This is a genomic window from Ancylobacter sonchi (assembly GCF_018390695.1).
In the GTDB taxonomy this organism is placed as follows: domain Bacteria; phylum Pseudomonadota; class Alphaproteobacteria; order Rhizobiales; family Xanthobacteraceae; genus Ancylobacter; species Ancylobacter sonchi.
Genome location: NZ_JAHBGF010000011.1, coordinates 55972 through 389859 on the forward strand (window position 1 = coordinate 55972; position 333888 = coordinate 389859).

The 333888-nt window shown below is 69.0% G+C and carries 308 protein-coding genes, 3 other RNA genes, 2 pseudogenes and 1 riboswitch (1 of these 314 only partly in view); of the genes and pseudogenes, 156 read left to right on the forward strand and 157 right to left on the reverse strand.

Translation table 11 applies throughout. From position 1 onward, the window contains the following. Positions 1–114 carry the final stretch of a hypothetical protein gene (locus KHC28_RS03710; protein WP_214006988.1) on the forward strand. It extends 156 nt beyond the left edge of the window, so only the last 114 of its 270 coding nucleotides appear in the window; its start codon lies beyond the left edge, outside the window; the stop codon is at positions 112–114. Between the two features lie 117 nt (positions 115–231). Here KHC28_RS03710 and leuB read toward each other — a convergent pair whose 3' ends face one another. The 11 genes from leuB to KHC28_RS03760 all read right to left on the reverse strand — a co-directional run bounded on the left by leuB (position 232) and on the right by KHC28_RS03760 (position 8310). Further along, positions 232–1335 (reverse strand): 3-isopropylmalate dehydrogenase, encoded by a 1104-nt coding sequence (gene leuB, locus KHC28_RS03715; RefSeq protein ID WP_214006989.1) that lies wholly within the window; start codon positions 1333–1335, stop codon positions 232–234. Positions 1336–1549: 214 nt separating this feature from the next. Next, positions 1550–3121, reverse strand: coding sequence for a GMC family oxidoreductase (locus KHC28_RS03720; protein WP_214006990.1), 1572 nt, complete (start codon positions 3119–3121; stop codon positions 1550–1552). A gap of 14 nt (positions 3122–3135) precedes the next feature. Next, positions 3136–3696 carry a Twin-arginine translocation pathway signal gene (locus KHC28_RS03725; protein WP_214006991.1) on the reverse strand — a complete coding sequence of 187 codons (561 nt, stop codon included), beginning with the start codon at positions 3694–3696 and terminating at the stop codon, positions 3136–3138. A gap of 133 nt (positions 3697–3829) precedes the next feature. Beyond that, the gene (locus KHC28_RS03730; protein WP_214006992.1) at positions 3830–4225 is read right to left on the reverse strand and encodes a VOC family protein; all 396 of its coding nucleotides are present in this window, start codon (positions 4223–4225) and stop codon (positions 3830–3832) included. 176 nt (positions 4226–4401) lie between these two features. Next, complete coding sequence (locus tag KHC28_RS03735) at positions 4402–4731, reverse strand: ribbon-helix-helix domain-containing protein (protein ID WP_214006993.1); 330 nt, start codon at positions 4729–4731, stop codon at positions 4402–4404. Between the two features lie 78 nt (positions 4732–4809). Beyond that, positions 4810–5190 carry a RidA family protein gene (locus tag KHC28_RS03740; RefSeq protein ID WP_214006994.1) on the reverse strand — a complete coding sequence of 127 codons (381 nt, stop codon included), beginning with the start codon at positions 5188–5190 and terminating at the stop codon, positions 4810–4812. Between the two features lie 149 nt (positions 5191–5339). After that, the gene (gene leuD / locus KHC28_RS03745; RefSeq protein WP_214006995.1) at positions 5340–5945 is read right to left on the reverse strand and encodes a 3-isopropylmalate dehydratase small subunit; all 606 of its coding nucleotides are present in this window, start codon (positions 5943–5945) and stop codon (positions 5340–5342) included. Between the two features lie 58 nt (positions 5946–6003). Further along, positions 6004–6423, reverse strand: a complete 420-nt coding sequence (locus KHC28_RS03750) for a metallopeptidase family protein (protein WP_230363672.1) — start codon at positions 6421–6423, stop codon at positions 6004–6006. Between the two features lie 16 nt (positions 6424–6439). Continuing rightward, positions 6440–6574, reverse strand: coding sequence for a hypothetical protein (locus KHC28_RS27650; RefSeq protein WP_255607729.1), 135 nt, complete (start codon positions 6572–6574; stop codon positions 6440–6442). A gap of 11 nt (positions 6575–6585) precedes the next feature. Beyond that, positions 6586–8001 carry a 3-isopropylmalate dehydratase large subunit gene (gene leuC, locus KHC28_RS03755; RefSeq protein ID WP_214006996.1) on the reverse strand — a complete coding sequence of 472 codons (1416 nt, stop codon included), beginning with the start codon at positions 7999–8001 and terminating at the stop codon, positions 6586–6588. Positions 8002–8112: 111 nt separating this feature from the next. Continuing rightward, positions 8113–8310: a hypothetical protein gene (locus KHC28_RS03760; protein WP_214007295.1), complete on the reverse strand. Its 198-nt coding sequence runs from the start codon at positions 8308–8310 to the stop codon at positions 8113–8115. A gap of 218 nt (positions 8311–8528) precedes the next feature. Here KHC28_RS03760 and KHC28_RS03765 point away from each other — a divergent pair, with 218 nt between their 5' ends. After that, positions 8529–8798, forward strand: a complete 270-nt coding sequence (locus KHC28_RS03765) for a hypothetical protein (protein WP_246564267.1) — start codon at positions 8529–8531, stop codon at positions 8796–8798. A 325-nt stretch (positions 8799–9123) separates the two neighbouring features. Here the strand turns inward: KHC28_RS03765 and rplS are convergent, their stop codons facing one another. The 6 genes from rplS to KHC28_RS03795 all read right to left on the reverse strand — a co-directional run bounded on the left by rplS (position 9124) and on the right by KHC28_RS03795 (position 13694). Next, positions 9124–9531 carry a 50S ribosomal protein L19 gene (rplS, locus tag KHC28_RS03770; protein WP_214006997.1) on the reverse strand — a complete coding sequence of 136 codons (408 nt, stop codon included), beginning with the start codon at positions 9529–9531 and terminating at the stop codon, positions 9124–9126. Between the two features lie 128 nt (positions 9532–9659). After that, positions 9660–10370, reverse strand: coding sequence for a tRNA (guanosine(37)-N1)-methyltransferase TrmD (gene trmD / locus KHC28_RS03775; protein WP_214006998.1), 711 nt, complete (start codon positions 10368–10370; stop codon positions 9660–9662). 6 nt (positions 10371–10376) lie between these two features. After that, positions 10377–10931: a ribosome maturation factor RimM gene (gene rimM, locus KHC28_RS03780; RefSeq protein ID WP_214006999.1), complete on the reverse strand. Its 555-nt coding sequence runs from the start codon at positions 10929–10931 to the stop codon at positions 10377–10379. Positions 10932–11103: 172 nt separating this feature from the next. Then, entirely contained in the window at positions 11104–11469 is a 366-nt protein-coding gene (gene rpsP / locus KHC28_RS03785) for a 30S ribosomal protein S16 (protein WP_214007000.1), read from the reverse strand. A 54-nt stretch (positions 11470–11523) separates the two neighbouring features. Next, positions 11524–13065: a signal recognition particle protein gene (ffh, locus tag KHC28_RS03790; protein WP_214007001.1), complete on the reverse strand. Its 1542-nt coding sequence runs from the start codon at positions 13063–13065 to the stop codon at positions 11524–11526. Between the two features lie 230 nt (positions 13066–13295). Continuing rightward, the gene (locus KHC28_RS03795; protein WP_312893073.1) at positions 13296–13694 is read right to left on the reverse strand and encodes a DUF930 domain-containing protein; all 399 of its coding nucleotides are present in this window, start codon (positions 13692–13694) and stop codon (positions 13296–13298) included. Between the two features lie 422 nt (positions 13695–14116). Between KHC28_RS03795 and KHC28_RS03800 the strand changes: the two genes are divergently transcribed. Genes KHC28_RS03800 through KHC28_RS03810 form a run of 3 tightly spaced genes read left to right on the forward strand, consistent with a single transcriptional unit; the run spans position 14117 to position 15646 of the window. Continuing rightward, a complete protein-coding gene (locus KHC28_RS03800) occupies positions 14117–14851 on the forward strand; it encodes a heme ABC transporter permease (RefSeq protein ID WP_214007002.1) in 735 nt (244 codons plus the stop codon). A 14-nt stretch (positions 14852–14865) separates the two neighbouring features. Continuing rightward, a complete protein-coding gene (gene ccmD / locus KHC28_RS03805) occupies positions 14866–15042 on the forward strand; it encodes a heme exporter protein CcmD (protein WP_214007003.1) in 177 nt (58 codons plus the stop codon). Beyond that, a complete protein-coding gene (locus KHC28_RS03810) occupies positions 15032–15646 on the forward strand; it encodes a DsbE family thiol:disulfide interchange protein (protein ID WP_214007004.1) in 615 nt (204 codons plus the stop codon). The genes ccmD and KHC28_RS03810 overlap by 11 nt, the downstream gene beginning before the upstream one ends. Before the next feature lie 21 nt (positions 15647–15667). Here the strand turns inward: KHC28_RS03810 and KHC28_RS03815 are convergent, their stop codons facing one another. From KHC28_RS03815 to KHC28_RS03835, 5 genes are read right to left on the reverse strand one after another with little or no spacing between them, the layout of a single operon-like run. Then, positions 15668–16075 carry an Ivy family c-type lysozyme inhibitor gene (locus tag KHC28_RS03815; protein ID WP_214007005.1) on the reverse strand — a complete coding sequence of 136 codons (408 nt, stop codon included), beginning with the start codon at positions 16073–16075 and terminating at the stop codon, positions 15668–15670. Between the two features lie 27 nt (positions 16076–16102). Next, a complete protein-coding gene (locus KHC28_RS03820; RefSeq protein WP_214007006.1) occupies positions 16103–16573 on the reverse strand; it encodes a DUF1178 family protein in 471 nt (156 codons plus the stop codon). Further along, positions 16570–17502, reverse strand: a complete 933-nt coding sequence (locus tag KHC28_RS03825; protein WP_214007007.1) for a carbon-nitrogen hydrolase family protein — start codon at positions 17500–17502, stop codon at positions 16570–16572. Before KHC28_RS03825 ends, KHC28_RS03820 begins: the two co-directional genes overlap by 4 nt. 30 nt (positions 17503–17532) lie before the next feature. Beyond that, positions 17533–17790 (reverse strand): glutaredoxin 3, encoded by a 258-nt coding sequence (gene grxC / locus KHC28_RS03830; RefSeq protein ID WP_214007008.1) that lies wholly within the window; start codon positions 17788–17790, stop codon positions 17533–17535. Positions 17791–17839: 49 nt separating this feature from the next. Then, positions 17840–18655: a ComF family protein gene (locus tag KHC28_RS03835; RefSeq protein ID WP_214007009.1), complete on the reverse strand. Its 816-nt coding sequence runs from the start codon at positions 18653–18655 to the stop codon at positions 17840–17842. Between the two features lie 191 nt (positions 18656–18846). Here KHC28_RS03835 and KHC28_RS03840 point away from each other — a divergent pair, with 191 nt between their 5' ends. The 3 genes from KHC28_RS03840 (at position 18847) to KHC28_RS03850 (ending at position 21029) form a co-directional block, all read left to right on the forward strand. Next, positions 18847–19746: a methyltransferase domain-containing protein gene (locus tag KHC28_RS03840; protein WP_214007010.1), complete on the forward strand. Its 900-nt coding sequence runs from the start codon at positions 18847–18849 to the stop codon at positions 19744–19746. Positions 19747–19868: 122 nt separating this feature from the next. Next, positions 19869–20453, forward strand: coding sequence for a TetR/AcrR family transcriptional regulator (locus KHC28_RS03845; RefSeq protein WP_214007011.1), 585 nt, complete (start codon positions 19869–19871; stop codon positions 20451–20453). A 78-nt stretch (positions 20454–20531) separates the two neighbouring features. Then, positions 20532–21029 (forward strand): hypothetical protein, encoded by a 498-nt coding sequence (locus tag KHC28_RS03850; protein WP_214007012.1) that lies wholly within the window; start codon positions 20532–20534, stop codon positions 21027–21029. On the opposite strand, the gene mutT is transcribed toward KHC28_RS03850, so the two are convergent. The 3 genes from mutT to KHC28_RS03865 all read right to left on the reverse strand — a co-directional run bounded on the left by mutT (position 21026) and on the right by KHC28_RS03865 (position 23041). Next, positions 21026–21439, reverse strand: a complete 414-nt coding sequence (gene mutT / locus KHC28_RS03855; protein ID WP_214007013.1) for an 8-oxo-dGTP diphosphatase MutT — start codon at positions 21437–21439, stop codon at positions 21026–21028. The two genes, KHC28_RS03850 and mutT, sit on opposite strands and share 4 nt — an antisense overlap. Before the next feature lie 10 nt (positions 21440–21449). Continuing rightward, a complete protein-coding gene (argJ, locus tag KHC28_RS03860; protein ID WP_214007014.1) occupies positions 21450–22697 on the reverse strand; it encodes a bifunctional glutamate N-acetyltransferase/amino-acid acetyltransferase ArgJ in 1248 nt (415 codons plus the stop codon). Between the two features lie 122 nt (positions 22698–22819). After that, a complete protein-coding gene (locus KHC28_RS03865) occupies positions 22820–23041 on the reverse strand; it encodes a putative antibiotic biosynthesis monooxygenase (RefSeq protein ID WP_214007015.1) in 222 nt (73 codons plus the stop codon). A 130-nt stretch (positions 23042–23171) separates the two neighbouring features. Between KHC28_RS03865 and KHC28_RS03870 the strand changes: the two genes are divergently transcribed. Continuing rightward, positions 23172–23876 (forward strand): TetR/AcrR family transcriptional regulator, encoded by a 705-nt coding sequence (locus tag KHC28_RS03870; protein WP_214007016.1) that lies wholly within the window; start codon positions 23172–23174, stop codon positions 23874–23876. 113 nt (positions 23877–23989) lie between these two features. Here the strand turns inward: KHC28_RS03870 and KHC28_RS03875 are convergent, their stop codons facing one another. After that, complete coding sequence (locus KHC28_RS03875) at positions 23990–24991, reverse strand: peptidylprolyl isomerase (RefSeq protein ID WP_214007017.1); 1002 nt, start codon at positions 24989–24991, stop codon at positions 23990–23992. Positions 24992–25368: 377 nt separating this feature from the next. Between KHC28_RS03875 and secA the strand changes: the two genes are divergently transcribed. Together secA and KHC28_RS03885 are read left to right on the forward strand one after the other, a co-directional pair. Then, on the forward strand, positions 25369–28152 hold the full coding sequence (gene secA, locus KHC28_RS03880) for a preprotein translocase subunit SecA (RefSeq protein ID WP_214007018.1): 2784 nt from the start codon (positions 25369–25371) through the stop codon (positions 28150–28152). Next, positions 28149–28529, forward strand: coding sequence for a nuclear transport factor 2 family protein (locus KHC28_RS03885; RefSeq protein WP_214007019.1), 381 nt, complete (start codon positions 28149–28151; stop codon positions 28527–28529). Before secA ends, KHC28_RS03885 begins: the two co-directional genes overlap by 4 nt. A 260-nt stretch (positions 28530–28789) precedes the next feature. Here the strand turns inward: KHC28_RS03885 and KHC28_RS03890 are convergent, their stop codons facing one another. The 4 genes from KHC28_RS03890 to KHC28_RS03905 form a co-directional block, all read right to left on the reverse strand. After that, positions 28790–30490 (reverse strand): L,D-transpeptidase family protein, encoded by a 1701-nt coding sequence (locus KHC28_RS03890; protein ID WP_214007020.1) that lies wholly within the window; start codon positions 30488–30490, stop codon positions 28790–28792. A 139-nt stretch (positions 30491–30629) separates the two neighbouring features. Then, positions 30630–31583 (reverse strand): acetyl-CoA carboxylase carboxyltransferase subunit alpha, encoded by a 954-nt coding sequence (locus KHC28_RS03895; protein WP_214007021.1) that lies wholly within the window; start codon positions 31581–31583, stop codon positions 30630–30632. Positions 31584–31774: 191 nt separating this feature from the next. Further along, positions 31775–32779 carry a tyrosine recombinase gene (locus tag KHC28_RS03900; RefSeq protein WP_376772602.1) on the reverse strand — a complete coding sequence of 335 codons (1005 nt, stop codon included), beginning with the start codon at positions 32777–32779 and terminating at the stop codon, positions 31775–31777. Positions 32780–32803: 24 nt separating this feature from the next. After that, entirely contained in the window at positions 32804–32947 is a 144-nt protein-coding gene (locus tag KHC28_RS03905; RefSeq protein ID WP_214007023.1) for a hypothetical protein, read from the reverse strand. A gap of 187 nt (positions 32948–33134) precedes the next feature. Between KHC28_RS03905 and KHC28_RS03910 the strand changes: the two genes are divergently transcribed. The 3 genes from KHC28_RS03910 (at position 33135) to KHC28_RS03920 (ending at position 36297) form a co-directional block, all read left to right on the forward strand. Further along, entirely contained in the window at positions 33135–33728 is a 594-nt protein-coding gene (locus tag KHC28_RS03910) for a shikimate kinase (RefSeq protein ID WP_214007024.1), read from the forward strand. Next, the gene (gene aroB, locus KHC28_RS03915) at positions 33725–34858 is read left to right on the forward strand and encodes a 3-dehydroquinate synthase (protein WP_214007025.1); all 1134 of its coding nucleotides are present in this window, start codon (positions 33725–33727) and stop codon (positions 34856–34858) included. The genes KHC28_RS03910 and aroB overlap by 4 nt, the downstream gene beginning before the upstream one ends. A 170-nt stretch (positions 34859–35028) precedes the next feature. Next, positions 35029–36297, forward strand: coding sequence for an HlyC/CorC family transporter (locus tag KHC28_RS03920; RefSeq protein ID WP_214007270.1), 1269 nt, complete (start codon positions 35029–35031; stop codon positions 36295–36297). Between the two features lie 153 nt (positions 36298–36450). Here KHC28_RS03920 and KHC28_RS03925 read toward each other — a convergent pair whose 3' ends face one another. Next, positions 36451–36747: a BolA family protein gene (locus tag KHC28_RS03925; protein ID WP_214007026.1), complete on the reverse strand. Its 297-nt coding sequence runs from the start codon at positions 36745–36747 to the stop codon at positions 36451–36453. 110 nt (positions 36748–36857) lie between these two features. On the opposite strand from KHC28_RS03925, the gene KHC28_RS03930 reads away from it, so the two are divergent. The 3 genes from KHC28_RS03930 to cobT all read left to right on the forward strand — a co-directional run bounded on the left by KHC28_RS03930 (position 36858) and on the right by cobT (position 40752). After that, complete coding sequence (locus tag KHC28_RS03930; protein ID WP_214007027.1) at positions 36858–37478, forward strand: J domain-containing protein; 621 nt, start codon at positions 36858–36860, stop codon at positions 37476–37478. A gap of 52 nt (positions 37479–37530) precedes the next feature. Then, positions 37531–38517, forward strand: coding sequence for a cobaltochelatase subunit CobS (gene cobS / locus KHC28_RS03935; protein WP_214007028.1), 987 nt, complete (start codon positions 37531–37533; stop codon positions 38515–38517). A gap of 285 nt (positions 38518–38802) precedes the next feature. Continuing rightward, positions 38803–40752 carry a cobaltochelatase subunit CobT gene (gene cobT / locus KHC28_RS03940; RefSeq protein ID WP_214007029.1) on the forward strand — a complete coding sequence of 650 codons (1950 nt, stop codon included), beginning with the start codon at positions 38803–38805 and terminating at the stop codon, positions 40750–40752. 711 nt (positions 40753–41463) lie between these two features. Here cobT and KHC28_RS03945 read toward each other — a convergent pair. The 4 genes from KHC28_RS03945 to hemC all read right to left on the reverse strand — a co-directional run bounded on the left by KHC28_RS03945 (position 41464) and on the right by hemC (position 46223). Beyond that, positions 41464–43050 (reverse strand): heme biosynthesis protein HemY, encoded by a 1587-nt coding sequence (locus tag KHC28_RS03945; RefSeq protein ID WP_214007030.1) that lies wholly within the window; start codon positions 43048–43050, stop codon positions 41464–41466. Then, complete coding sequence (locus KHC28_RS03950; protein ID WP_214007031.1) at positions 43047–44444, reverse strand: hypothetical protein; 1398 nt, start codon at positions 44442–44444, stop codon at positions 43047–43049. The genes KHC28_RS03945 and KHC28_RS03950 overlap by 4 nt, the downstream gene beginning before the upstream one ends. Before the next feature lie 99 nt (positions 44445–44543). Further along, positions 44544–45245 (reverse strand): uroporphyrinogen-III synthase, encoded by a 702-nt coding sequence (locus KHC28_RS03955; protein ID WP_214007032.1) that lies wholly within the window; start codon positions 45243–45245, stop codon positions 44544–44546. A gap of 3 nt (positions 45246–45248) precedes the next feature. After that, a complete protein-coding gene (gene hemC, locus KHC28_RS03960) occupies positions 45249–46223 on the reverse strand; it encodes a hydroxymethylbilane synthase (RefSeq protein ID WP_214007033.1) in 975 nt (324 codons plus the stop codon). Between the two features lie 62 nt (positions 46224–46285). Between hemC and tsaD the strand changes: the two genes are divergently transcribed. The 5 genes from tsaD (at position 46286) to acs (ending at position 51595) form a co-directional block, all read left to right on the forward strand. After that, positions 46286–47380: a tRNA (adenosine(37)-N6)-threonylcarbamoyltransferase complex transferase subunit TsaD gene (gene tsaD / locus KHC28_RS03965; RefSeq protein WP_214007034.1), complete on the forward strand. Its 1095-nt coding sequence runs from the start codon at positions 46286–46288 to the stop codon at positions 47378–47380. Beyond that, positions 47377–48366, forward strand: coding sequence for an NAD(P)H-dependent glycerol-3-phosphate dehydrogenase (locus tag KHC28_RS03970; RefSeq protein ID WP_214007035.1), 990 nt, complete (start codon positions 47377–47379; stop codon positions 48364–48366). The genes tsaD and KHC28_RS03970 overlap by 4 nt, the downstream gene beginning before the upstream one ends. Before the next feature lie 18 nt (positions 48367–48384). Beyond that, positions 48385–48801: an EVE domain-containing protein gene (locus KHC28_RS03975; protein ID WP_214007036.1), complete on the forward strand. Its 417-nt coding sequence runs from the start codon at positions 48385–48387 to the stop codon at positions 48799–48801. A 32-nt stretch (positions 48802–48833) separates the two neighbouring features. Continuing rightward, complete coding sequence (locus KHC28_RS03980) at positions 48834–49499, forward strand: class I SAM-dependent methyltransferase (protein ID WP_312893074.1); 666 nt, start codon at positions 48834–48836, stop codon at positions 49497–49499. A 140-nt stretch (positions 49500–49639) separates the two neighbouring features. After that, positions 49640–51595, forward strand: a complete 1956-nt coding sequence (gene acs / locus KHC28_RS03985) for an acetate--CoA ligase (protein ID WP_214007038.1) — start codon at positions 49640–49642, stop codon at positions 51593–51595. A gap of 12 nt (positions 51596–51607) precedes the next feature. On the opposite strand, the gene KHC28_RS03990 is transcribed toward acs, so the two are convergent. Further along, a complete protein-coding gene (locus KHC28_RS03990; protein ID WP_214007039.1) occupies positions 51608–52378 on the reverse strand; it encodes a DUF1796 family putative cysteine peptidase in 771 nt (256 codons plus the stop codon). A 177-nt stretch (positions 52379–52555) separates the two neighbouring features. Continuing rightward, a complete protein-coding gene (locus KHC28_RS03995) occupies positions 52556–57397 on the reverse strand; it encodes an NAD-glutamate dehydrogenase (protein ID WP_214007040.1) in 4842 nt (1613 codons plus the stop codon). A gap of 224 nt (positions 57398–57621) precedes the next feature. Between KHC28_RS03995 and KHC28_RS04000 the strand changes: the two genes are divergently transcribed. Further along, positions 57622–58305: an OmpW/AlkL family protein gene (locus KHC28_RS04000; RefSeq protein WP_214007041.1), complete on the forward strand. Its 684-nt coding sequence runs from the start codon at positions 57622–57624 to the stop codon at positions 58303–58305. A 109-nt stretch (positions 58306–58414) separates the two neighbouring features. On the opposite strand, the gene purH is transcribed toward KHC28_RS04000, so the two are convergent. The 3 genes from purH to rsmB all read right to left on the reverse strand — a co-directional run bounded on the left by purH (position 58415) and on the right by rsmB (position 63682). After that, on the reverse strand, positions 58415–60004 hold the full coding sequence (gene purH / locus KHC28_RS04005) for a bifunctional phosphoribosylaminoimidazolecarboxamide formyltransferase/IMP cyclohydrolase (protein WP_214007042.1): 1590 nt from the start codon (positions 60002–60004) through the stop codon (positions 58415–58417). Positions 60005–60426: 422 nt separating this feature from the next. Further along, positions 60427–62148, reverse strand: coding sequence for a heparinase II/III family protein (locus tag KHC28_RS04010; RefSeq protein WP_214007043.1), 1722 nt, complete (start codon positions 62146–62148; stop codon positions 60427–60429). Between the two features lie 172 nt (positions 62149–62320). Next, positions 62321–63682, reverse strand: coding sequence for a 16S rRNA (cytosine(967)-C(5))-methyltransferase RsmB (gene rsmB / locus KHC28_RS04015; protein ID WP_214007044.1), 1362 nt, complete (start codon positions 63680–63682; stop codon positions 62321–62323). 143 nt (positions 63683–63825) lie between these two features. Between rsmB and KHC28_RS04020 the strand changes: the two genes are divergently transcribed. Beyond that, positions 63826–64776, forward strand: a complete 951-nt coding sequence (locus tag KHC28_RS04020; protein ID WP_214007045.1) for a glucokinase — start codon at positions 63826–63828, stop codon at positions 64774–64776. A gap of 141 nt (positions 64777–64917) precedes the next feature. Here the strand turns inward: KHC28_RS04020 and KHC28_RS04025 are convergent, their stop codons facing one another. From KHC28_RS04025 to KHC28_RS04035, 3 genes are all read right to left on the reverse strand, one after another. After that, the gene (locus tag KHC28_RS04025; protein WP_214007046.1) at positions 64918–65661 is read right to left on the reverse strand and encodes an RluA family pseudouridine synthase; all 744 of its coding nucleotides are present in this window, start codon (positions 65659–65661) and stop codon (positions 64918–64920) included. Positions 65662–65752: 91 nt separating this feature from the next. Then, positions 65753–67165, reverse strand: a complete 1413-nt coding sequence (locus tag KHC28_RS04030; protein WP_312893075.1) for a patatin-like phospholipase family protein — start codon at positions 67163–67165, stop codon at positions 65753–65755. A gap of 28 nt (positions 67166–67193) precedes the next feature. After that, positions 67194–67973: a 3-hydroxybutyrate dehydrogenase gene (locus KHC28_RS04035; RefSeq protein WP_214007047.1), complete on the reverse strand. Its 780-nt coding sequence runs from the start codon at positions 67971–67973 to the stop codon at positions 67194–67196. Positions 67974–68161: 188 nt separating this feature from the next. Between KHC28_RS04035 and KHC28_RS04040 the strand changes: the two genes are divergently transcribed. The 4 genes from KHC28_RS04040 to KHC28_RS04055 all read left to right on the forward strand — a co-directional run bounded on the left by KHC28_RS04040 (position 68162) and on the right by KHC28_RS04055 (position 72444). Then, positions 68162–68680, forward strand: coding sequence for a Fur family transcriptional regulator (locus KHC28_RS04040; protein WP_214007048.1), 519 nt, complete (start codon positions 68162–68164; stop codon positions 68678–68680). Positions 68681–68752: 72 nt separating this feature from the next. Then, positions 68753–70036, forward strand: coding sequence for a flavodoxin-dependent (E)-4-hydroxy-3-methylbut-2-enyl-diphosphate synthase (gene ispG / locus KHC28_RS04045; protein ID WP_214007049.1), 1284 nt, complete (start codon positions 68753–68755; stop codon positions 70034–70036). Continuing rightward, the gene (locus KHC28_RS04050) at positions 70036–71247 is read left to right on the forward strand and encodes an MFS transporter (RefSeq protein ID WP_214007050.1); all 1212 of its coding nucleotides are present in this window, start codon (positions 70036–70038) and stop codon (positions 71245–71247) included. The genes ispG and KHC28_RS04050 overlap by 1 nt, the downstream gene beginning before the upstream one ends. 159 nt (positions 71248–71406) lie before the next feature. Further along, the gene (locus KHC28_RS04055) at positions 71407–72444 is read left to right on the forward strand and encodes an aspartate-semialdehyde dehydrogenase (RefSeq protein WP_214007051.1); all 1038 of its coding nucleotides are present in this window, start codon (positions 71407–71409) and stop codon (positions 72442–72444) included. A 98-nt stretch (positions 72445–72542) separates the two neighbouring features. Here KHC28_RS04055 and KHC28_RS04060 read toward each other — a convergent pair whose 3' ends face one another. Further along, the gene (locus tag KHC28_RS04060) at positions 72543–73457 is read right to left on the reverse strand and encodes an ATP-grasp domain-containing protein (RefSeq protein WP_214007052.1); all 915 of its coding nucleotides are present in this window, start codon (positions 73455–73457) and stop codon (positions 72543–72545) included. A gap of 291 nt (positions 73458–73748) precedes the next feature. Here KHC28_RS04060 and KHC28_RS04065 point away from each other — a divergent pair, with 291 nt between their 5' ends. Then, a complete protein-coding gene (locus KHC28_RS04065; protein ID WP_214007272.1) occupies positions 73749–74345 on the forward strand; it encodes a DUF1007 family protein in 597 nt (198 codons plus the stop codon). Further along, the gene (locus KHC28_RS04070; RefSeq protein ID WP_312893076.1) at positions 74342–75298 is read left to right on the forward strand and encodes a nickel/cobalt transporter; all 957 of its coding nucleotides are present in this window, start codon (positions 74342–74344) and stop codon (positions 75296–75298) included. Before KHC28_RS04065 ends, KHC28_RS04070 begins: the two co-directional genes overlap by 4 nt. A 66-nt stretch (positions 75299–75364) precedes the next feature. On the opposite strand, the gene KHC28_RS04075 is transcribed toward KHC28_RS04070, so the two are convergent. From KHC28_RS04075 to KHC28_RS04110, 8 genes are all read right to left on the reverse strand, one after another. Beyond that, the gene (locus KHC28_RS04075; protein WP_214007053.1) at positions 75365–76105 is read right to left on the reverse strand and encodes an acetoacetate decarboxylase; all 741 of its coding nucleotides are present in this window, start codon (positions 76103–76105) and stop codon (positions 75365–75367) included. A 118-nt stretch (positions 76106–76223) separates the two neighbouring features. After that, positions 76224–79649, reverse strand: coding sequence for an autotransporter family protein (locus KHC28_RS04080; protein ID WP_214007054.1), 3426 nt, complete (start codon positions 79647–79649; stop codon positions 76224–76226). Between the two features lie 192 nt (positions 79650–79841). Then, positions 79842–80831, reverse strand: coding sequence for a WD40 repeat domain-containing protein (locus KHC28_RS04085; RefSeq protein ID WP_214007055.1), 990 nt, complete (start codon positions 80829–80831; stop codon positions 79842–79844). A 97-nt stretch (positions 80832–80928) separates the two neighbouring features. Then, a complete protein-coding gene (locus tag KHC28_RS04090) occupies positions 80929–81906 on the reverse strand; it encodes a CobW family GTP-binding protein (RefSeq protein ID WP_214007056.1) in 978 nt (325 codons plus the stop codon). 106 nt (positions 81907–82012) lie between these two features. After that, the gene (locus tag KHC28_RS04095) at positions 82013–82963 is read right to left on the reverse strand and encodes a metal ABC transporter substrate-binding protein (RefSeq protein ID WP_214007057.1); all 951 of its coding nucleotides are present in this window, start codon (positions 82961–82963) and stop codon (positions 82013–82015) included. Positions 82964–82975: 12 nt separating this feature from the next. After that, positions 82976–83848, reverse strand: a complete 873-nt coding sequence (locus tag KHC28_RS04100; protein WP_214007058.1) for a metal ABC transporter permease — start codon at positions 83846–83848, stop codon at positions 82976–82978. Continuing rightward, the gene (gene aztA, locus KHC28_RS04105) at positions 83845–84603 is read right to left on the reverse strand and encodes a zinc ABC transporter ATP-binding protein AztA (RefSeq protein WP_214007274.1); all 759 of its coding nucleotides are present in this window, start codon (positions 84601–84603) and stop codon (positions 83845–83847) included. Before aztA ends, KHC28_RS04100 begins: the two co-directional genes overlap by 4 nt. Positions 84604–84617: 14 nt before the next feature. Next, positions 84618–84881, reverse strand: a complete 264-nt coding sequence (locus KHC28_RS04110; RefSeq protein ID WP_214007059.1) for a hypothetical protein — start codon at positions 84879–84881, stop codon at positions 84618–84620. A 217-nt stretch (positions 84882–85098) separates the two neighbouring features. Here KHC28_RS04110 and ppa point away from each other — a divergent pair, with 217 nt between their 5' ends. Further along, positions 85099–85626 (forward strand): inorganic diphosphatase, encoded by a 528-nt coding sequence (ppa, locus tag KHC28_RS04115; protein WP_214007060.1) that lies wholly within the window; start codon positions 85099–85101, stop codon positions 85624–85626. 156 nt (positions 85627–85782) lie between these two features. Continuing rightward, positions 85783–86502, forward strand: a complete 720-nt coding sequence (locus KHC28_RS04120) for a phosphoribosyltransferase (protein WP_214007061.1) — start codon at positions 85783–85785, stop codon at positions 86500–86502. 87 nt (positions 86503–86589) lie between these two features. On the opposite strand, the gene KHC28_RS04125 is transcribed toward KHC28_RS04120, so the two are convergent. From KHC28_RS04125 to KHC28_RS04135, 3 genes are all read right to left on the reverse strand, one after another. Then, positions 86590–87597 (reverse strand): Ldh family oxidoreductase, encoded by a 1008-nt coding sequence (locus KHC28_RS04125; RefSeq protein ID WP_214007275.1) that lies wholly within the window; start codon positions 87595–87597, stop codon positions 86590–86592. Positions 87598–87629: 32 nt separating this feature from the next. Next, a complete protein-coding gene (locus KHC28_RS04130) occupies positions 87630–88448 on the reverse strand; it encodes a creatininase family protein (protein ID WP_214007062.1) in 819 nt (272 codons plus the stop codon). A gap of 130 nt (positions 88449–88578) precedes the next feature. Continuing rightward, entirely contained in the window at positions 88579–88968 is a 390-nt protein-coding gene (locus KHC28_RS04135; protein ID WP_214007063.1) for a RidA family protein, read from the reverse strand. 122 nt (positions 88969–89090) lie between these two features. On the opposite strand from KHC28_RS04135, the gene KHC28_RS04140 reads away from it, so the two are divergent. From KHC28_RS04140 to KHC28_RS04190, 11 genes are all read left to right on the forward strand, one after another. Next, complete coding sequence (locus tag KHC28_RS04140; RefSeq protein ID WP_214007064.1) at positions 89091–90125, forward strand: ABC transporter substrate-binding protein; 1035 nt, start codon at positions 89091–89093, stop codon at positions 90123–90125. A 34-nt stretch (positions 90126–90159) separates the two neighbouring features. Then, positions 90160–90981 carry an ABC transporter ATP-binding protein gene (locus KHC28_RS04145; protein WP_312893077.1) on the forward strand — a complete coding sequence of 274 codons (822 nt, stop codon included), beginning with the start codon at positions 90160–90162 and terminating at the stop codon, positions 90979–90981. Positions 90982–90995: 14 nt separating this feature from the next. Beyond that, positions 90996–91802 carry an ABC transporter permease gene (locus KHC28_RS04150; protein WP_214007065.1) on the forward strand — a complete coding sequence of 269 codons (807 nt, stop codon included), beginning with the start codon at positions 90996–90998 and terminating at the stop codon, positions 91800–91802. An 18-nt stretch (positions 91803–91820) separates the two neighbouring features. After that, the gene (locus KHC28_RS04155; protein ID WP_246564270.1) at positions 91821–93152 is read left to right on the forward strand and encodes a cytosine deaminase; all 1332 of its coding nucleotides are present in this window, start codon (positions 91821–91823) and stop codon (positions 93150–93152) included. Beyond that, entirely contained in the window at positions 93149–94552 is a 1404-nt protein-coding gene (locus KHC28_RS04160; protein WP_214007066.1) for an FAD-binding oxidoreductase, read from the forward strand. The genes KHC28_RS04155 and KHC28_RS04160 overlap by 4 nt, the downstream gene beginning before the upstream one ends. 103 nt (positions 94553–94655) lie before the next feature. Continuing rightward, positions 94656–95258, forward strand: a complete 603-nt coding sequence (locus KHC28_RS04165) for an NAD(P)H-dependent oxidoreductase (RefSeq protein ID WP_214007067.1) — start codon at positions 94656–94658, stop codon at positions 95256–95258. 104 nt (positions 95259–95362) lie between these two features. Continuing rightward, positions 95363–95851: a MarR family winged helix-turn-helix transcriptional regulator gene (locus tag KHC28_RS04170; protein ID WP_214007068.1), complete on the forward strand. Its 489-nt coding sequence runs from the start codon at positions 95363–95365 to the stop codon at positions 95849–95851. 275 nt (positions 95852–96126) lie between these two features. After that, positions 96127–97131, forward strand: a complete 1005-nt coding sequence (locus KHC28_RS04175; RefSeq protein WP_214007069.1) for a 2-hydroxyacid dehydrogenase — start codon at positions 96127–96129, stop codon at positions 97129–97131. An 8-nt stretch (positions 97132–97139) separates the two neighbouring features. Further along, positions 97140–97931: an AprI/Inh family metalloprotease inhibitor gene (locus KHC28_RS04180; protein WP_214007070.1), complete on the forward strand. Its 792-nt coding sequence runs from the start codon at positions 97140–97142 to the stop codon at positions 97929–97931. Positions 97932–98118: 187 nt separating this feature from the next. Continuing rightward, positions 98119–98997, forward strand: coding sequence for a cation diffusion facilitator family transporter (locus KHC28_RS04185; protein WP_214007278.1), 879 nt, complete (start codon positions 98119–98121; stop codon positions 98995–98997). 284 nt (positions 98998–99281) lie between these two features. Further along, positions 99282–100118: an alpha/beta fold hydrolase gene (locus tag KHC28_RS04190; protein WP_214007071.1), complete on the forward strand. Its 837-nt coding sequence runs from the start codon at positions 99282–99284 to the stop codon at positions 100116–100118. 128 nt (positions 100119–100246) lie between these two features. On the opposite strand, the gene poxB is transcribed toward KHC28_RS04190, so the two are convergent. Continuing rightward, positions 100247–101980 (reverse strand): ubiquinone-dependent pyruvate dehydrogenase, encoded by a 1734-nt coding sequence (gene poxB / locus KHC28_RS04195; RefSeq protein ID WP_214007072.1) that lies wholly within the window; start codon positions 101978–101980, stop codon positions 100247–100249. 271 nt (positions 101981–102251) lie between these two features. Between poxB and KHC28_RS04200 the strand changes: the two genes are divergently transcribed. The 7 genes from KHC28_RS04200 to KHC28_RS04230 all read left to right on the forward strand — a co-directional run bounded on the left by KHC28_RS04200 (position 102252) and on the right by KHC28_RS04230 (position 108768). Further along, positions 102252–103712: a two-component system sensor histidine kinase NtrB gene (locus tag KHC28_RS04200; protein WP_312893078.1), complete on the forward strand. Its 1461-nt coding sequence runs from the start codon at positions 102252–102254 to the stop codon at positions 103710–103712. After that, complete coding sequence (locus KHC28_RS04205; protein ID WP_312893079.1) at positions 103709–104368, forward strand: response regulator transcription factor; 660 nt, start codon at positions 103709–103711, stop codon at positions 104366–104368. Before KHC28_RS04200 ends, KHC28_RS04205 begins: the two co-directional genes overlap by 4 nt. A gap of 125 nt (positions 104369–104493) precedes the next feature. Then, entirely contained in the window at positions 104494–104853 is a 360-nt protein-coding gene (locus KHC28_RS04210; RefSeq protein WP_214007074.1) for a response regulator transcription factor, read from the forward strand. Positions 104854–105083: 230 nt separating this feature from the next. Next, positions 105084–105602, forward strand: a complete 519-nt coding sequence (locus KHC28_RS04215) for a Dps family protein (protein ID WP_214007075.1) — start codon at positions 105084–105086, stop codon at positions 105600–105602. A gap of 93 nt (positions 105603–105695) precedes the next feature. Beyond that, positions 105696–106205 (forward strand): redoxin domain-containing protein, encoded by a 510-nt coding sequence (locus tag KHC28_RS04220; protein WP_214007076.1) that lies wholly within the window; start codon positions 105696–105698, stop codon positions 106203–106205. After that, positions 106202–106732, forward strand: a complete 531-nt coding sequence (locus tag KHC28_RS04225; protein ID WP_214007077.1) for a DsbA family protein — start codon at positions 106202–106204, stop codon at positions 106730–106732. The genes KHC28_RS04220 and KHC28_RS04225 overlap by 4 nt, the downstream gene beginning before the upstream one ends. 128 nt (positions 106733–106860) lie before the next feature. After that, on the forward strand, positions 106861–108768 hold the full coding sequence (locus tag KHC28_RS04230; protein ID WP_214007078.1) for a PAS domain-containing sensor histidine kinase: 1908 nt from the start codon (positions 106861–106863) through the stop codon (positions 108766–108768). A 9-nt stretch (positions 108769–108777) separates the two neighbouring features. Here the strand turns inward: KHC28_RS04230 and KHC28_RS04235 are convergent, their stop codons facing one another. Beyond that, positions 108778–109692 carry a LysR family transcriptional regulator gene (locus KHC28_RS04235; protein ID WP_214007079.1) on the reverse strand — a complete coding sequence of 305 codons (915 nt, stop codon included), beginning with the start codon at positions 109690–109692 and terminating at the stop codon, positions 108778–108780. A gap of 172 nt (positions 109693–109864) precedes the next feature. Between KHC28_RS04235 and KHC28_RS04240 the strand changes: the two genes are divergently transcribed. The 3 genes from KHC28_RS04240 to KHC28_RS04250 all read left to right on the forward strand — a co-directional run bounded on the left by KHC28_RS04240 (position 109865) and on the right by KHC28_RS04250 (position 113957). Next, a complete protein-coding gene (locus KHC28_RS04240; protein WP_214007080.1) occupies positions 109865–111079 on the forward strand; it encodes an MFS transporter in 1215 nt (404 codons plus the stop codon). A 137-nt stretch (positions 111080–111216) separates the two neighbouring features. After that, on the forward strand, positions 111217–112341 hold the full coding sequence (locus KHC28_RS04245; protein WP_214007081.1) for an HlyD family secretion protein: 1125 nt from the start codon (positions 111217–111219) through the stop codon (positions 112339–112341). Positions 112342–112346: 5 nt separating this feature from the next. Further along, positions 112347–113957 (forward strand): MFS transporter, encoded by a 1611-nt coding sequence (locus KHC28_RS04250; RefSeq protein ID WP_214007082.1) that lies wholly within the window; start codon positions 112347–112349, stop codon positions 113955–113957. Positions 113958–114077: 120 nt separating this feature from the next. Here KHC28_RS04250 and KHC28_RS04255 read toward each other — a convergent pair whose 3' ends face one another. Next, positions 114078–115193: an FAD binding domain-containing protein gene (locus KHC28_RS04255; RefSeq protein ID WP_214007083.1), complete on the reverse strand. Its 1116-nt coding sequence runs from the start codon at positions 115191–115193 to the stop codon at positions 114078–114080. A 404-nt stretch (positions 115194–115597) separates the two neighbouring features. Here KHC28_RS04255 and KHC28_RS04260 point away from each other — a divergent pair, with 404 nt between their 5' ends. The 5 genes from KHC28_RS04260 to KHC28_RS04280 are packed head-to-tail and all read left to right on the forward strand — an operon-like array spanning position 115598 to position 121435. Then, positions 115598–116425 carry a helix-turn-helix domain-containing protein gene (locus tag KHC28_RS04260; protein WP_214007084.1) on the forward strand — a complete coding sequence of 276 codons (828 nt, stop codon included), beginning with the start codon at positions 115598–115600 and terminating at the stop codon, positions 116423–116425. 34 nt (positions 116426–116459) lie between these two features. After that, entirely contained in the window at positions 116460–118757 is a 2298-nt protein-coding gene (locus tag KHC28_RS04265) for an FdhF/YdeP family oxidoreductase (protein ID WP_214007085.1), read from the forward strand. A 2-nt stretch (positions 118758–118759) separates the two neighbouring features. Continuing rightward, a complete protein-coding gene (locus tag KHC28_RS04270; protein WP_214007086.1) occupies positions 118760–120199 on the forward strand; it encodes a cytochrome ubiquinol oxidase subunit I in 1440 nt (479 codons plus the stop codon). 1 nt (position 120200) lies between these two features. After that, positions 120201–121250 carry a cytochrome d ubiquinol oxidase subunit II gene (locus tag KHC28_RS04275; protein WP_214007087.1) on the forward strand — a complete coding sequence of 350 codons (1050 nt, stop codon included), beginning with the start codon at positions 120201–120203 and terminating at the stop codon, positions 121248–121250. After that, positions 121247–121435, forward strand: a complete 189-nt coding sequence (locus KHC28_RS04280; protein ID WP_214007088.1) for a hypothetical protein — start codon at positions 121247–121249, stop codon at positions 121433–121435. The genes KHC28_RS04275 and KHC28_RS04280 overlap by 4 nt, the downstream gene beginning before the upstream one ends. A gap of 12 nt (positions 121436–121447) precedes the next feature. Here KHC28_RS04280 and radC read toward each other — a convergent pair whose 3' ends face one another. From radC to KHC28_RS04295, 3 genes are all read right to left on the reverse strand, one after another. Further along, complete coding sequence (gene radC, locus KHC28_RS04285; protein ID WP_214007089.1) at positions 121448–122149, reverse strand: RadC family protein; 702 nt, start codon at positions 122147–122149, stop codon at positions 121448–121450. Positions 122150–122243: 94 nt separating this feature from the next. Further along, positions 122244–123068 carry a type I methionyl aminopeptidase gene (gene map / locus KHC28_RS04290; RefSeq protein ID WP_214007090.1) on the reverse strand — a complete coding sequence of 275 codons (825 nt, stop codon included), beginning with the start codon at positions 123066–123068 and terminating at the stop codon, positions 122244–122246. A gap of 135 nt (positions 123069–123203) precedes the next feature. Then, positions 123204–124367: a GNAT family N-acetyltransferase gene (locus KHC28_RS04295; RefSeq protein WP_214007091.1), complete on the reverse strand. Its 1164-nt coding sequence runs from the start codon at positions 124365–124367 to the stop codon at positions 123204–123206. Positions 124368–124512: 145 nt separating this feature from the next. Here KHC28_RS04295 and KHC28_RS04300 point away from each other — a divergent pair, with 145 nt between their 5' ends. From KHC28_RS04300 to KHC28_RS04310, 3 genes are all read left to right on the forward strand, one after another. After that, a complete protein-coding gene (locus tag KHC28_RS04300; protein WP_214007092.1) occupies positions 124513–125715 on the forward strand; it encodes a pyridoxal phosphate-dependent aminotransferase in 1203 nt (400 codons plus the stop codon). A 139-nt stretch (positions 125716–125854) separates the two neighbouring features. Further along, the gene (locus tag KHC28_RS04305) at positions 125855–126763 is read left to right on the forward strand and encodes a sugar kinase (RefSeq protein WP_214007093.1); all 909 of its coding nucleotides are present in this window, start codon (positions 125855–125857) and stop codon (positions 126761–126763) included. A 194-nt stretch (positions 126764–126957) separates the two neighbouring features. Further along, positions 126958–127845, forward strand: a complete 888-nt coding sequence (locus tag KHC28_RS04310) for a cation diffusion facilitator family transporter (RefSeq protein ID WP_214007094.1) — start codon at positions 126958–126960, stop codon at positions 127843–127845. 122 nt (positions 127846–127967) lie between these two features. Here the strand turns inward: KHC28_RS04310 and KHC28_RS04315 are convergent, their stop codons facing one another. Continuing rightward, a complete protein-coding gene (locus tag KHC28_RS04315; protein WP_214007095.1) occupies positions 127968–129206 on the reverse strand; it encodes a lytic murein transglycosylase in 1239 nt (412 codons plus the stop codon). A 136-nt stretch (positions 129207–129342) separates the two neighbouring features. After that, positions 129343–129472: riboswitch (TPP riboswitch) on the forward strand. Between the two features lie 78 nt (positions 129473–129550). On the opposite strand from KHC28_RS04315, the gene thiC reads away from it, so the two are divergent. The 3 genes from thiC to KHC28_RS04330 all read left to right on the forward strand — a co-directional run bounded on the left by thiC (position 129551) and on the right by KHC28_RS04330 (position 132663). Further along, positions 129551–131422: a phosphomethylpyrimidine synthase ThiC gene (gene thiC / locus KHC28_RS04320; RefSeq protein WP_246564275.1), complete on the forward strand. Its 1872-nt coding sequence runs from the start codon at positions 129551–129553 to the stop codon at positions 131420–131422. A gap of 126 nt (positions 131423–131548) precedes the next feature. Beyond that, positions 131549–132235: a DJ-1/PfpI family protein gene (locus KHC28_RS04325; protein WP_214007096.1), complete on the forward strand. Its 687-nt coding sequence runs from the start codon at positions 131549–131551 to the stop codon at positions 132233–132235. Next, positions 132232–132663, forward strand: coding sequence for an NUDIX hydrolase (locus KHC28_RS04330; protein WP_214007097.1), 432 nt, complete (start codon positions 132232–132234; stop codon positions 132661–132663). Before KHC28_RS04325 ends, KHC28_RS04330 begins: the two co-directional genes overlap by 4 nt. A 101-nt stretch (positions 132664–132764) precedes the next feature. Here KHC28_RS04330 and oxlT (KHC28_RS04335) read toward each other — a convergent pair whose 3' ends face one another. Together oxlT (KHC28_RS04335) and oxlT (KHC28_RS04340) are read right to left on the reverse strand one after the other, a co-directional pair. After that, positions 132765–134081: an oxalate/formate MFS antiporter gene (gene oxlT, locus KHC28_RS04335; protein WP_214007098.1), complete on the reverse strand. Its 1317-nt coding sequence runs from the start codon at positions 134079–134081 to the stop codon at positions 132765–132767. 858 nt (positions 134082–134939) lie between these two features. Continuing rightward, complete coding sequence (gene oxlT / locus KHC28_RS04340; RefSeq protein WP_214007099.1) at positions 134940–136238, reverse strand: oxalate/formate MFS antiporter; 1299 nt, start codon at positions 136236–136238, stop codon at positions 134940–134942. 448 nt (positions 136239–136686) lie between these two features. Here oxlT (KHC28_RS04340) and KHC28_RS04345 point away from each other — a divergent pair, with 448 nt between their 5' ends. The 5 genes from KHC28_RS04345 (at position 136687) to frc (KHC28_RS04365) (ending at position 143571) form a co-directional block, all read left to right on the forward strand. Beyond that, positions 136687–137388: a GntR family transcriptional regulator gene (locus KHC28_RS04345; RefSeq protein ID WP_214007100.1), complete on the forward strand. Its 702-nt coding sequence runs from the start codon at positions 136687–136689 to the stop codon at positions 137386–137388. A 500-nt stretch (positions 137389–137888) separates the two neighbouring features. Then, on the forward strand, positions 137889–138614 hold the full coding sequence (locus KHC28_RS04350) for a GntR family transcriptional regulator (RefSeq protein WP_214007101.1): 726 nt from the start codon (positions 137889–137891) through the stop codon (positions 138612–138614). A gap of 262 nt (positions 138615–138876) precedes the next feature. Further along, entirely contained in the window at positions 138877–140619 is a 1743-nt protein-coding gene (gene oxc, locus KHC28_RS04355) for an oxalyl-CoA decarboxylase (protein ID WP_214007102.1), read from the forward strand. A gap of 172 nt (positions 140620–140791) precedes the next feature. After that, a complete protein-coding gene (frc, locus tag KHC28_RS04360) occupies positions 140792–142069 on the forward strand; it encodes a formyl-CoA transferase (protein ID WP_214007103.1) in 1278 nt (425 codons plus the stop codon). A gap of 251 nt (positions 142070–142320) precedes the next feature. Then, a complete protein-coding gene (frc, locus tag KHC28_RS04365; protein WP_214007104.1) occupies positions 142321–143571 on the forward strand; it encodes a formyl-CoA transferase in 1251 nt (416 codons plus the stop codon). A gap of 338 nt (positions 143572–143909) precedes the next feature. On the opposite strand, the gene KHC28_RS04370 is transcribed toward frc (KHC28_RS04365), so the two are convergent. Then, positions 143910–144707, reverse strand: a complete 798-nt coding sequence (locus tag KHC28_RS04370; protein WP_214007105.1) for a hypothetical protein — start codon at positions 144705–144707, stop codon at positions 143910–143912. Positions 144708–144812: 105 nt separating this feature from the next. Continuing rightward, on the reverse strand, positions 144813–145631 hold the full coding sequence (locus tag KHC28_RS04375; RefSeq protein WP_214007106.1) for an IclR family transcriptional regulator: 819 nt from the start codon (positions 145629–145631) through the stop codon (positions 144813–144815). A gap of 331 nt (positions 145632–145962) precedes the next feature. On the opposite strand from KHC28_RS04375, the gene gcl reads away from it, so the two are divergent. The 8 genes from gcl to KHC28_RS04415 all read left to right on the forward strand — a co-directional run bounded on the left by gcl (position 145963) and on the right by KHC28_RS04415 (position 154569). Next, a complete protein-coding gene (gcl, locus tag KHC28_RS04380) occupies positions 145963–147729 on the forward strand; it encodes a glyoxylate carboligase (protein WP_214007107.1) in 1767 nt (588 codons plus the stop codon). 233 nt (positions 147730–147962) lie between these two features. Next, positions 147963–148748, forward strand: a complete 786-nt coding sequence (hyi, locus tag KHC28_RS04385; protein ID WP_214007108.1) for a hydroxypyruvate isomerase — start codon at positions 147963–147965, stop codon at positions 148746–148748. 40 nt (positions 148749–148788) lie between these two features. Beyond that, entirely contained in the window at positions 148789–149679 is an 891-nt protein-coding gene (locus KHC28_RS04390) for a 2-hydroxy-3-oxopropionate reductase (protein ID WP_214007109.1), read from the forward strand. Between the two features lie 369 nt (positions 149680–150048). Next, the gene (locus tag KHC28_RS04395; protein ID WP_214007110.1) at positions 150049–151026 is read left to right on the forward strand and encodes a 2-dehydropantoate 2-reductase; all 978 of its coding nucleotides are present in this window, start codon (positions 150049–150051) and stop codon (positions 151024–151026) included. Positions 151027–151037: 11 nt separating this feature from the next. Next, positions 151038–151811 carry a fumarylacetoacetate hydrolase family protein gene (locus KHC28_RS04400; RefSeq protein ID WP_214007111.1) on the forward strand — a complete coding sequence of 258 codons (774 nt, stop codon included), beginning with the start codon at positions 151038–151040 and terminating at the stop codon, positions 151809–151811. Between the two features lie 99 nt (positions 151812–151910). Beyond that, the gene (gene sucC / locus KHC28_RS04405; protein WP_214007112.1) at positions 151911–153110 is read left to right on the forward strand and encodes an ADP-forming succinate--CoA ligase subunit beta; all 1200 of its coding nucleotides are present in this window, start codon (positions 151911–151913) and stop codon (positions 153108–153110) included. Then, positions 153110–154006, forward strand: a complete 897-nt coding sequence (gene sucD / locus KHC28_RS04410; RefSeq protein WP_214007113.1) for a succinate--CoA ligase subunit alpha — start codon at positions 153110–153112, stop codon at positions 154004–154006. The genes sucC and sucD overlap by 1 nt, the downstream gene beginning before the upstream one ends. 230 nt (positions 154007–154236) lie before the next feature. Further along, the gene (locus KHC28_RS04415) at positions 154237–154569 is read left to right on the forward strand and encodes a YciI family protein (RefSeq protein ID WP_214007114.1); all 333 of its coding nucleotides are present in this window, start codon (positions 154237–154239) and stop codon (positions 154567–154569) included. A gap of 39 nt (positions 154570–154608) precedes the next feature. On the opposite strand, the gene KHC28_RS27655 is transcribed toward KHC28_RS04415, so the two are convergent. The 3 genes from KHC28_RS27655 to KHC28_RS04425 form a co-directional block, all read right to left on the reverse strand. Beyond that, the gene (locus tag KHC28_RS27655) at positions 154609–154740 is read right to left on the reverse strand and encodes a hypothetical protein (protein ID WP_281419069.1); all 132 of its coding nucleotides are present in this window, start codon (positions 154738–154740) and stop codon (positions 154609–154611) included. Positions 154741–154928: 188 nt separating this feature from the next. After that, on the reverse strand, positions 154929–156377 hold the full coding sequence (locus KHC28_RS04420) for a hypothetical protein (protein WP_214007115.1): 1449 nt from the start codon (positions 156375–156377) through the stop codon (positions 154929–154931). 27 nt (positions 156378–156404) lie between these two features. After that, a complete protein-coding gene (locus KHC28_RS04425; protein ID WP_214007116.1) occupies positions 156405–157700 on the reverse strand; it encodes an adenylosuccinate synthase in 1296 nt (431 codons plus the stop codon). Between the two features lie 296 nt (positions 157701–157996). On the opposite strand from KHC28_RS04425, the gene KHC28_RS04430 reads away from it, so the two are divergent. Then, a complete protein-coding gene (locus KHC28_RS04430) occupies positions 157997–158884 on the forward strand; it encodes a VOC family protein (protein WP_214007117.1) in 888 nt (295 codons plus the stop codon). 210 nt (positions 158885–159094) lie between these two features. After that, positions 159095–160012 carry a DMT family transporter gene (locus KHC28_RS04435; protein WP_214007118.1) on the forward strand — a complete coding sequence of 306 codons (918 nt, stop codon included), beginning with the start codon at positions 159095–159097 and terminating at the stop codon, positions 160010–160012. Here the strand turns inward: KHC28_RS04435 and KHC28_RS04440 are convergent, their stop codons facing one another. Then, positions 160013–160858 (reverse strand): GNAT family N-acetyltransferase, encoded by an 846-nt coding sequence (locus KHC28_RS04440; RefSeq protein ID WP_312893081.1) that lies wholly within the window; start codon positions 160856–160858, stop codon positions 160013–160015. It abuts the gene before it with no gap. Between the two features lie 37 nt (positions 160859–160895). On the opposite strand from KHC28_RS04440, the gene KHC28_RS04445 reads away from it, so the two are divergent. Further along, the gene (locus KHC28_RS04445) at positions 160896–161327 is read left to right on the forward strand and encodes a two pore domain potassium channel family protein (protein ID WP_214007120.1); all 432 of its coding nucleotides are present in this window, start codon (positions 160896–160898) and stop codon (positions 161325–161327) included. Positions 161328–161350: 23 nt separating this feature from the next. On the opposite strand, the gene KHC28_RS04450 is transcribed toward KHC28_RS04445, so the two are convergent. Further along, positions 161351–161710: an MliC family protein gene (locus KHC28_RS04450; protein WP_246564277.1), complete on the reverse strand. Its 360-nt coding sequence runs from the start codon at positions 161708–161710 to the stop codon at positions 161351–161353. Between the two features lie 20 nt (positions 161711–161730). Continuing rightward, positions 161731–162648, reverse strand: a pseudogene (puuE, locus tag KHC28_RS04455) (allantoinase PuuE); the annotation flags it as partial. A gap of 274 nt (positions 162649–162922) precedes the next feature. Here puuE and eda point away from each other — a divergent pair. Together eda and KHC28_RS04465 are read left to right on the forward strand one after the other, a co-directional pair. Then, complete coding sequence (eda, locus tag KHC28_RS04460) at positions 162923–163570, forward strand: bifunctional 4-hydroxy-2-oxoglutarate aldolase/2-dehydro-3-deoxy-phosphogluconate aldolase (protein WP_214007122.1); 648 nt, start codon at positions 162923–162925, stop codon at positions 163568–163570. Positions 163571–163683: 113 nt separating this feature from the next. Further along, entirely contained in the window at positions 163684–164640 is a 957-nt protein-coding gene (locus tag KHC28_RS04465) for an alpha/beta hydrolase (protein WP_214007123.1), read from the forward strand. A gap of 7 nt (positions 164641–164647) precedes the next feature. On the opposite strand, the gene KHC28_RS04470 is transcribed toward KHC28_RS04465, so the two are convergent. The 5 genes from KHC28_RS04470 to KHC28_RS04490 form a co-directional block, all read right to left on the reverse strand. Next, positions 164648–165961, reverse strand: coding sequence for an Ivy family c-type lysozyme inhibitor (locus KHC28_RS04470; RefSeq protein ID WP_214007124.1), 1314 nt, complete (start codon positions 165959–165961; stop codon positions 164648–164650). Positions 165962–166041: 80 nt separating this feature from the next. Then, positions 166042–166698, reverse strand: coding sequence for a hypothetical protein (locus KHC28_RS04475; protein ID WP_214007125.1), 657 nt, complete (start codon positions 166696–166698; stop codon positions 166042–166044). Between the two features lie 295 nt (positions 166699–166993). Next, positions 166994–168580, reverse strand: a complete 1587-nt coding sequence (gene serA / locus KHC28_RS04480; RefSeq protein WP_214007126.1) for a phosphoglycerate dehydrogenase — start codon at positions 168578–168580, stop codon at positions 166994–166996. Positions 168581–168832: 252 nt separating this feature from the next. Next, on the reverse strand, positions 168833–170008 hold the full coding sequence (locus KHC28_RS04485; RefSeq protein ID WP_214007127.1) for a phosphoserine transaminase: 1176 nt from the start codon (positions 170006–170008) through the stop codon (positions 168833–168835). A gap of 123 nt (positions 170009–170131) precedes the next feature. Then, positions 170132–170269 (reverse strand): hypothetical protein, encoded by a 138-nt coding sequence (locus tag KHC28_RS04490; RefSeq protein WP_214007128.1) that lies wholly within the window; start codon positions 170267–170269, stop codon positions 170132–170134. Positions 170270–170703: 434 nt separating this feature from the next. Between KHC28_RS04490 and KHC28_RS04495 the strand changes: the two genes are divergently transcribed. Then, the gene (locus KHC28_RS04495; RefSeq protein ID WP_214007129.1) at positions 170704–171222 is read left to right on the forward strand and encodes a hypothetical protein; all 519 of its coding nucleotides are present in this window, start codon (positions 170704–170706) and stop codon (positions 171220–171222) included. A gap of 170 nt (positions 171223–171392) precedes the next feature. Here the strand turns inward: KHC28_RS04495 and KHC28_RS04500 are convergent, their stop codons facing one another. After that, positions 171393–171644, reverse strand: coding sequence for a GlsB/YeaQ/YmgE family stress response membrane protein (locus KHC28_RS04500; RefSeq protein ID WP_214007130.1), 252 nt, complete (start codon positions 171642–171644; stop codon positions 171393–171395). 227 nt (positions 171645–171871) lie between these two features. On the opposite strand from KHC28_RS04500, the gene KHC28_RS04505 reads away from it, so the two are divergent. Continuing rightward, complete coding sequence (locus KHC28_RS04505; RefSeq protein ID WP_246564279.1) at positions 171872–172441, forward strand: cytochrome b; 570 nt, start codon at positions 171872–171874, stop codon at positions 172439–172441. A gap of 9 nt (positions 172442–172450) precedes the next feature. On the opposite strand, the gene KHC28_RS04510 is transcribed toward KHC28_RS04505, so the two are convergent. Together KHC28_RS04510 and KHC28_RS04515 are read right to left on the reverse strand one after the other, a co-directional pair. Further along, positions 172451–173128 (reverse strand): outer membrane protein, encoded by a 678-nt coding sequence (locus KHC28_RS04510; protein WP_214007132.1) that lies wholly within the window; start codon positions 173126–173128, stop codon positions 172451–172453. 158 nt (positions 173129–173286) lie between these two features. Continuing rightward, positions 173287–174219 (reverse strand): tellurite resistance TerB family protein, encoded by a 933-nt coding sequence (locus tag KHC28_RS04515; RefSeq protein ID WP_214007133.1) that lies wholly within the window; start codon positions 174217–174219, stop codon positions 173287–173289. A 259-nt stretch (positions 174220–174478) separates the two neighbouring features. Here KHC28_RS04515 and KHC28_RS04520 point away from each other — a divergent pair, with 259 nt between their 5' ends. The 8 genes from KHC28_RS04520 to KHC28_RS04555 all read left to right on the forward strand — a co-directional run bounded on the left by KHC28_RS04520 (position 174479) and on the right by KHC28_RS04555 (position 182850). Beyond that, on the forward strand, positions 174479–175729 hold the full coding sequence (locus KHC28_RS04520) for a sarcosine oxidase subunit beta family protein (RefSeq protein ID WP_214007134.1): 1251 nt from the start codon (positions 174479–174481) through the stop codon (positions 175727–175729). A gap of 11 nt (positions 175730–175740) precedes the next feature. Next, the gene (locus KHC28_RS04525; RefSeq protein ID WP_214007135.1) at positions 175741–176109 is read left to right on the forward strand and encodes a cupin domain-containing protein; all 369 of its coding nucleotides are present in this window, start codon (positions 175741–175743) and stop codon (positions 176107–176109) included. A 3-nt stretch (positions 176110–176112) separates the two neighbouring features. Beyond that, positions 176113–176406, forward strand: a complete 294-nt coding sequence (locus KHC28_RS04530; protein WP_214007136.1) for a sarcosine oxidase subunit delta — start codon at positions 176113–176115, stop codon at positions 176404–176406. Further along, positions 176403–179441: a sarcosine oxidase subunit alpha family protein gene (locus tag KHC28_RS04535; protein ID WP_214007137.1), complete on the forward strand. Its 3039-nt coding sequence runs from the start codon at positions 176403–176405 to the stop codon at positions 179439–179441. Before KHC28_RS04530 ends, KHC28_RS04535 begins: the two co-directional genes overlap by 4 nt. Continuing rightward, positions 179434–179991 (forward strand): sarcosine oxidase subunit gamma, encoded by a 558-nt coding sequence (locus tag KHC28_RS04540; protein WP_214007138.1) that lies wholly within the window; start codon positions 179434–179436, stop codon positions 179989–179991. Before KHC28_RS04535 ends, KHC28_RS04540 begins: the two co-directional genes overlap by 8 nt. Further along, a complete protein-coding gene (locus tag KHC28_RS04545; RefSeq protein WP_312893082.1) occupies positions 179988–181220 on the forward strand; it encodes a GlxA family transcriptional regulator in 1233 nt (410 codons plus the stop codon). Before KHC28_RS04540 ends, KHC28_RS04545 begins: the two co-directional genes overlap by 4 nt. A gap of 41 nt (positions 181221–181261) precedes the next feature. Next, entirely contained in the window at positions 181262–181945 is a 684-nt protein-coding gene (locus KHC28_RS04550; protein WP_214007139.1) for a nucleoside/nucleotide kinase family protein, read from the forward strand. Positions 181946–182046: 101 nt separating this feature from the next. After that, entirely contained in the window at positions 182047–182850 is an 804-nt protein-coding gene (locus KHC28_RS04555) for a DUF72 domain-containing protein (protein WP_214007140.1), read from the forward strand. Between the two features lie 6 nt (positions 182851–182856). On the opposite strand, the gene KHC28_RS04560 is transcribed toward KHC28_RS04555, so the two are convergent. After that, a complete protein-coding gene (locus tag KHC28_RS04560; RefSeq protein WP_214007141.1) occupies positions 182857–183585 on the reverse strand; it encodes a hypothetical protein in 729 nt (242 codons plus the stop codon). A gap of 168 nt (positions 183586–183753) precedes the next feature. Between KHC28_RS04560 and KHC28_RS04565 the strand changes: the two genes are divergently transcribed. Continuing rightward, positions 183754–184860: an AraC family transcriptional regulator gene (locus tag KHC28_RS04565; protein WP_214007142.1), complete on the forward strand. Its 1107-nt coding sequence runs from the start codon at positions 183754–183756 to the stop codon at positions 184858–184860. Positions 184861–184875: 15 nt separating this feature from the next. On the opposite strand, the gene KHC28_RS04570 is transcribed toward KHC28_RS04565, so the two are convergent. After that, complete coding sequence (locus KHC28_RS04570) at positions 184876–185313, reverse strand: EamA family transporter (RefSeq protein ID WP_214007143.1); 438 nt, start codon at positions 185311–185313, stop codon at positions 184876–184878. A 259-nt stretch (positions 185314–185572) separates the two neighbouring features. Here KHC28_RS04570 and KHC28_RS04575 point away from each other — a divergent pair, with 259 nt between their 5' ends. Together KHC28_RS04575 and KHC28_RS04580 are read left to right on the forward strand one after the other, a co-directional pair. Continuing rightward, complete coding sequence (locus KHC28_RS04575) at positions 185573–186832, forward strand: aromatic ring-hydroxylating oxygenase subunit alpha (protein WP_214007144.1); 1260 nt, start codon at positions 185573–185575, stop codon at positions 186830–186832. Between the two features lie 14 nt (positions 186833–186846). After that, on the forward strand, positions 186847–188037 hold the full coding sequence (locus KHC28_RS04580; protein WP_214007145.1) for an FAD-binding oxidoreductase: 1191 nt from the start codon (positions 186847–186849) through the stop codon (positions 188035–188037). A gap of 58 nt (positions 188038–188095) precedes the next feature. Here the strand turns inward: KHC28_RS04580 and KHC28_RS04585 are convergent, their stop codons facing one another. Further along, on the reverse strand, positions 188096–188743 hold the full coding sequence (locus KHC28_RS04585; protein ID WP_214007146.1) for a hypothetical protein: 648 nt from the start codon (positions 188741–188743) through the stop codon (positions 188096–188098). Between the two features lie 161 nt (positions 188744–188904). On the opposite strand from KHC28_RS04585, the gene KHC28_RS04590 reads away from it, so the two are divergent. The 6 genes from KHC28_RS04590 (at position 188905) to KHC28_RS04615 (ending at position 196883) form a co-directional block, all read left to right on the forward strand. Further along, entirely contained in the window at positions 188905–189903 is a 999-nt protein-coding gene (locus KHC28_RS04590) for a GlxA family transcriptional regulator (protein WP_214007147.1), read from the forward strand. Between the two features lie 75 nt (positions 189904–189978). Beyond that, positions 189979–190764: a YoaK family protein gene (locus tag KHC28_RS04595; RefSeq protein WP_214007148.1), complete on the forward strand. Its 786-nt coding sequence runs from the start codon at positions 189979–189981 to the stop codon at positions 190762–190764. A gap of 157 nt (positions 190765–190921) precedes the next feature. Beyond that, complete coding sequence (locus KHC28_RS04600; RefSeq protein WP_214007149.1) at positions 190922–192961, forward strand: NADH:flavin oxidoreductase; 2040 nt, start codon at positions 190922–190924, stop codon at positions 192959–192961. Between the two features lie 57 nt (positions 192962–193018). Further along, positions 193019–194926 (forward strand): (Fe-S)-binding protein, encoded by a 1908-nt coding sequence (locus KHC28_RS04605; protein WP_214007150.1) that lies wholly within the window; start codon positions 193019–193021, stop codon positions 194924–194926. After that, positions 194923–196119, forward strand: coding sequence for an electron transfer flavoprotein subunit alpha/FixB family protein (locus KHC28_RS04610; RefSeq protein ID WP_214007151.1), 1197 nt, complete (start codon positions 194923–194925; stop codon positions 196117–196119). The genes KHC28_RS04605 and KHC28_RS04610 overlap by 4 nt, the downstream gene beginning before the upstream one ends. Continuing rightward, positions 196116–196883, forward strand: coding sequence for an electron transfer flavoprotein subunit beta (locus KHC28_RS04615; RefSeq protein WP_214007152.1), 768 nt, complete (start codon positions 196116–196118; stop codon positions 196881–196883). Before KHC28_RS04610 ends, KHC28_RS04615 begins: the two co-directional genes overlap by 4 nt. 2 nt (positions 196884–196885) lie before the next feature. Here the strand turns inward: KHC28_RS04615 and betA are convergent, their stop codons facing one another. The 3 genes and pseudogenes from betA to betI all read right to left on the reverse strand — a co-directional run. Further along, positions 196886–198565, reverse strand: coding sequence for a choline dehydrogenase (betA, locus tag KHC28_RS04620; protein ID WP_214007153.1), 1680 nt, complete (start codon positions 198563–198565; stop codon positions 196886–196888). After that, positions 198565–200022 (reverse strand): betaine-aldehyde dehydrogenase, encoded by a 1458-nt coding sequence (gene betB / locus KHC28_RS04625; RefSeq protein WP_376772604.1) that lies wholly within the window; start codon positions 200020–200022, stop codon positions 198565–198567. Before betB ends, betA begins: the two co-directional genes overlap by 1 nt. Positions 200023–200073: 51 nt before the next feature. Continuing rightward, a pseudogene (gene betI, locus KHC28_RS27815) lies at positions 200074–200634 on the reverse strand (transcriptional regulator BetI); the annotation flags it as partial. A gap of 378 nt (positions 200635–201012) precedes the next feature. On the opposite strand from betI, the gene KHC28_RS04630 reads away from it, so the two are divergent. The 3 genes from KHC28_RS04630 (at position 201013) to choV (ending at position 204163) form a co-directional block, all read left to right on the forward strand. Further along, positions 201013–201972 carry a choline ABC transporter substrate-binding protein gene (locus KHC28_RS04630; protein ID WP_214007155.1) on the forward strand — a complete coding sequence of 320 codons (960 nt, stop codon included), beginning with the start codon at positions 201013–201015 and terminating at the stop codon, positions 201970–201972. Between the two features lie 122 nt (positions 201973–202094). Then, on the forward strand, positions 202095–202955 hold the full coding sequence (choW, locus tag KHC28_RS04635; RefSeq protein WP_214007156.1) for a choline ABC transporter permease subunit: 861 nt from the start codon (positions 202095–202097) through the stop codon (positions 202953–202955). An 11-nt stretch (positions 202956–202966) separates the two neighbouring features. Beyond that, positions 202967–204163, forward strand: a complete 1197-nt coding sequence (gene choV, locus KHC28_RS04640) for a choline ABC transporter ATP-binding protein (protein WP_214007157.1) — start codon at positions 202967–202969, stop codon at positions 204161–204163. A gap of 47 nt (positions 204164–204210) precedes the next feature. Here choV and glmM read toward each other — a convergent pair whose 3' ends face one another. The 4 genes from glmM to ybgF all read right to left on the reverse strand — a co-directional run bounded on the left by glmM (position 204211) and on the right by ybgF (position 209712). Continuing rightward, on the reverse strand, positions 204211–205551 hold the full coding sequence (gene glmM / locus KHC28_RS04645) for a phosphoglucosamine mutase (RefSeq protein ID WP_214007158.1): 1341 nt from the start codon (positions 205549–205551) through the stop codon (positions 204211–204213). A gap of 256 nt (positions 205552–205807) precedes the next feature. Then, positions 205808–207727 carry an ATP-dependent zinc metalloprotease FtsH gene (gene ftsH, locus KHC28_RS04650; protein ID WP_214007283.1) on the reverse strand — a complete coding sequence of 640 codons (1920 nt, stop codon included), beginning with the start codon at positions 207725–207727 and terminating at the stop codon, positions 205808–205810. Between the two features lie 79 nt (positions 207728–207806). Continuing rightward, positions 207807–208916 carry a tRNA lysidine(34) synthetase TilS gene (gene tilS, locus KHC28_RS04655; RefSeq protein WP_312893083.1) on the reverse strand — a complete coding sequence of 370 codons (1110 nt, stop codon included), beginning with the start codon at positions 208914–208916 and terminating at the stop codon, positions 207807–207809. Next, positions 208903–209712: a tol-pal system protein YbgF gene (ybgF, locus tag KHC28_RS04660; protein WP_312893084.1), complete on the reverse strand. Its 810-nt coding sequence runs from the start codon at positions 209710–209712 to the stop codon at positions 208903–208905. Before ybgF ends, tilS begins: the two co-directional genes overlap by 14 nt. Before the next feature lie 19 nt (positions 209713–209731). Between ybgF and KHC28_RS27215 the strand changes: the two genes are divergently transcribed. Further along, complete coding sequence (locus tag KHC28_RS27215; RefSeq protein WP_246564281.1) at positions 209732–209941, forward strand: hypothetical protein; 210 nt, start codon at positions 209732–209734, stop codon at positions 209939–209941. A gap of 84 nt (positions 209942–210025) precedes the next feature. Here KHC28_RS27215 and pal read toward each other — a convergent pair whose 3' ends face one another. The 11 genes from pal to ruvC form a co-directional block, all read right to left on the reverse strand. Further along, a complete protein-coding gene (gene pal, locus KHC28_RS04665) occupies positions 210026–210523 on the reverse strand; it encodes a peptidoglycan-associated lipoprotein Pal (RefSeq protein WP_376772606.1) in 498 nt (165 codons plus the stop codon). Positions 210524–210729: 206 nt separating this feature from the next. Then, a complete protein-coding gene (tolB, locus tag KHC28_RS04670; RefSeq protein WP_246564336.1) occupies positions 210730–212022 on the reverse strand; it encodes a Tol-Pal system beta propeller repeat protein TolB in 1293 nt (430 codons plus the stop codon). Positions 212023–212114: 92 nt separating this feature from the next. Further along, a complete protein-coding gene (gene tolA, locus KHC28_RS04675; protein WP_214007163.1) occupies positions 212115–213140 on the reverse strand; it encodes a cell envelope integrity protein TolA in 1026 nt (341 codons plus the stop codon). Positions 213141–213145: 5 nt separating this feature from the next. Then, positions 213146–213601 (reverse strand): protein TolR, encoded by a 456-nt coding sequence (gene tolR / locus KHC28_RS04680; protein WP_214007164.1) that lies wholly within the window; start codon positions 213599–213601, stop codon positions 213146–213148. Between the two features lie 5 nt (positions 213602–213606). After that, positions 213607–214320, reverse strand: a complete 714-nt coding sequence (gene tolQ / locus KHC28_RS04685) for a protein TolQ (RefSeq protein ID WP_214007165.1) — start codon at positions 214318–214320, stop codon at positions 213607–213609. 254 nt (positions 214321–214574) lie between these two features. Then, positions 214575–215087, reverse strand: coding sequence for a tol-pal system-associated acyl-CoA thioesterase (gene ybgC, locus KHC28_RS04690; RefSeq protein WP_312893085.1), 513 nt, complete (start codon positions 215085–215087; stop codon positions 214575–214577). A gap of 97 nt (positions 215088–215184) precedes the next feature. Further along, positions 215185–215607, reverse strand: a complete 423-nt coding sequence (locus KHC28_RS04695) for a DUF2852 domain-containing protein (protein WP_214007167.1) — start codon at positions 215605–215607, stop codon at positions 215185–215187. 81 nt (positions 215608–215688) lie between these two features. Further along, positions 215689–216315 carry a TetR/AcrR family transcriptional regulator gene (locus KHC28_RS04700; RefSeq protein WP_214007168.1) on the reverse strand — a complete coding sequence of 209 codons (627 nt, stop codon included), beginning with the start codon at positions 216313–216315 and terminating at the stop codon, positions 215689–215691. A 33-nt stretch (positions 216316–216348) separates the two neighbouring features. Further along, on the reverse strand, positions 216349–217389 hold the full coding sequence (gene ruvB, locus KHC28_RS04705) for a Holliday junction branch migration DNA helicase RuvB (protein WP_214007169.1): 1041 nt from the start codon (positions 217387–217389) through the stop codon (positions 216349–216351). Positions 217390–217477: 88 nt separating this feature from the next. Then, complete coding sequence (gene ruvA, locus KHC28_RS04710; RefSeq protein ID WP_214007170.1) at positions 217478–218095, reverse strand: Holliday junction branch migration protein RuvA; 618 nt, start codon at positions 218093–218095, stop codon at positions 217478–217480. Positions 218096–218125: 30 nt separating this feature from the next. Continuing rightward, positions 218126–218674 (reverse strand): crossover junction endodeoxyribonuclease RuvC, encoded by a 549-nt coding sequence (ruvC, locus tag KHC28_RS04715; protein WP_214007171.1) that lies wholly within the window; start codon positions 218672–218674, stop codon positions 218126–218128. Between the two features lie 138 nt (positions 218675–218812). On the opposite strand from ruvC, the gene KHC28_RS04720 reads away from it, so the two are divergent. Continuing rightward, positions 218813–219166 (forward strand): COG4315 family predicted lipoprotein, encoded by a 354-nt coding sequence (locus tag KHC28_RS04720; RefSeq protein WP_214007172.1) that lies wholly within the window; start codon positions 218813–218815, stop codon positions 219164–219166. Positions 219167–219234: 68 nt separating this feature from the next. Here KHC28_RS04720 and KHC28_RS04725 read toward each other — a convergent pair whose 3' ends face one another. Then, the gene (locus KHC28_RS04725) at positions 219235–220185 is read right to left on the reverse strand and encodes a DMT family transporter (protein ID WP_214007173.1); all 951 of its coding nucleotides are present in this window, start codon (positions 220183–220185) and stop codon (positions 219235–219237) included. A gap of 365 nt (positions 220186–220550) precedes the next feature. Between KHC28_RS04725 and KHC28_RS04730 the strand changes: the two genes are divergently transcribed. After that, positions 220551–221297: a sulfite exporter TauE/SafE family protein gene (locus tag KHC28_RS04730; protein WP_214007174.1), complete on the forward strand. Its 747-nt coding sequence runs from the start codon at positions 220551–220553 to the stop codon at positions 221295–221297. A 151-nt stretch (positions 221298–221448) separates the two neighbouring features. On the opposite strand, the gene KHC28_RS04735 is transcribed toward KHC28_RS04730, so the two are convergent. From KHC28_RS04735 to KHC28_RS04755, 5 genes are all read right to left on the reverse strand, one after another. Continuing rightward, positions 221449–222195 (reverse strand): YebC/PmpR family DNA-binding transcriptional regulator, encoded by a 747-nt coding sequence (locus KHC28_RS04735; RefSeq protein ID WP_214007175.1) that lies wholly within the window; start codon positions 222193–222195, stop codon positions 221449–221451. Between the two features lie 155 nt (positions 222196–222350). Further along, a complete protein-coding gene (locus tag KHC28_RS04740; RefSeq protein WP_214007176.1) occupies positions 222351–223166 on the reverse strand; it encodes a TIGR00282 family metallophosphoesterase in 816 nt (271 codons plus the stop codon). Between the two features lie 3 nt (positions 223167–223169). Next, entirely contained in the window at positions 223170–223775 is a 606-nt protein-coding gene (locus KHC28_RS04745; RefSeq protein ID WP_214007177.1) for a 5-formyltetrahydrofolate cyclo-ligase, read from the reverse strand. Positions 223776–223784: 9 nt separating this feature from the next. Next, a non-coding RNA gene (ssrS, locus tag KHC28_RS04750) (6S RNA) lies at positions 223785–223940 on the reverse strand. Between the two features lie 179 nt (positions 223941–224119). After that, entirely contained in the window at positions 224120–225121 is a 1002-nt protein-coding gene (locus KHC28_RS04755; protein WP_214007178.1) for an NAD(P)H-quinone oxidoreductase, read from the reverse strand. A 188-nt stretch (positions 225122–225309) separates the two neighbouring features. Between KHC28_RS04755 and KHC28_RS04760 the strand changes: the two genes are divergently transcribed. Continuing rightward, positions 225310–225510, forward strand: a complete 201-nt coding sequence (locus KHC28_RS04760; protein WP_214007179.1) for a DUF1192 domain-containing protein — start codon at positions 225310–225312, stop codon at positions 225508–225510. Positions 225511–225867: 357 nt separating this feature from the next. After that, positions 225868–226506: a DUF1465 family protein gene (locus tag KHC28_RS04765; protein WP_214007180.1), complete on the forward strand. Its 639-nt coding sequence runs from the start codon at positions 225868–225870 to the stop codon at positions 226504–226506. Positions 226507–226670: 164 nt separating this feature from the next. Here the strand turns inward: KHC28_RS04765 and rpmE are convergent, their stop codons facing one another. Beyond that, positions 226671–226895 carry a 50S ribosomal protein L31 gene (gene rpmE, locus KHC28_RS04770; protein ID WP_214007181.1) on the reverse strand — a complete coding sequence of 75 codons (225 nt, stop codon included), beginning with the start codon at positions 226893–226895 and terminating at the stop codon, positions 226671–226673. Positions 226896–227005: 110 nt separating this feature from the next. Here rpmE and KHC28_RS04775 point away from each other — a divergent pair, with 110 nt between their 5' ends. Further along, a complete protein-coding gene (locus KHC28_RS04775) occupies positions 227006–228832 on the forward strand; it encodes an ABC transporter transmembrane domain-containing protein (protein ID WP_312893086.1) in 1827 nt (608 codons plus the stop codon). A 47-nt stretch (positions 228833–228879) separates the two neighbouring features. Here the strand turns inward: KHC28_RS04775 and KHC28_RS04780 are convergent, their stop codons facing one another. The 8 genes from KHC28_RS04780 to KHC28_RS04815 all read right to left on the reverse strand — a co-directional run bounded on the left by KHC28_RS04780 (position 228880) and on the right by KHC28_RS04815 (position 234846). Beyond that, entirely contained in the window at positions 228880–229344 is a 465-nt protein-coding gene (locus KHC28_RS04780) for a GNAT family N-acetyltransferase (RefSeq protein ID WP_214007182.1), read from the reverse strand. A gap of 43 nt (positions 229345–229387) precedes the next feature. Continuing rightward, positions 229388–230425 carry a peptidoglycan -binding protein gene (locus KHC28_RS04785; RefSeq protein WP_214007183.1) on the reverse strand — a complete coding sequence of 346 codons (1038 nt, stop codon included), beginning with the start codon at positions 230423–230425 and terminating at the stop codon, positions 229388–229390. Positions 230426–230438: 13 nt separating this feature from the next. After that, a complete protein-coding gene (locus KHC28_RS04790; RefSeq protein WP_214007184.1) occupies positions 230439–231524 on the reverse strand; it encodes a MotA/TolQ/ExbB proton channel family protein in 1086 nt (361 codons plus the stop codon). Between the two features lie 132 nt (positions 231525–231656). After that, a complete protein-coding gene (locus KHC28_RS04795) occupies positions 231657–232445 on the reverse strand; it encodes an inositol monophosphatase family protein (protein ID WP_214007185.1) in 789 nt (262 codons plus the stop codon). A 97-nt stretch (positions 232446–232542) separates the two neighbouring features. Further along, positions 232543–232773: a hypothetical protein gene (locus KHC28_RS04800; protein ID WP_214007186.1), complete on the reverse strand. Its 231-nt coding sequence runs from the start codon at positions 232771–232773 to the stop codon at positions 232543–232545. A gap of 88 nt (positions 232774–232861) precedes the next feature. Next, positions 232862–234082, reverse strand: coding sequence for a S8 family peptidase (locus KHC28_RS04805; RefSeq protein WP_214007187.1), 1221 nt, complete (start codon positions 234080–234082; stop codon positions 232862–232864). Positions 234083–234159: 77 nt separating this feature from the next. Continuing rightward, complete coding sequence (locus tag KHC28_RS04810) at positions 234160–234543, reverse strand: cell division protein ZapA (protein ID WP_214007188.1); 384 nt, start codon at positions 234541–234543, stop codon at positions 234160–234162. Positions 234544–234552: 9 nt separating this feature from the next. After that, the gene (locus KHC28_RS04815) at positions 234553–234846 is read right to left on the reverse strand and encodes a DUF4164 domain-containing protein (protein ID WP_246564285.1); all 294 of its coding nucleotides are present in this window, start codon (positions 234844–234846) and stop codon (positions 234553–234555) included. Between the two features lie 308 nt (positions 234847–235154). Here KHC28_RS04815 and tkt point away from each other — a divergent pair, with 308 nt between their 5' ends. The 5 genes from tkt (at position 235155) to pstB (ending at position 242077) form a co-directional block, all read left to right on the forward strand. After that, entirely contained in the window at positions 235155–237149 is a 1995-nt protein-coding gene (gene tkt, locus KHC28_RS04820; RefSeq protein WP_214007190.1) for a transketolase, read from the forward strand. A 199-nt stretch (positions 237150–237348) separates the two neighbouring features. Then, positions 237349–238356 (forward strand): type I glyceraldehyde-3-phosphate dehydrogenase, encoded by a 1008-nt coding sequence (gene gap, locus KHC28_RS04825; RefSeq protein WP_214007191.1) that lies wholly within the window; start codon positions 237349–237351, stop codon positions 238354–238356. A 150-nt stretch (positions 238357–238506) separates the two neighbouring features. Beyond that, complete coding sequence (locus KHC28_RS04830; protein WP_214007192.1) at positions 238507–239706, forward strand: phosphoglycerate kinase; 1200 nt, start codon at positions 238507–238509, stop codon at positions 239704–239706. A 324-nt stretch (positions 239707–240030) separates the two neighbouring features. Then, a complete protein-coding gene (locus tag KHC28_RS04835) occupies positions 240031–241053 on the forward strand; it encodes a class I fructose-bisphosphate aldolase (RefSeq protein WP_214007193.1) in 1023 nt (340 codons plus the stop codon). Between the two features lie 196 nt (positions 241054–241249). Continuing rightward, positions 241250–242077, forward strand: a complete 828-nt coding sequence (pstB, locus tag KHC28_RS04840) for a phosphate ABC transporter ATP-binding protein PstB (RefSeq protein ID WP_214007194.1) — start codon at positions 241250–241252, stop codon at positions 242075–242077. Between the two features lie 95 nt (positions 242078–242172). Here the strand turns inward: pstB and KHC28_RS04845 are convergent, their stop codons facing one another. Next, positions 242173–244644: a carbohydrate-binding family V/XII gene (locus tag KHC28_RS04845; protein ID WP_214007195.1), complete on the reverse strand. Its 2472-nt coding sequence runs from the start codon at positions 244642–244644 to the stop codon at positions 242173–242175. A 302-nt stretch (positions 244645–244946) separates the two neighbouring features. On the opposite strand from KHC28_RS04845, the gene KHC28_RS04850 reads away from it, so the two are divergent. The 3 genes from KHC28_RS04850 (at position 244947) to KHC28_RS04860 (ending at position 249921) form a co-directional block, all read left to right on the forward strand. After that, positions 244947–245582 (forward strand): thiamine phosphate synthase, encoded by a 636-nt coding sequence (locus KHC28_RS04850; protein ID WP_214007196.1) that lies wholly within the window; start codon positions 244947–244949, stop codon positions 245580–245582. Further along, complete coding sequence (locus KHC28_RS04855) at positions 245582–246610, forward strand: tetratricopeptide repeat protein (RefSeq protein ID WP_214007197.1); 1029 nt, start codon at positions 245582–245584, stop codon at positions 246608–246610. The genes KHC28_RS04850 and KHC28_RS04855 overlap by 1 nt, the downstream gene beginning before the upstream one ends. Positions 246611–246786: 176 nt before the next feature. Beyond that, a complete protein-coding gene (locus KHC28_RS04860; RefSeq protein WP_214007198.1) occupies positions 246787–249921 on the forward strand; it encodes an EAL domain-containing protein in 3135 nt (1044 codons plus the stop codon). A gap of 94 nt (positions 249922–250015) precedes the next feature. On the opposite strand, the gene KHC28_RS04865 is transcribed toward KHC28_RS04860, so the two are convergent. Continuing rightward, a complete protein-coding gene (locus KHC28_RS04865; RefSeq protein WP_214007199.1) occupies positions 250016–250642 on the reverse strand; it encodes a YqgE/AlgH family protein in 627 nt (208 codons plus the stop codon). A gap of 132 nt (positions 250643–250774) precedes the next feature. Between KHC28_RS04865 and KHC28_RS04870 the strand changes: the two genes are divergently transcribed. Then, complete coding sequence (locus tag KHC28_RS04870; RefSeq protein WP_214007200.1) at positions 250775–251644, forward strand: protein-disulfide reductase DsbD domain-containing protein; 870 nt, start codon at positions 250775–250777, stop codon at positions 251642–251644. A gap of 116 nt (positions 251645–251760) precedes the next feature. Then, the gene (locus KHC28_RS04875) at positions 251761–252246 is read left to right on the forward strand and encodes a peroxiredoxin (protein ID WP_214007201.1); all 486 of its coding nucleotides are present in this window, start codon (positions 251761–251763) and stop codon (positions 252244–252246) included. Positions 252247–252324: 78 nt separating this feature from the next. On the opposite strand, the gene KHC28_RS04880 is transcribed toward KHC28_RS04875, so the two are convergent. Next, entirely contained in the window at positions 252325–252531 is a 207-nt protein-coding gene (locus KHC28_RS04880) for a YdcH family protein (RefSeq protein WP_214007202.1), read from the reverse strand. 236 nt (positions 252532–252767) lie between these two features. Here KHC28_RS04880 and KHC28_RS04885 point away from each other — a divergent pair, with 236 nt between their 5' ends. Together KHC28_RS04885 and KHC28_RS04890 are read left to right on the forward strand one after the other, a co-directional pair. Next, positions 252768–252938 carry a YdcH family protein gene (locus KHC28_RS04885; RefSeq protein ID WP_214007203.1) on the forward strand — a complete coding sequence of 57 codons (171 nt, stop codon included), beginning with the start codon at positions 252768–252770 and terminating at the stop codon, positions 252936–252938. A 263-nt stretch (positions 252939–253201) separates the two neighbouring features. Next, the gene (locus KHC28_RS04890; RefSeq protein WP_214007204.1) at positions 253202–255124 is read left to right on the forward strand and encodes a propionyl-CoA synthetase; all 1923 of its coding nucleotides are present in this window, start codon (positions 253202–253204) and stop codon (positions 255122–255124) included. A gap of 90 nt (positions 255125–255214) precedes the next feature. Here the strand turns inward: KHC28_RS04890 and KHC28_RS04895 are convergent, their stop codons facing one another. Then, positions 255215–255925 carry a DUF1013 domain-containing protein gene (locus KHC28_RS04895; protein ID WP_214007205.1) on the reverse strand — a complete coding sequence of 237 codons (711 nt, stop codon included), beginning with the start codon at positions 255923–255925 and terminating at the stop codon, positions 255215–255217. A gap of 389 nt (positions 255926–256314) precedes the next feature. Between KHC28_RS04895 and ispH the strand changes: the two genes are divergently transcribed. From ispH to KHC28_RS04925, 6 genes are all read left to right on the forward strand, one after another. Then, a complete protein-coding gene (gene ispH / locus KHC28_RS04900; protein ID WP_214007206.1) occupies positions 256315–257310 on the forward strand; it encodes a 4-hydroxy-3-methylbut-2-enyl diphosphate reductase in 996 nt (331 codons plus the stop codon). A 71-nt stretch (positions 257311–257381) separates the two neighbouring features. After that, positions 257382–258350 (forward strand): homoserine kinase, encoded by a 969-nt coding sequence (locus KHC28_RS04905; RefSeq protein ID WP_214007207.1) that lies wholly within the window; start codon positions 257382–257384, stop codon positions 258348–258350. Then, positions 258347–258868 carry a ribonuclease HI gene (rnhA, locus tag KHC28_RS04910; protein WP_214007208.1) on the forward strand — a complete coding sequence of 174 codons (522 nt, stop codon included), beginning with the start codon at positions 258347–258349 and terminating at the stop codon, positions 258866–258868. Before KHC28_RS04905 ends, rnhA begins: the two co-directional genes overlap by 4 nt. A gap of 44 nt (positions 258869–258912) precedes the next feature. Continuing rightward, positions 258913–259392, forward strand: a complete 480-nt coding sequence (locus KHC28_RS04915) for a DUF4260 domain-containing protein (protein ID WP_376772600.1) — start codon at positions 258913–258915, stop codon at positions 259390–259392. A gap of 115 nt (positions 259393–259507) precedes the next feature. Beyond that, on the forward strand, positions 259508–259633 hold the full coding sequence (gene ykgO, locus KHC28_RS04920; protein ID WP_013167868.1) for a type B 50S ribosomal protein L36: 126 nt from the start codon (positions 259508–259510) through the stop codon (positions 259631–259633). An 88-nt stretch (positions 259634–259721) separates the two neighbouring features. Further along, a complete protein-coding gene (locus tag KHC28_RS04925) occupies positions 259722–260435 on the forward strand; it encodes a tetratricopeptide repeat protein (protein WP_246564287.1) in 714 nt (237 codons plus the stop codon). 37 nt (positions 260436–260472) lie between these two features. Here KHC28_RS04925 and KHC28_RS04930 read toward each other — a convergent pair whose 3' ends face one another. The 5 genes from KHC28_RS04930 to KHC28_RS04950 all read right to left on the reverse strand — a co-directional run bounded on the left by KHC28_RS04930 (position 260473) and on the right by KHC28_RS04950 (position 263935). After that, positions 260473–260988, reverse strand: a complete 516-nt coding sequence (locus KHC28_RS04930; protein WP_214007209.1) for a dihydrofolate reductase — start codon at positions 260986–260988, stop codon at positions 260473–260475. Beyond that, on the reverse strand, positions 260985–262277 hold the full coding sequence (locus KHC28_RS04935) for a flavin monoamine oxidase family protein (RefSeq protein WP_214007210.1): 1293 nt from the start codon (positions 262275–262277) through the stop codon (positions 260985–260987). Before KHC28_RS04935 ends, KHC28_RS04930 begins: the two co-directional genes overlap by 4 nt. Positions 262278–262337: 60 nt before the next feature. Next, entirely contained in the window at positions 262338–263111 is a 774-nt protein-coding gene (locus KHC28_RS04940; RefSeq protein ID WP_214007211.1) for an SspB family protein, read from the reverse strand. A gap of 81 nt (positions 263112–263192) precedes the next feature. Then, positions 263193–263547, reverse strand: a transfer-messenger RNA (tmRNA) gene (ssrA, locus tag KHC28_RS04945). A gap of 70 nt (positions 263548–263617) precedes the next feature. After that, on the reverse strand, positions 263618–263935 hold the full coding sequence (locus KHC28_RS04950) for a hypothetical protein (RefSeq protein WP_214007212.1): 318 nt from the start codon (positions 263933–263935) through the stop codon (positions 263618–263620). A 245-nt stretch (positions 263936–264180) separates the two neighbouring features. On the opposite strand from KHC28_RS04950, the gene KHC28_RS04955 reads away from it, so the two are divergent. The 3 genes from KHC28_RS04955 (at position 264181) to KHC28_RS04965 (ending at position 265993) form a co-directional block, all read left to right on the forward strand. Continuing rightward, on the forward strand, positions 264181–264588 hold the full coding sequence (locus KHC28_RS04955) for a hypothetical protein (protein WP_214007213.1): 408 nt from the start codon (positions 264181–264183) through the stop codon (positions 264586–264588). A gap of 111 nt (positions 264589–264699) precedes the next feature. Continuing rightward, a complete protein-coding gene (locus KHC28_RS04960; RefSeq protein ID WP_214007214.1) occupies positions 264700–265494 on the forward strand; it encodes a thymidylate synthase in 795 nt (264 codons plus the stop codon). Positions 265495–265513: 19 nt separating this feature from the next. Further along, positions 265514–265993, forward strand: a complete 480-nt coding sequence (locus KHC28_RS04965; RefSeq protein ID WP_214007215.1) for a GNAT family N-acetyltransferase — start codon at positions 265514–265516, stop codon at positions 265991–265993. A gap of 88 nt (positions 265994–266081) precedes the next feature. Here the strand turns inward: KHC28_RS04965 and KHC28_RS04970 are convergent, their stop codons facing one another. Continuing rightward, positions 266082–266834 carry a Spy/CpxP family protein refolding chaperone gene (locus KHC28_RS04970; protein ID WP_214007216.1) on the reverse strand — a complete coding sequence of 251 codons (753 nt, stop codon included), beginning with the start codon at positions 266832–266834 and terminating at the stop codon, positions 266082–266084. Positions 266835–266978: 144 nt separating this feature from the next. After that, positions 266979–268370, reverse strand: a complete 1392-nt coding sequence (fumC, locus tag KHC28_RS04975; protein ID WP_214007217.1) for a class II fumarate hydratase — start codon at positions 268368–268370, stop codon at positions 266979–266981. Positions 268371–268812: 442 nt separating this feature from the next. On the opposite strand from fumC, the gene KHC28_RS04980 reads away from it, so the two are divergent. The 6 genes from KHC28_RS04980 (at position 268813) to KHC28_RS05005 (ending at position 273454) form a co-directional block, all read left to right on the forward strand. Then, positions 268813–269001, forward strand: a complete 189-nt coding sequence (locus KHC28_RS04980) for a DUF4169 family protein (RefSeq protein ID WP_214007218.1) — start codon at positions 268813–268815, stop codon at positions 268999–269001. Beyond that, positions 268998–269276: a ribbon-helix-helix domain-containing protein gene (locus KHC28_RS04985; protein ID WP_214007219.1), complete on the forward strand. Its 279-nt coding sequence runs from the start codon at positions 268998–269000 to the stop codon at positions 269274–269276. Before KHC28_RS04980 ends, KHC28_RS04985 begins: the two co-directional genes overlap by 4 nt. A gap of 184 nt (positions 269277–269460) precedes the next feature. Beyond that, positions 269461–270648, forward strand: a complete 1188-nt coding sequence (hflK, locus tag KHC28_RS04990; protein ID WP_214007220.1) for an FtsH protease activity modulator HflK — start codon at positions 269461–269463, stop codon at positions 270646–270648. Next, a complete protein-coding gene (gene hflC, locus KHC28_RS04995) occupies positions 270645–271550 on the forward strand; it encodes a protease modulator HflC (protein WP_214007221.1) in 906 nt (301 codons plus the stop codon). The genes hflK and hflC overlap by 4 nt, the downstream gene beginning before the upstream one ends. A 12-nt stretch (positions 271551–271562) precedes the next feature. After that, complete coding sequence (locus tag KHC28_RS05000) at positions 271563–271748, forward strand: DUF2065 domain-containing protein (protein ID WP_214007222.1); 186 nt, start codon at positions 271563–271565, stop codon at positions 271746–271748. 206 nt (positions 271749–271954) lie between these two features. Further along, positions 271955–273454 carry a Do family serine endopeptidase gene (locus KHC28_RS05005; RefSeq protein WP_214007223.1) on the forward strand — a complete coding sequence of 500 codons (1500 nt, stop codon included), beginning with the start codon at positions 271955–271957 and terminating at the stop codon, positions 273452–273454. A gap of 305 nt (positions 273455–273759) precedes the next feature. Here KHC28_RS05005 and KHC28_RS05010 read toward each other — a convergent pair whose 3' ends face one another. Then, positions 273760–274284, reverse strand: coding sequence for a DUF1036 domain-containing protein (locus KHC28_RS05010; protein ID WP_214007224.1), 525 nt, complete (start codon positions 274282–274284; stop codon positions 273760–273762). Further along, positions 274253–275545, reverse strand: coding sequence for a glycerate kinase type-2 family protein (locus KHC28_RS05015; protein ID WP_214007225.1), 1293 nt, complete (start codon positions 275543–275545; stop codon positions 274253–274255). Before KHC28_RS05015 ends, KHC28_RS05010 begins: the two co-directional genes overlap by 32 nt. 152 nt (positions 275546–275697) lie before the next feature. Here KHC28_RS05015 and KHC28_RS05020 point away from each other — a divergent pair, with 152 nt between their 5' ends. The 3 genes from KHC28_RS05020 (at position 275698) to KHC28_RS05030 (ending at position 277349) form a co-directional block, all read left to right on the forward strand. After that, on the forward strand, positions 275698–276570 hold the full coding sequence (locus KHC28_RS05020) for an N-formylglutamate amidohydrolase (RefSeq protein ID WP_214007226.1): 873 nt from the start codon (positions 275698–275700) through the stop codon (positions 276568–276570). A 17-nt stretch (positions 276571–276587) separates the two neighbouring features. Then, complete coding sequence (locus KHC28_RS05025; protein ID WP_246564289.1) at positions 276588–276911, forward strand: DUF1244 domain-containing protein; 324 nt, start codon at positions 276588–276590, stop codon at positions 276909–276911. A 156-nt stretch (positions 276912–277067) separates the two neighbouring features. Further along, positions 277068–277349 (forward strand): DUF2312 domain-containing protein, encoded by a 282-nt coding sequence (locus tag KHC28_RS05030; RefSeq protein WP_214007227.1) that lies wholly within the window; start codon positions 277068–277070, stop codon positions 277347–277349. Positions 277350–277494: 145 nt separating this feature from the next. On the opposite strand, the gene KHC28_RS05035 is transcribed toward KHC28_RS05030, so the two are convergent. Together KHC28_RS05035 and KHC28_RS05040 are read right to left on the reverse strand one after the other, a co-directional pair. Beyond that, positions 277495–279135: a peptidoglycan L,D-endopeptidase MepK gene (locus KHC28_RS05035; protein ID WP_312893090.1), complete on the reverse strand. Its 1641-nt coding sequence runs from the start codon at positions 279133–279135 to the stop codon at positions 277495–277497. 263 nt (positions 279136–279398) lie between these two features. Continuing rightward, entirely contained in the window at positions 279399–281513 is a 2115-nt protein-coding gene (locus tag KHC28_RS05040; protein ID WP_246564290.1) for a L,D-transpeptidase family protein, read from the reverse strand. A 310-nt stretch (positions 281514–281823) separates the two neighbouring features. On the opposite strand from KHC28_RS05040, the gene purE reads away from it, so the two are divergent. From purE to KHC28_RS05060, 4 genes are all read left to right on the forward strand, one after another. Next, the gene (gene purE, locus KHC28_RS05045) at positions 281824–282339 is read left to right on the forward strand and encodes a 5-(carboxyamino)imidazole ribonucleotide mutase (RefSeq protein WP_214007228.1); all 516 of its coding nucleotides are present in this window, start codon (positions 281824–281826) and stop codon (positions 282337–282339) included. Next, entirely contained in the window at positions 282339–283415 is a 1077-nt protein-coding gene (locus tag KHC28_RS05050) for a 5-(carboxyamino)imidazole ribonucleotide synthase (RefSeq protein ID WP_214007229.1), read from the forward strand. Before purE ends, KHC28_RS05050 begins: the two co-directional genes overlap by 1 nt. Positions 283416–283539: 124 nt before the next feature. Next, on the forward strand, positions 283540–284559 hold the full coding sequence (locus KHC28_RS05055) for a protein-methionine-sulfoxide reductase heme-binding subunit MsrQ (protein ID WP_214007230.1): 1020 nt from the start codon (positions 283540–283542) through the stop codon (positions 284557–284559). Between the two features lie 106 nt (positions 284560–284665). Then, positions 284666–285148: a nuclear transport factor 2 family protein gene (locus KHC28_RS05060; RefSeq protein ID WP_214007231.1), complete on the forward strand. Its 483-nt coding sequence runs from the start codon at positions 284666–284668 to the stop codon at positions 285146–285148. A gap of 72 nt (positions 285149–285220) precedes the next feature. Here the strand turns inward: KHC28_RS05060 and miaA are convergent, their stop codons facing one another. After that, the gene (gene miaA / locus KHC28_RS05065) at positions 285221–286171 is read right to left on the reverse strand and encodes a tRNA (adenosine(37)-N6)-dimethylallyltransferase MiaA (RefSeq protein WP_312893091.1); all 951 of its coding nucleotides are present in this window, start codon (positions 286169–286171) and stop codon (positions 285221–285223) included. Positions 286172–286254: 83 nt separating this feature from the next. Here miaA and serB point away from each other — a divergent pair, with 83 nt between their 5' ends. Then, positions 286255–287151, forward strand: a complete 897-nt coding sequence (gene serB, locus KHC28_RS05070) for a phosphoserine phosphatase SerB (protein ID WP_214007232.1) — start codon at positions 286255–286257, stop codon at positions 287149–287151. 13 nt (positions 287152–287164) lie between these two features. On the opposite strand, the gene KHC28_RS05075 is transcribed toward serB, so the two are convergent. Together KHC28_RS05075 and KHC28_RS05080 are read right to left on the reverse strand one after the other, a co-directional pair. Continuing rightward, entirely contained in the window at positions 287165–290833 is a 3669-nt protein-coding gene (locus KHC28_RS05075; protein WP_214007233.1) for an AsmA family protein, read from the reverse strand. A gap of 143 nt (positions 290834–290976) precedes the next feature. After that, the gene (locus KHC28_RS05080; protein ID WP_246564292.1) at positions 290977–292392 is read right to left on the reverse strand and encodes an FAD-binding oxidoreductase; all 1416 of its coding nucleotides are present in this window, start codon (positions 292390–292392) and stop codon (positions 290977–290979) included. A 264-nt stretch (positions 292393–292656) separates the two neighbouring features. Here KHC28_RS05080 and KHC28_RS05085 point away from each other — a divergent pair, with 264 nt between their 5' ends. Continuing rightward, positions 292657–293169 carry a thioesterase family protein gene (locus KHC28_RS05085; protein ID WP_214007234.1) on the forward strand — a complete coding sequence of 171 codons (513 nt, stop codon included), beginning with the start codon at positions 292657–292659 and terminating at the stop codon, positions 293167–293169. 165 nt (positions 293170–293334) lie between these two features. Next, positions 293335–293562, forward strand: a complete 228-nt coding sequence (locus KHC28_RS05090; RefSeq protein ID WP_214007235.1) for a hypothetical protein — start codon at positions 293335–293337, stop codon at positions 293560–293562. Between the two features lie 48 nt (positions 293563–293610). Here KHC28_RS05090 and KHC28_RS05095 read toward each other — a convergent pair whose 3' ends face one another. The 3 genes from KHC28_RS05095 to KHC28_RS05105 all read right to left on the reverse strand — a co-directional run bounded on the left by KHC28_RS05095 (position 293611) and on the right by KHC28_RS05105 (position 298093). Further along, positions 293611–294537 carry a 50S ribosomal protein L11 methyltransferase gene (locus tag KHC28_RS05095; protein ID WP_214007236.1) on the reverse strand — a complete coding sequence of 309 codons (927 nt, stop codon included), beginning with the start codon at positions 294535–294537 and terminating at the stop codon, positions 293611–293613. Positions 294538–294612: 75 nt separating this feature from the next. Next, positions 294613–297108 carry an ATP-dependent helicase gene (locus KHC28_RS05100; RefSeq protein WP_214007237.1) on the reverse strand — a complete coding sequence of 832 codons (2496 nt, stop codon included), beginning with the start codon at positions 297106–297108 and terminating at the stop codon, positions 294613–294615. Between the two features lie 190 nt (positions 297109–297298). Beyond that, positions 297299–298093, reverse strand: coding sequence for an ABC transporter substrate-binding protein (locus tag KHC28_RS05105; protein WP_214007238.1), 795 nt, complete (start codon positions 298091–298093; stop codon positions 297299–297301). 119 nt (positions 298094–298212) lie between these two features. Here KHC28_RS05105 and KHC28_RS05110 point away from each other — a divergent pair, with 119 nt between their 5' ends. The 3 genes from KHC28_RS05110 to KHC28_RS05120 all read left to right on the forward strand — a co-directional run bounded on the left by KHC28_RS05110 (position 298213) and on the right by KHC28_RS05120 (position 301032). Then, positions 298213–298821, forward strand: coding sequence for a LysE family translocator (locus tag KHC28_RS05110; protein ID WP_246564294.1), 609 nt, complete (start codon positions 298213–298215; stop codon positions 298819–298821). A gap of 104 nt (positions 298822–298925) precedes the next feature. Then, positions 298926–300764 carry an aminopeptidase P family protein gene (locus KHC28_RS05115; RefSeq protein WP_214007240.1) on the forward strand — a complete coding sequence of 613 codons (1839 nt, stop codon included), beginning with the start codon at positions 298926–298928 and terminating at the stop codon, positions 300762–300764. A 115-nt stretch (positions 300765–300879) separates the two neighbouring features. Further along, positions 300880–301032 carry a DUF3309 family protein gene (locus KHC28_RS05120; RefSeq protein ID WP_214007241.1) on the forward strand — a complete coding sequence of 51 codons (153 nt, stop codon included), beginning with the start codon at positions 300880–300882 and terminating at the stop codon, positions 301030–301032. 255 nt (positions 301033–301287) lie between these two features. Here the strand turns inward: KHC28_RS05120 and KHC28_RS05125 are convergent, their stop codons facing one another. From KHC28_RS05125 to murD, 13 genes are all read right to left on the reverse strand, one after another. Further along, entirely contained in the window at positions 301288–301845 is a 558-nt protein-coding gene (locus tag KHC28_RS05125; RefSeq protein ID WP_214007242.1) for a cysteine hydrolase family protein, read from the reverse strand. 50 nt (positions 301846–301895) lie between these two features. Then, positions 301896–304373: an NAD-dependent DNA ligase LigA gene (gene ligA / locus KHC28_RS05130; protein ID WP_214007243.1), complete on the reverse strand. Its 2478-nt coding sequence runs from the start codon at positions 304371–304373 to the stop codon at positions 301896–301898. Further along, positions 304370–306070, reverse strand: a complete 1701-nt coding sequence (gene recN / locus KHC28_RS05135) for a DNA repair protein RecN (RefSeq protein WP_214007244.1) — start codon at positions 306068–306070, stop codon at positions 304370–304372. Before recN ends, ligA begins: the two co-directional genes overlap by 4 nt. 130 nt (positions 306071–306200) lie before the next feature. Further along, positions 306201–307079 (reverse strand): outer membrane protein assembly factor BamD, encoded by an 879-nt coding sequence (locus KHC28_RS05140; RefSeq protein WP_214007245.1) that lies wholly within the window; start codon positions 307077–307079, stop codon positions 306201–306203. A gap of 184 nt (positions 307080–307263) precedes the next feature. After that, a complete protein-coding gene (gene lpxC, locus KHC28_RS05145; protein WP_214007246.1) occupies positions 307264–308205 on the reverse strand; it encodes a UDP-3-O-acyl-N-acetylglucosamine deacetylase in 942 nt (313 codons plus the stop codon). A gap of 307 nt (positions 308206–308512) precedes the next feature. Further along, complete coding sequence (gene ftsZ, locus KHC28_RS05150; protein WP_214007247.1) at positions 308513–310264, reverse strand: cell division protein FtsZ; 1752 nt, start codon at positions 310262–310264, stop codon at positions 308513–308515. Between the two features lie 88 nt (positions 310265–310352). Continuing rightward, a complete protein-coding gene (gene ftsA, locus KHC28_RS05155; RefSeq protein WP_246564297.1) occupies positions 310353–311690 on the reverse strand; it encodes a cell division protein FtsA in 1338 nt (445 codons plus the stop codon). Next, positions 311687–312622 carry a cell division protein FtsQ/DivIB gene (locus KHC28_RS05160; protein WP_214007248.1) on the reverse strand — a complete coding sequence of 312 codons (936 nt, stop codon included), beginning with the start codon at positions 312620–312622 and terminating at the stop codon, positions 311687–311689. The genes ftsA and KHC28_RS05160 overlap by 4 nt, the downstream gene beginning before the upstream one ends. Positions 312623–313368: 746 nt before the next feature. Then, positions 313369–314292, reverse strand: coding sequence for a UDP-N-acetylmuramate dehydrogenase (gene murB / locus KHC28_RS05165; protein ID WP_214007249.1), 924 nt, complete (start codon positions 314290–314292; stop codon positions 313369–313371). Beyond that, positions 314289–315701 (reverse strand): UDP-N-acetylmuramate--L-alanine ligase, encoded by a 1413-nt coding sequence (gene murC / locus KHC28_RS05170; RefSeq protein ID WP_214007250.1) that lies wholly within the window; start codon positions 315699–315701, stop codon positions 314289–314291. Before murC ends, murB begins: the two co-directional genes overlap by 4 nt. A gap of 106 nt (positions 315702–315807) precedes the next feature. Continuing rightward, a complete protein-coding gene (gene murG / locus KHC28_RS05175) occupies positions 315808–316926 on the reverse strand; it encodes an undecaprenyldiphospho-muramoylpentapeptide beta-N-acetylglucosaminyltransferase (protein ID WP_214007251.1) in 1119 nt (372 codons plus the stop codon). Between the two features lie 10 nt (positions 316927–316936). Beyond that, positions 316937–318121, reverse strand: coding sequence for a putative lipid II flippase FtsW (gene ftsW, locus KHC28_RS05180; protein ID WP_214007252.1), 1185 nt, complete (start codon positions 318119–318121; stop codon positions 316937–316939). 81 nt (positions 318122–318202) lie between these two features. Further along, the gene (gene murD / locus KHC28_RS05185) at positions 318203–319591 is read right to left on the reverse strand and encodes a UDP-N-acetylmuramoyl-L-alanine--D-glutamate ligase (protein ID WP_214007253.1); all 1389 of its coding nucleotides are present in this window, start codon (positions 319589–319591) and stop codon (positions 318203–318205) included. Positions 319592–319696: 105 nt separating this feature from the next. Between murD and KHC28_RS05190 the strand changes: the two genes are divergently transcribed. Further along, positions 319697–320593, forward strand: coding sequence for an MBL fold metallo-hydrolase (locus tag KHC28_RS05190; RefSeq protein ID WP_214007254.1), 897 nt, complete (start codon positions 319697–319699; stop codon positions 320591–320593). Positions 320594–320606: 13 nt separating this feature from the next. Here KHC28_RS05190 and mraY read toward each other — a convergent pair whose 3' ends face one another. The 6 genes from mraY to rsmH all read right to left on the reverse strand — a co-directional run bounded on the left by mraY (position 320607) and on the right by rsmH (position 328318). Then, entirely contained in the window at positions 320607–321692 is a 1086-nt protein-coding gene (mraY, locus tag KHC28_RS05195; protein WP_214007255.1) for a phospho-N-acetylmuramoyl-pentapeptide-transferase, read from the reverse strand. Between the two features lie 4 nt (positions 321693–321696). Next, positions 321697–323112, reverse strand: a complete 1416-nt coding sequence (locus KHC28_RS05200; protein WP_246564299.1) for a UDP-N-acetylmuramoylalanyl-D-glutamyl-2,6-diaminopimelate--D-alanyl-D-alanine ligase — start codon at positions 323110–323112, stop codon at positions 321697–321699. Between the two features lie 77 nt (positions 323113–323189). Next, positions 323190–324686, reverse strand: a complete 1497-nt coding sequence (locus tag KHC28_RS05205; RefSeq protein ID WP_214007257.1) for a UDP-N-acetylmuramoyl-L-alanyl-D-glutamate--2,6-diaminopimelate ligase — start codon at positions 324684–324686, stop codon at positions 323190–323192. Positions 324687–324821: 135 nt separating this feature from the next. Beyond that, positions 324822–326567, reverse strand: coding sequence for a peptidoglycan D,D-transpeptidase FtsI family protein (locus KHC28_RS05210; RefSeq protein ID WP_214007293.1), 1746 nt, complete (start codon positions 326565–326567; stop codon positions 324822–324824). Between the two features lie 113 nt (positions 326568–326680). Beyond that, positions 326681–327271, reverse strand: coding sequence for a cell division protein FtsL (gene ftsL / locus KHC28_RS05215; protein ID WP_214007258.1), 591 nt, complete (start codon positions 327269–327271; stop codon positions 326681–326683). Between the two features lie 12 nt (positions 327272–327283). Further along, on the reverse strand, positions 327284–328318 hold the full coding sequence (gene rsmH, locus KHC28_RS05220; protein WP_214007259.1) for a 16S rRNA (cytosine(1402)-N(4))-methyltransferase RsmH: 1035 nt from the start codon (positions 328316–328318) through the stop codon (positions 327284–327286). Positions 328319–328576: 258 nt separating this feature from the next. On the opposite strand from rsmH, the gene KHC28_RS05225 reads away from it, so the two are divergent. The 5 genes from KHC28_RS05225 (at position 328577) to KHC28_RS05245 (ending at position 332266) form a co-directional block, all read left to right on the forward strand. Next, positions 328577–329338, forward strand: a complete 762-nt coding sequence (locus tag KHC28_RS05225; RefSeq protein ID WP_214007260.1) for an N-acetylmuramoyl-L-alanine amidase — start codon at positions 328577–328579, stop codon at positions 329336–329338. A 186-nt stretch (positions 329339–329524) separates the two neighbouring features. Beyond that, entirely contained in the window at positions 329525–330091 is a 567-nt protein-coding gene (locus KHC28_RS05230) for a lytic transglycosylase domain-containing protein (protein ID WP_246564301.1), read from the forward strand. A gap of 83 nt (positions 330092–330174) precedes the next feature. Further along, positions 330175–330561, forward strand: an RNA gene (gene rnpB, locus KHC28_RS05235) — RNase P RNA component class A. A gap of 59 nt (positions 330562–330620) precedes the next feature. Continuing rightward, the gene (dapB, locus tag KHC28_RS05240; protein ID WP_214007261.1) at positions 330621–331406 is read left to right on the forward strand and encodes a 4-hydroxy-tetrahydrodipicolinate reductase; all 786 of its coding nucleotides are present in this window, start codon (positions 330621–330623) and stop codon (positions 331404–331406) included. Positions 331407–331489: 83 nt separating this feature from the next. Beyond that, the gene (locus tag KHC28_RS05245) at positions 331490–332266 is read left to right on the forward strand and encodes a class I SAM-dependent methyltransferase (RefSeq protein ID WP_214007262.1); all 777 of its coding nucleotides are present in this window, start codon (positions 331490–331492) and stop codon (positions 332264–332266) included. A 26-nt stretch (positions 332267–332292) separates the two neighbouring features. Here KHC28_RS05245 and KHC28_RS05250 read toward each other — a convergent pair whose 3' ends face one another. Then, on the reverse strand, positions 332293–333534 hold the full coding sequence (locus tag KHC28_RS05250) for an extensin-like domain-containing protein (RefSeq protein WP_214007263.1): 1242 nt from the start codon (positions 333532–333534) through the stop codon (positions 332293–332295). Positions 333535–333888: the final 354 nt, after the last annotated feature.

The following is a 333888-nucleotide window of genomic DNA, read 5'->3' on the forward strand; positions in this document are numbered from 1 at the left end:
CGCGACCTCAACTATGTCGGGCTGAACAATTTCCGCTTCCCGAGCTACGGCACCGACAGCACCATCACCGGCACCCGCTGGCCGCTGCCCGGCCCGTTCGAACTGCCGCGCTGAGCCGGATCGCCTCGCGGAGCGCGTGAGGCGGCCAATACTCCGGGCAAAATGAAAAAAGCCCGGCCGTCAGTCCGACGGCCGGGCTTTTTCGTGTCAGAGCGGCGATCTAGACCGGGCTCAGGCAGCCAGCTCGGCGAGGATCGCGTCGCCCATGCCCTCGGTGCCGACCACGGTCGTGCCTTCCGACTTGATGTCGTTGGTGCGGTAGCCCTTGGCCAGCACGCCGGCGATCGCCTTCTCGATGCGGTCGGCGAGGTCGCCCTGGCCGAAGGAGTAGCGCAGCGCCATGGCGAGCGAGCCGATCATGGCGATTGGATTGGCGAGGCCCTTGCCGGCGATGTCGGGCGCGGCGCCATGCACCGGCTCGTAGAGCGCGCGGCGCTTGCCGGTCAGCTCTTCCACGCCGCCGAGCGAGGCGGAGGGCAGCATGCCGAGCGAGCCGGTCAGCATCGCCGCCACGTCGGACAGGATGTCGCCGAACAGGTTATCGGTCACCAGCACGTCGAACTGCTTGGGTGCGCGCACCAGCTGCATGGCGCACGAATCGGCCAGCTGGTGCTCCAGCGACACGTCGGCGTAGTCCGAGCCGTGCACCTCGCTGACCACCTGCTTCCAGAGCACGCCGGTCTTCATCACATTGTGCTTCTCGGCGGACACCACCTTGTTGCGGCGGGTGCGGGCGAGTTCGAAGGCGACGCGGGCGATCCGCTCGATCTCGTAGGATTCGTAGACCTGGGTATCGACGCCCCGCTTCTGGCCATCGGCGAGGTCGGTGATGGTCTTGGGCTCGCCGAAATACACGCCGCCGGTGAGCTCGCGCACGATCAGGATGTCGAGCCCCTCGACCAGCTCGCGCTTGAGGCTGGAGGCATCGGCGAGCGCCGGATAGCACAGCGCCGGGCGCAGATTGGCGAACAGTTGCAGGTCCTTGCGCAGCCGCAGCAGGCCGGCCTCCGGACGGGCCTCGTAGGGGACGTTGGCCCATTTCGGACCGCCGACCGCGCCGAGCAGGATCGCGTCGGCGGCAAAGGCGCGCTTCATCGCCTCCTCGGAGATCGGCAGGCCGCACTGGTCATAGGCAGCACCGCCGACGAGGTCCTCCTCGATGGCGAAGGAGGCGAGCCCCTGCTGCTCAAGGAAGGCGAGCACCCGCTTCACCTGCGCCATCACTTCGGTGCCGATGCCGTCGCCGGGAAGGAGGAGGAGCTTGTGGGTGGCCATGTGGGTCTCTCGCCTGCTGTGCTGGGGCTGAATTCTTGGGCGAGCGAGTGCTAATGGCTGGCGTCGCGGCTGGCAAGCGCGACGCAACGGCAGCGCCGTGCGAACCGGGGTGGACCCGCAAACAAGTGTGGCCGGGACATGCCCGGCCACAAGTTTTGGGGCGCCAGGGGTCCGCTGGCGCAGCGGTCCTCGCAAGGACTGCGGGGGGAACCCGTCAGATCGAATTCTTCGACATTTCGCCGGCGATGAAGTCGGCCTGCCGGATCGCCAGCGCCACGATGGTCAGCGTCGGGTTCTCCGCGCCGCCGGTGGTGAACTGGCTGCCGTCCGAGACGAACAGGTTGGGGACGTCGTGCGTCTGGCCGTGCTTGTTGACGACGCCGTCGCGCGGCTTCTCGCTCATCCGGTTGGTGCCGAGATTATGCGTCGAGGGATAGGGCGGCGTCGGCATCGTCCGCACCGCGCCGACCGACTCGTACATCGCCGAACCCTGCTTGTAGGCATGGTTGCGCATGGCGATGTCGTTGGGGTGGTCGTCGAAATGCACGTTCGCCACCGGCATGCCGTTCTTGTCCTTGACCGCGGCGTTCAGCGTGACGCGGTTGGTCTCCTGCGGCATGTCCTCGCCGACGATCCACAGCCCGGCCATGTTGACGTAGCCGTCCATCGCCGAGGTGAAGGAGCGGCCCCAGCCGCCGGGATCGAGGAAGGCGGCCATGAAGGGCAAGCCGAGTGACAGCGTCTCCATCTCGTAGCCGCCGACGAAGCCACGCTTGGTATTGAGCGGCGCCTCGTCGCGCACGATGCCGGCCATGGTGGTGCCGCGATACATGTGCACCGGCTTCTCGAAGACGCCGTACACCGAGCCGGTCATGTGGCGCATGTAGTTGCGCCCCACCTGGCCGGAGGAGTTGGCAAGCCCGTCCGGGAACATGTTGCTGGCCGAATTCAGCAAAAGGCGCGGGCTCTCGATTGAGTTGCCGGCCACCGCGACGATGCGGGCCTTCTGGCGCTGGGTCTTGCCGTCCTTGTCGACATAGACGACGCCGGTCGCCTTGCCGGAGGCGTCGTGCTCGATCTTGAGCACCATCGATTCCGGCCGCACCTCGAGATTGCCGGTGTCCTCGCCGCGCGGGATCTCGGCGATCAGCGTCGACCATTTGGCGCCCGACTTGCAGCCCTGGAAGCAGAAGCCGATCTGCTGGCAGGAGCCGCGGTCGTGGCGCGGCTGGCTGTTGATCGCCATGCGCCCGGTCGACACCTCGGTGTAGCCGATCTTCTTCGCCCCCGCCTCGAACACCTTGAAATTGTTGTTGCCGGGCAGGCCGGGAATGCCGTTGGTGCGCGTCACCCCCATCTTGTCCTCGGCCTTGGCGTAGTAGGGCTCGAGCTCGGCGAGGGTGATCGGCCAGTCGAGCAGGTTCGCCCCGTCGAGGTCGCCATAGGTGGTGCGGGTCTTGAACTCGTGTTCCTGGAAGCGCAGCGAGGCGCCGGCCCAGTGCACCGTCGAACCGCCGACCGACTTGACGATCCAGGCCGGCAGATTGGGGAAGTTCTTGTGCACACGCCAGGAGCCGGAAGTCGTGCGCATGTCGGTCCAGGCGAGCTGGGCGAAGCTGTCCCACTCGTTATTGACGAAATCCTCCATGTTGTGCCGCTTGCCGGCCTCGAGGATCACCACCTTGACGCCCTTGAGGGCGAGCTCGGTGCCGAGCGTACCGCCGCCGGCACCGGAGCCGACGATGACGACCACGGAATCGTCGTTGAGATCGAAGGGTGCGGTCATGTTGGTTCCCTCCCTCACAACCAGCTGATGTCGCTGAAGCCGCGGTCGATGTAGCCGCCCTTGTCGGCCGAGGAGCCCTCATAGCCGAACACCGGCCAGACCTCCTCCTGGTTGTAGAGGCTGACCACCAGGCCGCCCCGCACCTTCTGGAAGAAGGCGCTCTCCTCGATTTCGCGCAGGATGGCGACGCGCTGCTCCTCCCAGCCGACATCGGCATAGGGCATGCCGTGCCGCGCCTTGGCGAGCGTATCGAGAGTGATCACCCCCTCCTCCACCAGCGCCTTCAACGCCGGATCGCTGGCGGCGCCGGTCTCGTAGGGCTTCATGGCGACGGCGTAGAAGCGGTCGGCCAGCTTGTCGTGCGGATAGACGTCGCGCGCCATCACGATCAGCGTGCGCATGGTCTCGGGCTTCAGCGTGGTGACCTCGAGCCCCCACGCCTCGCGCGGATTGATCACCGCGAGGCCGGAGATCATCAGAGCGCCGGTGGCGCCCATGATGCCCAGAATGCTTCGGCGCGAGGGGCCGTTCGAGGGGCTCCGCGAAGGGCTCCGCCTGTCGATCAATGTCGTCATCGTTTCCTCCTGGTTGTTCGTTTTCTTGTTGTCGGCAGATGTCGCCGGGACTTTCGAAGACGTTGGCGCGTCTTTCGGGCCGGGCGGGAATGAGGCCGTCGTCGACCGGACGCGAGGGCCGGCCGACGGGGCGTCAGCGGTAGCGACCGTGTTTCTGGAGAACCTCGATCTTGTAGCCGTCGGGATCGGTGACGAAGAAGAACTTCGCCAGCAGCGCGCCGTCGCGGAAGAATTCCTTCACCGGATTGGGCTTGAGGCCGAGGCTCTCGAAGCGCGCATGCTCGGCGTCGAGATCATCCACCACGAAGGCGATGTGGCCGTAGCCGTCGCCCAGCGCATAGGGCTCGGTGCGGTCGTGGTTGATGGTGAGCTCGACCTCGAAATCGGCCTCGGCATTGCGCAGATAGACGAGGGTGAAACCGTCGAAGCCGAAGCGGTCGGCAATGCCGAGCCCGAAGGCCTTGACGTAGAAATCGACGGAGCGCGCCTCGTCGAGCACGCGGATCATGGAATGAATGGCCTTGGCCACCTGAAGACACCTCCGAAACGGCGATCATCGCCCGATGGGAGGATGCTAGGCTTCGGCCGGGGACAGTGGTGGTAGACCACTAACACATCGCCACGACGTGTTTTGCAGGAGCGTCGCTTGCCCTCGCGTCTTGCCCTCGCGCGGCGACAAGCGCCGCCGCGCCGGTCGCGGCAGGGCTATTCGGCGGCTTCCAGCTGCAGGGCGCTCGGGCAGGCATAGCGCGGGCGGGCAGGCTTGGGCGCGCTGCGCACCTCGTCGAGATAGATCAGGCAGGAGCAACGCAGCAGCGAGGCGAAATTGCGCACCTCGCCATGCAGCTCCAGCACCTCGTCATGCAGCTTGGTGACGAACTTGCCCAGACTCATGCCCTGATGCGCCGCCACCTGTTCCAGAATCGCCCAGAACGCCGCTTCCAGACGAATCGAGGTGGAATGGCCGCCGATCCGCATCGAGCGGGTCTGGAACTCATAGGTTTCGGGGTCTTGGCCGGCAAAGATCTGGCACATGGGGCGTCTCCCGGAACACGTTCTGATTTTGAACGATTCCACTCCGGGAGCGCCCGGCTGTAAAGGCGAAAATGCGCCTCAGGCGGAACGGCGCGCCGTGACCTCGATCTCGATCTTCATTTCCGGCTTCAGCAGCCCGGCGACGATCAGCGTCGCCGCCGGCCGCACGGTGCCGAAATACTGGCCGAAGATCGGGAAGACGATGTCGGCATATTCCGGCCGGGTGATGATGTAGTGCACCCGCACCACGTCGGAGAGCGAGGCGCCGGCTTCCTTCAGCGTCGCCGCGATGTTGCGGAAGCAACCATGCGCCTGCTCCTGCACGCTCTCCGGCAGCGTCATGGCGGCGTAGTCGTAGCCGGTCGTGCCGGAGACGAAGATGTCGTCGCCATCGACCACCGCCCGCGAATAGCCGGCCTCGGTTTCGAAGGGGGAACCGGTGGAGATGAGACGGCGCATGACGGGGCTCCGGGAAACGGCGCGGCCGGACCGGCCACGCCCTCCTTCTTACCGCCCGCGCGACGCCAGCTGAACCGGGTCGGCGGCAAAAAGCCGTGGATGCCCGGCAAAGACCGGGCGACCACGCCAGAACGCCGCCGGCGCCGACCTCACGCCCAGGGGCGGTCTGCGGCGAGCTTCGCCTCGTAGTCGTGGATCTTGTCCGCCTTCACCTGGGTGAGGCCGATGTCGTCGAGACCGTTCAACAGGCAGTGCTTGCGGAACGGATCGACCTCGAAGGTGATCGAGCCGCCATCCGGCCCGGTGATGGTCTGGCTCTCCAGATCCACCGTGACGATGGCATTGGCGCCGCGCGAGGCGTCGTCGAACAGGGCGTCGAGCTGCTCGGGCGTCACCTTGATCGGCAGGATGCCGTTCTTGAAGCAGTTATTGTAGAAGATGTCGGCGAAGCTGGTGGAGATCACGCAGCGTATGCCGTGGTCGAGCAGCGCCCAGGGCGCGTGCTCGCGCGAGGAGCCGCAGCCGAAATTGTCGCCCGCCACCAGGATGGAGGCCTTCTTGTAGGCCGGCTTGTTGAGCACGAAATCCGGGTTGTCCGAGCCGTCCTCCAGATAGCGCAGTTCGGAGAACAGGCCCTTGCCGAGGCCGGTGCGCTTGATCGTCTTCAGATACTGCTTGGGGATGATCATGTCGGTGTCGACATTGACCAGCGGCAGCGGCGCCGCGACCCCGGTCAGGGTGGTGAACTTGTCCATGCTCGTCTCCTGCGCGCCGGTGCGGCGGCGCCGTGATGGTGCGTGAGGGCCGCCGCCCTCAACCTGCCTCGTCCTCAAGCCGCTCCATGTCGTCGTCGGAGAGGCCGAAATGGTGGCCGATCTCGTGGATCAGCACATGGGTCACGATCTTGCCCAGCGTCTCGTCGTGCTCGGCCCAATAGTCGAGGATGGGTCGGCGGTAGAGCCAGATCATGTTGGGCATGGCGAAAGGCGCGCTCTCGTAGTGCTGCGCGAGCCCCACACCCTGGAACAGGCCGAGGAGATCGAACGGCGTCTCCGCCTCCATCTCCTCGAGGACCTCGTCGGTGGGGAAATCCGTCACCTGGATGACGAGATTGCCGCACAGGTCACGGAAGCGCTTGGGCAGCCGCGCATAGGCGGCCTCCGCCATCACTTCCAGCATGGCCAGCGTCGGCGCCTTCACCGGACGCCAGGCCATCGGGTCTTCTGCCAGCATGTTCACGGATCGGGCCTCAGCGCAGATAGGTCACGATGAGATACGCTGCGAGCCCGAGCCCGCAGGCGATGGCGAGGCCCCGCCCGATGCGCCGGCCCCAGATTTCGACGGCGTCGTCCTCCGGGGGATCGGCATAGGGGTGCGGAGCCATCGCCGCCGTCCTCAGCCCGCGTAGCGCCAGCTGCGCACGTCGACGAAGCGGCCGGCGATCGCCGCCGCCGCCGCCATCGCCGGCGAGACCAGGTGAGTACGGCCCTTGAAGCCCTGCCGGCCCTCGAAATTGCGGTTCGAGGTGGAGGCGCAGCGCTCCTCCGGGCCGAGCTTGTCGGCGTTCATCGCGAGGCACATCGAGCAGCCCGGCTCGCGCCAGTCGAAGCCCGCCGCCTTGAAGATGGCGTCGAGCCCCTCGGCCTCGGCCTGCTCCTTCACCAGGCCGGAACCCGGCACGATCATGCCGGCCACGCCCTCGCGCACCGTGTAGCCGGTCACGATCTTGGCGACGGCGCGCAGGTCCTCGATGCGGGCATTGGTGCAGGAACCGATGAACACCTTGTCGATGGCGATGTCGGTGATCTTCGTGCCGGCGGACAGGCCCATATAGTGGAGCGCCCGCTTCTTCGCCTCGCGCTTGCCCTCGTCGTCGATGAGCTCAGGATCCGGCACCAGGCCTTCCACCGAGATCACGTCCTCCGGGCTGGTGCCCCAGGAGACGATCGGCGGCAGCGCCGCTCCGTCGAGCCGCACTTCCTTGTCGAAGAAGGCACCTTCGTCGGTACGCAGCGTGTCCCAGTAGCGACGGGCGGCATCCCAGGCAGCGCCCTTGGGCGCGCGCGGACGGCCGTTCACATAGGCATAGGTGGTCTCGTCGGGGGCCACCATGCCGGCGCGGGCACCGCCCTCGATCGACATGTTGCAGACCGTCATCCGGCCTTCCATGGTGAGGTTGCGGAACACCTCGCCGGCATATTCGATGACGAAGCCGGTGCCGCCGGCGGTACCGGTGGTGCCGATAATGGCGAGCGTCACATCCTTCGCCGTCACGCCGTCGGGCAGCTTGCCGTCGACGGTGACGCGCATGTTCTTGCTCTTCTTCTGGATCAGCGTCTGGGTGGCGAGCACATGCTCCACCTCCGAGGTGCCGATGCCATGCGCCAGAGCACCGAACGCGCCATGCGTCGAGGTGTGGCTGTCGCCGCACACGATGGTGGTGCCCGGCAGGGTGAAGCCCTGCTCCGGCCCGATCACGTGGACGATGCCCTGACGCTTGTCGAGCTCGTTGAAATACTCGATGCCGAAGTCGCGGGTGTTCTCGGCCAGCGTCTCGACCTGCATCCGGCTCTCGGGATCCTCGATGCCGAAGCGCCGGTCGCTGGTCTGCACGTTGTGGTCGACCACGGCGAGGGTCTTCTCCGGCGCATGCACCTTGCGGCCAGCGACGCGCAGACCCTCGAAGGCCTGCGGCGAGGTGACCTCATGCACCAGATGGCGGTCGATATAGAGGAGGCAGGTGCCGTCCTCCTGGCGGTCGACGATGTGGTCTTCGAAAATCTTGTCGTACAGGGTGCGGGGAGCGGACATGCTCATCCTCGGCTGGATGCAATTGTAACGGAAAGGTCGTCTATCGGCCCGGGGCGGGCCAGCGCACGGCCGGGAACGTGGGACGCCGGATGGCGAAGTTCCGGGCGGCGCTCAGCTAAGGCCCGCGACCGCGCAGGCGGTGAAGCGACCGAAAAACCGCGCCGGCAGCCGCACATGATCGGGAACCGCGGCAAAGCCGATGGTGGTCGGCAGGCGACGCCGCGCCTCCGGGCGCGCGACATCGCAGCCATCCGCAACGGCTTGCACCGTCCGACGTGCGACAATTCCGCTCGTGCCCGACTTCATCATGGAACCGTTCTAGCAACTTTCCGCCGACTGAACAATGCACCGGCAAAGGGTTGCGGTCACGCTGCCGTCAGCAGCCATATCGGCAGTATACAGTATTACAGCAAGTACCCGGCTGAAAGCGGTTGAAATAACCTAACGTCAAATCAATATGACCGTGAAGGACGTCGTGCTCCACCCTTCCCCCGCATGGGGAAGCAACGGCGTGAAGAGGGAACGCCATGAACCTCGCCGCTCTGCGCCCGAGCGATTTCGCCCTGATCGTCGCCTTCGGCGTCATGGCGGTGGCGTTGGAGAGCCGCACCCGCGTCGACCTTGCCGCCATCCGCCCGGCCGAGAAGGTCGAGAGGGTGGAGACGGCGATGATCACCTGCCCGATGAAGCGTCAGCCGGACTTCGCCACGGTTATGCAGGCCGCTGTGCTCGGCGACGGCGCTCTCATCGTCGAGCAGCAGACCCGCACCAAGGTACGGCATATCAAGGATTGCTGACCGGAACCGCCACTGGCGCCCGAAGGCCCCGTGGCCGCCGAAAGTCCCGCTTCTCCCCGTGACATCCGCGTGCCCGCGCCCCCCCGAGCGACGACAGGCCGCACGTCCAGCCAATGATCGCCGACCCTCTCACGCCCACCAGCCGCCGGATCGACACCAGGCTGATCAGCACCGAGCGGAGCGAGATTGGCAGGTCGAGGCCCACGGCGGCCCGCCACATCTGACGAGCGGGGCATACGCGCGCGCCCTTCCTCCGCCGCGCGTAACAAAAAAGCCGGGGCATGCCCCGGCTTTTCCGTCTGTTCCGTTTAGCGAAGGATGCGGGTCACTCGGCGGCGACCGGCGCGCCCTTCTTGCCCTTGCCGGCGTTCTTGTCCTGGCGCTCGGCGATACGGGCCGACTTGCCGCGACGATCGCGCAGGTAATAGAGCTTCGCGCGACGCACCTTGCCGCGGCGGACAACCTTCAGGCTGTCGATGTTCGGCGAATACAGCGGGAACACGCGCTCCACGCCCTCGCCATAGGAAATCTTGCGGACGGTGAAGCTCTCGTTGATGCCGCCGCCGGAACGGGCGATCACCACGCCCTCATAGGCCTGAACGCGCGAGCGCTCGCCTTCCTTCACCTTCACATTGACGATGACGGTATCGCCGGGCTGGAAATCCGGGATTTCCTTGGCGGCGGAAAGCTTCTCGACCTGCTCGGCGTCGAGCTGCCCAATAATATCGACCATTATATCACCTCTTACGGACCAAGCCGGCCACCGGCCGTCCGCTTCTTGCTGTTTTCAGTTGGAACAGTGATGGCGCGCCCTATACGCCATGTCGGCCGGCTTGTCATGCATTATTCGCAGTCGGCGGGTTAGCCTCTCCCGCCGTCGCGCCGTCCGCTCTGCGCCGCCCACAGGTCGGGCCGGCGCTCGCGCGTCGCTGCCTCGGCCTGCTCGCGCCGCCACTTCGCGACCTTGCCGTGGTCGCCGCTCGACAGGATGGCCGGGATCTCCAGCCCCTCGAAGCTCTGCGGCCGCGTGTATTGCGGGTATTCTAGCAGGCCGGCGGAGAAGCTCTCCTCGGTGCCGGACTCCGGATGCCCCATCACCCCGGGAAGCAGCCGCACGCAGGCGTCGAGCAGCACCAGCGCGCCGATCTCGCCGCCCGAAAGCACCACGTCGCCGACGCTGACCTCCTCGAGGCCGCGCGCCGCCACCAGCCGGTCGTCCACGCCCTCGAAGCGGCCGCAGACGATGACGACCCCCTCGCCCGCCGCCAGTTCGCGCACCCGCGCCTGGGTCAGCGGTTTTCCGCGTGGCGTCATGAGCAGGCGGGGCCGGGTATCGCCCTCGGGAGCCGCGGCATCCACCGCCCGCGCCAGCACGTCGACGCGCATCACCATGCCCGGCCCGCCGCCGGCCGGGGTGTCGTCGACCGAGCGATGGCGGTCAGTCGCCTGGTCGCGCGGATCCACCGTGTCGAGCGCCCAGCCGCCCTGCGCCAGTGCCCGCCCGGCAAGCGACAGGCCGAGCGGTCCGGGAAACATGTCGGGAAAGATGGTGACGAGCGAGGCGCGCCACATGGCGGACTACCCCTCGTCGGCGTCGTCGGGCTTGCGGGTCGCCACGGCCCATTCGCCCGGCTCGACCACCACGCGGCCGCCGGCGATGTCGACCACCGGCACCGTCGCCTTGGTGAAGGGCAGCATCACCGTGCCGCCGGGCTTGCCGTCGTCCTGCGGACGGGCGATCTCGAGAATGTCGCCGGCGCCGAAATCATGCACCGCCACCACCTTGCCGAAGCTCTCGCCTTCCGCCGTCACGGCGGCGAGGCCGATCAGGTCGGCATGGTAGAAGTCGTCGTCCTCCTCCGGCGGCGGCAGATTTTCCCGCGCGACGAACAGGCCCTGATTGGTGAGCGCCTCGGCCGCCTCGCGGCTGTCGACGCCCTTCAGGCGTGCGACGAAATGCTCCTTCGCCGCACGCATGGCGACGATCTCGAAGCGGCGTTTGCCGGCCTCGTCGGTGAGCGCGCCATAGTCGAACAGCGCTTCGGGGTCCTGCGCGAAGACGAACAGACGCACCTCGCCGCGCACGCCATGTGGCGCGCCGATGCGGGCAAGGAGAACGCGATCGGTCGACATGGGCGAATCCCGGTTGGTCGGCAGCAGAAAGGAAACCGGCCACGCCCACAGCGTGCCCGGCGTGGTGGCCGCCACGCGAGCGCGACACCACCATAAAACTGAATCTCGACCGCTCCCTTATCAAGGGAGCGGTCGAGAGTTCATCGAAATCCGGGAGCCGGAAAGGCTCGGCTCACTCGGCCGAAGCGGCAGCGGCAGCGGCCTCGGCGGCCTTGGCGGCAGCGGCGGCGCGCTCCTGGGCCTTCTTGCCGGGCACGGCCTTCTCGGGGTTGTTGCGGGCTTCGCGCTTCACCAGATCCAGCGAGTCGAGGAAGCGGGCGACGCGGTCGGTCGGCTGCGCGCCCTTGGCGAGCCAGGCCTTGGCCTTCTCGGTATCGAGCACGAAGCGGTCGGCAGCGTCCTTCGGCTTCAGCGGATCGAAGGTGCCGATCTTCTCGATGAAGCGGCCATCGCGCGGGGAGCGCGAGTCGGCGACGACGATGCGATAGTAGGGACGCTTCTTGGCGCCACCACGGGCGAGACGGATCTTCAGGGACATTGGTCTTTCCTTTCAGTCTTCAATTTCCGAACCGGCAGCGTGCCGGCGTCGATCTCACTTCTTCTTCGGCGGGAAGCCCGGCAGGCCCGGAAGCCCGCCCGGCTTGTTGCCGAGGCCCGGCATCCCGCCCGGAAGACCGGGAAGATTGCCGGGGAATTTCGCGGGAAGCCCGCCGCCACCCATGCCGCCGGGCATCTTCTCGGCGAGCTTGGCGAGGTCCTCTGGCTTGGGCATGCCGCCACCGAAGCCGAACATGTTGGCGAGGCCGGCCATCGGTCCGCCGCGCTTGCCGCCGGCCGAGGCGCCCATCGCCTTCATCATGTCCGCCATCTGGCGGTGCATCTTCATCAGCTTGTTGACGTCTTCGACCTTGGTGCCGGAGCCGGCGGCGATGCGCTTGCGGCGCGAGGCGTCGAGCACCTTCGGGTTGCGCCGCTCCTTGCGGGTCATCGAATCGATGATCGCCTTCTGGCGGCGGATCACCTTGTCGTCGAGATTGGCGCTGGCCATCTGGTTCTTCAGCTTGCCGATGCCGGGCAGCATGCCCATCAGCCCGCCGAGGCCGCCGAGCTTTTCCATCTGCTCGAGCTGCATGCGCAGGTCTTCCAGATCGAAATTGCCCTTGCGCATCCGCTCGGCAGCGGCCATCGCCTTTTCGGCGTCGATGTTCTCGACCGCCTTCTCGACCAGCGAGACGACGTCGCCCATGCCGAGGATGCGGCCGGCGACGCGACGGGGATCGAAATCCTCCAGCGCGTCCATCTTCTCACCGGTGCCGACCAGCTTGATCGGCTTGCCGGTGACGGCGCGCATGGAGAGCGCGGCGCCGCCGCGCCCATCGCCATCGGCGCGGGTCAGCACGATACCGGTCAGCCCGACGCGGGCGTCGAAGGCCTTGGCAGTGTTCACCGCGTCCTGGCCGGTGAGGCTGTCGGCGACCAGCAGTACCTCGTGCGGCGAGGTCGCGGCCTTCACCTCGGCCACTTCCGCCATCAGCGCCTCGTCGAGGGTGACGCGGCCGGCGGTGTCGAGCATGACAACATCGAAGCCGCCGAGCCGGGCGGCCTCCATGGCACGGCGGGCGATCTGCACCGCCGACTGGCCGACGACGATCGGCAGCGTATCGACGCCGACCTGCTTGCCGAGCGTGGCCAGCTGCTCCATCGCCGCCGGGCGGCGGGTGTCGAGCGAGGCCATCAGCACCTTGCGGCCGGCCCGGTCCTTCAGGCGCCGCGCGATCTTGGCGGTGGAAGTGGTCTTGCCCGAGCCCTGCAGGCCGACCATCAGCACCGGCACCGGCGGGGCGGCCTCGAGGTCGATCGGCTTGGCGTCGGAGCCGAGCATGGCGATGAGCTCGTCATGGACGATCTTCACCACCATCTGGCCGGGGGTGACCGACTTCACCACCTCGGCGCCGACCGCGCGCGTGCGCACCTTGTCCGTGAACGAGCGCACCACGTCGAGCGCCACGTCGGCCTCGATCAGCGCCCGACGCACCTCGCGCATGGCTTCGCCGACGTCGGCCTCGGTGAGGGCGCCGCGCTTCTTAAGCCGGTCGAGTATGCCGCCAAGGCGGTCGCTCAGTGAATCGAACATGCGTTCGGGCTCCATTTTCACGCCGGAGACCACGCAAAGCCGAACGCGCCCGAGGGCGCATCGCGCTGTCGGGCGTGGACCTCCGGCCTCAGGGACCGGGCGGCGGGACGGCTCGCGGATCTTGCGAGAATGCCGGGGTACTAACCGCCGAGTGCGGCAAAGTCAAGGAAAGCGCGGGATCACGCGCCGGGGGCACCGACTTGCGACGCCTTCAGATCCCGGGCGCCGGCCTACGGCGCCACCAGATAATGCGCTTCCCACTCGGAACGGGGGATCGCCTCGCCGAGCTTGTAGGAGAAGGACTTGATGTCCATCCCGTCATTGGCGGTCTCGCAGCTGTAGGACAGGTGGTACCAGGTACTGCCGCTGCGCACCGCCGCGCCCGAGGCGATCAGGTGCTGGTCGTGAAGCTTGGTGTTGGCATAGGCGTAGGCCACCATCTCGTCGGGATGCATGCCCTTGTGCTCGCGGCCGATCTCGCCCATGCCGCGCGAATTGCAGCGCTGCTCCACCCGCGCTGCCGGATCCAGCATCAGCATCTGCTCGTCGGTTGTCTTGGCCTGGGCACCCACCTGCGGCAGGGCGGAGGCGGCGGCGAGCGCAAGCATGGTAAGGGCGACGCGTTTCACGGGTGTCGAATCTCCAGCCTCGAATCGAGGCGCCGTTCAAGCGGGCGGATGTGGCCCGGACAAGGCGCGCGACGAGGGTTTCACGACGACGTTACAGGCGACGACCCGAATGGCCATCGCCCTCCTGATGCCACCGCAGGCACCGGAGCTCAAGCGGAAGCCACCGGAGCGTTTCCCCAATCGCAACATGACGTTACGCGATCTCTCGACCCGCCACCGTGCGGCTCAGCGCCGCCGCTGAGGCAGGTCGAGCGCCGCGCCGGACCGCCTCTCCCTGCCCGCCGCCGCTGGTGGCACCACCCTTCCGGGGTCGGTCGCCCGCGCACGCTCCAGCGAGCCCGGCGTTCACATCCGCGTTCCGCCACGTTCCGCCGCACCCACGCCGTGTTGCCCGGCCGCGCGGGGCGGATTAGAACCGCGCCATGGCGCTGATGGACCTCGCGAACCCCACCCGTTTCCTTGCCTTCTCCGGGCGGGTGCTGCCGTGGCTCGCCGGCGCCGCCGTCCTCATCCTCGCCCTCGGCTTCGTGCTCGCCTTCCGCGCGCCCGCCGACTACCAGCAGGGAGAGACGGTGAGGATCATGTACATCCATGTGCCCTTCGCCTGGCTCGCCATGATGGGCTATTCGCTGCTCGCGCTGTCTTCGCTCGGCATCCTGGTCTGGCGGCATCCGCTGGCCGATGTCGCGCACAAGGCGCTCGCCCCCATCGGAGCGCTGTTCGCCTTCCTGTGCCTCCTCACCGGCTCGCTCTGGGGCCGGCCGATGTGGGGCACCTATTGGGTATGGGACGCGCGGCTCACCTCCATGCTGGTGCTGCTGCTGCTCTATCTCGGCCTGCTGGCGCTGCGCTCGGCGATCGACGACCCGAACCAGGCCGGCCGCGCCGCCGCCGTGTTGACGCTGGTCGGCTTCATCAACGTGCCAATCGTCAAGTTCTCGGTCGACTGGTGGAACACGCTGCACCAGCCGGCCTCGGTGTTACGCATGGGCGGCCCGAGCATCCATCCGAGCCTGTTGTGGCCGCTCTTCGCCACCGCGGTCGGCTTCACCCTGCTGATGCTCGCCTTGCATCTCGCCGCCATGCGCACCGAGATCCTGCGCCGCCGGCTCCGCGTGCTCGAGGCGCGCACCGCCGCCGAAGCCGTGCACGCATAGGGCGGAACCAACCGATGGCCGATACCCACGCTTTCTTCATCGCCGCCGCCTATGGCGCCAGCGCCCTCTCCATTGTCGCGCTCGCCCTGTGGATCGTCCTCGACGGCCGCGCCGTGCGCCGCCGGCTCGCGGCGATGGAAGCGCGCGGCATCCGCCGGCGCTCCGGCACGGGAGCCGGCGATGGCCGATAGCCCTGCAGCCGAGACGCGCTCGCCGCTGCGCCGCCGCCTGCTGCTGCTCGTGCCGCTGGCGCTGTTCGCGGCGCTGGCGGTGCTGTTCTATGGCCGGCTGTTCTCGGGCGATCCTTCCCGCCTACCCTCGGTGCTGATCGGCCGCCCGGCCCCGGCGCTCGACCTGCCGCCGCTCGAAGGCCTCTCCCGCGACGGCGTTGCCGTGCCCGGCCTGCCCGCCGGTGCGGTCGGCAAGGGGGAGGTGACGGTGCTGAACGTCTTCGCCTCCTGGTGCGTGCCCTGCCGCGACGAGCATCCCCATCTCGTGGAGCTGTCGCGGATGCCGGGCTTCCGCCTCGTCGGCCTCAACTATAAGGACGACGCCGGCAACGCCCGCCGCTTCCTCGGCACCTTCGGCAATCCCTATGCGGCGGTGGGCGTCGATGCGAACGGGCGCGCCGCCATCGAATGGGGCGTCTACGGCGTACCGGAAACCTTCGTCATCGGCCGCGACGGGCGCATCGCCTATAAATATATAGGCCCCATCGACGCCGAGGGCCTGCGTAACCGCCTGCTACCGGAAATCGAGAAGGCCATCGCCGCACCTGCGCCCGCCAGCAGCTGAGCCCGCCTGTTCTCTTCGCAGCTAGTGGAGCGCCGTCAACAGCGCCCTGTGCTCGGCGATCGGCGGCGTGCCGAGGATCTGCGTGCCAGCGGGGGTGTGGAAGGCGGCATAGGCCCGGCGCCCGTCGGCCTCGAAGATCGCGCTGATCTTGCCCTGCGCGCAGCTGGCCGGCTTGCACAGCACGTAGATGTTGACGTGGACGCCGTTCAGCGACACCGGCGCCATCGGCACCCAGACGCCGCGCGCACCCTTCAGCCAGCGGTCGTTCTTCAGCACCGGTGCGATCAGGCGGTTCCAGGTGCTGCGATAGGGCTCATGGGCGATCAGCTCGTAGAGATGCGGCCGGGCCGGCGCCGCCGTCTGTGCCCGCGCCGGCGCGACGGTAGAGGCCAGAGCGAGCACCATCGCCGCCAGTCGGGCCGTCTTCATCAAGCTGCCCATCGCGGCCCCGGCGCCTCAGTTCCGCTCGTCCGGCAGGTTCGGCAGCGGCATCACCTCGATCTCGTCCTCGATCAGCGAGCGCACATCCTCGGGGCTCGCCTCGCCGTAGATCGAGCGCTGCTCGACTTCGCCCTCGTGCATCTGCCGGGCGAGCGTGGCGAACTCCTCGCCGACATAGTCGGAATTCTTCACCACCTGCTCGCGCACGGCGCGCAGCATGGCCCGCAGCGCCTGCTCCTTCTCGGACAGGATGGCGACCTTCTCCGGCACCATGGGCTCGGGCGTCTGGGCGGGCGGCGCTTCGTCGTCGCGCTTGCGCGTGCCGGCCCCCAGCGACGGCGCCATCAGCGCCTTCTCCACCTTGCTCGAGCCGCAGCTCGGGCAGGTCACCAGCCCGAGCGCCTTCTGCGCGTCATAGGCGGCCGAATCGCGGAACCAGCTGTCGAAACGGTGCTCCTTCTCGCAGCTGAGCGAATAGAGGATCATGCCGCGTCTCCCGCCGGCGCCGGGCCCGACGCCGCCAGATGCAGCCGGCCGCCGCCGGGCTCGGACAGAAGCTCGAAGCGCCGCCCGTTCTCCAGCGAGGGAATGCGCCGGCGCGCCGCGCCCACCTCCGACGGGTCGATCACCGCCGCGATGAAGCCCGGCTCGGTGCCGGTCTCGGCGAGGATGCGGCCCCACGGGTCGATGATCAGCGAATGGCCAAAGGTCTCGCGACCGTTCTCATGCAGGCCACCCTGCGCCGCCGCCAGCACGAAGGAGCCAGTCTCGATGGCGCGGGCGCGAAGCAGCACGTGCCAATGCGCCTCACCGGTCGTCTTGGTGAAGGCGGCGGGCACGGTGAGCAGGCCCACGCCCGATTCGGCAAGGGCGCGGAACAGCGCCGGGAAGCGCAGATCGTAGCAGATGGTCAGGCCGATGCGGATCTCCGGCAGCTCGGCATGCACGGCGACCTCGCCGGGCCGATAGGCTTCGGATTCGCGGTAGACGTCGCCATTGGGCAGGTCGACGTCGAACATGTGGATCTTGTCGTAGCGGGCGACGATCGCGCCGTCCGGTCCGATCAGGAACGAACGGTTGGCCGCGCGGTGCGAGCCCGCCTTGATCGCCAGCGAACCGATATGCAGGTGGATGCCGAGTTCCTTGGCAAGCGCGCGGAAGGCGGCGAGCGCCGGATCGGTTTCCTCCTCGTGCAGGTTGGCGAACAGCGCCTGCCGGTTCTCCTCCATGGTGCCGGTCATCTCCGGCGTCTGCACATAGCTCGCCCCGTCGGCCGCCGCCGCGCGGATCAGCGCGGACGCCGCCTCGACATTGGCCGCGACGCTCTTGGCGGTGCGCATCTGCACCAGCGCCGCCTTGAAGGGCGCGCCGAGATGCAGCGGTCGGGAGGTGGCGTCGGCAGCGGAAGCGGTCATGGTCGGAACTCGGTTGGAGGCGAGCGAAGGTCAGCGGGTGAGCAGCGGATCGAGTTCGCCGGCCTCGTCGAGGGCGTAGAGGTCGTCGCAGCCGCCGACATGCTTCCCGTCGATGAAGATCTGCGGCACGCTGGTGCGGCCGCCGGCACGACCGGACATGGTGGAACGCATCACCGGATCGCCCGCGACGTTGATCTCGGAGAAGCTAGCGCCCTTGCGCTTCAGCAGGTCCTTGGCGGCGTGGCAATAGGGGCAGGTGTAGGTAGTGTAGATCTCGATCTGCGCCATGGCGTCTCTCCCGCAGGCCCGCCCGCTCGCCGCGTGCGAGGCCATCGTTCTATGATATGGGCGTCGTCATTCCGTCAACAACCCGCGCGAACACCAGCACGTCCACCCGTTCCGCCCCGGCGCGCAGCAGTGCCTTGGCGCAGGCGTCGAGGGTGGCCCCGGTGGTCAGCACGTCGTCGACCAGCACGACGCGTCGCCCCGCCACCTCGCCGCGCGCCGTCTCGGGCACCGCGAAGGCGCCGGCGACATTGCCCGCCCGCGCCGCGCGGTCGAGGCCGACCTGAGGCGTCGTCGCCCTGGTGCGCGCCAGCCAGCCCGGGCGCATCGGCACCCCGCTGCGCCGCTCGATGCCGAGCGCCAGCAGCGCCGACTGGTTGAAGCGGCGCTTGAACAACCGGCGCGGATGCAGCGGCACCGGCACCAGCGCGTCGGCGCCGCCGGTCAGCTCCACTCCCGCCCGCGCCATCAGCCCGGCCAGTGGGTCGGCGAGATCGGTGCGATCCGCATATTTAAGGCCGTGCACCAAATCCCGCGCCACCTCGCCGAAGCACACCGCCGCTCGCGCCCGTCCATAGGCGGGCGGATGATCCAGCGCCGCCGCCGACAGCCGGCTGTCACCCTCGCGCAGCGGCACGCCGAGCCGCTCGCAGAGCGGCGCGGAGATGAAGTCGAGCCGCGTCCAGCAGCCGGCGCACAGTCCGCCCGGTTCGCTCACCGCGCGCATGCAGGCCATGCAGGTCGGCGGCAGCGCATAATCGAGACCGGCCCGCCCGACGACGCCGACCGCGCGCAGCGTCCCCCGGCCCGCGCGCGCAAGGGCGCCGAGCGTGTCGCGAAAGCGGGCGACGGTCGGGGCTGCATCCATGACACCATCCTAGATGAGTTCCCGTGCGAGTCGAACGGCAGATGCGAGGAAGCCCTTCTGCAACGCGTTGGCCTCACGGAAGTTTCTCCCATCCCTCATCGTGCCGGGCTCCCCGGCCGCGCGCACTTTCCGGTCCCCCGCTTTGACCCGGCGCCCGCATCGGCCTATTGGCTGGGGCGAGGAGCCTTCCCATGCCCGGTCCCGACTCTTCCGGTCCCCGCCAGATCTTCGATGCCCGTGCCTTGGCCGCCCGGAGGCGACGCGCGCTGACGCTCGGCCCGGAAACCTTCCTGCTCGACCGCGTCGTCGAGGATCTTGCCGACCGGCTCGGCGCGGTGAACCGCCAGTTCGCGGTCGCCGCCGATCTCGGCACCCCCACCGCCGCCCTCGCCCGTGCGCTGGCCGCCGCGCCAAGCATCGGTCGGCTCTTCGCCTTCGGCCCGCCCGAGCGCGTAGACAACGATGCCGCTGCCGACATCGAGATGCCCCCCTTCGGCGCCGCCTCGCTTGATCTGGTGGTCTCCGCGCTGGCGCTGCAAACGGTCAACGACCTGCCCGGCGTGCTCGCCCAGATCCGCCGCGCCCTGAAGCCGGACGGGCTGCTGCTCGCCTGCCTGTTCGGTGCCGGTACGCTTGCCGAGCTGCGCGAGGCTTTCGCCATCGCCGAAAGCGACACCACCGGCGGCATCTCTCCCCGCGTCGCCCCCTTCGCCGATCTGCGCGACCTTGGTGGCCTCATCCAGCGCGCCGGCCTCGCCTTGCCGGTCACCGATGTCGACCGCGTAGTGGTGCGCTACGCCCATCCGCTGGCGCTGATGAACGATCTGCGCCGCATGGGCGCCGCCAATCCGCTCAGCGACCGCCGCCGGGCGCCGCTCCGCCGTGCGACGCTCACTCGCCTGTTCGAGATCTATGCCGAGCGTTTCGCCGATCCGGACGGGCGGCTGCGGGCGACCTTCGAGATCGCCTGGATCTCCGGCTGGGCGCCGCATGAAAGCCAGCAGCAGCCGCTGCGCCCCGGCTCCGCCAAGACCCGCCTCGCCGACGCGCTCAAGGCCGCCGAGCACAAGCTGCCGCACGACAACTCCTGACCGCCTCGCCTTCCGGGGGCCTCGACCCGGAGCGACGCCTCCGTCGCGGCATGGATCGACAGGCGTCACCGCTCCACCGTCAGGGTCGTTGACAATCTACCTACTAGAAGGTAGAAAAACGTATGTCCCGCTCGCCGACCACCTCCGACGACATTCTGCGCTGCGCCCGCGAGCTCGTCATCGCCGGTGGCTATAACGGCTTCAGCTATGCCGACATCGCCAAGGTGGTCGGCATCACCAAGGCCAGCATCCACCACCACTTTCCCGGCAAGTCGGATCTGGTCCGCACGCTGGTGGCGCGCTATCGGCAGGAGGCCGAGGCCGCGACCGCTGCGCTGGAACATAAGATCTCCGATCCCGCCGGCCTGCTGCGGGCCTATACCGGCTATTGGCAAGCCTGCATCACTGACGCGAGCGCGCCGTTCTGTGTCTGCGCCCTGCTGGCGAGCGAAATTCCGGCCCTTCCCCAGGATGTCGTGCTGGAAGTACGCGCCCATTTCCGCTCGCTCTCGGATTGGCTGACCTCGGTTCTCGAACGAGGCGCCGAGCAGGGCCGGCTGAGGCTGACCGGCACCGCCCGGGCCGAGGCCGAGACCGTTCTCGCCACGGTCCACGGCGCCATGCTCTCCGCCCGCGCCTATGGCGATGCCGGCATGTTCGGCGTCATCGTCCACCCCCTGCTGGAGCGGCTCGAAGCCCCGCGCTGAATCCACGGCAGGGCAACCAATAGTCATGCCCCGACTACCTACCAATTAGTTGGTAGCCTTCATCCGAAAGGACGCACCATGTTCGGCATTTCCCCGCTCGGCTGGATCCACACGCTCGGCAGCCTGCCGGCTATCCCGGCGGCCATCTATATGTTCGCGCGCTACGGCCGGATCGTGCCACGATCGGCCCTCGGCATCGTTTATTTCGTGTCGATGGCGATCGGCGCCGTCACCGTGTTCCTCGTCGCGCATGAGCCGGTCGGCTATGGCATCGGCGTGGTGACGCTGCTGTTCCTGCTCACCGGCTACGGTGTCGGGCGCCTTCCCGGCCTCGGGCGATCCGCGCGCTATGTCGAGACCGTCTGCCTGAGCCTCAGCACCTTCCTGCTCATGCTGCCCACCGTCACCGAAGTGCTGCGCCGGGTGCCGGACGGCCATCCCCTGGTGACGGACCTGCATGCACCGCTACTCGTCGGCTCGCAGGCCACGCTGCTCGCCCTGCTCGTCGTCGGCCTGACCGCCCAGATCGTCCATCTGCGGCGACAGGACGGCGCCCGTCTGGCGCGCCGTTCCTAATCCCGTCCCGGCCCGAGCAGGTCGAGCAGCACCGGGATCAGCGGCTCGTCGGCCGGCGGCATCGGATAGTCGCGCAGCCGTCCGGCCCGCACCCAGGCGAGCTTCTGGCCCTCGCGGCCATGCGCCTGGCCTTCCCAGCGCCGGCAGATCCACAAGGGCATCAGCAGCTGGAACGTCTCATAGGTGTGGCTGGCGAAGGTAAGCGGCGCCAGGCACGGCTCCTTCACCACGATGCCGAGTTCCTCGGCGAGCTCGCGGATCAGGCAATCCTCCGGCCGCTCGCCGGGCTCGACCTTGCCACCGGGAAACTCCCACAGGCCAGCAAGCTGCTTGCCCTCCGGCCGCTGGGCGAGCAGCACGCGCCCGTCGGCATCGATGAGCGCGCAGGCAGCGACGAGAACGAGCTTCATGCTGCCGGCCTCAGGAGCGGTAGTCGCCGTTGATGGCGACATATTCCTTGGTGAGATCGCAGGTCATCACTCGGTCGGACGAGTTGCCGAGGCCGATATCGACCTGAATGTCGATGACGTCGTTCTTCATATAGGCCGAGACCTGCGCCTCGTCATAGGACGGGTCGCGCGCCCCTTCATGGGCGACGCGGATGCCGCCGAACGAGATCGACAACCGGTCGCGCTCGGCCGGCTCGCCGGCCTTGCCGACCGCCATGACGATGCGGCCCCAATTGGCGTCCTCGCCGGCCACCGCCGTCTTCACCAGCGGCGAATTGGCGATCGACATGGCGATGCGCCGCGCCGAGCGCTTGGACGTGGCGCCGGTCACCTCGATCTTGACGAGTTTGCGCGCGCCCTCGCCGTCGCGGGCTACCTGCTCGGCGAGGTCGGCCAGCACGGCGGTCAGCGCCTTGCGGAACGAGGCCAGCCGCCGGTCGGAGCCCTCGGCGATGCGCGGGGCGCCGCGCTTTTCCGCCGCGCCGGTGGCGAACAGCATCAGCGTGTCGGAGGTGGAGGTGTCGCCGTCGATGGTCACGGCGTTGAAGCTGTCTGTCACCCCGCGCGACAGCAGCGCCTGCAGCGCCTCTGCCTCGATCGGCGCGTCGGTGAACACGAAGGACAGCATGGTGGCCATGTCCGGCGCGATCATGCCGGCGCCCTTGGCGATGCCGGCGATGGTCACCTCCACCCCGTCGATGCGGGCGGTGGCGGTGGCGAGCTTGGGGAAGGTATCGGTGGTCATGATCGCCCGCGCCGGGTCGATCCACGGCAGCGGCGCGAGACGGGTCGCCGTCTCGTCGAGCACGCCTTCATATTTCGTCGCGTCGAGCGGCTCGCCGATCACGCCGGTGGAGGCGAGGAAGATCTCGCTCTCCGCGCAGCCCAGCGCCTTGGCCGCGATCTTCGCGGTCAGCGCGGTGGAGTCGCGGCCCTTGCTGCCGGTGAAAGCGTTGGCATTGCCGGAATTCACCACCAGCCCGCGGGCGAGGCCGCCGGGCAGGTTGGCCCGGCACCATTCCACCGGCGCCGACGGGCACTTGGACTTGGTGAACACCCCCGCCACCGTGGTGCCGGCGTCAAGCGCCAGCAACAGCACGTCGGTGCGCCCCTTGTAGCGGATGCCCGCCGCGGCGGTGGCAAAGCGCACGCCCTCGATGGAGCCGACATCCGGCGTGGTCTTGGGCGCGAGCGGGGAGACGGGAGCAGCGTGGGCCATGGGGACATCTCGGGCGGGAAGGAAGACCGAACCGATGTGCCCGATGCGCACGACATCCGCAAGACGTTCGAAGGGACCACGACCGTGGGAAGGCGGCGACACGTGGCAGCCGCCGGCGCGGCTCAGGGGTGCAGCCAGACGCGCAGCAGGCCGCGAATGGAGGGAACCAGCACCCAGACCATGGCGGTGGCAATGATCGGCTCCACCAGCATGGTGCGCAGCCAGATCGGCCATTCGGGCGTGAAGGCGATCACGGCATAAAGCAGGGCGGTCATCAGCGGATAGGTGGCCAGCGTCACCGCGAGGGTGAAGCGCGAGCGGGAGAAGTTCGGAGAGGTGGACATCGCAGCACTATGGCAAAACGGAACGTTTCGTTTATTAAAACGATCCGTTTCGTTTTGTCAACGACCCATTCCCCCTCTACACTCCTCCGCCACACCCCGTCATGCCAGCTTCCCGCGAGATCATTGGCCGATGAAGGACGCCTCCGCCGCCAAGAAGCGTGCCCGCAAGGCCGACCACTCCCCGGCCGCCGGGAGCCCGCCGGACACGTCGGCCAAGGCCGCAGCGGCGGCCGGGAGCGAGCCGCCACCGGACATCCCGTCACGCGTCTCCGCCGGGCCGCGCCGCAGCAAGGCGGCGTCCGAAGCCATTCTCGACGCCGCCGAGGCCCTGCTCGCCGAGCGCGGCTATGCCGGCTTTTCCATCGAGCGGGTGGCCAAGCGCGCCGGCGCCGGCAAGCCGACCATCTATCGCTGGTGGAGCAGCAAGGCGGCACTGCTGCTCGACGTCTACGCCCGGCAGAAGCTCGAACTCGCCGAGGATGCCAGCGGCACGCTGGAAGGCGACCTCACCGCGATGATCCGCACCATCTCGCGATTCTGGCGGGAAACCCCGGCCGGCGGCGCCTTCCGCTCCATCATCGCCGAGGCGCAGTCCGATCCGGCGGCGCTCGCCGCGCTACGCGACTTCCTCGCCGAGCGGCGGCACCATGTCGCACAGGTGCTCGAACGCGCCCACCGGCGCGGCGAACTCGACCCGGCGGTCGATCTCGACACGACCGTCGACATCGTCGGCGGCTATGTCTGGGCGCGGCTGCTGACCGACCGCGTCGAGGACGATGTCGAGGCGATCACCGTCGCCGTGCGCCAGATCGTCCACGGCATGCGCCGCCGCTGAGTTCGCCTGCCCGGCGCCGCCCCGACGAAAAAGGCCGCCCGGCGGACGCCGGACGGCCTCTTCCTCAACGGTTCCCGAACAGCGGCAGGGCCAGCGACCCCGCCGCCAGTTCGTCACTGCGCCGGCTTGGGCGCATCGGCCGGCGGGTTGACGAGATCGGCAGGCTTGGGCGCCGCGGCGGTCTTCTCCACCTTGGCGGCGTCGCGGGTCTTCTGCACCGCGTCGGCCTGCGCCTTCTGCACCAGATACTGCTCGATCTGCGGCTTCACCTCGTCGAAGGTCGGCAGCGGCTTCTGGCGCTTCTCCTCCACCTTGATGACGTGCCAGCCGAACTGGGTCTTCACCGGATCGGAAATCTCGCCGGGCTTCATGGTGAAGGCCTTCTCGGCGAATTCCGGCACCATCTGGTCCTTGGTGAAGAAGCCGAGATCGCCGCCGTCCTGCTTGCCCGAGGGATCCTCGGTCAGCTCGCTGGCGAGCTTGGCGAAGTCCTCGCCCTTCTTCAACCGGGCCTCGACGTCCTTGGCCTTCTTCTCGGCTGCCTCGGAAGCCGCCTTGTCGTTCGGGTCGGCGCGGAACAGGATGTGGCGCGCATGCACCTCCTCTTCCGGCTTCTGCTGCTTCAGCGCCTCTTCATAGGTCTGCTTCAGCGCCGCATCGGTCACCGCGGCCTTCGCCGCCTGCTCCAGCGCCGCCTGCATCAGCACCCGCTTCTTGATGAAATCGAGCTGGCGCTTGAAGTCCGCGGTCTGGTCGAGCTTCTGCGCCTCGGCGGCCTGCGCCATGGCGGTGAGGTCGATCAGGAAGCCCAGCACATATTCGTCGCGGGCCGGGCCCTGGATCTGCGGCGGCAGGTTCGGGCCGAGCTCGGCGGCCGCAGCGTTGACGTCGGCGCGGGTGATCGGCGTGCCGTTGACGGTGGCGAGCACGGTGTCGTCGGGCTGCGCGGGCGTCGCCGGGGCCGCTTGAGCCGGGGCCGCGGGCGCGGTCTGCGCCTGCGCAGGGGCGCCCGGCAGCAGGAGCGCGGCGCCGAGGATCAGGGCGAGCGCACCGGCGCCCATCAGGGCGCGCGCGCGGATCGGCGCCTTGGCGGCGTGCGGACGGGTGGGGGTCATGGAAAGCGTTCCTCGCAGGTTTGCGGTTGTCCGCGATACGGGCGGGCGAAAGCTGGCCCGGAACGGGGTCGGTTGCAAGCGCCCCCCTTCGCCGAACCGGCATGAAAAAGGGCCTCGCGCCTGCGATTGACAACCCCCAAACCCGTTCATAAGTGTGGCACGCACCGCGAAGCCTTTCGGTCGCTCGCGTCTTTGTGACGCTGACGACCATTCGCGATGCGCGCCGGCCTCGCTCGAAAGACCCATTTCGGCCGTAAAAGGGGTTTCGGTGAACCGGCAGATGCTCCCGGCCGGCGGGAGCCTGCATTACACGGGGCCGGCGGCCCGTCACCGCCGCGCTCCGTTCTCCGACTTGGCGGGAACGGATTGGAAGCCTCATGTTCGGCGCTCTCGCGCGAAAGCTCTTCGGATCGGCCAATGACCGCCGCGTGCGCGGCTACCAGCCGAAAGTCGCCGCCATCAACGCGCTCGAACCGGAGCTGCTGAAGCTGACCGACGAGGAATTGCGCGCCCGCACCGTGCAATTCCGGGAGCAATTGGCCAATGGCGCCAGCCTCGACGATCTGCTCGTCCCGGCTTTCGCCACCGCGCGCGAGGCGGCCCGGCGCGCCCTCGGCCAGCGGCATTTCGACGTCCAGCTCATCGGCGGCATGGTGCTGCACGAGCGCGGCATCGCCGAGATGCGCACCGGCGAGGGCAAGACGCTGGTCGCCACTGCCCCGGTCTATCTCAACGCGCTGGCCGGCAAGGGCGTCCACGTCGTCACCGTCAACGACTACCTCGCCCGCCGCGACGCCGAGTGGATGAGCCGCGTCTACGGCTTCCTCGGGCTGACCACCGGCATCATCGTCCACGGCATGGACGACAATGAGCGCCGCGAGGCCTATGCCTGCGACGTCACCTACGCCACCAATAACGAGCTCGGCTTCGACTATCTGCGCGACAACATGAAGTACGACCTCGCGCAGATGGTCCAGCGCCCGCATTATTACGCCGTGGTCGACGAGGTCGATTCGATCCTGGTCGACGAGGCGCGCACGCCGCTGATCATCTCCGGCCCGCTCGACGACCGTTCGGACTTCTACAACACCATCGACACCTATATCCCCAAGCTGTCGAAGGAGGACTACACGGTCGACGAGAAGCAGCGCTCGGTGGCCATGACCGAAGAGGGCATGGAGAAGATCGAGACCCTCCTGCGCGACGCCGGCCTGCTCAAGGGCGACAATCTCTACGACGTCGAGAACGTCTCGGTCGTGCACCACGTCAACCAGGCCCTGCGCGCCCACACGCTGTTCCAGCGCGACAAGGACTACATCGTCCGCAATGACGAGGTGGTCATCATCGACGAGTTCACCGGCCGCATGATGCCGGGCCGCCGCTATTCGGAAGGCCTCCACCAGGCGTTGGAAGCCAAGGAGCGCGTGCAGGTCCAGCCGGAAAATCAGACGCTGGCCTCCATCACCTTCCAGAACTATTTCCGCATGTACGAGAAGCTGGCTGGCATGACCGGCACGGCGAACACCGAAGCGGCGGAATTCCAGGACATCTACAATCTCGAGGTCGTCGAGATCCCGACCAACCTGCCGGTCAAGCGCGTCGACGACGACGACGAGGTCTACCGGACCGCGACCGAGAAATACAACGCCATCATCGAGCTGATCGCCGACTGCAAGACGCGCGGCCAGCCGGTGCTGGTCGGCACCACCTCGATCGAGAAGTCCGAGCTTTTGGCCGAGCTGCTCAAGCAGCGCGGCTTCAAGCAGAAGGACTTCAGCGACCCGGACGCCTTCCGCCCGCTCTATGACGGCGACCAGGGCAAGGCCGACGACAAGGTGTTCGCGGTGCTGAACGCCCGCCACCACCAGCAGGAATCCTACATCGTCGCCCAGGCCGGCGTGCCCGGCGCCATCACCATCGCCACCAACATGGCCGGCCGCGGCACCGACATCCAGCTCGGCGGCAATGCGGAGATGCGCATCTCCCACGAACTCGCCGACCTGCCGGAAGGCGAGCAGCGCGGCGCCGCCGAGCAGTCCATCCGCGACGAGATCGCCCGGCTGAAGAAGAAGGCGCTGGAAGCCGGCGGCCTGTACGTCATCGGCACCGAGCGCCACGAGAGCCGGCGCATCGACAACCAGCTGCGCGGCCGCTCCGGCCGCCAGGGCGACCCCGGCCACTCGCATTTCTTCCTGTCGCTGGAAGACGACCTGATGCGCATCTTCGGGTCAGACCGGCTCGACGGCATGCTGCAGAAGCTCGGCCTCAAGGAGGGCGAGGCCATCGTCCATCCCTGGATCAACCGGGCGCTGGAGAAGGCGCAGCAGAAGGTCGAGGCGCGCAACTACGACATCCGCAAGAACCTGCTGAAATACGACGACGTGATGAACGACCAGCGCAAGGTGGTGTTCGAGCAGCGCGTCGAGCTGATGCAGGACGAGGACGTCGCCGAGACCGTGGTCGAGATGCGCCACGGCGTCATCGAGGACATCGTCACCAAATACGTGCCACCCACCGCCTATCCCGAGCAATGGGACACGGCCGGCCTGCAGGAGCAGCTGGGCAACGTGCTCGGCCTCGATTTGCCGGTGGTCGACTGGGGCCATGAGGAAGGCATCGCCGACGAGGAGCTGCGCCACCGCATCCAGCAGCGCGCCGACGAGGCGATGGCGGCGAAGGCGGCCAAATACGGCCCCGAGATCATGCGCTATGTCGAGAAGTCGATCCTCTTGCAGACGCTCGACCATCTCTGGCGCGAGCATCTCGTCACCCTCGACCATCTGCGTCAGGTGATCGGCCTGCGCGGCTATGCCCAGCGCGACCCGCTCAACGAGTACAAGTCCGAGGCCTTCCAGCTGTTCGAGGCGATGCTGTCCAACCTGCGCGAGGCGGTCACCGCCCAGCTGATGCGGGTGGAGATCATGACCCAGCAGCCGCCGGAAGAGCCGCCGATGATGAGCGCGCACCACATCGACGCCGCAACCGGTGAGGACGAGTTCGCCCAGCTGGCCGGCGAGAGCTTCGACGCGGCGACCCTCGCCCCGGCGGAGCCGGCGCGCGACCCCAGCGATCCGGCGAGCTGGGGCCGGGTTGGCCGCAACGAGACCTGCCCCTGCGGTTCGGGGCTGAAGTACAAGCACTGCCACGGCCGCTTTGCATGAGCGAGGCGGCGGCCGTCGAGGAGATCGCAGCGGCGGAGGAACATCTCCGCCGCGCGGCGCTCGCCGGTGATGTCGCCGCGCTCGACGCCCTGCTGGCCGACGACCTCGTGTTCGTGAACTTCGCCGGCCACGTGCTGGACAAGCAGGACGACCTCGATCTGCACCGCTCCGGCGCGCTCAAGCTGAGCCGGACCGACTTTTCCGAGCTCAGCATCCGCTTCCTCGACGCCCATACGGCCCACACGGTGCTGCGCGTCGACGCCGAGGGCGTCGCCGGCGGCGTGCCCTTCGCGGCGGCGCTGCGGTTCAGCCGCGTGTGGCGACGCGGCACGCCGGGCTGGCAGGTGGTCGCGATCCACAGCTGCGCCATCGCCTGAGAGCGGACGCCCTACCCGGCACTGGTCCCAAGCCCTTCCGGCCGGATGGATCGGCTCATCAGGCGACGGCCCCTCCCCCATCCCGTCGCCGCCGCTCGCTGAACGGCGAAAGGAGGCTGGATACGGAGACCGGCAGCTTCCCCGCCACATCGCGCGGGCGGAGGATTTTCAGCACCGCCTCGCTTGCAGCCACCAACAAGAAAAAAGGCGCCCGGCCGGTTTCGGCGGCGCCTTTTTTCCTGTTGGTTATCGAAAGATCGCTACTGGATCGCCGAGGACGAGGAGAAAGTCCCGGTCGACAGGATCGACGCCCCCGGAAGCGGGCTGCCGGACGACACCGTGCCCTGCGCCGGCGCAACGGCAGCGAGCGGAGCCGGCGTACTCACCAAGGCATTCGGCGCAGCCGGCGGAACCGTCCGGTTCGCATGGGTCTGCGACGCGGCGGCCGGAGCGGCGGCGCGCGGCGCCGGGGGGCGCGCGGGCGGCACCGGCACGTCGGCCGGGGCGGCGGTGGGTGTGCCGGCGGGTGTGGCGGGCACGGGGGCCGGCTCGGCGCTCTTGCCGGTCAGCCAATTGCCGATGGCGGCAAAGCCGGAGGACGAGGACGACGGCGCGGCAGCGGGCGCCACCGGCTCGGCGGGTACCTCGCTGCGGCCAAGCAGCCGGTTGACGCTGGCGAGCAGCCCGCCGGACGACTCTCCGCTCGCCGGAGCGGCGGGCGCGGGCACGACGGTCGGGTCGAGCGAAGCTACCTGCGCGGTCGGCGCCGGAGCGGGACGCCCGAACAGCGACGTCTCGCCGGCGGCGGCGGCCAGCTGCGGCGCGACGGCGGCCGGGGCATCGGCGGGACGGGCCAGCGGCAGCGGAACATCGGCGGCGGTCGGGACCTGGGTGGCGGTGGCGAGCGCGATGCTCTCGGCCGGCGCCGGCTCGTTGGTGTCGACGCCGTAATCCGAGCCCGGCGGCTTCACCACCGGCGGCAGCGAACCCGGCGCCTTGGCCTGCGGGTTGGCCAGCTTGGCGAGGAACACCTGATTCATGCCGCCGTCCTTGCCGGTCTTCACCGGCGCGGCAGGCATGGAGGCGGAGGCGATGCGCTGCTGATCGGTGGCCTTGCGCGCGGCGATCGCCTCGCCGAGCCCGCCCGGCTGGGTGAATTCCGGGCACGGCGCATTGGGATCGAAGCGGGCGTTCGGGTCCGCCGGCGTGGCGTTGAACACGTAGCGCCGGCCGCAGACGTCGACCTTGGGCAGCTGCCTGGTCACCTCGAAGGTGTCACTACCTTCCTTAAGCATGCGCCAGAAGGCGAGGTTCGGGTTGTTGCGGTGGCGGGCGAGGTTGTCGGCCGTCATGTGGAACGGATAGGCCTGCACCTGGAAGGCGCGCTGTCCGCCCTGGAAGCTCTCGCGGCCGAGCGCGAAGATCTCCTGGATCTGCTCGTCCGTCATGGCGTAGCAGCCGGCCGAGGAGCAGTCGCCGTGCACCATCAGATGCGCGCCGGTGCGACCCCAGGAGCGATCATAGGCGTTGGGAAAGCCGAGATTGAACGACAGATAGTAGCTGGAGTTCGGGTTCATCTGGCCCGGGGTGATGGTGTAGAAGCCTTCCGGCGCCTGCCGGTCGCCTTCCTTCACCTTGGGGCCGAGCTCGCCGGACCAGCGGCAGATCGGATAGGTCTTCAAAAGCGCATAGTCGCCCGAGGTGGTTTCCTTCCACACTTCGAGCTCGGATTCTTCCTTGAAGATGCGCACGACGATGGGGCTGTCCTTCGTCATGCCCTTCTCGCTGATGAGGGCGAGCGTCTGCGGGCTCAGCGCCTTCATCGCCTTGGCGTTGACGGAGGGACCGCCGTCGCCGGTGCAGCCGGCAAGAGCCAGCGCCGCCGCGCCCGCGAGCAGGAGCGCCCTGAAGCGCGCACCCGCCGAAAAAAATGCGGGCCGTGAAGAAGCCGATGGGCTCAACGCGAAACTCCCCGTCAATCCCGGTCCGTCATTCCCGGTCACCAAGACGCGACAGCCTAGAGGGTTATCCTTGCCAGACCGTTACCGCAAGAGTCGGGCCCCGTCGGCCCACCCCTCGGCCCGCCGGACGCCGCCATCGCTAGAGGCTGCGGCCGATGGCAAGGAACTTCTCGCGCCGCGCCTTGCGCAGCGCCGCCGGCTCCAGGCCGTCGAGCTCGTGCAGCGCTGATTCGATGGCATCGCCCGCCGCATTCATCGCCTTGGCGGGCGCGCGATGCGCGCCGCCGGCCGGCTCGGGGATGATGCTGTCGACGATGTGGAATTTCTGCAGGTCCTGGGCGGTGATCTTCATGTTGGTCGCCGCGTCCTGCGCCTTGGCGGTGTCGCGCCACAGGATCGAGGCGGCGCCCTCCGGCGAGATCACGCTGTAGATGGCGTGCTCCAGCATCAACACCTTGTTGGTGGTGGCGATGGCGATGGCGCCGCCCGAGCCGCCCTCGCCGATGATCACCGCCACGCTGGGCACGCCGAGCGCCAGGCAGGCATCGGTGGAACGGGCGATCGCCTCGGCCTGGCCGCGCTCCTCGGCATCGAGGCCGGGAAAGGCGCCGGCGGTGTCGACCAGCGAGATCAGCGGCAGCTGGAAGCGGTCGGCCATCTCCATCAGGCGCACCGCCTTGCGGTAGCCTTCCGGGCGCGCCATGCCGAAATTGTGCTTGATGCGGGTCTCGGTGGTGGAGCCCTTCTCGTGGCCCATCAGCATCACCGCCCGGCCGCGGAAGCGCGCCGGCCCGCCGATGATCGCCTCGTCCTCGCCGAACAGCCGGTCGCCGGCCAGCGGGGTGAACTCCTCGAACAGATGCCCGGCATAGTCGAGGAAATGCGGGCGCAGCGGATGCCGCGCCACCGAGGTCTTCTGCCAGGGCGACAGGTTGGCGTAGAGCTGGGTCAGCGCCTCGTTGGCCTTGGTCTCCAGCCGCGCGATGTCGTCGCCGATGGCGACCGCGTCGCCCTGCGCGGACATGGCGCGCAATTCCTCCAGCTTGGCCTCGAGCTCGGCCACGGGCTTTTCAAAATCGAGGTAACTGCGCATCGCTGTTCGGCAAGTCCGGCTGTGAGGAAGGAGAACCGCCCGGTCGGACGGCCCGCAATTGCGCGCGGAAGCTGCCCCGAGAGGGTGGCGACGTCAAGGCAAGGCCGCGTGTGCGGGCACGCAAAGCCCTCCATCCCGGCTTTTCCGCGTCATTCCGCCCCGCCGAAGGGGGCGTTCGCGCTCCGGTGGCGTTACTCGGTGTCCTCGTCGGCGAGCGGGTGCAGGTCGCGCACCAGGCTCTTCAGCCGCTCGTCGAGCACATGGGTGTAGATCTGCGTGGTCGAGATGTCGGAATGGCCGAGCAGGGTCTGCACCATCCGCAGCTCGGCGCCATGGGCGAGCAGATGGCTGGCGAAGGCGTGGCGCAACACGTGCGGCGAGAGCTTTGCGGCGTCGATGCCGGCCGCCGCCGCCAGATCCTTCAAATCGAGCGCCACCTGCTGGCGGGTGACGTGACCGCTGGCGGCGGAAGACGGAAACAGCCAGCGCCCCTCCTCCTTGGCCCCGGCCTCGAGCTTCCCAGCGCCCTTGTCCCCGGCAGCCTTCTCGCGTGCAGCCTTCTCGCGTGTCGCCCGCGCGGCGGCGAGCGCGGTGCGATAGGCCGCCATGGCGACCCGCGCGGGCTCGCCGAGCGGCACCAGCCGCTCCTTGTTGCCCTTGCCGCGCACGATGATGGCGTCGCCCTTGGCCCGCGCCGCCGCCGCCGGCAGCGCCGCCAGCTCGGAGACACGCAGCCCGGTGGCGTAGAGCAGCTCGACGAAGCAGGCGACCCGCGCTCGCCGCGCACCTTCCGCCGGTGTAGCGGCCGGCGCCTGCGCCCGCTCATGGGCGGTGTCGATCAGCCGCGTCACCTCGGCGAGGCTCAGCACCTTGGGCAATGGCCGGCCGCGCTTGGGGCCTTCCAGCACCGCGGCGGGATCGTCGCCGCGATAGCCCTCGACATAGAGGAAGCGGTGGAACTGCCTGAGCGCGGAGAGCCGCCGCGCCACGGTGGCGCCCTTCAGCCCGCGCCGGGTCAGCTCGGCGAGATAGGCGCGAATATCCGGCGTGGCGCAGGCCGCCGCCTTGTCCTGCCCGCCGAGGAATTCGGCATAGTCGTCGAGATCGCGCTGGTAGGCGGCGAGCGTGTTGGCGCTGGCGCCGCGTTCGGCGGCGAGCATGTCGAGGAAAAGCGCGACCGGACGGCCCATCGGCATACCCATCTGGCAACATGCGGCCGCCTATTTGGCGAAACGCTCCTGCGGCACCGGCACGCTCATCTCGCGCTTCTGCGGCTCGACGAGATTGGCGAGCGACCACATGATCCCATAGGCGACGCCGCCGATCACGGCGAGCACCACGAGAAGACGGATCAGGCTCGGCATAGGCGGTCGCGCCTCCGGTCAGGCGAGCGAATCGGAACGGCGAATCGTCGGTCATGCTAGTGCGTTTCCGCCGCCGGACGAAAGCCCGCCGCGCAAGCCCTCGCGGCGTCGAGCCCGACCTCACGCTGCGCCGCGTGATTGCATCGCCCTGTGCCGGATGCTAGGTCGCGCGGCTGAGGAAAACGGAATGACCACCACCCCCGACGACATCAAGGCGGACACGCTGCGCGCGCATCTCGGCGCGCGTTCGATCGTGCTCGTCGGCATGATGGGCGCCGGCAAGTCCTCGGTCGGCAAGCGCCTCGCCAAGCGCCTCGGCCTGCCCTTCTCCGACGCCGACGTCGAGATCGAGCAGGCCGCCGGCATGACCATACCGGAAATCTTCGCCCATCACGGCGAGCCGGCCTTCCGCGATGGCGAGAAGCGCGTCATCGCCCGGCTGCTGGAGGCCGGGCCGATGGTGCTCGCCACCGGCGGCGGCGCGTGGATGAACGCCGACACCCGCGAGATGGTCGACCGCCACGGCGTCGCCGTCTGGCTGAAGGCGGATTTCGACGTGCTGATGCGCCGGGTGCGCCGCCGCGACGACCGGCCGCTGCTCAGGACCGCCGATCCCGAAGGAACTCTGGCCGGGCTCATGGAACAGCGCTATCCGGTCTATGCCGGCGCGCATGTCACCGTGGTCTCGCACGACGTCCCGCAGGAAGTGATGGTCGAGACGGTAATCGACGCGCTGATGCAGCATCTGGGCGTCGACAGCCCCATGGGAGAACAGACGTGACCGCCGCCGTCCTCGATCGCCCCGACACCACCCGCCTCACCGTCGGCCTCGGCGCGCGCAGCTATGACATCGTCATCGGTGCCGGCCTCATCGCCGAGGCGGGCGCCCGCATCGCCGCGCTGCGGCCCGGCGCCCGGGTCGGCATCGTCACCGACGCCAATGTCGCCGAGCGCCACCTCGCCGAGCTCGAAGCCAGCCTGAAGGCCGCCGGCCTCCTCCCCTCGACCGTCATCGTGACGCCGGGCGAGAAGTCGAAGAACTTCGCCACCTTCGAGGAGGTGGTCGACGCCCTGATCGCCGCCCGCATCGAGCGGCGCGACCTCGTCCTGGCGCTCGGCGGCGGCGTGGTCGGCGATCTCGCCGGTTTCGCGGCGGCGGCGCTGCGCCGCGGCGTCGACTTCGTGCAGGTGCCGACCAGCCTGCTCGCCCAGGTCGATTCCTCGGTCGGCGGCAAGACCGGCATCAATTCGCGCCACGGCAAGAACCTCGTCGGCGCCTTCCATCAGCCGATCCTGGTGCTCGCCGATACCGGCGTGCTCAACACCCTGCCGCTGCGCGAATTCCGCTCCGGCTATGCCGAGGTCGCCAAATACGGCCTCATCGACAACGCGCCGTTCTTCGAGTGGCTGGAGCGCAAGTGGCAGGACGTGTTCGCCGGCGGCGCCGCCCGCGCCGAGGCGATCGCCACCAGCTGCGCCTCCAAGGCCGCCGTGGTCGCCCGCGACGAGTTCGAGACCGGCGACCGCGCTTTGCTCAATCTCGGCCACACCTTCGGCCATGCGCTGGAAGCCGGCGCCGGCTTCTCGCAGCGCCTGCTGCATGGCGAGGCGGTGGCGGTCGGCATGGCCCAGGCCTTCCGCTTCTCGGCGCTGCAGGGCCTGTGCGCGCCGGAGGAGGTTCGCCGCGTCGAGGCGCATTTGCACGCCGTCGGCCTGCCGACCCGCATCCGCGACATTCCCGGCGAGCTGCCCGATACCGACGGGCTGATGACCCTGATCGGCCAGGACAAGAAGGTCTCGCGCGGCGCGCTGACCTTCATCCTCGCCCGTGGCATCGGCAAGAGCTTCATCGCCCGCGACGTCGAGCCGGCGGCAGTCCGCGCCTTCCTGGAGGCGGAGCGCACCGCCTAGCGGCGCCGTCCGGAACGCTGCCCTGGAGACATGATCGCCGCCGCTGGCCGACGCCCCTGACCGGCGTCGCCCGGCGCGCGAATCCGCTCTATGTTGCCGCGCCGCAACCCGAGGAGGACCCGTTGATCACCGGCGACTGGCTCGCGCTCGGCGCGGTTTTCGTCTGCCTGATGCTGTCCTTCTTCTTCTCCGGCAGCGAGACGGCGCTCACCGCCGCCTCCAAGGCGCGCATGCACGCGCTGGAGAAGAACGGCGACGCCCGCGCCGCGCTGGTCAACCGGCTGATGGCCTATCGCGAGCGCCTCATCGGCGGCATCCTGCTCGGCAACAACCTCGTCAACATCGCCGCTTCCTCGCTCGCCACCGGCATCCTGTTCCACTGGTTCGGCGCCGCCGGCATCGCCTACGCCACCCTCGGCATGACGGCGATGATCGTCGTCTTCACCGAGGTGCTGCCCAAGACCATCGCCATCAACCATCCCGACCGGGTGGCGCTCGCCGTCGTCCGGCCGATCCGCCTCGCCATCGGCCTGTTCGGCCCGCTCACCCTCGCCATCGAGACGGTGGTGCGCCGGCTGCTGCGCATCCTCGGGCTGGAAGTCGGCAAGACGCGAAGCGTGCTCACCGGCGCCGAGGAACTGCGCGGCGCCGTCGACCTCCTGCATCGCGAGGGCAGCGTGGTGAAGGACGAACACGACATGCTCGGCGGACTGCTCGACCTCAACGAGCTCGAGGTCTCCGACATCATGATCCACCGCACCAAGATCATGAGCCTCGACCTCGACGAGCCGCCGGAAACGCTGGTGCGCGAGGTGCTCGCCTCGCCCTTCACCCGCATCCCGCTCTGGCGGGACAAGCCGGACAACATCGTCGGCGTGCTGCATGTGAAGAACCTGCTGCGCGAATTGCAGGCGCTCGGCGGGGACGTGTCGCAGCTCAACATCGAGAAGATCGCCGCCGAGCCGTGGTTCGTGCCGGACGTCACCACGCTGGCCGACCAGCTCAAGGCCTTCCGCCGCCGCAAGCAGCATTTCGCGCTGGTCGTCGACGAGTATGGCGAGGTGATGGGCCTCGTCACGCTGGAGGACATCCTCGAGGAAATCGTCGGCGACATCGCCGATGAGCACGACGTCGCCTTCACCGGCGCCCGCCGCCACCCGGACGGCTCGGTCAATGTCGAGGGCTCGGTACCGATCCGCGACCTCAACCGCGCCATGGGCTGGACGCTGCCCGACGAGGAGGCCACCACGCTGGCCGGCCTGGTCATCCACGAGGCCCGCATCATCCCCGAACCGGGGCAGGCCTTCATTTTCCACGGCTTCCGCTTCCAGATCATGCGCAAGCAGCGGAATCGCATCACGCTGGTCCGGGTGGTGCCGCTCGACGCCGCGCGCCTGCCGCCGCTGCCGGCGGCGCGGATGCGGCGGGTGCAGGTGTGATCCTGGGCCTGTCGGTTTCGAGAGCCGCCATGGAAAAACCGTGCCGCTCCACCATATAGCGGCGTACCGGCCCGTAGGGCCGCCCGCGCCGGACCTTCTCGCCCGGCGCCGCTTCCCCGGAGCGTATTTCCCCGGTGCCTATTCCCCCGGAGCTTATTCCCCCGGAGCCTTGGCCTCGATCGCCAGCGCGTGCAGCCCGCCGGTCAGTTCCGCGGCAAGCAGGCCGTTGACCATGCGGTGCCGGGCAAGCCGACCCTGCCCGGCAAAGGCCGCGGAGACGACGACAATGCGAAGATGGGTGAGCTGGCCCGGCCGGTGCCCGCCATGGCCTTCGTGGCGATGGCTCTCGTCGATCAGCTCGAGGACGCTGGGCGACAATTCGGCGAGCGCCGCGCGCACGCGGGCGAGCCGGGCGGCGACCGCGTCGCCGGAGAGAGGATCTGTGCTCATGAGGATTGCGCTATCTGCCGGACAGTCCCGCGTCAATATCGCCACACCGGACGGTGACGTCCGTTTGGTTTCTTGTATACCTAGCCCCGCATCAGCATAATCGCCCGATCATGAAGCTCGACTCCCCGATATTCGATCGCATCCGCGTCAAGCCGGACCGTGATCGCCGCCTTAAGGTGGAAGGCCCCGTCTGCGAATGGGCGGGGTGCTGCAATGCCGCGACTCACCGCGCGCCCAAGGGGCGCCACCATGAGGGTCAGTTCTGGCGCTACTGCTTCGACCACGTTCGCGAGTACAACCAGTCGTATAATTATTTCGCGGGCATGCCGGATTCCGACGTCGCGGCTTATCAGAAGGACGCGCTCACCGGCCATCGCCCGACTTGGAAGATGGGCCAGAACGGTGGCGAGAAGGGCCGCCGCAGTGCCGCGAGCGACCACCAGCCGGAGAATTTCGCCGATCCGTTCGGCATGTTCGGCGACATGGGCGGCGCCCATCGTCCCGATCCCGAGCCGGCGCGCGAGAGCCGCATGATCCGCAACGCCGAGCGGCGCGCCTTCGAGAGCCTCGGCCTCGAGCTCGGCGCCACCACGGAAGAGATCAAGGCCCGCTTCAAGGTGCTCGTGAAGAAATACCACCCGGACGCCAATGGCGGCGACGTGTCGACGGAAGACCGCCTGCGCGACGTCATCCAGGCTTATAACCACCTCAAGAGTACCGGCTTCTGCTAGAACCCGGCCTTGGCTAGACCAGCCCGCGGTTCGACGCGGCAACGGAGGAAGAATGACCGCCTCGCTTAACGCAGCTCCGGCGCTGCCCGACATGAAGGTTTCGGTGCGTCAGGTGTTCGGCCTCGACGTCGATCTCGAAGTGCCGGCCTATGCCGAGCCGGACGAATACGTGCCGGACATCGACCCGGACTACCTGTTCGACCGCCCGACCACCCTCGCCATCCTCGCCGGCTTCGCGCATAACCGCCGCGTGATGGTCACCGGCTATCACGGCACCGGCAAGTCGAGCCACATCGAGCAGGTGGCGGCGCGCCTCAACTGGCCGTGCATCCGCGTCAACCTCGACAGCCACATCAGCCGTATCGACCTGATCGGCAAGGACGCCATCGTGGTGAAGGACGGGCTTCAGGTCACCGAGTTCCGCGACGGCATCCTGCCCTGGGCCTACCAGAACAACGTCGCGCTGGTGTTCGACGAGTACGACGCCGGCCGCCCGGACGTCATGTTCGTCATCCAGCGCGTGCTGGAGAGCGCCGGCCGCCTGACGCTGCTCGACCAGAACCGCGTCATCCGCCCGCACGGCGCCTTCCGGCTGTTCGCCACCGCCAACACCATCGGTCTCGGCGACACCACCGGCCTCTATCACGGCACGCAGCAGATCAACCAGGCGCAGATGGACCGCTGGTCGATCGTCACCACGCTGAACTATCTGGCGCATGACAAGGAAGTCGACATCGTCGCCTCCAAGGCCAAGCACTTCCAGACGCCGGAAGGCCGCGACACCGTCTCGCGCATGGTCCGCCTCGCCGACCTCACCCGCCAGGCCTTCATCAATGGCGACCTGTCGACGGTGATGAGCCCGCGCACCGTGATCACCTGGGCGGAGAACGCCGAGATCTTCAAGGAGCTCGGCTTCGCCTTCCGCGTGACCTTCCTCAACAAGTGCGACGAGCTGGAGCGGGCGCTGGTCGCCGAGTTCTACCAGCGCTGCTTCGGCAAGGAACTGCCGGAATCGGCGGTGAACGTCGTCCTGTCGTGAGCGTCCGGGCGCCGGCTCGTCTCCCGTCGAGATGAGCACCGGGGCGCCCGTGCCTCCCTCTCCCCGTACCGAAACCGGCTAGTGCCGGGTTCGGCATCCGGAAGGATCGAGATCGGACACGTTCGATCCCGATGGGGAGAGCCTGGGCGAGGAGCGGCAGCGGGCGGGAACTTCCTCGCCCCGCAAGCCGTCCCCCTCGCCGATCCGCTTCGCGGCCACCTCTCCCCGGCGGGGAGAGGATCAGAGCTCCGGCTGCCGGGGCTTCCTCTCGACAAGGCCATCGCCATGAGCACCTCGAACCCGACGAACCGCTCCACGCGCACCCCGCCCAAGGAGGCTCCCACCGAGCCGCTCAAGCGTGCGGTGACGGGCTGCCTGCGCGCGATCGCCGGCGACCGGGACCTCGAAGTGACCTTCGGCACCGAGAGGCCGGGCTTCGCCGAAGGGCGGATCCGGCTGCAGGAGCCGGCGCGGCGCATGACCAAGCAGGACACCGCGATCATGCGCGGCCACGCCGATTCCATGGCGCTGCGCCTCGCCTGCCACGATCCCAAGGTCCATAAGCGCCACACCCCGGTCGGCCAGCAGGCCCGCGCCGCCTTCGACGCCGCCGAGCAGGCGCGCTGCGAATCGCTCGGTGCGCTGCGCATGGACGGCGTGGCGCTCAACCTCTCCGCCATGCTGGAGGACCGCTACTCCAAGGCCAATTTCACCCAGCTCGCCGACCGCGCCGACGCTCCGCTGGAAGACGCGGTGGCGCTGATGCTGCGTGAGCGCATGACCGGCATGGCTCCGCCGGCGGCGGCGCGCGAAATGGTCAATCTGTGGCGCGGCTTCATCGAGGAGCGCGCCGGCACCGCGCTCGACGAGATGGTCGAGCAGGCCGGCGACCAGGGCCGCTTCGCCGAGGCGATGCGCGACCTGCTCTCCTCGCTCGGCATGGGCGAGGACGTCGCGCCGTTCGACGAGAACAACGATCCCTCCACCGACGCCGACGACCAGCGCGAGGACGACAGCGGCAAGGGCTCGGATGCCGAGCAGGACGAGAACAGCGAAGGCACCACCGAGGTCGACACCGACCTGTCCTCCGACCAGAACCCGGAGGACAGCGAGGACCAGCAGGACCAGCCGCAGTCCGAGCTGTCCGACGACGCCGAACTCGGCGAGGCCGACGAATCCTCCGAGCCGTGGAAGCCGCAGAACGTCGTGCCCGCCGAGGCGAGGCCGCCGGAGTACCACTCCTTCACCCCACGCTTCGACGAGACGGTGAGCGCCGACGAGTTGTGCGACCCCGAGGAGCTGGCGCGCCTGCGCGCCTATCTCGACAAGCAGCTCACCCATCTCCAGGGCGTGGTCGCCCGCCTCGCCAACCGGCTGCAGCGCAAGCTGATGGCGCAGCAGAACCGCGGCTGGGAGTTCGATCTCGAAGAGGGCATGCTCGATCCGGCCCGCCTGCACCGCGTGGTCATCGACCCGATGCAGCCGCTCTCCTTCAAGCGCGAGCGCGACACCGACTTCCGCGACACCGTGGTCACGCTGCTGCTGGACAATTCCGGCTCCATGCGCGGGCGCCCGATCACGGTCGCCGCCGCCTGCGCGGATATTCTCGCCCGTACGCTGGAGCGCTGCGGCGTGAAGGTGGAGATCCTCGGCTTCACCACCAAGGCGTGGAAGGGCGGGCAGGCGCGCGAGAACTGGCTCAGCGCCGGCAAGCCGGCAGCGCCCGGCCGGCTGAACGACCTGCGCCACATCATCTACAAGTCGGCCGACGCGCCGTGGCGCCGCGCCCGCCGCAATCTCGGCTTGATGATGCGCGAGGGCCTGCTCAAGGAGAACATCGACGGCGAGGCGCTCGACTGGGCGCATAACCGCCTGCTGGCGCGCAATGAATCGCGCCGCATCCTGATGATGATCTCCGATGGCGCGCCGGTGGACGATTCCACCCTGTCGGTGAACCCCGGCAACTACCTCGAGCGGCATCTGCGCTGGGTCATCCAGCAGATCGAGGACAAGTCGCCGGTCGAGCTGATCGCCATCGGCATCGGCCATGACGTGACGCGCTACTACAAGCGCGCCGTCACCATTGTCGACGCCGAAGAGCTTGGCGGCGCCATGACCGACAAGCTCGCCGAGCTGTTCAGCGAGCGCGAGAGCCGCAAGTCGGCCCGTAGCGGCCGCGCCCAGGCCGCGCCGTCCGGCCGCCCGGTGCGGCGCGCCGGCCAGTCGGTGCACTGACGCCGCCCATCGGGGGTGAACGGTAACAACAGGGCCGGCGCCGCGCGCCGGCCTTTTGCGTGTCGGCCGCCCGCCCCGGCGACGCGGGGGCCTGTCACGATGCCCCGCTTGCGGCACGCAACGCGACGCCCCTTGCGGAACGCAAATCGCCCCCCATATAGGCTTCATCCCAGCCAGAACGGGACGTTCGGTTCGAAGGTGCTTCGTCAGCACCGCGCCGGATGGATGTGGGTTAGGACGGATGTACTCCGACCCATATCGTGCCCGCCGGCCGCATGACGAGCGGCCGGCCGTCTGGCAGGGGCGGTTTCCCGACAGGGTGACGGTCGCGGCGGTCCCCGCTTTCATGCGGGTTCTCGCTGGAGAGGGGCGTCGCGCCATGCGCGCGGCGGCTTCGATCGTCGGCGGCCTCACCCTGTCGGGTTCTCCCGCCCAGCAAAGGACTTCCGGTAACGGCACAGGTGCGAAAGCACATGGTGCCCGGGCGCTTCGTCGGCGCCCACCGGATGGAGACGGGTCAGGACGGATGTACTCCGGCCCATCTCGTGCCTGCCGGCCGCGTGACGAGCGGTCGGCTGCCCAGCGGGAGCTTGTTCTCAAGCCACGATACGACAGTTCGGGCCACCAGCCTGGCCTGCGCGGAACGACAAAAGGCCGGGCGTTGAGCCCGGCCTTTTGCATGTTCACACCCCCGTGGCCCAGGCCCGCAGCCTACACCCCGAAAGTCGGGCGTTTGCGGCCGGGTTCCTCGTCCGCATAGGGCTCCGGCCCCGGATCGTCCGGCAGATATGGCTCGGCGATCACGCTCGCCGGCGCGGAGCGCACCAGCTGCGGCTTCGGCGCCGGCGTCTCGGCCACCGGCGGCGGTTCGACGCTCGTCTCCGCCTTCGGCACCGGCGCGGCGTCGATCACCGGCGCGGCCGGCGCCGGCACTGCCGCCTCGCGGGCCCGGTTCTCGAGAGCGGTGGCGATCGCCGCCCGTGCCCGCTCGGCCTCGTCCTCCAGCAGCGGCGTCGCCGCCACGCCCGGCGGCACCTTCCATTCGAAGGCGTCGAGCTTGCCGGTCACCGGCGAGATCGGCGCCCAGTGCTCGGAGACGACGCCGTCGGCCACCCAGGCCGGGTCGCGCTGCGCCCGCACCGCCCGTGCCGTCCATTCGCGCGCCTTGCCGACATCGCCGGCCTCCGCCGCCTCCAGCTCCGCCATCAAGAGGCAGGCGCGCTGCGTTGGCGCGGCGGTCAGCGGGGCGAGCGCGGTGCGCGCCACCGGGAATTCCTGCGCGTCGATGGCGGCGCGGGCCAGCGTCATCGCACTTTCCGGATGCTCGGGCATGCGGGACGTCAGCGTGCGCACCCGCTTCAGCCGCTCGCGCGCGGCGTCGCCGGGGCGAAGATGCAGATAGGCGTCGGCAAGGCCGGGATGCGGCGTCGCCGCATAGGCGGTCTCCAGCACCTTGGCCGCCTTGCGCGTGTCGCCGGCGAGGCCGAGCAGCCGGCCGGCCACCTCGGCGGCCGGCACCAGCGTCGGGGCGAGCCGCGTCGCCTCCACCGCCTTCTCGCGCGCCATGTTCGGATCCGACAGTTCCAGCGCCTGCGCCTGCGCGGCAAGCAGCACCGCCCGCCGCCGTCGATGCGCCGCCCGGTCGAGCCCGCCATGCGAGGCCTCGCGCTCCAGCATGGCCAGCGCGCCGGCGAAATCGCCCTTCACGCAGCGCGCCTCGATTACCGCGTCCGCCGCCCAGGCGAGGCCCGGCTCATGGCGCGCCGCCTCCTCGGCGGTGACCAGCGCCGTCGCCGCGTCGCCGCGCCGCCGCGCTTCCATGTGCAGGCCGCGCAGGCCGAGCAGCCGCGTCGCCGACGCCTCGGTCATGGTGCGGAACGTCGCCTCGGCACCGGCGGAATCGCCGGAAAGCTGTGCCGCCTGCGCCGCCAGCAGCTGCGCCAGCGGCTCGCGGCCGAGGAAGCGCGCGGCGTCGTTCGCCGCCCGCCGCGCCCCGACGGCGTCGCCGGAACCCACCGCGACCAGCCCGCGCGTCACCGCCGCGAAGCCGCGATTGCGTCGCCGGCTGCGCCAGGAAAACGCCAGCATCTCCGGCGAGCGCAGGATCACCCGGATAAGCGTCCACAGGAGGATAGTCGCGGCGAGCAGCACCAGCAGCCCGCTCGCGGCCACCAGTACGCTGGTCTCGATGTGCCAGCCCTGCCAGTCGATGGCCACCGCGCCCGGCCGGTCGGCCAGCCAGGCGATGCCGAAGGCGACGGCGCCGAGGACGAGGAGATAGATGACGAGGCGTATCACGGCGTCCTCCCGGCGATGTCGGCGATCAGCTGTCTCTTCACCCCGGCGACGGTGGCGAGCGCCGCCTGCCGTGCCTCGATGGCGCCGATCACGGCGGCGAGCTTCTGCTTCGAGGCCTCCGGCAGGCCGCCGAGGATGGTCAGCGCCTCGGCGACGTCGCCGCGCAGCAGCGCGGCATCCGCCGCGTTGATCGCCGGCTCGCTCGACGCCTCGTCGGCACCGCTGCTGCGGCGCACGCTCACCAGCGAGGAAGCGCTGTTCCACAGCTTGTCGACGATGCCGGCATCGGCGGGAGCCGGGGTCGCCGCCCCGGCCGCCGGCGCCTCGGCCAGCGCCGCCTTCAGCCGTCCGGCCAGCACCGGCCCGGACGGCAGCCCGGTGGTGGCCGAGGCTTCCAGCGCTGCCAGCCCGGCCGCCTTGTCGCCGATCAGCGCACGGCTCGCCTGCAATTCGTTCTGGTAGGGCACGCCGCCGGCCATCGCCGCCTGCAACGCCCCGAGCGTCGCCAGCCCGGCGGCGGCGCGCGCCGCCTCGGTGCCGGCCTGGCGCTGTGCCGCGACCTCGCCCATGCGACCTTCCAGCGCCGACACACGTGCATCCTCGCTCTGGCGCTGGGCGGCGACCTCGCCGACCCGGCCCTCCAGCGTCGCGAGACGGGCCTCCGCCTGCGCCAGCGCTTCCGGCGAGGCGGCGGGGGCCGCCGGCGCGGCCGGCGCCTCGGCCAGCGCCGAGATGCGCCCGTCGGCGGCGGCGATCTTGGCGTCGGCGGCGGTGAGGCCGCCTTCCAGCGCATCGAGGCGCGCGGTCAATTCGGCCGGCACGCTCACCACGGGCGCTGCGCCGGATGCCGATGCCGGCTGGTCGGCCCGCGCCTCCAGCCGCTCGACGCGCTGGCGCAGGTCGAGCGCCCGCGCCTCAAGCTCGGTGAGGGCGTCGATGTTCTGTTCGGCGCTGTAGAAGGTCGAGACCAGCGCGAAGGCGACGGCGCCGCCCAGCAGGCCGGAGGCCAGCGCCAGGATGGACGCGCCGACGAGGCCGAGCGACTGGCGCTTGCGGCTGTTCCCGGCGGCCGCGACACCAGCTCCCGGCTCGCCGCCGGCGGCGGCCGGGGTCTCCGGACGCGGAGGCGGAGGCGGCGGCGGGGTCAGGTCCTTGGCCGGCAAATCGAGCGTAATGGGCCGCCGGCGCGTCGCACCCGCCGTCGCCTCGGCGGTCTCCACCGGTTCGGCTTCCACGGTCACCGCCTCGATGGGCGCGGTTTCGGGCGCGGCGGGTTCAGACACCTTCGCGGCCACCGAATCGCCGGCAACGGCATCCGCCGCCGGGATGGTCGGCTCGGCCTTGGCCGGTTCCGTGCCTGTCGGGTTCTGCTTTGCCGCTGGTCGCTTGGCCACCTTGCATCCCTCTTCCGATCTTCACCGCCGGTCCCTTGGGGATAGACCGCCGGGCATCCCGCCGCAACCTCGCGCCGATCCCCGGCACGCGATCATGGTTTATGCCGACAATAACGCGAAAAGCGCGTTTTCGTTTGGCGCTGCGGCAATGCGCACCGGCCAGCCCGCCGCCGCCAGCGGCGCCGCCACCTTGGGCGAGAAGCACAGATGCGTGACCCGCCCGAATGCCTCCGCGACGTCGGCCTCGGCGGCCCGCGCCGCCAGCGTCGCCGCCGTGCGCGGAGAGAAATGGAAGGCTGCGTCGATCCGCCCTTCCCTTGCGGCAGAAATCGTCGCCTCCGACAGCGCCGGCGCCGGCACCGCGCGATAGAGGGTGAACAGTTCCACCGCGATGCCGTCGCCCTCCAGCGCCGCGCCGAGATCCACCGCCCGCTCCTCGCCGCAGACATGCAGCAGCCGTGTCCCGCGCGGCAGGCGCTCGCGCAGCAGGGCGATCAGCGCCGCACCGTCGCCGCCGGCGATGTGCGGCACCGCCCCCTCGGGCGCCGCCTGCGCCGTGCGCCAGCCGACCGTGTAGAGCGCGAGATGCCTCAAGCCCGCCCATTCCGCCCGCGCGGCCAGCGCCCGCGCGCCGTTGACGCTGGTCAGCGCCAGCGCGTCGAACCGGCCCTCCGGCAGCCGCGCCTCGCCGATCGCCTCGACAGCCAGCATCGGATCGACCAGTGCCGCGTGGCCGGCCGCGACCAGCCGCGCCGCCGTTGCGGCGGCGTCGGGCTGCGGGCGCGTCACCAGCACGCGCATCGTTCAGCCCCCGAACAGGCCGGGCGGCACCATGCGCTTCATCTCGCGGCCCCAGCGGTGGCCCAGCGCCTCCGCCTCGGCCACCGATCCCTGGCGGACGATCTCGTAATAGGCGCTGCCATCCGGCTTGAGCACCATGCCGCGAAAGCGCAGTTCGTCGCCGTCCACCTCGGCGAGGCCGCCGATGGGGGTGCGGCAAGAGCCGTCGAGCTCGGCGAGATAGGCCCGCTCCACGGTGACCGCGAGCCCGGTGCGCCCGCACAGCGCCGGGGCGAGCAGCGCGGCGACCTCGTCGTCGCGCTCGCGCGTCTCGATGGCGACCGCACCCTGCCCCACGGCGGGCAGGAAATCGGCGGTGCCCAGCACCGCGCTCGCCCGCGCCTGAAGACCCAGCCGGGTCAGCCCGGCGAGCGCCAGCAGCGTGGCGTCGAACTCGCCGGCATCGACCTTGTTCAGCCGGGTCTGCACATTGCCGCGCAGCAGCGCCACCTCGATGTCGGGCCGCAGCCGGCGGAGCTGCGCCTCACGGCGAAGTGACGCCGTGCCGACCTTCGCCCCGCGCTTCAGGCTGGCCAGCGGGTGGCCCTCATGCGGCACCTGCCCGGCGGGCAGGATCAGCGCGTCGCGCACATCGGCGCGCGGCAGGTAGCCGCCGAGCACCAGCCCGTCCGGCAGCCTGGTCGCCATGTCCTTGGCCGAATGCACCGCGAGGTCGATGCGCCCATCGAGCAGCGCCTCTTCCAGCTCCTTGGTGAACAGCCCCTTGCCGCCGGCCTGCGCCAGCGCCCGGTCGGTGATGGCATCGCCGGTGGTGCGGATCACCTCGACCGCGACCGCGCCCTCCTCCCAGCCATGCGCCTTCAGCAGGGCGTCCCGCACCGCATGCGCCTGCCACAGCGCCAGCGGGCTGCCGCGCGTGCCGAGCCTCAGCTTCGGTTCGGCCGACCGGGGGGGCTCATGTGGAAGCGATTGCGTCATGAGGTCCTGCGATGCTAGCGGTTCGTCGGGGGTTCAGAACACCGCCCACCCATGGAAAGTCAATGAGCGATCTTCTGCTACTCGGTATCGAGACGACCTGCGACGAGACGGCGGCGGCCGTGGTGCGCCGGCGCGAGGACGGCAGCGGCTCGATCCTGTCCAACATCGTGCTCTCCCAGTTCGACGATCATGCGGCCTATGGCGGCGTGGTGCCGGAGATCGCCGCCCGCGCCCATGTCGAGGTGCTTGACGACGTCATCGTCCGTGCGCTGCGCGCCGCCGGCGTCACCCTCGCCGAGCTGAGCGGCATCGCCGCCGCCGCCGGGCCGGGGCTGATCGGCGGGGTCATCGTCGGGCTCACCACCGCCAAGGCGCTGGCGCTCGCCGCCCGCAAGCCTTTGGTGGCGGTCAATCATCTCGAAGCGCACGCCCTCACCGCCCGGCTCACCGATTCGGTGCCGTTCCCGTACCTCCTGCTGCTGGTGTCCGGCGGCCACACCCAGCTGGTCTGCGTCACCGGCGTCGGCCGCTACGAGAAGCTCGGCGGCACCGTCGACGACGCGATCGGCGAGGCCTTCGACAAGACCGCCAAGATGCTCGGCCTGCCCCAGCCGGGCGGTCCGGCGGTGGAGCGCGCCGCGCTCGGCGGCGACCCGAACCGCTTCGCCCTCCCCCGCCCGATGCTCGGCCGGCCGGAACCGGATTTCTCGCTGTCCGGCCTCAAGACCGCCGTGCGGCTGGAGGCGCTGAAGATCGCGCCGCTGTCCGACCACGATGTCGAGGATCTCTGCGCCGGCTTCCAGGCCGCCATCGTCGACGTCGTCACCGACCGGGTGCGCTACGGCTTGCGCGCCATGCGCGAGCGCGGCCATGCGCCCAGCGCGCTGGTGCTGGCCGGCGGCGTCGGTGCCAACCAGTCGGTGCGCAAGGCACTGCACAAGGTGGCCGCCGATGGCGGCACCCGCCTCGCCGTGCCGCCGCCGGAGCTGTGCACCGACAATGGCGCCATGATCGCCTGGGCCGGCGCCGAGCGCCTGGCCCTCGGGCTCAGGGACGGCCTCGACACCCCGCCGCGCGCCCGCTGGCCGCTGGCCGAGGTCGACGCCGTCCAGCATGTTCCCGCCGCCTCGCCCGCCGCGACCTCGCCGCTCCCATGAGTGCGCGCTTCCGCCGCATCGGCGTGGTCGGGGCCGGCGCCTGGGGCACCGCGCTCGCCAATGCCGCTGCCCGCGCCGGCCGTGAGGTCGTGCTGTGGGGCCGCGACCGCGGGGTGATGGAGGCGATGGCGCGCAGCCGCCGCAACGAGACCCACCTGCCCGGCGTCGAGCTGGCCGCCTCTGTCGCGCCGCAGACCTCGCTGCGCGCCATCACCGACTGCGACGCGGTGCTCCTCGTGGTGCCGGCGCAGGCGAGCCGCGAGGTCGCGAGCGCCCTCGCCCCGCATCTGAAGGACGGCACGCCGGTCGTCACCTGCGCCAAGGGCATCGAGCGCGGCACCTCGCTGTTCATGACGCAGGTGCTGGCCGAGGCCTGCCCACGCGCGGTGCCCGGCATTCTCTCCGGTCCGAGCTTCGCCGCCGACGTCGCCGCCGGCCTGCCGACCGCCGTCACCCTCGCCGCCGAGGATTTCGACCTCGCCGAGGCGCTGTGCGCGGCGCTGGGCTCGCCGTCCTTCCGGCTCTATCACAGCGACGACGTGCGCGGCGTCGAGATCGGCGGCGCCGCCAAGAACGTGCTCGCCATCGCCGCCGGCATCGTCGGCGGTCGCGAGCTCGGCGCCAGCGCCGCCGCCGCCCTCATCGCCCGCGGCTTCGCCGAACTGTCGCGCTTCGGCCGCGCCTTCGGCGCCCGGCCGGAAACACTGACCGGGCTGTCCGGCCTCGGCGACCTCATCCTCACCTGCTCGACGCCGCAGTCGCGCAACTACGCGCTCGGGCTGAGCCTCGGCCGGACCAACGGGCTTCCCCCGAACGGCAAGCTCGCCGAAGGGGCGCTCACCGCGTCCGTGCTGGTGGCGATGGCGGAACGCGCCGGCATCGACATGCCGATCGCCCGCGCCGTCGAGGCGGTGCTGTCCGGGCGCGAGGACATCGAACAGGCCATCGGCTCGCTGCTGGCCCGGCCGCAAAAGGCAGAAACGTGAAACAGGCGGAAGGCTGACATGGCGCACTGGCTCTACAAATCCGAACCCTTCAAGTGGTCGTGGCAGAACCAGCTCGACGCCGGCGCCAAGGGCACTCACTGGGACGGCGTGCGCAACCATCTGGCCAAGCAGCAGTTGCTGGCGATGCGGCTCGGCGATCGCGGCTTCTTCTACCACTCCAACGAGGGCAAGGAGATCGTCGGCATCGTCGAGGTGATCAGGGAGGCCTATCCCGACCCCTCCGATCCGAGCGGCAAGTTCGTCATGGTCGACATCAAGGCGGTGGAGAGCCTGCCGAAGCCGGTGACGCTCGCCGACGTCAAGGCCGAGCCCCGCCTGTCCGAGATGGCGCTGATGCGCTTTTCCCGTCTCTCCGTGCAGCCGGTCACAGACAAGGAATGGGACATCGTCCTGTCCATGGCCGGGGCCAAGTGAGCTCTCCGGACGAAGAGAGTTCGCGGGACGACGTGAGCCCCCGCAGGATCGAGGATCCCGCCGCCTTCATCCGCGCCGAGACGCGCCCGCGCCCGGTGCCGCTGGTGCCGGAGGTCCGCCTCTACCTCGCCGACGAGGCGGTGCCGATCTGGCAGCGCACCGAGGAGGAGCTCGGCGAGATCGGCCTGCCGCCGCCGTTCTGGGCCTTCGCCTGGGCCGGCGGGCAGGCATTGGCCCGCCATGTGCTGGACCATCCGGAGATCGTCGCCGGCAAACGGGTGCTCGATTTTGCCTCCGGCTCCGGCCTCGTCGCCATCGCCGCCCGGCTGGCCGGGGCGCGCGCGGTGGAGGCGGCGGACATCGATTCCTTCGCCCGCGCCGCCATCGCGCTCAATGCCGAATTGAACGGCGCCGACGCCGTCACCCCCTGCCCGGACGACGTTCTCGGCCGCGACGAGGGCTGGGAGGTGGTGCTGGCCGGCGACATCGCCTATGAGCGCGACCTCGCGGCACGGGTGTTCGCCTGGCTGGAGGCACTGGCGGCGCGCGGCGCGCAGGTGTGGATCGGCGATCCTGGCCGTTCCTATCTGCCGCGCGAGCGGCTGGAGAAGCTCGCCGAATATGGCGTGCCGGTCTCACGCGAGCTGGAGGACAGCGAAATCAAGCACACCGCCGTCTGGCGCCCGAAGCCGGCCTGACCTGGGCGGGCCTGACCTAGGGATGACTACATACCGACCAAAGTCTCGCGCCTCCCATGCTTGTCGCCGAGGGGCGGCCTGCCCATAATTCCTTAGAAGCAAGATAAGGCGCGCCAGCGCAGGGGTGAAGGAAAACGCCAATGTCTGAAAAGATTTACGATGTTCCGGCCGCGTGGGCGCAGCGGGCTTTCCTCGATGATCACGCCTACCGGGCGAAGTACGAGGCCTCGGTGCACGACCCCGAGGCGTTCTGGGGCGAGGAAGGCAAGCGGATCGACTGGTTCGAGCCCTACACGGTGGTGAAGAACACTTCCTTCGCGCCCGGCGCGGTGTCGATCAAATGGTTCGAGGACGGCGTGACCAACGTCGCCTGGAACTGCATCGACCGGCATCTGGGGACGCGCGGCGACCAGGTGGCGATCATCTGGGAGGGCGACGACCCGTCCCAGTCGCGCAAGATCACCTATCAGGAACTGCATGACGAGGTGTGTCGCTTCGCCAATGTGCTGCGCAACCGCAATGTCGAGAAGGGCGACCGGGTCACCATCTACCTGCCGATGATCCCGGAGGCCGCCTTCGCCATGCTGGCCTGCGCCCGGCTCGGCGCGGTGCATTCCATCGTCTTCGCCGGCTTCTCGCCGGACAGCCTGGCGAGCCGCATCCGCGACTGCGCCTCCAAGGTCATCATCACCGCCGACGAAGGCCTGCGCGGCGGCCGCAAGGTGCCGCTGAAGGCCAATGTCGATGCCGCCATCGCCAAGGTCGAAGGGGGCGTCGACCACGTCATCGTGGTCAAGCGCACCGGCGGCGCCGTCGAGATGGAGCCGGGCCGCGACGTCTGGTACCACGCCGCTGCCGACCTGGTGACCAGCGAATGCCCGGCGGCGCCGATGAACGCCGAGGACCCGCTGTTCATCCTCTACACCTCCGGCTCGACCGGCACGCCGAAGGGCGTGCTGCACACCACCGGCGGCTACCTCGTCTACGCCTCGATGACGCATCAATACGTCTTCGATTACCACGAGGGCGACATCTACTGGTGCACGGCGGATGTCGGCTGGGTCACCGGCCACAGCTACATCGTCTATGGCCCGCTCGCCAACGGCGCCACCACGCTGATGTTCGAGGGCGTGCCGAACTACCCGACCAATTCCCGCTTCTGGGAGGTCATCGACAAGCACAAGGTGAACATCTTCTACACCGCCCCCACCGCCATCCGCGCGCTGATGCAGGCGGGCGACGAGCCGGTGAAGAAGACCTCGCGCGCCTCGCTGCGCCTGCTCGGCTCGGTCGGCGAGCCGATCAACCCGGAAGCCTGGGAATGGTATCACCGCGTCGTCGGCGACGACCGCTGCCCGATCGTCGACACCTGGTGGCAGACCGAGACCGGCGGCATCCTCATCACCCCGCTGCCCGGCGCCACGCGGCTGAAGCCCGGCTCGGCGACGCAGCCGTTCTTCGGCGTGGTGCCGCAGGTGGTGGATGCCGAGGGCAAGGTGCTGGAGGGCGCCTGCGAGGGCAACCTCGTCATCGCCGACTCGTGGCCCGGCCAGATGCGCACGGTCTATGGCGACCATGAGCGCTTCATGCAGACCTATTTCTCCACCTATCCCGGCAAGTACTTCACCGGCGACGGCTGCCGGCGCGACGCCGACGGCTATTACTGGATCACCGGCCGCGTCGACGACGTCATCAACGTCTCCGGCCACCGCATGGGCACGGCGGAGGTGGAGAGCGCCCTCGTCGCGCATCCCAAGGTGTCGGAAGCCGCCGTGGTCGGCTATCCGCACGACATCAAGGGCCAGGGCATCTACGCCTATGTGACGCTGATGGCCGAGATCGAGCCGAGCGACGAACTGCGCAAGGAACTCGTCGCCTGGGTACGCCGCGAGATCGGCCCGATCGCCTCGCCGGACCTGGTGCAGTTCGCCCCCGGCCTGCCCAAGACCCGCTCGGGCAAGATCATGCGCCGCATCCTGCGCAAGATCGCCGAGGACGAGTTCGGCAATCTCGGCGACACCTCGACGCTGGCCGATCCGGCCGTGGTGACCGACCTGATCTCCCAGCGGCAGAACAAGAAGCCCGCAGTGGCGTAGCGGCGCCGCGTCTCAGTCGGCGCGGCGCCGCAAGGCCCGGCGCCCCCGCATGACGCGGCGGATCGCGGTGGCGAGCGAGGAGGCCCTCGCGAAGCTCGCCCGCAGATCCTCGATGCCGAAATTGTCGCCGGGCGCCCGGCAGACGATGCCGTGCGCCCGGAACACCTCGTTCCAGCCGCGCCGCGACCCGAGATCCCTGCGATCGCTATAGTGCGGTACCTGCGCCGCGATCAGCCACGGTCGCGGCGCCGCCGGCGGGTAGTCGAGCAGCAGCAGTCTCGGATCGGCGGCAAGGCGCGACAGCGCGGCATGGAGGCGGTCGAGCGTCGCCTCCAGCGCCGCGCCCTCCACGTCGTAGCGCGGGCTGCGCTGGCGCACGAACAGCGTCGTGCCCGAGGCGCAGTCGGCGACAAGGCGATCATGGAGCGTGCGGTATTTCGGAACGAGACGATGCTCGATTTCCGCTACGTCCATGGCGAGCACATCCTCGCGCGCGGAAAATTCGTGCTGGTGGATCGTCTCGGAGAGACGCGAACAGAAGGCCGGAAGCTTGCCGCGCCCGGTCGGCACCTTGACGATGTTGGCCGCCGCGAACACCTCGGCCGCCCCCACTTCCAGCACGGTGAGCACACCGTGAAACGGCGTGTCCCACCAGTCGAAAGGGTAGGCGCGGCCCGTGCGCGACAGGCGGCGCGCCTGATAGGCCACCTCGCACAAGGCGCCAAGACTGACGATCCGGTCGACCACCAGAAGCGGCTCGACCGGCGGGGAAAACGGCCACATGGCGGGGAGTCCCTACCCAGCCGACGATCGGAAGCGGAATGTCGGATGAACGCCGGAGACGACACCCGGCCGGCGGGAGTTCGCCCGCCGCCCGGATATCGGTCCACGCCCAAGGCCAAGACAAGGCCCGCATGCGCCGAATAGGCAAAAAGCGCGCCAGCCAGGCCCTCCTTTCGCCTACCCCCGCACCAGGTCGCCGAGCAGGCTCGCCGCCACCGACAGCTTGGAGACGCTGAGGCCGGAGCCGGCGATCTCGTGCACGGCGGCGCGGGTGCGCTCCACCTCCACCGCGCGCGCCGCCGCCCAGGCGGCAACACCCGCGGCACCCGGGCCGTGATTCTCGATCACCTCGGCGGTCAGCCGCCGTACCGCGATCTCGAAGGCGACCAGCGCCCGCTCCAGCGCTAGCCGGTCGTAATAGTCGCTCACCGCCAGCCCGCGCGCCGCCGACATGACGCGGTCGAGGCGGAAATGCAGCCCCACCGCGAAGAAGGTGGTGGCCACGTCGGGGATCGACGCCTGGGTGCGGTCGGCGATCAGCACGATATCGGTGGCGTTCTCCACCGCCGGCAGCCGCCCGACCCGGCGCGCCAGCTCTTCCGGCACGCCGGCCTGCGTCCACTGGGCGATGCGGGCGTCGTGAGTCGCTCGCGTCTCCTCCGGGATCAGCTCGCGCACCGGCCCTTGCAGCGCCTCCACCACCGGCGGCACCCCGGCGGCGTAATGCGCCACCAGCTCGTCGAGGCTGTGGCGCAGGTCGACATTGCGCAGGAACCACACGGTGCGGTCGAGCAGCAGCTCCTGCACCGCCGCGTAGAGGTCGAGCTGCACCGCGCCGGCGGTGTGCCCGTCCAGCGCGTCGATCGCCCGGTTGAGGCCGTCGAGGTCGAAGCCGTCGCGCACCACCGCGAAGGCCTTGGCGATCGAGCCGACATCGGCGCCGGTGGCGTCGGCCAGCCGCGACAGGAAGGCCGGCCCGCCATGGTTGATCAGCGCGTTGGATAGCCGCGTGGCGATGATGTCGCGGCGCAGCCGGTGCCCCTCGACGCCGTCGGGGAAGCGGGCATTGAGCTCCGGCGGGAAATAGGCGGTCAGCTCGCGGGCGAGATAGGGATCGTCCGGCACGTCGGTGTCGAGCAGGTCGGCATGCGCGGTCAGCTTGGCATAGGCCAGCAGCACCGCGAGTTCCGGCCGCGTCAGCCCCTCGCCGCGCCCGCGCCGCTCATTGATCTCGGCATCGCCCGGCAGGTACTCGACGGCGCGGTCGAGCAGGCCGCGTTCCTCCAGCCGCTGCATCAGCCGCTGGTGGAAGGTCAGGTCGGGATGCGCGTGCCGCTCGGCGAGCGAGAGCGCCAGCGTCTGCAGGTAGTTGTTGCGCAGCACCAGCGCCGCCACCTCGTCGGTCATCGAGGCCAGCAGCGCGGCGCGGGCGCCGGCGTCGAGCCTTCCGTCGCGGGTGGCGCCGCCCAGCGCGATCTTGATGTTCACCTCGACGTCGGAAGTGTTCACCCCGGCGGAATTGTCGATGGCGTCGGTATTGAGCCGCACCCCGCGCTTGGCCGCCTCGATGCGGGCGCGCTGGGTGACACCGAGATTGGCGCCCTCGCCGATCACCTTGGCCCGCAGATCGGCAGCGGCGATGCGCACCGCGTCATTGGCGCGGTCGCCGGCCTGCGCGTCGGTCTCGGCGGAGGCGCGGATATAGGTGCCGATGCCGCCGAACCACAAAAGGTCCACCGGCGCGCGCAGGATGGCGCTGATCACCTCGGCCGGCGAGGCGGAGGAGCGGTCGAAGCCGAGCGCCTCGCGCACCGCCGGGGCGAGCGGGATGCTCTTGGCCGCGCGCGAATAGACGCCGCCACCGGGCGAGATCAGCGCCTTGTCGTAGTCCTGCCAGGAGGAGCGCGGCAGCGCGAACAGCCTCTGGCGTTCCTTGAGTGAGGCGATGGGATCGGGCGTCGGATCGAGGAAGATGTCGCGATGGTCGAAGGCCGCGACCAGCTTGATGGTGTTCTCCAACAGCATGCCGTTGCCGAACACGTCGCCCGACATGTCGCCCACGCCGGCGACGGTGAACGGCGTCACCCTTATGTCGGTGTCCATCTCGCGGAAATGCCGGCGCACCGCCTCCCAGGCGCCGCGCGCGGTGATGCCCATGCCCTTGTGGTCGTAGCCGACCGAGCCGCCGGAGGCGAAGGCGTCGCCCAGCCAGAAGCCGCGCGCCTCGGAGAGGCCATTGGCGGTGTCGGAGAAGGTCGCGGTGCCCTTGTCGGCGGCAACCACCAGATAAGGGTCGTCCTCGTCATGGCGCACCACGCGCGGCGGATGGTCGATCTCGGCGCCGTCGATATTGTCGGTGAGGTCGAGCAGCGAGGAGACGAACAGCTTGTAGGCCTCCGTCCCCTCGGCCTGCACCGCCTCGCGCGGGCCGGAGGGCAGGTGCTTGGGCACGAAGCCGCCCTTGGCGCCCACCGGCACGATCACCGCGTTCTTCACCTGCTGCGCCTTGACGAGGCCGAGCACCTCGGTGCGGAAGTCCTGCGGCCGGTCGGACCAGCGCAGGCCACCGCGCGCCACCCGGCCGAAGCGCAGATGGATGCCCTCGACGCGCGGCGAGTGCACGAAGATTTCGAACAGCGGCTTGGGCAGCGGCAGGCCTTCCACCGCGTGGCTGAGGAACTTCACCGCGATGGCGGGCTTGGCCTCGCCATTGGCGGTGGTCTGGAAGAAATTGCTGCGCACCGCCGCCATGATCAGGCTGGCGAAGGCGCGCAGGATGCGGTCGTCGTCGAGGCTCGCCACCTCGGCGAGCGCCGCCTCGATCTCGCTTTGGATCGCCGCCGCGCGCGCCGCGCGATCGCCGTCGGCCGCCGGGTCGAAGCGGGCATGGAACAGCGCCACCAGCCGGTCGACGATCGCCGGATGCGCGTTCAGCGCCGTCCACAGATAATCCTGGCTGTAGGGCGAGCCGATCTGCCGGAGATAGCGCGCCAGCGTGCGGATGAGCGCGATGTCGCGCCAGTCGAGGCGGGCATTGAGCACCAGCGCGTTGAAGCCGTCGCTTTCCGCCTGGCCGCGCAGCACCGCCATCAGGCAGGCATGCAGGCGATGCTCGAGCACGTCGAGGTCGATCTCGCCGCCGCCGCGCCGGGCGAGCAGCATGTCGTGCACATAGACCGGCCCGAGCCCGTCCGGCTCGACGGTGAAGGTGCGCTCGTCGACGACGAGGAAGCCCATCGCCTCCAGCAGCGGCACCCGCTCGGACAGAAGGCGCGGCACCTTGTAGCTCAGTACCTTCAGCCCGGCCCGCTCGCCGGCGCCGCCCTCCGGCTTGTGGAAGTCGACGGCGACCGGCGCGGCCTCGCCGAGCCGTTCGATCAGCCGGAGATCGGCAAGCGCGGTCTGCGGCGTATTGCTGTCCTGGTAGCCGGCGGGAAAGGCGCGGCCATAGCGCGCCCGCAGCCGCCCCGCCGTCTCCGGCGGGTAGACGAGGCCGATGGCGCCGCCGAACACGTCCTCCCAGGTGCGGATGATCTCCGCCACCTGCGCTTCCAACTCGGCCCGGCCGGGATCGGCCTGCGCGGTGCCCTCGTCGCGCTCGATGGTGAAGTGCACGCGGGTCAGCGGCCCGTCGAGGAACAGCGGCTTGAAGGCGACCACCCGGCCGCCGAAGCTCGCCGCCAGCAGGTCGCCGATGCGCTGGCGCACCTCCGAGCCGTAGCGGTCGCGCGGCACATAGACCAGCACCGAGACGAAGCGGTCGAAGCGCTCGCGCCAGGCCAGCACCCGCACGCGCGGATGCTCGTCGAGCTGGAGGATGGCGAGGGCGAAGTGGAACAGCGTGCCCTCGTCGATCTGGAACAGCTCGTCGCGCGGGAAGTGCTCCAGCACGCTGGCCAGCGCCTTGCCGGAGTGGCTCGCCGGATCGAAGCCGGCGCGCTCGATCACCCGCTGCACCTTGCGGCGCAGCAGCGGGATCACCGCCAGCGAGCGCGTATAGGCGGTGGAGGTGAACAGGCCGGCGATGGCGAGCCCGCCGATCACCTTCCCCTGCGCGTCGTAGCGCTTGACCACCACCACATCCATCCAGGTGCGGCGATGCACCTGCGCCAGCGTGCGCGAGCGGGTCACCACCACCGGGCTGGTATCAGCCAGCACCAGCGACAGGTCGGCGCTCACCGCCTTGGGATCGAGCTGCCGGCGGAACAGCCGCATCTCCTCGTCAGCGAGCAGGCCGAACGCCTGCTCCATGCGGCGGGAGAACATCCTGGTCCCGCTGTCGAGGTCGTAGTGGCGGGCGCCGAGGAAGGTGAAATTGTCGGCCAGCAGCCATTCGAGGAAGGCGATCGCCTCCGCCACCTCGTCGGCCGGCACGTTGGCGGGGGCGGCACGCAGCCCGGCCACCGCCGCCTCGACCTCGCCGAGCATCGGCTTCCAGTCGGTCACGACGGCGCGCACCTGGGTGAGGATCGCCGCCAGCTCGGCTGCCAGCGCCGCGCGTTCGCCGGCATCGGCGAGGCGCGGCACATGGATGTGGATCAGGCTCTCGCGCATCTGGCGCGGGTCCTTCGCCGCCCCCTGCGCGGCGATGCCGACCAGCTCGCCGTCCCGCTCGCGCTCGACCTTGAAGATCGGGTGCACCACCAGCGAGGCGGTGAGGTTGCGCTCGTTCAGCGCCGCCATCACCGAATCGAGCAGGAACGGCATGTCGTCATTGACGATCTCGACGACCGTCACCTCGCCGAGCCGCTCGCCACCCGTCACCGCCTGCGGCAACTCGACGCGCACATCGGCGACGCCCGGCCGGCGCCGGGCCAAATGCTCATGGGCGCGGCGGGCCAGCTCGGCCAGTTCCTGCGCGGTGTAGAGCCGCACATCCTCCGCCACCGCCCGCCCGAACAGCCGGCTGGGGAAACGCGGCGGCATGTCGTCCGTCGCCTGCGTGATCAGATCCGCCTGTTCCACCAGCTGGCGCGCCGCGCGCTCATCCTCGCTGGCGAGAAAGCCTTCGACACCCATGTCCGTCTCCTACCTCGGTCCGCGCGCCTCGGGCGGCGGCCGGCCTATCGTTGGTTCCGGCTTCTGACGGCCGGATGACGACCTTAGCCCTGTTGCCGGATCGTCACACCCGGCGACGCGATCCTAGCCGATTGAGATGTATCAAATTTAGGCGACCCCGGGCGTTCCAGAACCACGGGGCGGCCTGTTGCGCCGCGACATCGGGCGGGCACAGGGGAAAGCATATGTCCAAAGCGCTTCAGGCCATCACCATCGCCGCAGTCGCGGCCTGTCTCACTGCGGCGCCGGCCTTCGCCGCCGACATCGCCAGCGCGCCGCCGGTCTACAAGGCGCCCGCCGCGGTGGCGGAAAAGAGCCCGTGGCAGATCCGCCTGCGCCTGCTCGGCGTCCTCCCGGAGGATGGCGGCAAGGTGAACGGCGTGCCCGGCTCGGATCTCGACTATTCCGATTCGGTGGTGCCGGAACTCGACATCACCTACTACTTCACCGACAACTGGGCGGCCGAACTGATCCTCGGCGTCACGCCGCACGACATCGACGGTGCCGGCTCGCTCTCCGCCCTCGGCAAGATCGGCGAGGCCTGGCTGCTGCCGCCGACCCTCACCCTGCAATACCACTTCACCGATTTCGGCGCCTTCAAGCCCTATGTCGGCGCCGGCGTGAACTACACCATCTTCTTCGACCAGAAGGCCGACGCCGCCGACAGCCTCGACGTGCACGACACCTGGGGCTGGGCGCTGCAGGTCGGCTTCGACTACATGATCGACGCGCATTGGGGCTTCAACGTCGACGTCAAGAAGCTGTTCCTCAAGCCGGATTTCGACGTCACCGTCGCCGGCGCGGCGCTGACCGGCACCGCCGACCTCAACCCGTGGATCGTCGGCGTCGGCGTCACCTACCGCTTCTGAGCGGCGCGCTCCCGCCAAAAGCAAAGGGCCGGTTCGCACCGGCCCTTTTTCATTGCGCGCAGGTTTTCTTAATTGCGCGCAGGTTTTCTTGGCGCGACAGCTGAACGCCTCAGTGGCGGAAGTGGCGCACCCCGGTGAACACCATGGCGACATTCGCCTCGTCGGCGGCGGCGATGACGTCGGCGTCGCGGATCGAGCCGCCCGGCTGGATCACCGCCGTCGCCCCCGCCTCGATGGCGGTGAGCAGCCCGTCGGCGAAGGGGAAGAAGGCGTCGGAGGCCACCACGCTGCCGCGCGTCAGCGGCTGGGCGAGCCCGGCGGCTTCGGCGGCGTCGATCGCCTTGCGGGCGGCGATGCGCGCCGAATCCACCCGGCTCATCTGCCCGGCGCCGATGCCGACCGTGGCGAGGTCCTTGGCATAGACGATGGCGTTGGACTTCACGTGCTTGGCGACGCGGAAGGCGAAGGCGAGGTCGGCGAGCTCGGCATTGGTCGGCGCCCGCTTGGTCACCACCTTCAGTTCCATGTCGTCGACCACCGCATTGTCGCGCGACTGCACCAAGAGCCCGCCGGCCAGCGACTTCACCGCGAGGCCTTTCGCGCGGGGGTCGGGCAACGCGCCGGTCACCAGCAGGCGCAGGTTCTTCTTCGACGCGACGATGGCCGCCGCCTCCTCGGTGGCATCGGGGGCGACGATCACCTCGGTGAATATCTCGACGATCGCGCGGGCCGCCTCGGCATCCAGCGTGCGGTTCAGCGCCACGATGCCGCCAAAGGCAGAGGTCGGGTCGCAGGCCAGCGCCTTGCGATAGGCCTCGACGAGGCTGGCGCCTTCCGCGACGCCGCAGGGATTGGCGTGCTTGACGATCACCACCGCCGGGGCGCGGGCGGGATCGAACTCGGCGACCGCCTCGAAGGCGGCGTCGGTGTCGTTGAGGTTGTTGTAGGAGAGCGACTTGCCCTGCAGCTGGCGGGCGGTGGCCACGCCCGGACGGGTACCGCCCGAGAGGTAGAACGACGCCGACTGGTGCGGATTCTCGCCGTAGCGCAGCTCCTCGGCCAGCTTGCCGGCGAACAGCCGCGCCGGCGGGGCGGTGTCGGCCTCCACCGAGGTGAACCATTCGGCGATGGCGCCGTCATAGGCGGCGGTGCGGGCGAAGGCGGCGCGGGCGAGATGCCGGCGAGTGGCTCCGGTGGTGCCGCCCTCGGCGGCGATCTCGGCCAGCACCACCGCATAGGACGAGGGGTCGACCACCACGGTCACGTCGCCATGGTTCTTGGCGGCGGCGCGGATCATCGCCGGGCCGCCGACATCGATATTCTCCACGCAGTCGTCGAAGCCGGCGCCGCGCGCCACCGTCTCCTCGAAGGGGTAGAGATTCACCACCACGAGGTCGATCGGGCCGATGCCGTGCTCTTCCATCGCCGCCTTGTGGGCGGCGTCGGCGCGCACGGCGAGGATACCGCCATGCACCTTGGGGTGCAGCGTCTTCACCCGTCCGTCCATCATCTCGGGAAAGCCGGTGACCTCGGAGACGTCGCGCACCGCGAGCCCCGCCTCCTTCAGCGTCCGGCTGGTGCCGCCGGTCGACACCAGCTCGACGCCGTGCTCGGCGAGCTTGCGGGCGAAGTCGACCAGCCCGGTCTTGTCGGAGACCGAGAGCAGCGCGCGGGTGATGGGGCGAATGTCGAGCGACATGATGGGGCCGGAAGTTGTTGCGGATCGGCTGGCCCGTATCACGGATCGCCCCCGGCGTTAACCCTTCGCCAGTGCAGCCCTGCCGTGCGGCGGTGCGGGACGGAAGGGTGACGTCGTTGCGGACCGGCGCCGTCCCAACTGTGTGCCCCATGATGGTGGAACCGATCCGGACGGCAATCTTCTCCCTCACCCCGAGGAGGAGAGGGGTGGGGTGAGGGGGAGGAACGCTCCAAGGTTCCCCGATGTCGTCCCCCTCGCTGACCGACTGCGCGGGCCACCTCTCCGGCGAAACTCAACCCGGCAACAGCCGGATTGGGGCGGGAAAAGGAAAGAAAAAGGAGAGACATTGAAACTCGCGGCAGCACGCAGAGCTTTCGAAGAAGCGCCCCGGCCGCTCCGCGCGCCCTTCTGCTCGGCCCGCCCTACCCTCGCTCGGCGCCCTGCACCCGCACGAAGGTCCAGGCGACGCGCGGCGTCTTCCGGGCGTGCCCGGTCACCACGATCTGCTCGGCCTTGCGCGGCCCGCCATGGGCCGCGAGATAGACGCTCTCCTCGATGGTCGCCGGGCAGTCCGGCGCCTCGAACACCCAGTCGTCGCCATCCGGCAGCGTGAGGTAGATGGTCTGCCCGTCCGGCGTCCGCGCCGCCTTCACCGAGGGGTGCAGGTGGAAGCGGATGGCGTAGCCGTCGCGGGTGTCGCCGGGGATCTCCTCGCCCTGGGCAGCGCGGAACAGGTCCTCGCCGTCGAGGCAGGTGCCGTCCCCCGACAGCCGCCACGAGCGCTGGTGCACGATGCCGAGCCGGCGGGCATAGCCATCATGGCTGGCGCGCAGCACGTCGGCGCCGCCGCGCGCGCTGCGGTCGACATGGATGTCGGACGGGCCGTCCAGCACCGGCGTGCCGCACAGCTTCATGGCGAGCCCGCCGGCGACGAAGCGGCAGGACGACATCTCCGCCAGCGTGGCGGTGGAATGCGCCGCGGTCTGGCGGGCCACCGGGCGCCAGTGCTCATGCGCCGGAGTGGGCGCGCCGCAATTCACCACCACGCGGTTGCGCCCGCTGGACAGCTCGAAGGACAGGCAGCCGGCATGCGCCTCGTGGCTCATGACCAGCGGCGGCGGCCGGCCGGTATCGGCCACCAGCACGGTGCCGCCGGCCTCCAGGCGCTGGTAGCCGGAATAGGGCGCGTTGGAGACCGGGCGGCCGCGCGCATCGTCATAGGCGAGCACGATGGCGAGGCCGTCGGCGGGCGTCGGGCCCATGCCGTTGAAATGCGCGAAGGAGCCGTCGACATGGCGGAAGAAGCGCAGCATCGGCATCATCCGGTCGATGGCGTTCACCAGCACCCCCGGCGGCGCCACCTGCCGTGCCTCGAAGCACTGGCGCAGCGGCAGCAGGTCGAGCAGCAGGTCGATCAGCATGCCGGGATTGCGGCCCGCCGGCCCGCCATCGGCCAGCACGTGCCGCTCCAGCTCCTCGGTCAGCCGCTTCTGGGCGGAGCGCAGCAGGCGCGGCTGGTCGGCCATGCACAGGCCGGCGAAGCTCAGCGCCACCGCGCAGGACAGCCGCGCCCGCCCGTCGCGGGCCAGGCGCTGGATGCTCTTGAGATAGCGCGCCTGCTGCGAGAGGCAGCGCAGGAAGCGGCGATGGAAGCCCGAATCGGCGTCCTTGAGGATCAGCGGCGCCTGCGACAGCCAGTTGATCATCCGCCGCGCCGCCACTTCCGGGTCGGCGGCGGCCGGCTGGCGGGCGCCGCCGAGCGTGATGAAGTCGCCGACCAGCGCCCGCGCATTGGCGCGTGCAATCGCGGTGTCGGATGCCCGCAGGTGCCGCAGCCACGAGAACGACATCAGCGCCTGCGCCCATTCGCGCGACGGCGGCACGATCTCGAAGGGCGAGGCGCCGCCGGTCTCCACCGCCTTGCCGGCGAAGGCGAAGCAGCCGGCATAAATCTCCGCCGCGCGGGCGGGGTCGCCGGCGCGCAAATCCTGCGGCGCGAACAAAAGCCGCCCGGACACCGGCAGCGAGGCGGACCACCAGGCGAAGGGCGGGTGCGCCAGCGCGCGCACCGCCAGCGTGCGCCAGCCGAGCTCGGCGATGCGCGCCAGGCGGCGAAGCCGGTCGGCCATCCCCTCGCCGCTCATCGACGACGGGTCCCCGGACGCGGCCTGCAAGGCCGCAACCTGCCTGGACGCAGCCTGCTTGGACATGGCGTCGTCTGGTGTCGTCCGGGCAACCGATTCCCTCCCGGAATCCGTCGGATGAATTGTTGCCAGCTTAACCGAGCCTTGAGTCACGTCTACCATCGGATGCCCCTCACGAAGCATCAGGTACCTCGCGGCGCCGCAGCCTCGCGGCGAAGAAGCCGTCGAGCCCGCTCCGGCGCGGGTCCTCGTGCGGCAGGTGCGTCGGCAGGGTACGCACCTCGCCGGCGGCGTTGATCCACTCGGCGGCGATGCCGTTCTCGCCGGGCTGCACCGGCACGCGCTCAAAGTCGGCGCGCGCGGCGAGCAGCGCCTCGATCTGCCGCTCGCCCTCCTCCGGCTCCAGCGAGCAGGTGGAATAGACCAGCACGCCGCCCGGCCGCACCAGATCGGCGGCGTTGCGCAGGATGCGCCCCTGCAGCGCGCAGAGGCTGGCGATGTCGGCCGGCGCCTTCGACCAGGCGACGTCGGGATGGCGACGGATGGTGCCAGTCGCCGAGCACGGCGCGTCGATCAGCACGGCGTCGAACGGCCCGCCCTTGAAGTTCGCCGCGTCGGCCTCGACCACCTCGGCGGAGAGACCGAGCCGGGCGAGGTTCTGGGCGAGGCGCTTCAGCCGCGGCGCGGAGCGGTCCACCGCCGTCACCGTGGCGCCGGCGGCGGCCAGCTGCGCGGTCTTGCCGCCCGGCGCGGCGCACAGATCGGCGACGCCGAGGCCGGGGGCGGCATGGATCAGCCCGGCGGGAATCGCCGCCGCCGCGTCCTGCACCCACCACGCCCCTTCCTCGAAGCCCGGCAGAGCGGTGACGTTGCCGGCCTCGATGAGCCGTACCGAACCGGTCGGCAGCAATTCGCCGCCAAGCTGCTCCACCCACAGCGCCGGGTCGGCCTTGATGGTGAGGTCGAGCGGCGCCTCGCGGGCGAGGCTGCGGGCGATCGCCTCGGCGGTCTCGGCGCCATAGGCCGCACTCCAGCCGCGGATCAGCCATTCGGGCTGATCGTGCACCGCATCGGCCTCCAGCCGCGCCCGACCCTCGCGGGCGATCCGGCGCAGCACGGCGTTGATCAGCCCCTTGAAGCCGGCGGTCGAGGGCTGTTCGCCGGCGAGCTCGACGCTGGTCCCCACCGCCGCATGGTCGGGCACGTCCATGAACAGGATCTGCGCGGCGCCGATCAGCAGCAGGGTCTCGCCGCGCTGCGCCTTCTCCGGCAGCGGCTTCTCCAGGAAGGCCCGGAGCATCGCCCGCAGCGAGCCGAGCCGGCGCAGCGTGGTGGCGGCGATCATGCGGGTGAGCGCGCGGTCGCGCTCATCGAGGTCGCGCGCCAGCCGGTCGAGCGCCTCCTCCAGCGGACGGCCATTGACGAACACGGCGTCGAAGGCGTCCGCCGCGGCACGACGGGCGGCGAGACCGGGCAGCGCCTGGTTCGCTTGGCGGTTGGGGGGACGGCGCGGCCGGCGGGTCGATTCGCTCATTTTGTCGGACTAGGCCGGTCCGGCGCGGAACGCAACCGCCCATCTGCGGCTTGTCGCAAGGTCCGCAGCCGGGGCTTGTCGAAGCGCGCGAGATTGGCTCCTATGCGCCACCGTCCCACCGCGAGCCGGAATCCCCAGGCCCTATGCCCCATCTCATGCTGATCGCCGATATCGGCGGAACCTCCTCCCGCCTCGCCCTCGTCGGCGCCGACGGGCGTCCGCAGGATGTGCGCATCCACCGCAACGACTCCTTCGCCGGCTTCGAGGCGCTGATCGAGACCGACCTCGCCGCGCGCGGCACGGCGGCGGACGATGTCGGCGGCGCGGTGCTGGCGATCGCCGGGCCGGCGGATGGCGAGCATGTCCGGCTCACCAACCGCGACTGGTCCTTCGCCAAGGACGAGCTGCGGCGCCGCTTCGGCTGGCAGAAACTGGCGGCCGTCAACGATTTCGAGGCACTGGCCTATGGCGTGCCGGCGCTCGGCCCGGACGACCTCGTCGCTGTTGGCGGCGGCGAGGCGGCCGAGGGCGCGCCCATGCTGGTCTGCGGCCCCGGCACCGGCTTCGGCGTCGCCGGCCTTTTGAAGACCGGCGATACCTACCGCGCCGTCACCGGCGAGGGCGGTCACGCCCGGCTCGGCGCCACCAATACCGAGGAAGCCCGGCTGATCGCCCATATGGTGCGCGAGCTCGGACCGGTGGTGGTGGAGCACGCGCTCTCCGGCTCCGGCCTTGCCCGCATCCATCGCGTGCTCACCGGCGACCGGCTGTCGCCGGAGCAGGTGATCGCCGCGGCCTTTGGCGGCGACAGCGAGGCGCGCGAGACCTGCAACGTGTTCCTGCGGCTGTTCGGCCGCATCGCCGGCGACCTCGCGCTGACCTTCGACGCGCGCGGCGGCGTCTATCTCGCTGGCGGCGTCTCCGCCGGGCTGCTGCCCTTCTATGGCACCTCGCCCTTCCGCGAGGCCTTCGAGGAGCATCCGCCGCTCGATTCGCGCCTCGCCGCGACGCCGGTGCATGTCGTCACCCACCCGACGCCCGGCCTGCTCGGCTGCGGCCAGCTGGGCGGCCGCCTCGCCCGTGAGCTCACCTGAACGAACCGGCCTGATGCCGGCCCCGTCGCCCGGCGGCTCTGGAGCATTTTCCAGCGGAGCGGGCACCCGCTCGCGCGAAGAAAAAGTGTATCAACAAGGACTTGGATGAATCCCGGTGAACTGGAGTTCACCGGGATTCATCTAGAGCTTGGAGAACGCCACCGCGTCGGCGGCCTGCGCCACCGTCTCGGGATCGAGGCCCATGCCGGCGAGCGTCGCCACCATGTGCGGCGGCAACGGCGCGCGGGCGTCGACCGGCGGCTTGCCCTTGGGCTGCGGCACCACCACCCGGCGGGCGTGCAGATGCAGCACCGGACCGCCCGGCAGCCGCGAGGCGCCGCCATAGATGCTGTCGCCGAGCAGCGGATGGCCGATGGCGTCCATATGCACCCGCAGCTGGTGCGTCCGCCCGGTGAGCGGCGACAGCGCCAGCACGGAGAGCCCCTCGCCGGCGGCGACCAGCTCCCATTCGGAGATCGCCTCCTGCCCGGCCGGGTCGACCGCCATCCACCAGCCGCGATGCGGCGAGCGCTTGGCGAGCTTCAGCTCGACGCGCCCGCGCAGCTCGTTCGGCACTCCCTTGGCCACCGCTAGATAGGTTTTGCCGACCACGCCGGTGGCGAAGGCGCGGCCGAGATCGGCCAGCGCCTTGCGATGGCGGCCCAGCACCAGGCAGCCGGAGGTGTCCTTGTCGAGCCGGTGCGCCAGCTCGGGCGGGTGCGGCAGGCCGAAGCGCAGGGCGTCGAGGTGGTCGGCCAGCGTCTCCCCGCCCTTGGGTCCCTTGTGGACCGGCAGGCCGGCGGGCTTGTCGATGATCAGCATCATCGCGTCGCGATGCAGCACGCGGGTGGCGATGTCGGGAACGGGCGGGTGATCGGGGCTCATGCCTTCTCTCAGCACAAGCCCGGCCCGCCGTCGAGGCCCCTGCGGTGAACACCCGCCGCGAGCCCTGCCGACAACCTGACGCCGGTCGTACTCAGCCCCGCGTCAGTTCCTCATGCACGTCGAGCGTCGAGCGCACGCCGATATCGTCATAGTGCCGCTCGAGGAAGCCGTCCGCCGCCTCGCGGCCGATGTCGCGCAGGAACAGCAGGAACTCCCATTCGGCGTTCATCTTGGTCGAGGCGTCGAGCGCGATCAGCTTCTCCGCGCCGTCGATCCGGTGCATGCGCAGGTTACGATAGCCTTCCACCCCGTCATGCCGGTGGCTCAGCTTGCCCTCGTTGAGCAGCCGGGTGACGAATTCGGCGGCGCGCAGCTGGGCGAGCAGCGAGGCGTTGAAGGTGATCTCGTTCATCCGGTTCTGGATGTCGCGGGCGGTCTTGGGCGTCTCGCGGCGGATGATCGGGTTGATTTGCACCAGGAGGATGTCGTCGGTCTTCACCGCGTCGTAGAACGGGAACATGGCCGGGTTGCCCATGTAGCCGCCGTCCCAATAGGGCACGCCGTCGATCTCCACCGCCTGGAACATGAAGGGCAGGCAGGCGGAAGCCATGATCGCCGACGGGGTGAGCTCGTGCTTGGAGAACACCTTCACCTTGCCGGTGTGCACGTTGGTGGCGCTGATGAACACATGCACATGCGAGCAGGACTGCACGGCGTCGAAGTCGACATGCTCCTCGATGAGGTCCATCAGCGGGTTGATGTTCATCGGGTTGAGGTCGTAGGGCGAGAAGAACCGGCTCATCACGTCGAAGGTGATGTAGGCCGGGTTCATGTTGAGCGACCAGTTGCCCCACAGCCGGTCGAGCAGCGTGCGCTGCAACGGGCTGGTGCGCCCGTCCTTGGACACCGCGCGCCAATAATTCGCCAGCGCCTCGCGCCCGCCCTCATTGCCGCCGCGCGCCAGGCCCGAGGCCAGCACGGCGGCGTTCATCGCCCCGGCGCTGGTGCCGGAAATGCCTTCGACGACGATACGTCCGTCCTCCAGCAGCCGGTCGAGCACGCCCCAGGTGAAGGCGCCATGCGCGCCGCCACCCTGCAGGGCGAGGTTGATCGGCTTGAGGTTGGTCTTCAGCGCCTCGGCCTTGGCGGGATGGGTGGAATTGGTATTGCGGCGCACCGCCTCCTCGCCCACCGGCCCCTGCACCGAGATCGCCGTGGCGACGGTTTCGGCTTCCTTGGTGACGGCCGGCGCCGCCTCCGGGGCCGCCGGCTGGGCGGCCGTGCTTCCGGCGGACGCCGCCTTCGCTTTGGCGGCGACCCGTCCCGTCGCCTTGCCGGCCGGCACCCGCTTGGCGGGTTTGGCTACCGGCGCAGCAGCGGCCGGCGCCGGCTTCGGTGACGCCGCCGGCGCCGTGTCGGTGGGGGCGGAGACGGCCGGCTTTGCGGCAGCCTTGCGCGCGGCGGGACGCCGCGTCTTCGGGGTATCGGCTACCTTGTCTGCCACCTTCGCCTCCCTTCCGCTCACGCGCGGTTCACTGCGCCACCCAGCCGCCGTCGATCTGGTGCAGCGCGCCGGTGATCGGGGCCGAGGTCTCCTGACACAGGAACACCGCCAGCGCCGCCACCTGCTCGACGGTGACGAACTGCTTGGTCGGCTGCTCGGCGAGCAGGAAGTCCTTCACCTGCTCCTCGGTGATGCCGCGCGCCTTGGCGGTGTCGGGGATCTGCTTCTCGACCAGCGGCGTCCACACATAGCCGGGGCAGATGGCATTCGCGGTGATGCCGAAGGTCGCCGTCTCCAGCGCCACCGTCTTGGTCAGGCCGGCAATGCCGTGCTTGGCCGCGACATAGGCCGACTTGAAGGGCGAGGCGACCAGCGCATGCGCCGAGGCGGTGTTGATGATGCGGCCCCATTTGCGTGCCTTCATCCCCGGCACCGCCGCCTTGGTGGCGTGGAAGGCCGCGGAGAGGTTCAGCGCGATGATCAGGTCCCACTTGTCGTCCGGGAAGTCCTCGATCGGCGAGACGTGCTGCACGCCGGCATTGTTGACGAGGATGTCGACCGAGCCGAGCTGCTCCTCGCCGAACTTGACCAGCGCGGCGCATTCCGAGCCCTTGGTGAGGTCGGCGGCGGAATAGACCGCCTTCACGCCGAACTCGCTCTCGATGCCGGCCCGCTCCTTCTCGATCGCCGCCGCGTCGCCGAAGCCGTTGAGCGTGATGTTCACGCCCTCGGCCGCCAGCGCGCGGGCGATGGCGAGGCCGATCCCGCTGGTCGAGCCGGTGACGACGGCGTTCTTACCCTTGAGCATCGAAAATTCTCCTGCCTGAGTTCTGCGGCATCGCAACGAGAGGCGGGGCGGCTCGCAGCCGCGCGGCCTCGTCCCCATATGAGTTACGCTAGCATGGCGTCATACCATTGCCAGCCCCGTCGCGCGCCCGTAAACGCACGGTTGCGAAGACGGTTTCCCGTTTCCTATCCGTCCGCTACGATCCGCGCATGACAGTCTCGATCGCCGCTCATCATGACCACGACCACGCCGCCTGCGTGGCGGACGTGCTGGCGCGCGCCGAGGCATGTTGCGATGCAAGCGGCGCCCGGCTGACGCCACTGCGCCGCCGCGTGCTGCAAACGCTGGCGCAGAGCCACGTCCCGCTCGGCGCCTACGACCTGGTGGAACGGCTGGGCACCGACGGCGAGCGCCCGCCGCCCATGTCGGTCTACCGCGCGCTCGACTTCCTGGTCGCCGAGGGCCTCGCCCATCGCATCGAGAGCCGCAACGCCTTCCTCGCCTGCGGCCGCGCCCACGAGGCCGATGACGTGATCGTGTTCCTGATCTGCGAGCGCTGCGGCCTCACCGACGAGGTCGCCTCGCACGCCATCGGCCGCGACATCGCCTGGGCGACCCGTGCCGCCGGCTTCACGCCGCGCACGCCGGTGCTGGAGATCGCCGGCACCTGCGCCCGCTGCCGCGCCCAGTTGGCTGCGGCGGCCACCGGCGCGACGTCTGGCGATTGACGCCGGCGCGCCGCGCGCCTACCCCTCCAGCCTGTTCACCCTGCAGGCCGCCACGCCGCCGGAACCCGTGTCATGACCGCTGAGACCGCCCCCATCGTCGCGCCCGAGCTGGAAGCCGCCGGCCCGCAGGAGCGGCGCCTCACCGTACCGGTCAGGGTCGGCTCGGTCGTGGTCGGCGGCGGCGCGCCGGTCGTCGTGCAGTCGATGACCAACACCGACACCGCCGACGCCGAGGCTACCGCCAGGCAGGTCGCGGCGCTGGCCCGCGCCGGTTCGGAAATCGTGCGCATCACCGTCGACCGCGACGAATCCGCCCGCGCCGTGCCGGAGATCCGCGAGCGCCTCGCCCGCATGGGGCTCGACACCCCGCTGGTCGGCGACTTCCACTATAACGGCCACCTGCTGCTGGCGAATTTCCCGGACTGCGCCGAGGCGCTGGCGAAGTACCGCATCAATCCCGGCAATGTCGGCTTCGGCAACAAGCGCGACCGCCACTTCGCCACCATCGTCGAGATCGCGATCAAGCACGACAAGCCGGTGCGCATCGGCGCCAATTGGGGCTCGCTCGACGACGACCTGCTGACCCGGCTGATGGACGAGAACGCCAAGCTCGCCCGCCCGGCCGATGCCCGCGCGGTCACCCGCGAAGCCTTGGTGCGCTCGGCGCTGCTCTCCGCCGCGCTCGCCGAGGAGATCGGCATGAAGCGCGAGAAGATCATCCTCTCCGCCAAGGTCTCGGCGGTGCAGGACCTGATCACCGTCTATGCCGAGCTCGCCCGCCGCGCCGACTACGCGCTGCATCTCGGCCTCACCGAGGCCGGCATGGGCTCGAAGGGCATCGTCGCCTCGACTGCAGCGATGGGAGTCCTGTTGCAACAAGGCATCGGCGACACCATCCGCGTCTCGCTCACCCCCGAGCCCGGCGGCGACCGCACCCGCGAGGTGACGGTGGCACAGGAAATGCTGCAAACCATGGGCCTGCGCACCTTCGTGCCGCTGGTCGCCGCCTGCCCCGGCTGCGGGCGCACCACCTCGACCACTTTCCAGGAACTCGCCTTCGAGGTGCAGGACTACATCCGCACCTCGATGCCCGAATGGAAGAAGCATTATCCCGGCGTCGAGACGCTGAACGTCGCGGTGATGGGCTGCATCGTCAACGGGCCGGGCGAGAGCAAGCACGCCGATATCGGCATCTCGCTGCCCGGCACCGGCGAGTTCCCCACCGCCCCGGTCTATATCGACGGCAAGAAGGCGATGACGCTGCGCGGCCCCACCCTGCGCGAGGACTTCAAGAAGATCGTCGACGATTACGTGCAGCGCCGCTTCGGCGTCACCCGCGCCGGCGCGGCGGAATAATGCCGCAGGCTGCGGTTGCGCGGGGCACGAAGGCCCCGATCCCCGCCACCGTCTGGGTGCTCGGCATTGTCAGCCTGGCGATGGATATCTCCTCGGAGATGGTGCAGACCCTGCTGCCCATCTATCTCGTCACCGAGCTCGCCGCCTCCGCCCTCGCCATCGGCTTCATCGAGGGATTGTCGGTCGCCATCGCCATGGTGACGCGACTGTTCTCCGGCATCGTCTCGGACTGGACCGGCAAGCGCAAGCCGCTGGCCGTGCTCGGCTACGGCCTCGGCGCGATCTCCAAGCCGATGATCCCGCTCGCCTCCTCGCTCGGCTGGATCATCGCCGCCAAGGCGCTCGACCGCGTCGGCAAGGGCATTCGCGGCGCGCCGCGCGACGCGCTGATCGCCGATACCACGCCGCAGGAAATACGCGGCGCCGCCTTCGGGCTGCGCAAGTCGCTCGATACGGTGGGCGGCTTCATCGGCCCGCTGGTCGCCATCGGCCTGATGCTGGCGACCGGCGGCGACATCCTCACCGTGTTCTGGATCGCCACCCTTCCCGCCTTCCTCGCGGTGGCACTGCTGATCGTCGGCATAAGCGAGCCGGCGCAGCCGCCCGGCCGCGCCAAGGACCGGCCGCGCCTCATGGACGCCGGTCGGCTCAACCCCGCGACCTGGGCGGCGATCGTGGCGGCCTGCATCTTCACCATGGCGCGGTTCAGCGAGGCGTTCCTGCTGCTGAAGTCGCAGGAAGTCGGCCTTGCCGCCGCCTGGGTGCCGATCACCATGGTGGTGATGCACGTGGTCTACGGGCTCGCCGCCTATCCGGTCGGCCGGCTGTCCGACCGCACCGGCCGCCTCGGGCCGCTCGCCGTCAGCCTCGTCCTGCTGCTCGCCGCCGATCTGGTGCTGGCGCAGGCCGGCTCGCTGCCGGCCTTCTTTGCCGGCATCGTGCTGTGGGGCCTGCATATGGGCTTCTCGCAGGGTATCCTCGCCACGCTGATCGCCGATGCCGCCCCCGCGCAGCTGAAGGCCACCGCCTTCGGCGTGTTCAACCTGATGACCGGGTTGACGGTACTCGTCGGCAATGTCGCCGCCGGCTGGCTCTGGCAGGCGTATGGCTCGTCGGCGACCTTCCTCGCCAGCGCCGCCCTGTCGGTGGTGGCGCTCATCGCCTTCCTGCTGCTGCGCGGAGCGAGGAAGCCGGGCGGAACGACCGCCTGAGCTTCCGCTGCGAAAGCCGCTCCTCCGGCCCCCGTCGCGCGACGCTGGCCACCCTTGCGTGCGATGCACGTCAGGGGCGTTGCCTCGCCTCGACTTTCGGCGTAAAAGCCCGCCCTCGCCCGAGCTTGTGAATGGCAGGGCCGTCAGGAGAGAATTGAGATGGGCTACAAGGTCGCTGTCGCCGGCGCCACGGGTAACGTGGGCCGCGAAATGCTCGACATCCTCGCCGAACGCGGGTTTCCCGCCGACGAGGTGATTGCGCTCGCCTCCCGCCGTTCGGTCGGCACGGAGGTTTCGTTCGGCGACAAGACCCTCAAAGTCAAAGCCCTCGAGAATTACGACTTCTCCGACACCGATATCTGCCTGATGTCGGCCGGCGGCGACGTGTCCAAGCAGTGGTCGCCGAAGATCGGCGCCCAGGGCTGCGTGGTGATCGATAATTCCTCGGCCTTCCGCTACGACAGCGACGTTCCGCTGATCGTGCCGGAGGTGAACGCCGACGCCATCGCCGGCTTCACCAAGAAGAACATCATCGCCAACCCGAACTGCTCGACCGCGCAGCTCGTGGTGGCGCTGAAGCCGCTGCACGACGCCGCGACCATCAAGCGCGTCGTGGTGGCGACCTATCAGTCGGTGTCGGGCGCCGGCAAGGATGCGATGGACGAGCTGTTCTCGCAGACCCGCGCCGTGTTCGTCTCCGACCCGATCGAGGCGAAGAAGTTCCCGAAGCGCATCGCCTTCAACGTCATTCCTCACATCGACGTCTTCATGGAAGACGGCTACACGAAGGAGGAATGGAAGGTGATGGCGGAGACGAAGAAGATCCTCGATCCGAAGATCAAGCTCACCTGCACCGCCGTGCGCGTGCCGGTGTTCGTCTCGCACTCGGAAGCGGTGAACGTCGAGTTCGAGCGCCCGATCAGCGTCGACGAAGCCCGTCAGGTTCTGCGCAACGCGCCGGGCGTTCTGGTCGTCGACAAGCACGAGCCCGGTGGCTACATCACGCCGTACGAGGCAGCCGGCGAGGACGCCACCTATGTGTCGCGCATCCGCGAGGACGCGACGGTGGAGAACGGCCTCTCCTTCTGGTGCGTGTCGGACAACCTGCGCAAGGGCGCGGCGCTGAACGCGGTGCAGATCGCCGAGGTGCTGGTCAACCGCAAGCTGATCCAGCCCAAGGCCCGCAAGGCGGCGTGAGGCCTGTCATCTGACAGCTTAAGAAAAAGGCGGCGCGAGCCGCCTTTTTTGCGTTTTGGGCGATCGGCCGCTGGCCGGCAATGCGCAGCGGGCGCGCTCTACCCCGGCTGCACGACAGCCAGCGGGCGCGCGTGCTCGACAATCGCCCCCAATATCTTTCCTAACGTATCGACATGCTCCGGGACCATGAGCGAGCCGCCCAGACGCGGATTGAACTCGAACACGCAGATGGTGCCGTCGCCACGTACGATGTAGTTTGCGTTGCAGGGGCCGGTGAACCGCAGCGGCTCCAGAAAACGCTGGAGTACCCACAGGACCCGCCGGCTTGGCCGGTAGGGCACCGAATTCACCTGCGTCCACCATCGACGCACCCGCTCCCCTTCCGGCAAGGTGTGCAGGAACGAGGCGTGGGAGACGATCCGACCCTCCAGGCAGACGATGTGCGTGACGATCTGTTGGCGTGACGCTTCGTAGGACTGGAGCACGACATTCTGTCCCCGCCACGGCTCCATCGCGAGCAGGCTGTCGAGATGCGCGCGCGACTCGGCGACCTCGACCCCGACGCCGCCGTTCAGGTCGCAGCGTTTCAGCATGCACGGGAACATCGCATCATCGGCGGTCGGATAGGAAACGGGACAGAAGTCGGCCAACCCCTGCGACTGCGAATAGGCGGCAAATTCGGCTTTGTCGTCCAAGACCTGCACCGCCTCCGCAAGCGGCAGCAGGCCATCGTGCTGGTGTCGTGGACACGCCAGAAGATGGGTTTCCATCAGAGGCAGCAGAATGGTGCGCACATCGTTTTGCGGCGGCGAGATCGACGCGGCGTCGTGTTCGGGAACGATCACGACGTCGACAAGGCCGGGAATCTTCCGCCACACGGCCCCATTCGGCCCCAGGGCGAGCATCCAGTCATCGGAATGGATACCGAAAATGACGATACGAACCGGCTTGCGCCTGAAGCCGAAGATCCGGGTGATCCCGTCCGAGAGATGAGAGAAGGCACTCGCAATCATCACGCCCCACCGCTTCCGATCGCTCGGATCGCATTTCCGTCAACTCTGACGCGAAACGGCCGGGCTGTCCCGGAAATACTGCCGTAGCGGAAGACGAAATCCAGCCGAGATCAGGAAGACCGGCTGCGTTCCCGCTCACATCCGTTGAGCCGATGCCGAGCAGGGAGGCACGGTCACCTTTCTGTCGAACTCCTCGTCCACCTATCATCGGACGATTCCTGCTCTCGCGGAAAGTGACAGCCCGTGCTCAACCGGCTCTTCGCTGCGTGCCTTGCCTGCGGTCTTGCCCTCATGGCGCTGATCGGTCCGGCGGCCGCGCATCCCCATGTCTGGGTGGTGATCCACTCCCAGCTCCTCTATGCGCCGGATGGCAGCCTCACCGGGGTGCGCCACGACTGGACCTTCGACGAGGGGTTCTCCTCCTTCGCCCTGCAGGGGCTGGAGCAGACGCCGGACGGCAAGCCGACCGAGAAGACACTGTCCGAACTGGCACAGGTGAACATCGATTCCCTCAAGGAGTTCGACTATTTCACCTATGCCAAGCGCGGGAAGGACCAGTTCCCCTTCGCCCCGCCGCGCGACTACAGCCTCACCTATGACGGTACCGCGCTGACCCTGCATTTCACCCTGCCGTTGCAGAAGCCGCTGCCGGCCAAGGGCGCCACCGCGATCGACGTCTACGATCCCACCTATTTCGTCGCCTTCCAGCTGGCCGACGACGACCCGGTCAAGCTCGCCGGCAACCCGGCCGGCTGCACGGTGGACCTGCACCGGCCCGATCCGGCCGCCGGCTCCACCAGCCTGTCGGAAGGCTTCTTCAACGCGCTGACCTCGGCCAGCAATTTCGGCTCGCAATTCGCCAACCGCGCCACGGTGAGCTGCCCGTGAGGCGTCCCGCTCCGCTGGCGCTGGCCGTCCTCGCGGCCGCCGGCCTCGTCGCCCTCGCCTTCCCCGCCTTCGCGCAGACGCCGTTCGGCATGGCCGCCCCGCCGGCGCCGGACGGCATCGCCGGCTTCATCCTCGCCAAGCAGGCGGAATTCTACCGCCTGCTCACCGGCGCCGTGCGCGCGGCCAAGCAGGACGGCTCGGCGCTGTACCTGCTCGGCGGCATCTCCTTCGCCTATGGCATGTTCCACGCCGCCGGCCCCGGCCATGGCAAGGCGGTGATCTCCTCCTATCTGCTCGCCAACGAGGCCAGCCTGAAGCGCGGCATCGGCCTCGCCTTTGCGAGCGCGCTTGCCCAGTCGCTCACCGCCATCCTGGTCGCCGGCCTCTTCGCGGTGGTGCTCGGCGCCACCGCCGCCACCATGCAGCGGGCGGTGTTCCTCATCGAGATCACCGCCTATGCGCTGATCGTGCTGCTCGGCACCCGCCTCGCCGTCGTCAAGGGCCGCGCACTCATCCGTGCCTGGCGCGGCGAGCCCGATCACGTCCATGCGGCGGGCGAGGCCTGCGAGGACGGCCACGCCCATTTGCCCGGCCCGGAGGCGCTGCCGCGCGGCGGGGTGCGCGAATGGTGGGCGGCGGTGCTGTCGGTCGGCCTGCGCCCGTGTAGCGGCGCGATACTGGTGCTGGTGTTCTCGCTCACCCAGGGCATCTTCTGGGTCGGCGCCGCCTCCACCGCGCTGATGGGCGTGGGCACGGCGATCACGGTGAGCGCCATCGCCGCCATCGCGGTATTCGCCAAGCATCTGGCGGTGCGGCTGGCGGCCAAGCGCGAGGGCAATGGCGTCGCCGTGGCGCTGCGGGCGGTCGAGCTTGCTGCCGCGCTGGCCCTGGTCGCCTTCGGCCTCGCGCTTTTGTTCGGCTTCATGGCCAGCGAGCGGCTCGGCCTCGGCTGACCGCGGAAACGAAGAAGCCCGCGCCGACCGGCACGGGCTTCTTGTCTGGCCGGCGAAACGCGCCGCTCAGTCCTGCAGATAGTCGTGCACCACCTTGCCGAGCCCGAGCGTCAGGTCGGACTTGATGTGCGTGGCGGAGAGCACTTCCAGCACCGGCAGCTTGGCGACGTCGCAGATGGCGTGCGGGAACAGGCCGAGCGCCGCCGGGCCGGTCCACGCTTCCTTGATGGTGACCTCTTCGAGGTAGTACTCGACCAGCTCGCAGATGCGCGGCGTGTTGTCGACATGCGGGATGATCTTGAGCATCCAGTTCGGCGCCAGCATCGACTTCAGCACCGCGTCCTTGTCGAGCGCCTCGTATTTGTAGCCCATGGTGCCGCAGGCGCAGAGCACGCTGCCATAGTTCAGCTTGGCGACCAGCACGTCGCTTTCCACCGCGATGCTCGGCTTGGCCAGCTTCTTGGGAAAGCCCCAGATCTCGCGGCCGCCGGCGATCGGCGCCTCGTCGTCGAGATACATCGAGTGGACGAAGCCGCCCTTGCGGCCCTCGAATTCCACCGGGATCACCTGCCCGGTCTCGGTGTAGTCGCCGAAGCCGGTGGAATCCGGCATGCGGATGAACTCGTATTTGACGATGGGCTCGACCACCTTCAGCGGCGCGGGCACCACCTTCTCCAGCGCCGCCGGGTCGGTGCGGTAGGTGATGATGAAATATTCGCGATTGAAGAAACGATACGGCCCCTTGGGATAGGAAGGGCTGGTCAGCGGCATGGAATAGGCGGTCTTGCGGACGTCCTCGATCTTCATGGCATGCGGTCCTCGCTGAGATGCGCCAAGCCTAGCCCATTCGCTGCGGCGCGGTAGTGTCACTTTGCCGGATCGCCGGCCGGGCTGCGGAATTCCGCTCCGGCCGGCGCGGCACCGCTCAGAACCGGTAGGTCAGCCCGCCCTTGACGGCATTGGTCTCGACGCTGTCGCCGAACTGGCCCTCATAGCCGATGTTCAGCGTCAGATTGGCACCGATGTCGTAGCCGAGCCCGGCCCCGACCACGAAGCTGTCCTCGGCGATCGGCGCGCCGGCGACGGTGAAGCCGCTGCCGGTCTGCAGGAACGCCATCGCCGCCTCCGGCACGATGTCGCCATAGGCATGGCGCCAGGCCAGCGAGGCATGCGGGGTCAGCGTGCCGCCGCCGAGCGCGAGGCTGGTCGCCAGCCGCAGGCCAAGCGTCGAATAGGGCGTGTCGAAGCTGAGCCCCTGCGAGCTCAGCCCGGTCGCTGGCGCGCCGGTCTCGCTGAAGCTGTCGGTGTTCACCCAGCTCCAGGCGATCTGCGCGAACGGCTCCAGCGCCAGGCTGTTCATCTCCACCGCATAGGCGGCTTCCAGGAACAGGTTGGCGGTCGAGCCGTCATAGGAGGCGCGTGGCGTCTCGGTGATGCCGAGCAGGCTGGCGGTGCGATGGCTGTCGACGCTGGTCCAGCCATAGGAGGCGCCGGCGCGCAGCCGCCAGGCATCAAGGCTGGTGCCGGCATAGGCGGCGATCAGCGCAGTGTCGGCATCGACGCTGCTGAGCCGGGCATCGACGTCGCTCGACGCCGACACATAGCCGCCGGCAAGACCGAAGGTGGTGGTGCCGACCGTGACGTCGCCGCCGGCGAGGAAGCCGCCGAGCGAGGAATCCACGCTGGCGGAATTGCCGTTGCCGTCCGCCGTGCTCCACTGGCCATAGCCCTGCACCCAGCCGGCATAGGCCGGGCCGGGCGCCACCGGCGGCAGCGCCTTCACCGGGATCGGGCTCTTGGCGGCCGGCGCCTTGGCGGCATAGGCGGTGACCGGCCCGTCGAAGTCCAACGCCGCCGTCTGCCGCGAGGACACTGCCGAGGCCTGCCGCAGGCGGGAGACCAGCGTGTCGGCGACCAGCGTGTTCTGGCTGTAGAGCGTGGTGCCGAGCGAGGCATGCGCCTCGCCGGACAGCAGGTCGTAGCCCGGCGCCAGCCCGCCCTGCTCGCCCGGCTGCAGCGAGACGATGCTGGAGTAGAGCGTGCCGGTGCCCGCCGCGTCGAGGGCGTTCGCCACCGCCGTCTGGTTGGCGGTCTGCGCGAAGCTGGCGAAGGAGGTGCCGTTGCGCGCCAGCGTCACCGTCACCGAGGCGCCGGCCTTGCCCAGCGTCGGGTCGATGAACAGGTAGTCCGGCGCCACCAGCGCCGTGAACTGCCCGTCCGGCGTGGTGGTCTCGCTCGCCGAGACGATGGTGTAGACCTGCCCGACATTCAGCGGCCCGTCGGCGATCGACATCACCACCGTGCCGCCATTGATCGCCGAGCTGCCGGCAACGATCTGGTCGGAGCTGGTCGCGTTCGCTTCCACCACATAGGTCGAGCCGGCATTGAAGGTGATGGTGCCGGCGACGTTGATCGTGCCGATGGAATTGCCCGGCGACACGGTGGCGCCGGAATTCACCGTCAGCGAACCGAGGCTGGCATTGCCGGAAAGCCCCGCGCCATTGCCCATGGTCACATTGGCCGAGGCGAGCGAACCGTTGAGGTTGAGCTGGCCGTTCAGGGTTACGTTGCCGGCAAAGTTCGAGCTGCCGGTCGCCGTGTAGCTGGCATCAGAACCAAGGAACAGCGTCTCGAAGTCACGATACTGAGCCTCGTTGCCGAGCAGGCCCAGCGCGAAGCTGCCGCTGCCCGCGAGGCGGAGGGTGTCGCTGCCGGTGCCGGCGGTGACATAGCCGACCACCGTGCTGCCCGGCCGGTAGATGAACAGGTCGTCGCCGCCGCCCATGTCGACCGCCTTGGCGTTGTCGCTTTGGATGGTGCCGGCATTGTCGATGGTGTCGGCATTGTCGCCGATGAAGGTCACCGCCACGCCGTCCGAGCGGATGATGCCCTCATTGATCAGCGTGGTGGCGAAGGGCGCCGGGCCCTGGTTGCTGTCGTCGACCAGGATCGCCCGGCCGACATTGTCGGAACCCTCATTGTAGTAGTTGTCGAAGGCCTCGATCACGCCGGTGGCATAGTTGTGGATCAGCCCGCCGCCGATCGCGAGGCCATCGGCGGTATTGGGCACGCCGTCATTGGTGCCGGTGGCGCCGGTGCCCTGGATCAGTCCGTAATTGTGCAGCTCGACCTTGCCGTCGACATCGACGCCGTCGCCGTCCCCATCGGCCACCCCGTCGGCCTCGCCGTCATCGTCGAGGAGGCCGGTCACCTCGCCGCGAATGGTGCCGTAATTGATCACCGTGGTGACGGTGTCGCCGGTGCTGTCGATGTTCACGCCCGAGCCATTGCGGCCGATGATGGTGCCGCCGGCCTCATTGAGAACATACACCTCGCCGTCGCCGGTGATGCCGTGCTTGGCGCCGAGGATCTCGCCACCGGTCTTGTTGACGACGCTGCCGCCGGCCTCCTGGAAGTCGACGCCGTCCCCGTCGCTGGTGAGGTCGGTCGACTGGATGAGGCCGTAATTGATCACGCTGGCCCCGGCGCCGGGACGGATGCCGTCCGCCTCGCTCGACTGCAGCGTGCCGTAGTTGATGACGGTGATGACGTTGTCGGGCGAAGTGAGGTCGGCGAAATCGAGCGCCTGCCCGGCGCCGCCATCGATCAACCCATGGTTTTCGATGGTGATAACGGCGCTGGTCTCATCGGAATCGGCGGCGATCTTGATGGCGTCGTCGCCGCCGAGGATCCGCCCGCCAACCTCGTTGACCAGCGTAAACGACTGCAATGTCTCGACATTCGTCTCGTCGTCGAACTTGATCGCGCGGTCTTCGTCGCTCAGCGTCTGGATGGTACCGGAATTGACCAGCACGATGGTGCCGCCACCGAGCCGCACCGCGTCATTCGCGTTGGCGGTGATGGTGCCGGTGTTCTCGATCCGCACCTTGGCGGTGGCGTCGTTGGCGGAATTGAGGTCGAAGGCCTGTCCCTCTTCCGAGGTGATCGAGCCATTATTGATCACCGTGAGGTCGCCGCCGGCAAAGGCTTCGTCGAGGCGGAAGCCGTCATCGGTCGAGGCGATGGTGCCGTTATTGGTGAGCGCGTAGCTGCCGCTCACCTCGCCGTCGGTGTCGAAGGCGCGCTTGTCGCTGGTGATCGTGCCGTCATTGACGATCACGATCCCGGCGCCGGTCGCCGGACCGTCCCAGATCACCGCGCTCTTGGTCACGTCGAGCGTGCCGCCGGCCTCGACCACGCCGCTATCGGTGCCGGATACCGTCTGCTGCTTGGTCTGGGTGGTGCCGGCCGGCACCGTGAAGCTGTCGGCACGGGCCGCGAGCGGCGCGAACAGGAGCGAGCTGGCGGCGAGCAGCGCGCGGCAGCTCGCCGACGAGAAGAAGCGGTTCATGCGGACGTCCCCAGGCCCTATCGTGATGGACCTGCGCTATCCAGCACGGATGACAGGGGGGTGACATGCGCGCGCCTCGGCGTCCGATCGCCGGGGATACCGGCGCGGGAGGCCGCCGCTGTGCCCCTGCGGCAACAACGTTCATGTCCTTAAGTCCTTGATGTCGTCCGGCTTTCGCCGCGGATGCCCGCCTCAGAGCACCAGCACGCCGGCATTGCCGCCCTCGGTGCCCATGCACAGCGCCCCGCCATCGGCGCGCCAGGCCATGGCGGTGATCGGGCTGGCGTCGGGCGCGCGCACCAGGATCTCGGCGCCGTCGGAAATGCGCACCATCATCACCATGCCGTCCTCGAAGCCGACCGCGATCACCTCGTCCTTGGGATGCGCGGCGACACAGGAGACGCGCACGTCGCGTGGCGCCAGCATGGAAGGCTGCTTGCCCATCGGCCCTTCCTTGCTGGCGAACGGCCAGAGGATCGCCTCGTTGGAACCGGAAGTGGCGAGGAACTTACCGCCGGCGGTGAACGCCATCGATTTCACCCGCGCCGGATAGCCGCTCATGCGCATGTGGCCGCCATCGGCGAGCCGCCAGCCATGCAGCGCCGACTCCTGCATCGTCGTCACCACGAAGCGCATGTCGGGGCTGAAGGCGACGCCACGATGCGAGCCCTTCCATTCCAGCACCTCGGGCTTAGCCTGCGCATTGGGAAACCACAACGTCACGCCGCCATAATGGGCGACGGCGAGCCGCGTGCCCTTGAAGGCGAAGGCAAGCCCACCGACGGTGGAGGGCACCGCCAGCATCTTCATCTCGCCCTTGGCGGGCAGGAAATGCGCGGTCTTGCCGGCCGAGAACGCCACCGCGTCGGCGCCGAGCGCCACCTGGTCGATCCAGCGCCCCTTCTGCTCGAACACCACCTCGGTGGAGCCGTCGCCACGGGTGCGCACCACCCGGCCGTCGTCGCCACCGGTGACGATCGAGCGGGCATCAACGGCGAGCGACAACAGCACGCCCTTATGCGCTTCGACGCGCAGCGGCTCCTCGCCGGCGAAGGCGAGCGCGCCCTCGGCGAGCGCGAAGACCGGGGTGACACCGAGATAGGCGGCGCCGACCACCGCGCCGCCGAGCGCATGCACGCGCAGCTTCGAGGTCAGCGAGGAGGGAATGCTGGTAGCGGCCATGGGGACCAGTCGGGCTCGGATCGGAAAAACGCAAAGGGCTGCGCCGGACTAGCGCATATTGCGCCCGCCGTCACGCAGCCCGCCTGTACGGAGATGTTCACGCCACGCAGGCGCGAAAACCCTTTTCGAGTTCCGGCACGTTGAGCTTGCGGCCGATGAACACGATGCGGCTCACCTTCGGCTCGCCTTCCTTCCACGGGCGCTGGTGGTCGCCGTCGAGGATCATGTGCACGCCCTGGAAGACGAAGCGCTCGGGGTCGTTCTTGAAGGCGAGGATGCCCTTGGAACGCAGGATGTTCGGCCCCTCGCGCTGGGTCAGCTCCTGGATCCACGGGAAGAACTTGTCCGGGTCGAGCGGCGCGTCGCTGGTGAACGACACCGAGCGCATGTCCTCGTCGTGGAAATGCTTGTGACCGGCCTCGAGGAAATCCGGATCGATCGCCTGGATCCGGTCGAGATCGAACGCCCCCTGCCCCAGCACCTTGTCGATGGCGATGTCGGAGCGCTGGGTACGGTGGATGCGGGCGAAGGGGTTGATGGCGCGGATGCGCAATTCGACGTCCTTCAGCTCCGCCTCCGACACGAGGTCGGTCTTGTTGAGCAGGATGACGTCGGCGAAGGCGATCTGGTTCTTCGCCTCGGGCGCGTCCTTCAGCCGGTCCTTCAGCCATTTGGCGTCGGCGACCGTCACCACGGCGTCGAGCGTGGTCTTGGCGCCGACCGTCTCGTCGACGAAGAAGGTCTGCGCGACCGGAGCGGGATCGGCGAGGCCGGTGGTCTCGACGATGATGCCGTCGAAGCCGTCCTTGCGCTTGAGGAGGCCGTCGATGATGCGGATCAGGTCGCCGCGCACGGTGCAGCAGATGCAGCCGTTGTTCATCTCGAACACTTCCTCGTCGGCGCCGACCACGAGGTCGTTGTCGATGCCGATCTCGCCGAACTCGTTGACCACCACGGCGAATTTCTTGCCGTGCGGCTCGGAGAGGATGCGGTTGAGCAACGTGGTCTTGCCGGCGCCGAGATAGCCGGTCAGCACGGTGACGGGAATCTTGCTCTGGGTCTGCGTGTCAGCCATCGAGGCCACTCCAGTCTTTGCTTTCCTCTCCCCGCCGGGGAGAGGCGGCCCGCGAAACGCGCCGGCGGTGGACGTCGGCGTCGGGGGCGGGAAGCCCCCTCCCGCCTCAGCTCGACAGCGCCGCCGAGAATTCGCGGATGTTGTTCTGCATCATGTCGATATAGGTGGCGGCCGGTCCCTTGTCATCGGAGAGGGCGTCGGAAAACACCGTACCGCCGATCTTGGCGCCGGTCTCGTTGGCGATGCGCTTGATCAGGCGCGGGTCGGAGATGTTCTCCATGAACACCGCCGGGATCTTCTCGGCCTTGATCTGGCGAATGATCCGGGCGACGTCCTTGGCCGAGGCTTCCGCCTCGGTGGAGACGCCCTGCGGTGCGATGAACTCCAGCCCATAGGCGCCCTCGAAATAGCCGAAGGCGTCATGCGAGGTGATCACCCGCCGCTTGTCGGCCGGGATGCGCGCCACCGCCGCCTTGATCTCGGCATCGAGCGCCTGAAGCCTGGCGAGATAGGCCGCCGCATTGGCCTCGTAGGTCGCCTTGCCCGCCGGGTCGGCGGCGATCAGCCCGTCGCGGATATTGGCGACGTAGATCTCGGCATTGGCGACCGACTGCCAGGCATGCGGGTCGGTCTCCTCGTGATCGTGGCCGGCCTGCGCCTCCTTGCCGTGGTCGTGCCCTTCTTCCTCCATCTCGCGGGCGGTGACGCCCTTGGCGGCGACCACCACGGCGGCGCTGGTGCCGGAGGATTTCGCCAGCCGGTCCATCCAGCCCTCGAAGCCGAGGCCGTTGACGAACACCACCTTGGCCGCCGCCATCTTCTTGGCGTCGGCCGGCGCCGGCTGGAACACATGCGCGTCGCCGTCCGGCCCGACCAGCGTCGAGATCGCCACCCGGTCGCCGCCGACATTCTTCACGAGGTCGCCGAGGATCGAGAACGACGCCACCACCGGCAGCTTGGCGCCGGTGTCGGTCTGCGCCGCCGCGGGAGTAGCGATGGGAGCGGCGACGAGCGCCAGCAGCAGCGAGGCCGCGGCGGCAAAGCTAGAGAGCTTCATGCGAATTCTCCTTCAGGCTTCGAGATGTCGGCGCGGCATCAGGCGGGGCAGGATGCCGCCGATGGGCCCGACGAGCACCGACAGCACATAGGCGCCGCCGGCGACGAGGATGATGGCGGGCCCGGAGGGCACGCCGAGATGGTAGGAGACCAAGAGGCCGATCACGCCGGAGCCGCAGGCGACCAGCACCGCCGCGACGACAAGCGCGGTCAGGTCGCTCGCCCAGAAGCGGGCGGTGGCGGCCGGCAGCATCATCAGCCCGACGGCCAGCAGCGTGCCGAGCGCGTGGAAGCCGCCGACGAGGTTCAGCACCACCAGCCCGAGGAAGACCAGATGCGTCGGCGTGCCGGCCCGGCTCACCGAGCGCAGGAAGCCGGGATCAACGCATTCCACCACCAGGGGCCGCCACAGCACGGCGAGCGTCAGCATGGACACCGTCGAGACGCCGACGATCAGCAACAGCGTCGGGTCGTCCAGCGCCAGCACGGTGCCGAACAGCACGTGCAGGAGATCGACATTCGAGCCGCGCAGCGACACCAGCATCACGCCGAGCGCCAGCGAGACGAGGTAGAAGGCGGCGAGCGCCGCGTCCTCCTTCATCTGCGTCGCCCGCGCCACCGCGCCGGCGCCAAGCGCCACCGCGAAGCCGGCGATCAGCCCGCCCAGGGTCATGGCGAACAGGTTCAGCCCGGCGGCGAGGAAGCCGACCGCCGCGCCGGGCAGGATGGCATGCGCCATGGCGTCGCCGGCAAGGCTCATCCGCCGCAGCATCATCAGCACGCCGACCGGCCCGGCGCCGAGGCCGAGCGCGATGACGCCGATCAAGGCCCGGCGCATGAAGTCGAACTCCGCGAAGGGAGCGATCAACAGGTCATACGCGTTCATGCCGCGCGCTCCGTACGCGCCGGCTCGCAGGCATGGGCGCTCTCGTCCCACGCCTCGCACATGTGGCGCGCCCGCGTGAGGTTGGTGGAGGTCAGCACGGTGCGCGTCTCGCCCCACTCGACCGGCGAACGGGCGAGCAGCAGCGTGCGCGGGAAATGCGCCCGCACCAGTTCGAGGTCGTGCAGCACCGCGAGCACGGTGCGCCCCTCGCCATGCCAGCGCTCCACCAGCGCGACGAGGTCGCGCACGGTAGCGGCATCGAGGGCCGTGAACGGCTCGTCGAGCAGGATGATCTCGGCATTCTGCAGCAGCAGCCGCGCGAACAGCGCCCGCTGCATCTGCCCGCCGGACAGCGTGCCGATCGGGCGGCGCTCGAAGCCGTCGAGCCCCACTGCAGCGATCGCCGCCGCGATCCGTTCACGGTCGGCGTGCGAGATCCCGCCGAACAGCCCGGTGCGCCGCCACAGGCCGAGCGCCACGATGTCGTAGACATTGATCGGGAAGGAGCGGTCGACCTCTGCCGCCTGCGGCAGATAGGCGATGCGTGCCCGCCCGTCATCCGGCCGGACGATGCTGCCCGCCAGCGGCGACAACAGGCCCACCACCCCCTTCAGCAGCGTCGACTTGCCGGCCCCGTTCGGCCCGCAAATGGCGATCAGCTCGCCGGCATTGACCGTTCCCGTCAGATGATGCACCGCCGGATGCCGGTCATAGCCGAGCGTGACATCGCGGAAGGCAAGCACTTCGGCGCTCATAACCTCGGCGCCCATCACGCGCCTCCCCACAGCACGGCCAGCGCCGCCGCCCACAGCAGTGCGGCGACCGGCAGCACCAGCATGAGCCGAGAAAGGGCGGAGAGCCTCAGCAGCGACGGCGCCACCGCCGCCGCCGGATGGCGGGCGCCGACCGGATGCGAGTGATGCGCGTGCGTGTGAGGAGCATGCGCATGATCATCGTGCGCGTGATCGCTGCTATGCGAATGATCCGGCTGGGAAGGCGCGGGATCGTGAGAATGTTGGTGGGATGCGGACATGCGTAACCTCGGCTGCGAGGCATTTGATACAACATATCATCACGACACGTCCAGTCCGCCGATACATTATCACATCGCAGATGCGAGATTTTTGCCGCATCGCGGCACATGCGCCCAATTGCCCGTGCGTCCTCTCTCGACGTCAGGCCTGCTCCGACCTATTAGAAGGCGCTTTGTCGGCCGGACCGCCCGGCATTCTTCGTTCTGGAGCCCGTTCATGGACATTTCACGCATTTCTGCTGGACCGAACCCGCCGGATGAGATCCACGCCGTCATCGAGATCCCGGCCGGCGGCGCGCCGGTCAAGTACGAGCTCGACAAGGACTCCGGCGCGATCTTCGTCGACCGCTTCCTGCACACGCCGATGTTCTATCCGGGTGCCTATGGCTTCATCCCGCAGTCGCTGGGCGACGACGGCGATCCGCTCGACGTCATCGTCATCTCGCCGGTGGCGCTGATGGCCGGCTGCGTCATCCCCTGCCGCCCGGTCGGCGTGCTGATGATGACGGACGAGAAGGGCGGCGACGAGAAGATCCTCGCGGTGCCGGCCGACAGCGTCTACCCGTACCACTCCAACGTGAAGTCCTATAAGGACCTGCCCCCGCTCGTCGTCGAGCAGGTCGCGCACTTCTTCACCCACTACAAGGACCTGGAGAAGGGCAAGAAGGTCAACGTCGCCGACTGGCACGGCCCCGAGCGCGCCCGCGAGCTGATCGTCAAGGCGATCGAAGCCGCCAAGAAGTGAGACCTCGGCCCGTTCGGGCCGAAGCCCTCCTGATTAACCGCCGGTCCCTGGCCGGTGGACGATGCGACGAATGTTGAAGGGCCGCCCGCCGCATGCGGGCGGCCCTTGGCATTTGCGTTGCTGGCTTCGTGAGGCCCTCGCCTCCCGGAGTTCCCCATGCCCCTCAATTTTCAGGACCGCGGCAGCTACCGCGACCGCCTCATCCCCGCCGCCGAGCTCAAGGATCCCGGCCCGCCGCCCTACCGGGACAGCTACCCGGTGAAGCTGCCGGACGGCGACGGGGCGGATCTGCCGTTCCTGGCGCTGCCGCCCGATTTCGACACCGCCATCGCCTATCTCTGCATCACCGAGAATTCCTTCGCGCTGGAAGACCGGCTCAGCACCGCGATGGCGGAGATGGTCCGCGACCTCGAACCGGAGGTCGTCGTTGGCATGCCCACCCTCGGCATGGTGCTGGCCGCCTCGGTGGCGAAGAAGCTCGGCCACCCGCACTATGTGCCGCTGAGCTATTCGCGGAAATTCTGGTTCGAGGACGAGCTGTCGATCCCGGTGATCTCCATCACCAGCCCGCTGAAGCCGAAGACGGTGTTCATCGACCCGCGCCTCCTCGAGCGCATGGAGGGCAAGCGGGTGCTGCTGGTGGAGGACGTCATCTCCACCGGCGGCACCGTCTCGGCCGAGCTCGAGCTGATGCGACGCATCGGTGCCGACGTGGTCGGCGTCGCCACCGCGATCAGGGAGACCAATGTCTGGCAGAAGACGCTCGGCGCCATCGATCCGGCCTGGCCCGGCCTGGTGCGCGCGCCGATCTCCTGCCCCCTGTTCCGCAAGGTCGAGGGCGGCTGGGCGCCGGACTGGTCGACGATGCCGGAATGACGGGTCCCGAGGGCCCCCTGCCTTCCCCTCCCCGTCGGGGAGAGGGTTGGCGCGAGGGTCTTCGACGCACCGAAAAGACCGCGCGCCTCAGCCGGGAAAGCCCATCCCCGCCAGCGCGGCCCGCAGCGCCGGCGGCACGCTGACGCCGTCGCGCGCGGTCTTCTCGCGGTTGGCGAGGCGCCGCTGGCCGGGCAGGCGTGCGCCGGGCTCGCCCTCGATCATCGCCGCCAGCCGCTCCATATGGTCGAGATAGGCGGCGCCCGCCGTCCGGCTGGGATCGATGGCGATCATCACATGGCCGACCGCCGCCGGCGGCCCCTCGCCGTCGAAGAAGCTCGGCGCGTCGAAGGCGAAGGTGGAGGCGGTCAGCCCCGCCGCCATCACCTCGATGAGGAAGGCGAGCGCGGTGCCCTTGGCCTCGCCCATCGGCACCATGGTGCCGGCGAGCCCGGCCTTGGAATCGGTGGTCGGCCGCCCCTCCTTGTCGAGCGCCCAGCCTTCCGGGATCGGCTCGCCGCGCTGGGCCGCCGCCAGCACATTGCCCCGCGCCACCTTGGCGACCGAGAGGTCGACCACCGCCGGCGGCCGGTCGCGCAGCGGCGTGGCGAAGGCGAGCGGATTGGTGCCGAACACCGCCTTCTTGCCGCCCCACGGGGCGATGGAGGCCGAGGCGTTGGAGAAGGCCAGCGCCACCAGCCCGCGCTCGGCGAGCTTTTCCACCGGCTGGCCGGCGACGCCGAAATGGCTGGAGCGCCGCATCGAGATGAGCGCGATGCCGGTCTCGCGGGCGATCTCCTCCGCCAGCGGCAGCGCCTGCTCGATGGCGGGATAGGCAAAGCCGTTGCCGGCGTCGACGACCAACACGCTCGGCGCCACCCGCCGGCTCGTCGGCACCGCATGGCCGTCGATCTTGCCGGCGGCGACCATCGCCGCATAGCTCGGCAGGCGGGCGAGGCCGTGGCTGCCGAGCCCATCGGCCTCCGCCGCCACCAGCGCGCGGGCGGTGATCGCCGCATTGGCCGGCGCGGTGCCGAAGGTCTCAAGCACCCGGCCGGCATAGGCGCGGGCCTCGTCGAGCGTCAGGCGCAGCGGCATGGCGGTCGTATCCATCGCGTTCACGGAAACATTCATTTGGCGCCGCCGCCGAGCGGGCCGGCAGGCAGGCGGGACAGGTCGAAACGGTGCACGTCGGCGAGCAGCGCCACGAAGGCCCGCGCGCCATAGGCGGCGCAGGCGCGGCCCTTCTCGGCATCGGCTTCGGTGGCATCGCCCATGGCGCCGGTCGGGTTGATGTCCTGCGACATCCAGCCGAAGCCGGCCGGCGTGCCGGCCCGCAGGAACTCGAACTCCTGCTCCATGCCGAGCGTCGCCGGGACGAAATTGTCGATCTTGTCCTCGCGCACCATGTCGGGGCGGAACGCCTGCATCAGCGAGGTCTCGATGCCGCCGGCATGAATGCCGTGCTGGCGCTCGGTGGCCGAGAACAGCCCCTCGGGATAGCCGAAGCGATGCCAGGAGACCGTCACCGCCAGCATGCCGAGCCGGGCGCGCAGCTCGCGCGCCACGGTATCGAGAGTGGAGACATTGCCACCATGCGAGTTCACCAGCACGATCTTGCGCACGCCGGCACGGTAGACGCTCTCGCCGATCTCAATCCAGGCGCGGCTCACCGTCTCGGCGGAAAGGGTCAGCGTGCCCGGGAAGAAGATGTGCTCGTTCGACTTGCCGACCTGTTGCATCGGCAGGAACACCGCCGGCAGGTCGTCGGGGATGAGCTTCATCACCGCGTCGAGATAGCCCTGGCCGATCATCGCGTCGACGCCGACCGGGAGGTGCGGCCCATGCTGCTCCACCGCCGCCACCGGCAAGACGGCGATCCAGCTGCTGACATCGCCTTGCGCGAAATCGGGCCAGCTCATTTCGGTCCAGAAGCGTTTCGGCGGCATCGTCGGGCTCCGCAGGCGGTCAGGCGGGCGTTCTAGAGCATTTTCAAGCGAAGTGGGTACCGGTTCGCGTGAAGAAAATGCGTAACGACAAAAGACCGGGCGAGGCCCGGCCGTCGGAAATCGCCCGGTCTCAGTCGGTCCGTGCAGCTAGCGCCTCGACCTCGACCTTGAATTCCGGCCGGGTGAAGCCGGAGACGATCATCAGCGTCGAGGCCGGTGGCGGGTCGACGACGAAGCGGTCGCGCGCCGCCATATAGCCGGCCATATGCGCCCGGTCCGTGACATAGGCGTTCAGCCGCACGATGTCGCCCGGTCCCATTCCCGCCTCGGCGAGGCAGGCGGCGATGGCGCGGAAGCACAGTTCGGCCTGTTCCTCGGCGCTGTCGGGGATGGCGTCGTCCGGCGCGATGCCGAGCTGGCCGGAGGTCAGCAGCAGCCGTGCCCCGGCCGTCACCTCGACGGCATGGCTGTAGCGGGCGAAGGGCCGGCGCACGCCGGCGGGGAGGAGATGGCGCAGCATGCTCCATCCTTAGGCCCGCAAATTTGTGCGGACAAGGCCGTCCGGGTCCTATGTGCATCGGCTTTGAGCTCGCCTAGTATGACGGCATTGTCGCCGGCACTGCCCGTTGGGAGATCCCGTCCATGCGCCTGTTTTCGCGCCGCTCCGCCCTGCGCTCGCTCGCCCTCGCGGCGGCCGCGACCGTGACCGCCCTTGTCGCCGGCCTCGCCGCCGCCCCGCGTGCCTTCGCCGCCGACAAGGCGACGTTCGGCACCAATTGGGTGGCGCAGGCCGAGCATGGCGGCTTCTACCAGGCGGTGGTTGACGGCACCTATGCGAAGTACGGCCTCGACGTCACCATCCTGCCCGGCGGTCCGCAGGCCAACAACCGGCTGCTGCTGCCGGTCGGCAAGATCGACTTCTACATGGGCGCCAACATGTTGCAGGCCTTCTCCTCTGTGGTGGAAGGCATCCCGACGGTCATCGTCGCCGCGATGTTCCAGAAGGACCCGCAGGTGCTGATCGCCCATCCCGACGTCGCGACCTTCGAGGATCTCAAGACCCGCACCCTGTTCATCTCCAAGGAGGGCCTCGCCAGCTACTATCAGTGGCTGGTCGCCGATTTCGGCTTTAGCGAAAATCAGGTGAAACCCTACACCTTCAACGCCGCGCCCTTCCTCGCCGACAAGAACAGCGCCATGCAGGGCTACATCACCTCCGAGCCTTATGCGGTGGAGAAGCAGGGCGGCTTCAAGCCGAAGCTGTTCCTGCTGGCCGATCAGGGCTTCGACACCTATTCCACCACCATCGAGACCCGCTCCGAGCTGGTGAAGTCGAACCCGGACCTCGTGCAGCGCTTCGTCGATGCCTCGATCATCGGCTGGTACAATTATCTCTATGGCGACAACGCCAAGGCGAATGCGTTGATCAAGAAGGATAATCCGGAGATGACCGACGAGATGATCGCCTTCTCCATCGACAAGATGAAGGAGTACGGCATCGTCGATTCCGGTGACACCAAGACGCTGGGCGTCGGCGCCATGACCGATGAGAAGATCAAGAGCTTCTACGACAAGATGGTGCGCGCCAAGGTGGTCAAGGCCGACATCGACTACAAGAAGTCCTACACGACGCAGTTCGTGAACAAGGGCGTCGGCAAGGATCTGGCACCGAAATGAGTGGATCTGGCGCCGAAATGAGCGGCCCCCGCGCGTGACCACCCTCATCGATCCGCCGGCCCCGGTGCCCGCCGATACCCCGCCCGGCGCGCCGCTGCTTACCCTTGCCGGCGTCGGCAAGCGCTTCGGCAATCAGGTCACCGCCCTTGACGGGCTCGACATGGAGGTGCGCCGCGGCGAGTTCCTCTCGCTGCTCGGCCCGTCCGGCTGTGGCAAGTCGACGGCGCTGCGGCTGATCGCCGGCCTCGCCGAGCCGACCTCAGGCCGCATCGTCTTCAACGGCGAGCGCGCGGGCAAGGCCACCTCCACCCACCCGTCCGTCGGCTTCGTCTTCCAGGAGCCGACGCTGATGCCGTGGGCGAGCGTGTTCGGCAATGTCCACCTGCCGCTCAAGCTCGCCGGCACCTCGCGCCGCGAGGCCGAGCCGGCGATCATGGAGGCGCTGGAACTGGTCGGCCTCGACGGCTTCCGCGATGCCTATCCGCGCGAACTGTCCGGCGGCATGAAGATGCGCGTCTCCATCGCCCGCGCGCTGGTGACAAAGCCGCGCCTGCTCCTGATGGACGAGCCGTTCGCCGCGCTCGACGAGATCACCCGCTTCAAGCTGAACAACGATCTTTTGCAGGTCTGGCGCCAACTTAACTGTACGATCGTCTTCGTCACCCATTCGGTGTTCGAGTCGGTCTATCTCTCCACCCGCATCCTCGTCTTCCGCGCCCGTCCCGGCCGCGTCGCCGCCGAGCTGGAGATCGACCCCGCCCAACCGCGCGACGAGGCCTTCCGCACCTCGCCGGAATATGCCGCCCTGTGCCGGCAGACCTCGACGGCGCTCGCCGCCGCCATGAACGCCGGCTGACGGGGGGCCTCGCCATGCTCGCCCGCGCGACGCACCGGCTGGAGACCTCGCCGCTGCGCTGGCTGCTGCCGCTGGCGGTGCTCGGCCTCGTCGTGCTCGGCTGGGATCTCGTGGTGCGGCTCAACGATTTGCCGCCCTATATCCTGCCCGGCCCGCTGCGCGTCCTCGACACGCTGGTCGCCGATCGCGACGTGCTCCTCGGCTCGCTGATGGTGACGCTGCGCACCACGCTGATCGCCCTCGCCATGGCGGCGGTCGGGGGCGCGGCGCTGGCGCTGCTGTTCGCCTCCGCCCGCATCGTCGAGTTCTCGCTGTTCCCCATCGCCATCATCCTGCAGGTGACGCCGCTGATCGCCATCGCGCCGCTGATGCTGATCTACCTGTCCACCGATACCGCCGTGCTCACCTGCGCCTGGATCGTCGCCTTCTTCCCGATCCTGTCCAACACCACGCTCGGCCTCAATTCGGTGGACGCCAATCTGCGCGACCTGTTCCGGCTGTCCGGCGCCGGCCGGTTGCAAACCCTGCGCCTGCTCCAGCTGCCCACCGCCCTGCCCTATTTCCTCGGCGGCCTGCGCATCGCCGGCGGCCTCGCTCTGGTCGGCGCGGTGGTCGGCGAGATCGCCGCCGGCTCGGCCGGCCAGGGCTCCGGCCTCGCCTTCCGCATCGTCGAATCCGCCTACCGGCTGAACATTCCGCGCATGTTCGCCGCGCTGCTGCTGATTTCTCTCGCCGGCATCCTCATCTATGCCGGGCTCAGCCTCGTGTCGTGGCTGCTGCTGCGCCGCTGGCACGAGAGCGCTCTCGGCCGGGGCAATTGAGGATCGGGAGCCCGAGCCATGAACGCCGCCATGCGCGCCGCCTTCCTTGCCAACCCGCCGGACGCCTATGTGCTGGCCGGCGTCCGCGCGCCCGCCGCGCTGGTACCCGAGCTCTCACTGAGCCCGGATCGTGAAGGGCTGGTGCAGATCGACCTCTTCGTCGTCGAGAACGCCATCGCCGGCCTCACCCCGCATGGCGAGACCAACCACCCGCTGCCCCGCCTCGATCTCGACGGCGCGCTGGTCCTGCCCGGCCTCGTCGACGTCCACACCCATCTCGACAAGGCGTTCATCTGGCCGCGCCAGCCGAACCTCGACGGCAGCTTCGCCGGCGCGCTCGCCGCCAACACGATCGACCGCGAGGCGCGCTGGAGCGCCGTGGACGTGGCCCGCCGCATGGATTTCGCCCTGCGCTGCGCCTATGCGCACGGCACGGTGGCGATCCGCACCCATCTCGATTCCATCGGCCCGCAGACCGCCATCTCCTGGCCGGTCTTCGCCGAAAAGCGCGAGGAATGGGCGGACCGGCTCACCTTGCAGGCGGTGGCGCTCGCGCCGGTGGACAATGTGCTGGACGACGGCGAATTCGGCCCACTGGTCGAGACCGTCGCCTGCCTCGGCGGCGTGCTGGGCACCTTCACCTGGCCGGCGGCCAATCTCCAGGCCGGCCTCGACCGCCTGTTCGCCGCCGCCGAGCGCCACGGCCTCGATCTCGACTTCCATGTCGACGAGACGCTCGATCCCGCTGCCGATTCCCTGGCGCTGATCGCGCAGACCGCGCTCGCCCGCCGCTTCGAGGGCCGCATACTGGTCGGCCATTGCTGCTCGCTGTCGCGGCAGGAGCCGACGGTGGTCGACCGCACGCTCGATCTCGTCGCCCGCGCCGGCATCGGCGTGGTGTCGCTGCCGATGTGCAATCTCTACCTGCAGGACCGCGCGCCGGGCCGCACGCCCCGCGCCCGCGGCATCACCCTGCTGCACGAGATGCGCGCGCGCGGCATCCCGGTCATGGTGGCGAGCGACAATGTGCGCGATCCCTTCTATGCCTATGGCGATCTCGATCTCGTCGAGGTGCTGCGCGAGGCGGTCCGCATCGCCCATCTCGACCATCCCTTCGTCGACTGGCCGGACATCGTGACCGCCCGCCCCGCTGCCGCCATGGGGCTGGGCGGCGCCGGCCTGTTCACTGCCGGCGCGCCGGCCGACCTGTCGCTGTTCCGCGCCCGCAGCCTGAACGAGCTGCTATCCCGCCCGCAGGCGGACCGCCTCGTGCTGCGCGCCGGCCGCAGCATCGACACCACGCCGCCGGACCCCGCCGAACTCGACGACCTGATGGGTGAGCCCCGATGAGCGACCGCTACGACCTTGCCGCCCTCAGGGCCCGCCTCGACGGCATCCGCCTCGAGGACAATCCGGCGCTGGTGCGGCAGAAGAGCCGGGATTTCTACTGGTATTCGCCGGTGCTGAAGCGTCAGCTCGACACGGTGGTCGCCGATCTCGTCGCCTTCGCCACCTCGCAGGACGAGGTGATCCGCATCCTCAAGTCCTGTGCCGAGCTTTCCATCCCGGTGACGCCGCGCGGCGCCGGCACCGGCAATTACGGCCAGGCCATGCCGCTGGCCGGCGGCGTGGTGCTGGATCTCTCCGGCATGAACCGCGTGCTCGATATCGGGCCGGGCCGGGTGGTGGCGCAGGCCGGCGCCATACTCGCCGGCATCGACGCCGCCACCCGCGCCGGTGGGCAGGAACTGCGCCTGCACCCCTCCACCTACCGCACCGCCTCGGTCGGCGGCTTCATCGCCGGCGGCTCCGGCGGCGTCGGCTCGATCATGTGGGGCGGGCTGCGCGATCTCGGCAACATACTCGGCCTCACCGTGGTGACGATGGAGCCCGAGCCGCGCGTGCTGCGGCTTTCCGGCGAGGAGGTCGGCAAGGTCGCCCATGCCTATGGCACCAACGGCATCGTGACCGAGGTCACCATGCCGCTCGCCCCCGCCTATGGCTGGGTGGAGGCGATCGTCGGCTTCGAGGATTTCGGCCGCGCCTGCGCCTATGCCAATGCGCTCGGCGAGCAGGACGCGCTGGCGAAGAAGCTCATCAGCGTCGTCGCCGCGCCGGTGCCGCAGCTTTATTTCCTGCGCCACAAGCCGTTCCTGCCGGACGGCCGCCATGTGGTGCTGGTCATGGTCGATGCGCTCGCCGTCGAGGCGTTCGCCGCCTTCACCGCCCGCCATGGCGGCGCGTTCCTGTTCCGCTCCGACCTCGTGCCGGCCGACCGGCAGGCCGGCCTGCCGCCGCTCTACGAACTGTCGTGGAACCACACCACGCTGCGCGCCTTGCGCGTCGACCCGGCCATCACCTATCTGCAGACGCTCTATCCGTTTCCCGACCAGCTCGATCTCGTGGCGTCCATTCACCGGCGACTGGGCGCCGAGGTGCCGGCGCATCTCGAATTCGTCCGCTTCGACGGCAAGATCACCTGCTTCGGCCTGCCGCTGGTGCACTTCACCACCGAAGAGCGGCTCGACGAGATCGTCGCCATCCACGAGGAAATGGGCGCCGTGGTGTTTAACCCGCACCGCTACACGCTGGAGGAAGGCGGCATGAAGCAGACCGACGCCGTACAGCTCGCCTTCAAGCGCGAGGCCGACCCTGCCGGCCTGCTCAATCCCGGCAAGATGATCGGCTGGGAGAACCCGGACTTCGACCTCGCCGCCGGCCGGACCTATCTGTTCCAGGGATTGGCCTGAAATGGGCCTCGCCTGAAACTGGGCCCGTCTGATCCCGCCTTCCCTGAAGACCGCCGCGGCATGGGCGAACCTTGCCGACGGAAACCGTCAGCCTGAGGAACCCATGCGCGCGCTCGTCGTCTTCTGCCACCCGGTGCCGGACAGCTACGGCGCTGCGCTGCGCGACGCGGTGCTGCGCGGTCTCACCCGCGCCGGCCACGAGGCCGACCTGATCGACCTCTATGCCGACGGCTTCCAGCCCGCCCTCACCGAGGAGGAGCGGCGCCACTACCACACGCCCGGGCTCAACCGCGTCAACGTCGCCGAGCATCTCGACCGGGTGAAGGCCGCCGACGCGCTGATCTTTGTCGCCCCGACCTGGTGGTACGGCCCGCCGGCGATGCTGAAGGGCTGGCTCGACCGCGTGCTGGTGCCGTTCGAGACCTTCGGCATGCCCCGGCCCTTTCGCCCGCTGGAGCGCCACCTCACCAATATAAGGCTGATCGCCGCCGTCTCGACCTTGGGCTCGCCGTGGTTCTGGTGGTGCTGGATCGGCCAGCCGGGGCGCCGCATCCTGCTCGATGGCATTGGCGGTATCATCCATCCGCGGGCGCGCAAGCTCTGGATGGCGCTGCACGGCATGGATTCGGTCAGCCTGGGCAAGCGCGAAGCGTTCCTTAGCCGGGTCGAGGAACGCTTCGCCCGGCTCAAAAATCCGGGTCCCTAGCAAGATTTTGACGAAATCGGCGTTTCCCGCCATGTTCCTGTCATGACACGCTGTTTTTGCTGCAACAATGGTTGTTGCCGCCATGCGGTCAACGGGACGCCCCCATGAAGGACGGGTTCGACAAGAGCATCGGTCTTCGCCTGCAACACGCCGCGCGTCTGCAGCGCGCGCTTGCCGCGCGGCGGCTTCAGGAACTCGGGCTGTTTCCGGGACAGGAGACCGTCCTCAAGCTGCTGTTCGACGCCGACGGCCGCACCATGTCCGAGCTTGCCGCCGCGCTGCGCGTGCGCCCGCCCACCGCGTCCAAGACGGTGGGGCGGCTGGCGGCGCAGGGCCTGCTGGTCCGCAAGGCCTCCGATACCGATGCCCGCCTGGTGCGGGTCCATCTCACCGACGAGGGCCGTACCCGCGCCGGCTCCATCGACGACATCTGGGACTCGCTCGAGGACACCATGACCGGTGGCATCGACGGCAAGGACCGCAAGCGCCTGCGCAAGCTGCTGCGGCGGATCGAGAAGAACCTCTCCCTCAAGCTCGGCGCCGAGAACCCCGATCTCGACGAGCAGCCCGACGAAGTGGAGGAGCCGGCTTAGCGCTCCGGCTTCCACCTCGCGTCTCCTGACGACCCATCCCCGGAACCGCGTGCCGTGGGACAACGCGGCGTCCGCCGTTGCTCGGCGTCTTGCCGGTAGCACTGTCGAACGGATTCCCGCCGCTATCGGCCGCCGCCGCCGTGTCGTGATGCACACGTCCTCCACAGGCATGTCCACAGCCCTGCCCCCGGAAGGGGTGGGTCGCCCCTGCACAAGACGGATTGCCAGCGCCGGTGCTTTGGTGACGAATAGCCGCCGACGTGAAGGAGCCTGACATGTCCGAATCCCCGACCGCCCCCGCCTCCGGCCGCATCGAGCTTTTGCAGACCGGACCGCTGATGCCGATGATCGAGGCCCAGCTCACCGAACATTTCGTGGTGCACCGGCTCGACGGTCCGGACGGCGACGCGGTGCTGGCGCAGGCCGGGCCGCGCATCCGCGCCGTCGCCACCGGGGTCGGCGCCACCGCCCGCCGCCGCGTCACCGCCGAGCTGATGGATGCCCTGCCGCAGCTGGAAATCGTCTCGAATTTCGGCGTCGGCTACGATTCCGTCGATGCGCCGGCCGCCGGCACGCGCGGCGTCGTCGTCACCAACACACCGGGCGTGCTCGACGACGAGGTCGCCGACCTCTCCCTCGCCCTGACGCTCGCCGCCATCCGCCGCCTGCCGCAGGCCGAGCGCCATCTGCGCGCCGGCAAATGGCCCAGCGGCGCCTACCCGCTCACCGCGACGCTGCGCGACCGTTCCATCGGCATTGTCGGCATGGGTCGCATCGGCAAGGCGATCGCCCGGCGGCTCGAGGGTTTCGGCCGTCCCATCGCCTATCACAGCCGGCGTCCGGCCGAGGGCGTCGATTATCCCCATTATCCCGACCTCCTCGCCCTGGCGCGCGATGTCGACACCCTCATCGTCATCGTGCCCGGCGGCGCCGCCACCGATCGGATGATCAATGCCGAGGTGCTCAAGGCGCTCGGCCCGCGCGGCGTGCTGATCAATGTCGCGCGCGGCTCGGTAGTGGACGAAGAGGCGCTGATCGCCGCGCTGCAGGACGGCACCATCCTCGCCGCCGGCCTCGACGTCTTCGCCCATGAACCGAACGTGCCGGAGGCGCTAATCGCCCTCGACAATGTCGTGCTGCTGCCGCACGTCGCCTCGGCGACGCAGCTCACCCGCGACGCCATGGGCCAGCTCGTGGTCGACAATCTGCTCGCCTGGGCGGCCGGCCAGCCGCCGCTGACCCCGGTGGCGGAAACGCCCTGGCCGCCGGTCAAGGGCTGAGGCCGGTCATGAGGCGCCGCCGCGACCTCGTCCTCCCCGCCGCCCTGCTGCTCGCCGGGCTCGGAGGCCTGTTCGCGGCGACCCCGCCCGTCCTCGCGCAGGACGCGACAACCAAGGAAGCGCCCGAGCCGGGAGCATCCGTGCCAGAGACCCCGGCCGCCGTGGCGCGTCGGCTGGCGGACGCCTACCAGCTCACCAATGCCGACGGCGACCGCATCTGCCCGCTGCGGCTAGCTGTCAAACCCGCCCGGGCGCCGGCAGGCATCGGCCATCCGCTGTTCGCCGTGGAGCTCGACCGTCCCGCCTGCGCCGAACAGATCACCTTCGCCGCCGACATCGCCTCCTGGTCGCCGGGACCGGGGGATTCGATCCGCCTGCACGCCGCCTCCGGCAAGCTGGTGGCGGAGTTCACCGAGGGCGCCGGCGGCAGCTGGGAAGCGCTGCGCGAGCGCGACGGCGTGTATTTCCTGGTCAATCCGCGCCTGGTGCAGGCCGCGCCGCAGGCACAGCCGGCCGATCTGTTCGGGCTGTGGCGGCTGTCGCGCGGGCCGGACCAGCCGTTCTGCACCGTGATGTTCGGCGAGCAGCCGATCGGCGACGGCGATTATCCGCTGATCCCGGATGACGGATGCGCCGCGCTGCTCGGCAAGATCGCGCGCGAGCGCTGGCGGCTGGACGCCGGCGACCTGCTGCTGCTCGGCGATACCGGCGAGCCGCTGCGCTTCGCCGCGCAGGAGGACGGCAGCTGGCTGAAGGTGCCGGAGGACCGCGCCACGCTGATGCTCTCGCGCAGCCCCTGAGCGCTGCCGACCTCGTCCCGACGCCGTCGTCCGCATGCATGTCACAGGAAATCGATTACCATCGCCGGCCGGCGCAACATGGCGCGCCGGGAAGCAGGGCAGCGGGGAGAGCGCGGTGGCGGAACATGCGCATGGCAGCGGGCATTCGCATGGTGGCGGGCATTCGCATGGCGATGCCGCCGCCCTCATGACCGCCGGCGGACGGCACAAGCGCTCGCTCTATCTCGCTCTGGCGCTGACCTTCTCCTTCATGATCGTCGAGGTCGTCGGCGGCCTGTGGACCGGCAGCCTGGCACTGGTCGCCGATGCGGCGCACATGCTCACCGATGCCGGCGGCCTCGTGCTGGCGCTGGTCGCCATCCGCTTCGCCGAGCGCCCGGCCACCCCGCGCAACAGCTATGGCTATGTCCGCATGGAGGTGCTGGCGGCGCTCGCCAACGCCGTCGTGCTGCTGGTGGTGACGGTTTTCATTCTCTACGAGGCCTGGCAGCGCCTGGTCGCCCCGCCGGAGATCATCGGCGGCCCGATGCTGGTGGTGGCCATCGCCGGCCTGGCGGTGAACCTGATCAGCATGCGGCTGCTGTCGGCGGGATCGAGCGAGAGCCTCAACGTCAAGGGCGCCTATTTCGAGGTGCTGGCCGATATGCTGGGCTCGCTCGGCGTCATCCTGGCGGCGGTCATCGTCATGCTGACCGGCTGGACGCTGGTCGACCCGATCGTCGGCGCCGGCATCGGCCTTTTCATCGTGCCGCGCACCTGGATCCTGCTGAAGGGCGCCGTGCACATCCTCATGGAGGGCACGCCGCCCGACATCGACCTCGCCCGGATCGAGGCGGCGCTCATGGCCATCGAGGGCGTCGAGGCGGTGCACGACCTGCACGTCTGGACGCTGACCTCCGGCATGGACGCGATGAGCGGCCATGTCGTGATCAGCGACATGGCCCGCGCCCGCGACACCCTCGCCGCGGCGCAGGCGGCGATGCAGGCCGGGTTCGGCCTGTCGCATCTCACCATCCAGATCGAGGATGCCGCGCTCCGCGCCGCCGAGGCGCCACAGCGGCTGTAGATTCGGCGAACACATATCTTCTGCAATGAAAACTACATAATAACACGCAGTTCATTGCACGAACGCCATTGGCCAACTCCCCGCGCCGCGGCCTATCTTCCTGACTGAGACGGACAGGACGACACCGGTTTCCCAATTCCGCTCGCCGGCGGGCATTCGCGATAGTGGGCGTGCATTCGTCACGTACCGGTCGCGTCGTTCGCCCTACCTTTCGCGCCACCCGGCGGTGCTTCGCAGCTTGGCATTCCACCGCCGCCTTATCGCCAGATCGAAGGATTGCAACCATGCCTTTCGTCACCACCAAGGACGGCGTCGAGATCTTCTTCAAGGACTGGGGCCCGAAGGACGCCCAGCCGATCGTCTTCCACCACGGCTGGCCGCTGTCGTCCGACGATTGGGACGCCCAGCTGCTGTTCTTCGTGCAGAAGGGTTTCCGCGTCGTCGCCCATGACCGCCGCGGCCATGGCCGTTCGTCGCAGGTCTCCGAAGGCCACGACATGGACCACTATGCCGCCGACGCGTTCGCGGTGGTCGAGCATCTCGATCTGAAGAACGCCGTCCATATCGGCCATTCCACCGGCGGCGGCGAAGTCGCCCGCTATGTCGCCAAGCACGGCGAGCCGGCCGGCCGCGTCGCCAAGGCGGTGCTGGTCTCCGCCGTGCCGCCGCTGATGCTGAAGACCGAAGCCAATCCCGAAGGGTTGCCGATCGAGGTGTTCGACGGCCTGCGCGCCGCGCTCGCCGCCAATCGCGCGCAGTTCTTCATCGACCTGCCGGCCGGCCCCTTCTACGGCTTCAACCGTGAAGGCGCGAAAGTTTCGCAGGGCGTGATCGACAATTGGTGGCGCCAGGGCATGATCGGCAGCGCCAAGGCGCATTACGAGGGCATCAAGGCGTTCTCCGAGACCGATCAGACCGAGGACCTCAAGGCCATCTCGGTGCCGGTTCTGGTGCTGCACGGCGACGACGACCAGATCGTGCCCTACAAGGACGCCGGCCTGAAGTCGGTCAAGCTGGTGAAGAACGGCACGCTGAAGATCTATGAGGGCTATCCGCACGGCATGCTCACCACCCATCCCGAGGTGCTGAACGCCGATCTGCTCGCCTTCATCAAGGGCTGATCCGGCTTCCATCGATAAGAACGGGGCGGCAAGCGTTCGGCTTGCCGCCCCGTTTCGTTTGGTCTCGCGCCCCGCGGATCGCCGGAACGGGTCGCCGCCACGCAGCCCCCGGCAGGACGGCGTGCCGGTCAGCGCCGCAGCAGGTTGGTCTTGGCGAGATCGAGCACCTGGTCGCCGCGCCCGCTCATCACCGCGCGGATCATCCACAGGCCGAAGCCCTTGGCCTGCTCCAGCTCGATGGTCGGTGGCATGGAAAGCTCCTGCGTCGCGGTGACGACGTCCAGCACCGCCGGCCCGTCATGGGCGAACGCCTCGGCGATGGCCCCCGGCAGATCGCCGGGATCCTCCACCCGCACGCCATGGATGCCCATGGCCCGCGCCATCTCCGCGAAGTCCGGGTTTTCGAGGTTGGTGCCGATCTCCACGAAGCCGTTCGCCTTCATCTCCAGCGCCACGAAGCCGAGCGTGCCGTTGTTGAAGATCACCACCTTCACCGGCAGCTTTTCCTGCTTCAGCGTGATCAGGTCGCCCATCAGCATGGTGAAGCCGCCATCGCCGGAGAGCGAGACCACCTGCCGGCCCTTCTGCGCCGCCTGGATGCCGATCGCCTGCGGCATGGCATTGGCCATCGAGCCGTGCACCAGCGAGCCGACCATGCGCCGCTTGCCGTTCATCGTGAGGTAACGCGCCGCCCAGATGGTCGGGGTGCCGACATCGAAGGTGAACACCGCATCCTCCGCCGCCGCCTCGCTGACGAGCCGCGCCAGATATTGCGGGTGGATCGGCTTGTTCCCCGGCGTACCCGTGGCGAGATCGTCCAGCCCCTTGCGCGACTTGCGATAGCGCGCCACCGCCTCGTCGAGATGGGTGCGGTCCTCGTTGACGGTAAGCCTGGGGATCAGCGCGTCGAGCGTCGCCGCCACGTCGCCGACAAGGCCGAGTTCCAGCGCGCAGCGCCGGCCGAGTTGCTCCGGGCGGATGTCGACCTGCGCGATCCGGACGCCGGTCGGCAGGAACTGCTTGTAGGGAAAGTCGGTGCCGAGCAGCAGCAGCACGTCGCAGGCGTGCATCGCCTCATAGCCGGAGGCAAAGCCGATGAAGCCGGTCATGCCGACGTCGTAGGGGTTGTCGTATTCGACGTGCTCCTTGCCGCCCAGCGCGTGCACGATCGGGCTCTTCAGCTTCTCGGCCAGCGCCATCAGCGGGGCGTGCGCGCCAGCGCAGCCGCGTCCGCAGAACAGCGTCACCCGCTCGGCGCCGTTGAGCAGCGCGGCGAGCGCGTCGATCTCCTCCTCGGCGGGCGTCACCACCGGCGCACGCGGCTTGAGGCCGGCATTGGCGGAGACGGGCTTGCCCGGCGCCGGCTTCAGCGCGATGTCGCCCGGTATCACCACCACCGCGACGCCGCGCCGGCCGATGGCGGCACGGATGGCGTTTTCCAGCACGAAGGGCATCTGCGACGGGTCGGACACCAGTTCGCAATAGACCGAGCATTCACGGAACAGGTTCTGCGGGTGCGTCTCCTGGAAATAGCCGCCGCCGATCTCCGAGGAGGGGATCTGCGCCGCGATCGCCAGCACCGGCAAGCGCGAGCGCTGCGCGTCGAACAGGCCGTTGATCAGATGCAAATTGCCCGGCCCGCAGGAGCCGGCGCACACCGCCAGTTCGCCGGTGATGGCCGCCTCGCCGGCGGCGGCGAAGGCGGCGACCTCCTCGTGGCGCACATGCACCCAGTCGATGCCGTCGGTGCGGCGGATGGCATCGGTGAGGCCGTTCAGGCTGTCGCCCACCACGCCATAGATCCGTCTGACGCCGATCTGCGCCAGGGTCGCGATGGTCAGGTCGGCAATGTTCCGGCTCATGGCATGTCCTCGAAAAGCGATGGATTGGCGAATGGGCGGCGCGATCGGGCACCATCCTCTGCACGACTATCGACGATCTGGTCTCCGGCTCAACTCTACATCTGCGTGCACCGGCATACGATGAGCCGATGAAAAACATACGTAGGTATAGGCTTTTAGGAGTCGGAATTTGCTAGCATGGCGCCATGATTTGTACCGTGGCCCTCGAGGGGCGGATCCCGCGTTCCGCCCTCCTGTATTTTGCATGCCGTCCGGGTCGCGGAGCGCCGCGGTGACGACCGGGCTCGCCGCCCTGTTCCGGCCCGGCCGACCGCTGGCCCCGGCGCTCGCCGCGCTGCTGGCCGTCGCGATCTTCGCCGTCGACACGCTGACCCCGCTCGATACCGCCATCGCCGTGCTCTATGTCGCGGTGGTGATGCTGGCGGCCGACCGCCTGACCCCGCGCGGCATCCTGCTGGTCGGCTCGGTCTGCATCGGCCTGACGGCGGTCAGCTTCATCGCCGTGCATGGCGAGCGCTACGATCCGCAGGCGGTGGTGCGGGCCGTCGTCGCCATCAGCGCCATCGTCGCGGTCACGCTGCTGTCGCTGCGCCACAGCCGCTCCCGCGAGATGATGCGCGGACAGGCGGCCCTGCTCGACCTGACGCACGACGCCATACTGGTGCGCGACGACACCGACACCATCCTCTACTGGAACCGCGGCGCCGAGGAGCTCTATGGCTGGTCGGCGGCCGAGGCGGTGGGCTGCAAGACCACCGAGCTGCTGCGCACCGTTTTCCCATCGGCCCGCGAAGCCGTGAACGCGCAACTGCACCGCGCTGCCCGCTGGGAAGGCGAGTTGCGCCACACCTGCAAGGACGGCGCGCAGGTGACGGTCGCCAGCCGCTGGTCGCAGCACCGCGATCCGCAGGGCCGGCCGGTGGCGACGATGGAGATCAATAACGACATCACCGCCGGCAAGCGGGCCGAGGAACGGCTGCTCAAGGCCCAGGCCGAGCTGTCCCAGGTGACGCGGGTCGCGACGCTCGGCCAGTTGATGGCCTCGATCGCCCATGAGGTGAACCAGCCGCTGGCGGCGGTGGTCACCAATGGCGAGGCCGGGCTGCGCTGGCTGCGCCGGCCGGTGCCGGACGTCGGCGAGGCCGTCGCCTCCGTTGAGCGGATGATCGCCAGCGGGCGCCGCGCCGGCGATGTGGTGGCCCGGCTGCGCGCTCTGTCGCGCCGCGACGAGCTCCGCCACGAACCGATCGAGGTCAACCGGCTGATCGAGGAAACCCTCGCCATCATCGAGCGGGACCTGCGCCGCCACCGCGCCCGGCTGCGGCTGGAGCTGGCGCCGGCGCTGCCGATGGTGAAGGGCGACCGGGTACAGCTGCAGCAGGTGCTGATCAATCTCGCGATCAATGCGGCGCAGGCGATGGACAAGGTCTCCGGCGAGCGGCCCCTCTCCGTGCTGTCGCGACGGGCGTGGAGCGAAGCGGGCGAGGAGACCGTCGAGGTCGCCGTCGTCGACCGTGGCGCCGGCGTTGCTCCCGACGCGCTGCCGCGCCTGTTCGAGCCGTTCTACAGCACCAAATCCCAGGGCATGGGCTTGGGTCTGTCGATCTGCCGTTCCATTATCGAGACCCATATGGGCCGCATCGAAGCCCTTCCGAACCCCGAGGGCGGAATGACCTTCCGCATCGTGTTGCCCGCATTTGTGTTGCCCGCATTCAAGGAGCCGTCGCCGTGATCGCGCCCCCTCCCCCGCGCCGCGCCGCATCCGAGCCGGCCGATCCCCTGGTCATCGTGGTCGATGACGACCAGCCGCTGCGCGAGGCGCTGTCCAGCCTGTTCCGTTCCATCGGCCTGCGGGTCGAGCTGTTCGGATCGGCGGCGGAGTTCCTCGCCGCGCGGCTGCCGGACGTGCCGCGCTGCCTCGTGCTCGACATCCGCCTGCCCGGCGTCAGCGGGCTCGACTTCCAGTCGCAGCTCGCGCGCAGCGATCTCAACATGCCGGTGATCTTCATGACCGGCTATGGCGATATCCCGATGACCGTGCGGGCGATGAAGGCGGGAGCGGTGGACTTCCTCACCAAGCCGTTCCGCGACCAGGACATACTCGACGCCGTCTCGGCGGCGCTGGAGCAGGATCGCTCCCGCCGCCAGGCCGACCGGGCGGTCGCCGGCGTGCAGGAACTCTACGAGACCCTGACCGCGCGCGAGAAGGAGGTGATGGCGCTCGTCACTTCCGGCCTGATGAACAAGCAGGTCGCGGCCGAGATCGGCCTCAGCGAGATCACCGTGAAGATCCACCGCGGCCATGTGATGAAGAAAATGGGCGCCCGCTCGCTCGCCGATCTCGTGCGCATGGCCGAGACGCTCGGCCTCGCGGCACCGAAGAGATAGAGGACGCAAACCTTCATATAATTTCGAAGCACCCGCTCCTGCGCGATAGTGCGGACAACAAGAGGCGCGTGATCGCTCCGCGTCCCGTCCAGCGAGAAGGATTACTCATTGTGCGCCAGACCGCGATGATCTCGATCATCGACGATGACGAGTCGGTGCGGATCGCGACCGCGAGCTTGGTTCGGTCGCTGGGTTTCGAGACCAGCACCTTTGCCTCGGCCGAAGACTTCCTCCATTCGCCGCGACTGCTCGACAGCGATTGCGTGATCAGCGATGTGCAGATGCCCGGCATGAGCGGCGTCGAGTTGCAGGCGCGCCTGCGCCAGGGCGGCCATCGCGTGCCGGTCATCTTCATCACCGCCTTCCCCGAGGAGCGCCTGCGCCGCCAGGTGACGGCGTCCGGCGCCATCGGCTTCCTCAGCAAGCCGTTCGACGGCGGCGAGATGATCGCCTGCCTCGATGAGGCGCTCAGCCGTACCCCCTGAGGCGACCCGGCGGCGACGCCGTGGACCGGACGCCTCCGACCGCCGCATCCGACCGCCCGACACGCGCCTCACAAACTCTCGTATGAGGCCGCGAACCCAAGGGCCGATATCCCGCGCCGGACAGCCGGTCTAGCTTGGCTGTCATCGGATCGACGGCCCCGCACCGCCGCGCGGCCGGGTCCGTGCCGCCGCACCTTCCGACCACAACCCGCCCGATTGGAGAGCCTGCCATGACCGACACCCCGGCTAAGACGCGCCAGATCGCGCCGCTCCGCACCCCCACCGACCTCGGCGCCGACGCCACCCGCGACATCTCCGCCGCGCTGACCACGCTGCTGGCGGATGTGTTCGCGCTCTACCTCAAGACCAAGAACTTCCACTGGCACATGTCGGGCCCGCATTTCCGCGACTACCACCTGATGCTCGACGAGCATGGCGACCAGCTCTTCGCCATGACCGACGACATCGCCGAGCGCGCCCGCAAGGTCGGCGGCACCACGCTGCGCTCCATCGGCCATATCTCCCGTCTGCAGCGCATCGCCGACAACGATGCCGACTACGTGACGGCGCAGGACATGCTTGCCGAGCTCGCCGAGGACAACCGCCAGCTCACCGGCTTCCTGCGCGCCACCCACGCGGTCTGCGACGAGTATAACGACGTCGCCACCGCCAGCCTGATCGAGAACTGGATCGACGAGACCGAGCGCCGCAGCTGGTTCCTCTACGAGTCCACCCGCTCGAACCACTGAGCGCCCGCACGACCGAATTCCCGAACGACCCAACTCCCTTGCCCCGGCGCCGGTGCCGCAGCGCACCGGCAGCGCCCTCCGGAGAGACACAAGATGCCCGAGACATCCGCTCCTGCCGGCGTCCTGGCGCCCGGCCAGCCGGCCCCCGCCTTCACCTTGCCGGCGACGCCGGACCAGTCCCTGTCGCTTGCCGATCTCAAGGGGCGGCCGGTCATCCTCGCCTTCTATCCCGCCGACTGGAGCCCGGTCTGCGGCGACCAGATGGCGCTCTACAACGAGATACTTCCCGAGTTCCACCGCTACGGTGCCCAGCTGGTCGGCATCTCCACCGATGGGGTGTGGTGCCACGCCGCCTTCGCCGCCGAGCGCAAGCTGCACTTTCCCCTGCTGGCCGATTTCGAGCCCAAGGGCGGGGTAGCGCGCCGCTACGGCGTCTATCGCGAGCATGACGGCACCTCGGAGCGCGCGCTGTTCGTGATCGACGGCGCCGGCGCCATCCACTGGAGCTACGTCTCGCCGCTCGGCCTCAACCCCGGCGCCGACGGCATATTGGACGCGTTGGACACGCTGGCGGCGAAGAACGGCGCGGGGGTGGCGCCATGAGCCGCCTCACGCCCCCGGTCGGTCCCGATGACCACGCGCAGGGCCCGGCCGACGCGCCGGTCACCCTGGTCGAGTATGGCGACTATGAATGCCCCTATTGCGGCGAGGCCTATCCGGTGCTCAAGGCGGTGCAGCAAGCCATGGGCGACCAGCTGCGCTTCGTGTTCCGCAATTTTCCGCTCACTCAGCAGCACCCGCATGCCGGCCGCGCCGCCGAATTCGCCGAGGCGGCGGCCAGCATCGGCCGCTTCTGGGAGGCACACGACCTGCTCTACGAGCACCAGGACGCGCTCGACGATGCCAGCCTCGTCGCCTATGCGCAGCTGATCGGCCTCGACCACGCGCATCTGCGCGCCGGCTTCGAGGGACGCTACGACGAGAAGATCCGCCACGACTTTTCCGGCGGGCTGCGCAGCGGGGTCAACGGCACCCCGACCCTGTTCGTCAACGGCCTGCGCTATGACGGTCCGCGCGACGTCGAGAGCCTGGTGGAAACGCTGCGGGCGGCGGCGGCGGAACCGGCCTGACCGCTGCGCCGCGCGGCCCGGACCATACCTCGGTATAGGTTATTTCGGCACTTTCGCCGATGACAGGTGGCATGCCGCCCCTATAATGGCGCCGCCTGACATTACGTTACGAGATGCTGAATTTTCCTATGCGAAGACAAGCAGTTCCGGGCATCCTGACATTGAGGGGCCGCTATGTCGGGGCTGCCGCGCTGGCGGCGGCGATCTTCCTGATCGACAGCTTCACCATGCTGAGCAGCGCCGTGGCTGTTCTGTATGTGCTGGTGCTGATCCTCATCGGCGACACCGCCTCGGAACGTGCGATCCGCGTCACGGCCGCGGGGTGCATCGCCCTCGCTTTGTTCAGCTTCTTCTACGGGCACGACGAGGATATCTCGCTCGACGCGGCGCTGCGGCTGCTGTTCAGCCTGGCGGCGATCCTCGGCGCCACCTTCATCCTGCTGCAACGCCACGGCGACCGGCAGACCGTCGCCTCGCAGGCGGAACTGCTCGACGTCACCAGCGACGCCATCTTCCTCACCGATACCACCGACCGGGTGATCTACTGGAACCACGGCGCCGAGACGCTCTATGGCTGGAGTTTCGAGGAGGCCTATGGGCAGGATCCCCACGCCCTGCTGGCGACGCGCTGTCCGCAGTCGCGCGGCACCGTCAGGGCCGCGCTGGCGCGGGACGGCGCCTGGGAGGGCGAGGTCGTGCAGACCGCGCGCGACGGGCGCGCCATCCATGTGTTCAGCCGGCTGCGCCGGCGCACCGAGCCGGGCCGTTATGAGGGCACCACGCTCGAGACCAACACCGACATCACCCTGCGCAAGGCCGCCATCGAGGCGCTGAGCCAGAGCGAGCAGCGCTTCCGCACCATCTTCGAGACGCTGGCGGTGGCGATCTGGGAGCACGATCTGCGGCCGGTGAAGGCGGAGCTCGACGCTCTGCGGGCACAGGGCGTCGACGACCTCGCGCTGCACCTCGCCCAGCACCCGGACGTGCTGCGACGCATCCGCGCCAGCATCCGCGTTACCGATGTGAACAGCACCGGGCTGCGGCTGATGGGGGTGTCCTCCAAGGAGGAGTTCTTCACCCATCTCGACGGCTTCCTCGCCGATCCCGACGAGGATTTCATCGGCTTCCTGCTGGCGTTCGATTCCGGCGCGCCTCATTTCCAGAACGAGGCCACCGTCCGCACCCGCCAGGGCGAATTGCTGCGGGTGCTGGTCGCCTTCAACTTCCCGCCGGCGGAGATGCTGGACCGCGTGCAGGCCAGCGTGCTCAACATCACCGAGCGCATCCGCGTGCAGGAGGCGTTGCAGCGCACCCGCAGCCAGCTCGATCACGCGCTGCGCGCCGCCACCATCGGCGAGGTCTCCGCCACCATCGCGCATGAGATCAACCAGCCGCTCGCCGCCATCTCCGCCCATGCGGCGGCGGCGAGCCGGTGGATGGACCGCGACCCGCCGAATCTCGCCGAGGTGCGGGCCTCGCTCGACGCCGCCGGCGAGGCCGCGCGGCATGCCTCGCACGTGGTGCGCCGGGTACGCTCCTTCATGACTAAGGTCGAGCCGGAGCGGGTCTCGCTCGAGGTCGACGCGCTGGTCGGCGAGGCCGTCCGGCTGGTGCAGCACGAGATCGCCGCCAATGGCGTGGCTCTCACGCCGATGCTGGAAGCCGAAGACCTCACGATCGAGGGCGATCGCATCATGCTGCAGCAGGTGCTGATCAACCTGATCACCAACGCCGTGCAGGCGATGCAGGCGACGCCGGCCGGCGAGCGGCGGGTGGCGGTGCGCACCTGGCGGGTCGCCGGCGGGGTCGGCATCGAGATCCGCGATTCCGGGCCCGGCTTCGCCGCCGACGCGGCGCAGAAGGCCTTCGAGCCGTTCTTCACCACCAAGGCCAATGGCATGGGCCTCGGCCTCGCCATGTGCCGCACCATCGTCAACGCGCATGACGGCGAGATCCGCATCGACCCGCCGGGCGAGGCCTGGGGCGGCCGGATCTCCATCACCCTGCCCGCGCGCGGCAACCTGCGGCAGCCCTGACGCGCCCGCTCAGCCCTCCGGTGGTTCTTCCCCGCTTCGGCCCGCCGCATCGGCCTTCACCCGGCGCGACAGCGCCTCGATGAACAGCCGCACCTTGGCGGGAACCAGCCGCCGCGTCGGATAGACCGCCCAGATGGCGAGTGGCTCCGGCACCGCGTCGGCCAGCAGGACCGGGCGCAACAGACCCCGCGCGATGTCGTCGCGCAGGTTCCAGTCCGACAGGTTGGCGATGCCGAGCCCGCCCCGGCAGGCCGCGTGGATGGCGTCGACCGAATTGGCGGTGAATCGCCCGGCCACCTTGACCCGCCGCATCGCCGTGCCGACCCGGAAGCTCCAGTGCGGCGTCGCGCTTACCGTGAGGCATTCGTGCCCCGCGAGATCGGCGAGACTGGTAGGGGCGCCGTGGCGGTCGAGATAGCCGGGCGCCGCCACCAGCCGGCGCGGATTGTCGGTCAGCCGCTGGGCGATCAGGCTGCTGTCGTCCATCGGCGCGATGCGGATGGCGAGGTCGAGCCCCTCGGCGACGATGTCGACCACGCTGTCGGACAGTTGCAGGTCGACCGTGACCTGTGGATGCGCCGCCATGAACTCCACCACCAGCGGCGCCACCACCTGGCGGCCGAAGGCCAGCGAGGCGCTCAGCCGCAGCAGGCCGCTGGCACCGCCCTGCCGGCCGCGCAGGCTGGCCAGCGCCGCGGCGCGTTCCTCCAGCAGCGCCTCGGCGTGCGGCAGGAAGGACAGCCCGTCATCGGTCAGCGACAGCGCCCGCGTCGTGCGGTGCAGCAGCCGCACGCCGAGCTCCTTCTCCAGCCCGGCCAGCAGCCGTGTCGCGCCCATCGGCGACAGCCGCAGCCGCCGCGCCGCCCCCGCGAGGCTTCCCGCCGAGGCGGTCTCCACCAGAACGGCCAGGGCGTCGAAATCCATTACATCAAAATCCGATACAATCGTGCATCACTGCAAGACACTATATCAGCCTGCGGGAAATACTATCTTCCAGCGCAACCGATACCGGACATTCGCGACCGTCACCGGATCGTCCCGCCCGCGCGGAAAGCGTGCGGACGGCGTGGACCCGCCGGGCGCAGGAGATACTCACATGCCCACGCAGCAAAGCGTGCACGAAGCCCATGTGCCGGCCGAGGCAAGCCTCGAGGCAAGCCTCGGTCTCGGCACCACCTTCGCCATGGCGACCGCCGCCGGCGTCGCCGTGGCCAACATCTACTACAACCAGCCCATGCTCGCGATCATCGAGCAGGACCTGCCCGGCCCGGTCACGGCGGCGATCCCGACCGCGACGCAGCTCGGCTACGCCCTCGGGCTGTTCCTACTGGTTCCGCTCGGCGACCTCGTCGAGCGGCGCCGGCTGATCGTCGCGCAGTTCGTGGCGCTGGCGGCCGCGCTGGTGCTGGCGGCGGTCGCCCCCAGCGGCCCGATGATCGTGCTCGCCTCGCTGGCGGTCGGCCTCGCCGCCACCGTGGCGCAGCAGATCGTGCCGCTGGCCGCCCATCTCGCCGCGCCGGAGAAGCGCGGCGCGACGGTGGGCACGGTGATGGCCGGCCTGCTCGCCGGCATCCTGCTCAGCCGCACCCTCGCCGGCTTCGTCGCCACCCATGGCGGCTGGCGCGAGATGTTCTGGCTCGCCGTGCCGATGGCGCTCGCCGCCGCCGGCATGATGGCGCTGATCCTGCCGCACAGCCGGCCGGATTCGAGCCTGCATTACGGCCGGCTGCTGCACTCGATCCTGCACCTGTGGCAGGAATTCCCGGCGCTGCGGCTGGCGGCGCTGACCCAGGCCGCGCTGTTCGCCGCCTTCACGGTGTTCTGGACCATCCTCGCCTTCCGGCTGGCGGAGCCGCGCTTCGGCTTCGGCGCCGACATTGCCGGCCTGTTCGGCCTCGTCGGCGCGGTCGGCATCCTCGCCGCCCCGCTCGCCGGCCGCTTCGCCGACAAGCGCGGCGCCTCGCAGGCGGTGATGCTCGGCGCCGCCGTCACCCTGGTGTCGTGGCTGGTCTTCGGCGCCTGGGGCTCGCTCGCCGGCCTGGTGGTCGGGGTGGTGCTGCTCGATTTCGGCATCCAGAGCGCCCTGGTATCCAACCAGCACATCGTCTTCTCGCTCCGCCCCGCCGCCCGTGCCCGGCTGAACACCGTGCTGATGGGGGCGATGTTCCTCGGCGGCGCTCTCGGCTCCGCCACGGCGAGCCTCGCCTGGGGCGCTGGCGGCTGGGCGGCCGTCTCCGCCCTCGGCATCGGCCTCTCGGCGGTGGCCACCCTGCTGCAGCTGGCGGCGCTGGTCCGCCGGCGCGCCCGGTGACATGCTCGGCCCGCGCCGTTTCGGACCCACACGTCCGGGACGGCGCGGAATGGATTCTCGAAAGCCCGCCGACGCGATGTCCATCAGGATCGTCGCGCCGGCGGTGATCTGTCCGCCCGAAGGAAGGCCCACGCGACATGCCCGCCCCGACGCCCCCCGACCACGCCGCGCCCAGTCCGGCTCCTGCCGGGGACGACGCGCCCTTCTCGCTTGCCGCCAGCCTGCGCCGGCTGCTGATCCCGCTCGCCGCCATCCTCGCCATCGGCGCGCTGCTGATCTACACCAACAACCGCTGGAGCCAGTGGGCCAGCGAGCAGCCGCTGCAATATACCGACGACGCCTATGTGCGCGCCGACGTCTCCACGCTCAGCGCCCGCATCAGCGGCAATGTGCTCAAAGTGCTGGTCGACGACTATCAGGCGGTGAAGGCCGGCCAGCCGCTGGTCGAGATCGACCCCGCCGACTATCAGGCCGCCCGCGACGCCGCGCAGGCCGCGGTGGAGGGGGCGCAGGCGGCGCTCACCAATCTGCGCAATCAGGAGGAACTCCAGCGCGCGGTCATCAGCCAGGCCGAGGCGCAGCTGGTCTCCGCCCAGGCGGCCGAGGTAGAGATGAGCGAGGAGTTCACCCGCCAGCAGACTCTGGTGCAGGGTGGCATCGCCGGCACCGAGCAGAAGCTGCAGCAGGCCACCGCCAATCTCGCCAAGGCGCAGGCGGATGTGCGCTCGGCGCAGGCCGCCATCGAGGCGCAGAAGCGCCAGCTCGACGTGCTGATCGGCCAGGAGGGCACGCTGCGCGCCAGCCTCGATGCCGCCAACGCCAATCTGAAGACCGCCGACCTCAAGCTCGGCTACACGCAGGTGTCCGCGCCCTTCGACGGCATTGTCGGCACCCGCCTCGTGCAGATCGGCGACTATGTGAATGTCGGCACCAACCTGATCGCCGCGGTGCCGATCCCCAATGTCTATGTGATCGCCAATTTCAAGGAGACGCAGCTCACCCACGTCGCGCCCGGCCAGAAGGTCGACATCACCGTCGACACCTTCCCCGGCCAGACGCTGCACGGACGGGTGGAGCGCATCTCGCCGGCGAGCGGCTCGGTCTTCGCGCTGCTGCCGCCGGACAACGCCACCGGCAACTTCACCAAGGTGGTGCAGCGCATCCCGGTGCGCATCGCCATCGAGCCGGGCCAGGCCCTGACCGACAGGCTGCGCGCCGGCATGTCGGTGGAAGCGCAAATCCACATCGACGCGGCGAAGTGATCGCCATGAACGCCGCCACCGGCCCCGCCGCTCCCCCCGCCGCCCCTGCCCTGCCCGCGCCGCCGCAGAGCCGGCCCTATGGCCGCCCGGCGCTGGCCGCCGCGGCGGTGCTGCTCGGCTCCTTCCTGGTCGGCTTCGACACCCGGCTGTTCTCCATCGGCCTGCCGGACCTGCGCGGCGCCTTCGGGCTCAGTTTCGACCAGGGCGCCTGGCTCTCCACCATCGCCACCGCGCCGCAGATCTTCATCGCCCCGGCGGTCGCCTGGCTGGCGGCCACCTTCGGCGTCGGCCGGGTGCTGTTCTGGCCGAGCCTTGCCTATGCGGTGGTGTCGGCGATCATCCCCGAGGTGCGGAACTGGGAGACGCTCGCTTTCCTGCACGGGCTGCGCGGTTTCATGCTGGGCATATTCATCCCGGCGACGATCATGATCATCTTCCGCAACCTGCCGCTGAAATGGTGGGTGCCGGCGCTGGCGGTCTATGCCTTCCGGCTCGCCTTCTCGCAGAGCGCCGGCGTCGCCATCGTCGGCTTCTACGAGACCCACCTGTCCTGGGAGTGGGTCTACTGGCAGGACGTGTTCCTGGCGCCGCTCATCGGCATATTGGTGCGCCTCGGCTCGCCGGTGGAGAAGGTCGATATCGGGCTGCTGCAACGCGCCGACTGGGGCGGCATGGCGCTGCTCGGCTCCAGCTGGGCGCTCATCTATGTCGCGCTCGACCAGGGCAACCGGCTGGACTGGCTGCAATCCGGGCTGATCCTCTCCCTGCTGGTGGCGGGGGTGGCGATGCATGTCCTCTTCTTCGTCAACGAGACGCTGGTGAGGACGCCCTGGGCCAGCCACCGCGTCATCGCCAAGCGCAACGTGCTGCTCGGCTTCCTGATCATCCTGTGCTTCAACCTCGCCAGCATGTCGAACAGCCTCCTGGTGCCGAACTTCCTCTCCAACGTGGTGGGGTTGCGGCCGGAGGAGATCGGTGGGCCGATCGTCGTCGGCGTCGCCCTGCCGCTCCTGGTGATCATGCCGGTCGCGGTGATCATGATCCGCCTGTTCGACGTCCGGCTGAGCCTGCTGATCGGCTTCCTCGCCTTCGCCATCGCCGGGCACATGGGCACCTACATCACCCATGAATGGGCGGGCTGGACCTTCCTGCCGATGCTGCTCATCCAGTCGGTGGGACAGGGCTTCACCTTCCTGGCGGCGGTGGTCTACCTGCTCGCCAATTCCGATCCGAAGCAGGCGACGGCGGTCGGCGCCTATGTGCAGGTGCTGCGCCTCGGCGGCGCCGAGACCGGCGTCAGCATCATGATGACCTTCCTGCGCCACCGCGAGCAGTTGCACTCCTACCTGCTCGGCCTGCATGTGTCGTCGGCCAGCCAGAAGGTGACCGACGCGCTGCACGGCTTCACCGCCCCCTTCACCGATGCGGGGGCCTCGGCGCAGCAGGCCAGCGCGCGCGGCGTCGCCAGCCTCGCCGCCCTGGTGGCACGCGAAGCCAATGTGCTGTCCTATATCGACGGATTCCAGCTCTGCTACTGGGGGGCGCTGGCCGGGCTCATAGTCGTCGCCCTGCTCGGACGGGCGCCGCGCGGGCCACTCAGCCCGCGCTACTACTGAAGACACCGGCGGGCCGCTCAGCCCGCGCTACTACTGAAAGCGCCGGCGGGCCGCTAAGCCCGCGCCACTACTGAAAGCACCGGCGGGCCATTCAGCCCGCGCGGCGCCCGATCCGCCGCCTCAGTCGAACGAGGCGCCGAGCCGCCTTCCATAGTCGACCACCGCCTGCCCGTGCAGGAGGCGCACTCGCTCGAACGCCGCCAGCGCCGCCGGCAGGTCCGGCTGCCCGATGAGCGCGTCGCGCAGCGCGAAGGCGTCGCCGGCCACCTTGGCGACACCCATGGCGGTGTGCGGCCGGGCGACGAAGGCGGCGTCGCCGATCAGCACCAGCCGCCCGGCGACCATGCGCGGAGCGGCATAGTCGAAGATCGCCTGCACGAAGGGGCGCGGCTCGGCCGCCACCGCCGCCGCGAAGGCCGGCGGCAGCAGCCGGACGGCATCGGCGCGCAGCGCATCGGCCGCCGCCGGCCGCATCTGCCCCGGCGCCAGCGAGAAATCGTGCTGCTGCCCATCGACGTCGGTCAGCACCTCGGCGAGCGCCTCGGGCGTGTAGCGCCGGTACCAGACCCAGTTATAGCGCCGCCGCCCCGGCTCGATCGCCCCGTCCGCGCCGGGAACCAGATAGCCGAGCACCTGAGAGCGCGGGATGTCGTAGAAGGCGAAGCGCTCGAACAGCGTCTCCGCCGCCTCGGCCGGCATCGCCGTCTCCGGCACCAGCCCGCGCCACGCGACATAGCCGGCATAGGCAGGAGACGAGCCCGCGCCGGCCACCAGCCCGCGCAGGGTCGAGCCGAGGCCGTCGGCGGCGATGACGAGATCCGCCTCCTCCGCGCCGCCATCGGCGAAATGCACCGTCGCGCGCCGTGGGTCCTGCGTCGCTCCCGTGACCGTCCGGCCGCCGACATAGCCGCCGTCGGGCACCCGCTCGCGGAACACCCGGAACAGCCGGTCCCAGGACAGCTGCGTCTGCGGCGTCGCCTGCCGGTGGACCACGTCACCGGCGTGGTCGAGCACGATGCGCTCATGCGCCTCGACGCCGAACCGCGCGACATGCTCGCCCCCGGCCTCGCGCAGCATGGCGAACACCTCGCGCTGGGCGACGAGGCCGGCGCCGCGCCCCTCCAGCCCCGTGGTCGAACGCTCATGGATGGTGACGTCGTGTCCGGCCCGGCGCAGCAGTTCGGCGGCGAACAGGCCACCGACCGAGCCGCCGACAATCACGATGCGCATCGGCATGTCTCTTCTCCTGGAAAGGGGTCGGGCGAGGTGCTGCCGAGGGCGTCGCGCCCGCCCGCGCGCCCCGCGCGGCAACCGACCGCTTTCCCTGCACCGCCCCGGCGCGGTTTTCTTTCGCGAATGCCGCCACGCCGTTCTCCCGTTCCTCCGCCGCTCGCTCCCATACCTTTGTATGGGGCCGGCAAACTCTTCATATAGCCGGCCAAACCCACGTAGAATGGAGCAATTTCGCGCCGCGCCTATTCTTTGCCCATCGCCAGCCGATGCCTGGAAACGTCCAGATACGGCGATGGGACATCCTCGTGCGGTCGGGCAACAAGACATGCCGCCCCCCACGGGATCACCATCGCCGGGACCACGGGCAGACGCTCCGTCCCACTCCTCCGACAGAGGGAGTTCCGGCCATGTCGTTCCATGTGTCTCCGCAGATCGAGGGTACCGTCACCTCCGCCCTCCCCGACATCCTGCCCGTGCCCTTCGCCGCCGCGCCGGTCGCGCCGCTGCCCGCCGCCGACACCCTCTCCGTCCGCCTCGGCCATATCGATCTCGTCCTCGCCATCTCGGCGGCCAGCGCGCTGCCGGCGGCCGGCCTGCCGCTGGTCGAGCAGCAGCCGACGCGGGACGGCACCCTGCATTTGCGCGTCGCCGGCAACCAGATCCCCACCTCCTTCCGCCTCGCCACCGGCCCGGTCCCCGCCGGCACCGACGATCCGGTGATCCGCCGCATGTCGCTGGCGCTGGAGGCTGCCGAGCATCGCGCCGACGAGTATGGCGACGTCTATGCCGATGCGCTGCGCCTCGCCATCGTCACCCGCGCGCTCACCATGCGTCCCGCCGGCGACCCGCTGGAGGCGCCCGTCGTCGAGCCGGTCCCGGCGCCGCGTCGCCCCAAGTCCGGCCTGCCCAAGTGGCGGCTGAAGAAGGTCGTCGCCTATATCGACGACAATCTCAGCGAGAGCGTCTCCCTCGCCGGCATGGCCGACGCCGCCGGCCTCAGCCGCATGCATTTCGCCGCCCAGTTCCGCGTCACCACTGGCCTGCGCCCGCACGAGTTCCTGCTGCGCCGGCGCATCGAGAAGGCGCAGGCGATGATGATCGAGACCCGCGAAACGCTGGTCGCCGTCGCGCTGGAGGTCGGCTTCCAGACCCAGGCCCACTTCACCACCGTGTTCCGCCGCTTCGTCGGCGACACCCCGCATCAGTGGCGCAGCGCCCAGCGCGGCCGCAACTGATCCTTCCCCCTCACCGCACGACGGGAGCCCTGCCATGGGTATCGCGAAATCCATTCGCCCTTATCATCACCCCGCCGGCGGCTGGGGCGCCCTCAAGGCGATGGGAACCGCCCTCGTCGAGCAGGAAATCCCGATCTCCGGCATGGAATTGCTCGCCCACATGAACCAGCCGGGCGGCTTCGATTGCCCGGGCTGCGGCTGGGCCGACCCGAAGCACACCTCGCCGTTCGAATATTGCGAGAACGGCGGCAAGGCGGTCGCCTGGGAGGCCACGGCGAAGCGCTGCACGCCGGACTTCTTCGCCGCCCACACCGTCGCCGAGCTCGAACGCAAGTCCGATTTCGAGCTCGAGATGGAAGGCCGCCTCACCCATCCGATGCGCTACGATTCCGTCGGCGACAAATATGAGCCGGTGAGCTGGGAAGAGGCCTTCGCCCTGGTTGCCCGCCATCTCAACGCGCTGCCCGACCCGAACATGGCGGAGTTTTACACCTCCGGCCGCGCCTCCAACGAGGCCGCCTTCCTCTACCAGCTGTTCGCCCGCGAGTTCGGCACCAACAATTTCCCCGATTGCTCGAACATGTGCCACGAGGCCACCAGCGTCGGGCTGCCGGAATCGATCGGCGTCGGCAAAGGCACGGTGCTCTTGGAGGATTTCGAGAAGGCCGACTGCATCTTCATCTTCGGCCAGAACCCCGGCACCAATTCGCCGCGCATGATGACCGACCTGCGCAACGCATCGCGGCGCGGCGCCACCATCATGTCGTTCAACCCGCTGCGCGAGCGGGCGCTGGAGCGCTTCCAGGCGCCGCAGAACCCGGTGGAGATGGCGACCCTCACCTCGACGCCGATCTCCTCCCGCCTGTTCCAGGTGAAGGTCGGCGGCGACGTGGCGGCGATCAAGGGCATCATGAAATGCCTCATCGAGGCCGACGCGGCGGCCCGGCGCGCCGAGGCCGCCCCGGTGCTCGACTGGGACTTCATCCGCGGCCACACGGTGGGCGTTGAGGCGCTGGTCGCCGACCTCGCGGCGACGCCGTGGGACGCCATTGTCCGCAAGTCCGGCCTGTCGCAGGCCGATATCGCGGAGGCCGCCAACGCCTATATCAAGGCCGAGCGCACCATCTTCGTCTACGGCATGGGCATCACCCAGCACCGCCATGGCGCGCGGAACGTCCAGCAACTCACCAATCTCGCGCTGCTCAAGGGCAATATCGGCCGCGAGGGCGCCGGCATGTGCCCGGTACGCGGCCATTCCAACGTGCAGGGCGACCGCACGGTCGGCATCACCGAGATCCCCAGCGACGAGTTGCTGGACCGCATCGAGGCCCGCTTCGGCTTCGCGCCGCCGCGCCAGCACGGCCACAACGTCGTCACCGCGCTGGAAGCCATGGTGCGCGGGGAATCGAAGGTGTTCATCGGGCTGGGCGGCAATTTCGCCGCCGCCATTCCGGATTGGGAGGCGACGCAGGCGGCGATGCGCCGGCTTGAGCTCACCGTCCACATCGCCACCAAGCTCAACCGCAGCCATCTGGTGCACGGCAAGGACGCGCTGATCCTGCCCTGCCTCGGCCGCACCGAGGTCGATCTCCAGGCCACCGGGCCGCAATCGGTCACGGTGGAGGATTCGATGTCGATGGTGCACGCCTCGGCGGGCGTGCGGCCGCCGGCCTCCGAGCACCTCAGGAGCGAGCCGGCGATCATCGCCGGCGTGGCCCGCGCCACGCTCGGAGCGGGTTCGAAGGTCGCCTGGGAGAAGCTCGCCGGCGAGTACGCGCTGATCCGCGAGGACATCGAGGCGGTGTTCCCGATCTTTGCCGGCTACAATGCCCGCATCAAGGAGCCCGGCGGCTTCCACCTCACCTCGCTGGCGCGCGAGCGCATCTGGGCGACGGCTTCCGGCAAGGCGAACTTCCTCGTCGTCGACGGGCTGTGCGAGGACACCAGCATCAAGGACGCCGAGGCGCTGTGGCTCACCTCGCTGCGCAGCCACGACCAGTACAACACCACGCTCTATTCGAATTCCGACCGCTATCGCGGTGTCTACAACCAGCGCGACGTCATCTTCCTCAATCAAGGCGAGATGGAGAAGCGCGGCCTGAAGGCCGACGACCGCGTCGACATCGTCACCGTGGCGACCGATGGCGTGGAGCGCGCCGTGCGCGGCTTCCGCGTGGTGCCCTACGCGTTCCCGGATGGCGGCTGTGCCGCCTACTACCCGGAGATGAACCCGCTGGTGCCGCTCTACGCCCACGATCCGCTGAGCTTCACCCCTTCCTACAAGGGCGTGCCGGTGCGGCTGGTGAAGGTCGCCGGGCAGGGAGCGCGCTGAGGATGGACGCGGTCGAACTCGCCCGGGCGCAATTCGCCTTCACCATCGGCTTCCACATTCTCTGGCCGACCTTGTCCATCGGCCTCGCCTGGTTCTGCACCCTGCTCAGCCTGCTGTGGTGGCGCACCGGCCGGCCGGTCTATCGCGACCTGATGCGGTTCTGGATCCGGCTGTTCGCCCTCAGCTTCGGCATGGGGGTCATCACCGGCATCGTGCTCAGCTACGAGATCGGCACCAACTGGGCCGGCTTCTCCCGTTCGGTGTCGAACGTGCTCGGCCCGATGTTCATGTACGAGACGCTGACCGCCTTCTTCCTGGAGGCCGGCTTCATCGGAATCATGCTGTTCGGCGAGGGGCGTGTATCGAAGGGCACGCACTTTTTCGCCTGCCTGATGGTCTCCTCCGGCGCGCTGTTCAGCGCTACCTGGATCATCGCTGCCAATAGCTGGATGCAGACACCGGCCGGCGCGGTGGCCGATGCCGACGGCATCTTCCATGTGGTGGACTGGTGGCAGGCGGTCTTCACCGCCTCCTTCCCCTATCGCCTCGCCCATATGGTCTGCGCCAGCTTCCTCACCGGCTCCTTCGTGGTGGCGGGCGTCTCGGCCTTCCATCTGTGGCGGCGCCAGCACCTTGCCGCCTCGCGCACCGCCTTCTCGATGGCGATGTGGCTGGCGCTGGTGCTCGCCCCCACCCAGATCGCGCTGGGCGACTTGCATGGCCGCAACACGCTGGAGAACCAGCCGGTGAAGCTCGCCGCCATGGAAGGGCTGTGGGACACGACGAAAGGACCGGCGATGACCGTCATCGCCTGGCCGGACATGGCGGAGCAGAAGAACCTCTACGCCCTCGACATCCCCCACCTCGCCAGCCTCTACCTCACCCATAGCTGGGACGGCGAGGTCGAGGGGCTGAAGACGGTGCCGCCATCCGACCAGCCCAACGTGCCGCTGGTGTTCTTCGCCTTCCGCATCATGGTCGGCATCGGCCTCGCGCTGCTGGCCACCGCCGTCACCGGGTTGGCGCTGCGGCTGCGCGGGCGGCTGTTCTACGCCCGCTGGTTCCAGCTCCTCGCCATGGCGACCACCCCGCTCGGTTTCCTCGGCGTGCTCGCCGGCTGGACTGTGACCGAGGCCGGGCGCCAGCCCTGGATCGTCTACGGCCATCTGCGCACCGCCGATGCGGTGGCTCCCGTCACCGCCGGGGCGGTGACCACCAGCCTGATCATCTTCTTCGCCGTCTACAACGTGCTGCTGCTCAGCTTCGTCTGGTTCGCCGGGCGGCTGGCGCTCAAGGGGCCGGCCGATAGCTCGGTGCCGTCCCGCGAGCATGTCGGCCTCGATCGCACCAATGCCGGCCTTTCGGCCGCATCGTCCACCTCACCGGCCTCGCTGTCGTCCTCATCGACGGCGCCCGCCACCCTCGAACAGGCAGGAGCCTGAGATGCTCGAGCTCATGCAGAATCCCCATGTGCCGCTGGCCTTCGCCGCTCTCGCGGCGTTCTGCGTCAGCGTCTATGTGCTGGCCGACGGCCTCGATCTCGGGGTGGGCATCCTCTTCCTCGCCGCCCCCCGCGACGACCAGCGCGACCTGATGATGGCCTCGATCGAGCCGGTGTGGGACGCCAACGAGACCTGGCTGGTGATGGGCGGCACGCTGCTCATCGCCACCTTCCCGGCCGGCTACTACGTTCTTCTGCCTGCGTTTTATCTGCCGATCATGTTCATGCTGTTCGCGCTGATCTTCCGCGGCATCGCCTTTGAGTTCCGCCTCCAGGCGACCCGCTTCCGCTTCGTCTGGGACATCGCCTTCGCCGCCGGCTCCATTTTGGCAACCCTTTGCCAGGGCCTGATTCTCGGCGGGCTGATCGGTGGCGTGCCGATGCAGGACGGCATGTTCTCCGGCGGCCCGTTCAGCTTCTTCTCCCTGCTCGGCCTCATGTGCGGCATCGGACTTCTCGGCGGCTACGCGCTGATCGGCGCCGGTTGGCTGATCTGGAAAACCGTTGGTTCCACTCAGGTTTTCGCCCGCGAGATCGCCCATGCCGCGCTGATCCTCACCGCGGTGATGATGGCGCTGGTCAGTCTGTGGAGCGCACTGACCGTGCCCGAGGTGGCGGCCCGCTGGTTCGCTTTGCCGAACCTGCTGTTGCTCGCGCCGGTGCCGCTGGCGACGCTCGCCGTGCTCGTCGCCATCTGGCGCGGCATCTGGGAGGGCGCCGAGCCGCGCACCTTCCTGCTGTCGCTGATGGTGTTCGCTCTCGGCCTCGTGGGCCTCGTCGTCAGCCTGTGGCCCTATGTGGTACCGCGCCACGTGACCGTCTGGGACGGCGCGGCCGACCCGCAAACCCTTGGATTCATTGCCATAGGGCTCGTCGTCATCCTGCCGATCGTCCTCGCCTATCAGGCGCATGCCTATTGGGTATTCCGCGGCAAGGTGGAACCGCATGCCGGCGGCTATGGCGAGGCGGCGATGGGGAGCCCGCATCCATGAACCCCGCCCTCGCGCTCGCACCCATCCTCGCCGGGCTGATCGTCCTGTTCGTCGGCGCCACCGTGCTGGTGCAGCGCCCGGCATCGCGCCCCCTGCTGGTTGGCGCCTGTCTGCTGCTTGATGTCGCGCTGCTCGGCGCCGGGCTGGTGCTGCTGCCCTTCGCCCTGCCGCTAAGCGGCTTTTGAGGCCAGGCGCCGCTAGATCAGCCGCAGGCCCTTGAGGCTGGCATGGCCGTCCTTGCCGACGATGATGTGGTCATGCACCTCGATGCCGAACGGCTTCGCCACATCGATGATGGTCTTGGTCATCGAGATATCGGCGCTCGACGGGGTCGGGTCGCCGCTCGGGTGGTTGTGGACAAGGATGACCGCGCTCGCCGACACTTCCAGCGCCCGCTTGACCACCTCGCGCGGATAGACCGGCGTATGATCCACCGTCCCGCTCTGCTGCACCTCGTCGAGGATGAGCTGGTTGCGTTTGTCGAGGAACAGCACACGGAACTGCTCGCGGTCGGCGAAGGCCATCGAGGCGCGGCAATGGGCGATCACCGCGCTCCACGAAGACAGCACCGGCCGCGCCCGCATCTGCGCCCGCGTCACCCGCTGCACCGCCGCGCCGATCAGCTGAAATTCGGTGATGATCGCCTCGCCGACGCCCTTGAACTCGCGCAGGCGCGCCGGCGGGGCGGCGATCACCTCGGCGAAGGAGCCGAAGCGCTCGACCAGCTTCTTGGCGAGCGGCTTGACGTCCGCGCGCGGCACGGCGCGGAACAGCACGAGCTCGAGCAGTTCGTAGTCCGGCAGCGCCTCCCCGCCCCCGGAGCGGAAGCGCTCGCGCAGCCGCTCACGGTGGCCGGTGAAATGGGGCTCATAGTCGGCCGACCCTGCGCGCTCGGACATCCCGGCTTCCGCCGATACGGCCTCGGACGGCACGGTTTCGGACGTCGGCGTCTCGTCAAAGCCCGGCTTAGGCCTCATCCGCCGCCCCGGCCGCTCAGCCGCCGAAGATCGGCTTGTGATAGCCCTTCGGCGACAGGGTGAAGATCTCCACCCCGGTCTCGGTCACGCCGACCGAATGCTCGAACTGGGCGGAGAGCGCACGGTCGCGCGTCACCGCCGTCCAGCCGTCCGACAGCACCTTCACATGCGGCCGGCCGAGATTGATCATCGGCTCGACGGTGAAGATCATCCCCGGCATCAGTTCCGGGCCTTCGCCCCGGCGGCCGACATGCACGATGTTCGGCTCGTCGTGGAACAACTGGCCGACGCCGTGGCCGCAGAAGTCCCGCACCACGCTCATATGCAGCGGCTCGACAAAGTCCTGGATCGCCGCGCCGATGTCGCCGACATGGCCACCCGGCCTGATCGCCGCGATGCCACGCATCATCGATTCGTAGGTCACGTCCAGCAGCCGCTCGGCCCGGCGCGGGATCTCGCCCACCGGGTACATGCGGCTCGAATCGCCGTACCAGCCGTTATAGATCAGCGTGACGTCGACATTGACGATGTCGCCCTCGCGCAGCGGCTTCTCGTTGGGAATGCCGTGGCAGACCACATGGTTGATCGAGGTGCAAGTCGACTTGCGGTAGCCGCGATACATCAGCGTCGCCGGGATGGCGCCGTTGTCCATGCCGAATTCGAACACCAGATTGTCGATCGCCTCGGTGCTGACGCCCGGCGCGACCATCTCGTGCACGAGATCGAGCGCCTCGGCGGCCAGCCGCCCGGCACGGCGCATGCCCTCGAAGCCTTCCGGCCCGTGCAGGCGGATCTGACCGGTTTTCCTCAGCGGCGCGGCGGCCGCTTCAACATAGCTCATCGCAGGCAAGTCCAGATTCGTCGCGGGCCGATACCCGCCATTTCCAGTCGCCGAATGTAAGCGATCCGCCGGCGCACGCAAGGAAACAAGGTCGCGAGGTGCCCCCTTCCCCTCGCCCGCGCCGGACGTCCGCGTTCAGCCGAGCGCCTTCGCCATGTGGACGAGACGCCGGTCCGGCATCTGTTCCACCCGCTCGATGGAATAGCCCTTGCGGCGATACCAGTTGATGTTGGCCGACAGCGGCTCGCCGGTATAAAGCCGCACCACCCCACGCCCCAGCGCCTGCGCGCGCGCGTCGGCGGCGGCGAGCAGCACATTGCCGAGGCCCGATCCCTGCGCCATCGGCGAGATGGCTAGGCTGTCGAGCAGCAGGTCCTCCGCCCGCGGTTCCAGGATCAGCACCGCCGACAAAGCGGTGGCGCCGTCGACCACCCACACCTCGCGCTCGCGGAACACCTGGGCGTAGTCCCACAGCAGCGGCACCGGCTCGACCCCGAGAAGGATGCGGTTCTTGGCATAGGCGCGCCGCTGCACCTCTTCCACCGTCGGCAGGTCGGCAAGGCTGGCCCGCCGCAGCCGGATGTCGCCGACCTCGATCTGATCGGCATTGAAGACGCCGAGCGAGGCGAGCTGACGCCCCTCGGCGTCGAAATTCTCCGGTGCCAGCCAATGCGCGAAGGCGTGGGCGCGCTGCGGCCATTCGCCGTCCAGCATGGAGAACCAGGCGGTATCGCGATTGCGGCCCTTGACGATCATGTGCTGGCGGAAGACGCCCTCGAAGCGGAAGCCGTACCGCAGGGCGGCACGGCGCGAGGGGGCGTTGAGCGCGTTGCACTTCCACTCGTAGCGCCGATAGCCCAGCGTCTCGAAGACGTGGCGCGCCATCAGTTCCATCGCCTCGGTGCCGCCCGGGGTGCGCATCAGCGCCGGGGTGTAGAGGATGTTGCCGACCTCGATCACCCGGTTGGCCGGATCGATGCGCATGAAGGTGGCGTGCCCCACCGCCTCGCCGCTCGCCTTGTCGATGATGGCATAGAGCAGCGGGTCGTCCTTCTGCGCCGCTGCGGCGTAATAGGCCTCGAACGCGGCATAGTCCTCGAAGGGCGCTGCCCCGAGATAGGCCCAGAGCTGCTCCTTCTCCGGCCCGTGCGAGCGCTCATAGAGCGCCGGGCCGTGCGTGCCGACGTCGAACGGCACGATGCCGACATGCCGACCGGTGAGCGCGATACGCTGAGGCCGCGCCGCCGGCCGGGAATCCACCACCTCTCCCAGAGTCAGGTCGAACGCATCAGTGCTCATTGAAAGATCCCGGCGTCACGCGCATTGAACGGTTAGGACGGAGAGAACAGCTTGAAGCCCGCCCCGTTCATGTGACACCAATGGCGAAACTACAAGCAATTTGCGGTCGTCCCGCGCCCTATCAACGCCAGCACAGAATAATCCCGTGACATCGCCCATCTCCCCCATCCGTCCCATCTCGGCCTTCGAGCGCATCGGCGAGGAGAATGCCTTCGCGGTACTCGCCCGCGCGGCAGCGCTCGCCGGCGAGGGGCGCGACATCATCAATCTCGGCATCGGCCAGCCCGATTTCCGCACGCCCGACCACATTGTCGAGGCGGCGATCAAGGCGCTGCGCGACGGCGAGCACGGCTACACGCCGTCCATCGGCATCGCGCCGCTGCGCGAGGCCGTCGCGGCCGACATTCACCGCCGCCACGGCACCACGATCGATCCCGGCCGGGTCGTCATCGTGCCCGGCGGCAAGGTGACGATGTTCGCCGCCATCCTCATGCTCGGCGAGCCGGGGGCGGAGATCCTCTATCCCGATCCCGGCTTCCCGATCTATCGCTCGATGATCGAGTTCACCGGCGCCACGCCGGTGCCGGTACCGATCCGCGAGGAGAACGGCTTCGCCTTCTCCGCCGAGGAGACGCTGGCGCTCATCACCCCGCGCACCCGGTTGCTCATCCTCAACTCGCCCGCCAATCCCACCGGCGGCGTGACGCCGAAGGCGGAGATCGACGCGCTGGTCGCCGGACTGGAGCATCACCCGCACGTCGCCATCCTCTCCGACGAGATCTACGACCAGTTCCTGTTCGACGGCGAGGAGCACACCACCCTGCTCGCCTATCCCGAGATCCGCGACCGGCTGATCCTGCTCAATGGCTGGTCCAAGACCTATGCGATGACCGGCTGGCGCATGGGCTGGGCGCTGTGGCCGCCGGCATTATTCGAGGCGGTGCGCAAGCTCAGCGTCAACGCCTGGTCCTGCGTCAATTCCCCCGCCCAGTTCGGCGCGCTGGCCGCCCTCACCGGCCCGCAGGACTGCGTCAAGGCGATGGTCGCCGAGTTCGACGCCCGCCGGAAGCTGGTGGTCGACGGGCTGAACGCGCTGCCGGGCGTCGCCTGCGCCACGCCGAAGGGGGCGTTCTACGCCTTCCCGAATGTCTCGGGCACGGGCTGGAACTCGGCAAAGGCACTGGCCAACGCCCTGCTCGAAAAAGCCGGCGTTGCCACCATCGGCGGCCCGGATTTCGGTGTGTTCGGCGAGGGCTATATCCGCCTGTCCTATGCCAATTCGGCGGAAAACATCCGCCGGGCGCTGGAGCGGATGGGCGACTTCCTCACCTCGGCGCGGGCCGCCTGAGGCGCGGGAAAGGCCGCCACATCGAAGCTTGGCGAGAGCCCATTCGGCGTCGCGGGTTGCCGCGGCCGCCGATTGAGGCGAACCTGCGCGCGAATCCCGGGCGCCGGAAATGGCGCCCCCGCAGCAGGAGAAAGAGTCCATGGCAAAGGTAGTTTCCATCGGCGAGGTCATGGTCGAGTTCTCCCGCGGCGCCGATGCGCGCTACGGGCTCGGCATTGGCGGCGATACCTTCAACACCGCCGTCTATCTCGCCCGCGCCGGCGTCGAGGTTGGCTATGCCACCGCACTGGGCGACGACCGCTATTCCGAACAGATCGTCGCCGCCGCCGAGGCGGAGAACATCGGCACCAAGCAGATCCTGCGCGCACCCGGCCGCATGCCCGGCCTCTATGTCATCGACACCGACACCTTCGGCGAGCGCACCTTCAGCTATTGGCGCGACAACGCCCCGGCCCGCGAGCTGTTCGAGCTACCCGGCTGGGAGCGCGTCGCCGAGGCGATCATCGAGGCGCAACTGGTCTATCTCTCCGGCATCACGCTCTCGATCTACTCCAATGTCGGCCTCGGGCGCCTGCTGGCGACACTGGAATTCGCCCGCGAGCGCGGCGCCAAAGTGGTGTTCGACGGCAATTACCGCCCGCGCAACTGGCGCGGCGACGTCGCCCGCGCCCGCACCGTCTATGCCCAGGCGCTGAAGCGCTCCACCCTCGCCTTGCCGACCTTCGAGGACGAGGCGATGCTGTGGAACGATGGCTCGCCGGCCGCCACCGCCGAGCGTCTGTCGACCTTCGGCGTCGACGAGATCGTGGTGAAGAACGGCGCCGAGGGAGCGCTGGTGGTCTCGGGCGGCACCTCCCAGCTGGTCGCGATCGCCGAGCCGGTGACCCCGGTCGACACCACCGCCGCCGGCGACAGCTTCAACGCCGCCTATCTCGCCGCGCGCCTCGACGGCAAGCCGCCGGTCATGGCGGCGGAAGCCGGCCATGCGCTGGCCGGCCGGGTGATCCAGCATCGCGGCGCCATCCTGCCGCGCACCGCCCATGCCTGATGGTCGTTCATGACACAGCAAGCCGCGACATTACCGGGCACAAGCCCGTCACATGACGGCGGCCAAGCTTGCCAGCTCGCCTGCTAACGCTCCTGCGAACCAGTTGCAAACCTTTGTCCTGGCTTGATTTTCACGTACCGACTGTCTAATCGGACGACCCCGGCGCGCGGGCGTCATCGGAACGGAATGAGCGGATGGAACGGTCCTTGCGGCTGGCGGCCGGCAGCGTGGTCGTCAGCATCGTGGTGCTGGCACTGAAATATGTCGCCTACCGGCTGACCGGCAGCATCGCGCTCTATTCCGATGCGCTGGAAAGCCTGGTTAATGTCAGCACCGCCATCGCCGCGCTGATCGCGCTCAAGGTCAGCGCCCGCCCGGCCGACGCCGCCCATCCCTATGGCTATGCCAAGGCGGAATATTTCTCGGCCGTCATCGTCGGCGTGCTCATCGTGGTCGCCGCGCTGTCGATCTTCCGCGAGGTGTATTTCGCCTGGGAGGAACCGCACGTCCTCGACCCGTCGATCAACGGCCTCGGCGCCAACGCGCTGGCCAGCGTCATCAATGCGGCCTGGTGCTGGGTGTTGATCCGCGAGGGCGGGCGCCTGCGCTCCCCCGCGCTTGTGGCCGACGGCAAGCACCTCTTCACCGACGTCATCTCTTCCGCCGCCGTGCTGGCCGGCATCGCCATCGCCATCGGCACCGGCTACCAGAAGGCCGACCTCGTCCTCGCCGCGCTGGTGGCGGTGAACATCCTGTGGTCGGGCTATGGCGTGCTGAAGGAAAGCATCGGCGGGCTGATGGACCAGGCGGTGCCGGCCGAGACGCTGGGGCGCATCCGCGCGCGCATCGCCGAGGAGGCCACCGGCGCCATCGAGGCTCATGATGTGCGGACCCGTCAGGCAGGGCGCATGACGTTCGTCGATTTCCACCTCGTCGTGCCCGGCGAGATGCCGGTGAGCGAGGCGCACGCCATCTGCGACCGGATCGAGGATGCGCTGGAGGCCGAGGTCGCCGACATCCTCGTCAACATCCATGTCGAGCCGGAGGCCAAGGCCAAGCAGGCCGGCATCCCCGTGCTCTAGAGCCCTTTCCGATCAGGCGGAATGACCTGATCGATAAGAAAGGGCTCTATATTCAATAAGCTAGAGCAGGCTCCAGCCCCGGCTCCGCGTCCGTCCATTCTGCTGGGCTCAGCGCCAAGCCGTCATCGACCCGCCTTCAGTGCGGCGAGCAGTTCCGGCGTCGGGTAGGAATCGGCCGGCAGGCCGAGCCGCTGCTGCTCCACCCTGACCGCCTGCCGGGTCGCCGCGCCGGCGATGCCGTCGACCCGCCCGACATGGTGGCCGCGCGCGTTCAGGAGCCGCTGCAGCTCGACCACCTGCGCCTGCGACAGCACCGGAATCGCCTTGCCCTGCCCACGATTATAAGCCGGCGCACCGTCCACCCGCGTGGCGAGATAGGCCGCCGAGGTGGCGTAGGTCAGCGAGTTGTTCCACTCGGTGAACACGTCGAAATTGGGATAGGCGAGGAAGGCCGGCCCCAGCCGCCCCATCGGCAGCAACACCGAGGCCGGCAGGCTGTCCGCCGGCAGCGGCGCGCCATTGGCCCGCGTCACGCCGAACCGCGCCCATTGCGAGCGCGGCAGCTTGGTCGCGAGGTCGGTCTGCTCCCAGGGCAGGTTGGACGGCACCCGCACTTCCTCCAGCCAGGGCTGGCCGCGCCGCCAGCCGAGCGCCTTGATGTAGTTGGCCGCCGAGGCGAGCGCGTCCGGCGTCGAGCGGATGAGATCGACGCGCCCGTCGCCGTCGAAATCGACGCCGTAGTTCCAGTAGTGGTCGGGCAGGAACTGGAACTGCCCGAGCTCGCCGGCCCAGGGCCCGCGCATGGTCTGGGGAGTGAGGTCGCCTCGATCGATAATCTTCAGCGCCGACATAAGCTGGGTGCGGAACACGTCGGCGCGGCGGCAGTCCCAGGCCAGCGAGGCGATCGAGCGCAGGCTCGGCTTGTCACCCATGAAGGCACCGAAATCGGTCTCCAGCCCCCAGAACGCCACCAGCACCGCGCCGGGCACGCCGTATTGCTGCTCGATATGGTCGAACAGCGCCTGGTTCTTCTGGATCAGCGCCCGCCCCTGCTGGATGCGATAGTTCGCGACCATGCGGTCGGAGAACTGGAAGAAGCTCTGCCCGAACACCTTCTGCCCGCGATCGGTGCCGACGATGTCGGGGGCGTAGGTGATGCCGTTCAGCGCCGCCGCGACCGTGCGGGCCGACACGCCCTGCGCGATCGCCTGCTGCTTGAAGCCGGCGAGCCACTGGTCGAAACCGTTGCCATTATTGCCGCAGGCCGCCTGCGCCAGGGCGGCGGCTGGAACGGCGATCGTCATCGCTGCCGCAGCGATCAGAGAGGCGAGACGGTTACGATTCATCAGCTTCGTGCGCATGGGGGTCCCTGGGAATTCTCGATGAGTCGGGCCTGCGAATCGCCGCCCTAGAGGCAGGACGTCGACGACATGGCGATGAATGCTAGCAACTCCGGGCGCGGTTGACAGCGTCCGAAACCTTCGACGACTATGCCCGCGTCGTTCCAAGGGGAGCCCCGCGACGGGGCTGAGAGATCGCCAGGGCGGGCCGAAAGGCCGGCCGCCGCGATGACCCTTCGAACCTGATCCGGGTCATGCCGGCGAAGGGATCGGAACCGAAGGGCCTCCCGCATGCCGTGCGGAATCCCTTCCCTCCCCAACGTCATACGCCCGGATCTCCCAACCACTGGTTCAGGAGATCCATCATGCCGACCAACAATCCCGACACCCCCAATGTCCCTGACGGGAAAGCCGTCCCGAGCGCCCTCGGCGTCGCTACCGGGCCGATCCCCGGCTCGCGCCGGCTCTATGTGGAATGCCCCGCACGCGGCCTGCGCGTGCCGTTCCGCGAGGTCCTGCTCTCGCCCGCCGCCGGCGAGCCCAACCTCGCCGTCTACGATGCCTCCGGCCCCTACACTGACGAAACCGCCGCCATCGACATCGCCGCCGGCCTCGCCCGCCCGCGCGACGCCTGGGTGTGGGCTCGCGGCGACGTCGAAGCTGGCACCGGCCGCGCGGTGAAGCCGGAGGACAATGGCAACGTCCCGGATGAGAAGCTCGTCACGCCCTTCCCGCTCCGCCACCGCCCGTTGCGCGCCCGAGGGGGAGCTGCCGTCACCCAGATGGCCTATGCCCGCCGCGGCATCGTCACGCCGGAGATGGAATATGTCGCCATTCGCGAGAACGGCCTGCGCGACCGCCTCGGCCCCCTCATCCGCGACGGCGAGGATTTCGGCGCCGCCATCCCCGATATCGTGACGCCGGAATTCGTACGCGACGAGGTGGCGCGCGGACGCGCCGTCATCCCGGCTAACATCAATCATGGCGAGTTGGAGCCGATGGCGATCGGCCGCAACTTCCTGGTCAAGATCAACGCCAATATCGGCAATTCCGCCGTCACCTCCTCGGTCGCCGAGGAGGTCGACAAGATGGTGTGGGCGATCCGCTGGGGCGCCGACACGGTGATGGACCTTTCCACCGGCCGCAACATCCACAACATCCGCGAATGGATCATCCGCAACGCGCCGGTGCCCATCGGCACCGTGCCGATCTACCAGGCGCTGGAGAAGGTCGGCGGCGTCGCCGAGGACCTGAGCTGGGAGGTGTTCCGCGACACGCTGATCGAGCAGGCCGAGCAGGGCGTCGACTATTTCACCATCCATGCCGGCGTGCGGCTGCCCTATGTCCCGCTCACCGCCAATCGCGTCACCGGCATCGTCTCGCGCGGCGGCTCGATCATGGCCAAGTGGTGCCTCGCCCACCACCGCGAGAGCTTCCTTTATGAGCGTTTCGCCGAGATCTGCGAGATCATGCGCGCCTATGACGTCACCTTCTCGCTCGGCGACGGGCTGCGCCCCGGCTCCATCGCCGACGCCAACGACGCTGCGCAGTTCGCCGAGCTGGAGACGCTGGGCGAGCTGACGCAGATCGCCTGGGCGAACGACTGCCAGGTTATGATCGAAGGCCCCGGCCATGTGCCAATGCACAAGATCAAGGCCAACATGGACAAGCAGCTCAGCGTCTGCGGCGAGGCGCCATTCTACACGCTCGGGCCGCTGACCACCGACATCGCGCCGGGCTACGACCACATCACCTCGGCGATCGGCGCGGCGATGATCGGCTGGTTCGGCACTGCCATGCTCTGCTACGTCACCCCGAAGGAGCATCTCGGCCTGCCGAACCGCGACGACGTGAAGACCGGCGTCATCACCTACAAGATCGCCGCCCATGCCGCCGACCTCGCCAAGGGCCATCCGACGGCGCGGGCCTGGGATGACGCACTCTCCCGCGCCCGATTCGACTTCCGCTGGCAGGACCAGTTCAACCTCGCGCTCGACCCGGGCACCGCAACGGCTTTCCACGACGAGACGCTGCCGAAGGAGGCGCACAAGCTGGCGCATTTCTGCTCGATGTGCGGGCCGAAATTCTGCTCGATGAAGATCAGCCAGGAGATTCGGGCCGAGGCCCGCGCAGCCGAAACTGAGGCAAGCCTGGCCAGCGATGGCATGGCCGATATGTCCCGGCGCTTCCGCGCCGGCGGCGGCGCGCTCTACCGTCCCGTTCCCGCGGCAGAGTGAACGCCTGGCTGAACACTCGGCGCGCCGGCCCCCGAGTCGGCGCGTCCCTTGCCGCAGGGCCATATTGACCCGGCGGGCTCCCGGATCGAAGAAGGCTGGAAAGCTCCGGTCGGTGCGAGGTCCCCCATGAATGTCGTCATGCTGCTCTATCCCAACCTCACGCAGCTCGATCTCACCGGCCCGTTCGAGGTATTCTCACGGTTTGCCGAGCTCCGGCGCCACTTGGTGTGGAAAACCCTCGATCCCATCGTCGATAGCGGCGGCCTGCGGCTGCTGCCGAGCGTCACCTTCGCCGATTGCCCGCCGGCCGACATCCTGTTCGTGCCGGGCGGCCCCGGCCAGCTGGCGCTGATGGAAGATGCCGAGACGCTGGATTTCCTGCGCCGGCAGGCGGCCGGCGCGCAGTACGTCACCTCTGTCTGCACGGGATCGCTGGTGCTCGCCGCCGCCGGCCTACTGGGCGGACGGCGCGCCACCTCGCACTGGCTGTCGCTGGACCAGCTCGCCCTGTTGGGCGCCCAGCCGGTCGCCGAGCGCGTGGTGATGGACGGCAACGTGGTCACCGGCGCTGGCGTCACCTCCGGCATCGACTTCGCACTGACGCTGACCGCCCATATTTTCGGCCGCGAGCGGGCGGAGCGGGCGCAGCTCTTCATGGAGTACGATCCGGCGCCGCCCTTTCCCGGCGGCTCGCCCGCGAGCAGCGATCCCTCCCTCACCGCGCTGATTCGGGCCGAGACCAGCGCCTTCCAGGAGACGCGGCGCGCGGTCGCCCGGCGGGTTGCCGCGGCCGCGCGGGACGACCGCGCATGAACCCGGTCCGCCCCGTCGCCGCCGTGCTCGCGGTCGTCATCCGCGACGCGCGCCTCCTCCTGGTGCGCCGTGCCAATCCGCCGGACCAGGGGCGCTGGGGCTATCCGGGCGGGCGAATCGAGTGGGGCGAGCCGTTCCGCGACGCCGCCCTGCGCGAGCTGATGGAGGAGACCGGCATCGCCGCCGATTCGCCGGAGCTGATCGACGTGCTCGACTTCATCGAGGCCGATGCGGCCGGGACGCTCGCGCATCATTTCGCGATGATCGCGGTCGCCTGCCGCTGGCGGTCCGGCGAGGGCGAGGCCGCCGACGACGCGCTGGAGACCGGCTGGTTCACTCTTCCCGAGGTCGAGCGGATGGGACGCGCCGCCAGCGACAAGGTCGGTGTCATCGCCCGGCGGGCCCTGCGCCTGCCGCCGTCGGACTGAGCCTCCGCAAACGAAAAGGGCCTCCCGAAGGAGGCCCTGCCGTAGCGTGGTGTCGGCGCGGGAATTGCCGAGGCGCCCCCGCGCCGGATGCGGAATGCGGATCAGGCGTGCGCCGAGGCGGTACCTGCCGTCGCCACCGGACCGGTGGAGGACTTGGCGACATGGTTCGCCAGCGTCTTCGGCAGCAGCGTCACCGCGAGGAAGGCGGCGAACAGGTCCATGGCGGCCACGGTATAGAGCACGCTCGACCAGGTGCCGGTGGCTTCCATCAGGAGGTTGCCGACCGGCACGAACAGCGCGCCGATGCCCTTGGCGCAGTAGAGCACGCCGTAGATCTTGCCGATGTGCTTGGTGCCGAAGGCGTCGCCGGCCAGCGCCGAGAACAGCGAGTAGACTTCGCCCCAGGCCAGGAACACCACGCCGGACAGGATCAGGAACGCCCACGGATTGTGGCCGAAATAGCCGAGCGCGATGATGCCGACGCCTTCGAGGGAGAAGGCGATCACCATGGTCTTCTCACGGCCGATATGGTCGGAGATCCAGCCGAACAGCGGACGCGAGATACCGTTCATGATGCGGTCGAGCATCAGGGCGAGCGGCAGGGCGGCCATGGTGAAGAAGTACAGGTTGACCTTGAACTCCTTCACGCCGAGGTCCTGCGCGATGACGCCGAGCTGGGCGACCGCCATCATGCCGCCGGTGACGACGCAGGTGAACATGAGGAGCATCAGCCAGAACAGCTTGGTGTTCAGCGCTTCCTTCAGCGTGTAGTCGCGACGGCTCTGGTTGAGCTTCTCGGACGCCTTGACCTGGCCGGCCTTCGGCGACTGGAGGAACCAAGCGGCGACGAAGGCGAGACCGCCCTGCAGCAGGCCGAAGAAGAAGAAGGTCTCCTGGAAGCCGGCGCTCTCGATCATCGAGGCGATCGGCAGGATGGTGGCGGCCGAGCCGGCGCCGAAGCCACCCGCGGTGAGGCCGACGGCGAGACCGCGGCGATCCGGGAACCACTTCAGGGCGTTGTTGATGCAGGTGGCGTAGATGCAGCCGACGCCGATGCCGCCCACCGCCGCGCCGACATAGAAGCCGGTCAGGCTGGCAGCCTGCGAATTGAGCACCCAGGCCGCGCCGATCATGATCGCGCCGAAGGCGACCATCACGCGGGGGCCGAACTTGTCGATGAAGTAGCCTTCAATCGGCGCCAGCCAGGTCTGCACCAGCACGAAGATGGTGAACGCGATCTGGATCGAGGCGCGTTCCCAGCCGAAGGTCTTCTGGATTTCGGGAACGAACAGCGTCCACGCGTACTGGATGTTGGCGGTCGCCACCATGCAGACGATGCCGACGATCAGCTGGAGCCAGCGCCTGCTTTCGGAAAAATCCTTACCCGGCCCGAGGGCCGCAGTGGTTGGGGTAGCCATCGAATTCTCCTTGAACGATTTCTTCCGCTTTAGGGTCCGGCAGGCGCCGGATTTGCTGTTGTTGGACGCCCCGGCCACGCGTGGCCGCCAGGACGACAGAGTCGACCGGATCGCCCGCCGGACATGCCGTCCGGGCGCCGATGCCATGTGCAGGATGTGGCGGGAGGTCGGGACAGCGCCCGGCTCGCCTCGACGTCTAGCGACGCGAGGTACTGAGCCGACGATGGGGCGCCATTGACGTGGACATGCCCATGAACGTTCTCCTCTCCCGAATGCACCCGCCGTTGACCGGCCTTTTCGGTCGCTCCGTTCTGGCAACGGGCGCCGGCGTTTCTGCTTGGCCGTGGACGGCGCTGCGTCCTCCCACGGCAACCGCCCTTGCGGGGCGGACAATCGTTTCGGGTGGTGGCCTCTTTTCTCGCGCCACAGATGACGCAAGGTACCCAGCCAGACCCGTTAAGAGAGCATCATAATCCACAATATTATGTATGCCAATCTCATTTTGACGTTTATGTCGCAGGTATCCGTTAGAGATATTTGCAAATATACTTTTTTATATTGAGAATTATATGGAAATTCAAGCATCGATATTTCCAGATATACATAGTTATATTAAAATTATATCGAAATATAAATGACACACTCTAGGTCATTTTCACTGAATAACACATTCACAGAGACATAACGCAGCGTCACAAAATGGCGGCGAATGCCTTCGTTTCGCCTCGATCAACCGCCGCATCTCCTAACGTCAATTTTGAATCGTTCGCGAATGAGCGGGCCTATGGCACAAACAAAAAGGGCGCGCCTCGCGGCGCGCCCTCAAAAGGACTGAAGAAACGGTGGTCGGCGGGCCGATCACTCGGCGGCGACGGCCCCCAGCTTGGCAGCCTTGGCCGCTTCGGCGTGCGAGCGGCGCAGCGGCTTCAGGATCACCAGCGCCATGATGGCGGCGATGATGTTCAGCGCGGCGGCGGTCACGAACACCGCGTGCCAGGAGCCCGTCATGGTGGTGATGATGCTGGTGAACGGCACGATGATCGCCGCAGTGCCCTTGGCGGTGTAGAGCAGACCGGCATTGGTGGTGGCGAACTTCGAGCCGAAGGCGTCGCCGCACATCGCCGGGAACAGCGAGTAGATCTCGCCCCAGGCGAAGAAGACGAGGCCGGTCAGGATGACGAACAGCACCGGGTTGGAGCCGAACACCGACAGCGCGTAGATGCCGACGCCCTCGATGGCGAAGGCCAGGAACATGGTGTTCTCACGGCCGATATGGTCGGATACCCAGCCGAAGAACGGACGGGTCAGGCCGTTCAGCACGCGGTCGATCGCAGCGGCGAAGGTGAGCGCCGGCAGGGTGATGCCGATCAGGCTGACCGGGATGTCGGCGATGCCGAAGTCCTTGGCGATCGGGCCGAGCTGGGCAGTCGCCATCAGGCCGCCAGCGGCCATCATGACGAACATCGCGTACATCACCCAGAACAGCGGGGTGGTGAGCATCTCCTTGGGCGAGAAGTCACGGGCGGTCTGGGCGACCTTGGAGGCGACGTTCACGGCGAAGGCGGCGATCTGCTCCTTCTTCGGCGCGATGAGGAACAGGGCGAGCACGGTGATGACGATGCCCTGGCCGATGCCGAAATACAGGAAGGCCGCCTCGTAGCCCTGATTCTTGATCATGTTCTGGATCGGGATGACGGTCAGCGCCGAGCCCGCGCCGAAGCCGGCGGCGGTGATGCCGGCGGCGAGGCCGCGACGATCCGGGAACCACTTCAGCGAGTTGCCGACGCAGGTGCCGTAGACCGCGCCGGCGCCGATGCCGCCGACGGCCGCGCCGACATAGAGCATGGTCAGCGAGGCGGCATAGGCGTTGATGACCCAGGCGAGGCCGCACATGACGCCGCCGAACAGCACCACGATGCGCGGGCCGTACTTGTCGACGAACCAGCCCTCGACCGGCACCAGCCAGGTCTCGGTAACGATGAAGATGGAGAAGGCCACCTGGATGGCGGCGCGATCCCAGCCGTGACGCTCCTGGATCGGGTTCACGAAGAACGTCCAGCCGTACTGCATGTTGGCGATCATGCACATGCAGATCACACCGAACACGAGCTGCAGCCAGCGTGTCTTACTCAGAGATGACGTAACGGCAGTTGTCATGGCTTCCTCGAACGTTTCCAAACGTAATGGGTCGGCTGAACGCCGTCTTGTTATTGGTTCTTCCGTATAGTCCGGGCTGCTAACGCCACGTGAGCTGACGGATCGGAAGCACGTATACTACGAATTTTCGGTTATGCAAAATTTTGCATACCAGCAATGCGCAATTTTTTTCTCTAGGTAATGACGCAACGTAACATTCCGTAAGGTAATTACTTAACGTCAACTTGGTGCCGTCTCCACGTCGAAGGCGCCGACGCCGGGCAAGCCAGTGCCGTTCCCGCGCCTGGGCGGGCGTCGAAGTGCGCATTGCATCGGTGGCCTGTGGTATACGATGATCCAGTGCGATCATTCTTCCGGAAGATTCGCGCGCTCCGGCAACGGTCTCGACACCGATGCCGCTCCCGTTCCGCTCAGGAGCGGCCGCACAAGCCTAGACGAGGGAATCGCCGTGGAAGCCGCCGACACTCAAGCCCGCCTCAACATCACGCCCCTCGCCGCCAATACCAGCCTGCGCGCCCTCGCTTATGACGCCATCAAGAAGGCGATCACCGAGATGGACCTGTACGGGCAGGACAACGAGATCCGGCTCGATGAGCGGCAGTTGTCGCAGGACCTCGGGGTCAGCCGGACGCCGATCCGCGAGGCGCTCACCGTGCTGGAGCAGGAGGGCTTCGTGCGCTCGGTGCCGCGGCGCGGCATCTTCGTGGTGCGCAAGTCCAAGCGCGAGATCATCGACATGATCATCGTCTGGGCGGCGCTGGAGAGCATGGCCGCCCGGCTCGCCGCCACCCGCGCCAGCGATCGCGACCTCGCCGAGCTGCGCGACGTGTTCCACGATTTCGAGGCCGAGGCGCCGGCCGACCACATGAACGAGTATTCCGACGCCAATATCCGCTTCCACCAGACCATCATCCGGCTGTCGGGCTGCGAGATGATCGGCGAGATGACGGCGAATCTGTTCATCCACATCCGCGGCATCCGCGCTGTGTCGATGCGGCAGGAGAATCGCTCCGAGCGTTCGCTGCAGGAGCATCGCGCGATCATCGCCGCGCTCGTCGCCCGCGACGTCGATCTCGCCGAGCGGCTGGTCCGCGAGCACACGCTCGGCCTCGCCGCCCATGTGGAAAAGCACGGCAAGTTCCTGACCTGACCCTATTCCGGGAACGCGCCGCCCTGCTTCGGCGCCGCCGGCGTGACCGGCGCGCCTTGTTCGATGCCTGAAACGGTATCATTGGGTAGAAAACTGCCGGAACGGCAGGACCTCGCGCAGCGTCTCCTCTCAGCTTCGTGAAAGCCGCCCGTCAGCCGCCGCGCCGGCCTCCCGCACACGCTGAAGCCCCGTTAGCGAAAGCACGGATTTCCGCCATTTCCGGCCCGGCAGGCCCCTCTGGCGCGAACATTTCGTTCCCTCAGGCAGCAAAGTGTTCAGGCGCACTCGCCATACGACTTCCGTCGTGGTATATTGCATACGCAACGATGGAACGCAGGATGCCAAGGCCTCTTAGAAGGCTGATCCATCGAGAGAAATGGTTATGGGATGGAAGCGCCGCGGTCTCCGCGGGGACGGGGATCGCCGATTGACATGCTGGTATTTGGTATGCCAAATTTCGACGAAATCCGCGGCGGGCTCGTCCCGGTGAGGGTTTTGTCGTGAATACGAAGGCAGCGTTGAACAAGAGATGGCAGAGCGGCGACAATGGCTTGGCTATTGAGCGTCTGCCGGCAAAGGAGAGCTTCAAGAGCAGGGCTTATGCCGCTCTGAAGGAAGCCATCACCAATATGAACATTTACGGCTCGGACGAGCCGTTGCTGCTCGACGAGCGGGACATTTCGGAGCGCCTTGGCGCGAGCCGCACGCCGATCCGCGAAGCGGTGGCGATGCTGGAGCAGGAAGGCCTGCTCAGGGCTGTGCCGAGGCGGGGTATTTTGGTGGTTCGCCGCACCAAGGCCGAGGTCATCGAGATGATCGAGGCCTGGGCGGCGCTGGAAAGCATGGCGGCTCGCCTCGCGACGGCTCGCGCGAGCGATGAGGCGATCGCCGAACTGAGGGCGTTTTTCAAGGAGTTCGATCTGAACCGGATCGAGCGCGAACGGTGCGACGAATATTCGACCGCGAATATCGCGTTCCACCAGGCGCTGATCCGGCTGAGCGGCTCCTCTCTTCTCGCGGCGATGACGGACAACCTGTTCTTTCATGTACGGGCCATCCGCCATCGCACGATCTTCGAGATGGACCGGGCGCAACGTTCGGCGTCCGACCATCTCGAAATCATCCAGGCTATCGAGGCGCGGGACGCAGACCGCGCCGAGCGTTTGGTTCGTGACCATACGCTCCGGCTGGCGAGGCATGTCGAGAGCCACGTGAACCTTGACTAGAGCGGAGGACCGGCCACGGCCGGTTCGCCGACGGGACATGTCGAAGACATGGGATGTGAAGGCATGGGTAAGGAAGCGATGCACGCGGAACGCAGGCCGGCAGGTTCGCCGGTTGCTGATCGCCTGCCGGAAGACCGCCGCCGGGACGGCGCGGTTCGACGACGACGCTCCCTCATCCGGCCCGGCCCTGGCTCCGATGGGCCCCAGACTCTGGTGATGATCTTCAGAAACGGTGCAGACAAGATTTCCGGGAGGAAGCAGGATGTCCGCAGTAGCACAAGTAATTGATACGAACTCGGCCCTCGAGACCGAAGTGGAGCTGACGGACGGCTTCCACCTCGTCATCGACGCGCTGAAACTCAACGGCATCGACACCATTTATGGCGTGCCGGGCATCCCGATCACCGACCTCGGCCGCATGGCGCAGGCCGAAGGCATCCGGGTCATCTCGTTCCGCCACGAGCAGAACGCCGGCAACGCCGCCGCGATCGCGGGCTTCCTCACCAAGAAGCCCGGCATCTGCCTCACCGTCTCGGCGCCCGGCTTCCTCAACGGCCTGACCGCGCTGGCGAACGCCACCACCAACTGCTTCCCGATGATCCTCATCTCCGGCTCGTCCGAGCGTGAGATCGTCGACCTGCAGCAGGGCGACTACGAGGAGATGGACCAGCTGGCCATCGCCAAGCCGCTCTGCAAGGCCGCCTTCCGCGTGCTGCACGCCGCCGACATCGGCATCGGCGTCGCCCGCGCCATCCGCGCCGCGGTGTCCGGCCGTCCGGGCGGCGTCTATCTCGACCTGCCGGCCAAGCTGTTCTCCCAGGTGATGGACGCCGAAGCCGGCGCCAAGTCGCTGGTGAAGGTCATCGACGCCGCTCCCGAGCAGCTGCCCGCCCCCTCGGCGGTCGAGCGCGCCCTCGAGGTGCTGAAGTCGGCCAAGAAGCCGCTGATCATCCTCGGCAAGGGCGCTGCCTATGCCCAGGCCGACGAGACCATCCGCGAGTTCGTCGAGACCTCCGGCATTCCGTTCCTGCCGATGTCGATGGCCAAGGGCCTGCTGCCCGACACCCATCCGCTGTCGGCCGGCGCTGCCCGCTCCACCGTCCTGAAGGACTCGGACGTCGTCCTGCTCGTCGGTGCCCGCCTCAACTGGCTGCTGTCGCACGGCAAGGGCAAGACCTGGGGCGACGCCCCGAAGAAGTTCATCCAGGTCGACATCGAGCCGAAGGAAATGGATTCCAACGTCGAGATCGTGGCGCCGCTGGTCGGCGACATCGGCTCGGTGGTCTCCGCCCTGCTCGACGGCGTGAAGGCCGGCTGGACGGCTCCTTCCGATGCGTGGATCGGTGAGATCAAGGCGCGCAAGGAAGTGAACATCGCCAAGATGTCGCAGCGCCTGCTCAAGAACTCCACCCCGATGGACTTCCACTCGGCGCTCGGCGCGCTGAAGCAGGTGATCAAGGAGCGTCCCGACGCGATCCTTGTCAACGAAGGCGCCAACACGCTCGACCTCGCCCGCGGCGTGATCGACATGTACCAGCCGCGCAAGCGCCTGGACGTCGGCACCTGGGGTGTGATGGGCATCGGCATGGGCTTCGCGATCGCTGCGGCGGTCGAGTCCGGCAAGCCGGTGCTGGCGGTCGAGGGCGACTCGGCCTTCGGCTTCTCCGGCATGGAGGTGGAGACGATCTGCCGCTACAACCTGCCGGTCTGCATCGTGGTGTTCAACAATAACGGCATCTATCGCGGTCTCGACACCGACCCGACCGGCCGTGATCCCGGCACCACCGTCTTCGTCAAGGACTCGCGCTACGACAAGATGATGGAGGCCTTCGGCGGCGTCGGCTACAACGCCACCACGCCGGACGAGCTGAAGCGCTTCGTCGACGAGGCGATGAACTCCGGTCGCCCGACCCTCATCAACGCGGTCATCGACCCGGCGGCCGGCAGCGAGAGCGGCAACATCGGCAGCCTCAATCCGCAGAGCGTCGTCAAGAAGAAGAGCTGACACGACTGACGCCCTTTCGAGCCATGCGGGTTCTGGCTCGAAAGGGTGACGGCACTATCAAGATGGACGGTGGGCGGCCAATGGGGTTTCAATCCTCGGCCGCCCCTCGCCTCCCCCAAAAAACGACAGCATCGGCGCAAAAGCCGGGCACCATATTTGGAGAGGGAACCTCATGGGCAAGGCACTGGACGGCGTCCGCATCCTCGATTTCACCCATGTTCAATCCGGCCCGACCTGCACACAGCTGCTGGCTTGGTTCGGCGCCGACGTCATCAAGGTGGAGCGTCCCGGCGAAGGCGACGTGACGCGCGCGCAGCTGCGCGATGTCCCGAACGCGGACAGCCTCTATTTCACCATGCTGAATTCGAACAAGCGTTCGATCACGCTGGACACCAAGAATCCCGAGGGCAAGAGCATCCTCGAGGAGCTGGTGAAGATCTGCGACGTGATGGTCGAGAACTTCGCCCCCGGCGCGCTCGATCGCATGGGCTTCACCTGGGAGCGCATCCAGGAGCTCAATCCCCGCATCATCCTCGCCTCGGTGAAGGGTTTCGGCCCTGGCCCCTTCGAGGACTGCAAGGTCTATGAGAACGTCGCCCAGTGCACCGGCGGTTCGGCCTCGACCACCGGCTTCCGCGACGGGCTGCCGCTGGTCACCGCCGCCCAGATCGGCGATTCCGGCACCGGCCTGCACCTCGCGCTCGGCATCGTCACCGCGCTCTACCAGCGCACGCTGACCGGCCGCGGCCAGAAGGTGCTGTGCGCCATGCAGGATTCGGTGCTGAACCTGTGCCGCGTCAAGCTGCGCGACCAGCAGCGCCTAGAGCGCGGCCCGCTGCGCGAGTACAGCCAGTTCGGCGAGGGCATCCCGTTCGGCGACGCGGTTCCCCGCGCCGGCAATGATTCGGGCGGCGGCCAGCCGGGGCGCATCCTGCGCTGCAAGGGCTGGGAGACCGATCCCAACGCCTACATCTATTTCATCACCCAGGCGCCGGTCTGGGGGAAGATCTGCGATGTGATCGGCGAAGGCGACTGGAAGACCGATCCCAACTACGCGACGCCGGCCGCCCGCCTGCCGCATCTCAACGAGATCTTCACCCGCATCGAGGCGTGGACCATGGCCCACACCAAGTTCGAGGCGATGGAAATCCTCAACAAGTGGGACATCCCCTGCGGGCCGGTGCTCTCCATGAAGGAGATCGCCGAGGACCGCTCGCTCTACGACACCGGGACGCTGGTGGAGGTCGACCACCCCACCCGCGGCGCCTACCTCACCGTCGGCAACCCGATCAAGCTGTCGGACAACGACGTGGTGGTGGAGCGCTCGCCGCTGCTCGGCGAGCACACCGAGGAGATCCTGGCCCAGGTGCTCGGCTTCGACGGCGAGCGCATCGATGCCATCAAGGCGTCGGGTGCGGTCGGCGAGCCGGTGCGGCTGGCGGCCGAATAGCCGGGAGACGAATTTGCGCGGGGCCCGGAGGGCTCCGCGCCGCGAGACCTGAGGTGGCGAGAAGAAGTTGTGAACGGCCGGTCGCCGGCGGTTCGATATCGACGCACCACCTGGGACGTATTCCGCCGGTCCGCCGGCGGAGACGGGGAGACGGAGGCTCCTGATACCTGCGCGGGTAGGAGCTTAGTTCTACGGCACGCTCGGGAGAGCCGTCGTGCCGAGCGAAACCGATTGAAGGGAAGTCGACAACGATGTCTAAGCCGCTTGAAGGTATAAAGATCATCGATTTCACCCACGTCCAGGCGGGTCCCGCCTGCACCCAGCTTCTCGCCTGGTTCGGCGCCGACGTGATCAAGGTTGAGCGCCCCGGCGCGGGCGACGTCACGCGCAGCCAGCTGCGTCATGTGAAGGACGCCGACGCGCTGTACTTCACCATGCTGAACTCCAACAAGCGCTCCCTGACGCTGGACACCAAGACCCAGCAGGGCAAGGAAGTGCTGACCAAGCTCATCAAAGAGTCGGACGTCATGGTCGAGAATTTCGGCCCCGGCGCGCTCGATCGCATGGGCTTCACCTGGGCGCACATCCAGGAGCTCAACCCGGGCATGATCCTCGCCTCGGTGAAGGGCTTCTCGGAAGGCCACGCCTATGAAGACCTGAAGGTGTACGAGAACGTCGCGCAGTGCGCTGGCGGCGCCGCCTCCACCACCGGCTTCTGGGATGGCCCGCCGACCGTGTCGGCCGCCGCGCTCGGTGACTCGAACACCGGCATGCACCTCGCCATCGGCATCCTCACGGCGCTGCACCAGAAGATCAAGACCGGCAAGGGCCAGAAGGTCGCCGTGTCCATGCAGGATTCGGTGCTGAACCTCTGCCGCGTGAAGCTTCGCGACCAGCAGCGCCTCGACGCCCTCGGCTATCTGGAAGAGTACCCCCAGTACCCCCACGGCGAGTTCTCGGACGTGGTTCCGCGCGGCGGCAATGCCGGCGGCGGCGGCCAGCCGGGCTGGGTGCTGAAGTGTAAGGGCTGGGAGACCGACCCGAACGCCTACATCTACTTCACGGTGCAGGGTCATGCCTGGGCGCCGATCTGCAAGGCGCTCAACAAGCCCGAGTGGATCGACGATGCGGCCTACAACACCGCCGAAGCCCGCCAGGACAAGATCTTCGATATCTTCGCCTTCATCGAGAACTGGCTGTCGGACAAGACCAAGTTCGAGGCCATCGACATCCTGCGCAAGTTCGACATCCCCTGCGCGCCGGTGCTGTCGATGAAGGAGATCGCCAACGACCCGTCGCTGCGCAAGAGCGGCACCGTGGTCGAGGTCGATCACCCGAAGCTCGGCAAGTACCTGACCGTCGGCTCGCCGATCAAGTTCTCGGACGTCGAGGTCAGCATCACCGCCTCGCCGCTGCTCGGCCAGCACACCAATGAAGTGCTCGCCGACCTCGGCTACTCGCAGGAAGAGATCGCCGCCCTGCACGACGCCAAGGCGGTCTGACGCGTCGCGGCTTTCCGTGAGCGTTTCGGCCGGCGGCACCCTGCCCCGGCCGTCTTGAGGATCGGCGGTGCGCGCGCCCCTGGTGCCGTGCCGCCCACGAGCCTCCCGGAGCGGAACGCTCTGGCGACTGCACCGGCCGGTTCACCCGGCACGAACGGTCACCTGACGTTCGGTTCCTCCTAGGCGACTGAGCCGGCGCACCCCGGAGAGCCGGGGCGCCGGCTTATTTTTTGCGCCCTGCCCTCTCGGGATTCCCGCACCCGAAATTCCCGCCCCATCGCCGTGCCTGGCGGACCTCAACTCCCGGCGGCCTCAGCTGCCCTCCCCGGGGACCTTTCTCACAGCGGAGGCAACAGCACCGGCTCCAGGATCGGCATCCGCGTCGGCGTCGCATGGGGAAAGCGCAGTTCGACCGTGCCCCCGCCCGAACCGTCGACCGATGCGGGCGCGCCGCACTCGATGACCGAGGCCGGCATCGGCTCCAGCGTGTAGAGGAAGCAGGTCGGCAGCACCGAGGGCAGCCCCTGTCGCGCGAGGGCGGAAAATCCACTCGGTATGAACGCCTTTTCGCGCTCCGGCGCCGCGAAAGTGGCCGGCGCGATGGACGAGGCGCCGGCAGCGCAACGCCGGCTCACTGGAAACGCCTCCCAGCGATGCATCACGGCGGCCGGCTCGCTGAGGGTGGCGAAAGGCAGGATGCGCGCACCGGCCGCGGCTCCAGCCGCCAGTGCCGGCCGGGCCTCCACGACATCGAGGGCTGGGGCGAGAGCGGCCACTCCGCCGGCACCATCCTGCTCGGCCAGCGTAGCCTCCTGCCGCTTGTGCCGCCGCTCCTCCCGCCATTCCGGCTGCGGAAACCCGTCCAGGCGGTGTTCGACGCTCAGCTTCGGCACCGGCCAGAGATAGTCGAGCCACTCCTCGAACAGCTCCGCGCGGCGGGGACAGGCCGGGTTCAACCAGGACGCGCGCAGATAGCTCACGCCCTCCACCGGTTCGACCGGCGTGCCGATCTCCTCGACCGCCACCGCTACCACTCCGCCGATCACCAGATAGGCGGCGCGGTCCTGTCCGCCTCTGGCGAGATGCAGCCCCATTCGCCATTCCGGCGCCGCGTCGAACATTTCGGGGTCAGGCACTCTCCAGAGCTTCATCGCACGTCCCGCCGGTTGATCGAACCGACATGACATTACCAATGGTTGCATAACTGGCAACCGGTACGTGCGTCCCGCCCAGCGGAATCGTCACGATCCCGAATAGCGATGGGTCAGCCGCCGCGCCGCCTCGCGCACACGGGCGCCGAGATCGGCGATGCGCTCCGGCGGCATACGCACCGTCGGCGCCGAGATGGAGATCGCCCCCACCGGCTCGTGCCATTCATCCAGCACGGCGGCGGCGACGCAGCGCATGCCCGGCGTGTGCTCCTCGTCATCGATGGAGAAGCCACGCTCGGCGATCTCGGCGAGATCGGCCTGCAGTGCCCTCCGGCTCACATGGGTGTGCTCGGTGAAGCGCTGCAGCTGGTCGCCACCGAGCCAGGCGCGCCGCGCTTCCGGGTTCATCGCCGCGAGGATAGCCTTGCCGCCGCCCGAGGCATGGATCGGCAGCGCGCCGCCGATGCGGAAGAAGGCCCGCACCGCGGCGTGGCTCTCCACCTGCGCCACGCAGATCAAATGCGGCCCGTCGATCATCGAGAGATTGACCGTCTCCCCCACCCCGCCGGACAGCTCGCGCAGCAGCAGGCGGGAAATCTCTGGCAGCTTGCGGATGCGCAGATAGGCCGAGCCGATTCGGAACAGGCCGAGCCCGACCATCCATTGCCCCGTCGCCGGATCGTTGCCGACCAGCCCCCGCCGGTCGAGCGTCGCCAGCAGCCGGTGCACGGTGGAGGTCGGCAGCTCGGCGCGCCGCGCCAGCTCGCTCAGCGTCATGCCGTCGGACAGCGCCAGCACCTCCAGCAGCGAGATCGCGCGGTCGAGCGACTGCACCTCGCCGCCGCTCTCCGTCGCGCCCGAGGAGGAAGGCCGCCCGCGGCGACGAATGCTGGTCACGGCATCGCTCATCTCATCCTCCGCAGGCCACAGCACGGCGGCCGCCGCTTCCTCTGGGTCGCGCTCACCATAAAGGCGCAACTCCGATTTTTTCGCAAATCAGAAATATATCCCGTATTGCGGAAATGGGAGACCCATGGCATGTTTTCCGCGATTTCGGAAATTCATTCCGCAGCACGGAAATTATGTTGCTCCGCAACATTGCCGGCGAAGGATTGAAGGGGAACCGAACCAAGGAAATCGACGTCTCGGCGCCTTGTTTTGCCGGCCCTGCATCGGCGGGGCGAGGCCAGCGCCGCGGGGTCGTCTGTCATGTCGCCGAAGGTGGCGAGGAGGAAATGCCATGGCCAAGATGCGTGCCGTCGATGCTGCTATCCGGGTTCTCGAGAAGGAAGGCGTGACCACCGCCTTCGGCGTGCCGGGCGCCGCGATCAATCCGCTCTATTCCGCCATGCGCGCCCACGGGAAGATGCGCCACGTGCTGGCCCGCCATGTCGAGGCCGCCTCGCACATGGCCGAAGGCTACACCCGCGCCAAGGCCGGCAACATCGGCGTCTGCATCGGCACCTCCGGCCCGGCCGGCACCGACATGATCACCGGCCTCTATTCGGCCGCCGCCGATTCGATCCCGATCCTGTGCATCACCGGCCAGGCGCCGCGCGCGCGCCTCTATAAGGAAGACTTTCAGGCGGTCGACATCGAGTCCATCGCCAAGCCGGTCGCCAAGTGGGCCGTCATGGTCCGTGAGCCCGCGCTGGTGCCGATGGTGTTCCAGCAGGCCTTCCACATCATGCGCTCCGGCCGTCCCGGCCCGGTGCTGATCGATCTGCCGATCGACGTTCAGCTCGCCGAGATCGAGTTCGACGAGGACACCTACGCGCCGCTCGAAGTCTACAAGCCGAAGGCCACCCGCAAGCAGGCCGAGAAGGCCATCGAGATGCTGAACGCGGCGGACAAGCCGCTCATCGTCTCCGGTGGCGGCATCATCAATGCCGATGCTTCCGACCTCCTGGTCGAGTTCGCCGAGTTCACCGGCGTGCCGGTCATCCCGACCCTGATGGCCTGGGGCACCATCCCCGACGACCACGACCTGATGGCCGGCATGTGCGGCCTGCAGACCTCGCACCGCTACGGCAACGCCAACGTGCTGGCCTCGGACTTCGTGTTCGGCATCGGCAATCGCTGGGCGAACCGCCACACCGGCTCGGTCGACGTCTACACCAAGGGCCGCAAGTTCATCCATGTCGACATCGAGCCGACCCAGATCGGCCGCGTCTTCGGCCCGGATCTCGGCATCGTCTCCGATGCCAAGGCGGCGCTGGAGCTCTTCATCGAGGTGGCCAAGGAGTACAAGGCGGCCGGCAAGCTGAAGGACCGCTCAGACTGGGCCAAGGAATGCCTCGGCCGCAAGAAGACCATGCTGCGCAAGACGCATTTCGACAACGTGCCGCTCAAGCCGCAGCGCGTCTATGAGGAGATGAACGAGGCGTTCGGCCGCGACACCCGCTACGTCTCGACCATCGGCCTCTCCCAGATCGCCGGCGCGCAGATGCTGCACGTCTACAAGCCGCGCAACTGGATCAATTGCGGCCAGGCCGGCCCGCTCGGCTGGACGCTGCCGGCGGCTCTGGGCGTCCGCGCGGCCGATCCGGATGCCGAAATCGTCGCGCTCTCGGGGGACTACGATTTCCAGTTCCTCATCGAGGAGCTGGCGGTCGGCGCCCAGCACAAGCTGCCCTACATCCATGTCGTGGTGAACAACTCCTATCTGGGCCTGATCCGTCAGGCGCAGCGCGGCTTCAACATGGATTTCGAGGTCTCGCTGGCCTTCGATAACATCAATGCCGAGGAGAATGCCGGCTACGGCGTCGATCACGTCGCGGTCGCGGAAGGCCTCGGCTGCAAGGCGGTGCGCGTCTCCTCGCCCAACGAGTTCAAGGATGCCTTCAACCGCGCCAAGGCGCTGATGAAGGAGCACCAGGTGCCGGTGGTGATGGAGTTCATCCTCGAGCGCGTCACCAACATCGCCATGGGCGTGGAGATCGACGCGGTCAACGAGTTCGAGGAAGTGCTCGACCTGCCGCTGGAAGGCGCCAAGGAAAACGCGTGAGCGTGCCGCGCGGGGCGCCCGTCGCCCCGTGACGGAGGGCGCAGGCCGCTGCCTGTGCCCCTCAGCGCGCCTCCACACCCCTGCCGGCGTCGGAGGCGCCATGATGCCGGGCCGGTCGCGGCTTAGAGCCGGCCCGCGTCAAATGATTGAAACGAAAACGCTTTCATATCGACCGGACGATCCGCCCGATCGCAATGAGCCCAAAAAATCCTGTCCCTGCCTAGGAGCGGTCCATGCCCCGTTTTGCCGCCAATCTCACCATGCTCTTCAACGAGGTGCCCTTTCTCGATCGCTTCGAGAAGGCAGCCGCGGCCGGCTTCACCGGCGTTGAATATCTCTTCCCCTATGACTTCCCGGTGGAAGAACTCGTCGCGAAGCTGAAGGCCAACAATTTGCAGCAGGTGCTGCACAATCTGCCGGCCGGCAATTGGGGCGGCGGCGAGCGCGGCATCGCCATCTTCCCCGAGCGCGTCGACGAATTCCGCGCCGGCGTCGACAAGGCGATCAGCTACGCCACCGCGCTCGGCTGCCCGCAGGTGAACATCCTCGCCGGCATCGTCCCCGCCGGGGCCGACCGCGAGATTCTGCACAACACCTTCGTGAACAACCTGAAATACGCCGCGCCGCGCATCAAGGAAGCCGGCCTGAAGCTGCTGATCGAGCCGATCAACACCCGCGACATCCCCGGCTTCTTCCTCAACTATACGAAGCAGGCCAAGGCGATCATCGAGGAAGTCGGCTCCGACAACCTGTTCATCCAGTACGACATCTACCACATGCAGATCATGGAGGGCGATCTCGCCCGCACCATCGAGGCGAACCTCGCCCAGATCGCCCATGTGCAGCTCGCCGACAATCCCGGCCGCAACGAGCCCGGTACCGGCGAGATCAATTACGGCTTCCTGTTCAAGCATCTCGACGCCATCGGCTACACCGGCTGGGTCGGCTGCGAATACAAGCCCAAGGGCGACACCGCCGCCGGCCTCGGCTGGATCTCCGCCCTCACCGGCGCCGCCTGATCAACCTTCATTCGAAGTCTAGGACGCGAGGAAAAGAACAATGGCTAACGTAGGATTTGTCGGTCTCGGGATCATGGGCGCGCCGATGGCGGGGCACCTGATCGACGCCGGTCACACGCTGTATCTCTACGACATCAAGCCGGTGCCGGCGGAGCTCACCGGCAAGGGCGGCGTCGCCTGCGCCAACGCCACCGAGGTGGCGAAGAACGCCGACATCGTCATCACCATGGTGCCCGATACCCCGCATGTCGGCGCGGCGCTGTTCGGCGAGGGCGGCGTCGCCGCCGGCCTGACCCCGGGCAAGATCGTCGTCGACATGTCCTCCATCGCCCCGGTGGAGACCAAGGAATACGCCAAGAAGATCAACGAGCTCGGCTGCGATTATCTCGACGCGCCGGTCTCGGGCGGCGAGGTCGGCGCCAAGGCCGCCTCGCTCACCATCATGGTCGGTGGCCCGGAGGCGGCCTTCGAGACGGTGAAGCCGCTGTTCGAGAAGATGGGCAAGAACATCACCCTGGTCGGCGGCAATGGCGACGGCCAGACCACCAAGGTGGCGAACCAGATCATCGTCGCGCTGAACATCCTGGCGGTCGGCGAGGCGCTGCTGTTCGCTTCCAAGGCCGGCGCCGATCCGGCGAAGGTGCGGCAGGCGCTGATGGGCGGCTTCGCCAATTCGCGCATCCTCGAAGTGCATGGCGAGCGCATGGTGAAGCGGACCTTCAACCCCGGCTTCCGCATCGAGCTGCACCAGAAGGACCTGAACCTGGCGCTGAACGGCGCGCGGCAGATGCAGATGTCGCTGCCGTCGACGGCGCTGGCGCAGCAGCTGTTCTCCTCGGTCGCGGCGCATGGCGGGGCGGCGCTCGATCACTCGGCGCTGGTCAAGGCGCTCGAGCTGCTCGCCGGCCATACCGTCGCGCCGGATGCGTGATCGTCTTTCCATATAACCCGGTCCGGTTTCCCGATCGGGATCCGCACCGTTAAATGAGTAAGCATTGCTGCCCCGGTAGTGGAACCCCACTGCCGGGGCAGTCTTTTGATGACATGACGAGACAATTGTTCTGCGATTTACAACGCTTTACACGGTAGACAATACACCACCGTCGCGCTTAACTTGAATCAATGCCGGGAAACTGCCCCCTGCCCGGAACAACCCGACGTAACGGCAGGCGCGACGTTTGCGCACGGGGGTAAAATGAGCCTTGACGAAAGTCGTAGTGTGCCCAATCATGGCATACAAAATACCAGATAATGACGTCCGCGATGTACGGGGGTCGACGCGGACAATGGAGGGAGCCCAATGAAGGTCTGCATTTATGGTGCCGGCGCCATCGGCGGTTATGTCGGCGTGCAGCTGAAGCGCGCTGGCGTCGACGTCAGCCTGGTCGCGCGCGGCCCGCATCTTGAAGCCATGAAGGCCAATGGCCTGAAGCTCATCATCGACGGCGAGGAACGCGTCGAGCACATTCCATGCTCCGACAACCCCGCCGATCTCGGCCCGCAGGATTATGTCATCGTCGCGCTCAAGGGCCATTCGGTGCCGGGCGTGGTCGATGCCATGCAGCCGCTGCTCGGCAACGACACCGCGGTGGTCACCGCCGTCAACGGCGTGCCCTACTGGTACTATTACAAGCACGGTGACCAGCTCGAGGGCCGCACGCTGGAGAGCATCGATCCCGGCGGCAAGCAGTGGGGCGGCCTGCGTCCCGAGCGCGCCATCGGCTGCATCGTCTATCCCGCCACCGAGGTCATCGCTCCCGGCGTGATCCAGCACGTCTATGGCGACAAGTTCCCGCTCGGCGAGCCTTCCGGCGAGATCACCGAGCGCGTGACCAAGCTGTCCGAGGCCTTCGCCGCCGGCGGCATGCGCGCCCCGGTGCTGCCCAACATCCGCGACGAGCTCTGGCTGAAGCTGTGGGGCAACCTCTGCTTCAACCCGATCAGCGCGCTCACCCACGCCACCCTCGACACCATCGCCTCCGACCCCGGTACCCGCGCGGTCGCCAAGGCGATGATGCTGGAGGCGCAGGAGATCGCGGTGCAGTCCGGCATCAATTTCCGCGTCGGCGTCGAGCGCCGCATCGATGGGGCGGGCGCGGTCGGCGCGCACAAGACCTCGATGCTGCAGGATCTCGAGCGCTCGCGCGCCATGGAGATCGATCCGCTCGTCACCGTGGTGCAGGAGATGGGACGCCTCGCTGGCATCCCGACCCCGACCATCGACATCGTGCTGTCTCTGGTGCGCCAGCGCGCCCAGATCGCCGGCTGCTACAACTGAGTTCCGAGTACATGGCACATTGGGTTCGTTTCGAGCGCTCGGGCGTCGCCGGTTTCGGCACGCTCGAGGGCGACGGCATCGCCGTCCACACCGGCAACATGTTCAACGGCGCGCAGCCGACCGGGGAGAGCCTCGCGCTCGCCTCGGTGAAGCTGCTCACCCCGACGGTTCCCACCAAGATCATCGCGCTGTGGAACAATTTCCACGCGCTGGCGGCGAAGCTGAACTCCCCCGTCCCGGCCGATCCGCTCTATCTGCTCAAGGCCGGCTCCTGCCTCACCGAGCCCGGCGCGGAAGTGCGCCGGCCGGCGAGCTATGACGGCAAGGTGGTCTATGAGGGCGAGCTCGGCATCATCATCGGCAAGACCGCGACCAACGTCTCCGAGGAAGAAGCCGACGCGCACATCTTCGGCTACACCTGCGTCAACGACATCACCGCCGCCGACATCATCAACAAGGACGCGACCTTCGCCCAGTGGGTGCGGGCCAAGAGCTTCGACGGCTTCGGCCCGTTCGGCCCGGCCGTCGTCACCGACGTCGACCCCGCGACGCTGGTCGTGCGCACCATCCTCAACGGCGACGAGCGCCAGCGCTACCCGATCAGCGACATGGTGTTCTCGGCCCGCCAGCTGGTGAGCCGCATCTCGCACGACATGACGCTCAATCCCGGCGACCTGATCTGCTGCGGCACGTCTCTCGGCGTCGGCAGCATGAAGGATCCCACCAACACGGTGGAGATCACCATCGAGAGCATCGGTACGCTCGCCAATACATTTGTGCAGTAGCGTCTCGGCGCTGCACCGCGTAATAGAGAAAACGGATACGCCTATAGACGGGAGTGCCGCGCGCGCTCCCGTCCGTCCGGTTGTGGAGGAGCGGGATTTATGAATATCCATGAATATCAGGCCAAGGGAGTGCTCCGCGAATTCGGGGTCCCGGTGCCGAGCGGCGTCGCCATCCTGAGCGCCGACGAGGCCGATGCTGCAGCGGCGAAGATCGCCGGCCCGGTGTGGGTCGTGAAGAGCCAGATCCACGCTGGCGGCCGCGGCAAGGGCAAGTTCAAGGAAGCCGATGCGGGCGAGAAGGGCGGCGTGCGCGTCGTCAAGTCGGCGGCGGAAGCCGCGGCGAACGCCAAGCAGATCCTCGGCAAGACGCTGGTGACCATCCAGACCGGCCCGGCCGGCAAGCAGGTGGGCCGTGTCTACATCGAGGAAGGTTCCGACATCGACAAGGAGTTCTACCTCTCCGCGCTGGTCGACCGCGCCACCTCGCGCGTCGCCTTCGTGGTGTCCACCGAAGGCGGCATGGACATCGAGGAAGTCGCCCATTCGACCCCCGAGAAGATCCACACCTTCTCGGTCGACCCGGCGACCGGCGTCATGCCGCATCACGGCCGCACCGTCGCCCAGGCGCTCGGGCTGACCGGCGACCTCGCCAAGCAGGCCGGCTCGCTGGTTGACAAACTTTACAAGGCCTTCGTCGCCAAGGACATGGCGATGCTGGAGATCAACCCGCTGGTGATCACCAAGGGCGGCGAGCTGAAGTGCCTCGACGCCAAGATCTCCTTCGATTCCAACTCGCTCTACCGCCACGCCGACATCCTGGCGCTGCGCGACGAGAGCGAGGAGGACGCCAAGGAGATCGAGGCGTCCAAGTACGACCTCGCCTATATCGCCCTCGACGGCACCATCGGCTGCATGGTCAACGGCGCCGGCCTCGCCATGGCGACGCTGGACATCATCCAGCTCTACGGTGAGTCCCCGGCCAACTTCCTCGACGTCGGCGGCGGCGCCACCGAGGAGAAGGTGACGGCGGCGTTCAAGATCATCACCTCCGATCCGCAGGTGAAGGGCATCCTCGTCAACATCTTCGGCGGCATCATGAAGTGCGACGTCATCGCGCGCGGCGTGCTCGCCGCGGTGAAGGCGGTCGGCCTCGAAGTGCCGCTGGTGGTGCGCCTCGAGGGTACCAATGTCGAGGAAGGCAAGGCGATCATCCGCGACAGCGGGCTGAACGTCATCCCGGCGGACGATCTCGACGACGCCGCCCAGAAGATCGTCAAGGCCGTGAAGGAGACCGTGTGATGTCGGTTCTGATCACCAAAGAGACGAAGATCATCACCCAGGGCTTCACCGGCAAGAACGGTACCTTCCACTCCGAGCAGGCGCTGGCCTATGGCTCGAAGGTGGTCGGCGGCACCTCGCCGGGCAAGGGCGGCTCCGTCCATCTCGGCCTGCCGGTGTTCGACACCGTCGCCGAGGCCAAGGACAAGACCGGCGCCGACGCCTCGGTCATCTACGTGCCGCCGCCGGGCGCGGCCGACGCCATCTGCGAGGCGATCGCGGCGGAGATCCCGCTCATCGTCTGCATCACCGAGGGCATCCCGGTGCTCGACATGGTGAAGGTGCGCCGCGCGCTTGACGGCTCGAAGTCGCGCCTGGTCGGCCCGAACTGCCCGGGCATCGTCACCGCCGGCGAATCGAAGATCGGCATCATGCCGGCCAACATCTTCAAGAAGGGCAATGTCGGTATCGTCTCGCGCTCTGGCACGCTCACCTATGAAGCCGTGTTCCAGACCTCGCAGGAAGGCCTCGGCCAGACCACCGCGGTCGGCATTGGCGGCGACCCGGTGAAGGGCACCGAGTTCATCGACGTGCTCGAGCTGTTCCTCGCCGACGACGCCACCGAGTCGATCGTGATGATCGGCGAGATCGGCGGCTCGGCCGAAGAGGAAGCCGCGCAGTTCCTCAAGGACGAGGCCAAGCGCGGCCGCAAGAAGCCGATGGTTGGCTTCATCGCCGGCCGCACCGCCCCTCCCGGTCGTCGCATGGGCCATGCCGGCGCCATCATCTCCGGCGGCAAGGGCGGCGCCGAGGACAAGATCGCGGCGATGGAAGAAGCGGGTATCGTCGTTTCTCCGTCCCCCGCGCGCCTCGGCAAGACGCTGGTCGACGTGCTGAACAAGCGCGCCGCCGCCTGATCGCGGCAGCCCGATCACCTGTCCGGGCGCGGTATTCCCGCGCCCGGTAAACATGAAAGCCCCGCTCCGGCTGCCGGAGCGGGGCTTTTTGTTGTCGCGGCCGAAGAGGACGGCACGGCCGGTCCGGGAGCTGGCGCACCGGCACGGAACCACGGCCGCTTCCGGCTCGTTCTCCTTGCGGCCCCCGGGCTTCGCCGCGCCGGTGCGGGCAGCGAGAGGAGGAACCGGCCATGCCGAAATTCCTGACGATCGGATATGGCGACCGGGCGGGCTATGAGCGCCTCGCTCCCGCCCTGCGCGAGGTCGCGCACTCCCATGACGAGAAGCTGCGCCATGATGGCGCCCTGATGGGGATCGCCGGTCCGCCGGTGCAACTGCGCAACCCGGACGCTACCGGGCTGGAAACCTCCGACGGCGCCTTCATGTCGGCGCCGCTGCCGGTCGCCGGCTTCGCGGTGATCGAGGCCGCCGACATGGCGCAGGCAGTCCGCCTGCTCTCCCTCACGCCGTGCGCCGTGGCCCATGGCGTGGTCGAGATCTGGCCGCTGCAGGAAGCCGTGTGAGCGAGGCTCAAACCTGCCCCGCCCGCCGCGATGCGAGGCTCAGATCGGATAGGCTTCCGGCGGCAGGGCGGCGAAATCGGCCTCGGCCGAAAGCGTGTGGGCCATCATGATCGTCAGCCACGCATGGGCGATGATCAGGACCGGCAGGACGGGGAAGACCGTCTCGAACATTGATGCCTCCATGGCGTTGTCTGTTGCAGAGCACCATAATCGAGACATCGTGTATCTGGTCTACCAGATACCAAAACCTACCCATGCGTAAAATGCATAGGTGATCATCCCTAAGTATTAGGGACGCTGCGGAAGGCCGGAAATCGGATGTGAATGGCGGCGACGGGACGGAGACGAGCCGTCCCGCGTCAGTTGCCGTTGGCCGGCGCCGGCTGCTGCGGGCGCAGCAGGCCCCAGGCGGCGAAGGCGGTGCGGAAGGCTTCCTCGCCGGCGGCACCCTTCTCCACCACGAGGATGGCGCGCCGGCCATTCTCGAACACCACCGGCACGTTGAGGAAGCCGCGGCTGAACATCATGCTGAGATTGTACTGCTGCTCGCGCTCGCCGGAGAGTAGGCCGACAAGGAAGTAGCCCGGCGCCACCCGCACGGCGAGGCCGCGCAGCGGGGCGCCCTGCGCGCCTTCCGAGGCCATGGCCTGCAGGCCCGGCACGCTCGACACGTTGCCATAGTCGAAATCAGGCGGCAGCTGGAACTGCACCTCGACGATATGCGAGGCGGGGATATTGGCGTCCGGGTTGCGCCGGATCGTCATCGTCGCCTTGAAGTTCCGGTCGGGTATGTCGATCAGCGCGCGGATGCCGACATCCTGCGCCTGTCCGGTGCCCGGCTGGAAGTTCTCGGTGCTCCAGGTCACCTTGCCGACGAATTGCTGCACGCCCTGGCCGCTGCCGGCCGATTCCTCGAGCAGCATCGCGCGCGGCGCCGCCTGGACCGCCGGCGGCGGGGCGAGCGGCTGCTGGGCGGTCGTCGCCGACGGCGCCTGGGCCACCCGGTCGGTCGACTTCGCGGTCGCCTCCGGTGCCGGCGTGCCGGCCGGCGCCTGCGCCGCCTGCTGGGCCGGGACGGCGGGAGAGGTGCCGCCCTGCGTCAGCCCGGCCAGCCGGCCGCGCTGGGTGTACAGCCCGCCGGCAACCGCCAGCAGCACCAGCGCCGCCACGCCGCCAATGATCAGCCGCTTGCGGCCGGCACGCCCGGCGCTCGCCGATGCGTCGGTCTCGTTGTCGAAGCCGGCATCGTCGTCGAGCAGTTGCGGGCGTTCGGTCCGCTGCCAGAGTTCGTCCTCCGCCTCGCTCTCGCCATCGAGCGCGCGCGGCCGGGGGGCCCGCCCGGAAAACTCCGCCGTCGGCGTGTCGACGGGCGCCGGCGGAACGGCCGGCTGCTCGGACATCGGTATGAACGACTTCGGTGCCGCCGGCTCAGGCTTCGGAGCGGCGGGAGGCGGCGCGGCAGGGTTCTGCGCGGCAGGCTTGGGGGCTTCGGGCTTCGGTGCCGCCGGAGCGGGCGCCGCAGTCTTGGGCGGGGCTGCGACCGGCGCGGGCGCCGGCGGCTCCGGGCGCACCGGCGCCGCGGCCGGCGCGGGATCATGCGCGCCGTAATCGGCTTCCACCCGGCGGATCGCCACTTCCAGGAAATCCTGCTGACGGGCGACGTCCTCCGCCGGCAGGGGCGGATTGACGCCGCTCAGCTGCGCCAGCAGCGCCTTGCGCGCCCTGGCATAGATCGCCTCGCGCGCCTCGCGGCCCTTGGTGGGCTGCTGGTCGATGGCGCGGGCGAGAAGCGGGTAATAATCAGCCATACGCTAAGGGATCACCTATACGGGGTATCAGGCCTCGAAGGGATTCTGCACGAGGATTGTATCATCGCGTTCGGGGCTGGTGGACAGCAGCGCCACCGGGCAACCGATCAGTTCTTCGATACGACGGACATATTTCACCGCCTCGGCCGGCAGGCCGGCCCAGGAGCGGGCGCCGGCGGTGGATTCGGTCCAGCCCTCAATGGTCTCGTAAATCGGCTCGACCCGCGCCTGCGCGTCCTGGCCGGCGGGGAGATAGTCGATCTCCTGCCCGTCCAGCCGGTAGCGGGTGCACACCTTCAGCTCGGCGAAGCCGTCGAGCACGTCGAGCTTGGTCAGCGCGATGCCGTTGATGCCGGAGGTCCGCACGGTCTGGCGCACCAGCACGGCGTCGAACCAGCCGCAGCGACGCGGCCGACCGGTGACGGTGCCGAACTCATGACCGCGCTCGCCGATCTTGCGGCCGATCGCGTCGTCGAGCTCCGAGGGGAACGGGCCCTCGCCGACGCGGGTGGTGTAGGCCTTGGTGATGCCCAGCACATAGCCGATCGCTCCCGGCCCGAGGCCGGAGCCCGTCGCCGCCTGCGCCGCCACCGTGTTGGAGGAGGTCACGAAGGGATAGGTGCCGTGGTCGACGTCGAGCAGCGCGCCCTGCGCGCCTTCGAACAGGATCTTGGAGCCGTGCCGGCGCTCGTCGTCGAGCAGCGCCCAGGTGCGGTCCATATAGGGCAGCACCTTCGGCGCCAGCGCCAGCAGCTCGGCCTTGAGCGCCTCGCCATCGACCGCGTCCAGCCCGAGGCCACGGCGCAGCGCGTTGTGATGGGTGAGCAGCCGCTCGATCTTGGCGCCGAGCGTGTCGGGGAAGGCGAGGTCCATCAGGCGGATGGCGCGCCGGCCAACCTTGTCCTCATAGGCCGGGCCGATGCCGCGCTTGGTGGTGCCGATCTTGGTGCCGGCAGCGGCGGCGTTCTCGCGAATCGCGTCGAGCTCGCGGTGCAGCGGCAGGATGAGGGTGACGTTCTCGGCGATGCGCAGGCGCTCCGGCGTCACCTCGACACCCTGGTCGCGAATGCGGCCGATCTCGTCGATCAGCGCCTGCGGATCCAGCACCACGCCATTGCCGATCACCGACAGCCGCGCTCCGCGCACGAGGCCCGAGGGCAGCAGCGAGAGCTTGTAGGTCTTGTTGCCCACCACCAGCGTATGGCCGGCATTATGCCCGCCCTGGAAGCGGACCACGACGTCCGCCTGTTCGCTGAGCCAGTCGACAATCTTGCCTTTACCCTCGTCGCCCCATTGGGATCCGACGACGACCACATTCGCCACGAGCCGAGCTCCTGATTGCGGCGCGCGAAATGGCACGGGAAGCACCGGGCGCGCACGAAAGGAAACCCGGCGAAGCGATCCGGCCGGGGTGCCCACCTCTTAAGGGATCGGCCGGAGCGAGGCAAGGACATGTCCAACCTTGGACCACCTCCAGAATAGGCCGCCCCCGCCCGGGAGCATCGGACCGGGCCGTAGTGACAGCACGACATTGCAGCCCTGCAAGCGATCCCCGCTTGCCAGCGCGGCAGCGCGGCACGACCTTGTCAGCTGACGTTACCGCATTCCGAGGCCCGATCATGACCGCCCCCACGCTTGCTCCCTCCGCCGGGACCGCTCCCGCCCTTCCCGCGTCGCTGCGCATGGGCGCGGTGCGCCTGCGGGTGCGCGACGGCGCGCGCTCGGTCGCCTTCTACCGCGACGTGGTCGGCCTCACTCCGCTCGGCACCGGCCCGGACGGCGAGATTCGCCTCGGCGCCGGCGGTCGCGCGCTGGTCGAATTGGAGGTGGCGCCGGGCGCGACACCGCGCCCGCGCGGCACCACCGGCCTGTTCCACCTCGCCATCCTGGTGCCGGACCGCACGGCGCTGGCCGTGGTGCTGCGCCGCCTCGCCGCCTACCGCGTCCCGATCGGCGCCTCCGACCATCTGGTCAGCGAGGCGCTGTATTTCGACGATCCCGACGGCAACGGCATCGAGGTCTATCGCGACCGCGCGCGCGCCGAATGGCGCTGGCAGGGCGGCAGCGTCGCCATGGCGACCGAGCCGCTCGACCTCCACCGGCTGATCGCCGAGGCGCCGGCGCTGGTGCCGGTCGAGCAGAAGATGCCGGACGCCACCGTCATGGGCCATGTGCATCTCAATGTCGCGGATCTGGAATCCGCCCGCCGCTTCTATGTCGGGCATCTCGGCTTCGCCATCACCACCGAGAGCTATCCCGGCGCGCTGTTTGTGTCGGCTGGCGGCTATCACCACCATCTCGGCCTCAATGTCTGGCAGAGCCGGCGCGGCGGCCCGGCGCCCGAGGGGTCGGTCGGCCTGGTGCGCTACGAGGTGCTGCTGCCGGAAGCGGAGATCGCCGCGCTGCGCGCCCGCCTCCTCGCCGCCGGCGAGAGCGTTCAGGAAATCGCCGGCGGTTTCGCCGTCGCCGATCCGTGGGCGACGCGCGCCGCCTTCCTCGCCGGCTGAACCGGCGCGACAAAACCACTCAGCCCGCCGACCGGCGCCGGGGAAGAAACACGGCCAGCCCCCTCCGCCGCAAGGCGGCCGGGCCCGGCTTGCGGGATGCATCAGCAGTCGCGATTGCAACGGCAACATCTTCTCATCGACCGGCCAATTCCAAAGCGGGGCAAAAGCCTCTAGATCGAATGCCCGTTTCGCAGGCATTCCGGTCCCGCCATGTTCCGCCGGCTCAATGATGCGCCTTATCTGCTGCTGTCGCTGACGAGCTTGTTCTGGGCCGGCAACATCGTGGTCGGCCGGCTTGCCGCCGGCCATGTGCCGCCCATCGGCCTCGCCTTCCTGCGCTGGGTGATCGCCTCGGCGATCCTCATGCCGTTCGCCTGGCCGCTGCTGCGGCGCGAATGGACGCTGCTGCGCGGCCATGTCGTCGTGGTGCTGGTGCTGTCGCTCACCGGCATCGCCGCCTTCAACACCATGATGTATTGGGGCCTGCAATACACCCCGGCGATCAACGCGCTGCTCATCCAGTCGACCGGCCCGCTGATGATCGCCTTCTGGTCGCTGGCCATCAATCGCGAGCGCCTGTCGCTCGGCCAGCTCGCCGGCATCCTTTTGTCGCTGCTCGGCGTCTTCGTCATCATCTGCCGTGGCGACCCGGCGGTGGCGCTGCACATCGATTTCAACGTCGGCGACCTCTGGGCCATCGCCGCAATGGTGATCTACGGCGCCTATTCGGCGCTGCTGGCGCGGCGGCCGGGCATGACGCCGATCGGCTTCCTCACCGTCACCACCGTGCTCGGCAGCCTGATGCTGGCGCCGCTCTTCATCTGGGAGCGCATGGAGGGCGTGCCGTTCCACGCCGATCTCAAGACGCTGGCGGTCGTCGTCTATATCGGCGTGTTCCCCTCGGTGCTCGCCTATCTCTGCTTCATCCGGGGCGTGCATCTCGTCGGCCCGAACCGCGCCGCGCCGTTCTTCCACCTGATGCCGGTGTTCGGCTCGGTGCTGGCGATCGCCTTTCTCGGCGAGTCCTTCCATCTCTACCACGCGGTCGGCTACGCGCTGGTCCTGTCCGGCATCGCCATCGCCACGCTGTGGGGCAGGCGCCGCACCGCCGTGCCGCCGCCGGAGTGATCAGCCGAGCTCGAAGCTCGCCACCCCGTAGAGCCGCTCCAGCGCCACCGGCCGCACCGGCCCGCGATACATGCGCGCGGTCTCGAACACCGGCGAGAAGCCATGGCGCCCGGCCAGCGCCACCGCCGCCGCGTTCGGCTCGGGCACGTCGAGAAACACCTCGCCGCCCTCCGCCACCGCCAGCAGCGCGGCGAGCACCGCCTCGGCCGCCTGCGGGTCCTCGGCGTTGAGCGGCCCGATCTTGAAGCCGGCGCGCGCCGGCCGGATCACCCCCCAGCCGGCGAGCCGGCCCCCGCGCATCAGCGCCCGCCCGACATGGCCGGGCGTGTCGCGCCAGCGGGCGAGGAAGGCGTCCCGCGCCGCTGGAAACACCAGCGCGTCGTCCGCCGCCATCTGTGCGAACGGCACCTCGCGCAGGTCGACGATCCCCGCCGGCATGGCGCCACCCGCCCGCGCGACGGCGCGAAACCGGATGTTGCGATGGGACAGCGCGAAACCCTCCCTGGCGTAGTTCGCCTGCTGCGCCACCACCCCGTCGAGCCCGATGCTGCGTACCCCGGCATGGGCGAGGCCGGCCTGCCACAGCCGGTAGCCGATGCCATGCCCGCGCATCTCCGGCCGCACGATGTAGAAGCCGAGAAAGGCGAAGGCGGCGTCATAATTCACCACCGAGATCACCGCCGCCGGTATCCCGCCCTGCTCGGCGATCAGGAAGCCCTGCGGATCGACCGCGCCGAAGGCGCCGGCATCGGCGCGACCCGGATTCCATCCCTCCCCGGCCGCCCAGTCGAGGGCTAGGGGGATTTCCTCCGGCCGCATGGCACGGATGATAAGGCTATCGCTCACCGATTCGCTCCGTTCGCCCATCGTTCAAGTTGCCCTCATGATAAGCGACCTCGCCCTCGGCCTGTCGGTCAGCCTCATCGCCATGCTGATCCATCTCGGCGGCACGCTGCTGCTCGTGGTGCTGATGAACCCGTTCCACGACGTCATGCGCACGCGCGCCCATCTCCGCTTCACCATCGCGCTGGTCGCCACCTATCTGGTGATGCTGTCGGCCCATGTGCTGGAGGTCGGCCTGTGGGGCCTGCTGTTCGACAGCCTCGGCCTCGCCGAGCGCTCCGAGGACGCCTACTATTCCGCCTTCGTCAACTACACGACGCTCGGCTATGGCGGCTCGCAGAAGATGGTGGATACCCGCCTGCTCGGCCCGCTCGCCTCGGCGAACGGCATCCTGATGTTCGGCTGGTCGACGGCGATCCTGGTCCTCGTCGTGCAGCGCCATCTACCCGCCCGCCTCTCCGCGCGGGATTGAGCGCGGCAGGTGCGTCCGCCCCGCTACTCGCCCGTGCAGTTCAGCGGCGGGGCGTTTTCGCCCTTGGTGAGGTCGTAGAGGTCGCCATTATTGCCCTTGCTCCACCAGATGAAGCGACCGCCGGCATAGCGGGCGCCGGAGCCGGACAGCACATTGGCCAGCACCACGAACTCGCCGCCGACCGTGAGGCTCGCCAGCGCCACCGGCGGCGCATTGTAATAGCTCACCTTGAGCCGGCCGCCGTCGGCGCAGCGATAGGCGGCGTGGATCGTCTGCGCCCTGGCGCCCTTGGGCAGGGGAATGGTGAGGGTGTCGGCGCCGGCCGCGCCGGCAGCCATACAGAGCGCCAGCACGCCGGCAGTGCGCAGGATCGGCTTCATCATCGCGTCCCTCCTCACACCGGCGGATGCTCGGCATGCCAGTGGCGGGCGATGTCGATGCGGCGCGGCACCCATACCCGGTCGTGGCGGGCGATGTGGTCGAGGAAGCGCTCCAGCGCCACGATCCGCCCCGGCCGGCCGACGAGGCGGCAATGCAGCCCCACCGACATCATCTTCGGCGCTTCCGAGCCCTCGGCATAGAGCGCGTCGAAGCTGTCGCGCAGATAGGCGAAGAACGCGTCGCCATTGGAGAACCCCGCCGGAATGGCGAAGCGCATGTCGTTGGCGTCGAGCGTGTAGGGGATGGTCAAATGCGGCTTGGTCGGCCCGGCCACCCAATAGGGCAGATCGTCGGCATAGGTGTCGGAATCATAGAGGAGGCCGCCCTCCTCCATGGTGATCTGCCGCGAGTTGACCGAGGTGCGCCCGGTGTACCAGCCGAGCGGCCGCTCGCCGGTCACCTGGGTGTGCAGGGCGATGGCGGCGTCGAAATCCGCCTTCTCCGCCGCGTAGCTGTGGTCGCGATAGTCGATCCAGCGCAGCCCGTGGCTGGCGATCTCCCAGTCCGCCTCCTTCATCGCCGCCACCGCCTCCGGGTTGCGGGCGAGCGCGGTGGCCACGCCGAACACCGTGACCGGCAGGTTGCGGCGGGTGAACAGCCGCCACAGCCGCCAGAAGCCGGCGCGGGCGCCATATTCGTAGATCGACTCCATGTTCATGTGCCGCATGCCCGGCCAGGGCTGGGCGCCGACGATCTCGGAGAGAAAGGCCTCGGAGGCGGCATCGCCATGCAGGATGCAGTTCTCGCCGCCTTCCTCGTAATTGACCACGAACTGCACCGCCACCCGCGCCCGGCCCGGCCAGCGCGGGTCCGGCGCGTGACGGCCATAGCCGATGAGGTCGCGGGGATAGGGCTGGTCGTAGCTGAAGATCGGCGGCATGCGGCACACTCGCGGTACGGGACGCGGAACCGACGGCCGTGCAAGGCATATGCCGGAAGCATGCGGCCGCCGCATGGGCGAGAGACGATATCGGCGCGAGACAAACGCGTCGCCTGACGGCATAAAACTCGGCAAGCCTCTCGACAATCCGTGCCGGGCGCTTTTGATAGGTTCGTGCCCTCGGGCGCCGTCCGTGCCGTGCCGTCGCTGCGTCATCCGTCTCAAGCTCTTCGTCCAAAGCTTTCCGCCCAAGGTCGCCACCAAAGGTCTCACAATGTCGCTTCCCGATCCCAGCTTCCTCCTCGCCCGCGCTCCGGTCGTGCCCGTCGTCACCGTGCCCAGCGTCACGGCCGGCGTGAAGCTCGCCCGCGCGCTGGTCGAGGGCGGGCTGCCGCTCATCGAGGTCACGCTGCGCACCCCGGCGGCGCTGGAGGCGATGGCCGCCATCGCGGCGGAAGTACCGGATGCCGTGGTCGGCGCCGGCACCGTCACCCGGCCGGACCTGGTCGAGAAGTCGATCGCCGCGGGCGCCCGCTTCCTGGTCTCGCCCGGCGTCACCCCGGCGCTGCTGGAGGCTTTCGCCGAGGCGCCGGTGCCGGTGCTTCCCGGCTGCGCCACCGCCTCCGAGGCGATGACGCTGGCCGCCATGGGCTTCTCGGTGCTGAAGCTGTTCCCGGCCGAGGCGGTCGGCGGCTCGAACCTGATCAAGTCGCTCGCCGCGCCACTGCCGGACCTGCGCTTCTGCCCCACCGGCGGCATCGGCCCGGACAATGTCGGCAAGTACCTGTCGCAGCCCAACATCCTCGCGGTCGGCGGCTCCTGGGTGTGCCCGAACGACGCCATCGCCACCGGCGACTGGGACCGCATCGTCGAGCTCTCCAAGGCCGCCGCCAAGTTGCACCGCGCGGCGTTCCCGGGCTGAGCCGTCCGCCCCGCGCCATGCGGCGGCAGGGTCTGCATCACGCGGGAGGATGGCGCACCCGATGCGCCCTCCCGCTCGCGGCCCTCGCCCTCGTCGTCCCGGCGACCGCCATGATGGCCGCCACGACAACGGCCACGACCGTGCAGGCCGCACAGCCCGAAGCCACCGAACTCGACGTCGCCGGCCCTCACGGCCCGCTCCGCGGTACGCTGCTGGAGCCGGCGGCGGCGAATCCGACCGTTCCCGGCCAGCCGGTGGCGATTCTCGTGCCCGGCTCCGGCCCCACGGACCGCGACGGCAACAGTCCGCTCGGCCTGAAGGCCGCGCCCTATCGCCTGCTGGCCGAAGCGCTGGCGGCGCGCGGCATCGCCAGCCTGCGCTTCGACAAGCGCGGCATTGCCGGCAGCCGCGACGCCATCCCCGATCCGAACGCCGTCACCCTCGACGACTACGCCGCCGACCTCCGCACATGGGCGACCGCGCTCCGCCGGCGCAGCGGCGCGCCCTGCGTCTGGCTGGTCGGCCACAGTGAGGGCGGCCTCGTCGCCTTGAAGGCCGCCGCCGATCCCGCCGGCCTGTGCGGCCTCGTCCTCATCGCCACGCCGGGCCGGCCGATGGGGGCGGTGCTGCGCGAGCAGTTCGGAGCCAACCCGGCCAATGCGCCCTATCGTGCCGCGCTCCTCGACGCCATCGCGGTGCTCGAAGCCGGCCGGCATGTCGATCCGGCAGCGCTCGCCGCGCCGCTGCGGCCGATCTTCGCGCCGCAGGTCCAGGATTACCTGATCTCCGCCTTCGCCTTCGATCCGGCCCCGGCGCTCGCGAATAGCCGCCTGCCGGTACTGATCCTGCAGGGCACGCGCGATCTGCAGGTGAGCGAAGCGGACTCCGCGCTCCTCAAGGCTGCCTTGCCGTCGGCGACGCTCATCCGCCTGCCGGGCGTCAATCATGTGCTGAAACGGGTGCCGGCCGACGACCGCGCCGCCAATCTCGCCACCTATGCCGATTCCGGCCTGCCGCTGGCGCCCGGCGTAGCGGAGGCAATCGCCGCCTTCATCTCCGTACCGCGCTGAAGCCCGTTCACCCGGCCGGCCACTCGGCCTTCCACAGCCGCATGAGCTCTGGCCGCAACGCCGGCGGCACGCTGCCGAGCGGCTTCTTCATGCGCTTCACCGAGACGAGGCCGAACAGCTCCCCGTTCTCCGGCCGGTAGAGCACCAGCATGGCGTTGTCGCCGCAATCATGCGTCTTGCAGGTGGCGACCAGCAGGTAGCGCGCACCCGCCAGCGTCTCGATCTTCTGCTCGCCCGGCCCCTGCATGTCGACCAGCCAGCCCTCGGTTCTGGCGAGCGGGCCGAGCGCCTTCAGATAGGCGGCCTTGAAGCCAGGATCGGTCATTGCGCCGATATCGGCGAACTGGTCCACGCCGGGCGCCGCGCTCGCCCGCATGGGCGGCGGCGCCTGCGTCTGCGGCTCCGGCTCGGCGACCTGCGCCCCGCAGCGTCTCAGCGGCCCCTTGCCGGCGACGGCGGCCAGCGCCCGCTCGGCGGCGCCCAGATGGTCGCCGTCCGAGGTCCACAACTCATTGCGCAGCACCGAGACGATGAGGCCCTCGCCTTCGCCCTGCAGGAAATAGGTGATGGAAGGGTCCTCGGTGCCCATGTAATTGGTGAGCAGGCCCGGCTTGGCGAAGGCTGCCGATCCGGCCGCCGTTTCGATACGGATCTCCTTGGCGCTCACCGTCGCCCTCGGCAATTGCGTGCAGTCGCCGTTCGGCGCGAAGCTGCCATAAGTCTCGGGGAACAGGCCGAGATTGTCCGCCGGCCCGGGTACGCCGGATACCGCCGGCTTCGACGACACCACGTTCGGTTCTGCCGCCGCCGGGCTGGCCGCTGCCGGCGCTGCCGGCTTGGCGGGCACAGCGGCGACCGGCGGCGCGACCGGCGGACAGTTCGCCGCCTGATAGCGCTGCCTGTCGAAATGCCACACCGGCTGGCAGCCCTTGCCCTCCAGCGTGAAGTCCGCCCAGCCATGCGCGCGGGTACCGAGCGGCTTCACCACGCCGGGCACCGTGCCGATCGCCACCCAGCGCCCGGCGCGGTCGCGCGCCAGCACCTTGGACTGGATGCCGGGCTTGGCCCCGTAGCAGGCCGGATCGCGATCCTGCGACACCGCCTCCTGCCGGCCGTCGCCGTCGAGGTCGATGAACTTCACCTTGGGGTCGGTCGGCCGGCCGCAAGGGTTCACCACCTTGCCGCCCTTCAGCGACATGCCGGCGGCGGTCATCAATTGCAGCGCGTCGGCGCCGTCGCGCACCTGCGCGCCGGCCGGCAAAAGACTGACGACGAGACCGGCAAGGAGAACCACGAAAGCGGCGAACGCGCGGAGCGGCATGACGATCCCGATGCACGACGTGAGGGGGGCTGCGTCGGCACGGTGCAGGCGACGAACGGGGGCCGGGCCTGCCGACCCGATCAATACGGCTCGGCGAATCCGAAGCGCTGCGCCGGCGACATCGCCGTCCGCCCGGTACGCTTCCAGCGCAGGAAGACATGGATGGCCACCATCAGCGCGATGAAGCGCAGCAGCGCCATCATGTGGAAGTCACCGGTCATGCCCCAGCCATACGCCGCCTGCCGACCGCCGATGTACAACGAGATCAGCGGCAGGATCGCCTCGTTGATGCCGAAGGCGAGGCCCACCACCCGCGCCCAGTGCCGAAATTGCCGGTAGCGGAAGTGCCCCTCGGCCTGCCGCTCCAGCTTCATCGCCAGCATCAGCACGATGAAGCAGAACAGCATCGTCACCGAGTCGTTGGCGACGCCCTGCATCGTCGGATCGTTGAAGATGAAGGTCTGCAGAAGATATCCGGCGATGGCGGCGATGCCGCCGGCGATCGGAAACAGCGGCACCAGGATGAACAGCCCGACGATCAGGATGACCGGCGCCATCAGGATCACCGGTATGGCGATGAAGCCGCCATTGCCGCCGCCACCACCGCCGCCGAGGAACGGCACCCTGCCCTCCCGATCGGCAACGCCGCGGGCAAATTCGACAGGAGACGTGGGTTGATAATGCGTCCAGCCTTCAAGGCCGGCGCGATAGTCCTGCGCACTCCAGCTTTCGCTCATGTCGGCGCCCATTCTGGGAGGAAATCCATACTCCCCCAGTACCGTAACGGCGGCAATAGTCTCGGCAGTTTCGTCGCGATTTTATTTCGAAAAACCTCGACCCGACGGCAGGATTTCGTGATTTACCTAACGTAATCTTGCGGAGGCAAATATTGCCGCCATCCGCCACCCTGACGCCCCGCCGATCCGGACCCGCAAAACGGATGCGCCCGGCCGAAGCCGGGCGCGAGGAGCAGCCTTTGCGTGCAAGCCCGGGAAAGGGCGCCGCCGCCAGACGGAGCGGCGCCGTCCGCGATCAGAACGCCAGCGGCTTGACCTGCTTCACCTGCGGCAGCGCCTGCACCTTGGCGAGCACCTCGGCCGGCGCCTGCCCGTCGATCTCCACCAGCGCGATGGCATCGCCGCCCTGATGGTCGCGGCCCAGCGCGAAGGTGGCGATGTTCACCCCCGCCTCGCCGAGCAGGCTGGCGAACTTGCCGACGAAACCCGGCTTGTCCTCGTTGGTCACGTAGATCATCGAAGGGGCGAACTCGGCATCGACCTTGATGCCCTTGATGTCGACGATACGCGGGCGGCCGTCGGCAAACACGGTGCCGGACAGCGAGCGCTCCATCTTGTCGGTCACCACGGTCAGGGTGATCAAGCTCTCGAAGTCGCCGGCCACCTCGCGCGTGACTTCCTCCACCACGATGCCGCGCTCCTTGGCGACGCTCGGGGCGGAGACGACGTTCACGTCGGCCAGCGCCGGGCGCAGCAGGCCGGCCACCGCCGAGGAGGTCAGCGCCTTGATCTTCAGCTCGGCCACCGCGCCCTCATAGGTGAGGCGCACGGTCTTGATGTCGGTGTCGGTCAGCTGGCCGGCGAAGGAACCCAGCTTCTCGGCCAGCTCGATGAACGGCTTCAGCTTCGGCGCCTCTTCCGCGGTGATCGAGGGGAAGTTCACCGCATTGGAGATGGCGCCGCGCAAGAGGTAGTCGCTCATCTGCTCGGCGACCTGCAGCGCCACGTTCTCCTGCGCCTCGGTGGTGGAGGCGCCGAGATGCGGGGTGCAGATCACGTTGGGCAGGCCGAACAGCGGGTTCTCGGTGGCCGGCTCGGTGACGAACACGTCGAAGGCGGCGCCGGCGACGTGGCCGCTCTTCAGCGCCTCGGCGAGCGCCGCCTCGTCGACGAGGCCGCCGCGCGCGCAGTTGACGATGCGCACGCCCTTCTTCGCCTTGGCGATCGCCTCGGCGGAGAGCACGTTCCGGGTCTTCTCGGTCAGCGGCGTGTGCAGGGTGATGACGTCCGCGCGCGCCAGCAGATCGTCGAGTTCCACCTTCTCGACGCCGAGGTCGAGCGCCCGCTCCGGCGACAGGAACGGGTCGAAGGCAACCACCTTCATCTTCAGGCCGAGCGCACGGTCGGCGACGATGGAGCCGATATTGCCGCAGCCGATCACGCCGAGCGTCTTGGCGGTGAGCTCGACGCCCATGAAGCGGTTCTTCTCCCACTTGCCGGCCTGGGTGGAGGCATCGGCGGCGGGGATCTCGCGAGCCAGAGCGAACATCATCGCGATGGCGTGCTCGGCGGTGGTGATGGAGTTGCCGAACGGCGTGTTCATCACGATCACGCCGCGGGCGGTGGCGGCGGGGATGTCGACATTGTCGACGCCAATGCCGGCACGGCCGACCACTTTCAGCCGCGCCGCCTTCTCGAGGATCTTCGGCGTCACCTTGGTGGCGGAGCGGATGGCGAGGCCATCATAGTCGCCGATGATCTCGGCGAGCTTGTCCTTGTCCTTGCCGAGGTTCGGCTGGAAATCGACCTCGATGCCGCGATCCTTGAAGATCTGCACGGCGGCGGGGGAAAGGGCGTCGGAAATCAGAACGCGGGGAGCCATCGGCTTCATCCTGTTCGCAAAAGGGGGGACATCGATCCCGCCGCCGGCGGGAGAGCACGACCCGTCCCGCCACTGGCGGGAGGGGACGACGAGCGTTCGTCGGACAAGCGTGCGTCCGGTCCGCGCCCGTGAAGACGCGGGTGTCTGGCACGCGGCGGCCCATGCCGGGAGAACATGCGCCGCCGGGAGCCCGGGCCGCCTGCCCCTCGCCGTCCCCTCGCGCCAATGGCGGGAGAGGTCAGCGAGCGGGCGTCAGGCCGCCTGCTTCAGGCCGGCCTTGGCCTCGGTGTAGGCCCAGTCCAGCCACGGCGTCAGCGCCGCGAGGTCGGAGGCCTCGACGGTGGCACCAGCCCAGATGCGCAGCCCCGCCGGGGCGTCGCGATAGGCGCCGATGTCGTAGGCGACCTTGGCCTTCTCAAGGGCGCCGGCGATCGCCTTGGCGAAGGCGGCCTGCGCGTCGGGGGCGAGCGCGGTCACCTCCGGATCGGCGACCACCAGGCACACCGAGGTGTTGGAGCGGGTCGCGTCGTCCGTGGCGAGGAAGTCGACCCACGCCGTCTTCGCCACCCAGTCGGCCAGCACCTTGAAATTGGCGTCGGAACGGGCGCGCAGCCCCTTGCCGCCGCCGAGCGCCTTCGCCCAGTTCAGAGCGTCGAGATAGTCCTCGACGCACAGCATGGACGGGGTGTTGATGGTCTCGCCCTCGAAGATGCCTTCGATCAGCTTGCCGCCCTTGGTCATGCGGAAGATCTTCGGCAGCGGCCAGGCCGGCACATAGCTCTCCAGGCGCTCCACCGCGCGCGGGGAGAGGATCAGCATGCCGTGGCCGCCCTCGCCGCCGAGCACCTTCTGCCAGGAGAAGGTCACGACATCGAGCTTGGACCAGTCGAGATCCTGCGCGAAGGCCGCCGAGGTGGCGTCGCAGATGGTGAGGCCGGTACGGTCCTCGGCGATCCAGTCTGCGTTCGGCACCCGCACGCCGGAGGTGGTGCCGTTCCAGGTGAACACCACGTCGTGGTCGAAATTCACTTGGCGCAGGTCCGGCAGCGCGCCGTAGCCGGCCTTGAGGGTGCGGGCGTCCTTCAGCTTCAGCTGCTTGACGATGTCGGTGGCCCAGCCCTCGCCGAAGCTTTCCCAGGTCAGCACGTCGACCGGGCGGGCGCCGAGCAGCGACCACAGCGCCATCTCCACCGCGCCGGTGTCGGACGCCGGGACGATGCCGATGCGGTAGTCGGCGGGAATGTCGAGGATTTCACGGGTGAGGTCGATGGCGAGCTTCAGCTTCGCCTTGCCGACCTTGGCGCGGTGCGAGCGGCCGAGCGGCGCGTCGCCGAGCGCTTCGAGGTTCCAGCCGGGGCGCTTGGCGCAGGGACCGGACGAAAAATTGGGATTGGCCGGCGTCGTCGCCGGCTTCGCAGCAGTGCTCATGATGATCCATCCTTCCAGATGGGATGCCCCTCGTTGGGGAGGGGTAGCCCGAGCGGGGAAATACGCCGCTCCATCGGCAATTGCAAGCGCGTCCCCACTCGCCACGCCGGACCGGCCCACGCCTCAGCCGATGCCCGCTACCCGCTCCACGACATGGCGGACGCCTTGCAGCTGTGGGCGAAAACCGTCCTGCGGCCCCATCCGGCCGAGCGGGATCGCCGGGCTGCCGATGATCAGCGTCGCTTCGTCGCGGACGAACACCAGACACAGGCATGTCCCTGGGCAGCGTTGCAGACCCGCCGCCGGCCATCCGGCGCCCGGCCCCGCCAACTCACATTCAGGCGAGTGCTCCCATCGGCAGCCTGAAGGCCGGGAACCCTCGCGCCCGCGTCGGGTTGCCCCCATGCGGCATGCAGCGGCACGCACCGGACGGCCGCCTGAAAGCGAGCAGCGGCCGGCCTTGGGCGGGCTTCAGACCGCATGATTATCTTCTATGCATGCCGGTTTTCTACGCGCCCACCGCGACGCCACGGCAATCATTCCCGCGCTGCAAACTGAAAAGAGGGCGAGGTTGACGCAGCGCAATATGTATTCATGCCGTATTTGGAACAAAAAACTGGATATGACGTTCATTTCATAGTTAGATTCATACCCCCACACTTGTTGTGGACACTGGAATGACGTGAGGGCAGCACATGACGCAGCTTTCTTGGTTTTCGACATCAGGTTTGCGCCTCTTCATCGACAGGATCATCGCGATCCCTGCCGGTGTTATTGCTTCGAGCAGGAAGACGGACAGTCTTCGCCCGGACAATGCCGAGGTATGCACGCCTGTATTCGAATCCGGGAGCTGGTCTACCGACCATTTTCGACGCACGGGAATCAAACAAATGAAAGCAAACGATCTCGTCGCCATGCGCCTGAATTGGGGTCTTTCGCAGGATTCGATGGCTGATCGCCTCGGCCTGCCGCACCAATCCTATGTAGAAATGGAACAAGGCGAGCGTCCGCTGAAGAAATCGCATCTTCTGGCGCTCGAGGAAATCGGCATCGACCTGTGCCTCATCAAGAAGGACGTCTCGATGCTGATCCCGCAGGTGCGTGCCGCCATCAACTATCTTGCCGAGCTCTCGGCCGATCACGCCCGCCCGATGCTGCATGTCGAGGCAGTGGAGGGGCACGCCTGGGCGTCCGCCCAAAGCAAACTTCAATAATCGAAGCAGTTTCAAACCGTCACAGCGAATCACCCGGCGCCCTTGCGGCGCCGGGCAAATTCAGGGCGGACAAGGCGCCGGCCGGCATCGAGGTACAACAGCACCTCAAGGCGACCCCAGACTTTCGTCGCCCCCGTCGATCGCCATGCTGCGTCGCATCACGCGGCGCGCTAGCTGCGAACCGCCCGCACGCCCCAGATCAGGATGCAGGCGCCGACGATTCCGGCCACCAGATAGCCCAGCCAGCCGCCGAAATTCACGCCCAGGAAGCTGAACAGGAAGCTCGCCACGGCCGCGCCGATGATGCCGAGCACGATGTTCAGGATGATCCCGGTGTCGCTCTTCATCAGGCTGGAGGCGATCCAGCCTGCCAAGCCGCCGATGATGATGGCGGCGATCCAACCGATCCGTGCGTCTTCCATCGAAAGGCCACTCCCTTGTGCGACGGCGTCGGCACGGGCTGTCCCCGGTCGATGCCGCGGTCCCCAGTGATCTCGGCGCGCGAGCGCCGGCAAGAGAACGAGCAGAGGCCGGTTGTGGTTCCATCACACCGCATTGTGCGCTCGCGGACGGTTCCCGCACGGCACCGGGCGCACTAGAACGGGCGGGACATCGTCCACGCCACCCGTCCGGAGACGCCATGCCTTCAATGTCCGACACCGCCCTGCGCTACGGCACCGTCAGCCGTGCGCTGCACTGGGGCATGGCGCTTCTGTTCGCCTGGCAGTTCTTCGGCATGGCGCTGCGCGCCGCGCTCGGGCGCTCGCCGATCGTCAGCTTCTTCGTCGGCAGCCATGTCACGGTCGGGGTGCTGCTGCTGGCGCTGGTGCTGCTGCGCCTCCTCTGGGCGCGGGTCAATCGCGGGCATCGCCCGCCCTATGAGGCCGGCCTGCTCGGCCGCGCCGCCCGTCTCGGCCATGCCGGGCTCTATGCGCTGATGGTGATCGTGCCGACACTCGCCGTGCTCAGGCTCTATGGCTCGGGGCGCGGCTATGCGCCGTTCGGCATCGAGGTCTTCGCCCCCTCGGACACCAAGATCGAGTGGCTCATGGCGCCGGCCAACGCGCTGCACGGCCTGCTGGCCTGGGTGCTGCTTGCCCTGATTGCCGGGCACATCGCCATGGTGGCGGTGCACCAGTTGCTGCTGCGCGACCGGATCCTCTACCGCATGGTCCGCACCGCCGGCCCGGCCGATCCGGCCCCGGCCCGCGAGCGCTGAGGACGAGCGCTAATCGAGCAGGATGCGCAGGCCGATGCGGATTTCGTGCGCGCCCTGGTCCATATCGGGCAATCCGCCGCCACCGACGCCGAGATTGTCGAGGCTGAGATAGCGGTAGCCGAGATCGAGCTGCCAGTTCGGCGCCAGGTCGATGGCGACGCCGCCCATCGCCGCCCAGGCGAGCCCCCAGCCGGAACCGAAGCCGGGCAGGTCGAGATCGGCATAGCCGAGGCCGATGCCGGCGCCGACATAGGGGGTGACGCCGTGCCAGTTGCCGAGATCGAGATAGGCATTGGCGAGCACGGTGCCGACGCTGTAGTCGCCGGAGACACCGCCGAGGCTGTAATCCGCCTTGGTGCGATAGTCGGCGGTGAGGTCGAGCCGCAGCCAGTCGGCGAATTGCCCGCCAATGCCGAGGCCGATCAGCGCGGCGTCGTCGATGCCGCCGCCGATGCCGAGATCCGGCGTCTCGTTGAAGACGTAGCCGGTATCGAGGCGCAGATACCAGAAGCGGCTTTCCTCGACCTGCGGCGCCTTGGCCAGCAGATCGTCGGCGGAGAGATCGTCGACGGGCGGAGCGGCAATCGCGGGATCGGCGGCCATCGCCCGCCCGCCCGGCGCCAGGGCGAGCCCGACCACCAGCCCGAGGGCCGCGACACCCTGCCTCCAACGCCGACACACACCCATGCGAACCGCTCCTGCACTCTCCGGCGGCAGCCGCCGGAATCGATCGTCGGAGCGCAGTCTCGCCGCGATTGCTTAAGCGTCGATTAACCTTAACGGAGCGTTGACGCGAGAGCGGGGGAACGGGCACTGGCGCGCCCGCCCCCGCCTCGATCGGTCGGTCAGCCCTGCCGGGCGGCGCGGGCGGCGGATTCCAGATGCGGCGTCAGCGCCGGGTCGAGCCGCAGCGCCATCGCCAGCCGGGCGAGGAAGGCGCGCTCGGAGGTGGAATCCGGGTCGATGGCGAGCAGCGCCGCTATATAGACCTCCGCCGCCTCCTCCTCGCTCGCCACCGTGCGGGCGAGGGTCTCGACGCTCGCGGGATTGGCGAGTTCGTCGGTGAGGAAGCGCTCGGCCTCGCCGAGATCGGCGATGCCGTTCTCGTGCAGCTTGGCGGAGATCGCCACCCGCTCGGCGTCGTCGATGTGCCCGTCGGCCAGCGAGGCGGCGATCATGGTGCGCAGCAGCGTCAGCGGCAGCTGCGAATCCGAGGTCTGCGACGGATTGAACGGCGAGTTGGGCGGCGGCAGCTGAGCCGGCGTCGGCACCGGGTTGCGCGCCACGTCGGCGGTGGTCTGCTGCGGCGTCTCGCCGTTGCGGTAGTTGTTGTAGGCCTTGTAGGCGAGCGTGCCGACAAGGGCGAGCCCGCCGAGCGCCACCGCATTGCCGGCCATCTTGCGCCCGCTCTTGGAGCCGAGCACCAGCGAGACCAGCGCCCCGGCTGCCGCGCCGGAGGCCAGCGAGCCGCCATTATTGCCGAGATAGTCCTTGGCCCGGCCCATCAGGTCGCCGGCGAGCTGCGCGGGGGCAGGCTGCGCGGCGGGGGGCTGGGCTCCCGGCGGCCTCGTGCCGCCGAAGCCGTTCGGGCTGCGAGCCGGCTGGCCGCCGCCGAAGCTGCCGGCCAGCGAGCCCAGCTGGCCGAGGATACCGTCGAGCGGGCTGCCGGCCGCCGGCGCCTGCCCGGTGCGCGCCGGCACCTGCCCGCCCGCCGGCTGCTGCGGGCTGAGGAACTGGTCGAGGAGGCGCTTGGCGTCGAAACTGCGGGGGTCGAACATGCTCGGTTTCCTTCTTGCGTAGGGAGCGAGGTAGGGGCCGAACATGTCTTCCGCAAGGTAAGAGCCGGTCGCCTTTCGCCCGACGCCAGAAGCGCAGATCACATTGACGGCATGAAGGCAGCCTGCGCCGTCCCCGGTTTTCCGCGTCGCATTTCTCATGTCGCATCCGTTCAACGGCGGCGCCCAAAAGATGCTCGCTCCGTCGCCCTCGCCGGTTCAGCATGGGCCCATCGCGCTCCTTCCGGGCGGAGACCCCGACATGCAGACCTTTTCCGGCTTCAACCTGTTCCGCCGCGCGCTCGGCGGCCACAAGGGCTGGCAGCCGCAATGGCGTACGCCCGAGCCCAAGGCCGAGTACGACGTGATCATCGTCGGCGCCGGCGGCCACGGCCTCGCCTGTGCCTACTACCTCGCCAAGGAGCACGGCATCTCGAATGTCGCGGTGATCGAGCGCGGCTGGCTCGGCGGCGGCAATACCGGGCGCAACACCACCATCGTGCGCTCCAACTACCTGTTCGACGAGAGCGCCGCGCTCTACGAGCATGCGGTGAAGCTGTGGGAAGGCCTGTCCGCCGACCTCAACTACAATGTGATGTATTCGGCGCGCGGCGTCTTGATGCTGGCGCATAACCATCACGACGTGCAGAGCTTCAAGCGCCACGTCCATTCCAATCGCCTGAACGGCGTCGACAATGAGTGGCTGAGCGCGGAGGAGTGCAAGGCGTTCTGCCCGCCGCTCAACATCTCCTCCATGCGCTACCCCATCCTCGGCGGTGCCTTGCAGCGGCGCGGCGGCACGGCGCGACACGATGCGGTGGCGTGGGGCTTCGCCCGCGCGGCGGATTCGCGCGGCGTCGACATCATCCAGAACTGCGAAGTCACCGGCATCCGCCGCGGCCCCTCCGGCGCGGTGGAGGGGGTTGAGACCTCGAAGGGCTTCATCGGCGCCAAGAAGATCGGCGTCTCCGCCGCCGGCCACACCTCGGTGGTGATGGCGATGGCCGGGGTGCGCATGCCGCTGGAGAGCTTCCCACTACAGGCGCTGGTGTCCGAGCCGGTGAAGCCGGCCTTCCCGACCGTGGTGATGAGCAACACCATCCACGCCTATATCTCGCAGTCGGACAAGGGCGAGATGGTGATCGGCGCCGGCACCGACGCCTACACCTCCTATTCGCAGCGCGGCGCGCTGCACATCACCACCCACACGCTCGACGCCATCTGCGAGCTCGTCCCGCAGTTCCGCCGGCTGCGCATGCTGCGCAACTGGGGCGGCATCGTCGACGTCACGCCGGATCGCTCGCCGATCATCGCCAAGACGCCGGTTCCCGGCCTCTATGTGAACTGCGGCTGGGGCACAGGCGGCTTCAAGGCGACGCCGGGCTCGGGCCATGTCTTCGCCCACACCATCGCGAAGGACGAGCCGCACCCGATCAACGCCCCCTTCACCATCGAGCGCTTCCGCGACGGCTTCCTCATCGACGAGGCGGCGGCGGCGGCGGTGGCGCATTGAGGGAGAGCATCATGCCCGCTCCCATCGATCTCGCCGGCAAGCTGTCCGCCTTCTCCGAGCGCTGGTCGCCGAAGGTGGTGGCCGATTTCAACGGCCACGACGTCATGGTGGTGAAGGTGCAGGGCGAATTCGTCTGGCACTCCCATCCCGACACCGACGACTTCTTCCTGGTGCTCAAGGGCCGGCTCACCATCAAGCTGCGTGAGGCGGACGGCGTGGAGAGCGCCGTCACCCTCGGGCCGGGCCAGCTCTACATTGTCCCGAAGGGCGTCGAGCACTGCCCGGTGGCGGAGGAGGAGACGCATCTCCTGCTCGTCGAGCCCACCGGCACGCCCAATACCGGCGATCCGGCGACCGCCGCCGTCAAGACGAGGCTCTGAGCCATGCTGATCATCACCTGCCCCTGGTGCGGCGAACGCCCCGAGATCGAGTTCGTCTATGGCGGCGAGGCGCACATCGCCCGCCCGACCGATCCGTCCGCCCTGTCGGACCAGGAATGGGCGGACTTCCTCTACAACCGCACGAATCCCAAGGGCACCCACGCCGAGCGCTGGCGCCACACCCATGGCTGCGGCCGCTTCTTCAACGCGGTGCGCGACACGGTGAGCGACTTCTTCGTCGCCACCTACAAGCCCGGCGAGCCCCGCCCCGACCTCTCGCAGGATGACGCGAAATGAGCGGCTCCTTCCGCACCTCGTCCGGCGGACGCATCGACCGCGCCGCGCCGCTCGCCTTCCGCTTCGACGGCACCACCTATCGCGGCTATGCCGGCGACACCCTCGCCTCGGCGCTGCTGGCGAACGGCGTGCACCTGCTCGGCCGCTCGTTCAAATATCACCGTCCGCGCGGCCTCCTCTCGGCCGGCTCCGACGAGCCAAACGCCCTCGTCGAGGTGAAGCGCGACGCCGCCCGCGTCACCCCGAACCTGCGCGCCACCCAGGTCGAGCTCTATGAGGGGCTGGACGCCGCCAGCCAGAACCGCTGGCCGTCGCTCGCCCGCGACGCAGGCGCGATGAACGATCTGTTCGCTCCCTTCCTGCCGGCCGGCTTCTACTACAAGACCTTCATGTGGCCGGCGGGCGCGTGGAAGCGCTTCTACGAGCCGAAGATCCGCGCCATGGCCGGGCTCGGCAAGGCGCCGACCCTGCCCGATCCCGACCGCTACACCCAGAACTACGCCCATTGCGACGTGCTGGTGATCGGCGCCGGCCCCGCCGGCATCGCGAGCGCGCTGGCCGCCGCAGCCACCGGCGCCCGCGTCATCCTCGTCGACGAGCAGGCCGAGCTCGGCGGCTCGCTGCTCGCCGCGCCGGACGCCACGATCGATACCCAGCCGGCTATCGAATGGCTCGCCGACGCCCTCGCCGAACTCGCGGCGGCCGGCGTCGTATTGATGCCGCGCACCACCGCCTTCGGCTATTTCCCGCACAACATGATCGCGCTCGCCGAGCGCGTCACCGATCACCTCGCCGCCCCCGGCCCTGACATGCCGCGCGAGCGGCTGTGGCAGGTGCGGGCGGGCGAGGTGGTGCTGGCCACCGGCGCGCTGGAGCGCCCGCTGGTGTTCCCGGAGAACGACCGCCCCGGCATCCTGCTGGCGGACTCCGCCCGCATTTACCTCACCCGCTACGGCGTGAAGCCCGGCGAACGGGCGGTGATCTTCACCGCCGGCGACAGTGGCTACCGCACCGCGCTCGACCTCGCCGCCGGCGGGGTCGCCATCGCCGCCGTCGCGGATCTGCGCGCCGCGCCGGAGGGCGAGTGGCCGGCCCGCGCGCTGGCCGCCGGCATCGACGTACGGCCCTCTACCGTGATCACCGGCACCTCCGGCCGGCTGCGGGTGAACGGGGTGCATCTCGCCAAGGTGAAGAACGGCAAGGCCGGCCTGAACGAGCCGGTCGCCTGCGACACCGTGCTGATGTCGGGAGGGTGGACGCCCTCGGTGCACCTGTTCTCGCAGTCGCGCGGCAAGCTCACCTGGGACGAGACGCTGGGCGCCTATCTGCCCGGCCAGTCGGTCGAGCGCGAGCGCTCCGCCGGCGCCTGCCGCGGCCGCTACGGCCTGGCTGCCGCGCTGGCCGACGGCTACCACGCCGGCGAACAGGCCGCCGCCGAGGCCATGAAACATCCCGCCTCGGCGGCGCTGAAGGGCGCGAAAGCCCCCACCCGCTCCACCAGCCGCGCCTTCGGCGTCGTGGCAACGGAAACCGGCACCGACGGTTTCATCGGCGCCACCCCGCATGGCCGCAACCCGGCCTTCGCCAAGGCCTTCGTCGATTGGCAGAACGACGTCACCGCCAAGGACATCGCGCTGGCGACCCGCGAGGGCTTCCGCTCCATCGAGCATGTGAAGCGCTACACCACGACGGGCATGGCGACCGACCAGGGCAAGACCTCCAACATGAATGCGCTCGGCATCGTGTCGGAGCAGCTCGGCCAGCCGGTGCCGAAGATCGGGCTCACCACCTTCCGCCCGCCCTTCACTCCCACCACTTTCGGCATCTTCGCCGGCACCGCGCGCGGCGACCTGTTCGATCCGGTACGCGTCACCCCGATCCATGGCTGGGCCGAAGCGCGCGGCGCCGTCTTCGAGCCGGTCTCGCTGTGGAAGCGCGCGCTGTATTTCCCCAATCGCGGGGAGGACATGCACGCCGCCGTCGCCCGCGAATGCAAGGCGGTGCGCACCGGCGTCGGCATCTTCGACGCCTCGACGCTCGGCAAGATCGAGGTGGTCGGCCCCGACGCCGCCGAGTTCATGAACCGCATCTACACCAATGCCTGGACCAAGCTCGCCCCCGGCCGGCTGCGCTACGGCGTGATGCTGCGCGAGGACGGCTTCGTGATGGATGACGGCGTGGTCGGCCGCCTCAGCTCCGACCGCTTCCACGTCACCACCACCACCGGCGGCGCCGCCCGCGTGCTCGCCCATATGGAGGACTACCTCCAGACCGAGTGGCCGGATCTCGACGTCTGGCTCACCTCCACCACCGAGCAATGGGCGGTCATCGCCGTGCAGGGGCCGAATGCGCGGGCCGTCCTCGAACCGCTCGTCGAGGGCATCGACCTCTCCAAGGGCGCGATGCCGAATATGAGCGTCGCCGAGGGCCGCATCGCCGGCGTGCCGACGCGGCTGTTCCGCCTGTCCTTCGCCGGCGAGCTCGGCTTCGAGGTCAACGTCCCCGCCGCCCATGGCCGCGCGGTGTGGGAAGCCATCTTCAAGGCCGGCGAGCCGTTCGGCATCACGCCCTACGGCACCGAGACCATGCATGTGCTGCGTGCCGAGAAGGGCTACATCATCGTCGGCCAGGAGACCGACGGCACCGCCGGGCCGGACGACGTCAATCTCGGCTGGGCGGTCGGCAAGAACAAGAAGGACTTCGTCGGCAAGCGCTCGCTCAACCGCGCCGCCTTCTTCATGCCGGACCGCAAGCAGCTGGTCGGCCTGCTGACCAGGAACCCCAAGGTGGTGCTGGAGGAAGGCGCCCAGCTGGTGGCCGATCCCGGTGCGGCGGTGCCGGTGCCGATGCTCGGCCATGTCACCTCCGCCTATATGAGCGCCACGCTCGGGCGTTCCATCGCGCTCGCCATGGTGAAGGGTGGCCGGTCCCGCATCGGCCGGACGCTGCACGTGCCGATGCCGAAGGGCGCGATCGCCGTCGAGGTGGTCGACCCGGTCTTCTACGACGCGGAAGGAGCCCGCCTCGATGTCTGACCTCCTGTTCCCGCTCTCCACCCTCGCCGCCACCGCGCCGGACATCCCGGCCGCCCGGCTGTCGGCGCTGCCGCCGGCGACGCGCCTGGTGTTCCGCGGACGCGAGGCGGCCATCGGGCCGGCCGGCATCGCCTTTGGCGCCGAGCTGCCCCGGCAGGCCTGCCGTTTCAAGCGCAGCGGCGACCGCCTCGCCGCCTGGCTCGGCCCGGATGAGTGGCTGCTGCTCGCCGAGGATGCCGATCCCGCCGCGCTGATCGCCGAGATCGAGCCGGCGGTGTTCGGCCTGCCGCACGCGCTGGCCGACGTCTCCAGCCGTTCGCTCGGCATCGCACTGGAGGGGCCGCGCGCCGCCTATGTGCTGAACCAGGGCTGCCCGCTCGACCTGTCGGAGACCGCCTTCCCGGTCGGCATGGTCACCCGCACCGTCTTCGCCAAGGCCGAGATCGTGCTGCTGCGCGAGGCCCCCGAGCGCTTCCGCCTCGACGTCTGGCGCTCCTTCGCCCCCTATGTCTGGGGCCTCCTGGAGGAGGCGCGGCGGGAGCTCGCGTGAGCCCGCCCGGCAAGGTCGGCGGCCGGGGCATCATCGTCCCCGGCTACCTCGCTTCCACCCCCGACGCCCCCACCTCCGCTTGCGGACCGAACTCTGCTATCCTCCGGCGCGAAATCTGCATGACGCCGGGCATGATGGACACCTTCGCTTCCGCCTCCAAGCCTGCCGCGCCCAAAACCGCAGCGCCCCCCGCGACCGCGTCGCCGGCGGCCGCGCCGGTGCTGAATGTCGGATTCATCCTCACCGACAACTTCACCCTGTCGGCCTTTTCGCTGCTGGTCGACCATCTGCGCCTCGCCGCCGATGACGGCGACCGCTCGCGCCCGATCCTGTGCCGCTGGCGCATCATGGCGGCGAAGGGTGAGCCGATCCGCGCCAGCTGCGGCGTCACCGTCGCCCCGGCCGGGCCCTTCGTCGATCCCGCGCAGTTCAGCTACATCGTGGTAGTCGGCGGCCTCTTGCACACCGGCGCCCGGCTCGACGACGAGGCGGTGGCCTATCTCAAGCGGGCGGCCAAGGCCGGCGTGCCGCTGGTCGGGGTGTGCACCGGCTCATTCGTGCTCGCCCGCGCCGGGCTGATGACCGGGCGGCGCTGCTGCGTCTCCTGGTACCATTATCAGGATTTCCTCGACGAGTTCCCGCATCACCACCCGGTGGCCGACCGGCTCTATGTCATCGACGGCGACCGCATCACCTGCGCCGGCGGCGGCGGCACCGCCGATCTCGCCACCGCGCTGGTCGAGAAGCATCTCGGCCGCTCGGTGGCGCAGAAGAGCCGGCATGTGCTGCTGCTCGACCGCGTCCGACCCGGCAACCAGGCGCAGCCGCACCCCCCCATCGCCGATCTCGTCGCCGACGACCGCGTGCGCCGCGCCTTGCTGCTGATGGAGCAGAACATGGCCGATCCGCTGCCCATCGCCAGCATCGCACGGCGCCTGCAGCTCTCCACCCGCCAGCTGGAGCGGCTGTTCCAGACCGTGATGGGGCGCCGCCCGGCCGAGTTCTACCGGCTGATGCGCCTGCGCTATGCCCGCTTCCTGCTCGACACCACCGGCCGCTCCATCACCGAGATCGCGCTGGAATCCGGCTTCTCGGACTGCGCGCATTTCTCGCGCCAGTTCAAGGCGCTGCACGGCTTCACCCCCACCGATGCCCGCACCGGCGTCCCGCCCACCGGCGCGCCGGTCCCGGCGCCCTCCAGCCTCGCCGGCCAGCGCCTGTTCGATTGAGCGCGCCGCCGCACCGCAGGACAAACCACAGGGAAATGACGATGGCGAACGGGATCGGCCTCGCGCCGCGCGCGGAGACGGACGCGGCCCTCGACCGGTTGGTGCGCGACCTCCTCGCCCGGCCCCGCGAGCGCCGCACGGTGGTGGCGGTCGCCGGCGCTCCCGGCTCGGGCAAGAGCACCCTGGCGGAGATGCTGAAGGCGCGCCTCGACGCCGCCGCCCCCGGCCTGTCGCAGGTGCTGCCGATGGACGGCTACCACTATGACGACCTGCTCTTGGAGGCGCACGGCCAGCGCCCGCGCAAGGGCGCGCCCTTCACCTTCGACGTGGACGGGCTGGCGTCGGCGCTCGACCGCCTCAGGCGCGACGACGGGCGCGAGGTGGCGGTGCCGGTGTTCGACCGTGCGCTGGAGATCGCCCGCGCCGGCGCGCGGCTGATCGGCGCCGAGGCCCGCCTCGTCATCGTCGAGGGCAATTATCTGCTGCTCGACGACCCGGCCTGGGCCGGGCTGCGCCAGCGCTTCGACGTCACGGTACGGCTCGACGTCCCCCTGCCGACGCTGGAAGCCCGCCTGCGCGCCCGCTGGGCCGGCTTCGGCTATGACGAGGCGGCGATCCGCGCCAAGCTGGAGGAGAACGACCTGCCCAATGCGCGGCTCGTCGCCACCCGCAGCGTCGCCGCCGACGTCGTCATCGCCAATGACGATCCGCCGGCCGGCGGCTGAACGCACACCCGTCGCGGCCGGCCATTTCGGATCTGCGGTTTCGGATTTCCCCTGCCGGCAAACCGCCCTAGGATCGCGCCGCATCACGCGAGGAGATCCCGATGAGCACACCCGCCCCCATCCGCATCGGCATTGGCGGCTGGACCTTCGAACCCTGGCGCGGCAGCTTCTATCCGGACGGGCTCGCCCAGAAGCGCGAGCTGGAATATGCCGCCGGCAAACTGACCGCCATCGAGGTCAACGGCACCTATTACGGCTCGCAGAAGCCGGAGAGCTTCGCCAAATGGCATGACGAGACACCGGACGGCTTCGTCTTCGCGCTCAAGGGCCCGCGCTTCGCCACCAATCGCCGGGTGCTGGCCGAGGCCGGCTCCTCCATCGAGAAGTTCGTCACCAGCGGCATCGCCGAGCTGAAGGCCAAGCTCGGCCCGATCAACTGGCAGTTCATGGCCACCAAGAAGTTCGATCCCGACGATTTCGCCGCCTTCCTCAAGTTGCTGCCGAAGACCCATGAGGGCCGCGCCCTGCGCCACGTCGTCGAAGTCCGGCACGAGAGCTTCCGCCACAAGGATTTCGTCGCGCTGGCCCGCGAGCACGGCATCGGCGTGGTGATCGCCGGCGACAGCGAGCACCCGCTGATCGCCGACCTCACCGCCCCCTTCGTCTATGCCCGCATCATGGGCACCGGCGAGGCGCACCCGAAGGGCTATTCCGACGCCGAGCTCGACGCCTGGGCGAGCCGCACCCGCCACTGGGCGGCCGGCCGCACCCCGCCGGACCTCGGCAACACCCTGCTGGCCGAGCCGGCGCCGGAGACCCCGCGCGAGACCTTCCTGTTCGTCATCAGCGGCCACAAGGTGCGCAACCCGCACGCCGCCATGGAGCTGATCGAACGCACGCGGTGAACGGGGTCAGCGCAGCGTGAGCCGCACATAGTCGCCGCTGACGGCGAGCTGCGTCGCCGCCGCCGGGTCGTTCGGCCGGGAGGTGTCGACCAGCGCCGCCTTGGCGTCGACCCGCCAGCCCACCGGCGCGGTGGCGCCGAGATCGACGGTGGCGTCGAGCGCCCCGGCGCTGAGACGCAAGGCGCGCGGCGCCCGCTCCGCCGCCCCGGCGAGGTCGAGCCGTGCCCGCAGCGCCGCGCCGCTCAGCTCCGCCGTCTCCACCGAACCGGCCAGCGTCACGTCGCCCGCGCGGGTGCCGAGGTCGAGCACGCCGAAGCGCCCGTCGAGCCGCGCCTCCACCGCGTCGAGGCCGATCCGCACCGCCGCGCCCTCCGGCAGCCGCGCCGTCACCTCCACCACGCAGTCGGAGGCCTCGAAGGCCGAGGGCGTGACCACGTTCACATGCAGAACCGCACCCGCGACCCACATGCGACTGTCGCTGCGGCAGTCATTGTAGAACCAGCTCGAATACCAGCGGGCGAACCAGCCCTCGCGACGGGTGCCGAGCCGCGCCTCGGCCGGCCCGTCGCCGGCGGTGAGCCGCACATGTGCGGCGTCGCCGGCGATCTCGATCTCGCGCACCCCGGCAAGGTCGAGCCGCGCCTCGCCGGCAACCGCGCCGCCCGGCCGGGCGAGCAGCAGGATGAGGGCGGCGAGCAGCAGGGCGGAAGGCGTCAGGGGATAGAGCGGCAGCATGGCGGGTCTCCGTCGAGAGCGCGATCGCCGAGCGACGATCGCGGGGTGGCATTCCCCGCCATCCCGCCGAAACACCGCCGCCGCCGCGACCTCGATCGCGTTTCAGGTCGACCTTGAGCGCGATCCGGGCCAGAACAGGCCGAATCCGCGCGCGTCACCCCTCCCCCGATGATCTTCGTCCCGCTGCCCTTCGTCGTCGCCTTGCTGCTGGTCCTGCTCGCCATCCGCCTCGTGCGGACGCAGGAGGACGGCCGGCATCACCGCCTGTTCCTCGCCCTCATCGGCGCCTATGCGCTGCAATCGGTGCTGATCGGCCTGCGCTGGGGCTACGACATCCGCGCCGTGCTGCCGTTCCAGGTGGTGCTGGCGAGCCTCATCGCGCCGCTGGCCTTCCTCGCCTTCCGCAGCCTCGCCAGCGCCGGACCGGAGAGCGGCGCGCGCCCGGCTTGGCTGTGGCCGCATCTGCTGCTGCCGCCGCTCGTGCTGGCCGGGCTAGTGCGCTTCCTGCCCTCGCCGGTCGGTCCCGCGGTGGTGGCGCTGTTCCTCGGCTATGGCGCGGCGCTGTTCTGGCTGGCCCGGCGCGGGCCGGACGCGCTCATCTCCTCGCGGCTCGACGGCGCGCTGCGCTCCTATCGCGCGCTCATCTTCACCGCCGCCGCGCTGGTCGGCTCGGCGCTGGTGGACGTGGTGATCTCCTTCGATCTCGATTGGAGCGGCGGGCGCCACACGCCTTTGATCATCGCGCTGTTCAACATGGTGACGCTGCTGGCGCTCGGCGCCGCCGCCGCTACCGCCGATGCCGGCGCCAGCCCGGCCCCTCCCCCGGCGCCTGCCCCCGAGGCCCGGGCCACAGAACTCGCCGTGGAATTCCCCGCGCTGCCGGCGCCGGACGAGCCCGACGAAGCCGCCTTGCGCGCGGCGGACCTCGCCATCCTCGCCCGCCTCGACGCGCTGATGGCCGAGCGCCGGCTCTACACCGATGTCGACCTCGATCTCGGCCGCCTCGCCCGCCGGCTCTCTCTGCCGGCACGGCGGCTGTCGGAGGCGATCAACCGCGTCCACTCGATGAGCGTGTCGCATTATGTGAACGGCCTCAGGGTCGCCGAGGCGCAGCGCCTGCTCGGCGAGACCGACCTGCCGGTGACGCGGGTGATGCTGGAGGCCGGCTTCCTCACCAAGTCGAACTTCAACCGGGAATTCCGCCGCCTCGCGGGCATGAGCCCGTCGGAATGGCGCGCCGCCAACCGCGCACCCGCCCCGGCCCAGCCCGCCTAGGGTCGCTCGTCGCCGTCAGCCTTTATACGCGACCAGCACCGCCCCGGCGGCGATCAGCGCGACGCCGAGCCAGTTCGGCCCGGAGAGCTTCTCGCCGAGGAAGATCACCCCGAACACCGCCACCAGCACGACGCTCATCTTGTCGACCGGCGCCACCCGCGCCGCGTCGCCGATGCGCAGGGCACGGAAATAGCAGACCCAGCTCAGCCCGGTCGCCAGCCCCGACAGCACCAGGAACAGCCCGCTGCGCGGGCTTATCGTGCCGATCCCCTGCCAGCCGCCGGTGGCGGTGAGGATCAGGCTGATGGCGGCGAGGATCACCACCGTGCGGATGAAGGTGGCGAAGTCGGCCCCGACATTCTCCACGCCGATCTTGCCGAAGATGGCGGTGAGCGCGGCGAACCCCGCCGACAGGATGGCCCAGAACAGCCAGGATTCGAGCGGTGCATTCATCTCGCCATTCCCCATCTCGCGTCGCGTCTCGCGCGGTATCCGGCGCCGGACGGCGCCGCCATGTCTGCCCAAAATGCCGGCTTGCCCGCCCCATTGCCCGCCGATGTCGCTTTTAGGAAAGTTGCCGTCGCAATCGTGAAAGTCAGCACGCGGCCTCCGTCGAACAATTCCAATCCGAGGCCACGCACCGCGCCAGCGCGCGGGGGGAAGCCGGCGCCGGGCCGGCGGGCGTTGCCGATCCGGGCGAGGGAGACCTGCGATGCTCGATTCCACCGATACGCCGCTGAAGGCCCTGCTGCGCCGGCGCAAGCCCGGCTACAGCCTCGAGTCTCCCTTCTACACCAGCCCGGAGATCTTCAAGGCCGATCTCGACATCATTTTCGGCCATCACTGGATCTTCGTCGGCGTCGAGCCCGACATCGCCGAGCCGGGCGACGCCATGACGGTGGAGATCGGCACCACCTCGGTGATCATCGCCCGCGACGACGACATGAATGTCTGCGCCTTCCACAATGTGTGCCGCCACCGCGGCGCCCGGCTGGTGCTGGACTACAAGACCACGGTCGGCAACCTCGTCTGCCGCTACCATTCCTGGACCTACGGCCTCGATGGCAAGCTCCTGTTCGCCGAGCACATGGGCGGCGGCTTCGATCCGTCCTGCCACGGCCTGAAGCCGGTGCATGTGCGCTCGCTGGAAGGGCTGATCTTCATCTGCCTCTCGGACGACCCGCCGGCGGATTTCGACGTGATGGCGGCGAAGATGGCGCCCTATCTCGCCCCGCACGATCTGAAGAACGCCAAGGTCGCCTTCGAGAAGGACATCATCGAGCCCGGCAACTGGAAGCTCACCATGGAGAACAACCGCGAGTGCTATCACTGCGCGGGCAACCATCCCGAGCTCACCGTGCCCTTGTTCGCCTATGGCTTCGGCTTCGCGCCGGAGGAGCTCGACGAGCACGGCCGCAAGGAGGCCGAGGACTACGCGCAGCTGATCACCTCCTCGCATCGCGAATGGGAGAGCTGCGGCTTTCCCTCGACGATGATGGAGCACCTCGACGACATGATCACCGGCTTCCGCACCGAGCGCCTGCCGCTGGCCGGCGACGGCGAGAGCCACACCGGCGACACCAGGGCGGCCTGCAAGAAGCTGCTCGGCCGGATCAACGACCCCAAGCACGGCGCGCTGCATTTCTGGACGCAGCCGAATTCGTGGCACCATTTCATGTCCGACCACGCGGTGGTGTTCTCGGTGCTGCCGCTCGACGCCGAGCGCTCGCTGCTGCGCACCAAATGGCTGGTGCACAAGGACGCGGTCGAGGGCGTCGACTACGACGTCGAGAACCTCGTCGCGGTGTGGGACGCCACCAACGATCAGGATTCGACGCTGGTCGGCTACTGCCAGGAAGGCGCCCGCTCGCCGGCCTACGAGCCCGGCCCCTATTCGCCGCACACCGAGATGCTCGTGGACAAGTTCTGCAACTGGTACATCGGCCGCATGGCCGACCATGTCGGGCGGTGAGGCGGCAGACGACCATGGACGCCCTCGCCCCGCTCTCCTCGCCCGAACCCGCCGCCCTGCGCCTCGCGGCCTCGCTTCCCGAGTGGAACCCGGAGGCCGACGACGCCCTCGTCGTGCGCGCGGTGCGCGACGAGACGCCGGACGTGAAGACCTTCGTGCTCGTGCCGCGCAGCCCCTGCCTGTTCCGCTACGCCCCCGGCCAGTTCCTCACCTTGGAACTGGAGATCGGCGGCGAGACCATCAACCGCTGCTACACCATCGCCTCGGCCCCCACCCGCCCGCACACCCTCTCCATCACCGTGAAGCGGGTGCCGGGCGGCCCGGTGTCGAACTTCCTGCACGACCACATCAGGCCGGGCTCGGTCATCCGTGCCGTCGGGCCGATGGGGGATTTCTCCTGCTTCCTGCAGGGCACGGGAGGCGTTGCCGGCCGGGCGCCGAAATATCTGTTCCTGTCCGGCGGCTCCGGCATCACGCCGCTGATGTCGATGGCGCGCTCGTTCCACGATCTCGCCGAGCCGCGCGACATCACCTTCGTGCATGCCGCCCGCTCGCCGGTGGACATCATCTTCCGCGACGAATTGGAGCTGATGGCCCGCAACCAGCCCGGCCAGTTCCGCTTCGCGCCGATCTGCGAGGCCGACAGCCCGTTCGAGCCCTGGCACGGCCTGCGCGGCCGGCTCAATCTCGGCCTGCTCAACCACATCGCGCCCGACTACAGGGAACGCGAGATCTTCGTCTGCGGCCCCTCGCCCTTCATGGCGGCGGTGCGGGAGATGCTGAAGGGCGCCGGCTTCGACATGAACAGCCATCACGAGGAGAGCTTCGACTTCGCCGAGCTGGCCAGCGCCGAGCCGGAGATCGCCGCCGAAGTCATCGCCGCCGAGGTGATCGAGGCGGAAGGATCGAAAGCGGAAGCCAAGGCGGCCGAGCCGCAGGTCGCGACCTACACTGTCACCTTCGCCAAGCAGAACCGCAGCATCGAGGTGCGGTCGGACACGTTCGTGCTGGATGCCGCGCGGCGCAACGGCGTGCGGCTGCCCTCCTCCTGCTCGAAGGGGCTGTGCGGCACCTGCAAGTCGAAGCTGGTTTCGGGAACCGTCGACATGAAGCATGGCGGCGGCATCCGCCAGCGCGAGATCGACGCCGGCATGGCGCTGTTGTGCTGCTCCAAGCCGACCTCCGACCTCGTCGTCGATCGCTGATCGGCCTCACGGCACGAATCTATCGGCCGGACCGGCGAAATCGGCCCGACCGTCCACCTCACTGCGCAGAGGCGGAGCCCGGGCGCACCAGGCCGGTGGCGAAATCGGAGGCGTCGTCGACCGCCTTCTTCAGCGTGCCGGCCGCCTCGCTGCCCGCCGACACCACCGCCGCCTTGGCCTTGTCGATCATCTCGACGCCATCTTCCCATTTCGGCAGCGAAAACAACGCGTTGCTCTCCTGCGGCGCCGGCGCGTCCACCACCTGGTAGGTCGGCGCGCCCCCCGTGGCGGCGGACGCCTCGGTATAGTTGGACCGCTCGATCAGCGGATCGCGGCTGTCGCAATCGTCGGTACAGCGGTCGAAGCGCTCGACCCCCTGCGGCAGCGCCGCGGCGGCCGACTTGCGAGCCGTCTCGTCAACCTTATGATTTGCAATAACTTTTTCGACCTTCGGCGGCGTGTACACCGCGTCCGATTCGATGGCGCGCACATAGGTCGGCGCCGGATGCCCCCCGTGACTTTCGGGGGCCGCTTCCGCCGGCGGCGGCAGGACCACCTGCGCAACCGGCTGGGGAGCCGGGGTGTCGCCGGTGAAAATCGCCGCGCGCATCAGCACCGTGCTACCGGCCGTCACCGCCAGCGCGAAGCCGAACGGCAGCGCCGCCCGACGCATCCAGCCTTGAGAACGGAAGAAAAACAATGACATGACAAGAATCCCACGCGACGAGAAAACCCCGTTCGCCTATTGATGTCGTGCGTCAGGACATTTTTGCGGCAGCTTTCTTGCCTCCTCATGTCGAGGAGTGGGAATTTTGACAGCAGCCGGCCGTCAGATTCCGGCCCAGCACGCCGCCCGGAACGCCGCCCATGCGCCCGACCCTCGATCTCGCCAGCATCGCCTCGGTAGGCTTCCTCACCCTGCCGAACCATTCCATGGTGGCGACCGTCAACGCGCTCGAAGCGTTGCGTATGGCGAATTATGTTTCCGAATCAAACATTTACTCGTGGCATCTCCTGACGCCTGACGCCGCCGTGGGCGAGGCCAGCAATGGTCTTTCCCTCTCCCCGGCCCGCCCGCTGGCGGAGGCGAAGGCGGTCGATCTGCTGCTGGTCTGTGGCGGCATCGACATACGCCACGCCGCCTCTCCGGCGGTCACCGATGCGCTCCGCCGCCACGCCCGGCGCGGCACCGCGCTCGGTGCGCTGTGCACCGGCAGCTTCGTGCTCGCCGAAGCCGGCCTGCTCGACCACCGCCGCTGCGCCATCCACTGGGAGAACCTCGCCGCGATTCGCGAGGAGTTCCAGCATGTTGACTTCATCGAGGCGCCCTTCGTCATCGATGGCGACCGACTCACCTGCACCGGCGGCGTCGCTCCGATGCGGATGATGCTGGCACTGATCGCCGCCCGTTGCGGCCGCGACCTCGCCGACCGGGTGGCGGAACAGTTCATCCTGGAGCCCGGCACACCCGCCCGCCGCCCCTCCGCCCGCCCACGCCCGGCGCTGCCCGACCCGACGCTGGCCCGCGCCGTGCGCCTCATGCAGGCGACGCTGGAGGAGCCCCCCGGCATCGCGGCCATCGCCCGACGCATCGAGGTGTCGCCCCGCCAGCTCGAGCGGCTGTTCCGCCAATATCTCGGCGCGACGCCCACCGCCTATCATCTCGGCTTACGCCTTGATCGCGCTCGGGAATTGCTACGACTATCGACACTGCCCGTCACCGATGTCGGCCTTGCCTGCGGCTTCCGGTCGGCGGCGCATTTCTCCACCGCCTATACCCGGCGCTTCGGCCGGCCGCCGCGGGCCGAGCGGGCCGCCGCCGATCTCGGCGCACTACCTATGGCATTGACCGGACAAAGAGATTAATCCCGGAAGGACCGAACACCGCTTCGCCGCTTTTCCCTTTCCACAAGGACGCGGTCACTGCCGCGCTGATCGCCGATGACCGCGCCAGATACCCATGACGACCCGCACCGACTGGCATGGCGCTATTCGGATTTCGCCGCCGGCATGCTCGCCTCCGAACGCACGCCGCTCGCCGATGCCCGGGTCGGCCTCGCCATGACCTTCGTCGCCGGCGCCACCAATGCGGGCGGGTTGCTGGCGGTGGGGCAATACACCTCGCACATGTCCGGCATCATCTCCGCCATGGCCGACAATGCGGTGATCGGCGCCTCCGGGCTCGTGATCGCCGGCATCGGCGCCCTGCTGCCCTTCGTCCTCGGCGCCGCCGTCTCGGCGGTGCTGGTCAACTGGGCACGGCTGCACCATGTCGGGCGCGAATACGCCATCCCCTTGACGCTGGAGGCTTTTCTGCTCCTTGCCTTCGGCCTGCTCGGCAGCCTCGCCCGGGTCTCGCCGGTAGCGCTGGTGGCGGATGTGGCGGTGCTCTGCTTCATCATGGGGCTGCAGAACGCCACCGTGACCAAGCTTTCCGGCGCCAAGATCCGTACCACCCACATGACCGGCGTCGTCACCGATCTCGGCATCGAGCTCGGCAAGCTGTTCTATTTGAACCACAATCGCCGCCGCCGGCCGGGCGCGCCGCTCATCTATGCCGACCGCGAGAAGCTCAAGCTGCTGGCGATGTTCGTGGTGCTGTTCTTCGCCGGCGGCGTCACCGGCGCGCTGGGCTTCAAATATGTCGGCTTCGTCTTCTGCGTGCCGCTGGCCATCCTGATCCTGATCCTCGCCGGCCCCTCGGTATTCCGGCGGCTGATGCGCTGAAAACCGGTTCCAAAGACCGCAACCGAGGACGCACGACGGACGTCGTCGCAACCCTTCCGGCGGCATGGCGAAAATCTTCTGTCCGCCATAGGCGAATGCGACCTATCGTGGGACGATCCACGACGATGGACCGGTGCTAGGGAGCGCGCGCCGTCACATGATCCCGCATGCCGAGGCCCTGCTTAAACCCTTGACGATCAAGGGCTTGACCATCCGCAACCGGGTGATGTCGACCTCGCACGCCCCCGGCTATGGCAAGGACGGCAAGCCGCAGGAGCGCTATCAGCTCTACCATGCCGAGAAGGCTCGCGGCGGCATCGGGCTGACCATGTTCGGCGGCTCCTCCTCGGTGGCGCTCGACAGCCCGGCGACGCCCTGGGCGCAGATCTCGGTCGCCGACGACAGCGTCATCCCCTATTTTCAGCAATTCGCCGAGCGGGTGCATGCCCATGGCGCCAAGCTGATGATCCAGCTCACCCATATGGGCCGGCGCACCAAATGGGACACCGAGAACTGGCTGCCGACCATCTCCTCCTCGGCACGCCGCGAGCCGGCCTCGCGCACCATTCCCCGCGCGATGGACAAGAACGACATCCGCCGGGTGGTGCGCGCCTTCGCCGAGGCGGCACGGCGCTGCAAGGAAGGCGGGCTCGACGGCTGCGAAGTGTCCGCCGCCCACGGCCACCTGATCGACCAGTTCTGGTCGCCATCGGTGAACCACCGCACCGACGAATATGGCGGCAGCCTCGAAAACCGCATGCGCTTCGGCCGCGAGGTGCTGGAGGCCATGCATGAGGCCACCGGCGGCGACTATGTCATCGGCATGCGCATGTCCGGCGACGAAATGCTCGAGGACGGCCTGTCGCAGCAGGACTGCCTGGAGATCGCCGCCACCTATGCGAGGGACGGCCTCGTCGACTTCGTCAACGTGATGGGCGGGCAGGCGCGCGACGAGATGAGCCACGCCATCTCGCTGCCCAACATGTCGTTCCCGGTGGCGCCGTTCCTGTTCCTGCCCAGCGCCATCAAGCGCGAGGTCGAGGTACCGGTGTTCCACGCCCAGCGCGTCACCGACCTCGCCACCGGCGCCCGCGCGGTGGCGGAGGGCCATGTCGACATGGTGGCGATGACCCGCGCCCACATCGCCGACCCGCACCTCATGCGCAAGCTGATCGAGGGCCGCGACGACGACATCCGCCAATGCGTCGGCGCCGGCTACTGCATCGACCGCATCTATGTCGGCGGCGACGCGCTGTGCATCCAGAATGCCGCGACCGGCCGCGAGGCCACCATGCCGCATGTCATCGCCAAGGCTGCGACCAGTCGCCGGGTGGTGGTGGTCGGCGCCGGCCCGGCCGGGCTGGAGGCGGCACGGGTTGCCGCCGAGCGCGGGCATAGCGTGGTGCTGTTCGAGAAGGACGACAAGCCGGGCGGCCAGATCAACATCGCGGCGCGGGCCACCTGGCGCGAGGCGCTGTCCGGCATCCCGCGCTGGCTCTACGCGCAGGTGCAGAAGAAAGGCGTCGACATCCGCCTCGGCACCGAGGCGACCGAAGCCGCCATCCTCGCCGAGCGCCCCGAAGTGGTCATCCTCGCGACCGGCGGCCTCGCCCATACCGGCTTCGCCAAGGGCGCCGAGCGGGCGGTGACCACCTGGGACGTGCTCACCGGGCGGGCCGAGCCCTCCGGCAGCGTGCTGCTCTATGACGAGATCGGCGGCCACAACGCCGCCTCCACCGCCGAGGTGCTGGCCCGCAAGGGCTGCCTGGTGGAGATGGCGACCCACGATTTGCAGATCGCCCAGGAGGTCGGCACCACCAACAAGCCGATCCACCTGCGCGAGCTCTACAAGGCCGGGGTCATCCTCTCGCCCAACATGGAGCTGATCGAGATCTATCCCGAGGGCAACCGCCTCGTCGCCGCGCTGCGCAACACCATGACCGAGGCCGAGGAGGAGCGGGTCGTCGATCACGTGGTGGTCGATTACGGCACGCTGCCGGTGGAGGGGCTGTTCCAATCGCTCCGCGCAGGCTCGGTGAATGACGGCGAGACCGACCTCGACGCACTGGTCGCCGGCCGGCCGCAACGCTGGACCGGCGCGACCGGCTACGCGCTCTACCGCATCGGCGACGCCTGGACCGGCCGCAACATCCATGCGGCGATCTATGACGCACTGCGCCTGTGCAAGGACCTCTAGGGACTGCCCGGTGACGCCGCCGCCCGCGACGCCACCGACGGCAGCTGACGGACGCCCATGAACGCCGCCCTTGGCCTCAGCCTCGTCATCGTCGCGCTCGCCGTGCTGGCTGCGGTCGAGGGCGCGCGGACGGCGCGGCGCTGGCGCATCGGCCGGTCGGCCAGGGTCGATTGGCGGACCGGCCTCGCCGCCATTCCCAAGCGCTATCTGGTCGACGTGCATCACGTAGTGGCGCGCGATCCCTATGCGGCGCGCATGCATGCGCTGGCAGCCGGCGGCCTCATCGCCGGCTCGGTACTGGCGGCGCTCGGGCTCATGCCGCCACTGGGTCACGCGCACCTGTTCTGGGGCGCCGTGGCTCTCGCCTTTCTCGTCGCCCTCGCCGGCGGCGCGATGGTCGGCCGGCGGCGCTATCCGGCAAAGCCGGCGCGGCTGTCAGGCGGCGCCTTCCAGCGCCTGCCGCTGCTGCTCGCCGCCTATGTTGGCGGCGCGCTGCTGGTGGCGCTGGACGCCGCATCCGGTCTGGCGGGCCCGCTCGGCTGGCTCGGCCTAGCCGTCGCGGCGGCCGGCGGATTCGGACTGGTGCGCCAGCTGGCCGATGGCCCGATGCGCCATGCCCTTGCCGGCGCCCTGCATCTTGCCGCCCATCCGCGTCCCGGACGCTTCGAGGGCGAGCGGGCGACGGCCCTTATCCCCGCCGATCTCGACGCCCCCCGCCTCGGCGTGGCGGTACCAGCCGACTTCGCCTGGAACCGGCTGCTCGGCTTCGACGCCTGCATCCAGTGCGGCCGCTGCGAGGTGGCCTGTCCCGCCTTCGCCGCCGGCCAGCCGCTGAACCCGAAGAAGCTGATCCAGGACCTCGCCGGCAGCTTCAAGGCCGAGCCGCCCACCTATGCCGGCAGCCCCTATCCGCAGGCGCCGCCGGTCGCCGGCCTCGGCGGGCCGGAACGGCCCATCGTCGGTGCCGGCGCGCTGATCCACCCGGACACGCTGTGGTCGTGCACCACCTGCCGCGCCTGCGTCGAGGAATGCCCGATGATGATCGAGCATGTCGACGCCATCGTCGACCTGCGCCGCTTCCAGACCATGGAACTCGCCGCCGTGCCGGCCGGCGCCATCCCCGCGCTCAGCGAGTCCCGCTATGCCGAGGAGCCCGGCGGCCGGCCGCTCGCCGCCCGCACCGATTTCGCCGCTGGCCTGCCGCTGCCGCTGATCGCCGCGAAGGGCAGCTGCGACGTGCTGCTGTGGCTGGGATCGGGTGCCTATGAGCTGCGCCACGGCCGCACGCTGCGGGCGCTGGTGGAACTGTTGCGCAAGGCCGGCATCGACTATGCGGTGCTCGGCCCCGAGGAGCGCGACTGCGGCGATCTCGCCCGCCGGCTCGGCGACGAGGCGACCTTCGCCGACCTCGCCCGCGCCAATATCGCCACCCTGTCCCGCTATTCCTTCCGTCGCATCCTCACCGCCGATCCGCATGCGCTGCATGTGCTGCGCAACGAGTACCCGGCCTTTGACGGCCGCTATGAGGTGATCCACCACAGCGCCTTTCTCGACGAACTGGCGGCCGACGGGCGCCTCGCCCTCGCCGCCGCGCCGGCAGGACGCCTCGCCTATCACGATCCCTGCTATCTCGGCCGCTACAATGGCGAGACCGACGCGCCGCGCCGCCTGCTCGACCGCCTCGGGCTGGAACGCGTCGAGATGGAGCGCCACGGCAAGCGTGCCATGTGCTGTGGCGGCGGCGGCGGCGCGCCGGTGAGCGACGTCGCCGGCGAGCGCCGCATCCCGGATCTGCGCATGGCACAGGTACGGGCGGTGGGTGCCACCACGGTGGCGGTCGCCTGCCCGCAATGCGCCGCCATGCTGGAGGGCGTCACCGGCGACGTGGCTGAGGTGCGCGATCTCGCCGAGTTGGTGCTCGCCGCCGTCGAGGCCGCGCCGGTCGCTCAGGGAGCGGCGCGATGAGCCGGACACGCCGCGATCCGCGCGAGGAGCGCGAGGCTCGGCGCCTCGACGGCAATGCCCGGCCGCGCTGGCGCCTCGACACGCCGCCTTCTTCCAGCCGCCTCAGGCGCGACCCGCGCCGGGAAGCCGAAGCCGCGCGGGTTCCCGGCGCGGCGCGGCTGCGGCTCGATCGCTCGGGCCGGGTGGCCGGCACCCTGGCGCCCCCGCCCATCGCGGCCGAGCCGATCGCCGCGCCGACCATCCGGATCATCGAGGCGCCCGCTTTCCTCATTGCCGTGGTACCCGACGCACCGGGAGGACGCCTTACCCCGCTCGACCGCCAGTTGCTCGGCGCCGCGCGCCTGCTCTCCGATGCGGGCGGCGGCGCGGTGCTGGTCCTGAGCTTCGGCGCGGTCGACGGCCTCGGCGCCGCCGGCGTCGACCGCACGGTCGCGCTGGCCGCGCCGCCCGGTGGCGATCCCACCATGCGCACGGCCGAGCTTGCCGGCCTGCTCGCGGCCCTGCAGCCGCGCCATATGCTGTTTCCCGAAAGCGCCACCGGCGGCGATCTCGCCCGCCGCCTCGCCGCCCGCATCGGAGAAGCGCTGTTCGCCGGCGCCGAAAGTCTGACCGCCCGGCTCGCCACACGGCCGGCCGGCAATCGCCATGTCGAGCAGCGCGCCGCGCCGCCGCGCCTCGTGACGCTGGCGCCCGACGCCCAGCTGCCGCACACCGGCACCGTCCATGAAGCGCGCCGGCTGGAGGCGCCGGAGATCGCCCCGGCACCCGCGCATGATGCGATCCTGTCGGTCGAAGACCTGCCGGTCGCCGCCGACGCGCTGCCACTGGCGGAAGCGGATTTCGTGGTCTCGGCCGGCAGCGGCGTGACCGATTTCGAGCTGTTCCGCGAGCTCGCCCGGGCGCTGGGCGCCACGCCGGGAGCCAGCCGCATGGTGTGCGATGCCGGCCTGATGCCACGCGCCGCCCAGGTCGGCGCCTCCGGTACGGTGCTGGAAGCCGCCTGCTATCTCGCGCTCGGCATTTCCGGCGCGCCGCAGCATTTGCAGGGCGTCGCCCGCTGCGAGCATGTGGTGGCCGTCAATACCGACCTGCATGCCGCCATGGTCGAGCGCGCCGGCCTCGCGATCATCGCCGATGCCCAGCAGGTGATGCCGGCGCTGATCGCCGCCCTGAAGGCGGAGAGCCAGCGATGAAGACGCTGGTGCTGCTGTCCGATGCCCGCCACCCGGTCTCCGGCCGTCCGGCACCGACGGCGACCGAATTGCAGGCCATCAACCTCGCCCGCGGCCTCGCCGACGAGGTGAGCGGCCTGCATGCCGGGCCGGACGCCGAGGCGGCACGCGGCGCGCTGGGCCACGGCCTCGCGCGGCTCGAGCACCGGGAAATACCCGCCGGACACGATCCGCTGCCCAGCCTCCTCGCCGCCATCGGCAGTGAGGCGCCCGACCTCGTCCTCGCCGGCCGACGCGCCGGCGCCGGCGCCCAGACCGGCCTGCTGCCCTACCGCCTCGCCGAGGCGCTCGGCTGGCCGATCGTCGCCGATGCCGTCGCCCTTGCGGTGGACGGTGGCGTGCTCGAGGTGATCCAGGCGCTGCCCAAGGGCGCCCGCCGCCGCTGGCGGCTGCGGCTGCCGGCGGTCGTCACCGTGCATCCGGCCGCCCCGGCGGCGGCGAGCTTCGCCCTCGGCACCGCGCGCAAGGGACAGGTCGGCGCGGCCATCGGCATCCCCGCCCCGCTCGATGAACCGGCGATGGAGGAACGTCCCTATCGCCCCCGCCCCCGCCTCATCGCCTCGGCGGCGGCCGGCGCCGGTGCTGCCGAGCGGCTGAGGGCGGCGACGCAGGCAGCCGGTCCCGGCGGGCGGGTGATGGTCGATCCCTCGCCCGAGGAAGCCGCGCAGGCGATCCTCGATCATCTGCGCGCCATTGGCGTCCTGAAACCGGCGTCCGGCCGCTGAGATCAGCGCTGGGCGTGCTGCCAGTTCGTCGCCTTGTAATAGGGCGCGTTGGAGGGCGCGAGCGCCGGCCGGCCGAGAATGTGGTCGGCCGCCTTCTCCGCCAGCATGATGGTCGGCGCATTGAGATTGCCGGTCGTCACCGAGGGCATGATCGAGGAATCCACCACCCGCAGCCCCTCGACGCCGATCACCCGGGCCTGCGGATCGACCACCGCCATCGGATCGGAAGGCGCGCCCATCTTGCAGGTGCAGGAGGGGTGATAGGCGCTCTCCACCTTGTCGCGGATGAAGGCGTCGATGGCCTCATCGGTCACCACATCGGCCCCCGGCTGGATCTCGCGGCCGCGATAGGGATCGAACGCCTTCTGGGCGAAGATCTCGCGGGTGAGCCGCACACAGGCGCGCATCTCCACCCAGTCGTCCGGGTGGCTCATATAGTTGAAGAACAGGCGCGGCTTCTCCGCCGGATCGGGCGACCGCAGCCGCACCCAGCCGCGGCTCTTGGAGCGCATCGGCCCGACATGCGCCTGGAAACCGTGCTCGGAGGCCAGTCCCTGGCCGTCATAAGTCACGGCGAGCGGCAGGAAATGGTATTGGATATCGGGAGCGGCGATGCCCGGCCGCGAGCGGATGAAGCCGCAGCTCTCGAAATGGTTGGTGGCCCCCAGCCCGTCCTTGCGCAGCAGCCAGCGCAGGCCGATGCCGGCGCGTGAGACCAGCCCCATTGAGGAATAAAGCGTGATCGGCTGCGTGCAGGCCACCTGGAAATAGAATTCCAGATGGTCCTGCAGGTTCTCGCCCACTCCCGCCCGATCGGCGACCACCTCGATGCCATGTTCGCGCAATTCGGCACCCGGCCCGATGCCGGAAAGTTTCAGCAGCTGCGGCGAGTTGATCGGCCCGCCGGCGAGGATCACCTCGCGTGCCGCCCTCACCTGCCGGCGCACGCCGCCCTGCTCATAGGCGACGCCGACGGCGCGGCGCCCCTCGAACAGCACCCGGGTCACCCGCGTATGGGTTTCGACCTTGAGATTCGCCCGCTTCATCGCCGGACGCAGATAGGCATTGGCGGCGGACCAGCGCACGCCGTCCTTCACCGTCATGTCCATGCGCCCAAAGCCTTCCTGGGCGTAGCCGTTGATGTCCTCGCTCGCCGGATAGCCGGCCTCGATCGCCGCGTCGATGAAGGCGTGGTGCAGCGGATTGGCGAGAGTGCCGTAGCGGGTGGCGAGCGGGCCGTCGCTGCCGCGATAGGCGTCGCCGCCCTCCTGCCGGCTTTCGGCGCGCCGGAAATAGGGCAGCACGTCGGCATAGGACCAGCCCTGCGCGCCCTCCTCCTGCCAGCGGTCGAAATCAGCGGGATTGCCGCGGACATAGACGAGCCCGTTGATGGAGGAAGAGCCGCCCAGCACCTTGCCGCGCGGGCAATGCATCCGCCGCCCGCCGAGGCCGGGCTCGGGCTCGCTCTCATACATCCAACTGTAGCGCGGCATGTTCATCGGAATGGACAGCGCGCTCGGCATCTGGATGAAGATCGAGCGGTCGGAACCGCCGAACTCCAGCACCAGCACCCGGTTCTCCCCGCTGGCGGTCAGCCGGTCGGCCAGTACGCAGCCGGCAGAGCCGGCACCGACGACGATGTAGTCGAACTGTTGGTCGAACCCGTCCGCCGCATCGGCCATCAGTAGGGTGCCTCCACCGGACCGAGATTGACGTAGACGCTCTTCAGCTGGGTGTAGTGCTCGACGGCCGCCTTGCCGTTCTCACGGCCGAGGCCGGATTGCTTGACGCCGCCGAAGGGCAGCTCGATCGGCGTCACATTGTAGTGGTTGATCCAGCAGGTGCCGGCTTCCAGCCGGGCGATCACCCGGTGGGCACGGGCGAGATCCCGGGTGAACACGCCGGCGGCCAGCCCGAACCGCGTGTCGTTGGCGCGCGCGACCACCTCGCTTTCGTCCTCGAAGGACAACACCGCCATCACCGGGCCGAAGATCTCCTCGCGCACGATGGCCATGTCGTCGCGGCAGCCGTCGAACACCGTCGGGGCGACGAAGCAGCCGCGATCGAGCCCACCCTCGATCACCCGGTATCCGCCGGTAAGCAGCCGCGCCCCGCTCGCTCGACCGCGCGCGATGTAGGAGAGCACCTTCTCCATATGCGGCGGCGAGATCAGCGCGCCGACCTGCGTTGCCGGATCGAGCGGATCGCCGACCACCATCTTCTCGACGCGGGCGACCAGCTTCTCGAGGAAAGCCGCCCGCACGCCTTCCTGCACGAAGACGCGGGTGCCGTTGGAGCAGACTTCGCCGGCGGAATAGAAATTGGCGAGCAGCGCGCCCGAGACGGCGTCGTCGAGATCGGCATCGTCGAACACGATCAACGGCGACTTGCCACCGAGCTCCAGCGTCACCTGCTTCAGCGTCACGCTGGCATCGGCCATCACCTTCTTGCCGGTGCCGACCTCGCCGGTGAGCGACACCTTGGCGATGTCGGGATGGCGGGTGAGCAGCCGCCCGGTCTCGGCGAAACCCTGCACCACCTGGAACACGCCCTCGGGCAGGCCGGCCTCGCGCATGATCTCCATGAGCTTCACGGCGGTGAGCGGGGTGAGCTCGGCCGGCTTGAAGATCATCGCATTGCCGCAGGCGAGCGCCGGCGCCGCCTTCCAGCAGGCGATCTGCAATGGGTAGTTCCAGGCGCCGATGCCGGCGACCACGCCCAGCGGCTCCCGCCGCGTATAGCCGAAAGCCGCGTGGCCGAGATCGACATGCTCGCCGGCGAGCGTGGCGGCGAGGCCGGCATAGTAATCGAGGCAATCAGCGCCGGAGAGCACGTCGACGACGCCGGTTTCCTGGATCGGCTTGCCGGTATCGAGGGTCTCCAGCCGGGCGAGTTCGTCATTGCGGCTGCGCAGGATGTCGGCGACGCGCTTGAGGATGCGGCCACGCTCGGCGCCGGTCATCGCCGCCCAGTGTTTCTGGCCCTTGCGGGCGGCGGCAACCGCCGCCTCGACTTCGGCTTCGCCGTCGATGGCGATCTCAGCCAGCACCTCGCCGGTCGCCGGATTGACGGTCTCGAAATGTCGCGCCCGCCGAACCGCCGCCCCCCCGGCAGGCGCGACACAGGGCGTGGCGGCGATCTGCGCATCGACGAAGGCCGAGGCGATGGCCCGGGCCGAAGCGGAATCCGTCTCGCCGGTGGCGGACAGCGTGGAGCGCAGCCACAGGCCGTCGATGATCGCCGCCACCGCAATGGCGATGCGGTCGGCCTCGTCCTCGCGCACCAGCGGACGCACCGCGTGGCGCAGATTGGAACGCATGCGCGACTGGTAGACCTTCTGCACCCGCCGCAGCCGCTCGGAATGCAGCGCCTGCCCCCAGAAGGCCAGCCAGACGCTGCTGCTCGGCTTGCCGAATTCCTCGGGCGCCAGATTGGCCTCGATCACCGCCTCCACCCGCTCGCGCGGCGAGGCAGCGGCGGCGAGGCGCATGGCCGTCCCCCTCGCCACCCGCGCGGCGAGGAAACGCAGCGTCGCTTCCAGCAGCCCATCCTTGTCGCCGAAATAATGGGCGACCAGCCCCGGCGAGACCCCGGCGCGCCCGGCGATCTGCGCCAGCGTCGAGGCGTTGAAGCCAATCTCGGCGAGCGAATCGATGGTCGCCTCGATAAGCTGCTGGCGACGGACTTCCTCGCTTTCGCGCCGTCGTCCACCGGTGGCGGCGGCTTCGTCCTGGCGAGCGTGGTTGTCCATGCGCGATCTCCATCGGGTCGATTATTGATCGCCGATACAATAACTGAGCCGACAGGCGATGTCGAACCCCGGAATTCCGCGGAACGCAGAAGTGGGGAGAGAACAGCCACCTGAAATCGCTGCTGCTGAAATCCCGTTCAACGGCACGATTTCAGCGTCGAAAAATTACGCATGACAAACGGACGAATTCGTTATTGAATTGCCATTCAAAAGAGCCGCAAGCGGCCGGGATGCATAGACCACTCCTTCCGGATAGACTGACGGAAGCAAGACGCTGGACCGTCGAGCATGCCGCCCGCGCGCCGCTTTTCATCGACGCGTCCCATAATGAGTGGCAGCCCGCCGGCCAGTTCCTTGACATAATGGGAACAGCGAAAGATGCGCAGCCTCTCCACCTTCGCCACCGTGCTTCTCGGCTTCACCGTCCTTGCCGCCCCGGCCGCCTGGCAGGGCGCGCAGGCCGCCGAGCCGGCCGCCTGCAAGGCGGTCAAATTCGCCGATGTCGGCTGGACCGACATCACCGCCACCACCGCCATCACCTCCGCCATCCTGGAAGCGCTCGGCTACGCGCCGAAGACGCAGGTGCTGTCGGTGCCGGTCACCTACAAGTCGATGCAGACCAAGGACATCGACGTCTTCCTCGGCAACTGGATGCCGACCATGGAAGCCGATCTGAAGCCCTATCGCGACGACAAGACCGTCGACGTCATCGGCGTCAACCTCGAGGGAGCGAAGTACACGCTCGCCGTCCCCGCCTATCTCTACGATGAAGGCCTGAAGTCTTTTGCCGACATCGCCAAGTTCAAGGACAAGCTGGGCGGCAAGATCTACGGCATCGAGCCGGGCAATGACGGCAACCGGCTGATCCTCGACATGATCAAGGACGACAAGTTCGACCTCAAGGGCTTCGACCTCGTCGAATCCAGCGAGCAGGGCATGCTGGCGCAGGTCGAGCGCGCCACCAAGCGCAAGGAGCCGGTCGTCTTCCTCGGCTGGGAGCCGCACCCGATGAACTCGAAGTTCCCGCTGAAGTATCTCGACGGCGGCGACGAGGTCTTCGGCCCGAACTATGGCGGCGCGACGGTCTATACCAATACGCGGGCCAGCTATGCCACCGACTGCCCGAATGTCGGTGCGCTGATCAAGAACCTGAAGTTCTCGCTCGGCGACGAGAACGTGGTGATGGGCTACATCCTGTTCGACGGCACGGAGCCGGGTGCCGCCGCCAAGAAATGGCTGAAGGACAACCCGTCCGTCTGGCAGCCCTGGCTCGCCGGCGTGACCACGATCGACGGCCAGCCGGCCGTACCGGCGGTCAAGAAGAGCCTGGGTCTCTGATCGGCCTCACCACCCGCGACCGACCTCCTCCGTAGCCGCGGAGGAGGTCCCCGTCCGCAGACCGACCGGCCAAGGCGTCACAGCGCCTGAGCGCGCCCGAGGTGCGTCCATGGAGAGCGCCCATGTTTGACTGGCCCATCTATGACTGGCTGACCGCGCACAAGATCCCGCTCGGCCTGTGGCTGAAGAACGCCGTCGACCTGCTCACCGAGCATGGGGAAAGCGTGTTCGACTTCATCTCGCTGGTGCTCGGCTCGCTGATCGCCGGTCTCACCAGCGCGCTACTCTTCGTACCGCCCCTGCTGCTGATCGCGCTGTTCGCACTCGGGGCCTGGCTGGTGCACCGCTCGGTCGGGCTGGTGGTCTTCATCATCGGCGCGCTGCTGCTGGTCGCCAATCTCGGCTACTGGCAGGCGACCATGGAGACCCTGTCGCTGGTGCTCTGCGCCACGCTGGTCTGCGTGGTGGTGGGGGTGCCGGTCGGCATTGCCGCCGCCCACCGGCCCTGGCTCTATGCCGCGCTGCATCCGGTGCTCGACTTGATGCAGACCATTCCCACCTTCGTCTATCTCATCCCGACGCTGGTGCTGTTCGGCCTCGGCGTGGTGCCGGGGCTGATCTCGACGGTGATCTTCGCCATTCCGGCGCCGATCCGCCTCACCCATCTCGGCATTTCCTCGGTGCCGGCCAATCTCTACGAAGCCGGCAAGGCCTTCGGCGCCACGCGCACGCAGATGCTGTGGAAGATCGAGCTACCCTACGCACTGCCGACCATCATGGCCGGCGTCACCCAGTGCATCATGCTGAGCCTGTCCATGGTGGTGATCGCCGCCCTTGTCGGCGCCGACGGCCTCGGCAAGCCGGTGGTGCGGGCGCTGAACTCGGTCAACATCGCCATGGGCTTCGAGGCCGGCCTCGCCATCGTCGTGCTCGCCATCGTGCTGGACCGCGTCTGCAAGCGGCCGCACCGGCGCAAGGGCTAGGAGAACACGCCATGCCCGCCGTCGAATTCCGCCATGTCGATATCGTCTTCGGCTCCGACCAGCAGGGCGCGCTCAAGCTGATCGACGAAGGCCGCACCCGCGAGGAGATCCTCGGCAAGACCGGCGCCGTGCTCGGCGCCGCCGACGTCAATCTCGCCGTGGAGCGCGGCGAGATCTGCGTGTTGATGGGCCTGTCCGGTTCCGGCAAGTCCACCATCCTGCGCGCGGTGAACCGGCTCAACGAGGTAGCCCGCGGCGAGGTGATCGTCGAACATCGCGGCCAGCCGGTCGACGTCGCCCGTTGCAACGAGGCGACGCTGCGCGAGCTGCGCATGCACACCGTCTCCATGGTATTCCAGCAATTCGGCCTGCTGCCCTGGCGCACCGTGCGCGACAATGTCGGCTTCGGGCTGGAGCTGCGCGGCATGGGAGCCGCCGAGCGCAATCGTATCGTCGACGAGAAGCTCGCCATGGTCGGGCTCACCAACTGGGCCGGCAAGTTCACCCACGAGCTGTCCGGCGGCATGCAGCAGCGCGTCGGCCTTGCCCGCGCCTTCGCCACCGACGCCGACATCCTGCTGATGGACGAGCCGTTCTCGGCGCTCGACCCGCTGATCCGCGACAAGCTGCAGGACGAACTGCTCGACCTGCAGCGGCGCATCCACAAGACCATCGTCTTCGTCAGCCACGACCTCGACGAGGCGCTGAAGCTCGGCAACAAGATCGCCATCATGGAGGGTGGCCGTATCGTGCAGGCCGGCACGGCGGAGGACATCCTGCTGCGGCCGGCCAATGCCTATGTCGCCGAATTCGTGAAGCACATGAACCCGCTGAACGTGCTGCGCGGCACGGCGGTGATGCGCCCGGCGGCCTCCCTGCCGCGTGATGGGGCGAAGGTCATCCTGGATGGCGCCGCCGGCCGGATCTGCCTGCGGGTCGACGAGGAGAACCGGCCGATCGGCCTGGAGCTCGACGGCCGCGAGGGGCGGCTCGCCGTCGCCGATGGCGAAGCCGGGCACATCGACGACGAAGCGGCGCGGCTGTGCGACGGTATCGTCGCGCCGGTCGATCTAAAGCTGAAGGCCGCCATCGAGCTGAAGCAGCACACCGCCTTGCCGATCCTGCTGGTCGACAATCTCGGCCGGCTCGCCGGCCTGTGCGACGATGACGAGATCTATCGCGGGCTGCTTCACCGCATCAACAATTGACGCCGGCAGCGCCGCCGGACGGTACGGCAGCCGATAGGGCGGCCGGCTCAGGCGGCGGCGGCCACCGCCTCGACGACATCGTTGACCACGGCCTCGACGAGATCGCGGTCGTCGCCCTCGCCCATGACGCGGATCACCGGCTCGGTGCCCGAGGGACGGATCAGCAGGCGGCCATGGCTGTTGAGCTTGAGCTCGGCAGCGGCAATCGCCTTCTGCACGCTGTCCGCCTCCAGCGGCCGGCCGGCCTTGTAGCGGACATTCTTGAGGATCTGCGGCAACGGATCGAAGCGATGGCACGCCTCGGAAACCGGCCGCCCCAGCCGCTGCACCACCGCCAGCACCTGCAGCGCCGCCACCAGGCCGTCGCCGGTGGTGGAATAGTCGGACAGGATGATGTGGCCGGACTGCTCGCCGCCGACATTGAAGCCATGGGCACGCATATGCTCGAGCACATAGCGGTCGCCGACCGCCGTGCGCTCCAGCGACAGGCCGAGCGACTGGAAATAGCGTTCCAGGCCGAGATTGGACATCACCGTGGCGACGACGCCGTCGCGCGACAGGCGTCCATCTTCCTTGAAGCTCGCGGCGACCACCGCCATCAGCTGGTCGCCGTCGACCAGATGGCCCTTTTCGTCGACGATCAGCACCCGGTCGGCGTCCCCGTCGAGCGCGATGCCGATATCGGCGCGCACTTCGCGCACCTTGGCCATCAGCGCTTCCGGCGAGGTGGAGCCGACCTCGCGGTTGATGTTGAAGCCGTCCGGCTTGTCGCCGATCGTCACCACATCGCAGCCGAGCTCCCACAGCGCTTCGGGCGCGACGCGATAGGCCGCGCCATTGGCGCAGTCCACCACCACGCGGATGCCGTCGAAGGACTGGTTGCGCGGCAGAGTGCGCTTGGCAAACTCGATATAGCGGGCGTGCACGCTCTCGATCCGCTTGGCGCGGCCGATCTTGGTCGGCGCCGCCAGCTTGGCCGACATGTCGCCGCTGAGCAGTTCCTCGATCTCCGCCTCGATGGCGTCGGAAAGCTTGTAGCCGTCGGGACCGAACAACTTGATGCCGTTGTCGTCGAAGGGATTGTGCGACGCCGAGATCATCACGCCGAGATCGGCACGCATGGAATGCGTCAGCATGGCGACGGCCGGCGTCGGCATCGGGCCGAGCAGCAGCACGTCCATGCCGACCGAGGTAAAGCCGGCCACCAGCGCGTTTTCGATCATGTAGCCGGACAGGCGGGTATCCTTGCCGATGACCACGCGATGGCGATGCTCGCCCCGCTGGAACACCAGACCGGCGGCCATGCCGACATGCAGGGCAAGCTCCGGAGTAATGACGCCGTTCGCCCGGCCACGAATGCCGTCGGTCCCGAAATATTTGCGCGTCATCGAAGGTCTCCGGCCGGTCGGGACGCGCGCTGTTCGCGCATGCACCCGTCAAACATACGTAGAGGGATTCGCTTACGCGCTCCCTTCATTGTTCCCATGTATCATTCAACATGGCTGAAGAGGCTTCACAAAGTGTAAGCGTTTCTTTCGCTGACAAATACCCGCAATGCGGCGCCTTTCAGGCGCGTCCACGGCCCTGCAAACAAAAACCCCGGCGCGAGGCCGGGGTTTTCCGAGAGGGTACAGACGGAGGCGATCAGGCCTGCGGCTGCGGCTCCATGCCGGCGTCGGGGCGCGGCGGCCGGTTCTTGCCGGCGCTCGGAACCACGGAGCTGCGCACATTGGCCGGCTCGATCGTGGTGTCGCGCACCGGCGGATGACCGTCGAGCAGGTTGACGATCTCGTCGCCCGACAGCGTCTCGTATTCCAGAAGACCCCGTGCGAGCGCTTCGAGCTGTTCCTTGTTCTCGGTGAGGATGCGCGTCGCCTCGACATACCCCTCGTCGACCAGGCGACGCACTTCGCTGTCGATGGTCTGCGCGGTGGCTTCGGAGACGTTCTGCTGGCGCTGCATCGACATGCCGAGGAACACCTCGTCATTGTTCTCGCCATAGGCGACCTGGCCGAGCTTGTCCGAGAAGCCCCAGCGCGTGACCATCATGCGGGCGAGACGGGTGGCCTGCTCGATGTCGGACGCGGCGCCGGAGGTGACCTTGTCATGGCCGAAGATCAGCTCCTCCGCCACGCGGCCGCCCATCATGATGGCGAGGCGCGAGGTCATCTGCTCGTAGGACATGCTGAGCTTGTCGCGCTCGGGCAGCTGCATCACCATGCCCAGTGCACGACCGCGCGGGATGATGGTCGCCTTGTGCACCGGATCGGTCGCCGGCACCTTGAGCGCGACGATCGCATGGCCGCCCTCGTGATAGGCGGTCAGCATCTTCTCGTCCTCGGTCATGACGAGCGAGCGACGCTCGGCACCCATCATCACCTTGTCCTTGGCGTCCTCGAAGTCGCTCATCGTCACCATGCGCTTGTTGCGCCGGGCGGCCATGAGCGCGGCCTCGTTGCAGAGATTGGCGAGGTCGGCACCCGAGAAGCCGGGGGTACCACGGGCGATCACCTTGAGGTTCACGTCCGGCGCCACCGGGATCTTGCGGGCATGCACCTTCAGGATCTGCTCGCGGCCGACCACGTCCGGGTTGGGGACGATGACCTGACGGTCGAAGCGGCCGGGACGCAGCAGCGCCGGGTCGAGCACGTCCGGACGGTTGGTCGCGGCAATGAGGATGATGCCCTCATTGGCCTCGAAGCCGTCCATCTCGACCAGCAGCTGGTTCAGCGTCTGCTCGCGCTCGTCATTGCCACCGCCGAGGCCGGCGCCGCGATGACGGCCGACCGCGTCGATTTCATCGATGAAGATGATGCACGGCGCGTTCTTCTTCGCCTGCTCGAACATGTCACGCACGCGGGACGCGCCGACGCCGACGAACATCTCGACGAAGTCGGAACCCGAAATGGTGAAGAACGGCACGTTGGCTTCGCCGGCGATGGCGCGGGCCAGCAGCGTCTTACCGGTACCGGGAGGGCCGACCAGCAGCACGCCGCGCGGAATGCGCCCGCCGAGCCGCTGGAACTTCTGCGGGTCGCGCAGGAATTCCACGATCTCGGTGAGGTCGCTCTTCGCCTCGTCGATACCGGCGACGTCCTCGAAGGTGACGCGCCCATGCGCCTCGGTCAGCAGCTTGGCGCGGCTCTTGCCGAAGCCCATGGCCTTCCCGCCGGCGCCCTGCATCTGGCGGGACAGGAAAATCCACACGCCGATCAGGGCGATGAAGGGCAGCCAGGAAATCAGCAGGCTGACGAACCACGGCACATTGTCGGTCAGCGGCTTCGCCGTGATCGACACGCCCTTGCCGTAGAGGCGCTGCACCAGCGAGGGATCGTTGGGCGAATAGGTCTGGAAGGTACGCCCGTCGGTGAAGGTGCCGGAGATTTCCGGGCCCTGGATGACGACGTCGCGCACGCGGCCCTGATCCACCTCGTTGAGGAGCTGGGAGAAGCTGATGTCGTTCGCGGCCTGACGCTGCGCCGGATTCTGGAACAGCGAGAAGAGCGCCAGCAGCAGGAGAACGATGATCACCCAGAGGGCGAAATTCCGAATATTGGCGTTCATCATGGTCCTTTCGACGCCGGTTCATGCCCGGCGCTGGGTGCCGCCGGCGCTGGCGGCCCTCCCTTTATCGTATCGTAATTTAGGTCCGGCCTTGATCCTTGCCAAGATGCACCGCCGAAACCTCCTGCGCCCCCCCATGCAAATTCGCGTCAGCATGGGAACCGGAGCCCCGCCGGGCCGGCGCAGAGGCGATGACGAGCATCCCCGGCGTCGCACGCAGGAGAGCGCCGGCCAGCGTGCGCGCGCCACTACCGCCGGCGCAGATCCATCCGTGCAGCGCCTCGAGCTTGCCCAGTTCCGGGACCCCTTCCGTGCCGACCGCGCGGATCGCGCGCCCGAGCAGACGCAGGCCGATCTCCTCGGGCAAATCGAGAAACGCCGCACGCGGCAGCCGGAAGCCGCCCGACGGCGCTTCTTCAAGCACTTGCCCGGCGGCACTGTCCACCATCGCCTCCAGCGACTTATCGGCGCGGGCGGCCCGCTCGGCAAAGCGCACCAGCCGCTCCGCCCCAAGCCCCTCCTGCTCCAGCAGCGGCAGCAGCAGACGCAACCGTGCGCGGGCGAATCGAAGGTCGTGGTTGGAGGGATCCTCGACGAAGTCCACCCCGGCCCGGCGGCAGGCGGCGACCAGCTCGTTCTTGCGCAGGCCGAGCAACGGCCGCAACAGTGCCACCTCTTCAAGTGGGCGCGCGGCCGGCATGCCGGAAAGCCCGGACAGGCCCGAGCCACGCATCAGACGGAACAGCACCGTCTCTGCCTGGTCGTCGAGCGTGTGGGCGGTCACGATGCCGGTCGCGCCGACCTCCCGCGCATGACGGGCGAGCACGGCATAACGCGCATCGCGGGCCGCCTCCTGCACGGCGCGCGCGGTCAGCGGCCGGTCGAGCCGCAGCACCCGATGCGCCAGGCCGAACTGTGACGCGAGGCGCCCCACCGCCGCGGCCTCGTCCGCCGCCTCGGGACGCAGGCCGTGATCGACGGTGGCGACGCAAAGCTCAGGACCGTCGGCGAGACCCTCCCGCCACTGCCGCGCCAGCAGCAGCAGCGCGGTGGAATCCGGCCCGCCGGAGACCGCGAGAAGCACTCTGCGATGGGTCAGGAGGCCGCAAAACAGTCGCGCCAGCCGATCTGTGCTCCATGACGAACCGGGAGAAAACTCCCCGGTCGATCCGTCGTCAGCAGCCGGCACGCTTCTGCTCCCGCTCCACTCCCTGCTTGATGGAAGCGGAAGCACGCGGGTACTTGTTGTTGACGGCGTTGAGGGTGGCGCAGGCAGCATCCTTCTCGCCGATCGCCGCCAGCGACTGGCCGAGGCGCAACAGCGCGTCCGGCGCCTTCACCGCATTGGGATAGTCGGCGGACACCTTCAGGTAGCTCTGTGCGGCTTCCTTATAAGCCTGCCGCGAATAATCCGCCTCGCCGAGGCCGAAATAGACGTCCGGCAGCAGGCGGTCCTTGGGATATTGCTGCACGAAGCTCTTGAAGGTCTGCGAGGCGAGTGCGTAGTCCTGCCGCTGCATATAGCCCACGCCGAGATCGTAGAGATCCTTGGGGCTGCCGGACGGCGGCAGCGTCGCGGCCCCGCCGCTCCCTGCCACCGAACCCGACAAGGTGCCGAGATCCATCGGCGCATTGCCGGAATCGCCGGCCGGCGGCGCGGCACCGAGCGGGCGCGGCGCGCCGGCGGCCGCCGGCTGCTGCGAGGGGTCGAAGGCATCGGAGCGTCGTCCCGGCTGGGCCGCCGGGGCGGATGGGACGGCGGAAGGGTCGGCCGATGGCGGGCGCGCAGTAGCCCCACCGCCCATGCGCATGTCGAGCTGTTCCTGGAGATGCTTGACCTGCGCGTCGAGCTGCTGGTTGCGATATTGCAGCTGCTCGATCATGCCGGTCATCTGCCGCAGCTGGTTCTCGATGCGGTCGATGCGCACCGAGGTGCCCTCGTCGGGCGTCTCCGCCGGCGCGGCCTGCTGATTGTTGGGACGCACCTGTCCCGGCGGCCGGAAGATGTTTCCGAAGAAATTATTGTCCGCCTGTGCGAAGGCGGTATCGGCGGCGGGAACCGCCGAGATCAAAGCGACGCAGGTGAAGACGGCGGACAAGCGCGCGGCGAACGGATTCATGACGAACGGTATGGGCCTCGATGTCGGGCGACGCGAACCGGAAGGCCGCGCCCTGGCATTTGAACATACGGGCTCGATCGCGTCCAAAGTTTGACCTTCGGTCAGCCCGGCACGCAAAGTAAAACCCGGCCGGAGCATAGCGCCGGCCGGGCCTGGAAACAGCGACGAAACGCTGGGATCACGAACCTGTGGCGTTCAGTACGGTGACCGCGCGACGGTTCTGCGACCAGCAGGAGATGTCGTTGCACACTGCAACCGGACGCTCCTTGCCGTAGGAGATGGTGCGCATGCGATTGCCGTCGATGCCACGGCTCGCGAGATAGTCGCGCACGCTCTGGGCGCGGCGGGCGCCGAGCGCGATGTTGTATTCGCGGGTGCCGCGCTCGTCGGCATGGCCTTCGATGGTGAAGGTGTAGCGGCCATAGGCCTGCAGCCACTGGGCCTGCTTGTCCAGCGTGGCGCGCGCCTGCGGCGTCAGATCGGTCTGGTCGCTCTCGAAGAACACGCGATCGCCGACCGACACGATGAACTCCTGCGGGCTGCCGGCCGGCGCGGAGCCGAGCTGGCCCATACCGGGGCCACCCTGCCCGTCCATCGGGTTCTTGGCGCAGGCGGCCGCAAGCATAGCAAGACCGACGACAAGGGCGACGCGAGCCCCGCCGACATGGCGCAACATACGGATCATTCCGCTCAACTCCTCAATCCCCGCGACCGGGCCGCCCCACGACCGGGACGAACCGATCTAGCACTCATCTGGTTAATCGAAGGTTCCGTCAACCTTTACGAAACCTTGCCGGAAACGACAAAATCGGACGTATCGCCGAAACCGTCCATTATGGTCAATCAAGTCTTAACGCCACGGCCGGCTGCCGCGGCGCCCGCTCACGAGCGCAGCGGCGACCAGGCCGGGTCGGACGCATAGCTCGGGGTGGGAATGCGCTGCTCGTTATAGCCGGTGATGTCGACCGAATAGAGCTGCGGCCCCGCAGCACCCGCCGGATCGCGGAAGAACATGATCACCCGCCCATTGGGCGCGAAGGTCGGGCCTTCATTGTGATAACCCTCGGTCAGGATGCGCTCGCCCGAGCCGTCGGGACGCATGACGCCGATGGCGAAATGGCCGCCCCCCTGCTTGGTGAAGGCGATCACGTCGCCGCGCGGCGACCACACCGGCGTCGAATAGCGCCCTTCGCCGAACGAGATCCGGTGCTGGTTCGAGCCGTCCGGATTCATGATGTAGATCTGCGAGGTGCCGCCCCGGTCGCTCTCGAAGCAGATCTGCGAGCCGTCGGGCGAATAGCACGGCGCGGTGTCGATCGCGGAGGTGTCGGTGAGACGCGTCGTCGCCTTGGAGCGCAGATCCATGACGAAGATATTGGAGTTGCCGCCCTGCTGCAGCGACAGGATCACCCGCTGCCCGTCCGGCGCGAAGCGCGGCGAGAAGCTCATATTCGGGAAGTTGCCGACCACCTCGCGCTGGCCGTTCTCGATGTTGAGCAGATAGACGCGCGGCTCGGCGCGACCATAGCTCATATAGGTGATTTCCTGGCTGGTCGGCGAGAAGCGCGGGGTCAGCACGAGGTCGTCGCCGCGCGTGAGATAGGTCACGTTGGCGCCGTCCTGGTCCATGATGGCGAGACGCTTGATGCGCTTTTCCTTCGCGCCGCTTTCGTCGACGAAGACGATGCGGGTGTCGAAATAGCCCTTCTCGCCGGTCAGACGCTCATAGATGGCGTCGGCGATGATATGGGCCACGCGGCGCCAGTTCTCCGGCTGGGTGAAATATTGCTGGCCGATCAGCTGCTGGCCGGCGAACACGTCCCACAGGCGGAACTCCGCCTTCACCCGCCCGTCGGGCTGACGGGTCATGCGCCCGGTCACCAGCGCCTGCGCGTTGATCACCCGCCAGTCCTGGAAGCGCGGCGAAGCGTCCGGGTTGGTGATCTTCTCGACGAAGGCGGCCGGATCGAGCGGCGCAAACAGGCCGGAGCGGCGCAGATCGGCGGTGATGATCTGGCTGACGCCCTTGCCCGCCTCGGCATCCTGGGCGCTGCCGCCTCCGACGAACTCGGTGATCGCGATGGGCAACGGCTGCACCGAGCCGGAGGTGACGTCGAGACGCAGTGCCGCCTGGCTGCGTCCCGGCAGCAACAGCCCTCCACCGAGCGCGGCCATGCCGGTCACCACCGACCGCCGACCGATGAGACCGAAACCTTCCGTATTCTTGTACGTCATCATTAAATCTCGACCTCGGACGAACGGTCCCATCAGTAATTCAGCATGGACGGGTTGAAGTCGACCGTCAGGTCCCGCCAGGTTTCATATTTCTCCGGCCGCAGCATCGGGAACGGGTTGTCCTGATGGGCGGCGAGGTTGACGGCGCGCATCGCCGTCTCCTGCACCACCTTGGCATAGGGGTTCGCCGCGCCCTGCACTTCCACCAGCTGCGGCGCACCCTGGAGCCGGCGATCCGGCCCGAGGATGAAGCGGATCGACACCGTGATCCGCTCGACGTCCACACCGCCGGCCGGCAGCGACCAGAACTGGCGGATATAGGCGCGCAGCGCGTCGATCTCGGTCTGCGAGAGCGAGTTCGCATCGCCGCGGGTCGCGCCCAGCGACGCCATCGAATTCATCGTGTCGCCGAGTGCGGCCTGCCGCCGCGGGTCCTGCTTGTTCAGCAGCGCCGCGATCTGGTTGGGATTGAAATCGCGCTGCTCCTTCGGCGGTGCCTGCACCACCTTGGGCGGAATGTCCTTCGGCTTCTTGGGCGGAGCCGGCGGCGGCGGGGGGGCCGCCTGCGCGGTCTGCGCCGGCTTCGGCTCGTCCTTCTTCGGCTCCGGCGGCTTGGCCGCCATCGATTCGGCATCCTTCGGCGGCGCCGGCTCGGGCTTCGCCTGAGGCTGCGGCGGGGCCGGCTTCGGCTCCGGCGGCTTGGCCTCGGCCTGCTGCTGCGGCGCCGGCTCGGGCTTCGCCTCAGGCGGCGGGGGCGGAGGCGGCGGGGGGGCCGCGGCTTCCTTCGCCGCCTTGATCTCCGGCTTCTCCGAAACCTTGGCGTCGAGATTCTCCGCCTGCTTCGGCTTGTCGATCTTCTCGACCACCGGCTTGGGCGCCTCGGCCTTCGGGGCGTCCTTCTTGCCGGACATCATCTTCGACAGCTCCGAATCGGAGACGATGTCGATCGGCATGGATTCCTGCACGGTCTCGTAAGGGTTCGGAGACGCGAAGGAGATGGCCATGAAGCCGATAATGCCGATATGAAGGACAGCCGAAGAGACGAGACCCGCGCGCATGGAGCTCAGCCCCCCTGCTCGACTTCGGAGACCAGCGCGACGCGCTTGAACCCGGCGCCCGACAGGCGGCCCATGACCTTCATCACCGCGCCATAGTCGACGGTCTTGTCGCCGCGCACGAAGATGCGCTCGTCATAGCCGGCCTTGGCGATCGCCTGCAGCTTCGGCACCAGCTCGTCGACGGAAATCTCGCTGTCCTGCAGGTAGATCTTGCCTTCATTGTTGATGGAGACCACCAGCGGCTCGCGGTCCTGCGAGACCGCTTGCGCCTGCGTCTGCGGCAGGTCGAGCGGCACGCCGACGGTGAGCATCGGCGCGGCGACCATGAAGATGATGAGCAGCACCAGCATCACGTCGACCATCGGCGTGACGTTGATCTCGGACATGACGTTGCCACCGCCGCCGCGACGACGTGAACGTCGCGACTGCCAGCCTCCGCCCCCGCCTCCCGACATACCCATGCGCGTCAGCCCCGTTCATCGATCTGGCGCGACAGGATCGCGGAGAACTCATCCGAGAAACCCTCCAGCCGCAGCGCCAACCGGTTCACCTGTGACACGAACTTGTTGTAGAAAATCGTCGCCGGGATGGCGGCGATAAGGCCGATTGCCGTTGCGAAAAGAGCCTCGGCGATGCCGGGCGCCACCACGGCGAGGCTGGTATTCTTCGACGCCGCGATCGACTGGAACGAGGTCATGATGCCCCACACCGTGCCGAACAGGCCGATGAACGGGCCGGCCGAGCCGACGGTCGCCAGCACCAGGAGCCGCGCCTCCAGCCGCTCGACCTCGCGAGCGACGGTGACGTCCATCACCTTGTCGAGCCGCTGGGTCAGGCCGGCGAAGGAGCGCGCGCCGCCCTCATAGGAGCGCTTCCACTCCCGCATCGCCGCGACGAAGATCGCCGCCATGGCGTGGTTCGGGCGCGAGGACAGCGAGCGATACAGCTCCTCGAGGCTCTGGCCGGACCAGAAGGTCTGCTCGAAACGGTCCATCTGCCGCTTCATGCGGCCGAACAGGATGGTCTTGTCGATGATGATCGCCCAGACCCAGACCGAGGCGAGCACCAGCCCCCCCATGACCACCTTGACGATGAAGTGCGCCTGAAGGAACAGCCCGATCAGCGAAAGATCGGCGCTCGGGGCGGCCATGGCCGTTTGCGCCACGTCAGCAGGATTCATGTGATCTCAACCTCAAGCACCGGAGCCCGCCCGCCCACTCGGACGGACGGCACGCATCACGCACAGACGCCACGGCGGTTAACGACAAAATGAACTTTCCCCCGGCGGGAGCCAGGTCCTTCCGTTCATTCGTCCTACCCTGTTCGACGGTGAATCCGACGAAACTTGGGCGCGTGGCGCCTCACGTCACGCTGATTAAGCACTTGCTAGGGTTAATGCCACGTTAGCGTTGCGGCACCGCAACACCGATCCGGTCAGACCTGCGGCGCCTCGTCCTGCGCCGCGCGCATGGCGGTACGCAAGGCATCCGGGATGCGGCGGGCGCGTCCCTGCGAGACGAACGCGACCTTCACGCGGCCCTCGACCAGCAGCTCGCCGCGACGCATCACTTTTTGCAGCAAAGTGATCGAGGCCCCGGCCACGTCGATGGGACTGGTATGGATTTCCAGCACGTCGTCGATGCGGGCGGGACGCACGAAATCGAGCTGCATGGAGCGCACCACAAAGGCGAAGCCGGGCGCCTCTGCCAGCGCCTCGCCGAACAATTCGCCCTGCACCACGCCGATGAGGCGCAGATGGTCGGACCGCGCCCGCTCCATGAACCGCAGATAATTGGCGTGGTAGACGATGCCGGAGAAATCGGTGTCTTCGTAATAGATCCGTACCGGCAGCACATGGCCGCCCGGCACCAGACGCCCGGCGAGATGGAGAAACGGATCGGCCGCGAGTTCGCGGGGATCGAGATGGGGCGCACGGGGATCTTGCACGCGGGGTTCCTGTCCACTCATGCCGCCCTCATAAACGAGACCGCGCCCCTTGTGAACAAAGGGCGCGGCCAAACTTCACGCCGATGCGAAGGCGGGATCAGTTACCGATGGCACCGTCCGCCGGGGCGTCGGGCTGCGGCGGCGCCGGGCGGCGACGCTCGGCCATGAACTGGTCGAACTCGGCCTTGTCCTTGGCCTGGCGCAGGCGATCGAGGAAGCCGCGGAAATCGCTCTGCTCCTCCTCGAGACGACGCAGCGTCTCCTGACGATACTCGTCGAAGGCGCGGTTGCCGCTGGAGGGCATGCCGCGTCCCCAGCGGCCGAACGCGTTACGGAACGCTTCGCCGCCCTCTTCCTGCCACCGCGCGAAGCCGCGCCGTCCACCGCAACCCATACGTCCACTCCCGATTGTAAAGGCCAGGATCGCCAGACCGAGGGGCCACCAGGCCATGAAGCCCAGCACCGTCAGCGCGATCCAGGCCGGTTTGCCGTAACTGTCGAGCTTGTAAGCGAGCTCCATGGCTGCCGTCCCAGTTAATGTTAAATACATTTACATATATGGACACGGCACGGCGTCTTGTCAATGCCGTAGCGTCGAAGATCAGTCGGAAGGCCCGCCGAGCCCCTTCAGATAGACGAGGAATCCGGCTTCCAGCAGCTCGTCCGGGGTCATGGGCAGCTTGCGGCGGGCGCCATCGGCCCGGGCGAACAGCGAGGCGACGCCATGCGCCAGCGACCAGGTATGCAGCGCCACCATCAGCGCCGGCGGCCGCCCCGGCATGTGAGACACCAATACTTCCGCCGCCTCGCGCAGCACCGCGAAGGCGCGGGCGCCGGCCTGCTGCAACCCCTCATGCACGTCCAGCGGCACGCCGGATTCGAACATGGCGATGTAGTAGGACGGCTGTTGCCGGGCGAAATCGAGATAGGCGCGACCCAAACGCTCATAGGCGGCGGCCGGCGACGGGCGCCCCTCCTGCCACGCCGCCTTCAGCGCCTCGGCGAAGCGATCGAAGCCGGTGGTGGCGACTGCGGCGATCAATTCGTCGCGGTCGCGGAAATGCCGGTAGGGCGCCGCCGCGCTCACCCCGGCGCGGCGCGCCGCCTCGGCGAAGGCGACGCCGGCGATACCCTTCTCGGCGATCAGCTCGAGCGTCGCCTGCATCAGGGCCTCCCGAAGGTTGCCGTGATGGTAGGAACGCGTCTCGCCGTTTCGGGTCCAGCTCATGTGAATGTGAATTACATTAGCGCGACGGCGGCGTCACGCATCTTCGCTGTCGTCGAACAGCGGCATCTGGTTAACCGAGGTCGGTATCGCCAGCCCCATATGCTTGAAGGCATGCGCCGTAAGCACCCGCCCGCGCGGGGTCCGCTGCACGAAGCCCTGCTGCACCAGATAGGGCTCGATGATCTCCTCGATGGCGTCGCGCGGCTCCGAGAGGGCCGCCGCGATGGTCTCGACACCGACCGGCCCACCGCCATAATTCACTGCGATGACAGTGAGATAGCGACGATCCATCTGGTCCAGCCCCAGCGCGTCGACCTCCAGATGGCCGAGCGCGTGGTCTGCCGCCGCGCGATCGATGATCTCCTTGCCCGCCACCAGCGCGAAATCCCGCACCCGGCGCAGCAGACGCCCGGCGATGCGCGGCGTGCCGCGGGCGCGGCGGGCGATCTCACGGGCGCCATCCTTCGAAATCGGAATGCCGAGCACCCGCGCGCCGCGCGACACGACGAGTTCAAGCTCGTCGATCGTGTAGAAATTCAGTCGGATCGGGATACCGAAGCGATCACGCAAAGGTGTCGTCAGCAGACCCGAACGGGTGGTCGCTCCGACCAGGGTGAATTTCGACAGCGAAATCTTGACGGAACGTGCCGCAGGCCCTTCGCCGATGATCAGATCGAGCTCGTAATCTTCCATCGCCGGGTAGAGGATTTCCTCCACCGCCGGATTCAGCCTGTGAATCTCGTCGATGAACAGCACGTCGCGCTCTTCGAGATTGGTCAGCAGCGCCGCGAGGTCGCCGGCCTTGGCGATCACCGGGCCGGAGGTCGAGCGGAAGCCGACGCCCAATTCGCGCGCAACTATCTGGGCGAGCGTGGTTTTTCCCAGGCCGGGCGGGCCGACGAACAGGACGTGGTCGAGTGCCTCGCCGCGCGCCTTGGCCGCCTTAATGAAGATGTCGAGATTGGCACGCGCCTGCTGCTGGCCGACGAACTCGGCCAGCATCTGCGGACGCAAGGTGGCTTCCGCGAGGTCTTCCTCGCGCTTGTCGGCGGTGACGAGGCGCTTCGTGCTCATCGTCCGCCCCGCCGGCGGTCAGGACAGTGAGGTGGCCGATGCGGCCGATTGCCGGGCCGGGATGTAGGGTGAGGACAGTCGAGGCCGATCATCGGGCGAGTTCCTTCAGGCCGAGCCGGATCAGCCGGGCGGTATCCGCCCCCTCGCCGGCCTCGCGGACCGCCGCCGCCACCGCGGCGCTGGCCTGCACCTGCGCATAGCCGAGATTGACCAGCGCCGAGACGGCGTCCGCCACCGGCGCCGGGGCGGAGCGGGCCGCCACCTGCCCGGCGAGGCTGGCGACCGCCGGGTCGACATCGGCGAAGCCCGGCGCCTTGTCCTTCAGCTCGGCGACGATGCGGGCGGCGACCTTCGGCCCCACCCCGTTCGCCCGCGCCACCATCGCCCGGTCGCCGAGCGCCACCGCATTGGCGAGCTCGGAGGGCGACAGCACGGAGAGCACGTTGAGCGCCACCTTGGCGCCGACGCCCTGCACGTTCTGCAACAGCAGGAACCACGCCTTCTCCGCCTGCGAGACGAAGCCGTAGAGCCGGATCATGTCCTCGCGCACGAAGGTCTCGATGAACAAAGTCGCCGCCTCGCCGGGCGAGGGCAGCGCCTGCAGGGTGCGCCCCGAGCAGTGGACGAGATAGCCGACCCCCTGCACGTCGAGGATGACGTGATCCTCCTCGTAGGAATCCACCAGGCCCTTGAGCTTTCCGATCATCCGAGCTTGCCGATCATCTGAGCCTGCCGATCATCGCGCCGCCACCTTGGCCACCTTGGCGGTCACCCGCTTCTCGAACGAGGCGCGCAGCGCCGCCGCGCCCCTATGCTGGGCATGGGTGACGGCAACCGCAAGCGCGTCCGCCGCGTCGTCGGTCTCGAAGTCCGCCTGCGGCAGCAGCACCTTCATCATCATGCGGATCTGCGCCTTCTCCGCCCGCCCGGCGCCGACCACGGTCTTCTTGACCAGCAGCGCCGCATATTCGGCGACCGGCACGCCGGCAAGGGCGGGGGTGAGCAGCACCACCCCCCTCGCCTGCCCGAGCTTCAGCGTCGAGGCGGGATTGACGTTGACGAAGGTCTCCTCGACCGCCGCCTCGTCCGGGGTGAAGGCGGCGATGACCGCTGCAAGCTCGCGATACAGGATGGCGAGGCGCTCGGCGAGCGTGCCCTCCTCCGGCGGCAGCACCGTGCCGCAGGCGACGAAGGAAAGCCGGGTGCCGGCAGCCTCGATCACCCCCCAGCCGGTACGGCGGAGGCCGGGGTCGAGGCCGAGAATGCGAATCGGAGCGGACACCATGCCCTAGGAGGTACCCGAACAAACGACGAACGGCCAGTGTCCGCTCCCCGCGAAAGCCCGTGATTTCGCCACAGGCGAGGCGCATGGTTAATGCGGGATTAAGGGGCGACGCAGACCCCAGACACCCGGAGTAACGCCATGACCCACAGCTTTACCCGCTTGGCCGGCCTCACGGCCGGTGCCCTGCTGCTCGCCGGCCCGGCACTCGCCGCCGGCATGCTGACCGGGGCCGGCGGCAAGACGCTCTATGTGTTCGACAAGGACACTGGCGGCATGTCGACCTGCTACGATGCCTGCGCCACCAACTGGCCGCCCTATCTCGGCAAGCAAGGCGACGCGATGAAAGCCGGCTGGACAATGGTGCCGCGCAAGGACGGCGCCATGCAATGGGCCTATGACGGCAAGCCGCTCTACTACTTCGCCGGCGACAAGAAGGCCGGCGAAAAGGCGGGCGACGGGCGTAACGGCGTCTGGCACGTCGTGAACGAGTAGGTCGCCGCAGCCACGCGGTTTTCCCTTCCCATGGCCGGATGACGTCCGGCCATGGGGATGCCGAGTTGTCAGCTCCGGCGCGCCGGAGCCAGCGCCCCGCTCGCCAGCACCACGCCGATGCCGGTGGCGGCGACGCCGATGATCGCCGCCGTGTCCGGGTGCTCGCCGAGCAGCGGCACGGCGAGGCCGGCAGCCAGCGCCGGCACCAGGCCGGTGAAGGCGGCGGCGCGCGACGAGCCGAGCTTCTCGATCGCCATGCCGAAGGCGACCAGCGCCACCACGCCCGAGCCGATGCCCTGCACCAGCACCAGTTGCAGCACCTCGGCGCCATAGCCCGCCTGCAGCGCCGAGACGACGCCGGGCAGGCCGACCGGGGTGAGGATGATCGCCGACCACAGGCCGATCAGCCCTACCAGTTCCCTGGCGTCCATGCCGGTGCGGCGGAAGGCGAGCGTGTAGCCGGCCCACAGGCCGGCGCCGGTGAGCAGCAGCAGATGGCCGCGCCAGGCACCATCAGCCGAATTGATCAGCCCGCGTCCCCCAAGGGTGACGACGCCGAGAGCGATGCAGACGAAGCCGGCGGCGCGCAGCCAGCCGAGCCGCTCCTTGAACGCCAGCACCGAGATCACCGCCACGATCAGCGGCATGGTGCCCGGCAGCAGCGGACCGACATCGGCGGCCGGCACGAAGCGCATGGCGTTGCCGACCACCAGGAAGAAGATGGCGCCCGACCCCATGAAGCAGAACAGGAACGGCACCACCCGGCCGCGCGGCCACAGCCCGATCTTCAGCCACCAGGGCGCCAGCACCAGGGCCGGCACCACGAAGCGCAGCCAGCCAACCGCCGAGGGGGTGAGATGGCCGGCCACCGCATGGCGGGTGGAGACGATCCAGCCGCCCCATATGGCGATGGCGAACAGCGCGAGGCCGGCGCCGACCAGCCGGTCGGTCCGCTCGGCGGCAGCGCGGGCGGCGGCGGCATCCGCCTCCGCGCCGGCGCAGACTTCTGAGGCACTCATGGCAATATCCCGACATGGGGCGCCGCGACGACGCAATATCCCGACATACGGCGCCGCGACGGCGCCGGGCGCCCACGCATGGGCGCCGTTCTGTTGGCGCCAATGTGGGCGCGCCGCCGCCGGGCGGCAAATGAGTTTTGCCGATAGGGTGTTTCACCAAATGTGATAGAAGCGGCGAAACGACAAGAAACGACGATTGACCGGCGCCGGGTGCGGCACTAGCAAGGTGGCCACGGCGCCACGGGCGCCGTTTCGCCTCCGGCCGCTCCGGCTTTCCGCCCTCCCGCTTTCGGTTCCGCCGCGACCCGCCTCTCGCGGCCCGCTTCTCGCGCTTCGCCGCGAGGTCCCTCGGCGCAGGTGCCTTCATGTCCTTCGACGCCGCCCTCGTCTGGGCCATCGCCACCGCGCTGATCGCCGGCGCCACGCGCGGCTTTTCCGGCTTCGGCGGGGCGCTGATCTTCATGCCGCTGGTCGGCGCGGTGTTCGGGCCGAAGCTGGCGGCGCCGACCTTGCTGATCATCGACACCGTACTGACCCTGCCGATGGTGTTCCGGGCGCTGCGCGCCTGCATCTGGCGGCAGGTGGCACCGCTCGCCATCGGCGCGGTGGTGGCGGTGCCGTTCGGCGTGTGGCTGCTGGAGCGTATCGACCCGGTGGCGCTGCGCTGGGCGATCGCCGCGCTGGCGGTGGCACTGCTGATGCTGCTGATCTTCGGCCGCGGCCTGAAGGCGCCGCATTCGCTGGCCGCCCGGCTCGGCATCGGCGCGCTCGCCGGCGTGCTCGGCGGCGCCGCGCAGCTCTCCGGCCCACCGGTGGTGGTGTACTGGCTCGGCACCGGGCAGAACGCGGCGCTGGTGCGGGCGAACCTGTTCGCCTTCTTCGCGCTGGTGACGGTGGCCTCCGCCACCGCCTATCTCAGCCACGGGCTGATCGACGGCGAGGTGCTGAAGCTGTCGCTGGTTCTCGGCCCGGCCTATGCGTTCGGCCTCGTCGCCGGCGCGCGCGGCTTCCGGCTGGCCAGCGACCGGCAGTTCCGGCTGATCGCCTATGCAATCATCGCGGTGGCGGCGGTGGCCAGCGTGCCGCTGCTCGATCCGCTGCTGCGGCCCTGAGGGGTGCCGCAAAGAAAATGCCCGGCCGGAGCCGGGCATCCAGCGCTCGCGCGCTCGGTCATTTCTCGTGAAGACGAGCGCTCACGCGCTCAGGATGTCTTCGTGAGGATAAGCGCTCACGCGCTCAGGGAGTCTTCGTGGAGATGAGCGCTCACGCGCTCATCTTGGCCAGCATGGCCTCGGAGATCTCGAAATTGGCGTAGACGTTCTGCACGTCGTCATTGTCGTTCAGCGTGTCGACGAGACGGATCAGCTTCTCCGCCACTTCGTCATCCACCGCGATGGTGTTCTGCGGGCGCCAGACCAGGCCGGACTTGCGCGGCTCGCCGAACTTGGCTTCCAGCGCGGCGGCGACCTCGTGCAGGTTCTCCATCGAGCACACCACCTCGTGGCCGTCCTCGGAGGAGGAGACGTCATCGGCGCCGGCCTCGATGGCGGCTTCCATCATCGCGTCCTCGGACGCCTTGCCCGCGTCGAACTCGATGAGGCCGATGCGGTCGAACATGAACGACACCGCGCCGGTCTCGGCCAGCGCGCCGCCCGACTTGGTGAAGTAGGAGCGCACTTCCGAGGCGGTACGGTTGCGGTTGTCGGTCAGCGCCTCGACGATGACGGCGACACCGCCGGGGCCATAGCCCTCGTAGCGGATCTCGTCATAGTTCTCCGCGTCGCCGCCGGCCGCCTTCTTGATGGCGCGGTCGATATTGTCCTTCGGCATGTTTTCCGCGCGGGCCGCGAGAATGGCGGCGCGCAGGCGCGGGTTCATGTTGGGATCGGGCATGCCGAGCTTGGCGGAGACGGTGATCTCGCGCGCCAGCTTGGAGAACAGCTTGGAGCGCACCGCGTCCTGCTTGCCCTTGCGGTGCATGATGTTCTTGAACTGCGAATGCCCGGCCATGGCCGCCTCCACTTCGCTCGGGCCAGACGAACGCGGCCCTGCGTCAGAAATTCGAAGAAAATTCGTGTGGCCGGCTTATAGGCGAGAGCAGGGTCGCGCGTAAAGCGGGGGCCTTCATCGCCGCGCTACCGGAACGTCGGCAGCACCGGCAGCGTTTACCAGAACGCCGGCAGCACCGGCTCCAGCAGGCCGCCGATGCGCACCGGGGCGACCTTCACCGCCCGGCCGTTCGCGTCGGTCTCCACCGCGAGGCCCGACAGCGTGCCCGGCCCGGTCGCCGGCTCGAAGCGCGAGGAGCCGATCTTGCGGGTGAAGCGCCGCAGCGGCTCCTCCTTGTCCATGCCGATCACCCCGTCATAGGCGCCGCACATGCCGACATCGGTCATGTAGGCGGTGCCGCCCGGCAGGATGCGGTGATCGGCGGTCGGCACATGGGTGTGGGTGCCAATGATCAGGCTGGCCCGCCCGTCGCACCAATGGCCGAAGGCCTGCTTCTCGCTGGTGGTCTCGGCATGGAAATCGACGATCGCCGCGTCGCAGACCAGGCCGAGCGGTGCGGCGTCGAGTTCGCGGTCGATGGCGACAAAGGGGTCGTCCATCGGGTCCATGAAGGTGCGGCCCATCACGTTGACGACCAGCACGCGGGCGCCGGACTGGGTCTCCACCAGCGCAGCACCGCGCCCCGGCGTGCCGGCGGGGTAGTTGGCGGGGCGTACCAGGCGCGGCGCGCGCTCGATGAAGACGAGCGCCTCGCGCTGGTCGAAGGCGTGATTGCCGAGCGTGACGGCATCCGCCCCGGCGGCGAGGAACTCCTCATAGATGCTCTCGGTGATGCCGAAGCCGCCGGCGGCGTTCTCGCCGTTCACAACCACGCAGTCGAGCGACCATGCCTTGCGCAGGCCGGGAAGCTCGTCGAGCACGACCTGCCGCCCGACGCGGCCCACCACGTCGCCAAGAAAGAGAATGCGCAAACCCTAGTCCTCCGCCGTCACCGTGATGATGCCGGCGTCGGTGACGACGGCGTCCAGCCGCTCATCATGCGGCTCGGCAGGCAGGCAGGGAAGCTCCTGCACCGCGAAGGCATAGCCCAGCGCCTCGACCCGCTTCGCCCGCCGCAGCGCCGCCAGCGTGCGGTCGTAATAGCCACCGCCATAGCCGAGCCGGTGCCCGCCCGGATCGAAGGCGGCGAGCGGCACGACCAGCACGTCGGGGATCACCAGCGGCGCGCTCTCCGGCGGCACCGGAATGCTCAGCCGGCCGGGGCCGGCCACCTCGACCAGCGGCTCGCCTGCGCTCCACAGCCGGAACAGCAGCGGCGCCTTCATGTCCACCACCACCGGCAAAGCGAGCCGCGCCCCGGCGGCGCGCAGGCCGGACGCCAGCGGGCCGGTGTCGATCTCGGTACCGATGGGCGCGAACAAGGCCACCACCTCGCCCTTCACGTCGCCAAGCCACGACAAGGCGTGCGCCGCCGCCCGGGCGGACGCCTCGGCGCGCATATGCGGCTCCAGGCCCGCCCGTCGGGCGAGCGCGGCAGCGCGCAGGGTAGGTTTATCGGGAAGCGTCGATGCAGCGGTCATGATGATCAGCGCGGAGCCGCGATGGCCGTTGGAAATCGATCCCGGGAACCTACAGCGTAGGTGGGCGCCGTGTGTCCAGACCCAGGGGTCTGGTCAGGGACAGCTCCCTTTGAGATCGATAAGGCCCCGGGGAATATGTTCTCCTGACGAACCTCGCAGCCCCGCATGACAAATCTAGGACGACCGCGCCCGGATTTAAAGAGGGGGGCGCCGGTTATCCGACAAGCGATGAAGTCCGGCGACGACGACATCGCCGCCGCACGCCCTCCCCGCCGCTTGCCGGTAGGACCGGCGGGCCGGCCCAACGACCGGCCAAGCGATCTGCCATGCGGCCGGCCGGAGGCTCAGCCGACCTCCAGCATGATCTTGCCGATGTGCAGGCTGGTCTCCATGCGGGCATGGGCGGCGGCGGCGTTCTCCAGCGGGAAGGTCTGGTCGAGCACCGGCTTCACCTTGCCGGCCTCGATCAACGGCCACACCTTGGCGCGCAGCGAGGCGGCGATGGCGGCCTTCTCGGCATTGGGGCGCGAGCGCAGCGTCGAGCCCATATGCGACAGCCGCTTCAGCATCAGCCGCATATAGTCGATCTGCACCTTCGAGCCTTCCATGAAGGCGATCTGCACGATGCGCCCGAGCGGCGCCGCCACCTCGTAATTGCGGGCGATGTAGGAGCCGCCCACCATGTCGAGGATGACGTTGATGCCCTTGCCCCCGGTCTTCTCCTTGATGACCGCGACGAAGTCCTCGGTCTTGTAGTCGATGGCGACGTCGGCGCCGAGATCGAGGCAGACCTTGCACTTCTCGGCGCTGCCGGCGGTGGCGAACACGGTGGCGCCATGGGCCTTGGCGAGCTGGATCGCCGTGGTGCCGATGCCCGAGGTGCCGCCATGCACCAGGAAGGTCTCGCCGGCCTTCAGACCGGCAAGGTCGAACACATTGGTCCAGACGGTGAAGAAGGTCTCGGGCAGCGCCGCCGCCTCGACCATCGACAGGCCGGCCGGCACCGGCAGCGCCGCATCGGCCTGCGCGAGGCAGTACTGGGCGTAGCCGCCGCCGGAAACGAGGGCGCAGGCCTTGTCGCCGAGCTTCCAGCCGGTCACGCCCTCGCCGAGCGCCACCACTTCGCCAGCGATCTCGAGGCCCGGAATGTCCGGCGCGCCGGGCGGCGGCGGATAGAGCCCCTTGCGCTGCATGACGTCCGGCCGGTTGACGCCCGCGGCCGCCACCTTCACGAGGATCTCGCCGGCGCGCGGCACCGGAACCGGCCGCGTCTCCGGCACCAGGGCTTCGGGGCCGCCGGGCGTCGGCAGGCCGATGGCGGTCATGGTGGCGGGAAGCTCGGTCACGGGGATATCCTCGCAGTTTCAGGGCCGGAAGCGCGGCAGCGGGCTGGCAAGCGGTTGAACCGTCAGGTCAAGGCGACTGGTTAAGTCATGCCGCCCGCACTGGCAACCGACCCCGGCGCGCAATAGATAGCGCTGGGAGAGATGGCCGCAGAAGCGATGGTTCCGCCATCGCCAGCAAGGAGACCGAGATGATCGAGGACGATCCGTTCAGCATCCGCCCAGCGAAGCTGCCGGCGGCCCATGAGATCGGCGCCGACCTCTCCACCCTGTCGGAGGCCGAGCTCGAGGAACGCATCACGCTGCTGGAAGCCGAGATCGCGCGGCTGCGCGCCACGCTCAACGGCAAGCGCTCCTCGCGGGCGGCGGCGGACGCCTTCTTCAAGCGATGAGGCAGGCTTCGGGTGACGAGGCCGGCTTCCCGCCGCCTCCCGCCCGCCGGCTTCCCGCCGCCGATGGGTTAACGGCGCGTTAAGCTTTCCGAAGCATTATCGGGGACAGTCCAGCTCCTGGACGCGAGTGGCACCTGTCACTCTGTTTGACGCCTCCCTGTCTTGACCTATCGAGCCGCCTGCGGGCGGCTCTTTTTTGGCCCTGCACCCAGACGGTGGGTTGCGGGGACAGTGGCGCCGTCCGTCGCACGCGACTGGACAGCCGGCCCGACGCGCGCGACATCATGCCCGGGGATTGCGGGCAGGGCGGGCGAATCAGGCGCGGCAGAGCCGCCGCGCCGGCGCGGAGTGACGGAGATGGCGAAGCGGACGCCCGACAGGCCGGGTTTCGGAGGGCGGGGTTTCGACGGGCAGGGTATCGGCGGATCGGCCTCGGACGGGGCGGATCGCGGCGAGACCGCGCTCGCCGCGCCGGCCGACCTTGCCGACCTCGACGCCGGGACCGCCGACGGGCGGCTGGTAAGCCTCGCCGCACGGCGGGTCGCCTCCCCCGCCTTCGCCGCGCTGTTCGCCGAGGGCATCGCCCTGATCGACGCCAGCGCCGATTATCTCGACGGGTCCGGCCGGGCCGAGTGCGCCGCACTGGAACGCCGGGCGCAGGCCGCCTATGCCGAGGAAAGCCGCCGCCTGTCGACGCGGCTGATGAACCTCACCTCCTGGCTGCTGCTGCAGAAGGCGGTGAGCGAGGGCGACATGAGCGCCGAAACCGCCCGCCGCGAAGCCGGCAAGATCGACCTCGGCGCCGACGCCCCCTCCCCCGAGGCGGATGCCCGGCTGCCGGCGCCGCTGGCGGCGCTCATCCTGCGCAGCCTCGACCTCGAGCGCCGGGTGCGGCAGCTCGACGCGGCGCTGAAGGCGCGCCGGCCCGGCGAGCGCCCCGCCAATGCGGTCGCCGGCCAGATCGGCCGGCTGCGCTCCGCCTTCGAACGGCCGTGAGGCAATGCCCCGCCGGCGCGGGAAAACCCCGCAGCGGCGGGCGCGCCGGCACGCGAGATGACCGGCCGATTGTCTAAAGCCATGACGACAAACGAAAACCCCCGCGCGCGGCACGGGGGTTTCGGGTAGTCGTCGTCGCGAAGCGCGACGGCTTCGGGGCCAGATCAGGCCTTGAGGAAGCCGGCGAACTTCTTCTGGAACCGCGACACGCGGCCGCCGCGGTCGAGCAGCTGCTGCGAACCGCCGGTCCACGCCGGGTGAACCTTGGGGTCGATGTCGAGCTGAAGGGTGTCGCCCTCCTTGCCGTAGGTCGACCGGGTCGTGTACTCGGTGCCGTCCGTCATCACCACTTTCACGAAGTGGTAGTCGGGATGGATGTTGCTCTTCATGGGTTGCATCCTCGCCGCCGCGGGGCCGGCCCCTTCCGAGGGAGCCACGCGGCGATCTTCAAAAACGATCCTGCCGGAAATCCGTGCGGGTCTATAACCGAGACCTGAGCGTGACACAAGTCGAGCCGACGATTGCCGAGACCGCCTCCCGCCGGCGCCGCGCCGACCTCTCGCCGCTGATGGCGCTGTGGCCGCATGTGAAGCGCTACAAGGGCCGCGCCACCGCCGCGCTCGGCGCGCTGGTCGCCGCCGCGCTGGCGACGCTGGTGGTGCCGGTGGCCGTGCGCCGGATGATCGATCTCGGCTTCGACAACAGCCATGCCGGCTATGTCCAGCAATATTTCCTGGTGATGATCGGCGTGGTCGCGGTGCTCGCCGGCGCCTCGGCGCTGCGCTACTACCTCGTCATGACGCTGGGCGAGCGCATCGTCGCCGACCTGCGCGCGCAGGTGTTCGCGCATCTGCTCAAGCTCGACGGCGCCTTCTACGACCAGGCTCGCGCCGGCGAGATCGTCTCGCGGCTGACCGCCGACACCACCCAGATCAAGTCGGCGGTCGGCGCCTCCGCCTCGATCGCCCTGCGCAACATCGTGCTGTTCATCGGCGCGGCGATCATGATGGCGATCACCAGCCCCTGGCTGTCGGTGATCCTCCTGGTGGCGATCCCGCTGATCGTGGTGGTGCTGCTCGGTTCCGGGCGCGGGGTGCGCAAGCGCTCGCGCGAGGCGCAGGACGTGCTCGCCGAGGCCTCGGCCTACGCCACCGAGGCGGTCAGCGCCATGCGCGCCTTGCAGGCCAACACCGCCGAGGTAGCGGCGAAGGGACGCTTCGACGGCGCGGTCGAGCACGCCTTCGGCGCCGCCCGCGACGCCATCCGCGCCCGCGCCCTGCTGACCGGGGTGGCGATCTTCCTGATCTTCGCCTCGGTGGTCGGCATCCTCTGGGCCGGCGCCAATGCGGTGCTGGCCGGCACGATGAGCGCCGGCACGCTCGGCCAGTTCGTGCTCTACGCGGTGCTGGCGGCGAGCGGGCTCGGCCAGCTCGGCGAGGTGTGGGGCGAGGTCTCGCAGGCCGCCGGCGCCACCGGGCGCATCGCCGAACTGCTCGACGAACAGCCCAGGGTCGCCCCGCCCGCCGCGCCGCGCGCGCTGCCGCAGCCGCCGGTGGGAGCGGTGCGCTTCGCCGAGGTCGGCTTCGCCTATCCGACCCGGCCGGAGCTGCCGGCGCTCGCCGGCGTCTCCTTCACGGTGCGGCCGGGCGAGCGGGTCGCCATCGTCGGCCCCTCGGGCGGCGGCAAGAGCACACTGTTCCAGCTGCTGCTGCGCTTCTACGACCCGCAATCCGGCCATATCGAGATCGACGGCGTCGACATCGCCACGGCGGACCCGCGCGCGGTGCGCGCCCGCCTCGCCCTCGTGCCGCAGGATGTCGCCATCTTCGCCGCCTCGATCCGCGAGAACATCCGCCTCGGCCGCCCCGAGGCGAGCGACGCCGAGGTGGAGGAGGCCGGCCGGCTCGCCAGCGCCGACGAATTCATCGAGCGGCTGCCGGAGCGCTGGAACACCCCGGTCGGCGAACGCGGCGTGACGCTGTCCGGCGGCCAGCGCCAGCGCATCGCCATCGCCCGCGCCATCCTGCGCCAGGCGCCGGTGCTGCTGCTCGACGAGGCGACCTCGGCGCTCGACGCCGAAAGCGAGACGCTGGTGCAAGCGGCGCTCGACCGCTCAATGCAGGGGCGCACCACGCTGGTGATCGCCCACCGGCTCGCCACCGTGCTGTCCGCCGACCGTATCCTCGTCATGGAGCACGGGCGCATCGTCGAGGAAGGCCGCCATGCCGAGCTGGTGGCGAAGGGCGGGCTCTATGCCCGGCTGGCGGCGCTGCAGTTTGGCGAGAACGTGCCGGCGGCTCGGGTGGAGGCCGCCTCGCCGATCTGAGCGGCGGCGTCAGGCTCGCAGGCTCGGCGACCGGCTCGCCGGCGGCCTCACGGGACCCGACGCTCCATGCGCAGCGTCGGGCGGCCGGAGGTCGGGTTGGTGCCGCGCGCGGTCACCACGAAGCCCAGCGTCGCGTAAAAGCGCACCGCGCGATCGTTCTCCTCATTGACGTCCAGCGTCAGGCTGGCCGGCGAGACCGCCGCCGCCGCCTCGATCAGCGCCCGCGCAATGCCGCGCCCCCAATGGTCAGGATGCACCGCCAGCTGGTCGACATAGCCGGTCGACGGGTCGACGGTGACGAAGCCCAGCGCCCGGCCGGCGTCGTCCACCGCCGTCTCCACCCGCGTGCCGGCATCGATCAGCACGCCGATGCGCCGGCACAGCCAGCCGCGACGGGCCTCGAAATCGATCTCCGGCATGGCTTCCTGCCAGCTCTCGACCCACAGATCGGCGATCGCCGGCATCTGGTCCCAGCCGAAACCGCGCAACACGGGCGAACCGGAAGCGATCATCTCAGCGCCCGCCTTTCGTCGCCGGCCGCTTCATCGCCCGCCCCTACCGTTCGGTGAGTTTCAGCTCGATGCGACGGTTGCGGTTGCGCGCCTCGTCGGTGTCGCTGCCGTCGAGCGGCTGGTATTCGCCGAAGCCGGCGGCGACCAGATGCTGCGGGGACACGCCCTTACCGGCCAGATACTGCACCACCGCGATGGCGCGCGCCGCCGACAGCTCCCAGTTGGACGGGTATTGCGGCGTCTGGATCGGCCGGTCGTCGGTATGGCCGTCGACGCGCAGCACCCAGGCGAGGTCGGAGGGGATCTCCTTCTCCAGCTGGATCAGCGCCGCGGCGATCTGGTCCAGCGCCGGCATCGATTCCGGACGCAGCCCGGAGGCGGCGCGGTCGAAGAATATCTCCGACTGGAACACGAAGCGGTCGCCGACCACGCGGATGCCCGGCCGGTTGCCGAGAATGGCGTTCAGCCGGCCGAAGAACTCCGAGCGGTAGCGGGTGAGTTCCTGCACGCGTTGCGCCAGCGCGACATTGAGCCGGCGGCCGAGATCGGTGAGGCGGGCCTGACTCTCGCTGTCCTTCTTCTCGGCGATGTTCAGCGCCTCGTCCAGCGCCGCCACCTGCTTGCGCAGCGCGGCGATCTGCTGGTTGAGCAGCGCGATCTGCTGGGCGGCGTCGGTGGTGGCGTCCTTCTGCTGCGCCAGCTGGCGGCCGAGCTCCGCGTTCTGGCCCTGCGCCGCCGACAGGTCGGCCGGCACCGAAGCGGCGGCCTCGGCGGCGTCGAGCAGGTCGCTGCGCTCCTTCTCCAGCGCCAGGAGGCTGGCGCGCAGATTGCCGATCTCGGAAGCGGATTCGTCCTGGCCGGCGCGCTCCAGCGCCAGCTGGTCGGTGAGCGCGCGGATCTGCGCCTGCAGCCGCGACATCGCGTCGTCCTTGCCGGTCATCTCCTGGGTCAGGAAGAACTGCGCCAGCACGAACACCGACAACAGGAAGATGAAGACCATCAGCAGCGTCGACAGCGCGTCGACGAAGCCGGGCCAGTAGTCGATCGTGCGTTCGCGACCGCGGGAGCGTCCTAGCGCCATGGACCCGCCCTCCTCAGGCCCGCTCGCGGTCGTTCTCGCGGGCGAGACGTTCGAGCAGCTTCTTGATGTCCTTCTGCTGCTCGGCCTGCGCCTCCACCCAGTCGCGTACCATCTGCTGCTCCGAGCGCATGTGCTGCACCAGCCCCTGCAGGCTCTCGGCGAGATGCGCCATCGCGGTGGTGACGCGCTGCGAGCCGGCCTCGGTCATGGTGCGATCCAGCCGGGCGACGGCGTCGGTGAGGTGGTTGAGATCGAGCTGGGAGAGGCCGGGCGGCGGCAGGAAGGCCGAGGGCGACGGCAGCGGCGCCGGGCCGGCCGGGGTGACCGGCGTCGCCGACAGGGCGACCGGCACCGGCGCCGGCACCGGCCGCACCTTCTCGACGCCGAGATCCTCCACCGTGGTGGCGAGCCAGTCCTCGAGATCGGTGTAGAAGCGGTTCTGCGCCTGCCCGGCCTGCAGGTCGAGGAAGCCGAGGATCAGCGAGCCGGCGAGGCCGAACAGCGAGGACGAGAACGAGATGCCCATGCCCGACAGCGGCGCGGCGAGGCCGGTCTTCATAGCGTCGAACACCGAGCCGGAATTCGGCCCGACATCGAGCGAGGCGATCACCCCGCCAATGGAGCCGACGGTCTCGATCAGGCCCCAGAAGGTGCCGAGCAGGCCGAGGAACACCAGGAGGCCGGTGAGGTAGCGCAGCAGGTCGCGGCCCTCGTCGAGGCGGGTGCCGATCGACTCCATGATGCTGCGCATGGTCATCTGCGAGATGGTCATGCGCCCGACGCGGTCGCCGAGCAGCGCCGCCATCGGCGCCAGCAGCACCGGGTTGCGCCGCACCTCGATGCCGGGATCGACCAGGCGGAACGCGTTCACCCACTCGACTTCCGGCAACAGGCGGAACACCTGGCGGAAGGCGAACAGGATGCCGATGGCGAGCACGCCGAAGATGACGCCGTTCAGCCCGGGATTGTAGAGGAAGGCCCGCCAGATCTGCTCGTGCAGCACGGAGCCGAGCGCCGCGCACAGCAGCAGGAACACGAACATCCGCACCAGGAAGATGCGGGGCGAAGACAGCTTGTGAAAGGGGTCGTTCGCGTCCATTGCCGGTGGCCGTCTCCTGCACGCGGCGGCCGCCATAGGACGGCGGTCGCCGAAATCAAGGCCGGACTATGCCACAGCGCGTTCGAAATGAAACGCGCACCAGCGGAATTCCGCGGAATATGCGCGGAATTCTCAGGCCTTGCGCAGCACGTTGAGAAGGTCGCGACGGATGCCCTCATTGCCGGCGATGATCTCGCCCTTGGCCAGCATCTTGTCGCCATCGGCGAGATCGGAGACGTAGCCGCCGGCCTCGCGCACCAGGATGATGCCCGCCGCCATGTCCCAGGACGACAGGTTGCGCTCCCAGAAGCCGTCGAAGCGCCCGGCCGCCACCCAGGCGAGGTCGAGCGCCGCGGTGCCGGTGCGGCGCAGGCCGGCGACGCGCGGGGCGAGCGCGGCATATTCGCGCCCGAAGCCGGCGAGGTCGCCGCGGCCCATATGCGGCAGGCCGCAGCAGATGACGCTGTCCGCCAGCGCCGAGCGGGCGGCGACGCGGATGCGCCGATCGTTCATGAAGGCGCCGGCGCCCTTCTCGGCGATGAACATCTCGTCGGTCACGGGATTGAAGATCACGCCGGCGACCGGCACCCCGTCGCGCACCAGCGCCACCGAGATGCAGAACAGCGGGATGCCGTGCAGGAAGTTGGTGGTGCCGTCGAGCGGATCGACGATCCAGCGGTGCGACTCGTCGCTGCCCTCGCGCTCGCCGCTCTCCTCCATGATGAAGCCGAAATTCGGCCGCGCCTTGGAGAGTTCCTCGTGCAGGATGCGCTCGGCCTTGCGGTCGGCGTTCGACACGAAATTGGCCGGTCCCTTGAGCGAGACCTGCAGGTTCTCGACCTCGCCGAAGTCGCGGACGAGGGAGCGGCCGGCCTTGCGGACGGCGGCGACCATGACGGTCATCAGGGGGGAGCGGATCATGGTGACGGTTCCGGCAAGCTGAGCGGACGAGAGGGAGGAGACCCTGTGCCGTCCGCGGCGCTCACCGTCAAGGGCTCAGTCGGCCATTCGGGCGCGCTCAGCGCACGCCCATGGTCGAGAACGTCACGTCGCCGAAGATCTTCACCGCCGTGTCCTGGCGGGCGATCGACAGCAGGCGTTGCTGGGCGTGCCGGTCGTCGACCGTCACCGTCACTACCGTAGGCTGCGAATAAGAGGCCTGAACCTGCTCTTCCAGAGCGGGCGCCTCCAGGTGGAGGCGCTTCAGGAAATCCGTCCGCTCGTCCTGGCTTGAAAAACGAAACAGCAATGTATCCTCCGACGCCTGGGGCGACCCAACGCCCATGCTCTTAAGGATGACAAGATAGGCAGAGCCTGCCTTTCCGCAAACCCCGCCGCTAGGCGACGCTCCAGTCCCGGACCGCCCTGTCGACAGCCGCGACGCAATCGATCACCCCGCTGCCGACGCAGTTTGACCCCAGTGGCAGGCCAGAGCAAGTCTCGCGTATCAGTTGTGCCACCTGGGCGGGGCTGGCCGCCGGCGCCACCGACAGGATGAGCGCCGCGAGGCCCGCCACCTGCGGGCAGGCGCCCGAGGTGCCCCACCAGCCCATGCGGCGATACACCGAGCCCCACGGCACCTCGCCATAGGTCGGGGCGACGCAGTCCGGCTTGAAGAAACGCTTCGCCCACTCGCCCGGGCCGCGGCTGGAATCCGCGTGCGGCGTCAGCGTGTCGCAATTGGTGAGCAGCCGATCGACCGTGCCGATGCTGAACACGTCGTCATGGGAGTTCGGCCCCCAGATCGAATTCGGCCCGCACTGGTCGGCCTGATGCTCGCACAGGCCGCTGTGATGGTTGTTGCCGGCAGCGAAGCACACGAAGATGCCCGACGCGATCGCGTCCTCGACGATGCTCATATAGGGGTGGTCGTCCGGCATCACGTCCGGTGAATCGCAGACATACAGGCCGTAGGAATTGGTGGCGACGACCGGCCCCTCCAGCAGGCCCTGCTGCCGCTGCCGCATCAGGCGGTCATAGATCCGGTAGAGATCGACGGATTTGAGGTTGGTGCGCGCCGAGAGCACCTGCGCCTCCGGCGCCACCCCGTCATAGCGGCCGGTGACGGACGAGCCGGCGGCGATGGCGGCGCACATCGAGCCGTGGCCGTTGTCGTCGGCCCAGACCTGGCCGCGATAGGCGTCGGCGAGGTCGATGGCCGAGCGGCGGTCCAAACCGATCTCCCGCAGATCGGCATGCACCCCGGTATCGATGACCACGATCGAGACGCCCCGGCCGCGCGACCGCTCCCACGCTTCGGGCGCGCCGATCTGCTCGATGACGTCCTTCAGGTTACCGAGGGCCATGGGCGCCGCCGGACCATCCTGCAGGCCGCCGCCGAGCCCGCCGGGAAGCACCTCGAACTGGACGTCGTCATAGATCTTCGCCCCGAGATCCTGGAGCCGGTGACGCTCGACGTCGTCGACCTGCATCACCATCGTATCGGACTGGGTGAGCGAGGCCCGCGGACGGCGCTCCGGATGCAGGGTAAGCAGGCTTCCCTGCAACAGGTCGATCTTGAACTGCGCCGACGGCATGCGAACGAACACGTGATCCATGATTCCCCCCGGAATTCATCCCCGGCGTGGAAACTAGATCATACAACCATTGCGAGCAAGTTAAGAAATACGCAACCCTAGCCCATCCCCACGTCGGAAGACGGGGTGGTGCCGAGCTCGTGGGCGAGGCGCTCCATGCGTTCGGCGGCCTTGGTGAAGGCGTCGGAGACGGTGCGCTCGGCGAGTTCGGAACGCTGGGTGGCGACCGCAAGACGCACACGTTCCGATTGCAGTTCCTGCTCCAGCGCGCGGTGGCGGCGGCGCAGCTCGCTGAGTTCGTCGGCCAGCGTGATCGCCGCCATCACGCTGAGCCGCTGGTCGCCGATCTCGCCGAACGCCTTGCGCAGGTCGTCGATGCGGGCGTCGACCTCCTGGCCGAGACGGGAGAGGTGCTCCTCCTGGCCGTCGTCGCAGGCCATGCGATAGGCGCGTCCGGCGATGGTGACGGTGACATGGGCCATGGCGGGGCCTCAGCGCTCGTGGATGCGGTCTTGCGCGGCGAGGACCGCGCGGATGGTTTCCATGGCGCTGCCGAGCCGGCGGGCGACCTCGTCGCTCGCCCCCATCAGCCGCTCGGCCTGCGCCTGCGCGCCGTCGAGCTGGGCGGCGAGGCGGGAACGATCGGCGCCCAGCACATGGACCTGCTCGGCGAGCGCCGCCTCCTGGCGCTCGACGTCGAGCCGCCGCTCCACCGCCGCCTCCAGCGCCTCCATGGCGGCGTTGAAGCGCCGCGCGGCGGCGTCCACCGGGGCCGGATCGGTCATGCGGGCGCGCTCCATGGGTAACGTAAGGCGTGATTCGACTAGATTGGTCTCGCCCGGCGCCGGGCGTCAACCGGCGCAAACGGCCCCTCGCCGCCCGTCGCGCCCTTTGACAGGCCGACCCGTGATGCTATCACTCGCGCCCGTCGATGCCGCACTGCGGCAGGCCCCGATAACGTCGGGGCGGCCACATGCGGCGCGCCGACGGCCGCCCCGGCGGCGCCCGCCCGCAAGCCCGCCGAATTCTACGCCCGAATTTGCACCCGAACGCACACGCGCCGAACACGCGCCCCTGGGAGTCACCAGACCTCATGTCGACCCGCGAAAAGCACGATCGCATGGCCAACGCCATCCGGTTCCTCTCGATGGACGCCGTCGAGGCCGCCAAATCCGGTCATCCCGGCATGCCGATGGGCATGGCGGACGCCGCCACGGTGCTGTTCGGCAAGGTGCTGAAGTACGATCCCGCCGACCCGCACTGGCCGGACCGCGACCGTTTCATCCTCTCCGCCGGCCACGGCTCGATGCTGATCTACTCGCTGCTCTACCTCACCGGCTATGAGGGCATGAGCATCGAGGACCTGAAGAATTTCCGCCAGCTCGGCTCCAAGACCCCCGGCCACCCGGAATACGGCCACACCGTCGGGGTGGAGACCACCACCGGCCCGCTCGGCCAGGGCCTCGCCAACGCGGTGGGCTTCGCGCTCGCCGAGCGCATGCTGGCCGCCCAGTTCGGCTCCGACCTCGTCGACCACCACACCTATGTCATCGCCGGCGACGGCTGCCTGATGGAAGGCATCTCGGAGGAGGCGATCGAGATCGCCGGCCGCCAGAAGCTCGGCAAGCTCATCGTGCTGTGGGACGACAACCACATCACCATCGACGGCCCGACCTCGCTCTCGGTGGCGACCGACCAGCTCGCCCGCTTCGAGGCCTCCGGCTGGGAAGCCACCCGCGTCGACGGCCACGACCCCGAGGCCATCCTCGCCGCCCTGGAGCGCGCCAAGACCACCGAGAAGCCCTCGCTGATCGCCTGCCGCACCACCATCGGCTTCGGCGCCCCCAACAAGGCCGGCTCGAACGGCGTGCACGGCGCCCCGCTCGGCGCCGAGGAGATCGCCGCCACCCGCGCCGCCCTCGGCTGGGAAGCCCCGCCCTTCGTGGTGCCGACCGACGTGCTCGACGCCTGGCGCCTCGCCGGGCTGCGCTCGCGCCAGGCGCACAAGAGCTGGAACGAGCGGCTGAAGGGCACCGACCACGACAAGCGCGGCGAGTTCGAGCGCCGGGTACGCGGCGAGCTGCCGTCCAAGTTCGCCGAGGTCACCGCCGGCATCGTCGCCAAGGCACAGGCCGACAAGACCCCGGTCGCCACCCGCAAGTCGTCCGAGATCGTGCTGGAAGCGCTGACCGCGGCGCTGCCGGAGATGGTGGGCGGCTCGGCCGACCTCACCCACTCCAACAACACCAAGACCAAGGCCACCTCGGTCTATGTCGAGCCGCCGAAATATGACGGCCGCTACATCAACTGGGGCATCCGCGAGCACGGCATGGCCGCCGCGCTGAACGGCATCGCCCTGCATGGCGGCTTCATCCCCTATGCCGGCACCTTCCTGGTGTTCTCCGACTATTGCCGCCCCTCGATCCGCCTCGCGGCGCTGATGGGCGTGCGCGTCGTCTACGTGTTCACCCACGATTCGATCGGCGTGGGCGAGGACGGCCCGACCCACCAGCCGGTGGAGCAGATCGCCGCCCTGCGCGCCATCCCGAACCTCCTGGTGTTCCGCCCCTGCGACACGGTGGAGACCGCCGAGGCGTGGAAGCTCGCCCTCGAGCGCAAGGACGGCCCGAGCGTGCTGGCGCTGACCCGGCAGAACCTGCCGCTGATGCGCACCGATACCAATGAGCGCTGCCTCACTGCGCGCGGCGCCTATGAGATCGTCGCCGCCTCCGACGATGCCGAGGTGTCGCTGTTCGCCACCGGCTCGGAAGTGTCGCTCGCCGCCGCCGCCCGCGACCTGCTCGAGGCCGAGGGCATCCCGACCCGCGTGGTCTCGGTGCCGAGCTTCGAGCTGTTCCTCAAGCAGCCGGAGGAGACCCGCAAGCAGGTCATCGGCACCGCGCCGGTGAAGGTCGCCATCGAGGCGGCGATCCGCCAGGGCTGGGACGCCATCGTCGGCTCCGATGCCGCCTTCGTCGGCATGCATGGCTTTGGCGCCTCCGGCCCCGCCCCCAAGGTGTTCGCGCAGTTCGGCATCACCGCCGAGAACGTCGCCGCCACCGCCAAGGCCCGCCTCAAGAAGGGCTGATCTGGGGGCCAAACCCCCGTATCGACGATTAGCCGCACGTCAAAGTCATGAGTGAAGTCATGACTTTGACGCATGCGGCGGTCGCGAGCCCTGCGCTCAAGCCATATCGACGGCGGAGGCGTCTGGTGTCGTAAGGTTGGGCGCGCTATGAGCCTTCCTGCTCGTATCGAACAGGAAGCAATTACCCGGGGGTAGACGCATGACGCTCAAGGTTGCCATCAACGGCTTCGGACGCATCGGTCGCAACGTTTTGCGCGCCATCATCGAATCGGGCCGCACCGATATCGAGGTGGTCGCCATCAACGATCTCGGCCCGGTCGAGACCAACGCCCACCTGATGCGCTTCGACAGCGTGCATGGCCGCTTCCCCGGCACGGTGACGGTCGACGGCGACACCATCGATGTCGGCCGCGGCCCGATCAAGGTGACGGCCGTGCGGAACCCGGCCGAGCTGCCGCACGCCGCGCTCGGCGTCGACATCGCGCTGGAATGCACCGGCATCTTCACCGCCCGCGACAAGGCCGCCGCCCACCTGACCGCCGGCGCCAAGCGGGTGGTGGTCTCGGCCCCCTCCGACGGTGCCGACCTCACCGTGGTCTACGGCGTGAACCACGACAAGCTGACCAAGGACCACCTGGTCGTCTCCAACGCCTCGTGCACCACCAACTGCCTGGCGCCGGTCGCCAAGGTGCTCAACGACGCCATCGGCATCGACCACGGCTTCATGACCACCATCCACTCCTATACCGGCGACCAGCCGACGCTGGACACCATGCACAAGGATCTCTACCGCGCCCGCGCCGCGGCGCTGTCGATGATCCCGACCACCACCGGCGCCGCCAAGGCGGTGGGCCTGGTGCTGCCCGACCTCGCCGGCAAGCTCGACGGCACCTCGATCCGCGTGCCGACCCCGAACGTTTCCGTCGTCGACTTCAAGTTCGTCGCCAAGAAGAAGGTGACGAAGGACGAGATCAACGCGGCGATCAAGGCGGCGGCCGACGGCCCGCTGAAGGGCGTCCTCGGCTACACCGACCAGCCGAACGTCTCTTCCGACTTCAACCACGACCCGCACTCCTCGATCTTCCACCTCGACCAGACCAAGGTGCTGGAAGGCAATTTCGTCCGGGTGCTGTCCTGGTACGACAATGAGTGGGGCTTCTCGAACCGCATGTCCGACACGGCGGTCGCCCTCGGCAAGCTGATCTGACGCCAAACCGGCCGGGTCGTCGCAAGACGCCCGGCCGTTTCGTTTCCGGGCGCGCGCGGGCGCCTCCCGATTGCCCTTGCAGCACCATAACCCGGCACCCCGCCGGGAGCCAGCAACCAGGCCGAAGCGCCAGAGCCGGACAGAACGCCAATGACCGCTCCCTCCGCCTTCCGTACCCTCGACGATGCCGACGTCGCCAACAAGCGCGTGCTGGTGCGCGTCGACCTCAACGTGCCGACAGATGCCGGTCGCGTCACCGACGACACCCGCATCCAGGCCGTGCTGCCCACCATTCGCGAAATCGCCGACAAGGGCGGCAAGGTGATCCTGCTCGCCCATTTCGGCCGGCCCAAGGGCGTCGATCCCAAGCTCTCGCTTTCGCCGATCGCCGACGAGGTGGCCTCCCGTCTCGGCAAGCCGGTCGCCTTCGCCCCCGCCACCATCGGCGAGGTCGCCGAGGCCGCGGTTGCGAAGCTCGCCCCGGGCGAGGTGCTGCTCCTGGAGAACACCCGCTTCGACCCGCGCGAGGAAAAGAACGATCCGGACTTCGTCGCCGCGCTGGCCAAGCTCGGCGACCTCTATGTCAACGACGCCTTCGCCACCGCGCACCGCGCCCATGCCTCGACCGAGGGCCTCGCGCATCACCTGCCCGCCTTTGCCGGCCGCTGCATGCAGGTGGAGATCGAGGCGCTGGCCAAGGCGCTGGAAGCTCCCGAGCGCCCGGTGATGGCGGTGGTCGGCGGCGCCAAGGTGTCGTCCAAGCTGGAACTGCTCGGCAATCTCGTCGCCAAGGTCGACCTGCTGGTGATCGGCGGCGGCATGGCCAACACCTTCCTTGCCGCTGAGGGCAAGGATGTCGGCAAGTCGCTGTGCGAGCACGACCTCGCCGACACCGCGCGCGAGATCGTCGGCAAGGCGGCCGCTGCCGGCTGCGAGATCGTGCTGCCGGTCGACGCGGTGGTGGCGAAGGAATTCAAGGCGCATGCCGACAACCGCACCGTCGGCGTGGACGGCGTGGCGGCCGGCGAGATGATCCTCGATGCCGGCCCGGCCTCGGTGGCGAACGTCGTCGCCAAGCTGAAGACCGCCAAGACCGTGGTGTGGAACGGCCCGTTCGGCGCCTTCGAGCTCGCCCCCTTCGATGCCGCCACCGTGGCGGTGGCGAAGGCGGCGGCGGAGCTGACCGGCGAAGGCAAGCTGCTCTCGGTCGCCGGCGGCGGCGACACGGTGGCGGCGCTGAACCATGCCGGCGCGGCCGAGGGCTTCACCTATGTCTCGACCGCCGGCGGCGCCTTCCTCGAATGGCTGGAAGGCAAGCCGCTGCCGGGCGTCGAGGCGCTGCGCCGCTAGGCGGCCCATTCGTTAACTACGCCAATGCATTGTCTTGGCGTATCTTTCAGGCCGGATGGCAACATCCGGCCTGACGCTTACCGGGACCGCTCCGATCAGAACCGCTGATCGACAAGAAGGCGGCCCGGCTCCAGGATGCTGGAATCCGTTCGCGGCGCAGGGTCGTTCACCCTGCGGAACGGGTTCCAACTGCCGCATCGGCAGTCGGTCGCGCGCGACAAGGCGCGGACAGGCCGGAGGCCGATGCTATAAGGATCGCCGATCGGCCGCGCGGGTTTCGGCCGGCGATATTTTTCATCGATTCGTTTTGCGGGAGACAGACGAATGACGACCAGCCTCGACGAGGTAGCGTATAAAATGTGTGCGGGCGGCAAGGGCATCCTCGCCGCGGATGAAAGCTCCAGCACCATCAAGAAGCGTTTCGACGCCATCGGGGTCGAATCCACCTTCGACAACCGTCGCGACTATCGCGAGATGCTGTTCCGCTCCGACGAGGCGATGACCAAGTACATCTCCGGCGTCATCCTGTTCGACGAGACCATCCGGCAGAAGGCCAAAGACGGCACGCCGCTGGTCGAGCTGATCCAGAAGGCCGGCTCCATCCCCGGCATCAAGGTCGACGCCGGCGCCAAGGCCCAGCCGGGCGCTCCCGGCGAGACCATCACCGAGGGTCTCGACGGCCTCGGCGGCCGCCTGAAGGAATATTACGACCTCGGCGCCCGCTTCGCGAAGTGGCGCGCGGTGATCGACATCGGCTCCGGCATTCCCAGCTACACCTCGCTGATCGCCAACGCCCAGGCGCTCGCCCGCTACGCGGCGCTGTGCCAGGAAGCCAACATCGTGCCGATCGTCGAGCCGGAAGTGCTGATGGACGGCGACCACGACATCGACCGCTGCTACGACGTCACCGAGTGGGTGCTGAAGGAAGTCTTCCAGCAGCTGTTCTATGCCCGCATCCGCCTCGAAGGCATGGTGCTGAAGCCGAACATGATCGTGCCGGGCATGAAGTCGCCCAAGCAGGTCTCCTATGAGGAAGTGGCCGAGAAGACCATCCGCTGCCTGAAGAACTGCGTGCCGCCGGCGGTGCCGGGCATCGCCTTCCTCTCCGGCGGCCAGTCGGACGAGGCGGCCACCGGCCATCTCGACGCGATGATCAAGACCGGCAACCTGCCGTGGAACCTCACCTTCTCCTATGGCCGCGCCCTGCAGGCCGCGCCGCAGAAGGCGTGGTCCGGCAAGCCGGAGAACTGGGCCGCCGGCCAGGCCGCCTTCACCCACCGCGCCAAGATGAACTACCTCGCCGCGCTGGGTAAGTGGGGCGCCGACGAGGAAAAGAAGGCGGCCTGATCGCCGCCGGGCGCCGGGACAAGCCTCGGCGCCGCGCCTCTCGCCGACACCATCGAACGCCGCCCTTCGGGGCGGCGTTTTCATTTTGCCGGCTTACTTCTTTCGCCGACCCGCCACGCGTGCCGCTTGATCTTACGCGAGCTTCGCGCGACCATCGCGGCCTAGCTTCCCCTACGATAGCGGGGAGAGCGGGACCGTGCGGCAGGACCCCAAGGGCGTCGCCAGCAGCAGCCAGTCTTCCGGCGCGCCGACAGGCCCGCCGAGCGGGCGGGATGTGAAGCTCGATGTGCTTCATGTCAGCTTCCGCTATGGCCAGCGCCGCGCCCTGACCGACATCTCGCTGCCGATCCGGGCCAACCGGGTGACGGCGCTCATCGGGCCGTCCGGCTGCGGCAAGTCCACCCTGCTGCGCATCTTCAACCGCATGCCGGACCTCTATGACGACCAGGTCGTCGAGGGCGAGGTGCGGCTCGACGGCCTCGACATCCTCGCGCCCGGCATCGACGTGCTGACGCTGCGCCGGCGCGTCGGCATGGTGACGCAGAAGCCCTCGCCCTTCCCGATGTCGATCTACGACAACGTCGCCTTCGGGTTGCGGCTCAACGAGAGGCTCACCGCCGCCGAACTGCGGGAACGCGTCGAGGAGGCGCTCATCCGCGCCGCGCTGTGGGGCGAGGTGCGCCACGATCTCGGCCGCAGCGCGCTCGGGCTCTCCGGCGGCCAGCAGCAGCGGCTGTGCCTCGCCCGCACCATGGCGGTACGGCCGGAGGTGATCCTGCTCGACGAGCCCTGCTCGGCACTGGACCCGATCTCCACCGCCAAGATCGAGGCGACCATCGAGGCGCTGAAACCCGACTGCACCATCATCATCGTCACCCACAATCTGCAGCAGGCGATGCGGATCGCCGACGATACGGCGTTCCTCTATCTCGGCGAGCTCATCGAATTCGGCCCGACCGTCCGCCTGTTCGACAGCCCGCGCGACACGCGCACCACACGCTACGTCACGGGCAAGATGGGATAGGCGGCGGGACGGCAGGTGCGCCGCCGCTCCCCTCATCACGGAAAAGGGCGCCGTCCCGGCGGACGGCGCCCTCGATCATCGAACCGGAAGCAGGCTCAGCGGCGGAAGCCGCCGCCGCCGTGGAAGCCACCGAAACCGCCGCCACCGCCGAAGCCGCCCCGATCGAAGCCGCCCCCGCCGAAACCGCCGCGATCGAAGCCGCCATCACCGCCGCCGAAGCCGCCGGAGCGGGCGAAGTCGTCGGCGCGCTGGTCGCCCCAGCCCTGGAACTGGCGCTGGGTGTTCAGGCGGTCGACCTGGCCGGCATCGGCGTCGCGCTGCCAGCTGCCGTCATTCGCCTGGTGCTGCCAGCTGCCATCCGCATTGTACTGATGGATGGAGCCGTCATGGTCGGTGTAGACATTGCCGTTGTTCCACGCCACCGCATTGCCGGAATGGACGTTGCCGGCGACGCCGCGGCTGTCGACGTTCACCTGGCCGTTATCGCGGGTGACGCCGGTCTCCGAGGCATGGCCGAAGCCGGTCGACGGGTTGTAATTGGCCGACTGGCGGCCGGCGGCGAAATTGCCGGTGTAGCTGTTGCCCACCGCGCCGGCGCGGGCGCCGCCCCAGGCGCCGGTCGAGGGATTGTAGTAGCCGCCCTCGCGGCCGCCGGCGAAATTGCCGTTCCACGGATTGAACCCGCCAGCGGAGCGGCCGGCGAATTCGGTGCCGCGCCCGGTGACGCCGTTGACCGAGTTGGCGGCCCATTCATTGCCGGTCCACGGGTTGTAGCCGAAGGCATGGTTGACGGTGGCGTTGCCGCCCCAGCGGCCATAGATGTTGGTCTGGTTGACGTTCACGCCCGCCCAGGGCCCGCCCCACGGGCCGGCGCCCCAATAGGGTCCCCACCAGGGCGACATGGCGCCCCAGGCATAGCCGGCGGCGAAGCCGAAGGCGAAGCCCTCGGTCCAGGCGAAGCCGGCGTTGTAGCCATAGGTATCCGGGCAGCCATACCAGTAGGTACCGACATAGCCGACGCAGGAATAGCCGGTGCCGTAGACCACCGTGCCGCCCGGTGCCACCACCACGCCGAGATAGCCGGGCGTGTAGCCGACCGTCACCGCGTCGGCGCTGGAGGCATAGACATAGACATAGGTGACGTAGTGCAGCGGCGAGGATGGCGGGATGGTGTAGATCGCCGCCGGCACGGTGTCGGCGATTACCCACGGGCCGGTCGGGGTCGCCGACACGAACCAGGCGCCCTGGAACAGCGCGTAGTAGCGGGTGGCGTCGAGCTGGATCACCGGGGTGCGGGTGTTCTCGGCATAGTTCAGCAGCGTGCCCTTGATCGGCACGAATTTCGGCGAGCCACCATCATACTGGATGGTGAGCTGCGTCGAGCGGGCGACGCTGGCGGTCTGCGGCACCAGGGTGGAGATCACCGCCTCCTTGGCCTGCGGCGTACCGGGAACCGCGACGAGGGCATTGGCGACCGGATCGGTCGCCGAGATGCTCTTGAACTGCGCCGGCAGCTGGTCGCCGGCCACGTAGCTCCACGGTCCGGTCAGCGCGGCGGCGCGGAACCAGCGGCCGGACACCAGCACGTAATAGGCGTTGTTGGACGGGTCCATGATCACCGCATGGTCGGCATTCGACATGCGCAGCAGCGAGGTGCCGCCCACCGGCTCCATCGTCGCGGCACCGGCGGTGACGACGAGCTCGGCCGGCACGGTGGAGACGATGACGGCCGGAGCCTGCGGCGGCTTCTTGCCGTCGGCCGGCAGCAGGGTTTCCGCCTGCTGGGCGTAGTTCGCCATCGAGCCGGCGGCTTCCACCGTGGGGTTGGACTGCGTCAGCACGCTCCACGGCCCGTCGATCGCCTTGGCCTCGTACCAGTAATTCGCCGCCTGCAGGTAGAACGTGCCGGCGGAGGCCAGCACCAGCGGATGGGTGTTGACGACGCGCTGGAAGCCCTGCGCACCGTCCACCGGCCGCAGCACCGGCGTGCCGGCGATCTGCACCAGCAGCGTCGGCTTGTCGACGAACAACAGCTTCGGCGGCGTGTTCTCGACCGGCTGCTCCATGTCCTTGGTCAGCTGCTTGTTGGCGGCGTAGCTGGTGAGCAGGTGGTCGAGCGCCACCGTGAAGCCCTCGGCCGGAATGCGCGCCTGCAGCGTCGAGAGGATCTTGGTGTCGAGGTCCGGCTTGGTCGGCACGTCGACGCTGGTGATCGAGATGTTGGACAGCTGCGCCAGCCGCGCCGGCTTGTCGACCGCGACGCGCGCGGTGAAATGCGCGATGCCGTAGGTCGGCTGCCCCTTCGCGGGGCCGTAGGCGACGGCGGCGCGACCGGCGATGCGGTCGCCGTCCCAGCTCTCGACGAGCGGCTGGTAGATCGACAGCGCGTCGTCGCCGATCGTCACGCTGCGCGGCCAGGACAGGCCAGCGGCGGCGGTGGGAGACGGGGCGGACGGGGTGGGCGCGGCCTGCGCCCACACGGCGGATGGCAGGGCGACGAGGCTGCCGGCGAGCGCCAGCAGCGCAACCGGACGGACGCCAAAGGCACGGATCGAACGGGCGGACATGTTTCCTCCACCGGCATTTTGGCCGTGACCACGGACCTCCCCGGAAGCGGGCGACCGTGCGGCGAGCTGCGGCTCCATCCTGCTTAGCACCGCGCGCGCAGGCCCGCGATTGAAAAGCACCACATGACAAGTCTGTGTATGCATTGGGGAATCACCGGCCGAGCCGGCCCGTCGGCGCCTCCCGGCACCGGGGAGTCGGCGAAATCGTTTCAAATTGCCGGAAACTTGTTCTAGGAGTTGGATCCGGCCGGCGCGTGCGCTTCGGCCGTGCTTTCGCCGCCATCCTGCGACATGGCTCGAACATGGCCAAATCCGACACCATCTCCGCTCCGCCCGCCCCGCGCCTCTATCTGCTGCTGCCGCCGCCCGATGGCGATGCCGGCCGGCTGGTGACGCTCCTGCGCGACATCGTCGCCGCGAGCGACCTTGCCGCCGTGCTGGTGCGCCCCGGCGAGGCGAGCGCCGCCGCGCTGCGCGAGCTCGTCGCCGCCTGCCAGCAAGCGGGCGCCGCCTGCCTGATCGACGGCAACGCCGCCTTCGCCGCCGCCACGCAGGCCGACGGCGTGCATGCCGCCGGACTCGCGGCGCTGAAGGGCGCGCTCACCGCCGTGCGGCCGGACGGCATCGCCGGCGTCGGCGACCTGCGCACCAAGCACGACGCGATGACCGCCGGCGAGAGCGGCACCGACTATGTGATGTTCGGCGAGCCGGACGCGCAGGGACGCCGCCCGCCCTTCGAAACGACGCGCGAGCGCGTGCAATGGTGGTCGGAGATCTTCGAGATCCCCTGCGTCGGCTATGCCCGCACGCTGGAGGAGGTCGATACCCTCGTCGACGCCGGCGCCGACTTCATCGCCGTCGACAACCTGCTCATCGAAGCACCGGCGGAAGGCGGACGGGCTCTCGCCAGCCGGCTGGTGCCGGCGGGAGCGGCCTGATGCGGGCGCGGCATGCCGCCCTCGCCGTTGCGGCGACCCTCCTCCTCGCCGCGGCGCTTCCCGCGCGGGCACAGACCACGCCGCAGGCTGCCACGCCACCGGCCGCCACGCCACCGGCCGCCACACCGGCCGAGCCTCCTGTCGCGCCGCAGCCCTCGGCCGTGCCGGACAAGGACACCCCCTCGCTCGACGCCGCCTATGGCGCCTTCCAGCGCGGCGACTATGCCACCGCGCTGAAGCTGGCGGTCGAGCGGGCGAACAACGCCCACGACCCGGTCGCCATGGTGCTGGCGGGCGAGATCCTCTCGCAGGGCTACGGCGTGTTCGAGGACAAGGCCGCCGCCCGCCAGTGGTACGAGGCCGCCGCCGCCAAGGGCAATGCCGACGCGCTGTTCGCCCTCGCCTCGCTGAAGCTCAAGGAAGCCGGCAACAACGCCCAGATCAAGGGCGACGCGGTGCCGATGCTGCGCGAGGCGGCACAGAAGGGCAACACGCTCGCGGCCTACAATCTCGGCCTGCTCTATCTCGAAGGCGAGGCGGCGCCGAAGGACCCGGCGACCGCCGCCGACTGGTTCCGCAAGGCGGCCGACCAGGACGAGCCGGATGCGCTCTACGCCCTCGCCATCCTCTACAAGGAAGGGCGCGGCGTGCCGCGCGACCCGATCGAGGCGGCGCGGCTGCTGCAACGCGCCGCCGAGGTCGGCCATGTCGTCGCCACCGCCGAATATGCCATCGCGGTGTTCAACGGCGTCGGCATGCCCAAGGACGAGGAGCGCGCCGCCGGTCTGTTCCGCAAGGCGGCACTGGCCGGCAACGTCATCGCCCAGAGCCGCTATGCCAAGATCCTCTCGGCCGGGCGCGGCGTGCCGCAGGACAAGCCGCTCGCCGCCGCCTGGTACAAGGTGGCGCAGTCGCAGGGCGCCGCCAAGGATGCCGAACTCGACAAGATGATCACCACCCTGACGCCCGACGAGCGGGCCAAGGCGGAGGCGATCCTGCGCAAATGGGCGGGCGGCTCCTCGGGCTGATCCGGCAGCGGAGAAGCCGCCGGCGGGGTGCCTGCCGGCGCGGCTTCCCTTGCGGGGCTTCCCCAGTGCCGTCCCCGTGCCGTGCCGGGCCTGCCTTGCTCCCGCCGCCGCACGCCGCTACTCATCGTGCGCCTCGCGTTTCCGGACGCGGCGCGCAGCCTCAGGAGACCCTGTTTTTGGCCATAGCCCGTCGACTGGTGCCCCGCGCCCTCCTCCATACGCTCGTCGCGTTCGCCCTGGCGCTGGTGTCGGCACTGACGCTGGCCCCGGACGCGGCGCGGGCGCTCGACGCGGTGGCGATCCGGCTCGACGCGCCGGTGATCGACCTCGCTCCGGCCATCGAGCGGCACGACACCGAGGGCAACAGCATCCCGGTCTCCACCGTGCCGGGGGCCGACGGCATCGTGCGCCGCTTCGAGGTGCGCGCCGTCGCACCGACGCCGAAGGGCAGCAAATGGGCGGTGTTCGCGCTGGCCAACAACACCGACGAGCAGGTCGACCGGCTGATCGTCTCGCCGCATTACCGCATGGTCGGCTCCGGCGTGTTCTGGCCGGACCTCGGCAACCGCCGCATCCTCAACCTGACGCCCAGCCAGGGCTTCCGGCCGGAGATGCAGAACACCTCGGACGCCGACGTCTATCTCGTCACCCTCGACCCCGGCACCACGGTGACGCTGGTGGCCGAGCTCGCCGACGGCAACCTGCCGCAGCTGCAGCTGTGGGAGCCGGAGACCTTCAAGGACAAGGTCAACTCCTTCACCCTCTATAACGGCATCGTGATCGGCATTGCCGGCCTGCTCGCCCTGTTCCTCACCATCCTGTTCGTGGTGAAGGGCAGCGCGATGTTCCCGGCCGCCGCGCTGCTGGCCTGGGCGGTGCTCGGCTATATCGGCCTCGATTTTGGCTTCTGGTCGAAAGTGTTCGGCATCTCGCCGCTCGCCCAGCAATTCTGGCGCGCCGCCGGCGAGGCCATCCTCGCCGCCACGCTGGTGGTGTTCCTGTTCGCCTATCTCAACCTCAACCGCTGGCATGTGCGCTACATGCACATCACCGCCGGCTGGCTGGTGTTCCTCGTCGCGCTGGTCGGACTCGCCTTGCTCGACCCCTCGGCGGCGGCCGGCATCGCCCGCCCCTCGCTGCTGGTGGTCTCGGTGATGGGCTTCGCCGTGGTGATGTGGCTCGCTTTGCACCGCTACGACCGCGCCGTGCTGATCATCCCGACGCTGTTCCTGCTGATGGTGTGGGTGATCACCGCCGGCATGGCGGTCTCCGGGCGCATCGGCAACGACCTCGTCGCCCCGGCGCTGCTCGGCGGTCTCGTGCTGATCGTCATGCTAATCGGCTTCACGGTGATGCAGCACGCCTTCGCCGGCATCGGCTCGGTGGCCGGCAGCGCGCAGGAGCTGGAGCGCCGCGCGCTGGCGGTGGCCGGCTCGGGCGACATCGTCTGGGACTGGGACGTCGACGCCGACCGCATCCATGTCAGCCCGGAAGCCGAGCAGCTGCTCGGCCTCAAGGCCGGCACGCTCGACACCGAGGCGACCGGCTGGCTGGAAATCATCCATCCGGGCGACCGCGACCGCTTCCGCGCCACCCTCGACGGGCTGCTCGACCAGCGGCGCGGCCGCATCGACCAGGATTTCCGCCTGCGCACCAAGGACGGCCACTATCTGTGGTTCAATCTGCGCGCCCGGCCGGTGGTGGGCACCGACGGCGAGGTGGTGCGCTGCATCGGCACGCTCTCCGACGTCACCGACAGCCGCACCGCCGAGGAGCGCATGCTGCACGACGCGGTGCACGACAACCTCACCGGCCTGCCGAACCGCGAATTGTTCCTCGACCGGCTGAATTCGGCGATCGGCTTCGCCCGCTCGGACGAGACGCTGAAGCCGACCATCATACTGGTCGACCTCGACCGCTTCAAACAGGTGAATGCCAGCCTCGGCATGCCCGCCGGCGATTCCATCCTGCTCACCGTGGCGCGCCGGCTGATGCGCCTCGCCAAGCAGCAAGACACGCTCGCCCGGCTCGGCGGCGACCATTTCGCGCTGATCCTGATGAGCGAGCGCGACCCCGAGCGCATCACCGCCTTCGCCGACACGTTGCGCCGCACGCTGCGTGCGCCGATCACCTTCGGCGACCGCGAGATCTTCATCACCGCCTCCATCGGCCTCCTGCTCGCCGACGGCCAGAAGCGCACGCCGCAGGAAATGCTGAAGGATGCCGAGCTGGCGATGTATTTCGCCAAGCGCGTCGGCGGCGACCGCATCGAGGTGTTCCGCCCCTCGATGCGCACCCAGAAGCTCGACCGGCTGACGCTGGAGCAGGACCTGCGCACCGCGCTGGAAAAGGGCGAGATCAACGTCGTCTACCGGCCGATCATCGACCTCTCCACCCGCGCCGTCGCCGGCTTCGAGGCTTCGACGCGCTGGCAGCACCCGACGCTCGGCACGCTGGCGCCGGACGATTTCATGACGCTGGCCGAGGATTCCGGCCTGATCGTCGATATCGGCCTGTTCGTCCTCGACGCCAGCGCCCGCCAGCTCGGCGCCTGGCAGCGGGCGATGCGCGGCGAGCCGATCTTCGTTACCGTCGACATCTCCTCGCGGCAGATGCTGCGGCACGACCTCTTACAGGACCTGAAGGCCATCCTCGCCCGCAACGTGGTGGCGCCCGGCACGCTGAAGCTGGAGCTCTCCGAGACGCTGGCGATGGAGAACCCGGAATATGCCGCGCAGATCCTGCTGCGCATGCGCGAACTCGGCGCCGGGCTGACGCTGGACGATTTCGGCACCGGCTATTCCTCGCTGGCCTATCTCCAGCGCTTCCCGTTCGACACCATCAAGGTCGACCGCACCTTCGTCAAAGCGCTGGGCCGCAACGGCAACAAGGCGCAGCGCCCGGTCATCCTGCGCACCATCGTCACCATGGCGCACGATCTCGGCATGGAGATCGTGGCGGAAGGCGTGGAATCCGAGCCGTCCGCCACCGCGCTCGCCAAGCTCGGCTGTCGCTACGGCCAGGGGCCGCTGTTCGGCGAGAGCATAACGGCGGAGGAAGCCCGCCGGCTGCTGCAGCCCGACGCCTCGCCGACCTCGCTGCTGGAGCGCGGCCGGCTGCTGCGCCGCGGCGGCAAGCCGGACGCCAAGCCTGGGGACAAGCCCGAGGCGAAGGCCGCCGGCAATGGCGATGCCGCCAGCCGTCCCGCTGCCCTGCCCCGCCCGGCGCCGGCCCGTCCGGCGGCAGCCGCTCCCAACCCGCCGTCGCGTCCGACCGATCCGTCCGGCGAGGCGCCCGCCAAGGCGTCCTGAACCGGCCGCTCCGACGCGGCGACCGGCGGCCGCGCAAGGGCATGCGCGCCGACGCTCACCCATCGATGACGCGGATGAAGCCGCGGCCGACGCCTCAGGCGTGGCCGGCCTCGGTGGAGAGCATGCCGGGATCGATGCCGATCTTGCGCAGCGCCCGGTCATATTTGCCGGCCGCGTCGGCGCCGAACACCAGCGAGGCGTCCGCCGGGCAGTTGAGCCAGCCATTCTGCTGGATCTCGTTCTCCAGCTGCCCCGGCGCCCAGCCGGCATAGCCGAGCGCCAGCACCGCGCTGTGCGGTCCGCCGCCGCCGGCGATCGCCTTCAATATGTCGAGCGTCGCGGTGAGGCAGATGCCGCTGTCGATCGGCAGCGTCGAATCCTGGATGAAGAAATCCGAGGAGTGCAGCACGAAGCCGCGCCCGGTCTCCACCGGCCCGCCCTTCAGCACCGCCACCTTGCCGGCGACGCGCGGCAGGTGGATGCGCTCCTCCTCCGGCACCACGTCGAGCTGCACCAGCAGGTCACGGAAGCTGACATGGCTGGCGGGCTGGTTGACGATGATGCCCATCGCGCCCTCCGGCGAATGGGCGCACATATAGATCACCGCGCGGGCGAAGCGCTCGTCGCGCATGCCGGGCATCGCCACCAGCAGCTGCCCGTCGAGGAAGCTGGAGCCGGAGGGGCGGCCGCCACCGCCTGTGTCCTTCTGTCCGATCCACATGGGGGAAGCGTAAACCCCACTCGTGCTTTTTCAAGTCCGCTGCGGCAGCCGGCGACGCCGGCCGGGGCGCCTCACACGAAATTGCGGCCGCGTCGGCTTTCCGCCGGCCGCGCAACCGGCTATCGGCTGGACATGATCGCGCATGTCCGCCTCGCCGCCCCGCTCCTCGCCGCCCCCTTCGTGGCGGTGCTGTCGCTGCCGCCCGCCCAGGCGGGGGTCGAATCGCCCTGGTCGGCGCCGGACGGCACGGCGGTGCGACTGGTCGCCGGCGCCCGCGAGGGCGATGCCCACCGCGCCGGCGTGCAGATCCGCCTGGCGCCGGGCTGGAAGACCTATTGGCGCTATCCCGGCGATTCCGGCATCCCGCCGCATTTCAACTGGAGCGATTCCGACAATGTCGAGCACGTGGAGGTTGCCTGGCCGGCACCCACCCGCTTCGACGAGGGCGGCTCGACCTCCATCGGCTACAAGCACGACGTCACGCTGCCGCTGACCGTGGTGCCGAAGGACCCGGCCAAGCCGGTGCGGCTCGACCTCGCGCTCGATTTCGCGGTGTGCTCGACCATCTGCCAGCCGGCGAGCGCCAGCGTCGCGCTCGACATTCCCGCCGAGGGCGCCGCCCCGACCGAGCCGGCGCTGGCGGCGGCGGTGGCGCAGGTGCCGCAGCCGGCCGGGCTGGCCGCGCCGGGCACGCCCGGCATCGAGGAAATCCGGCTGGAAGATACCGGCAACAAGGCGCGCATCCGGGTCGTCGCCCGTCTCGCCGCCCCGGAGGGGGCCGACCTGTTCGTGGAAGGCCCGAACGAGGACTGGGCACTGCCGCTGCCCGAGCGCCAGACCGGCGCCGACGGGCGCACCGTCTTCGTGCTGCCGGTCGACGGGGTGCCGAAGGGCGCCAGCCTCGCCGACAATCCGCTGCGCTTCACCCTGGTCGACGGCAGGACGGCGGCCGGCGACGCGGTGCGGGCGGTCGAGGTGACGAGCCGGCTTTCCACGCCCTGAAAACCCTTTCCGTCCGGCGGGAACTGATTATGCTACCGGCTCCGCGCCGGGGCCGCGCCAGAATGGCTCCGCGCGGCACAGCCATGTCATCTGACGCCCGTTGAAAGGAATTTCCCATGACGATCAAGGTCGGCGACACCCTGCCGAGCGCCACCTTCCGCGTCGCCACCGCGGACGGCCCCGTGCCGAAGTCCACCGAGGAAATCTTCAAGAACAAGAAGGTCGTGCTGTTCGCCGTGCCGGGCGCCTTCACCCCGACCTGCCACAAGAACCACCTGCCGAGCTTCATCGCCCGCGCCGACGAGATCTTCGCCAAGGGCGTGAGCACCATCGCCGTGACGGCGGTGAACGATCCCTTCGTCATGGAAGCCTGGGAAAAGGCCTCCAATGCCGGCGGCAAGATCGTGTTCCTCTCCGACGGCAATGGCGAGTTCGCCAAGGCGCTCGGCCTCGACTTCGACGCCTCCGGCGCCGGCCTCGGCCTGCGCTCCAAGCGCTATTCGATGCTGGTCGACGATGGCGAGGTGCTGATCCTCAATGTCGAGCCGGTGCCGAGCAAGGCCGACACCACCAATGCCGACGTGCTGCTCACGCAGTTCTGATCCGGCCTCCACGGCCCCGGCGGCGACGCTGCCGGGGACCCGCCTCGGGCGACGAGGCGCTTCAGGCGACGATGCGGTTCAGGCGATGATATCGGGGAGGATCTGGTCCTCGACGAAGCCGATGCGGTCCTTGAGCGACAACTTTCGTTTCTTCAGCCGGGCGAGCTGAAGCTGGTCGCAGCCGGGGATGGCCTGCAACGCCTCGATCGCACTGTCCAGATCGCGATGTTCCTGCCGCAGACGCTCGAGGAGCGCCTTCAGCTCGCGTTCCTCATCCGCCGTCATCTCTGCCAAAACGCCGACCCACAACTCGATTCGCTGCACACCGCGCCGTGGCGCGCGTGGCGATTATCACTGGGCGCGGCGCTCGCCGCAATATGCCGGCGCCCCTCCTCCCCCATACCGCCGACACTTTCGCACCGCACGGGGATGCTGCGGCGCAGCGCATCGTTTCGTCGACAGCGCCGTCCTTCGGTGACAGACTGATGACGTTCCTAACAAAGACAGGGAGATGACAGTCCATGTCCATGCAGGCGCATGTTGCGGAACTCGAAAGGCGCCATCAGGCGCTCGACAGGGAACTAAAGGCCGAAATGGCCCATCCGGCATCCAGCGAGATGAGAATAGCCGAGCTTAAACGGCGAAAGCTGCACCTGAAGGATGAAATCAACCGATTGAAAACCCTGCATTAGCGGGTTCGAGCACGGCAGGCCGGCCACTCGCGGGCTGTGTACCGCTCGCCCGCAGACCGCAGGCCTAAGCGCTGTGGATCAATACGTGGAAGGTACAGCGTCTTTCGCCGCCGGCCCTCGGGCCGGCGGTTCGCGTTTCGCGGTTTTCGCGTCCGGCCGCAGGGGTCGACCAAGGTCGTAAGCATTTGAGCGTTCTTGCAGGCGAAACCCGCCATCGGTTTCCTTGAAGAAAAAACAGCATCGGTTTCAGGGAGACGCCAGACATGACCACCTCCGGCTACAGTGCCGTTCAGGCCGCCGCGACCGACGACCCCGAGCGGTTCTGGGGCGGCGCGGCAAAGGCAATCGATTGGATCGCGCCGCCGCGGCAGGTGTTCGACCCCGCCCTCGGCGCCTATGGGCGCTGGTTCGTCGGCGGCCTCACCAATGTCTGCCACAATGCGGTGGACCGGCATGTCGACGCCGGGCGCGGGCTGCAGCCGGCCATCCTCTATGACAGCCCGGTCAGCGGCTCCCAGCGCGCCATGACCTATGCCGAGCTCAAGGCGGAGACCCGCACGCTCGGCGCCATGCTGCGCGACCTCGGCGTCGAGAAGGGCGACCGCGTCGTCATCTACATGCCGATGGTGCCGGAAGCGGTGGTGGCGATGCTCGCCTGCGCCCGCATCGGCGCGGTGCACTCGGTGGTGTTCGGCGGCTTCGCGGCGGCGGAGCTCGCCAGCCGCATCGACGACGCCCGGCCGAAGGTCGTGCTCTCCGCCTCCTGCGGCATCGAGCCGACCCGCTTCGTGGCCTACAAGCCTCTGCTCGACCTCGCCCTCACCATGGCGAGCCACAAGCCGGACGCCTGCATCATCCTGCAGCGCCCGCAGTTGGAGGCCCAGATGCTCGCCGGCCGCGACCATGACTGGGCGCGCCTGCGCGAGAAGGCGGCGGCCGGCGGGCGCGGCGTCGACTGCGTGCCGATGGGCGCCACCGATCCGCTCTATGTCCTCTACACCTCCGGCACCACCGGCAAGCCCAAGGGCGTGGTGCGCGACACCGGCGGCTACATGGTGGCGCTGCGCTGGTCGATGGAGGGCCTCTACGGGGTGAAGCCCGGCGAGGTGTTCTGGTCGGCCTCCGACATCGGCTGGGTGGTCGGCCATTCCTACATCGTCTACGCGCCACTCATCACCGGCTGCACCACCGTGCTCTATGAAGGCAAGCCGGTCGGCACACCCGATGCCGGCGCCTTCTGGCGGGTGGTCGAGGACTACAAGGTCTCGGTGCTGTTCACCGCGCCGACCGCGCTGCGCGCCATCAAGAAGGAAGACCCGAACGGCCGGCTGATCGGCGACTACGACCTCCGCAGCCTCAGGGCGCTGTTCCTCGCCGGCGAGCGCGCCGATCCCGACACCGTGCTGTGGGCGGCGAAAAAGCTCCGCGTGCCGGTCATCGACCATTGGTGGCAGACCGAGACCGGCTGGGCCATCGCCGGCAATCCGCTCGGCCTCGGCCTGATGCCGGTGAAGCCGGGCTCGACCGGCGTGCCGATGCCGGGCTACCGGATCGACATACTCGACGAGGGCGGCCATCCGGTCGCCGACGGCAAGATGGGGTCGATCGCCATCAAGCTGCCGCTGCCGCCCGGCTGCCTGCCGACGCTGTGGCGGCAGGATGCCCGCTTCGTCGAGAGCTACCTCTCGGAATTCCCCGGCTACTACAAGACGGCGGATGCCGGCTTCCGCGACAGCGACGGCTACCTGTTCATCATGGGTCGCACCGACGACATCATCAATGTCGCCGGCCACCGCCTGTCGACCGGCGGCATGGAGGAGGTGCTGGCCTCGCATCCCGATGTCGCCGAATGCGCGGTGATCGGCATGCATGACGAACTGAAGGGCGAGGTGCCCTGCGGCTTCGTGGTGCTGAAATCCGGCGTCGACCGGCCGCCCAACGTCATCGAGGCCGAGATCGTCGCGCTGGTGCGCGAGCGCATCGGCCCGGTGGCGGCGTTCCGCATCGCCATCACCGTGGCGCGCCTGCCCAAGACGCGCTCCGGCAAGATCCTGCGCGGCACCATGAAGAAGATCGCCGATGCCGAGCCGTGGAACATGCCGGCCACCATCGACGACCCCGCGGTGCTGGACGAGATCGCCACGGTGCTGAAGGAGCGCGGCCATGTGAAGCCGAGCGCGGCCTGAGGCGGCAGCGCCAGCCTCGCCCGCCAAAAAGCAAAGGGGCGCCGAGGCGCCCCTTTTTCGTACCGGCCCGAGCCTATGCGGCGCGGAGGATCACTCCTCCTCGCCGGCCTCGCTCTTGCGTGAGCCGCCGAGCTTGGCGAACACCGTCTCGAGGTCGAGCGCGTCTTCCTTCGGCTTGCGCGAGGCGACGAAGGGCTCGTCGAGCGGCGCATGCGAAGTGGTGACCTCGGCCGGCAGCAGCGTCGCGCCACCACCCTCGGCGAGTGCCGCCGGACGGTCCTTGGACGAGCGCTGCACCTCGATGTCGAGGTCGATCTGCGAGCACAGGCCGAGCGTCACCGGGTCCATCGGCGTCAGGTTCTGCGCATTCCAGTGGGTGCGCTCCTTGATCGACTCGATGGTGGTCTTGGTGGTGCCGACCAGGCGCATCACCTGGCTGTCCTTCAGCTCCGGATGGTTGCGCAGCAGCCAGAGGATGGCGTTCGGCCGATCCTGGCGCTTCGACACCGGGGTGTAGCGCGGGCCGCGGCGGCGCTTGGGCTCCGGCAGGCGCACCTTGGATTCGAGCAGCCGCAGCCGGTAGTTCGGGTTCTTCTCGGCGCGCTCGATCTCCTCGCGCGACAGCTGGCCGGAGGAGACCGGGTCGAGGCCCTTGATGCCCTGCGCGACTTCGCCGTCAGCGATGCCCTTCACCTCAAGCACGTGCAGCTTGCAGAAGTCGGCGATCTGATCGAACGTCAGCGCGGTGTTCTCCACCAGCCACACGGCGGTGGCCTTCGGCATAAGAGGGGCGTTCGCCATGGGGCGCGTCTCCTGTGAATGGCTTTCGGCCAGTAAACTTTGCGGCCAGTAAACGTCGCATACGCGGGTCCGTTCGCTCCGCCACCCCCTCGGGGGCGGAGCCTCGGACCGTCTCGCGATTGACCGGGATGGCGCGAATATAGGCCTGCCGGCCCGCGCGTGCAAACCCAAAGACGTCGCAACGTCGCCGGTGCCCGGGCACGACGGGTGCATACCCGCCCGTCGCCGTCGCCCGATTGCCGGCCCAATGCGCGGATAGCCTCGCGGTGCCGCGCTTGACACTGCGGATCGCTCCACCCATGAGGTGGGAAGGTCGGGATTTTCCGACGATCGTTTCAGACATTCGCGGCCGCCGCGTTCCGGCGCGGGGCGCCGCGACGGGACCCGCGATGAGCGCCACCGACACCGCCGCCCAGAAGCCTTCCCTCCGCGTCCTGCTCTGCGCGCCGCGCGGCTTCTGCGCCGGCGTGGTGCGGGCGATCGACGCGGTGGAGCGGGCGCTGGCGCTGTACGGGCCGCCGGTCTATGTGCGCCACGAGATCGTGCACAACAAATATGTCGTCGAGGGGCTGAAGGCGAAGGGCGCCATCTTCGTCGAGGAACTCGCCGAGATCCCCGCCGGCACCACCGCGCCGGTGATCTTCTCCGCCCATGGCGTGGCCAAATCGGTGCCGGAAGACGCCGCGGCGCGCAATTTCTACGCCATCGACGCCACCTGCCCGCTGGTGACCAAGGTGCATCGCGAGGCGACGGTGCATTTCAAGAAGGGCCGCGAGGTGGTGCTGATCGGCCATGCCGGCCACCCCGAGGTGATCGGCACCATGGGCCAGCTGCCCGAGGGCGCGGTGACGCTGGTCGAAACCGCCGAGCAGGCGCGCAGCTTCACGCCGCGTGATCCGCAGAATCTCGCCTATACGACGCAGACCACGCTCTCCATCGACGACACCGCCGCGATCGTCGACATATTACGCGCCCGCTTCCCGGCGATGACGGCGCCGCACAAGGAAGACATCTGCTACGCCACCACCAACCGCCAGGAGGCGGTGAAGAAGGTGGCGCCGCATGTCGACGCCATGATCGTGGTCGGCGCGCCGAACTCGTCGAACTCGCAACGCCTGCGCGAAGCCGCCGAGCGCGCCGGCTGCCGCTCCGCCGCGCTGGTGCAGCGGGCGAGCGAGATCGACTGGACGGTGTTCGGCGCCATCGCGTCGCTGGCAGTGACGGCGGGCGCCTCGGCGCCGGAGATCCTCGTCGAGGAGATCATCGACGCCTTCGCCGAGCGCTTCGACGTCAAGGTCGAGACGGTGCACACGGTGGAGGAGGACGTGTTCTTCCCGCTGCCCCGCCAGCTCCGGCCGGACGCTCCCAACGCCGCCGCCGAATAGTCCCGGCCCTCCGTTCCCTTCCGTTCCGCCAGTTCCGCCCGCACGCTGCGCCCGCCGAGGTCCACCTTCTCATGGCCGTCTATACCGATGTCTCGCCAGAAGAGCTCGAAGCCTTCCTCTCCACCTATGAGCTCGGCCGGCTGCGCGCCTTCAAGGGCATCGCCGAGGGGGTGGAGAACTCCAACTTCCTTTTGCAGACCGAGGCCGGCAGCTTCATCCTCACCCTGTACGAGACGCGGGTGAACCCGGCTGACCTGCCGTTCTTCATCGGGCTGATGCAGCACCTCGCCGCACGCGGCATCGACTGCCCGCAGCCGGTGAAGAACCGCGACGGCGTGGCGCTCGGTACGCTCGCCGGCCGGCCGGCATTGATCGCCACCTTCCTCTATGGCACCTCGGTGCGCCGCCCCAGCGTCGCCAACTGCGCCGCGCTCGGCACCGCGCTCGCCGGGCTGCACCGGGCGGGCGCCGACTTCACCGCCTTCTCCCGCGTCAACGCCCTCTCCGTCCCCGGCTGGCGGCCGCTCTACGAGCAGGCCGAGGCGCGGGCGGATAGCGTGGCGCCGGGCCTCGCGGCGCTGATCGCCGACGAGCTCTCCGTGCTGGAGCCGAACTGGCCGCAGGACCTGCCGGCCGGGGTGATCCATGCCGATCTCTTCCCCGACAACGTGTTCTTCACCGACGACACGCTGACCGGGCTGATCGACTTCTATTTCGCCTGCAACGACCTGCTCGCCTATGACGTCGCCATCTGCCTCAACGCCTGGTGCTTCGAGACGGACGGCGCCTACAACCAGACCAAGGGCCGGGCGCTCATCGCCGCCTATCAGGCGGTGCGCCCGCTCTCGGAGGCGGAGATCGCCAGCCTGCCGATGCTGTGCCGCGGCGCGGCGCTGCGCTTCCTGCTCACGCGGCTGGTGGATTGGCTGAACGTGCCGCCGGGCGCGCTGGTGCGCCCGCACGACCCGAAGGAATATCTGCGCAAGCTGCGCTTCCACCGCTCGGCGCAGAGCGTGCGCGACTATGGGGTGGACGCGTGAAGACCGCACCGGGGACCGCCCGCATCTTCGCCGATGACGAGACCAGCGAGGCGACCAAGCCGGCCGGCGGGGTCGCGGTGTGGACCGACGGCGCCTGCTCGGGCAATCCCGGCCCCGGCGGCTGGGGTGCGATCCTGCGCTATGGCGAGCATGAGCGCGAATTGTCCGGCGGCGAATCGCCGACCACCAACAACCGCATGGAGCTGATGGCGGCGATCTCGGCGCTGGAGGCGCTGAAGCGCCCCTGCACGGTCGACCTGCATACCGACAGCGAATATCTGCGCAACGGCATCACCAAATGGATCGCCGGCTGGAAGAAGAACGGCTGGCGCACCGCCGACAAGAAGCCGGTGAAGAATGTCGACCTGTGGGAGCGGCTGGAAGCGGCGCTCGGCCGCCACCAGATTCGCTGGCACTGGGTGAAGGGCCATGCCGGCGACCCGATGAACGAACGCGCCGACGAACTCGCCCGCGCCGGCATGGCGCCCTACAAGGGTGGACGCGGCGCCGCGCCCTGATATCCGTTGACGGCGCAGCAGGGGCAACGCCAAGAGGCAACGCCATGAGCTATGAAGAGGGCCGCGCCATGGCGCGGGAGCTGGAAGCCGGGACGTCCGGAATGGCGATCGGCGTGCCGCTGCTTCTACTGCGGCTGGAAGGAGCCGGCGTGTTCCTCGCCGCGCTGATGCTCTATGCCTCGCTGGATGCCAGCTGGTGGCTGTTCGCCCTGCTCATCCTGGCGCCCGATCTCGGCATGCTGTTTTACCTCGCCGGTCGGCGGGCGGGCGCGAGCGGCTACAATGCCACCCACACCTATCTCGCGCCGCTGGCGCTCGGCGCGGCGGCCTTTCATTTCGCCGCACCGCTCGGCGAGGCGGTGGCGGTGATCTGGGCGGCCCATATCGGCTTCGACCGCGCGCTCGGCTACGGGCTGAAATATCCGGAGAGCTTCGGGCGCACCCATCTCGGCTTCTCCGCCCGCGTCCGCCGCCTGATCCGGATACAGCACGCCGAACCGGGGATGGACCGCGCGGCGGATTGACAAAGCCCCCTGCCCTCCGCTATCAGCCGGGCCTCGAATTCAAGCTGGCGGACGGGGCGCGGCCATGGAGGCGCCGTCTCATGCGCAGGCGCACTCGATCCGAAGGTGAAGTATTATGAAGATCCGCAACTCGCTCAAGTCGCTGCTCGGCCGTCACCGCGACAACCGTCTGGTGCGCCGCAAGGGCCGCGTCTACATCATCAACAAGACCCAGAAGCGCTTCAAGGCCCGCCAGGGCTGAGGCCTTCCCGCCGGACAGATGTCCGGCGACGATGCCGCCGCGATCACGTTTTCGCGGCGTCGCATCCCAAGCAATTGACGAAGGCGCCATGTTTCCCGACACTCGGGGCATGCGCGCCTTTTTTGCTGTCCTGACCCTGTCCCTCCTGCCGCTCGCCGCCGTGGCGCAAACCGCGCCGCCGGGCGCGACGCCGCCGGCCGCCAAGGGCGACGCGGTGCCGGTCGATCCCAAGGTCGTCGATCCCAAGGTTGAGGCCCCCAAGGCAGGCGAGACCAAGCCGGCGGATTCGCAGGCTGCCGCCGAGCATGCCGAACCCGACCGCGCCAAGCGGCTCGACGCGCTGTTCGCGGCGCTGAAGGCGGCGCCGACGCAGGAATCGGCCAAGAGCATCGCCGACCGCATCGACATCGCCCTGACCCCCTCCGGCAGCGACACCGTCGATCTGCTGATGAGCCGGGCAGCGACCGCCACCCAAGCCAAGGACTACGATCTCGCCATCGAGCTGCTCGACGGCATCCTCACCATCGAGCCCAACCATCTCGACGCCTGGAATCGCCGGGCGACGGTGTTCTACCTGCAAGAGGACTATGCCGACGCCTTCGCCGATCTCCGGCAGGTGGTCGCCCGGGAGCCGCGGCACTATGCGGCGTGGATGGGCATCGCACTGATCGCCAAGGATATCGGCGACGAGAAGCGGGCGCTGGAGGCGGTGCGCAAGGCGCGCGAGATCTACCCGCAATTCGAGCAGGCCGAGGAGATGGAGAAGACGCTGTCGCTCGCGGTCGAGGGCCGGCCGATCTAAGCCTGCGACTTCAGGCGCACGGGAATGCGGGCCGCGCTCAGGCCCGCTCGTAATCCACGAAGCTGAAGGCGTATTCGTCCTTCTCGGTCTGGAAGGGGCCTTCCCGGCCGGTCTCGTGCCAGGCCGTGCGGTCGAAGGCGGGGAAGAACACGTCGCCCGCCGGTTCGCCATGCACCTCGGTGAGCCGCAGCCGCACCGCCAGCGGCAGCGCCTGCGCATAGATCTGCGCGCCGCCGATCACCGCCATCTCGCCGACGCCCATCCGCTCCGCCTCGCGCGCACCCATGTCGAGCGCCGCTTCCAGCGAGGGCACCACCCGCACCATCTCCGAGGCCGGCAGGAACGCGGTGTCACGGCTGATGACGATGCTGGTGCGACCGGGCAGCGGCTTGCCGATCGAATCGAAGGTGCGCCGCCCCATCAGGATCGGCTTGCCCCAGGTTATGGCGCGAAAGCGCTTCAGGTCGCCGGACAGCCGCCACGGCAGCTCCGGGCCGCGCCCGATCACCCCATTGGCGCCGAGCGCCGCGATCAGCACCAGATCGACGCTCACGCGGTCACTCCCTGCAGCTGGGCAAGCGCCGCCTCGGCGGCGGCGAGCCCGGTCAGATGCGCGCCATGCGCGGTGGAATAGGCGTGGGCGGACACCGCCTCGCCGGCGAACAGCATCCGCCCGCCGAGCAGCGGGCCGACATGCTCCGGCGCCAGCCGGGCACGCATATGGGCGAGGCCCGGCAGCGCGCAGCTATAGGCGCCACCGATCAGCGGGTCGGCGAGCCATGCGGTGGTGGCGGCGGTCGTCACCCGCGCGCGGATGTCGGCACCGAAGGCGTCGACAAGGACGGCGAGGCCGAAATCCGCCATCGCCTGCGGGCCGGCGGCGACCAGATCGGCGGCATTGCTTCCGCCGAGCAACCCCACCGCCATCGGCTCCCCGAACGGGTTGATGACGAAGTTGACCGGCCGGCGCGCCGGACTGCCGAGATCGAGCGTGTCGACATGGCTGCTCGGCGGCATGCCGAACACCTCCCGGTCGAAGCGGAACGCCACCTTTTCGGCCGCCCCGAGCGGCAGGGCGGCAAACGCCTCCTCCAGCTCGACCGGCAGGCCGGGGGTGAAGCGGATGGCACCGCGGGCGATCACGCTGGTCGGCACGGCGAGGATGAGCTGCCGGGCGGTCAGCGAGCCACGCAGCGTCGTCACAGTGACACCAGTTCCCGACCAGTCGACCGTCTCGACCGGGCAGGCGGTGACGATGTCGAGATCCGGCGCCGCGTGCGCCGCGACCGCCTGCACGAGCGTGCCATAGCCCCGCTCGACCGGACAGTTCTCGCCGGTGTCGGCGTAAGCGGCGAGGTCGCGCGTCGACACATGCTCGGGATCAGCGGCCGACATCACGCCGAACCAGTGACGCGCCAGCCGCAGCCAGGGCGAGGTCGCATCGAGGCAGAGCGAGGCCGCGATATCGCGGCCGGCATCGCCCGCCGCCTTCACCGCCGAAAAACCGGCGTCGATGGCGCGCCAGATGTCGTGGCGCTCGGCCTCGTCGGCCCAGCGGCTACCGAGATGGGTGGGACGGGCCTGCCGCGAGCCAGGACCGAGATAGGCGAAGCCGAGTTCGTCGGCGGCGACGCGCAGCGGATTGACCGAGGCCGAATGCAGCCAGTGGCAGCCGCGATCCCAGGCGACGCCGAAGGTCGCGGTGTCGGTGAAGGCGCGCCCGCCAGTGCGGGCCGCCGCCTCCAGCACCCTCACCCGGGCGCCGGCCTGATGCAGCCACGCGCCGGCCGCGAGTCCGGCGGCGCCGGCGCCAACCACCAGCACGTCGTAATCGTCACTCATGGAATCGCCGCTCCCCGGCCGGGTGGCGCCCGGCGGGATGACCGCCGGCGGCGCGCATGCTCACTTCTTGCGGAAAGCGTCGAGCCGGACGACCTGCGCCCCGCCTTCCTTGGCCTCGTCGGATTTAACGCCATCGGACTTGGCGCCGTCCGGCTTGGCCTTGTCCGCCTTGGCGCCCGAAGCCGACTTGGTGGCCTCGGCTTTGACGGCCTCGGGCTTGGCGTCGCTCTTCGGCGCCGTCGCAGCCGGCTTGTCCTTGGCGGCATCCGTGGCGGGCTTCGTCGCGGCGGGCTTGGGTGCGGTAGCCTTGGGCGCCGGCTCGCCGGCAGCCGGCTGCGGCCGCGCCGCCGGGGTGGAGGGAACGGAGGTCGGGGCTTTCGCCGGCTCACGCGCCGCCGGGCGTGCATCGGCGAGGCTCGCCACCTCGGCGCCACCGGCGCCACCGGACGCTTCCGTCTCGGGCGCCGCTTCCTCCGCCGAGGGCGGCTCGAATTGCAGGCCGAACTTCACCGACGGGTCGAAGAAGCCCTTGAGCGCGTCGAACGGCACATGCAGCCGCTCGGGGATGCCGTTGAACGACAGCCCGACCTCGAAGAACAGCTCGGTGACCACCAGATCCCAGAACTGGTGCTGGAGGACGATGGTCATCTCCTCCGGGTACCGCTCCTTGAGCCGGTTGGACAGCCGCACACCGGGCGCCCGCGTGTCGAAGGAGACATAGAGATGGTGCTCGCCCGGCAACCCGTCGCGGGCGACATCGGTCAGCACACGGCGGACCACGGCGCGCAGGGCATCCTGCACCAGGAGATCGTAGCGGATAAGGTCGACGCTCATGAAGGCAATGAACCCGATTCCGGCCGTCGTTGCCAGCCTGCGCCGGACACGGAGGCGAGAAAATACATCGGCGAGAGTTTAAGTGGAGGCTTCTGTTGCCAGGTGCCTCCGAACCCCGCCTTACAGTGCTACCCGCAAGGACTTATTTCCCAGAGATCAAACCGCTCACGCGGCCTGAGCAACCGGAGCATAGTTGTCGTTGGCAACTATATGTTTGGTCCGATGACGGCGGTACCATGCCGAGCGAAAGTCCACCCTTTACGCCCTCGTCGATCCTGTTTCGCCCCCGCCGCAACCCAGCGTTCATCTGGGCTCTGGTGGAGGCGCCGGGTACTGCCCCCGGGTCCGAAGGGTTTATTCCGATAGCCGTTTATCGCCATAGCCGGCTTGCGCCGGCAGAACGAATATAGGCGCGCCCGCGCCCGGTTGGAAGGGGGCTCGCCCGCTTTACCAGGCGCCATGCACCGGCACAGCCGTGCCGGCACTGCGGGTTCGGCATGACGACCTCACGCCTCGGTCTGGTCGCCATATTGCAGCTTGTCGAGCGGCACGTCGCCCGCGCCGAGGCCGAGCCGTTCCGTCAGTTCGTCGATGCGTGCCTGCAACGCCGCCATCATCAGGTCGCGCATCAGCTCGTAGCTGAGCGTCGCGTCGGAATGGGCGCTGCGCAGCTCCTCGTGGCTGCGCAGGATCAGCATCGGCGTCGAGCGCGCGCCGACCACTGACAGATCGAGGGGATGCGTCGCATCGGTCTCCAGCAGGCTCAGATGGACGCGCGCCCGATAGAGGGCGGTCTTCATGTCTTCCGGGCTCTGGATGGTCATCGTTCACCTCCCCTTCTTGGCGCGGCGTCGATCCTCCCAGCCGGATCGGCGGCGCGCTTGCCCACAACAACCGCCGGCCGGCCGCCGGGTTCCCCGGAATACCGCCGGCCGGCCATTCCGCCGCGACGCCGGTATGTGAGGGAGGAAAGGCAATGACGATGGGAACGACCGGCGCCCTCGCCCGTTGGCTTGCCAGCCTTGTTGGCAGCCTTGGGGCGTCCCTGGGGGACAGATCAGGAGTGATGATGATGAAGCTGACCCATCTCGCCGCCGGCGCTCTCGTCGCCACCATCGGCGTCGCCACCCTTGCCGCTCCGGCGGCGGCGCAGACCTATATGCGCAATTACGGCTCGGCCTACCCGCTGCTTCCCGGCCCGAGCTATGACACCGGCTATTATGTCGAACCCGGCTATGCCGAGCCGGGCGCGCGCGTGATCGTGCGCACCCCGCCGCGCTACGTGACCACCACCCAGCGCTACATGGTCGTCGAGCCGGCCGATCCCTATGGCGCGGAGATCGTCCGCGGCTATGGCAACAAGCCGCTGCGGGTGACGCCGAGCATGACCCGCGCCGGCTATAACGGCCAGCCCTGCTACACGGTGGAAAAGATCAACAGCGCCGGCCTGCTGCGCAGCTACACCTATTGCCGCTGAGGCCCGCCTTCAACAAATGTCCACATGGAGAAACGGGCGGTGCATGCGCCGCCCGTTTTAATGCGCTATATCTAGTAGGCACTCGACATCGACAGCCTATGGTGGCGCGACATGCGGCAATATCACGAGCTTCTGGAACGCCTCCTCGCGGAGGGCACGCGCAAGGACGACCGCACCGGCACCGGCACCCTCTCGGTGTTCGGTCACCAGATGCGCTTCGACCTCGCCGAAGGCTTCCCGCTCGTCACCACCAAGAAGCTGCACCTGAAGTCGATCGTCCACGAGTTGCTGTGGTTCCTCGCTGGCGACACCAACATCGCCTATCTGAAGGCGAACGGCGTCTCGATCTGGGATGAGTGGGCGGACGAGAACGGCGACCTCGGCCCAGTCTATGGCCATCAATGGCGCTCCTGGCCGGACGGCAAGGGCGGGGTGATCGACCAGATCGCCCAGGTCGTCGCCGATATCCGCCGCAACCCGGATTCGCGCCGCCTTATCGTCTCGGCCTGGAATCCGGCCGACGTGCCGCAGATGGCGCTGCCGCCCTGCCATTGCCTGTTCCAGTTCTACGTGCTGGACGGCAAGCTGTCCTGCCAGCTTTACCAGCGCTCGGCCGACGCCTTTCTCGGCGTGCCGTTCAACATCGCCAGCTACGCGCTGCTCACCCACATGGTGGCGCAGGTGACCGGGCTGAAGCCCGGCGACTTCGTGCACTCCTTCGGCGACCTGCATCTCTACTCCAACCATGTCGAGCAGGCGCATCAGCAGCTGTCGCGCGCGCCTCGCCCGCTGCCGACGCTGAAGCTCAATCCGGCGGTCACCGATCTGTTCGGCTTCCGCTTCGAGGACATCGCCATCGAAGGCTACGACCCCCATCCCGCCATCAAGGCGCCGGTGGCGGTCTGACGCGGCGAGGGTCGACGACATGAGCCTCGTCCTGCGCCCGGCGCGGCCGGAAGACGCCGCGCTGGTCTTCGCCTTCGTATGCGAGCTGGCCGAGTATGAGCAGTTGCTGCACGAGGTGGCCGCGACCGAGGCCGACATCGCCGCCGCCCTGTTCGGCGCCAATCCGCGCGCCTTCTGCGACATCGCGGAATGGGAGGGCGCGCCGGCCGGCTTCGCGCTGTGGTTCTACAATTTCTCCAGCTTCGTCGGCCGGCACGGCATTTATCTGGAAGACCTGTTCGTTCGACCCGCCTTTCGCGGGCGCGGCATCGCCAAGGCATTGATGCAGCACCTCGCGCGGCGCTGCCTCGACGAGGATCTCGGCCGCTTCGAATGGTCGGTGCTGAACTGGAACGAGCCGGCCATCCGCGTCTACCGCGCCCTCGGCGCCGAGCCGAAATCCGAATGGACGCTGCAAAGCGTCAGCGGCGAGGCGCTGCGCCGGCTCGCCGGCGCGTAAGACCCACACAAAAAACCGCCGGCGCGAGGCCGGCGGTGAAGTCTGTGGGGCATCGCCCCGGGTCCAATCGAGGAAGAGCGCGCCGCGCCTACAGGCGCTGCGGGCCGGCATCCGGTCCGCCGGGAGGCGGCAAGCCCGGACCGTCACCGGGACCACCAGCCGGGCCGCCATGCGGCGGGCGACCGAAGTCCGGGCGACCGCCCCGCTCCGGCCCGTGATGACGGTCGCGCCGTCCGTCGGCCATGCGCTCGCCCTGCGCCTCGCGGAACAGCAGGTTGAAGCGGTGCTTCTGATTGGCATCGAGGCTCTGATAGAGCGGCCCTGCTGCCGCGGCGATCTGCTTGAGCGCCGTGCCGCGCTCGACCATGCGGTCCGCCCGCTGCTCCAGCCGGGCGATCAGGTCGCGGTCCGGCCCGCCGGGACCCGCATCGGGAGCCTGCGGAGGCGCACCGGCATCCGCCTGCGGCGCGGGACCGCCGGCCGGCGGCGGAGGCGGCGCGCCGGCACCGGCCTGCGGGCCAGGGGCGCCGGGACGCGGACCACGCTGGTCGCGCAGCGCCTCACGCTTCTCGCGCCATTCCTTGCGCTCTTCGATGCGGGTCGTGGCGGCGTCGTGCAGCGCCGTCTCCAGCACAGGCCACAGCTTCTCCTGATCCGGGGTGAGCTTCAGCCCGGCCTTCAGCGCGGCGATGCGCGCATCCGACATGGCGGCCGCGTTCTCCGCCATCTGCTCGGGGGAAGGACGCCCCGGCCCGTCGGCGCGCCAGTTCGGCGCGGCGATGCCGAAGGTGGCGCTGGCAAGCAACGCGGCGGCGGTTGCGGCGAGGATGGTGCGTTTCATCGGCCTCATCTCCATTTCGATGAGGCCGATGCTGGCGCCGAAGTCCGAAAATCTCAAATGAAACTTCGGTAATGTGCGTCCAGAAACATTCGTTTACTTATCTGAACGCACAATTCATCAAGATGAATGCGAGATGAACATCACTCAACCCGGAGAAATCATCTTCTCCGGCCGGACCACCGCATCGAACTCCTCATTGGTGACGTAGCCGCCGCCGACCGCTTCCTCGCGCAGCGTGGTGCCGTTCTTGTGCGCGGTCTTGGCGATCTTGGCGGCGTTGTCGTAGCCGATCTTCGGGGCGAGCGCGGTGACCAGCATCAGCGAGCGCTCCAGCGCCGCCTTGATGTTGTCCTCGCGCGCCTCGATGCCGACGACGCAATTCTCGGTGAAGCTCACCGCCGCATCCGCCATCAGCCGCACCGACTGCAGGAAGTTGTAGGCCATCACCGGGTTGTAGACGTTGAGCTCGAAATGACCCTGGCTGCCGGCGAAGGTGAGCGCGGCATTGTTGCCGAAGATCTGCACGCAGACCTGGGTCATCGCCTCGCACTGGGTGGGGTTCACCTTGCCCGGCATGATCGAGGATCCCGGCTCGTTCTCCGGCAGCGACAATTCGCCGAGGCCGGAACGCGGGCCGGAGCCGAGCAGGCGGATGTCGTTGGCGATCTTGAACAGCGAGGCCGCCACCGTGTTGATCGCCCCGTGCGAGAACACCATGGCGTCATGGGCGGCGAGCGCCTCGAACTTGTTCGGCGCCGAGGTGAAAGGCAGCTGGGTGATGGCGGCGATCCGCTCGGCCACCTGCTCGGCAAAGCCGATCGGCGCGTTCAGCCCGGTGCCGACCGCCGTGCCGCCCTGGGCGAGCTGCATCAGCGCCGGCAGGGTGGATTCGATGCGGGCGATGCCGTTCTCCACCTGCGCGGTGTAGCCGGAAAATTCCTGACCGAGGGTGAGCGGGGTGGCGTCCTGCGTGTGGGTGCGGCCGATCTTGATGATGCCAGCCCACTGCTGCGCCTTGTCGTTCAGCGCGTTGCGCAGCTGCTGCAGCGCCGGGAGCAGCCGGTGCACGATCTCCTCCGCGCAGGCGATGTGCATCGCCGTCGGGTAGGTGTCGTTGGACGACTGGCTCATATTGACGTGATCGTTGGGATGCACCGGCTTCTTCGAGCCCATCTCGCCGCCCAGCATCTCGATGGCGCGGTTCGAGATCACCTCGTTGGCGTTCATGTTCGACTGGGTGCCGGAGCCGGTCTGCCAGACCGCGAGCGGGAAATGCGCGTCGAGCTTGCCCTCGATTACTTCCTGCGCGGCGGCGACGACCGCCTTGGCGAGCGCCGGGTCGAGCCGGCCGAGCGCGAGATTGGTCTCGGCCGCCGCCCGCTTGACGATGCCGAGCGCGCGCACCACCGGCAGCGGCTGCTTCTCCCAGCCGATCTTGAAATTGCCGAGCGAACGCTGCGCCTGCGCGCCCCAATACTTGTCGCTCTCGACCTCGATGGGGCCGAAAGTATCGGTTTCGATGCGGGTCGTGGTCATAGGGAAGCCTTTCGGATCGGGCGCGGACGGCGCGCGCCGGAGATTGCGGCGGTTTGGCGGCGCGGCGCCGGTTTAGCACGCGGGCGCCGGCCGGCAAATGCGACCTCGGACGGGGCCTGCCGCCCCCGCCCGGCGTCTCCTCCGCCACATGTCGGGACTGCCCGACCCCGATCACGAAGTCGTGACAACGGTCGTCAGGTTCCCGAGCGCTCTTACCCAGCGGAGCCGGCCGGGCATGGACGGGCAAAGTTCCGCCACAGAAAAGGGGACATCAATAGAGCGCTTTTATTTTTCGATGTTCTTCCGACGCGCGATAGACGACTGCTTCATGATGGAAAGCATTTTTTGTTCATAAGCCTTGCTCGTCGTGCGGGCGCTGGAGGCGAGCGACCGGCTCACTTCCGCCCGGACGAACACCATGGCGGAGCGATGGGAGAACCCTTTGGCCGACCTCATCAACCTGAGGCGTTATCGAAAGAAAAAAGCTCGCGAAACCGCGGAACAAACAGCTGCGGAGCGACGTTTGGCGTTTGGGGTGTCGAAGGCACAGAAAAGCGCCGACGACGCTGCCAAACGCAAGAGCGACGCGGCCTTGGATGGGCATAGGCGAATTCGAGAGGACGAAACATGAAGAGCCCCGTGGTCAAGCGGTCGATCGTCATTGCCGGACACAAGACGAGCGTCAGCCTCGAGGACCAGTTCTGGGATGCGCTGAAGGAAATTGCCTCCGAGAAGCGCAGCACGCTGTCCGATATCGTCGCCTCGATCGATTCGGGCCGTAACCAGGGCAACCTGTCTTCGGCGATCCGCCTGTTTGTCCTCGCCCATTACCGCGCGACTCCCGCGCGGCGGGAATCTCCGGATACGGCGGAGCGCAGCGCCGCCACCCGGCCTAACGTTGCGTAACAATCCTGCCATCCCATATCTGCGAACGCGACGGCGCGTTGTATCCGGGTGCAGCGTCACCTATAACCGCCGTCGTCGCGTCTTCTCCTGTCAGGAGCGCGGGTCTTTTTCAGCACGATAGCGTCTGACGGTTCTGCGTTTGCGAGCCCGGACCCATCGGGCATGCAAACGGGAGTTGGCACGTATGCCGTGGAAGAACCAGAGCGGCGGACCATGGGGTGGTGGTCCGCGTGGTCCCTGGGGCAATGGCCCGCAATCGCCGGGCCCGAATTCTCCCGATCTCGAAGACCTGATCCGGCGCGGCCAGGAAAAGCTGCGCACCGTGGTGCCCGGCGGCTTCGGCAGCGGCAAGGGCATCCTCGCCATCGTGGCGATCGCGGTGATCGTGTGGCTGCTGTCCGGCTTCTACCGGGTCGAGCCCGACGAACAGGGTGTGGTGCTGCGCTTCGGCAAGTTCGTCTCCACGTCCAATCCCGGCCTCAACTACCATCTCCCCTACCCCATCGAGACGGTGCTGACTCCGCAGGTCACCCGCGTCAACCGCATCGACATCGGCATCCGCTCGGGTGACGACCCGCGCCGCGGCGTCGCCATGCGCGACGTGCCGGAAGAGAGCCTGATGCTCACCGGCGACGAGAACATCGTCGACGTCGATTTCGCGGTGTTCTGGATGGTGAAGCCCGCCGCCCCCGGTTCCAGCGAGGACATCGGCGCCGCCAACTTCCTGTTCAACGTCCAGAACCCGGAAGGCACCATCAAGGCGGTGGCGGAAAGCGCCATGCGCGAGGTGGTCGGTCGCACCAACATCCAGCCGATCCTCACCGGCGCCCGCCAGAACATCGAGACGGCGGTTCACGAGCTGATGCAGCGGACGCTCGACGAGTACCAGTCCGGCGTGCTGGTCACCCAGGTGCAGTTGCAGAAGGTCGACCCGCCGCAGCAGGTCATCGACGCCTTCCGCGACGTGCAGGCCGCCCGCGCCGACGCCGAGCGCCTGCAGAACGAGGCGCAGGCCTACGCCAACCGCGTCGTCCCCGAGGCACGCGGTGATGCCGCCCGCATCACCCAGGGCGCGCAGGGCTACAAGGAGCGCGCCATCATCGAGGCACGCGGCCAGGCCTCGCGCTTCCTCAGCGTGCTCGCCGAATACCAGAAGGCACCGGACGTGACCCGCCAGCGCCTCTATCTCGAAACCATGGAACGCATCTTCGCCGGCATGGACAAGGTGATCCTCGATACGCAGGCCGGTGCCGCCGGCGGCCAGGGCGTGGTGCCCTATCTGCCGCTTGGCGCGCTCGAGCCGCGCCAGACGCCGCCCCGCCCGTCGACCCAAGCCACGCAGGGACAGACCGTGCAGGGAGCCGTGAAATGAGAAACAGCCTCGGTCTCGTCCTCGCCGTCGTCGTCGCCCTTGCGGCCATCGTGCTGTTCTCGGCGCTGTTCACCGTCTACCAGACCCAGCAGGCGCTGGTGCTGCGCTTCGGCGAACCCATCCGCGTCATCGAGACGCCCGGCCTCAACGCCAAGATCCCGCTGGTCGACAGCGTGATCCTCATCGACAAGCGCATCCTCGACCTCGAGAACCCCTCGCAGGAAGTGATCGCCGCCGACCAGAAGCGTCTCGTCGTCGACGCCTTCGCCCGCTACCGCATCACCAACCCGCTGCGCTTCTACCAGGCGGTGGGCACGGTGGAGGGCGCCAATTCCCGCCTCGCCACCATCCTCAACTCGTCGCTGCGCCGCGTGCTCGGCGAGAGCACCTTCACCCAGGTGGTGCGCGACGAGCGCGAGACGCTGATGACCCGCATCCGCGACCAGGTGAACCGCGAAGCGGCGAATTTCGGCATCAACGTCATCGACGTGCGCATCCGCCGCGCCGACCTGCCGGAGGCCAACAGCCAGGCGGTGTTCCAGCGCATGCAGACTGAGCGGCAGCGCGAGGCCTCGGAGATCCGCGCCCAGGGCGGCGAGCAGGCGCAGACCATCCGCGCCCGCGCCGACCGCGACTCGACGATCATCACCGCCGAAGCCAACGCCGCCGGCGACAAGCTGCGCGGCGAGGGCGAGGCCCAGCGCAACGAGATCTTCGCGCAGGCCTATGGGCAGGATAAGGGCTTCTTCGACTTCTACCGCTCGATGCAGGCCTATGAGGAAGCCATGAAGAACACCGACACCCGCATGGTCGTCTCGCCGACCTCGGACTTCTTCCGCTTCTTCAATGCGCCGAACCCGGCGGCGGCTCCCGCCCCGGCGCCCGCGCAGCCGGCGAACTGAGTTCGGGCGACGATGTCCGACCTCATCGTCGCGCTCGGTCTCGTGCTGGTCATCGAGGGCCTGATGCTCGCAGCGGCTCCCGGCGCCGTGCGCCGGGCCATGGAGGCGATGGAGAAGTTGCCGGACATGCCATTGCGCATCGCCGGCCTCATCGGCGCCCTTGTCGGCCTGCTCGTGGTCTGGCTCATCCGCCACTGACCCTGTCCGCCGGGTGCTCCAGGCATCCGGCGGTACCTGTCTTCCGGCAGCGCTCCGCGCTGCGCGGTATCCCGCGACGGTGCCGCACCCCGGCTCGCGCGCTTTTGGCTTGCATCGCGCCCGCCCCCGGTTAAGCGTTCGCCGGTGGAGCCCCGTTCCGCACCGCTGCGGAAGGGGCGACCCCGTCGGGACGCGAAGGAGGCACCATGTCCGCACCCCATCGAGGCGCCGCTCTCTCCAGCCTGTCGCTCGCCGCGATGCTCGGCCTCTCCCTGCTATTCGGCGCGCCCGCCATGGCCGCCGCCACCAAGGGTCCGGACACCGTCGCCGACACCGCCGCCCGGGTGATGGACGCGGTGGTCAACATCTCCACCTCGCAGACCGTGGCGCCCTCGCGCAGCGTGCCGACGCCGGAACTGCCGCCGGGTTCGCCCTTCGAGGAGTTCTTCGAGGAGTTCTTCAAGCGGCGCCAGCAGCAGGGCGACGATAATGGCGGCGGGCGCCCGCGCCGGGTGTCCTCGCTCGGTTCGGGCTTCGTCATCGACCCCACCGGCTTCATCGTCACCAACAACCACGTGATCGCCGACGCCGACGAGATCTACGCCAACTTCGCCGACGGCTCGAAGCTGAAGGCCGAGCTGGTCGGGCGCGACACCAAGGTCGACCTGGCGCTGCTCAAGGTCACCCCGCCGGAAGGCAAGACGCTGACCTCGGTGAAGTTCGGCGATTCCGACGTGCTGCGCGTCGGCGACTGGGTGATGGCGATCGGCAACCCGTTCGGCCTCGGCGGCACGCTGACCGTCGGCGTCATCTCGGCGCGCAACCGCGACATCAATTCCGGTCCCTACGACAACTTCCTGCAGACCGACGCCGCCATCAACCGCGGCAATTCCGGCGGCCCGCTGTTCGACATGGACGGCAACGTCATCGGCATCAACACCGCCATCATCTCGCCCTCCGGCGGCTCGATCGGCATCGGCTTTGCCGTGCCGGCCAACACGGCAGTGCCGGTGATCGCGCAGCTGAAGGAGTTCGGCGAGACGCGGCGCGGCTGGGTCGGCGTGCGCATCCAGCAGGTGACCGATGAGATCGCCGAAAGCCTGTCGCTCGGCAAGACGCGCGGCGCCCTGGTCGGCTCGGTGACCGATGACGGCCCCGCCGCCAAGGGCGGCATCAAGGCCGGCGACGTCATCGTCAAGTTCGACGGCAAGGACGTGAAGGACATGCGTGCCCTGCCCATCATCGTCGCCGACACCCCGGTCGACAAGCAGGTCGACGTGGTGGTGATCCGCAAGGGCAAGGAAGAGACGCTGAAGCTCACCGTCGGCCGCCTCGAGGAGGACGACAAGACCGCCGACAACGACGCCCCGGCGACGCCCGACAAGCCCGCGCCGGCGCCGACGGCCACCACCAAGCTGATGGGGCTGGAGATCGCCGCCCTCACCCCCGAACTGCGCACCAAGTTCAAGCTGAAGGACGACGCCAAGGGCGTGGTGATCGTGGCGGTGGAGCCCAACACCCCCGCCGCCGATCGCGGCCTCGTCGCCGGCAACCTCATCGTCGAGGTGAACCAGGAGGCGACCGGCACGCCGAAGGATGTCGAGAACCGCATCGCGGCGCTGAAGAAGGACGGCCGCCGCTCGGCGCTGCTGATGATCTCCGACGCCGACGGCCAGGTGCGCTTCACCGCGCTGCCGGTGGACTGAGACCGCCTTGAACCCGACGTGAAGGCCGGCCGGTCGTCGATCGGCCGGCCTTTTCTCTTTTGCGGTCACGTGCGGGCGTTGCGTTCGTGCGGAGGCTTCTGACGAGGCCCGATCACGCGTCCAAGGGACGAACGACCTGGCCTCGGATCCCGCGCGGCACATCACCCGCTCGGGCGACGATCCAGGAGTTCAGCGAGCCCGGGGCGCGGGTCTGGAGATCGTGGCGGTCCCACCTACCGAAACAGGAACATCTTCACGTTCGAGGCGCCTTGAGCCAAGGCTGGAAACTCAGGGTGCTTCGGAACTCAGGGCGCCTTGGACGGTGGCAGCGGCGGCGCGCCGCCGGCCTGCGCGGTGGGCTTCTGGTCGCCGTCGGTCAGCTGCACCGTCCAGCTCTTCTGTTCCTGCGTGTCGACCTCGAAGAAGCCGGTGCGGTCGAAGCCGCGCGCCAGGCAGTTCTCGATGCCGCGAATGGTGAATTCCTTGTCGCGGGTGCACATGAAGGCCTTGCCCGACCATTCCCCGCCCTGGTCGTAATCCACCGCGTAGACATAGTAGAACCGCGCCACCAGATCGCCGCGCAACAGCGTCTCGCAGCTGCGCGGGCCGAGGTTCCACCAGCCCTCGGTCGCCCAGGCCTCGCCGTCCTTGTAGCCGAGCGCGATACCGACCCGGCTGCCGGAGCGGTTGCACAAGCGGAAGTCCGCCGCCGCCGGGGTCGGGGCCAACGCGGCGACGACCGGCAGGGCAGCAAGCACGGCAAGGCTCAGCCGCGCCAGCCGGCGCGGCTTCCACAGCTCAGGGATCGACGAGAACGGCACGGAAATCATTGACGTTGGTGCAGGTGGGGCCGGGCGCCAGCAGATCGCCGATCGCCTCAAAGAAGCTCGTCGAATCGTTATTGGCGAGAAAGGCGGCAGGATCGAGACCGGCGGCTGCCGCGCGCTGCAGCGTGTCCGGCAGTACATAGGCGCCGGCCGGGTCGGTGGCATCGCCGCCGCCGCCATCGGTGCCGTCAGTGTCACCCGCCACCGCGTAGATGTTGCTGGCGCCTTCCAGCGCCACCGCCAGCGCCAGCGCGAATTCCTGGTTCGGCCCGCCGCGGCCGTTGCCGCGCATGGTGACGGTGAGCTCGCCGCCGGACATAAGCACCGCCTTGCGGCCGGCCGCCTTCAGCTCCTTGGCCTGCGCGGCCTGCGCCGCCGCGACCTCGCGGGCCTCGCCCTCGAGATTGTCGCCGAGCAGCACCGGCTCGTAGCCGGCCTCGCGCACCAGCTGCTCGGTGGCGACGAAGCTGTCGGACGGCCGGGAGATCAAATAATACTCGGCATTGGCGAAGGCCGCGTCGCCCGGCTTGGGCGATTCATTGGCGGTGTCGCGCAGCGCGACCGCGACCGACGGAGGCGGATCGATGCGGTAGCGCGCCAGCACGTCGCGCGCCTCGGCCAGCGTCGAGGGATCCGGCACGGTGGGGCCGGAGCCGATCACCGCCGGGTCGTCGCCCGGCACGTCGGAGATCGACAGCGTCACCACATGCGCCGGCTGCGCCAGCGCGGCGAGGCGGCCGCCCTTGATGCGCGAGAGGTGCTTACGCACGGTGTTGATCTCGGTGATGTTGGCGCCCGAGCGCAGCAGCGCCTTGGTCAGCGCCCGCTTGTCGTCGAGCTCGACGCCATAGGCCGGAGCGATCCAGTTCGCCGAGGCGCCGCCGGAGAGCAGCACCAGCACGAGGTCGTCGGCGGTCGCCGAGGCGGCCAGGTCGAGCGCCTTCTGCGCGCCGGCGAGGCCCGCCGCGTCCGGCACCGGATGGCCGGCCTCCACCATTTCCAGCAGCCGCGTCGGCCGGCCATAGCCGTGGCGGGCGACGCCGATGCCGGCGAGGCGGGCAGGGTCGAAGCCGTGCTGGTCGAGATAACAGGATTCGGCGACTTCCAGCATCGAGCCGGCCGCCTTGCCGGCGGCGAGCAGGATCAGCCTTCCATTGGCGGGCGGCGGCGGCAGCGCCGGGGGCAGACAGGTGGAGGGATGAGCGGCAGCCACCGCCGCCGAGAACAGCCTGTCGAGAAACGCGCGCGCCGAACCGTCCGTCATTGCAACCCCTGACCCCTGCCCTGCCGGGCTTTCATTCTTGCGCGCGGATCGGTCGAATCCGGTTCCCGCGCGACGCGAAACGGGCGTATTCCTATGGCACCTGAGCCCGCTCGTCACTATCTCTGCCGCCACTTTCGTAGCATAGGGGAATTATGCGCCGGCCCGATACTTCCGATGCACCCGCAGCCGTGGACGCCGATGCGGCGAATGGCGATTTTCATCCCTTCGAGCGCATCGAGGGCGATGCCGCAAGCGGTCTGCTGCTGATCTGCGACCATGCCTCGAACGCGCTTCCGGCGCGCTACGGCACGCTCGGGCTGCCGCCGGCGGAGCTGGAGCGCCATATCGGCTACGACATTGGCGGGGCGGGGGTGACGCGGGCGCTGGCCAGCGCGCTGGACTGCCCGGCGGTGCTGTCGCACTTCTCGCGGCTGCTGATCGACCCCAATCGCGGCGAGGACGACCCGACGCTGGTGATGCGGCTGTCGGACGGCGCCATCGTCCCCGGCAACCGCCACGCCGACGCGGCCGAGATCGACTACCGGCTCGACCATTTCCATCGTCCCTATCACCGCGCCATCGCCGCCGAAATTGCCCGCATGAACGCCGCCGGCGTGGCGCCGGCGATTTTCTCGGTGCATTCGTTCACGCCGGTCTGGCGCGGCTCGCCGCGTCCCTGGCATGTCGCGCTGCTATGGGACGCCGACCCGCGCCTCGCCCGCCCGCTGATCGAAGGGCTGGAGGCCGAGGGCGACCTCATCGTCGGCGACAACGAGCCCTATGACGGGGCGCTGAAGAATGACTGCCTCTATCGCCACGGCACCGCCACCGGCCTCGCTCATGCGCTGATCGAGATCCGCCAAGACCTGATCGCCGACCTCGACGGCCAGATCGCCTGGGCCGACCGGCTGGCCCGGCTGCTGCCCGGCATCCTCGCGAACGGCGACCTGCATGAGCGGCAGCTGTTCGGCTCGCGCACCGGACCGGTGACCCCGCTCGACCTTCCCGAACTGACCGCCGCCTGACGCGGCAGGAGGATCCCATGTCCACTCCCACCTCCGATTCCATCCCCGCCCTCGACGAGGCGACCCGCACCGAGCTGGAGGCCGCCGCCTTCCGCCGCCTCGTCGCGCATCTGCGCGCGCGTACCGACGTGCAGAATATCGACCTGATGAATCTCGCCGGCTTCTGCCGCAACTGCCTGTCGAACTGGTATCTCGACGCGGCGCAGGAGCGTGGCATGCCGCTGACCCGGGACGAGAGCCGCGAGATCGTCTACGGCATGCCCTATGAGGAATGGAAGGCAAAGCACCAGGCCGAGGCGAGCCCGCAGCAGAAGGCCGCCTTCAAGGGACCCGGCCACTGAGGCCTTTCCCCTTGCCCAGCTGTGCATGGCGGTGGATAGCGGGCGCAGCTGCCCGTTCCTTCCACCGTCGAACTTGACGCCGGCGGACGCATCCGCTCCTGATCGCCCCCCGATTTTCATCACCCGACGAGCCGGATCGCTCCGGCGGGAGAAACCATGTCCGACATTCCGAACGACCAGCCGCTGTCCGATGCCGCCGCCGGCTTTGCCAAGGAGCAGCTGAAATCCTTCATCGAGCGCATCGAGCGCCTCGAGGAGGAGAAGAAGACCATTTCCGAAGACATCAAGGACGTGTTCGCCGAGGCCAAGGGCACCGGCTTCGACGTCAAGGCGCTGCGCGAGATCCTCAAGATCCGCAAGCAGGACGCCGACCAGCGCGCCGAGCACGAGGCGATCGTCGACCTCTATCTCCAGGCGCTGGGCATGGTCGGCAACTGAGCGCGCCGCCGGGCCGGCCCCCGCCGGCCGGCCATCGCCGCATCGACATGAAAACGGCCCCGGCTTGTTCGAGCCGGGGCCGTTTTCATGAGCGAGGCATCGTCAGACAAAGACAGGCAGCAACCTGCTTGGGCCGGATCGCCTGTCAGAGCTTGCGGGCGAGCGGCGCCGGGCCGTCGATCACCGCGATCACCGGCACCGCCACCACGGCGGCGCCGCTGAAGCGGCTGGTGGACAGGCCGTTGGAACCGTCGGTGCCGAAGCCGGCCGCCACCACCTGGCGCGGCGGCGCGACGAAGGCGGCGAAGCGGCGCAGTTCCGGCGTGCGCATCACCACATGCGTCGCCACCGTCGGGCTGAGGAACAGGCCGCGAATCTCCGCCTGCATCTCCGACGTATAGGAAGCGGCGGCCTTGGGCGCGGCGGCGGTATGGGTCGCGGCATGCGGCGCGGCGGCGTTGGCGACCGGGGCGGTCACCCCCGGCACCTGCGCCGGCTGCGCCGCGCGTCCCGGCTGCACCCGGTCGGAGGGGAACACGCCGGCGGTAGCCGAGGCATAGGCGAGCGCCGGCCCCTGCCCGTTCGCGCCGTTGCCGACGAAGATCTCGGGCAGCGGGCCCGCCTCGCGCGGCCGGGCGGCCGGCAGCGGCACCGAGACCGGCGCCAGCGAGGCAACCACGGTGCCGGCCTTCGGCGCATCGCCGGGACGGGCCATCGGCAGCGGCACGGCCGCGTTCGGATTAGCCGGCGCCGAAGCGGCGGCGGCCACCGCAAAGGGAATGGTCGGCGGCGATTCGGGCTGCGGGGCAGCGGCGTTGCGTGCCTGCGGCGCCGGCTGGGGCAGCGGAATGTCCGCCGGCTCGGTGGCGGCGACCACCACCGGAGCGGGAGCCGGGGCGGCTTGCGCCGGTGCCGCGGGGGCGGGGCGAGCCGGAGCGGCGGCGACCTTGGCCGGCGCCGCGCTCTCCTCGTCATCCTCGCTGTCGCCCTTGCCGAACAGCGACGCAAACAGGTTCTTCGACTTGGGATTGTTGCCGCCGCCAAGGCCGGCAAAGGCAGCACCGGCACCGCCCGGCTCCTTGCCACGCGATTCCACCTCGGCCAGCGCCAGCGCATAGCCCGGCATCGGCTTGCCGTCGGTTGGGATATGCACGGTCTTGCCGCCGGGGAAGACGCGGGCGAGTTCCGGCCGGCTCATGCGCGGCCAGTGGCGGATGCCGCCGGTGTCGAGATGCACGAAGGGCGAGCCGGAGGTGGGATAGAAGCCGACGCCGCCGCGCTGCAGCCGCAGGCCGGCCTCGCGGATCTTCGCCAGCGGCACGCCGGGAATGTAGAAGTCCATCGCCTTGCCCTGCATGTGCAGGCTGGTCTGGGCGACGCCGCGCGAGCGGGCGCGCAGCATGGCGTTGGTCTCGGGGGAACGGAAGCCGCCGATCACCTGGATCGGCTCGGTGGCGCCGGTCTCGCGATAGACCTCCCACACGATGTCGAACAGCTGCGGGTCCATGTTGGTCGGCTGCTTGCGGCGCCAATCCTGCAACAGGACGTTGAGCTGGCGGAGCGCGGCCGGATCGTAGCGGCCGTTCCGCTTGAAGGTGACGGTGGCGCTCTCGCCGGAATGGACGTGATGCAGCGTCAGCGTACGGGTGTCGCCATTCGCCACGGCGTCCTGCAGCATGTCGGTGCCGCACACCGTCACCATGGCGGCCAGCGCCGCCGCCTTCAGAAGGCGGGATGACGGAAGACGCGGCAGTCGGATGCGATGGAAGCGTTGATGGATGCTCACGAACCCCAAACCCGATAAGCGAACGTTTCCTTGAGACGAGCCGGCGTCACTGCCGGTTCGGACATGGTGAACATAGTCTTGTCAGGTTTGGTTAAGGACGCGTTTACGACCCAACCCCCTCACGCATTGGCTCTCTGGCTAGAAAGCGACTGTGGCGAAAGAGTGCCGTATCAACAAAAATGCGTCAAACCGGACCACGGCAGGCCATTTTTCTGCCCGCCGTGTCCGCATAATCACAGTATTACCGTCGCGTTTGCCGGCAATCAGCGCTTCTTCGTGGGCGTACCGCCATCGGCCATCTGCGAGGCGCCGCCGATTCCCAGCATCGCCTTGGTGGCGGCATTGGTGCCGTAGAGATCCGGACGGGTCACCAACCGGCTGTCGCCGTCGACATAGGTGGTGAAATAGGCGAGGTGCACCGGGAAGCGCTGCTTCAGGTTAAGGTACTTCTCCTTGCCGCCGATCAGCTTGCCGATTCGCTGCTCGTTCCACCCCTCGCCCGGCAGGCCGAGCGAGAACAGCACCTCGGCGAACTTCATCGGCTCGTGCACGCGCACGCAGCCATGGCTGAGGGCGCGCTGGTCGCGGGCGAACAGCGTGCGGTTCGGCGTGTCGTGCAGATAGACCGAGTGCTTGTTGGGGAACATGAACTTCATGTTGCCCAGCGCGTTGCGCTCGCCCGGCGGCTGCCGGAAGGAATAGCCCTGCGAGCCACGGCTCCAGTCCACCGTGCCGGGGTCGACGACGCGGCCATTGCGCACCACGTCGATGCCCTGGCGCGCGAGCGCATAGGGATCGGAACGCAGCTTGGGCAGCATCTCGTTGCGCATGATGCCCGGCGGCACGTTCCAGGACGGGTTGAACACGGTGTACTGCATGTTCTCCGTCATCAGCGGCGTCTGGTTCTCCGGCTTGCCGACGATGACCCGCGTCTCGTGGATCGTCTGCTCGTTGACGACGATGCGCACCATGTATTCGGGAATGTTGACGATCACATAGGTCGGCGCCACCTCGTGCGGCAGCCAGCGCCAGCGCTCCATATTGGCGACGATGTCGGCGGTGCGGTCCTCGCCGGCGCCGTTCAGCGCCCCCAGCGTCATCGGGCCGACCGCGCCGTCGGGGCGCTCGCCGACCGACTTCTGGAACGCACGCACCGCCTCGACCAGATCCGGCGAATACACCGTGTCGTCCGGTGCACCGGGCACGCCGAGCCGGGCGCGCAGCGCCGGCACGCGCGGATCCTCATCGCCGGGGCGCAGCGTCGGGCCGACCGGCACATGCGGCGGCGCCACGCCGTGCCGCTGGCCGTCCATGCTGGCGAGCTGCACCTTGAGCAGGCGGTATTCGTCATATTGCGGGGCGAAGGAGGCCAGCACCGCGCGCGGATCGCTCGCGCCGCTCACTCCGGCGAGCACGGCATTGGGATCGGGCACCGTCGGCGAGGGGTCGACATTCGCCGAGAGCCGCTTGGGATCGAAGCGCCCGCTCTGCACGTGACGGGCATAGAGCATCAGCGTCGCGGCGAGCCGAAGCTCGGCGGTGGCGAGCTCGGTGTCGCCCGGATGGGCGGTGAGCGCCGGCACCTCGTAATCGGTCGGCTGGAGGCCGTCCTTCCAGGAGGCGGCGACCTGCTGCTGCACGGCGGTGCCGAGCGGCGACCACGTCGTCCCGGCGGTGAAGACCGGCTGGTACTGGCGCGCAGCATAGAAGGCGGCCAGCGCCTGCTGCTCGTCGGTGCGCGCGGTGAAGCGCGGCAGCTGGTCGGCGATCATCTCGCCGATGCGCGCCGCCACCGGCGCGGAGGCGCCCGGATCGGTCGCGGTGGCATTGGCCGCCGCCGCCGGCGTCGCCTCGGCGGGCTGGGCAGCGCCGGGAGTGGCGGCGCCCGGCGCGGGCGCACCGGCGCCGACCGCCGGCGCAGGAGTGGCGGTGGGCGCGGTCGCCGCCGGGGCGGCCGGCACGGGCGGCACGGCAGGAGCCGCCTCGTCCGTCGTAGGCTCGGCCAGCTGCGGCTGGCTGCGCGCGCCATTTATGTCGAAGGGCGCCGGCGTGCCGCCGAGCGCGGCGAGCAGCGAAGCTCCCTGCCCGGTTTTGCGCATGCCGGCGGCGGCCGGATCGAAGGCATGCACCATGTCGCCGGTGCCGTTGCCGGCACGAACGCCGGAAGTGCGGGTACCGGGCAGGGAATGCAGCCCCTGCTCGACGCCGGCGCCGGCGGGATTGGCCAGGCGCACGCTTTGCGCCAGCGCGTCGCCGCCGCCCGCGAGCAGGGCGCCGGGCACGCCCAGCGCCAGCCAGATCGCCGTGCCGGCCAGCCAGGAACGCGCCATCGCCGCCAGACGGGGTTCCACACCGCCACCCACATGCCCGGACATCATGCTCTCCGCTCCTCGCCGTCACCCGTTCAGGGGCGGGACCTTGTCCCTGTTGTCCCCCAATACCTCGACCGTTCAACTCACAAAACCGACAAAAGATCGATGCCCCGAAGCCGTCGCTTCGGCGCAACATCGGAAAGGTGAGCGGATGGGCCTTGCCGGCGACACTTTGGCGGCTACGGGTAAAGGCGGCGTTAAGCATAAAATTACCACCGGCCACCCCCATCCTTCGTGAAGGCACCCTCGGTTTTCCCTTGCCGCAAGGAGGGGGATTCCTATAATCCGCGCCTTCTTTTCCGGGGGAAGGCCGTACATGTCCGCCGTCACGACCGCCGATACGCGGCCGATCGCCATCATCATGGGTAGCCAGTCCGACTGGGAGACCATGCGCCACGCTGCCCAGACGCTCGACGAGCTCGGCATCGCCCATGACTGCCGCATCGTCTCCGCTCACCGCACCCCGGAGCGGATGTTCGATTTCGCCAAGGGCGCCAAGGCGGCCGGCTACAAGGCGATCATCGCCGGTGCCGGCGGCGCGGCGCATCTGCCCGGCATGGTCGCCTCGCTGACCACCCTGCCCGTGCTCGGCGTGCCCGTCGAATCGAAGGCGCTCTCCGGCGTCGACAGCCTCTATTCCATCGTGCAGATGCCGGCCGGCGTGCCGGTCGGCACCCTCGCCATCGGCAAGGCCGGCGCGGTGAACGCCGCTTTGTTCGCCGCCGCCATACTGGCACTGTCCGACGAGGCGCTGTCGGTGCGCCTCGCCGCCTGGCGCGCCGCGCGCAGCGCCTCGGTCGCCTTCGAGCCCACCTCGAGCGAGCCGGTCTGATGCTCAAGCCCGGCTCGACGATCGGCATCCTCGGCGGCGGCCAGCTCGCCCGCATGATCGCCCTCGCCGCCGCCCCGCTGGGGCTGAAGGCGCATATCTACGCACCCGAAGAGGGCAGCCCCGCCTTCCAGGTGGCGGACGCCCACACCCGCGCCGCCTATGACGACCTCGCCGCGCTGGAGCGCTTCGCCCGTGCCGTGGACGTCGTGACCTACGAGTTCGAGAACGTGCCGGTCGACACCGCCGGGCATCTCGCGACCTTCGTGCCTGTGCATCCCGGCGCCAGGGCGCTTGGCATCACCCAGGACCGGCTCGCCGAGAAGAGCTTCGTTGCCGGTCTCGGCATCGAGGTCGCGCCGTTCGCCGCGGTAGACGACGAGGCCGGGCTGGAGGAAGCCCTCGCCCGCATCGGCCGGCCGGCGGTCCTGAAGACCCGCCGCTTCGGCTATGACGGCAAGGGCCAGGTGATGATCCGCCCCGGCGACGACGCGACCGCCGCGTTCAAGGCCATCGGCCGGCATCCGGCGATTCTCGAAGGCTTCGTGCCGTTCGAGCGCGAGGTCTCCGTGGTCGCCGCCCGCGCCCAGGACGGCACCGTCGCCGCCTATGAGGTGACCGAGAACGAGCACCGCCACCACATCCTGCACAAATCGACCGTGCCCGCCTCGCTCGGCGCCTCCGCCGTCGCCGCGGCGGACGACATCGCCCGGCGGATCGGCACGGCGCTCGACTATGTCGGCGTGTTCGCGGTCGAGTTGTTCGTGGTCGGCACGGGCGCGGACGAGCGCATCGTCGTCAACGAGATCGCCCCGCGCGTGCACAATTCCGGCCACTGGACGCTGGGCGGCGCCCGCACCAGCCAGTTCGAGCAGCATGTGCGCGCCATTGCCGGCTGGCCGCTCGGCGCGGTCGAACGGCTCGGCGCCCGGGTCGAGATGACCAATCTGATCGGCGACGAGGCCGACACCTGGCCCGCCGTGCTCGCCGAGCCCGGCGCCATGCTCAGCCTCTACGGCAAGGCGGAAGCCCGGCCGGGCCGCAAGATGGGCCACGTCACCCGCGTCTTCGCCGACTAGGGAAGACGCTGCGCCGGGGCAACCTCTCCTTCGGCCTCACGAAGACGTGCGGCGCCGTGCCGAAATGAAGGCGGATCGCCGCGCGTATCTGTAGTGTGTTTTCGTCCACACGCAGCGAGCTGTCATGCCCTTTCTTCGCGAACGCTCCGGCGCCAAAGGCTCTCCCTACCGGTGGAGCCCGGAAAAGATCGCCGCCCTGCTCCTTGTGCTGCTGCCCTTCGCGCTGCTGGCGGTGCGCATCCTGCGCGGCGACCTCGCGGCGACCGATCCGCTCGGCCTCGGCGCGCCGGGATTGGGCGGGCCGGGATTGGGTGGGCCCGGCCTGAATGCCGGTCTGGGTCCCGGTGCGGCGGGCGGCCTCGGCGGCGGCGCCGCGGGCGGGCTGGGCGGCGGCCCGGCGCTCGGCGCCCGTCCGCTGGTCGAGACGCTGCGTTTCCTCGGCGACTGGGCGGTGCGGCTGTTGCTGGTCACCCTCGCCGTCACCCCGGCGCGCCGACTGTTCAACTGGCCGAAGCTCCTGAACGCCCGCCGCACACTCGGCCTCGGCGCCGCCGCGGTGGTGGCGGTGCATTTCGGCCTCTACTGCATCGACATGGGCTCGCTCTCGGTGGTGGTGCGGGAGATCGTGTTGCGCATCTACCTCACCATCGGCTTCGTGGCGCTGCTCGGCCTCCTCGCTTTGTCCTCGACCTCCTGGGACGGCGCGGTGGCCCGGCTCGGCGCCGAGCGTTGGCGGCGGCTGCATACGCTCGCCTATCCGATCACCGCGCTCGCCATCCTGCACTTCTTCATGCAGCAGAAGCTCGACGTCACCGAGCCGACGCTGATGGCCGGCTTCTTCCTCTGGCTGATGGGCTGGCGGCTGCTGCAGCGCTACGGCCACGGCACCGGCCTTCTGGCACTGGTGCTGCTCGCCGTCAGTGCCGGCTTCGCCACCGCTCTGTTGGAGGCCGGCTGGTATCTCGCCGCCACCGGCATCGATCCCAAGCGGGTGCTCAGCGCCAACCTCGCCTTCGGCTATTCGATCCGTCCGGCCTGGTGGGTGGCCGGCCTCGGCGTCGCGGTGGCGCTGGCGAGCGAGGCGGCGCTGCGGATCCGGCCACTGCCGGCCCGGCGCGCGCGAGCCTCCGGCGCGGTGACATGATCGAGCGCACTGCGGCGGCGGGCGAACCCGGTACACGCCGAGGCCGGACGGGAGCATTGAATCGACACGGCGGCACGCACGCGCCGCGCGACCGGAGGAAGACGCCATGACCGAGACGATCGAGCAGCGCCCGCCGCTGCCGCCCTTCACCCGCGACAGCGCCATCAAGAAGGTGCGCGGCGCCGAGGACGGCTGGAATTCGTGCGACCCGCAGCGGGTCTCGCTGGTCTATTCACCGGACAGCAAATGGCGCAACCGCACGGAGTTCATCAGAGGCCGGGCGGAGATCGTCGCCTTCCTCACCCGTAAATGGGCGAAGGAACTCGATTACCGGCTGATCAAGGAGCTCTGGGCCTTCACCGACAACCGCATCGCCGTGCGCTTCGCCTATGAATGGCACGACGATTCCGGCAACTGGTTCCGTTCCTACGGCAACGAGAACTGGGAGTTCAACGAGAACGGCCTGATGGTGCGGCGCTACGCCTGCATCAACGACCTGCCGATCAAGGACGCCGACCGCAAGTTCCATTGGGACCGTTCCGGCCCGCGCCCGGCCGATCATCCCGGCCTGTCGGATCTCGACCTCTAGAGCATGTTCCAGCTTATCGAATCGAGAGCACTTTCTTATCGATCAGGTGATTCCACTTGATCGATAAGGGCTCTAGCCGACGTCTCGGCCCGCGACCCGCTCGGCGAGCGCCCGCGCCGCGTCGGGCGGGGACAGCCAGGCGAAGCCCTCGATCTGGTGGCGGAACCAGGTCTCCTGCCGCTTGGCGTAGCGCCTCGTGTCGGCGATGCCGCCCTCGATCGCCTCTTCGCGCGTCACCTCCCCCGCGAGATGCCGCGCCAGCCAGGGCACGCCGTGCGCCTTGAGGATGGTGCGATCGGCCGGCAGGCCGCGCGCCACTAGACGACGCACCTCCTCCAGCGCTCCGGCCTCCATCATCTGGCGGAAGCGGGCGGCGATACGGGTGCGCAGTTCCGTGCGGTCGGTGGCGAGGAACACGCCGAACACTTCCTCCGGCCGCAGCAGCGGTGGGCTCATCGCCTCGTCCTGCCAGAGCGCCAGCGGCCGTTCGGTCGCCTCGAACACCTCGACGGCGCGGGTAAGGCGCTGGGTGTCGCTCGGGCGCAGCCGCGCGGCGGTGAGCGGGTCGATCCGGGAGAGCCGCGCATAGAGCGCCTCGGCATCCTCGCCGCGTCCCCGTACGACAGCCTTCACCGCATCAGGCACCGGGGGCATCGGCGACAGACCCTGGATCAGCGCCTTGAAATACAGGCCGGTGCCGCCGATCAGGATCGGCAGCCGCCGCTCGCGCTCCGCCTCGGCGAGCACCACGCGGGCATCCTCCACCCAATGGGCGACCGAATAATCCGCCGCGCCGTCGACGTGACCGTAGAGCCGGTGCGGCGCGCGCGCCTCCTCCTCCGGCGTCGGCCGGGCGGAGAGCACGGCGAGGTCGGCATAGACCTGCATGGAATCGGCGTTGATCACCAGCCCGCCGGTCCGCTCGGCGAGATCGAGCGCCAGCGCCGACTTGCCGCTCGCCGTCGGCCCTGCGATAAGCACCGCGCGCGGCCGGATGGGGCTTTGCCCGCCGGTCTCCGTCACTCCGCGTCCTCCCGCGCATCATGTCCCTGCGCAGCCTTGTTGCCCGGCGCCGGCCCGCCGGCAACCCCATAGTCGAGCCGAACATGTCCAGCCATTCGCCGAGCCACTACGCCGTCCTGGTCGCCAACCCCGCCGCTCCCGCCGTCGAGGCGGCGCTGACGGGCCGGATCGCCGCCCTGTTGCCCGGCGCGCAGGCGCCGCGCGTGCTGGCCGAGGGCATCGCCGCCGAGATCGGCTTCGCCGGCGGCGCGGAGGCCGACGCGCTGCGCGCCGCCCTCGGCGCGGCACCGGTCGACGTCGCCGTGGTGCCGGCTGAAGGACGGCGCAAGAAGCTGTTCCTCGCCGACATGGACTCCACCATGATCGGCCAGGAATGCATCGACGAGCTCGCCGACTATGCCGGCATGAAGGCGCATGTCTCCGCCATCACCGAGCGGGCGATGCGCGGCGAGATCGCCTTCGAGCCGGCGCTGCGCGAGCGCGTGGCGCTGCTGAAGGGCCTGCCAGTCGCCGTCGTCGACGAGGTGATCGCCGATCGCATCCGCCTCACCCCCGGCGGCACCGAGCTTGTGCGCACCATGCGGGCCAACGGCGCCCGCACCCTTCTGGTCTCCGGCGGCTTCACTTTGTTCACCCGCTCCATCGCCGCGACCATCGGCTTCGATGCCGACCGCGCCAATGAGCTGATCGTCGAGGCGGAGGCGTTCGCCGGCACCGTCGCCGAGCCAATCCTCGGCCGTGAGGCCAAGCTCGCCGCGCTGATCGAGAACCGCGAGGAGCTCGGTCTCGCCGCGCATGAGACGCTGGCGGTCGGCGACGGTGCCAACGACCTCGCCATGCTGGGCGAGGCCGGGCTCGGCGTCGCCTATCACGCCAAGCCCGCAGTAGCGGCGGCGGCGCAGGTGCGCATCGACCATGCCGACCTCACCGCCCTGCTCTATCTGCAGGGCTATGCCCGCGACGAGTTCGTCACCGGCTGATCCCCCCGAACGTTCAGGGCGCCAGCGGCGGCTGCATGATCGGGTTGAGCAGCACGTCCGGCGCGATGTCGATCGGCGGCGCCAGCGGCGGGGCCGGCGCCATCTCGAAAGGCTGCGCGGGTATGGCCGCACGGGGCACTTCACGCTGAACCTGACGCAGTGGCGTCGGCGATGCCGGACGGGGCGCCGGCACCGGGCTCGACTGCGGCAGCGGCGCCGGTGCGGCCGCCGGCGGCAGGCTGATCGGCGGCGGGGGCACCGGCGACAAGGGTACCGGCGGCGACACCGGCGCTTGCGGCGTGTCAGTGGCATGGCCGGCATTGGTCAGCGGCGTGCGGCCATACTCCGCCTCCAGCCGCTTGGTCTCGCGCTCCAGCGCCCGCATGTTGATGGCGGCAGTGAGCGCGGTGACGTCGACGCGCCGTTCCGGAGCGGTCAGCGGTCCACTCCAGCGCAGGGCGGCCGCCGGCAGCGCCGCCGTGCCCGAGGCGCCGGCGCTCGCCTTGCCCGCATCCTCGATCTCCACCAGAGCGTCGATGCCGAAGCTCGCCAGGTCGAAGCTGCCGGAGAGCGCGAAGCGCTGGTCGCCCACCGTCAGCCGCGCCACCCCGCTGCGCGCCACCCCGGCGACGAGGCCGAGCGTCGTCTCGGCACGGGGAAGCCGCAGCGGCCCGCGCGCCAGGCCTTCCTCCAGCAGTTCGCCGACCCGGCGCGGCTCCGGCGGCAGGCCGCGCTCGGTGGCGAGCATCGCATATTGCAAGGCGGCGGGAGAGGTGGCCGCCACCGAGAGACCGTCAATCGCCAGGCTGCCCTGCCCGGCCAGATTGGCGACCAGCCCGCGCGGCGAGGTGCCGGCGCCGGTGAAATCCAGGGCGAGGTCGACGACGCCCTCCGCCATCGGGCGCGCCACGCCGGCGGCGATCAGCAGCGGCGCCGACGGCACGCCCTTCACCGTCAGATTGCCATCGGCCCGTACCAGCGCGCCGACGCGGGTAAGGTCGAGCCGGCCGCCGAGTTCGCCTCCGGCCAGTCCGCCGGCGAATTCCTCCACCGTCACCCGCCCGCCGGCGAGCCGCGCGCGCAACTTCGCCCGGTCGAGCGCGAGCCCGCCGGGCAGTTCCAGCCGGCCGATATCAAGGCGCACCCGCGCGGCCGCCTTGGCGAGCGGTGCCGGCGCGAAGCCGGCGCTGGGCCAGCGCCCCTCACCGGTGGAACGGCCGACGACCAGCGCCAGCGCGGTGGTCAGGCGCCAGTCCGGCAGCGAGAGATCGGCCTCGATCGGCTCGGCTGAGCCCGGACGATAGATCAGGTTGCCGGAAAGCGGCGTGCCGGCGAGGCTGCCGGACAGGCCGGCGAAACGGTAGCCGTCACCCTCGCGGGTCAGCCGCGCGCCGAGCCGCGCCGGCAGGCTCGGCAGGCCGCCGGCGGCGAGGTCCGGCAGCAACCGTGCGAGGTCCGCCTCGTCCAGCTGCAGCGCGAGGTCGGGCGCCAGCCCGCCATCCTCGGCCCGTGTCAATGTCCCCTCGGCGGCGAGCCGGGCACCGGCCAGCGCGAACGTGGCCTTGAGCTCCGGCGCAGCGTTCAGCTCCAGCCGCGCCGGCCCGAGCTTCGGCCGGATGCCCGGCACGCCGAGCCGGGTCAGGAAGCTGCTGCCATCGGCGATGTCGAGCGCCAGCGATCCGGTGGCCGCCCGCGTGCCGCCGAAACCGAGCGCGCCCTTGCCGGAATAGGCGCCGAGCCGGCCGGTCACGCTCAGGTCCATCCGCCCGGCGGCGGAGGCCAGCGTCACCTCGGCGTTCACCGGCGCGAGGTCGGGCCCGAGCTTGGCCAGCGCGTCCTGCACCGGCTCGTAGCCAGAGAGCCGCGCCAGCGCCATCAGCCCGTCCGCCCGCGCGCCGGTCAGCGTCGCGTGCAGCCCGCCGTCCGGGTCGCCGGCCGCCGCCACCCGTCCGGCGCCCTTGAGGTCGATGCCGCCGAAATTGACCAGTGCCAGCCGCTCGACGTCGATGCCCTGCGTCCCGGCGGTCAGCGCGAGGTCGATGCCGGACACGTCCACCCCGGCGAGCCGCACCGCGCGACCGGAGAAGGCGAGGCCGATATCCAGCGCCTCGCCGCCCGCCGCCATCAGCCGCCGCGCCGGCGCGATCAGCGGGTCGAGATCGACCCCGCGCCCGGCCAAGGCGGCATCGACACGCCCGCGCCGGTCGCCGGTGGCGAAGGCATAGGAACCGGAGCCGGTCAGCGTCAGGCCGCCGGCACTGAGCGTCATCGCCGACAAGTCGATCTTGTCGGTGCCAAGCGCGATGCCGGCGTCGAGCTTCGCCGCGCCGGCGGGCAAGCCGGTGGCCAGCCCTCCCGCCTGCGGCATCGCCCAGGCGAGAAACGCCGGCAGGTCCTCGGCGCTCGCCGCGACCGTGCCGGCGAACAGCGCCGGTACGGGGGCAGCGCCGGCAGCCTGGCCGTTTGCCGGTCCCGTCACCTTGCCGGCCAGGCGCGCGCGCGCCCCGCCGGGCAGCCGCGCTTCCAGGCCGCGCACCGTCCAGCCACCGCCCGACCAGTCGAGCCCGGCCTTCATCTCGCGCATGGCCGCCCCGGCGACCAGCACCGTGTCCGCGGCAAGGTCGAGCGTGCCGCTGCCGGTGACGCCGGCGAGCGGCGCGATGGCGCGGGCCACGTCGTTGAGCGCCGCCAGCGGCGGGGCCCCGCCCGTCGCCGCGTTGAGGTCGATCTGCCGGGCCGCGAGGCTCAGTTCCAGCCGCGAGGCGCTGGGGCTGCCCTGGGTGGCCGGCGTGGTGGTCAGCCGGCCGGTGCCGGCCAGCTCCACCGGTCGCTCGGCCGAGCCGAGCGCCAGCGTGAGGTCCTTCGCCTCCAGCGAGGCCGGCGTGGCGTTGACCGTACCGCTGAGGCTCCAGCCGCCGGTGCCATTGGCAGCCGGACCGGCGGCGCCGGAGCGCGCGGCGGGCACCGTGGACAGGCTCGCCTTGCCGGCGAAGACCGGCCGGCCGCCGGCGAGGCTGAGCGCCCCGTCGGCATCGATCAGGAACGGCGAATCCACCTGCTGCAGCGACAGCCGCAGCCGCGACGTACCGTCGGGCGCGAAGCCGGCGAGGCCGAACTTGAGCTTCTGCCGCGCGCCCGCCGCCGTCACCTCGCCGTCGAGCCGGAGCGGCCCGGCGAGGCTGGTCAGCGCTCCGGTGGCGGCGATGTCGTCGAGCCGGAGCATGCGCCCGCTGGTGCGGTCGATCAGTTCCAGCCGACCCTCGCGAATGGTGAAGGCGGCGATGCCGAGATCGGCCGGGGTGCCGGCGCCGGTCGGCCGCGCCACCCGGCCGGTGGCGTCCAGCACCAGCCGGCCGCTCGGCCCGTCGAGGGTGAGGTTCTCCACCGCCACCGCGCCGCGGATCAGGTCGCCGAGCTTCAAGCTGGCGGAAAGCTCGCGCACCGCGAGCCCGGTGCCGCTGGCATCGACGCCGACCGACACATCGCGCAGCACCACGGAAGGGGTCGGCAGCAGCCGGGCGTCAATCGGGCCACGGATCACCACCGGCGCACCGATCACCCGCGCCGCCTGCGCCTCGAAGCTCGCCCGCCACTGTGTCCAGTCGACCAGATAGGGGGCCGCGAAGGCGGCGGCGATCATCAGGATCACCGCACCCGCAAGCGTGAGCAGGAAATTCTGCACCCGGTTCCTCCGCGATCGGCCGCGCCGGCCTCCCGCCGCTTGCGCGGGAGCCGGCCGCCGACAGTCTTACATGCTTGACGTTATTTGCAGTCTCCACACCGATGCAACAGCACGATGGTGAGGCACACCGGCGAAAACTGCCCTTAGGGGAGGATCTTGCCGGGATTCATGATGCCCTTGGGGTCGAGCGCCTGCTTGATCGCCCGCATGGCACCCAGCGTCGCCTCCCCGTGCTCGGCTTCCATGTATTTGCGCTTGCCCTGGCCGACGCCGTGCTCGCCGGTGGCGGTGCCGCCCATGGCCAGCGCCCGTTTCACCATGCGCGAGATGAAGTCCTTCGCCTTGGCGACGTCCTGCGGGTCATCCATGTCGACCAGCGTCACCGTGTGGAAATTGCCGTCGCCGACATGGCCGACGATGGGGGCGATCATGCCCATCTCCTCGATGTCGCGCTTGGTCTCGTCGACGCATTCGGCGAGACGCGAGATCGGCACGCACACATCGGTCGCCAGCGCCTTGGCGCCCGGCTTCAGCGGCAGGCAGGCCCAGTAGGCGTCATGCCGCGCCTGCCACAGCTTGGAGCGGTCCTCCGGGCGCGTCGCCCAGGAAAAGGCGCCGCCGCCGAAATCGGTGGCGATCTCGCCGAAGCGCTCGGCCTGCTCGTGCACGCCCGCCTCGGTGCCGTGGAACTCGACGAACAAGGTGGGCTGCTCGGCGAGGTCGAGCTTGGAATAGGCGTTGCACGCCTTCACCTGCACCTCGTCGAGCAGTTCGATGCGCGCCACCGGCAGGCCGGACTGGATGGTGGCGATCACCGCGTCGCAGGCCGAGCGGATGGTCGGGAACGGACAGACACCGGCGGAGATCGCCTCCGGCTGGCCGGACAGCTTCAGCGTCAGCTGGGTGATCACCCCGAGCGTGCCCTCGGCGCCGACGAACAGGCGGGTGAGGTCGTAGCCGGCCGAGGACTTGCGGGCGCGCCGGGCGGTGGTGATCAGCTCGCCATTGGCCAGCACCGCGTTCAGCGAGATGACATTGTCCTTCATCGTGCCGTAGCGCACCGCATTGGTGCCGGAGGCGCGGGTCGAGGCCATGCCGCCCAGCGAAGCGTCGGCGCCCGGATCGATCGGGAAGAACAGGCCGATGTCGCGCAGATGCTCGTTGAGCTGCTTGCGGGTGACGCCGGGCTCCACCACGCAGTCGAGGTCTTCCATGTTGACGGCGAGGACGCGGTTCATCCGCGACAGGTCGATGGAGATGCCGCCCTCGGGCGCGTTGATCTGGCCTTCCAGCGACGAGCCGGTACCGAACGGGATCACCGGCACGCCATTGGCGGCGCAGGTGCGCACGATAATTTGAACGTCGTCCTCGCTCTCGGCGAACACCACCGCGTCGGGGGCCTGGTTGCCGAGCCAGGTCAGCGTATTGGCATGCTGTTCGCGGATCGCCCGGCCGGTGGCAAGACGGTCGCCGAAGTGCTTGGCAAGGCTGGCGATCGCCGCCGCCACGCCGGCCTCGTGCGTCCGCTCTCCCGTCGTCCCGTCCATCAGCTCGGCCATGTTCCGCCTCCTCCTCGTCCTGCCCTGCGACGCCTCACGCGCGCGAGCCATATACCCTCCGGGCGCCGGGTGCGAGGTGTCTGTGGCGGGTGATTCGCCGATCCGCCGGCAGATTCCGCGGAAACACACGAATTCCGCCCTTCTAAAGCCATTTGGGCAGGTGACGGTTGCACCGAAAGTCGGCACAATGCTTGTCAATAAGGCAGCGCGCGGACGTGACGTTCCTCGTGAACGGCGGCGCTCCACAACGTCGGGAATGGTGTCATGCTGGACGGGATCGATTTCGAACCCGTATTCTTCGCCCCATTCGTCTCGTCCGCGATGGCGGTCGAGCCCGGTTGGGTCGATTACGACGGGCAGCTGAATACAGCCTATTACAGCCTTCTGTTCGACCGCGCGGTCGACGAGGCGGTGTTCCTGGTCGGGCTCGGGCCGCATCTGACGGAAACCCGCAGCTCCTCCTTCTTCACCGTGGAGTCGCATCAGCGCTTCCTGCGCGAGCTGCGCGCGGGCCATGAGGTGCGGGTAACGCTGCGCCTCGTCAATTACGACGAGAAACGCATGCACCTGTTCCAGGAGATGCACCATGCCCGTGAGGGCTGGACCGCAGCCACCTGCGAGCTGGTGGCGCTGCATGTGGAAACCGGCACCCGCCGGCCCTCGCCCTTCCCGGACGAGGTGCTGGAGCGCCTGGCGCTGATGCGGGCGGCACACGGCGCTCTGCCGCTGCCCGACGGGCTCGGCCGGCCGGTCAACATGCCGATCCGCCTCTCCTGAGGCGATGCCCCGGCAGCCGGGCGGTCCACTCCGACCGCCCGCTCCGGGCTCCCCGCCCCCCGGCCTTGCGATAGTTGCAGGCCTGCCATGAGTTTGCGTCGCTTTTTGTGCGCCGCAAAAGGTTTATGTTGCACGGCATAAACCTTGCTCCGATGGAGACACCTCATGGCCGCGTCTTTTGCCATTGCCGCAATCCACACCGACCCCGCCGCCCGCCAGCCGGAAGCGACCGCCAATTCGCGCGGCGTGTTCGGCCGCCTGCTCGACCGCCTGATCGACGCCCGCATGGCGCAGGCCCGCCTCGAACTCGCCCGTCACGTCCATGCCGGCAAGTTCAACGCCGAGCAGGCCGCTGCGCTCGAGCTGTTCGTGCGCGCCGATCGCGTCGGCTGATCCCGATACGCTGTTCCGGCCTCGCCGGCTCCGGACCTCCCGCGACGCCTAGCGCCGCGGCCGTCCGGCGTCTGCCGCCAGTTCCAGCGTCGTCCATCCCTCGATGGTCCGACGACGCTTGAGATACAGCCCCTGCGCGCGATAGGCAGCGAGCGCTGCATTGGCGTGCGAGGGCAACAGCCCCGACAGCACCACCGTGCCGCCCTTCGCCAGCAGCGGCCGCAGCGGCCGGGCGATACCCTTGAGCGGCGCCAGCAGGATGTTGGCGAGGATCAGCTCATAAGGCCCCTGGCCGCGGAATTCCTGCGCTCCCAGCCCCGGCGCGTGCAGGAAACGCACGAACGGCGCCGCGTGGTTGGCGCGGGCGTTCTCCTTCGCCGTCGCCACCGCCACCCGGTCGATGTCGCTCGCCAGCACCGGCGTGCGGAACAGTAGCGCCGCCCCCATGCCCAGCACGCCCGTCCCGGTACCGACGTCGAGCGTCCGAGCCGGCCGCCGACGCTTGCCATAGGCGTGGATCGCCGCGAGGCAGCCCTTGGTGGTGCCGTGATGGCCGGTGCCGAAGGCGAGCGCCGCCTCGATCTCGATGCCGATGCGGCTGCCGCCGCCGACCCGGTCGCGGTCATGCGAGCCGTGCACCATGAAGCGGCCGATCGCCACCGGCGCCAAGCCCTCCAGCGAGGCGGCCACCCAGTCCTTCTTGTCGAGGATGGAGAACACCGCCGCCTCTGCGGCGGCGGGCGAGATGAGGGCGATCAGCTCGCGCACGCTCTCCTCGTCCGGCTCCTCGGCGAAATAGGCTTCGACGGCCCAGCCGGAGCCCTCGGCACGGTCCTCGATCTCGAAGGCGGAGGTGGCGACCTCGGCGGGATCGAAGCTCTCGCCAAGATATTCGGCGATCGCCCGCGCCTCCGGCTCGGGCGCATCGACGCGCATCACATGCGACGCGCCGTTGGGCGGAAGTCCTTCGAGCATGACCGGCCTCGCGGGTGGAAAGGAATGCGCGCTGTTTACGAAAGCGCGGCGGGAAACGCCAGCGCCCCCGACGCCTCACGCCCCTTCGACATAGTTGTCGAGCACCCGCTTCTCGCCGGCCTTGTCGAACTGCACGGTGAGCTTGTTGCCCTCCGCCGCCGTCACCTCGCCATAGCCGAACTTCTGGTGGAACACCCGCGTGCCGACCGGGAAGCGCGACGGCGCGCCGGTCGAGCTCGCCACCAGCTGGCCCTCGATCACCCGCCCGCCGCTCGAATAGCCTCGTGAGGCACCGGGATTGTAGCGCGCGGCGCCATCCGAGAAGCCGCCGAACTGCCCTTCGCGGCGACCGGAGGCATTGCCTTGCGCATTGGCCTGCGCGTGGCTCTGCGCCCGCTGCCAGCCCGGCGTCGAATAGGTCGAACCGAAGGTCTGCGCCTCGTCGAAGCGGCTCGGGCCGTAGCCATAGCGCCCGGCGCTGGTCGCCCCGCCCCAGCCATGGCCCCCGCGCGATTCCGTCACCTCGACATGGGTTTCCGGCAGTTCGTCGAGGAAGCGGCTCGGCACGCTCGACTGCCAGGAGCCGTGGATGCGGCGGTTGGAGGCGAAGAACACCTTGGCGAGCTTCTTCGCCCGCGTCACGCCGACATAGGCGAGGCGCCGTTCCTCCTCCAGCCCGGCGCGGCCCTGCTCGTCGAGCGCGCGCTGGTTGGGGAACACGCCCTCCTCCCAGCCGGGTAGGAACACCACGTCGAATTCCAGCCCCTTGGCGGAATGCAGCGTCATGATGCTCACCGCCTCGCCGGCGCCGGAGCCCTCGGTGTCCATCACGAGCGAGATATGCTCGAGAAAGCCGACGAGGTTCTCGAACGGCTCCATCGCGCGCACGAGCTCCTTCAGATTGTCGAGCCGCCCGGCGGCATCGGCGGAGCGGTCCTTCTGCCACATCTCGGTATAGCCCGACTCGTCGAGCACGATCTCGGCGAGCTGGCTTTGCGGCATCGAGCCGATCTGCTCGCGCCAGCGGTCGAAGGAGCCGACGAGGTCGCGCAGGGTGAGCCGCACCTTCGGCTTCAGCTCCTCCGAGCCGACCAGCTGCCGCGCCGCCTCGATCAGCGGCACGCCGACCGCGCGGGCATGGTCGTGGATCTGCCGCAGCGCCGCGTCGCCGAGCCCGCGCTTGGGCACGTTGACGATGCGCTCGAAGGCGAGGTCGTCCGATGGCGAGGCGATGACGCGCAGATAGGCGAGCGCGTCGCGGATTTCCGCCCGCTCATAGAAGCGCGGGCCGCCGATCACCCGGTAGTTCAGCCCCATGGTGACGAAGCGGTCTTCGAATTCGCGCATCTGGAACGAGGCGCGCACCAGGATCGCCATGTGGGAGAGCGCATGGCCGCGATGCTGCAGCGCCTCGATCTCCTCGCCGATGGCACGGGCCTCTTCCTGGCTGTCCCAGGCGCCGGTCACCGACACCTTCTCGCCGCTCTCGCCCTCGGAGAACAGCGTCTTGCCGAGCCGCCCCTCATTATGGGCGATCAGATGCGCGGCGGCGCCGAGGATATGACCGGTCGAGCGGTAATTGCGCTCCAGCCGCACCACCTTGGCGCCGGGAAAGTCGCTCTCGAACCGCAGGATGTTGTCCACCTCGGCGCCGCGCCAGCCATAGATCGACTGGTCGTCGTCGCCGACGCAGCAGACATTCTTCGAGCCCTGCGCCAGCAGCCGCAGCCAGAGATACTGCGCGACGTTGGTGTCCTGATACTCGTCGACGAGGATGTAGCGGAAGCGCCGGTGATACTCGGCGAGCACGTCCGGATTCTCGCGCAGGAGGCGGATGCCTTCGAGCAGCAGGTCGCCGAAATCCACCGCGTTCAGCGCCTTCAGCCGCGCCTGATAATCGGCATAGAGCTTCTGCCCGCGGCCATTGGCGAAGGCGGCGCCCTCGCCGGCCGACACCATGTCCGGGGTGAGGCCGCGATTCTTCCAGCCGTCGATGGTGTTGGCGAGCAGCCGCGCCGGCCAGCGCTTCTCGTCGATCTGCTCGGCCTGCAGCAGCTGCTTGAGCAGCCTTATCTGGTCGTCGGTGTCGAGAATGGTGAAGCCGGATCGCAGCCCGACCAGCTCGGCGTGCCGGCGCAGCATGCGCACGCCGATCGAGTGGAAGGTGCCGAGCCACGGCATGCCCTCTACCTGCTCGCCGACCATGGCGCCGATGCGGTCCTTCATCTCGCGCGCCGCCTTGTTGGTGAAGGTCACGGCGAGGATCTGCGAGGGCCAGGCGAGGCCGAGCGAAAGGATATGGGCTATGCGGGTGGTCAGCACCCGCGTCTTGCCGGTGCCGGCGCCGGCGAGCACCAGCACCGGGCCGTCGGTCGCCTCCACCGCCTCGCGCTGCTCGGGGTTCAACCCGTCGAAATAGGCCGGCGCCCGCCCGGCCGGGCCGGGCGGCAGCGCGCCGGCACGGGCGCGCGCGGCAATGCCGCCCGGACGCGGCGTGTGCGCCGGCAGGTCGAAGGGAATGTCGTCAGGATCGTTCCAGGGGTCGCCCAAAGGCCCGCTCGTTCTCGTCATCAGCGCGGCTCCCGGCCGGGCAACATCGCCCGGACAAATCGAGAAAGCGCGCGCGCCTCAATAAGCCGGCACCCGGCGGCGCGAAAGCCTCTCCCGACCTTCCCGCCACCGCCGCCAGCGATTCCTGCGAGAACAAAATGGCATCGGCATGCCCGTTTGGCGAGGCCGGGCCGCCACGCACCGCTTTTTTCTAGGGTCGCGGCAGCACGGTCGTCACCGGCGAATCCGCCGGCGGGCGGGCGCCGAACCATTTGCGGTGAATGGCGGCGAGCGTGCCGTCGCGCTTGATTGCCGACAGCGCCGCGTCGACCCGCCCGGTCCAGGCGGAGCTTCGCCGCAGCATGAGGGCGTAGCGGTCCTCGGTCGGCAGCCGGGCGATGACGGCGAGGTCACGGCTGTCCAACAGCGCGTAGAGCAGCGCCGGCTCGTCGCCGAAATAAGCGGCGACCTCGCCGCTGCGCAGCAGCGCCAGCGCCTGGTCGAGGCCGTCGACATAGCGGATGGCACGGACGGCGTAGCTGCCCTTGCTCGCCTCCAGCCATTGCGCATTGGTCGAGGCCGGCATCGCCGCCGCCGTCTTGCCGGCCAGCCCCGCCAGATCGCGGATGCCGGAGGCCTTCAACACGACCACCGCCTGCGAGGTGCGGTAATAGGGCTGGGTGAAATCGAAGCGGCCGAGCCGCTCCGGCGTCACGGTGATGCTGCTCGCCACCGCGTCGACGCGCCCGACGTCCAGCGCCTCGAACAGCTCGGCAAAGCCCATCGGCCGCAGCGCCACCTCGACGCCGAGCTCCTTGCCCAGCGCCTGCACCATGTCGATGTCGAAGCCGACATAGGCGCCTTTTTCGTCGCGGAACTCCCAGGGCCGGTTGTCGAGATGCACGCCGACGGTCAGTTGCGCCGCCGCCGGCGACAGCGCCGGAAACAGCACGAGGATCAGGCCGATGGCGACGAACGCCAGTCGGCGACAGGCCGTCCGGACCATGAGGGAAGCTCCATTTGCCGGGCGGTCAGATTGACGTTCCAAGGGATCGGGTCGATGCTGGCGCAATCGTCTCTCCTCGTCCAGCCGGTTCCCCCAACATGTCGTACGGACTCTTTACGATGACCGCGCTGGCCGGCGCGCTATACGTGCTGATGCCCGGCCCCGCCTTCCTGGCGTTGTTCTCGCTCGCCGCTGCGCAGGGGCGCGGCGCCGGGGTTCGCTTCGTCAGCGGCCATCTCGTCGGCGACCTGTTCTGGGGCACGCTGGCCTTCGCCGCCATCATCGGCGTCAACCAGCTCGGCCCGACTTTGTTCGATCTGCTCGGCATCGCCTGCGGGCTCTATCTGTGCTGGCTCGGCGTCAAGGCGCTGACCTCGAAGGGCAGCACCGGCGCGCCCATCGGCGCCGGCCGGCCTCTGATCACCGGCATCCTGTTCGGCCTCACCAATCCGAAGGCCTATCCGGTGTCGGTGGCGATGTACACGGCGCTCACCGCCAGCTACGCTACCTCGCTCGCCTGGAGCGACGCGCCCATCCTGATGGCCGCCGCCTTTATCGGCTTCATCGCCGCCGATATCATCCTGGTCTGGGCCGCCGGCCTCGCCCCGGTGCGGCGGGTGTTCATGCGCCACGGCACCATCATCACCCGCCTCGTCGGGGTGATGTTCATCGCCTTCGGCGCCAAGTCGCTGTGGGATGCCGGCCGGGCCATGCATAGCCGTGCCTGACCCCTAGCCGTGCTTAACCCGGCCCATGGCCGCGCCCGACCTTAAGCCGGGCGAGACGCGCCGCCGTCTCCGTTCCCTCCTTCGTGCCTGAGAGAGTGCCTGTCATGCCCGCTTCGACGCTGCAATCCTTCGCCGATTCCGCCGCCCCCGAGCACGGCGCCGCCCATCTCGCGCGGCTGCGCGCCGAGCTCGACCGTCGCGGGCTGGACGGCTTCGTCGTTCCCCGCGCCGATGCGCACCAGAACGAATATGTGCCGCCCTGCGACGAGCGCCTCGCCTGGCTCACCGGCTTCACCGGCTCGGCCGGCATCGCCCTGGTGCTGCGCCAGGAGGCCGCCCTCGTCGTCGACGGGCGCTACACCATCCAGGCCGCCGCCCAGACCGATCCCGGCTCCTATACCGTGGTGCAGCTGGCGCAGCAGAGCCCGGAAGCCTGGCTCGCCGCCAAGGCGCCGGCCGGCGCCCGCATCGGCTACGATCCGTGGCTGACCACGCTCGACGCGCTCGACCGGCTCCGCAAGGCGGCGGCCAGCGCCGACGCCGTGCTGGTGGCGGTCGACGGCAACCCCATCGACGCGGCGTGGGACGACCGCCCGGCCGCCCCGGCGGCGCCGGTCACGCTGCGCGATCCGGCACTGGCGGGCGAGACCACCGAATCGAAGCTCGCGCGCATCCGCGAGAAGCTCGCGGCGGAGAAGCTCGACGCCGTCGTGCTCTCCGATCCGCATGGCGTCGCCTGGACCTTCAACATCCGTGGCGGCGACGTCTCCTTCACCCCGCTGCCGCTCTCCTGGGCCATCGTGCCGCGCGAGGGACGCCCGACGCTGTTCGTCGACGCCCGCAAGCTCTCCAACGCCGTGCGCGACGCGCTGGCCGCCCAGGCGGAGATCGCCGAGCCGGTGATGCTGGAGCGCGCCCTCGACCTCGTGGCGACCGGCGGCGCCACCATCCGCCTCGACCAGGCGACCGCCCCCGCCCAGCTCGCCTCCCGCATCGAGGCGGCGGGCGGCAAGGTCTCGCGCGGCGCCAGCCCGGTGGCGCTGATGCAGGCGGCCAAGAACACCGCCGAGCTCGCCGGCATGCGCGCCGCGCATCGGCGCGACGGCGCGGCGCTCGTCCGCTTCCTCGCCTGGTTCGACCGCGAGGCGCCCAAGGGCGCGCTCACCGAGATCGACTGCGTGGTGGCGCTGGAGAATTTCCGCCGCGACACCGGGTTGCTGAAGGACCTGTCCTTCCCCTCCATTGCCGGCGCCGGGCCGAACGGCGCGCTGCCGCATTACCGGGTCAGCGAGGCCAGCAACCGGCCTCTCAATCCCGGCGAGCTGTTCGTCATCGATTCCGGCGCGCAATATGAGGACGGCACCACCGACGTCACCCGGACCCTGCCGGTCGGCGAGCCCAGCGACGAGATGCGCGACCGCTACACCCGCGTGCTCAAGGGCCACATCGCGGTGGCCCGCGCCATCTTCCCGAAAGGCACCTCCGGCGCCCAGCTCGACCCCTTCGCCCGCCAGTTCCTGTGGGCGGCCGGGCTCGATTTCGACCATGGCACCGGCCACGGCGTCGGCGCCTATCTCTCGGTGCATGAGGGCCCGGCGCGCATTTCCAAGCTCGGCGCGGTGCCGCTGGAGGAAGGCATGGTGCTCTCCGACGAGCCCGGCTTTTACAAGGAAGGCGGCTTCGGCATCCGGCTGGAGAACCTGATCGTGGTGCAGGCCGAGCCCACCCCGCCTGGCGGCGAGCGCGAGCTGTTCAGCTTCGAGACCATCACCTTCGCCCCCTTCGACCGGCGGGTGATCGACCCGGTGCTGCTCACCGACGAGGAGATCGCCTGGCTGGACGATTACCATGCCCGGGTGCGCGAGCTGATCGGCCCTGAGGTCGCGGGCGAGCCCGAGGTGGCCGGCTGGCTGATCGAGGCCACCGCCCCGCTGCAGGGCTGACCACGCCGCTCTCCCCGAAATCACGAAGACGAGCACGATGGTTCAATGGAACCATCGTGCAGGATAGGCGTTCTCCTCGCAACCCAAGTCTATGGGACCCGAAGGAGACGCCGCCATGACCACTATTCTTCTGATCATCCTGATCCTTATCCTGGTCGGCGCCCTGCCCAGCTGGGGATACAGCCGCAGCTGGGGTTATGGCCCGAGCGGAATCGTGACGATTCTTGTGGTTGTTCTGATCGTGATGATGCTCACCGGGCGGATATAGTCGCACCGCACCGCCGCGTTGCCGGCGACTGGACCATCGCCCGCAGCACGGCAACACCGGTGCGGCCCGCAAGCCCGCGCACGCATTCAGGGAAGCTGGAGGTCCCGCGTATCGCCCAAGCCATATTCTGGCTGAAACCCTACGCACCTCCAAAGAAGGGCCGTCGCGTCTCCCCCCGCGGCGGCCCTTGCCTTTTGGTCGGCCGTTAGCTCGGCAGCCTAGCCGGACGGCGTTGCCGCCCGTGGCCGGGCAGCGTCAGGCGCCCCATTCCTCGGCGATATCGGCGCCGGTCTTCATGCCCGCCCCGGCGAATTCCAGCGCCGCCATCAGCGCCGCCTGCACGCTCGCCGCCGGCACATCGGTGCCGCCGAAGCCGAGGTCGCGCGTCGCGGTGGCGTCATGCGCCACCGTCACCTCATAGCCGAGGTCGAGCGCCGCTCGCGTCGCCGCGTCGACGCACATATGGCTCATCGCCCCGACGATCACGAGCCGGGTCGTCCCCTTCTCCTTCAGCGTCGCGTCGAGCCCGGTGTCGAGAAAGGCGTTGACGTTCTGCTTTACCACCACCGGCTCGCCCGCCTGCGGGCTCACGGTGGGGTTGATCTCAGCCCCCGTGGTGCCGTTGCCGAAGAAGCCGGCCTGCGGCGAAGGATCCTCGTGGCGGACATGCACGATGCCGTGCCCCTGCCGGCGGGCCGCCTCAAGCAGGCGGGCCGCCTCGACGGCCGCCTCCTCCATGCCGACCAGCGGGTATTTTCCACCGGGAAAATAGTCGTTCTGGATGTCGATCAGCAGCAGCGTGGTGTCGGCCATGGAAGGCTCCTCGACGGGATGATGAACGCAATAAACAGAGACGTGCCGGCTCAGCCTTCGCCGGCCAGCGCCAGCCATTCGTCCTCGGTGAGCACGGCGACGCCGAGCTCCCGCGCCTTGGTGAGCTTGGAACCGGCATCGGCGCCGGCGACGACATAGTCGGTCTTCTTCGACACCGAGCCGGCGACCTTGGCACCCAGCCGCTCGGCCATCGCCTTGGCCCCGTCGCGGGTCAACTTTTCCAATGCGCCGGTGAACACCACCGTCTTGCCGGCCACCGCGCCGGAGGCCGCCGGCGGCGCCTCGGCAGGGATCACCCGGATCTCGGCCAGCAATTCGTCGAGCAGGTGCCGGTTATGCTCCTCGGCATGGAACTCGCACAGCGAGGTCGCCGCCACCTCACCGACATCCGGCACGGCGGCAAGCTCAAGGAAGGCTTGGCCCGGCATCTGCCGGCGCGCCTCGGCGAGCGCGACGAGGATCTCGGCCTCGGTGCCGTAGGCTTCCCGGATCGAAACGCGTTGGCGGGCATTCGGCTTGGCGCGGGCGAACACCTTACGTAAGGCGGCTTCGACCTTGTCCGCCGCCAGCTCGCCGTCTTCGAACTCGGAAGCCGCCAGCGCCAGCGCCTCGGCGGTCGGCTTGCCGACCCACTGCACCGCCAGCAGCCGCAGCCACGCCTCGCCGGGCCGCCCCGGCGCGGCGGCTTCCAGCGCGGCGCGCAGCGCCTCGATGTCGCGATAGGTTCGCGCCAGCGCCTTCGCCGTCACCTCGCCGACATGGCGGATGCCGAGCGCATAGACGAAGCGGGCCAGCGGCACTTCGCGACGCTCGTCGATCGAGGCGAACAGCTTGTCGACGCCGAGGAACTGCCGCTCCTCCTCGGTCAGCACCTTCTTGCGCGCCTGCCCGGTCTCGATCTCGCGCTGGCGGGCGCGTTCCTCGCGCTGGGCATAGAACGCGGCCCGCACCTCGTCGCTGCGCCGGTGCAGCCGAAAGATGTCGGCCGGCGTGCGCAGCAGCCCGGCCTCGAACAGCGTCTGCACGTTCTCGTCGCCGAGCCCTTCGATGTCGAGGGCGTCGCGGGCGACGAAATGGCGGATGCGCTCCACAGCCTGCGCCGGGCAGATCAGGCCGCCGGTGCAGCGGCGCACCGATTCGCCCTCTTCCCGCGCCGCGTGCGAGCCGCAGGCCGGGCAGACATGCGGGAACACGTAGCGGGTCGCCTCCGCCGGGCGCCGCTCCAGCACCACGTCCACCACTTGCGGGATGACGTCGCCGGCCCGCTGGATGGTGACGAAATCGCCGATGCGGATGTCGACCGGCCGGCCCTCGACGATGCCGCGGATCGGCTCCCCGTCGCCGCCGATGCCGGCGATGTAGTCTTCATTGTGCAGCGAGGCGTTCGAGACGACCACGCCGCCCACCGTGATCGGCGCCAGCTTGGCGACCGGGGTCAGCGCACCGGTGCGCCCGACCTGGATGTCGATGCCGAGCAGCTGCGTCACCGCCTTCTGCGCCGGAAATTTATGCGCGATCGCCCAGCGCGGCGAGCGCGCGATGAAGCCGAGCTCGTCCTGGTAGTCGAGCCGGTCCACCTTGTAGACGACGCCGTCAATGTCGTAGCCGAGCTCGGCGCGCCGCTCGCCGATCATCCGGTAATGCGCCAGCAGCTCGGCGGACGAGTGGCAGCGCACGGTCAGCTTGTTGGTCGGCAGCCCCCAGCGCTTGAACGCCTCGATGACGCCGAACTGGGTGTCCGCCGGCAGCCCGCCGGCCGATACCTCGCCCCAGGCATAGGCGAAGAAGCGCAGCGGCCGGGCGGCGGTGATCTTCGGGTCGAGCTGGCGCAGGCTGCCGGCCGCCGCGTTGCGCGGATTGGCGAACAGCGGCTTGCCCCCCTCCTGCTGGCGCTCGTTGAGCGCCGCGAAGTCGGCATGGCCCATATAGACCTCGCCGCGCACCTCGAACACGTCGGGGATCTCGAACATGTCGCGGCCGGCGAGCTGCTCCGGGATGTCCTTGATGGTCCGCACATTATTGGTGACGTCCTCGCCCTCGAAGCCGTCGCCACGGGTGGCGGCGCTGACCAGCGTCCCCTTCTGGTAGCGCAGCGAGCAGCTGAGCCCGTCGATCTTCGGCTCGGCGGTGACGACGAGGTCCGCCTCGGGAGCAAGGCCGAGGAAGCGGCGGATGCGCGCCACGAACTCCTCCACCTCTTCGTCGGCGAAGGCGTTGCCGAGCGACAGCATCGGCACCGCATGGCGGATCTTGGCGAATTTCGCCGATGGCGCCGCGCCCACCTTCTCGGAGAGGCTGTCGAGGCCTTTCAGTTCCGGGAAGGCCGCCTCGATCGCCTCGTAGCGGCGGCGCAGCGCGTCATAGTCCGCGTCGGAGACGGTGGGCGCGTCGTCCTGATAGTAGCGGCGGTCATGGCCGGCGATCTCCTCGCCGAGCCGGGCATGTTCCTTGGCCGCCTCGTCGGCGGTGAGCTTCTCGATGGCGATATCGGCAGGGGATGCGGTCATGCGGACGACTTCGTTACGGCTTTGGCGGTCTCCGCGCTCTTCAGCAGCCGCTCGGCGGCGGCGCGGGCTTCGGTGGTGATCTCGGCGCCCGACAGCATGCGGGCGATCTCCTCGCGGCGATGATCGGGGGCGAGCGGCGCGACATGGGTGGCGACGCGGTCGCGCTCGGCGGTCATCTCCTTGGCGATGCGGTAGTGCTGGACGGCACGCGCCGCCACCTGCGGCGCATGGGTCACCGCGATCACCTGTGCCTTCGCGCCCAGCCGGGCGAGCCGCGCGCCGATGGCGTCCGCCACCGCGCCGCCCACCCCGGTGTCGATCTCGTCGAACACCAGCGTCGGCGCCGAGCCCTTGTCGGCCAGCACCACCTTGAGCGCCAGCAGGAAGCGGGCGAGCTCGCCGCCGGAGGCGACCTTCATCATCGGCCCCGGCCTTGTGCCGGGATTGGTGCGCACCCAGAACTCGATGCGGTCATAGCCGTCGGCGCCGCCGCCGGCCGCGTCGGTCTGGATGTCGGTGGTGAACTGCGCCCGCTCCAGCTTCAGCGGCGGCAATTCGGCGTTCACCGCCGCGTCGAGCGCGACGCCGGCGCGGTGGCGGCGCTCGGAGAGGTTGCGGGCGGCGGCGCGATAGGCTCTCTCCGCCTCGGCGGCCCGCGCCTCCAGCCCGGCCAGCGCCTGCGCGCCATTGTCCAGCGCCTCCAGCTTGCCGACGAAGCGTGCGGCGGTCTGCGGCAGGTCGTCGACGCGGCAGCTATATTTCCGACCGGCGGCGCGCAGCGCGAACAGCCGTTCCTCGATCCGCTCCAGCTCGCGCGGGTCGAAATCCGCCGCGCGCAGTGCCTCTTCCAGCAGCGTGCGCGCCAGTTCGAGCGCATTCAGCGCCTGGTCGATCGCCTCCACCGCCGGGCGTACCAGCGCCTCGGCCTCGCCGGCACGGCGCTCCAGCCGGCGCACGGCGGCGGCGAGGGTCGGCACCGGCGAGCCGTGCCCGCCGACAACCTCATGCGCCTCGCCGAGATCGGTGGCGATCTTCTCGTAGCGCATCATCTCCGAGCGCCTCGTGGCGAGCCGCTCCTCCTCGCCGGTCTCGGCGCCCAGCGCGGTGAGTTCCTCCACCGCGTGGCGGAGGAAGTCGGCCTCGCGGGCGGCCTCGTCGAGCCGCGCTCGCTCGGCGTCGAGCTCCTCGGTCAGCGCGCGCCAGTGCCGCCACAGCCCGGCCACCTCGGCGGCGGCGACGGTCAGCCCGCCGAACGCATCGAGCAGCACGCGATGGGAAGAGGTGTCGACCAACGCCCGGTCGGCATGCTGGCCGTGGATTTCCACCAGCGCCGCCCCGAGCGCGCGCAGCATCTGCGCGCTCACCGACTGGTCGTTGACGAAGGCGCGAGTGCGCCCGTCGGCATGCTGGATGCGGCGCAGCACCAGCGCGCCGTCATCGGCGATGCCGGCCTCCGCCAGCAGCGCCCGCACCGGGTGGTCGAGGGCGAGGTCGAACTCCGCCGTCACCTGCCCCTGGCCGGCTCCGTGGCGCACCAGCGAACCGTCGCCGCGCCCGCCCAGCGCCAGGGTGAAGGCGTCGAGCAGGATCGACTTGCCGGCGCCGGTCTCGCCGGTCAGCACGGTCAGGCCGGGCTCGAAGGCGAGGTCGAGCCGTTCGATGAGGACGATGTCCCTGATCGCCAGGGCAGCGAGCATGCGTCAGCTCCGAAGCGAATCCCGCCGGCGAAGCAGGCGCCGGCGCAAGGCAGGTTCTAGAGCATTTTCGCGTTGTGTTCACGTCGGGCGGCGAGAAATCGCCGCGAACCCGACCGGCCCGGTTCGCCGGTCAGGAGCCGAGCTTGAAGCCCTGGAAAGCCTTGGCGATCCACGACTGGTTGTTCATCTGCGGATTGACGCCGCGCGACTGCACCAGCTTGTAGGCGTCCTTGTACCAGCTGCTTTCCGGGAAATTATAACCGAGCACCGCCGCCGAGGTCTGCGCCTCGTTGACGACGCCGAGCGCCATATAGGCCTCGGTCAGCCGATACAGCGCCTCCTCGGCGTGGCGCGTGGTCTGGTAGCGGGTCACGACCACCTTGAAGCGGTTGATCGCCCCGGCATAGTTGCGCTGCTCGAGATAATAGCGCCCGATCATCATCTCCTTGCCGGCGAGCTGGTCGCGGGCCATCTCAAGCTTCTTCTTGGCGCTGACCGCATATTCCGTGTCGGGATATTTGCGGACCACCTCGTCGAGCGCGTCCATCGCCCGCTGGGTGCGGGTCTGGTCGCGGGAGATGTCGGGGATGAGGTCGAAATTCGCCGCCGCGACCAGATACTGCGCATAGGCGGCATCGGCCGAGCCGGGATGCAGGGCGAGGTAGCGCTTGGCGGCGCCGATGCACTCGTCATACTTGCCCTGGGAATAGTTGACATAGGCGATCATCAGCATCGCCTTGCGCGCCCATTCCGAATAGGGGTGCTGGCGGTCCACGTCCTCGAAGCGCGTCAGCGCTCCGGCGTAGTCCTCCTTCTGCATGAGGGTCAGGCCCTCATTGTAGCGCTGCTCGGCCGGCACGTCGGGGACGATGACCTCTTCTTCCTTGGTGTCGAAGAGATTGGCGCAGCCGGCCATCGGGAGTGCGGCGAAGGCCAGCGCGAACAGGCGGGCGACACCAGCGGTTCGCGGCGCCGGCGCATGGTGGCCGGCGAGATGGAGAAGACGCATCACAGCTTTCAATCCCGATCCGGGAGCCACCGCCCCCCGCCGCGGCCCTGCCCGGCACACAAGTCCCTGATTAGCGGCTAGCGCTGCTTTCCGACCGGATTATGGCGACTGGGATGCCACGAACAAGCAATGTCGACGGCAACGCGACTCCGCCGGCGACGGCTGGCGCTTGGCCCGGCGCGTCTCAGAGCTCCGGCGCGTGCGCCGGCATCGCCACCGCGACACCAAGGCCCGCGGTGCCGCGCAGGGCACGGCGGCTCGGCTGGCGCGCCTCGACGATCTCATAGGCCGAACGATCGGCGAGCAGGGCATCGACCACGGCGAAGTTCAGCTTGTGGCCGCCGCGATAGGAACGGTAGCGCCCCAGCAGCGGCATGCCGCCAAGGGCGAGGTCGCCGACGGCATCGAGCGCCTTGTGGCGGACGAACTCGTCGGACCAGCGCAGCCCGCCCTCATTCACCACCCCGTCTTCGCTGACGCAGATGGTGTTCTCCAGCGAGGCGCCGAGCGCATAGCCGGCTTCCCAGAGGCGGTTGACGTCGCTGAGGAAGCCGAAGGTGCGGGCCGGCGCCAGCTCGCGGCGGAACACGTCCGGCGACAGGGTGGCGGCATAGCGCTGGCGGCCGATGGCGGCGTGGGCGAAGTCGATCTCGACCTCGAGCCGGAAGCCCATATCGTAGGGCGACAGCTCGCCATAGCCGCTCTCGGTCTCGACCCGGACGGTCTTCAGCACCTTGAGATAGCGGCGGGCGTGATCGGTCTCGACGATGCCAGCCTCATCGATCGCGGTAACGAAGAGATCGGCGCTGCCGTCGAGGATCGGCACTTCCGGCCCGTCGATCTCGACATGAGCGTTGTCGATGCCGAGGCCGGCGAGGCAGGCGAGAAGATGTTCGACGGTGGAGACCGCCGGGCCTTCCGCGTCGCGCAGCACGGTGGCGAGGTCGCTGCCGCGCACGGCGTCGCGGCAGGCGCGCACCGAGCGGGAGGCGTCGGAACGATGGAAGACGATGCCGGTATCGGCCGCAGCGGGAGAGACGGTCATGCGCGCCGCCTTGCCGGAATGGACGCCAACGCCGCTAAAGGCGACGCTGTCGGCAAGGGTGGTTTGGCTTACTGCGTTCATTCCGTCATCCCAGGAACACGCCGGAGCCGGCGACATTCCCCCTCAAGACCTCGATACAGTCACATTCGGCCACCAGGATTCCACGAGATGCGAATCTCCCGACGGCACTTTCTGACTGCACGATAGTCAGCGCCCCCTCGCGTGCCAAATCACGCTTGCTTACCGTCTGTTACCGTCCTGCAATACACCCTGGACGGGAAATAAACCCTTAAGATCAAACGCAAACGCCCGGACCTCTCGGTCCGGGCGCTGCACTGCGTTAAACATTTGGTAACGGTCCGTTACCGGGAGCGCGCTACCGCTTCCCTCAGCCCTGACGGCGCAGGAAGGCGGGGATGTCGAGATGGTCGTCCTCGGCCGGGCGGGCGGCCTGCTGCGGACGGCCATGCTGGTCCATCGGGCGCTGCGGCGCGGGACGCTTGGCGAACTCCGACGCTTCGGGACGACGCTCGGCGAGCGGACGCTCCTCGGCATAGGCCTGCTGCTGCGGCGCGCGGCGCACCACCGGACGAGCCTCCGCCGGCGGATCGACCTCTTCCTCCTCGCGACGGCCGAGGCCGACATGGGCGAGGCGTTGCAGCAGCGTCATGCGCTTCTTCTCGGCATATTGCTGCTCGGTCGGCTCGCCACGGGCAGCGCGGATCTGGTTCTGCGCCGGCATCGGCAGTTCCTCGACCCGCGGCATGCGGGGTGCGCGCTGCTCGGGACGCTCGGCCTGCGGCGGGATGAACGGCTCGATCGGCTCGTCCTGGTAGTCATAGGACGCGGCCTGCGGCTGCTCCTGCTCGACATAGAGCTGCGGCTTGGGCGGCAGCTGGCGGATGGTGACGTCGTCGATGGCGGCGGCCGGCATGTGCTGCGGCGCATAGCCGGTCTCGGCGGCGTAGACGTGCTCGCCGGCGCTCGGGGCGGCGAAGGTGGGCTCGTAGCCCTGGTGGTGCTGCGCGACGGGCTCCTCGCTCAGCGCCGAGGCGACCGAGCGCAGCGCGGCGTCGCGGCGAGCCTCGACGGCGAAGCGGCCGGCATTGGAGACACGACGGCCGCCGATGTCGGCGAGGTTGGACAGGCTGTGCGGGATCTGCTCCGGGATCACCGCCGGGTCGATGCCGGTGGCGACGACCGACACGCGGATGATGCCTTCCAGCGTCTCGTCGAAGGTGGCGCCGAGGATGATGTTGGCGTCCGGGTCGACTTCCTCGCGGATGCGGGTCGCCGCCTCGTCCACCTCGAACAGGGTGAGGTCACGGCCGCCGGTGATCGAGATCAGCAGGCCGCGGGCGCCACGCATCGAGACTTCGTCGAGCAGCGGGTTGGCGATCGCCGCCTCGGCGGCGTGCAGAGCGCGCTTCTCGCCGGAGGCCTCGCCGGTGCCCATCATCGCCTTGCCCATCTCGCGCATCACGGCGCGGACGTCGGCGAAGTCGAGGTTGATCAGGCCTTCCTTCACCATCAGGTCGGTGATGCAGGCGACGCCGGAATACAGCACCTGGTCGGCCATCGCGAAGGCGTCGGCGAAGGTGGTCTTCTCGTTGGCCACCCGGAACAGGTTCTGGTTCGGGATGATGATGAGGGTGTCGACGCTCTTCTGCAGCTCGGCGATGCCCATCTCGCCGATGCGCATGCGGCGCTGGCCTTCGAAGTGGAAGGGCTTGGTCACCACGCCGACGGTGAGGATGCCGAGCTCGCGGGCGGCGCGGGCGATGACGGGCGCCGCGCCGGTGCCGGTGCCGCCGCCCATGCCGGCGGTGATGAACGCCATGTGCGCGCCGGCGAGGTGGTCGCGGATCTCGTCGAGCGCCTCTTCCGCCGCCGCGCGGCCGACTTCCGGCTGCGAGCCGGCGCCGAGGCCCTCGGTGACGGCGACGCCCATCTGCACGATGCGCTCGGCCTTGGAGAGCGCCAGCGCCTGCGCGTCGGTATTGGCCACCACGAAGTCCACGCCCGACAGGCCGGCGGTGATCATGTTGTTGACGGCGTTGCCGCCGGCGCCGCCGACGCCGAACACGGTGATCCGGGGGCGCAGCTCGCGAATATCAGGCACCTGGAGGTTGATGGTCATTGTATCTGTCCCCTAACGCCGGCGGGCACGCGTCCCGACTCGATTTCTGTGGTGCCGGTTCCGCCGGCGCGGATGTGATGAACCATGGTCAGAACGCCTCCCTCAGCCAGTGGCCGACGCGGGAGAAATACCCGTCGGAGCCCGCCTGGGAGACGCGGCGGCGGCCCGCCTCGAAATGTTCGAGGCCCGCCACCTGCGGATAGACGAGCAGGCCGGCGGCCACTGCGAAGGAGGCGCCGCGCACCGCCTCGGGCAGCCGGGAGATGCCGAGCGGGCGGCCGACCCGCACCAGCGAGCCGACCTGCGGCCCGAGGATCTGACCGACCAGTTCGGCATGGCCGGTGAGCTGGCTGGCGCCGCCGGTCAGCACGATGCGCCGGCCGGCATCGGCGGCGTGGCCGGAAGCGACCAGCCGGTCGCGGATCAGCTCGACGATCTCCTCCACCCGCGGGCGGATGATGTGCAGTAGCCGCGACTTCGGCACCGCGCGCGGCAGGTCGCGCTGGTCCTCGGAAATCGCCGGCACGGTGAGCATCTCGCGCTCGTCGGCGCCCACCGCGATCACCCCGCCATGCAGGCTCTTCAGCCGCTCGGCGTCGGCGAGGCGGGTGGAGAGGCCGCGCGCGACGTCGTTGGTGATGTGCTGGCCGCCGACCGCGATGCCGTCGACATGCACGCAATAGCCGTTGACCACCACGGCGACGGTGGTCGTGCCGGCGCCGAAGTCGATCAGCACGGTACCGAGCTCGGATTCGTCGTCGGCGAGCGCGGAGAGCGCCGCCGCATAGGGTGCCGCCACCATCGCCTCGACGCCGAGATGGCAGCGCTCGACGCACAAAAGCAGGTTGCGCACCGCCGAGGCGTCGGCGGTGATGACGTGCAGGTCGACGCCGAGGCGCCGGCCCAGCATGCCGCGCGGCTCGGCGACGCCGGGCACGCCGTCGATGGCGTAGCTCACCGGCAGCGCGTGCAGCACCACCCGGCCGTCGCCGACCGCGAAGGTCGAGGCGGCATCGAGCACGCGGCGGATGTCGCCCTCGGCGACCGCCGGCTCGGGCAGGTCGATCTCGGCGTTGAAATGCTCGGAGCCCAGCCGCCCGCCGGCCATGGAGACGATCACCGAGGCGATCTGCGCCCCGGCCATGCGCTCGGCGGCGTCCACCGCGCGGCGGATGGCGTGCTCGGCCCGCTCCATGTCGGCGACGGTGCCGCCCTTGATGCCATGGGCGCTGGTATGGCCGACGCCGAGCACCTCGATGGCGTGGCTGCGGCGGCGCAGGCTCATCGAGGCGTCGCGCGGCTTCAGCCGGGCGATCAGGCAGACGATCTTGGAGGTGCCGATCTCCAGCACGCCGACCACGCCGGAACGGCGCGGCGACAGCGGACGCATCTTGGGAACGATGTCGTAGGGCGCGCGCACGCTCATGTGTTGGGCGCCTTCTTCTTGGCCTTGGGATCGGGCTGGCGCGCCTCGTAGGCGGCGTCGGACAGGCGCACCGACACACGGTCGGCGAGGCGCAGGTCGATGATGGTGACGTCGCGGGTCAGCAGCTGCTTGTCGCGATCGAGCACCGCGAGTTCCTGCAGCGCCTCGGGCATGCCGGTCTCGGGAAGGCGCACGTCGATGCCGTTGCGCATCTTCAGCGTCCAGCGCCGGTCGGCGACGCGGATCGCCGCGCGCACCTTGTCGCGCACGCCCGGCACCAGGCCGAGGGCCTCGACGATTTCGGTGACGTGGTTCTGCGCCCCCTCGCCCACCACGATCGGCAGGCGGATGTAGCGCGCATCGTCGGAATAGGGGGCGATCACCGTGCCGTCGCGGGCGATGACGTTGATCTTGCCGTCCTTCTGCCAGAGCGCGAAGCCCTCGCGCTCCACCACCTGGATGTCGAGGCGGTCGGGATAGAGCTTCTGCACCGTGGCGCGCTTGATCCAGGCCAGCTGTTCGAGCCGCGTGCGCGCCTCCTCGGCGTCGAGCGTCAGCAGCGAGGAGGTCGGCTTCACGCCGGCGGTGGCGAGAATGTCGCCCGGGCTGACGTGGTTCTGCCCGGCGAGGTTCACGGTACGGATCTTGAAGCCGGCGATGTTGGCGACGCTGTCGGCCATGTCGCGCACGGTCTCGACCGCCTGCGGCATGTGACCGCCGACCTGCAGGCCGTAGGCGCCGGTCGCCGCGAACAGCGCCGCCACCAGCCAGGTGCCGGCGCCGCAGCTCGCGGCGCGCGAGCCGGCGAAGCCCACCAGCAGCCGCTTGCCGCCGATGATCGCCCGATTCGCGAATCGCGTGCGGCCGCCCTCGGCCGCCGCCTGGGGCGCCGTGGTGCGGGCCGGCCTGCTGCCGCGTCCCTGATCCGCCATGGCCGCACTCGCGCCGTATCCGGGCTTCCGACCCGGATTCAACGATTGAGCGACACGTCCTCCACCATCCATCTCACAAGCTCGCCGAACGAATAACCCGCATGGGCTGCCAGTTCGGGCATCACCGACGTCTCGGTCGTTCCGGGCTGGGTTAAGGATTTCCAGACAGACCAGGCCGGAATGATCTCCGGTCCGGTCGGCCTATCGGAAGTCCGACCTGCTGATGCCCCGACAGCCGAGCGCGTGGCGCGCCTTGGGGGACAGCATCCGTACCTTTTGGTAAATATTCGGTAAAATTCTCGCCGGCCGAATGCGCGGCGCGCCGCCCGAAGCGGGTTTTGCCCCGCAATCGCAGAACCTTAGCGCAGGAGGAATTTCTCTAGCGTCCAGAAGCGCTTCACCCGTTGGAGCCCTCGCGGATTTCCGGCGTTTTAGCGCGCATTAAGCCCGCCGGCTTTCCACGGTCGCCCACTGGAAATGCGTTAACTTTTGCCGCGCCGGCCGGCATCGGACGGCGCGTGCGGACGGATGTGCCGCCTGCTCACGCTGCCGGCCCGTGTGGCGCGCCCGATCCGGCGCCGCTCACCCCCGCCGCCGCGATTCGCGGCGCGGCGACCGGCACGCTTCCTCTCCCCCGCCACACCTCTCCCGGCCGCGGGGAGCACGTGTGGCGGGCGCTCCGCGTCTTCGAGACCGGAGCGCCAGTCCGACCACCGTCAGGCCGTAGGAGTGGCCGCGAGGGCGGCCTACGCGGCGGCGGCGCCGATCCGCTTGATCTCCCATTCCAGTTCGACGCCCGAGGCCGCCCTGACCCGCCGGCGCACCTCCTCACCCAGCCCCTCGATGTCGGCGGCGGTGGCCCCGCCGGTGTTGATGAGGAAGTTGCAGTGCATGTCGGACACCTGCGCCCCGCCGAGGGTCAAGCCACGGCAACCGGCGGCATCGACCAGCTGCCAAGCCTTGCCTCCGGGCGGGTTCTTGAAGGTGGAACCGCCGGTCTTCTCGCGGATCGGCTGCGAGGCCTCGCGCGCCTGGGTGATTCGGTCCATCTCGGCGAGGATATCGGCGGTCTCCCCCGGCTCGCCGTGGAACAGCGCATGGGTGAAAACCAGATCCGCCGCCGCGCCGGAATGCCGGTAGCTGAAGCCGAAATCGGCATTGGCCAGCACATGCACCCGCCCCTGCCGGTCGACGGCGCGGGCTTCGACAAGCCGGTCCTTCGTCTCCCCGTGATGCGCCCCGGCATTCATGCGCAGCGCACCGCCTATGCCGCCGGGAATGCCGCGATAGAAGGCGAGCCCGGCGATGCCGGCATCCGCCGCCGCGCGGGCGAGCTTCACATCCGGCACCGCGGCGCCGACCCGCAGGCGGTGTCCCTCTTCGACGACGACGTCGGAGAAGCCCCGGGCGAGGCGGATGACGACGCCCGCGACGCCGCCGTCGCGCACGATGAGGTTGGAGCCGAGGCCGATCACCGTCACCGGGATCTCCGCCGGCAGGCGGGCGAGGAAATAGGCGAGGTCGTCCTCGTCCGCCGGAGTGAACAGCATTTGCGCCGGCCCGCCGACGCGGAACCAGGTAAGCGGCGCCAGCGGCTGGTTGGCGAGAAGCCGGCCGCGCAGCTCCGGCATGCGGGCGGCGAGGTCGGCGGTCAGGTCGGGAAAGCTCACGCGCCGAACCCCTCCGCCTCGAGCTGTCCCGGCAGCGCATAGGCCCATTGGGTGATGTTGCCGGCGCCGAGGCAGATCACATAGTCCCCCGGCTTCGCCAGCCCCTTCACGAGGCCCGCCAGCGCATCGGGCGCCGGCAGCGGCTGCACCGAGCGATGCCCGCGCGCACGCAACGCCTCCACGAGGTGGTCGCGGTCCACCCCGGCGATCGGCGCCTCGCCGGCGGCATAGACATCGGCGACGATCACATGGTCGGCGTCGTTGAAGCAGGTGGCGAACTGGTCGAACAGCGAATGCAACCGGGTATAGCGGTGCGGTTGCACCACCGCGATCACCTGCCCGTCGGTCGACGCGCGGGCCGCCCGCAGCACGGCGGCGATCTCCACCGGATGATGGCCGTAATCGTCGAAAATGGTCACACCGGCCACCTCACCGGTCTTGGTGAAGCGGCGTTTCACGCCGCCGAAGCCGGCCAGCGCGGCGCGGATCTGCTCGTCGCTCGCCTTCAATTCGCGGGCGACGGCGATGGCGGCGGTGGCGTTCAGCGCATTGTGCCGGCCCGGCATCGGCAGGATGAGGTCGCGCAGCTCGTGCGCCACCCCGCCCTCGCGGTCGCGGAACAGCACCGTGAAGCGCGACTGGCCGCCCTTCAGGTCGATTTCGGTAATGCGAACATCGGCTTGCGGGTTCTCGCCATAGGTGATCACGCGCCGGTCCTCGACGCGCCCGACCATCGCCTGCACCACCGGATGGTCGATGCACATCACCGCGAAGCCATAGAACGGCACGTTCTCGACGAAGCTGCGGAACGCCTGCTGCACCGCCTCGAAGGTGCCGAAATGGTCGAGATGCTCGGGATCGATATTGGTGACGATCGCCACCTCGGCCGGCAGCTTCAGGAAGGTGCCGTCGCTCTCGTCCGCCTCCACCACCATCCATTCGCCATCGCCGAGGCGGGCATTGGTGCCGTAAGCATTTATGATTCCACCGTTAATCACGGTCGGATCGAGGTTCGCCGCATCCAGCAGCGTCGCCACCAGCGAGGTGGTGGTGGTCTTGCCGTGGGTGCCGGCGATGGCGACGCAGCTCTTCAGCCGCATCAGCTCAGCCAGCATCTCCGCCCGGCGCACCACCGGCAGGCGCTTGGCGCGGGCGGCGACCAGCTCGGGATTGTCGCGCTTGATGGCGGAGGAAACCACGAGCACCTCGGCGCCGTCGAGATTCTCGGCGGCATGGCCGACATGAACCTTGATGCCCTTCTCCGTGAGGCGCTTCACATTGGCGCTCTCGGCGACGTCGGAGCCCTGCACCGTGTAGCCGAGATTGTGCAGCACCTCGGCGATGCCGCTCATGCCGATGCCGCCGATACCGACGAAATGGATGGGACCGAGGGAGAGCGGGAGCTTCATGCGGCTATGTCCTTGTCAGCCGGACGGCGTGCGACCTTCCGGTAGGGCGGGCAGGATTAGGCGAGGCAATTAGACGAGACACACGGCTCCGTCATCCCCGCCGCCCCTAAACGTCGATCTTGGCTATTCGCAGGACGAGTTCGGCGAGGCGCTCGTCGGCATCCGCCCGTCCCATGCCGTGCGCCGCCTGCGCCACCGTCTCAAGCGCGGCGGGATCATCCATCAGCCGGACGAGCTCGGCGGCGAAGGTCTCGGGGGTGAACTCGGCCTGCGGCATCAGCAGCGCCCCGCCGGCCCGCGCCAGCGCGGTGGCGTTGACCAGTTGGTCCTGGTCGAGCGCCCCGGGCAGCGGCACCAGCACCGAGGGCCGGCCGATCACACCGAGCTCCGCCACCGTGGAGGCACCGGAACGGGCGACGACCAGATGCGCCAGCGCCATGCGCGCCGGCAGGTCATCGAAGAAGGGCGCAAGCTCGGCGCTGACGCCGAGCCGGTCATAGGTCGCGCGGGCCGCCGCCATGTCCTCGGTGCGGCACTGCTGGGTGATCCGCAGCCTTGTCCGCAGCGCCGGGGACAGCTTTTCCACCGCCGGCGGCACGATCTCGCTCATGATGCGGGCGCCCTGGCTGCCGCCGAACACCAGCAGCCGGAACGCGCCGCCCGGCGCCGGCGGCTCGAAGGGCACGCGGGCGGCGGCCTGCACGGCGGGACGCACCGGATTGCCGGTATGGTGCGCCTTCGCGTTCAGCGCGGCATCGCCCGCCACCGCGTCGGGATAGCCGAGCGCGATGGCGGTCACGCGGGGAGCCAGCAGCCGATTCGCCCGCCCCATCACGCCGTTGGCCTCATGGATCAGCGTCGGTCGCCCGGAAAGCGTGCCGGCCAGCAGCGGCGGCACGGTAGGGTAGCCGCCGAAGCCGATGATCGCGGCAGGCTTCAGCCGGCGCACCAGCGCCAGCCCCTTCACCAGCCCGGTGCCGAGCGCCAGCGCGGTCTTCGCCAACGCCACCGGCGAGCGGCCGCGCATGGTGTCGGCCGGCAGCACGTGCAGCTGGCGAGCGGGGAAATGACCGGCATAGCGCGCCGCCCTCTCGTCGGTCGCGAGATCGACGACGACGCCGCGCCGCGCGAGCGCATTGGCTAGCGCCTCGGCGGGAAACAGATGGCCGCCGGTACCACCGGCGGCAATGAGAACGAGGGGCGCGTCGCCCGATCCGCCGGCCATCGCCCGGGCCTCACGCGGCCGCGGGAGCCGGCGGCGAGGCCGGCGATCCCAATCGGGTGCCGAGCCGCTCCAGCTCGGCCAGCGTGGCGCTGCGCGGGCGGCGGCGGGTCAGCGCCAGCAGCATGCCCATGCCGAAGGCCAGCGACAGCAGCGAGGAGCCGCCATAGGAGACGAAGGGCAGCGTCATGCCCTTGGCGGGCATCATGTGCAGGTTGACCATCATGTTGATGCAGGACTGCAGGCCGAACAGCATGGCGAGCCCGGCGACCGCGAAACGCACGAACGGGTCCTCGTCATGCATCGCCCGGCTCAGCGACCGCAGCACGATGAAGGCGAACAAGCTGGCGATCATCATGCACAGCACGGCGCCGAACTCCTCCGCCGCCACGGCGAAGATGAAGTCGGTGTGCCCGTCCGGCAGCATCTTCTTGAAGGTGCCCTCGCCCGGCCCCTGCCCCAGCCAGCCGCCATTGAGGAAGCTGTCGATGGCGAGGTCGATCTGGTAGGTGTCGCCGGATTCCGGGTCGAGGAAGCGGTCGATACGCTTGGTAACGTGCGGCACCAGGTGATAGGCGAGGAACAGGCCGGCGGCGCCGATGCCGCCGAGGCCGACCACCCAGATCATCCTGAGACCGGCGAGAAAGAACAGCCCGCCCCACACCAGCGAGACCAGCATGGTCTGGCCGAAGTCCGGTTGCAGTACCAGCGGGGTGATGACGCTGCCGAGCAGCGCCACCGCCATCATCTGGCCGGGCATCTCCGGCCGGCGCACGCTCTCGGAGAACAGCCAGGCGGCGATGATGACAAAGCTGGGCTTGATGAATTCCGACGGCTGGACGGCGATAGGACCGATATTGAGCCAGCGCCGCGCGCCCTTCACCTCCGGGCCGAACACCAGCGTCGCGAACAGCAGCCCGAGACACACGAGGAACAGCACCAGCGACACCCGGCGGATATTCTTCGGCGACAGGAAGGAGGTGCCGATCAGCACGACCAGGGCCGGCAACAGGAACATCACCTGGCGGTTCACGAAATGGAACGGATCGGCGATGCCGAGACGGGACGCGACCGGCGGACTCGCCGCCAGCGACAGCACGATGCCAATGATCATCAGCGCTGCCAGCGCCCCGAGAAGCAGACGGTCCACCGTCCACCACCATTCGCCGACCACGGTCCTTTCGGCACGCGAAATCATGGAACGCCACTCTCCTGAAGCGGGCAGCCCCCGCCGCGTGGCAGTATCGTCCGGTTAAGGTTGACGGACGCTTAAAGGAGATCAGCCGCCGGGCAGCGATTGCACCAGCGCGCGGAAGCGGTCGCCGCGCACCTCGAAATTCGGGAACTGGTCGAAGCTCGCGCAGGCGGGCGAGAGCAGCACCACCGGATGGCCCGCCTCCGGGCCCGACGCGTCGCGGGCGGCGGCGGGGATGGCGTTCTCCAGCGTGCCGCATATCTCGAACGGCACGTCGTCGCCGAGCGTCGCAGCGAAGGCCTCGGCCGCCTCGCCGATGAGATAGGCCTTGCGTACGCGGCCGAAGAACGGGCGCAGCGGCTCGATGCCGCCCGCCTTCGGCTTGCCGCCGAGGATCCAGTAGATGTCCTCGAAGCTGGTCAGCGCCCGTTCCGCCGCATCGGCGTTGGTCGCCTTGGAATCGTTGACGAACAGCACCTTGCCGATGGTCCGCACCTGCTCCATGCGGTGGGCGAGGCCGGGGAAGCTCTTCAACCCCTCGACGATCACCTCCGGCGCGAGCCCGAGGGCCCGGGCGGCGGCGAAGGCGGCGGCCGCGTTCTGGGCATTATGCGCGCCGCGCAGCGAACCGATGCCGGCGAGCGGCACGGTGAACACGGTGCGCCCGCCCTCGCGCACCTCGAGCGCATCGCCTGCGAGGCAGATGCCGTCGGCGAGATCGTGCAGCACCGAGATGCGCACCAGCCGGCGCCCGGCTGCTTCCAGTCGGTCGGCGATGGCGCGCGACCAGTCGTCATCGACGCCGACTACCGCCGTGCCGCCCGGCGCCACGCCGGCGACGAGCCGTTCCTTCACCTCGGCGTAATGCGTCATGTCGCCATGCCGGTCGAGATGATCGGGCGACAGGTTGAGCAGGATGCCGACGCTGGCATCGAGGCTCGGCGCGAGGTCGATCTGGTAGGACGAGCACTCGATCACATGCACCCGTTCCGGCGCCGGCGGCGCGAGCGACAGGATGGCCGGCCCGAAATTACCGCCGATCGGCGCCTCGCGGCCGGCGAAGCTGAACAGATGCGCGATCAGCGCCGTGGTGGTCGATTTGCCATTGGTGCCGGTGATCGCCACCATCGGCGAGCCCGGCGCATGAGCGCGACGCTCACGCACGAAGAGTTCGATGTCGCCGATCACCTCGACCTTGGCGGCCTTGGCCAGCTCGACGCTCCAATGCGGCTTGGGGTGGGTAAGCGGCACGCCCGGCGCCAGCACCAGCGCCGCGACGCCGGTCCAATCGAGCCCGCGCAGGTCGGCGGTCGGGATGCCCGCCGCCTCCGCCTTCGCCACCGAGGTCGGCGAATCGTCGAACGCCGTCACCTCGGCGCCCCCGGCGATGAGCGCCTGCGCGGTGGCGAGGCCGGAGCCGCCGAGGCCGAACAGGGCGACGCGGCGGCCACGGAAGCTGGTGACGGGGATCATGATGGGGAACCTCGGCAGGACGGCGCCCGGATCGGGCACATCTGGCTAGCGCATTTCGGCGCCGGATGGAAAGATCGCCGCACCGGCCAGCATTGCGAGACCAACATGACCCGCCCGACCCTGCTCCCGCTCGGCTCCACCCTGCGGGTGCTGCGCCCGCATCCCAGCATCCTCGCCTTCTACGACGGACGCATCGAGGGCGCGCGGGCGCATTCGGCGGCGCCCAACTGGCTCGACGACGGCGCCTATGCGCTCGGCGTCTGCGTCTATGCGGTGATCGACGGGTCGGAGGCCATTCTCTACGACACCCACATCTCGCTCACCCATGCGCGGATGATGCGCCGAACCCTCGAAGAGGCCGGCGTCACCTCGATCCGCGTGGTGCTCAGCCACTGGCACGACGACCATGTCGCCGGCAACGAGGTGTTCGCCGATTGCGAGATCCTCGCGCTCGACAAGACCGAGGCCGCCCTCGCCGCCCATCGCCAGGAGCTGGAAACCGGCGAGCCGCCGATCCGCCCGCTCGTCATGCCGAACCGCATCATCTCCGGCCCGACGGAGCTCGCCGTCGGCCGGCTGAAGGTGCAGCTCGAGCCCGCCGAGATCCACAGTCGCGATGGGCTGATCCTGCTGCTGCCCGATCTCGGCATCATGCTCGCCGGCGACACGCTGGAAGAGCCGATCACCTATGTCGCCGAGCCGGACCGCCTCGCGGTACATGTGGCGGAGCTCGAACGCATCAGGTCGTGGGGCTACGAGCGCATCCTGCCGAACCATGGCGCGCCGGAGGTCATCGCCGCCGACGGCTACGGGCCGTCGCTCATCGACGCCACCATCCGCTATGTGAAGAAGCTGCTGCGGCTCGACATCGACATGGCGCTGGCCGACCAGGACCTGTCCACCTTCATCGCCGGCGACCTCGCCGATGGCGTGCTCACCTATTTCGCGCCCTATGAGCAGGTACACGCCGACAATGTGAAGAAGGTGCTGGCCGCCCGGTAGAACGGGCCGCCGCTCACCGCAGCTTCAGCGTCGACAGACCGATCAGCGCCAGCACCACGGCGATGATCCAGAAGCGGATCACGATCTGCGGCTCGGTCCAGCCCAGCTGTTCGAAGTGGTGATGGATCGGCGCCATCTTGAACACGCGCTTGCCGGTGAGCTTGAAGGAGATCACCTGCACGATCACCGACACCGCCTCCAGCACGAACAGGCCGCCGATCACCGCCAGCACGATCTCGTGCTTGGTGGCCACCGCAATGGTGCCAAGCAGGCCGCCCAGCGCCAGCGAGCCGGTGTCGCCCATGAATATCTGCGCAGGCGGGGCGTTGAACCACAGAAAGCCGATGCCCGCGCCGATAAGGGCACCGCAGATCACCGCCAGTTCGCCGACGCCGGCGACATAGTGGATCTGCAGGTAATCGGCGAACAGCACGTTGCCGGAGAGGTAGGAGATCAGCCCGAAGCTGCCGGCGGCGACCATCACCGGCACGATGGCGAGGCCGTCGAGCCCGTCTGTGAGATTGACCGCATTGCCGGCCGCGACGACCACGAAGGCGCCGAACACCACGAAGAACCAGCTGAGGTCGATCAGAAGGTCCTTGAAGAACGGGAAGGCCAGCGAGGAGGACAGCGGCTCGCGGCCGACATGCATGATCACCACCGCCGCGATGCCGCCGATCAGGAATTCGAGGGTAAGGCGTGCCCGCCCGGACAGGCCGGCATGGGTCTGCTTGGTCACCTTGAGATAGTCGTCATAGAAGCCGATCAGCCCAAAGCTGATGGTGACGAACAGCACCACCCAGACATAGGGATTGGAAAGATTGGCCCAGAGCAGGGTCGCCACCATCAGGCCGGAGAAGATCATCAGCCCGCCCATGGTGGGCGTGCCCTTCTTGGTGAGCAGGTGCGATTGCGGCCCATCGGTGCGGATCGGCTGCCCCTTGCCCTGCTTCAGCCTGAGCAGCGCGATGATCGCCGGCCCGAACATGAAGACGAACAGCAAGGCGGTGATGATCGCCCCGCCGGTGCGGAAGGTGATGTAGCGAAACACATTGAGCGCCGGAACGCTCTCCTGGAACTGGGCCAGCCATTGAAGCATCGGATCAACCTTCCGCCGAGGCGTCGTCTTTAACAGGGAATCGCTCGGCGAGTGCGCGGACGAGCGGCCCCATGCGGCTGCCGTTCGACCCCTTCACCACGAGCACGTCGCCGCCGCGCAGGCGGTCGGCGAGCAGCGGCAGCAGCGTCGCGGCATTGGGCGCCCAGGCGCCGCGGCGGTTCTCGGGCAGCGCTTCGTGCAACGCCCGCATCAGCGGCCCGGCGGAGAAGACGAGATCCGCCCGCCCCGCCTCGGGAGCGAGGCCGCGATGGAGATCCTCGCCCATCGCGCCGAGTTCCAGCATGTCGCCGAGCACCGCGATGCGCCGGCCGCGCCCCTCGACCGGGGTACCGGCGAGCACGGCGAGTGCCGCGCGCATCGAGGCCGGGTTGGCGTTGTAGCTCTCGTCGATCATCAGCGCCATGCCGCCCTTCACGGCGAGCGCAGTGCGCACTCCCCTCCCCGGCGGCGGGCCGAGCGAGGCGAGCGCCAGCGCGGCGAGGCAGAGATCGGCGCCGGCGAGCTTGGCCGCCGCCAGCACCGCCAGCGCGTTCTGCACGATATGGCGGCCGGGCAGGCCGATCTTGAAGCTCACCGTCTCGCCCAGGATCTCGGCGAGCGCGGTCGAGCCGTTCGGCTGTAGTGCGACGCTGAGCAGGCGCGCCTGCGCCGCCACCGACTGGCCGAAGCCGATGATGGTGTCGATGCCGGCGGCGCGAGCGGCGGCGGCCAGCCGCTCGAAATGCGGGTTGTCGCGGTTGAGCACCGCCGCCCCGCCCGGCTCGACCCCGGCGAAGATCTCCGCCTTGGCGTCGGCGATGGCTTCCACATTGGGAAACTGGGCGATGTGCACCGGCTCCACGGTGGTAATCACCGCCACATGCGGGCGCACCATGGAGGAAAGCGGGGCGATCTCGTCGGCATGGTTCATGCCGAGCTCGAAGACGCCGTAGGCAGCATCGGCCGGCAGGCGCGCGAGCGACAGCGGCACGCCCCAATGATTATTGTAGGAGGCGGCCGAGGCGTGGGTAAGCCCGTCGGCGCCGAGGGCCAGCAGCAGCGCCTCCTTGGTGGTGGTCTTGCCCACCGAACCGGTCACCGCGACGATGCGGCCGCCGCAGCGGGCCCGCGCCGCCCGGCCGGCATCCTCCAGCGCCCTCAGCACATCCTCGACGATGAGCGCCGGCATGTCCGCCGGCAGCGTGTCGAGCTTGGCCCGCGCCACCACGCACAAGGCCGCGCCGCGCGCGGCGGCGCCGGCGGCGAAGTCGTGGCCGTCACGGTCGCCGGTGATGGCGAAGAAGGCATCGCCGATCTTCAGCGTACGCGAATCGATGGACACGCCGCCGATGGGCGCGTCCACGACCACGCCGCGCAGCGTGCCGCCGGTGGCCTGCGCCAGCTCCGCCGGCGTCCACAACGGTGCGCGACGTGCGGTGTCAACGCTTTGCGAAGCGCCAACCGGCCGCGAAACGCCTGTGCCCTGCCCATCCATGGCTATCCCCCAAAGCTGCCGAGCGCCGCCCGCGCGACGTCGCGATCGGAGAACGGCAGGGTCCGGTCGCCCACGATTTGGCCGGTTTCGTGACCCTTGCCGGCGATCAGCACCACATCCCCGGCTTCCGCCATGCCGATCGCCGCCGCGATCGCCTCGGCGCGATCGCCGATCTCGCGTGCCCCCGGCGCCGCGTCGAGAACCGCCGCGCGGATGGTCGCCGGATCCTCGCTGCGCGGATTGTCGTCGGTGATGATGACGACATCCGCCTTGTCGGCGGCTATGGCCCCCATCAGCGGGCGCTTGCCCTTGTCGCGATCGCCGCCGCAGCCGAAGACGACGATGAGACGGTCGCTCGCATAGGGCCGCAGGGCGTCGAGCGCGTTGGCGAGCGCGTCCGGCTTGTGCGCGTAGTCGACGAAGACGCCGGCGCTGTCCTTGGTGCCGACCAGTTCCAGCCGGCCCGGCACGCCCTCCAGCCGCTCCAGCGGCGTCAGCGCATCCTTCATGGCCGTGCCGGTGGCAACGGCGAGGCCGGCGGCGACCAGGGCGTTCGCCACCTGGAAGGCACCGACTAATGGCAGGCGGAGCGTGCGGCGCCGGCCGTCCGCCTCCACTTCGATGAGCTGCCCGAGCCCGTCGTCGCGGCGTGACAACAGCGCGATGCCGGCGCCGGCGACGCCGATACCGATCACTTCCAGCCCACTATCGGCGGCGAGATCGGCGACATGCCCACCCTCGGTGCTGTCGACCCACACCGCCGCGCCGCCGCCGCGCGGAATGAGATGGCGGAACAGCCGCAGCTTGGCCTCCAGATAGGCCTCCATGCTCGGGTGATAATCGAGATGGTCGCGCGAGAGATTGGTGAAGCCGCCGGCCGACAGCCGGACGCCGTCGAGCCGATGCTGATCGAGCCCGTGCGAGGAGGCCTCCAGGCACAGATGCGTCACGCCCTCGCCGGCGAGGTGATCCAGCGTGCGGTGAAGCGCGATCGGATCGGGCGTGGTGAGAGAGCCGTACACCGCACCGGACGGTGTCACGACGCCGAGCGTGCCAAGGCTGGCGCTGGCATGGCCGAGATGCTGCCAGATCTGGCGGGTGAACGCTGCGACCGACGTCTTGCCGGAGGTACCGGTCACCGCGGCGATGGTTTCCGGCTGGCGTGGGAAGGCGTTGGCGGCGGCGAGCGCCACCGCCCGGCGGGCATTGCCGACCCGCACATAGGAGACGTCCTGCGGCAGGTCGGCCGGGCGCTCCGCCTCGCCGACCACCGCCGCCGCCCCGCGCGAGACCGCTTCCCGGGCGAAGGCCATGCCGTCCGCCTTGACGCCGGCAAGCGCGAAGAACACGTCGCCGCAGCGCGCCTTACGGCTGTCCAGCACCGGTTCGGCGACATCGAGGGCCGGATCGGCCGCGTCATAATCGGCGTCGTCGCCGATCAGCGCGCCGAGGGTACGGATCGTGGATGCCGGCGGAGAGGAGTGCGGAATGTCAGTCATGCTCGCCGTTCCGAACGACCGCGCTGAACCCGCGGGAAGACGACCGCGCCCGCTGCGCAGCCGGCCGATTGCCCCCTGCTGCGGGCAATATCCGATTCCGATGACCTTGCGCAGGGGAAATCGGCACGCGCCACATCATTGTACCTGAGCCACCTTGTTGGAGGACAGGATGCTCTCGACCGGCGGCACTTCCTTGCGCGGCATGATGCCGAGCAGCGGCGCCACGCGCTGGATGATGCGCGCCGAGGTCGGCGCGGCGTTCCAGCCGGCGGTGGCGTAGCCATAGGTGCCTTCCACCGCCTGCGGCTCGTCGAGCATGATCAGCATCAGATATTGCGGGTCGTCCATCGGGAAGGCGGAGATGAAGGAGGTGAGCAGCCGGGTCTTGGAATAGCGCCCATTGATGACCTTCTCCGCCGTGCCGGTCTTGCCGCCGACATAGTAGCCGGGCGAGTCCGCCTTCTTGGCCGACCCCTTCTCGGCATTGAGGCGCATCAGATAGCGCATCTTGGTGCTGGTCTCGGGCTTGATCACCCGGGTGGCGATCTGCGCGGCCTCTTCCGGCGTACGCTTGAGGAAGGTCGGCGGGATCAGCCAGCCGCCATTCACCAGCGCGTTCTCGGCCATCAGCACCTGGATCGGCGCGACGGCAAGGCCGTGGCCGAAGGCGATGGTCGCGGTATTGAGATCGCCCCAGCGCTTGGGCACCAGCGGCATGGCGCTCTCGGGCAGCTCGGTCCGCAGGCGGTCGAGCTGGCCCATCTTCTTCAGGAACGCCTTGTGCGCGTCGACGCCGAGCGTCAGCGCCATGCGCGCCGTGCCGATATTGGAGGAGACGAGGAACACCTCCGGCAAGGTCAGCACGCGGTTTTCCGCATGGTAGTCGTGGATCTTGAACCGGCCGAACGACAAGGCGCCGCGCGCATCCAGCGTCGAGTTGAGGTTGAACCTGCCGCTGTCGAGCGCCATGGCGAAGGTGAGCGCCTTGAAGGTGGAGCCCATCTCGAACACGCCGGTGGTCAGGCGGTTCAGCGCCTTGGGGTCGAGCGCCTTGGCCGGGTCGTTGGCGTCGAAGTCCGGCAGCGAGGCCATGGCGAGGATCTCGCCGGTGCGCACATCGGTGATCACCCCGGCCGCCGCCTTGGCCTTGAACTTCAGGAAGGCGGCGTTGAGCTCGTCGCGCAGCACGTGCTGCACCCTGAGATCGAGGGACAGCTCCACCGGCTCCTGCTGGCGGTCGGTGGCGAAGCCGGCGAGATGCAGCTCGGAAAGCCCGCGGCTGTCGATCCATTTCTCCAGGCCAGCAATGCCCTGGTTGTCGATATTGACCGATCCGAGGGTGTGCGACGCGAGGTTGCCGCCGGGATAGATGCGGCGGTTCTCGGTCATGAAGCCGATGCCCGGCAGGCCGAGATTGTAGATCTCGCGCTGCTGCATCGGCGAGATGTCGCGCTTCAGCCAGACGAAGCCGCGCTTGCTGTCGAGGCGCAGGCGCATCTCGTCGGTATCGACGCCGGGCAGCACCGCCGACAGCGCTTCCACCGCCTCGTCGACGTCGATCAGGCGCTTGGGCTCGCCGAACAGCGAGGCGGAGCGCACATCGGTGGCGAGGATGCGGCCATTGCGGTCGAGAATGTCCGGACGGGCGGAAGCCACCGCGTCCGAGGACATGCCGCGCCGGCTGAGCGCCCCCTCCGGCGAGGAGGCGAACATGGCGAGCCGCCCGCCAATCGCGAGATACACCGTGCCGAACACCAGCATGCACAGGATGAGGCGCGCCCGCGCCACCGCATGCGCCTCCGGCCGCCCGCGCCGCGCCGCGCTGCGGATCACCCCGATCAGGGCCCGCAGCGCGCGACCGGGCAGGCGGAGGAACCACATCGGCACTGCGGCAAGGCGCAGCTTCGGAGCCGTCGGCACCGGCAGGCGCAGCTTGGGCAGGCGCGAGCGGAGCTTGGAAAGGCCGGACGCAATCACCAGGCGACCTCCAATACTTACTGGCCAACCGCTGCCGGCGGCAGCAGCGGCATGGGCGACATCATGGGCGCCGTCGCCATCGGGCGGGCGGACGGCGGGGGAAGCGGCGAGCCGAGCATCGGCGCATGCGTCGGCGCGAGGGCCCCGGCGGCCGGCACGGCGGAAAGCGGCAAGGCCCCGTTCGGGCGCGGTGCGGCCGAGGCGGGAGCGATCGGCGCGCGGGCCACCGGCTTGGGCACCGCCGGCTTTGCCTGGCTGGTCGGGATCGCCGCGCCGGTCGGGCTGTCGACCAGAGCCTCGATCATGCCGCCGAGCGCGTCGCCGGCCGCGTCCGGCTTGGCCGGCAGGCTGGCGAGCATGTCCATGCGGGTGACGTCCAGCGGCTGCATGTCGAGATGATGCTCGGCGAGCGCCTGGATACGGTCCGGCGCCGTGCGCCGCGCCCATTCGGCATTCAGCGTAGCGATGCGGTCGCGCTCCCAGCGGATCTCGTCGCGCAGCTTGGCGATCTTCTGCGCCTCGAAGGCCGAGGCATATTTCACGTGATAGACCGCGCCCGCCGCCGCCAGCAGCGCGATCACCGAGATGAAATTGAGGATGCGGAACATGTTTCTCGGTCCTCAGTGATGGCGGCTGCGCGCATCGAAATCGGGAAGCGGCGGCAGCAGGGAATCAAGGTCGCTCGCCTCGCGCGCCGGCGCCGCGGTGCGTTCGCCGGCCCTGAGCTTGGCCGAGCGCGCGCGCGGATTGACGCGGGTCTCGGCATCGCCGGGCTCCACCGCCCCCTTGGCGATGAGACGGAAGCTCGGCGGCGCGCTCGCCACCGCCGGCAGGTGGCGCGATCCGGCCGCCGGCTTGGCACGGGCGTTCAGGAAGTTCTTCACGATGCGGTCTTCCAGGGAATGGAAGGTGACGACCACCAGTCGCCCGCCGGGCTTCAAGACGCGTTCGGCCGCCGCCAGCGCGCGGGCGAGCTCGCCGAGCTCGTCATTCACCGCGATGCGCAAGGCCTGGAAGCTGCGGGTCGCGGGATGCGGCTCGTGCGGCTTCGCCCACACCACCTTGGCGATGATGTCGGCGAGCTGCAGCGTGCGGGTGATCGGGGCTTCCTCGCGCGCCTTGACGATGGCGCGGGCGATGCTGCGCGACTGCCGCTCCTCGCCGAAGCGATAGATCAGATTGGCGAGTTCGGCCTCCGGCAGCCGGGCGACATAGTCCGCCGCCGACAGCCCTTCCCCCGACATGCGCATGTCGAGCGGGCCGTCGCGGCGGAACGAGAAGCCGCGCTCGCCCTCGTCGAGCTGCATCGAGGAGACGCCGATGTCCAGCACCACGCCGTCGACCTCCGGCGCGCCGAGCATCGCCGCCACCTGGTCGAGATTGCCGAAACGATCCTCGCTCACCGCCAGCCGGCCGGGATGGGCGAGCACCAGAGGAGCGCTCGCCGCCACCGCGGTCGGATCGCGGTCGATGGCGATCACCCGGCAATCGGCCGCGCCGAGGATGGCCCGCGTGTAGCCGCCCGCGCCGAACGTGCCGTCGACATAGACGCCGCCGTCCTTCGGCGCGAGATGCGCCAGCACCTCGGCGAGCAGCACCGGGACGTGGCGCTCTCCATTGTCGGCCGGAGAATCGGGTGGCAGGGACGGCGCCATCATGCGTCTCCGGCCGGCATCCGGCTGCCCGCACCGGCGCACCCGCGAGCGACGGCGCGGCGCGAAGGGATGCGCCGTACCGTGGAAGGCAAACGGGTGGCAGGCAGTTTCGGGCATGCAGGACTATGGGACATCGGCGGGACGCTGGTCGGGGCTGCGACGCGACGCGCCGAATCCCCCGGTTTCGATCCGCGATTAACGCTCTCTGAACCTTAAGAATCGGTTGAACCGGGCGCAGGAGCCGGTTAGCTCGCTGCCATGGACGACGTTCCGACCTTTACCGCCGACTCGCCGCTGGCCGCCGACGTGCTCGCCTCGCCCAACCATGGCGAGCGCCTCGGCGTCGCCGTGGCGGACATGCTGCTGCTCCACTACACCGGCATGCAGAGCGCGGAAGAAGCCGTGGCCTGGCTGCGTTCGCCGGAAAAGGCGGTCTCGTGCCACTACGTGGTGCACGAGGATGGACACATCGTGCAGCTGGTGCCGGAATCCCGCCGGGCCTGGCACGCCGGCCTTTCCTCATGGGCCGGCGCGACGGACATCAACTCGCTGTCGATCGGCATCGAGATCGTCAATCCCGGTCATGATTTCGGCTATCCGCCCTTCCCCGCCCGCCAGATCGAGGCGGTGACGGCACTCAGCAAGGACATCGTCACCCGCCTCGCCATCCGGCCCGAGCGCGTGCTGGCGCATTCCGACGTCGCGCCGTTGCGCAAGCAGGATCCGGGCGAAAAATTCCCGTGGGACATCCTGCATCGCGCCGGGATCGGCCATCTGGTCGAGGAAGAACCGATCAGCGACGGCCGCTATTTCATGCGCGGCGAGTCCGGCCAGCCGATCGAGGCGCTGCAGGCCATGCTCGGCTTCTACGGCTACGCGGTTCCGGTTACCGGCACCTATTGCGAGACCACCGAGGCGGTGGTGCGCGCCTTCCAGCGCCATTTCAGGCGATCGCGTGTCGACGGCGTGGCGGACGTCTCCACGCTCGCCACATTGTATGCCCTCTGCACGTCCCGGTAGGCAGGTTCCGCAGGGACCGCCCATCTATTCGTCTACCGTGCCAGGACACCGCCGGCGACATCATCCTGCGCCAAGGCGGGCGCCAGCGAAACAATCGTGCCGTTTCGTTGCCCATCGGCCACAGCGGCACGTGCGTCAAGTCCGCACGCCTACGTATTTCCTAATTCGTGGACAATTGAAGCCTCATTGGAAACAGATTTTCCATCGCATTTCCCGGTCTCCTTCATCGACCCGGAAAGGCCGTTACCGCGCATGCCTCATAATACTCTCACGTTTCGTACTGCGTTTTTCACTCTCTTGACTGTCATATCCGGCGCGAACATCGCCAGCGCCCGCCCTATCACTGAAAACAAAAGCTTCGAAGAGGCTTCTGGTTCCAAATCATCCATTGTTGCTCTCGTCGACCGTGAAGCACGCGCCAACGGGGTTCCAATCGCTCTTGCCCGCGCCGTGGTGCGCATCGAGAGCAACTGGAACCCCGGTGTCACCGGCAGCGCCGGCGAAGTCGGCCTCATGCAGATCAAGCCCCTCACCGCGCGCGGCCTCGGCTATCAGGGCACCCGCAAGGCGCTCTACGATCCCGCGACCAACATCAAATGGGGCATGCGCTACCTCGCCGGCGCCTATCAGCTCGCCGCCGGCGATACCTGCGGAACCGTGATGCGCTACCAGGGCGGCCACGGCACCACCCGCATGTCGAACATCGCCCGCAGCTATTGCAGCAAGGCCCGCACCCTCATGGCCTCCAACTGAGGACTGCGCGCGCGCCGCGCAAGCGGTTGAAGGTTCTGCGTCACGGCTTGACGGGCGCGCGCGTCTCCCTCATTGCTCCCCAGCCAGCCGGCCGGGCGGCCGCGTCGCCCGCAAGGGCGCCGAGGAAAGTCCGGGCTCCACGAAGACACGGTGCCGGATAACGTCCGGCGGGGGCGACCCCAGGGAAAGTGCCACAGAAATCAAACCGCCACGGGTGCGCCCGCGGCAAGGGTGAAACGGTGGGGTAAGAGCCCACCGCGCGGCCGGCAACGGAAGCGGCACGGCAAACCCCACCGGGAGCAAAGTCGAATAGGGGTGACACGAGACCGGTTCGCCGGTCTCACGTCCGTCTTCGGACCGTCGCCCGGGTTGACTGCTAGAGGCGTCGAGCAATCGGCGTCCCAGAGGAATGGCCGCCACGCGGGAGCGATCCCGCCTTACAGAACCCGGCTTACAGGCCGGCTGGCGCTTTCCCCGCTGCGGCACGGGGTGTATTCGGCATGACATCGGTCCTTCTGGAGTTCCGTGCATGCCCATCCGTATTCTGCTCGCCGGCGCCACCGGCTGGGTCGGCCGCGCTCTCGCCCCGGCCATCGCCGACGCCCCCGATCTCGAACTCGTCGCCGGCGTCTCGCGCTCCGCCGCCGGCACCTCGATCGACGGCGCCCCGGTCTTCGCCTCCATCGAGGAGGCGCTCTCCATCCCTTCCGACGTGCTCATCGACTACACCAAGCCGAACGTGGTGAAGACGAATGCCGCCGCCGCCATCGCCTCTGGCCGGCATGTGGTGGTCGGCACCTCCGGCCTCGGCGCGCCGGACTATGCCGAGCTCGACGCGCTGGCGCGCGAGAAGGGCATCGGCGTGCTGGCGGCCGGCAATTTCTCCATCACCGCTACCCTGCTGAAGCGCTTCACCCTGGAAGCGGCGAAATATGTCGCCGATGTCGAGATCATCGACTACGCCTCCGCCGGCAAGCCCGACGCTCCCTCCGGCACAGCGCGCGAGCTGGCCGAGACGCTGGCCGGCGTCCGTCGCCCCGCGACAAGCCGGCCGGTCGAGGAGGTGAGCGGCGTGCCCGCCACCCGTGGCGGCAGCTTCGGCGAGGGAGCCACCCGCGTGCAGGTACATGCGCTGCGGCTGCCCTCCTTCGTATTGGGCGTGGAAAGCGTGTTCGGCGCTCCGGACGAGCGGCTGACCATCCGCCATGACGCCGGCTCTTCGGCGGCTCCCTATGTCGGAGGCACGCTGCTGGCCGCCCGCAAGGTCGGCGGCTGGACCGGCGTGCGGCGCGGCCTCGACACGCTGCTGGACTGAACGCCGACCGATCGGGCCGCGCGTGCGGCAGCACGCGCCGGTTCCGGGCCAACCTCCCCTGACCGCCAATGATCGGACGGCCGATGACCACTCCCCCGCCGCCGCAAAAGCTCGACATGTTCGGTGTCATCCAGCACGTCCAGGGCGATGCGCCCTGGGGCTCCGTGCTTGATGCCGGGACCGGCGTGCGGTCGGCGCGCTGGATCAGCGGCCTGCCGTCTTCCCGCTGGACCGCCGTCAGCGCCGATCCCGAGCATCTGACGCTCACCGAAGCGGCGGTCGCCACGGCGCGGCGACCGCAGGACCGGCTGGTGCTCGGCAATTGGCAGGATCCGGCCCTGCTCGCTGGCGAGAGCCACGACACGGTACTGGCCGAATATCTTCTCGGGGCGATCGAGAGCTACGCGCCCTATTTCCAGAGCGACCTGTTCGCGCGCCTGCGGCCGCTGGTGCGCGGCCGGCTCTATGTCGTCGGCGTCGATCCCTATGTGATCGGCGCGGCCGCCGACGAAGCCGGCGCTCTGGTCCCCGCCATCGGCCGGCTCCGCGACGCCTGCGCCCTGCTCGCCGGCGTGACGCCCTACCGCGAATACCCGGCGGAATGGGTCATGCAGCGGCTGGAGCAGGTCGGGCTGCGCATCGTCTTCGCCCGCCGCTTCCCCAATGTCTACGACCGGCAATGGGTGGAACGGCAGTTGGTCGACGGTCGGCAATTGGCGGAGCGGATAGACGATCCCGCCGTCGCGGCGGCATTGACCAGCCGCATCGACGCCCTGCGCAAGCGGGCGGAAGAGCTGTTGGTGGGGCATGGCGGGCTCGCCCATGGCCATGACTATGTGATCGCGGCCGTACCCGTCTGACTTGCAGGGCTCCGCTCGATGGAGGGTCAATCCTCGCCGGAGACGGCAGGCGGAGGCGGAATCGGCGTCGCGATATGCCGCTCGGCTGCGTAGGCGCGTTTGGTGGGGGTGATCGAGCCCGTCGTCGCCGGATCGATCCCGAACCAGCGCATCACCATCGGAATGCCGGCCGGCGGTAACGGCACGCCATTCGGGCGAGGCGGCTGCGCGGCCGGAGCTGGCGCGGGATAGCCGGACGCCGGAGCGACCTGCGTCGGATAGCCTTGAGCCGGATAAGTCTGGGCGGGATAGGCTTGGGCGGCAGGCGCGCCATAGGGCTGGATCGGCGCGGGATAACCCGGCTGCGCCAGCGGTTGCGGCGCCCCAGGGCTTGGATAGCTGGGGCTGGCATAGGTCGGCTTCGGGTAGGATGCCGGCGGCTGTGGCGCGGCCGGCGGCGGCGACAACACCATCGGCTCACCGACGGGCGCGTCCATCTCCTCCGGCTCGGATTCGGAACCGGGCGCGGCGGCCGGCGGCGGGTAATAGGCCGGCGTGGCCTGCGGCGGCGCGGCCACCATCGGCGGCGCCTTGTAGACCGGCAGATTGGGCGGCGTCGGCAGTACCGGCATGGGCTTGCAGGTGGTGCGGCCGGACGCGCTGCGCATCAAATCCACATGGATATGGTCGTAATGATAGATGTTCGACCCCGGCGCGAGCACGACGGTGAAGCGCTGACAGGCGGTGGCCTGCACGGTGCGGAGGAAGCCGCGCTCGTCGGGGCGGCCCTTCCAGCCGGTTTTCACCAGGATTTCCCGGCCGTCGGCAAGTACAAAGCCGCCGACGTCGAAGCCGTTGCCGAAGGCGTGCTCGGAAACCTTGCCGGTCGCCGCGCCGTTCATGTTGCGGCAGGAATAGGACGACATCTGTTTGATCTTGGCCACCGGCTGGCCGAACCAGGCATAGGCGGCCGGCTGGATGTCCTCGGCGACCCAGCGGTCGAGCGAGGCTGTCATCGGGCAGGCCAGCGTCGCCTTCGGCGCCACCTCGACCGAACCCTGGTTCAAGCCACTGATCCTGAAGGGATGATCCATGCCGCACGTGCCGGCCCCATTGATGGGGGCCATGGGCACGATGGTGGCGGAAGGCTTCACCAAGCCCTCCGCCAGACATCGCTCTTCAGCCTCCGAGCGCCAGGGTTCCCGCCGTTCGAACGGCGAGAACTTGCAAGCGGAGAGCCCCAGAAGGACGAGCGGGGCTACGATAAACCAGGATACGCCGCGCGTCATAGCGACAAGCTAGGCGTGATTTGGTTGACACCGCGTTAAGCATGACCGGCAGCCTCCAAGAAATATCGGCGCCGGCCAAAGCTTTTCGATTGGTTAATATTTACGGTTTTGAAAGTATTAACCGACGCGCATGCCTCGCCTCGCCGTCCAGTGGGGTGGCCGATGGGGCCGATTTGGCGGGCGGGTTGTCGGGTGAGGCCAGCGTGGCGGGGCGCCTCGGGCCTGCGGCCGGCTCTGAACGCGAAGGGCGCCCTCCCGGGTGGGAGAGCGCCCTCTGCCGTGTGTCGATGTCGCGATGGCGACGAACGGGCCGGGAAGCCGGGGACGGGATCCGCCCGATCACTCGGACGGGGT

Excerpts from the sequence above, each read along its gene's own strand:
- leuB (WP_214006989.1), bottom strand. The coding sequence starts at position 1,335 with ATGGCCACCCACAAGCTCCTCCTCCTTCCCGGCGACGGCATCGGCACC.
- KHC28_RS03720 (WP_214006990.1), bottom strand. The coding sequence starts at position 3,121 with ATGACCGCACCCTTCGATCTCAACGACGATTCCGTGGTCGTCATCGTC.
- KHC28_RS03725 (WP_214006991.1), bottom strand. The coding sequence starts at position 3,696 with ATGACGACATTGATCGACAGGCGGAGCCCTTCGCGGAGCCCCTCGAAC.
- KHC28_RS03735 (WP_214006993.1), bottom strand. The coding sequence starts at position 4,731 with ATGTGCCAGATCTTTGCCGGCCAAGACCCCGAAACCTATGAGTTCCAG.
- KHC28_RS03740 (WP_214006994.1), bottom strand. The coding sequence starts at position 5,190 with ATGCGCCGTCTCATCTCCACCGGTTCCCCCTTCGAAACCGAGGCCGGC.
- leuD (WP_214006995.1), bottom strand. The coding sequence starts at position 5,945 with ATGGACAAGTTCACCACCCTGACCGGGGTCGCGGCGCCGCTGCCGCTG.
- KHC28_RS03750 (WP_230363672.1), bottom strand. The coding sequence starts at position 6,423 with ATGCTGGCAGAAGACCCGATGGCCTGGCGTCCGGTGAAGGCGCCGACG.
- KHC28_RS27650 (WP_255607729.1), bottom strand. The coding sequence starts at position 6,574 with ATGGCTCCGCACCCCTATGCCGATCCCCCGGAGGACGACGCCGTCGAA.
- leuC (WP_214006996.1), bottom strand. The coding sequence starts at position 8,001 with ATGTCCGCTCCCCGCACCCTGTACGACAAGATTTTCGAAGACCACATC.
- KHC28_RS03760 (WP_214007295.1), bottom strand. The coding sequence starts at position 8,310 with ATGATGAAGTCGGGCACGAGCGGAATTGTCGCACGTCGGACGGTGCAA.
- KHC28_RS03765 (WP_246564267.1), top strand. The coding sequence starts at position 8,529 with ATGAACCTCGCCGCTCTGCGCCCGAGCGATTTCGCCCTGATCGTCGCC.
- rplS (WP_214006997.1), bottom strand. The coding sequence starts at position 9,531 with ATGGTCGATATTATTGGGCAGCTCGACGCCGAGCAGGTCGAGAAGCTT.
- trmD (WP_214006998.1), bottom strand. The coding sequence starts at position 10,370 with ATGTGGCGCGCCTCGCTCGTCACCATCTTTCCCGACATGTTTCCCGGA.
- rimM (WP_214006999.1), bottom strand. The coding sequence starts at position 10,931 with ATGTCGACCGATCGCGTTCTCCTTGCCCGCATCGGCGCGCCACATGGC.
- rpsP (WP_214007000.1), bottom strand. The coding sequence starts at position 11,469 with ATGTCCCTGAAGATCCGTCTCGCCCGTGGTGGCGCCAAGAAGCGTCCC.
- ffh (WP_214007001.1), bottom strand. The coding sequence starts at position 13,065 with ATGTTCGATTCACTGAGCGACCGCCTTGGCGGCATACTCGACCGGCTT.
- KHC28_RS03800 (WP_214007002.1), top strand. The coding sequence starts at position 14,117 with ATGGCGCTGATGGACCTCGCGAACCCCACCCGTTTCCTTGCCTTCTCC.
- ccmD (WP_214007003.1), top strand. The coding sequence starts at position 14,866 with ATGGCCGATACCCACGCTTTCTTCATCGCCGCCGCCTATGGCGCCAGC.
- KHC28_RS03810 (WP_214007004.1), top strand. The coding sequence starts at position 15,032 with ATGGCCGATAGCCCTGCAGCCGAGACGCGCTCGCCGCTGCGCCGCCGC.
- KHC28_RS03815 (WP_214007005.1), bottom strand. The coding sequence starts at position 16,075 with ATGAAGACGGCCCGACTGGCGGCGATGGTGCTCGCTCTGGCCTCTACC.
- KHC28_RS03820 (WP_214007006.1), bottom strand. The coding sequence starts at position 16,573 with ATGATCCTCTATTCGCTCAGCTGCGAGAAGGAGCACCGTTTCGACAGC.
- KHC28_RS03825 (WP_214007007.1), bottom strand. The coding sequence starts at position 17,502 with ATGACCGCTTCCGCTGCCGACGCCACCTCCCGACCGCTGCATCTCGGC.
- grxC (WP_214007008.1), bottom strand. The coding sequence starts at position 17,790 with ATGGCGCAGATCGAGATCTACACTACCTACACCTGCCCCTATTGCCAC.
- KHC28_RS03835 (WP_214007009.1), bottom strand. The coding sequence starts at position 18,655 with ATGGATGCAGCCCCGACCGTCGCCCGCTTTCGCGACACGCTCGGCGCC.
- KHC28_RS03840 (WP_214007010.1), top strand. The coding sequence starts at position 18,847 with ATGCCCGGTCCCGACTCTTCCGGTCCCCGCCAGATCTTCGATGCCCGT.
- KHC28_RS03845 (WP_214007011.1), top strand. The coding sequence starts at position 19,869 with ATGTCCCGCTCGCCGACCACCTCCGACGACATTCTGCGCTGCGCCCGC.
- KHC28_RS03850 (WP_214007012.1), top strand. The coding sequence starts at position 20,532 with ATGTTCGGCATTTCCCCGCTCGGCTGGATCCACACGCTCGGCAGCCTG.
- mutT (WP_214007013.1), bottom strand. The coding sequence starts at position 21,439 with ATGAAGCTCGTTCTCGTCGCTGCCTGCGCGCTCATCGATGCCGACGGG.
- argJ (WP_214007014.1), bottom strand. The coding sequence starts at position 22,697 with ATGGCCCACGCTGCTCCCGTCTCCCCGCTCGCGCCCAAGACCACGCCG.
- KHC28_RS03865 (WP_214007015.1), bottom strand. The coding sequence starts at position 23,041 with ATGTCCACCTCTCCGAACTTCTCCCGCTCGCGCTTCACCCTCGCGGTG.
- KHC28_RS03870 (WP_214007016.1), top strand. The coding sequence starts at position 23,172 with ATGAAGGACGCCTCCGCCGCCAAGAAGCGTGCCCGCAAGGCCGACCAC.
- KHC28_RS03875 (WP_214007017.1), bottom strand. The coding sequence starts at position 24,991 with ATGACCCCCACCCGTCCGCACGCCGCCAAGGCGCCGATCCGCGCGCGC.
- secA (WP_214007018.1), top strand. The coding sequence starts at position 25,369 with ATGTTCGGCGCTCTCGCGCGAAAGCTCTTCGGATCGGCCAATGACCGC.
- KHC28_RS03885 (WP_214007019.1), top strand. The coding sequence starts at position 28,149 with ATGAGCGAGGCGGCGGCCGTCGAGGAGATCGCAGCGGCGGAGGAACAT.
- KHC28_RS03895 (WP_214007021.1), bottom strand. The coding sequence starts at position 31,583 with ATGCGCAGTTACCTCGATTTTGAAAAGCCCGTGGCCGAGCTCGAGGCC.
- KHC28_RS03900 (WP_376772602.1), bottom strand. The coding sequence starts at position 32,779 with ATGCCGATGGGCCGTCCGGTCGCGCTTTTCCTCGACATGCTCGCCGCC.
- KHC28_RS03905 (WP_214007023.1), bottom strand. The coding sequence starts at position 32,947 with ATGCCGAGCCTGATCCGTCTTCTCGTGGTGCTCGCCGTGATCGGCGGC.
- KHC28_RS03910 (WP_214007024.1), top strand. The coding sequence starts at position 33,135 with ATGACCACCACCCCCGACGACATCAAGGCGGACACGCTGCGCGCGCAT.
- KHC28_RS03920 (WP_214007270.1), top strand. The coding sequence starts at position 35,029 with ATGCTGTCCTTCTTCTTCTCCGGCAGCGAGACGGCGCTCACCGCCGCC.
- KHC28_RS03925 (WP_214007026.1), bottom strand. The coding sequence starts at position 36,747 with ATGAGCACAGATCCTCTCTCCGGCGACGCGGTCGCCGCCCGGCTCGCC.
- KHC28_RS03930 (WP_214007027.1), top strand. The coding sequence starts at position 36,858 with ATGAAGCTCGACTCCCCGATATTCGATCGCATCCGCGTCAAGCCGGAC.
- cobS (WP_214007028.1), top strand. The coding sequence starts at position 37,531 with ATGACCGCCTCGCTTAACGCAGCTCCGGCGCTGCCCGACATGAAGGTT.
- cobT (WP_214007029.1), top strand. The coding sequence starts at position 38,803 with ATGAGCACCTCGAACCCGACGAACCGCTCCACGCGCACCCCGCCCAAG.
- KHC28_RS03955 (WP_214007032.1), bottom strand. The coding sequence starts at position 45,245 with ATGCGCGTGCTGGTGACGCGCCCGCAGCCCGACGCCGCCGCAACGGCG.
- hemC (WP_214007033.1), bottom strand. The coding sequence starts at position 46,223 with ATGACGCAATCGCTTCCACATGAGCCCCCCCGGTCGGCCGAACCGAAG.
- tsaD (WP_214007034.1), top strand. The coding sequence starts at position 46,286 with ATGAGCGATCTTCTGCTACTCGGTATCGAGACGACCTGCGACGAGACG.
- KHC28_RS03970 (WP_214007035.1), top strand. The coding sequence starts at position 47,377 with ATGAGTGCGCGCTTCCGCCGCATCGGCGTGGTCGGGGCCGGCGCCTGG.
- KHC28_RS03975 (WP_214007036.1), top strand. The coding sequence starts at position 48,385 with ATGGCGCACTGGCTCTACAAATCCGAACCCTTCAAGTGGTCGTGGCAG.
- acs (WP_214007038.1), top strand. The coding sequence starts at position 49,640 with ATGTCTGAAAAGATTTACGATGTTCCGGCCGCGTGGGCGCAGCGGGCT.
- KHC28_RS03990 (WP_214007039.1), bottom strand. The coding sequence starts at position 52,378 with ATGTGGCCGTTTTCCCCGCCGGTCGAGCCGCTTCTGGTGGTCGACCGG.
- KHC28_RS03995 (WP_214007040.1), bottom strand. The coding sequence starts at position 57,397 with ATGGGTGTCGAAGGCTTTCTCGCCAGCGAGGATGAGCGCGCGGCGCGC.
- KHC28_RS04000 (WP_214007041.1), top strand. The coding sequence starts at position 57,622 with ATGTCCAAAGCGCTTCAGGCCATCACCATCGCCGCAGTCGCGGCCTGT.
- purH (WP_214007042.1), bottom strand. The coding sequence starts at position 60,004 with ATGTCGCTCGACATTCGCCCCATCACCCGCGCGCTGCTCTCGGTCTCC.
- KHC28_RS04010 (WP_214007043.1), bottom strand. The coding sequence starts at position 62,148 with ATGAGCGGCGAGGGGATGGCCGACCGGCTTCGCCGCCTGGCGCGCATC.
- rsmB (WP_214007044.1), bottom strand. The coding sequence starts at position 63,682 with ATGAGCGAATCGACCCGCCGGCCGCGCCGTCCCCCCAACCGCCAAGCG.
- KHC28_RS04020 (WP_214007045.1), top strand. The coding sequence starts at position 63,826 with ATGCCCCATCTCATGCTGATCGCCGATATCGGCGGAACCTCCTCCCGC.
- KHC28_RS04025 (WP_214007046.1), bottom strand. The coding sequence starts at position 65,661 with ATGAGCCCCGATCACCCGCCCGTTCCCGACATCGCCACCCGCGTGCTG.
- KHC28_RS04035 (WP_214007047.1), bottom strand. The coding sequence starts at position 67,973 with ATGCTCAAGGGTAAGAACGCCGTCGTCACCGGCTCGACCAGCGGGATC.
- KHC28_RS04040 (WP_214007048.1), top strand. The coding sequence starts at position 68,162 with ATGACAGTCTCGATCGCCGCTCATCATGACCACGACCACGCCGCCTGC.
- ispG (WP_214007049.1), top strand. The coding sequence starts at position 68,753 with ATGACCGCTGAGACCGCCCCCATCGTCGCGCCCGAGCTGGAAGCCGCC.
- KHC28_RS04050 (WP_214007050.1), top strand. The coding sequence starts at position 70,036 with ATGCCGCAGGCTGCGGTTGCGCGGGGCACGAAGGCCCCGATCCCCGCC.
- KHC28_RS04055 (WP_214007051.1), top strand. The coding sequence starts at position 71,407 with ATGGGCTACAAGGTCGCTGTCGCCGGCGCCACGGGTAACGTGGGCCGC.
- KHC28_RS04060 (WP_214007052.1), bottom strand. The coding sequence starts at position 73,457 with ATGATTGCGAGTGCCTTCTCTCATCTCTCGGACGGGATCACCCGGATC.
- KHC28_RS04065 (WP_214007272.1), top strand. The coding sequence starts at position 73,749 with ATGGCGCTGATCGGTCCGGCGGCCGCGCATCCCCATGTCTGGGTGGTG.
- KHC28_RS04075 (WP_214007053.1), bottom strand. The coding sequence starts at position 76,105 with ATGAAGATCGAGGACGTCCGCAAGACCGCCTATTCCATGCCGCTGACC.
- KHC28_RS04080 (WP_214007054.1), bottom strand. The coding sequence starts at position 79,649 with ATGAACCGCTTCTTCTCGTCGGCGAGCTGCCGCGCGCTGCTCGCCGCC.
- KHC28_RS04085 (WP_214007055.1), bottom strand. The coding sequence starts at position 80,831 with ATGGCCGCTACCAGCATTCCCTCCTCGCTGACCTCGAAGCTGCGCGTG.
- KHC28_RS04090 (WP_214007056.1), bottom strand. The coding sequence starts at position 81,906 with ATGGCTGACACGCAGACCCAGAGCAAGATTCCCGTCACCGTGCTGACC.
- KHC28_RS04095 (WP_214007057.1), bottom strand. The coding sequence starts at position 82,963 with ATGAAGCTCTCTAGCTTTGCCGCCGCGGCCTCGCTGCTGCTGGCGCTC.
- KHC28_RS04100 (WP_214007058.1), bottom strand. The coding sequence starts at position 83,848 with ATGAACGCGTATGACCTGTTGATCGCTCCCTTCGCGGAGTTCGACTTC.
- aztA (WP_214007274.1), bottom strand. The coding sequence starts at position 84,603 with ATGAGCGCCGAAGTGCTTGCCTTCCGCGATGTCACGCTCGGCTATGAC.
- KHC28_RS04110 (WP_214007059.1), bottom strand. The coding sequence starts at position 84,881 with ATGTCCGCATCCCACCAACATTCTCACGATCCCGCGCCTTCCCAGCCG.
- ppa (WP_214007060.1), top strand. The coding sequence starts at position 85,099 with ATGGACATTTCACGCATTTCTGCTGGACCGAACCCGCCGGATGAGATC.
- KHC28_RS04120 (WP_214007061.1), top strand. The coding sequence starts at position 85,783 with ATGCCCCTCAATTTTCAGGACCGCGGCAGCTACCGCGACCGCCTCATC.
- KHC28_RS04125 (WP_214007275.1), bottom strand. The coding sequence starts at position 87,597 with ATGCCGCTGCGCCTGACGCTCGACGAGGCCCGCGCCTATGCCGGCCGG.
- KHC28_RS04130 (WP_214007062.1), bottom strand. The coding sequence starts at position 88,448 with ATGCCGCCGAAACGCTTCTGGACCGAAATGAGCTGGCCCGATTTCGCG.
- KHC28_RS04135 (WP_214007063.1), bottom strand. The coding sequence starts at position 88,968 with ATGCTGCGCCATCTCCTCCCCGCCGGCGTGCGCCGGCCCTTCGCCCGC.
- KHC28_RS04140 (WP_214007064.1), top strand. The coding sequence starts at position 89,091 with ATGCGCCTGTTTTCGCGCCGCTCCGCCCTGCGCTCGCTCGCCCTCGCG.
- KHC28_RS04150 (WP_214007065.1), top strand. The coding sequence starts at position 90,996 with ATGCTCGCCCGCGCGACGCACCGGCTGGAGACCTCGCCGCTGCGCTGG.
- KHC28_RS04155 (WP_246564270.1), top strand. The coding sequence starts at position 91,821 with ATGAACGCCGCCATGCGCGCCGCCTTCCTTGCCAACCCGCCGGACGCC.
- KHC28_RS04160 (WP_214007066.1), top strand. The coding sequence starts at position 93,149 with ATGAGCGACCGCTACGACCTTGCCGCCCTCAGGGCCCGCCTCGACGGC.
- KHC28_RS04165 (WP_214007067.1), top strand. The coding sequence starts at position 94,656 with ATGCGCGCGCTCGTCGTCTTCTGCCACCCGGTGCCGGACAGCTACGGC.
- KHC28_RS04170 (WP_214007068.1), top strand. The coding sequence starts at position 95,363 with ATGAAGGACGGGTTCGACAAGAGCATCGGTCTTCGCCTGCAACACGCC.
- KHC28_RS04175 (WP_214007069.1), top strand. The coding sequence starts at position 96,127 with ATGTCCGAATCCCCGACCGCCCCCGCCTCCGGCCGCATCGAGCTTTTG.
- KHC28_RS04180 (WP_214007070.1), top strand. The coding sequence starts at position 97,140 with ATGAGGCGCCGCCGCGACCTCGTCCTCCCCGCCGCCCTGCTGCTCGCC.
- KHC28_RS04185 (WP_214007278.1), top strand. The coding sequence starts at position 98,119 with ATGACCGCCGGCGGACGGCACAAGCGCTCGCTCTATCTCGCTCTGGCG.
- KHC28_RS04190 (WP_214007071.1), top strand. The coding sequence starts at position 99,282 with ATGCCTTTCGTCACCACCAAGGACGGCGTCGAGATCTTCTTCAAGGAC.
- poxB (WP_214007072.1), bottom strand. The coding sequence starts at position 101,980 with ATGAGCCGGAACATTGCCGACCTGACCATCGCGACCCTGGCGCAGATC.
- KHC28_RS04210 (WP_214007074.1), top strand. The coding sequence starts at position 104,494 with ATGATCTCGATCATCGACGATGACGAGTCGGTGCGGATCGCGACCGCG.
- KHC28_RS04215 (WP_214007075.1), top strand. The coding sequence starts at position 105,084 with ATGACCGACACCCCGGCTAAGACGCGCCAGATCGCGCCGCTCCGCACC.
- KHC28_RS04220 (WP_214007076.1), top strand. The coding sequence starts at position 105,696 with ATGCCCGAGACATCCGCTCCTGCCGGCGTCCTGGCGCCCGGCCAGCCG.
- KHC28_RS04225 (WP_214007077.1), top strand. The coding sequence starts at position 106,202 with ATGAGCCGCCTCACGCCCCCGGTCGGTCCCGATGACCACGCGCAGGGC.
- KHC28_RS04230 (WP_214007078.1), top strand. The coding sequence starts at position 106,861 with ATGCGAAGACAAGCAGTTCCGGGCATCCTGACATTGAGGGGCCGCTAT.
- KHC28_RS04235 (WP_214007079.1), bottom strand. The coding sequence starts at position 109,692 with ATGGATTTCGACGCCCTGGCCGTTCTGGTGGAGACCGCCTCGGCGGGA.
- KHC28_RS04240 (WP_214007080.1), top strand. The coding sequence starts at position 109,865 with ATGCCCACGCAGCAAAGCGTGCACGAAGCCCATGTGCCGGCCGAGGCA.
- KHC28_RS04245 (WP_214007081.1), top strand. The coding sequence starts at position 111,217 with ATGCCCGCCCCGACGCCCCCCGACCACGCCGCGCCCAGTCCGGCTCCT.
- KHC28_RS04250 (WP_214007082.1), top strand. The coding sequence starts at position 112,347 with ATGAACGCCGCCACCGGCCCCGCCGCTCCCCCCGCCGCCCCTGCCCTG.
- KHC28_RS04255 (WP_214007083.1), bottom strand. The coding sequence starts at position 115,193 with ATGCCGATGCGCATCGTGATTGTCGGCGGCTCGGTCGGTGGCCTGTTC.
- KHC28_RS04260 (WP_214007084.1), top strand. The coding sequence starts at position 115,598 with ATGTCGTTCCATGTGTCTCCGCAGATCGAGGGTACCGTCACCTCCGCC.
- KHC28_RS04265 (WP_214007085.1), top strand. The coding sequence starts at position 116,460 with ATGGGTATCGCGAAATCCATTCGCCCTTATCATCACCCCGCCGGCGGC.
- KHC28_RS04270 (WP_214007086.1), top strand. The coding sequence starts at position 118,760 with ATGGACGCGGTCGAACTCGCCCGGGCGCAATTCGCCTTCACCATCGGC.
- KHC28_RS04275 (WP_214007087.1), top strand. The coding sequence starts at position 120,201 with ATGCTCGAGCTCATGCAGAATCCCCATGTGCCGCTGGCCTTCGCCGCT.
- KHC28_RS04280 (WP_214007088.1), top strand. The coding sequence starts at position 121,247 with ATGAACCCCGCCCTCGCGCTCGCACCCATCCTCGCCGGGCTGATCGTC.
- radC (WP_214007089.1), bottom strand. The coding sequence starts at position 122,149 with ATGTCCGAGCGCGCAGGGTCGGCCGACTATGAGCCCCATTTCACCGGC.
- map (WP_214007090.1), bottom strand. The coding sequence starts at position 123,068 with ATGAGCTATGTTGAAGCGGCCGCCGCGCCGCTGAGGAAAACCGGTCAG.
- KHC28_RS04295 (WP_214007091.1), bottom strand. The coding sequence starts at position 124,367 with ATGAGCACTGATGCGTTCGACCTGACTCTGGGAGAGGTGGTGGATTCC.
- KHC28_RS04305 (WP_214007093.1), top strand. The coding sequence starts at position 125,855 with ATGGCAAAGGTAGTTTCCATCGGCGAGGTCATGGTCGAGTTCTCCCGC.
- KHC28_RS04310 (WP_214007094.1), top strand. The coding sequence starts at position 126,958 with ATGGAACGGTCCTTGCGGCTGGCGGCCGGCAGCGTGGTCGTCAGCATC.
- KHC28_RS04315 (WP_214007095.1), bottom strand. The coding sequence starts at position 129,206 with ATGCGCACGAAGCTGATGAATCGTAACCGTCTCGCCTCTCTGATCGCT.
- thiC (WP_246564275.1), top strand. The coding sequence starts at position 129,551 with ATGCCGACCAACAATCCCGACACCCCCAATGTCCCTGACGGGAAAGCC.
- KHC28_RS04325 (WP_214007096.1), top strand. The coding sequence starts at position 131,549 with ATGAATGTCGTCATGCTGCTCTATCCCAACCTCACGCAGCTCGATCTC.
- KHC28_RS04330 (WP_214007097.1), top strand. The coding sequence starts at position 132,232 with ATGAACCCGGTCCGCCCCGTCGCCGCCGTGCTCGCGGTCGTCATCCGC.
- oxlT (WP_214007098.1), bottom strand. The coding sequence starts at position 134,081 with ATGGCTACCCCAACCACTGCGGCCCTCGGGCCGGGTAAGGATTTTTCC.
- oxlT (WP_214007099.1), bottom strand. The coding sequence starts at position 136,238 with ATGACAACTGCCGTTACGTCATCTCTGAGTAAGACACGCTGGCTGCAG.
- oxc (WP_214007102.1), top strand. The coding sequence starts at position 138,877 with ATGTCCGCAGTAGCACAAGTAATTGATACGAACTCGGCCCTCGAGACC.
- frc (WP_214007103.1), top strand. The coding sequence starts at position 140,792 with ATGGGCAAGGCACTGGACGGCGTCCGCATCCTCGATTTCACCCATGTT.
- frc (WP_214007104.1), top strand. The coding sequence starts at position 142,321 with ATGTCTAAGCCGCTTGAAGGTATAAAGATCATCGATTTCACCCACGTC.
- KHC28_RS04375 (WP_214007106.1), bottom strand. The coding sequence starts at position 145,631 with ATGAGCGATGCCGTGACCAGCATTCGTCGCCGCGGGCGGCCTTCCTCC.
- gcl (WP_214007107.1), top strand. The coding sequence starts at position 145,963 with ATGGCCAAGATGCGTGCCGTCGATGCTGCTATCCGGGTTCTCGAGAAG.
- hyi (WP_214007108.1), top strand. The coding sequence starts at position 147,963 with ATGCCCCGTTTTGCCGCCAATCTCACCATGCTCTTCAACGAGGTGCCC.
- KHC28_RS04390 (WP_214007109.1), top strand. The coding sequence starts at position 148,789 with ATGGCTAACGTAGGATTTGTCGGTCTCGGGATCATGGGCGCGCCGATG.
- KHC28_RS04395 (WP_214007110.1), top strand. The coding sequence starts at position 150,049 with ATGAAGGTCTGCATTTATGGTGCCGGCGCCATCGGCGGTTATGTCGGC.
- KHC28_RS04400 (WP_214007111.1), top strand. The coding sequence starts at position 151,038 with ATGGCACATTGGGTTCGTTTCGAGCGCTCGGGCGTCGCCGGTTTCGGC.
- sucC (WP_214007112.1), top strand. The coding sequence starts at position 151,911 with ATGAATATCCATGAATATCAGGCCAAGGGAGTGCTCCGCGAATTCGGG.
- sucD (WP_214007113.1), top strand. The coding sequence starts at position 153,110 with ATGTCGGTTCTGATCACCAAAGAGACGAAGATCATCACCCAGGGCTTC.
- KHC28_RS04415 (WP_214007114.1), top strand. The coding sequence starts at position 154,237 with ATGCCGAAATTCCTGACGATCGGATATGGCGACCGGGCGGGCTATGAG.
- KHC28_RS27655 (WP_281419069.1), bottom strand. The coding sequence starts at position 154,740 with ATGTTCGAGACGGTCTTCCCCGTCCTGCCGGTCCTGATCATCGCCCAT.
- KHC28_RS04420 (WP_214007115.1), bottom strand. The coding sequence starts at position 156,377 with ATGGCTGATTATTACCCGCTTCTCGCCCGCGCCATCGACCAGCAGCCC.
- KHC28_RS04430 (WP_214007117.1), top strand. The coding sequence starts at position 157,997 with ATGACCGCCCCCACGCTTGCTCCCTCCGCCGGGACCGCTCCCGCCCTT.
- KHC28_RS04435 (WP_214007118.1), top strand. The coding sequence starts at position 159,095 with ATGTTCCGCCGGCTCAATGATGCGCCTTATCTGCTGCTGTCGCTGACG.
- KHC28_RS04445 (WP_214007120.1), top strand. The coding sequence starts at position 160,896 with ATGATAAGCGACCTCGCCCTCGGCCTGTCGGTCAGCCTCATCGCCATG.
- KHC28_RS04450 (WP_246564277.1), bottom strand. The coding sequence starts at position 161,710 with ATGATGAAGCCGATCCTGCGCACTGCCGGCGTGCTGGCGCTCTGTATG.
- eda (WP_214007122.1), top strand. The coding sequence starts at position 162,923 with ATGTCGCTTCCCGATCCCAGCTTCCTCCTCGCCCGCGCTCCGGTCGTG.
- KHC28_RS04465 (WP_214007123.1), top strand. The coding sequence starts at position 163,684 with ATGGCCGCCACGACAACGGCCACGACCGTGCAGGCCGCACAGCCCGAA.
- KHC28_RS04470 (WP_214007124.1), bottom strand. The coding sequence starts at position 165,961 with ATGCCGCTCCGCGCGTTCGCCGCTTTCGTGGTTCTCCTTGCCGGTCTC.
- KHC28_RS04475 (WP_214007125.1), bottom strand. The coding sequence starts at position 166,698 with ATGAGCGAAAGCTGGAGTGCGCAGGACTATCGCGCCGGCCTTGAAGGC.
- serA (WP_214007126.1), bottom strand. The coding sequence starts at position 168,580 with ATGGCTCCCCGCGTTCTGATTTCCGACGCCCTTTCCCCCGCCGCCGTG.
- KHC28_RS04485 (WP_214007127.1), bottom strand. The coding sequence starts at position 170,008 with ATGAGCACTGCTGCGAAGCCGGCGACGACGCCGGCCAATCCCAATTTT.
- KHC28_RS04495 (WP_214007129.1), top strand. The coding sequence starts at position 170,704 with ATGACGCAGCTTTCTTGGTTTTCGACATCAGGTTTGCGCCTCTTCATC.
- KHC28_RS04500 (WP_214007130.1), bottom strand. The coding sequence starts at position 171,644 with ATGGAAGACGCACGGATCGGTTGGATCGCCGCCATCATCATCGGCGGC.
- KHC28_RS04505 (WP_246564279.1), top strand. The coding sequence starts at position 171,872 with ATGTCCGACACCGCCCTGCGCTACGGCACCGTCAGCCGTGCGCTGCAC.
- KHC28_RS04510 (WP_214007132.1), bottom strand. The coding sequence starts at position 173,128 with ATGGGTGTGTGTCGGCGTTGGAGGCAGGGTGTCGCGGCCCTCGGGCTG.
- KHC28_RS04515 (WP_214007133.1), bottom strand. The coding sequence starts at position 174,219 with ATGTTCGACCCCCGCAGTTTCGACGCCAAGCGCCTCCTCGACCAGTTC.
- KHC28_RS04520 (WP_214007134.1), top strand. The coding sequence starts at position 174,479 with ATGCAGACCTTTTCCGGCTTCAACCTGTTCCGCCGCGCGCTCGGCGGC.
- KHC28_RS04525 (WP_214007135.1), top strand. The coding sequence starts at position 175,741 with ATGCCCGCTCCCATCGATCTCGCCGGCAAGCTGTCCGCCTTCTCCGAG.
- KHC28_RS04530 (WP_214007136.1), top strand. The coding sequence starts at position 176,113 with ATGCTGATCATCACCTGCCCCTGGTGCGGCGAACGCCCCGAGATCGAG.
- KHC28_RS04535 (WP_214007137.1), top strand. The coding sequence starts at position 176,403 with ATGAGCGGCTCCTTCCGCACCTCGTCCGGCGGACGCATCGACCGCGCC.
- KHC28_RS04540 (WP_214007138.1), top strand. The coding sequence starts at position 179,434 with ATGTCTGACCTCCTGTTCCCGCTCTCCACCCTCGCCGCCACCGCGCCG.
- KHC28_RS04550 (WP_214007139.1), top strand. The coding sequence starts at position 181,262 with ATGGCGAACGGGATCGGCCTCGCGCCGCGCGCGGAGACGGACGCGGCC.
- KHC28_RS04555 (WP_214007140.1), top strand. The coding sequence starts at position 182,047 with ATGAGCACACCCGCCCCCATCCGCATCGGCATTGGCGGCTGGACCTTC.
- KHC28_RS04560 (WP_214007141.1), bottom strand. The coding sequence starts at position 183,585 with ATGCTGCCGCTCTATCCCCTGACGCCTTCCGCCCTGCTGCTCGCCGCC.
- KHC28_RS04565 (WP_214007142.1), top strand. The coding sequence starts at position 183,754 with ATGATCTTCGTCCCGCTGCCCTTCGTCGTCGCCTTGCTGCTGGTCCTG.
- KHC28_RS04570 (WP_214007143.1), bottom strand. The coding sequence starts at position 185,313 with ATGAATGCACCGCTCGAATCCTGGCTGTTCTGGGCCATCCTGTCGGCG.
- KHC28_RS04575 (WP_214007144.1), top strand. The coding sequence starts at position 185,573 with ATGCTCGATTCCACCGATACGCCGCTGAAGGCCCTGCTGCGCCGGCGC.
- KHC28_RS04580 (WP_214007145.1), top strand. The coding sequence starts at position 186,847 with ATGGACGCCCTCGCCCCGCTCTCCTCGCCCGAACCCGCCGCCCTGCGC.
- KHC28_RS04585 (WP_214007146.1), bottom strand. The coding sequence starts at position 188,743 with ATGTCATTGTTTTTCTTCCGTTCTCAAGGCTGGATGCGTCGGGCGGCG.
- KHC28_RS04590 (WP_214007147.1), top strand. The coding sequence starts at position 188,905 with ATGCGCCCGACCCTCGATCTCGCCAGCATCGCCTCGGTAGGCTTCCTC.
- KHC28_RS04595 (WP_214007148.1), top strand. The coding sequence starts at position 189,979 with ATGACCGCGCCAGATACCCATGACGACCCGCACCGACTGGCATGGCGC.
- KHC28_RS04600 (WP_214007149.1), top strand. The coding sequence starts at position 190,922 with ATGATCCCGCATGCCGAGGCCCTGCTTAAACCCTTGACGATCAAGGGC.
- KHC28_RS04605 (WP_214007150.1), top strand. The coding sequence starts at position 193,019 with ATGAACGCCGCCCTTGGCCTCAGCCTCGTCATCGTCGCGCTCGCCGTG.
- KHC28_RS04610 (WP_214007151.1), top strand. The coding sequence starts at position 194,923 with ATGAGCCGGACACGCCGCGATCCGCGCGAGGAGCGCGAGGCTCGGCGC.
- KHC28_RS04615 (WP_214007152.1), top strand. The coding sequence starts at position 196,116 with ATGAAGACGCTGGTGCTGCTGTCCGATGCCCGCCACCCGGTCTCCGGC.
- betA (WP_214007153.1), bottom strand. The coding sequence starts at position 198,565 with ATGGCCGATGCGGCGGACGGGTTCGACCAACAGTTCGACTACATCGTC.
- KHC28_RS04630 (WP_214007155.1), top strand. The coding sequence starts at position 201,013 with ATGCGCAGCCTCTCCACCTTCGCCACCGTGCTTCTCGGCTTCACCGTC.
- choW (WP_214007156.1), top strand. The coding sequence starts at position 202,095 with ATGTTTGACTGGCCCATCTATGACTGGCTGACCGCGCACAAGATCCCG.
- choV (WP_214007157.1), top strand. The coding sequence starts at position 202,967 with ATGCCCGCCGTCGAATTCCGCCATGTCGATATCGTCTTCGGCTCCGAC.
- glmM (WP_214007158.1), bottom strand. The coding sequence starts at position 205,551 with ATGACGCGCAAATATTTCGGGACCGACGGCATTCGTGGCCGGGCGAAC.
- ftsH (WP_214007283.1), bottom strand. The coding sequence starts at position 207,727 with ATGAACGCCAATATTCGGAATTTCGCCCTCTGGGTGATCATCGTTCTC.
- KHC28_RS27215 (WP_246564281.1), top strand. The coding sequence starts at position 209,732 with ATGTTTCCGAAGAAATTATTGTCCGCCTGTGCGAAGGCGGTATCGGCG.
- pal (WP_376772606.1), bottom strand. The coding sequence starts at position 210,523 with ATGTTGCGCCATGTCGGCGGGGCTCGCGTCGCCCTTGTCGTCGGTCTT.
- tolB (WP_246564336.1), bottom strand. The coding sequence starts at position 212,022 with ATGGCCGCGCTCGGTGGAGGGCTGTTGCTGCCGGGACGCAGCCAGGCG.
- tolA (WP_214007163.1), bottom strand. The coding sequence starts at position 213,140 with ATGCGCGCGGGTCTCGTCTCTTCGGCTGTCCTTCATATCGGCATTATC.
- tolR (WP_214007164.1), bottom strand. The coding sequence starts at position 213,601 with ATGGGTATGTCGGGAGGCGGGGGCGGAGGCTGGCAGTCGCGACGTTCA.
- tolQ (WP_214007165.1), bottom strand. The coding sequence starts at position 214,320 with ATGAATCCTGCTGACGTGGCGCAAACGGCCATGGCCGCCCCGAGCGCC.
- KHC28_RS04695 (WP_214007167.1), bottom strand. The coding sequence starts at position 215,607 with ATGGAGCTCGCTTACAAGCTCGACAGTTACGGCAAACCGGCCTGGATC.
- KHC28_RS04700 (WP_214007168.1), bottom strand. The coding sequence starts at position 216,315 with ATGAGCTGGACCCGAAACGGCGAGACGCGTTCCTACCATCACGGCAAC.
- ruvB (WP_214007169.1), bottom strand. The coding sequence starts at position 217,389 with ATGAGCACGAAGCGCCTCGTCACCGCCGACAAGCGCGAGGAAGACCTC.
- ruvA (WP_214007170.1), bottom strand. The coding sequence starts at position 218,095 with ATGATCGGAAAGCTCAAGGGCCTGGTGGATTCCTACGAGGAGGATCAC.
- ruvC (WP_214007171.1), bottom strand. The coding sequence starts at position 218,674 with ATGGTGTCCGCTCCGATTCGCATTCTCGGCCTCGACCCCGGCCTCCGC.
- KHC28_RS04720 (WP_214007172.1), top strand. The coding sequence starts at position 218,813 with ATGACCCACAGCTTTACCCGCTTGGCCGGCCTCACGGCCGGTGCCCTG.
- KHC28_RS04725 (WP_214007173.1), bottom strand. The coding sequence starts at position 220,185 with ATGAGTGCCTCAGAAGTCTGCGCCGGCGCGGAGGCGGATGCCGCCGCC.
- KHC28_RS04730 (WP_214007174.1), top strand. The coding sequence starts at position 220,551 with ATGTCCTTCGACGCCGCCCTCGTCTGGGCCATCGCCACCGCGCTGATC.
- KHC28_RS04735 (WP_214007175.1), bottom strand. The coding sequence starts at position 222,195 with ATGGCCGGGCATTCGCAGTTCAAGAACATCATGCACCGCAAGGGCAAG.
- KHC28_RS04745 (WP_214007177.1), bottom strand. The coding sequence starts at position 223,775 with ATGACCGCTGCATCGACGCTTCCCGATAAACCTACCCTGCGCGCTGCC.
- KHC28_RS04760 (WP_214007179.1), top strand. The coding sequence starts at position 225,310 with ATGATCGAGGACGATCCGTTCAGCATCCGCCCAGCGAAGCTGCCGGCG.
- KHC28_RS04765 (WP_214007180.1), top strand. The coding sequence starts at position 225,868 with ATGGCGAAGCGGACGCCCGACAGGCCGGGTTTCGGAGGGCGGGGTTTC.
- rpmE (WP_214007181.1), bottom strand. The coding sequence starts at position 226,895 with ATGAAGAGCAACATCCATCCCGACTACCACTTCGTGAAAGTGGTGATG.
- KHC28_RS04780 (WP_214007182.1), bottom strand. The coding sequence starts at position 229,344 with ATGATCGCTTCCGGTTCGCCCGTGTTGCGCGGTTTCGGCTGGGACCAG.
- KHC28_RS04785 (WP_214007183.1), bottom strand. The coding sequence starts at position 230,425 with ATGGCGCTAGGACGCTCCCGCGGTCGCGAACGCACGATCGACTACTGG.
- KHC28_RS04790 (WP_214007184.1), bottom strand. The coding sequence starts at position 231,524 with ATGGACGCGAACGACCCCTTTCACAAGCTGTCTTCGCCCCGCATCTTC.
- KHC28_RS04795 (WP_214007185.1), bottom strand. The coding sequence starts at position 232,445 with ATGATCCGCTCCCCCCTGATGACCGTCATGGTCGCCGCCGTCCGCAAG.
- KHC28_RS04805 (WP_214007187.1), bottom strand. The coding sequence starts at position 234,082 with ATGGATCACGTGTTCGTTCGCATGCCGTCGGCGCAGTTCAAGATCGAC.
- KHC28_RS04810 (WP_214007188.1), bottom strand. The coding sequence starts at position 234,543 with ATGGCCCATGTCACCGTCACCATCGCCGGACGCGCCTATCGCATGGCC.
- KHC28_RS04815 (WP_246564285.1), bottom strand. The coding sequence starts at position 234,846 with ATGACCGATCCGGCCCCGGTGGACGCCGCCGCGCGGCGCTTCAACGCC.
- tkt (WP_214007190.1), top strand. The coding sequence starts at position 235,155 with ATGTCGACCCGCGAAAAGCACGATCGCATGGCCAACGCCATCCGGTTC.
- gap (WP_214007191.1), top strand. The coding sequence starts at position 237,349 with ATGACGCTCAAGGTTGCCATCAACGGCTTCGGACGCATCGGTCGCAAC.
- KHC28_RS04830 (WP_214007192.1), top strand. The coding sequence starts at position 238,507 with ATGACCGCTCCCTCCGCCTTCCGTACCCTCGACGATGCCGACGTCGCC.
- KHC28_RS04835 (WP_214007193.1), top strand. The coding sequence starts at position 240,031 with ATGACGACCAGCCTCGACGAGGTAGCGTATAAAATGTGTGCGGGCGGC.
- KHC28_RS04845 (WP_214007195.1), bottom strand. The coding sequence starts at position 244,644 with ATGTCCGCCCGTTCGATCCGTGCCTTTGGCGTCCGTCCGGTTGCGCTG.
- KHC28_RS04850 (WP_214007196.1), top strand. The coding sequence starts at position 244,947 with ATGGCCAAATCCGACACCATCTCCGCTCCGCCCGCCCCGCGCCTCTAT.
- KHC28_RS04855 (WP_214007197.1), top strand. The coding sequence starts at position 245,582 with ATGCGGGCGCGGCATGCCGCCCTCGCCGTTGCGGCGACCCTCCTCCTC.
- KHC28_RS04865 (WP_214007199.1), bottom strand. The coding sequence starts at position 250,642 with ATGTGGATCGGACAGAAGGACACAGGCGGTGGCGGCCGCCCCTCCGGC.
- KHC28_RS04870 (WP_214007200.1), top strand. The coding sequence starts at position 250,775 with ATGATCGCGCATGTCCGCCTCGCCGCCCCGCTCCTCGCCGCCCCCTTC.
- KHC28_RS04875 (WP_214007201.1), top strand. The coding sequence starts at position 251,761 with ATGACGATCAAGGTCGGCGACACCCTGCCGAGCGCCACCTTCCGCGTC.
- KHC28_RS04880 (WP_214007202.1), bottom strand. The coding sequence starts at position 252,531 with ATGACGGCGGATGAGGAACGCGAGCTGAAGGCGCTCCTCGAGCGTCTG.
- KHC28_RS04885 (WP_214007203.1), top strand. The coding sequence starts at position 252,768 with ATGTCCATGCAGGCGCATGTTGCGGAACTCGAAAGGCGCCATCAGGCG.
- KHC28_RS04890 (WP_214007204.1), top strand. The coding sequence starts at position 253,202 with ATGACCACCTCCGGCTACAGTGCCGTTCAGGCCGCCGCGACCGACGAC.
- KHC28_RS04895 (WP_214007205.1), bottom strand. The coding sequence starts at position 255,925 with ATGGCGAACGCCCCTCTTATGCCGAAGGCCACCGCCGTGTGGCTGGTG.
- ispH (WP_214007206.1), top strand. The coding sequence starts at position 256,315 with ATGAGCGCCACCGACACCGCCGCCCAGAAGCCTTCCCTCCGCGTCCTG.
- KHC28_RS04905 (WP_214007207.1), top strand. The coding sequence starts at position 257,382 with ATGGCCGTCTATACCGATGTCTCGCCAGAAGAGCTCGAAGCCTTCCTC.
- KHC28_RS04915 (WP_376772600.1), top strand. The coding sequence starts at position 258,913 with ATGAGCTATGAAGAGGGCCGCGCCATGGCGCGGGAGCTGGAAGCCGGG.
- ykgO (WP_013167868.1), top strand. The coding sequence starts at position 259,508 with ATGAAGATCCGCAACTCGCTCAAGTCGCTGCTCGGCCGTCACCGCGAC.
- KHC28_RS04925 (WP_246564287.1), top strand. The coding sequence starts at position 259,722 with ATGTTTCCCGACACTCGGGGCATGCGCGCCTTTTTTGCTGTCCTGACC.
- KHC28_RS04935 (WP_214007210.1), bottom strand. The coding sequence starts at position 262,277 with ATGAGTGACGATTACGACGTGCTGGTGGTTGGCGCCGGCGCCGCCGGA.
- KHC28_RS04940 (WP_214007211.1), bottom strand. The coding sequence starts at position 263,111 with ATGAGCGTCGACCTTATCCGCTACGATCTCCTGGTGCAGGATGCCCTG.
- KHC28_RS04950 (WP_214007212.1), bottom strand. The coding sequence starts at position 263,935 with ATGACCATCCAGAGCCCGGAAGACATGAAGACCGCCCTCTATCGGGCG.
- KHC28_RS04955 (WP_214007213.1), top strand. The coding sequence starts at position 264,181 with ATGATGAAGCTGACCCATCTCGCCGCCGGCGCTCTCGTCGCCACCATC.
- KHC28_RS04960 (WP_214007214.1), top strand. The coding sequence starts at position 264,700 with ATGCGGCAATATCACGAGCTTCTGGAACGCCTCCTCGCGGAGGGCACG.
- KHC28_RS04965 (WP_214007215.1), top strand. The coding sequence starts at position 265,514 with ATGAGCCTCGTCCTGCGCCCGGCGCGGCCGGAAGACGCCGCGCTGGTC.
- KHC28_RS04970 (WP_214007216.1), bottom strand. The coding sequence starts at position 266,834 with ATGAAACGCACCATCCTCGCCGCAACCGCCGCCGCGTTGCTTGCCAGC.
- fumC (WP_214007217.1), bottom strand. The coding sequence starts at position 268,370 with ATGACCACGACCCGCATCGAAACCGATACTTTCGGCCCCATCGAGGTC.
- KHC28_RS04985 (WP_214007219.1), top strand. The coding sequence starts at position 268,998 with ATGAAGAGCCCCGTGGTCAAGCGGTCGATCGTCATTGCCGGACACAAG.
- hflK (WP_214007220.1), top strand. The coding sequence starts at position 269,461 with ATGCCGTGGAAGAACCAGAGCGGCGGACCATGGGGTGGTGGTCCGCGT.
- hflC (WP_214007221.1), top strand. The coding sequence starts at position 270,645 with ATGAGAAACAGCCTCGGTCTCGTCCTCGCCGTCGTCGTCGCCCTTGCG.
- KHC28_RS05000 (WP_214007222.1), top strand. The coding sequence starts at position 271,563 with ATGTCCGACCTCATCGTCGCGCTCGGTCTCGTGCTGGTCATCGAGGGC.
- KHC28_RS05005 (WP_214007223.1), top strand. The coding sequence starts at position 271,955 with ATGTCCGCACCCCATCGAGGCGCCGCTCTCTCCAGCCTGTCGCTCGCC.
- KHC28_RS05010 (WP_214007224.1), bottom strand. The coding sequence starts at position 274,284 with ATGATTTCCGTGCCGTTCTCGTCGATCCCTGAGCTGTGGAAGCCGCGC.
- KHC28_RS05015 (WP_214007225.1), bottom strand. The coding sequence starts at position 275,545 with ATGACGGACGGTTCGGCGCGCGCGTTTCTCGACAGGCTGTTCTCGGCG.
- KHC28_RS05020 (WP_214007226.1), top strand. The coding sequence starts at position 275,698 with ATGCGCCGGCCCGATACTTCCGATGCACCCGCAGCCGTGGACGCCGAT.
- KHC28_RS05025 (WP_246564289.1), top strand. The coding sequence starts at position 276,588 with ATGTCCACTCCCACCTCCGATTCCATCCCCGCCCTCGACGAGGCGACC.
- KHC28_RS05030 (WP_214007227.1), top strand. The coding sequence starts at position 277,068 with ATGTCCGACATTCCGAACGACCAGCCGCTGTCCGATGCCGCCGCCGGC.
- KHC28_RS05040 (WP_246564290.1), bottom strand. The coding sequence starts at position 281,513 with ATGATGTCCGGGCATGTGGGTGGCGGTGTGGAACCCCGTCTGGCGGCG.
- purE (WP_214007228.1), top strand. The coding sequence starts at position 281,824 with ATGTCCGCCGTCACGACCGCCGATACGCGGCCGATCGCCATCATCATG.
- KHC28_RS05050 (WP_214007229.1), top strand. The coding sequence starts at position 282,339 with ATGCTCAAGCCCGGCTCGACGATCGGCATCCTCGGCGGCGGCCAGCTC.
- KHC28_RS05055 (WP_214007230.1), top strand. The coding sequence starts at position 283,540 with ATGCCCTTTCTTCGCGAACGCTCCGGCGCCAAAGGCTCTCCCTACCGG.
- KHC28_RS05060 (WP_214007231.1), top strand. The coding sequence starts at position 284,666 with ATGACCGAGACGATCGAGCAGCGCCCGCCGCTGCCGCCCTTCACCCGC.
- serB (WP_214007232.1), top strand. The coding sequence starts at position 286,255 with ATGTCCAGCCATTCGCCGAGCCACTACGCCGTCCTGGTCGCCAACCCC.
- KHC28_RS05080 (WP_246564292.1), bottom strand. The coding sequence starts at position 292,392 with ATGGCCGAGCTGATGGACGGGACGACGGGAGAGCGGACGCACGAGGCC.
- KHC28_RS05085 (WP_214007234.1), top strand. The coding sequence starts at position 292,657 with ATGCTGGACGGGATCGATTTCGAACCCGTATTCTTCGCCCCATTCGTC.
- KHC28_RS05090 (WP_214007235.1), top strand. The coding sequence starts at position 293,335 with ATGGCCGCGTCTTTTGCCATTGCCGCAATCCACACCGACCCCGCCGCC.
- KHC28_RS05095 (WP_214007236.1), bottom strand. The coding sequence starts at position 294,537 with ATGCTCGAAGGACTTCCGCCCAACGGCGCGTCGCATGTGATGCGCGTC.
- KHC28_RS05100 (WP_214007237.1), bottom strand. The coding sequence starts at position 297,108 with ATGACGAGAACGAGCGGGCCTTTGGGCGACCCCTGGAACGATCCTGAC.
- KHC28_RS05105 (WP_214007238.1), bottom strand. The coding sequence starts at position 298,093 with ATGGTCCGGACGGCCTGTCGCCGACTGGCGTTCGTCGCCATCGGCCTG.
- KHC28_RS05110 (WP_246564294.1), top strand. The coding sequence starts at position 298,213 with ATGACCGCGCTGGCCGGCGCGCTATACGTGCTGATGCCCGGCCCCGCC.
- KHC28_RS05115 (WP_214007240.1), top strand. The coding sequence starts at position 298,926 with ATGCCCGCTTCGACGCTGCAATCCTTCGCCGATTCCGCCGCCCCCGAG.
- KHC28_RS05120 (WP_214007241.1), top strand. The coding sequence starts at position 300,880 with ATGACCACTATTCTTCTGATCATCCTGATCCTTATCCTGGTCGGCGCC.
- KHC28_RS05125 (WP_214007242.1), bottom strand. The coding sequence starts at position 301,845 with ATGGCCGACACCACGCTGCTGCTGATCGACATCCAGAACGACTATTTT.
- ligA (WP_214007243.1), bottom strand. The coding sequence starts at position 304,373 with ATGACCGCATCCCCTGCCGATATCGCCATCGAGAAGCTCACCGCCGAC.
- recN (WP_214007244.1), bottom strand. The coding sequence starts at position 306,070 with ATGCTCGCTGCCCTGGCGATCAGGGACATCGTCCTCATCGAACGGCTC.
- KHC28_RS05140 (WP_214007245.1), bottom strand. The coding sequence starts at position 307,079 with ATGCGTCTTCTCCATCTCGCCGGCCACCATGCGCCGGCGCCGCGAACC.
- lpxC (WP_214007246.1), bottom strand. The coding sequence starts at position 308,205 with ATGAACGCAGTAAGCCAAACCACCCTTGCCGACAGCGTCGCCTTTAGC.
- ftsZ (WP_214007247.1), bottom strand. The coding sequence starts at position 310,264 with ATGACCATCAACCTCCAGGTGCCTGATATTCGCGAGCTGCGCCCCCGG.
- ftsA (WP_246564297.1), bottom strand. The coding sequence starts at position 311,690 with ATGAGCGTGCGCGCGCCCTACGACATCGTTCCCAAGATGCGTCCGCTG.
- KHC28_RS05160 (WP_214007248.1), bottom strand. The coding sequence starts at position 312,622 with ATGGCGGATCAGGGACGCGGCAGCAGGCCGGCCCGCACCACGGCGCCC.
- murC (WP_214007250.1), bottom strand. The coding sequence starts at position 315,701 with ATGAAGCTCCCGCTCTCCCTCGGTCCCATCCATTTCGTCGGTATCGGC.
- murG (WP_214007251.1), bottom strand. The coding sequence starts at position 316,926 with ATGGCCGGCGGATCGGGCGACGCGCCCCTCGTTCTCATTGCCGCCGGT.
- ftsW (WP_214007252.1), bottom strand. The coding sequence starts at position 318,121 with ATGATTTCGCGTGCCGAAAGGACCGTGGTCGGCGAATGGTGGTGGACG.
- murD (WP_214007253.1), bottom strand. The coding sequence starts at position 319,591 with ATGATCCCCGTCACCAGCTTCCGTGGCCGCCGCGTCGCCCTGTTCGGC.
- KHC28_RS05190 (WP_214007254.1), top strand. The coding sequence starts at position 319,697 with ATGACCCGCCCGACCCTGCTCCCGCTCGGCTCCACCCTGCGGGTGCTG.
- mraY (WP_214007255.1), bottom strand. The coding sequence starts at position 321,692 with ATGCTTCAATGGCTGGCCCAGTTCCAGGAGAGCGTTCCGGCGCTCAAT.
- KHC28_RS05205 (WP_214007257.1), bottom strand. The coding sequence starts at position 324,686 with ATGACTGACATTCCGCACTCCTCTCCGCCGGCATCCACGATCCGTACC.
- KHC28_RS05210 (WP_214007293.1), bottom strand. The coding sequence starts at position 326,567 with ATGTGGTTCCTCCGCCTGCCCGGTCGCGCGCTGCGGGCCCTGATCGGG.
- ftsL (WP_214007258.1), bottom strand. The coding sequence starts at position 327,271 with ATGTTCCGCATCCTCAATTTCATCTCGGTGATCGCGCTGCTGGCGGCG.
- rsmH (WP_214007259.1), bottom strand. The coding sequence starts at position 328,318 with ATGGCGCCGTCCCTGCCACCCGATTCTCCGGCCGACAATGGAGAGCGC.
- KHC28_RS05225 (WP_214007260.1), top strand. The coding sequence starts at position 328,577 with ATGGACGACGTTCCGACCTTTACCGCCGACTCGCCGCTGGCCGCCGAC.
- dapB (WP_214007261.1), top strand. The coding sequence starts at position 330,621 with ATGCCCATCCGTATTCTGCTCGCCGGCGCCACCGGCTGGGTCGGCCGC.
- KHC28_RS05245 (WP_214007262.1), top strand. The coding sequence starts at position 331,490 with ATGACCACTCCCCCGCCGCCGCAAAAGCTCGACATGTTCGGTGTCATC.
- KHC28_RS05250 (WP_214007263.1), bottom strand. The coding sequence starts at position 333,534 with ATGACGCGCGGCGTATCCTGGTTTATCGTAGCCCCGCTCGTCCTTCTG.